This is a genomic window from Nocardioides sp. Z22_16, assembly GCF_058134365.1.
Window position 1 is genome coordinate 1 of record NZ_JBYTTI010000002.1, and the last position, 444,182, is coordinate 444,182.

447 protein-coding genes, 7 tRNA genes and 1 riboswitch (1 of these 455 running past the window's edge) are annotated in these 444,182 nt (G+C 72.2%); of the genes, 265 read left to right on the plus strand and 189 right to left on the minus strand.

The annotated features are described in order from the left end of the window. The 8 genes from AC3X7R_RS04165 to AC3X7R_RS04200 form a co-directional block, all read left to right on the plus strand. Positions 1-414 (plus strand): DUF2520 domain-containing protein (locus AC3X7R_RS04165; RefSeq protein WP_489964311.1); only part of this gene is annotated, 414 nt, incomplete at its 5' end. Beyond that, a complete protein-coding gene (gene panC, locus AC3X7R_RS04170) occupies positions 411-1,331 on the plus strand; it encodes a pantoate--beta-alanine ligase (protein ID WP_489964312.1) in 921 nt (306 codons plus the stop codon). The genes AC3X7R_RS04165 and panC, both read left to right, overlap by 4 nt. Beyond that, complete coding sequence (gene panD, locus AC3X7R_RS04175) at positions 1,331-1,747, plus strand: aspartate 1-decarboxylase (protein ID WP_489964313.1); 417 nt, start codon at positions 1,331-1,333, stop codon at positions 1,745-1,747. The genes panC and panD overlap by 1 nt, the downstream gene beginning before the upstream one ends. A gap of 4 nt (positions 1,748-1,751) precedes the next feature. Then, the gene (locus tag AC3X7R_RS04180) at positions 1,752-3,470 is read left to right on the plus strand and encodes an L-aspartate oxidase (protein WP_489964314.1); all 1,719 of its coding nucleotides are present in this window, start codon (positions 1,752-1,754) and stop codon (positions 3,468-3,470) included. Continuing rightward, positions 3,467-4,378 (plus strand): carboxylating nicotinate-nucleotide diphosphorylase, encoded by a 912-nt coding sequence (gene nadC, locus AC3X7R_RS04185; protein ID WP_489964315.1) that lies wholly within the window; start codon positions 3,467-3,469, stop codon positions 4,376-4,378. The genes AC3X7R_RS04180 and nadC overlap by 4 nt, the downstream gene beginning before the upstream one ends. Then, on the plus strand, positions 4,375-5,157 hold the full coding sequence (locus AC3X7R_RS04190) for a type III pantothenate kinase (protein ID WP_489964316.1): 783 nt from the start codon (positions 4,375-4,377) through the stop codon (positions 5,155-5,157). Before nadC ends, AC3X7R_RS04190 begins: the two co-directional genes overlap by 4 nt. A 151-nt stretch (positions 5,158-5,308) precedes the next feature. Continuing rightward, complete coding sequence (locus AC3X7R_RS04195) at positions 5,309-5,650, plus strand: histone-like nucleoid-structuring protein Lsr2 (RefSeq protein ID WP_489964317.1); 342 nt, start codon at positions 5,309-5,311, stop codon at positions 5,648-5,650. A 187-nt stretch (positions 5,651-5,837) separates the two neighbouring features. After that, positions 5,838-8,411 carry an ATP-dependent Clp protease ATP-binding subunit gene (locus tag AC3X7R_RS04200; protein WP_489964318.1) on the plus strand — a complete coding sequence of 858 codons (2,574 nt, stop codon included), beginning with the start codon at positions 5,838-5,840 and terminating at the stop codon, positions 8,409-8,411. Positions 8,412-8,493: 82 nt separating this feature from the next. On the opposite strand, the gene AC3X7R_RS04205 is transcribed toward AC3X7R_RS04200, so the two are convergent. Beyond that, positions 8,494-9,375: an HhH-GPD family protein gene (locus tag AC3X7R_RS04205; RefSeq protein WP_489964319.1), complete on the minus strand. Its 882-nt coding sequence runs from the start codon at positions 9,373-9,375 to the stop codon at positions 8,494-8,496. Then, entirely contained in the window at positions 9,368-10,087 is a 720-nt protein-coding gene (locus AC3X7R_RS04210; RefSeq protein WP_489964320.1) for an AIM24 family protein, read from the minus strand. The genes AC3X7R_RS04205 and AC3X7R_RS04210 overlap by 8 nt, the downstream gene beginning before the upstream one ends. 89 nt (positions 10,088-10,176) lie before the next feature. Here AC3X7R_RS04210 and AC3X7R_RS04215 point away from each other — a divergent pair, with 89 nt between their 5' ends. After that, a complete protein-coding gene (locus AC3X7R_RS04215) occupies positions 10,177-11,079 on the plus strand; it encodes a hypothetical protein (protein WP_489964321.1) in 903 nt (300 codons plus the stop codon). 33 nt (positions 11,080-11,112) lie between these two features. On the opposite strand, the gene disA is transcribed toward AC3X7R_RS04215, so the two are convergent. Both disA and radA read right to left on the minus strand, forming a co-directional pair. Further along, entirely contained in the window at positions 11,113-12,207 is a 1,095-nt protein-coding gene (gene disA, locus AC3X7R_RS04220) for a DNA integrity scanning diadenylate cyclase DisA (protein WP_489965125.1), read from the minus strand. A gap of 49 nt (positions 12,208-12,256) precedes the next feature. Further along, positions 12,257-13,678, minus strand: coding sequence for a DNA repair protein RadA (gene radA, locus AC3X7R_RS04225; RefSeq protein WP_489964322.1), 1,422 nt, complete (start codon positions 13,676-13,678; stop codon positions 12,257-12,259). Positions 13,679-13,809: 131 nt separating this feature from the next. Between radA and AC3X7R_RS04230 the strand changes: the two genes are divergently transcribed. Then, positions 13,810-14,820, plus strand: a complete 1,011-nt coding sequence (locus tag AC3X7R_RS04230; RefSeq protein ID WP_489964323.1) for a LacI family DNA-binding transcriptional regulator — start codon at positions 13,810-13,812, stop codon at positions 14,818-14,820. A gap of 23 nt (positions 14,821-14,843) precedes the next feature. On the opposite strand, the gene AC3X7R_RS04235 is transcribed toward AC3X7R_RS04230, so the two are convergent. The 3 genes from AC3X7R_RS04235 to AC3X7R_RS04245 all read right to left on the minus strand — a co-directional run bounded on the left by AC3X7R_RS04235 (position 14,844) and on the right by AC3X7R_RS04245 (position 17,086). Further along, positions 14,844-15,443 (minus strand): class I SAM-dependent methyltransferase, encoded by a 600-nt coding sequence (locus AC3X7R_RS04235; RefSeq protein ID WP_489964324.1) that lies wholly within the window; start codon positions 15,441-15,443, stop codon positions 14,844-14,846. A 128-nt stretch (positions 15,444-15,571) separates the two neighbouring features. Continuing rightward, a complete protein-coding gene (locus tag AC3X7R_RS04240; RefSeq protein WP_489964325.1) occupies positions 15,572-16,207 on the minus strand; it encodes a VOC family protein in 636 nt (211 codons plus the stop codon). Between the two features lie 102 nt (positions 16,208-16,309). After that, complete coding sequence (locus tag AC3X7R_RS04245) at positions 16,310-17,086, minus strand: DUF3109 family protein (protein ID WP_489964326.1); 777 nt, start codon at positions 17,084-17,086, stop codon at positions 16,310-16,312. 40 nt (positions 17,087-17,126) lie between these two features. On the opposite strand from AC3X7R_RS04245, the gene AC3X7R_RS04250 reads away from it, so the two are divergent. Genes AC3X7R_RS04250 through proC form a run of 6 tightly spaced genes read left to right on the plus strand, consistent with a single transcriptional unit; the run spans position 17,127 to position 22,114 of the window. Next, complete coding sequence (locus AC3X7R_RS04250) at positions 17,127-18,059, plus strand: Ppx/GppA family phosphatase (RefSeq protein WP_489964327.1); 933 nt, start codon at positions 17,127-17,129, stop codon at positions 18,057-18,059. Positions 18,060-18,069: 10 nt separating this feature from the next. Beyond that, on the plus strand, positions 18,070-18,873 hold the full coding sequence (locus tag AC3X7R_RS04255) for a sugar phosphate isomerase/epimerase family protein (RefSeq protein ID WP_489964328.1): 804 nt from the start codon (positions 18,070-18,072) through the stop codon (positions 18,871-18,873). A gap of 13 nt (positions 18,874-18,886) precedes the next feature. Then, positions 18,887-19,594, plus strand: coding sequence for an ABC transporter ATP-binding protein (locus AC3X7R_RS04260; RefSeq protein ID WP_489964329.1), 708 nt, complete (start codon positions 18,887-18,889; stop codon positions 19,592-19,594). Next, the gene (locus AC3X7R_RS04265) at positions 19,591-20,328 is read left to right on the plus strand and encodes an ABC transporter permease (RefSeq protein ID WP_489964330.1); all 738 of its coding nucleotides are present in this window, start codon (positions 19,591-19,593) and stop codon (positions 20,326-20,328) included. The genes AC3X7R_RS04260 and AC3X7R_RS04265 overlap by 4 nt, the downstream gene beginning before the upstream one ends. A gap of 9 nt (positions 20,329-20,337) precedes the next feature. Beyond that, complete coding sequence (locus AC3X7R_RS04270) at positions 20,338-21,285, plus strand: proline dehydrogenase family protein (protein WP_489964331.1); 948 nt, start codon at positions 20,338-20,340, stop codon at positions 21,283-21,285. A 16-nt stretch (positions 21,286-21,301) separates the two neighbouring features. Then, positions 21,302-22,114, plus strand: a complete 813-nt coding sequence (proC, locus tag AC3X7R_RS04275) for a pyrroline-5-carboxylate reductase (protein WP_489964332.1) — start codon at positions 21,302-21,304, stop codon at positions 22,112-22,114. 3 nt (positions 22,115-22,117) lie between these two features. Here the strand turns inward: proC and AC3X7R_RS04280 are convergent, their stop codons facing one another. After that, a complete protein-coding gene (locus AC3X7R_RS04280) occupies positions 22,118-22,630 on the minus strand; it encodes a YflT domain-containing protein (protein ID WP_489964333.1) in 513 nt (170 codons plus the stop codon). 152 nt (positions 22,631-22,782) lie between these two features. Here AC3X7R_RS04280 and AC3X7R_RS04285 point away from each other — a divergent pair, with 152 nt between their 5' ends. The 7 genes from AC3X7R_RS04285 to AC3X7R_RS04315 all read left to right on the plus strand — a co-directional run bounded on the left by AC3X7R_RS04285 (position 22,783) and on the right by AC3X7R_RS04315 (position 28,114). After that, positions 22,783-23,535: a hypothetical protein gene (locus AC3X7R_RS04285; protein ID WP_489964334.1), complete on the plus strand. Its 753-nt coding sequence runs from the start codon at positions 22,783-22,785 to the stop codon at positions 23,533-23,535. Next, positions 23,532-24,137 (plus strand): class F sortase, encoded by a 606-nt coding sequence (locus tag AC3X7R_RS04290; RefSeq protein WP_489964335.1) that lies wholly within the window; start codon positions 23,532-23,534, stop codon positions 24,135-24,137. Before AC3X7R_RS04285 ends, AC3X7R_RS04290 begins: the two co-directional genes overlap by 4 nt. 88 nt (positions 24,138-24,225) lie before the next feature. Continuing rightward, positions 24,226-25,413, plus strand: coding sequence for an acetoin utilization protein AcuC (locus tag AC3X7R_RS04295; RefSeq protein WP_489964336.1), 1,188 nt, complete (start codon positions 24,226-24,228; stop codon positions 25,411-25,413). 178 nt (positions 25,414-25,591) lie between these two features. Further along, positions 25,592-25,792: a helix-turn-helix domain-containing protein gene (locus AC3X7R_RS04300; RefSeq protein WP_489964337.1), complete on the plus strand. Its 201-nt coding sequence runs from the start codon at positions 25,592-25,594 to the stop codon at positions 25,790-25,792. 113 nt (positions 25,793-25,905) lie between these two features. Further along, positions 25,906-26,007 (plus strand): 30S ribosomal protein bS22, encoded by a 102-nt coding sequence (locus AC3X7R_RS04305; protein WP_008356322.1) that lies wholly within the window; start codon positions 25,906-25,908, stop codon positions 26,005-26,007. A gap of 15 nt (positions 26,008-26,022) precedes the next feature. Continuing rightward, positions 26,023-27,018, plus strand: a complete 996-nt coding sequence (locus AC3X7R_RS04310) for an NAD-dependent epimerase/dehydratase family protein (protein WP_489964338.1) — start codon at positions 26,023-26,025, stop codon at positions 27,016-27,018. Then, entirely contained in the window at positions 27,011-28,114 is a 1,104-nt protein-coding gene (locus AC3X7R_RS04315) for a lysophospholipid acyltransferase family protein (RefSeq protein WP_489964339.1), read from the plus strand. Before AC3X7R_RS04310 ends, AC3X7R_RS04315 begins: the two co-directional genes overlap by 8 nt. Before the next feature lie 14 nt (positions 28,115-28,128). On the opposite strand, the gene AC3X7R_RS04320 is transcribed toward AC3X7R_RS04315, so the two are convergent. The 3 genes from AC3X7R_RS04320 to AC3X7R_RS04330 form a co-directional block, all read right to left on the minus strand. Beyond that, positions 28,129-29,496 carry a DUF5667 domain-containing protein gene (locus AC3X7R_RS04320; RefSeq protein WP_489964340.1) on the minus strand — a complete coding sequence of 456 codons (1,368 nt, stop codon included), beginning with the start codon at positions 29,494-29,496 and terminating at the stop codon, positions 28,129-28,131. Between the two features lie 100 nt (positions 29,497-29,596). Further along, complete coding sequence (locus tag AC3X7R_RS04325) at positions 29,597-30,385, minus strand: sigma-70 family RNA polymerase sigma factor (RefSeq protein ID WP_489964341.1); 789 nt, start codon at positions 30,383-30,385, stop codon at positions 29,597-29,599. Positions 30,386-30,452: 67 nt separating this feature from the next. Next, positions 30,453-31,340, minus strand: a complete 888-nt coding sequence (locus tag AC3X7R_RS04330) for an HAD family hydrolase (RefSeq protein ID WP_489964342.1) — start codon at positions 31,338-31,340, stop codon at positions 30,453-30,455. A gap of 52 nt (positions 31,341-31,392) precedes the next feature. On the opposite strand from AC3X7R_RS04330, the gene AC3X7R_RS04335 reads away from it, so the two are divergent. From AC3X7R_RS04335 to hemB, 7 genes are all read left to right on the plus strand, one after another. Then, positions 31,393-33,045 carry a class I adenylate-forming enzyme family protein gene (locus AC3X7R_RS04335; RefSeq protein WP_489964343.1) on the plus strand — a complete coding sequence of 551 codons (1,653 nt, stop codon included), beginning with the start codon at positions 31,393-31,395 and terminating at the stop codon, positions 33,043-33,045. A gap of 5 nt (positions 33,046-33,050) precedes the next feature. Beyond that, a complete protein-coding gene (locus AC3X7R_RS04340) occupies positions 33,051-33,317 on the plus strand; it encodes a glutaredoxin family protein (protein WP_489964344.1) in 267 nt (88 codons plus the stop codon). Between the two features lie 146 nt (positions 33,318-33,463). Continuing rightward, a complete protein-coding gene (locus tag AC3X7R_RS04345) occupies positions 33,464-34,204 on the plus strand; it encodes a redox-sensing transcriptional repressor Rex (RefSeq protein WP_489964345.1) in 741 nt (246 codons plus the stop codon). Continuing rightward, on the plus strand, positions 34,201-35,511 hold the full coding sequence (locus tag AC3X7R_RS04350; RefSeq protein WP_489964346.1) for a glutamyl-tRNA reductase: 1,311 nt from the start codon (positions 34,201-34,203) through the stop codon (positions 35,509-35,511). Before AC3X7R_RS04345 ends, AC3X7R_RS04350 begins: the two co-directional genes overlap by 4 nt. Continuing rightward, positions 35,508-36,467 carry a hydroxymethylbilane synthase gene (gene hemC, locus AC3X7R_RS04355; RefSeq protein WP_489964347.1) on the plus strand — a complete coding sequence of 320 codons (960 nt, stop codon included), beginning with the start codon at positions 35,508-35,510 and terminating at the stop codon, positions 36,465-36,467. Before AC3X7R_RS04350 ends, hemC begins: the two co-directional genes overlap by 4 nt. Beyond that, positions 36,464-38,122 carry a bifunctional uroporphyrinogen-III C-methyltransferase/uroporphyrinogen-III synthase gene (locus tag AC3X7R_RS04360; protein ID WP_489964348.1) on the plus strand — a complete coding sequence of 553 codons (1,659 nt, stop codon included), beginning with the start codon at positions 36,464-36,466 and terminating at the stop codon, positions 38,120-38,122. The genes hemC and AC3X7R_RS04360 overlap by 4 nt, the downstream gene beginning before the upstream one ends. 69 nt (positions 38,123-38,191) lie before the next feature. Further along, a complete protein-coding gene (gene hemB, locus AC3X7R_RS04365) occupies positions 38,192-39,157 on the plus strand; it encodes a porphobilinogen synthase (RefSeq protein WP_489965126.1) in 966 nt (321 codons plus the stop codon). 1 nt (position 39,158) lies between these two features. On the opposite strand, the gene AC3X7R_RS04370 is transcribed toward hemB, so the two are convergent. Then, complete coding sequence (locus AC3X7R_RS04370; RefSeq protein ID WP_489964349.1) at positions 39,159-40,577, minus strand: lytic transglycosylase domain-containing protein; 1,419 nt, start codon at positions 40,575-40,577, stop codon at positions 39,159-39,161. Positions 40,578-40,704: 127 nt separating this feature from the next. Here AC3X7R_RS04370 and hemL point away from each other — a divergent pair, with 127 nt between their 5' ends. Genes hemL through ccsB form a run of 6 tightly spaced genes read left to right on the plus strand, consistent with a single transcriptional unit; the run spans position 40,705 to position 46,737 of the window. Next, positions 40,705-42,042: a glutamate-1-semialdehyde 2,1-aminomutase gene (hemL, locus tag AC3X7R_RS04375; protein ID WP_489964350.1), complete on the plus strand. Its 1,338-nt coding sequence runs from the start codon at positions 40,705-40,707 to the stop codon at positions 42,040-42,042. Then, a complete protein-coding gene (locus AC3X7R_RS04380; protein WP_489964351.1) occupies positions 42,039-42,716 on the plus strand; it encodes a histidine phosphatase family protein in 678 nt (225 codons plus the stop codon). The genes hemL and AC3X7R_RS04380 overlap by 4 nt, the downstream gene beginning before the upstream one ends. 2 nt (positions 42,717-42,718) lie before the next feature. Next, positions 42,719-43,321 carry a TlpA family protein disulfide reductase gene (locus tag AC3X7R_RS04385; RefSeq protein WP_489964352.1) on the plus strand — a complete coding sequence of 201 codons (603 nt, stop codon included), beginning with the start codon at positions 42,719-42,721 and terminating at the stop codon, positions 43,319-43,321. Next, positions 43,314-44,075 carry a cytochrome c biogenesis CcdA family protein gene (locus tag AC3X7R_RS04390; protein ID WP_489964353.1) on the plus strand — a complete coding sequence of 254 codons (762 nt, stop codon included), beginning with the start codon at positions 43,314-43,316 and terminating at the stop codon, positions 44,073-44,075. Before AC3X7R_RS04385 ends, AC3X7R_RS04390 begins: the two co-directional genes overlap by 8 nt. Next, positions 44,072-45,688, plus strand: a complete 1,617-nt coding sequence (gene resB, locus AC3X7R_RS04395; RefSeq protein WP_489964354.1) for a cytochrome c biogenesis protein ResB — start codon at positions 44,072-44,074, stop codon at positions 45,686-45,688. The genes AC3X7R_RS04390 and resB overlap by 4 nt, the downstream gene beginning before the upstream one ends. Then, entirely contained in the window at positions 45,685-46,737 is a 1,053-nt protein-coding gene (gene ccsB, locus AC3X7R_RS04400; protein ID WP_489964355.1) for a c-type cytochrome biogenesis protein CcsB, read from the plus strand. Before resB ends, ccsB begins: the two co-directional genes overlap by 4 nt. Here ccsB and AC3X7R_RS04405 read toward each other — a convergent pair. Beyond that, the gene (locus AC3X7R_RS04405; protein ID WP_489964356.1) at positions 46,704-46,922 is read right to left on the minus strand and encodes a hypothetical protein; all 219 of its coding nucleotides are present in this window, start codon (positions 46,920-46,922) and stop codon (positions 46,704-46,706) included. The genes ccsB and AC3X7R_RS04405 overlap by 34 nt on opposite strands. 46 nt (positions 46,923-46,968) lie before the next feature. On the opposite strand from AC3X7R_RS04405, the gene AC3X7R_RS04410 reads away from it, so the two are divergent. After that, positions 46,969-47,229 carry a DUF4229 domain-containing protein gene (locus tag AC3X7R_RS04410; RefSeq protein WP_489964357.1) on the plus strand — a complete coding sequence of 87 codons (261 nt, stop codon included), beginning with the start codon at positions 46,969-46,971 and terminating at the stop codon, positions 47,227-47,229. A gap of 20 nt (positions 47,230-47,249) precedes the next feature. After that, positions 47,250-48,509, plus strand: a complete 1,260-nt coding sequence (locus AC3X7R_RS04415) for a GNAT family N-acetyltransferase (RefSeq protein WP_489964358.1) — start codon at positions 47,250-47,252, stop codon at positions 48,507-48,509. Positions 48,510-48,511: 2 nt separating this feature from the next. Here the strand turns inward: AC3X7R_RS04415 and AC3X7R_RS04420 are convergent, their stop codons facing one another. After that, complete coding sequence (locus AC3X7R_RS04420; RefSeq protein ID WP_489964359.1) at positions 48,512-49,381, minus strand: 1,4-dihydroxy-2-naphthoate polyprenyltransferase; 870 nt, start codon at positions 49,379-49,381, stop codon at positions 48,512-48,514. Beyond that, the gene (locus tag AC3X7R_RS04425; protein ID WP_489964360.1) at positions 49,378-50,211 is read right to left on the minus strand and encodes an acyl-CoA thioesterase domain-containing protein; all 834 of its coding nucleotides are present in this window, start codon (positions 50,209-50,211) and stop codon (positions 49,378-49,380) included. The genes AC3X7R_RS04420 and AC3X7R_RS04425 overlap by 4 nt, the downstream gene beginning before the upstream one ends. A gap of 109 nt (positions 50,212-50,320) precedes the next feature. On the opposite strand from AC3X7R_RS04425, the gene AC3X7R_RS04430 reads away from it, so the two are divergent. The 5 genes from AC3X7R_RS04430 (at position 50,321) to menD (ending at position 56,514) form a co-directional block, all read left to right on the plus strand. Then, positions 50,321-50,872 carry an AAA family ATPase gene (locus AC3X7R_RS04430; protein WP_489964361.1) on the plus strand — a complete coding sequence of 184 codons (552 nt, stop codon included), beginning with the start codon at positions 50,321-50,323 and terminating at the stop codon, positions 50,870-50,872. A gap of 203 nt (positions 50,873-51,075) precedes the next feature. Then, positions 51,076-52,821, plus strand: a complete 1,746-nt coding sequence (locus AC3X7R_RS04435) for a M28 family metallopeptidase (protein ID WP_489964362.1) — start codon at positions 51,076-51,078, stop codon at positions 52,819-52,821. Positions 52,822-52,871: 50 nt separating this feature from the next. Further along, on the plus strand, positions 52,872-53,915 hold the full coding sequence (locus tag AC3X7R_RS04440) for an AMP-binding protein (protein WP_489964363.1): 1,044 nt from the start codon (positions 52,872-52,874) through the stop codon (positions 53,913-53,915). Beyond that, complete coding sequence (locus AC3X7R_RS04445) at positions 53,912-54,880, plus strand: o-succinylbenzoate synthase (protein ID WP_489964364.1); 969 nt, start codon at positions 53,912-53,914, stop codon at positions 54,878-54,880. The genes AC3X7R_RS04440 and AC3X7R_RS04445 overlap by 4 nt, the downstream gene beginning before the upstream one ends. Next, positions 54,877-56,514 carry a 2-succinyl-5-enolpyruvyl-6-hydroxy-3-cyclohexene-1-carboxylic-acid synthase gene (menD, locus tag AC3X7R_RS04450; RefSeq protein ID WP_489964365.1) on the plus strand — a complete coding sequence of 546 codons (1,638 nt, stop codon included), beginning with the start codon at positions 54,877-54,879 and terminating at the stop codon, positions 56,512-56,514. Before AC3X7R_RS04445 ends, menD begins: the two co-directional genes overlap by 4 nt. A 74-nt stretch (positions 56,515-56,588) precedes the next feature. Here menD and AC3X7R_RS04455 read toward each other — a convergent pair whose 3' ends face one another. Continuing rightward, positions 56,589-57,821 carry a glycoside hydrolase family 16 protein gene (locus AC3X7R_RS04455; RefSeq protein ID WP_489964366.1) on the minus strand — a complete coding sequence of 411 codons (1,233 nt, stop codon included), beginning with the start codon at positions 57,819-57,821 and terminating at the stop codon, positions 56,589-56,591. Between the two features lie 142 nt (positions 57,822-57,963). Here AC3X7R_RS04455 and AC3X7R_RS04460 point away from each other — a divergent pair, with 142 nt between their 5' ends. Beyond that, a complete protein-coding gene (locus AC3X7R_RS04460; protein ID WP_489964367.1) occupies positions 57,964-58,605 on the plus strand; it encodes an MBL fold metallo-hydrolase in 642 nt (213 codons plus the stop codon). A gap of 27 nt (positions 58,606-58,632) precedes the next feature. Here AC3X7R_RS04460 and AC3X7R_RS04465 read toward each other — a convergent pair whose 3' ends face one another. Then, on the minus strand, positions 58,633-59,910 hold the full coding sequence (locus AC3X7R_RS04465; RefSeq protein WP_489964368.1) for an isochorismate synthase: 1,278 nt from the start codon (positions 59,908-59,910) through the stop codon (positions 58,633-58,635). 73 nt (positions 59,911-59,983) lie between these two features. Here AC3X7R_RS04465 and AC3X7R_RS04470 point away from each other — a divergent pair, with 73 nt between their 5' ends. From AC3X7R_RS04470 to AC3X7R_RS04545, 16 genes are all read left to right on the plus strand, one after another. Continuing rightward, complete coding sequence (locus AC3X7R_RS04470) at positions 59,984-60,673, plus strand: demethylmenaquinone methyltransferase (RefSeq protein ID WP_489964369.1); 690 nt, start codon at positions 59,984-59,986, stop codon at positions 60,671-60,673. Between the two features lie 213 nt (positions 60,674-60,886). After that, a complete protein-coding gene (locus tag AC3X7R_RS04475) occupies positions 60,887-61,246 on the plus strand; it encodes an NADH-quinone oxidoreductase subunit A (protein WP_489964370.1) in 360 nt (119 codons plus the stop codon). 12 nt (positions 61,247-61,258) lie between these two features. Next, positions 61,259-61,813, plus strand: a complete 555-nt coding sequence (locus tag AC3X7R_RS04480; protein ID WP_489964371.1) for a NuoB/complex I 20 kDa subunit family protein — start codon at positions 61,259-61,261, stop codon at positions 61,811-61,813. After that, on the plus strand, positions 61,810-62,604 hold the full coding sequence (locus tag AC3X7R_RS04485; RefSeq protein WP_489964372.1) for an NADH-quinone oxidoreductase subunit C: 795 nt from the start codon (positions 61,810-61,812) through the stop codon (positions 62,602-62,604). The genes AC3X7R_RS04480 and AC3X7R_RS04485 overlap by 4 nt, the downstream gene beginning before the upstream one ends. Positions 62,605-62,642: 38 nt before the next feature. Next, entirely contained in the window at positions 62,643-63,965 is a 1,323-nt protein-coding gene (locus tag AC3X7R_RS04490) for an NADH-quinone oxidoreductase subunit D (RefSeq protein ID WP_489965127.1), read from the plus strand. Continuing rightward, positions 63,962-64,639: an NADH-quinone oxidoreductase subunit NuoE gene (nuoE, locus tag AC3X7R_RS04495; protein WP_489964373.1), complete on the plus strand. Its 678-nt coding sequence runs from the start codon at positions 63,962-63,964 to the stop codon at positions 64,637-64,639. Before AC3X7R_RS04490 ends, nuoE begins: the two co-directional genes overlap by 4 nt. Next, positions 64,636-65,955 (plus strand): NADH-quinone oxidoreductase subunit NuoF, encoded by a 1,320-nt coding sequence (nuoF, locus tag AC3X7R_RS04500; RefSeq protein WP_489964374.1) that lies wholly within the window; start codon positions 64,636-64,638, stop codon positions 65,953-65,955. The genes nuoE and nuoF overlap by 4 nt, the downstream gene beginning before the upstream one ends. Further along, the gene (locus tag AC3X7R_RS04505; RefSeq protein WP_489964375.1) at positions 65,952-68,408 is read left to right on the plus strand and encodes an NADH-quinone oxidoreductase subunit G; all 2,457 of its coding nucleotides are present in this window, start codon (positions 65,952-65,954) and stop codon (positions 68,406-68,408) included. The genes nuoF and AC3X7R_RS04505 overlap by 4 nt, the downstream gene beginning before the upstream one ends. 23 nt (positions 68,409-68,431) lie before the next feature. After that, positions 68,432-69,787, plus strand: coding sequence for an NADH-quinone oxidoreductase subunit NuoH (gene nuoH, locus AC3X7R_RS04510; RefSeq protein WP_489965128.1), 1,356 nt, complete (start codon positions 68,432-68,434; stop codon positions 69,785-69,787). Beyond that, on the plus strand, positions 69,787-70,377 hold the full coding sequence (gene nuoI, locus AC3X7R_RS04515; RefSeq protein WP_489964376.1) for an NADH-quinone oxidoreductase subunit NuoI: 591 nt from the start codon (positions 69,787-69,789) through the stop codon (positions 70,375-70,377). The genes nuoH and nuoI overlap by 1 nt, the downstream gene beginning before the upstream one ends. Next, a complete protein-coding gene (locus AC3X7R_RS04520; RefSeq protein WP_489964377.1) occupies positions 70,374-71,189 on the plus strand; it encodes an NADH-quinone oxidoreductase subunit J in 816 nt (271 codons plus the stop codon). Before nuoI ends, AC3X7R_RS04520 begins: the two co-directional genes overlap by 4 nt. Next, complete coding sequence (gene nuoK, locus AC3X7R_RS04525; RefSeq protein ID WP_489964378.1) at positions 71,186-71,485, plus strand: NADH-quinone oxidoreductase subunit NuoK; 300 nt, start codon at positions 71,186-71,188, stop codon at positions 71,483-71,485. Before AC3X7R_RS04520 ends, nuoK begins: the two co-directional genes overlap by 4 nt. A 13-nt stretch (positions 71,486-71,498) precedes the next feature. Continuing rightward, on the plus strand, positions 71,499-73,442 hold the full coding sequence (gene nuoL / locus AC3X7R_RS04530; RefSeq protein WP_489964379.1) for an NADH-quinone oxidoreductase subunit L: 1,944 nt from the start codon (positions 71,499-71,501) through the stop codon (positions 73,440-73,442). Further along, positions 73,439-74,953, plus strand: a complete 1,515-nt coding sequence (locus AC3X7R_RS04535) for an NADH-quinone oxidoreductase subunit M (protein WP_489964380.1) — start codon at positions 73,439-73,441, stop codon at positions 74,951-74,953. The genes nuoL and AC3X7R_RS04535 overlap by 4 nt, the downstream gene beginning before the upstream one ends. Next, positions 74,950-76,557, plus strand: coding sequence for an NADH-quinone oxidoreductase subunit NuoN (gene nuoN / locus AC3X7R_RS04540; RefSeq protein ID WP_489964381.1), 1,608 nt, complete (start codon positions 74,950-74,952; stop codon positions 76,555-76,557). The genes AC3X7R_RS04535 and nuoN overlap by 4 nt, the downstream gene beginning before the upstream one ends. Then, on the plus strand, positions 76,554-77,561 hold the full coding sequence (locus AC3X7R_RS04545) for a polyprenyl synthetase family protein (protein WP_489964382.1): 1,008 nt from the start codon (positions 76,554-76,556) through the stop codon (positions 77,559-77,561). Before nuoN ends, AC3X7R_RS04545 begins: the two co-directional genes overlap by 4 nt. Here the strand turns inward: AC3X7R_RS04545 and rarD are convergent. Next, positions 77,558-78,463, minus strand: coding sequence for an EamA family transporter RarD (gene rarD / locus AC3X7R_RS04550; protein WP_489964383.1), 906 nt, complete (start codon positions 78,461-78,463; stop codon positions 77,558-77,560). The genes AC3X7R_RS04545 and rarD overlap by 4 nt on opposite strands. A 111-nt stretch (positions 78,464-78,574) precedes the next feature. Here rarD and AC3X7R_RS04555 point away from each other — a divergent pair, with 111 nt between their 5' ends. Further along, on the plus strand, positions 78,575-78,970 hold the full coding sequence (locus AC3X7R_RS04555; RefSeq protein ID WP_489964384.1) for a hypothetical protein: 396 nt from the start codon (positions 78,575-78,577) through the stop codon (positions 78,968-78,970). 81 nt (positions 78,971-79,051) lie between these two features. On the opposite strand, the gene AC3X7R_RS04560 is transcribed toward AC3X7R_RS04555, so the two are convergent. Then, a complete protein-coding gene (locus AC3X7R_RS04560; RefSeq protein WP_489964385.1) occupies positions 79,052-80,155 on the minus strand; it encodes a 2-oxoacid:ferredoxin oxidoreductase subunit beta in 1,104 nt (367 codons plus the stop codon). Further along, positions 80,152-82,101, minus strand: coding sequence for a 2-oxoacid:acceptor oxidoreductase subunit alpha (locus AC3X7R_RS04565; RefSeq protein ID WP_489964386.1), 1,950 nt, complete (start codon positions 82,099-82,101; stop codon positions 80,152-80,154). The genes AC3X7R_RS04560 and AC3X7R_RS04565 overlap by 4 nt, the downstream gene beginning before the upstream one ends. Positions 82,102-82,380: 279 nt before the next feature. Between AC3X7R_RS04565 and AC3X7R_RS04570 the strand changes: the two genes are divergently transcribed. Genes AC3X7R_RS04570 through AC3X7R_RS04585 form a run of 4 tightly spaced genes read left to right on the plus strand, consistent with a single transcriptional unit; the run spans position 82,381 to position 86,059 of the window. Beyond that, positions 82,381-83,418 carry a sulfate ABC transporter substrate-binding protein gene (locus AC3X7R_RS04570; protein ID WP_489964387.1) on the plus strand — a complete coding sequence of 346 codons (1,038 nt, stop codon included), beginning with the start codon at positions 82,381-82,383 and terminating at the stop codon, positions 83,416-83,418. 7 nt (positions 83,419-83,425) lie between these two features. Beyond that, a complete protein-coding gene (gene cysT, locus AC3X7R_RS04575; protein WP_489964388.1) occupies positions 83,426-84,274 on the plus strand; it encodes a sulfate ABC transporter permease subunit CysT in 849 nt (282 codons plus the stop codon). Next, positions 84,267-85,082 carry a sulfate ABC transporter permease gene (locus AC3X7R_RS04580; RefSeq protein ID WP_489964389.1) on the plus strand — a complete coding sequence of 272 codons (816 nt, stop codon included), beginning with the start codon at positions 84,267-84,269 and terminating at the stop codon, positions 85,080-85,082. Before cysT ends, AC3X7R_RS04580 begins: the two co-directional genes overlap by 8 nt. Beyond that, positions 85,079-86,059: a sulfate/molybdate ABC transporter ATP-binding protein gene (locus AC3X7R_RS04585; protein WP_489964390.1), complete on the plus strand. Its 981-nt coding sequence runs from the start codon at positions 85,079-85,081 to the stop codon at positions 86,057-86,059. Before AC3X7R_RS04580 ends, AC3X7R_RS04585 begins: the two co-directional genes overlap by 4 nt. A 74-nt stretch (positions 86,060-86,133) precedes the next feature. On the opposite strand, the gene AC3X7R_RS04590 is transcribed toward AC3X7R_RS04585, so the two are convergent. Further along, positions 86,134-86,625 (minus strand): YajQ family cyclic di-GMP-binding protein, encoded by a 492-nt coding sequence (locus AC3X7R_RS04590; RefSeq protein WP_489964391.1) that lies wholly within the window; start codon positions 86,623-86,625, stop codon positions 86,134-86,136. A gap of 138 nt (positions 86,626-86,763) precedes the next feature. Here AC3X7R_RS04590 and AC3X7R_RS04595 point away from each other — a divergent pair. The 8 genes from AC3X7R_RS04595 (at position 86,764) to AC3X7R_RS04630 (ending at position 93,719) form a co-directional block, all read left to right on the plus strand. Beyond that, positions 86,764-86,846 (plus strand) — tRNA-Tyr (locus AC3X7R_RS04595). 153 nt (positions 86,847-86,999) lie between these two features. Further along, a complete protein-coding gene (locus AC3X7R_RS04600) occupies positions 87,000-87,827 on the plus strand; it encodes an SDR family oxidoreductase (protein ID WP_489964392.1) in 828 nt (275 codons plus the stop codon). Between the two features lie 27 nt (positions 87,828-87,854). Further along, complete coding sequence (locus tag AC3X7R_RS04605) at positions 87,855-89,195, plus strand: MFS transporter (RefSeq protein WP_489964393.1); 1,341 nt, start codon at positions 87,855-87,857, stop codon at positions 89,193-89,195. Between the two features lie 96 nt (positions 89,196-89,291). Then, a complete protein-coding gene (locus tag AC3X7R_RS04610; protein WP_489964394.1) occupies positions 89,292-90,266 on the plus strand; it encodes an ABC transporter ATP-binding protein in 975 nt (324 codons plus the stop codon). Then, complete coding sequence (locus AC3X7R_RS04615) at positions 90,263-91,045, plus strand: ABC transporter permease (RefSeq protein ID WP_489964395.1); 783 nt, start codon at positions 90,263-90,265, stop codon at positions 91,043-91,045. The genes AC3X7R_RS04610 and AC3X7R_RS04615 overlap by 4 nt, the downstream gene beginning before the upstream one ends. 22 nt (positions 91,046-91,067) lie before the next feature. Then, on the plus strand, positions 91,068-92,264 hold the full coding sequence (locus tag AC3X7R_RS04620; RefSeq protein ID WP_489964396.1) for a sensor histidine kinase: 1,197 nt from the start codon (positions 91,068-91,070) through the stop codon (positions 92,262-92,264). Then, entirely contained in the window at positions 92,261-92,866 is a 606-nt protein-coding gene (locus tag AC3X7R_RS04625; protein WP_489964397.1) for a response regulator, read from the plus strand. Before AC3X7R_RS04620 ends, AC3X7R_RS04625 begins: the two co-directional genes overlap by 4 nt. A 91-nt stretch (positions 92,867-92,957) precedes the next feature. Further along, positions 92,958-93,719, plus strand: coding sequence for a GIDE domain-containing protein (locus AC3X7R_RS04630; RefSeq protein WP_489964398.1), 762 nt, complete (start codon positions 92,958-92,960; stop codon positions 93,717-93,719). A gap of 6 nt (positions 93,720-93,725) precedes the next feature. On the opposite strand, the gene AC3X7R_RS04635 is transcribed toward AC3X7R_RS04630, so the two are convergent. The 4 genes from AC3X7R_RS04635 to AC3X7R_RS04650 all read right to left on the minus strand — a co-directional run bounded on the left by AC3X7R_RS04635 (position 93,726) and on the right by AC3X7R_RS04650 (position 98,352). Next, positions 93,726-94,403, minus strand: a complete 678-nt coding sequence (locus AC3X7R_RS04635) for a histidine phosphatase family protein (protein ID WP_489964399.1) — start codon at positions 94,401-94,403, stop codon at positions 93,726-93,728. Between the two features lie 3 nt (positions 94,404-94,406). Beyond that, a complete protein-coding gene (locus AC3X7R_RS04640) occupies positions 94,407-96,236 on the minus strand; it encodes a class I SAM-dependent methyltransferase (protein WP_489964400.1) in 1,830 nt (609 codons plus the stop codon). Positions 96,237-96,349: 113 nt separating this feature from the next. Beyond that, on the minus strand, positions 96,350-97,525 hold the full coding sequence (fahA, locus tag AC3X7R_RS04645) for a fumarylacetoacetase (protein ID WP_489964401.1): 1,176 nt from the start codon (positions 97,523-97,525) through the stop codon (positions 96,350-96,352). Next, entirely contained in the window at positions 97,522-98,352 is an 831-nt protein-coding gene (locus AC3X7R_RS04650) for a hypothetical protein (protein WP_489964402.1), read from the minus strand. Before AC3X7R_RS04650 ends, fahA begins: the two co-directional genes overlap by 4 nt. Positions 98,353-98,431: 79 nt before the next feature. On the opposite strand from AC3X7R_RS04650, the gene AC3X7R_RS04655 reads away from it, so the two are divergent. Together AC3X7R_RS04655 and AC3X7R_RS04660 are read left to right on the plus strand one after the other, a co-directional pair. Continuing rightward, the gene (locus AC3X7R_RS04655; RefSeq protein ID WP_489964403.1) at positions 98,432-99,637 is read left to right on the plus strand and encodes a homogentisate 1,2-dioxygenase; all 1,206 of its coding nucleotides are present in this window, start codon (positions 98,432-98,434) and stop codon (positions 99,635-99,637) included. Positions 99,638-99,649: 12 nt separating this feature from the next. Beyond that, the gene (locus AC3X7R_RS04660; RefSeq protein ID WP_489964404.1) at positions 99,650-100,669 is read left to right on the plus strand and encodes a 5'-3' exonuclease; all 1,020 of its coding nucleotides are present in this window, start codon (positions 99,650-99,652) and stop codon (positions 100,667-100,669) included. On the opposite strand, the gene AC3X7R_RS04665 is transcribed toward AC3X7R_RS04660, so the two are convergent. Next, a complete protein-coding gene (locus AC3X7R_RS04665) occupies positions 100,639-101,271 on the minus strand; it encodes a methyltransferase (protein ID WP_489964405.1) in 633 nt (210 codons plus the stop codon). The genes AC3X7R_RS04660 and AC3X7R_RS04665 overlap by 31 nt on opposite strands. Before the next feature lie 43 nt (positions 101,272-101,314). On the opposite strand from AC3X7R_RS04665, the gene AC3X7R_RS04670 reads away from it, so the two are divergent. Further along, positions 101,315-102,580 carry a multidrug effflux MFS transporter gene (locus AC3X7R_RS04670; RefSeq protein WP_489964406.1) on the plus strand — a complete coding sequence of 422 codons (1,266 nt, stop codon included), beginning with the start codon at positions 101,315-101,317 and terminating at the stop codon, positions 102,578-102,580. On the opposite strand, the gene nemA is transcribed toward AC3X7R_RS04670, so the two are convergent. After that, complete coding sequence (nemA, locus tag AC3X7R_RS04675) at positions 102,573-103,688, minus strand: N-ethylmaleimide reductase (RefSeq protein ID WP_489964407.1); 1,116 nt, start codon at positions 103,686-103,688, stop codon at positions 102,573-102,575. The genes AC3X7R_RS04670 and nemA overlap by 8 nt on opposite strands. Positions 103,689-103,805: 117 nt before the next feature. Between nemA and AC3X7R_RS04680 the strand changes: the two genes are divergently transcribed. Genes AC3X7R_RS04680 through AC3X7R_RS04695 form a run of 4 tightly spaced genes read left to right on the plus strand, consistent with a single transcriptional unit; the run spans position 103,806 to position 106,474 of the window. Next, the gene (locus AC3X7R_RS04680; protein ID WP_489964408.1) at positions 103,806-104,801 is read left to right on the plus strand and encodes a pirin family protein; all 996 of its coding nucleotides are present in this window, start codon (positions 103,806-103,808) and stop codon (positions 104,799-104,801) included. A 55-nt stretch (positions 104,802-104,856) separates the two neighbouring features. After that, a complete protein-coding gene (locus AC3X7R_RS04685) occupies positions 104,857-105,423 on the plus strand; it encodes a DNA-3-methyladenine glycosylase I (RefSeq protein ID WP_489965129.1) in 567 nt (188 codons plus the stop codon). Then, the gene (locus AC3X7R_RS04690) at positions 105,423-105,773 is read left to right on the plus strand and encodes a CidA/LrgA family protein (RefSeq protein WP_489964409.1); all 351 of its coding nucleotides are present in this window, start codon (positions 105,423-105,425) and stop codon (positions 105,771-105,773) included. Before AC3X7R_RS04685 ends, AC3X7R_RS04690 begins: the two co-directional genes overlap by 1 nt. Then, positions 105,770-106,474, plus strand: a complete 705-nt coding sequence (locus tag AC3X7R_RS04695; RefSeq protein ID WP_489964410.1) for an LrgB family protein — start codon at positions 105,770-105,772, stop codon at positions 106,472-106,474. Before AC3X7R_RS04690 ends, AC3X7R_RS04695 begins: the two co-directional genes overlap by 4 nt. On the opposite strand, the gene AC3X7R_RS04700 is transcribed toward AC3X7R_RS04695, so the two are convergent. Together AC3X7R_RS04700 and AC3X7R_RS04705 are read right to left on the minus strand one after the other, a co-directional pair. Next, positions 106,471-106,986 (minus strand): GNAT family N-acetyltransferase, encoded by a 516-nt coding sequence (locus tag AC3X7R_RS04700; protein ID WP_489964411.1) that lies wholly within the window; start codon positions 106,984-106,986, stop codon positions 106,471-106,473. The two genes, AC3X7R_RS04695 and AC3X7R_RS04700, sit on opposite strands and share 4 nt — an antisense overlap. Positions 106,987-107,044: 58 nt before the next feature. After that, positions 107,045-107,674, minus strand: coding sequence for a class I SAM-dependent DNA methyltransferase (locus AC3X7R_RS04705; protein WP_489964412.1), 630 nt, complete (start codon positions 107,672-107,674; stop codon positions 107,045-107,047). A 91-nt stretch (positions 107,675-107,765) separates the two neighbouring features. On the opposite strand from AC3X7R_RS04705, the gene AC3X7R_RS04710 reads away from it, so the two are divergent. From AC3X7R_RS04710 to AC3X7R_RS04745, 8 genes are all read left to right on the plus strand, one after another. Continuing rightward, positions 107,766-109,181 carry a hypothetical protein gene (locus tag AC3X7R_RS04710; protein ID WP_489964413.1) on the plus strand — a complete coding sequence of 472 codons (1,416 nt, stop codon included), beginning with the start codon at positions 107,766-107,768 and terminating at the stop codon, positions 109,179-109,181. Positions 109,182-109,236: 55 nt separating this feature from the next. Beyond that, complete coding sequence (locus tag AC3X7R_RS04715; protein ID WP_489964414.1) at positions 109,237-110,637, plus strand: amidase; 1,401 nt, start codon at positions 109,237-109,239, stop codon at positions 110,635-110,637. A 49-nt stretch (positions 110,638-110,686) separates the two neighbouring features. After that, positions 110,687-110,759, plus strand: a tRNA-Thr gene (locus AC3X7R_RS04720). A gap of 42 nt (positions 110,760-110,801) precedes the next feature. Continuing rightward, positions 110,802-110,875, plus strand: a tRNA-Met gene (locus tag AC3X7R_RS04725). 80 nt (positions 110,876-110,955) lie between these two features. Next, positions 110,956-111,126, plus strand: coding sequence for a 50S ribosomal protein L33 (gene rpmG, locus AC3X7R_RS04730; protein ID WP_056682466.1), 171 nt, complete (start codon positions 110,956-110,958; stop codon positions 111,124-111,126). 83 nt (positions 111,127-111,209) lie between these two features. Further along, positions 111,210-111,614 carry an FAS1-like dehydratase domain-containing protein gene (locus AC3X7R_RS04735; RefSeq protein ID WP_489964415.1) on the plus strand — a complete coding sequence of 135 codons (405 nt, stop codon included), beginning with the start codon at positions 111,210-111,212 and terminating at the stop codon, positions 111,612-111,614. Further along, positions 111,611-112,036, plus strand: coding sequence for a MaoC/PaaZ C-terminal domain-containing protein (locus tag AC3X7R_RS04740; protein ID WP_489964416.1), 426 nt, complete (start codon positions 111,611-111,613; stop codon positions 112,034-112,036). Before AC3X7R_RS04735 ends, AC3X7R_RS04740 begins: the two co-directional genes overlap by 4 nt. Continuing rightward, positions 112,029-113,084, plus strand: coding sequence for a UDP-N-acetylmuramate dehydrogenase (locus AC3X7R_RS04745; RefSeq protein ID WP_489964417.1), 1,056 nt, complete (start codon positions 112,029-112,031; stop codon positions 113,082-113,084). Before AC3X7R_RS04740 ends, AC3X7R_RS04745 begins: the two co-directional genes overlap by 8 nt. On the opposite strand, the gene AC3X7R_RS04750 is transcribed toward AC3X7R_RS04745, so the two are convergent. Together AC3X7R_RS04750 and AC3X7R_RS04755 are read right to left on the minus strand one after the other, a co-directional pair. Then, complete coding sequence (locus tag AC3X7R_RS04750) at positions 113,076-114,089, minus strand: adenosine deaminase (protein WP_489964418.1); 1,014 nt, start codon at positions 114,087-114,089, stop codon at positions 113,076-113,078. The genes AC3X7R_RS04745 and AC3X7R_RS04750 overlap by 9 nt on opposite strands. Positions 114,090-114,106: 17 nt before the next feature. Continuing rightward, positions 114,107-115,342 (minus strand): pyridoxal phosphate-dependent aminotransferase, encoded by a 1,236-nt coding sequence (locus AC3X7R_RS04755; protein WP_489964419.1) that lies wholly within the window; start codon positions 115,340-115,342, stop codon positions 114,107-114,109. Positions 115,343-115,460: 118 nt separating this feature from the next. On the opposite strand from AC3X7R_RS04755, the gene AC3X7R_RS04760 reads away from it, so the two are divergent. From AC3X7R_RS04760 to rplA, 5 genes are all read left to right on the plus strand, one after another. Beyond that, positions 115,461-115,533, plus strand: a tRNA-Trp gene (locus AC3X7R_RS04760). A 56-nt stretch (positions 115,534-115,589) separates the two neighbouring features. After that, complete coding sequence (gene secE, locus AC3X7R_RS04765) at positions 115,590-115,856, plus strand: preprotein translocase subunit SecE (RefSeq protein WP_489964420.1); 267 nt, start codon at positions 115,590-115,592, stop codon at positions 115,854-115,856. 73 nt (positions 115,857-115,929) lie between these two features. Further along, a complete protein-coding gene (gene nusG / locus AC3X7R_RS04770; RefSeq protein ID WP_489964421.1) occupies positions 115,930-116,730 on the plus strand; it encodes a transcription termination/antitermination protein NusG in 801 nt (266 codons plus the stop codon). A gap of 92 nt (positions 116,731-116,822) precedes the next feature. Further along, positions 116,823-117,251, plus strand: a complete 429-nt coding sequence (gene rplK / locus AC3X7R_RS04775) for a 50S ribosomal protein L11 (protein WP_489964422.1) — start codon at positions 116,823-116,825, stop codon at positions 117,249-117,251. Positions 117,252-117,335: 84 nt separating this feature from the next. Beyond that, positions 117,336-118,055: a 50S ribosomal protein L1 gene (rplA, locus tag AC3X7R_RS04780; RefSeq protein ID WP_489964423.1), complete on the plus strand. Its 720-nt coding sequence runs from the start codon at positions 117,336-117,338 to the stop codon at positions 118,053-118,055. A gap of 98 nt (positions 118,056-118,153) precedes the next feature. On the opposite strand, the gene AC3X7R_RS04785 is transcribed toward rplA, so the two are convergent. Beyond that, the gene (locus tag AC3X7R_RS04785; RefSeq protein WP_489964424.1) at positions 118,154-119,137 is read right to left on the minus strand and encodes a DnaB-like helicase C-terminal domain-containing protein; all 984 of its coding nucleotides are present in this window, start codon (positions 119,135-119,137) and stop codon (positions 118,154-118,156) included. A gap of 283 nt (positions 119,138-119,420) precedes the next feature. On the opposite strand from AC3X7R_RS04785, the gene rplJ reads away from it, so the two are divergent. The 5 genes from rplJ (at position 119,421) to AC3X7R_RS04810 (ending at position 129,300) form a co-directional block, all read left to right on the plus strand. Continuing rightward, on the plus strand, positions 119,421-120,065 hold the full coding sequence (rplJ, locus tag AC3X7R_RS04790) for a 50S ribosomal protein L10 (protein ID WP_489964425.1): 645 nt from the start codon (positions 119,421-119,423) through the stop codon (positions 120,063-120,065). An 81-nt stretch (positions 120,066-120,146) separates the two neighbouring features. Next, on the plus strand, positions 120,147-120,536 hold the full coding sequence (gene rplL, locus AC3X7R_RS04795) for a 50S ribosomal protein L7/L12 (RefSeq protein WP_489964426.1): 390 nt from the start codon (positions 120,147-120,149) through the stop codon (positions 120,534-120,536). 312 nt (positions 120,537-120,848) lie between these two features. Continuing rightward, complete coding sequence (rpoB, locus tag AC3X7R_RS04800) at positions 120,849-124,394, plus strand: DNA-directed RNA polymerase subunit beta (RefSeq protein ID WP_489965130.1); 3,546 nt, start codon at positions 120,849-120,851, stop codon at positions 124,392-124,394. Between the two features lie 88 nt (positions 124,395-124,482). Next, positions 124,483-128,361 carry a DNA-directed RNA polymerase subunit beta' gene (locus AC3X7R_RS04805; RefSeq protein ID WP_489964427.1) on the plus strand — a complete coding sequence of 1,293 codons (3,879 nt, stop codon included), beginning with the start codon at positions 124,483-124,485 and terminating at the stop codon, positions 128,359-128,361. Between the two features lie 93 nt (positions 128,362-128,454). Further along, positions 128,455-129,300 (plus strand): DUF429 domain-containing protein, encoded by an 846-nt coding sequence (locus AC3X7R_RS04810; protein ID WP_489964428.1) that lies wholly within the window; start codon positions 128,455-128,457, stop codon positions 129,298-129,300. A 12-nt stretch (positions 129,301-129,312) separates the two neighbouring features. On the opposite strand, the gene ggt is transcribed toward AC3X7R_RS04810, so the two are convergent. Then, positions 129,313-131,157: a gamma-glutamyltransferase gene (gene ggt, locus AC3X7R_RS04815; RefSeq protein WP_489964429.1), complete on the minus strand. Its 1,845-nt coding sequence runs from the start codon at positions 131,155-131,157 to the stop codon at positions 129,313-129,315. 119 nt (positions 131,158-131,276) lie between these two features. Here ggt and AC3X7R_RS04820 point away from each other — a divergent pair, with 119 nt between their 5' ends. Beyond that, positions 131,277-132,524 (plus strand): geranylgeranyl reductase family protein, encoded by a 1,248-nt coding sequence (locus AC3X7R_RS04820; protein WP_489964430.1) that lies wholly within the window; start codon positions 131,277-131,279, stop codon positions 132,522-132,524. A gap of 40 nt (positions 132,525-132,564) precedes the next feature. On the opposite strand, the gene AC3X7R_RS04825 is transcribed toward AC3X7R_RS04820, so the two are convergent. After that, complete coding sequence (locus tag AC3X7R_RS04825) at positions 132,565-133,602, minus strand: acyltransferase family protein (RefSeq protein WP_489964431.1); 1,038 nt, start codon at positions 133,600-133,602, stop codon at positions 132,565-132,567. Between the two features lie 22 nt (positions 133,603-133,624). On the opposite strand from AC3X7R_RS04825, the gene AC3X7R_RS04830 reads away from it, so the two are divergent. The 7 genes from AC3X7R_RS04830 (at position 133,625) to AC3X7R_RS04860 (ending at position 142,092) form a co-directional block, all read left to right on the plus strand. Next, complete coding sequence (locus AC3X7R_RS04830) at positions 133,625-134,548, plus strand: NUDIX domain-containing protein (RefSeq protein ID WP_489964432.1); 924 nt, start codon at positions 133,625-133,627, stop codon at positions 134,546-134,548. Between the two features lie 10 nt (positions 134,549-134,558). Next, positions 134,559-135,821, plus strand: a complete 1,263-nt coding sequence (locus AC3X7R_RS04835) for a hydroxyacid-oxoacid transhydrogenase (protein ID WP_489964433.1) — start codon at positions 134,559-134,561, stop codon at positions 135,819-135,821. Between the two features lie 63 nt (positions 135,822-135,884). Next, positions 135,885-138,758, plus strand: a complete 2,874-nt coding sequence (locus AC3X7R_RS04840) for an FAD-binding and (Fe-S)-binding domain-containing protein (protein ID WP_489964434.1) — start codon at positions 135,885-135,887, stop codon at positions 138,756-138,758. 39 nt (positions 138,759-138,797) lie between these two features. Next, positions 138,798-138,920: a hypothetical protein gene (locus AC3X7R_RS04845; protein ID WP_489964435.1), complete on the plus strand. Its 123-nt coding sequence runs from the start codon at positions 138,798-138,800 to the stop codon at positions 138,918-138,920. 10 nt (positions 138,921-138,930) lie between these two features. Continuing rightward, positions 138,931-140,154 (plus strand): class I SAM-dependent methyltransferase, encoded by a 1,224-nt coding sequence (locus AC3X7R_RS04850; RefSeq protein ID WP_489964436.1) that lies wholly within the window; start codon positions 138,931-138,933, stop codon positions 140,152-140,154. Further along, positions 140,151-141,071 (plus strand): hypothetical protein, encoded by a 921-nt coding sequence (locus tag AC3X7R_RS04855; RefSeq protein WP_489964437.1) that lies wholly within the window; start codon positions 140,151-140,153, stop codon positions 141,069-141,071. Before AC3X7R_RS04850 ends, AC3X7R_RS04855 begins: the two co-directional genes overlap by 4 nt. A 10-nt stretch (positions 141,072-141,081) precedes the next feature. Further along, a complete protein-coding gene (locus tag AC3X7R_RS04860) occupies positions 141,082-142,092 on the plus strand; it encodes a DNA topoisomerase IB (protein ID WP_489964438.1) in 1,011 nt (336 codons plus the stop codon). Here the strand turns inward: AC3X7R_RS04860 and serC are convergent. Continuing rightward, entirely contained in the window at positions 142,076-143,224 is a 1,149-nt protein-coding gene (gene serC, locus AC3X7R_RS04865; RefSeq protein WP_489965131.1) for a phosphoserine transaminase, read from the minus strand. The genes AC3X7R_RS04860 and serC overlap by 17 nt on opposite strands. Before the next feature lie 109 nt (positions 143,225-143,333). Here serC and AC3X7R_RS04870 point away from each other — a divergent pair, with 109 nt between their 5' ends. Then, entirely contained in the window at positions 143,334-143,897 is a 564-nt protein-coding gene (locus tag AC3X7R_RS04870; RefSeq protein ID WP_489964439.1) for a GNAT family N-acetyltransferase, read from the plus strand. A gap of 92 nt (positions 143,898-143,989) precedes the next feature. Then, the gene (locus tag AC3X7R_RS04875) at positions 143,990-144,652 is read left to right on the plus strand and encodes a VldE C-terminal domain-containing protein (protein WP_489964440.1); all 663 of its coding nucleotides are present in this window, start codon (positions 143,990-143,992) and stop codon (positions 144,650-144,652) included. A 19-nt stretch (positions 144,653-144,671) separates the two neighbouring features. Here AC3X7R_RS04875 and AC3X7R_RS04880 read toward each other — a convergent pair whose 3' ends face one another. Beyond that, positions 144,672-145,109 carry a DUF5709 domain-containing protein gene (locus AC3X7R_RS04880; RefSeq protein WP_489964441.1) on the minus strand — a complete coding sequence of 146 codons (438 nt, stop codon included), beginning with the start codon at positions 145,107-145,109 and terminating at the stop codon, positions 144,672-144,674. 71 nt (positions 145,110-145,180) lie between these two features. After that, positions 145,181-146,284 (minus strand): citrate synthase 2, encoded by a 1,104-nt coding sequence (locus AC3X7R_RS04885; protein WP_489964442.1) that lies wholly within the window; start codon positions 146,282-146,284, stop codon positions 145,181-145,183. A gap of 95 nt (positions 146,285-146,379) precedes the next feature. On the opposite strand from AC3X7R_RS04885, the gene pdxH reads away from it, so the two are divergent. Further along, on the plus strand, positions 146,380-147,060 hold the full coding sequence (pdxH, locus tag AC3X7R_RS04890) for a pyridoxamine 5'-phosphate oxidase (protein WP_489964443.1): 681 nt from the start codon (positions 146,380-146,382) through the stop codon (positions 147,058-147,060). A gap of 253 nt (positions 147,061-147,313) precedes the next feature. Next, the gene (locus AC3X7R_RS04895; RefSeq protein WP_489964444.1) at positions 147,314-148,807 is read left to right on the plus strand and encodes a sensor histidine kinase; all 1,494 of its coding nucleotides are present in this window, start codon (positions 147,314-147,316) and stop codon (positions 148,805-148,807) included. Here AC3X7R_RS04895 and AC3X7R_RS04900 read toward each other — a convergent pair. The 30 genes from AC3X7R_RS04900 to AC3X7R_RS05045 all read right to left on the minus strand — a co-directional run bounded on the left by AC3X7R_RS04900 (position 148,795) and on the right by AC3X7R_RS05045 (position 171,511). Further along, positions 148,795-149,064 (minus strand): hypothetical protein, encoded by a 270-nt coding sequence (locus AC3X7R_RS04900; protein WP_489964445.1) that lies wholly within the window; start codon positions 149,062-149,064, stop codon positions 148,795-148,797. The genes AC3X7R_RS04895 and AC3X7R_RS04900 overlap by 13 nt on opposite strands. Then, the gene (flhA, locus tag AC3X7R_RS04905; protein ID WP_489964446.1) at positions 149,061-151,115 is read right to left on the minus strand and encodes a flagellar biosynthesis protein FlhA; all 2,055 of its coding nucleotides are present in this window, start codon (positions 151,113-151,115) and stop codon (positions 149,061-149,063) included. The genes AC3X7R_RS04900 and flhA overlap by 4 nt, the downstream gene beginning before the upstream one ends. A 79-nt stretch (positions 151,116-151,194) precedes the next feature. Then, positions 151,195-152,337: an EscU/YscU/HrcU family type III secretion system export apparatus switch protein gene (locus tag AC3X7R_RS04910; protein ID WP_489964447.1), complete on the minus strand. Its 1,143-nt coding sequence runs from the start codon at positions 152,335-152,337 to the stop codon at positions 151,195-151,197. Positions 152,338-152,343: 6 nt separating this feature from the next. After that, entirely contained in the window at positions 152,344-153,108 is a 765-nt protein-coding gene (locus tag AC3X7R_RS04915; protein WP_489964448.1) for a flagellar biosynthetic protein FliR, read from the minus strand. Between the two features lie 9 nt (positions 153,109-153,117). Then, positions 153,118-153,387 carry a flagellar biosynthetic protein FliQ gene (locus AC3X7R_RS04920; protein WP_489964449.1) on the minus strand — a complete coding sequence of 90 codons (270 nt, stop codon included), beginning with the start codon at positions 153,385-153,387 and terminating at the stop codon, positions 153,118-153,120. Further along, on the minus strand, positions 153,384-154,208 hold the full coding sequence (fliP, locus tag AC3X7R_RS04925) for a flagellar type III secretion system pore protein FliP (RefSeq protein ID WP_489964450.1): 825 nt from the start codon (positions 154,206-154,208) through the stop codon (positions 153,384-153,386). Before fliP ends, AC3X7R_RS04920 begins: the two co-directional genes overlap by 4 nt. Continuing rightward, positions 154,205-154,612: a flagellar biosynthetic protein FliO gene (locus tag AC3X7R_RS04930; protein ID WP_489964451.1), complete on the minus strand. Its 408-nt coding sequence runs from the start codon at positions 154,610-154,612 to the stop codon at positions 154,205-154,207. Before AC3X7R_RS04930 ends, fliP begins: the two co-directional genes overlap by 4 nt. Positions 154,613-154,615: 3 nt before the next feature. Continuing rightward, a complete protein-coding gene (gene fliN, locus AC3X7R_RS04935; RefSeq protein ID WP_489964452.1) occupies positions 154,616-155,419 on the minus strand; it encodes a flagellar motor switch protein FliN in 804 nt (267 codons plus the stop codon). Beyond that, on the minus strand, positions 155,416-156,375 hold the full coding sequence (locus AC3X7R_RS04940; protein WP_489964453.1) for a flagellar motor switch protein FliM: 960 nt from the start codon (positions 156,373-156,375) through the stop codon (positions 155,416-155,418). The genes fliN and AC3X7R_RS04940 overlap by 4 nt, the downstream gene beginning before the upstream one ends. An 88-nt stretch (positions 156,376-156,463) precedes the next feature. After that, positions 156,464-156,913 carry a flagellar basal body-associated FliL family protein gene (locus tag AC3X7R_RS04945; protein ID WP_489964454.1) on the minus strand — a complete coding sequence of 150 codons (450 nt, stop codon included), beginning with the start codon at positions 156,911-156,913 and terminating at the stop codon, positions 156,464-156,466. Next, positions 156,910-157,797: an OmpA/MotB family protein gene (locus AC3X7R_RS04950; RefSeq protein ID WP_489964455.1), complete on the minus strand. Its 888-nt coding sequence runs from the start codon at positions 157,795-157,797 to the stop codon at positions 156,910-156,912. The genes AC3X7R_RS04945 and AC3X7R_RS04950 overlap by 4 nt, the downstream gene beginning before the upstream one ends. Then, a complete protein-coding gene (locus AC3X7R_RS04955; RefSeq protein ID WP_489964456.1) occupies positions 157,797-158,570 on the minus strand; it encodes a motility protein A in 774 nt (257 codons plus the stop codon). Before AC3X7R_RS04955 ends, AC3X7R_RS04950 begins: the two co-directional genes overlap by 1 nt. After that, a complete protein-coding gene (locus AC3X7R_RS04960) occupies positions 158,570-158,875 on the minus strand; it encodes a flagellar FlbD family protein (protein WP_489964457.1) in 306 nt (101 codons plus the stop codon). The genes AC3X7R_RS04955 and AC3X7R_RS04960 overlap by 1 nt, the downstream gene beginning before the upstream one ends. A gap of 136 nt (positions 158,876-159,011) precedes the next feature. Then, complete coding sequence (locus tag AC3X7R_RS04965; RefSeq protein ID WP_489964458.1) at positions 159,012-159,866, minus strand: flagellar hook protein FlgE; 855 nt, start codon at positions 159,864-159,866, stop codon at positions 159,012-159,014. 10 nt (positions 159,867-159,876) lie between these two features. Beyond that, complete coding sequence (locus tag AC3X7R_RS04970) at positions 159,877-160,341, minus strand: flagellar hook capping FlgD N-terminal domain-containing protein (RefSeq protein ID WP_489964459.1); 465 nt, start codon at positions 160,339-160,341, stop codon at positions 159,877-159,879. A gap of 10 nt (positions 160,342-160,351) precedes the next feature. Then, complete coding sequence (locus AC3X7R_RS04975; protein ID WP_489964460.1) at positions 160,352-161,572, minus strand: flagellar hook-length control protein FliK; 1,221 nt, start codon at positions 161,570-161,572, stop codon at positions 160,352-160,354. Then, the gene (locus tag AC3X7R_RS04980) at positions 161,569-162,609 is read right to left on the minus strand and encodes a transglycosylase SLT domain-containing protein (RefSeq protein WP_489964461.1); all 1,041 of its coding nucleotides are present in this window, start codon (positions 162,607-162,609) and stop codon (positions 161,569-161,571) included. The genes AC3X7R_RS04975 and AC3X7R_RS04980 overlap by 4 nt, the downstream gene beginning before the upstream one ends. Continuing rightward, positions 162,606-163,055: a flagellar export protein FliJ gene (gene fliJ / locus AC3X7R_RS04985; RefSeq protein WP_489964462.1), complete on the minus strand. Its 450-nt coding sequence runs from the start codon at positions 163,053-163,055 to the stop codon at positions 162,606-162,608. The genes AC3X7R_RS04980 and fliJ overlap by 4 nt, the downstream gene beginning before the upstream one ends. Continuing rightward, positions 163,052-164,362, minus strand: a complete 1,311-nt coding sequence (locus AC3X7R_RS04990; protein ID WP_489964463.1) for a FliI/YscN family ATPase — start codon at positions 164,360-164,362, stop codon at positions 163,052-163,054. Before AC3X7R_RS04990 ends, fliJ begins: the two co-directional genes overlap by 4 nt. Further along, positions 164,359-165,051 (minus strand): FliH/SctL family protein, encoded by a 693-nt coding sequence (locus AC3X7R_RS04995; protein WP_489964464.1) that lies wholly within the window; start codon positions 165,049-165,051, stop codon positions 164,359-164,361. Before AC3X7R_RS04995 ends, AC3X7R_RS04990 begins: the two co-directional genes overlap by 4 nt. Further along, on the minus strand, positions 165,035-166,048 hold the full coding sequence (fliG, locus tag AC3X7R_RS05000) for a flagellar motor switch protein FliG (RefSeq protein WP_489964465.1): 1,014 nt from the start codon (positions 166,046-166,048) through the stop codon (positions 165,035-165,037). Before fliG ends, AC3X7R_RS04995 begins: the two co-directional genes overlap by 17 nt. Then, positions 166,048-167,628, minus strand: coding sequence for a flagellar basal-body MS-ring/collar protein FliF (gene fliF / locus AC3X7R_RS05005; protein WP_489964466.1), 1,581 nt, complete (start codon positions 167,626-167,628; stop codon positions 166,048-166,050). The genes fliG and fliF overlap by 1 nt, the downstream gene beginning before the upstream one ends. After that, the gene (gene fliE, locus AC3X7R_RS05010; RefSeq protein ID WP_489964467.1) at positions 167,628-167,966 is read right to left on the minus strand and encodes a flagellar hook-basal body complex protein FliE; all 339 of its coding nucleotides are present in this window, start codon (positions 167,964-167,966) and stop codon (positions 167,628-167,630) included. Before fliE ends, fliF begins: the two co-directional genes overlap by 1 nt. Continuing rightward, positions 167,966-168,358 carry a flagellar basal body rod protein FlgC gene (locus tag AC3X7R_RS05015; RefSeq protein WP_489964468.1) on the minus strand — a complete coding sequence of 131 codons (393 nt, stop codon included), beginning with the start codon at positions 168,356-168,358 and terminating at the stop codon, positions 167,966-167,968. The genes fliE and AC3X7R_RS05015 overlap by 1 nt, the downstream gene beginning before the upstream one ends. Continuing rightward, entirely contained in the window at positions 168,358-168,726 is a 369-nt protein-coding gene (gene flgB / locus AC3X7R_RS05020) for a flagellar basal body rod protein FlgB (RefSeq protein WP_489964469.1), read from the minus strand. Before flgB ends, AC3X7R_RS05015 begins: the two co-directional genes overlap by 1 nt. A gap of 174 nt (positions 168,727-168,900) precedes the next feature. Next, positions 168,901-169,386, minus strand: a complete 486-nt coding sequence (locus tag AC3X7R_RS05025; RefSeq protein WP_489964470.1) for a hypothetical protein — start codon at positions 169,384-169,386, stop codon at positions 168,901-168,903. After that, the gene (locus AC3X7R_RS05030; protein ID WP_489964471.1) at positions 169,383-169,754 is read right to left on the minus strand and encodes a response regulator; all 372 of its coding nucleotides are present in this window, start codon (positions 169,752-169,754) and stop codon (positions 169,383-169,385) included. Before AC3X7R_RS05030 ends, AC3X7R_RS05025 begins: the two co-directional genes overlap by 4 nt. Then, complete coding sequence (locus tag AC3X7R_RS05035; protein WP_489964472.1) at positions 169,751-170,254, minus strand: chemotaxis protein CheX; 504 nt, start codon at positions 170,252-170,254, stop codon at positions 169,751-169,753. Before AC3X7R_RS05035 ends, AC3X7R_RS05030 begins: the two co-directional genes overlap by 4 nt. After that, entirely contained in the window at positions 170,251-170,634 is a 384-nt protein-coding gene (locus AC3X7R_RS05040) for a response regulator (RefSeq protein ID WP_489964473.1), read from the minus strand. The genes AC3X7R_RS05035 and AC3X7R_RS05040 overlap by 4 nt, the downstream gene beginning before the upstream one ends. Position 170,635: 1 nt before the next feature. Continuing rightward, positions 170,636-171,511, minus strand: coding sequence for a CheR family methyltransferase (locus tag AC3X7R_RS05045; protein WP_489964474.1), 876 nt, complete (start codon positions 171,509-171,511; stop codon positions 170,636-170,638). 91 nt (positions 171,512-171,602) lie between these two features. On the opposite strand from AC3X7R_RS05045, the gene AC3X7R_RS05050 reads away from it, so the two are divergent. Then, complete coding sequence (locus AC3X7R_RS05050) at positions 171,603-172,643, plus strand: protein-glutamate methylesterase/protein-glutamine glutaminase (RefSeq protein WP_489964475.1); 1,041 nt, start codon at positions 171,603-171,605, stop codon at positions 172,641-172,643. A 15-nt stretch (positions 172,644-172,658) separates the two neighbouring features. On the opposite strand, the gene AC3X7R_RS05055 is transcribed toward AC3X7R_RS05050, so the two are convergent. The 5 genes from AC3X7R_RS05055 to AC3X7R_RS05075 all read right to left on the minus strand — a co-directional run bounded on the left by AC3X7R_RS05055 (position 172,659) and on the right by AC3X7R_RS05075 (position 176,587). Next, complete coding sequence (locus tag AC3X7R_RS05055; protein WP_489964476.1) at positions 172,659-173,009, minus strand: hypothetical protein; 351 nt, start codon at positions 173,007-173,009, stop codon at positions 172,659-172,661. Continuing rightward, positions 173,009-173,401 carry a flagellar export chaperone FliS gene (gene fliS, locus AC3X7R_RS05060; protein ID WP_489964477.1) on the minus strand — a complete coding sequence of 131 codons (393 nt, stop codon included), beginning with the start codon at positions 173,399-173,401 and terminating at the stop codon, positions 173,009-173,011. The genes AC3X7R_RS05055 and fliS overlap by 1 nt, the downstream gene beginning before the upstream one ends. After that, positions 173,398-174,723 carry a flagellar filament capping protein FliD gene (gene fliD / locus AC3X7R_RS05065; RefSeq protein ID WP_489964478.1) on the minus strand — a complete coding sequence of 442 codons (1,326 nt, stop codon included), beginning with the start codon at positions 174,721-174,723 and terminating at the stop codon, positions 173,398-173,400. The genes fliS and fliD overlap by 4 nt, the downstream gene beginning before the upstream one ends. 95 nt (positions 174,724-174,818) lie before the next feature. After that, on the minus strand, positions 174,819-175,613 hold the full coding sequence (locus tag AC3X7R_RS05070) for a flagellin N-terminal helical domain-containing protein (RefSeq protein ID WP_489964479.1): 795 nt from the start codon (positions 175,611-175,613) through the stop codon (positions 174,819-174,821). Positions 175,614-175,753: 140 nt separating this feature from the next. Further along, positions 175,754-176,587, minus strand: a complete 834-nt coding sequence (locus tag AC3X7R_RS05075; protein ID WP_489965132.1) for a sigma-70 family RNA polymerase sigma factor — start codon at positions 176,585-176,587, stop codon at positions 175,754-175,756. Positions 176,588-176,871: 284 nt separating this feature from the next. On the opposite strand from AC3X7R_RS05075, the gene AC3X7R_RS05080 reads away from it, so the two are divergent. The 9 genes from AC3X7R_RS05080 (at position 176,872) to AC3X7R_RS05120 (ending at position 187,843) form a co-directional block, all read left to right on the plus strand. Beyond that, the gene (locus AC3X7R_RS05080; RefSeq protein WP_489964480.1) at positions 176,872-177,348 is read left to right on the plus strand and encodes a flagellar protein FlgN; all 477 of its coding nucleotides are present in this window, start codon (positions 176,872-176,874) and stop codon (positions 177,346-177,348) included. A gap of 7 nt (positions 177,349-177,355) precedes the next feature. After that, positions 177,356-178,729, plus strand: a complete 1,374-nt coding sequence (gene flgK, locus AC3X7R_RS05085) for a flagellar hook-associated protein FlgK (RefSeq protein WP_489964481.1) — start codon at positions 177,356-177,358, stop codon at positions 178,727-178,729. Further along, the gene (gene flgL / locus AC3X7R_RS05090) at positions 178,726-179,625 is read left to right on the plus strand and encodes a flagellar hook-associated protein FlgL (RefSeq protein WP_489964482.1); all 900 of its coding nucleotides are present in this window, start codon (positions 178,726-178,728) and stop codon (positions 179,623-179,625) included. The genes flgK and flgL overlap by 4 nt, the downstream gene beginning before the upstream one ends. Further along, positions 179,622-180,077, plus strand: coding sequence for a flagellar assembly protein FliW (fliW, locus tag AC3X7R_RS05095; protein ID WP_489964483.1), 456 nt, complete (start codon positions 179,622-179,624; stop codon positions 180,075-180,077). The genes flgL and fliW overlap by 4 nt, the downstream gene beginning before the upstream one ends. 42 nt (positions 180,078-180,119) lie before the next feature. Beyond that, on the plus strand, positions 180,120-180,356 hold the full coding sequence (csrA, locus tag AC3X7R_RS05100) for a carbon storage regulator CsrA (protein ID WP_489964484.1): 237 nt from the start codon (positions 180,120-180,122) through the stop codon (positions 180,354-180,356). 117 nt (positions 180,357-180,473) lie between these two features. Further along, positions 180,474-182,657: a chemotaxis protein CheW gene (locus AC3X7R_RS05105; RefSeq protein ID WP_489964485.1), complete on the plus strand. Its 2,184-nt coding sequence runs from the start codon at positions 180,474-180,476 to the stop codon at positions 182,655-182,657. Beyond that, the gene (locus AC3X7R_RS05110) at positions 182,657-183,139 is read left to right on the plus strand and encodes a chemotaxis protein CheW (protein WP_489964486.1); all 483 of its coding nucleotides are present in this window, start codon (positions 182,657-182,659) and stop codon (positions 183,137-183,139) included. The genes AC3X7R_RS05105 and AC3X7R_RS05110 overlap by 1 nt, the downstream gene beginning before the upstream one ends. Beyond that, positions 183,136-185,436: a methyl-accepting chemotaxis protein gene (locus tag AC3X7R_RS05115; RefSeq protein WP_489964487.1), complete on the plus strand. Its 2,301-nt coding sequence runs from the start codon at positions 183,136-183,138 to the stop codon at positions 185,434-185,436. Before AC3X7R_RS05110 ends, AC3X7R_RS05115 begins: the two co-directional genes overlap by 4 nt. A 67-nt stretch (positions 185,437-185,503) precedes the next feature. Next, complete coding sequence (locus AC3X7R_RS05120) at positions 185,504-187,843, plus strand: methyl-accepting chemotaxis protein (RefSeq protein ID WP_489964488.1); 2,340 nt, start codon at positions 185,504-185,506, stop codon at positions 187,841-187,843. Between the two features lie 58 nt (positions 187,844-187,901). Here the strand turns inward: AC3X7R_RS05120 and AC3X7R_RS05125 are convergent, their stop codons facing one another. Continuing rightward, entirely contained in the window at positions 187,902-188,543 is a 642-nt protein-coding gene (locus AC3X7R_RS05125) for a response regulator (protein ID WP_489964489.1), read from the minus strand. Between the two features lie 171 nt (positions 188,544-188,714). Here AC3X7R_RS05125 and AC3X7R_RS05130 point away from each other — a divergent pair, with 171 nt between their 5' ends. Then, complete coding sequence (locus AC3X7R_RS05130; RefSeq protein ID WP_489964490.1) at positions 188,715-190,286, plus strand: MDR family MFS transporter; 1,572 nt, start codon at positions 188,715-188,717, stop codon at positions 190,284-190,286. Further along, on the plus strand, positions 190,283-190,771 hold the full coding sequence (locus tag AC3X7R_RS05135) for a MarR family winged helix-turn-helix transcriptional regulator (RefSeq protein ID WP_489964491.1): 489 nt from the start codon (positions 190,283-190,285) through the stop codon (positions 190,769-190,771). Before AC3X7R_RS05130 ends, AC3X7R_RS05135 begins: the two co-directional genes overlap by 4 nt. Positions 190,772-190,795: 24 nt before the next feature. Here the strand turns inward: AC3X7R_RS05135 and AC3X7R_RS05140 are convergent, their stop codons facing one another. Both AC3X7R_RS05140 and AC3X7R_RS05145 read right to left on the minus strand, forming a co-directional pair. Continuing rightward, positions 190,796-192,406: a glycoside hydrolase family 13 protein gene (locus AC3X7R_RS05140; protein ID WP_489964492.1), complete on the minus strand. Its 1,611-nt coding sequence runs from the start codon at positions 192,404-192,406 to the stop codon at positions 190,796-190,798. Further along, complete coding sequence (locus tag AC3X7R_RS05145) at positions 192,403-193,182, minus strand: hotdog family protein (RefSeq protein WP_489964493.1); 780 nt, start codon at positions 193,180-193,182, stop codon at positions 192,403-192,405. The genes AC3X7R_RS05140 and AC3X7R_RS05145 overlap by 4 nt, the downstream gene beginning before the upstream one ends. A gap of 45 nt (positions 193,183-193,227) precedes the next feature. Between AC3X7R_RS05145 and AC3X7R_RS05150 the strand changes: the two genes are divergently transcribed. Further along, a complete protein-coding gene (locus AC3X7R_RS05150; protein WP_489964494.1) occupies positions 193,228-193,917 on the plus strand; it encodes an iron-dependent transcriptional repressor DtxR in 690 nt (229 codons plus the stop codon). A 23-nt stretch (positions 193,918-193,940) separates the two neighbouring features. Next, positions 193,941-194,414 carry a GyrI-like domain-containing protein gene (locus AC3X7R_RS05155; protein ID WP_489964495.1) on the plus strand — a complete coding sequence of 158 codons (474 nt, stop codon included), beginning with the start codon at positions 193,941-193,943 and terminating at the stop codon, positions 194,412-194,414. On the opposite strand, the gene AC3X7R_RS05160 is transcribed toward AC3X7R_RS05155, so the two are convergent. Both AC3X7R_RS05160 and AC3X7R_RS05165 read right to left on the minus strand, forming a co-directional pair. Beyond that, a complete protein-coding gene (locus tag AC3X7R_RS05160) occupies positions 194,392-195,219 on the minus strand; it encodes an NAD-dependent protein deacetylase (protein ID WP_489964496.1) in 828 nt (275 codons plus the stop codon). The genes AC3X7R_RS05155 and AC3X7R_RS05160 overlap by 23 nt on opposite strands. After that, positions 195,216-195,485, minus strand: a complete 270-nt coding sequence (locus AC3X7R_RS05165) for a DUF2277 domain-containing protein (protein ID WP_489964497.1) — start codon at positions 195,483-195,485, stop codon at positions 195,216-195,218. The genes AC3X7R_RS05160 and AC3X7R_RS05165 overlap by 4 nt, the downstream gene beginning before the upstream one ends. Positions 195,486-195,554: 69 nt before the next feature. On the opposite strand from AC3X7R_RS05165, the gene AC3X7R_RS05170 reads away from it, so the two are divergent. After that, positions 195,555-195,630 (plus strand) — tRNA-Arg (locus tag AC3X7R_RS05170). 21 nt (positions 195,631-195,651) lie between these two features. Here AC3X7R_RS05170 and AC3X7R_RS05175 read toward each other — a convergent pair. After that, positions 195,652-195,963, minus strand: a complete 312-nt coding sequence (locus tag AC3X7R_RS05175) for a MerR family transcriptional regulator (RefSeq protein WP_489964498.1) — start codon at positions 195,961-195,963, stop codon at positions 195,652-195,654. Between the two features lie 61 nt (positions 195,964-196,024). Here AC3X7R_RS05175 and AC3X7R_RS05180 point away from each other — a divergent pair, with 61 nt between their 5' ends. Then, positions 196,025-196,453: an Hsp20/alpha crystallin family protein gene (locus AC3X7R_RS05180; protein WP_489964499.1), complete on the plus strand. Its 429-nt coding sequence runs from the start codon at positions 196,025-196,027 to the stop codon at positions 196,451-196,453. A gap of 63 nt (positions 196,454-196,516) precedes the next feature. Continuing rightward, entirely contained in the window at positions 196,517-196,843 is a 327-nt protein-coding gene (locus AC3X7R_RS05185) for a YbaB/EbfC family nucleoid-associated protein (RefSeq protein WP_489964500.1), read from the plus strand. On the opposite strand, the gene AC3X7R_RS05190 is transcribed toward AC3X7R_RS05185, so the two are convergent. Then, positions 196,833-198,011 (minus strand): saccharopine dehydrogenase family protein, encoded by a 1,179-nt coding sequence (locus AC3X7R_RS05190; protein ID WP_489964501.1) that lies wholly within the window; start codon positions 198,009-198,011, stop codon positions 196,833-196,835. The two genes, AC3X7R_RS05185 and AC3X7R_RS05190, sit on opposite strands and share 11 nt — an antisense overlap. Before the next feature lie 193 nt (positions 198,012-198,204). Between AC3X7R_RS05190 and AC3X7R_RS05195 the strand changes: the two genes are divergently transcribed. Together AC3X7R_RS05195 and AC3X7R_RS05200 are read left to right on the plus strand one after the other, a co-directional pair. Beyond that, positions 198,205-199,503: an LCP family protein gene (locus tag AC3X7R_RS05195; protein ID WP_489964502.1), complete on the plus strand. Its 1,299-nt coding sequence runs from the start codon at positions 198,205-198,207 to the stop codon at positions 199,501-199,503. Next, on the plus strand, positions 199,500-199,694 hold the full coding sequence (locus AC3X7R_RS05200) for a hypothetical protein (protein ID WP_489964503.1): 195 nt from the start codon (positions 199,500-199,502) through the stop codon (positions 199,692-199,694). The genes AC3X7R_RS05195 and AC3X7R_RS05200 overlap by 4 nt, the downstream gene beginning before the upstream one ends. A gap of 5 nt (positions 199,695-199,699) precedes the next feature. On the opposite strand, the gene AC3X7R_RS05205 is transcribed toward AC3X7R_RS05200, so the two are convergent. The 3 genes from AC3X7R_RS05205 to AC3X7R_RS05215 form a co-directional block, all read right to left on the minus strand. After that, positions 199,700-200,071: an MscL family protein gene (locus AC3X7R_RS05205; protein WP_489964504.1), complete on the minus strand. Its 372-nt coding sequence runs from the start codon at positions 200,069-200,071 to the stop codon at positions 199,700-199,702. Positions 200,072-200,139: 68 nt separating this feature from the next. Beyond that, entirely contained in the window at positions 200,140-200,793 is a 654-nt protein-coding gene (gene cpaB, locus AC3X7R_RS05210) for a Flp pilus assembly protein CpaB (protein ID WP_489964505.1), read from the minus strand. Positions 200,794-200,901: 108 nt separating this feature from the next. Beyond that, positions 200,902-201,210: an FmdB family zinc ribbon protein gene (locus AC3X7R_RS05215; protein WP_489964506.1), complete on the minus strand. Its 309-nt coding sequence runs from the start codon at positions 201,208-201,210 to the stop codon at positions 200,902-200,904. Between the two features lie 44 nt (positions 201,211-201,254). On the opposite strand from AC3X7R_RS05215, the gene AC3X7R_RS05220 reads away from it, so the two are divergent. Continuing rightward, positions 201,255-203,876, plus strand: coding sequence for a penicillin acylase family protein (locus AC3X7R_RS05220; RefSeq protein ID WP_489964507.1), 2,622 nt, complete (start codon positions 201,255-201,257; stop codon positions 203,874-203,876). Here the strand turns inward: AC3X7R_RS05220 and AC3X7R_RS05225 are convergent. Further along, positions 203,848-204,483: a 5-formyltetrahydrofolate cyclo-ligase gene (locus AC3X7R_RS05225; RefSeq protein ID WP_489964508.1), complete on the minus strand. Its 636-nt coding sequence runs from the start codon at positions 204,481-204,483 to the stop codon at positions 203,848-203,850. The genes AC3X7R_RS05220 and AC3X7R_RS05225 overlap by 29 nt on opposite strands. Positions 204,484-204,506: 23 nt before the next feature. Here AC3X7R_RS05225 and AC3X7R_RS05230 point away from each other — a divergent pair, with 23 nt between their 5' ends. The 8 genes from AC3X7R_RS05230 to AC3X7R_RS05265 all read left to right on the plus strand — a co-directional run bounded on the left by AC3X7R_RS05230 (position 204,507) and on the right by AC3X7R_RS05265 (position 211,776). Continuing rightward, the gene (locus tag AC3X7R_RS05230; protein ID WP_489964509.1) at positions 204,507-205,913 is read left to right on the plus strand and encodes a UTP--glucose-1-phosphate uridylyltransferase; all 1,407 of its coding nucleotides are present in this window, start codon (positions 204,507-204,509) and stop codon (positions 205,911-205,913) included. Beyond that, on the plus strand, positions 205,906-207,147 hold the full coding sequence (gene glp / locus AC3X7R_RS05235) for a molybdotransferase-like divisome protein Glp (RefSeq protein ID WP_489964510.1): 1,242 nt from the start codon (positions 205,906-205,908) through the stop codon (positions 207,145-207,147). The genes AC3X7R_RS05230 and glp overlap by 8 nt, the downstream gene beginning before the upstream one ends. A gap of 10 nt (positions 207,148-207,157) precedes the next feature. Further along, entirely contained in the window at positions 207,158-207,625 is a 468-nt protein-coding gene (moaC, locus tag AC3X7R_RS05240) for a cyclic pyranopterin monophosphate synthase MoaC (RefSeq protein ID WP_489964511.1), read from the plus strand. Further along, complete coding sequence (locus AC3X7R_RS05245; RefSeq protein WP_489964512.1) at positions 207,622-208,116, plus strand: MogA/MoaB family molybdenum cofactor biosynthesis protein; 495 nt, start codon at positions 207,622-207,624, stop codon at positions 208,114-208,116. Before moaC ends, AC3X7R_RS05245 begins: the two co-directional genes overlap by 4 nt. A gap of 15 nt (positions 208,117-208,131) precedes the next feature. Next, positions 208,132-208,755: a GNAT family N-acetyltransferase gene (locus AC3X7R_RS05250; RefSeq protein ID WP_489964513.1), complete on the plus strand. Its 624-nt coding sequence runs from the start codon at positions 208,132-208,134 to the stop codon at positions 208,753-208,755. A gap of 91 nt (positions 208,756-208,846) precedes the next feature. Next, a complete protein-coding gene (gene sepX / locus AC3X7R_RS05255) occupies positions 208,847-209,659 on the plus strand; it encodes a divisome protein SepX/GlpR (RefSeq protein WP_489964514.1) in 813 nt (270 codons plus the stop codon). Between the two features lie 56 nt (positions 209,660-209,715). Then, positions 209,716-209,791, plus strand: a tRNA-Ala gene (locus AC3X7R_RS05260). Between the two features lie 110 nt (positions 209,792-209,901). After that, the gene (locus AC3X7R_RS05265) at positions 209,902-211,776 is read left to right on the plus strand and encodes a class I SAM-dependent methyltransferase (protein ID WP_489964515.1); all 1,875 of its coding nucleotides are present in this window, start codon (positions 209,902-209,904) and stop codon (positions 211,774-211,776) included. Here the strand turns inward: AC3X7R_RS05265 and AC3X7R_RS05270 are convergent. Further along, complete coding sequence (locus AC3X7R_RS05270; protein WP_489964516.1) at positions 211,701-213,539, minus strand: ABC transporter ATP-binding protein; 1,839 nt, start codon at positions 213,537-213,539, stop codon at positions 211,701-211,703. The genes AC3X7R_RS05265 and AC3X7R_RS05270 overlap by 76 nt on opposite strands. Positions 213,540-213,630: 91 nt before the next feature. On the opposite strand from AC3X7R_RS05270, the gene AC3X7R_RS05275 reads away from it, so the two are divergent. Continuing rightward, complete coding sequence (locus tag AC3X7R_RS05275; RefSeq protein WP_489964517.1) at positions 213,631-215,250, plus strand: family 16 glycosylhydrolase; 1,620 nt, start codon at positions 213,631-213,633, stop codon at positions 215,248-215,250. Here the strand turns inward: AC3X7R_RS05275 and AC3X7R_RS05280 are convergent. Beyond that, on the minus strand, positions 215,244-215,912 hold the full coding sequence (locus AC3X7R_RS05280) for a class I SAM-dependent methyltransferase (protein WP_489964518.1): 669 nt from the start codon (positions 215,910-215,912) through the stop codon (positions 215,244-215,246). The two genes, AC3X7R_RS05275 and AC3X7R_RS05280, sit on opposite strands and share 7 nt — an antisense overlap. Positions 215,913-216,008: 96 nt before the next feature. Here AC3X7R_RS05280 and AC3X7R_RS05285 point away from each other — a divergent pair, with 96 nt between their 5' ends. Genes AC3X7R_RS05285 through AC3X7R_RS05300 form a run of 4 tightly spaced genes read left to right on the plus strand, consistent with a single transcriptional unit; the run spans position 216,009 to position 219,980 of the window. Beyond that, the gene (locus AC3X7R_RS05285; RefSeq protein WP_489964519.1) at positions 216,009-217,079 is read left to right on the plus strand and encodes a glycosyltransferase family protein; all 1,071 of its coding nucleotides are present in this window, start codon (positions 216,009-216,011) and stop codon (positions 217,077-217,079) included. After that, a complete protein-coding gene (locus AC3X7R_RS05290) occupies positions 217,076-218,152 on the plus strand; it encodes a glycosyltransferase (protein ID WP_489964520.1) in 1,077 nt (358 codons plus the stop codon). Before AC3X7R_RS05285 ends, AC3X7R_RS05290 begins: the two co-directional genes overlap by 4 nt. Next, positions 218,149-219,135: a glycosyltransferase gene (locus tag AC3X7R_RS05295; RefSeq protein ID WP_489964521.1), complete on the plus strand. Its 987-nt coding sequence runs from the start codon at positions 218,149-218,151 to the stop codon at positions 219,133-219,135. The genes AC3X7R_RS05290 and AC3X7R_RS05295 overlap by 4 nt, the downstream gene beginning before the upstream one ends. Then, entirely contained in the window at positions 219,132-219,980 is an 849-nt protein-coding gene (locus AC3X7R_RS05300; protein WP_489964522.1) for a glycosyltransferase family 2 protein, read from the plus strand. The genes AC3X7R_RS05295 and AC3X7R_RS05300 overlap by 4 nt, the downstream gene beginning before the upstream one ends. Positions 219,981-220,023: 43 nt before the next feature. On the opposite strand, the gene AC3X7R_RS05305 is transcribed toward AC3X7R_RS05300, so the two are convergent. The 3 genes from AC3X7R_RS05305 to AC3X7R_RS05315 form a co-directional block, all read right to left on the minus strand. Further along, a complete protein-coding gene (locus AC3X7R_RS05305) occupies positions 220,024-220,197 on the minus strand; it encodes a CsbD family protein (RefSeq protein ID WP_489964523.1) in 174 nt (57 codons plus the stop codon). A 66-nt stretch (positions 220,198-220,263) separates the two neighbouring features. Next, positions 220,264-221,070: a SigB/SigF/SigG family RNA polymerase sigma factor gene (locus tag AC3X7R_RS05310; RefSeq protein ID WP_489964524.1), complete on the minus strand. Its 807-nt coding sequence runs from the start codon at positions 221,068-221,070 to the stop codon at positions 220,264-220,266. Between the two features lie 148 nt (positions 221,071-221,218). Continuing rightward, a complete protein-coding gene (locus tag AC3X7R_RS05315; protein WP_489964525.1) occupies positions 221,219-221,953 on the minus strand; it encodes an ANTAR domain-containing protein in 735 nt (244 codons plus the stop codon). 128 nt (positions 221,954-222,081) lie between these two features. On the opposite strand from AC3X7R_RS05315, the gene AC3X7R_RS05320 reads away from it, so the two are divergent. Continuing rightward, a complete protein-coding gene (locus AC3X7R_RS05320) occupies positions 222,082-223,647 on the plus strand; it encodes an FAD-dependent oxidoreductase (RefSeq protein ID WP_489964526.1) in 1,566 nt (521 codons plus the stop codon). Between the two features lie 7 nt (positions 223,648-223,654). Here the strand turns inward: AC3X7R_RS05320 and AC3X7R_RS05325 are convergent, their stop codons facing one another. Genes AC3X7R_RS05325 through AC3X7R_RS05335 form a run of 3 tightly spaced genes read right to left on the minus strand, consistent with a single transcriptional unit; the run spans position 223,655 to position 226,445 of the window. After that, positions 223,655-223,864 carry a CDGSH iron-sulfur domain-containing protein gene (locus AC3X7R_RS05325; RefSeq protein ID WP_489964527.1) on the minus strand — a complete coding sequence of 70 codons (210 nt, stop codon included), beginning with the start codon at positions 223,862-223,864 and terminating at the stop codon, positions 223,655-223,657. Next, positions 223,861-224,847, minus strand: coding sequence for an iron-containing redox enzyme family protein (locus tag AC3X7R_RS05330; RefSeq protein WP_489964528.1), 987 nt, complete (start codon positions 224,845-224,847; stop codon positions 223,861-223,863). Before AC3X7R_RS05330 ends, AC3X7R_RS05325 begins: the two co-directional genes overlap by 4 nt. A gap of 14 nt (positions 224,848-224,861) precedes the next feature. Next, the gene (locus AC3X7R_RS05335; RefSeq protein WP_489964529.1) at positions 224,862-226,445 is read right to left on the minus strand and encodes a dolichyl-phosphate-mannose--protein mannosyltransferase; all 1,584 of its coding nucleotides are present in this window, start codon (positions 226,443-226,445) and stop codon (positions 224,862-224,864) included. Positions 226,446-226,485: 40 nt separating this feature from the next. Here AC3X7R_RS05335 and rsmI point away from each other — a divergent pair, with 40 nt between their 5' ends. From rsmI to AC3X7R_RS05370, 7 genes are all read left to right on the plus strand, one after another. After that, entirely contained in the window at positions 226,486-227,370 is an 885-nt protein-coding gene (gene rsmI / locus AC3X7R_RS05340; RefSeq protein WP_489964530.1) for a 16S rRNA (cytidine(1402)-2'-O)-methyltransferase, read from the plus strand. Further along, positions 227,367-228,206: an alpha/beta fold hydrolase gene (locus tag AC3X7R_RS05345; protein ID WP_489964531.1), complete on the plus strand. Its 840-nt coding sequence runs from the start codon at positions 227,367-227,369 to the stop codon at positions 228,204-228,206. Before rsmI ends, AC3X7R_RS05345 begins: the two co-directional genes overlap by 4 nt. Then, the gene (locus tag AC3X7R_RS05350; protein WP_489964532.1) at positions 228,203-229,099 is read left to right on the plus strand and encodes a TatD family hydrolase; all 897 of its coding nucleotides are present in this window, start codon (positions 228,203-228,205) and stop codon (positions 229,097-229,099) included. The genes AC3X7R_RS05345 and AC3X7R_RS05350 overlap by 4 nt, the downstream gene beginning before the upstream one ends. A 287-nt stretch (positions 229,100-229,386) precedes the next feature. Next, a complete protein-coding gene (locus AC3X7R_RS05355) occupies positions 229,387-230,469 on the plus strand; it encodes a resuscitation-promoting factor (RefSeq protein ID WP_489964533.1) in 1,083 nt (360 codons plus the stop codon). Between the two features lie 38 nt (positions 230,470-230,507). Continuing rightward, entirely contained in the window at positions 230,508-231,371 is an 864-nt protein-coding gene (rsmA, locus tag AC3X7R_RS05360) for a 16S rRNA (adenine(1518)-N(6)/adenine(1519)-N(6))-dimethyltransferase RsmA (protein WP_489964534.1), read from the plus strand. Further along, entirely contained in the window at positions 231,368-232,294 is a 927-nt protein-coding gene (locus AC3X7R_RS05365) for a 4-(cytidine 5'-diphospho)-2-C-methyl-D-erythritol kinase (protein WP_489964535.1), read from the plus strand. The genes rsmA and AC3X7R_RS05365 overlap by 4 nt, the downstream gene beginning before the upstream one ends. After that, a complete protein-coding gene (locus AC3X7R_RS05370; protein WP_489964536.1) occupies positions 232,294-234,084 on the plus strand; it encodes an ABC-F family ATP-binding cassette domain-containing protein in 1,791 nt (596 codons plus the stop codon). Before AC3X7R_RS05365 ends, AC3X7R_RS05370 begins: the two co-directional genes overlap by 1 nt. Before the next feature lie 9 nt (positions 234,085-234,093). Here the strand turns inward: AC3X7R_RS05370 and AC3X7R_RS05375 are convergent, their stop codons facing one another. Next, positions 234,094-234,579, minus strand: coding sequence for a MarR family winged helix-turn-helix transcriptional regulator (locus AC3X7R_RS05375; protein ID WP_489964537.1), 486 nt, complete (start codon positions 234,577-234,579; stop codon positions 234,094-234,096). Positions 234,580-234,645: 66 nt separating this feature from the next. Between AC3X7R_RS05375 and AC3X7R_RS05380 the strand changes: the two genes are divergently transcribed. Then, entirely contained in the window at positions 234,646-235,419 is a 774-nt protein-coding gene (locus AC3X7R_RS05380; protein ID WP_489964539.1) for a methyltransferase domain-containing protein, read from the plus strand. On the opposite strand, the gene AC3X7R_RS05385 is transcribed toward AC3X7R_RS05380, so the two are convergent. Further along, complete coding sequence (locus tag AC3X7R_RS05385; protein WP_489965133.1) at positions 235,409-236,002, minus strand: TetR family transcriptional regulator; 594 nt, start codon at positions 236,000-236,002, stop codon at positions 235,409-235,411. The genes AC3X7R_RS05380 and AC3X7R_RS05385 overlap by 11 nt on opposite strands. Before the next feature lie 72 nt (positions 236,003-236,074). Between AC3X7R_RS05385 and AC3X7R_RS05390 the strand changes: the two genes are divergently transcribed. Beyond that, positions 236,075-236,962 carry an aldo/keto reductase gene (locus tag AC3X7R_RS05390; protein ID WP_489964540.1) on the plus strand — a complete coding sequence of 296 codons (888 nt, stop codon included), beginning with the start codon at positions 236,075-236,077 and terminating at the stop codon, positions 236,960-236,962. 6 nt (positions 236,963-236,968) lie between these two features. Here AC3X7R_RS05390 and AC3X7R_RS05395 read toward each other — a convergent pair whose 3' ends face one another. The 8 genes from AC3X7R_RS05395 to AC3X7R_RS05430 form a co-directional block, all read right to left on the minus strand. Further along, positions 236,969-237,823: an amino acid ABC transporter permease gene (locus AC3X7R_RS05395; protein ID WP_489964542.1), complete on the minus strand. Its 855-nt coding sequence runs from the start codon at positions 237,821-237,823 to the stop codon at positions 236,969-236,971. Further along, complete coding sequence (locus tag AC3X7R_RS05400) at positions 237,823-238,506, minus strand: amino acid ABC transporter permease (protein ID WP_489964543.1); 684 nt, start codon at positions 238,504-238,506, stop codon at positions 237,823-237,825. Before AC3X7R_RS05400 ends, AC3X7R_RS05395 begins: the two co-directional genes overlap by 1 nt. A gap of 100 nt (positions 238,507-238,606) precedes the next feature. After that, on the minus strand, positions 238,607-239,491 hold the full coding sequence (locus AC3X7R_RS05405) for a glutamate ABC transporter substrate-binding protein (protein ID WP_489964544.1): 885 nt from the start codon (positions 239,489-239,491) through the stop codon (positions 238,607-238,609). A gap of 53 nt (positions 239,492-239,544) precedes the next feature. Further along, a complete protein-coding gene (locus tag AC3X7R_RS05410; RefSeq protein WP_489964546.1) occupies positions 239,545-240,309 on the minus strand; it encodes an amino acid ABC transporter ATP-binding protein in 765 nt (254 codons plus the stop codon). A 195-nt stretch (positions 240,310-240,504) separates the two neighbouring features. Then, positions 240,505-241,944 (minus strand): sodium:solute symporter family protein, encoded by a 1,440-nt coding sequence (locus AC3X7R_RS05415; protein WP_489964547.1) that lies wholly within the window; start codon positions 241,942-241,944, stop codon positions 240,505-240,507. A gap of 60 nt (positions 241,945-242,004) precedes the next feature. Beyond that, positions 242,005-242,931, minus strand: coding sequence for a polysaccharide deacetylase family protein (locus tag AC3X7R_RS05420; RefSeq protein ID WP_489964548.1), 927 nt, complete (start codon positions 242,929-242,931; stop codon positions 242,005-242,007). Continuing rightward, positions 242,928-243,428 (minus strand): ureidoglycolate lyase, encoded by a 501-nt coding sequence (locus AC3X7R_RS05425; protein WP_489964549.1) that lies wholly within the window; start codon positions 243,426-243,428, stop codon positions 242,928-242,930. The genes AC3X7R_RS05420 and AC3X7R_RS05425 overlap by 4 nt, the downstream gene beginning before the upstream one ends. Further along, the gene (locus tag AC3X7R_RS05430) at positions 243,425-244,159 is read right to left on the minus strand and encodes an IclR family transcriptional regulator (RefSeq protein WP_489964550.1); all 735 of its coding nucleotides are present in this window, start codon (positions 244,157-244,159) and stop codon (positions 243,425-243,427) included. The genes AC3X7R_RS05425 and AC3X7R_RS05430 overlap by 4 nt, the downstream gene beginning before the upstream one ends. A gap of 190 nt (positions 244,160-244,349) precedes the next feature. Between AC3X7R_RS05430 and miaB the strand changes: the two genes are divergently transcribed. Beyond that, positions 244,350-245,837, plus strand: a complete 1,488-nt coding sequence (gene miaB, locus AC3X7R_RS05435; RefSeq protein ID WP_489964551.1) for a tRNA (N6-isopentenyl adenosine(37)-C2)-methylthiotransferase MiaB — start codon at positions 244,350-244,352, stop codon at positions 245,835-245,837. Position 245,838: 1 nt separating this feature from the next. Here miaB and AC3X7R_RS05440 read toward each other — a convergent pair whose 3' ends face one another. From AC3X7R_RS05440 to AC3X7R_RS05460, 5 genes are all read right to left on the minus strand, one after another. Then, positions 245,839-246,777: a hypothetical protein gene (locus tag AC3X7R_RS05440; protein ID WP_489964552.1), complete on the minus strand. Its 939-nt coding sequence runs from the start codon at positions 246,775-246,777 to the stop codon at positions 245,839-245,841. A 135-nt stretch (positions 246,778-246,912) separates the two neighbouring features. Next, the gene (locus AC3X7R_RS05445) at positions 246,913-247,218 is read right to left on the minus strand and encodes a hypothetical protein (protein ID WP_489964553.1); all 306 of its coding nucleotides are present in this window, start codon (positions 247,216-247,218) and stop codon (positions 246,913-246,915) included. Beyond that, positions 247,215-247,469, minus strand: coding sequence for a hypothetical protein (locus tag AC3X7R_RS05450; protein WP_489964554.1), 255 nt, complete (start codon positions 247,467-247,469; stop codon positions 247,215-247,217). The genes AC3X7R_RS05445 and AC3X7R_RS05450 overlap by 4 nt, the downstream gene beginning before the upstream one ends. Positions 247,470-247,484: 15 nt before the next feature. Beyond that, positions 247,485-247,934, minus strand: a complete 450-nt coding sequence (locus AC3X7R_RS05455; protein WP_489964555.1) for an NUDIX domain-containing protein — start codon at positions 247,932-247,934, stop codon at positions 247,485-247,487. A 1-nt stretch (position 247,935) separates the two neighbouring features. Then, positions 247,936-248,091: a hypothetical protein gene (locus AC3X7R_RS05460; RefSeq protein ID WP_489964556.1), complete on the minus strand. Its 156-nt coding sequence runs from the start codon at positions 248,089-248,091 to the stop codon at positions 247,936-247,938. 42 nt (positions 248,092-248,133) lie between these two features. On the opposite strand from AC3X7R_RS05460, the gene miaA reads away from it, so the two are divergent. After that, positions 248,134-249,045, plus strand: a complete 912-nt coding sequence (gene miaA, locus AC3X7R_RS05465) for a tRNA (adenosine(37)-N6)-dimethylallyltransferase MiaA (protein ID WP_489964557.1) — start codon at positions 248,134-248,136, stop codon at positions 249,043-249,045. Here miaA and AC3X7R_RS05470 read toward each other — a convergent pair. Then, positions 249,038-249,694, minus strand: coding sequence for a hypothetical protein (locus tag AC3X7R_RS05470; RefSeq protein WP_489964558.1), 657 nt, complete (start codon positions 249,692-249,694; stop codon positions 249,038-249,040). The genes miaA and AC3X7R_RS05470 overlap by 8 nt on opposite strands. A 160-nt stretch (positions 249,695-249,854) precedes the next feature. On the opposite strand from AC3X7R_RS05470, the gene dapF reads away from it, so the two are divergent. Beyond that, on the plus strand, positions 249,855-250,664 hold the full coding sequence (gene dapF, locus AC3X7R_RS05475; RefSeq protein ID WP_489964559.1) for a diaminopimelate epimerase: 810 nt from the start codon (positions 249,855-249,857) through the stop codon (positions 250,662-250,664). Here dapF and AC3X7R_RS05480 read toward each other — a convergent pair. Further along, positions 250,607-251,239: an NAD(P)H-dependent oxidoreductase gene (locus AC3X7R_RS05480; protein ID WP_489964560.1), complete on the minus strand. Its 633-nt coding sequence runs from the start codon at positions 251,237-251,239 to the stop codon at positions 250,607-250,609. The genes dapF and AC3X7R_RS05480 overlap by 58 nt on opposite strands. Positions 251,240-251,291: 52 nt before the next feature. Here AC3X7R_RS05480 and AC3X7R_RS05485 point away from each other — a divergent pair, with 52 nt between their 5' ends. Together AC3X7R_RS05485 and hflX are read left to right on the plus strand one after the other, a co-directional pair. Beyond that, entirely contained in the window at positions 251,292-251,867 is a 576-nt protein-coding gene (locus tag AC3X7R_RS05485) for a TetR/AcrR family transcriptional regulator (protein WP_489964561.1), read from the plus strand. A gap of 80 nt (positions 251,868-251,947) precedes the next feature. Beyond that, positions 251,948-253,429, plus strand: a complete 1,482-nt coding sequence (gene hflX, locus AC3X7R_RS05490) for a GTPase HflX (RefSeq protein WP_489964562.1) — start codon at positions 251,948-251,950, stop codon at positions 253,427-253,429. A 7-nt stretch (positions 253,430-253,436) separates the two neighbouring features. On the opposite strand, the gene AC3X7R_RS05495 is transcribed toward hflX, so the two are convergent. Further along, positions 253,437-253,568 carry a putative transporter small subunit gene (locus tag AC3X7R_RS05495; RefSeq protein ID WP_489964563.1) on the minus strand — a complete coding sequence of 44 codons (132 nt, stop codon included), beginning with the start codon at positions 253,566-253,568 and terminating at the stop codon, positions 253,437-253,439. A 23-nt stretch (positions 253,569-253,591) separates the two neighbouring features. Beyond that, positions 253,592-255,238 (minus strand): sodium:solute symporter family protein, encoded by a 1,647-nt coding sequence (locus AC3X7R_RS05500; RefSeq protein ID WP_489964564.1) that lies wholly within the window; start codon positions 255,236-255,238, stop codon positions 253,592-253,594. Between the two features lie 327 nt (positions 255,239-255,565). Between AC3X7R_RS05500 and secD the strand changes: the two genes are divergently transcribed. Both secD and AC3X7R_RS05510 read left to right on the plus strand, forming a co-directional pair. Next, complete coding sequence (secD, locus tag AC3X7R_RS05505) at positions 255,566-257,836, plus strand: protein translocase subunit SecD (protein WP_489964565.1); 2,271 nt, start codon at positions 255,566-255,568, stop codon at positions 257,834-257,836. 38 nt (positions 257,837-257,874) lie between these two features. Further along, positions 257,875-259,896, plus strand: coding sequence for an ATP-dependent DNA helicase (locus tag AC3X7R_RS05510; protein WP_489964566.1), 2,022 nt, complete (start codon positions 257,875-257,877; stop codon positions 259,894-259,896). Between the two features lie 3 nt (positions 259,897-259,899). On the opposite strand, the gene AC3X7R_RS05515 is transcribed toward AC3X7R_RS05510, so the two are convergent. The 4 genes from AC3X7R_RS05515 to AC3X7R_RS05530 form a co-directional block, all read right to left on the minus strand. Beyond that, positions 259,900-260,652, minus strand: coding sequence for a sulfotransferase family 2 domain-containing protein (locus AC3X7R_RS05515; RefSeq protein WP_489964567.1), 753 nt, complete (start codon positions 260,650-260,652; stop codon positions 259,900-259,902). 53 nt (positions 260,653-260,705) lie between these two features. Then, positions 260,706-261,434, minus strand: a complete 729-nt coding sequence (lexA, locus tag AC3X7R_RS05520) for a transcriptional repressor LexA (protein ID WP_489964568.1) — start codon at positions 261,432-261,434, stop codon at positions 260,706-260,708. A gap of 97 nt (positions 261,435-261,531) precedes the next feature. Further along, entirely contained in the window at positions 261,532-262,323 is a 792-nt protein-coding gene (locus AC3X7R_RS05525; RefSeq protein ID WP_489964569.1) for a GNAT family N-acetyltransferase, read from the minus strand. Positions 262,324-262,422: 99 nt separating this feature from the next. Next, the gene (locus AC3X7R_RS05530) at positions 262,423-263,169 is read right to left on the minus strand and encodes an AAA family ATPase (protein ID WP_489964570.1); all 747 of its coding nucleotides are present in this window, start codon (positions 263,167-263,169) and stop codon (positions 262,423-262,425) included. Between the two features lie 230 nt (positions 263,170-263,399). On the opposite strand from AC3X7R_RS05530, the gene AC3X7R_RS05535 reads away from it, so the two are divergent. Continuing rightward, positions 263,400-263,789 (plus strand): LysM peptidoglycan-binding domain-containing protein, encoded by a 390-nt coding sequence (locus AC3X7R_RS05535; RefSeq protein WP_489964571.1) that lies wholly within the window; start codon positions 263,400-263,402, stop codon positions 263,787-263,789. Between the two features lie 192 nt (positions 263,790-263,981). Here AC3X7R_RS05535 and AC3X7R_RS05540 read toward each other — a convergent pair whose 3' ends face one another. Further along, entirely contained in the window at positions 263,982-264,380 is a 399-nt protein-coding gene (locus AC3X7R_RS05540; protein WP_489964572.1) for a hypothetical protein, read from the minus strand. A gap of 388 nt (positions 264,381-264,768) precedes the next feature. Here AC3X7R_RS05540 and nrdR point away from each other — a divergent pair, with 388 nt between their 5' ends. Further along, positions 264,769-265,239 carry a transcriptional regulator NrdR gene (gene nrdR / locus AC3X7R_RS05545; RefSeq protein ID WP_489964573.1) on the plus strand — a complete coding sequence of 157 codons (471 nt, stop codon included), beginning with the start codon at positions 264,769-264,771 and terminating at the stop codon, positions 265,237-265,239. A gap of 107 nt (positions 265,240-265,346) precedes the next feature. Further along, the gene (locus tag AC3X7R_RS05550) at positions 265,347-268,199 is read left to right on the plus strand and encodes a vitamin B12-dependent ribonucleotide reductase (protein ID WP_489964574.1); all 2,853 of its coding nucleotides are present in this window, start codon (positions 265,347-265,349) and stop codon (positions 268,197-268,199) included. Between the two features lie 139 nt (positions 268,200-268,338). On the opposite strand, the gene AC3X7R_RS05555 is transcribed toward AC3X7R_RS05550, so the two are convergent. Further along, a complete protein-coding gene (locus AC3X7R_RS05555) occupies positions 268,339-268,737 on the minus strand; it encodes a VOC family protein (protein WP_489964575.1) in 399 nt (132 codons plus the stop codon). Between the two features lie 194 nt (positions 268,738-268,931). Continuing rightward, positions 268,932-270,158, minus strand: a complete 1,227-nt coding sequence (locus tag AC3X7R_RS05560; RefSeq protein ID WP_489964576.1) for an MFS transporter — start codon at positions 270,156-270,158, stop codon at positions 268,932-268,934. A gap of 181 nt (positions 270,159-270,339) precedes the next feature. Here AC3X7R_RS05560 and AC3X7R_RS05565 point away from each other — a divergent pair, with 181 nt between their 5' ends. Continuing rightward, on the plus strand, positions 270,340-270,864 hold the full coding sequence (locus AC3X7R_RS05565; protein ID WP_489964578.1) for a hypothetical protein: 525 nt from the start codon (positions 270,340-270,342) through the stop codon (positions 270,862-270,864). Between the two features lie 24 nt (positions 270,865-270,888). Here the strand turns inward: AC3X7R_RS05565 and AC3X7R_RS05570 are convergent, their stop codons facing one another. Both AC3X7R_RS05570 and AC3X7R_RS05575 read right to left on the minus strand, forming a co-directional pair. Further along, complete coding sequence (locus AC3X7R_RS05570) at positions 270,889-272,454, minus strand: APC family permease (protein ID WP_489964579.1); 1,566 nt, start codon at positions 272,452-272,454, stop codon at positions 270,889-270,891. A 93-nt stretch (positions 272,455-272,547) separates the two neighbouring features. Next, a complete protein-coding gene (locus tag AC3X7R_RS05575; protein ID WP_489964580.1) occupies positions 272,548-272,913 on the minus strand; it encodes a DUF3054 domain-containing protein in 366 nt (121 codons plus the stop codon). Between the two features lie 90 nt (positions 272,914-273,003). Between AC3X7R_RS05575 and AC3X7R_RS05580 the strand changes: the two genes are divergently transcribed. Together AC3X7R_RS05580 and AC3X7R_RS05585 are read left to right on the plus strand one after the other, a co-directional pair. Then, complete coding sequence (locus AC3X7R_RS05580; protein WP_489964581.1) at positions 273,004-273,288, plus strand: hypothetical protein; 285 nt, start codon at positions 273,004-273,006, stop codon at positions 273,286-273,288. A 28-nt stretch (positions 273,289-273,316) separates the two neighbouring features. Beyond that, entirely contained in the window at positions 273,317-273,853 is a 537-nt protein-coding gene (locus tag AC3X7R_RS05585; RefSeq protein WP_489964582.1) for a hypothetical protein, read from the plus strand. On the opposite strand, the gene AC3X7R_RS05590 is transcribed toward AC3X7R_RS05585, so the two are convergent. Next, positions 273,850-275,418, minus strand: coding sequence for a methyltransferase domain-containing protein (locus AC3X7R_RS05590; protein WP_489964583.1), 1,569 nt, complete (start codon positions 275,416-275,418; stop codon positions 273,850-273,852). The two genes, AC3X7R_RS05585 and AC3X7R_RS05590, sit on opposite strands and share 4 nt — an antisense overlap. Positions 275,419-275,483: 65 nt before the next feature. Here AC3X7R_RS05590 and AC3X7R_RS05595 point away from each other — a divergent pair, with 65 nt between their 5' ends. Continuing rightward, positions 275,484-276,056: a helix-turn-helix domain-containing protein gene (locus AC3X7R_RS05595; protein WP_489964585.1), complete on the plus strand. Its 573-nt coding sequence runs from the start codon at positions 275,484-275,486 to the stop codon at positions 276,054-276,056. A gap of 58 nt (positions 276,057-276,114) precedes the next feature. Here the strand turns inward: AC3X7R_RS05595 and AC3X7R_RS05600 are convergent, their stop codons facing one another. Further along, a complete protein-coding gene (locus AC3X7R_RS05600; RefSeq protein ID WP_489964586.1) occupies positions 276,115-277,287 on the minus strand; it encodes a M14 family zinc carboxypeptidase in 1,173 nt (390 codons plus the stop codon). Between the two features lie 103 nt (positions 277,288-277,390). Here AC3X7R_RS05600 and AC3X7R_RS05605 point away from each other — a divergent pair, with 103 nt between their 5' ends. Then, positions 277,391-279,172: an acyl-CoA dehydrogenase gene (locus tag AC3X7R_RS05605; RefSeq protein WP_489964587.1), complete on the plus strand. Its 1,782-nt coding sequence runs from the start codon at positions 277,391-277,393 to the stop codon at positions 279,170-279,172. A gap of 4 nt (positions 279,173-279,176) precedes the next feature. On the opposite strand, the gene AC3X7R_RS05610 is transcribed toward AC3X7R_RS05605, so the two are convergent. After that, entirely contained in the window at positions 279,177-279,545 is a 369-nt protein-coding gene (locus AC3X7R_RS05610; protein ID WP_489964588.1) for a hypothetical protein, read from the minus strand. A 117-nt stretch (positions 279,546-279,662) separates the two neighbouring features. Here AC3X7R_RS05610 and AC3X7R_RS05615 point away from each other — a divergent pair, with 117 nt between their 5' ends. After that, positions 279,663-280,070 carry a DUF7715 family protein gene (locus tag AC3X7R_RS05615; RefSeq protein WP_489964589.1) on the plus strand — a complete coding sequence of 136 codons (408 nt, stop codon included), beginning with the start codon at positions 279,663-279,665 and terminating at the stop codon, positions 280,068-280,070. Here AC3X7R_RS05615 and AC3X7R_RS05620 read toward each other — a convergent pair. From AC3X7R_RS05620 to AC3X7R_RS05630, 3 genes are read right to left on the minus strand one after another with little or no spacing between them, the layout of a single operon-like run. Further along, entirely contained in the window at positions 280,046-280,975 is a 930-nt protein-coding gene (locus tag AC3X7R_RS05620; RefSeq protein ID WP_489964590.1) for a contact-dependent growth inhibition system immunity protein, read from the minus strand. The two genes, AC3X7R_RS05615 and AC3X7R_RS05620, sit on opposite strands and share 25 nt — an antisense overlap. 21 nt (positions 280,976-280,996) lie before the next feature. Beyond that, a complete protein-coding gene (locus tag AC3X7R_RS05625) occupies positions 280,997-282,400 on the minus strand; it encodes an RNase A-like domain-containing protein (protein WP_489964591.1) in 1,404 nt (467 codons plus the stop codon). Next, positions 282,397-282,996, minus strand: a complete 600-nt coding sequence (locus AC3X7R_RS05630; protein ID WP_489964592.1) for a contact-dependent growth inhibition system immunity protein — start codon at positions 282,994-282,996, stop codon at positions 282,397-282,399. Before AC3X7R_RS05630 ends, AC3X7R_RS05625 begins: the two co-directional genes overlap by 4 nt. Before the next feature lie 120 nt (positions 282,997-283,116). Here AC3X7R_RS05630 and AC3X7R_RS05635 point away from each other — a divergent pair, with 120 nt between their 5' ends. Further along, entirely contained in the window at positions 283,117-284,565 is a 1,449-nt protein-coding gene (locus tag AC3X7R_RS05635; RefSeq protein ID WP_489964593.1) for a 13E12 repeat family protein, read from the plus strand. On the opposite strand, the gene AC3X7R_RS05640 is transcribed toward AC3X7R_RS05635, so the two are convergent. Beyond that, positions 284,540-284,836 carry a WXG100 family type VII secretion target gene (locus tag AC3X7R_RS05640; RefSeq protein WP_489964594.1) on the minus strand — a complete coding sequence of 99 codons (297 nt, stop codon included), beginning with the start codon at positions 284,834-284,836 and terminating at the stop codon, positions 284,540-284,542. The two genes, AC3X7R_RS05635 and AC3X7R_RS05640, sit on opposite strands and share 26 nt — an antisense overlap. Beyond that, complete coding sequence (locus AC3X7R_RS05645; protein ID WP_489964595.1) at positions 284,833-285,138, minus strand: WXG100 family type VII secretion target; 306 nt, start codon at positions 285,136-285,138, stop codon at positions 284,833-284,835. The genes AC3X7R_RS05640 and AC3X7R_RS05645 overlap by 4 nt, the downstream gene beginning before the upstream one ends. 237 nt (positions 285,139-285,375) lie before the next feature. On the opposite strand from AC3X7R_RS05645, the gene AC3X7R_RS05650 reads away from it, so the two are divergent. Further along, a complete protein-coding gene (locus tag AC3X7R_RS05650) occupies positions 285,376-289,542 on the plus strand; it encodes a lamin tail domain-containing protein (protein WP_489964596.1) in 4,167 nt (1,388 codons plus the stop codon). Between the two features lie 9 nt (positions 289,543-289,551). On the opposite strand, the gene AC3X7R_RS05655 is transcribed toward AC3X7R_RS05650, so the two are convergent. Together AC3X7R_RS05655 and AC3X7R_RS05660 are read right to left on the minus strand one after the other, a co-directional pair. Continuing rightward, complete coding sequence (locus AC3X7R_RS05655) at positions 289,552-290,562, minus strand: cytochrome d ubiquinol oxidase subunit II (RefSeq protein WP_489964597.1); 1,011 nt, start codon at positions 290,560-290,562, stop codon at positions 289,552-289,554. Further along, the gene (locus AC3X7R_RS05660; protein WP_489964598.1) at positions 290,559-291,962 is read right to left on the minus strand and encodes a cytochrome ubiquinol oxidase subunit I; all 1,404 of its coding nucleotides are present in this window, start codon (positions 291,960-291,962) and stop codon (positions 290,559-290,561) included. Before AC3X7R_RS05660 ends, AC3X7R_RS05655 begins: the two co-directional genes overlap by 4 nt. A 61-nt stretch (positions 291,963-292,023) precedes the next feature. Here AC3X7R_RS05660 and AC3X7R_RS05665 point away from each other — a divergent pair, with 61 nt between their 5' ends. The 6 genes from AC3X7R_RS05665 to AC3X7R_RS05690 all read left to right on the plus strand — a co-directional run bounded on the left by AC3X7R_RS05665 (position 292,024) and on the right by AC3X7R_RS05690 (position 299,890). After that, positions 292,024-292,980, plus strand: coding sequence for an ABC transporter ATP-binding protein (locus tag AC3X7R_RS05665; protein ID WP_489964599.1), 957 nt, complete (start codon positions 292,024-292,026; stop codon positions 292,978-292,980). Positions 292,981-292,983: 3 nt separating this feature from the next. Then, positions 292,984-294,159: an ABC transporter permease gene (locus AC3X7R_RS05670; RefSeq protein ID WP_489964600.1), complete on the plus strand. Its 1,176-nt coding sequence runs from the start codon at positions 292,984-292,986 to the stop codon at positions 294,157-294,159. 10 nt (positions 294,160-294,169) lie between these two features. Further along, positions 294,170-295,333, plus strand: a complete 1,164-nt coding sequence (locus tag AC3X7R_RS05675; protein ID WP_489964601.1) for an ABC transporter permease — start codon at positions 294,170-294,172, stop codon at positions 295,331-295,333. A 158-nt stretch (positions 295,334-295,491) separates the two neighbouring features. Continuing rightward, positions 295,492-295,974 (plus strand): DUF4442 domain-containing protein, encoded by a 483-nt coding sequence (locus AC3X7R_RS05680; protein WP_489964602.1) that lies wholly within the window; start codon positions 295,492-295,494, stop codon positions 295,972-295,974. An 11-nt stretch (positions 295,975-295,985) separates the two neighbouring features. After that, the gene (locus AC3X7R_RS05685) at positions 295,986-296,990 is read left to right on the plus strand and encodes a DUF2804 domain-containing protein (RefSeq protein ID WP_489964603.1); all 1,005 of its coding nucleotides are present in this window, start codon (positions 295,986-295,988) and stop codon (positions 296,988-296,990) included. Positions 296,991-297,064: 74 nt separating this feature from the next. Continuing rightward, positions 297,065-299,890 carry an ExeM/NucH family extracellular endonuclease gene (locus AC3X7R_RS05690; protein WP_489964604.1) on the plus strand — a complete coding sequence of 942 codons (2,826 nt, stop codon included), beginning with the start codon at positions 297,065-297,067 and terminating at the stop codon, positions 299,888-299,890. A 54-nt stretch (positions 299,891-299,944) separates the two neighbouring features. Here the strand turns inward: AC3X7R_RS05690 and AC3X7R_RS05695 are convergent, their stop codons facing one another. Both AC3X7R_RS05695 and AC3X7R_RS05700 read right to left on the minus strand, forming a co-directional pair. Beyond that, the gene (locus tag AC3X7R_RS05695) at positions 299,945-300,700 is read right to left on the minus strand and encodes a zinc metalloprotease (protein ID WP_489964605.1); all 756 of its coding nucleotides are present in this window, start codon (positions 300,698-300,700) and stop codon (positions 299,945-299,947) included. Between the two features lie 18 nt (positions 300,701-300,718). Then, positions 300,719-301,480: an endonuclease/exonuclease/phosphatase family protein gene (locus AC3X7R_RS05700; protein WP_489964606.1), complete on the minus strand. Its 762-nt coding sequence runs from the start codon at positions 301,478-301,480 to the stop codon at positions 300,719-300,721. Between the two features lie 58 nt (positions 301,481-301,538). On the opposite strand from AC3X7R_RS05700, the gene AC3X7R_RS05705 reads away from it, so the two are divergent. Beyond that, positions 301,539-302,093, plus strand: coding sequence for a hypothetical protein (locus AC3X7R_RS05705; RefSeq protein WP_489964607.1), 555 nt, complete (start codon positions 301,539-301,541; stop codon positions 302,091-302,093). Positions 302,094-302,100: 7 nt separating this feature from the next. On the opposite strand, the gene AC3X7R_RS05710 is transcribed toward AC3X7R_RS05705, so the two are convergent. After that, the gene (locus AC3X7R_RS05710; protein WP_489964608.1) at positions 302,101-304,359 is read right to left on the minus strand and encodes an MMPL family transporter; all 2,259 of its coding nucleotides are present in this window, start codon (positions 304,357-304,359) and stop codon (positions 302,101-302,103) included. A gap of 87 nt (positions 304,360-304,446) precedes the next feature. On the opposite strand from AC3X7R_RS05710, the gene AC3X7R_RS05715 reads away from it, so the two are divergent. Together AC3X7R_RS05715 and AC3X7R_RS05720 are read left to right on the plus strand one after the other, a co-directional pair. Further along, positions 304,447-305,856: a GntP family permease gene (locus AC3X7R_RS05715; protein WP_489964609.1), complete on the plus strand. Its 1,410-nt coding sequence runs from the start codon at positions 304,447-304,449 to the stop codon at positions 305,854-305,856. After that, positions 305,853-306,374 carry a gluconokinase gene (locus AC3X7R_RS05720; RefSeq protein ID WP_489964610.1) on the plus strand — a complete coding sequence of 174 codons (522 nt, stop codon included), beginning with the start codon at positions 305,853-305,855 and terminating at the stop codon, positions 306,372-306,374. Before AC3X7R_RS05715 ends, AC3X7R_RS05720 begins: the two co-directional genes overlap by 4 nt. Positions 306,375-306,376: 2 nt before the next feature. Here AC3X7R_RS05720 and AC3X7R_RS05725 read toward each other — a convergent pair whose 3' ends face one another. After that, positions 306,377-307,591, minus strand: coding sequence for a DUF4032 domain-containing protein (locus AC3X7R_RS05725; RefSeq protein WP_489964611.1), 1,215 nt, complete (start codon positions 307,589-307,591; stop codon positions 306,377-306,379). Positions 307,592-307,626: 35 nt separating this feature from the next. After that, a complete protein-coding gene (locus AC3X7R_RS05730; RefSeq protein WP_489964612.1) occupies positions 307,627-308,688 on the minus strand; it encodes a DUF2776 family protein in 1,062 nt (353 codons plus the stop codon). 86 nt (positions 308,689-308,774) lie between these two features. Between AC3X7R_RS05730 and gad the strand changes: the two genes are divergently transcribed. Both gad and AC3X7R_RS05740 read left to right on the plus strand, forming a co-directional pair. Next, positions 308,775-310,163: a glutamate decarboxylase gene (gad, locus tag AC3X7R_RS05735; RefSeq protein ID WP_489964613.1), complete on the plus strand. Its 1,389-nt coding sequence runs from the start codon at positions 308,775-308,777 to the stop codon at positions 310,161-310,163. After that, on the plus strand, positions 310,163-310,834 hold the full coding sequence (locus AC3X7R_RS05740; protein ID WP_489964614.1) for a hypothetical protein: 672 nt from the start codon (positions 310,163-310,165) through the stop codon (positions 310,832-310,834). The genes gad and AC3X7R_RS05740 overlap by 1 nt, the downstream gene beginning before the upstream one ends. A gap of 5 nt (positions 310,835-310,839) precedes the next feature. On the opposite strand, the gene AC3X7R_RS05745 is transcribed toward AC3X7R_RS05740, so the two are convergent. From AC3X7R_RS05745 to AC3X7R_RS05755, 3 genes are all read right to left on the minus strand, one after another. Further along, entirely contained in the window at positions 310,840-313,020 is a 2,181-nt protein-coding gene (locus tag AC3X7R_RS05745; protein ID WP_489964615.1) for a helix-turn-helix transcriptional regulator, read from the minus strand. Positions 313,021-313,074: 54 nt separating this feature from the next. Further along, positions 313,075-314,895 (minus strand): glycoside hydrolase family 13 protein, encoded by a 1,821-nt coding sequence (locus AC3X7R_RS05750; RefSeq protein WP_489964616.1) that lies wholly within the window; start codon positions 314,893-314,895, stop codon positions 313,075-313,077. A gap of 15 nt (positions 314,896-314,910) precedes the next feature. Continuing rightward, positions 314,911-314,986: transfer RNA gene (locus tag AC3X7R_RS05755), tRNA-Thr, on the minus strand. An 81-nt stretch (positions 314,987-315,067) separates the two neighbouring features. Between AC3X7R_RS05755 and AC3X7R_RS05760 the strand changes: the two genes are divergently transcribed. After that, positions 315,068-315,478 carry an HNH endonuclease signature motif containing protein gene (locus tag AC3X7R_RS05760; protein WP_489964617.1) on the plus strand — a complete coding sequence of 137 codons (411 nt, stop codon included), beginning with the start codon at positions 315,068-315,070 and terminating at the stop codon, positions 315,476-315,478. Here AC3X7R_RS05760 and pdxY read toward each other — a convergent pair whose 3' ends face one another. From pdxY to AC3X7R_RS05790, 6 genes are read right to left on the minus strand one after another with little or no spacing between them, the layout of a single operon-like run. Next, positions 315,479-316,330 (minus strand): pyridoxal kinase PdxY, encoded by an 852-nt coding sequence (pdxY, locus tag AC3X7R_RS05765; protein WP_489964618.1) that lies wholly within the window; start codon positions 316,328-316,330, stop codon positions 315,479-315,481. A 16-nt stretch (positions 316,331-316,346) separates the two neighbouring features. Continuing rightward, a complete protein-coding gene (locus AC3X7R_RS05770) occupies positions 316,347-317,123 on the minus strand; it encodes a dioxygenase family protein (protein ID WP_489964619.1) in 777 nt (258 codons plus the stop codon). Between the two features lie 27 nt (positions 317,124-317,150). Next, complete coding sequence (locus AC3X7R_RS05775) at positions 317,151-317,849, minus strand: uracil-DNA glycosylase (RefSeq protein WP_489964620.1); 699 nt, start codon at positions 317,847-317,849, stop codon at positions 317,151-317,153. Next, entirely contained in the window at positions 317,846-319,276 is a 1,431-nt protein-coding gene (locus AC3X7R_RS05780) for a pyridoxal phosphate-dependent decarboxylase family protein (RefSeq protein WP_489964621.1), read from the minus strand. The genes AC3X7R_RS05775 and AC3X7R_RS05780 overlap by 4 nt, the downstream gene beginning before the upstream one ends. Then, entirely contained in the window at positions 319,269-320,624 is a 1,356-nt protein-coding gene (locus AC3X7R_RS05785) for an MFS transporter (protein ID WP_489964622.1), read from the minus strand. Before AC3X7R_RS05785 ends, AC3X7R_RS05780 begins: the two co-directional genes overlap by 8 nt. Before the next feature lie 9 nt (positions 320,625-320,633). Continuing rightward, positions 320,634-321,734, minus strand: coding sequence for an alpha/beta fold hydrolase (locus tag AC3X7R_RS05790; protein ID WP_489964623.1), 1,101 nt, complete (start codon positions 321,732-321,734; stop codon positions 320,634-320,636). Positions 321,735-321,792: 58 nt separating this feature from the next. On the opposite strand from AC3X7R_RS05790, the gene AC3X7R_RS05795 reads away from it, so the two are divergent. Beyond that, entirely contained in the window at positions 321,793-323,337 is a 1,545-nt protein-coding gene (locus tag AC3X7R_RS05795) for a glutamate synthase-related protein (protein ID WP_489964624.1), read from the plus strand. Positions 323,338-323,344: 7 nt separating this feature from the next. Here AC3X7R_RS05795 and AC3X7R_RS05800 read toward each other — a convergent pair whose 3' ends face one another. Next, positions 323,345-324,784 (minus strand): alpha,alpha-trehalose-phosphate synthase (UDP-forming), encoded by a 1,440-nt coding sequence (locus AC3X7R_RS05800; protein WP_489964625.1) that lies wholly within the window; start codon positions 324,782-324,784, stop codon positions 323,345-323,347. Positions 324,785-324,915: 131 nt separating this feature from the next. Here AC3X7R_RS05800 and AC3X7R_RS05805 point away from each other — a divergent pair, with 131 nt between their 5' ends. The 5 genes from AC3X7R_RS05805 (at position 324,916) to AC3X7R_RS05825 (ending at position 328,453) form a co-directional block, all read left to right on the plus strand. Then, positions 324,916-325,212 (plus strand): DUF3263 domain-containing protein, encoded by a 297-nt coding sequence (locus AC3X7R_RS05805; protein ID WP_489964626.1) that lies wholly within the window; start codon positions 324,916-324,918, stop codon positions 325,210-325,212. 1 nt (position 325,213) lies between these two features. Beyond that, positions 325,214-325,726: a LytR C-terminal domain-containing protein gene (locus tag AC3X7R_RS05810; RefSeq protein WP_489964627.1), complete on the plus strand. Its 513-nt coding sequence runs from the start codon at positions 325,214-325,216 to the stop codon at positions 325,724-325,726. A 45-nt stretch (positions 325,727-325,771) separates the two neighbouring features. Then, complete coding sequence (gene otsB, locus AC3X7R_RS05815; protein ID WP_489964628.1) at positions 325,772-326,629, plus strand: trehalose-phosphatase; 858 nt, start codon at positions 325,772-325,774, stop codon at positions 326,627-326,629. Positions 326,630-326,688: 59 nt separating this feature from the next. Continuing rightward, a riboswitch (SAM riboswitch) is annotated at positions 326,689-326,826 on the plus strand. 12 nt (positions 326,827-326,838) lie between these two features. After that, the gene (thrC, locus tag AC3X7R_RS05820) at positions 326,839-328,143 is read left to right on the plus strand and encodes a threonine synthase (RefSeq protein WP_489964629.1); all 1,305 of its coding nucleotides are present in this window, start codon (positions 326,839-326,841) and stop codon (positions 328,141-328,143) included. Positions 328,144-328,177: 34 nt separating this feature from the next. Then, on the plus strand, positions 328,178-328,453 hold the full coding sequence (locus tag AC3X7R_RS05825) for a MoaD/ThiS family protein (RefSeq protein WP_489964630.1): 276 nt from the start codon (positions 328,178-328,180) through the stop codon (positions 328,451-328,453). Here the strand turns inward: AC3X7R_RS05825 and AC3X7R_RS05830 are convergent, their stop codons facing one another. Beyond that, positions 328,454-328,930: a GDYXXLXY domain-containing protein gene (locus tag AC3X7R_RS05830; RefSeq protein WP_489964631.1), complete on the minus strand. Its 477-nt coding sequence runs from the start codon at positions 328,928-328,930 to the stop codon at positions 328,454-328,456. Then, positions 328,927-330,132, minus strand: a complete 1,206-nt coding sequence (locus tag AC3X7R_RS05835) for a DUF2157 domain-containing protein (protein ID WP_489964632.1) — start codon at positions 330,130-330,132, stop codon at positions 328,927-328,929. The genes AC3X7R_RS05830 and AC3X7R_RS05835 overlap by 4 nt, the downstream gene beginning before the upstream one ends. Before the next feature lie 78 nt (positions 330,133-330,210). On the opposite strand from AC3X7R_RS05835, the gene AC3X7R_RS05840 reads away from it, so the two are divergent. From AC3X7R_RS05840 to AC3X7R_RS05875, 8 genes are all read left to right on the plus strand, one after another. Further along, positions 330,211-330,951, plus strand: a complete 741-nt coding sequence (locus AC3X7R_RS05840) for a hypothetical protein (protein ID WP_489964633.1) — start codon at positions 330,211-330,213, stop codon at positions 330,949-330,951. Positions 330,952-331,080: 129 nt separating this feature from the next. Then, the gene (locus AC3X7R_RS05845; RefSeq protein WP_489964634.1) at positions 331,081-331,524 is read left to right on the plus strand and encodes a TadE/TadG family type IV pilus assembly protein; all 444 of its coding nucleotides are present in this window, start codon (positions 331,081-331,083) and stop codon (positions 331,522-331,524) included. After that, complete coding sequence (locus AC3X7R_RS05850; RefSeq protein WP_489964635.1) at positions 331,521-333,071, plus strand: TadE/TadG family type IV pilus assembly protein; 1,551 nt, start codon at positions 331,521-331,523, stop codon at positions 333,069-333,071. The genes AC3X7R_RS05845 and AC3X7R_RS05850 overlap by 4 nt, the downstream gene beginning before the upstream one ends. Before the next feature lie 236 nt (positions 333,072-333,307). Further along, positions 333,308-334,939: a chaperonin GroEL gene (gene groL / locus AC3X7R_RS05855; RefSeq protein ID WP_489964636.1), complete on the plus strand. Its 1,632-nt coding sequence runs from the start codon at positions 333,308-333,310 to the stop codon at positions 334,937-334,939. Between the two features lie 132 nt (positions 334,940-335,071). Then, positions 335,072-336,310: an NAD(P)/FAD-dependent oxidoreductase gene (locus AC3X7R_RS05860; RefSeq protein ID WP_489964637.1), complete on the plus strand. Its 1,239-nt coding sequence runs from the start codon at positions 335,072-335,074 to the stop codon at positions 336,308-336,310. Positions 336,311-336,321: 11 nt separating this feature from the next. Continuing rightward, positions 336,322-337,362 (plus strand): alpha/beta hydrolase family protein, encoded by a 1,041-nt coding sequence (locus AC3X7R_RS05865; RefSeq protein WP_489964638.1) that lies wholly within the window; start codon positions 336,322-336,324, stop codon positions 337,360-337,362. Positions 337,363-337,400: 38 nt separating this feature from the next. Continuing rightward, the gene (locus AC3X7R_RS05870; protein ID WP_489964639.1) at positions 337,401-337,526 is read left to right on the plus strand and encodes a hypothetical protein; all 126 of its coding nucleotides are present in this window, start codon (positions 337,401-337,403) and stop codon (positions 337,524-337,526) included. A 113-nt stretch (positions 337,527-337,639) separates the two neighbouring features. Further along, positions 337,640-339,163: a hypothetical protein gene (locus AC3X7R_RS05875; RefSeq protein WP_489964640.1), complete on the plus strand. Its 1,524-nt coding sequence runs from the start codon at positions 337,640-337,642 to the stop codon at positions 339,161-339,163. A 53-nt stretch (positions 339,164-339,216) separates the two neighbouring features. Here the strand turns inward: AC3X7R_RS05875 and AC3X7R_RS05880 are convergent, their stop codons facing one another. Continuing rightward, a complete protein-coding gene (locus tag AC3X7R_RS05880; RefSeq protein WP_489964641.1) occupies positions 339,217-339,828 on the minus strand; it encodes an alpha-ketoglutarate-dependent dioxygenase AlkB in 612 nt (203 codons plus the stop codon). Positions 339,829-339,955: 127 nt separating this feature from the next. On the opposite strand from AC3X7R_RS05880, the gene AC3X7R_RS05885 reads away from it, so the two are divergent. From AC3X7R_RS05885 to AC3X7R_RS05895, 3 genes are all read left to right on the plus strand, one after another. After that, complete coding sequence (locus tag AC3X7R_RS05885) at positions 339,956-340,744, plus strand: ABC transporter ATP-binding protein (RefSeq protein WP_489964642.1); 789 nt, start codon at positions 339,956-339,958, stop codon at positions 340,742-340,744. Between the two features lie 69 nt (positions 340,745-340,813). Continuing rightward, entirely contained in the window at positions 340,814-343,300 is a 2,487-nt protein-coding gene (locus AC3X7R_RS05890) for an ABC transporter permease (RefSeq protein ID WP_489964643.1), read from the plus strand. Positions 343,301-343,364: 64 nt separating this feature from the next. Then, on the plus strand, positions 343,365-344,087 hold the full coding sequence (locus AC3X7R_RS05895; RefSeq protein WP_489964644.1) for a GntR family transcriptional regulator: 723 nt from the start codon (positions 343,365-343,367) through the stop codon (positions 344,085-344,087). Positions 344,088-344,106: 19 nt separating this feature from the next. Here the strand turns inward: AC3X7R_RS05895 and AC3X7R_RS05900 are convergent, their stop codons facing one another. From AC3X7R_RS05900 to AC3X7R_RS05910, 3 genes are read right to left on the minus strand one after another with little or no spacing between them, the layout of a single operon-like run. Further along, complete coding sequence (locus AC3X7R_RS05900) at positions 344,107-345,756, minus strand: DNA repair helicase XPB (protein ID WP_489964645.1); 1,650 nt, start codon at positions 345,754-345,756, stop codon at positions 344,107-344,109. Continuing rightward, positions 345,753-346,286, minus strand: a complete 534-nt coding sequence (locus tag AC3X7R_RS05905) for a CGNR zinc finger domain-containing protein (protein WP_489964646.1) — start codon at positions 346,284-346,286, stop codon at positions 345,753-345,755. The genes AC3X7R_RS05900 and AC3X7R_RS05905 overlap by 4 nt, the downstream gene beginning before the upstream one ends. Positions 346,287-346,295: 9 nt before the next feature. Next, positions 346,296-348,596, minus strand: coding sequence for a helicase-associated domain-containing protein (locus tag AC3X7R_RS05910; RefSeq protein ID WP_489964647.1), 2,301 nt, complete (start codon positions 348,594-348,596; stop codon positions 346,296-346,298). An 82-nt stretch (positions 348,597-348,678) separates the two neighbouring features. Here AC3X7R_RS05910 and AC3X7R_RS05915 point away from each other — a divergent pair, with 82 nt between their 5' ends. The 5 genes from AC3X7R_RS05915 to AC3X7R_RS05935 all read left to right on the plus strand — a co-directional run bounded on the left by AC3X7R_RS05915 (position 348,679) and on the right by AC3X7R_RS05935 (position 353,680). Then, positions 348,679-349,497 (plus strand): PP2C family protein-serine/threonine phosphatase, encoded by an 819-nt coding sequence (locus AC3X7R_RS05915; RefSeq protein ID WP_489964648.1) that lies wholly within the window; start codon positions 348,679-348,681, stop codon positions 349,495-349,497. Beyond that, on the plus strand, positions 349,494-350,639 hold the full coding sequence (locus AC3X7R_RS05920) for an FHA domain-containing protein (protein ID WP_489964649.1): 1,146 nt from the start codon (positions 349,494-349,496) through the stop codon (positions 350,637-350,639). The genes AC3X7R_RS05915 and AC3X7R_RS05920 overlap by 4 nt, the downstream gene beginning before the upstream one ends. After that, on the plus strand, positions 350,636-351,712 hold the full coding sequence (locus tag AC3X7R_RS05925; RefSeq protein WP_489964650.1) for an RDD family protein: 1,077 nt from the start codon (positions 350,636-350,638) through the stop codon (positions 351,710-351,712). Before AC3X7R_RS05920 ends, AC3X7R_RS05925 begins: the two co-directional genes overlap by 4 nt. 24 nt (positions 351,713-351,736) lie before the next feature. Next, entirely contained in the window at positions 351,737-353,188 is a 1,452-nt protein-coding gene (larE, locus tag AC3X7R_RS05930) for an ATP-dependent sacrificial sulfur transferase LarE (protein WP_489964651.1), read from the plus strand. Between the two features lie 96 nt (positions 353,189-353,284). Beyond that, positions 353,285-353,680 (plus strand): cold-shock protein, encoded by a 396-nt coding sequence (locus AC3X7R_RS05935; RefSeq protein WP_489964652.1) that lies wholly within the window; start codon positions 353,285-353,287, stop codon positions 353,678-353,680. On the opposite strand, the gene AC3X7R_RS05940 is transcribed toward AC3X7R_RS05935, so the two are convergent. Continuing rightward, on the minus strand, positions 353,677-355,134 hold the full coding sequence (locus tag AC3X7R_RS05940) for an MFS transporter (protein ID WP_489964653.1): 1,458 nt from the start codon (positions 355,132-355,134) through the stop codon (positions 353,677-353,679). The genes AC3X7R_RS05935 and AC3X7R_RS05940 overlap by 4 nt on opposite strands. A 79-nt stretch (positions 355,135-355,213) precedes the next feature. Here AC3X7R_RS05940 and AC3X7R_RS05945 point away from each other — a divergent pair, with 79 nt between their 5' ends. Then, complete coding sequence (locus AC3X7R_RS05945; RefSeq protein WP_489964654.1) at positions 355,214-355,987, plus strand: DUF3027 domain-containing protein; 774 nt, start codon at positions 355,214-355,216, stop codon at positions 355,985-355,987. Between the two features lie 17 nt (positions 355,988-356,004). On the opposite strand, the gene AC3X7R_RS05950 is transcribed toward AC3X7R_RS05945, so the two are convergent. Further along, complete coding sequence (locus tag AC3X7R_RS05950; protein ID WP_489964655.1) at positions 356,005-356,331, minus strand: DUF2530 domain-containing protein; 327 nt, start codon at positions 356,329-356,331, stop codon at positions 356,005-356,007. Positions 356,332-356,406: 75 nt separating this feature from the next. Between AC3X7R_RS05950 and AC3X7R_RS05955 the strand changes: the two genes are divergently transcribed. The 8 genes from AC3X7R_RS05955 (at position 356,407) to ilvA (ending at position 365,609) form a co-directional block, all read left to right on the plus strand. Then, positions 356,407-357,906 (plus strand): NCS2 family permease, encoded by a 1,500-nt coding sequence (locus tag AC3X7R_RS05955; RefSeq protein WP_489964656.1) that lies wholly within the window; start codon positions 356,407-356,409, stop codon positions 357,904-357,906. Positions 357,907-358,053: 147 nt separating this feature from the next. Then, a complete protein-coding gene (locus tag AC3X7R_RS05960) occupies positions 358,054-358,503 on the plus strand; it encodes a MarR family winged helix-turn-helix transcriptional regulator (RefSeq protein WP_489964657.1) in 450 nt (149 codons plus the stop codon). Positions 358,504-358,513: 10 nt separating this feature from the next. Next, entirely contained in the window at positions 358,514-359,776 is a 1,263-nt protein-coding gene (locus AC3X7R_RS05965) for an MFS transporter (RefSeq protein ID WP_489964658.1), read from the plus strand. A 157-nt stretch (positions 359,777-359,933) separates the two neighbouring features. Next, a complete protein-coding gene (gene rpsL / locus AC3X7R_RS05970) occupies positions 359,934-360,308 on the plus strand; it encodes a 30S ribosomal protein S12 (protein WP_011757353.1) in 375 nt (124 codons plus the stop codon). Position 360,309: 1 nt separating this feature from the next. Next, complete coding sequence (gene rpsG / locus AC3X7R_RS05975) at positions 360,310-360,780, plus strand: 30S ribosomal protein S7 (RefSeq protein WP_489964659.1); 471 nt, start codon at positions 360,310-360,312, stop codon at positions 360,778-360,780. A gap of 77 nt (positions 360,781-360,857) precedes the next feature. Beyond that, positions 360,858-362,975 carry an elongation factor G gene (gene fusA / locus AC3X7R_RS05980; protein WP_489964660.1) on the plus strand — a complete coding sequence of 706 codons (2,118 nt, stop codon included), beginning with the start codon at positions 360,858-360,860 and terminating at the stop codon, positions 362,973-362,975. Positions 362,976-363,044: 69 nt separating this feature from the next. Further along, positions 363,045-364,238, plus strand: coding sequence for an elongation factor Tu (gene tuf, locus AC3X7R_RS05985; RefSeq protein ID WP_489964661.1), 1,194 nt, complete (start codon positions 363,045-363,047; stop codon positions 364,236-364,238). A 114-nt stretch (positions 364,239-364,352) separates the two neighbouring features. Then, a complete protein-coding gene (ilvA, locus tag AC3X7R_RS05990) occupies positions 364,353-365,609 on the plus strand; it encodes a threonine ammonia-lyase IlvA (protein ID WP_489964662.1) in 1,257 nt (418 codons plus the stop codon). Positions 365,610-365,628: 19 nt separating this feature from the next. On the opposite strand, the gene AC3X7R_RS05995 is transcribed toward ilvA, so the two are convergent. Together AC3X7R_RS05995 and AC3X7R_RS06000 are read right to left on the minus strand one after the other, a co-directional pair. After that, entirely contained in the window at positions 365,629-366,072 is a 444-nt protein-coding gene (locus tag AC3X7R_RS05995; RefSeq protein WP_489964663.1) for a VOC family protein, read from the minus strand. Between the two features lie 9 nt (positions 366,073-366,081). Further along, on the minus strand, positions 366,082-366,537 hold the full coding sequence (locus tag AC3X7R_RS06000; RefSeq protein ID WP_489964664.1) for a helix-turn-helix domain-containing protein: 456 nt from the start codon (positions 366,535-366,537) through the stop codon (positions 366,082-366,084). A gap of 72 nt (positions 366,538-366,609) precedes the next feature. Here AC3X7R_RS06000 and trmB point away from each other — a divergent pair, with 72 nt between their 5' ends. The 25 genes from trmB to map all read left to right on the plus strand — a co-directional run bounded on the left by trmB (position 366,610) and on the right by map (position 380,328). Then, complete coding sequence (trmB, locus tag AC3X7R_RS06005; protein ID WP_489964665.1) at positions 366,610-367,344, plus strand: tRNA (guanosine(46)-N7)-methyltransferase TrmB; 735 nt, start codon at positions 366,610-366,612, stop codon at positions 367,342-367,344. Positions 367,345-367,720: 376 nt separating this feature from the next. Continuing rightward, positions 367,721-368,029, plus strand: a complete 309-nt coding sequence (gene rpsJ / locus AC3X7R_RS06010; protein ID WP_008360994.1) for a 30S ribosomal protein S10 — start codon at positions 367,721-367,723, stop codon at positions 368,027-368,029. Positions 368,030-368,040: 11 nt separating this feature from the next. Beyond that, a complete protein-coding gene (gene rplC / locus AC3X7R_RS06015) occupies positions 368,041-368,712 on the plus strand; it encodes a 50S ribosomal protein L3 (protein WP_489964666.1) in 672 nt (223 codons plus the stop codon). Positions 368,713-368,717: 5 nt separating this feature from the next. Then, positions 368,718-369,350, plus strand: a complete 633-nt coding sequence (gene rplD, locus AC3X7R_RS06020; RefSeq protein ID WP_489964667.1) for a 50S ribosomal protein L4, sunset domain variant — start codon at positions 368,718-368,720, stop codon at positions 369,348-369,350. Beyond that, a complete protein-coding gene (rplW, locus tag AC3X7R_RS06025) occupies positions 369,347-369,652 on the plus strand; it encodes a 50S ribosomal protein L23 (protein ID WP_489964668.1) in 306 nt (101 codons plus the stop codon). The genes rplD and rplW overlap by 4 nt, the downstream gene beginning before the upstream one ends. A gap of 33 nt (positions 369,653-369,685) precedes the next feature. After that, on the plus strand, positions 369,686-370,522 hold the full coding sequence (gene rplB, locus AC3X7R_RS06030; RefSeq protein WP_489964669.1) for a 50S ribosomal protein L2: 837 nt from the start codon (positions 369,686-369,688) through the stop codon (positions 370,520-370,522). An 18-nt stretch (positions 370,523-370,540) separates the two neighbouring features. Further along, positions 370,541-370,822 (plus strand): 30S ribosomal protein S19, encoded by a 282-nt coding sequence (rpsS, locus tag AC3X7R_RS06035; protein WP_101525247.1) that lies wholly within the window; start codon positions 370,541-370,543, stop codon positions 370,820-370,822. A gap of 30 nt (positions 370,823-370,852) precedes the next feature. Next, positions 370,853-371,287, plus strand: coding sequence for a 50S ribosomal protein L22 (gene rplV, locus AC3X7R_RS06040; protein WP_489964670.1), 435 nt, complete (start codon positions 370,853-370,855; stop codon positions 371,285-371,287). Continuing rightward, complete coding sequence (gene rpsC, locus AC3X7R_RS06045; protein WP_489964671.1) at positions 371,287-372,132, plus strand: 30S ribosomal protein S3; 846 nt, start codon at positions 371,287-371,289, stop codon at positions 372,130-372,132. Before rplV ends, rpsC begins: the two co-directional genes overlap by 1 nt. 5 nt (positions 372,133-372,137) lie before the next feature. Beyond that, the gene (rplP, locus tag AC3X7R_RS06050) at positions 372,138-372,557 is read left to right on the plus strand and encodes a 50S ribosomal protein L16 (RefSeq protein WP_489964672.1); all 420 of its coding nucleotides are present in this window, start codon (positions 372,138-372,140) and stop codon (positions 372,555-372,557) included. Beyond that, entirely contained in the window at positions 372,557-372,805 is a 249-nt protein-coding gene (rpmC, locus tag AC3X7R_RS06055; protein WP_489964673.1) for a 50S ribosomal protein L29, read from the plus strand. Before rplP ends, rpmC begins: the two co-directional genes overlap by 1 nt. Next, positions 372,802-373,083 carry a 30S ribosomal protein S17 gene (rpsQ, locus tag AC3X7R_RS06060; protein ID WP_489964674.1) on the plus strand — a complete coding sequence of 94 codons (282 nt, stop codon included), beginning with the start codon at positions 372,802-372,804 and terminating at the stop codon, positions 373,081-373,083. Before rpmC ends, rpsQ begins: the two co-directional genes overlap by 4 nt. A 109-nt stretch (positions 373,084-373,192) precedes the next feature. Further along, positions 373,193-373,561, plus strand: a complete 369-nt coding sequence (gene rplN / locus AC3X7R_RS06065) for a 50S ribosomal protein L14 (RefSeq protein ID WP_185253756.1) — start codon at positions 373,193-373,195, stop codon at positions 373,559-373,561. Continuing rightward, entirely contained in the window at positions 373,561-373,926 is a 366-nt protein-coding gene (gene rplX, locus AC3X7R_RS06070) for a 50S ribosomal protein L24 (protein ID WP_489964675.1), read from the plus strand. Before rplN ends, rplX begins: the two co-directional genes overlap by 1 nt. Before the next feature lies 1 nt (position 373,927). Continuing rightward, a complete protein-coding gene (gene rplE, locus AC3X7R_RS06075) occupies positions 373,928-374,497 on the plus strand; it encodes a 50S ribosomal protein L5 (protein ID WP_489964676.1) in 570 nt (189 codons plus the stop codon). 1 nt (position 374,498) lies between these two features. Continuing rightward, positions 374,499-374,684 carry a type Z 30S ribosomal protein S14 gene (locus AC3X7R_RS06080; RefSeq protein ID WP_011757321.1) on the plus strand — a complete coding sequence of 62 codons (186 nt, stop codon included), beginning with the start codon at positions 374,499-374,501 and terminating at the stop codon, positions 374,682-374,684. A 91-nt stretch (positions 374,685-374,775) separates the two neighbouring features. Further along, positions 374,776-375,183 (plus strand): 30S ribosomal protein S8, encoded by a 408-nt coding sequence (gene rpsH / locus AC3X7R_RS06085; protein ID WP_489964677.1) that lies wholly within the window; start codon positions 374,776-374,778, stop codon positions 375,181-375,183. A 27-nt stretch (positions 375,184-375,210) separates the two neighbouring features. After that, the gene (gene rplF, locus AC3X7R_RS06090; RefSeq protein ID WP_489964678.1) at positions 375,211-375,753 is read left to right on the plus strand and encodes a 50S ribosomal protein L6; all 543 of its coding nucleotides are present in this window, start codon (positions 375,211-375,213) and stop codon (positions 375,751-375,753) included. Between the two features lie 3 nt (positions 375,754-375,756). Next, positions 375,757-376,140, plus strand: a complete 384-nt coding sequence (gene rplR / locus AC3X7R_RS06095; protein ID WP_489964679.1) for a 50S ribosomal protein L18 — start codon at positions 375,757-375,759, stop codon at positions 376,138-376,140. A gap of 37 nt (positions 376,141-376,177) precedes the next feature. Further along, positions 376,178-376,780, plus strand: a complete 603-nt coding sequence (rpsE, locus tag AC3X7R_RS06100; protein ID WP_489964680.1) for a 30S ribosomal protein S5 — start codon at positions 376,178-376,180, stop codon at positions 376,778-376,780. Beyond that, positions 376,780-376,962 carry a 50S ribosomal protein L30 gene (rpmD, locus tag AC3X7R_RS06105; RefSeq protein WP_489964681.1) on the plus strand — a complete coding sequence of 61 codons (183 nt, stop codon included), beginning with the start codon at positions 376,780-376,782 and terminating at the stop codon, positions 376,960-376,962. The genes rpsE and rpmD overlap by 1 nt, the downstream gene beginning before the upstream one ends. 1 nt (position 376,963) lies before the next feature. After that, positions 376,964-377,404 carry a 50S ribosomal protein L15 gene (gene rplO, locus AC3X7R_RS06110; RefSeq protein ID WP_489964682.1) on the plus strand — a complete coding sequence of 147 codons (441 nt, stop codon included), beginning with the start codon at positions 376,964-376,966 and terminating at the stop codon, positions 377,402-377,404. Positions 377,405-377,615: 211 nt separating this feature from the next. Further along, positions 377,616-378,911 (plus strand): preprotein translocase subunit SecY, encoded by a 1,296-nt coding sequence (secY, locus tag AC3X7R_RS06115; protein WP_489964683.1) that lies wholly within the window; start codon positions 377,616-377,618, stop codon positions 378,909-378,911. After that, a complete protein-coding gene (locus tag AC3X7R_RS06120; RefSeq protein WP_489964684.1) occupies positions 378,911-379,486 on the plus strand; it encodes an adenylate kinase in 576 nt (191 codons plus the stop codon). Before secY ends, AC3X7R_RS06120 begins: the two co-directional genes overlap by 1 nt. Before the next feature lie 11 nt (positions 379,487-379,497). Then, on the plus strand, positions 379,498-380,328 hold the full coding sequence (gene map, locus AC3X7R_RS06125) for a type I methionyl aminopeptidase (RefSeq protein ID WP_489964685.1): 831 nt from the start codon (positions 379,498-379,500) through the stop codon (positions 380,326-380,328). 13 nt (positions 380,329-380,341) lie between these two features. Here the strand turns inward: map and AC3X7R_RS06130 are convergent, their stop codons facing one another. Both AC3X7R_RS06130 and AC3X7R_RS06135 read right to left on the minus strand, forming a co-directional pair. Next, positions 380,342-381,766: a serine/threonine-protein kinase gene (locus AC3X7R_RS06130; protein WP_489964686.1), complete on the minus strand. Its 1,425-nt coding sequence runs from the start codon at positions 381,764-381,766 to the stop codon at positions 380,342-380,344. Further along, entirely contained in the window at positions 381,763-382,953 is a 1,191-nt protein-coding gene (locus AC3X7R_RS06135) for an FHA domain-containing protein (protein ID WP_489964687.1), read from the minus strand. Before AC3X7R_RS06135 ends, AC3X7R_RS06130 begins: the two co-directional genes overlap by 4 nt. Before the next feature lie 121 nt (positions 382,954-383,074). On the opposite strand from AC3X7R_RS06135, the gene AC3X7R_RS06140 reads away from it, so the two are divergent. From AC3X7R_RS06140 to rplQ, 11 genes are all read left to right on the plus strand, one after another. Further along, a complete protein-coding gene (locus AC3X7R_RS06140) occupies positions 383,075-389,368 on the plus strand; it encodes an Ig-like domain-containing protein (RefSeq protein ID WP_489964688.1) in 6,294 nt (2,097 codons plus the stop codon). Positions 389,369-389,405: 37 nt separating this feature from the next. Further along, positions 389,406-390,374, plus strand: a complete 969-nt coding sequence (locus AC3X7R_RS06145) for an AAA family ATPase (protein ID WP_489964689.1) — start codon at positions 389,406-389,408, stop codon at positions 390,372-390,374. Between the two features lie 7 nt (positions 390,375-390,381). After that, positions 390,382-391,572, plus strand: coding sequence for a DUF58 domain-containing protein (locus AC3X7R_RS06150; protein ID WP_489964690.1), 1,191 nt, complete (start codon positions 390,382-390,384; stop codon positions 391,570-391,572). Then, entirely contained in the window at positions 391,569-393,929 is a 2,361-nt protein-coding gene (locus AC3X7R_RS06155; protein WP_489964691.1) for a transglutaminase-like domain-containing protein, read from the plus strand. The genes AC3X7R_RS06150 and AC3X7R_RS06155 overlap by 4 nt, the downstream gene beginning before the upstream one ends. 245 nt (positions 393,930-394,174) lie before the next feature. Beyond that, positions 394,175-394,396 (plus strand): translation initiation factor IF-1, encoded by a 222-nt coding sequence (gene infA, locus AC3X7R_RS06160; RefSeq protein ID WP_026145687.1) that lies wholly within the window; start codon positions 394,175-394,177, stop codon positions 394,394-394,396. A 29-nt stretch (positions 394,397-394,425) separates the two neighbouring features. After that, on the plus strand, positions 394,426-394,539 hold the full coding sequence (gene rpmJ / locus AC3X7R_RS06165; protein WP_004008316.1) for a 50S ribosomal protein L36: 114 nt from the start codon (positions 394,426-394,428) through the stop codon (positions 394,537-394,539). A 206-nt stretch (positions 394,540-394,745) separates the two neighbouring features. Continuing rightward, on the plus strand, positions 394,746-395,120 hold the full coding sequence (gene rpsM / locus AC3X7R_RS06170; protein ID WP_101525223.1) for a 30S ribosomal protein S13: 375 nt from the start codon (positions 394,746-394,748) through the stop codon (positions 395,118-395,120). Between the two features lie 73 nt (positions 395,121-395,193). After that, complete coding sequence (rpsK, locus tag AC3X7R_RS06175) at positions 395,194-395,589, plus strand: 30S ribosomal protein S11 (RefSeq protein WP_489964692.1); 396 nt, start codon at positions 395,194-395,196, stop codon at positions 395,587-395,589. Between the two features lie 29 nt (positions 395,590-395,618). Beyond that, positions 395,619-396,227 (plus strand): 30S ribosomal protein S4, encoded by a 609-nt coding sequence (rpsD, locus tag AC3X7R_RS06180; RefSeq protein WP_489964693.1) that lies wholly within the window; start codon positions 395,619-395,621, stop codon positions 396,225-396,227. A gap of 143 nt (positions 396,228-396,370) precedes the next feature. Then, a complete protein-coding gene (locus tag AC3X7R_RS06185; protein WP_489964694.1) occupies positions 396,371-397,387 on the plus strand; it encodes a DNA-directed RNA polymerase subunit alpha in 1,017 nt (338 codons plus the stop codon). A 79-nt stretch (positions 397,388-397,466) separates the two neighbouring features. Further along, positions 397,467-398,039 (plus strand): 50S ribosomal protein L17, encoded by a 573-nt coding sequence (gene rplQ / locus AC3X7R_RS06190; RefSeq protein ID WP_489964695.1) that lies wholly within the window; start codon positions 397,467-397,469, stop codon positions 398,037-398,039. A 63-nt stretch (positions 398,040-398,102) separates the two neighbouring features. On the opposite strand, the gene AC3X7R_RS06195 is transcribed toward rplQ, so the two are convergent. After that, positions 398,103-398,471 carry a GntR family transcriptional regulator gene (locus tag AC3X7R_RS06195; protein ID WP_489964696.1) on the minus strand — a complete coding sequence of 123 codons (369 nt, stop codon included), beginning with the start codon at positions 398,469-398,471 and terminating at the stop codon, positions 398,103-398,105. 52 nt (positions 398,472-398,523) lie between these two features. Here AC3X7R_RS06195 and AC3X7R_RS06200 point away from each other — a divergent pair, with 52 nt between their 5' ends. Next, positions 398,524-399,456, plus strand: coding sequence for a PfkB family carbohydrate kinase (locus tag AC3X7R_RS06200; RefSeq protein WP_489964697.1), 933 nt, complete (start codon positions 398,524-398,526; stop codon positions 399,454-399,456). Here AC3X7R_RS06200 and AC3X7R_RS06205 read toward each other — a convergent pair. From AC3X7R_RS06205 to AC3X7R_RS06220, 4 genes are all read right to left on the minus strand, one after another. After that, positions 399,434-400,213, minus strand: coding sequence for a DUF2786 domain-containing protein (locus AC3X7R_RS06205; protein WP_489964698.1), 780 nt, complete (start codon positions 400,211-400,213; stop codon positions 399,434-399,436). The genes AC3X7R_RS06200 and AC3X7R_RS06205 overlap by 23 nt on opposite strands. A gap of 94 nt (positions 400,214-400,307) precedes the next feature. Beyond that, positions 400,308-400,886, minus strand: a complete 579-nt coding sequence (locus AC3X7R_RS06210) for a TIGR03086 family metal-binding protein (RefSeq protein WP_489964699.1) — start codon at positions 400,884-400,886, stop codon at positions 400,308-400,310. A 1-nt stretch (position 400,887) separates the two neighbouring features. Next, entirely contained in the window at positions 400,888-401,382 is a 495-nt protein-coding gene (locus tag AC3X7R_RS06215) for an SRPBCC domain-containing protein (protein ID WP_489964700.1), read from the minus strand. Positions 401,383-401,384: 2 nt separating this feature from the next. Then, the gene (locus AC3X7R_RS06220; RefSeq protein ID WP_489964701.1) at positions 401,385-401,753 is read right to left on the minus strand and encodes an ArsR/SmtB family transcription factor; all 369 of its coding nucleotides are present in this window, start codon (positions 401,751-401,753) and stop codon (positions 401,385-401,387) included. Positions 401,754-401,861: 108 nt separating this feature from the next. On the opposite strand from AC3X7R_RS06220, the gene truA reads away from it, so the two are divergent. Continuing rightward, positions 401,862-402,692, plus strand: a complete 831-nt coding sequence (gene truA / locus AC3X7R_RS06225) for a tRNA pseudouridine(38-40) synthase TruA (protein ID WP_489964702.1) — start codon at positions 401,862-401,864, stop codon at positions 402,690-402,692. Next, on the plus strand, positions 402,689-403,303 hold the full coding sequence (locus AC3X7R_RS06230) for a class I SAM-dependent methyltransferase (RefSeq protein WP_489964703.1): 615 nt from the start codon (positions 402,689-402,691) through the stop codon (positions 403,301-403,303). Before truA ends, AC3X7R_RS06230 begins: the two co-directional genes overlap by 4 nt. 9 nt (positions 403,304-403,312) lie before the next feature. Here AC3X7R_RS06230 and AC3X7R_RS06235 read toward each other — a convergent pair whose 3' ends face one another. Further along, the gene (locus AC3X7R_RS06235; RefSeq protein ID WP_489964704.1) at positions 403,313-403,981 is read right to left on the minus strand and encodes a sortase domain-containing protein; all 669 of its coding nucleotides are present in this window, start codon (positions 403,979-403,981) and stop codon (positions 403,313-403,315) included. 46 nt (positions 403,982-404,027) lie between these two features. Between AC3X7R_RS06235 and AC3X7R_RS06240 the strand changes: the two genes are divergently transcribed. Next, positions 404,028-405,395, plus strand: a complete 1,368-nt coding sequence (locus tag AC3X7R_RS06240) for an FAD-dependent oxidoreductase (RefSeq protein ID WP_489964705.1) — start codon at positions 404,028-404,030, stop codon at positions 405,393-405,395. A gap of 30 nt (positions 405,396-405,425) precedes the next feature. Here the strand turns inward: AC3X7R_RS06240 and AC3X7R_RS06245 are convergent, their stop codons facing one another. The 5 genes from AC3X7R_RS06245 to AC3X7R_RS06265 are packed head-to-tail and all read right to left on the minus strand — an operon-like array spanning position 405,426 to position 410,339. Then, a complete protein-coding gene (locus AC3X7R_RS06245) occupies positions 405,426-406,772 on the minus strand; it encodes an ABC transporter substrate-binding protein (protein WP_489964706.1) in 1,347 nt (448 codons plus the stop codon). Continuing rightward, positions 406,769-407,914 (minus strand): branched-chain amino acid ABC transporter permease, encoded by a 1,146-nt coding sequence (locus AC3X7R_RS06250; protein ID WP_489964707.1) that lies wholly within the window; start codon positions 407,912-407,914, stop codon positions 406,769-406,771. The genes AC3X7R_RS06245 and AC3X7R_RS06250 overlap by 4 nt, the downstream gene beginning before the upstream one ends. After that, on the minus strand, positions 407,914-408,792 hold the full coding sequence (locus AC3X7R_RS06255) for a branched-chain amino acid ABC transporter permease (RefSeq protein WP_489964708.1): 879 nt from the start codon (positions 408,790-408,792) through the stop codon (positions 407,914-407,916). Before AC3X7R_RS06255 ends, AC3X7R_RS06250 begins: the two co-directional genes overlap by 1 nt. 30 nt (positions 408,793-408,822) lie before the next feature. Beyond that, positions 408,823-409,536, minus strand: a complete 714-nt coding sequence (locus tag AC3X7R_RS06260; protein ID WP_489964709.1) for an ABC transporter ATP-binding protein — start codon at positions 409,534-409,536, stop codon at positions 408,823-408,825. Next, complete coding sequence (locus AC3X7R_RS06265) at positions 409,536-410,339, minus strand: ABC transporter ATP-binding protein (protein WP_489964710.1); 804 nt, start codon at positions 410,337-410,339, stop codon at positions 409,536-409,538. The genes AC3X7R_RS06260 and AC3X7R_RS06265 overlap by 1 nt, the downstream gene beginning before the upstream one ends. A 169-nt stretch (positions 410,340-410,508) precedes the next feature. Between AC3X7R_RS06265 and AC3X7R_RS06270 the strand changes: the two genes are divergently transcribed. Next, positions 410,509-411,741 carry a PucR family transcriptional regulator gene (locus AC3X7R_RS06270; RefSeq protein WP_489964711.1) on the plus strand — a complete coding sequence of 411 codons (1,233 nt, stop codon included), beginning with the start codon at positions 410,509-410,511 and terminating at the stop codon, positions 411,739-411,741. A gap of 206 nt (positions 411,742-411,947) precedes the next feature. Next, complete coding sequence (locus AC3X7R_RS06275) at positions 411,948-413,588, plus strand: ABC-F family ATP-binding cassette domain-containing protein (protein ID WP_489964712.1); 1,641 nt, start codon at positions 411,948-411,950, stop codon at positions 413,586-413,588. An 8-nt stretch (positions 413,589-413,596) separates the two neighbouring features. Here the strand turns inward: AC3X7R_RS06275 and AC3X7R_RS06280 are convergent, their stop codons facing one another. Together AC3X7R_RS06280 and AC3X7R_RS06285 are read right to left on the minus strand one after the other, a co-directional pair. After that, positions 413,597-413,884 (minus strand): DUF1905 domain-containing protein, encoded by a 288-nt coding sequence (locus tag AC3X7R_RS06280; protein WP_489964713.1) that lies wholly within the window; start codon positions 413,882-413,884, stop codon positions 413,597-413,599. Positions 413,885-413,923: 39 nt separating this feature from the next. After that, a complete protein-coding gene (locus AC3X7R_RS06285; protein ID WP_489964714.1) occupies positions 413,924-414,388 on the minus strand; it encodes a DUF309 domain-containing protein in 465 nt (154 codons plus the stop codon). A gap of 56 nt (positions 414,389-414,444) precedes the next feature. On the opposite strand from AC3X7R_RS06285, the gene AC3X7R_RS06290 reads away from it, so the two are divergent. Genes AC3X7R_RS06290 through chrA form a run of 4 tightly spaced genes read left to right on the plus strand, consistent with a single transcriptional unit; the run spans position 414,445 to position 418,347 of the window. Next, the gene (locus AC3X7R_RS06290; RefSeq protein WP_489964715.1) at positions 414,445-415,380 is read left to right on the plus strand and encodes an ABC transporter substrate-binding protein; all 936 of its coding nucleotides are present in this window, start codon (positions 414,445-414,447) and stop codon (positions 415,378-415,380) included. Then, positions 415,377-416,255 (plus strand): amino acid ABC transporter permease, encoded by an 879-nt coding sequence (locus AC3X7R_RS06295; protein ID WP_489964716.1) that lies wholly within the window; start codon positions 415,377-415,379, stop codon positions 416,253-416,255. Before AC3X7R_RS06290 ends, AC3X7R_RS06295 begins: the two co-directional genes overlap by 4 nt. Next, positions 416,252-417,013: an amino acid ABC transporter ATP-binding protein gene (locus AC3X7R_RS06300; protein WP_489964717.1), complete on the plus strand. Its 762-nt coding sequence runs from the start codon at positions 416,252-416,254 to the stop codon at positions 417,011-417,013. The genes AC3X7R_RS06295 and AC3X7R_RS06300 overlap by 4 nt, the downstream gene beginning before the upstream one ends. After that, entirely contained in the window at positions 417,010-418,347 is a 1,338-nt protein-coding gene (gene chrA, locus AC3X7R_RS06305; RefSeq protein WP_489964718.1) for a chromate efflux transporter, read from the plus strand. The genes AC3X7R_RS06300 and chrA overlap by 4 nt, the downstream gene beginning before the upstream one ends. 330 nt (positions 418,348-418,677) lie before the next feature. On the opposite strand, the gene AC3X7R_RS06310 is transcribed toward chrA, so the two are convergent. Then, positions 418,678-419,574: an NAD(P)/FAD-dependent oxidoreductase gene (locus AC3X7R_RS06310; RefSeq protein WP_489964719.1), complete on the minus strand. Its 897-nt coding sequence runs from the start codon at positions 419,572-419,574 to the stop codon at positions 418,678-418,680. Beyond that, the gene (locus AC3X7R_RS06315) at positions 419,571-421,340 is read right to left on the minus strand and encodes a UGSC family (seleno)protein (RefSeq protein ID WP_489964720.1); all 1,770 of its coding nucleotides are present in this window, start codon (positions 421,338-421,340) and stop codon (positions 419,571-419,573) included. The genes AC3X7R_RS06310 and AC3X7R_RS06315 overlap by 4 nt, the downstream gene beginning before the upstream one ends. Before the next feature lie 141 nt (positions 421,341-421,481). Here AC3X7R_RS06315 and AC3X7R_RS06320 point away from each other — a divergent pair, with 141 nt between their 5' ends. Next, the gene (locus AC3X7R_RS06320; RefSeq protein ID WP_489964721.1) at positions 421,482-422,285 is read left to right on the plus strand and encodes a FadR/GntR family transcriptional regulator; all 804 of its coding nucleotides are present in this window, start codon (positions 421,482-421,484) and stop codon (positions 422,283-422,285) included. A 30-nt stretch (positions 422,286-422,315) separates the two neighbouring features. Here the strand turns inward: AC3X7R_RS06320 and AC3X7R_RS06325 are convergent, their stop codons facing one another. From AC3X7R_RS06325 to AC3X7R_RS06365, 9 genes are all read right to left on the minus strand, one after another. Further along, positions 422,316-424,055 carry an ABC transporter permease gene (locus AC3X7R_RS06325; protein ID WP_489964722.1) on the minus strand — a complete coding sequence of 580 codons (1,740 nt, stop codon included), beginning with the start codon at positions 424,053-424,055 and terminating at the stop codon, positions 422,316-422,318. Continuing rightward, positions 424,052-425,209, minus strand: coding sequence for an ABC transporter ATP-binding protein (locus tag AC3X7R_RS06330; RefSeq protein ID WP_489964723.1), 1,158 nt, complete (start codon positions 425,207-425,209; stop codon positions 424,052-424,054). Before AC3X7R_RS06330 ends, AC3X7R_RS06325 begins: the two co-directional genes overlap by 4 nt. A 25-nt stretch (positions 425,210-425,234) precedes the next feature. After that, complete coding sequence (locus AC3X7R_RS06335) at positions 425,235-426,266, minus strand: ABC transporter substrate-binding protein (protein WP_489964724.1); 1,032 nt, start codon at positions 426,264-426,266, stop codon at positions 425,235-425,237. Between the two features lie 82 nt (positions 426,267-426,348). Beyond that, entirely contained in the window at positions 426,349-427,323 is a 975-nt protein-coding gene (locus AC3X7R_RS06340; RefSeq protein ID WP_489964725.1) for a zinc-binding dehydrogenase, read from the minus strand. Continuing rightward, positions 427,323-428,396 (minus strand): Ldh family oxidoreductase, encoded by a 1,074-nt coding sequence (locus tag AC3X7R_RS06345; RefSeq protein ID WP_489964726.1) that lies wholly within the window; start codon positions 428,394-428,396, stop codon positions 427,323-427,325. The genes AC3X7R_RS06340 and AC3X7R_RS06345 overlap by 1 nt, the downstream gene beginning before the upstream one ends. A gap of 44 nt (positions 428,397-428,440) precedes the next feature. Further along, positions 428,441-429,301 carry an amidohydrolase family protein gene (locus tag AC3X7R_RS06350; protein WP_489964727.1) on the minus strand — a complete coding sequence of 287 codons (861 nt, stop codon included), beginning with the start codon at positions 429,299-429,301 and terminating at the stop codon, positions 428,441-428,443. A 179-nt stretch (positions 429,302-429,480) separates the two neighbouring features. Continuing rightward, positions 429,481-429,777 (minus strand): DUF4193 family protein, encoded by a 297-nt coding sequence (locus AC3X7R_RS06355; RefSeq protein ID WP_489964728.1) that lies wholly within the window; start codon positions 429,775-429,777, stop codon positions 429,481-429,483. Between the two features lie 84 nt (positions 429,778-429,861). Then, positions 429,862-430,677, minus strand: coding sequence for an ABC-2 transporter permease (locus tag AC3X7R_RS06360; RefSeq protein ID WP_489964729.1), 816 nt, complete (start codon positions 430,675-430,677; stop codon positions 429,862-429,864). After that, positions 430,674-431,573: an ABC transporter ATP-binding protein gene (locus AC3X7R_RS06365; RefSeq protein ID WP_489964730.1), complete on the minus strand. Its 900-nt coding sequence runs from the start codon at positions 431,571-431,573 to the stop codon at positions 430,674-430,676. The genes AC3X7R_RS06360 and AC3X7R_RS06365 overlap by 4 nt, the downstream gene beginning before the upstream one ends. Positions 431,574-431,704: 131 nt before the next feature. Between AC3X7R_RS06365 and AC3X7R_RS06370 the strand changes: the two genes are divergently transcribed. Both AC3X7R_RS06370 and AC3X7R_RS06375 read left to right on the plus strand, forming a co-directional pair. Further along, complete coding sequence (locus AC3X7R_RS06370) at positions 431,705-432,850, plus strand: sensor histidine kinase (protein WP_489964731.1); 1,146 nt, start codon at positions 431,705-431,707, stop codon at positions 432,848-432,850. Next, positions 432,847-433,503, plus strand: a complete 657-nt coding sequence (locus AC3X7R_RS06375; protein ID WP_489964732.1) for a response regulator — start codon at positions 432,847-432,849, stop codon at positions 433,501-433,503. The genes AC3X7R_RS06370 and AC3X7R_RS06375 overlap by 4 nt, the downstream gene beginning before the upstream one ends. Positions 433,504-433,560: 57 nt before the next feature. Here the strand turns inward: AC3X7R_RS06375 and AC3X7R_RS06380 are convergent, their stop codons facing one another. From AC3X7R_RS06380 to AC3X7R_RS06405, 6 genes are read right to left on the minus strand one after another with little or no spacing between them, the layout of a single operon-like run. Then, positions 433,561-434,523 (minus strand): alpha/beta hydrolase, encoded by a 963-nt coding sequence (locus tag AC3X7R_RS06380; RefSeq protein ID WP_489964733.1) that lies wholly within the window; start codon positions 434,521-434,523, stop codon positions 433,561-433,563. Between the two features lie 9 nt (positions 434,524-434,532). Continuing rightward, complete coding sequence (locus tag AC3X7R_RS06385; RefSeq protein WP_489964734.1) at positions 434,533-435,684, minus strand: acyl-CoA dehydrogenase family protein; 1,152 nt, start codon at positions 435,682-435,684, stop codon at positions 434,533-434,535. 5 nt (positions 435,685-435,689) lie between these two features. Then, on the minus strand, positions 435,690-436,928 hold the full coding sequence (locus AC3X7R_RS06390; protein WP_489964735.1) for an acyl-CoA dehydrogenase family protein: 1,239 nt from the start codon (positions 436,926-436,928) through the stop codon (positions 435,690-435,692). Positions 436,929-436,940: 12 nt separating this feature from the next. Beyond that, positions 436,941-438,005, minus strand: a complete 1,065-nt coding sequence (locus AC3X7R_RS06395; RefSeq protein WP_489964736.1) for a phosphotransferase family protein — start codon at positions 438,003-438,005, stop codon at positions 436,941-436,943. Beyond that, positions 438,002-438,811 carry an SDR family NAD(P)-dependent oxidoreductase gene (locus tag AC3X7R_RS06400; protein WP_489964737.1) on the minus strand — a complete coding sequence of 270 codons (810 nt, stop codon included), beginning with the start codon at positions 438,809-438,811 and terminating at the stop codon, positions 438,002-438,004. The genes AC3X7R_RS06395 and AC3X7R_RS06400 overlap by 4 nt, the downstream gene beginning before the upstream one ends. Then, complete coding sequence (locus AC3X7R_RS06405; protein ID WP_489964738.1) at positions 438,811-439,563, minus strand: SDR family oxidoreductase; 753 nt, start codon at positions 439,561-439,563, stop codon at positions 438,811-438,813. The genes AC3X7R_RS06400 and AC3X7R_RS06405 overlap by 1 nt, the downstream gene beginning before the upstream one ends. Positions 439,564-439,630: 67 nt before the next feature. On the opposite strand from AC3X7R_RS06405, the gene AC3X7R_RS06410 reads away from it, so the two are divergent. Further along, entirely contained in the window at positions 439,631-440,251 is a 621-nt protein-coding gene (locus tag AC3X7R_RS06410; protein ID WP_489964739.1) for a TetR/AcrR family transcriptional regulator, read from the plus strand. Here AC3X7R_RS06410 and AC3X7R_RS06415 read toward each other — a convergent pair. The 3 genes from AC3X7R_RS06415 to AC3X7R_RS06425 all read right to left on the minus strand — a co-directional run bounded on the left by AC3X7R_RS06415 (position 440,197) and on the right by AC3X7R_RS06425 (position 443,875). Further along, complete coding sequence (locus AC3X7R_RS06415) at positions 440,197-441,351, minus strand: acyl-CoA dehydrogenase family protein (RefSeq protein ID WP_489964740.1); 1,155 nt, start codon at positions 441,349-441,351, stop codon at positions 440,197-440,199. The two genes, AC3X7R_RS06410 and AC3X7R_RS06415, sit on opposite strands and share 55 nt — an antisense overlap. Positions 441,352-441,361: 10 nt before the next feature. Further along, positions 441,362-442,513, minus strand: a complete 1,152-nt coding sequence (locus AC3X7R_RS06420; RefSeq protein ID WP_489964741.1) for an acyl-CoA dehydrogenase family protein — start codon at positions 442,511-442,513, stop codon at positions 441,362-441,364. Between the two features lie 72 nt (positions 442,514-442,585). Continuing rightward, positions 442,586-443,875, minus strand: a complete 1,290-nt coding sequence (locus AC3X7R_RS06425) for a cytochrome P450 (RefSeq protein WP_489964742.1) — start codon at positions 443,873-443,875, stop codon at positions 442,586-442,588. Positions 443,876-444,000: 125 nt separating this feature from the next. Here AC3X7R_RS06425 and AC3X7R_RS06430 point away from each other — a divergent pair, with 125 nt between their 5' ends. After that, a protein-coding gene (locus tag AC3X7R_RS06430; RefSeq protein WP_489964743.1) for an ABC-F family ATP-binding cassette domain-containing protein crosses the window boundary here: on the plus strand, positions 444,001-444,182 show its 5' end (the start). 1,516 nt of this gene lie beyond the right edge of the window; only the first 182 of its 1,698 coding nucleotides appear in the window; it begins with the start codon at positions 444,001-444,003; the stop codon falls past the right edge of the window.

Here is a 444,182-nt window from a genome sequence, read left to right on the forward strand (position 1 = left end):
ACCCTCTACCACGCCGGGCTGGCCCACGGCTCCAACCACCTGGTCACGCTGGTGACCGAGGCGATGGAGATGCTGGCCGCCTCCGGCGCCGACCAGCCGGCGGCGATCCTGCGCCCCCTGCTCTCCGCTGCCCTGGACAACGCGCTGGACCACGGCGACGCGGCGCTGACCGGTCCCATCGTGCGCGGCGACGTGCAGACGGTGGCGGCCCACCTGGTCGACCTGCAGGCCAACGCACCCCAGACGGTGCCGTCGTACGTCGCGCTCGGTCGCGCCACGCTCGGCCGGGTGGTGACCGACGGCCGCGTGCTGCCGATCCGCGCCGCCAGGATCCTCGAGCTGCTCGACGCCGCGGCCCGCGGGGTCGAGGTGACCGGGCTGCTGCGCACCGACGAGGGTCGTCCGGCCCGATGAACGGCGACGTCCACCTCGCGCAGAGCCGCGAGGAGCTCACCGGGCTTCTCGGCCGGCCGGCGGGGCCTGCCCGGGTCGCCCTGGTGCCGACGATGGGCGCCCTGCACGAGGGGCACGCGAGCCTGGTCCGCGAGGCGCGACGCCGGGTCGGACCCCAGGGCCACGTGGTGGTCAGCATCTTCGTCAACCCGCTCCAGTTCGCGCCCGGGGAGGACCTGGACCGCTACCCGCGCACCCTCGAGGCGGACCTGGCACTCTGCGCGGCCGAGGGGGCCGACGTGGTCTTCGCGCCGCGGGCCGAGGAGGTCTACCCCGGTGGGGTGCGCGCAGGCCACACCGACGAGCAGATCACCGTCGACCCGGGTCCGCTGGCCCAGGAGCTCGAGGGGGTCACCCGGCCCACTCACTTCCGTGGGGTGCTCACGGTGGTCGCCAAGCTCCTCGGGCTGGTCCGCCCCGACGTGGCGGTCTTCGGCGAGAAGGACTACCAGCAGCTGGTGCTGGTGCGGCAGATGGCCGCCAACCTCTGCCTGGGCGTCGAGGTGGTCGGGGCCGAGACCGTCCGCGAGCCCGACGGCCTGGCGCTGAGCAGCCGCAACCGCTACCTCGACCCCGAGCAGCGGTTCCGCGCCGCCGCCCTCCACCGGGTGCTGGCGGCGGCCGACGAGGCCGCCTGCTGGGGGCCCGACGTCGCCCTGGAGGCCGCCCGTGCCGAGCTGCGGGAGTCCCACGGCGTCGACCTGGACTACCTCGAGCTGCGCACCCCCGAGCTGACCCCCCTGACCGGCGTGCTGCCCGAGGGCACCCCGGCCAGGATCCTCATCGCCGCGCGCGTGGGCTCCACGCGGCTGATCGACAACCTGCCCCTGACTCTCGGCCTCCGCCGGGAGCCGCGCGCCACCGAAGGAGAACGCTGATGCTGCGCACCATGATGAAGAGCAAGATCCACCGGGCCACCGTGACCCAGGCCGACCTGCACTACGTGGGCTCGGTCACCGTCGACGAGGACCTGCTGGACGCGGCCGACCTGCTCTCCGGCGAGCTCGTCCACATCGTCGACGTCACCAACGGCGCCCGGCTGGAGACCTACACGATCGCCGGCGAGCGAGGCTCGGGGGTGATCGGCATCAACGGTGCCGCCGCCCGCCTGGTCCACCCCGGCGACGTGGTCATCCTGATCGGCTACGGCCAGATGGAGACGGCCGAGGCCAAGGAGTACCAGCCGGCGGTCGTCTTCGTCGACGGGGAGAACAAGATCCTCGCCACCGGCTTCGACCCGGCGGAGACCTTCGGCGACCCCTCGCTGAAGCGCGGCGACCTGATCGGTCGCTGAGTAGGTGGTCCAGCACCTGGCGGCCCCCGGGGTCCCGGCCCGTCTCGTCGCGCCGGCGCCGGGGTGGACCACCCGTGCCGACGTGGTGGTCGTGGGCTCGGGGATCGCCGGCCTGACCGCCGCGCTGCGCATCGACGCGGCCGATCCCGGCCTCAAGGTCCTGGTGGTGACCAAGGACGTCCTGGACGCCGGGTCGACCCAGTGGGCGCAGGGCGGCATCGCCGCGGCGCTCGGCCCCGGTGACACCCCCGAGCAGCACGAGCACGACACCCTGGTGGCCGGCGCGGGTGCCTGCGACGTGGAGGCGGTCCGGACCCTGGTCACCGAGGGCCCGGCCGCCGTGCACGAGCTGATCGCGCTGGGCACTGAGTTCGACCACCATCCCGACGGGGAGCTGAGCCTGACCCGTGAGGGCGGGCACCTGCGCGACCGGATCGCGCACGCCGGCGGCGACGCCACCGGGGCCGAGATCCAGCGCGCCCTGATCGCCGCCGTCGAGCGCGCCCCGCAGATCGAGGTGGTGCAGCACGCCCTCGCCGTCGACCTGCTGCTCGCCGAGGACGGCGGCGTCGCCGGGCTCACCCTCCACGTGCTCGGCGAGGGCCAGCGCGACGGGGTGGGGGCGGTGCACGCGCGCGCGGTGGTCCTCGCCAGCGGCGGCCTCGGCCAGGTCTTCTCCCAGTCCACCAACCCGGCGGTCGCGACCGGGGACGGCATGGCGCTGGCGATGCGGGCGGGCGCGGTGGTGCGTGACCTCGAGTTCGTCCAGTTCCACCCCACGGTGATGTACCTGGGGCCCGACTCCCAGGGCCAGCAGCCGCTGATCTCCGAGGCGGTCCGCGGCGAGGGCGCCTTCCTGGTCGACTGGGAGGGGCGACGGGTGATGGAGGGGGTCCACGAGCTGGCCGACCTGGCACCCCGCGACGTGGTGGCCAAGGCCCTCACCCGCCGGATGCTGGAGACCGGGCGGCCGCACATGTGGCTGGACGCCCGCCACCTGGGTGCGGCGTTGTGGGAGCACCGGTTCCCCACCATCCTCAGCGTCTGCCGCTCCCACGGGGTCGACCCGGTCACCGAGCCGATCCCGGTCTCGCCGGCCCAGCACTACGCCTCCGGGGGCGTGGCCACCGACCTGGACGGCCGCACGACGGTCCCCGGCCTCTACGCGACCGGCGAGGTCGCCTGCTCGGGGGTGCACGGGGCCAACCGGCTGGCCTCCAACTCGCTGCTGGAGGGCCTGGTCTTCTCGCGGCGGATCGCCGAGGTGCTCCCCGGTGAGCTCCGCCCCTGGGCCGAGCCGAACGCCGACCGCCGCAGCGAGGACGGCTGGCTGGTCCCGGGGGCGGCACGCCGCCCGCTCCAGGAGCTGATGACCCGCCACGTCGGGGTGCTGCGCCACGACGACGGGCTGCGTGAGGCGCTCGCCGACCTCGCCGCGCTGGCGGAGGCCGGCGTGCGGGAGCCCGCGGCCCCGGGCGTCGACGCGTGGGAGACGACCAACCTGCTCACCGTCAGCGCCGCCCTGGCCCACGCCGCGCTGCTGCGCACCGAGACCCGCGGCTCCCACTGGCGCGAGGACCACCCCGACCGCGACCCGCGCGTCGCCGGCCACGTCGACGCCTGGCTCGAGGACGGCGAGATCGACTCCCGGTGGTCCCCGTCGCCCTCCACCGACCCCACCGACGCCCACCCGCCCACCCTCGCGTCAGGGAGCACCGCATGAGTCCGTCGTACGCCGCCCTTCCCGACGACCTCGCCGGCGAGCTCTGGGTCGCCGGCCTCGACCCGGAGGCGGTGTGCCGGCTGATCCTGGCGGGTCTGGAGGAGGACCTGCCCGACGACGGGGTGGACACCACCAGCGTCGCCACGATCCCGGCCGACCAGCAGGGCACCGCCGGCTTCCACGCCCGGGAGCCCGGCGTGGTCTCCGGGCTGGGGGTCGCGGCGGCCGTCTTCGCCGTGGTGATGGGCGACGACGTGCAGGTCACCGACCGGCTGCCGGACGGCGCCCGGGTGGCCGCGGGTGACCGGGTGATGACGGTCAGCGGGCCCACCCGGGGCCTGCTGACCGCGGAGCGGACCGCCCTCAACTTCGCCAGCCACCTCTCCGGGGTGGCCACCGGCACCGCGCGCTGGGTCGAGGCGCTCCACGGGACCCGGGCCAGGGTGCTCGACACCCGCAAGACGCTGCCGGGCTGGCGGGCCCTGCAGAAGTACGCCGTGCGCTGCGGCGGCGGGGTCAACCACCGCTTCAGCCTGACCGACATGGCGATGGTCAAGGACAACCACGTGGTGGCCGCCGGGGGCGTCGTGCCGGCGCTCGAGGCGGTCCGCGAGGCGTTCCCCGGTCTGCCGGTGGAGGTGGAGGTCACCGACCTCGGCCAGCTCGCCGAGCTCCTCGACGCCGGCTGCGACCGCGTGCTGCTCGACAACATGGAGACCGCGACGATGGCCGAGGCGGTGCGGTTGCGCGACCGGCACCCGCGGGCCGCCGCGGTCGAGCTGGAGGCCTCCGGCGGGCTGACCCTGGCGCGCGCCCGGGAGGTCGCCGAGACCGGGGTCGACTACATCTCGGTGGGGGCGCTGACCCACTCGGTGACGGTCTTCGACCTCGGGATGGACCTGGCATGAGCGCCCTGCTGGCGGCCGACATCGGCAACAGCAGCACGGTGCTCGGTCTCCTGGTGGGGGAGGAGGTGGTGGCCCACTGGCGGGTCGCCACCGACGAGCGGCGCACCAGCGACGAGTGGGCGGTGCTGGTGCGCGGGCTGCTCGCCGACACCGAGCACGGGTCGCGGCTGTCGGGGATCGCGGTCTGCGCGACCGTGCCGGCGGTGCTGGCGGAATGGCGGGAAATGCTCGCCACATATTTCTCCGACCTTTCCTCGGTCATCGTCGAGCCCGGCGTGCGCACCGGAATCCCGGTGCTGATGGACAATCCGCGGGAGGTGGGCGCGGACCGCATCGTCAATGCCCTCGCCGCGGCCAGGATCTATGGCGGGCCGGCGATCGTCGTCGACTTCGGGACCGCCACCACTTTCGACGTGGTCAACGACCAGAACGCCTACGTCGGCGGCGCCATCGCCCCCGGCATCGAGATCTCCCTGGAGGCGCTGGGGCGTCGCGGCGCCCAGCTGCGCAAGGTCGAGCTCAAGCGCCCCCGGCAGGTGATCGCCAAGAACACGGTGGAGGCGCTCCAGTCGGGGATGCTCTTCGGGGTCGCCGCCCAGGTCGAGGGCATGGTGTCCCGGATGGTCGCCGAGCTCGGCGCCGACCCGGCGCAGGTGCGGGTCATCGCCACCGGGCACCTGGCACCCCTGGTGCTGGGGGAGAGCCACTGCTTCACCGCGCACGCGCCGTGGCTGACGATCCAGGGTCTGCGGATGGTGCACGAACGCAATTGCCAGTAACTCGGCCGAAGGCCGGAGAATTCACCGTGGTCGCGTGCGGCGCAATCCCCAAAAAGTGAGTACATCCTTTTTGCCGGGGGAATTGTCGCGGCAATATTCCGTGTGGCAAGGTGGTGGGGTTGCTCCGACCAGAAGTAAGGAATTGAATCCTGTGGCTCAAAAGGTGAACATCGTGCTGGTCGACGACCTCGACGGCAGCGAGGCGACCGAGACGGTCAGCTTCGCCTTGGACGGCACCTCCTACGAGATCGATCTCAACGACGACAACGCCGCGGCCCTGCGTGAGGCGCTGAGCGGCTACGTGGGCCACGCCCGCAAGGCGTCCGGTGGTCGTCGCGGCGGTGCCCGGCGCTCGTCCGGCTCGACCAGCGGCTCCGCCGGTGGCCCGAGCGCCGCCGACGTCCGCGCCTGGGCCCGTGACAACGGCTTCGAGCTCTCCGAGCGGGGCCGGGTGCCGGCCGAGGTCCGCCGGGCCTACGACGCCGCGCACTGAGGGGAGTCCCGCCGACCCGCCCTGTTCGCTGTCAGCGGACCGCGTGGGGTCGGTCACCGGGAACACGTAGGCTGTCGGGAGAGTTGGAACTCGTGTCCGCACCCCCGCTGCCCCGACCCTGGTCGGTACGTCGCGAGGGGGACACACGACGTACCACCTGTGCACACTGCTGAGAATCGAGGCGCACATGTTCGAGCGGTTCACCGACCGAGCCCGACGAGTTGTCGTGCTGGCCCAGGAAGAGGCCCGCATGCTCTCCCACAACTACATCGGTACCGAGCACATCCTGCTCGGGCTGATCCACGAGGGCGAGGGTGTCGCGGCCAAGGCGCTCGAGTCCCTCGACATCTCGCTGGAGGCCGTGCGCGCCCAGGTCGAGGAGATCATCGGCCAGGGCCAGCAGGCGCCGTCCGGTCACATCCCCTTCACCCCGCGCGCCAAGAAGGTCCTCGAGCTCTCGCTGCGCGAGGCGCTCCAGCTCGGCCACTCCTACATCGGCACCGAGCACATCCTGCTCGGGCTGATCCGGGAGGGCGAGGGCGTCGCCGCGCAGGTGCTCCAGAAGCTCGGCGCCGACCTCAACCGGGTCCGCCAGCAGGTCATCCAGCTGCTCTCGGGCTTCCAGGGCAAGGAGGCGGCGGGTGCCGCGGCCGGCCCCGGCGCCAGCGGGAGCGAGGCGCCGTCCTCGTCGCTGGTGCTCGACCAGTTCGGGCGCAACCTGACCCAGGCGGCCCGCGAGGGCAAGCTCGACCCGGTCATCGGGCGCGAGCAGGAGATCGAGCGGGTCATGCAGATCCTCTCCCGCCGCACGAAGAACAACCCGGTGCTGATCGGCGAGCCCGGCGTCGGAAAGACGACGATCGTCGAGGGCCTGGCCCAGGACATCGTCAAGGGCAACGTCCCCGAGACGCTCAAGGACAAGCAGATCTACACCCTCGACCTGGGTGCGCTGGTGGCGGGCAGCCGCTACCGCGGTGACTTCGAGGAGCGCCTCAAGAAGGTGCTCAAGGAGATCCGCACCCGCGGCGACATCGTGCTCTTCATCGACGAGATCCACACCCTGGTGGGTGCCGGTGCCGCCGAGGGCGCGATCGACGCCGCCAGCATCCTCAAGCCGATGCTGGCCCGCGGCGAGCTGCAGACCATCGGTGCCACCACGCTCGACGAGTACCGCAAGTACCTGGAGAAGGACGCCGCGCTCGAGCGCCGCTTCCAGCCCATCCAGGTCGCCGAGCCGTCGATCGCGCACACGATCGAGATGCTCAAGGGGCTGCGCGACCGCTACGAGGCCCACCACCGGGTCACCATCACCGACGAGGCCCTGGTCTCCGCGGCGACCCTGGCCGACCGCTACATCTCCGACCGCTTCCTGCCGGACAAGGCGATCGACCTGATCGACGAGGCGGGCTCGCGCCTGCGGATCCGCCGGATGACGGCGCCGCCGGACCTGCGTGCCTTCGACGACCAGATCGGCGAGGTCCGCGAGCGCAAGGAGGCGGCGATCGACGGGCAGGACTTCGAGGCCGCGGCCCGCCTGCGCGACGAGGAGAAGCAGCTCATCGCCAAGAAGTCCGAGCGTGAGAAGCAGTGGCGCGCGGGGGACATGGACGAGATCGCCGAGGTCGACGAGGAGCTCATCGCCGAGGTCCTGGCGGTCGCGACCGGCATCCCGATCGTCAAGCTCTCCGAGGCGGAGTCCACCCGCCTGCTCAACATGGAGGAGGAGCTCCACAAGCGGGTCATCGGGCAGGAGGAGGCCGTCAAGGCGCTCTCCCGTGCCATCCGGCGTACCCGTGCCGGCCTGAAGGACCCCAAGCGTCCTGGCGGCTCGTTCATCTTCGCCGGGCCCTCGGGCGTCGGCAAGACGTGGCTCTCCAAGACGCTGGCCGACTTCCTCTTCGGCGACGAGGACTCCCTGATCCAGCTCGACATGAGCGAGTTCTCCGAGAAGCACACCGTCTCGCGGCTCTTCGGCTCGCCTCCGGGCTACGTGGGCTACGAGGAGGGTGGTCAGCTGACCGAGAAGGTGCGGCGCAAGCCGTTCTCGGTGGTCCTCTTCGACGAGGTCGAGAAGGCGCACCCGGACATCTTCAACTCGCTGCTCCAGATCCTGGAGGAAGGTCGCCTGACCGACTCCCAGGGCCGGGTCGTCGACTTCAAGAACACCGTCATCATCATGACGACCAACCTCGGCACCCGGGACATCGCCAAGTCGGTCAACCTGGGCTTCGCCCAGGTCGGCGACGCGGCGGGCTCCTACGACCGGATGAAGAGCAAGGTCGCCGACGAGCTCAAGCAGCACTTCCGGCCCGAGTTCCTCAACCGTGTCGACGAGATCATCGTCTTCCCGCCGCTCTCGCAGGCGCAGATCGTCTCGATGGTCGACAACATGATCGCCGCCGTCGAGCTGCGTCTGCGCGACCGGGACATGCAGCTCGAGCTCACGCCCGCCGCCAAGCAGCTGCTCGCCGTCCGGGGCTTCGACCCGGTGCTCGGTGCCCGGCCGCTGCGTCGCACGGTGCAGCGGGAGATCGAGGACACCCTGGCCGAGAAGATGCTCTTCGGCGAGGTCGGCCCCGGCCAGATCATCCTGGTCGACGTCGAGGGCGAAGGGCCGTCCGCGACCTTCACGTTCCACGGCCAGAAGGTCAACGCGCTGCCCGACATGCCCCCGCTCGAGACCGCCGACACCGGGGTCGCCCCGATCGAGGGTCCCGACGACTCCGCCGGCCCGGTGGACGTCCCCCGCGCGGAGGACTGAGTCCCGTTCCACGCCATCCCGGCCGCCCCTCGTGGGCGGCCGGGATGGCTGCGTTCTGGGGCCGCCCGCCCCACCGACCCCGTCAGGGCAGCGCGTAGGTGGTCGGCGACGTCGCGACGGCCAACCCGTCGGCGACCAGGCCGGCCAGGCAGCGCTCCCGCTGGACCGGGTCCGGCCAGGCCGGCTCGATGCTGCTGCGGTGCACGGGACCCTCGGTCTCCCGGAGGACGGCCATGATCCGGCCGCGGCACTGCCGGTCCGTGCCGTCCCAGGTCTGGCCGCGTCGCGGGGGGCCGTCGTACGCCGGGTAGCCGGCCGCGCGCCAGGCGCACAGGTCGGCCACCGGGCAGGAGTCGCACCGCGGGTTGCGGGCGGTGCAGACGAGCGCGCCCAGCTCCATCACGGCCACCGACCAGGTGGCGGCGGTGGCCGGGTCCTCGGGGAGCAGTCCCGCGGCGTCGCGCCGCTCGTGGGCCCGGACCGCGTCCGGCGGGAACTCGACGCCGCGCAGCACCCGGTGGTGCACGCGCCGCACGTTGGTGTCGAGCACCGCGGTCCGACGCCCGAACGCGAAGGCGGCGATGGCCGCCGCGGTGTAGTCGCCGACCCCCGGCAGCGCCCGCAGCGCGTCGGCGGTGGAGGGCACCTCCCCGGCGTGGTCGTCGACGAGAGCGGTCGCCGCGGCGTGCAGGCGCAGCGCCCGCCGCGGATAGCCCAGCCGTCCCCAGGCCCGCAGCGCCTCCCCGACCGAGTCCTGGGCCAGGGCAGCCGGGGTGGGCCACCGCGCCAGCCAGGCGGCGTGGACCGGCAGCACCCGGGCGACCGGCGTCTGCTGGAGCATGAACTCCGAGACCATCACCGACCACGGCGAGGCCTCGGGGCGACGCCAGGGCAGGTCGCGGGCGTGCTCGTCGTACCAGCCCAGCAGGCGGGCGTGCAGCACGCCGTGGATCGGCTCAACCACCGAGGACGTCGCCGAGGAAGCCGCCCGAGCTCGAGCCGCCGTCCTCCGGCCCCTGCCGCGGGCCCTCCGAGGGCTGGACGACGACGAAGCCGGGGCCGTGGAAGACGTACTGGAACGCCTCGCCGCTGCCGCCACGGAGCATCGACCGGAGGTTCATCGAGCTCTGCACGGTCGGCTGCAGGCCCGCGGACCAGCAGACGACGGCGTTGACGTCGACGTACGTCGGGTGACGGCTGCAGTCCAGGACGAGCGGGGTGCCGTGACAGGTCAGCGCCACCCGGCCGTGGCCGCGCAGGAGCGTGTTGAAGGCCCCGGCGGCCACCATGCCGACCCCCTTCACCCGGTGGACGTCGTGGTCGAGGGCGGACTCGAAGGCCAGCAGGCTGGCTCCCGAGACGCTCAGCGCGTCGTGCGGTCCTTCGAGGTCGACCAGGAAGACGTGGCGCCCGGAGTCGGCGAAGAAGACCTGGCCCTCTCCGGAGACCGTCATCAACGGGGTGTCCTCGCTGGTGGCGGAACGTCTGAGCCAGCGGCCCAGGGAGCCCGCCGACTTGTGCTCGAAGGACACCTGTCCCTGGTAGGCCACCATCGACCCCTTGGTCGCGACCACGGGAGGGCCCAGCGTCGCCCTGAGGAGGTAGCCGTTCTGCAGCGCCAGCGCCTCGGGTGACGAGACCTCCTCGTGGACGCGGGAGAAGAGATCACCACGCATGCGCGGAAGCCTAGACGCAACGCCGTGAGAACGTGGTCCGTACGGTGTGGCACCCACCACTCGGCGCTCCGGCTCGATAGCGTGCCGGCATGTCTGCGCTGACCGCACCCAAGGGGCCGCTGCCCGCCCGGGTGTACTGGTTCCGTCGGCTCCTGGTGCTCTCGACGGTCCTCGTCCTGCTCCTCGGTGCCGTGCGGCTCTTCGGCGGCCGCGGCGACGAGACGCCCGAGGCGGACGTGCAGGCCACGACCGCCGGAGCCGAGGTGGCCCCCGAGGACGACGGCGCCGCCGCGCCGGAGGCTCCCGTGGACGAGCCCGCGGGCAAGAAGGGCGCCGGCAAGCAGGAGCCGACCGCAGAGCCGACCGCAGAGCCGACCGCAGAGCCGACCCCGGAGCCCACCCCCGAGCCGACGCCGGAGCCCCCGCCGCTGCCGACCCCGACCGGGCCGTGCGTCAACGGCGACGTCGTGGTCACCCCCCTCGTCGGGGCGCCCCGCGTGGACGGGAAGGTGGACATGGCGCTGGTGCTGCGCACCCAGACCACTCCCGCCTGCACCTGGCAGGTCTCGGCCGAGACGGTGACGATCAAGATCAGCTCGGGCAGCGACGACTACTGGTTCAGCAGTCACTGCCCCGGCTCGCTGCCGGCGCAGGACGTCGTGCTCTACCAGGCCACCGACACCACGGTCCCCTTCGTGTGGAGCGGCCGCCGCTCGGATCCCGAGTGCTCCCGGGCGACCGACTGGGCGCAGCCCGGCTTTTACCACGTCATGGCGGCCGCGTTCGAGGGCGAGCCGACCGAGGTGCAGTTCGAGCGCACGCGCGCCTCGATCACCGCGACCCGGGCCCCGGAGCCGGAGCCCGCCCCGGGGACGAAGAAGAGCAAGAAGAAGACCAAGAACCAGAAGAACAAGACCAAGAAGAAGCCCGCTCAGTCCACCCCCGCGACGCCCGAGCCCTCGGGCGCGGTCGAGCCCACGCCGGCCGACTGATCGGACCGCACGGCGCGGCGGCCGTGGCGGAGCTCAGACGTAGCGCTCGAGGATGCTCGACTCGGCCAGCCGGGAGAGTCCCTCGCGGACGCTGCGGGCGCGGAGGTCGCCGACACCGTCCACCACCTGGAGGTCGTCGATCCCCGCGGAGAGCAGCTGCTGGAGCCCGCCGAAGTGCTCGACCAGGCGGTCGACGACCGGGCTCGGCAGCCGGGGCACCTTGGCGAGCAGGCGGTAGCCACGGGGGGCGACCGCGCCGTCGAGGTGGTCGCCGGTGGTGAGGCTGAGGGCCTTGGCCACCGCGGCCGGGTCGACCAGCTCGGTGGGGGAGAGCAGCCCGAGGTCGTCGAGGAGAGCCTCCGGCGAGGTGGTCTTCCCGCTCGGCAGGTAGTCGCGGATGACCAGCTCGCGGTCGGCGTCGACCCCGGTGATCAGCTCCTCGAGCTGGAGGGAGAGCAGCCGGCCGTCGGTGCCGAGCTCGAGCACGTAGTCCTCGATCTCGCGGGCAATGCGGGTGACCATCTCGAGCCGCTGGGCGACCACCGCGACGTCGCGCACGGTGACGAGGTCCTCGATCTCCAGCGCGGAGAGGGTCGAGGAGACCTCGTCGAGACGCAGCTTATAGCGCTCCAGGGTGGCCAGCGCCTGGTTGGCGCGGGAGAGGATCTGGCCCGAGTCCTCCAGGACGTAGCGGGTCTCGCCGACGTAGACGGCGATGATCTGCATCGACTGCGAGACCGAGATGACCGGGAAGCCGGTCTGCCGGGCGACCCGGTCGGCGGTGCGGTGCCGGGTGCCGGTCTCCTCGGAGAAGATGGTGTGGTCGGGCATCAGGTGGACGGCGGCGCGGTGGATCCGCGAGACGTCCTTGTCGATGATGATCGCGCCGTCCATCTTGGCGAGCTCGCGCAGGCCGGTGGCGGTGAAGGGGACGTCGAGGGTGAAGCCACCGCTGGCGATGGAGTCGACGAGCTTGTCGTGACCGAGCACGATGAGCGCGCCGGTGCGCCCGCGCAGGATCCGCTCGAGTCCGTCGCGCAGGTGGGTGCCGGGAGCGATCGTGGCCAGCGTCGCCCGTAGGCGCAGGCTCTCGTCGCTGCGCTCGATGCCGACCAAGGCGCCCTCCATCACGGACCACGTCACCACTGAAACGCCTGTGGCTGCAGCGCTCCGCGCGTCAGTCTATGGGACGCAGGGCGGTGGCGCGGGTCCTGGTGAGCCGCAGCAGCCCCAGAGCCGTGGCGACGTCGCCCACGTCGAGCACCTGCATGCCGTCCACGGTCCAGGACTCGGGGGACCGCGGGCCCGGCGGGGCGTTGCGCTCGCTGGGCACGACGGCGACCTTGAACCCCAGTCGCGCGGCCTCCGAGAGTCGCTGGGGGAGGTCGCGGACCCGGCGCAGCTCGCCGGCCAGCCCGATCTCGCCCATCGCGACCACCCCGGTCGGCGCCGCGATGCCGAACGTCGCCCCGGCCAGCGCGACCGCGATGGCCAGGTCGCTCGCCGGCTCGTGGATCCGGGCGCCGCCCACCGTGGAGACGAAGACGTCCATGTTGTGCAGCCGGATCTGGCAGTGCTGCTGGAGCACCGCCAGCACCATCGAGACCCGTGAGGAGTCGACACCCGAGGTGGTCCGCCGGGGGCGCTCGGCCGGCGTGGGCGCGACCAGGGCCTGCACCTCGGCCAGCAGGGGACGGCGTCCCTCCATGGTGACCGCCACGCAGGTGCCCGGCACCTGCTTGGAGTGGTGCTCGACGAAGAGGCCGGTGGGATCGGTGACCGCCCGGATGCCCTGCGCGGAGAGGTCGAAGCAGCCGACCTCGTCGACCGGGCCGAAGCGGTTCTTCATCGCCCGCACCATCCGGAAGCGCGAGTTGCGGTCGCCCTCGAAGTGGAGCACCACATCGACGAGGTGCTCCAGCACCCGCGGCCCGGCGATCGAGCCGTCCTTGGTGACGTGGCCGACGATCACGGTGGTGATGTTGCGGGTCTTGGCGACCCGGACCAGCGCCGCGGCCACCTCCTTGACCTGGGTGACGCCGCCGGGCACGCCCTCGAGCCCGGAGGCGCCGATGGTCTGGATCGAGTCGACCACCAGCAGCGTGGGCTTGACCTGCTCGATGTGGCTCAGGACGGCGCCGAGGTCGGTCTCGGCGGCGAGGTAGAGCTCGTCGTGGACGGCGTCGGTGCGGTCGGCGCGCAGCCGCACCTGGGAGGCGGACTCCTCGCCGGTGATGTAGAGGGTGCGGTGCTTGTGCCGCGCGGTCTGGGCGGCCACCTCCAGCAGCAAGGTGGACTTGCCGACCCCCGGCTCCCCGGCGAGCAGGATCGCGGCCCCCGGGACGAGCCCGCCGCCGAGCACCCGGTCGAGCTCGGCCACCCCGCTGGAGCGGAACGCCGACTCCAGCACCGAGACCTGGCCGATCGGCACGGCCGCGGTGGTCACCGCGCTCGCCTGGGTGCGCCCGACCGGGGCGGCCGCGGCCTCCGCGACCGAGCCCCACGCCTGGCACTCGCCGCAGCGACCCACCCACTTGCCGGTCTCCCACCCGCACTCGGAGCAGCGGTACGCGGGGCGGGTCCGGGCCTGTTTGCTCATGGGGCAGACGCTAGGCCACGCCGCCGACACCGCCGACGGTGCCGCGAGGGGGAGGTATGCGCCTATGCTCTCTTTGGATCGATCAAGGACGGGCCGCAGGCCGGTCCCGCACCGGTCGGAGGGGGTGCACGGTGGCGGTCAACCCACCCACGCTGGCGGACGTCGCGGAGCGCGCCGGCGTCTCCCGCCAGACCGTCTCCAACGCGGTCAACAGCCCCCACCTGCTGCGTCCCGAGACGCTCCTGCGGGTGCGCACGGCGATCCAGGACCTCGGCTACTCGCCCAACCGGGCCGCGCGCAACCTGCGGACCAGGCACTCCCACCTGGTGGGCCTGCGGTTCACCCCGGCCCAGGAGGGCACCGCCAACGCGCTGATGGACCGCTTCCTGCACAAGCTCGTCGCGACCGCGGCCCTCACCGGCTACCACGTCCTCCTCTTCTCCGACGACGACACCGAGCCGCTCCAGGCCTACGACGACCTGCTCCGCTCGACCGCGGTGGACGCCTTCGTCGTCACCGACACCTACCTGGGCGCCCCGCAGGCCGCCTTCCTCACCCAGCAGCGAGCCCCGTTCGTGGCCTTCGGCCGTCCCTGGGAGGATCCGGCGGCGACCCACGCGTGGGTCGACGTCGACGGGGCCGCCGGGACGGCGCTGGCCACCGACCACCTCCTGGACCGGGGCCACTCCCGGGTGGCCTGGATCGGGTGGCGCAAGGACTCCTTCATCGGCGAGGACCGCCGCGCGGGCTGGGTCCAGGCGATGCGTGTCCGCGGCCTCTCCACCAGCGGGCTGGCCTCCCGGGTGGAGGACACGGTCGCCAGCGGGCGCGAGGCCGCCGCCGTGCTGCTGGACGAGGCGTCCCCGAGCGCCTTCGTCTGCGCCTCCGACACCCTCGCCATGGGGGTGCTCCACCTGCTCGCCGAGCGCGGCCTGGTGGCCGGGCACGACGTGGCCGTGGTCGGTTTCGACGACTCCCAGGTGGCCCAGGTGGCGCCGGGCGGCCTCACCTCGGTGCGGCCGCCGCTGGAGGAGGTGGCGGTCGAGGTGGTGACCGCGCTGCGCCGGGTCCTCAGCACGCCGCCCCAGGCCAACACCGGGGTCCTGCTCACCCCCACCCTGGCCTGCCGCGGCTCGAGCTGACCCTGGCCGGGCGGTTCACGGCCTCAGTAGTGCCGCCACCACACGTTGACCGCGTAGTCGACCTCGGTGGGTGAGCCGCCGGCGCGCCACTCGGCCAGGACCGCCTCCGCGGTCGCCGCGTCGAACTCGATCCGCACCACCGCCGCCAGGTCCGCGGCGTCGGCGAACGACCACCGGGTCAGCACCGGGGTGCGGCTCCAGCCGCGCCCCGACCAGAACCGCTCCACCTCGGCCGCGTCGATGGTGGGGTAGCCGCGGCGGAACCAGCGGCCGAACGTCGAGCGGGTGGGGTCGTTGTCGACGACGAACGCGGTGCCGCCGCGGCGTACCACCCGGTCCAGCTCGGCGAGGCCGGGCTCGCAGCCGGGCCCGAAGAAGTAGGCCCACCGGGCCTGCACCACGTCGACCGACGCGTCGGGCAGCGGCAGGTCCTGCGCGCTGCCCGCGAGCACGCTCACGTGGGGGATCCGCCGGGTACGCCGTCGGGCGAGCGAGACCAGCGGAGGGTGCGGCTCCACCCCGATCACCGAGGCGGCCTGCTCGGCCCAGCGGGGCAGGTGGAAGCCGGAGCCGCAGCCGACGTCGAGGAAGGTGCGGGCGCGCCAGCCGGCCACCTCCGTCATCGCGGCCTCGACCAGTCGGTCGGGGTCGAAGGCGTGGTTCTCCAGCTCGTAGGTGGAGGTGTGGTGCCAGATGTTGGGGCTCGGCGTGGCGCCGTGCCGCCGGAGCGGTCGGGTGATGACCGGCTCCGTCAGATGCGGACCAGGCCGGTGGGGGTCTGGACGTTGACCGCCATCAGCCCGGGGGTGCCGTTGGGTGCGACCCAGTCGACCTTGACGTCCTCCAGCGGGGCCTCGACCGGCTCCCCGAGCCACTCGCTGACCCGCTGCGGGTCACCGGCGATCTCCAGGCAGGCCAGCGAGTACGCGCCGTCGGCCCCCTGGCTCGGGTGCAGGTCGGGGGTGAGCCACTTGATGAAGAAGGGCAGCTGGGGGTCGCCGATGAGCCCGTTGACGCCGATCTGCAGCCAGCGCAGCTCGGTGCCGTCGGGGCGGTGCCGGTTGCCGGGCACGGCCTCCCGGCCGAGGCGCTCCTCGACCACGTCGAGGTCGTCGACCGCGACGACCCAGCCGAGCCAGCCACCGCCGTCGGCGGAGCGGGCCTTGACCGCCTGGCCGAAGGGCGCCTTGTCGGAGGCGGGGTGGTCGAGGGCCTCGACGATCTCGAGGTAGGTCCGGCCGGCGAGCGGCAGGATCATGTTGCGGGTGCCGAAACGAGGGTGCACACCGCCATCGAGGAACTCACGACCCAGCAGTCCCCCGATGCGCGCGGCCGTCGCGGCCAAGCCGTCCGGTCCGGCGGCATATGAGATGTGGTCCAAGCGCATATCAAGCATTGTGGACCGTCGTGTCCGGGCGTCCTCACCGGGGTGCTGGTCTCTTGACGTCGAGCCTTCCGGGGGCCCGACCGGTCCCGGTGCGACGTGCGGTCAGCGCGGGTCGGCCGGGTGCAGCGCCAGCGCCGAGCGGGAGCGCAGGTGGGCCTCGCAGTGCCGCACCAGCTCGTCGTAGGCGGGTCGTCCCATCAGCTCCACCAGCTCGGCGGCGCTGGTCACGAAGAGCGGCTCGAGCGCCACGTGGGCCTCGGTGTTCCCCGAGCAGTACCAGTCCAGGTCGTGACCGCCCGGCCCCCAGCCGCGGCGGTCGTACTCGCTGATCGAGACCTCGGTGTAGGAGGTCCCGTCGGGCCGCTCGACGGTGCGGTAGGTCCGCCGGATCGGCAGCTGCCAGCAGACGTCCGGCTTCGTCTCCAGCGGGTTGCGCCCCTGCGCCAGCGCCAGCCCGTGCAGCGCGCAGCCGGCGCCCCCGGCACCGGTGTGCGGCGCGAAGTCGCTGCGGTTGTGGAAGACGCAGGCCTGCTGGCCGTCGACCGTCAGGGTGGCGGTCTTGCGCTCGCCCTCGTCCTCGACCTCGATCCAGTCGCCCTTGCGGACCTTGCGGCCGGGGTGGAACTGCCACAGCTCCGGCGTCAGCTGGTCGACGTACGCCGCCACCCGCCGCTCGTCGTCGGTGTCGCTGAAGTGCGCGCCCAGGGTGCAGCACCCGGTGTCCGGGGCGTCGGCGTAGATGCCCTGGCAGCCCCGGCCGAAGATGCAGGTGTAGGCCGAGGTCAGCCAGGTCAGGTCGCAGCGGAAGAGCTGGTCGGGGTCGGCAGGGTCCGCGAACTCGACGTACGCACGGGGGAAGACGAGGTCGACTTCTGACACAGGAGAACCCTACGTCGCGCCCGACGGGTACGTTGGAGACATGCGGCTCGGCGTCCTCGACATCGGCTCCAACACCGGCCACCTGCTGGTGGTGGACGCCCATGGTGGTGCCGCCCCGCTGCCCGCGTTCAGCCTCAAGGAGCCGCTCCGCCTCGCCGAGCACCTCGACGAGTCCGACGCGCTCGGCCCGGCCGGTGTGGAGGCACTCATCGAGTTCACCCGGCACGCGATCGTCTTCGCGGAGGAGAAGGGCTGCGAGGAGATCCTGGCGTTCGCCACCTCGGCGGTCCGGGAGGCGGTCAACACCGACGCCGTGCTCGACCGGGTCGAGGCCTCCACCGGGACCCGGATCAGCGTCCTCTCCGGCGAGGAGGAGGCACGGCTGACCTTCCTCGCAGTGCGCCGCTGGTTCGGGTGGTCGGCCGGGCGGCTTGCGGTCTTCGACATCGGCGGCGGCTCGCTGGAGATCGCCGGCGGCCCCGACGAGGCTCCCGACGTCGCCTGGTCGCTGCCGCTGGGGGCGGCCCGGCTGGCCCGGGACCGGCTCGGCCCCGGCGCCGACGAGGAGAGCGTGCGCGAGCTGCGTCGCTGGATCCGCACCCAGATCGCCCGCGACGCCGGCGGCCTGCTCCGCGGCGGCGCCCCGCACCGGGCGGCGGCCACCTCCAAGACGTTCCGCTCGCTGGCCCGCATCTGCGGGGCGGCCCCCTCCGCGCAGGGCCACCTGGTGCCCCGGGTGCTGCGCCGCGACGACCTCGCCCAGTGGCTGCCCAAGCTGGTCTCCGCCCCGCTCGCCGAGCTGGCGCAGCTGCCGGGCGTCTCACCGAGCCGGGCCCACCAGATCCTTCCCGGTGCCCTGGTGGCCGAGGCCGTGATGGACATCTTCGACCTTCCCGAGCTGGAGATCTGCCCGTGGGCGCTCCGCGAGGGCGTCATCCTGGAGCGCCTGGACCGCCTCTCGGTGCTGGACTGAGGGGGGTCAGGTGACGGCGTCGATCGGTCTCTCCTCCGCGTCGGTCTACCCCGAGTCGACCGCCCACGCCTTCTCCTACGCCGCGGCGCTGGGCTACGACGCGGTCGAGGTGATGGTCGGGATGGACGCGATCTCCCAACAGACGGCCGCCGTGCGCCAGCTCTCCGAGCACCACGGGATCCCGGTCTGCGCCGTCCACGCACCCTGTCTGCTGTGGACCCAGCGGGTCTGGGGGCTGGAGCCGTGGGGCAAGCTCGAGCGCTCCGCGCGGATGGCCCAGGCGCTGGGGGCGCCGGTGGTGGTGGTCCACCCGCCCTTCCGCTGGCAGCGGGAGTACGCGACCGGCTTCGAGGACGGGATCGCCGCCCTCGAGGCCTCGACCGGGATCCACTTCGCGGTGGAGAACATGTATCCCTGGCGCACCGGCACCGGGCGGCGTGGCCCCCGGACGATGGAGATGTACATGCCGCACTGGGACGTCTCCCTGGGCGACTACGCCCACACCACCCTGGACCTCTCCCACGCGGCGACCTCCCACTCCGACGTGGTCGACATGGCGGTGCGGATGGGCGACCGGCTGCGGCACGTCCACCTCACCGACGGGCGGGGGAGCGCCAAGGACGAGCACCTCGTGCCGGGGCGCGGGACCACCCGGGCCGACGAGCTGCTCGAGCTGCTGGCCGCGCAGGGGTTCGACGGCTCGGTGGTGCTGGAGATCAACACCCGCCGGTGCGGCACGGTCGAGGAGCGGGTCGCCGACCTCACCGAGTCCCTCGCCTTCGCCCGCCAGCACCTGGCCGTCGCGACGGGCTGAGGAGCCGGCCCGGATGGAGCACGTCGTGGAGGTCCGGGACCTGACGGTCGAGCGCGGCGGTCGCTCGGTGCTCCCGGGGATCTCCCTGGACGTCGGGCGCGGGGTGACCGGGCTGCTCGGGCCGAGCGGCTCCGGCAAGACCACGTTGATGCGCTGCCTGGTCGGCGGGCAGCGGGTCCGGTCCGGCACGGTCCAGGTGCTGGGGCTGCCGGCGGGGAGCAGCGCGCTGCGCGACCGCGTCGGCTACGTCACCCAGTCGGCGAGCGTCTACGACGACCTGACCGTCGCGGAGAACCTCCGATTCTTCGCCCGGGTGCTGGGGGTGGACGGCGGCGAGGTCGACGTCGCCCTGACGGCGGTGGACCTCACCGACCTCCGCGACCGGATCGTGGGCCGGCTCTCCGGTGGCCAGCGCAGCCGAGTCAGCCTGGCGGTGGCCCTGCTCGGCGCCCCGGACCTGCTGGTCCTCGACGAGCCGACGGTGGGGCTGGACCCGGTGCTGCGCCGGGACCTGTGGGACCTCTTCCACCGGCTGGCCGACGCCGGCACCGCCGTCCTGGTCTCCAGCCACGTGATGGACGAGGCCGAGCGCTGCGAGCGGCTGCTGCTGATGCGGGAGGGCCGGGTGATCTCCGACGGCACGCCCGCGCAGGTGCGCGAGCGCACCGGCGCCCCCGACATCGAGCAGGCGTTCCTGGCCCTCGTGGAGGGCCGGGCATGAGGCCGCGGACCACCCTCGCCGTCGCCGCGCGGGTGCTGACGCAGGTCCGCCGCGACCACCGGACCCTGGCCATGCTCATGGTGCTGCCCAGCGCCCTCACGGTGCTGCTGTGGTGGGTCTACGACGGACTTCCCGGCGAGGTCTTCGACCGGATCGCCCCGGCCCTGCTGGCGATCTTCCCCTTCCTCGTGATGTTCCTGGTCACCAGCGTGACGACGCTGCGTGAGCGCACCAGCGGCACGCTCGAGCGACTCCTCACCATGCCGATGGGACGGCTCGACTTCCTGGTGGGCTACGCCCTGGCCTTCGGGCTGCTCGCCGCCGTGCAGTCGGTGGTCGCCGTGGCGGTGACCGTGTGGGGGCTGGGCCTGGAGGTGCAGGGGCCGCTGTGGCTCCTCGCCGTGGTGGCGGTCTGCGACGCGGTGCTGGGCACCGCCCTGGGCCTCTTCGTCAGCGCCTTCGCCCGGACGGAGTTCCAGGCCGTCCAGTTCATGCCGGCCCTCGTCGTCCCGCAGATCCTGCTCTGCGGCCTGCTGGTGCCCCGCGACCGGATGCCGGCGGTGCTGGAGGCGGTCGGGGACGTGCTGCCGCTCTCCTTCGCGGTGGACGCCATCGGCACCCTGACCACCAGCGGCTCCACCGCGCAGGCGTGGCAGGACCTGGCGCTGGTGGCGGGCTGGGCGGTGGCGCTCCTCGGGCTCGGCGCACTGACCCTGTCGCGGCGCACCCCGTAGCCTGAACGCATGTCGTTGCTCCGCCAGCCCATCCTCATGCTGTCGCGCTCCGGGAAGGTCAAGGAGCTGATCAGCACCCTCCCGGTCTCCTCCGGGATCGTGGCGAGCTACGTGCCGGGGGAGACCACCGAGGCGGCCGTGCGTGCCACCGCCGACCTCGTCGACGAGGGGATGGCCGTCACGCTGGACTTCCTGGGGGAGGACACCACCGACCGCGCGCAGGCCGAGCGCACCGTCGCGGCGTACGTCGAGCTCCTCGAGCAGCTCTCGGCCCGCGGCCTGGGGCGCCAGGCCGAGGTCAGCGTCAAGCTCAGCGCGATCGGCCAGGCCCTCCCCGAGGAGGACGGGGTCTCCGGCCGGGCCGTCGCCCTGGCCGGTGCCCGGAAGATCTGCCTGGCCGCCCGCAACGCGGGCACCACGGTCACCTTGGACATGGAGGACCACACCACCACCGACGGGACCCTGGAGATCCTGCACGAGCTGCGCAAGGACTTCCCCGAGACCGGGGCGGTGCTGCAGGCCGCCCTCCTGCGCACCGAGGACGACTGCCGTGCACTCGCCCACGAGGGCTCCAGGGTGCGGCTGTGCAAGGGCGCCTACCTCGAGCCGGACGACGTGGCGCACCAGGACCGCGCCGAGATCGACAAGGCCTACGTGCGCTGCCTCAAGATCCTGCTAGCCGGCTACGGCTATCCGATGATCGCCACCCACGACCCCCGGATGATCCAGATCGCGACGTCGCTGGCCAGCCGCCACGGCCGGGTCCAGGGCACCTACGAGTTCCAGATGCTCTACGGGATCCGGCCCGCCGAGCAGCGACGCCTCGCGGCGGCCGGGGAGACGATGCGCGTCTACGTCCCGTACGGCCAGGAGTGGTACGGCTACCTGATGCGCCGCCTCGCCGAGAAGCCGGGCAACGTGTCGATGTTCCTCAAGTCGCTGGTCCGGAAGAAGTAGCGGCACAATGGCCGCCATGGCGACCACGAAGCAGACCGCGATCCTCGGCGCCGGTGTGATGGGCGAGACCCTCCTCTCCGGCCTGGTCCGGGCGGGCCGTCGGGTCGACACGCTCCTGGTGGGCGAGAAGCGTGCGGAGCGTGCGGCCGAGCTCGAGGAGCGGTACGGCGTCACGGTGCTCGGCAACGTCGAGGCTGCCGCGAAGGCCGAGACGGTCGCGCTGGTCGTGAAGCCCCAGGACATGGCCGACCTGCTCGCCGAGATCACCCCCGTGCTCCGCCCCGGTCAGCTGCTCGTCTCGCTCGCGGCCGGCATCACCACCGCGTGGATCGAGTCGCGGGTGCCCGCCGGCGTGGCGGTGGTCCGGGTGATGCCCAACACCCCGGCGCTGGTCGACGAGGGGATGGCCGCCATCTCGCCGGGCTTGCACTGCGACGAGGCGCACCTGGCCGAGGTGGAGGCGCTGATGGACTCCTGCGGCAAGGTGATGCGGGTGCCGGAGAAGCAGATGGACGCGGTGACCGCGATCTCCGGGTCCGGACCGGCCTACGTCTTCTTCGTGATCGAGTCGATGATCGAGGCGGGTGTCCACCTCGGGCTGCCTCGCGCGACCGCGACCGAGCTGGCGGTGCAGACCCTGGTGGGCTCGGCCATCATGCTCCGCGAGACGGGCACCCATCCGACCGTGCTGCGCGAGCAGGTCACCTCGCCGGCCGGCACCACGGCGGCCGCGCTGCGCGAGCTGGAGATCCACAAGGTGCGCGCGGCGTTCCTCGCCGCCATGGAGGCCGCGCGGGACCGTTCCCGCGAGCTGGCCGCCGACGCCTGAGGCTCAGCCGGCGAAGGGGTCGGGGAGCAGGCCCGGGGTGGCCGCCAGGATCTCTCGGGCCCGCTCCCGGTGCTTGTGCTCGACCAGCACCTCGTAGCGCGTGGCGACGACCGCCTGGATCGAGGAGAAGTCGCGTCGCCCCCGCGTCGCGGCGTAGCCGGCGAGGCCCCAGATGAGGCCGAAGACCGCCCCGAAGAGCGCGGCGGAGAGCATCATCGGCAGCCAGCCTCCGCCCTCGACGAAGAGCCCGAGGAGCAGGCCCAGGAAGATGCCGATCCACAGGCCCGAGAGCAGCCCGGCCACGGCCACCCGGCCCCAGGTGAGGCGGCCGGTGATCCGCTCGACCTGCTTGAGGTCCGTCCCGACGATCATGCAGTTCTCCACCGGGAACTCCTGGTCGGAGAGGTGGTCGACCGCCTTCTGGGCCTGCGCGTAGGTGTCGTAGACGGCCAGGGACTGGGGGAACTCGAGCGCGAGCGCGCGCGCGTTCGGGGTGTTCATCGAGGGTCCGGACATCCCTCCAGTCTGCCGCGCGAGCGTCCACGTGCCCAGAGGTGTGGTGTTCATCTCTTCACTTGCACAAGTCTTCAAGTGAAGAAACTGTCGACCTACGCTCGAAGGCGCGGGAGACGGGCGTCTTCCCGAGGACAGGAGGAGATGGAGGAGAGATGTCCACCCACGACGCGCCACGGCGCGCGACGAGCAGCTGGGTTCGGCTGGCTTCGGGACTCGCCGTCACGGGAGTCCTCGCCCTGGTGAGCGGGGGTCTGGTGATCGCGACCCACGGACCGGCCGCGGCCGACCCCACCCCGACCCCCACCCCGAGGCCGACGTACCTCCCGAATCCGACCCCGACCCCGGAGTCGACGCACGGCCCGACCCCGAAGCCGACCCCGACCCCGACCCCGAGGCCGACGTACCTCCCGAATCCGACCCCGACCCCGGAGTCGACGCACGGCCCGACCGCGGAGCCGACGCCGGAGCCCACGCACGAGCCCACGGGCGAGCCGACGGGCGAGCCGACGGGCGAGCCGACGGGCGAGCCGACGGGCGAGCCCAGCGTGACCCCGAGCCCTGAGCCGAGCGGGACGCCCACGACCGAGCCCGGTACGTCCGAGAGTCCGACCCCGGGTCAGCGTGACGAGGGTCAGCGCGGCAAGGGCCAGCGTGACGAGGGCCAGCGCGGCAAGGGCCGGCGTGCCGAGGGCCAGCGTGACGAGAGCCCGCGTGCCGAGGGCCAGCGCGACGGGGGCCGGCATGACGAGGAGGAGCGCGTCGCGGTGCCCCGCAGCGTCGACGCGGGTGTCGCGGGCTCTTCCTCGGCCACCACCTGGGGCGCCGGGCTGGTCGGCGGCGGCGCCGCGCTGCTGCTGAGCTCCGGCGGCGTCCTGGTCGCTGCCCGGCGGTTCGAGGAGGAGTGAGGGGGCAGGCACGACGCCGCCCGGGCCTCGCCCTCACCCTGCTCTGTCTTCTGGTCGTGACCGCGCTGCTGGGGGCCTGCCGGGGGACGGCGGAGACCGGGCAAGCCGGGGCCCGGCCACCCACCCGGGTCGACCCCGCTGCCCGCGGGGTCCCCCTCCGCCTCGAGGTGCCCGCGATCTCCGTCGACACCGAGGTGGTCCCGGTCTCGATGGGCGCGGACGGCGCGCTGGCCCCGCCGGCGGACGTCACCACGGTGGGGTGGTGGTCCCAGGGGGCGCTGCCCGGCAGCCGCCGGGGCGCCGTCCTGCTCGCCGGGCACTCCGTCAGCACCGGCGGCGGCGTCTTCGACGACCTCGCTGACCTCGCGCCGGGGGACGTGGTGCGGCTGCGCACCGACTCCGGCCGGATCGCCTACCGGGTGCACGAGGTGCGCAGCTACTCCAAGGAGGAGCTGGCGGCGGTCTCGCAACGGCTCTTCGGGCAGTCGACCCGCGGGCGGCTGCTGCTGGTGACGTGCTCGGAGTACCAGCGCGGCGCTTACCGGGGCAACACGGTCGTCATCGCCCACCCGGTCGATTGGTCCGCGGCCCCGGCGGGCTGAGCCGCCAGGGTGCACCTCGAGGTGCCGGTCGCGCGCGAGCGCGGGGGAACCTCGTGGGGCGGAGCCTCCCGGGAGTAGCGTGCCGCCCATGAGGGAGTGCCACGGACCGGCCAGTGTCGTCTTCGACAAGACGCTCGCCGAATATGACTTCGGCCCGCACCATCCGATGTCGCCGCTCCGGGTCGACCTGACGATGCGGCTCGCCGAGGAGCTCGGCGTGATGGAGCGGGGGCTCCAGGTGGTGCAGGCACCGATGGCCGACCTGGAGCTGATCGCCTCGGTCCACTCCGAGTCGCTGATCGAGGCCGTCCAGCGGGTCGGCTCCGCGCCGGGGCTGGTCGACGAGAAGCACGGCCTCGGCACCGACGACAACCCGGTCTTCCGGGACATGCACCACGCCTCCGCCCACGTGGTCGGCGCCAGCGTCGAGGCGTTCCGACAGGTCTGGAGCGGCGAGTCGCTGCACAGTGCGAGCGTGGTCGGCGGCCTGCACCACGCGATGCCCGACCGGGCCAGCGGGTTCTGCATCTACAACGACGTGGCGGTCGGGATCCGCTGGCTGCTCGACCAGGGCGTGGAGCGGGTCGCCTACGTCGACATCGACGCCCACCACGGCGACGGCGTGGAGAAGATCTTCTGGGACGACCCGCGGGTGCTCACCGTCTCGCTGCACGAGACGGGGCAGATGCTCTTCCCGGGGACCGGCTTCCCGGCCGACCTGGGGGGTCCCGAGGCGTCCGGCACCGCGGTCAACGTGGCGCTGCCACCCGGCACCGCCGACGCGGGCTGGCTGCGGGCCTTCCACGCCGTGGTCCCGGAGCTCGTCGGCGAGTTCGACCCGCAGGTGCTGGTCACCCAGCACGGCTGCGACTCCCACATGGAGGACCCGCTCACCCACCTGATGCTGAGCGTCGACGGCCAGCGGGCGGCCTACCTGGCGCTCCATGACCTGGCGCACGACGTGGCCGACGGGAAGTGGGTGGTCACCGGGGGCGGCGGGTATGCGATCCCCTCGGTGGTGCCTCGGGCCTGGGCCCACCTGCTGGCCATCGTCGGCGGTCAGCCCCTGGACCCCTTGACGGACACCCCGGACGCCTGGCGCGACCACGTCTCCACGGTGCTGGGGACGGGGGCTCCGCACCGGATGACCGACGGGCGCACCCCGGCGTACCGTGACTGGCGGGACGGCTACGACCCGGAGACCTGGTTGGACCGCGCGATCCACGCGACCCGGATGGAGGCGTTCCCCCTCCACGGGCTGGATCCCTACGCGTGAAATCCTGCGTCAAGGGCCGCAATCGGGGGGAAATCAACGCGACACGCCGTCAAAGGGAAGTTTCACAAGTCATTCCCTTCCCCACGGGTCACAAGAAGCCCTATTCTCACGAGTACGCCACACGTCTGTGACGCCGGTGGGGAAGCCGGCGCCGTGGGGCAGAAGGACAGGTGCACAGATGGCCAACCCCTCGGACAGGTCCGACGTCAAGTTCCTCACGATCGCCGAGGTGGCCGCCATGATGCGGGTCTCCAAGATGACCGTCTATCGGCTGGTGCACAACGGGGAGCTCCCCGCGGTGCGCGTCGGCCGGTCGTTCCGGGTGACCGAGGACGACGTCGACGAGTACCTGCGCAAGAGCTTCTTCAACGCCGGCTGAGTCGTGGGCCGCCCACGGGGTGGCACCCGATTCTGCCCGGGTGGTGCGGGCAAGTAGGCTGACACACCGGTCCGGCGAATCGCCGTGGACGTGAAGACGTTGAAAGGTTTCCTGTGGGTTCTGTCATCAAGAAGCGGCGTAAGCGCATGGCCAAGAAGAAGCACCGCAAGCTCCTCAAGAAGACGCGCGTGCAGCGTCGCAAGCTCGGCAAGTAGCACCACCACACGGTCATGGGGAGGGTCGTGCTGGTCACCGGGGTCTCCCGGGACGTGGGCCGACGCTTCGCGCGCGCGGCAGCTGCCGACCCCTCCATCGACCGCGTCATCGGCGTGGACGTCGTCCCGCCGCGTGGTGACGTCGGCGACGTCTCCTTCATCCGTGCCGACATCCGCAACCCGGTCATCGCCAAGGTGATCGCGCGCGAGAACGTCGACACGGTGGTGCACATGAGTGTCATCGCGACGCCCACCGGAAACGGTGGGCGGGCGGCGATGAAGGAGATCAACGTCATCGGCTCGATGCAGCTGCTGGCGGCCTGCCAGCGCGCGCCGGGCCTCAAGCACCTGGTCGTGAAGTCGAGCACCGCCGTCTACGGCGCCAGCAACCGTGACCCGGCGATGTTCACCGAGGACATGGGCGCCAAGAGGCTGCCCCGTGCCGGCTACGCCCAGGACGTCTCCGAGGTGGAGGGCTACGTCCGCGGCTTCGCGCGCCGCCGCGCCGACGTCCGGGTGACGATGCTGCGCTGTGCCAACGTGATCGGGGCGCACGTGGTGAGCCCGATGACCTCGTTCTTCCGGATGCCGGTGGTCCCGATGGTCCTCGGCTTCGACCCGCGCCTGCAGTTCCTGCACGAGGACGACCTCTACGACGTGCTGCTGCACGCCACGCGGAGCGACGGGGCCCACGGCTCCTTCAACGTCGCCGGCGACGGGGTGATCATGCTGTCCCAGGCGATCCGCCGCCTGGGCAAGGTCCCGCTCCCGCTCCCTGCCATGGCGCTGGGGCGGGTCGAGTCGGTGCTCCGCTCGGCCCGGCTCGCCGACGCCTCCCCCGAGCACCGTGCGCTGCTCACCTACGGGCGAGGCGTCGACACCACCCGGATGCGTGAGGACCTCGGCTTCAACCCTCGCTACACGACCTCCGAGGCGTTCGCCGACTTCTGTCGGAGCCTCGGTCGCAGTATCGACGACGCCCCCGCCCTCGCAGGAGGTCCCCGTGCCTGAGGCAGAGATCATCCCCCTGGGCACCGGGGGCCGCCCCGGTCGGGGGAGCGGCCGGAGCAAGCCCTCGACCGCCGCGCGCGACCTCGCCGGCCAGTCCGCCGCCAAGCCGGCCAAGCCTCGCGCTGCCGCCGAGACCGCCGCGGACGAGCAGCCTCCGGGTCCCCGGAGCGCCTTCACCACCGAGGAGCGCGAGCCCGCCGGCGGGATCCCGGTCGGGGAGTGGCTGGCCGCGATCGAGGCCGGGGCGCGTGAGGTCTTCGGCGACGACTGGGAGCGCCGGCTGGCCGAGCTGCTCTCGTTCCTGCGTCGGCGGCTCGACGGGGACTACCCGATCGACGACTTCGGGTTCGACCCCGAGCTGACCGAGCGCCTGCTGCTGGCCATGCTGCGCCCCATCGCGGAGAAGTGGTTCCGCATCGAGGTCCGGGGGGTGGAGAACATCCCGGCCGACGGCGGCGCCCTGGTGGTCTCCAACCACTCCGGCACCATCCCGGTCGACGGCCTGATGACGATGGTCTCGGTCCACGACCGCACCGGACGCTTCCTGCGCCCGCTGGCCGCGGACCTGGTCTTCCGCCTGCCGATGGTGGCCGGGCTGGCGCGCCGCTCGGGTGCCACCCTGGCGTGCCAGGCGGACGCCGAGCGCATGCTCAACCAGGGCGAGCTGGTGGGGGTCTGGCCCGAGGGCTTCAAGGGTGTCGGCAAGCCCTTCTCGGAGCGCTACAAGCTGCAGCGCTTCGGCCGCGGCGGCTTCGTCTCGGCGGCGCTGCGCACCGGTGTCCCGATCGTGCCGCTCTCGGTCGTGGGCGCCGAGGAGATCTACCCGATCGTCGGCAACCTCACCACCCTGGCCCGGCTCCTCAACCTGCCCTACCTGCCGATCACCCCCTTCTTCCCGCTGCTCGGCCCCCTGGGGCTGGTGCCGCTGCCGTCGAAGTGGCTGCTGGAGTTCGGCGAGCCGATCCGCACCGACGCCTACGACGAGGCGGAGGCCGAGGATCCGATGCTGGTCTTCAACCTCACCGACCAGGTCCGCGAGACGATCCAGCAGACGCTCTTCGCGCTGCTCAAGGAGCGGGGCTCCGTCTTCCGCTGACCCTCAGCGGCTGCTCAGGGCGTCGGCCCGGCGGTGCGACCAGGTCCCCGCAGCACGCCGGAGAGCAGCCGTCGGACCCCGTCGGTGGTCTGCTCGACCGCCTCGCCGACCGGGGTGCCCAGCAGGTTCCCGGTCACCTCGCCCAGCCCCTCGCCGACCCCGCCGAGCAATCCCGTGGACGGCGAGGCCCCGGGCGCCGGGGCGCCACCCACCAGCGCCTCGGTCAGACCGTCCAGCACCGGGGTGCGGGTGGGCTCGGACGGCAGCTCGGGAGGCGGCGGCGAGCTGGACGGCCGGGGCTTCGGGGTGGGAGCCGAGGTCGGCGTCGGTGCCGGGGTCGGCGGCTGCGTGGCGTGGGGCTCGGCGGGGTCGCGCGGGGGCTCGCCGGGCGGCGTCTGCTCCGGGGGAGGAGGGGTGGCCGGAGTGCCGGGCGGCTCCCCGGGTGCGCCACCCGGAGGCTCGGCCTCCCGGACCCGGGGGCGAGAGGCCGGCCCCGGCCCGAGCGCGCGCGCTCCCTCGCCGGCCGGCTCCGCAGCCGGGCCCGCCGGCGCGCCGGGAGCCACGGGCTGCGTGCCGTCGGCCAGGAGCCGGGGGACCGCGAGGCCCGCGCCGTCCCCGCAGTCCGGGCACGCGGCCACGGCGCGGTCGTCCAGCGCGACCAGCGTCGCGGCCGCAGCCGCCAGCTCGTCACGGGCCTCGGCCGGCAGGACGGGAGCCAGCGCCTCCAGCCGAGGCATGGCCGCCGCCGCGAAGTCGCGCAGGGCTAGCACGGACGCGCGGCGCCCGGAGCTCTCGAACTCGTCGATCAGCAGGTCGCCACCCTCCCGGGCCTGCTCGTCGAACGTCTCCAGGGTGGGGCCGGTCGCGCGGCGGCTGCCGGCGTCGTCGCGCGTCACCAGCTCCTCCACCTCGTCGAGCCGCGAGTCGGCGCGCGAGAGGAGCAGGATCCCGGTGTCGTGATCGCCGCTGGCGATCTGCTCGCGGGCCGACTCCAGGGCCGACTTCACCGGGTAGAGCAGCTCACCCGGGAGCGCGGCCTGCGAGGCGACGCCGACGGAGCCGCTGGCGACCAGGAGTGCCGCGGTGCCCAGCGCGGCCGCCGTCCTCCGGTCGCGCCGGACCCGCTGCGGGTCGCGGGCGGTCCCCGGGCCGGCCGGCGTCGGGGCGGCCGGTGTCAGGACCGTCTCGGCCTCTGCCAGCAGCCGCGCGCGCAGGTCGCGGACGAACTCCGGCCGCGGCGCCGGGTCGGGCACCTGGCCCAGGCGCTCCGCCACCGCGAGCACCCGGGCGTGGCGCTGCGCCGCGCGGTGGTCGGTGCCGTCTCCCCGCAGGAGGGCGTCGAGCTCGTCGGCGCGACGGCGCGAGGTGGACGGGGTGATCATGGTCGGCTTCCTGGGTGCTCGCCGCCGGCGGCGGACGACCACCGGGTCACCCGACGCAACGAGTCGGGGCCGGGGGAGGTTACGGGGCGGGTCGTCGCGCTCACGGCTCCGACACCTCCTCGGGCAGTCGCTCGGCGAGGTTGCGCAGCGCGCGCAGCTGGAGCTGCTTGACCGCCCCGGTGGAGCGCCCCAGCGCCTCCGCGGTCTCGGCGAGGCTCATCCCCTGCAGGAAGCGCAGCACCAGGCAGTCGCGCTGGTCGTCGGGGAGGGTGCGCAGCGTGCGCAGCAGCACGTCGTTGGTCAGCCGGGAGAGCACCGCCTCCTCCGTGGCCACGTGGTCGGGGCGGGCCCGGCCCAGCGCCCCCTCGTGGTGGGTCATGTCCTCGGTGGTGGACTCCAGCCGCGTCCGGCCGGCCTTGAAGTGGTCCAGCGCCAGGTTGCGGGCGATCGTCATCAGCCAGGCGCCGAAGTCCTTGCCCTGCCAGCGGAAGTCCTGCATCGCCCGGAGCGCCCGGAAGAAGGTCTCCGAGGTCAGGTCCTCGGCCAGCGTCACCGACCCGGTGCGGTGGTGCAGGAAGCGGTGGACCGCCCGGTGGTAGTGGTCGAAGAGGAGGCCGAACGCCTCCGCGTCCCCGGTCCGCGCCAGCTCGACGAGGGCGATGAGCCGCTCACGGTCGTCGGGCGACGTCTCGTTGGAGGTGGCGAGGTCGTGGTCGTCGTGCCCGCCGCCCGGACGGGGGACGGAGACGGGGGCGGCGGCCCGGACCCCGGCGCGCCCGGCGCCCGAGGTCGCGGCCTCGGCCAGCAGCAGGCCGGGGGGATGGAGGACCTCCAGCACGGCTCGGCGCAGCGCGCCGATGCCAGGCGTGGCGTCGTCGATCCCGAGCATGCCCAACCCTCCCCGTCAGACGTGCTCCTGAGGTTACGGAGCGCGCCACCCTTTGTGAAGGGGCGGCTCAGCCGCGGTGCCGCCCGCGGACGGACAGTCCGGCCGCGACGCCCCCGGCCGTGGCGCCCAGCGCGGCGCCGGTCAGCAGGCCGATGCGGGCCGCCTTGCGGCCGGTGCGGTAGTCGCGGACCCGCCATCCGTTCGCCCGGGCGTGAGCCCGCAGCGCGGGGTCCGGGTTGATGGCGACCGGGTCGCCGACCAGGGAGAGCATCGGCAGGTCGTTGTAGGAGTCGGAGTAGGCCGAGCACCGGGACAGGTCGAGCGCCTCCCGCTCCGCGATCGCCCGGACCGCCTCGGCCTTGGCGGGCCCGTGGAGGAGGTCGCCCACGAGCCTGCCGGTGTAGACGCCGTCCTGGTGCTCCGAGACGGTGCCGAGGGCGCCGGTGAGTCCGAGCCGCCTGGCGATGATGGAGGCGATCTCGATGGGGGCCGCCGTCACCAGCCACACCCGCTGGCCCCGGTCCAGGTGCATCTGGGCCAGCGCCCGAGTGCCGGGCCAGATCCGGTGGGCCATCACCTCGTCGAAGATCTCCTCGCCCAGCTCCTCGAGCTCGGCGACGGTGTGCCCGGCGATGAAGCCGAGCGCGGAGTTGCGCGCGTCCTCGATGTGCTCGGGGTCCTCCTTGCCCACCACCCTGAACCAGGCCTGCTTGTACATGGCGCCCGCGATGTCGCGCGTGGTGAAGAAGTTGCGCTGGTAGAGGCCCTTGGCCAGGTGGAAGATGCTGGCCCCCTGCATCACGGTGTTGTCCACGTCGAAGAAGGCTGCGCTGCTGGAGTCCACCGGCGTGGAGAGGGCCACCTCCACCTCCGCCGAGGCTGCCGCGGCCTCCCCGGCGAGCGTCGAGCGACGCCGTAGGTCGGACGGGGTGCGGTGCTGTCCGGAGCGGCTCACCCGATCAGCGTAGTGGGACACGGCGGGGGCGGGTTGTGGAAGTATCATCGACATGGCCTCCACCTCACACATAGCCGACCTGGTGGTGACTGCCGCCGCCGAGTCCCCCGAGCGGCTGGCCCTGGTCGAGGTGGGCGGCCGGAGCCTGACCTGGGGGCAGCTGGACGACGAGGTGCAGCGCGTGGCGGCGGGGCTCGGCCGCCTCGGCCTGGTGGCCGGCATGCGGATGATGATCGTGCTGGGCAACCGGCTCGAGTTCGTCACCTCCTACCTCGGCGCACTCGCGGCGCAGGTGGTCGCGGTGCCGGTCAACCCGGGCTCCACCCCCTACGAGCTGGTCCGGATGCTGGCCGACTCCGGCTCGCGCGTGGTGGTCGCCGACGGCGACACCGCGCCCGTCGTCCGCCAGGCGTTCGAGATGCTGCGCGCCGCCAAGGACGGGCAGCCCCTGCCCGACGGGGAGGTGGAGGACGACCTGCTGGAACGGGCCCGCGACCCTCGCCTGGTGGTGATCGGCGACGTCGACGGGGCCGACGGCGGTAGCTACGCCCAGCTGGTCGCCGAGCCGGCGGCCGCGCAGCCCGCCCTCCAGGACCCCGAGAAGCTCGCGGTCCTGCTCTACACCAGCGGGGCCTCGGGTCGCCCGCGCGGCGCCATGCTCACCCACCGGGCGCTGATGGCCAACATCGAGCAGGTGGCCGCCGTGCGCCCCGCGATGATGCACGGGGACGACGTGGTGCTGGGGGTGCTCCCGCTCTTCCACGTCTACGGCCTCAACGCCGTGCTGGGCAGCGTGCTGCGCCACCGCGCCAAGCTGATCCTGGTCGACCGCTTCGAGCCCGAGGCGACGCTGGACGTGATCGACGACGAGGCCGTCTCGGTGGTCCCGGTCGCGCCGCCGGTCTTCGCCCACTGGCTGCCGGTCGAGGGCTTGCGCGACCGCCTCGGGCCGGTGCGGCTGATGCTGTCGGGGTCGGCGCCGCTGGCCGCGGAGGTGATGGACCGGTTCACGGAGGCCTCGGGGGTCGAGGTGCACCAGGGCTACGGCCTGACCGAGGCCGCCCCGGTGGTCACCTCCACCCTGTGCAGCAAGGGGTACGTCGAGCACGGCCCCGGCCACGCCGCGGACGCGGCACGGCACACCGGGTCGGTGGGAGCCGCGCTGCCCGGCATCGAGCTGCGCCTGGTCGACGAGCACACCGGGCACCTGGAGGGCGACGACCCCGGCGAGATCCAGGTCCGCGGTGACAACCTCTTCTCCGGCTACTGGCCCGACGGCTCGGGCGGACCCGACGGCGAGGGCTGGTTCAGCACCGGGGACGTGGGCTACCTCGACGGCGACGGCGACCTCTACCTGGTCGACCGGGTCCGCGAGCTGGTGATCGTCTCCGGCTTCAACGTCTACCCCTCGGAGGTCGAGGACGTCATCCGCGACGTCGACGGGGTCGGCGAGGTCGCGGTGATCGGCGCGCCGGACGAGGGGACCGGGGAGTGCGTGGTCGCCTACGTCGTCGCCGCCGACGGCGCCGATCCCGGCGCGGTGGAGGAGGCGGTCCGGGCCCGCACCAGCAGCCGGCTGGCCAGGTTCAAGTGGCCCGCCCGGATCGAGGTCGTCGGTGAGCTGCCGCGCACCGCCACCGGCAAGATCCAGAAGGGGCGGCTGCGCGGCATCGAGCGCCGGCGCCGGCTCGGCCTGCTGGAGTGACGGGGATGGGCGGGCTCGACGGGACCCGGGACCTGGCCCGGGTGGTGGTCTACGGCCGGCAGGGGTGCCACCTCTGCGAGGAGGCGGTGGCCGTGGTGAGCCGCGTCTGCGCGGAGACCGGTGACACCTGGACCGAGGTCGACGTCGACGAGGACGAGGACCTGCTCGACCGCTTCTCCGAGGAGGTGCCGGTCACCTTCGTCGACGGCCGGCAGCACGACTTCTGGCGGGTCGACGAGTCGAGGCTGCGGTCCGCGCTGGCCCGCCGCTGACCTCGGAGTGGGAGTTCTCACTCGGGAGCCTCCACGGCCTCACTGGATTTTGTTCTCGCGTTCACAAACTCCTACAGTGAGGAACGCCGAGCGATTCCGGACCCGGACCCGACCGGGCCGTCGTTCTGGCTGGAAAGAAGAATCCAGTGACTGCACGGACTTCCGCCGAGGCGGCCAGGGAGATCCCTGAGGCGACGGTGGCCCGGCTCCCGGTCTACCTGCGCGCCCTGACCAGTCTCTCCGAGGCTGGCACCCTGACGTGCTCGAGCGAGGAGCTGGCCGCGGCCGCGGGCGTCAACAGCGCCAAGCTCCGCAAGGACCTCTCCTACCTCGGCAGCTACGGCACCCGGGGCGTCGGCTACGACGTCGAGTACCTGCGCTACCAGATCGCCCGCGAGATCGGGGTGACCCAGGACTGGCCCGTCGTCATCGTCGGCATCGGCAACCTCGGTCACGCCCTCGCCAACTACTCGGGCTTCCGCAGCCGCGGCTTCCGCGTCGTCGCCCTGCTCGACGCCGACCCGACGCGGCACGGCGAGAAGGTCGCCGGCGTCGCGGTGCGCCCGTTCGACGACCTCGAGGCGATCGTGCGCGACGACGAGGTGGCGATCGGTGTGGTCGCCACCCCGGCGCCCGCCGCCCAGGACGTGGCGAACCGGATGGTCGCGGCCGGGATCACCAGCATCCTCAACTTCGCGCCGGGCGTGCTCTCGGTGCCCGACGGCGTCGACGTGCGCAAGGTCGACCTCTCCATCGAGCTGCAGATCCTGGCCTATCACGAGCAGCGCAAGGCGCAGCACCTGCGGCAGGACGGCGAGGCCTCCGGTGAGCCGCCGGTCGACGGCGCGCTCCGGCTCCCGGTCCTCGAGCAGGGGAGCGCGTCATGAGCGTGCTGGTGGTGGGCATCTCCCACAAGTCCGCGCCGGTGGCGGTGCTCGAGCGCCTGGCGCTGGACGCCGACGGCGTCGGCAAGCTGATCACCGACGTCTCCGGCTGCGAGCACGTCGCGGAGGCGACGGCCATCTCGACCTGCAACCGGCTCGAGGTCTACGCGGACGTCGAGCGCTTCCACGGCAGCGTCGAGGAGCTCTCGCGCCTCCTGGTCGACCGTGCCGGGGGCAGCTCCGACTCGCTGCTGCCGCACCTCTACGTGCACTACGACGACGGTGCGGTCTCCCACCTGTTCCACGTGGCCGCGGGCCTCGACTCGATGGTCGTCGGCGAGGGCCAGATCCTGGGCCAGGCCCGGGAGGCCCTGCGGGTCGGGCAGGAGCTCGGCACCGTCGGGCCCTCCCTCAACCTGCTCTTCCAGCAGGCGCTGCGGGTGGGCAAGCGCTCCCACGCCGAGACCGGGATCGACGCGGCGGCCCCGTCGCTGGTGACCGCGGCGCTGGAGCACACCACCGAGCCGCACGGCGGCCTGGCCGGTCGCAAGGTCGTGATCCTCGGGGCGGGCTCGATGGCCGGCCTGGCGACCGCCACCGTCACCCGGATGGGCGCCGGTGAGGTCGTGGTGGCCAACCGCTCCCTGGAGAACGCGGAGCGCCTGGCGACGGAGCACGGCGTCTCGGCCCTGCCGCTGGCCGAGCTCGACTCCGCGCTGGCCGACGCCGACGTGCTGATCACCTGCACGGGGGCGACCGGGATCCTGGTGAGCGCCACCATGCTCGCCGCGTCCCGGGGGACACGTACCGGCCGGCTGGACATCATCGACCTGGCCCTCCCGCACGACGTCGACCCGGACGTCTCCCGGCTGCCCGGCGTCACCCTCACCGGGCTGGCCGAGCTCGCCTCGGTGCTGGACGGCAGCGACGCCGCCCGCGACGTCGCCGGCGTCAAGCAGATCGTCGCCGAGGAGATCCAGGCGTTCCTGAACGCGCGGCGCCAGGCCAGTGTCACCCCCACCGTGGTCGCGCTGCGCACCATGGCCACCGGGGTGGTGGAGAGCGAGATGGATCGCCTCGCCACCCGGCTCCCCGACCTGGACGACGCGGTCCGTGCCGAGGTGCGACGCACCGTGCACCGGGTCGCGGAGAAGCTCCTCCACCAGCCCACCACCCGGGTCAAGGAGCTCGCGGGCGAGACGGAGCCGGTCTCCTACGCCGAGGCGCTCGCGGAGCTCTTCGCCCTCGACCCCAAGGCCGTCTCCGCGGTCACCCGCGGGATCCTGCCCGACGAGGGGGATTCGCGATGAGCACGCTGCGACCCCTGCGGCTCGGCACCCGGGCCTCCGCCCTGGCCACGACGCAGTCCGGCCACGTCGCGGAGATGGTCCGTCGCTGCCTCGGGCGCGACGTCGAGCTGGTCGAGGTGACCACGCACGGCGACGTGAGCCGAGCCCCGCTCGCCTCGATGGGGGGCACCGGCGTCTTCGTCAGCGCCCTGCGCGACGCCCTGCTCGCCGACGAGGTCGACTTCGCCGTCCACTCGCTCAAGGACCTGCCGACCTACCCGCACCCCGGCATCACGCTGGCGGCCGTGCCGCCGCGCGAGGACCCGCGCGACGTCCTCGTCGCCCGCGACGGGCTCACCCTGGGCGAGCTGCCGGTCGGCAGCAGGATCGGCACCGGGTCGCCCCGGCGTGCCGCCCAGCTCGGTGCCCTCGGCCTGGGCGTGGAGATCGTGGAGATCCGCGGCAACGTCGGGACCAGGATCTCCAAGGTGACCGGCGGGGAGCTGGACGCGATCCTGCTGGCCCGCGCCGGGCTGGCCCGCCTGGGCCGGCTCGACGAGGTGACCGAGGTGCTCGACCCGATCCAGATGCTCCCGGCCCCCGGCCAGGGTGCGCTGGCCGTCGAGTGCCGGACGGACGACCACGAGCTGATCGCCGCCCTGCGCGAGCTCGACGACCCGCACACCCGCGCGTCCGTCGAGGCGGAGCGGGCCGTGCTGGCCACGCTCGAGGCCGGGTGCAGCGCACCGCTGGGTGCCCTGGCCGAGGTGGTCGAGGGGGAGACGGGGGAGGAGCTGTGGCTCAGGGCGGTGGCCCTGTCCATGGACGGGGGCCTGTCGGTGCGCATGAGCGCCACCGGCCGGCCGGAGGAGGCAGCGGGCGTCGGCGCCCGCCTGGCGAGCGAGATGCTCGCCGATGGCGCCAAGGACCTGATGGAAGCACCGCACGAAGCAGCAGTGAGGAACCAGCACCCATGACCCGAGGCAACACCCCCGCCACCAAGTCCACTCCCACCGGTTGGGTCTCCTTCGTCGGCAGCGGCCCGGGCGACCCGGGCCTGCTGACGGTCCGCGCCGTGGAGCTGATCAAGGACGCCGAGGTGATCGTCACCGAGGCTCCCGAGCACGAGGGCCTGGTCCGCGCGGTCCTCGGCCTGCCGGCCCGCGTCTCGGGCGAGGAGCTGGAGCCCGTCGAGGGCGCCCCCGTGCTGGTCGACGGCGGCTTCGGCGAGGACGGTCAGCCCCTGACCCACGCCAACCGCGCCCGCGTGGTGGTCAAGCACGGCAAGAAGCACCGCGTGGTGCGGCTGATGACCGGTGACCCGTTCCTCTACGCCTCGGGGCCGGAGGAGGCCCAGGCGTGCGTCAAGGCCGGTGTCGGCTTCGACATCGTGCCGGGCGTCTCCTCGGTCCAGGCGGTCCCGGCCTACGCCGGCATCCCGCTCACCGACAAGACCCACCGCGAGGTCGCCGTGGTGACCTGCGGCGGCAGCGTCGACTGGTCGCAGTACGCCGACGACCGCACCCTGGTGCTGCTCTCGGGGGTCGGCACGATCGGCGAGACCGCGGCGGCGCTGCAGGCGGCCGGTCGCTCGCCCCAGACCCCGGTCGCGGTGACCCGGGTCGGCACCACCACCGAGCAGGAGACGCTCACCTCCACCCTCGCCGACGTGGCCGCCGACGTGCGGGCCGCCCGGGTGGCGCCGCCGGCCATCATCGTGATCGGCGACGTGGTCAACCTGCGCGACACCCTCTCGTGGTTCGAGACCAAGCCGCTCTTCGGCTGGCGGGTCCTGGTGCCCCGCACCAAGGAGCAGGCCGGCTCGCTCTCCCAGCGGATCCGCGCCTTCGGGGGCGTGCCCGAGGAGGTGCCGACCATCTCGGTGGAGCCGCCGCGCAACCCGCTGCAGATGGACAAGGCCGTCCGCGGCCTGGTGGAGGGCCGCTACGAGTGGATCGCCTTCACCTCCGTCAACGCCGTCAAGGCGGTGCGGGAGAAGTTCGAGGAGTACGGCCTCGACGCCCGTGCCTTCTCGGGCCTCAAGATCGCCGCGGTGGGCGACAAGACCGCCGAGGCCATCGCCGCCTGGGGCCTGCGGGCCGACCTGGTCCCGGTCGGGGAGCAGTCGGCGGCCGGGCTGCTGGCCGAGTGGCCGCCGTACGACGAGCTGCTCGACCCCATCAACCGGGTCTTCCTGCCCCGCGCCGACATCGCCACCGAGACCCTGGTCGCCGGCCTCGTCGAGCTGGGCTGGGAGTGCGACGACGTGACCGCCTACCGCACGGTGCGCGCGACGCCCCCGCCGGCGCCGACGCGGGACGCGATCAAGACCGGCCGGTTCGACGCGGTCGTCTTCACCTCCTCCTCCACCGTGCGCAACCTGGTGGGGATCGCGGGCAAGCCGCACCCCTCCACGGTGATCGCGGTCATCGGTCCGGCCACGGCCAAGACGGCCGAGGAGCACGGGCTGCGGGTCGACGTGCTCTCGCCCCAGCCGGACGTCGAGGTGCTGGTCGAGGCGCTCGCCGACTTCGGGGCCTCCCGGCGGCTCGCGCTGGTGGAGGCCGGTCAGCCGGTGACCAAGCCGTCCGACCGCAAGGCCTCCGGGCGGCGCAAGGTCGGGTCGAAGTAGGTGCCCGCCGCAGGTCCGTCCGAGGAGTCCGGGACGTCGGCGGGCGGACCCGGGGCCGTCAGCGGCCCCGTGGTGCGGCCCCGGAGGCTCCGGACCACCCCCGCGCTGCGGCGGATGGTCGCCGAGGTCGCGGTGCAGCCGCGCCAGCTGGTGCTGCCGCTCTTCGTCCGTGAGGGCATCTCCGAGCCGCAGCCGATCTCCTCGATGCCCGGGGTCGTGCAGCACACCCGGGACTCGCTCCGGGCGGCGGCGGCCGAGGCGGCCGAGCTCGGCCTCGGCGGGGTGATGCTCTTCGGCGTCCCCGCGGAGAAGGACGCGCTGGGCTCGGGGGCCGTGGACCCCACCGGCATCCTCAACCTGGCGATCACCGACGTGGTCGCGGAGGTCGGCGACGGCCTGACCGTGATGAGCGACCTGTGCCTGGACGAGTTCACCGACCACGGCCACTGCGGGCTGCTCACCTCCGACGGCCAGGTCGACAACGACCGGACCCTGGCGGCCTACGCGCAGATGGCGCTCGCCCAGGCCGACGCGGGCGTCGACATGGTGGGCCCCAGCGGCATGATGGACGGCCAGGTCGCCACCATCCGCACCGCGCTGGACGCGATGGAGCACACCGACGTCTCGATCCTGGCGTACTCCGCGAAGTACGCGTCCGCCTTCTACGGGCCGTTCCGGGAGGCCGTGGACTCCACCCTCGAGGGCGACCGGCGGACCTACCAGCAGGACCCGGCCAACGCGATCGAGGGCGTCCGCGAGGCGCTCCTCGACGTGGAGCAGGGCGCCGACATCGTGATGGTCAAGCCTGCCCTGGCCTACCTCGACGTGGTGCGGCGCGTCCGTGACGCGGTCGACGTGCCGGTGGCGGCCTACAACATCTCCGGCGAGTACGCGATGGTCGAGGCGGCCGCGGCCCGCGGCTGGATCGACCGTGAGGCGGCGATCCTGGAGACGCTCACCTCGATCCGCCGCGCGGGTGCCGACGTGATCCTGACCTACTGGGCCTCGGAGGCGGCGCGGCTCCTCGCCCGCTGACCTACGGGGCGGCCGGCTCAGGTACGGGCAGGAGCCACTCGGCCAGGCAGCCGCGGAGCGCCTCGGTCTCCTCCAGGGTCACCCCGGCCTCCAGGCAGAGCGCAGTGGCGGTGAGCAGCGCCGTGGTCCACTCCTCGTCGAGCGCCAGGTCGTCCGGCACGGGCAGGCCCTCGGGCACCGGCAGGGTGGCCGGGTCGAGCTCGGGCAGCGGCCCCTGGGGCACCGGCAGCACCGGGAGCTCGTAGGGCGGCTCGGTGGGCGTGGGCGTGGGTGTCGGCTCGCTGGGCTCGCTGGGCTCGGTAGGTGGTGCGGCCTGCGGCGTGAAGCCCGGGTCCGCGGGGGGCGTGGGGGTCGGGGGTGCGGGCAGGGGCGGCTCCGTCTCGGTCGGCGGCCGGTTCGCCGGGGGCGCCGACCGGGTCGGCGGCAGCCCCTCGACCGGTCCCAGTGCCTGCACGGACCGCTCCTCGGGCGGCGCCGTCGGCCGCACCCGCGGCTGCTCAGGCGACGGGGTGCGCCCGGTCGCGCCTGAGCCGACCCCCGGGGTGGGGACCCCGCGCCCGCCCGCGGGACCGGGCTCGGCGCCGCCGCCCACCAACGCCGCCGCGGCCTGCAGGGTCCCGGGGCCGAGGGGGTCCTGCCACGCCCCGGCGCGGTAGGCGTCGGCCACCCCGATCACCAGCCGCACATAGCTGGCGGAGCGGTTGTAGCGCAGCAGTGCGGCGCGGAGCGTGGCCGGCTCGGCGAGCGATCCCGGTCCGGAGCAGAGGTGGACGGCGCTGGCCAGGGCCGCGTCGTCGAGGTCCTGGGGGTCCCGGACGCCGTCCGCGTCGCCGTCCACGGCGACCGCCGTCCAGGTGGAGGGGATGAACTGCATGGGGCCCACCGCACGGTCGAAGCGCGCGTCGCCGTCGAGCCGCCCCTGGTCGGTGTCGGTGATCCGAGCCGTCCCGGCACTGCCGTCCAGTGGGATGCCGATCACCCCGGGGGTGGAGCGCCCGCCCTCGTCCAGCACGTTGCCGCCGTAGCGACCGTGGTCGGACTCCACCCGGCCGATCGCGGCCAGCACGGGCCAGGAGAGGGCGCAGTCTCCGTCCGCGGTCCGCATCACCGCCTCGGCGAGCTGGTAGGCCGCCAGGGCGGGGGCCGGGATCGCCCCGGTGCTCACCGCGTCGGGGTCGACGCCGGGGTGGACCGGGCGCGGGACGCTGTCGGCGTCGGCGGCGCGGACCACCTCGGGCACCACCACCTCGGGGGCCGCTGCGGGGACCGCGAGCGTCGTCGCGCCGGGGGGCACCTGCCCTGCACCCGCGTCGTCGGGGGCCGAGAGCGGGTCCAGGCACGCCGTCCAGCCGAGCGTCAGGGCGACCAGGGGCAGCGCAGCGGAGGTCCGCTGCCACCTCCGGAAGCCTGTGCGTGCCATGTCGTGTCCCCTGCCCGAGCCGAGTCCTTTCGATCATGCCTCCGGTCCGGGGGCGGGGGGAACCCCTGCGGCTGGGCTCTTCGGACTGCGATTCGGCGGCCTTGGGTCGGTGCGCGACAATGAGGCGGTGACTTCCCCCAGCCCGGTCTCGGCCGACCTCTTCGCGCGCGCGCGGGCGGTGACGCCCGGCGGGGTGAACTCTCCGGTGCGCGCCTTCAACGCCGTCGGCGGGACCCCTCGTTTCATCCGGTCCGCGTCCGGCCCGTGGCTCACCGACGTCGACGGCCAGGAGTACGTCGACCTGGTCTGCTCGTGGGGTCCGATGCTGCTGGGCCACGCCCACCCCGAGGTCACGGCAGCGGTGCAGGCCGCGGTGGCCCGCGGGACCTCCTTCGGCACCCCGACCGAGCCGGAGGTGGAGCTGGTCGAGGAGATCGTGCGGCGCACCCCGGCCGACCGGGTGCGCCTGGTCTCCAGCGGCACCGAGGCGACCATGTCGGCGATCCGGCTGGCCCGCGGCTTCACCGGCCGCGACGTGGTCGTGAAGTTCGCCGGCTGCTACCACGGGCACGTCGACTCGCTGCTGGCCGAGGCCGGCTCGGGAGTCGCCACCTTCGCCCTGCCGGGCACCCCGGGCGTCCCCGTCTCGGCCACCGACCTGACCCTGGTGCTGCCCTACAACGACCGGGCCGCGGTCACCGCGGCGTTCGCCGAGCACGGGCCGCGGATCGCGGCGCTGATCACCGAGGCCACCCCGGGCAACATGGGCGTGGTGCCGCCGGAGCCCGGCTTCAACGCCTTCCTCGCCCAGACCTGCCGGGAGGCCGGCGCCCTCTTCGTCTCCGACGAGGTGATGACCGGCTTCCGGGCCACCGCGCAGGGCGGTTGGGGGCTGGACGGCGCGCACGAGGGCTGGACGCCCGACCTGATGACCTTCGGCAAGGTGATGGGCGGCGGCTTCCCGGCCGCGGCCTTCGGTGGCCGCGCCGACGTGATGGCCCACCTGGCGCCCGAGGGGCCGGTCTACCAGGCCGGGACGCTCTCGGGGAACCCGGTGGCGACCACGGCGGGGCTGGCCACGCTGCGGCTGGCCACCGACGAGGTGTACGCCGCCCTGGACGCCACCGCGACGACGATCCGGGAGGCGGCCGCGAAGGCCCTGGCCGAGGCCGGGGTCGCGCACGTGGTGCAGTCGGCCGGCACCATGTTCTCGGTCTTCTTCACCGACCGGCCGGTGCGCGACTTCGCCGGCGCCTCGCGGCAGGACACCGCCGCCTACGCCGCCTTCTTCCACGCCATGCTCGACGCGGGCGTCTACCTGCCACCCTCGGCGTACGAGTGCTGGTTCGTCTCCGCCGCCCACGACGACCGGGCGGTCCAGCACGTGCTCGACGCCCTGCCCGGCGCGGCCCGCGCCGCGGCCGCCGCCCAGGAGACCAACCGGACCGCGGAGGTAGCCCGATGACGGACAAGACCATGGTGCACCTGCTGCGCCACGGCGAGGTGCACAACCCGGAGGGCATCCTCTACGGGCGCCGCGACGGCTTCCACCTCTCCGAGCTCGGGCAGCGGATGGCCGAGCGGGTCGCCTCCGTGGTCGGCACCCGCGACATCGTGCACGTGCGCACCTCCCCGCTCGAGCGCGCCCGGGAGACCGCCGCCCCGCTGCTCGCCGCCCGTGGCCTCGAGCCGGTGGTCGACCCCCGCGTCATCGAGTCGACCAACCTCTTCGAGGGGATCAGCTTCGGCGAGGGCGCGAAGACGATCCTCAAGCGGCCGCGCCTGTGGCGCCACCTCTACAACCCGTTCAAGCCCTCGTGGGGCGAGCCCTACGCCCAGATGGCGGCCCGGATGATGGCCGCCGTCCACGACGCCCGCGACGCCGCCCGGGGCCACGAGGCGGTCATCGTCTCCCACCAGCTGCCGATCTGGACCACCCGCCTGGCCGCGGAGGGCCGCTCCTTCGTCCACGACCCGCGCAGCCGCGAGTGCACGCTCTGCTCGCTGACCACCCTGCACTTCGAGGACGACCGGCTGGTCCGGCTCTCCTACTCCGAGCCGGCCGGTGACCTGATCCCCGCCAAGGACAAGAAGGCGCCCTTCTCGGCCGGCGGCGCGCCCGCGGAGAAGCGACCCTGACCGTGCCCGTGCTCCGCTCCGCCGGGCCCCTCAGGGTCCTGGCCGCCGTCCTGACCGCCTGCCTGCTGCTGGCGGGCTGCTCGGACCTCTCCGGCACCGGGGAGAAGGGCTACGTCGCCGGCGACGGCCGGATCCGCACCCTCGACCCCGATCAGCGCCAGGAGCCGGTCGAGCTGGCCGGCGAGGACCTGCAGGGCAACGCCCTGGACCTCGCGGACCTGCGCGGCCGGGTGGCGGTGGTCAACGTCTGGTGGTCGGGGTGCCCCCCGTGCCGCAAGGAGATGCCGATGCTGGTGGAGGCGGCCGAGGAGACCTCGGCCATCGCCAGCTTCGTGGGGATCAACATCCGCGACAGCGACACCGCCCAGGCGCAGGGCTTCGCCCGCAACTTCGGGGTCGACTACCCGTCCTTCTACTCACCCGACGGCAAGGCGCTGCTCCCGTTCAGCGGCACCGTCCCGCCGAGCGCGATCCCCTCCACCGTCGTGCTCGACCCCGACGGGCGGGTGGCCGCCGCCATCATCGGCGAGGTGCCCTCGACCCTGACCCTGGTGGGCCTGGTCGAGGACGTCGCCGCGGAGCAGGAGAGCGGCTCCGATGGCTGAGTGGTTCGAGCAGCAGGCGGCCGTCGGCTCGCTCGCCCTGGCGATCCCGGTCGCCCTGGTCGCGGGCCTGGTCTCCTTCTTCTCCCCGTGCGTGATCCCGCTGCTGCCGGGCTACCTCTCCTACGCCACCGGGCTCTCCGGCGCCGACCTGGCCGCCGGCGAGGCGGAGCGCCGGCGTGGCCGGATGCTGCTGGGCTCGCTCCTCTTCGTGCTGGGCTTCACGGCGGTCTTCGTGGCCCTCGGCGCGCTCTCCGGCGCCCTGGGGGAGTGGCTGGTCGACTGGGAGCGGCAGATCACCGTGGTGCTGGGGCTGCTGACCATCGTGCTCGGGCTCGCCTTCGCCGGCCTGCTGCCGTGGTTCCAGCGGGACTGGCGGATCCACCGGGTGCCGGCCGTCGGACTGGCCGCCGCGCCCTTCCTCGGCCTCCTCTTCGGGCTCGGCTGGACCCCGTGCATCGGCCCCACCCTCGGGGTGATCCTCAACCTCTCCTACCAGGAGGGCAGCGCGGGTCGCGGCGCCCTGCTCTCCGCGGTCTACTCGATCGGCCTGGGGGTGCCCTTCATCCTCGCCGGGCTCGCCTACGGCCGCGCGATGCGGGCCTTCTCGTTCTTCCGGCGCCACCAGGTGTGGGTGATGCGGACCGGCGGCCTGATGCTGGTCGCGGTCGGCGTCGCCCTGGTCACCGGGTGGTGGGCCGAGATGGTGACCTGGGTCCAGACCAACCTGGTGAGCGGCTACGAGGTGAGCGTGTGAGCAAGTCCCCCGTCGACGACCGCCCCGACGGCCGTCGCCCCGGCGAGCTCGGGGCCCGTGAGCTGGGTCGCTGGGTCTGGCGGCAGCTGACCTCGATGCGCACCGCCCTGGTCCTGCTGCTGCTCCTCGCCCTCGCCGCGGTGCCCGGGTCGGTGGTGCCCCAGGAGGAGATCGACGCCCTCAAGGCCTCGCAGTGGAAGGAGTCGCACCCGACCCTGACCCCGGTCTACGAGAAGCTGGGCCTCTTCAACGTCTACGAGACGCCGTGGTTCGCCGCGATCTACCTGCTGCTGATGATCTCGCTGGTCGGCTGCATCATCCCGCGGACGGTCGTCTACTGGCGGGCGCTGCGAGCCCGCCCGCCGCGGGCCCCCCGCAACCTGACCCGGCTGCCCGACCACACGACGTACGAGACCGACGAGGCGCCAGCGCAGGTGCTGGCCCGGGCCCGCGAGGTGCTCAAGGGACGCCGCTACCGGGTGGAGGTGGCGCCGGAGGCGGCCGAGGACCAGTGGGTCGCCGCCGAGCGCGGCTACCTGCGCGAGGCCGGCAACCTGCTCTTCCACCTCTCCATCCTGGTGGTGCTGGTCGGCTTCGCGATGGGCAGCCTGCTGGGCTACAAGGGCGGCGCCATCGTGGTGGTCGGCAACGGCTTCAGCAACAACCTCACCCAGTACGACGAGTTCGTGCCGGGCAGCCTCTTCCGCCAGGAGTGGATGGAGCCCTTCGCCTTCGACGTCACCGACTTCGACGTCGAGTGGCTCACCGAGGGGCCGGCGGCCGGGCAGGCGCGCAAGTTCGTCTCCCACCTGACCTACACCGAGGAGCCGGGCGGCCCCGAGCGCGAGTACGACCTGCGGGTCAACCACCCGCTGAGCATCGGCGGCACCGACATCTTCCTGATCGGTCACGGCTACGCCCCGGTCATCACCGTCCGCGACGGCAACGGCGACGTCGCCTACTCCGGGCCCACGATCTTCCTGCCCACCGACGCCTCCTTCCGCTCCTTCGGCGTGGTCAAGGCCCCCGACGCCCAGCCGGAGTCGATCGGCCTCCAGGGCGAGCTCTACCCGACGTTCGCCTTCCAGGGCGGCGAGGACGGCATCGGCCCCTACTCGGCCTTCGGCGACGCGGTGGACCCCCTGGTCTCGCTGACCGTGTGGAAGGGCGACCTCGGTCTCGACGACGGCGTCTCGCAGTCGGTCTACGTGCTCGACACCAGCGAGGCCGAGGAGGTCACCGAGGAGGACGGCTCGATGTTCCGCCTCGACCTGCGGCCCGGGGAGACCGCCGAGCTCCCCGACGGGCTGGGCAGCGTCAGCTTCGACGGCCTCGAGCGGTGGAACAAGATCCAGATCAGCCGGACGCCCGGCAAGCTGGTCGCCCTCGCCGGGGTCAGCCTGGCCCTGCTCGGGCTCATCGGCTCCCTCTACATCCGGCCCCGGCGGGTCTGGGTGCGGGCCCGGCGCACCGGCAGCGGGCCGGGTGCGCGCACACTCGTGGAGATCGCCGGGCTCGACCGCTCGGGCGGCGGGGACGTCGCCGCGGAGCTCGCCGAGGTCAGGAGAGGCATCATGGACGAAGCAGCAACGACCAAGGAGCAGCAGGCGTGACTGACGCACAGTGGGAGACCCTCAGCAACCAGGCGATCGCCGCGGCCGGGGTGGTCTACTTCCTCGCCCTGCTCAGCCACCTGGTGGAGTGGACGGCCCTGCGCAAGATCCCGGCCACCGTGGTGCCGGAGACGGGCCGCACCGCGCTCTTCGGCCGGCTCGGCGTGCTGCTGACCGTGATCGCCACCGGGGCGCACTTCGTGGCCCTCGTGGGCCGCGGGATGGCCGCGGACCCCAACCGGGTGCCGTGGGGCAACATGTACGAGTTCACCCTCTCGGGCGCCTTCTTCGTCTCGCTCCTCTACCTGGTGCTCTACCGCCGGTTCTCGCTCTCCTGGATGGCGCCGATCGTGGTGGCCTTCGTGCTGGCCACCTCGATGACCGCCGTGGTCTGGCTCTACGACCCGGTGGCCCCGCTGAGCGAGGCGCTCTACTCCCCGTGGCTGGTGATCCACGTGGTCTCCGCGGTGATCGCCACCGGCGCCTTCACCCTCGGCGGCATCACCTCGGTCCTCTACCTGCTCAAGGCGCGTCAGGAGCGGCGTACGGCGCAGCCCGAGCGGGTCGCCGTACCCGCCGGGGGAGTGCCCGACGCGGCACCGGTGGAGGAGTCGGCCGCCGCCGGCACCCCGGGGCGCACCGGCTACCTGGCCCGGGTGCCCGACACCACCACCCTGGACCGCATCTCCTACCGGATGCACGCCTTCGGCTTCCCGGTCTGGACGTTCGCGGTGCTGATCACCGGCCCCATCTGGGCGCACGAGGCGTGGAGCTCCTACTGGAGCTGGGACCCCAAGGAGGTCTGGGCCTTCATCACGTGGGTGGTCTACGCCGCCTACCTGCACGCCCGGACCACGGCCGGGTGGAAGGGGCGCAACGCGGCCCTGCTGGCGCTGGTCGGCCTGGCCACCCTGTGGTTCAACTTCATCGGGATCAACTTCTTCTCCACCACCTCCCAGCACTCCTACGCGGAGGGTGCGCCGGCGGTCGTGGAGGCTCCGTGGGAGCAGCCGGCTCAGCCGGCCTCGGCCTCGGGCTCGTCCTTCTGACGGCGGCGCCGCTCCCGCTCGAGGTTGCGCAGGAAGTCGGGGTCGTCGTCGGGGCCCACCACCCGGGGCGGCGCCTGGGGCCGCCGGGGCCTGGGCCGGGCGGCCCGGCGGCGCTTCTCCAGCAGCCGGGTCACCGCATAGATCGCCAGGGCGACCAGGAGCACGACGAGCAGGATCTTCAGCACGTCACCAAATGTAGGCGGTGGGTGGGCAGCGACCTACAGTTGAGGTGTGAAGCCGTTCCTCGTCTACAACGCACTCCGTCTTGCCCTCCTCCTCGGCTCGCTGGTGGTCGTCGTGGGGGTCTGGTCCCTCTTCGCCGACCAGGTGCCGCTCCTGTGGGCGGCGGTCGTGGCCCTGGTGATCTCCGGCGTCTCCTCGTGGTTCCTGCTGGCCAAGCCGCGGGAGGCCGCGGCCCTGTGGATCGAGCAGCGGGCGTCGCGGGCCAGCGCCGCCTTCGAGGCTCGCCGCGCCAGCGATGACGTCGACTGACCCGGCGTAGCCTGCCGTCCATGGACCTCGACTTCGCAACCCTTGACCCGCAGGACGAGACGCCCGCGAACGTCGCCCGGCTGAAGGGCTGGTCCAACGCGGTCGCCCGGGGCTTCCACAAGTCGCGGCTGGGGGACCAGCCGTACGGCGTCTGGCTCGACGCCACCCGCGACCTGGCCCCCCGGATGCGTGGAGCCTGGGTGCCCGAGGGCGAGTTCGGCGCCGGGCCGATGCCGGTGGCCACCTTCGTCTCCTTCGCCGGCGAGCTCAGCACCGGCAGCACGCAGCTGCCGCTGCACATGATCACCGACGTCACGGTCAGCCCGGCCCACCGTCGCCAGGGACTGCTGCGCCTGCTGATCACCGAGGACCTGCGCCACGCGGTCGAGCAGGGCCGGCCGGTTGCCGCCCTCACCGTGTCGGAGGGGTCGATCTACGGCCGGTTCGGCTTCGGGCCCGCCACCTGGCGGGCCGAGGTGGAGGTCGACACCTCCCGCTTCGCGATGCACGGACCGGTGCCCGCCGGGCGCTGCGAGATGGTGGAGCCGGCCGAGATGTGGCCGCTCCAGCAGGAGCTCTTCGGGGCCTGGCACCGGGCGGCGCGCGGCTCGATCTCGCGCCCCGCCTTCTACGGACCGATGAACCGGGGCGAGTGGGACTGGGAGAAGCAGGCGCCGGACCTGACCCTGCGCGGCGCGGTGCACCTCGACGCGGACGGGCGCCCTGACGGCTTCCTGCTCTACCGGCACCTCGGGTGGGACCGGCCCTTCACCGCCCAGGTCCAGGACCTGGTGGGCACGACCCCGGCTGCCGAGCTCGCGCTGTGGCAGTTCCTCGCCGACCTCGACCTGACCCAGCGGGTCAAGGCGCGCGCCCCGGTCGTGGACCCGTTGACCTGGGCGCTGGCGGACCCGCAGTGCCGTCGGGTCACCGAGGTCGGCGACCACATCTGGGTGCGGGTGCTGGACGTCCCGGCCGCCCTGGAGGGACGCCCGTGGTTCGGTGACGGCGACGTGGTGCTGGGGATCGAGGACGCCCTCGACCACGCCGCGGGCAGCTGGCGGGTCGAGGTCCGCGACGGGCAGGCCTCGGTCACCCGCACCGAGGAGCCGCCGGCGGTGAGGATGGACGTCAGCACCCTCTCGGGGATGTACCTGGGCGGTGTGGGGGTGCCCACCCTGGCGGCGGCGGGCCGGATCCTCGGGGAGGACGAGCCGGTCGCGCGCTGGGCCGCGATGGCCGACGGCGGCCCGGCGCCGTACTCGCGCACCTCGTTCTGAGCTCAGGGCACCAGCAGCAGGACCACCACGAGCCCGGACCACCAGAGCTGGGCGGTCCCGGTCTGCGCCAGCACCGGGATCAGGGCGGGTCCGCGCGCGCCGCCGAGCACGGTGCGCACCGCCGGCACCAGCTGCACCACGAACGCCAGGGCGCCCAGCACCAGCCAGTGGGTGGCCGCCGCGACGGCCACCACGGCGACGGCCGCGGCGGCGACCAGCAGGACGTAGAGGTAGCGGGTCCGCTCCTCGCCCAGCCGCACCGCCAGCGTCATCTTGCCCGCCTCGCGGTCGGTGGGGATGTCGCGCAGGTTGTTGGTCACCAGGATCGCGCAGGCCAGGGAGCCGATGCCGATCCCGGCGTAGAGCGCCGGCCACTCCCAGCCCCCGGTCTGCACGAACGTCGTGCCGATCACCGCGACGAGGCCGAAGAAGACGAAGACCATCACCTCGCCCAGCCCCAGGTAGCCGTAGGGCTTCTTGCCGCCGGTGTAGAACCAGGCGGCCACGAGGCAGACCAGCCCGACGGCGACCAGCCACCAGGCGGTGATCGCGGCGAGCACCAGGCCGGCCGCGGCGGCGACCCCGAACGCCAGGAACGCCGCCCGCTTCACCGCGCCGGGCGAGGCGGTGCCCGAGCCGACCAGCCGCATCGGCCCGACCCGGTCCTCGTCGGTGCCGCGGATGCCGTCGGAGTAGTCGTTGGCGTAGTTGACCCCCACCTGGAGGGCCAGGCTGACCACCAGCGCCAGCAGCGCCTTCCACCAGACCAGGCCGTCGGCGTACGCCGCGACCCCGGTGCCGGCCAGCACCGGCGCGACCGCGGCGGGCAGGGTGCGGGGCCGGGCTCCGGCCCACCAGTCGGCGGCGCTCACCGGCGCGGACCCCGCTGGTAGGACATGCCGTCGGAGAGGTCGACGGTGCGCCGGCTGTTGGCCAGCGCGGTGACGGTGGCGACGCCGAACGGGCCCTGCCGGTCGTAGACCGTCGCCGAGCCCACCGCGATGCCGTCGCTGGCGTGGTGGTCGGTGGCCAGCAGGCCGATCTGCACCCCCGCGGGCGGCCGGGCGATCGAGAGCGTGATGTCGGTGTTGATGTACTGCACGCCCTCGGTGCCCCAGTTGGTGACCAGGCTGGTGGCGTCGGCGATGCTCGCCGCCGAGACGAACGGCGAGGGCCTCTCCCCGAGCACCACCGGCAGGCCGGTCTGCCAGGTCTGCTTGCGCGAGGCGTTCTGGTGCTGGCCGAAGTCCTGGGACCAGCCCGACTCGCTGTGGAAGAACGGGATGTGCGGGGTGTCGTCGTCCGGCGCGATCTCGAGCGGCGGGGGCGACGGGACGTCGTCGGGGGACCAGACCGCGCCGCTCGGCACCTCGGTGCGGCGCAGCAGCACCGCGCTGGCCCGGGCGACGGCCTCGCCGCCCTGGCGCATCACCGCGTCCACCAGCAGCAGCCGGGGCCCCTCGCGGACCACCTGGGTCTCCAGCTCGCAGGGCTGCTCCATGCTCGCCGCCTTGAAGAGGTCGACGGTGTAGCGCGCCGGCACCAGCTCAGGACGCCCGGCGGTCAGGCCGCGTGCCTCGATCGCGCGCCCCAGGGCGCCGCTGACCGCCAGCCCGTGCATCTGGTCGTCGCGCCACATGCTGCGCGCGAGGTCGAGGGGGACGAGTCGGTCGCCGTCGAGGCGGAAGAAGGCCAGATCCACCAGAGGATTGAAGCAGGCGCGGCGCGGGCGGCGGACATCCGCGTCGGGCGCGTCGGGCACGTACGGTGTCCGCCGTGGACTTCGATCAGCCGCCGTACGCCGGGTGGAGGTGGCGGACCCCTCCGCCGTCGCGGGCGACCGCTGGCCGTTCACCGTCCCGGCGGTGGCGCAGCTGGCCCGGGACGGCCTGGACCTGACTCCCGGCGTCACCTTCCTGGTCGGCGAGAACGGGTCGGGCAAGTCCACCCTGGTGGAGGGGATCGCCGAGGCCTACGGCCTCTCCTCGGAGGGCGGCGCCACGCCTGGAGGAGAGGTGGGAGGTGGCGACCCGCCGTTCCACGAGATGAGCCACGGTGAGTCGTTCCTCGCGGTCCTGGAGTCGCGTTTCAGCTCACGCGGGTTCTACTGCCTCGATGAGCCCGAGGCAGCACTCTCCTTCTCCGCCACCCTGGGCCTGATCGCCGTGGTCCAGCGGGTCGTCGAGGCCGGTGGGCAGGTGCTCTGCGCCACCCACTCGCCCGTGCTGGCGGCGATGCCGGGCGCGCGGATCCTCGAGGTCGGGGAGTGGGGACTGCGCGAGGCCGAGTGGGCCGACCTCGACCTGGTCGGGCACTGGCGCGGGTTCCTCGCCGCCCCGGAGCGCTACCTCCGGCACCTGTGACCTCCGACCAGCGAGCTCGGCTCGCGGTCCGGACCTCGGTCGGCGCGGGGTGGTGAGGAGGGGATCGGCGACATCCTTTCCCGGGGCGTCATCGCTGTCGCTCCCTTTTCCGGCGTGACCCTTGACACCGATGTCTCGGCGCCGCTCAGATGTCTGGACGCGGTGGTCTGGTCCACCGTGCCTTTCGGGAAAGGTTGACCACCGTGAACGACCGATCGAAGCGCCTGCCGACCTGGCGTCGGCGCGCGGGGGTGGCCACCGCCGCCCTCGCCACCGTGGCCCTCACGAGCTCCGCCCTCACCGCCCCGGCCACCGCCGGAGCGGACCGGGACCGAGCCTCCGCCCAGCACCAGGCCCAGAAGCCCGGCAAGGACAAGGGCACGCAGCACGGCAAGCACAAGCCGGGGAAGAACAAGCCCGGCAAGCCCGGCAAGCCCGGCAAGCACAAGCCCAAGCCCGGCTCGGACAAGTCATCCCGTGCGTTGCAGAAGGCCGTCACGCTGCGCGGGGTGCGTAACCACCTGGTCGCCCTCCAGCGGATCGCCGACCAGAACGACGGCAACCGCGCCTCCGGGACGCCGGGCTACCGGGCGTCTCGCGACTACGTCGTGCGCACCCTGCGCCAGGCCGGCTACCGCCCCCAGGTGCAGAAGTTCGACTTCGCCTTCTTCCAGAAGACGGCGCCCACCACCTTCGCGCAGGTCTCGCCCACGGCGACGACGTACGTCGAGGACCAGGACTTCGCGCTCATGGACTACTCCGGCTCCGGTCAGGTGACGGCGCCGGTGCAGGCGGTCGACCTCAACCTGGGCAACCTCGCGGGCTCGACCAGCGGCTGCGAGGACTCCGACTTCGCCGGCTTCACCGCCGGCAACATCGCGCTGGTCCGCCGCGGCACCTGCCCGTTCGGCGACAAGGTGGTCAACGCCCAGGAGGCCGGCGCCGCCGGCGTCATCCTGATGAACACCGGCACCCCCGGGGCCACCGACGTGTTCGCGGGCACCCTGGGTGGCCCGGTCGGCACGGTCCCGTCGGTCGGCACCAGCTTCGCGATCGGCCAGTCCCTGGCCGAGGGAGCGACCGCGACCCTGTCGGCGAGCACCGAGTCGGAGATCCGGCCCACCTGGAACGTCGTGGCGGAGACCCGTCAGGGGCGGACCGACAACGTGGTGATGGCCGGCGCCCACCTCGACAGCGTGGTGGAGGGCCCGGGCATCAACGACAACGGCAGCGGCAGCGCCGGCCTGCTCGAGGTCGCGGTGCAGCTGGCCAAGCAGAGGACCACGCCGCGCAACCAGGTGCGCTTCGCCTGGTGGGGGGCCGAGGAGAAGGGTCTGCTCGGCGCCGAGCACTACGTGGCCGACCTGGTCGAGAACGACCCGGACACGTTGCAGGAGATCGCCCTCTACCTCAACTTCGACATGATCGGGTCGCCCAACTACGCGCTCTTCGTCTACGACGGCGACAACTCGGCCGCCTTCCCCGACGGTGCGGTCGGACCCGAGGGCTCCGACTCGATCGAGGCGCTCTTCCACGAGCACTTCGAGGACGCCGGCCTCGAGTCGGCCGAGACCGCGTTCTCCGGTCGCAGCGACTACGGGCCGTTCATCGACCAGGGGATCGCCTCCGGTGGTCTCTTCACCGGTGCTGAGGGGATCAAGACCCCCGAGCTCGCGGCCGCCTTCGGTGGGACCGCGGGGGTGGCGTTCGACGAGTGCTACCACGCCGAATGCGACGACCTGGGCAACGTCAGCGACGCGGCCCTGGACGCCAACTCCGACGCCATCGCCCACGCGGTGCACACCTACGCGCAGTCCACCTGGACGGTCAACGGCGTGGGGCCGCGGCCGCGCGGTGCGGTGCGCGGGGGTACGGCGAGCCCCCGCTCGGGTCTGACCGCTCCCTCCGACGGCGGCCGCGACCACGCGCACGACCTGCCCGCTCACTGAGCCGGGCACGGCGGCACCACCCCGGTGGGGAGGGGGATAGCGTTCGGGGAGTGAACCGGACGTCCCCCTCCCCCCTGTCGCCGTCGCCCGACCCGGGGCAGGCCGTGGGGCAGCTGGCCGAGTGGCTGGAGGCCGACGAGCCGCCCCTCCTCCAGGTGGAGACCTCCGGATCGACCGGGCGGCCCAAGCGGGTCCTCCTCTCCCGGGACGCGGTGGTCGCCTCGGCTCGGGCCAGCGCCCGTCGGCTGGGCGGTCAGGGCAGGTGGGCGCTGCTCCTGCCGTCCTCCTACGTCGCGGGCGTCCAGGTCGTCGTCCGCTCGCTGCTCGCCGGCCACCCGCCGGTCCTCGGTGGCTGGGACGACGGCGGGGTGCCGGTCTCCTACACCTCGCTGGTCCCCACCCAGCTCCACCGGATGCTCCGCGACCCCGGCGGGGCGACGGCGCTCGCCTCCCTGCGGGCGGTGCTGGTGGGAGGTGCCGGGACGGCCCCGGCGCTCCGCGCCGAGGCGGAGCGCGCCGGCATCCGGGTGGTCGCCACCTACGGTGCCTCCGAGACCGCGGGCGGGTGCGTCTACGACGGCCTGCCGCTGGACGGGGTCGCGCTCTCGCTGGGCACCGACGGACGGATCCGGCTCGGCGGGCCGACGATCTTCGAGGGCTACGCCGACGACCCGGAGCTGACCGCGCGGACCCTGGTGGACGGCTGGTACCTCACCGCCGACGCCGGCCGGCTCGACGAGGACGGCCGGCTCCAGGTCCTCGGCCGGCTCGACGACGTGGTGGTCTCCGGTGGTGTCAACGTGCCGCTGCCCGCGGTGGCCGCGCGGTTGCGCGAGCACCCCGCGGTCGACCAGGCCGAGGTGGTGGGGGTGCCGGACCCCGAGTGGGGCCACCGGGTGGTCGCCTGCGTGCTGCCCCGGGAGGCGCCGCCCGCGCTGGCGGAGCTGCGCGACTGGGTCAGCGGTCCGCACCCCCGGTCCTGGGCGCCCCGGCAGCTCGCGCTGGTGACCCGGTGGCCGCTGCTGGAGAACGGGAAGATCGACCGGCGGCGGCTCGTCGCGCTGGCCGCCGAGGCCGGGGAGGAGGATCGGTGAGGCTCCACGTCTTCGCCCTCGAGATGCGGACCAGGTTCCGCGGGATCACCGTCCGTGAGGGCGCCCTGCTGGAGGGGGAGCACGGCTGGGGGGAGTGGAGCCCCTTCCTGGAGTACCCGCCCGCCGTCGCGGAGCCGTGGCTGCGCTGCGCCCGGGAGGCCGCCGCCGGCGACTGGCCGGCCCCGGTGCGCGACCGGGTGCCGGTCAACGTGACGGTGCCGGCGGTCGGTCCGGAGCGGGCCCACGAGATCGTCCTGGCCGGCGGGTGCACCACCGCCAAGGTCAAGGTCGCCGAGCCCGGGCAGTCGCTGGCCGACGACCAGGCCCGGGTCGAGGCCGTCCGGGACGCCCTGGGGCCGGGGGGACGGGTCCGGATCGACGTCAACGGCCTGTGGAGCGTGGGGGAGGCAGTGGCTCGGATCCCGGTGCTGGACCGGGCCGCGGGCGGGCTGGAGTACGTCGAGCAGCCGTGCGCCGAGGTGGAGGAGCTCGCCGCGGTGCGCCGCCGGGTCCAGGTGCCGATCGCGGCCGACGAGTCGATCCGCCGGGCCGAGGACCCCTACCGGGTCAGGGACCTGGAGGCCGCCGACATCGCGGTGCTCAAGGTGCAGCCGCTGGGCGGGGTGCGGGCCTGCCTGCGGATCGCCGACGAGATCGGGCTCCCCGTGGTGGTCTCCTCGGCGCTGGAGAGCAGCGTGGGGATCGCGGCCGGCGTGGCCCTGGCCGCCGCCCTGCCCAGGCTCGACCACGCCTGCGGCCTGGCCACGGTCCAGCTGCTCCGCGACGACGTGGTCGCCGACCGGCTGCTGCCGGTGGCCGGGATGCTCCCGGTGCGGTCGGTCGCGGTGGACCGCGACGCGCTGGCGCGGCTGGCCCCGGGGCCTGACCGGGTGGCGCACTGGACGGCGCGGCTCGAGGCGGTGCGCGGGCTCGAGAGGTCCAGGGGCGAGGATGGTGCGTCGTGACTGAGGCAGCCGACCAGGTGAACGACTCGACCCTGCTGGCCCGTGCCGTGGTGGGCGCCCTGACGGAGGCCGGTGCCGTCGAGGCCGTCCTCTCCCCGGGGAGCCGCAACGCCCCCCTGGCCTTCGCCCTGCACGACGCGGCCACGGCCGGCCTGCTGCGCCTGCACACGCGGATCGACGAGCGCAGCGCCGGGTTCACGGCCCTGGGCATGGCCCGCTCGTCGGGTCGTCCGGTGGTGGTGGTGTGCACCTCGGGAACGGCGGTGGCCAACCTCCAGCCGGCCGTGCTGGAGGCTCGGCACAGCGGCGTCAGGCTGGTCGCGGTCACCGCGGACCGGCCGGAGCGGCTCCGCGGCACCAGCGCCAACCAGACCACCGACCAGCCGGGCCTGCTCACCGGCGCCCGGGTCCTCGACCTGGACCGCGGGGACCGCGACGGGCGCCGGGTCCGCGACCTGCTGGCCGACGCGCGACCGGGACCGGTCCACCTCAACGTGCAGCTCGACGAGCCGCTGCTGCCCGCCGACCGGTGGAGCCCCGGGCCGGTGGAGAGGCAGCCCGTGGCCGAGCACCGCTGGCGTGAGTACCAGGACCGGGCGGTGGAGATCCCGCTCGGCCCCCGCACCGTGGTGGTGGCCGGGGACGACGCGGGGCCGCCGGCCCGCCTGCTCGCGGAGCGGGGTGGCTGGCCGCTGCTGGCCGAGCCGAGCTCGGGCTCGCGCACCGGCACCCACGCGCTCCGGGGCTACCGCCTGCTCCTCGACACCGGGCTCGGGGCCGAGATCGAGCGGGTGGTGGTCCACGGGCACCCCACCCTCTCGCGTCCGGTGACCCGGCTGCTCGCCCGCGACGACGTCGAGATCTGGGACGTCGATCCCGAGGGCCTCTGGCAGCGCCGGCCCTTCCGGGTCGACCGGGCGGCGCCCGCGCTGCGGGTGGCGGCCCCCGACGAGGCGCACGCCGGCTGGCTGCGCCGCTGGCGGGAGGCCGACGACTCGGTCTCGGCCCAGCTCGACAGCCTGCTGGCCGCGGAGGCCGAGCTGACGCCGTACGAGGTGGCCGGGTCGGTGGCCCGGGCGCTGCCCCCGGGCGGCCTGCTCTGGGTGGGCGCGTCGAGCCCGATCCGCGACCTCGACCTGATGATCCCGCGGTGGCAGGTCGGGGCCCGGCGCAAGGTGCTGGCCAACCGCGGCCTGGCGGGCATCGACGGTGTGGTGAGCAGCGCGATCGGCGCCGCCCTGGTGCGGGGGCCGGCCTCCCGCAACCTGGCGCTCCTGGGCGACGTCACGTTCCTCCACGACGCCGGCGGCCTGATGCTGGGCCCGCGCGAGGAGCGCCCGGACCTCACCCTGGTCGTGGTCAACGACGACGGCGGGTCGATCTTCAGCATGCTGGAGCAGGGCGCCGAGGGCTACGCCGACCGCTTCGAGCAGCTCTTCGGCACCCCGCACGGGGTCGACCTGGCGGCCTGGTGCGCCGCCACCCGGACGCCGCACTGGCGGGTGGAGTCGCGCGCGGAGCTGGAGCACGCGCTGGCTCAGCCCGCCGGGGGCATCGAGGTGGTCGAGGCGCGGGTGCGCCGGGACAACCGCCGGGCCCTCGACGCCTCGATCCGCACGCTCCGGCCCCGCTGAACGGCCGACGCGCCGCACCCCCGAGGGGATGCGGCGCGCCGGATGCTGCTGGTCTGACCTGGGTCTGACCTGGGTCAGTTCGTCTCCCAGATCCGGATCCAGTCGACGTTCAGGTGCTGGGGGAGCTTCTTCTCGTTGCCCAGCTGGTTGAGCTCGTAGTCGGAGCTCAGCAGCGACAGGATCGGGTACTGCGGCTGACCCGAGACGCCGCGGTTGCTCCGCCAGGTCTCCTGGCCGTCGATCCGGAAGATGTACTGCGTCGGGGTCCACTCGACGGAGAAGACGTGGTACGCCTTGAACCAGTCGTCGTTCTTCTTCGCGGTGTACTGCTTGACGTTCTTGAGCCAGTTGCCGGTCTTCACCCGCTGGCCACCCTTGGCCCAGTGGTAGGTGAAGCTCGTCAGCCCCATCGAGTCCTTCGGGCCGGAGCCCTTGCCGAAGTGCTCGATGACGTCGATCTCGGCACCCGAGAGCTTCGGGTCGGTGGAGCCGACCACGTGCTGGGCGGGCTGCATCCAGAACGAGCTGTGCTGGCCCCGGGCCTTGGGGAACTTCATCCGCGCGGCCGCGATGCCGTACTTGAAGCTGTAGCTGTTCTCGGTGGAGATGTGGCCGTTGAGCCGGTAGGCGAACTTGCCGACGACCTTGCCGCCGCGCTTGGCCACGCACTTGTCGCTGCGCGCCGGGTCCTTGATCACGCTGAGCCGGACGGTGCCCTTGCCCACGCTCACGGCCTCGGGGCCGCCGCGCGAGCAGTTGCGGTTGCCCTCGGGGTTGTAGTCGGGGATCCGGTGGGTCCAGGCCGCGTCGAGCGTGCTGCCGTCGAAGCCGTCGGTGAAGTTGGGGTTGAGCCAGGCCGCGGTGCTGGCCGACGGGGAGGTCGCGTTGCCCAGCTTGACGCGGTACTCGAGCGGCTGGCCGCCGCGGCTCGCGGCCGCGAGGATCTGGGTCTTGCCGCGCTTGTCGGTCTTGCCCTTGCCGGCCTTCTTCCAGGACGAGCCGCTCTTGACCTGGAGGACGACCTTCTTGTTGCGGGCGGCCTTGCCGGGCTTGGCGCTGACCTCGACGACGGCCTTGGCCGAGTCGGGGCTGGAGGGGCGCTTGCCGTACTGCGCGATCTGCGGCAGCACGTTGATGCTGACCTTGGCCTTGCGCTGCTTCTTGCGCGCCAGCAGGTCGGCGGTGGCGGTGCTGCTGAGGTCGGTGGCGGCGGGCTTGTCAGCCGCGCTCGCCTGGGTGGAGACGAGAGCCGCGGCGGGCAGCAGCAGGGCTGCGGCGCCAGCGGCGATGAGACGACGTCCAGACATGGAGATCCTGTTCGGGCGATGGAGTGTGGTCGAGTGCCGCCCCCCTACGGCGACGACGCGCTCACGGTAACGGGTGGGACTCACATTTCTGGTCTTCTCGCCGCGCTGGCGTCGCCGGGGGACTCTTCCTAGGCTGGGCAGCGTGCGGATCACGAAGTACGGCCATGCCTGTGTCCGGGTGGAGCACCGCTCCACCACCCTGGTGCTCGACCCGGGTCTCTTCACGGAGGCGGACGCGGTCGCCGGCGCCGACGTGGTGCTGGTGACCCACGAGCATCCCGACCACCTCCACCCCGCCCACCTGCGCGCCTGTGCGGCCGAGGTGGTCACGATCGAGGCGGTCGCCGCGCGGATCCGGGAGGAGGCGCCCGACCTCGTCGACCGGCTCCGGGTGGTCGCCCCGGGCGACCTGCTGGACCTGGGGGTCCCGGTCCGGGTGGTGGGGGAGAGGCACGCCCTGATCCACGCCGACCTGCCGCTCGTGGACAACTCCGGCTTCCTGCTCGACCTCGACGGCACCCGGGTCTACCACCCCGGCGACGCGCTCACCCCGCCCGGCGAGCGGGTCGACGTGCTCCTGGCCCCGGCGAGCGCGCCGTGGCTCAAGGTGGGGGAGGCGATCGACTTCGTGCGCGCGGTCGGGGCGCCCCGCAACCTGGCGATCCACGACGCGATCTACTCCGAGACCGGGCTCGGCATCGTCGACGGCCACATGGAGCGGCTCAACGGACCCCGCGGCCTGGGCTGGACACGGCTGGCCGCCGGGGAGGACCTCGACCTCTGAGCGGTCGGCCGGGCGGTCAGCGAGCCGTCAGCCCAGCGAGTCGCGGACCGGGACGAACTTGGCCTGGGCCTCGGCGAGCTCCGCCTCGGGGTCGGAGTCGGCCACGATGCCGCAGCCGGCGAAGAGCCGGACGACGTTCCCCTCCAGGCCGGCCGAGCGCAGCGCGATGCCCCACTCCCCGTCGCCGGAGGCGTCCATCCAGCCTACCGGGCCGGCGTACCTGCCCCGGTCCATCCCCTCGATCTCGGTGATCAGCGCGGTGGCCACCGGGGTCGGCGTCCCCCCGACGGCCGCCGAGGGGTGCAGCGACTCGGCGAGCTGGAGCGAGGAGACGGTGGCGGCGTCGTGGACCACCCCGTTCACGTCGCTGGCCAGGTGCATCACGTTGGGCAGGTGCAGCACGAAGGGCGCCTCGGGCACGTTCATCGAGGAGCAGTGCGGCTCGAGTGCGTCGGCGACCGAGCGGACGGCGTACTCGTGCTCCTCCAGGTCCTTGGAGCTGCGCGCCAGGGTGGCGGCCAGGGCCAGGTCGCGGTCGTCGTCGCCGGTGCGGCGGATGGTGCCGGCCAGCACCCGGGAGGTGACCAGGCCGCGCTCGCGGCGCAGCAGCATCTCGGGGGTGGCGCCGAAGAACCCGTCGACGTGGAAGGTCCAGCACATCGGGTACTGCTCCGCGAGGCGGCTCAGCGGCCAGCGGACGTCGACCGGCTCGTCGGCGGTCGCGAGCAGGTCGCGCGCCAGCACCACCTTCTCCAGGTCGCCGCGCTGGATCCGGGCCACCGCGTCGGCGACCACCGACATCCACTGGTCGCCGTTGAGCGCGCCGTCGGCGAACTGCACCGTGCCGGGGGCCCGCGGCGGCTGCGCCGTGCCGCCGGCGAGGCGGGGGACCTCGGCGGCGCCGGCCGAGACGGTGGTGCACCAGGTGGTGGCGCCGCGCCGCCCGACGATCACCGACGGCACCACGAGCACGGAGTCGCCGGGCTCGTCGGCGAAGGCGAACGAGCCGAAGGAGACCAGGCCGGTGCCCGGCTCCTGCACGGCGTCGTCGACCTGCGCGCGGGCGACCAGCTCGGCCCACCACTTGTCGGCGTCGCGGAAGCGGGTGGCCCCGCTGGTGCGGATCCGGGCCGCGACGCCCCAGCCGACGAGGCCCTCGCCCTTGCGGAGCCAGGTGACGGGCTCGTCGTCGGGGAGCACGGCCAGCAGGTCGTCCACCTCGGAGGGGTCGAGCGCGACGGTCCGCACGACCAGTGGGCCACCGGTGGCAGGACCTGACGCAGGGGGGGCCGCGCGGTTGTTCACCCCGAGAGACTACCGCCGGGCCGGGTGGCGGCCCCCGGGGACCAGGGTGGTCCCGGCTGCGTAGGCTCCACCCGTGGCCCGTGCAGAACTCGACAAGCAGCCCTTGGACGTCCAGCGGATGTTCGACGCCGTCGCGCGTCGCTACGACGTGACCAACGACGTCCTCTCCCTCGGCCAGGACCGGCGGTGGCGCCGCGAGGTCCTCGCCGCGGTCGCGCCGCAGCCCGGCGAGCGGGTCCTGGACCTGGCGGCCGGCACCGGCACCTCGAGCGTGCCGTTCGCGGAGGCCGGGGCCACCGTGGTGCCCTGCGACTTCTCCCTCGGCATGCTCCGGGTCGGGAAGCGGGCCAGGCCCCACCTGCCCTTCACCGCCGGGGACGGCACCAGGCTCCCCTTCGCGGACGCCTCCTTCGACGCCGTGACGATCTCCTTCGGCCTGCGCAACATCGTGGACCCGCTGGCCGGCCTGCGCGAGCTGCGGCGGGTCACCCGGCCGGGCGGACGCCTGGTGGTCTGCGAGTTCAGCCACCCGACCTGGGCGCCGCTGCGCACGGTCTACCTGGAGTACCTGATGAAGGCGCTGCCGGCGATCTCGCGGGCCGTCTCCTCCAGCCCGGACGCCTACGTCTACCTCGCCGAGTCGATCCGGGCCTGGCCCGACCAGGCGGGCCTCGCCGAGCTGGTCGGCCGGGCCGACTGGCAGGGCGCCGAGTGGCGCAACCTCAGCGGCGGCATCGTGGCGCTGCACCGCGCCACCGCCTGAGGAGCGCCGTACGGCCGGGCAATTACGCAAGGCCGACAGGTGGAAAATCCCCTGGTCAGTGGTGGGATCGCCGGGCGGCACCCCCGGCGTGACGTGCGCCGCACAGACACCTAGACTGGCTGCCGCGGCCATTCGTGAAGCCTTTCACAATCGCACGACTGTGACTCGGGTCTCCTCATGTGGTCGTGCCAAGAGAAGGAGTGCGCAGGGGTAATGGAGCTCTACACGCCAGTTCTGTTCCTGGCCGCGATCGCGGCCGGGTTCGCCGTCCTGTCGATCGGGTTGAGCTCGGTCCTCGGGCCCAAGCGCTACAACCGGGTCAAGGTCGACTCCTACGAGTGCGGCATCGAGCCGACGCCCCAGCCGGTGGGCGGGGGCCGCTTCCCGGTGAAGTACTACACGATCGCGATGACCTTCATCGTCTTCGACGTCGAGATCATGTTCCTCGTGCCGTGGGCGGTCTACTTCGACCAGCTGAGCTGGTTCGGCCTGGCGGCCGTCGCGCTCTTCCTGCTCAACGTGACCATCGTCTACGCCTACGAGTGGCGTCGCGGCGGACTGGACTGGGACTGAGGACCAACTGACATGAGTATCGAGGACAAGCTCCCGAGCGGGGTCATGCTCACCACGGTCGAGGGACTGGCCGGGTGGATGCGCAAGTCGTCGTTCTGGCCGGCCACCTTCGGCCTGGCCTGCTGCGCCATCGAGATGATGACCAGCGGCGGACCCAAGTACGACCTGGGCCGGTTCGGCATGGAGGTCTTCCGGGCCAGCCCGCGCCAGGCCGACCTGATGATCGTCGCCGGCCGGGTGAGCCAGAAGATGGCGCCGGTGCTGCGGCAGATCTACGACCAGATGCCCGAGCCCAAGTGGGTCCTGGCGATGGGCGTCTGCGCGAGCTCCGGCGGCATGTTCAACAACTACGCGATCGTCCAGGGCGTCGACCACGTGGTGCCGGTCGACATGTACCTGCCCGGCTGCCCGCCGCGTCCGGAGATGCTGATCGACGCGATCCTCAAGCTCCAGGACCAGGTGCAGCACACCAAGATGGGTGCCCACCGCCTCGCCGAGATCGAGGAGCGGGAGAACGCCGCCCTGCGTGCCCTGCCGACCTCCCAGATGCGGGGGCTGCTGCGATGAGCGACGACAAGAAGAAGGAGTTCGGCTCCGCGGAGAACGTGCAGGTCACCCGGGACACCCCGGAGACCCGCGCCCGCGAGGACGAGGTCCGCGCCTCCGGCGAGGGCGGCGACCTGCTGCCCCCCGGCGCGACGGAGGAGCGTGCGGTCGGCGTGCGCCACGGCATGTTCGGGACCGCCGGCACCGGTGACACCAGCGGCTTCGGCGGCCTGGTCGCCCCCACCGTCTTCCCCGGCGCCACCCAGCGCCCCTTCGGCGGCTGGTTCGACGAGGTGGCCGACGTGCTGGCCCAGCGGCTGGCCGACGGTGGCCTCGAGCACGCGACCGAGCGGGTGGTCGTCCACCGCGGCGAGATCACCTTCCACGTCCGCCGCGAGGACCTGCCCACCGTGGCCCAGCTCCTCCGCGACGACGAGCGCCTGCGCTTCGAGCTCCTCTCCTCGGTCTCCGGGGTGCACTACCCCGAGGACGCCGGCCGCGAGCTGCACGTCGTCTACCACCTGCTCTCGATGACCCACAACCGCCGCGTGCGGCTGGAGGTCTCGGTGCCCGACGCCGACCCGCACCTGCCCTCGGTCGTCGGGATCTACCCGACCGCCGACTGGCAGGAGCGCGAGACCTGGGACATGTTCGGGATCGTCTTCGACGGCCACCCCGCGCTGACCCGCATCCTCATGCCCGACGACTGGCCGGGCCACCCCCAGCGCAAGGACTACCCCCTGGGGGGCATCCCGGTGGAATACAAGGGTGGGTCCGTCCCGCCGCCGGACCAGCGGAGGTCCTACAACTGATGGCAACCACAGACCACAACGACCTCTCCGCCCAGGACATGTATGCCCAGGGCTCGGAGACCAGCCAGGGGCGCGTCTTCACCGTCACCGGCCAGGACTGGGACACGATCTCGGAGGGCCTCGGCGAGGGTGTCGAGGAGCGGATCGTCGTCAACATGGGCCCGCAGCACCCGTCGACCCACGGCGTGCTCCGGCTGATCCTCGAGCTCGAGGGCGAGACGGTGACCGAGGCCCGCTGCGGCGTCGGCTACCTGCACACCGGCATCGAGAAGAACATGGAGTACCGCTCCTGGGTCCAGGGCGTCACGTTCTGCACCCGGATGGACTACCTCTCCCCGTTCTACAACGAGGCGACCTACTGCTTCGGGGTCGAGCGGCTGCTCGACATCGAGGACCAGATCCCCGAGAAGGCCCAGGTCATGCGGGTCCTGCTCATGGAGCTCAACCGCATCTCCTCGCACCTGGTCGCGGTCGCCACCGGCGGCATGGAGATCGGCGCGCTGACGGTGATGACCATCGGTTTCCGCGAGCGCGAGCTCGTGCTCGACCTCTTCGAGACGATCACCGGTCTTCGGATGAACCACGCGTTCATCCGGCCCGGCGGTGTCGCGCAGGACCTCCCCGCCGGAGCGCTCGACGACATCCGCGCCTTCATCGCCCTGATGAAGAAGCGCCTCCCCGAGTACGCCGCCTTCTGCAACGCCAACCCCATCTTCCGGGGGCGGCTGGAGGGCGTGGGCGAGCTCGACCTCGCCGGCTGCCTGGCGCTCGGCATCACCGGACCGCCGCTGCGCGCCACCGGCTACGCCTGGGACCTGCGCAAGACCCAGCCCTACTCCGGCTACGAGGACTACGACTTCGACGTCCAGACCTGGGACACCCAGGACTCCTACGGCCGGTTCCGGGTGCGGCTCAACGAGATGTGGGAGTCCCTGCGGATCGTGGAGCAGTGCGCCGACCGGCTGGCCAAGCTCGACGGCGCCCCGGTGATGGTGGGCGACCGCAAGATCGCCTGGCCGAGCCAGCTGGCGATCGGCAGCGACGGCATGGGCAACAGCCTCGACCACATCCGGCACATCATGGGCGAGTCGATGGAGGCCCTCATCCACCACTTCAAGCTGGTCACCGAGGGCTTCCGGGTCCCGCCGGGCCAGGCCTACGTGCCGGTGGAGAGCCCCCGCGGCGAGCTCGGGGCCCACGTGGTCTCCGACGGCGGCACCCGGCCCTTCCGGGCGCACTTCCGCGACCCGTCGTTCGTCAACCTGCAAGGCACCAGCGTGATGTCCGAGGGCGGCATGGTCTCGGACGTGATCGTGGCGATCGCCTCGATCGACCCCGTGATGGGAGGAGTGGACCGATGACGGAGCCGATCGACCCGAGGACGACCGCCGAGCTGCGCGAGATCGCGGCCCGCTACCCGCAGCCCCGCTCGGGCCTGCTCCCGATGCTCCACCTGGTCCAGTCGGCCCAGGGGAGGATCACCCCCGAGGGCATCGAGGCGTGCGCCGAGGTGCTCGGCATCACCGCCGCGGAGGTCAGCGGGGTGGCCACCTTCTACACGATGTACAAGCGTCGGCCGGTCGGCGACTACCACGTCGGGGTCTGCACCAACACGCTCTGCGCGGTGATGGGCGGCGACCAGATCCTCGAGCGGCTCAAGGACCACCTCGACGTCGGCAACGACGAGACCGCCGCGCGGCGCGACGGCGACACCGCCACGGTCTCGCTGGAGCACATCGAGTGCAACGCCGCGTGCGACTTCGCCCCGGTGATGACGGTCAACTGGGAGTTCATGGACAACCAGACCCCCGAGTCGGCCGTCGAGCTGGTCGACGACCTGCGCGCCGGCCGTGAGGTGCACTCCACCCGGGGCCCGAGGATCTGCACCTGGCGCGAGGCCGAGCGGGTCCTCGCCGGGTTCAACGACGGTCTCGCGGACGAGGGCCCGTCGGCCGGGCCGGCCTCCCTGGTGGGCCGCGAGCTCGCCCGGGAGAACGGCTGGACCGCTCCCGAAGTGAAGGCGGACGAGAAGTGAGCGACCCCATCGACACCCTGACCCCGGTCCTGACCGCCAACTGGGGCGACGAGCGGTCCTGGACCCTGGAGGCGTACGAGGGCCAGGGCGGCTACGGCGCGCTCTCCAAGGCGCTGGCCATGGCCCCCGACGAGATCATCGGCGTGGTCAAGGACTCCGGGCTCCGCGGCCGCGGCGGCGCGGGCTTCCCCACCGGGATGAAGTGGGGCTTCATCCCGCAGGACAACCCGAAGCCCAAGTACCTCGTGGTCAACGCCGACGAGTCCGAGCCGGGCACCTGCAAGGACATCCCGCTGATGATGGCCAGCCCGCACACGCTGATCGAGGGCGTGATCATCAGCGCCTACGCGATCCGCGCCAACCACGCGTTCATCTACGTGCGCGGCGAGGTGCTCCACGTGATCCGGCGGCTCCAGCGGGCCGTGCAGGAGGCCTACCTCGCCGGCCACCTGGGCAAGGACATCCAGGGCTCCGGCTACGACCTCGACCTGGTGGTGCACGCCGGCGCGGGCGCCTACATCTGCGGCGAGGAGACCGCCCTCCTGGACTCGCTGGAGGGTCGCCGGGGCCAGCCCCGGCTGCGGCCCCCGTTCCCCGCGGTGGCCGGGCTCTACGCCAGCCCCACGGTGATCAACAACGTCGAGTCGATCGCCTCGGTGCCCAGCATCGTGGCCAACGGCCCGGAGTGGTTCTCCTCGATGGGCACCGAGCGCTCCAAGGGCTTCGGCATCTTCAGCCTGTCGGGCCACGTGGCCCGCCCCGGCCAGTACGAGGCTCCGCTGGGCATCACGCTGCGCCGGCTCATCGAGATGGCCGGGGGCATGCGCCACGGCAACGCACTCAAGTTCTGGACCCCGGGCGGCTCCTCCACGCCGCTGCTGACCGACGAGCACCTCGACGTCCCGCTGGACTTCGAGGGCGTGGGCAGCGCCGGCTCGATGCTCGGCACCCGTGCCCTCCAGGTCTTCGACGAGACCGTCTGCGTGGTCCGCGCCACGCTGCGGTGGCTGGAGTTCTACAAGCACGAGTCCTGCGGCAAGTGCACGCCGTGCCGCGAGGGCACCTGGTGGCTGGTGCAGGTCCTGGCCCGGCTCGAGAAGGGCCAGGGCACCGAGGCCGACCTCGACCAGCTGCTCGACCAGTGCGACAACATCCTCGGCCGCTCGTTCTGCGCGCTGGCCGACGGCGCCGTCAGCCCGGTCCAGTCCTCGATCCAGTACTTCCGGGACGAGTACGTCGCCCACCTCACCCACGGTGGATGCCCGTTCGACCCCGCTGCCTCCACCCTCTTCGCACCCGCAGGAGCGCACGCATGACCCAGGTCTCCACCGAGCTGGTCAACCTCACCATCGACGGCGTCGCCGTCAGCGTCCCGCCCGGCACCCTGGTGATCCGCGCCGCGGAGCAGATCGGCGTCCAGATCCCCAGGTTCTGCGACCACCCGCTCCTCGCCCCGGCCGGCGCCTGCCGCCAGTGCCTGGTCGAGGTCGCCATGCCCGGACCCGACGGCTCGATGCGTCAGATGCAGGGCCCTCCCGGCCGGATGAAGCCGCAGGCCTCCTGCACCCTCCCCGTCGCCGAGGGGATGGAGGTGCGCACCCAGCTGACCTCGCCCGACATCGACAAGGCCCAGCAGGGAGTGATGGAGCAGCTGCTCATCAACCACCCCCTCGACTGCCCCGTCTGCGACAAGGGCGGCGAGTGCCCCCTGCAGAACCAGGCGATGTCCAACGGTCGCGGCGAGTCCCGCTTCTCCGCCCAGGGCGGCATCAAGCGGACCTTCCCCAAGCCGATCAACATCTCCGCCCAGGTGCTGCTCGACCGTGAGCGCTGCATCCTCTGCGCCCGGTGCACCCGCTTCTCCCAGGAGATCGCCGGCGACCCGTTCATTGCGCTCATCGAGCGTGGCGCCCTCCAGCAGGTGGGCATCTACGAGCGGGAGCCCTTCGAGAGCTACTTCTCCGGCAACACCGTGCAGATCTGCCCGGTGGGCGCGCTGACCAGCGCCGACTACCGGTTCCGCTCCCGCCCCTTCGACCTCGTCTCCGCCCCGGGCGTGGCCGAGCACGACGCCTGCGGCGCGGCCATCCGGATCGACCACCGGCGCGGCAAGGTGATGCGTCGCCTGGCCGGCAACGACCCGGAGGTCAACGAGGAGTGGATCACCGACAAGGACCGCTTCGCGTTCCACTACGCCCGCCAGGACGACCGGCTGACCTACCCGCAGGTGCGTGACCGGGTCGAGGACGGCGGCACGGGCGAGCTGCGTCCCGCCTCGTGGCCCGAGGCCTTCGCGGTCGCGGCGCGCGGACTGGCCGCGGCCGGCGGCTCCGCCGTGCTGACCGGCGGCCGCGTCACCGCCGAGGACGCCTACGCCTACGCGAAGTTCGCCCGGGTCGCGCTCGGCACCCACGACATCGACTTCCGCGCCCGCCCGCACAGTGCCGAGGAGGCCTCCTTCCTGGCCTCCCAGGTGGTGCTCACCAGCCACGAGGCCGGGGGAGTGACCTACGCCGACCTCGAGCGCGCCTCCGTCGTCGTGCTCGCCGGCCTCGAGCCCGAGGACGAGGCCGGCACGCTCTTCCTGAGGCTCCGCAAGGCGGTCAAGCGGCACGGGACCCGGGTCGTCTCGATCGCGCCCTACACCTCGCGCGGGCTGGCCAAGCTGGACGGGCGCCTGGTGCGCACCGCGCCGGGGGCCGAGGCCGAGGCGCTGCGCGACCTGGCCTCCGACGGCGAGGTCGCCCTCGACGGCGGCGGTCTCATCCTGGTGGGGGAGCGGCTCGCCGCCACCCACGGCGCCCTGACCGCGGCGGTCGAGCTGGCGCGGACCACCGGTGCCCGGCTCGCCTGGGTCCCGCGCCGTGCCGGTGACCGTGGCGCGGTCGAGGCCGGCTGCCTGCCGACCCTGCTGCCGGGCGGCCGCCCGGTGAGCGACGCGGGCGCCCGGATCGACGTCGCCACCGCCTGGGGCGTGGAGTCCCTCCCGGCGCAGGCCGGGCGCGACGGCGACGCCATCGTCGCCGGGCTCCTCTCCGGCGCGGTCGGCGGCCTGGTCGTCGGCGGCGTGGACCCCGACGACACCTCCGACCCGGCCGCCTTCCGCCAGGCGCTGGCGCAGGCCCGCTTCGTGGTGCAGCTCGAGCTGCGGGCCACCGACGTGAGCCGGCACGCCGACGTCGTCTTCCCGGTGGCCCCGGTCACCGACAAGGCGGGCACCTTCGTGACCTGGGACGGCCGGACCCGCTCCTTCGACGCGGTCTTCACCAACCCCGGCTCGCTGCCCGACCTGCGGGTGCTGGCCGGCATCGCCGAGGAGCTCGGTGCGCCGCTCGGCTTCCGCACGGTGGACGAGGTGCGCCAGGAGATGGCCGCCCTCGGCCCCTGGGACGGGGAGCGCCCCGTGCTCGAGGCGGGCAAGGCGCCCAAGCAGTCGCGCCAGAAGGCCGGCACCATGGTGCTGGCCAGCTGGAAGCAGCTGGTCGACCTGGGCTCCATGCAGGACGGCGAGGTGCACTACCGTGCCTCCGGGCGCCGCGCCGTGGCGCGCCTCTCGGCCACCGACCACGACCGGATCTTCGGGATGATCGAGGCCGGCACCCCCCGGGTGCAGGTCTCCGGTGACCGGGGCAGCGTGACGATGCCCGTCGAGGTGGCCGACCTGCCCGAGGGCGTCGTCTGGCTGCCCGCGCGCTCGTGCGGGCGCGGGGTGCTGGCGGACGTCGCCTCGCCCGGGAGCCAGGTCACCGTGAAGGGAGCAGCCGAATGAGTGCCCACCTGAGTGCGCTGCACATGCTGGCCGACGCCTCCGCGGAGAGCGGCGGCGGTGGCGGCCTCGACGCCTTCGGCCAGGACCCCTGGTGGCTGGTGCTGGTCAAGGCCGTGCTGATCTTCCTGGTCCTGGTGCTGCTGACCCTCTTCAACATCTGGTTCGAGCGCCGCGTCGTCGGTCGGATGCAGCACCGGATCGGCCCCAACGTCAACGGCCCCTTCGGCCTGCTGCAGTCGCTGGCCGACGGCACCAAGCTGATGTTCAAGGAAGACATCTTCCCCAAGGCGGCCGACAAGGTCGTCTACTTCGCCGCGCCCTTCATCGCGGTGATCCCGGCCTTCGTGACCTGGTCGGTGATCCCCTTCGGGCCGGAGGTGAAGGTCCCGTTCAGCGACATCACCACCCCGCTGCAGCTGACCGACATGCCGGTCGCCGTCCTCTTCCTGCTCGGCATCGCCTCGATCGGCATCTACGGGATCGTGCTGGCCGGCTGGTCCTCGGGGTCGACGTACTCGCTGCTGGGTGGCCTGCGCTCGAGCGCGCAGATGATCTCCTACGAGATCGCCATGGGCCTGGCCCTGGTCGCCGTCTTCATCTACGCCGGCTCGATGTCCACCTCGGAGATCGTGGCCGCCCAGGCCGGTGGCCACGTGGAGCTCTTCGGGGCCGAGATCCCGGTCCCCGGGTGGTTCGGGCTGATCCTGCTGCCCTCGTTCGTGGTCTACGTGATCGCGATGGTCGGCGAGACCAACCGCGCCCCCTTCGACCTCCCCGAGGCCGAGGGCGAGCTGGTGGGCGGCTTCCACACCGAGTACTCGGCGATGAAGTTCGCCATGTTCTTCCTGGCCGAGTACATCAACATGGCGACCGTCTCGGCGATCGCGACCACGCTCTTCCTGGGCGGCTGGCGCGCACCGTTCCCGTTCTCCATGTGGGACGGCGCCAACGAGGGCTACTGGCCGGTGCTCTGGTTCTTCGGCAAGATGTTCATCTTCATCTTCATGTTCATCTGGCTCCGCGGCTCCCTGCCCCGGCTGCGCTACGACCAGTTCATGGCGTTCGGGTGGAAGGTGCTCATCCCGATCTCCCTGGCCTGGATCATGGCGGTCGCCGCCATCCGGCTGGCCGCCGGGCCCGACGGGATCGACCGCAACTACCTGCTCATCGGCTTCGCCGTCGCGGTGGTGCTGCTCGCCGGCGCGCTGCTGATCCCCGGTGGCGGCGGCGACGAGACGGCCGACGAGACCGACGAGCAGGACGCCTTCGCGGGCGGCTTCCCGGTCCCGCCGATGCCCGAGGGTGGTGCCGTGCGGGGCGCGGCCGCCCCGCTGACCTTCCCGACCCGCACGACCGACCACGCTGGTGAGGAGAGCTGATGACCACCCCGAAGCCCCGTGCTGAGAGGGCAGAGTCCGAGACGGGGTCGAAGACCCTGAAGGAACAGCTGTGGGACCCCGTCGCGGGATTCGGCGTCACCTTCCGGACGATGTTCCGCAAGGTGGTCACCGAGCAGTACCCGTTCGACAAGCAGCCGACCGCGCCGCGCTTCCACGGCCGGCACCAGCTCAACCGCTGGCCGGACGGCCTGGAGAAGTGCATCGGCTGCGAGCTGTGCGCCTGGGCGTGCCCGGCGGACGCGATCTACGTCGAGGGTGCCTCCAACTCCGACGCCGAGGGCGGCGAGCGGTTCAGCCCGGGCGAGCGCTACGGCCGCGTCTACCAGATCAACTACCTGCGCTGCATCCTCTGCGGGCTCTGCATCGAGGCCTGCCCGACCCGTGCGCTGACCATGACCAACGAGTACGAGCTGGCCGACTCCACCCGCGAGTCGCTGATCTACGAGAAGAGCGACCTGCTGGCCCCGCTGCTGCCCGGCATGGAGCAGCCGCCGCACCCGATGCTCCTCGGCGACGACGAGGGCGACTACTACCGGGGGAGCTTCGCGAAGAAGGAGGGCGACCGGTGACCGCCTTCTGGATCCTCGCCCCCGTGATGGTGCTGGCCGCGCTGGGCGTGCTCTTCGTGCGCAAGGCCGTCCACGCGGCGCTGCTGCTGGCCGTGGTGATGATGAGCCTCTCGGTGCTCTACCTGGTCCTCGAGGCCCCGTTCCTCTTCGCCGTGCAGATCATCGTCTACACCGGCGCCATCCTGATGCTCTTCCTCTTCGTCGTGATGCTGGTCGGGGTCGACGCCAGCGACTCGGTGGTGGAGACCATCCGCGGGCAGCGGGTGGCGGCCACGCTGATCGGCCTGGTGCTGGGTGCCGTGATGGTGCTGGCCGTGGGCCAGATCTCGCTCGGTGCCGCGACCGGCCTGGGCGCGGCCAACGCCGACGGCAACGTCGAGGGGATCGCCGCGCTCCTCTTCAGCCGCTACGTCTTCGCCTTCGAGGCGATCGCCGCGCTGCTGATCACCGCCGCGCTCGGCGCCATGGTCCTCGCCCACCGCGAGCGACTGACCCCCAAGCAGGGCCAGGCCGACATGGCCGCGCAGCGGATGCGCGACTACGCCGAGTCCGGCAAGCACCCCGGCCCGCTGCCGGCCCCCGGTGTCTACGCCCGCCACAACGCGGTGGACACCCCCGCCCTGCTCCCCGACGGGACGATCTCGGAGATCTCGGTCTCCCGGGTCATGCAGGCCCGGGGCGTGGTCCGCTCGGCGCCGGCGCTGGCCGACGACATCGACCCCATCGCCCGCCAGATCGGCGTTCCCGAGAGCGCACCCGAGACCGGCGGCAAGGACTCCGGCGTCGCCGCCACCGAGGAGGACCGGGCATGAGCCTCACCCCCTACATCGTCCTCTCGGCGATCATCTTCACCATCGGTGCGGTGGGCGTGCTGACCCGGCGCAACGCGCTGGTGGTCTTCATGTGCGTCGAGCTGATGCTCAACGCCTGCAACCTGGCACTGGTGACCTTCGCCAAGCAGCACGGCAACCTCGACGGCCAGATCGCCGCCTTCTTCGTGATGGTGGTGGCCGCGGCCGAGGTCGTGGTCGGGCTGGCCATCATCATGACCATCTTCCGGACTCGTCGCTCGGCCTCGGTCGACGACGCGAGCCTGCTGAAGTACTGACGAGGTCGCTGACATGTCAATCTCCCTTGCTGACGCGCACATCCCGGTCGTCGATCCCGGCGCCACCGACGGTGTGCTCTCCCTCCTCTGGCTGATCATCGCCCTGCCCCTGGCCGGCGCGGTGGTGCTGCTGCTCGGCGGTGCCCTGGCGCGCGGCGCCATGGACCGCTGGGGCCACTGGCTCGGCACCGCCACCGTGGCCGGGTCCTTCGTCCTGAGCCTGCTCTCCTTCGTCGCCCTGCTGGGACGCGACGAGGCGGACCGGCAGGTCGGCCAGGAGCTCTACACCTGGTTCGAGTCCGGCGGCCTCAAGGTCGGCATGGACCTCCTCTACGACCCGCTGACGGCGCTCTTCCTGCTGCTGATCACCGGCGTGGGCACCCTGATCCACGTCTACTCCATCGCCTACATGGAGCACGACCCGCGGCGCCGCCGGTTCTTCGGCTACCTCAACCTCTTCGTCGCGGCGATGCTGGTCCTGGTCATGTCCGCCAACTTCCTCGGTGTCTTCCTCGGCTGGGAGGGCGTCGGCCTGGCGTCCTACCTGCTGATCGGCTTCTGGCAGCACAAGCCCTCCGCGGCCGCCGCGGCCAAGAAGGCCTTCGTCATCAACCGGGTCGGTGACATCGGGCTCTCGCTCGCCATCGCGCTGATGTTCGCCACCTTCGGCTCCACCGACTTCTCGGTGATCAGCGCCGCCAGCTCCGAGGCAACCCAGGGCACGCTCAACGCGATCGGCCTGCTCCTGCTGCTCGGGGCCTGCGGCAAGTCCGCGCAGGTGCCGCTGCAGGCCTGGCTCCTCGACGCCATGGAGGGCCCGACCCCGGTCTCGGCCCTGATCCACGCCGCGACCATGGTCACCGCCGGCGTCTACCTGGTGGTCCGTTCCAACTTCATCTTCGAGCTGGCGCCGGCCGCCCAGACCGTGACCGTCATCGTCGCCACCGTCACCATCCTGTGGGGTGCGGTCCTCGGCTGCGCCAAGGACGACATCAAGAAGGCGCTGGCCGGCTCCACGATGAGCCAGATCGGCTACATGATGCTGGCCGCCGGGCTCGGCGTCGCGGGCTACGCGTTCGCGATCTTCCACCTGCTGACCCACGGGTTCTTCAAGGCCAACATGTTCCTCGGGGCCGGCTCGGTGATGCACGGGATGAACGACGACGTCGACATGCGCCACTACGGCGGCCTGCGCAAGTACATGCCGGTCACCTTCCTGACCTTCGCGATGGGCTACCTCGCGATCATCGGCTTCCCGCTCTTCTCCGGGTTCTGGTCCAAGGACAAGATCATCGAGACCGCGATCGCCGAGAACTGGGTCGTCGGCCTCTGCGCCCTGCTCGGCGCCGGCATCACCGGCTTCTACATGACCCGCCTGATGCTGATGACCTTCTTCGGCGAGAAGCGCTGGGAGGCCGACGTGCACCCGCACGAGTCGCCCCGGTTGATGACCGTGCCGCTGATCGTCCTGGCGGCGCTCTCGGTCCTCGGTGGCGTGCTGCTGCTCGGCGACTGGATCGTGGAGTTCCTCGCGCCGGTCACCGGCGTGGCCGCGCACCACGAGCCCCCGCTGCCGGCCCTGGTGATCACCCTGATCATCGTCGCGGTGGTGGCGCTCGGGGTGGCCGCCGCCTGGTTCCTGGTGGGGAAGCAGGAGATCCCGCGGGTCGCGCCGTCGGAGGTGTCGCCGGCCACCCGGGCCGCGCGCGCCGACCTCTACGGCGACCAGATCAACGACGTCCTGGTGGTGCGGCCGGGCGCGGGCCTGGCCCGCGGCCTGACGACCGTCGACCGGGTCGGCGTCGACGGGGTCGTCGAGGGCGGCGCCGCCGCGCTCGGCGGGCTCTCCGGGGTCGCCCGGCGCCTGCAGAACGGCTTCGTCCGCTCCTACGCCCTTTCCGTTGTCGGCGGCGTGCTGCTCGTCGTCCTGGCCCTGATGGCGGTGAACCTCGCATGAGCGAACTTCCCTGGTTGACCCTCCTGATCCTCGTCCCGCTCGTCGGGGCGCTGGTGACGGCCTTCCTGCCCAGCAGGCCCGGCCAGCCGCTGGCCAAGCAGGTCGGGCTCGGCTTCGCCGCGGCCACCCTGGTGCCCGCGGTCGTCGTGGCAGCCGGCTTCGACCTCGACGGTGGCTTCCAGTTCACCGAGGAGCACGAGTGGATCAGCCTCCTCGGCGCCCACTACGCGCTCGGCGTAGACGGCCTCGGGCTCCTGATGGTGCTGCTCACGGTGGTCCTGGTGCCGCTGGTGATGCTCGCCTCCTGGCGTGACAGCGACGAGGGCAACACCCGTGCCTTCTTCGCCTGGGTGCTGGCGCTCGAGGGCCTGTCGCTCGCGGTCTTCACCGCGACGGACGTCTTCCTCTTCTACGTCGTCTTCGAGGCGACGCTGATCCCGGCGTACTTCCTGATCGCCGGCTTCGGCCGCGCCGGCCGCAGCCGGGCCGCCACCAAGTTCCTGATCTACCAGCTGGCCGGCGGCCTGGTGATGCTCGCCTCGGTGATCGGGCTCTACGTCGTCTCCGCCGACGCCGGCACGCCGTCCTACCTGCTCGGCGACCTCGCCGCGCTGGAGATGAGCGAGACCACCCAGCGCTGGCTCTTCGTCGGCTTCTTCATCGCCTTCGCGATCAAGGCGCCGATGTTCCCGGTGCACACCTGGCTGGCCGACACCACCGAGAAGGCGACCACCGGCACCTCGGTGCTCCTGGTCTGCGTGCTCGACAAGATCGGCACCTTCGGGATGCTCCGGTTCTGCCTGGGCCTGCTCCCGGACGCCTCCCAGTGGGCGACGCCGGTGGTGGTCGTCCTGGCGCTGATCTCGATCGTCTACGGCGCCCTGGTCGCGATCGGGCAGGACGACCTCCTGCGCCTGATCGGCCTGACCTCGCTCTCGCACTTCGGCCTGATCGTGCTGGGCATCTTCGTCCTCTCCAGCCAGGGTGTCGCGGGTGCGATCCTCTACATGGTCAACCACGGCCTGGCCACCGCCGCCCTCTTCCTGGTGGCGGGCTTCGTCATCCGCCGCAGCGGCACGCCGCTGATCAGCCAGATGGGCGGCCTGGAGAAGGTCGCGCCGGTGATGGCGGGGGCCTTCCTGATCGCCGGCCTGGCCGCGCTCGGGCTGCCCGGCCTGTCGCCCTTCGTCTCGGAGATGATGGTGCTCATCGCCGCCTTCGGCTACGCCTGGTGGGCCGGGGCGGTGGCCGTCACGGCGATCGTGCTGGCCGCGATCTACATCCTCTGGACCTACCAGCGAACCATGACCGGCCCGACCCGTCCCGAGCACACCGGCGTCACCGACCTCGACACCCGTGAGGTCGGCACCCTCGCCCCGCTGCTGCTGGCGCTGGTCCTCCTCGGATTCGTGCCGATGCCGCTGCTCGACGTGATCAACCCCAACGTCGAGGACACCCTGACCCACGTCGGGGTGACCGACGACCCGCCCACTGTGGGAGCCACCAAGTGACTGAGTTCGTCAAGCCGTCCCTCGACTACCTCCAGCTGACGCCCCTGCTGGTCGTCTTCGGCATGGCCTGCGTCGGGGTCGTCGCGGAGGCGTTCGTGCCGCGGACCTACCGCTACGTCACCCAGACCGCCCTCACCCTGGTCGGGCTGGTCGCCGCCCTGGCCTGCGTGGTCCTGATCGCCCTCGACTACTCCGGCGACCAGGCGTTCACCCACGGCGACGGCGCGGCCTACGGTCTCATCGCCGCGATGGGAACGGTGGCCGTCGACGGGCCGACGCTCTTCCTCTGGGGCCTCATCCTGGTCCTGGCGATCCTGGGCACGATGCTCTTCGCCGAGCGCCGGCTCGACGGCGGCGTCTCCGCCTTCGCCGGCCAGGCCGCGGCGCTGCCCGGCACCCAGGGTGAGCGCGAGGCCTCCACCCGCGGCCTGGAGCACACCGAGATCTACCCGCTGCTCCTCTTCGCGGTCTCCGGCATGCTGCTCTTCCCGGCGGCCAACGACCTGCTGACGATGTTCGTGGCCCTGGAGATCCTCTCGCTGCCCCTCTACCTGCTCTGCGGCCTGGCGCGGCGTCGCCGGCTGCTCAGCCAGGAGGCGGCCCTGAAGTACTTCCTCCTCGGCGCCTTCTCCTCGGCGTTCTTCCTCTACGGGGCGGCGCTGATCTACGGGTACGCCGGCTCGATGGAGCTTGCGGCGATCAGCGAGGCCGTCGCCGGGTCGACCGACAACCAGGCGATGCTGCTGCTCGGCGTGGGACTCCTCGCCGTGGGGCTGCTCTTCAAGGTCGGTGCCGCGCCGTTCCAGGCGTGGACGCCGGACGTCTACCAGGGCGCACCCACCCCGCTGACCGCGTTCATGGCGGCCGCCACGAAGGTCGCCGCCTTCGGCGCGCTGCTGCGGCTCTTCTACGTGGGCCTGGGCGCGGACCGTTGGTCCTGGGCCCCGATGCTCTGGGTGGTGGCGATCCTGTCGATGGTCGTCGGCACCCTGCTGGCGCTGACGCAGAACGACGTGAAGCGGCTCCTGGCCTACTCCTCGGTCGCCCACACCGGTTTCATCCTGACCGGCGTGCTGGGCCTCCAGGCCGGCGCGGACCTCTCGCCCGGCGAGATCACCTCCCTGCAGGCCGTCCTCTTCTACCTCGCCACCTACGGGCTGATGACGCTCGGCGCCTTCGCCGTGGTGAGCCTGGTCCGCGACTCCGGTGGCGAGACCACCCACCTGAGCCGGTGGACGGGCCTGGGCAAGGAGGCGCCGTTCGTCGCCGCCGTCTTCGCCTTCTTCCTGCTGGCGATGGCGGGCATCCCGCTGACCTCGGGCTTCATCGGCAAGTGGGCGGTCTTCTCGGTGGCCCTGGCCGCGGGCGCCTGGCCGGTGGTGGTCGCGGCGGTGCTGACCAGCGCGGTGGCGGTCTACATCTACGTCCGCGTCATCGTCCTGATGTACTTCCGTGAGCCGGTCGGCGACGGCCCGTCGGTCGTCACCCCGTCCGTGCTGACCGCCTCCGCGATCGCCGTGGGTGCCGCGGCGACGCTCGTGCTGGGCGTCGTGCCGGGTCCCCTGCTCGACCTGGTGGCGCGTGCGGGAGAATTCATCAGGTGACCACAGAAGCGACCCCCGGACTGGCACTGCCGGTCGTCGACGACGAGCTCGCGGCGCGGCTGCGCGCGCGGCTGGCCGAGGTCGAGGAGGCGCTGGCCGGGCACGTCCGCGGCAGCGCGGAGTTCGTCACCCAGGCCGCCGGCCACCTGCTCTCCGCGGGCGGCAAGAGGTTCCGGCCCCTGCTGGTGCTGCTGGCCGCCGAGACCGGGCCCCGGCCGGCTGCCCCTGAGGTGCTGACCGCCGCCTGCGTCGTCGAGCTCACCCACCTGGCCTCGCTCTACCACGACGACGTGATGGACGAGGCCGACCTGCGGCGGGGGGCCGACTCGGCCAACGCCCGCTGGGACAACCACGTGGCGATCCTGATCGGCGACTTCCTCTTCTCCCGCTCCTCGGAGCTGACCGCCGACCTCGGGGCCGACGCCGTCCGCATCCAGGCGCAGACGTTCTCCCGGCTGGTCCAGGGCCAGGTGCTGGAGACGGTCCAGCCGGCGCCCGGTGCCGACCCCCTGGAGCACTACCTCGAGGTCGTGGCCGGCAAGACCGGATCCCTGATCTCCACCTCCGCCCGCTACGGCGCGATGTTCTCCGGCGCACCCGACGAGGTGGTCACCGCGCTCACGTCGTACGGCGAGCTGGTGGGATCCGCCTTCCAGCTCTCCGACGACATCCTCGACGTCGCCTCGGAGTCGGTGGAGTCGGGGAAGACGCCCGGCACCGACCTGCGCGAGGGGGTGCTGACGCTCCCCGTGCTCTTCGCGCTGCGCTCGGGCGACCCCGCGGACGCCCGGCTCCACGAGCTGCTGGGCCAGGACCTGAGCGACGACGCGCTGCACGCCGAGACCCTCGACCTGCTCCGCAAGCATTCCGCGATGGACGAGGCGCGTGCCTACGTGAAGAACCAGGCGGGCGAGGCCAAGGCCCTGCTGACCGCCCTGCCGGAGGGCCCCGCCCGCCAGGCGCTCGAGGCCTTCGCCGACGTGGTCGCCGTCCGCTCCTCCTAGAGGGCGGAGCCGGCGACGGTCCTGCTCAGCTGCCGGCGGTGGGAGACCATCTCCGCGGTGAGCAGCACCAGGGCCAGCCAGACCAGCGCGAAGCCGGCCCAGCGGCCCGGCGGCATCGCCTCGCCGAACCAGAGGACGCCGATCGCGAACTGCAGGATCGGTGCCAGGTACTGCATCAGGCCGAGCCCGACCATGCTCACCCGGGTGGCGGCGGCCCCGAAGAGCACCAGGGGGATCGCCGTCACGATCCCGCTCGTCGCGAAGAGGAGCGCGTGGCCGGTGCCGTGGGCGCCGAACTCGGCCGATCCGGTGACCACCAGCCAGCCGACGTACGCCCCGGCCAGCGGGGCCAGCAGGAGCGTCTCGACGGTGAGCGACTCGATCGCGCCGGCGTCCGCCTTCTTCTTGAGCAGGCCGTAACTGCCGAAGCTGAACGCCAGCAGGAGGGCGATCCACGGGGGGCGCCCGTAGTCGACGGTGAGGACCAGGACGGCCAGGAACGCCACCCCGAGGGCGAGCCACTGCCGGGTGCGGAGCCGCTCGCCGAGGAGCGTCACCCCCATCAGGACGGTGACCAGCGGGTTGATGAAGTAGCCCAGCGAGGCCTCGACCACCCGGCCGTTGTTGACCCCCCAGATGTAGCCGCCCCAGTTGACGGTGATGACGACGGCGGCGCAGGCGAGCAGCGCCAGGGTCCGGCGGTCGGCGACCAGGGCGCGGACCTGCCGGCCGCGACCCAGCAGCAGCGCCACCACCAGCATGATCAGGGCCGACCACAGCACCCGGTGGGCCAGGATCTCCAAGGCCCCCGCGGGCTCGAGGAGCGGCCAGTAGAGGGGGAAGGCGCCCCACAGCACGTAGGCCACGACCCCGCACGTCAGGCCGGCCCCGGTTCTGCTCACCGGCACAGCCTAGGTCGCCGGCCTTCTCCGGGTTGGCGCGACCCTGCCACGTGTCCCGCCCTAGGATGAGCGGGTCAGCACCAGTCCACGCCACACCGGGGGTACACACTCATGCGGATCATCCGCGCACTCATCGCCACCCTGACCGCGACGCTGCTGGGGGCCACCCTGCTCGGCACCGTCCCGGCCCAGGCCGCCGACCGTCCGGTCCGGACGATCACCTGGGAGACGACCCAGAAGACCTATCGCGCCTTCCAGCTCAAGGCGACCATCTCGGACATGGTCGAGGGCAAGGCGATCATCCAGCAGAAGAAGTGCGGCAAGTGCCCCTGGAAGAAGTTCAAGAAGATCAAGGTCAACGAGAAGGGTGTCGCCAAGACGCGGATCGTTGCCCCGAAGACCAAGGGCAAGTGGCTCTACCGGGTGCAGATCAACGCCCAGGACGGCTTCGCCCGCTCGCGCAGCACCCGCATCGGCGTCATCATGCCGGGCAGCAAGAAGCGCTGACACGCCTGCCCTGACACGACGAGAGCCCCACGCCGATGGCGTGGGGCTCTCGTGCTGCTCAGGGGTGCGGGAGTCTGCTGCTCAGACCACGGTCCAGGTGTCGCCGCCGCCGATCAGCGAGGCGAGCCGCGTCGTGGCGTCCGCCTGGTCGGCCGCGCCGCCCGCCAGGGTCAGCTGCTCGCGGGCCTGGTCGTCGTAGGTGGGGCGTTCGACGGCGCGGAAGATGCCGATGGGGGACTGGTTGAGGTAGCCGGAGTCGGTGAGGCGGCTGATGGCGAAGGCCAGCGTCGGGTCGGGGTTGTGGGCGTCGTGGACCAGGACGGCGTCGTCGGGGACGTCGGTGGCGAGGGCGGCGCGGACGCCGCCGGTGACCTCGTCGCGGATCAGGACCTTGGTGCCGAGGCCGTTCTCGTCGTGGGGGCCGAAGCGGATCTGCTCGCCGTGGACGAGGGGGATGATGGCGTCTTGCTTGGTGTCGGGGTTCTTGATGGCGTCGAAGGCGCCGTCGTTGAAGATGGGGCAGTTCTGGTAGATCTCGACCAGGGAGGTGCCGCGGTGGGCGGCGGCGGCGGCGAGCACGGAGGTGAGGTGCTTGCGGTCGGAGTCGATGGTGCGGGCCACGAAGGTGGCTTCGGCGCCCAGGGCGAGGGAGACGGGGTTGAAGGGGTGGTCGACGGAGCCCATGGGGGTGGACTTGGTGACCTTGCCGGTCTCGGAGGTGGGGGAGTACTGGCCCTTGGTGAGGCCGTAGATGCGGTTGTTGAAGAGCAGGATCGTCATGTTGACGTTGCGGCGGAGGGCGTGGATGAGGTGGTTGCCGCCGATGGAGAGGGCGTCGCCGTCGCCGGTGACGACCCAGACGGAGAGGTCTTCGCGGGCGGTGGCGATGCCGGTGGCGATGGAGGGGGCGCGGCCGTGGATGGAGTGCATCCCGTAGGTGTCGAGGTAGTAGGGGAAGCGGGAGGAGCAGCCGATGCCGGAGACGAAGACGATGTTCTCGCGGCGCAGTCCGAGGTCGGGGAGGAAGGACTGGACGGCCTTGAGGACGGCGTAGTCGCCGCAGCCGGGGCACCAGCGGACCTCCTGGTCGGAGGTGAACTCCTTGCCGGTCTGCTTCTCGCCGTCGGCGATCACCGGGACCCCGGCGGTACCGGAGGCCGGGAAGGGGAGGTCGGTGGTGGTCATCGCAGGACTCCTTCAACGGACGTGGTCAGGTCCACGGGCGTGCCCTCGACCTCGCCGACGAGGCTGCCGAGGGCCTCGGCGAGCTCGGCGGCCTTGATCGGCATGCCGTTGACCTGGTTGTAGCCCACGGTGTCGACGAGGTACTCGGCGCGCAGCAGCAGGGAGAGCTGGCCGAGGTTCATCTCGGGGACCAGCACCTTGTCGTAGCGGGCCAGGATCTCGCCGAGGTCCCGGGGGAACGGGTTGATGTGGCGCAGGTGGGTCTGGGCGACGCGGCCACCGGCCCGGCGGACCCGGCGGACGGCGGCGCCGATCGGGCCGTAGGTCGAGCCCCAGCCGATCACCAGCACCTTGGCGCCGTTCCCGGACTCGGCACCGGGGTCGTCGACCTCCAGCGGCGGGAGGGAGTCGGCGATGCGGGCGATCTTGGCGGCCCTGGTGCGCACCATCAGGTCGTGGTTGGCCGGGTCGTAGGAGATGTTGCCGTGGCCGTCGGCCTTCTCCAGCCCGCCGATGCGGTGCTCGAGACCCGGGGTGCCGGGCACCGCCCAGGGGCGGGCCAGGGTCTCCTCGTCACGCAGGTAGGGCCAGAAGTCGGCCACCTCGCTCTGCTCGCCGGTCTTGGTGTTCTTGCCGACCGTGGTGTGGTTGGGCCCGGTGGCGAAGGACGGAGCGATCGAGGGCAGCTCGGAGGTCTCGGGGATCCGCCACGGCTCGGAGCCGTTGGCCAGCATCCCGTCGGAGAGCAGCATCACCGGGGTGCGGTAGGTGATCGCGATCCGGCACGCCTCGATCGCGGCGTCGAAGCAGTCGCCGGGCGACTGCGGAGCGATCACCGGGACCGGCGACTCGCCGTTGCGGCCGAACATCGCCTGCAGCAGGTCGGCCTGCTCGGTCTTGGTGGGCAGACCCGTGGAGGGGCCGCCGCGCTGGACGTCGACGACGACCAGCGGCAGCTCGGTCATCACGGCCAGACCGATGGCCTCCGACTTCAGCGCCACCCCCGGACCGGAGGTGGTGGTGACCCCGAGGTGGCCGGCGAAGGAGGCGCCGATCGCCGCGCCGACGCCGGCGATCTCGTCCTCGGCCTGGAACGTGGTGACGCCGAACGACTTGTGCCGGCTCAGCTCGTGGAGGATGTCGGAGGCCGGGGTGATCGGGTAGGAGCCCAGGAAGACCGGCAGCCCCGACTGCACGCCGCCGGCGACCAGGCCGTAGGAGAGCGCCAGGTTGCCGGTGATGTTGCGGTAGGTGCCCGGCAGCATCGGCGCGGGCTTGATCTCGTAGGAGACCGCGAACGCCTCGGTGGTCTCACCGAAGAAGAAGCCCGCCTTGAAGGCGGCGATGTTGGCGTCGCGGATGGCCGGGACCTTGGCGAACCGCCGCGAGAGGAACTCGACGGTGGTCTCGGTGGGGCGTCCGTACATCCACGACAGCAGGCCGAGGGCGAACATGTTCTTGGCCCGGGCGGCGTCCTTGCGGGAGAGGCCGAACTCCTTGACCGCCTCCACCGTCATCCCGGTCAGGTCGAGCGGGTGCACCGCGAACTCGGCGAGGGAGTCGTCGTCCAGCGGGGAGCCGGCGTAGCCCGCCTTGGTGAGGTTGCGGGCGGTGAAGTCGTGGGTGTCCACGATCACCGTCGCACCCTTGGGCAGGTCGGCCAGGTTGGCCCTGAGGGCGGCCGGGTTCATCGCCACCAGCACGTCGGGACGGTCGCCCGGGGTCAGGATGTCGTGGTCGGCGAAGTGCACCTGGAACGACGAGACGCCCGGGAGGGTGCCCTGCGGGGCGCGGATCTCGGCGGGGAAGTTGGGGAACGTCGCCAGGTCGTTGCCGAACGCGGCGGACTCCTGGGTGAACCGGTCGCCGGTGAGCTGCATGCCGTCGCCGGAGTCGCCGGCGAATCGGATGATGACGCGATCCAGTTGCTTGACCTGCTTGGTCACTGCTGGCCTTCCTTTTGCATGTGCTGCCCCGGCGTGCTGCGGGCGGAGGTGGGGTTGCCTCCGGCGGCGGGCCTCTGGCGGAGGCACGCGGATTCCACACTAACCCCGCGCCAAGCGCGGCGTGGCGCTGTCTTGAAGTGACCCCGACGCGAGCGCGGTGAAAACCGACACGTTCAAGGCCTTGTCTCATATGCCCAGTAAGCCACTAAAGTGCAGTACCTTACTGTTCAAACACCACATCACGCCGCCGACAGGTGGCCGCACAAGGGGAGCAGCAACATGAGGTCGAGCACCAAGGGTCGAGGGATCGCAGCCGCCGGCATCGGGCTGGCGCTGCTGGCGCTGAGCGCGTGCGGGGGAGGGTCGGACGCCTCCGACGGGGACGACAAGACGCTCAGCATCGTCGGGTTCGCGGTCCCGGAGGCGGCCAACAAGGCCATCGGCGAGGAGTTCGTCAAGACCGACGCCGGCAAGGGCTACCGGTTCAAGACGTCGTACGGCGCCTCCGGCGACCAGAGCCGCGCCGTCGAGTCCGGCCTGGACGCCGACTACGTGCACTTCTCGGTGGCCAGCGACGTGACCCGCCTGGTCGACGCCGGGCTCGTCGCCGACGACTGGGACGCCGGCGAGAACAAGGGCGTCGTCTCCCGCTCCGTGGTCGTCTTCGGCGTCCGCGACGGCAACCCCAAGGGCATCGAGGACTGGGACGACCTGATCAAGCCCGGCGTCGAGATCGTGACGCCCAACCCGGCCTCCTCGGGTGCGGCCCGCTGGAACGCGCTGGCGGCCTACGGCCAGGTCGTCCGCAAGGGCGGCACTGAGCAGGAGGCGACGGAGTACGTCGACAAGTTCTTCGGCAACGTCGTCTCCCTGCCCGGCAGCGGCCGGGACGCCACCACCGCCTTCCTCGGCGGGACCGGTGACGTGCTCATGGCCTACGAGAACGAGGCGATCCTGGCCGCGCAGAACGGCGAGGAGTTCGAGTACATCATCCCCGAGACCACGCTGCTCATCGAGAACCCGGGCGCCATCCTCACCGAGGCCGACCCGGCGGCGGAGGACTGGCTGGAGTTCGTCCTCAGCGACGAGGGCCAGCGGCAGTTCGCCCTCACCGGCTTCCGCCCGATCCGCGACGACGTCGACTACGGCGGCACCGTCGAGGGCGCCAAGGACCCGTCCGACCCGTTCCCGACCGTGCCCGACCTGATGACGGTGGCCGAGGACTTCGGTGACTGGGACGAGCTCTCCACCAAGTTCTTCGACGAGGAGGAGGGTCTTGTCACCAAGGCCATCGCCGCCTCGGGCAAGGGCGAATGACCACTCCATGACGAGTGTCTCCCTCGAGGCCGCTGGCCGGTCGGCGCGCACGCGCCGGCCGGCCCTCGGCACGAACCTGACCGCCACGTCCGGCGTCGGCCTCGGCGTGGCCATGATCTGGTTCAGCCTCCTGGTCCTCATCCCCCTCTGCGCCGTGGTGGTGACCGCGGCCGAGGGCGGCTGGGGAGCGTTCTGGACCACGATCACCAACGAGCAGACCGCGTCCGCCATCAAGCTGACCGTCTCCCAGGCGGCGCTGGTCACGCTGGTCAACGTCTTCATGGGCACCCTGATCGCGTGGGTGCTGGTGCGCGACCACTTCTGGGGCAAGGGCGCCCTGGAGATCCTGATCGACATCCCCTTCGCGCTGCCCACCATCGTCGCGGGCCTGGTGCTCCTCTCCCTCTACGGCCGCGACAGTCCGCTCGGGTTCGACGTGGTCAACACCCGGGCCAGCGTCTTCCTGGCCTTCCTCTTCGTCACCCTGCCGTTCGTCGTCCGGATGGTGCAGCCGGTGCTCGCCGAGCTCGAGAAGGACGTCGAGGAGGCGGCCGCCTCCCTGGGCGCCAGCAAGATCACCACGTTCCGCCGGGTCATCCTGCCCAGCCTGGTCCCGGCGATCGCCGCCGGCGCGGCGCTCTCCTTCGCCCGCGGGGTCAGCGAGTACGGCTCCCTGGTGCTCCTCTCCGGCAACCTGCCCTTCGAGACCGAGGTCACCTCGGTCCGCATCCTCGGCAGCATCGAGAACGACAACGTCGCGGCGGCCGCGGCCACCGCCACCGTCCTGCTGATGATCTCGCTGACCGTGATCGTGCTGCTCGACGTGATCCAGAGGAAGGTGTCCAAGCGTGGTTAAGTACGTGCTCCGGCTCGTGGTCGTCGCCTACCTGTTCCTGCTGGTGGCGTGGCCGGTCTCGCTGGTCGCGCTCAACACCTTCGACGGCGGCACCACCGCGCTGGTCGAGGTCCTGCAGGACCCGGACGTCCAGGTGGCGCTCCGGCTCACGGTGATCGCGGCCTTCTCGGCGGTCGTCATCAACACCCTCTTCGGGGTCGGGATGTCGCTGCTGCTGGTCCGCTACACCTTCCCCGGCAAGCGGATCCTCAGCGCGCTGATCGACCTGCCCCTCTCGGTCTCGCCGATCGTGGTCGGCCTCGCGCTGGTCCTGGTCTACGGCGGCCGGGGCGGGTGGTTCGGACCCACCCTGGAGTCGGCGGGGTTCCAGGTCATCTTCTCCACCCCCGGCATCATCATGGCCACCGCCTTCGTCGCGCTGCCCCTGGTGATCAGGGAGGTGGTGCCGACCCTGGAGGAGATCGGCATCGAGCAGGAGCAGGCCGCGCGGAGCCTGGGGGCCAACGCCTGGCAGACCTTCTGGCGGATCACCCTCCCCGGGATCAAGTGGGCGGTCGTCTACGGCGTGGTGCTCTCGCTGGCGCGCTCGCTCGGCGAGTTCGGCGCCGTCAAGGTCGTCTCCGGCAACGTGCTGGGGGAGACCCGCACCGCCACGCTGGTGGTCGAGGAGAAGTACCTCAACTTCGACCAGCAGGGCGCCTACGCGATGGCCTTCCTCCTCGCCATGGTCTCGGTGCTCTGCATCGTGATCGTCGCCATCCTCCGTCCCAGCAACGAGAAGTCAGCAAAGAAAGGCGCACGCGCATGAGCATCGAGGTCAAGGGCCTGCACAAGAAGTTCGGTGACTTCGTCGCGCTGCAGGACGTCAACGTCTCCATCCCCACCGGGCAGCTCACCGCGCTGCTGGGACCCAGCGGCGGCGGCAAGTCCACCCTGCTGCGGATCATCGCCGGCCTCGAGAGCGCCGACTCGGGCACGGTCGAGATCGAGGGCGTCGACGCCACCCGGCTGTCGCCGCAGAAGCGCAACGTGGGCTTCGTCTTCCAGCACTACGCGGCGTTCAAGCACATGAGCGTGGCCAAGAACGTCGCCTTCGGCCTGGAGATCCGCAAGAAGCCCAAGGACGAGGTGCGGCGCCGGGTGGAGGAGCTCCTCGAGCTGGTCCACCTCTCCCAGTTCGGGCACCGCCTGCCCTCGCAGCTCTCCGGCGGACAGCGGCAGCGGATGGCGCTGGCCCGCGCCCTCGCGGTGGAGCCGACGGTGCTGCTGCTCGACGAGCCCTTCGGCGCGCTCGACGCCAAGGTGCGCAAGGAGCTGCGCGACTGGCTGCGCCGCCTCCACGACGAGGTGCACGTGACCACCGTCTTCGTCACCCACGACCAGGAGGAGGCGCTGGAGGTCTCCGACGAGATCGTGGTGATCAACGAGGGCCGGGTCGAGCAGATCGGCACGCCCGACCAGCTCTACGACGAGCCCGCCAGCGACTTCGTGATGAGCTTCCTGGGCGACGTCACCACCCTGGGCGGACACGCCATCCGCCCGCACGACGTTGACGTCGCGGTCTCGCCGCAGGTGGCCGGCGTGGTCGAGGGCACGGTGGCGCGGGTCCTCCGGATCGGCTTCGAGGTGCGGCTCACCGTGCACACGCTGGACGGCGAGGAGGTCACGGTGCAGCTGACCCGCACCCACGCCCGCTCGCTCGGGCTCGCCGAGGGCACCACGGTCTGGCTCAGCCCCGCCGAGGGTGCGACGGTGATGCCGCAGCAGGCGATCGCCACGGTCTGAGCGTCACCCGCCGAGGGGAGGCGGAGACACCACCCGTCGTACGGGAACGGTGCTCCGGCTTCCCCTCGGTCGTCTCAGCGGTAGTTGGTGAACTGGACGGCGAAGTCGAGGTCCTGGGACTTCACCAGCTGCTGCACGGCCTGCAGGTCGTCGCGCTTCTTGCTGGACACCCGCAGCTCGTCGCCCTGGATCTGCGCCTTCACGCCCTTGGGTCCCTCGTCGCGGATCAGCTTGGAGATCTTCTTGGCGTCCTCGGAGGTGATCCCCTCCTTGAGGGTGATCGAGATCTTCGACTGCTGGCCCGAGGGCCGCGGCTCGGAGGCGTCGAGGATCTTCAGCGACTGCTGGCGCTTGATCAGCTTGTCCTTGAAGACGTCGAGCACCGCGGTGGCGCGGTCGTCGGCGGAGGCGGTGATCTCGATCGCCTGCTCGCCCTGCCACTCGATGGTGGCGCCGGTGCCCTTGAAGTCGAACCGGGTGGCGACCTCGCGAGCGGTCTGCCCGAGGGCGTTGTCGACCTCCTGGCGGTCCAGCTTGCTCACGATGTCGAACGACGAGTCGGCCATGTTCTCTCCTGTGCTGGCTGGTGGCGTGCTGGCCCCGCGTGGGTGGCGGGGACCTGATTTGTCCCTGCGCGCGGTGCTTGGGCTATTCTTCCTTCTCGTCGGCCAGGGGTTCAAACGGGCTCCGGGACGACGGTGTGAGGCAGGTTGCCCGAGCGGCCAATGGGAGCGGACTGTAAATCCGTCGGCTTACGCCTTCGAAGGTTCGAATCCTTCACCTGCCACATCGCATGACACTGGCCCCCGCCTCAGGCGGGGGCCAGTGTCGTTTCCGGGGGTTTGTCAGCCATGGCTAATTCATGCACATCATTGCTATGGTGTGGGCCACGGGCGCCCGGGCCGGGACCCGTGGAGCCTACGCAGATTGGGAGATCACCATGGGACGCTTCGACGGCAAGACCGCGTTCATCACCGGCGGCGCCCGCGGCCAGGGCAAGTCGCACGCCATGCGCCTGGCGGCCGAGGGCGCGAACGTCGCCATCATGGACATCGCTGGCCAGATCGACACCGTCGCCTACCCGATGTCGACGCCTGACGACCTCGCCGACACCGAGCGGGCCCTCAAGGACCTCGGCGCCGAGGTGCTGACCATCCAGGGCGACGTGCGCGACCAGGCGGCCGTCGAGGCCGCCGTCGCGGCCACCGAGGAGCGGTTCGGCGGGATCGACATCGTCCTCGCCAACGCCGGCATCATGGCCAGCTACGGCGACCGGAAGAACGACATGCAGGCGTGGCACGACTCGGTCGGGACGATGCTGAACGGCGTCTACTTCCTGCTCCGCGCGGTCACCCCGGGCCTGATCGAGCGTGGGCGCGGCGGGGCCATCTGCATCACCGGCTCGACCTCCAGCTTCATCGGCGTCGCCTACAAGGAGGAGATGCTCAACCCGGGACAGATGGGCTACGGCGCGGCCAAGACCGGGGTCCTGTCGCTGATGAGGAACTTCGCCATGGTGCTCGGCAAGCACGGGGTCCGGGTCAACACCGTGATCCCCGCCGGCGTCTCCACGAAGATGATCGTCAACGACTTCTTCAGCTCCGACCTCTCCGGCGACGCGCCCGGCGGGTGGATGGCCAACGTGATGGAGCGTGGGCCCGTCGAGCCCGAGGAGATCACCAACGCCGTGACCTGGCTCTGCTCCGACGAGGCGCGCTTCGTGACCGGGCAGACCCTGGCTGTGGACATGGGGACGCTCCTGCTCTGACTCCCTCGGGTGGGGCAGACTCCCTCCATGCCCCCCGAGCAGCTCCACCAGATCGGACGACGGCGGGCCTGGAGCATCTGGCTGGTCGCCATGGCGGTCTACGTGCTGGCGATCTTCCACCGCAGCTCGCTGGGGGTGGCGGGGCTGCTGGCCTCGGAGCGGTTCGAGATCACCGCCACCGGGCTGGCCTTCTTCACCGTCCTCCAGCTGGTCGTCTACGCGGCGATGCAGGTCCCCGTCGGGGTCCTGCTCGACCGCTTCGGCTCCCGTGTCCTGCTGCTCGGCGGGCTGGCCCTGATGACGGTGGCACAGCTGGTCTTCGCCTTCGCCACCTCCTTCGGCGTCGCGGTGCTGGCCCGCGCCCTGCTGGGCGCCGGCGACGCGATGGTCTTCGTCAGCGTGATCCGGCTGGTGGCGGTCTGGTTCCTGGTCCGCCAGGCGCCGATCGTCACCCAGGTGACGGGCTGGGGCGGTCAGCTCGGCGCGGTCGCCGCGGCCGCCCCGCTGACGCTGCTGCTGGAGCACCTGGGCTGGACCCGGACCTTCGCCGCCGCCTCCAGCCTGGGCGTGGTGCTGCTGGTCGCCGTCGCGGTGCTCGTCAAGGACTCGCCGTACCGCTCCCAGGAGGTGGTGCAGGTGAAGTTCCGGGCGCTGGCCGCCTCCGTGCGCACGGTCTGGGGCAACCCCGGCACCCGGTTGGGGATGTGGACCCACTTCACCGCGCAGTTCTCCGGGACCGTCTTCGCGCTGCTGTGGGGCTTCCCGTTCCTGGTGCGGGGCCAGGGCTGGTCGGAGGTCGCGGCCGGCACCCTGATGATGGTGATGATCGGCTGGGTGGTGGTGAGCGGTCTGCTGCTGGGCGCCGCGGTCGCCCGGTGGCCCTGGTTCAGGTCGTGGCTGGTCCTCGGCATCGTCGCGGTGATGGCGCTGGCCTGGGGCGCGGTGCTGCTGCGCTCCGACCCCTCGCCGTCCTGGCTGCTGGTGCTGATGGCCTTCGCGACGGCGAGCGGCGGCCCGGCCTCGATGATCGGCTTCGACCTGGCCCGCACCTTCACCCCGGTACGAGCCCTCGGCCGGGCCAACGGCATCGTCAACGTCGGAGGCTTCGTGGCCAGCCTGCTGACCATGGCGGCGATCGGGGTCGTCCTCGACCTGCGCGAGCCCCGTGGCATGGCCGCCTACGACCTCCACGACTTCCGGTGGGCGATGGCCACCCAGTACCTCTTCTGGATCTTCGGGGCCTGGCAGATGCTGCGGTTCCGGCGCCGCGCGGTGGCCCACCTGCAACGGGTCCACCCCGGTGCGGTGGAGCAACTGAAGGCCGGGCGCCCCTTCGTCCATCCCGGGCTGGCCGACGACGGGGTCTAGGCCGTGACGGGTGTCATGGGCCACCCGTGCGTTCCGGCGCCTCCTCCATGACGCCTGACACTGGTGAGTGGCCCGGACCCGCGAGACGGTGGAGCCATGACGGAGACGACACAGGCGACCACGGGGGCCACCCGGCAGCATGGCGGCGGCCCCGCCCTCGAGGTGCTGGGGCTGCGCCGCACCTACGGCACCGGCGACGACGCCTTCGAGGCGGTCCGCGGCATCGACCTGACCGTGCCGGCCGGCAGCATCCACGCGCTGCTCGGGGTCAACGGGGCGGGCAAGACCTCCGCGCTGGAGGTGATCGAGGGGCTCTCGCCCGCCAGCGGCGGTGAGGTCCGGGTGCTCGGCCTCGACCCGGTCGCCGACCGCGCCGAGGTGCGCCGCCGCACCGGCGTGCTGCTGCAGCGCAGCGGGTTCGTCGGCGACCTGACGGTCCGCGAGACGCTCAGCATGTGGGCGGCGACCGTCACCGGCGCCCGCCCGGTCGAGGAGTCGATGGAGATGCTCGACCTGACCCGGCACGCCGACTCGCGGATGCGCGCGCTCTCCGGCGGCGAGCACCGCCGGGTCGACCTGGCGTGCACCCTCACCGGCCACCCCGAGCTGGTGATGCTCGACGAGCCGACGACGGGCCTGGACCCGGAGAGCCGCCGCGCCGTGTGGGAGCTGGTGCGCCGGCTCCGCGACGAGGGCGCCACCGTGGTGCTGACCACCCACTACCTGGAGGAGGCCGAGGCGCTCGCCGACCACGTCTCGATCATGCGGGCCGGCGAGATCGTCCGGGCCGGCACCCTGGCCGAGATCGTCGCCGGCCACCCGGCGGAGATCTCCTTCCGCACGCCGAGCCAGCCGCTGCCCGTCCCGGACGGCGTCGAGGAGTCCCGCGACGGCGACCGCACCGTGCTGCGGACCGCCGAGCTCCAGCCGGCGTTGACGCGGCTGCTCCTCGACGCCCGCGACCGCGGCGTCACCCTCGACCTGCTGGACGCCCGCACCGCGACGCTCGAGTCGGTCTTCCTGTCCCTCGCCCACGACTCCGCCTCCGACCTGCAGGGAGCCACCCGATGAGCACCGCGACCCAGATCCCCGCCGTCTCGCGCACCCTGGGCCTGGCCCGCTTCAACGCGATCCTGATGATCCGCAACCGGACCACGATGCTCTACGCCTTCCTGGTCCCGCTGGTCCCGCTGGGGCTGCTCTTCCTCGTCCAGGAGCCGGACCCGATGGCGGGGACCGCCACGATCGGCATCGCGATCCTGATGGCGCTGCTCTTCCCGGGCTACTACAACCTGCTGTCGATGTTCGTGACCCGTCGCGACGAGCTGGTGCTCAAGCGGCTCCGGACGGGGGAGACCCGGGACGTCGAGCTGGTCACCTCCATGGCGCTGCCCGGGGCCGCCCTGACCCTGGTGGTCACGGCGCTGACGGTTCCCATCGCCGCGATCGCGGGCTTCGACCTGCCGACCAACCCCCTGCTGCTCCTGCTCGGCGTCGCGCTGGCGATCGTCACCTTCGCCGCCCTGGCGCTGTGGACCGCCGCCTGGACCAAGACCGCGGAGTCGGCCCAGCTGACCAGCGGCCCGGTGATGATCATCGCGATGGCCGGCTTCATGACCCCCGCCGTCCCCGACAACATCGCCCGCTACCTGGACCTGCTGCCCGGGGCTGCGGTCAACGAGCTCATCCGGACCGGCTGGTTCGGGCTGGCCCGGGGCTCCGACGAGCAGACCGTCGGGTTCTGGCAGACCTGGGTGGAGGCCGCCCCGGGGATGGCCGTCCTCGTCGGCTGGACCCTGCTGGCCCTGGCGCTGGCGGTCCGGTCGATGCGGTGGGAGCCGCGTGGCTGATCCGCTCCTAGGATCAGCGGCGATGAGCGACCCCCGCGACTCCTCCTCCCGCCTGCCCCGCCTGCCCCGGCTGCCGGGGTGGGCGGGGCGCAGCGACGTCGAGCTGGTCGACCTCTACACCCGCGGCTCGCTCCACCTGCTCCTCTGGTTCCTCCTCGCGCTGGGCACCCTGGGCTCGGTGGCGGTGATGTCGACCACCGGCGACCGGGTGGCGACCGTGGTCGCCGTGCTGGCGGTGGCCGTGCCGGGCGTGCGGGTGCTGAAGGCCGCCTTCCGCCTCTACCCGGCGCCGCGGCCGTTGCCCTGGACGACGCTGCTGCCGGTGGCGATCCTGACCGTCCCGGTGCTGGGCTGGCTCGCGACGCTCGAGCCCGACGAGGCGGTCTCTCCCGGGATCGTGCTGGTCGGCACGCTGGCCTGGACGGTCGGCGGCCTGCGCGACCGCCGGGTCACCTGGACGCTGGTCCTGCTGGGCGCCGTCGTCCTGGGCGTGCTGGGCCAGAGCCTGGCGGGCGCGGCGTACGGCGCGGCCCTGACGGCCTTCTTCGCCTTCACCGTGCAGAGCTCGCTGTGGCTGCTCGGGGTGGTCGTCGAGCTGGACCGCGGCCGGAGCACCCAGGCCGCGCTGGCGGTGGCCGAGGAGCGGCTGCGCTTCTCCCGCGACGTGCACGACGTGATGGGGCGCCACCTCTCCACGATCGCGGTGCAGGCCGAGCTCGCCGCGACCCTCGCCGAGCGGGGCGACGACCGCGCGCCCGGGCTGGTGCGCGAGGTGCGGGGCACCGCGCACGAGGCGCTCCGCGAGGCCCGCGAGCTGGCCCGCGGCTACCGTCCCCTCGACCTGGAGAACGAGCTCGACGGCGCCGTCGCGCTCCTCGGCTCGGCCGGGATCGCCGCCACGGCGGACCTGGCGGGGCTGCCGGAGGCCTGGCACCCGCCGGTGGCGCGCCTGGTCAGGGAAGGGGTGACCAACGTGCTGCGCCACTCGACGGCCACCCACGTGCGGATCGGGTACGACGGGGAGGCTGTGGAGATCGTCAACGACGGGGTGTCGGCGAGCCAGCAGAGCGACGGCGACGGCACGGGGCTGGCTACCCTGGCCGAGGACGTGGCCGCCCTCGGCGCCGAGCTGGTCCACGAGGCGCGCGGCGACCGGTTCCTGGTGCGGCTGCGGCTGCACCCGGCAGCCTCGGGGGCGACCAAGGAGGGGACGCGATGATCCGGGTGCTGCTGGCCGACGACGAGAACCTGATCCGCAGCGCGCTTGCGCAGATGCTCGACCTGGAGGACGACCTCGAGGTGGTCGCCGAGGCGGCGGGCGGCGGGGAGGCGATCGCCGCGGCCCGGGCGCACCAGCCCGACGTGGCCGTCCTGGACCTGCAGATGCCCGACCTCGACGGGATCGAGACCGCGGCCCGGATCGCCGAGGTCGCCCCCGGCTGCGCCTGCATGATCGTCACCAGCCACGGGCGGCCCGGCTATCTCAAGCGGGCCCTGGCCGGCGGCGTCCGGGGCTTCCTGCCCAAGACGACGTCGGCGGCCACCCTGGCCCGGGTGGTGCGGATCGTGCAGGCAGGGGGTCGTCACGTCGACCCCGAGCTGGCGGCCGAGGCGATCGCGGCCGGGGACTCCCCGCTCACCCCGCGGGAGGCCGACGTGCTGGAGGCGGCCGCGGACGCCGCGCCGGTGGAGGAGATCGCCCGTCGCGTCCACCTCTCCGCCGGCACCGTGCGCAACCACATCTCCAGCGCGGTCACCAAGCTGGGCGCCGCCAACCGACACGAGGCGGTGGCCACCGCACGACGGATGGGCTGGATCTGACTCTGGTTGGATGGCGGTGCCTAGACGCAGATCGCGTCGGCACGAGGGGGACGAGATGGTCTGGTTGGCAGTAGGGCTCGGGGTTCTGGCCGTGGGAGCGGCGGTGGTCGCGCACCTGGCGCGCAGCGAACGGCAGGAGCTGCTCGGCAACGAGACCCTGACGGCAGCCCAGCTCCGGGAGCTGCACGCGGCGGCGAACGAGGCCGCCGGCCCGGACGCGTTCCGGCAGGCGGTCGAGCTCAAGGGTCGCAGCGCGGCACACGTCGACGGGCTGCTCACCTCCGAGCTCACCTCGACGCCGTGCGTCTGGTACCGGCAGAAGGTGACGCGGAAGTACGAGGAGGTCCGCCGGGACTCCGACGGGGACCGCAGCACGGTCCAGCGCGAGGAGGTGATGACCGACAACCACTCCGACAAGTCGTTCTTCGTCGTCGACGAGACCGGCCGGATCCCGGTGGTGCCGGGCAAGGAGGTGCAGGGGGCGCGCAAGGTGCTCAGCGAGTTCCGGCAGGCCGAGCACGCCGGCGGCTCCTCCAAGCTGGAGCTCGGCTCCTTCAAGGTCAGCCTGCCGACCGGCGGCGGCCGGGGTGGGACCCTCGGCTACGAGTACGAGGAGTGGGTGCTGCCCGAGGGTGTGCAGCTCTTCGTCTGCGGCGAGGCCGTGGACCGCGGGGGCAGGCTCACGGTGCGCAAGCCGCAGAGCAAGGGCTCGCTGCTGATCACCACGAAGTCCGAGGAGGAGCTCGTGGAGGGCGCGGCGAAGCGCTACCAGATCGCCGTGGCGGTCAGTGTGGTGGCCGGGCTCGCCTCGGTCGTGGTCGCCGCCGTGGCGGCCGTCTCCGCCTTCGCCTGAGCCGGCCTACTCGTCGACCGGCTCGCCGGTCGGGTCCGGGGCGGAGTCGTCGTCGAGCAGGTGGCCGCCGAGCGGGTCCGCGTGCCACTCCACCAGCCGCCACCCCCGGGTGGGGTGACCCTCCACGGTGACCAGGCCGGTGTTGTGCAGCGGGCTGGTCGCCTCGGGGGTGCCCGCGACCTCGGGCACCCGGGCGGCGACCCAAGTGCGGATGGCCGCGCCGTGGCTGACCACCAGCGCGGTGCCGGCGCCGCTCTCCGCGATCCGGGCGACGTCGGCGTCGTAGCGCGCGAGGAACTCCTCGCCGGTCTCGCCGCCGGGCATCCGGGTGGCGAGCTCGCCGTGCACCCAGCGCTGGACGGTGGTCAGGTAGCCGTGGACGGAGTCGCGGTCGGTGGCCATCTCGTAGCGGCCGGCGGAGATCTCGTGGAGCCCCGGCAGCACGCGCTGCGGCAGGTGGGCGCTCTCGAGCAGCGGCGCGGCGGTCTGCTGGGTCCGCACCAGCCGGGAGACGAAGACCCCCTCCACGCCGGTGCCGGCCAGGATCCGCGCGGCCGCGGCCGCCTGCGCGCGCCCGAGGTCGGTGAGGTCGAGCCCCGGCTCGCCGGTGTCCAGCGCCCCGGCCACGTTGGCGTGGGTCTGGCCGTGGCGCAGCAGCAGGAGGCGCAGGGAGGGAGCCGCCACGCCTCAGGCCTCGGCCGCGGTCGGAGCGTCGAGGCGGGCGAGCACCCGGAAGGCGTTGCCCGGCTGGTCCAGGCCCTCCCGGCGGGCCGACACCTGGGCCACGGCCGCGGCGACCGCGCCGACGGGCAGGGCCGCGGCGACGACCGCGGCCCGCGCGAGCCGCTCGGCACGGGTGGGGCGGGGCAGCCACGGCATCCACGGCCGAGGCACCACCTGGCCGGCCGCGAACCAGACGGCGGGCAGCACGTCGATGCCCCGCGTGCTCGGCTCGCGGTAGCGGTCGAGCACGGTGAACCCGCGTTGCTCCAGGGCCTGCTCGAGGCGCGCCATGGAGAGGAAGTGCTGGTGCTGCGGCTGGAGCCAGGGCATCCAGTACGGACCCAGCAGGCGTCCGGAGGCGCAGTCGGGGTCGGGTACCTCCACCATCAGCAGGCCACCCGGCTTGAGCGCGGTGACCGCCGCGTCGAGCTCGGCGAGCGGCTCCCGGGTGTGCTCGAGGTAGTGGAGCATGCTGACCACGTCGAACTGCCCGGCGAGATCGGCCGCGACGTCGGGGAAGAAGCCCCGGTGTGCCCGGTCGACCCAGCCGCGGAGCGCGGCGTCGTCGATCGCCTGGCTCTGCTCGACCCCCTCGAAGGAGGTGGTGGGGAACCGCTCCTTGGCGATGAGGCAGAAGTGGGCGTGCCCGCTGCCCACGTCGAGCCAGCGCGCGGGCTCGGTCGTGGCGTGGGCGGCGACCATGCCGACGCGGCCGGCGTACTCGTCGTCGGAGGAGGCGAAGACCTTCTCCATCTCCGCGCCCGCGAAGCCGTCGTAGTAGTCGCGGTAGTAGAAGTCGAGCCCCTCGAGGCTCAGTCGCGGGTTCTGGAAGACGTGTCCACAGGTGGCGCACTCGTCGAGGGTGAAGGCACCCGGCTTGTGCTGGATCAGGTCGGGGGAGGTGATGCGCGGCGCGACGTCGGGCGAGCCGCACCAGCGGCACGAGTCGACCCGCTCCTCGAAGAACCGCGCGGTGCCGCGCTCCAGCTCCTTGGCGTAGAGCGGCCGCAGCTCGTCGGAGAGGCGGACGGTGGGCGCCGGCGGCGCCGGTGCCCGCATCAGGGCGAGCGAGCGACGCGCCTCGTGGAGCCACCGCCCGGCGCGGCCGCCGGCACGACCGCGGCCGACCAGGCGCGGCTGGAGCTGGTGGGCGAGGAGTGCCGGGAGGCCGACCCGGGGCGCCAGCAGGGCGCCGGCGCCGACCACGGCCAGGGACGCGGTCGTCCCCACCTGGTGGCTGGTGGCGTAGCGGTCCAGCACGGTGCGCAGCACCGTGAGCTCCTCGGAGGCCGAGAGGGGGATCGACCGCTCGTCCGGGGCCACCACGAAGTCGGTGCGGCGCGGGGCGAACCGCTTGACCTGCCGGCTGGCCTCGACGAGCTCGGCGGCGCTGACCGGCCCGGCCGGCAGCTGGGCGCGGCCCCCCAGCTCGCTGCGGACCAGCAGGGCGTGGCCGGCGCTGTGCCCCTCGCACAGCGGGTCGCGCCGGAAGGTGCGGGTGTCGACCTGCCGCAGCAGACCCGTCACCCGCTCCGCCGGGAGGTCGTCAGGCACCAGGTCGACGGCGTCCAGACCCTCGCGCTCCGCCCAGGCGACGGCCGCGGCCACGGTCGCCGGACGCACCTCCACACCGTGGGCGGCGAGGGTCACCCAGCCGTCGGGGGCGGGGGCGTCCCCGGCGGGCAGCGGCACGAGCCCCTCGCCCCGGCCGCGCAGGCGCAGGCCGTTGAGCACCATCCCGGCCGCGGTGGCGGCGGTGAGGGTCCGGGCGGCTCGGGTGAGGCTCTTGGGCATGACTCGTCCCTGACTCGTAGCGCTGGCTGGTCGGCGTCCCCACCGCCTCGGCGGGGTCCTGCGACCCTAGCGAGGTGGGACGCGGGGCGGGAGGCGTTCCGAGTGCTGGCGGGTCAGGGGCGCGCGGGGGCGATCCGGCCCGCCACGTCGCCCAGGGTGATCCGCCCGCCGCCCGTGCCGGGGGCGGAGTAGCGCAGCACCACCTCGTCCCCGTCCTCCAGGGCGATCCGCTCCTCGGCGCCCACGGCGACGGGCTCGCGCCAGCCCCACGTGAGCTCCAGCAGCGAGCCGAGCTGGTCGGGCCGGCCCCCCGAGACCGTGCCGGAGGCGAAGAGGTCACCGGGGGTCAGCGAGGCGCCGTTGACCGTCAGGTGGGCGAGCATCTGGGCCGGCGACCAGTACATGGCGGCGTACGGCGGCCGGCTGACGACGTGGCCGTTGACCAGCACCTCCACCGCGACGTCGAGGCCGCGGGTCCGGCCCGGGGCCAGGTAGGGCAGGGGGGTCGGGTCCTGCCGGGGCAGGTCGGTCCAGGCGGCCTCCAGGGCGGCCAGCGGGGTCACCCAGGCGGAGACGCTGGTGGCGAAGCTCTTGCCGAGGAACGGGCCGAGGGGGACGTACTCCCAGCCCTGGATGTCGCGGGCGCTCCAGTCGTTGAGCCCCACCACCCCGAAGACGTGGTCGGCCAGGTCGTCGGCCGCCACCCGCTCGCCGAGCGCGGTGCCGGTGCCGACCACGAAGCCGAGCTCGGCCTCGAGGTCGAGGCGCGTGGTCGGGCCGAAGACGGGGGCGGGGTCGGAGGGGCCCTTGCGCTGACCGAGGGGCCGGATGATCTCGGTGCCGCTGACCACCACGGTGCCGGCCCGGCCGTGGTAGCCGACCGGCAGGTGCCGCCAGTTGGGCAGCAGCGGCTCGGCGTCGGGGCGGAAGATCCGCCCGACGTTCGAGGCGTGGTGCTCGGAGGCGTAGAAGTCGACGTAGTCGCGCGGCGCGAAGGGCAGGTGCAGCGTCACGTCCGCCAGCGGCAGCAGGTGCGCCGCGACCCGGTCCGGCTCGTCGCGGAGCAGACCGGTGACGGCGCTCCGGGCGGTCTCCCAGGCCGCCCGCCCCGCGGCCAGGAACGGGTTGAGGGAGCCGGCCCGCCAGTGCGCGTCCGGCAGGACGGCGGAGAGGTCGAGGACGTGGTCGCCGTACCGCACCCCCACGCGCGGTGCGGGATCCTGCGCGGTGGAGAGGACGCCGTACGGCAGGTGGTCGAGCCCGAAGCCGTCGCCGGTGGTCGCGCTCACCCCAGCAGGCCCAGCGCGCGCAGGTCCGCGAGCGGCTCGGCGACCGAGCAGGAGCCGAACGAGGTGAACCAGCGCCTGGCCCCGGCGAGCGCCTCCTCGGCGCGCAGCGCGTCGGCCAGGGCGGCCGGGTCCCGCTCGGCCAGGGTCGCCACCACCTCGTCCCGGGCGGCGCCGTCGAAGGCGCGCCGGGTCGCCAGCAGCACGTTGGCGAAGCCGTGCTCGTCGTCGTGGCGCACGGCGCGGTGCAGGCCGGCGGTGCACTTGAAGGGGGTCTCCCGGTCCAGCGCCGCGTCGATCCGCTCGGCGAGGTCGGCCTCGTCGGCGGGGAGCGAGCCGTCGGGGGCGCCGGTGCGGAGCTTGAGCCGCAGCTCGGCGGCGGCGAGCTCGTCGACGGCCCGGAGCCAGGAGGCGCCCACCCGGCCGGGGACCTCCACGTGGACCGGGGTCTCCTCGTCGAGGAGCCCCTCGTCCCGGGCTGCGTCGACCGCGGCCAGCACCCGCCGGGCGTTGCCGGCCAGGTCGTCGAGGTCGCGCAGCGCGATCTCCACCCCCGCCACGTCGAGGCCGGTGCGGGCGGCCAGCCCGAGCGGACCGGCGAGCTGGCCGGCGCCCCCGGTGACGACCACCGAGAGGGGCACGCCCGCGTCGCGGGCCTCAGGCAGGTCGGTGTCGCGGAGCACGAAGGTGCCGACCAGCCCGGTGGCGCGGTGCGCCGGGTAGGCGGCGAGGGCCTCGCCCAGCGGCGCGTTCCCCGGCGGGAAGATCGCCGCGTCGTCGACGATCCCGGCCCAGGCGGGAGGAAGGGTCTCTGGCGTGGTGGCGGTCACGGGGCTACTCTAATCAAGCGATATGCGAACACAAACGTTCGATGAGCGAACCACACGAGTCGACGGCAGGAGGCGCCTCATGACCTACTACCGGAGCGTGGGAGACGTCCCGCCCAAGCGGCACACCCAGCACCGCGACCCCGACGGCGCGCTCTACCGCGAGGAGCTGATGGGGGAGGAGGGCTTCTCCTCCGACTCCTCGCTGCTCTACCACCGCGGCGTGCCGTCGGCGATCGTGGACAGCCGGGTCTGGGAGCTGCCCGACCAGGCGCGCACCCCCAACCACCCCCTCACGCCGCGCCACCTACGCCTCCACGCGCTCTTCGGCGCCCCGGGCGAGGGTGCCGGGGCGGATCCGGTCACCGGCCGCCGGCAGGTGCTGGGCAACGCCGACGTGCGGATCGGCTACGTCGTCACCGGCGTGGAGCCGAGCCCGCTCTACCGCAACGCCGTCGGTGACGAGTGCGTCTTCGTGGAGTCCGGGAGCGGCACCGTCGAGACCGTCTTCGGGGTGCTGCCCTACCGCAGCGGGGACTACGTGCTCGTCCCGCGGGCCTGCGACCACCGCTGGGTGCCGGCGGAGCCGTCCCGGCTCTACGCGATCGAGGCCACCAGCCACATCCACCCGCCCAAGCGCTACCTCTCCCGCTTCGGGCAGCTCCTCGAGCACGCGCCGTACTGCGAGCGGGACCTGGGCGGCCCCACCGAGCCCTGGCTGGTCGAGGGGAGCGACGTGGAGGTGCTGGTCAAGCACCGCACCTCGGGCGGGATCGTCGGCACCCGGCTGACCTACGCCACCCACCCCTTCGACGTGGTCGGCTGGGACGGCTGCCTCTACCCCTGGACCCTCAACGTCGCCGACTTCGAGCCGATCACCGGACGCGTGCACCAGCCGCCGCCGGTCCACCAGGTCTTCGAGGGGCACAACTTCGTGATCTGCAACTTCGTGCCGCGCAAGGTCGACTACCACCCGCTGGCGGTCCCGGTGCCCTACTACCACTCCAACGTCGACTCCGACGAGGTGATGTTCTACGTCGCCGGTGACTACGAGGCGCGCAAGGGCTCGGGGATCGGCGTCGGCTCGATCAGCCTGCACCCGGGGGGCCACTCGCACGGCCCGCAGCCCAGCGCCATCGAGGCGTCCCTGGGCGCCGAGGCCTTCGACGAGCTGGCCGTCATGGTCGACACCTTCGCCCCGCTGGAGCTCGGGGAGGGCGGCCTCGCCGCCGAGGACCCGGCGTACGCGTGGACCTGGGCGGGCGGGGCCAGGGGGGAGCGGGGCTAGGCTCGCCCTGCCATGGCCCCGGAGAACGCACGCAGGCTGCTGCTCGCCGTCGACGCGCCGTCGCTGCTGCACCGCCACCACCACGCCCGGGTCCTCTCCGACCTGCGCGACCGCAACGGCCGCCCGGCGTGGGCGCTGCACGGGATGCTGCGCCAGATCCTCGAGGCGATCGACATGTTCGCCCCCGACGCGGTGATCTTCGGCCTCGACGACCGCACCAGCTCGGTGCGCGAAGAGCTCTACCCCGACTACAAGGCCGGCCGCGCCGAGAAGGACGCCGCCCTGGTCGAGCAGCTGGAGCGGGCGGGCGCGCTGCTCGACGCGCTCGGGCTGGCGACGCTGACCCCGCCGGGGCTGGAGGCCGACGACGTCAACGCCTCCGCGGCGACCTGGGCGGTGGAGCACGACTGGGACTGCGTGCTGGTCACCTCCGACCGTGACTCCTTCGCCCACATCAGCGACCACACCCGGGTGCTGCGGCTGATCAACGGCGGGATGGCGGGCTCGCCGCTGCTGACGCCCCGCGCCCTGCGGGCGATGTACGACGTGACGCCGGCGCAGTACCTGGAGTTCGCCGCCCTGCGCGGCGACGCCAGCGACAACCTGCCCGGGGTGACCGGCCTGGGGGAGAAGACGGTCCCCGTGCTGCTCAACCAGATGGGGTCGATGCAGGCGGTCTGGGCCGACATCGACCACAGCGGTGGCCGCCACCTCGTCGCCACCCTCGACTCCTGGAGCGAGGAGACCGGCCGGCGCCGGATCGGGGCCGGGCTGCTGCGCCGGCTGACCGCCCCGGGGGCGCGGGAGCGGTACGCGTTCAACCTGGCCCTGATGTCCGGCCGCACCGACCTCGACCTGGGCCTGACCCCGGACGTCCCCGGCACCCCGGGCCTGCTGCCGCTCGACCCGCTGCGGGTCTCCAGGGTGGTGGGCCACCTCGGGGTCGAGACGACCACCGCCCTGGCGCTGCGGGTGCTCACCGAGCCGCCCGCCTCGACCGGTCAGCTCGCGGGGTACGCCGCCCCGAGGTGAGCGAGGTGGGCCAGGACGCCGCGCTCGAAGCGACGCACCTCGACCAGCCCGACCCGCTCCGGTTGCACGGCGGAGACCAGGGCCTCCACCTGCTCGGTGGTGCCCAGCTGGAGCACCGCGTGGCCGCCGTCGGCGAGGTGCCGGTCGACCAGCGCCAGGCACTGGGCGGCCACGTCCAGCCCCTCCGGGCCGCCGTCGATCGCCAGCTCCGGGTCGTCGGGGTAGCGCGCGACCTCCGCCCGGGGTACCCACGGCGGGTCCGCCAGGACCAGCGGGAACCGCTCGTCGGGCCGCAGCACCTCGGCCATGAAGCCCTGCCGGATCTCCGGCGCGAGCCCCGCCGTGGCGGCGTTGGCGGCGGCGAAGTCGCAGGCCACGGGGTTGGCGTCGACCATCACCAGGTCACGCCCCGTGAGGTGCTGCAGCACCAGGCCGATGTGCCCGGCGCCGCTGCACAGCTCCAGCGCCGGACCGGCCGGGGCGTCGTCGGCGAGGGCGGCCAGCCACTCGGCCTGCGCGGCCGTCCACGGGCGCGGCTCGAGGACGCGGCGGTCCCAGGCGATCCGCAGGCCGCCGATCAGGCTCTCCCTCACTGTCTCCATGGGCCCTGATCATGCCAACCCCTGCCCAGCGCATACTCGTGCGGTGACCCAGCCCTCGCTCGACCCCCGCAGTCGACGGGCCCTGGTGGTGATCCCGGCCGTGCTGGCGATGCTCTCGATGATCGGTCCGTTCAGCATCGACACCCCGTTCCCGGCGTTCACCCAGATGCGCACCGACTTCGGCGTGGGCGCCCCGGAGATGCAGCTGGTGGTCACCGCCTACCTGGCGTCGTTCGCGGCGATGAGCATCTTCCACGGGCCGCTCTCCGACGCGGTGGGCCGCAAGCCGGTGATCATCGGCTCGCTCGCCGTCTACGTGGGCGCCTCGATCGGCGCCGCCTTCTCCCCGGACCTCGGGGTGCTGCTGGCCTTCCGGGTGCTGCAGGGGCTGAGCGCCGGCGGGGCGACGATCGTGAGCCGCACCGTGATCCGCGACCTCTTCGACGGCGACCAGGCACAGGTCCTGATGAGTCGCGTCGCGATGATCTTCGGCCTCGCCCCGGCCATCGCCCCGGTGGTCGGAGGAGTGGTGCTGCAGCTCGGCCCGTGGCCCTGGGTCTTCTTCTTCATGGCGGTGCTGGGGGTGGTGCTGGTCGCGGCGACCGCGTGGGTGCTCCCCGAGAGCCACCCCCCGTCGCGGCGGGTGCCGCTGCGTCCGGCCTCGGTGCTGGGCGGGTTGGTCGAGGTGGCCCGACTGCCGGGGTTCCACCGGGTCGCGTGGGCGGCGACCTTCGCCTTCGGCGGCCAGTTCCTCTACATCGGCGGCGCCGCGCTCTTCGTGGTCGACCTGCTCGGGCTGGGGGAGCTCGACTTCTGGGTCTTCTTCGTGCCGATGATCGGGTCGATGGTCGTCGGCTCCTGGATCTCCGGGCGTGCCGCCGGCCGGATCACCGGACGCCGCCTGGTCAGCGCCGGCTTCGTCGTCTCGGTGACCGGGGCGGTGGTCGGCGTGGCGCTCTCGCTGACACCGTGGTCCACCGACCTGCCGTGGGCGGTGGTCGGGCCGAGCATCCTCGCCCTGGGCAACGGGATGTCCTACCCGACCCTGCAGCTGATGCTGCTCGACCTCTTCCCCGAGCGTCGGGGCGCGGTCGTCTCCGGCAGCTCCTTCCTCACGCTCATGCTCAACGCGACCGTCGCGGTGCTGGTGACGCCGCTGATCGCGGTCTCGGCGCTGGGCTTCGCCGCCACCGCGCTGGTCATGGTGGTGCTGGGTCAGCTCCTCTGGAGCTGGCACTGCCGGGTCGAGGACCGCGACACCGAGCCGCCCCCGCGTCCGGAGCGGCTGGAGCCGACCGACCTCATGTGAGGGCGGGGTAGTCCGTGTAGCCCTCGGCGCCGCCGCCGTAGAAGCTCCCGGGCCGCTGCGCGTTGAGGGCGGCGCCGCGGGCCAGCCGCGCGGGCAGGTCCGGGTTGGCGAGGAAGGTGCGACCGAACGCGACCGCGTCGGCCCAGCCGGCGGCAAGGACGCGCTCGGCCTTCGCCGCGTCGTAGCTGCCGGCGACGACCAGGGTGCCGGGGTACGCCGCGCGCAGCGCGTCGCGGAACTCGCCGTCGAGGGCGGGCCCGCCCGCCCAGTCCGGCTCGGAGAGGTGCAGGAAGGCCAGGTCGCGGTCGGCGAGGTCGCGGGCCAGCAGCAGGCCCTCGGCGGCCCCGTCGGGGTCCTCGAGGCCGTTGAACCGCCCCATCGGCGAGAGCCGGACGGCGACCCGCCCCGCGTCCCACTCGGCGCCGCACGCGTCGACCACCTCGAGCAGCAGCCGTGCCCGGTTCTCCCGCGAGCCGCCGTAGCCGTCGGTGCGATGGTTGCTCACCGCCGAGAGGAACTGGTGGAGCAGGTAGCCGTGGGCGGCGTGGATCTCCACCAGGTCGAACCCTGCGTCGCGGGCGTGCGAGGTGGCGCGGCGGTACTCCTCGACCAGGCGCGGGAGCTCCTCGGTCCCCAGCGCCCGCGGCACCGGCACGTCGGCGCGGACGACCCGGCCCTGCTCGTCCTTGAGGCTGGTGCGGGTCCGCACGCTGACGGCCGAGGCGGAGACCGGCTTCTCGCCGTCGTGCAGCGACTCGTGGCCGACCCACCCGGTGTGCCACAGCTGGGCGGCGATCAGACCGCCCTCGGCGTGCACCGCGTCGGTGACCCGGCGCCACGCCGCGACCTGCGCCGGGCTGTGCAGCCCGGGGGTGTCGGCGTACCCCTTGCCCTCGGGGCTGATCTGGGTGCCCTCGCTGATCACCAGGCCGGCGGACGCGCGCTGGCGGTAGTACTCGACGTGCAGGTCGCCGACGAGGTCGCCGGGCTGCTCGGCTCGCATCCGGGTCAGCGGCGCCATGAAGACCCGGTTCGCGGCCTCGACCGCGCCCAGCGCCAGCGGCTCGAGGAGTGCGGAGGCAGGGCTCGGTGCGGGGTGGTCGGCCATGCCGTGCCCCAACCGGGGCGTCGAGGGGCCTATTCCCCCGCGGTCGCGTGCGGCCTCCGTCTCGCGTGCTCGACACACCTGGTGACGAGCCTTGCCAAGGTGGACAGTATGGGGACCATGACCAATCCGGAGCCACGCCCGCGGGAGCAACGGATCACGTCCGGCGACACCGAGCTGTCGCTGGAGGTCCTGCCGTCCCGGGAGGTGCCGCTGGGCGGCCCGCGGGGAATGCGGGTGCGCCGGACCCTGCCGCAGCGCCACCGCTCCCTGATCGGCGCCTGGTGCTTCCTGGACCACTACGGACCCGACGAGGTGGCCGAGAGCGGCGGTATGCGGGTGCCCCCGCACCCGCACACCGGGCTCGCCACGGTCAGCTGGCTCTTCACCGGTGAGATCGAGCACCGGGACTCCTCCGGGGCCCACGCCATGGTGCGGCCGGGGGAGTTCAACCTGATGACGGCGGGTCGCGGCATCAGCCACTCCGAGGTCTCCACCGAGGAGACCGACGTGCTGCACGGCGTCCAGCTGTGGCTGGCGCTCCCGGAGGGGGCCCGCGACGTCGAGCCGCGCTTCGAGCACTACGTGCCGCGGCCGGTGCGCGGCCCCGGCTGGGAGGGCCGGGTCTTCCTCGGCTCCCTGCTGGGCGACCGGTCGCCGGTGCAGACCCACACCCCGCTCGTCGGTGCCGAGGTGATGCTCGCCGAGCGGGCCACCATGGACCTCGACGTGGACCCCGCCTTCGAGCACGGGGTGCTGGTCGACGTCGGGCACGCCAGCGTCGACGGCCAGGAGGTCAAGCCCGGCGAGCTGCTCTACCTGGCGCCAGGCCGCTCCCGGCTCGAGCTGGAGTGCCACGACGAGGCGCGCCTGGTGCTGATCGGCGGACCTCCCTTCGGGGAGGAGATCATGATGTGGTGGAACTTCGTGGGCCGCACCCACGAGGAGATCGTGGCCTACCGGGGCGAGTGGCAGGCCCAGCTGCACCGCGACGGCGGGCTGGTCACCGACAGCACGCAGGTGAACCCGGGACGGTTCGGCGTCGTGGCCGGGCAGCACCTCCCGCCGCTGCCCGCGCCCACCCTGCCCAACGGCCGCCTCAAGCGCCGCCGCTGACACCTCCCGCGACGCGCCCCCCTGCGCGGCGCTGGCAGACTGCTGGACCGTGAGCGTGCCTGAGGCGGTGGTCGGCGAGGACGGCCTGGCGCGCTGCCCGTGGGCGGTCGGGCACCCGGTCAACCTCGCCTACCACGACACCGAGTGGGGGGTCCCGATCCACGGGGAGGCCGCCCACCTCGAGCGCCTCACCCTGGAGGCCTTCCAGTCGGGGCTCTCCTGGCTGACCATCCTCAACAAGCGGCCCGCCTTCCGGGCAGCGTTCGCGGGCTTCGACGCGGACGCGGTGGCGGCGTACGACGAGCGCGACGTCGAGCGCCTGCTGGCCGACGCGGGCATCGTGCGCAACCGGCGCAAGATCGAGGCCGCGGTGACCAACGCGCGGGCGACCGTGGCGCTGCGCGAGGCGGGCGGTCTCGAGGAGCTGATCGCGCGGCACCGCCCCGCCGGCCCCGTGGTGCCGCAGGCGGCCACCACCTCGGCGGAGTCGCTCGCGCTCTCGAAGGCGCTGAAGCAGCGCGGCTTCGTCTTCGTCGGGCCCACCACCATGTATGCCCTGATGGAGGCGATCGGCCTCTTCGACCCGCACCTTCCCGGGTGCTTCCGGCGCGGGGCCTGCTGATGCTGCGCGGGCTGACCGTCCTGCTGGCCTGCCAGCTCGCCGGCGAGGTGGTCGTGACCGCGGCCCGGCTCCCGGTGCCCGGCCCGGTGGTCGGGATGGTGCTCCTCTTCCTGCTCCTCCAGGCACGCCCGCCGGAGGCCGGCGCGGGCACCCTCCGGGCCGCCGACGTGCTGCTGCGCCACCTGCAGCTCCTCTTCGTGCCCGCCGGGGTCGGCGTGGTCGTCTACCTGACCGTGCTCCGCGAGGACGCGCTGCCGATCACCGTCGCCCTGGTGGGCTCCTGGCTGGCGGGGCTGCTCGTCGTCGGGTGGACGGTCTCCTGGCTCGGACGACGGCGAGGCGTCCGGTGAGCGGGGAGTGGCGCGAGCTCGCCTCCTCGCCGCTGGCGCTGGTGCTGGTCACCCTGCTCGGCTACCGGCTCGGCCTCCGGCTGCGCGACCGGACCGGCGGGCACCCGGTCGCCCAGCCGGTCCTGGTCGCGGTGGTGGTGGTCGCGGTGGCGATCACGCTCGCCGACGTCGACTACGCGACGTACGCGGACGGCGCGGCGCTGATCAGCTTCTGGCTCGGGCCGGCGACGGTGGCCCTCGCGGTCCCGCTGCACCGTCAGGTCCGGCGGCTGCGCGGCGTGGTGGGGCCGATGCTGGTGGCGATCCCGCTGGGCGCCGCGGTCTCGATCCTCAGCGCCTACGGCCTCGTCACGGCGCTGGGCGGCGGCGAGGAGCTCGCGCTGACCATGTCGCCGAAGGCGGCCACCACCCCCGTCTCGATCGCGCTGTCGGAGGAGATCGGGGGGATCCCCGCGCTGACCGCGGTGGTGACCGTCACCGCCGGGGTGCTCGGCGCGGTCGCGGGCCCGACCCTGCTGACCCTCGCCCGGGTGCGGAGCCGGGAGGCCAGGGGGCTGGCCCTGGGCGCCTCCTCGCACGGCATCGGCACCGCTCGGGCGCTGCACGAGGACGAGACCGAGGGCGCCTTCTCGGGGCTCTCGATGGGGCTGACCGCTCTGGCGACCAGCCTGCTGCTGCCGATGCTGCTCTGGCTGCTCTAGGACGCGGAGTCGTCGAGCTCCTTGAAGTAGCGGGCGACCGGCCAACGTGCGAAGCCGAGGGACTCGTAAGCCAGACGAGCCGGCGTGTGCCCGGAGTCGGCGCCGGTCTCCACCATCACCATCGTCATGCCGGCTGCCCTCGACCGAGCGAACGAGCGCTCCAGGAGGGCGCGCCCGACGCCCCGCTGCTGGTGGTCGGGGTCCACGACGACGACGTACACCTCGCCCATGCAGTCCTCGGGGTGCAGTCGCGTGCAGACCCAGCCGATCGGCCGGTCGCCGTCGAGCGCGACGTCGACGTTCTCGGGCTCGCTCTGCAGGATCTCCGCGAGGTCCTGGCGCTGCCGGTCACGCCAGCCCGTGGGGTAGAAGGCGGCGTAGACGAAGGAGGGAACCTCCTGCTCGACCGCCGGAAACACGGGCTCCCAGGCCCGCAGTGCGAGCTCGAGCAGCGCGGCGTGGTGGCTCGGGGCGTACGGCACGAGAACCGGAGGAACGGGGTGGGAGGTCACCCCAGGAGTGTGGACCATCACGTGTGGTCAGGGGACCGGTGAGATGGGTTCGTCGGCGTCACGTCCCCCGCACGCACGCCAGGTGACAGGTCGGAAAGCGGGAGGAGTCGTCGCGCTGGGCCACCACCCGCCACCGCTCGGCAAGGCCGGCGTCGGCCAGCGCCGAGGCCATCGCGTCGGGGTGCCAGCGCCACGCCCTGGCGACGGCGTGGTCGAACTCGAGCACGGGGCGCCCCGGGTCCTCGCTGACCTGGAACGCGACCAGGACGTGGGCGCCGGACCGGAGCCGGGCGGCCCACGCCGCCAGCACTCCCGGCACGGACGCGGGGGCCACGTGGATCAGGCTGAACCGAGCCAGGATCCCGGCGAGGGGGACGAGGTCCCTGGGCAGACGCCCCAGGCCCGCGTCGTCCTGGTGCCACGGCAGCTGCGGGTAGCGCCGACGTGCGAGGTCGAGCATGCCGGTCGAGGGATCGACCCCCAGCACCTCCAGCCCGCGCGTGGCGAGGTCGTGGGTGATGTGTCCCGCACCGCACCCCACGTCCGCGACCGGTCCTCCCGGCCCGTCGGACCGGAGCTCGTCGGCGAAGAGGGCCACGACGTGCCGCTCCAAGGGTGTGGCGTAGCCGGTCGGGAACGTCTCGTCGTACGCGCTCGCGAGGGCGTCGTAGCCGGGCTGGGTCTGCACGACGCCATGGTCGCAGCCGGGGGTGTCCACCCGGCGTCCGGATGCTGATCTTGGCGTGGTATCCGAATGTGTGTTCGAGAGAGAATGGACCATGGTGCCGCCGCCCGCGACCGAGTCGATGCTCCTCTCCGAGCGCGTCGACGAGCTGGACGCTGTCGGCGTGCTGGCGGAGTCCGCCCGGATGTTCCGTGAGCGCCGCGCGGCCGAGGTCGCCGAGCTGCGGCTGGCCGGCCAGTGGGCGGTGCTGCACGGCACCGACCCGCGCGAGGATCCCACGGCGTCGCCCGCCGAGCGGCTCGTCCCCTTCGGCGGCGAGGGGACTCCGTGGGTCCGCGACCTCTGTCCGGGCGAGCTGGCACTGGTCCGCCAGGTCGGCTGGGCGACCGCCCGCGCCGCCATCGCCGACGTGCTCGACCTGCAGCACCGCCTGCCCCGGGTCTGGGCCGTCGTCGAGGCGCTCGAGGCGGAGCCCTGGGTGGCCCGGAAGGTCGCTGTGCTCAGCCGCGCGGTGGCGCTGGGCGACGTCCGCGTCGTCGACGCGGCCGTCGCCCAGGCCATCGCGGGAGAGGCGCCCAGTCGGGTGCTGGAGCTGGCGAGGGCCAAGGTGATCGAGGCGGACCCCGAGGCCCACGCGCACCGGGTGGCGGTCGAGCGAGGACGGCGGCACGTCACCCTCTCCCGCACCGACGAAGTCGGTCTGAGGCACGTGATCGCCCGGGTCGAGGCAGGCGACGCGGTCTACGTGGACGCGATGGTCGCGCGGGTCGCCGAGATCCTCCGCGAGCGGTTGCACGCATCCGGTGTGCCGCCTCGCGAGCAGCCGACGGGCGACGTGCTGCGCTCCGAGGCGTTCGGCTGGCTGGCTCGGCCCGCCGAGCTCCTGCGGCTCCTCCTGGAGCACGCCGAGGGAGCGGACCCCGGCGACCCGGACCCGGACCCGGACCCGGACCCGCCAACGTCCCGCACCACGGCGTTCCCCGCCGACCTGCTGGCCGCCCTGCGATCGATCGACCCCACCCGCCTGCGCCCCCGAGCCTGCCTCTACGTCCACGTGACCGCTGATGCGCTCGCCGACGCCGACCGGGCCGTGGCCCGGCTGGAGGAGCACGGACCGCTGCTGGTCGCTCAGCTCGCCGGTCTCCTCCGGCACGCACGGGTCGATCTCAAGCCCGTGGTCAACCTGGCCGAGGACGTGCGGGTCACGGCCTACGAGCACCCGGAGTGGCTGCGCGAGCGCGTCTGGCTCCTCGCCGGCAGTGGCGACCGGTTCCCGTGGTCAGGCTCGGCCAGTCGCCACGTGGACCTCGACCACGTCCGGCCCTGGTCGCGCGGTGGGCCTCCGGGGCAGACCGGCACCCACAACGCGCACCCGCTGCTGCGCCGGCACCACCGGTGGAAGACGCACGCCCGGGGTGGGGTCTGGCAGGTGGGCCGAGCCCGATGGCTCTGGCGCAGTCCGCACGGCAGGTACGTGCTCGTCGGACCGGAGGGAACGGCGGCCCTGTGACGCGATGGCGACGTGTCCTCGACTCGCGTGGTGACGCAGGTTACTGTCCGGTCGCATGACGCGACGCCATGCCTACGCCGAGGACGCTTTGCTCGACCACGACGCCGTCGGCCTGGTCGAGATGCTGCACCGGGGCGAGGTCTCGCCCGTCGAGCTGGTCGAGGCGTCGATCGCCCGGACCCTCGAGGTGGACGAGCACCTCGGCACCCTCGCGGTGGAGATGTTCGACCTGGCGCGGCACCGGGCGCGGGACCCGCGCGGCGGCTACTTCTCGGGGATCCCGACCGTCATCAAGGACAACGCCGACGTGGCCGGCGTCCCGACCCAGCACGGCACCGACGCCTTCGTCTCCCCGGCTGCCACCCGGGACGGCGACTTCGCGCGGATGTTCCTGGCCACCGGCGTCATCCCGCTCGGCAAGTCCCGGCTCTCGGAGTTCGGGTTCTCCGGCGCGGTCGACCACCCGCGGCTCGGCCCGGTGCGGAGCCCCTGGCACCACGACCACTACGCCGGAGCCTCCTCCGCGGGCTCGGCCGCGCTGGTCGCCGCCGGGGCCGTGCCCCTGGCCCACGCCAACGACGGGGGAGGGTCGATCCGCATCCCGGCGGCCGTCAACGGGCTGGTCGGCCTCAAGCCCACCCGCGACCGGGTTCCCCAGGACAAGCTCAACCGCAGCATGCCGGTGCGGATCGTCGCCGACGGCGTGCTGACCCGCACGGTGCGTGACACGGCCGCCTTCCTGCGCGAGTCCGAGCGCATCTACCGCAACCCGGCCCTCCCGCCGGTGGGCGACGTGAGGGGGCCGTCGGGCCGGCGGCTGCGGGTCGCGGTCGTCACCGAGGGGGTGGGACGCAGCGCGTCGCCGGAGGTGCGGGAGCTCACCCTGAAGACCGCCGCCCTGCTCGAAGAGCTCGGCCACCAGGTCGAGCAGATCGACCCCCCGGTCCCGGACTGGTTCGCCGACCACTTCCTGCTCTACTGGTCGATGCTCTCGATGTTCCTGGTGCGCACCGGCCGCTCCACCCACGGCGACTCCTGGAGCCCGGCCAACCTGGACAACCTCACCCTCGGCCTCGCCCGGCACTGCCGGCGCAACCTGCACAAGCTGCCGGTGGCGATGGCGACCATGGCGGGCTCGCAGCTGATCTCTCGCAAGCACTACGAGCGGTACGACGTGACCCTCACCCCGACGCTGGCCACCGAGACCCCGCGCGTGGGGCACCTCGACCCGACCCGGGACTACGAGGAGGTCATCGACCGGCTCATGGACTGGGTCGCCTTCACGCCCCTGCAGAACGCCACCGGCGAGCCGGCCGTGAGCCTGCCGCTGGCGACCACCGCCGCGGGACTTCCGCACGGCATGCAGCTGGCCGCGGGCAAGGGTCAGGAGGCCCTTCTCCTCGACCTGGCGTACTCCCTGGAGGAGGCCCAGCCATGGCCGCGGATCCAGGACTGAGGGGCCGATTTCACGCCCGGCTCAGGCGTGTGTATTCTCTTCCGTCGTTGCCCCTTTAGCTCAGTCGGCAGAGCGTCTCCATGGTAAGGAGAAGGTCTACGGTTCGATTCCGTAAAGGGGCTCTGGGACGGGTCCCGTACTCTTGAGTGCGGTGCCTCCCCGGTGGCGGGGTAGCTCAGGTGGTTAGAGCACACGACTCATAATCGTGGTGTCGCGGGTTCGAGTCCCGCCCTCGCTACGAGAACGACCCCCTGGACGAAGCACCACGCCGGACCAGCCGGTACCGCATCACACCAAGCATTCGACGAAGGACTTCCCGTGGCCAGCAAGAGCTCTGACGTTCGCCCCAAGATCACGCTTGCGTGCGTGGACTGCAAGGAGCGCAACTACATCACCAAGAAGAACCGTCGGAACGACCCCGACCGTATGGAGATGAAGAAGTTCTGCCCGCGCTGCCGCACGCACACCGCGCACCGCGAGACCCGCTGACGGCTCGCTCTCCAGCGTCTCGACGCCGCGCGTCGCCGACCCGCCCGGTCTCACCCGGCGGGTCGCTCGCTATTTTGGCTGCCATGCCCCTCGACCAGTCCCTGGTGGGACGCAGCTTCCCGCCCACCGCCCCCTACGTGGTGACCCGCGAGGCGGTCTCCGCCTTCGCCGCGGCCACCGGCGGGGCCTACGACGGCGGCCCGGCGCCGGTGACCTTCCCCATCGTCCTCGCCTTCGACGCCATGCAGGACTTCCTGGACGCCGAGGGCCTGGCGCTGCACCGCGTCGTCCACGGGGAGCAGCGGTTCGCCTACGAGCGGCCCGTGCTGGTGGGTGACACCCTCACCGCCACCCTGACGGTCAGCTCGCTGCGCCACATCGGCGGCAACGACATCATCGGCACCACCAGTGCGCTCGCCGACGCCGACGGCACCCTGGTCTGCACCGCGCACGCCACCCTGGTCCACCGGGGCGAGGAGGAGTCGTGAGCACGCTGACCGCCGGGCAGGCGCTGGAGCCGCAGACCTACACCCTCGTCCGGGACGACCTGCTCCGCTACGCCGCGGCCAGCGGCGACCACAACCCGATCCACCAGGACGAGGCGGTCGCTCGCTCCGTCGGCCTCCCCGGGGTGATCGCCCACGGCATGTACACGATGGCGCTGGTCGGCCGCGCGGTGCGGGAGTGGACCGGCGGTGGCGAGGTGCGTCAGCTGGGCTGCAAGTTCACCAACCCGGTGGTCGTCCCGGCCGACGCCGGGGTCGAGGTACGGGTGGCCGGCACCGTCAAGGAGGTCGTGCCGGAGGCCGACGGCTCCGCGTCCGTCACCCTGGCGCTCGAGGTGACCAGCGCGGGGCAGAAGGTGCTGGGCATGCCCCGCGCCGTGGTGAGGCTGGCACCCGTTGGCTGAGCCCGCGCCGCGGCCCCTGCTGCGCGACCACACCACGCTGCGGCTCGGCGGGCCCGCCGACGAGCTGCTCGTCGCCACCACCGAGGCCGAGCTGGTCGGGGCGGTCGCCGACGCCGACGCCGCGGGCGTCCCGGTGCTGCTGCTCGCGGGCGGCTCCAACCTGGTGGTCGCCGATGCGGGGTTCGCGGGCCGCGTGGTCAAGATCGCGACCTCCGGCGTCGTCGCCGACGTCGAGGGCGACGCGGCGGCCTGCGGCGGCGTCCTGGTCAGGGTGGCGGCGGGGGAGTCGTGGGACGGCTTCGTCGCCCGGGCCGTCGCCCAGGGCTGGAGCGGCGTGGAGGCGCTCTCGGGCATCCCCGGCTCGGTGGGTGCCTCCCCGGTGCAGAACGTGGGCGCCTACGGCCAGGAGGTCTCCCAGACGATCGCCTCGGTGCGGACCTGGGACCGCGTCGAGCGGCGCCAGCGCACCTTCGCCGCCGCCGACTGCGGCTTCGCCTACCGCGACAGCCGCTTCAAGGCAGAGCCGGAGCGGTACGTCGTGCTCGAGGTGACCTTCCAGCTGCCGCTCGGGTCGCTGTCGGCCCCGGTCGGGTACGCCGAGCTCGCCCGCGCCCTCGGCGTGGAGGTGGGCGAGCGCGCCCCCCTGGACGCGGTGCGCCGGACCGTCCTCGCGCTGCGCCGCGGCAAGGGGATGGTCCTCGACGACGCCGACCACGACACCTGGAGCGCCGGCTCGTTCTTCACCAACCCGCTGCTCAGCGCCGAGCAGGCGGCCGCCCTGCCGCCCGGGGCGCCGCGCTTCCCGCAGCCCGACGGCCGGGTCAAGACCAGTGCCGCCTGGCTCATCGAGCACGCCGGCTTCGCCAAGGGGCACAGCCTGGGCGCCCCGGTCAGCCTCTCCACCAAGCACACGCTGGCGCTGACCAACCGGGGCGGAGCGACCACGGCCGACCTGCTCGCCCTGGCCCGCGAGGTCCGCGACGGGGTCGAGCGGGCCTACGGCGTGCGCCTGGTCAACGAGCCGGTGCTGGTGGGCGCCTCACTCTGAGAGCCAGGCGTCGATCTCGGCCAGCACCCGGGTGCGCAGGTCCGACGGCGCCCGGGAGGCGCGGATCGACATCCTGGCCAGCTCGGCGAGCTGCTCGTCGGTGAGCTCGTGGGCAGCCCGCATGGTGGCGTACTGCCCGGCCAGCTGCGACCCGAAGAGCAGCGGGTCGTCCGCGCCGAGGGCGACGGTGGCGCCGGCGGCCATCAGCTGGGGGAGGGGGACCGAGGTGAGGTCGGAGTAGACGCCCAGGGCGACGTTGGAGACCGGGCAGACCTCCAGCGCGGTCCCGCTCGCCACGATCCGCTCCAGCAGGCGCGGGTCCTCGGCCGCACGCACGCCGTGGCCCAGCCGGTCGGCGTGCAGCTCGTCGAGGCAGACCCGGATGTGCTCGGGGCCGCGCAGCTCGCCGCCGTGCGGCACGAGCAGGAGCCCGGCGCGCTCGGCGATGGAGAACGCGTGCGCGAACTCGTGGGTCAGCCCCCGGCGCTCGTCGTTGGAGAGGCCGAAGCCGACCACACCCCGCCCGGCGTACTGCGCCGCGAGCCGGGCCAGGGTGCGGGCGTCCATCGGGTGCCGGGTCCGGTTGGCGGCGATCACCACCGCCATGCCCAGCCCGGTGCGCGCCGAGGCGTCCGCCACGGCGTCCAGCACCAGGTCGGTGAAGGCGGTGATGCCGCCGAACCGCGCGGCGTACCCGCTCGGGTCGACCTGGATCTCCAGCCACCGGCCGCCGTCGCGGACGTCGTCCTCGGCCGCCTCCCGCACCAGGCGCCGGACGTCGCCCTCGGTGCGCAGCACCGAGCGGGCGACGTCGTAGAGGCGCTGGAAGCGGAACCAGCCCTTCTCGTCCGCCGCGGAGAGCTGCGGCGGCCACTCCGAGACCAGCGAGTCGGGCAGCGCGATGCCGTCGCGCTCCGCCAGCTCGAGCAGCGTGGCGTGCCGCATCGAGCCGGTGAAGTGCAGGTGCAGGTGCGCCTTCGGCAGCGTCAGCAGATCGCGCCTCACCCGGCTGGCCCCGGAGGTCAGGAGAACAGCTTCTGGATCCGGGAGACGCCCTCGATGAGGTCCTCGTCGCCCAGGGCGTAGGAGAAGCGGAGGTAGCCCGAGGAGCCGAACGCCTCGCCCGGCACCACGGCGACCTCGGCCTTCTCGAGGATGTACTCGGCGAGCTCGGCGGAGGTCTCGATCCGCACGCCCCCGTGCTCACGACCGAGCAGCCCCTTGACCGAGGGGTAGGCGTAGAAGGCCCCCTTCGGCGTCGGGCAGTAGACGCCCTCGATCTCGTTGAGCATCTCCACGATCTTGCGGCGGCGCCGGTCGAAGGCGACCTTCATCTCCTCCACCGCGGACAGGTCGCCGCTGATGGCGGCCAGCGCCGCGCGCTGGGAGACGTTGGCGACGTTGGAGGTGGCGTGCGACTGCAGGTTGCCGGCCGCCTTGACGAGGTCCTCGGGGCCGAGGATCCAGCCCACCCGCCAGCCGGTCATCGCGTAGGTCTTGGCGACCCCGTTGACGACGACGCAGTTGTCGGCGAGGAACGGGCACAGCACCGGCATCGACCCGGTCTCGACGTCGTCGTAGACCAGGTGCTCGTAGATCTCGTCGGTGAGCACCCACAGGTCGTTGTCCTCGACCCAGCGGCCGATCGCCCGGATCTCGTCGCTCGTGTAGACCGCTCCGGTCGGGTTGGACGGGGAGACGAAGAGCAGCACCTTGGTGCGCTCGGTGCGGGCCGCCTCCAGCTGCTCCACGGTGACCTTGTAGTCCTGCGTCTCGTCGGCCAGCACCTCGACGGCCACGCCGCCCGCGAGCGCGATGGCCTCGGGGTACGTCGTCCAGTACGGCGCCGGGACGATCACCTCGTCGCCCGGGTCGAGCATCGCCGCGAAGGCCTCGTAGATCGCCTGCTTGCCTCCGTTGGTCACCAGGACCTGGGCCGGGGTGACCTCGTAGCCGCTGTCGCGGCGGGTCTTCTCCACGATCGCCTGCTTCAGCTCCGGCAGGCCGCCGGCGGGCGTGTAGCGGTGGTTGCGCGGGTCGCGGCACGCCTCGGCGGCGGCGTCGACGATGTAGTCGGGGGTGGCGAAGTCCGGCTCCCCGGCACCGAAGCCGATCACCGGACGACCCTGCGCCTTGAGCGCCTTCGCCTTCGCGTCGACCTTGAGGGTCGCGGACTCGGCGATGGCGCCGATCCTGCGGGAGACGCGCCGCGCGCGGGGGTTGTCGGAGGACGGGGTCGAGGTGGGAGACTCACTCATGCGGCCATGGTAGGCGTTTGGACGAGAGCTCCGACGCCCCGTACACTCCTCGTCTGGTGGTTTCTCCACATGCTTCGGCCTGCCCTCCACGGTGGGTCGGCGCCGGGGAGCGACCCGGAGGGCACTAGCTCAACTGGCAGAGCATCGGTCTCCAAAACCGAAGGTTGGGGGTTCAAGTCCCTCGTGCCCTGCAAGGCGCACCACGTCTGCAGCAGAACTCGTCACACATTCCGATGGAGGCCCGAACGTGTCTGACACGAAGGCGGCTCCCGAGCCACGCGGTGGCAAGGGCCCCGACAAGGACACGGGCAGCACCCGCACCGACCCGGTGACCTTCATCCGGCAGGTGATCGCCGAGCTCCGCAAGGTCGTGTGGCCCACCCAGTCGCAGCTCGTCACCTACTTCATCGTGGTGATGGTCTTCGTGCTGGTGATGATGACGCTGATCGCAGGTCTCGACCTCGCGTTCGGCAAGCTGGTCTTCGAGATCTTCACCGGCGACAGCAAGTTGTGACCGGTTCCCCGGAGCCCCGGGGCCCACGCAAGTCCAGCGAGAAGCAACGGAATCCCAAGTGACGGAGCAGCACGTGTCTGAGCAGAACGACTCGACCGAGGCCGAGCAGGCCGACATCGAGGCGACCGAGCCCACCGAGACCGAGCACACCGAGACCGACGACGCCGACCTCGAGGCCCAGGACGCCGGGACCGAGGACGCGGAGACGGACGACGACTCCGCCGAGCAGTCCGACGAGCCCGCCGACGACGACCCGCTGGAGAACTTCCGCCGCGAGCTGTGGGCCAAGCCCGGCGACTGGTTCGTGGTGCACACCTACTCCGGCATGGAGAAGCGGGTCAAGGCCAACCTGGAGAACCGCATCCAGGCCCTCGACATGGGTGAGTACATCCACGAGATCGTCGTGCCGACCGAAGAGGTCGCCGAGATCAAGAACGGCCAGCGCAAGATGGTCACCCGCACCGTCCTGCCCGGCTACGTCCTGGTCCGGATGGACCTCACCGACGAGTCCTGGTCGGCCGTGCGCCACACGCCGTCGGTGACCGGCTTCGTCGGCCACAGCCACAACCCCGTCCCGCTCTCGATGAGCGAGGTCGAGTCGATGCTGGCGCCGAGCGCCGTGGCGGTCGCCGAGGCCGAGGCCGAGGCCGCGAGCGTCAAGTCCGGGGGCACCCCCTCGGCGTCGAAGAAGCCGGTCGAGGTGGCCGACTTCGACGTCGACGACTCCGTCATGGTGGTCGACGGTCCGTTCGCCACGCTGCACGCGACGATCACCGAGATCAACGCCGAGTCGCAGAGGGTCAAGGCCCTCGTCGAGATCTTCGGCCGGGAGACTCCGGTCGAGCTGAGCTTCAGCCAGATCCAGCGGGTCTGAAGCACCAGCGCAGCAACACCTGAGGTGGCAGAGCCGGGATCGTGCCCGGCTCGAGAAGACCACGACGTACGAATCGAAGGAAGCACCTAGAGATGCCCCCCAAGAAGAAGATCGCTGCCCTGGTCAAGGTGCAGCTGCAGGCCGGCTCCGCGACCCCGGCGCCGCCGGTGGGTACCGCGCTCGGCCCCCACGGCGTGAACATCATGGACTTCTGCAAGGCGTACAACGCCCAGACCGAGTCCATGCGCGGCAACGTCATCCCCGTCGAGATCACCATCTACGAGGACCGCTCGTTCACGTTCATCACCAAGACCCCGCCGGCCGCCGAGCTGATCAAGAAGGCCGCCGGTCTGGCCAAGGGCTCCGGCGTGCCCGACAAGGAGAAGGTCGGCAAGCTGACCAAGGACCAGGTCCGCGAGATCGCGCAGACCAAGCTGCCGGACCTCAACGCCAACGACATCGAGGCCGCCATGAAGATCGTCGAGGGGACCGCCCGCTCCATGGGCGTCACCACCGACTGATCCCCGCACGGCCCACCTGATCGACACCCCGTGGCAGAGCCGCGCTGGCTCACCGACCACACTGGAGAGAAACGAGTACCAGACATGCAGCGCAGCAAGACCTACCGCGCGGCGGCGGAGAAGTTCGACAAGGACGAGCTCTACGCCCCGCTCACCGCGATCAAGATCGCCAAGGACAACAGCAAGAAGAAGTTCGACGAGACCCTGGACGTCGTGATGCGTCTCGGTGTCGACCCCCGCAAGGCGGACCAGATGGTGCGCGGCACCGTCAACCTGCCCCACGGCACCGGCAAGACCGCCCGCGTCCTCGTCTTCGCGAACGCCGAGAAGGCCGACGCCGCCCGTGAGGCCGGCGCCGACTTCGTCGGCGGCGACGAGCTGATCGAGAAGGTGAACGGCGGCTGGCTCGACTTCGACGCCGTCGTCGCGACCCCGGACATGATGGGCAAGGTCGGCCGCCTGGGCCGGGTGCTCGGTCCGCGCAGCCTGATGCCGAACCCGAAGACCGGCACCGTGACCCCGGACGTGGCCAAGGCCGTCACCGAGATCAAGGGCGGCAAGATCGAGTTCCGCGTGGACCGTCACGCCAACCTGCACTTCATCATCGGCAAGGCGTCCTTCTCCGAGGTCCAGCTCGCGGAGAACTACGCCGCGGCGCTCGAGGAGGTGCTGCGGCTCAAGCCCGCCAGCTCCAAGGGCCGCTACCTCCGCAAGGTGACGGTCTCCACGACGATGGGCCCCGGCATCCAGATCGACCCGACCCGCACCAAGAACGTCGCCTCCGAGGAGGAGGGCCAGGCCTGATCGCCTGACCCACCAGCACGGCAGACAGGGCCGGCCGCCCCGAGGGGTGGCCGGCCCTGTCGCGTCCCCGGTGCGGCTGGTCCGCCCCGCCCCGGGGATCAGTCGACGAAGACGCGCTCGTCGACCAGCTTCTCGGTGACGACCTCGCCCTCGGCGACGAAGCGCCCGTAGGCGAAGTGCTTCTTGAACTCGATCTCGGCACCCGTCCGGCCGGAGCGGTTCTTCTCCACGGTGAGCACCGACCACTCCTTGAAGTGACCGCCGTTGTTGGCGGCGTACATCAGGTGGTGACGGGCGACGATGTCGGCCTTGTTGGCGAGGATGAGCACCACGTCGGCCTCGTAGGCCAGCGCGGTGGAGCCCTTCATGTTGCGGGCGCGCATCCTCATGCCCGGCTCGAGGCCGGCGCGGTCGGAGGCCGAGATGGCCAGCACCGGGCAGTCGAACTCGATGGCCACGTCCTTGAGCCGCTCGGTGACGTGGGTGATGGCCTGCTCCTCCTCCATCTCCACCGCGGGCCGCACCTTCTGCAGGTAGTCGACGATCACCAGCGGGGACTCCCCGTGCTCGGCCAGCACCTCCTTGACGGCGGCGGAGATGACCTCGAGGTTGGTGTGGGTGGTGGTGGAGCGGTGGATCATCAGCCGGGGGGCGTAGTCGCTCACCGTGGAGAGCGCGTCCAGGCCGCCGGGGAAACGGCCGAGCCGCTCCGGCAGCCCGCCCTCGACCCCGTCGCTGTCCTCGAAGGCGGCCCGCACCTGGTAGACCGAGATGGGCCCGGGGACGCCGGTGTCGGCGGCCTCGGCGGCGATCACCTTCTGCAGGAGCACCTCCGCCTCGAGCTCGTAGGAGAAGAAGAGGACGGGGCGGCCCTGCCGGGCGCTCTGGCGGGCCACCTGCAGCGCGAACGTCGTCTTGCCCTCGCCCTGGGAGCCGGCGAGGAGGTTGAGGGCGCCGGCACGCAGGCCGCCGCCGAGGGCGTCGTCGAGGAGGGGGAACCCGGTGGACCAGATGCGCACGTCCGCCCCGGGGGAGAGGAGCCGAGCGTCGACACGCTCGAGGACCTCGTCGAGGGAGTTCATCGATTCCACGTGCTGGATTTCACCACAGCAGGGGTCCGAAAGGGTGGGAACGACGATTTGGCCGCCGCCGGGGGAGCCCCTACAGTTGTCGGCGTAACCAGAGACCGCCGGTGACCGACACTCCCTCGTGGAGTTCGGTCGAAGGTTCCGCGAAGCGGACGGCCAGCGCAGGTTCCAGAGCCGCCCCGGAGTGATCCGGGCTCCACGCCCTGGGCCTTGCGCCCGGGGCGTTCGTCTTTCCGGTGCCGTCCGACTGTCTTCGACGTAGTCCGGAAGGAGACCCATGGCGCGGCCAGAGAAGACAGCAGCCGTCGCGGAGATCGTTGAGTCGTTCAACGAGTCCGCCGGCGCTGTGCTGACCGAGTACCGCGGTCTCACCGTGAAGCAGCTGCAGGACCTGCGGCGCTCCCTCGGCGAGAACGCCAACTACGCCGTGGTCAAGAACACGCTGGCCAAGCTGGCCGCCAATGAGGCGGGCATCGAAGGCTTCGACGACCTGTTGACCGGCCCCACCGCCATCGCCTTCATCAGCGGTGACGTCGTGGAGGCGGCCAAGGGTCTGCGTGACTTTGCCAAGGCGAACCCCGCCCTTGTGATCAAGGGTGGTGTCCTGGACGGCAACACCATGGACGCGGCAGAGGTGGCCAAGCTGGCCGACCTCGAGTCGCGCGAGGTGCTCCTGGGCAAGATGGCGGGCGCGATGCTCGCCTCGCTGTCCCAGGCCGTCTACCTGCTCAACGCCCCGCTCGCACAGGCTGCCCGGCTCGCCGGCGCCCTGCAGGCGAAGGCGGAGCAGGACCCCTCGATCCTCGCAGGTGGTGCCGGTACGCCGGCCCCGGAGGCCGCTGCCGACGAGGCCGCAGCTCCCGCTGCCGAGGAGGCCGCTGCCGAGTCGTCCGACGAGGCGACCGAGGCCACCGACGCCTGAGGGCGTCACACCACCACCACCTGAAACCCTCGGACGGCCCGGCACCCCGGACCGCCCACCGAATGGAAGGAAACGCCAACCATGGCGAAGCTCAGCACCGCTGACCTCCTCGACGCGTTCAAGGAGATGACCCTCATCGAGCTCTCCGAGTTCGTGAAGGAGTTCGAGGACACCTTCGGCGTGACCGCCGCCGCCCCCGTCGCCGTTGCCGCTGCCCCGGCCGCCGGTGGCGCCGCCGGTGGCGAGGCCGCCGCCGAGCAGGACGAGTTCGACGTCATCCTCGAGGCCGCTGGTGACAAGAAGATCAACGTCATCAAGGAGGTGCGCGCCCTGACCTCCCTCGGTCTGAAGGAGGCCAAGGACCTCGTCGAGGGTGCCCCCAAGGCGATCCTGGAGAAGGTCGACAAGGCTGCCGCGGAGAAGGCCAAGGAGTCCCTCGAGGGCGCCGGCGCCACCGTCACCCTCAAGTGACCCACGCCCCCTCGGGGGCAGCAACACCGCCGAGGCGGCCACCCCACGGGGTGGCCGCCTCTGTGCTTTCCCTGCCTCCCCGGGAGCTTCCTCCGGAGCCGCGCGGCCGCGCCGCTTGACCTTCCGGGCCAGGGGAGCCATCATCTTCGCAACCGCACGGGATTCCTGGACCCCCATCGGGGGTTTGTCCTGCGTGCGTCTCTGCGCTAGCATCATGAGTTGCGTCTGCCCTCATATGCTCTCACCCTGACCGGACGGGTGATGTAGTGGTGGGTGACGCCACTTCACCTTCAGCGATGATTCGAAGGACGCATCTTGGCCGCGCGCAGCTCTGCTGGAAACCCCCGCCGCATCTCTTTCGCAAAGATCAAGGAGCCTCTCGAGGTTCCTCCCCTCCTGGCTCTCCAGACCGACAGCTTCCACTGGCTGATCGGTGACGAGAAGTGGGAGGAGACCGTCGCCGCCCGCCGCGCCGCCGGCGACGACGTCTCGGAGAAGTCGGGCCTCCAGGAGATCTTCGAGGAGATCTCTCCCATCGAGGACTTCAACGACACTATGTCGCTGTCCTTCGAGAACCCCGTCTTCGTGGACCCCAAGTACACCGAGGAGGAGTGCAAGGAGAAGGACTTCACCTACTCCCGGCCCCTCTACGTCTCGGCCGAGTTCATGAACAACACCACGGGCGAGATCAAGGCCCAGACCGTCTTCATGGGCGAGTTCCCGATGATGACCCGCAAGGGCACCTTCATCATCAACGGCACCGAGCGCGTCGTCGTCTCGCAGCTGGTCCGGTCGCCCGGCGCCTACTTCGAGCGCACCGCCGACAAGACGTCCGACAAGGACATCTACACGGCCAAGGTCATCCCCTCGCGCGGTGCCTGGCTGGAGTTCGAGATCGACAAGCGCGACCTGGTCGGCGTCCGCCTCGACCGCAAGCGCAAGCAGAACGTCACGGTCCTCCTCAAGGCGCTGCAGGCGCTGGCCCAGGAGGAGGGCTACGAGGGTGAGCCCTACGACTACGAGTCGGTGATGGCCGAGCTGCGTCAGTACGAGTCGATCCAGCTCACCGAGGAGAAGGACAACACCCAGGGCCCGGACGACGCCCTCCTCGACATCTACCGCAAGCTGCGGCCCGGCGAGCCGCCCACGCGCGAGGCCGCGCTGACGCTGTTGAAGAACTACTACTTCAACCCCAAGCGCTACGACCTGGCCAAGGTCGGTCGCTACAAGATCAACAAGAAGCTCGGTCTGCACGAGGCCTTCGACCAGCAGACGCTGACCATCAACGACGTCGTCAACGCGATCCGCTACATCGTGCAGCTGCACGCCAGCGGCGCCCCGCAGGACCCGGTCGACCTGGTCGACCCCTCGGGCGCGGTCGTCATCGGCAGCGACGACAAGCCGGTCAAGGTCTACGCCGACGACATCGACCACTTCGGCAACCGCCGGATGCGCACGGTGGGCGAGCTGATCCAGAACCAGCTGCGCACCGGGCTCGCCCGGATGGAGCGCGTGGTCCGGGAGCGGATGACCACCCAGGACGTCGAGGCCATCACGCCTCAGTCGCTGATCAACATCCGTCCGGTCGTCGCGGCGCTGAAGGAGTTCTTCGGGACCTCGCAGCTCTCGCAGTTCATGGACCAGACCAACCCGATCGCGGGCCTGACCCACAAGCGCCGCCTCTCGGCGCTGGGTCCCGGCGGTCTCTCCCGTGACCGCGCGGGCATGGAGGTCCGTGACGTCCACACCTCGCACTACGGCCGCATGTGCCCCATCGAGACCCCGGAAGGCCCCAACATCGGCCTGATCGGCTCGCTGGCGTCCTACGGGCGGATCAACCCGTTCGGCTTCGTGGAGACGCCGTACCGCAAGGTCGAGAACGGTGTGGTGACCGACCAGATCGACTACCTCACCGCCGACGACGAGGACCGCTACGTCATCGCCCAGGCCAACGCGCGCCTGGACGCCGACAACCGGTTCCTCGAGGAGCGCGTGCTGGTCCGGCAGAAGGACGGCGAGGTCTCCGAGATCCTCCCCGCCGACGTGGACTACATGGACGTCTCGCCCCGCCAGATGGTCTCGGTCGCCACCGCGCTGATCCCCTTCCTGGAGCACGACGACGCCAACCGCGCGCTCATGGGTGCCAACATGCAGCGCCAGGCCGTGCCGCTGATCCGCAGCGACAGCCCGCTGGTCGGCACCGGCATGGAGTACCGCGCCGCGGTCGACGCCGGTGACGTGGTCGTGGCCGAGAAGGCCGGTGTGGTCAAGGGAGTCTCCGCCGACGCCATCGAGACGATGAACGACGACGGCACCTACCAGACCTACCGGATGGCGAAGTTCAAGCGGTCCAACCAGGGCACCTGCATCAACCAGCGCCCGCTGGTCGTCGAGGGTGACCGGGTCGAGGTCGGCTCGCCGATCGCCGACGGTCCGTGCACCGACAACGCCGAGATGGCGCTGGGCACCAACCTGCTCGTCGCCTTCATGCCGTGGCAGGGCCACAACTACGAGGACGCGATCATCCTCAGCCAGCGCCTGGTGCAGGAGGACGTGCTCACCTCGATCCACATCGAGGAGCACGAGGTCGACGCCCGCGACACCAAGCTCGGCCCCGAGGAGATCACCCGGGACATCCCGAACATCTCCGAGGAAGGTCTGGCCGACCTCGACGAGCGGGGCATCATCCGGATCGGCGCGGAGGTCACCACCGGTGACATCCTGGTCGGCAAGGTGACCCCCAAGGGCGAGACCGAGCTGACCCCGGAGGAGCGGCTGCTCCGGGCGATCTTCGGCGAGAAGGCGCGCGAGGTGCGCGACACCTCGATGAAGGTGCCGCACGGCGAGTCCGGCACCGTCATCGGCGTCCGGGTCTTCGACCGCGAGGACGGCGACGAGCTGCCGCCCGGCGTCAACCAGCTGGTCCGCGTCTACGTGGCCCAGAAGCGGAAGATCTCGGTCGGCGACAAGCTGGCCGGCCGCCACGGCAACAAGGGCGTCATCGCCAAGATCCTGCCCGTCGAGGACATGCCGTTCATGGAGGACGGCACCGCCGTCGACGTCGTGCTCAACCCGCTGGGTGTGCCGCGACGGATGAACATCGGCCAGATCCTCGAGCTCCACCTGGGCTGGCTGGCCAAGCAGGGCTGGGACCTCGACCTGCACGCCGACCGCGGCTCCGCGGAGTGGCAGGACCGGCTCATGTCGATCCACGCCGAGAAGAGCGAGGCCGGCACCAAGGTGGCGACCCCGGTCTTCGACGGTGCCCGTGAGGACGAGATCACCGGCTTGCTGGGCGCCACGCTGCCCAACCGTGACGGCGTGCGGCTGATCGACGAGACCGGCAAGGCCAACCTGTTCGACGGCCGCTCCGGCGAGCCGTTCCCGGACCCGGTCTCGGTCGGCTACATGTACATCCTCAAGCTCCACCACCTGGTCGACGACAAGATCCACGCGCGCTCGACCGGTCCGTACTCCATGATCACCCAGCAGCCGCTCGGCGGTAAGGCCCAGTTCGGTGGCCAGCGCTTCGGTGAGATGGAGGTCTGGGCGATGGAGGCGTACGGCGCCGCCTACGCCCTGCAGGAGCTGCTGACGATCAAGTCCGACGACGTGCCCGGTCGCGTCAAGGTCTACGAAGCCATCGTGAAGGGTGAGAACATCCCCGACTCCGGTATCCCCGAGTCGTTCAAGGTGCTCATCAAGGAGATGCAGTCCCTCTGCCTCAACGTGGAGGTGCTGTCGCAGGACGGCTCCACCATCGAGATGAAGGACGCCGAGGAAGACGTCTTCCGCGCGGCCGAGGAACTCGGCATCGACCTGTCCCGTCGCGAGCCCAGCTCCGTCGAAGAAGTCTGAGTCGTGAGGCGGCGCGTCCGACGGACGCGCCGCCCTCCTCAGTCACCGTCTTGATTCAAAGAGAACTAACGAAGGAATTGAAGCCAACGTGCTCGACGTGAACTTCTTCGACCAGCTTCGGATCGGCCTGGCCACCGCGGATGACATCCGCACGTGGAGCCACGGTGAGGTCAAGAAGCCGGAGACCATCAACTACCGCACGCTCAAGCCCGAGCGTGACGGCCTCTTCTGCGAGAAGATCTTCGGTCCCACCCGGGACTGGGAGTGCTACTGCGGCAAGTACAAGCGCGTGCGCTTCAAGGGCATCATCTGCGAGCGGTGTGGCGTCGAGGTCACCCGCTCCAAGGTGCGCCGTGAGCGGATGGGCCACATCGAGCTCGCCGCCCCGGTCACCCACATCTGGTACTTCAAGGGCGTGCCCTCGCGCCTGGGCTACCTGCTCGACCTGGCGCCGAAGGACCTCGAGAAGGTCATCTACTTCGCCGCCTACATGATCACCTCGGTCGACGAGGACGCGCGCCACCGCGACATGGAGACCCTGGAGAACAAGGTCGGCCTGGAGCGCGAGCGCCTGGAGAAGCGCCGCGACTCGATGGTGGACGAGCGGGCCAAGAAGCTCGAGGAGGACCTCGAGGCTCTCGAGGCCGAGGGTGCCAAGGCCGACCAGCGCCGCAAGGTCAAGGACGGCGCCGAGCGCGAGATGGCCGCGATCCGCAAGCGCGCGGACAGCGAGCTGGCCCGTCTCGAGGAGATCTGGTCGACCTTCAAGTCGCTCAAGGTCCAGGACCTGCTCGGCGACGAGATCCTCTACCGCGAGATGAAGAACTGGTTCGGCAAGTACTTCGAGGGCTACATGGGCGCCACGGCGATCCAGAAGCGCCTCCAGGACTTCGACATCGAGGCCGAGGTGGAGTCGCTGCGCGACACCATCGCCAACGGCAAGGGCCAGCGCAAGGTCCGTGCCCTCAAGCGCCTCAAGGTCGTCGACGCCTTCCGCAAGACCGGCAACCAGCCGATCGGCATGGTGCTCGACGCCGTCCCGGTCATCCCGCCGGACCTGCGCCCGATGGTCCAGCTGGACGGTGGCCGCTTCGCGACCTCCGACCTCAACGACCTCTACCGCCGGGTGATCAACCGGAACAACCGGCTCAAGCGGCTGCTCGACCTCGGTGCGCCGGAGATCATCGTCAACAACGAGAAGCGGATGCTCCAGGAGGCCGTCGACTCGCTGTTCGACAACGGCCGTCGTGGTCGCCCCGTCACCGGACCGGGCAACCGGCCGCTGAAGTCGCTCTCGGACATGCTCAAGGGCAAGCAGGGTCGCTTCCGTCAGAACCTGCTCGGCAAGCGCGTGGACTACTCGGGCCGTTCGGTCATCGTGTCGGGTCCGCAGCTCAAGCTGCACCAGTGCGGTCTGCCCAAGCAGATGGCGCTCGAGCTCTTCAAGCCCTTCGTGATGAAGCGGCTCGTCGACCTCAGCCACGCCCAGAACATCAAGTCCGCCAAGCGGATGGTCGAGCGGGCCCGCCCGGTGGTGTGGGACGTGCTGGAAGAGGTCATCACCGAGCACCCGGTGCTGCTCAACCGTGCACCCACCCTGCACCGTCTGGGCATCCAGGCCTTCGAGCCCCAGCTGATCGAGGGCAAGGCCATCCAGATCCACCCGCTCGTCTGCAGCGCGTTCAACGCCGACTTCGACGGTGACCAGATGGCGGTGCACCTGCCGCTGTCGGCCGAGGCCCAGGCCGAGGCGCGGATCCTGATGCTCTCGACCAACAACATCCTCAAGCCCTCCGACGGCCGGCCGGTCACCATGCCGACCCAGGACATGATCATCGGGCTCTTCTTCCTCACCACCGACCGTGAGGACCAGAAGGGCGCCGGCCGCGTCTTCTCCTCGCAGGCCGAGGCCATCATGGCCTTCGACCGCGGTGAGATCTCGCTGCAGAGCAAGGTCCGGATCCGGCTCGACGACATCGTCGCGCCGCTGGACCTCGAGGGTGCTGCCGACCTCGAGCCCGGCCAGCCGGTCCTCTTCGAGACCACCCTGGGCCGGACGATCTTCAACGACTGCCTGCCCGCCGACTACCCCTTCGTCAACTACGAGGTGGGCAAGAAGGCTCTCGGCCAGATCGTCAACGACCTGGCGGAGCGCTACACCAAGGTCGAGGTCGCGGCGTCCCTGGACGCCCTGAAGGACGCCGGCTTCCACTGGGCCACCCGCTCGGGTGTCACGGTCTCCATCGACGACGTCACCACGCCGCCGGAGAAGGCCCAGATCCTCTCGGGCTACGAGACCCAGGCCGCCAAGGTGCAGACCCAGTTCGAGCGTGGTCTGGTCACCGACGAGGAGCGCCGCCAGGAGCTCATCGAGATCTGGACCCAGGCCGCGGCCGAGGTCGGGCGCGCCATGGAGAAGACCTTCGACCGGGCCAACCCGATCTTCATGATGGTCGACTCGGGCGCCTCGGGGAACATGAACCAGATCCGTCAGGTGGCGGCCATGCGAGGACTGGTGGCCAACCCGAAGGGCGAGATCATCCCCCGGCCGATCAAGTCGAACTTCCGGGAGGGCCTGACCGTCCTGGAGTACTTCATCGCCACCCACGGTGCCCGCAAGGGTCTGGCCGACACCGCGCTGCGTACCGCCGACTCGGGCTACCTGACCCGTCGTCTGGTGGACGTCTCGCAGGACGTCATCATCCGCGAGGAGGACTGTGGCACCGAGCGCGGTCTGCCCAAGCAGATCGGTGAGCGTCGCGAGGACGGCACGGTCGTCAAGCACCCGCACTCCGAGACCGCGGCGTACGCGCGCTCGGCGGCGGTCGACATCGCCCACCCCGAGACCGGGGAGGTGCTCGCCGTCGCCGGTGAGGACCTGGGTGACGTCAAGATCGCGGAGCTCGTGGCCGCCGGCATCGAGGAGGTCAAGGTCCGCTCCGTGCTCACCTGCGACGCCAAGACCGGCACCTGCGCCAAGTGCTACGGCCGCTCGCTGGCCACCGGGCTGCTGGTCGACATCGGTGAGGCGGTCGGCATCATCGCCGCCCAGTCGATCGGTGAGCCCGGCACGCAGCTGACCATGCGTACCTTCCACACCGGTGGGTCGGCCTCGGCCAGCGACATCACGCAGGGTCTGCCCCGCGTGGTCGAGCTCTTCGAGGCGCGTCAGCCCAAGGGTCTGTCGCCGATCTCCGAGGTCGCCGGTCGGGTCGAGATCGAGGAGACCGACAAGGCGCGCAAGGTCATCATCACGCCCGACGACGGCTCCGAGGTCGTCGAGTACCCGGTCTCCAAGCGGTCGCGCCTCAACGTGGCCGACGGCGAGAGCATCCAGGTCGGCCAGCAGCTCACGGTCGGTACCCCCGACCCGAAGGAGGTGCTGCGGATCCTCGGCATCCGCCGGGCGCAGCAGCACCTCGTCGACGAGGTGCAGGAGGTCTACCGCAGCCAGGGTGTGTCGATCCACGACAAGCACATCGAGATCATCGTGCGGCAGATGCTGCGCCGCGTGACGGTCATCGAGTCGGGCGACACCAACCTGCTGCCCTCCGACCTGGTCGACCGGTCGCGCTTCGAGGAGGAGAACCGTCGGGTCGTCTCCGAGGGCGGTACGCCGGCCTCGGGTCGTGCCGAGCTGATGGGGATCACCAAGGCCTCGCTGGCGACCGAGTCGTGGCTCTCCGCGGCCTCGTTCCAGGAGACCACCCGGGTGCTCACCGACGCCGCGATCCACGGGCGCTCGGACTCGCTGCTCGGCCTGAAGGAGAACGTGATCATCGGAAAGCTGATCCCGGCGGGTACCGGCCTCGAGCGGTACCGCAACGTCCGGGTGGAGCCGACCGAGGAGGCCCGCGCCGCGGCGTACTCCGTCACCGGCTACGACTCCTACGACTACGACTTCGGCCAGGGCTCCGGCCAGGCCGTGGCGCTGGACGACTTCGACTTCGGGTCGTACCAGAACTAGTCACCCCGCGACACCACGAGGGCCGGATCCCGCTACGGCGGGGTCCGGCCCTCGTGCGTCCGGCTGCCGGCCGCGGCTGGCAGGATGGCGACCATGGGTGAGCGGGCCGGGTGGGCGCGGCAGGCCGAGCGGCTGCTGGCCGAGCTCGCCGCGGTCGCGGACGAGGCCGGGGTCGACGTCTCCGGAGAGCTGGCGGCGCTCGCCGAGCGGTTCGCGGCGGGGCCGGCCCTCGCGACGGCCCTGCCCGCGGACGCGCCGCCGGTGCTCGGGATCGACGCCGGGAAGGGCGGCTGGGTGGGGGTGCTGCTCGCCGGCGGCCGGAGCCGGGTGCTGGCCGCCCCGGCCCTGGCGACGCTGGTGGAGCTGGCCCGCGAGGCCGAGCCCGTCCAGGTGGTCGGCGTCGACATCCCGATCGGGCTGCCCGACGAGGGACGCCGGCAGGCCGACGTCCTGGCCCGGCGCGAGCTGCCGGGGAGGGCGAGCTCGGTCTTCACCACCCTGACCCGGGCGGCCTACGAGGCGGCCACCTACGCCGAGGCGCGGGCGGCCAACGTCGCCGCGACGGGCGGGCAGAGCGCCTCGGCCCAGGCGTGGGCGCTGCGGGAGCGGATCCTCGACGTCGACGGGTACGTGCGCGCCCGCCCGCCGGTGCAGGTCGTGGAGGTCCACCCCGAGCTCTCCTTCGCCCGGCTCGCCGGGGCTCCGGTGCCGGCGCCGAAGCGGACTCCGGAGGGGCAGCAGGCCCGGAGCGACGCGCTGCGCGCCGCCGGGTTCCCGCTGCCCTGGCTCGCCCCGGGGCCGGGGTACGCCGTGGACGACCTGCTGGACGCCTGCGCCGTGGCGTGGAGCGCCGCCCGGTGGGCCGTGGGGCGGGCCGAGTCGTTCCCGCCCGTCCCCGAGGTCTTCGGGGACGGGCTGCCGGCCGCGATCAGGGTCTGAGCGGGCCCGGTGTCAGGGCCTCCCGCGCGGGGTGACGACCGCGGCCGCGCCGCCGCCGCGGCGGACCGGCTCGGAGACCGCGGTCAGCCGGCGTCCGGAGAACTCGATCGCCGTGGCGGCGCCGATCTCGGCCTGACTGGTGAAGGCGTCACCCGCCGCCACCAGCGTGTGCCCGTAGGCGGTCAGCCCCGCTCCGTAGGCGGTGATGAACTCCGGCTCCGCGGTGGTGCTGGCCCCGTTGCGCTGGGTCGCCCTCGGTGCGGCGATCGCCTGCTCGATGGTCATCCCCAGGTCGATCCGGTTCACCAGCATCTGCAGCACGGTGGTGATGATCGTGGACCCGCCGGGGGAGCCCAGCGCGAGGAACGGCTTGCCGTCCTTGAGGACGATCGTCGGCGACATCGAGGACCGCGGCCGCTTGCCGGGCTGGATCCGGTTGGGGTCGGCGGCGTCGTAGACGGTGGAGAAGTCGGTCAGCTCGTTGTTGAGCAGGAAGCCGCGGCCGGGCACGGTGATGCCGGAGCCGCCGGTCTGCTCGATGGTCAGTGTGTACTCCACGACGTTGCCCCACCGGTCGGCGACGGTGAGGTTGGTGGTGGAGATGTTCTCGGTGTCGGCCGCGTCCTCGCCGGCGTCCGGCGCAGCGGCGCAGACCCCGTCGTAGTCGGTGACACTGCCGGGCGCGGTGGGCTTGGCCAGCGCCTTGCCCGGGGTGATGGCGCACGCCCGCTCGGCTGCGAAGGTGTCGCTGAGCAGGTCGCGCAGCGGGACGTCGACGAAGGCGGGGTCCCCGACGTACTTGTTGCGGTCGGCGAACGCCAGGGCGCTGGCCTCCAGGTAGTGGTGCAGCGCGTCGGTGACCGACATCGACCGGAGGTCGTAGCGCTCCAGGATGTTGAGCGCCTCACCGACCGTGGAGCCGCCCGAGGAGGAGGGCGCCATCCCGTAGACCTCGTACCCGCGGTAGTCGACCTTGGTCGACCGCTGCTTCGCCACCTGGTAGCCGCGCAGGTCCTTGCGGTCGAGCGCGCCGGCCGGGACCGGGAGGGCGGTCCCCCTGGTCCGGTCGGGCTTGCGGACCGCCCGGACGATCTGCTTGGCGAGGGGGCCGTCGTAGAAGGCGCGGACGCCCTTGCGGGCGATCAGGTCGTAGGTGTCGGCGAGGTCGCGGTTGCGGAAGACGGAGCCGACCCGGGGAGCGTCACCGCTGGGCAGCCAGAGCCGCCTGGACTCCTTGGTCGCGCGGAACCGCTCGGCGTTGTCCAGGGTCTGCTGACGGAAGGTCTCGTCGACCTTGAACCCCCGGCGGGCGATCTTCGTGGCCGGGGCCAGGGCCTCGTCCAGCTTCCAGGTGCCCCACGTGCGCAGCGCCTTGTCCCAGGTCGCCAGGGTGCCGGGTACCCCGACGCTGACGCCGCTGGTGACCAGCTCGGGGGTGAAGTTGTACGGCTTCCCGGTGGCCGGGTCGATGAAGGCGTCGCGCCGCATCTTGCGCGGTGCGGTCTCGCGCCCGTCCAGGGTGCGCACCTTGCCGGTCGCCGCCTCGTAGAGCACGAAGTACCCGCCGCCTCCGATGCCGGCGCTGTAGGGCTCGGTGACGCCGAGGGCGGCGGCCGCGGCGACCGCGGCGTCCACCGCGTTGCCCCCGGCCCGCAGCACCTGGAGACCGGCGCGGGTGGCCTCGGGGTCCACGGTGCTGACCGCTCCACCCCGGCCCACCGCCGTGGGCACCTTGGTGTCGTCCCGGGGACCGGCGGCCGCCGCGGCGGCCTGGGCCGGCCCCGCCGAGACCAGGACGGAGGCGCCGAGGGCGAGCGCCCCGACGGCGGTGACGAGGGTGCGTGCTGATCCTGGCATGGGTCCTCCCGAGGGGTGCGCCGGTCTGCTGGTGCCGGGCCAGTACCCATTCCCTCATCTGGGGAGGCCGCTGTCGAGGGCGGTTTGGGCACTCACCCGCGGCCTGAGAGAATCGGCGGGTGCCAGAGCCACTGCCTGCCCAGACCGACGTCCTCGTCGTCGGCGCCGGTCCCGCGGGCTCGGCCGCCGCAGCCTGGGCCGCCCGCCACGGCCTGGACTCCCTCCTGGTCGACATGGCGGTCTTCCCCCGCGACAAGACCTGCGGCGACGGCCTCACCCCCCGCGCCATCGGCGAGCTCACCAGGCTCGGCCTCGAGGACTGGCTCCGCGCGCACACCGTCAACCAGGGGCTCCGCGCCCACGGCTTCGGCCAGACCCTGCACCTGCCGTGGGCGGTGCCGGGTGGCACGCTGCCCGACTGGGGCTCGGCCGTCGCGCGCACCGAGCTCGACGACCACCTGCGCAGCACCGCCATCAAGTGGGGCGCCACCGCGGTCGACGGCACCAAGGCGGTCGACGTCGTGAGGGACGGCGACCGGGTGGCCGCCGTGGTGCTGGAGCGCGACGGCGTCCGCACCGAGGTCCGCTGCCGCTGGCTCGTGGTGGCCGAGGGGGTCCGCTCGCCGCTGGGCAAGAAGCTGGGCCGGGAGTGGCACCGCGACACCGTCTACGGCGTGGCCGGCCGCTCCTACGTCGCCTCGACCATGTCCGACGACCCGTGGATCTCCTCCCACCTGGAGCTGCGCGACGAGACCGGCAAGGTGCTCTCGGGGTACGGCTGGATCTTCCCCCTCGGCACCGGCGAGGTGAACCTCGGTGTGGGGGCGCTGGCCACCTCGAAGCGGCCGGCCGACATCGCGGTCAAGCCGCTGATGCGCTTCTACGCCGAGCAGCGCCGCGCCGACTTCGGGATCACCGGCCAGCTGCGGGCCGAGACCTCCGCGCTGCTGCCGATGGGCGGTGCGGTCAGCAACGTCGCCGGCCGCAACTGGGCGCTGATCGGTGACGCCGCCGCCTGCGTCAACCCGCTCAACGGCGAGGGCATCGACTACGGGCTGGAGACCGGCCGGCTGGTCGCGGAGACGATCGCGGACGGCGGCGACCTGGGCGAGGCGTGGCCGGCGCTGCTGCGCGAGCACTACGGCGAGGCGTTCTCCATCGCCCGGCGGCTCGCCGGGATCGCCACCGTCCCGCGGGTGGTGGCCGCCCTCGGGCCGGCGGGGATGCGCTCGGACTGGCTGATGACGCTCGCGCTGCGCTGGATGGGCAACCTCGTCACCGAGGAGGACCGGGACCGGGCCGCGCGGGTGTGGCGCTGGGCGGGCCGGCGGTCACTGGCGCTGGACGCGCGCCCGCCCTTCTCGTGACTCCACCGGGGAGCAGCTGACCGAGTAGACGGCGCCGCGGTCAGCCCGACGTGGGGACCTGGGGTCGTGCCCGCTCCGCGCGCCACCGGGTGAAGGTGTTGATCGGGTCGACCAGCCAGAGCAGCCGGGTGGCCAGCGGACGCCAGCCGAGCAGCAGGGCCAGCGCCACCGCCGCGGCCACGGTGATGGCCAGCGACGCCCAGCCGTTCCCCGGCATCCACTCCTGGTAGCCCTGCGCCTCCACCCAGCGGATGACGAAGCCGTGCAGCAGGTAGACCCCCATCGTGTAGGCGCCGACGTCGGTGACGGCCGTGCGCCGGTGCGGCACCAGGCTCAGCACCGCGAGAGTGCCCAGGAGGGCGATCGCGATCAGCTGGGCCCGGATCTCGGCGCCCTCGGCGAGCCCGACGCCCAGGGTGTCGTAGGAGTTGCGGTAGTAGAGCCACTGGGTCGACCAGTGGTCGTCGGTCCGGGCGGCGAGCCACCAGAGCCCGGCCAGCACGGCCAGGCCCACGAGGCCGGAGCCGCGGGCCCGGACGGCCCCCAGGACGGCGCGAGGCAGGTGCAGCCCGACGACGAAGAAGGGCAGCAGCCCGAGCGCGCGGTTGAGGTCGAGGAGCTCGACGTCGACTTCCCCGGCGAGCAGGCTCACCGCCACCGAGGCCGGCACCATCAGCCAGTGCAGCCTCAGGACCGGCGTGGCGAGGCGCCACAGGATGAGGACCATCAGGTACCACATCGGCCAGTGCGGGTTGAGCCAGAGCGGGGAGAGCACCTCCAGGCTGGAGACCTGGTGGACCACGTGGACCCGCCACAGGGCCATCAGGAGCTCGAAGAGCAGGTAGGGGACCGCCAGGGTGGTGACCAGCGACCACAGGTGCTGACGGGTCCACCGGAAGCTGCGCGACAGGTAGCCGGTGAGCAGCACGAAGGCCGGCATGTGGAAGTAGTAGATGAAGTCGTAGGCGCGCGACTTCAGGTCTCCGGTGGGCAGCAGCACGAGCGCATGGCCGACCACCACCAGGACCACGAGCACGGTCTTGGCGTTGTCCAGCCACGGGTCCCGGCGTCTGGGCACGCCGTCACCATAGCCTTGGGCCATGAGTACCCCCGGCGGCCTGCCCAGGCACCAGCGCGTGGCGGCCTACGCCGTGATCCGACGGATGGGCGAGACGGGTGAGGAGGTCCTGCTGAGCCGCATCTCCGAGCGGATCGCCCCCCACGAGCTCTGGACGCTGCCCGGCGGCGGGCTGGACCACGGGGAGGACCCCCGCGCGGCCGTGGTGCGGGAGGTCCACGAGGAGACCGGCCTGGCGGTCACCGTCAGCGAGACCACCCGCGTCTACTCCGCCCACATGCCGGGGGTGCGGCGGGAGGGCCGGGTGGTCGACGCCCACGCCCTGCGCATCGTCTACGAGGGCTGGGTGCCCCCCACGTCCCCGGAGCCTCACGTGGTCGAGGTGGACGGGTCGACGGTGGAGGCCGCGTGGAAGCCGCTGGCCGACGTCGTGGCCGGGACGGTCCCGGTGGTGCCGATGGTGACCGAGGCGCTGGCCGACCTGCAGCCGGCGCGGAAGCAGCGGGTGGCGGCCTACGCCCTGGTCCGCCGGGCCGGGACGTCGGGTGAGGAGGTGCTGCTGACCCGGATCTCCGCGCGCGGCTTCCACGCCGGGAGCTGGACGCTGCCGGGCGGGGGAGTCGACCACGGGGAGCGGCCGGCGGCGGCCCTCGCCCGCGAGGTGCGGGAGGAGACCGGGCTGGAGTGCCGCGTCGGCGCGCTGCTCGACGTGCACGACGTGCACTTCTCCGGGACCGCGCCGAACGGCCGGTTCGAGGACTTCCACGGCGTGCACCTCATCTTCGACGCGACGGTGACCGGGGGAGCCGACGGGGCCGAGCCCCGGGTCGTCGAGGTCGACGGCACAACGGACGCTGCCGCGTTTGTGCCGCTCGCACAGATCGAGGACGGCACGGTGGAGGTATTGGACGTGGTGAGGCACGCTGTGGCCCACCCCCGGCACTGAGGAGCATCTTGTGAGCGAGCACATCTTCACCTACGCGGCACCCGCGCTGAAGTTCGGGCGCGGCGCCTCCGGTGAGCTCGCCCACGACCTGCGCGCCCTGGGCGCCTCGCGGGTCCTGCTGGTCACCGACCCTGGGGTGGCCGCCACCGGCCACCCGGCGCGGATCGCCGACCAGCTGGGGGCCGCGGGCCTGGAGGTCACGACGTACGACGAGGTGCACGTCGAGCCGACCGACGCCTCCCTGGAGCACGCGATCGGCTTCGCGCGCGACGCCGGCCCGTTCGGGGCCGTCCTCGCGGTCGGGGGCGGCTCCAGCATCGACACCGCCAAGGCGGTCAACCTGCTCACCACCAACGACGGCGAGCTGATGGACTACCTCAACGCCCCGATCGGGAAGGGGCGGGCGCCGCAGCGCCCCCTGCTGCCCCTGGTGGCCGTGCCGACCACCACCGGCACCGGGTCGGAGTCGACCACCATCTGCGTGCTCGACGTGCTGGCTCTCGAGGTCAAGACCGGGATCAGCCACCCCGCGCTCCGCCCCACCCTGGCCGTGGTCGATCCCGACCTGACGATGAGCCAGCCCCCGGCGGTCACCGCGGCGGCCGGCATGGACATCCTCTGCCACGCGCTGGAGTCGTGGACGGCTCGCTGGTACGCCGACTTCGACGCGAAGACGCCCGAGCAGCGGGTGCCCTACTGCGGGGCCAACCCGATCGCCGACATGTGGGCGACCCGGGCGCTGGGCCTGCTGGCGGGGGCCTTCCGCGACGCCGTCCGCGACGGTGGCGACGGCCGGGCGCGGGAGCAGATGGCCCTGGCGGCGACCTTCGCCGGGCTCGGCTTCGGCAACGCCGGCGTCCACGTGCCGCACGCCTGCGCCTACCCGATCGCCGGGCGGGTCCGTGACTTCCGTCCCGAGGGGTACCCGGGGGAGGGGGCGATCGTGCCGCACGGGATGGCCGTCTCGCTCACCGCTCCGGCGGCCTTCCGCTTCACCTTCGAGGCCGACCCCGGGCGCCACCTGGAGGCCGCCCGGCTGCTCGACCCCGGCACCACCGCCACCGGTCCCGAGGCGCTCCCGTCGGTGCTCAGCGCGCTGATGCGCGACATCGGCATCCCCAACGGGCTGGCCGCGGTCGGCTACCTCGACGCCGACGTCGACGCCCTGGTCGACGGCGCCATGGCCCAGCAGCGGCTGCTGGCCACCGCCCCCCGCGCGGTGGGCGAGGAGGACCTCGCGGAGGTCTTCCGCGGTTCCATGTCCCTGTGGTGAGTCGGGCGGGTGGGGCGGCGTGGTTCACAATTGGCCCATGACGTGCGCCACGAGGTCCATCCGGTGAGTCGACTGGGCGGATCCACCGACGTGCTGGCGGCGCTGCGGCGCGCCGGCGTCACCGACGCCTCGGACGCCACGGTCACCCGGGCGACCTACTCCACCGACGCCTCGCTCTACCGCGTGGTGCCCCAGGTGGTCGTCCGGCCGCGGCACCGCGACGAGCTGGCGGCCGTGCTGTCGGTGGCCCGCGAGAGCGGGATGCCGCTGACCATGCGCGGGGCCGGGACCTCGATCGCCGGCAACGCGGTGGGGCCGGGCATCGTGGTCGACACCAGCCGCCACCTCCACCGGGTGCTCGAGGTCGACGGCGAGGCGAGGACCGCGCGGGTCGAGCCCGGGGTGGTGCACGCCTCGCTGCAACGCGCCGCGGCCCCGCACGGGGTCCGCTTCGGCCCCGACCCGTCGACCCACACCCGCTGCACGATCGGCGGGATGATCGGCAACAACGCCTGCGGCTCCCGGGCGCTCGGCTACGGACGGACCAGTGACAACGTGCTGGGCCTCGAGGTGCTGTGGGGCGACGGCACCTCCGCCACCCTGGCCGGCGGCACCGCGCCGACCGACCCGGTGAGCCGGGGCCTGGTCGACCTGGTGGACGGCGAGCTGGGGCACGTGCGCCGGCACTTCGGCCGGTTCTCCCGGCAGGTGAGCGGCTACTCGCTGGAGCACCTGCTCCCCGAGCACGGCCGGGACGTGAGCCGCTTCGTGGTCGGCTCCGAGGGCACCCTCGGGCTGGTCCTCGAGGCGACCGTGCGGATGGTCGAGGAGGAGCCCCGGCGCCTGGTGGTGCTGGGCTACCCCTCGATGATCGAGGCGGCCGACGCGGTGCCGGGCATCCTCGCCGGCGCCCGCGAGCAGGGTCTCGGCCTGGTCGCGTGCGAGGGCCTGGACGCCCGGATCGTCGAGCTGGTCCGCGGGGCCGGCAAGGCCGTCCCCGAGCTGCCGCGGGGCGCTGGGTGGCTCTTCGTCGAGCTCACCGGAGAAGGGGTGCTGCCGCCCGCCGAGGAGCTGTCGCGACTGGAGGTCGACGACGACGCCGCGGCGGTCGCCCTGTGGCGGATCCGTGAGGACGGGGCGGGCCTGGCCGCGCGCAGCCTGAGCCGCCCGGCGTACGCGGGCTGGGAGGACGCCGCGGTGCCGCCGGAGAAGCTCGGCGCCTGGCTGCGCGAGTTCGACGAGGTGCTGCGCGAGTTCGACCTCGACGGGGTGCCCTACGGCCACTTCGGCGACGGCTGCGTGCACGCCCGCATCGACTTCCCCTTCGACGGGGACGCCCCCGACGGCGGGCGGGTCGTCTTCCGCGAGTTCCTCGAGGCGGCCACCGACCGGATCGTCGCCCTCGGCGGCTCGCTCTCCGGTGAGCACGGGGACGGACGGGCCCGCTCGGAGCTGCTGTCGCGGATGTACGACGCCGACTCGCTGCGGCTCTTCGGGGCGGCGAAGGCGATCTGCGACCCCGAGGGGCTGCTCAACCCCGGCGTGCTGGTCGACCCGGCGCCGGTCGACGCCGACCTGCGTCCCGGCCGGCCCGTGGCCAAGGTGCCCACCCTGCTCCGCTTCGTGGAGGACGGCGGGTCAATGGGCCGCGCGGTGCACCGGTGCACCGGGGTCGGCAAGTGCGTCGCCGGCCCCGCCACCGGACCGGCCTCGTCGGTGATGTGCCCCTCCTGGCAGGCCACCCGCGACGAGAAGGACTCCACCCGGGGTCGCGCGCGCGTGCTCCAGGAGGCGCTCGACGGCACCCTGGTCGACGGTCTCGCCGACCCGGCCGTGCACGACGCGCTCGACCTCTGCCTCTCCTGCAAGGGCTGCTCGAGCGACTGCCCCACCGGGGTCGACATGGCCACCTACAAGTCCGAGGTGCTGCACCAGACCTACCGGGGGCGGCGGCGGCCCCGCACCCACTACACGCTGGGCTGGCTGCCGGCGCTGGTCCGGCTCGCGCCCAAGCGGTTCGGCCGGGGCCTGGCCAACCGGGCGATGGCCGCGGGCCCGGTGGCCCGGATCGCGATGAAGGCGGCGGGGATCGACCCGCGCCGGTCGCTGCCGCAGGTCGCGACGCGGACCGCCCGGTCGACTCTGGGCACACGGACGCTGGGCACACGGGCGCTGGGCACACGGACGCTGGAGTCGCCCGCGCCCCAGGTGGACGTCTGGATCTGGGCGGACACCTTCACCGACCACTTCCGGCCCTCCGCCGCCCAGGCGGCGATCCAGCTGCTCGGGGAGGCCGGCCTGACGGCCGCCCTCATCGGGCCGGACGCCTGCTGCGGGCTGACCTGGATCTCGACCGGTCAGCTCGACAAGGCGCGGAGCACCATGCAGGAGACGATCGAGGCGCTGGCGCCCTACGTCGCCTCCGGCTCCCCGGTGATCGCGCTCGAGCCGTCGTGCCTGGCCACCCTGCGCTCCGACGCCGTCCAGCTCAGCGACGACCCGCGGGCCGAGGAGGTCGCCGCCGGCGTCCGTTCGCTCGCGGAGCTGCTGACCCGGCTCTCCGACGAGCGCGGCTGGCAGCCGAGGGACCTGAGCGGCGTCGAGGTGGTGGCCCAGCCGCACTGCCACCAGCAGTCCGTGGTGGGCTGGCAGGCCGACGCCAGGCTGCTCGAGCGGGCGGGTGCGACGGTCACCCGGGTCGGCGGCTGCTGCGGCCTGGCCGGGAACTTCGGCATGGAGCAGGGCCACTACGACGTCTCGGTGGCGGTCGCCGAGCTCCAGCTGCTCCCGGCGGTCCGGGCCAACCCCGACGCCGTGGTGCTGGCGGACGGACTCTCCTGCCGCCTGCAGCTCGACGACCTGGCCGACGTCAAGGCGCTCCACCTCGCCGAGCTCCTCGCCGGGCGGCTCCCGGAGGCACCTGCGCGACAGGCGTGACGGACGCCTCCCGACCGCCCCGGGCGGACCTTGGCAGATGTGGTCGCCTGGCCTGAGGGAACTAGCATCGACCCCATGAACCCGCACCACCGTCGACTCGTGATCCCGCTGGCGCTCGGGGGTCTGATCCTGATCGTCCTGGTCGCCGCCCTGGTGAAGTGAGAGTGCGCTGATGGCCGCCGAACCCCTGCTGCGCGCACTGGCCCGGATGCGCAGCCTGATCCTCGACCCGGACGTGCTGGTCCGGGCCGTCGCCTCGGGGCGGAAGAAGGGCTCCCAGCCGCGCTGGAAGCGGGTCGAGCTGCGCTACGTCGACCTCAAGGCCGGGCTCCACCTGCAGGTCACGGCCTACGACGAGACCCAGGCCCACACCTCCAACTACGCCGTCGGGGAGCCGGGGCGTCCGAGCCCCGCCCGGGACGCCGTCGACGACCTGATGGACGAGCCCTTCGGCAACTGGCACGTGGAGACCACCACGCAGCAGCACCAGGTGCGGGTGACCAAGAAGCTCGAGGCGCTGGTGCACACCACCGAGCGCGGCGAGGCGGTGGCGGTCGACCGCGAGCACGACCGCGACAAGGAGCGGCTGCTGGCCGAGGACGACCCCGTCCTCGTCGCCCTGGGCATCTCCACCGCCGAGGGAAAGATCAAGCCCAGCCGCCAGGCGAAGTACCGCCAGGTCGAGGAGTTCCTCCGGCTCCTCGACGCCTCCCTCACCGACGCCCTGGCCAAGGGGCACCTGCGGCGCCCCACCGCCGAGGAGCCGTTGCGGGTGGTCGACCTCGGCTGCGGCAACGCCTACCTGACCTTCGCGGCGCAGCGGTTCCTCACCCACGTCCGCGGCCTGCCGGTCCAGGTGACCGGTGTCGACGTGAAGCAGCAGTCCGCCGACCACAACGCCTCGGTGGCGGCGGGCCTCGGCATCGCGGCCGACTTCGTGGTGGGCAGCATCGCCGCGGCCGAGCTCGACGAGGCACCCGACGTGGTGCTGGCGCTGCACGCCTGCGACACCGCCACCGACGAGGCCCTCGCCCGCGCAGTGGGCTGGGAGGCGCCGCTGGTGCTGGCCGCCCCCTGCTGCCACCACGACGTCGCGGCCCAGCTGCGGCGCACGCCCACGCCCGCGCCGTACGCGATGCTCACCCGGCACGGCATCCTGCGTGAGCGCTTCGCCGACACCCTCACCGACGCGCTGCGCGCCTCCATCCTCCGGCTCCAGGGCTACCGGGTCGACGTGGTCGAGTTCGTGGAGAGCGAGCACACCCCCCGCAACACCCTGCTGCGTGCGGTGCGCAGCAGTGGCCCGGTGAAGGGTGGCGGGGTCCGCAAGGAGTACGACGACCTGGTCGCCGCGTGGGGGATCCGGCCGCACCTGGCCGAGCTCCTGGACCTGTGAGCCCGCCGCGGACCTGGGCCGCCGGCCTGGTGCTGGCCACGCCGTTCGTGCTGGGCGCGGCGGCCGGGGACGCGGCCCCGCGGGGCGAGGTGGTCACGGTGATGACCGACCCGGCGATCGTGGAGTCCTCGGGCCTGGCCGTGGTCCCGCAGCCGGCCGACGAGCCCGGTCCGCTGCTCGCCACGGTCAACGACAGCGGCGACACCGGCCGGGTCTTCGCCGTCGACCCGGGGACGGGCCGGACGGTGGGGGTCACCACCTGGGCGCAGGACCCCGTCGACGTCGAGGCGCTGGCTCCGGCGGGTCCGGGCGAGGTGTGGGTCGCCGACATCGGCGACAACCTCCGCGCCCGCGGCTCGGTCGAGGTGGCGAGGGTCCCCGTCGGCCGGAGCACGGTGGAGGTGGCGGCGCCGCGGTGGCGGCTGACCTGGCCCGACGGCGCGCGGGACGCCGAGGCGCTGCTGGCGCACCCGGTCACCGGCCGGCTCATGGTGGTGAGCAAGGGGGTCTTCGGCGGGGAGCTGATGGCCGCCCCCGCCGCGCTGGACCCGGCGGGGCCCAACCCGATGACCGAGGTCGGGCGGGTCGCCGGCATGGTCACCGACGGCGCCTTCTGGCCCGACGGGCGTCACCTCCTGCTCCGCACCTACGACCGGCTGCACGTCTACTCCCACCCCGAGCTGGAGCGGGTCGCCGAGCTCGAGCTGCCCGCGCAGCCCCAGGGGGAGGGGCTCGCCGTCACCGCCGACGGCGAGGTCTGGATCAGCACCGAGGGGGCCCGCAGCGAGGTGCTGCGGGTCGATCTCCCCGACGACCTGCGGCGCCTGCTGGCCGGGACGCCGGGCGAGGACGACGCACCGGCCGGACCACCGGGGTGGTGGCAGCACGTGCGGCGCGCCCTCTTGCCCTGGGTGTGAGGATGAGCCCATGCCTCGCCTGCGCCGCACCTCCCCGGACCAGCCGGGCTGGACCCGTCGCCGCGCCGGCAAGGGGTTCGTCTACCTCGACGAGCACGGGCGTCGCCTCGAGGAGGAGGATGCCCAGCGGGTGCGGGACCTGGTGATCCCCCCGGCCTGGCGCGACGTCTGGGTCACGCCCTACCCGCACGGTCACCTGCAGGCGGTGGGGACCGACGACGCGGGGCGCCGGCAGTACCTCTACCACCCGCAGTGGCGGGCCAAGCGGGACGCGGCCAAGTTCGACCGGGTGCTCGAGTTCGGCCGGGCGATGTCGGTGGCGCGGGAGAAGGTGCTCACCGACCTCGGCGCCGAGGGGATGGAGCTGGGCCGGGCGTGCGCGGTCGCGGTGCGGCTGCTCGACCTGGGCTACTTCCGGATCGGCAACGACGTCTACGCCGACCAGAACGGCAGCTTCGGTCTCACCACGCTCGAGCGGCGCCACGTCTCCCGGCGCGGCCGGCGGCTGACCTTCTGCTTCCAGGGCAAGTCCGGGGTGGAGCACTGCATCGAGATCGACGACCCCGCCGTGGTCGAGGCGCTGGAGGTGATGCGCCGGCGGCGCGACCGCGAGCAGCCCAGGCTCCTGGCCTGGAAGGACGGGCGCACCTGGCGGACCCTGGACTCGGCCAGCGTCAACGACTACATCCGGGAGAGCACCGGGGTGGACGCCACCGCCAAGGACTTCCGCACCTGGCACGCCACCGTGATCGCGGCCGCCCACCTGGCCCACACCCCTGAGCCCGGGGCGACCAAGGCCTCCCGCAAGCGCGCCGTCGCGGCCTGCTACCGCGAGGTCTCGGAGTTCCTCGGCAACACCCCCACCCTGGCCCGCACCTCCTACGTCGACCCGCGCGTGGTCGACGCCTACGAGGAGGGCAGGACGATCGAGCCGGTCGACGAGCGGTCCTGGAAGACCCCCGACGAGCGTCAGGCGGCGCTGGAGCGGGCGGTGCTGGAGCTGCTCACCGAGGAGTCCTGAGCCGCTCCACCACGTGGTCGAGGCAGCGGGTCAGCTGCTCGACGTCGGAGGGGTCCACGGCGGGGTACATCGCGATCCGCAGCTGGTTGCGGCCCAGCTTGCGGTAGGGCTCGGTGTCGACGATGCCGTTGTCGCGCAGCACCTGGGCGAGCCGCGCGGCGTCGACGGAGTCGTCGAAGTCGATGGTCCCGATGACCAGGGAGCGGTGCGCCGCCTCGGCGACGTACGGCGTGGCGAACGACGACCGCTCCGCCCACCCGTAGAGGGCGTCGGAGGAGGCGGTGGTCCGCTCGACCATCGCGGGGAGACCGCCCTGGCCGTTCATCCAGTCCAGCTGCTCGGCCATCAGGAAGAGCGTCGCGACCGACGGGGTGTTGTAGGTCTGGTCCTTCGCGGAGTTGTCGATGGCGGTCGGCAGGTCGAAGAACGGCGGGATGTAGCGGCCGCTCGAGGCGATCTCCTCGGCGCGGGCCAGCGCGCGGGGCGACATCAACGCGATCCACAGGCCGCCGTCGGAGGCGAAGCACTTCTGCGGGGCGAAGTAGTAGACGTCCGCCTCGCGCACGTCGACCGGCAGGCCGCCGGCCCCCGAGGTGGCGTCGACGAGGACCAGGGCGTCCTCGTCGACGCCCGGCGGACGCAGCACCGGCGCCATCACGGCGGTCGAGGTCTCGTTGTGGGCCCACGCGTAGGCGTCGACGCCCTCCTCCGCCAGCGGCTCGGGGCGTGAACCTGGCTCGGAGCTGATCACCGACGGCTCCTCCAGCCAGGGCGCCGCCCGCACCGAGGCGGCGAACTTGGAGGTGAACTCCCCGAAGGTGAGGTGCTGGCTGCGGCTGCGGACCAGGCCGAAGGCGGCGACGTCCCAGAAGGCCGTGGCGCCGCCGTTGCCGAGGACCACCTCGTAGCCCTCGGGCAGGTCGAAGAGGGCCCGCAGCCCCTCGCGCACGCGGCCCACCGTCCGCCGGACCGGCGCCTGGCGGTGCGAGGTGCCCAGCAGGGAGGTGCCCGTGGCGGCGAGCGCCTCGACGTGGCTCGTCTGGATCTTCGAGGGCCCCGCCCCGAAGCGTCCGTCGGCGGGCAGCAGCTCCGCCGGGATGATGAGCGCGTCGTGGGCGGTTGAGGTCACCAGGCATCCTTTCGGGGACCCGCGGCTGCGGACCAGGCACGGGAGTCCTGACGACACTGTCAGCGCGGCCTATTGTGGCACCCGGTCACGAGCTGAGCGAAACGGAACGAGCATGAGCACCGCAGTACCCGACCCCGTCGCACCGGTCCTCCACCTGCGGCGGCGCGCGCTCACCCACCCGGACTCGGTCCGTCTGGTGCGACAGGTCCAGGCCGAGTACGTCGCCCTCTACGGCGGACCCGACGAGTCGCCGATGGATCCCGGCGAGTTCGAGGGTGCGGCCGGCGCCTTCTACGTCGGCTACCTGGGCGAGGTGCCGGTGGCCACCGGGGCGTGGCGCCGGGTGGAGCCGCCCGCCGGAGTCACCGGCGAGCCGTGCGCGGAGATCAAGCGGATGTACGTCGCCGCGAGCCACCGGCGCCGCGGGCTGGCCCGGCAGGTGCTGGCGCAGCTGGAGGAGGCGGCGGCGGCCGCGGGGATCCGCGCCCTGGTGCTGGAGACCGGGCTGAAGCAGCCCGAGGCGATCGCGCTCTACGAGAGCGGCGGCTACCGGCCGATCCCGGGCTACGGCTACTACTGCGGCTCCGAGCTCTCCCGCTGCTTCGCCAAGGAGCTGTGGTCCGCGCACTCGGCGGAGTCGGCCCGCGAGTCGCGTCCAGTCGACACGCCGTGCTGATCTGACTTTCTCCGCGGTATTTCGGACAGCGACCCTCCGCCCGACGTAGCGTCACAGGCGTGACTGGAGGGACTCGGGGAGGAGATCCGCAGGTGAGCAGGGAGTGGTCCGCACGAGCAGTCGTGAGGGCGCTGCTGGTGCTCCTGCTGGCCTCGGTGGTGACGGCGCCGGGCCTGGCTCAGGCCGGCCCGGCGCCCGAACCCGTGCCCCGACAGGCCGCGGCCCGGGTGCCGCTGCTGAGCACCGCCCTGGTCTACAGCTCGGTGCTGGAGGGCTACGCGTCGTACCAGCCGCAGACCCGGTGCCGCTCCCAGGCCAAGCCCGGGGTGCTGATGCTGGCCGAGGCGCTGGTGGCGCGCGGGGGCGGGACCGGTCCCATCGGCCGCAGCTGTGCCGGCTCCTCGACGTCGGAGCACAAGGAGGCCCGGGCCTTCGACTGGCTGCTCGACCACCGTGATCCCGCCCAGCGCGCGCTCGCCGACCAGTTCCTCGCCGAGATCCTGGCGCCGGACCAGCTGGGCAACCCGCACGCGCTGGCTCGCCGGATGGGGATCATGTACGTCATCTGGGACGACCGGATCTACTCCGCCTACGACGGTTTCTCCGCCCGGCGCTACCTGAGCTCCTCGTGCCGCACCAAGCGCCGCTGCTCCGCGACCCTGCGGCACCGCGACCACGTGCACATCTCGCTGACGCGCAAGGCGGCCCGCGGCCTGACCAGCTGGTACCTGGAGCAGCCCCCGGCCCTGGGCTGAGGTCCAGGGCCGCGGGGGGTCACTCCTCCACGATGTGGACGGCGGCCTCCTCGGCGCTGGCGCCGGCGCCGTCGATGCCGACGTCCTCGCCCACCAGGTCCTTCTCGGTGTCCTCGCCGAGCCCCTGGTCGGGGTCGACCAGCCGGCCCGCCCGCTCGTCACCGACCTCGCCGTCGTTGAGGTCCTCGTCGGCCTCCCGCCGGGCGGCCTCTTCGTACGGGTCGGGCTCGGGCTCCTCCTGGGCGATCCGCTGGTCCAGCGACTCGCCCTCGGCCTCCTCGAGTGGCGTGTTGCCGTAGCCCTGGGCGGGGGACCACTTCTCGGGGGGCGAGTAGCCCTCGTCGAGCGGCTCCGCCAGCCCGCGGTCGCCGACCAGGCTGTCGCCCTCCCCCTGAGGCTGGTCCTCGTCGTCCACGCTGTAGCCGTGGTAGGACTCGCTGTCCGGGGTCTCGGTCATCGTCGCTCCTGGGTCTCTCGTCTCGGGTACGACCCTCGACGTACCCGATCCAGGGCAGGCGATGCGTGTGGTCAGGCCGACCAGTCGGGGTTCCAGCCCTCGATCTCCGAGGCCGGGCGCGAGGCCGGACCGGTGTAGAGCGCCGAGGGGCGGATCAGCCGGCCGGTCCGCTTCTGCTCCAGGATGTGTGCCGACCAGCCGCCCGTGCGGGCGCAGGTGAACATCGAGGTGAACAGGTGCGCGGGCACCTCGGCGAAGTCCAGGACGATGGCCGCCCAGAACTCCACGTTGGTCTCCAGGACCCGGTCGGGGCGACGCTCGCGCAGCTCGGCGAGGGCGGCCTTCTCGAGCGCCTCGGCGACCTCGTAGCGCGGCGCGCCGAGCTCGCGCGCGGTACGCCGCAGCACCCGGGCGCGGGGGTCCTCCGCGCGGTAGACGCGGTGACCGAAGCCCATCAGGCGCTCGCCGTCGTCCAGCAGCTTCTTGACGTAGGCGCGGGCGTCGCCGGTCTTCTCGACGTCCTCGATCATCCCCAGCACCCGCGACGGGGCGCCCCCGTGCAGCGGGCCGCTCATCGCGCCGATCGCGCCGGAGAAGGCGGCGGCCACGTCCGCCCCGGTGGAGGTGATGACCCGGGCGGTGAAGGTGGAGGCGTTCATGCCGTGCTCGGCGGCCGAGGACCAGTAGGCGTCGATCGCGTGCGCGTGCTTGGGGTCGACCTCGCCCTTCCAGCGCAGCAGGAACTTCTCGGCGAGGGTGCTGCCCTCGTCGACGAGGCGCTGCGGGACGACCGGCTGGTGGAGGCCGCGCGCCGACTGAGCGGCGTAGGAGAGCACCATCACCGCGACCCGGGCCAGGTCCTCGCGGGCCTGCTCGTCGCTGATGTCGTAGGTCTGGCCGAAGCCGAAGGCCGGCGCGAGCATCGCGATCGCGGCCTGGACGTCGACGCGCACGTCACCGGTGTGCACCGGGAGGTTGTAGGCCTCCGCGGGCGGGAGCCCGGGGGTGTAGGTGCCGTCGATGAGCAGGCCCCACACGTTCTCGAAGGGGACGCGCCCCACGATCTCCTCGATGTCCACACCACGGTAGCGAAGGGCGGACCCTTCCTTGTCGGGCTCTGCGATCTCGCTCTCGAAGGCGACGACGCCCTCCAGTCCGTGGTGAACCTCGGTCATGCGGCTTCGACTCCTTCGTCGGGGGATGCGGCTGTCGGCAATTCTGCACCCCGGCCGGTTCCCGCGCAGCATTCGGCCGGTCTAGGGTCGCGCTCGTGGAGCTCCAGCCGGACAGCCAGCCCGATCCCGCGCGGTCCCTCGCCGCGCTGCGCCGCGAGTACGCCGAGCACGGCCTGCTCGAGGAGGAGGCCGGGGAGGACCCGGTCGCGCTCTTCGGGCGCTGGCTCGGTGAGGCGTTGGCCTCGGCGATGCACGAGCCCAACGCGATGGTCCTCTCGACCGTCTCGGCGAGCGGGGTCCCGTCGTCGCGGACGGTGCTGCTCAAGGGCTTCGACGAGCGCGGCTTCGTCTTCTTCACCAACCGGGGGTCGCGCAAGGGCGTCGAGCTGGCCGGCAACCCCCGCTGCGCCCTCCTCTTCGGCTGGCACCCGGTGGAGCGTCAGGTGCGGGTCACCGGAGAGGCCTGGTCGCTGCCGCCCGACGAGGTCGCCGCCTACTTCGCCACCCGGCCGCGGGGTGCGCAGCTGGGCGCGTGGGCCTCCGCCCAGTCCGAGCCGGTCGGCTCGGTGGCGGAGCTCCAGGCCGCCTACGCCGCCGCGGAGGCACGGTTCACCGGCGCGGAGGTGCCGGTGCCGCCGCGGTGGGGCGGCTACCGCGTGCTGCCCCTGGCGTGGGAGTTCTGGCAGGGACGGCCCGGGCGGATGCACGACCGGCTCGAGTTCCGGCGCCCCCAGCACGACCGTGCCGGGTGGGTCCGCCGGCGGCTGGCGCCCTAGCCAGCGGGGTCCGGCGGAGAGAAAAACCTCTTGGCGCGACGCGCCGGGCGGCCTACCGTGGAGGGACACGGAAAGGAGGTGGTCCGCGAGATGAAGTCTTCACGGATGTGTGAGGTGGCTGCGAGCTAGCAGCTAATCCACCGCAGTCACCCGACCCGCAGGCTCCGGCTCCATCCAGCCGGCCCCGGCTCCACCCGGAGCAGCCTGCGGGTCGTCTGCGTGGCGGGGCCCTGGCGCGTGAGACGCTGGCGCCATGGGGGACGGCGTGGGCGAGGACCTGCCCGACGAGCTGGTGGAGCGGCTGCGGCTCCTGCTGGCCACGATCATGGACCTCGGCTCCGACCTCGAGGAGCAGACCGTGCTGCGCCGCCTCGCCGTCGGCGGGTGCGAGGTGGCCGGCGCGGCGCGGGCCAGGGTCGAGGTGCTCGACGAGCGGGGCTCGGTGCGGCAGGTGGTCACCCAGCGCGGGACGACGTACCGCCGCGCCCCGGCACCTGACCCACGGAGCGCGCGGCTCAGCGAGACGGTCGAGGTCGCCGGCGTGCCGGCGGCCCGGCTCACCGTCTTCGAGCCGGAGGGGGGCGGTGGGTTCGACGCCTACGCCGCCCAGCGGGTGGCGGCGGTGGCGCGGACGGCGGGGATCGCGCTGCGCAACGCCCGGATGCACGCCCAGGGCGAGCGGCGCCGGATCAGCCTGGAGGCGACCACCCAGGTCGCCCACGCCATCACCTCCGCCGTCCCGCTGGACGAGGTGCTCTCGGTGGTGACCGGCTCGATCCGGCGGGCGCTCGCCGCGACCGGCGCCGGGGTCCTGGTGCCGCACCCCAGCGGGCTCCACGAGGTCAGGGCGCTCGACGTCAGGCGGGGCTACCTGCCGCGCAGTCGCACCCTCTTCGCCGCGTCCCGGCCGGCGCTGGGGGAGATCCTCGCCTCCGGTGGGGAGCGCGTCCTCACCCTCGACGGTGACGTGGTCGCGGTGCTGCCGGTCGGGGTGGCCGGCGAGGAGCGTCATCTCCTCGCGGTCTGGTGGGCCGGCCGCACCTGCCCGCCGGGGGAGGAGGAGCGGGCGCTGGTCGCCACCTTCGCCGAGCAGGCCGGGGTGGCGATCGACCGGGCCCGGGCGGCCCGGGACCGCGAGCGCCTGGTGGTGGTGAGCGAGCGCGAGCGCATCGCACGGGACCTGCACGACGTGGTGATCCAGCGCATCTTCGCCAGCGGGCTGCAGATCCGCAGCCTGCTGCGCGAGGACGACCTGGAGGTGACGCGGCGGGGCCTCGCCGCCGCGGTGGACGACCTCGACCTGACGATCCGCGACATCCGGTCGACGATCTTCGCCCTCCAGCACGCTTCCGGGCCGCGCCTGCGGCAGGACGCCCGCGCGCTGCTGCGCGAGTACGCGCCCGGGCTCGGCTTCGCCCCGCTGCTGCGGACCCAGGGCGATCTCGACGCCCTGGAGTCCCCGGTGGTCGTCGAGCACCTGCTGGCCACCCTGCGCGAGCTGCTCGCCAACGTCGCGCGGCACGCCGGCGCCGGCAGCTGTCAGGTGGAGATCAGGCTCACCTCCGGCTGGCTCAGCCTCGAGGTCGCCGACGACGGTGTCACGCTCGACCCGGACGCCCCCCGCAGCGGCCTGGAGAACGTGGCGCTGCGCGCGGCGATGCTCGGCGGCACCTTCAGCGTCGGGGGCCGGGAGCCGACCGGGACGCTGGCCCGCTGGCGGGTCCCGGCGCCGCCTCAGGCGCTCTGAGCCGCGGTCTGAGGCTCTGTGCCGTCCGTGGCCCCGGCGGGAAGCGGCACCGGCGGCGGCGCGGACGTCGCAGCGCGAGGAGTGACCAGCTGGGCGACCACGTTGAGGGCGGCCCAGCACATCAGCACCGAGACCAGGTAGCGGGAGAGGGCGTCGCCGAGCGGCAGGGTGCCGTCGACCAGCGCGAGCCAGAGGGCGGGGGACGAGACCACGGCAGCCGCCCCCAGGACCGCTCCGTTCAGGGGGCCGATGCTCATCGCTGGGCCCCGGTCGGGTTGAGGGCGCGGTCACCGGTGACGACGCCGACGGACCGGACCTGCCCGCTGCCGCCGAGCTCGGAGTAGGAGAGCACCGGCAACCGGTCGAGGGTGGGCCGGATCAGCCGGCGCAGCGCGGCGCGGATCTGGGGGGCACAGACGAGGACCGGCCGCTGGTCGCGGTTCTCCGCCTCCGCGGCGAGGCCGGCGAGCTGGACCAGCACCTGCTGCCCGATGTCGGGGTCCAGCGCCAGCACGGCGCCGTGGTCGGTGGCCCGCATCGACTCCAGCATCCGGTGCTCCAGCTGGGGCTCCAGGCTGATCACGTGCACGTCGCCGTTCTGCAGGTAGGGAGCGACCACCGCGGGCCCGAGCGCCTGGCGGGCGGACTCGACGAGGCCGTCGAGGTCCTTGGAGGCGGCGGCGCGCAGCGAGAGCGCCTCGAAGATCCGGACCAGGTCGCGCACCGAGATCTTCTCGTCGAGCAGGCTCTGGAGGACCCGCTGCACCTCACCGAGGCTGAGCTGGGTCGGGGTGAGCTCCTCGATGACGACCGGGTGGGAGCGCTTGACCACGTCGGTGAGCAGCCGCACGTCCTCGCGGCCCAGGAGGCGGGCGGCGTGCTGGGTGACCACCTCCGCGAGGTGGGTGGTGATCACCGAGGCACGGTCGACCACGGTGGCGCCGGTGATCTCCGCCTGGTTGCGCAGCTCGGTGGGGATCCACTTGGCCTCGAGGCCGAAGACCGGCTCCACACCGGCCTGGCCGGGGAGGTTGCCGAGGTAGTCGCCGATGGCCATCACGTGGCCGGAGGGGGCCTCGCCACGGGCGACCTCGATGCCGAAGAGGGTGATCGCGTAGGTCCGCGAGGGCAGGTCCAGGTTGTCGCGGGTGCGGACCGGCGGCACCACGATGCCGATGTCGGAGGCGACCTTGCGGCGCAGAGCCTTGACCCGGTCGAGCAGGTCGCCGCCGACGGTGGGGTCGACGAGGTCGATGATGTCCGGGGCCAGCTCCAGGCCGAGCGGGTCGACCTGGATCTCGGCGGCCAGCTGCTCGGGGGAGTCGGGGTTGGGGGCCGCCTCGACCGCGCGCTGCGCCTCGGCCGCGGCCGGGTCCGGCTTGGGCGGCACCCGGGTGGAGGCGAGCATCATCACCCCGCCGGCCAGCAGGAAGGGGAGCTTGGGCAGTCCGGGGATCAGGCAGAGGGAGAAGGCCGCGACGCCGGCGATGCGCAGCGGCATCTGGTTGGCGGTGACCTGCTTGATGATGTCGCTGCCCATGTCCTCGTCACCGGCGTGCCGGGTGACCACCAGGCCGGTGGCGACGGAGAGGAGCAGGGCAGGGATCTGGGAGACCAGGCCGTCGCCGATGGTGAGCAGGCTGTAGGTCTGGATCGCCTCGCCGAAGGGCATGCCCAGCTGGGCGACGCCGATCGCGAAGCCGCCGATGAGGTTGACCAGGGTGATCACGATCGCCGCGATCGCGTCGCCCTTGACGAACTTCGACGCGCCGTCCATCGCCCCGTAGAAGTCCGCCTCCGCGTGCACCTCGGCCCGGCGCAGCCGGGCCTGGTCCTCGGTGATCAGCCCGGAGTTGAGGTCGGCGTCGATGGCCATCTGCTTGCCCGGCATGGCGTCGAGGGTGAAGCGGGCGCCGACCTCGGCGACCCGGCCCGCACCGTTGGTGATCACCACGAACTGGATCACCAGGAGGATGGCGAAGACGATGATGCCGACGATCAGGGACCCGCCGACCACGAAGTGGCCGAAGGTGTCGATCACCTTGCCCGCGTAGCCGTCGAGCAGCACCAGGCGCGTGGCGCTCACGTTGAGCGCCAGCCGGAAGAGCGTCATCACCAGCAGCACCGCCGGGAACGAGGCGAAGTCCAGCGGCCGGGTGACGAACATGGCCACCATCAGGATGAGCAGCGCACCGGTGATGTTGAGGGCGATCAGGACGTCGAGCATGACCGCCGGCAGCGGGACCACGAGCATCACGACGATCATCACGATGCCGACCGGCACACCCAGCTGGGTCAAGCGCTTCACGCACGGTCCTCTCGAAGGGTCACCTCATCCGGTGCGCCCTCCGTGGCGCGGCAGACACCGTCCTGGTGTCACGAGGGTCCTATCGGCCGTCGGCGGCGGGTTCTGAGGACTTTCGGCGACGGCCCGCCGGCAGCACCGGCGGCAGCTCCGCCTCGCTGCGCGGGCTGCGGTGCTCCCCGCCGTGGTGGCCTCGGGTGCGCCGGCTGATCACGAAGGCGAGCACCTGGGCGACCGCGCCGAAGAGCTCGGCCGGGATCTCCTGGCCGACCCGGGTGGAGGAGTGCAGGGCGCGCGCCAGCGGCACGTCCCGCACCAGCGGGACCCGGTGGCTCGCCGCCTCCTCCCTGATCTTGGCGGCGACCGCGCCGGCGCCGCGCGCCACCACCAGGGGGGCGCCGCGCTCCGGCTCGTAGCGCAGCGCCACCGCCACGTGCGTGGGGTTGACCAGGACCACGTCGGCGGTGGGCACGTCGGCCATCATCCGGTTGCGGGCCGCGGCGAGCTGGCGGGACCGCATGGCGCTCTTGACGAGCGGGTCGCCGTCGGAGTTCTTGTGCTCCTGCTTGACCTCCTGCTTGGTCATCCGGGTCTGCTTGCCGATCTTGCGCCGCTGGAAGGCGTAGTCGGCGGCGGCCATCACCAGCCCCGCCAGGGCGACGTTGCGGATCAGCCCCAGCGACTCCTCGGCGATCACGTCCAGGATGGCCGGGATCGGCATCAGCCCGCCCAGCATCGGCATCATCGACCGGATGACCAGATAGGCCAGGAGCGCCACCGCCGAGCTCTTCACCAGCATCTTGGCGCCCTCCCACAGGGCCTGGGGCCCGAAGACCCGCTTGGCGCCCTGGAGCAGGTTGAGCTTCTTGACGTTGGGCTTGACCGCCTTGGTGGCCAGGTAGAACCCGCCCTGGGCCAGCGCTCCGGCGACGCCGATGACCATCACCCCCGAGGCCAGCACCACCAGGGTCAGGCCCACGTGCCACAGCCCTCGACTCAGCAGCTCCAGCGCGAGCGCCACGTCGGCCTCCTCCATGGCGACCAGGCAGCTGGTCATGAGGTCGCGCAGCGCCGTCAGCTCCCGGCCGAGCAGCATCGGCAGGGCCATCCCGACGGCCAGCATCGAGGCCCACCCGCCGAGCTCCTGGGTGCGGGGGACCTGGCCCTCCTTGCGGTTCTCCTTCTTCTTCTTGGCTGTCGGTTTCTCGGTCTTCTCCTCGCTCACCCGCCCTCACCCCCCGCCGGCGATGGCGGCCATCGCCTCGTTGGCGAGGTCGACCAGCCGGTCGACCGCCTCGGGCAGGACGGGGAAGGAGAGGCCGAGCAGCAGCAGGGTCAGCCCGATCTTGGCCGGGAACATCACGTTGATGGCGTTGAGCTGCGGGGCGACCTTGGTCAGCAGGGCCAGCCCGAGGTCGGCGACGAAGAGCACCGCGATCATCGGCAGGGCGATCTGCACGGCGGTCACGAAGAACATCCCGAAGGCGGTGGTCAGGATCCCGGGCGCCCCGGCGGTCTCCGGCAGCTCGCCGAGCGGGAGCAGCTCGAAGGTGGTGAGCAGGCCGCCGATCACCAGCAGGTGGCCGCCGGTGGCGAAGAGGAGCATCGTGGCCAGCATCTGGTGGAACTTGCCGAAGACGGTGTTCATGTTCATGCCCAGCGGGTCGAACCCCTGGGCCAGCGCGAAGCCGCCGAAGATGTCCACCAGGCTGCCCGCCGCGGTGATCGCCTGGAGGAGCAGATGGGTGACGAAGCCCATCCCGACCCCGACCAGCACCTGGGTGACCGCGACGACGACGAGGTCCCAGGTCCCGACCGAGACCTGCCCCGACAACGAGGGCGCCACCGTGAAGGCGAGGCCGAGGGCCAGCACCACCTTGGCCATCGTCGGCACCGAGCGCGACGAGAACGGCGGGACCACCGCCAGCCACGCCCCGATCCGGATCGAGGCCATCAGGTAGGCGAGCAGCTCCTGGCCGGCGAGGGTGAGGACCACGGCGGGCGCCTAGGAGAGCATCGAGGGCAGCGCCTCGAAGAGGTCCAGGGTGAAGGTCACCAGTGTGTGCAGCATCCAGTTGCCGCTGATCAGCAGGGCCACGCCCACCCCGATCAGCTTGGGGACGAAGGCGAGCGTGAACTCCTGGATCTGGGTCATCGACTGGAAGAGCGAGATGGCGAAGCCGATGACGAGCGAGGTGACCAGGATCGGGGCGGAGAGCTTGAGCGCGACCAGCATGGTGCGCAGCGCGATCTCGATGACGACGGTGTCGGTCATCCTGGCCCCCCGTAGCTGGAGACCAGGGAGGTGACCACCAGCCCCCAGCCGTCGACCAGGACGAAGAGCAGGAGCTTGAAGGGGAGCGACACCATGACCGGCGGCATCATCATCATGCCGAGCGCCATCAGTGCGCCGCTGACCACGATGTCGATGACCAGGAAGGGGATGAAGATGATGAAGCCGATGATGAAGGCCTGCTTGAGCTCGCTGAGCACGAAGGCGGGCACCAGCGTGGTCATCCCGACGTCGTCGCGGTCCTCGGGGAGGTCGCGGCCGGCCACGTTGGTGAGCAGGATCAGCTCCTCGTCGCCCGACTGGTCGAGCATGAACTCGCGCAGCGGCTCGATCCCGTCGGTGAAGGCGGCGGAGGAGGTCTTGTCCCCGTCGAGGTAGGGCTGGAGCGCGACCTCGTTGATCTGGGAGAGCACCGGCCCCATGATGAAGAGGCTCAGGAAGAGGGCGAGCCCCGCGAGCACCTGGTTGTTGGGGGTCTGCTGCAGGCCCAGGGCGTTGCGGGTGAGACCGAGCACCACCAGGATCTTGGTGAAGCTGGTGCAGGTCAGCAGGATCGCCGGCAGCAGCGAGAGCAGCGTCAGCGCGATGATGATGACGACGGAGTTGGTCGGCGTCTCGGTCAGCCCGTCGAGCTCGATGGTGACCGAGCTGCCCCCCGGTCCGCTGGGACCGCCGGGGCCGCCGGGGCCCTCGGGGGAGAGCGCCAGGTCGACGGCGTGCGCGGCGCCACCGACCGACCCGAGGAGGAGGACGAGCAGCAGGCCCGCCAGTGCGGCGCCGAGCAGCCGGGGCAGCCACCTCATGGCCGGTGCCCGCCGGAGGGGCCGCCGTCCTGGCCCCGGAGCGCGGCGAGCGCCTGCCGCCAGGTGCGCGGGGAGAGGACCGAGCCGCCCACCGCAGTCGGGTCGGCGGCGGTCTCCCGGGTCCGCAGCTCCTCCTGCGCGGCCAGCTCCTCGGCGACCAGCTCCTCGGGGTCGAGCTCGGCCAGCACGCTGACCTGGTGCTCGGTAGTGCCGAGCACCAGCACCCGGCTGCCCACCGTGACGACCGCCACCGACGAGGTGCGGCTCAGCGGCTGGCGGTGGACGACCCGGACCAGCGAGCCGGCCCCGCCCTTGAAGCGGCGGGCGCCGAGGCGGGCCAGCAGCAGGAGCAGGCCGATGACGACGGCCAGGGAGAAGACCAGCCGGAGGGTGAGCTCGAGCACGGGTCAGGCGCCCGTTTCGTCCACGATCTCGGTGATCCGGAGGCCGAAGTCCTCGTCGACCACGACGACCTCGCCGCGAGCGATCAGCCGGCCGTTGACGAGCAGGTCGGCCGGGCCGTCCGCCGCCCGGTCGAGCTCGAGCACGGCGCCCGGCGAGAGGGCCAGCAGGTCGCGCACGGCCATCCGGGTGCGGCCGAGCTCGACGGTGACCTCCATGTCGACCCCGGCCAGCATCTCGATCCCCCGGCGGGAGGAGACGTGCTCCCCGGTGGGACGCACCGGGTCGGGCGCGCCGTACGAGAGCGGGCCCGTGGGGGCGGGCGGGGTGAAGACGGGGGACGCCGTGCTCGCCGCGGCGACGAGGCTGGGGGCCAGCGCCGAGTCGGTGAGGAGGACGGCGGCCTCGATGCCCTGACCGACCAGCGGGACGGCGGTGAACGGCCCGCCCAGGTCGGTCACCACCATCGACAGGTCCACCGGTGTGGCGGCGCGGGCCGTGCAGTCGAGGGCGGCCGCCGCGGCGTCGATCGCCGGCTGGGTGGCGGCGGCCAGGTCGAGCCCGCCCAGGGGGCTCTCCATCAGGGCTCGGACGAACTCCTCGCCGACCAGCACCGCGATCCGGTGGGTCCGGCCGTCCCGACCCTCCAGGACGGCGACCGAGGCCCCGGAGAAGGCGGCGGTGACGTGCTCGTTGCCGGGCTGGGCGCCGACCGCGCTGAGCGGGGTGACCGCCGGCAGGACGCCGGCGGCGGCCGTGGCCGCGGTGACGGCGAGGGTCTGGTCCGGCACGGTCGTCTGGGGGGTCATGAGTTCTCCTTGGGGGTGCCCACGATGAGGGCGGCGAGCCGTGGGCCCTTGGCCCCGGCGGTGGCGTGGGCGAACGGGGTGTCGTCGACGCAGACGTCCAGCGGTGCCGAGGCGGGGTGGGCGAGGCGGACCACGTCGCCGGGCTGCAGCGCGGCGAGCGCCGCCGGGTGCAGGGTCGTCGGCCGGAGCCGGACGGTGGCCTCGACCGGCACGTCCGCGAACCGCTGCTGCAGCAGGCTGGCCGCCTGCTCGCGCTTGAACTGCTCGCGCTCGGAGACCGGGGCCGGCGCGGCCGCCTTGGTCAGGTGGGGGAGCAGCCCGTTGAACGGCAGGCAGAGGGTCATCCGGTGCGGGATGTCGGTGATGCGCACCTCGAACTCCACCACCACCATGATGTCCGCGGCGCCGGCGATCTGGGCGAACTGAGGGCTGTACTCGATGCCGGCGGGGAGGAGCTCGAAGTCCGCGATGGCAGCCAGGCCGTAGCGCATCTCGCTGAGCAGCCGGTCGATCAGCCCGCGGATCACCCCCGACTCGATCTCGGTGAGGGGCCGGACCGGCTGGGTCTTCCCGCCGGGACCGCCGAGCATGTGGTCGATGCTGGCCATGGTGCCGGGCAGCGGCAGCTCCAGCATGGCCAGGCCGTGCATCGGCTCCGCGGTCAGCTTGACCATGTAGGTGGGCGCCGCGAGGGAGTCGATGTACTCGTCGTAGCTGAGCTGCTGGATCGAGAGGAGCTGGACGGCGCAGACGGTGCGCAGCCAGGAGGTGAAGACGGTGGTCGCCTGTCGCGCGAAGCTGTCGAAGCCGAGCTGCAGGATGCGGGAGTGCTCGCGACTGAGCTGGATCGGGCGCCGGAAGTCGTAGACGACCGGCTCCGCGCCGCGGCCGCGACGGCGCGCACGGGCACCCGGCGTCCCGTGCGGGGACGCGGCCTGGGCTGCGGGAGGGGTCACGTACGTCGTATCGGCCCCCCCGGGACACTCCTGAGGATTTTGGACTAGACCATTCCGGCGCGCCCGCCGGTCCGGCTCCGCGGCGGCGTCACTGGGTGACGAACTCGGTGTAGTACACCTCCAGCACGTCGCCGTGGTAGGAGTGGTCGAGCTTCTCCATCAGCTCCTCGCGGAGCTTCTCGCGCTGCTCGCCGGTCACCAGCTCCGACATCTCCCGGCCGCTGAAGACGGTGATGGAGGCGTCGAGGGCCTTGCTGCCGTCGACCTCGTGCGCCCCCTCGACCAGCTGGAGGGCCAGGCCCAGCCGCAGGTAGTGGCCGGCGGCGAGGTTGAGCTGCATCGACTCCAGCGCCATCACCTCGCCGGCCACCGGCTCGACGGGTCCCGACGGCTTGAGGAAGAAGAACCAGCCGCCGGCCAGGGCCAGCACCAGGACGACGACCACGATCAGCTTCTTCTTCTTGCCGCCCTTCTTCTCGGCCTCGGGCTCCTCGATCTGGGCGCTCCCCGGGGCGGGGGGCATCGCGGTGACGGTCATGTCCGGTCTCCTTCGTCCTCGACGTCGCGGGAGGCCTGCTCGAGCAGCTCCCGGGTCTCGGCCGGCAACGAGGAGAGCACCACGATGTCGACCCTCTTGTTGATCTGCTGCGACCCCGGCTCGGCGGGGTCGATCAGCGGCTTCTCGTGGCCGAACGCCGAGGCGGTCAGCCGCTCCCCGGCGATGCCGCGCTGCTCGCTGAGGTGGCGCAGCACCGTGATCGACCGGGCGGCGGAGAGGTCCCAGTCGCTGGCGTAGTACTTCGGCTTCACCGGCACCTGGTTGGTGTGCCCGTCGACCTGGAGCGGGTCCGGGATCCGGGCGAGCACCGGCGCGAGGGTGTCGACCACCTGGCGTCCGCGCGCGGTCAGGTCGGCGACATCGGCCTCGAAGACCACGTGCCGGGAGACCAGGCTGACGACCAGGCCCCGGTTGTCGATGGAGGTGACCACGTCCTCCTCGAGGCCCTGGGCGGTCAGCGCCCGGCGCAGCTGGCGCCTTATCTTGGCCAGGCGGTCCGCCTCGGCCTCGGCCTCGGCGTAGGAGCGCTGGGTGCGCAGCCGCTCGTGCTGGGCGACCGCCTCGGTCACCGCCTCCTGCTGCTCGGGGCTGAGCTGGGCGTACTGCTTGGGGCTCATCGTCTTGACCGCGGCGCTGCCGGGGTTGTCGAGGAGCGACTCGGAGCCGTCCATCACGACCGCGGACTGTCCGAAGCCGGCGGCCAGCCCCTCCTTGAGGGCGCTGAACTTCTTCTCGTCGACCTGGCTCATCGCGAACATGACGATGAAGAGCACCATCAGCAGGGTGACCATGTCGGCGTAGGTGACGAGCCAGCGCTCGTGGTTCTCGTGCTCCTCCTCGATGTGCCGCTTCCCGGAGGCCATCAGGCGGCCTTGGCGAGGGCGGCCAGCTCCGCTGCGGGGAGCAGGGAGTGGAGCTTCTGCGCGATCACCCGGGGGTTGGCGCCGGCCTGGATGGCGGCGATCCCTTCGATCGCCACCTCCATCCGGGTGCACTCCAGGTCGCTGAGGCGCTTGAGCCGGGCGCAGATCGGCAGCCAGATGGCGTTGGCCGAGCAGACGCCCCACAGCGTCGCGAGGAAGGCTGCGGCGATGAGGTGGCCGAGCTCCTCGGGCTGCGCGAGGTTCTCCAGCACGTGCACCAGGCCCATCACGGTGCCGACGATGCCGATGGTGGGTGCGTAGGCGCCGGCGTCCCCGAAGAACTTGGCCGCGTGCTTGTCCTGCACCCGCTTGGAGTAGACCTCGGCCTCCAGGATCTCGCGGACCTCGTGGGGGTCCGTGCCGTCGATGGCCAGGGTGACGCCCTTGACCAGGAACGGGTCGTCGATGCCGCGCAGCTGGTCCTCCAGCGCCAGGAGGCCGTCGCGGCGGGCGCGCTCGGCGAGCTGGACGACCACCGGCACCAGGTCCGCCGAGGAGGCGGCCTTGCCGGTGAAGGCGCGCTTGAGCGAGGTCAACGCCGCCTTGCCGTCGGCCACGGTGCCGCCGGCGAAGCAGATCGCCAGGGTGGCCCCGAAGACCAGCAGCATCGGAGGGAGGAGCAGCATCGACATCGGGTTGCCGCCCTCCATCATGTTGGACACGATGATGATGAGGAAGGCGAGCAGGATGCCGATCAGGGTTGCCGGATCCATCACTGCTCCCGTCGCTCGGCGTGGGCGGAGGCCTCGAAGCCCGGCAGGGCCGAGACCGGGGCCAGGCGCGCCGTGGAGGGCGTCGGGAAGAGCTCCTCGAGGTCGGGCGGCACCATGGCGGAGAGCGCGACGATCTCGGAGCGGAAGCCGCGGATCGCCGCCACGACCTGGGTCATGGAGTCGGCGACGACGTACTTCGTCCCGTCGGTCAGCGTGATGACGGTGTCCGGGGTGGCGTCGATGCGCTCGATCAGGTCGGAGTTCAAGACGAACGTCGTCCCGGAGAGTCGGGTCAGCAAGATCACGATCAGCACCATCCTTGTGCGTCCAGCCGAGGGCCGTCCGTGGCCCTCGATGTTCAGTTCGGCCGGTTCGTGCCCGACCTGAGGCCTTCTGGCCGGTCCGTCCCGATCTGGGGCGGACCGGCCAGAAGCTGGTGCGTCAGCGCTTGATGTTGACCAGCTCCTCCAGGACTTGGTCGGAGGTGGTGATCACCCGCGAGCTGGCCTGGAAGCCGCGCTGGGCCAGGATCAGGTTGGTGAACTCGGCGGCCAGGTCGACGTTGGACATCTCCAGCGAGCCGGCCTTGACCGTGCCGCGGCCCGCCTGGCCGGCCACGCCCAGCTCGGCCCCGCCGGAGCTGGCCGAGGCGCGGTAGCTGGTCTCGCCGACCTTCTCCAGGCCCTGGGGGTTGGTGAAGTCGGCGATGGCCAGCTGGGCCAGCCCGCGCTGGATCCCGTCGGAGAAGAGACCGGTGACCTTGCCGTCGCTGCCGATCGAGAACGAGGTCATCTCCACCCCCGCGGGCACGGCCGGCAGGACGCCGGCGGTGCCCTGGGTGACGTCGACGAGGTCGCCGGTGGCGACGCCGGCGGCGTCCAGCGCGTAGCCCTGGACCCGGTTGCCGGTCGGGGTGACCAGAGCGCCGGTGTTGTCGAAGGAGAACGCGCCGGCCCGGGTGTAGAGCTGCTCGTTGCCCTTGCGGACCACGAACATGCCGTCGCCCGAGAGCATCAGGTCGGTGCCGCGACCGGTGGTCTGCTCCGAGCCCTGGGTGAGGTTGGTGACGGTGCCGGCGAGCTGGACGCCCAGGCCGACCTGGACGGGGTTGGTGCCGCCGTTGTTGGCGTTGGCGGCGCCGGCGCCGGTCATCATCTGGCTCAGGGTGTCCTGGAAGACGGTGGTGCTGGACTTGAAGCCGGTGGTGTTGGCGTTGGCGATGTTGTTGCCGGTCACGTCGAGCATGGTCTGGTTGACGCGCAGGCCGGAGATGCCGGTGAAGAGAGAACGAAGCATGGTGGTTACCTCACGAAGTGGGAAGGGACGGATCAGGGGTGGTGGAGCCGGGAGCGGCCGCCGCGGTCACGGAGGCGACCATCGCCAGCGGCACCTCGGTGCCGTCGACGTCGAGGACGGGGCCCTGGGCGCCGAAGGTGACGCCGCCGACCAGGCCGCTGCCGACCGTGCCGTCGGGGTTGGTGAAGGAGACGTTGCGGCCCACGAGCCCGCTGGCACCGAAGGCCATCTGGGCCGAGAGCAGCAGCGCGGTCTGGTCGGCCACGGCCTGCATCTTCTCCAGGGCCGTGAACTGCGCCGACTGGGCCAGGAACTCGCCCGAGTCAGCCGGGTTCAGCGGGTCCTGGTAGCGCATCTGCGCCACCATCAGCTGCAGGAACATGTCCTTGTCGTTCTGCGTCGACGGGGTCGCCGCCGCGGTCGTGGCCGGACCGAACATGCCGGGAGCCACGGCCTCCGTTGCCTGGACAGACACGGATTCCTCCTCAGACGGTCACGTCGAGCCCCGTGGCACGGGGACGGCTGACCGGTTCGTGCGCAGCGGGGTTTCCCCGGGCTCCGCGGATGGTGCCGTCCGTGGCGTTCTGTCCCTCACGCGTCCCTGCGTGGTGGTCTGTGGGTCCCCGGTCTCCGCCGGGGGTGTCGGCGTCGGCCCGGGGGCCGTCGCCGTCGCGGGCGCCGTCGCGGGCGCCGTCACGGGTGCTCGCGGAGGCGGCCGGGTCGGCCGCGCCCGGCTCGCGGACCAGCACCCGGCTCTCCGAGGCGCCGGCGAGCTCCAGCAGCCGGGCCAGCTCGGGGGCGCCCTCGCGGAGCGCGCCGCGGGCCTGGTCGCCGGCCGCGAAGCTGACCGTCACCTCGCCGTTGCGGACCACGAGCGTGACCCGGACCTCGCCCAGCGCCTCGGGGTTGAGGGTGAGGGTGATCCGGTGGGTGCCGTTCCCGCGGCTGACCAGGCTGGTCACCTCGGGGAACACCTGACCGCGCACGTGCGCGGCCGTCTCGGTGGTCGCGCTCGTGGCGGGCGCGGCCGCCGCGGTCATGCCACCCGGGATCGCGGTGGCGCCGGCTGCGCCGACCTCGCCTGGCGCGACCGTCGTACCTGCCGTGCCGCTGGCGGCCCCGGCCGAGGCCCCGACGGGGCCCGCCTGCGGCGCCGCCGCCGGGCTGACGTCATCGCCGGCGGTCGCCGGGGCGACCAAGTCCGATGACGTCCCGAGCGGGGTGGCCGACGGGCTGGTCCCGCCCGGCGTGACGTCATCGCCGGTGGTCGCCGGGGCGACCAAGTCCGATGACGTCCCGAGGGGGGTGGCGGGGGCGGGGGTGCCCCCGCTCGCCACCCGGGCGGCGTCGAGCCCGAAGGGCCCGAGCAGCGCCACCGCCGCCGAGACGTAGAGCGGCGGGAGCGCGGCAGCGGCGTCGGGAGCAGCCAGCGGCTCGGTCCCCTCCAGCTCGGTCCCGTCCAGCTCCGGCTCGTCCTGCTCGGTCCCGTCCACCTGGACGCCGCCCTGCGGCGCCGCAGTCGTGGCCGGGTCGGGGGCCGGGGTGGCACCAGGAAGCGCGGCGAGCAGCAGCCCGAGGAAGCCGGAGACCGTCTCGGGCGGGACCGGGGCTCCGGTCGGCGTGCTGGCGGCGGGGGTCGCCAGGGTCGGGACGGTCGGGACGGTCGGGACGGTCGGGACGGTCGGGAACGACGTGAGGGGCGTCATCGGGCACCGCCGAGCGCGCCCATGACGGAGCGCACGTAGTTCTGGGTCTCGGCGTAGGGCGGGACCCCGTCGTAGCGGATCACCGCACCGGGCCCGGCGTTGTAGGCGGCCAGCGCCAGGTCGGTGCGACCGAACCGGTCGAGCAGGTCGCGCAGCAGGCGGGCAGCGCCGTCGACGGCCTGCGTCGGGTCGAAGGAGTCGGTGACCCCGAGCCCCTGGGCGGTGGCCGGCATCAGCTGCATCAGGCCCTGGGCCCCCGCGGGGCTCACCGCCTGGGCGTCGAACCCGGACTCCTGGCGAGCGACGGCGGAGAGCAGTGCCGGGGAGACGCCGTGCCGGGCGCCGGCGCTGCTGAAGAGGTCGGCGTACGGCGTGCCGCCGGCACCGGCGGCGGGCACGGCGGAGGCTCCGGCGACGCCGGCCGTGCTGCCGGTGGTGCCGGCGGCCGCGGCGTCGGGCAGGATCCGCCGGATCACGTGCGGGGTGGTCGGTACGTCGACGACCCGGATGTCCAGCCCCGTCCGGGGCGCCTCGATCATCTTGCCGCCGCCGATGTAGATGGCGATGTGGTCGACGCCGTCGTTGCGGCTGGAGTTGTCCCAGGCGATCAGGTCGCCGGGCTGGGCCTGGCTCATGCTCTCCACCGGACGCCCGGAGGCGGCCTGCTGGAAGGAGACCCGGGGCAGGTCGTAGCCGAGGTTCTTGTAGACCACCTGCACCAGCCCGGAGCAGTCCATCCCCTTGGTCGGGTCGGTGCCGCCCCAGACGTAGGGCAGGCCGAGGTACTTCCGCGCCTCGGCGACCACGTCGTCCCCGGAGACCGAGCCGGCGGGTGCGCTGCTGGGCACGGGAGCGGCACCGGTCAGCGGCGCCGCGCCGGTGGAGCCGGTGGTGGAGGTGCCGGTGGCCAGGGCTGAGTCGCCCAGCGCCTGGCCGAGCGCGGCGGAGAAGTCGCCGCCGGAGGTTCTGGGCGGGGCGAGCAGGGCCAGCTGGGACTGGATCTGGGCGATCCGGCTGGTGACGTCGGCGACGGTCATCGGGTCCCCTCCTGCTGGCGGATCCACAGCTGGCCGGCGATGTCGTCGAGCTCGCGCGCCTCGTGCCGGGCCCGCTCGGCGCGGCGGGCGGCGGCCCGCCGCTCCAGCAGGCTCTCCACCGCGGAGAGCCGGGTCTTGTCCTGGCTCCAGTGGGCGTGCGCCGAGTCGGCGATCCGCTGCGCGGAGGCCACCTCGTGCTCGGCGCGACCGATCGCCTCCCCGAGGGAGAGCAGCGAGCCGCGCAGGGCCAGGTAGGAGCCGGTGGTCCCCTCGCCCCAGGCGGGGGCGGTGGTCAGCCGGCCCTCGAGCTCGGTGAGCCGGCCGCGGAGACGGTCCCGCTCGGCGGTCGCCTCCTGGAGGCCGAGGCGGCTGTCGCGCTCCCGCACGGAGCGGACCCGCTCCACGGCCCGCATCCCGCGGTCGACGGCGTCGGGGCGCGCGCTCATCGGGCCACCAGCTCGTGGAGCCGGGTCCAGGTGGCGAAGGTGGGCGTGCTCTCCTCCATCGACTGGCGCAGGAAGTCGTTGATCTGCGGCATCAGCGCCAGGGCGGCGTCGGCGTCGGCGTCGGCGCCGCGCACGTAGGCCCCGATCTCGACGAGCTCGCGCACGTCGCGGTGGGCGGCCAGCATCCGGCGCAGCCGGGTCGCGTCGGCGCGCTGCTCGGGGGTGGTCACCGCGCTGGTAACCCGGGAGATCGACTCCAGCACGTCGATGCTGGGGAAGTGGCCGGAGGTGGCGAGACGGCGGGAGAGGACGACGTGGCCGTCGAGGATCGAGCGGGCGGTGTCGCCGACCGGGTCCTGCATGTCGTCGCCCTCGACGAGCACCGTGTAGAGGCCGGTGATGCTGCCGGCGGCAGAGGTGCCGGCGCGCTCGAGGAGGCGGGGGAGCAGGGCGAAGACGCTCGGCGGGTAGCCGCGGGTGGCGGGCGGCTCGCCGGCGCTCAGGCCGATCTCGCGCTGGGCCATCGCGACCCGGGTGAGGCTGTCCATCATCAGCACCACGTCGCGCCCCTCGTCGCGGAAGGACTCCGCGATGCGGGTCGCCACGAACGCCGACCGCAGCCGCTCCACGGGCGGGGCGTCGGAGGTGGCGACCACCACGACCGAGCGCGCCAGGCCCTCGGGACCGAGGTCGTTCTCGATGAACTCGCGAACCTCGCGGCCACGCTCGCCCACCAGCGCCAGCACGCAGACCTCCGCGTCGGTGCCGCGGGCGATCATCGAGAGCAGGCTCGACTTGCCGACGCCCGAGCCGGCCATGATGCCGATCCGCTGGCCGCGGCCGCAGGGGGTGAGGGAGTCCAGCGCCCGCACGCCGAGGCCGAGCTGCTGGGTGATCCGCGGGCGGGAGAGGGCCGGGGGCGTGGGGTGGTCGACGCTGACCCACGGCAGGTGGTCCAGGGAGGGGCCGTCGTCGATCGGCCGGCCGAGCCCGTCGAGCACCCGGCCGCGCAGCTCCTCGCCGACCCGGATCCGCAGCGGCCCGCCGGTGTGCTGCACCAGGGCACCGGCGCGCAGGCCCGTGGTCGGGCCCAGCGGCAGGCAGACCAGCCCGGTGGAGCCCGACGCGGCCACCTCGGCGAGCACCGGGATCCCGGTGGTGGACTCGATCTCGACCAGGTCGCCGACCGCGGCGGCGACGCCGCGCACCAGCAGGTGGAGGCCGAGGATCTCGGTGACCCGTCCCAGCCGGGTGGGGCCGGCCGCGGCGAGGGCAGCCTCGTGCCGGGCGGTGGTCAGCGCGCTCATCGCAGCGCCTCCCGGACCCGGGCCATCGCGGGCTCCAGCCGCAGGTCGAGGGCGTGGTCCTCGACCTCGACGACCGCGTCGACCGGACCCAGGGAGGGATCGGCGACCACGGCCACACCGCGGTCGGCGAGGTCGGCGACGGCCGGGTGGTCCAGGTGCCCGGGGGCGAGGTGGACGCGGGCGATCGGGCCGCTGGGCGTCAGCGCCAGCACCCGGCGTACGACGTCGGCGCCGTCGGCGGAGGCGATCGCACCGGCGAGCAGCTCCTCGGTCAAGGACCAAGCGAGCTCGGTGCCCTGCGCCTCGAGCCGCTCCACGGTCTCGGCGACCCGGGAGGTGAGCTGCTCGGCGGCCGCGGTCAGCGCGGCCAGCGCGGCGGCGTGCTCCGCGGCCCGCTCGCGCTCGGCCAGCGCCCAGCGCTCGGCCTGGTCGTGCGCCGCGACGGTGGCCTCCTCGGCCGCCTCGCGGCGACCCTGGGCCCAGCCCACGGTGTAGCCCTGGGCGCGGGCGGCCGCCCGCGCCTGCTCCGCGACCGCGGAGAGGGTGTGCTCGGCGACGGCGTCGCCCAGCAGGCTGTCGGGGCCCAGCCGGGTCCACTCGCCGCGGCGCAGCTCCGGGGGACGGACCCGGGTGACCTGCGGCTGCACCGGGACGGGAGCCTGGACCGGAGCCTCAGTCGACGAACTCATCGTCGCTCCCTCGCCGGACCATGATCTGGCCGGACTCCTCGAGCTTGCGGATGGTGCGGATGATGCCCTGGCGGGCCTCCTCCACCTGGGTGAGACGGACCGGCCCGAGCAGCTCGACCTCCTCGAGCAGGTTCTCGGCGGCGCGCTCGGAGAGGTTGCCGGTGATCTTGGCCCGTACCGGCCCGTCCTCGATGCCCTTGAGGGCGAGGGCCAGGTCGGACCCCTCGACCTCGCGCAGCACCTGCTGCACCGAGCGGTCGTCGAGCATGACGATGTCCTCGAACATGAACATCCGGCTCTTGACCTCGTCGGCCAGCGAGGTGTCCAGCGCCTCGAGGCCCTCGACGATCTGCCGCTCGGTGGAGCGGTCGGAGCGGTTGATGATGTTGACCAGCGGGTCCAGGCCCCCGACCCGCGACATCTCGGCGGGCTGGAGCATGGAGGAGAGCTTGCGCTCCAGGGTCGTCTCGACGACGTGGACGATCTCGGGGGAGGTGCGGTCCATCACCGCGATCCGGTGGGCGATCTGGGCCTGCTGCTCGGGCGGCAGCCCGGAGAGCACCAGGGAGGCCTTGTCGGCGGTCATGTGCGCCAGCACCAGCGCGATCACCTGGGGGTGCTCGTCGGCGATGAAGGAGCGCAGCTGCGCGGGGTCGGCGCGGTGCAGGAACTGGAACGGCATCTGTACCGCGGCGGCCTGGAGCCGCTCGATCACCTCGGCGGCGCGGTCCTCGCCCAACGAGCCCTGGAGCAGCTCGCGGGCGTACTCGAGACCGCCCTTGGCGATGTGGGCGCGGGCGGTGAGCAGGGTCCGGAACTCGCCCATCACCTGGTCGGACTCTTCCCCGCTGACGTAGGCGAGGCGGGCGATCTCGCCGGAGATCGCCTCCACCTCCTCGGGGGAGAGGTGGCTGAGCACCTCGCTGGCGCGCTCCTTGCCGAGCTGGATGAGGAGCACCGCGGTCTTGCGCAGGCCCTTGGTGGCGACGGCGGTCATCAGGGGCGCTCCACGAGCCAGCCGCGCAGCAGCTGCGCGACGTCCTCGGGCTGGCGCTCCACGAGAGCGGTCAGCTCGTCACGCAGCTCCTCGGCGTCGGTGCGCTCCGCGGCCTCCAGCGCCATCAGGGCGGGGCTGGTCTCGATCGGCTGCTGGCTGCGGGTGGCCTGGTCGGCGCGGAGCTGCTCCACGACGTAGGTGGTGGCCTGGGCGCGGGCCTTGGCGCGCTGGCGGCCCTTGAGCCACGCCAGCAGCAGCATCAGCGCGATGAGTGCCCCGAGGCCGAAGTTGCGCAGCATCTCGTTGCGGGCGGCCTTGGCGTCCGCGGCCGCGGCGAGCTCGAGCTCGCGCTCCGCCGCCTCCTGGGCGCTGCGGTCGAAGGGCAGGGTGGCGACCTCGATGGTGTCGCCGCGCTCCAGGTTCTCCCCGATCGCCGCGGCGATCAGGTTGCGCATGTCGGCGGCGCCGACCTTGACCTCGGAGTTGGCGTCCAGGGCGACGCCGATGTGCAGCGACTCCACGCCGCCGGGGGCCGCCTCGCGGGTCTCGACGACCTTGTTGACGGCGTTGTCCTCGGTGGTGGTCTCCTTGGTGTAGGCCGAGTCCCCGGTCTCGCCCTGGTTCTCCATCTGGCCCTCGGGGCCCACGACGCCGCCGGCGCCGTCCGGGCCCGCGCCGCCGTTGTAGTTCTCGCGCTGACTGGAGCGGGAGAGCGGCTTGGCGTCGGGGTCCGACTCGTAGGTGGTGGTCGTGCTGACCGACTTGTCGAAGTCGAGGTTGGCGGTGACCGCCACCGTGGAGTTGCGGGGACCGACGACGGTGTCGAGGGTCTGCTGGATCTTGGCGCTCAGGTCGTCCTGGTACTCCTCCACGGCCTGGGCGCGGGTGCCGGCGCCGGTGCCGCTGGTGGCGTCGTCGGCGGAGAGCAGCCGGCCGGTGGAGTCGGTGATGGTGACCTTCTCGGGCGCCAGGCCGTCGATGCTGGAGGCGACCAGGTGGACCACGGCCTGCACCTGCTCGGGGGCGAAGGTGTCGCCCCGGTCGGTGGCGACCAGCACGGAGGCGGTGGCCGGGTCCTGCTCCTTGGCGAAGACCTGCTTGGCCGGCAGGGCGAGGTGGACGACGGCGGTGCGCACCCCGTCGATGGCCTCGATCGTGGCGGCGAGCTCGCCCTCCATGGCCCGCTTGAAGGAGGTCTGCTCCTGGAACTGCGAGGTGGACAGGCTCTGCTCGTCGAGGAGCGAGTAGCCGTCGCCGCTGCTGGCGGGCAGGCCCTCGCCGCTCAGCGCGATGCGGGTCTCGTGGACCTGCTCCTTGGGCACCATCACGGTGGCGCCGTTGTTGCTGATCTCGTAGGGGACCCCGCTGGCCTCGAGCTCGTCGATGACCGCGGAGGCGTCCTCGGCGGCCATGTTGGAGAAGAGCGGGCTGTAGCTGGGCGTGGCGGCCCACCGGAAGACCATGAAGCCCGCCAGGAGGAGAGCCAGCGTCCCGACCACGGCGACGACCTTCTGGCCGGCGGTGAACGAGGTGAACGTGGTCTGGAACCGTCCCAGGCCCCGCGTCATCGTGTCCTTCATCAGACCTGCATCCGCATGATCTCGTTGAACGCCTCGAGCGCCTTGTTGCGCACCGCGACGGTCAGCTGGGTGGTGACCGCGGCCTCGGTGGCGGCGATCGTGTAGTCGTGCATGGCGGCCAGGTCACCGGTGGCGGCCTGGACGGCGAGCTTGTCGGCGCGTTCCTGGACACCCTCGAGCCGGTCGAGCCCGTCGAGGACCAGACCGCCGAAGTCGGAGCCCGCCCCCTGCGGGCCCTGGGGACCCTGGGCGCCCGAGGCGCCGCCGGCGGCGCCGACACCGACGTTCTGGGGGACGAACGGCGTGAAGCCGACGCCCTCGATACCTGAGATGCTCATCAGCCACGTCCGATCTGCAGGGCGGCGTTGTAGGAGTCTTGGGCGTTCTTGGTGACCTGGACCGAGGCCTGGAAGCCCCGCTGGGCCATCACCAGCTGCGTCATCTGGGAGGACATGTCCATGTCGGGCATGCGCACGTATCCGTTCTCGTCGGCCAGCGGGTTCTCCGGGCTGTGGACCAGCAGGCCCTCGGCGTTGCCGAGCTCGACGCCGGCGACGTCGACGCCGCCGTCCGGCCGGGCCCGGGCCACGACCATGCGCGCCTGGAAGGCGTCCTCGTCGGTGCTGGTGGCGGTGTTGCCGTTGGCGATGTTGTGGGAGAGCGAGTCCAGCCACGTCTGGTGCATGCCCAGGCTGGAGCCGGCGATCCGGAGCAGGTCGAAGGCGCCCATCACTGGCCCGTCGCCGCGGTACGGACCAGCGAGAGGCGGTCGTTCACCGCGCGGGTCAGCAGCTGGTACTGGAACTGCGACTGCATCGCGGCCAGCGACTCCTTGCGGAGGTCGACGTTGTTGCCGTTGACGCCCACGGGGGTGTCGGTCGGCGTCGAGGTCATGGAGACCTGGCCGTCGCCGCGGGCGAGGCCGCCGTCGGCGATGGCGGCGCGCAGCGAGGACTCGAACTCCACCGAGGTGGCCCGGAAGCCGGGGGTGTCGACGTTGGCGATGTTGTCGGCGATCACGCGCTGGCGCAGCGCGACCCCGTCGAGGGCGGCGCCGAGCGCGGACGACACGGCGTCGGTGACGGCGAAGGACGACAAGGCAGATGCCTCTCTCGAGGGTGTGCCGGTCCTTCGGCGGGGGTGAGCGTTCCGTGCTCGAGGGTCAGTTCGGCCCGTAGCGAGGGGAGTTGAGGAGAATCTGGCCGCGCAGCCCAGGTCGGGACCAATGGCGGGCCGAGACCCCCCGGAATGACCATGCGGGCATGGTCATCCTCACCGCTGGACGAGCACCACCGAGAGCGCGCCGCTGCCGTAGCCGGCCACGTCGACCGCGACGTCGGTGCGCTGGCCCAGCGTCAGGGACCGCGCCAGGACGTCCTGCGGCACGGCTGCGCCGGCGGGGTGGACGGCGTGCAGCCGGAGGTGGTCGGCGTCGCCGGCGTGGAAGAGGTTGACGGTGACGTTGAGGACCTCGCGCAGGTTCTCCTCCAGCAGCGGCGGCAGCACGCTCCACTTGATCGCGTTCTGGGCGACGGTGCGGGGCACCAGCCCGATGGCGGCACCGGCGTAGGCCGACAGCGGGACGTCGAGCACCAGCAGCGCGGAGACGCGCAGGTAGTCGTCGACGTAGACCGCGAAGGTCGCCGGGGTCTTGGGGCCGGGAGCCAGCGGGGCCGCCAGCGAGATCTCGACCTGCCGGCCGAGCAGGTCGGCGAGGAGGTCGCGGATCTCCTTGGGTGCGGGGAGGTGGACGCTCATGGGGCGGGCGGCAGGACCGTGGAGATCTCGTGGGCGAACACCTCGGCGGTGAACGGCTTGGCGATGAGGAACTGCGCACCCGCCGCGGTGGCGCGGACGCGCATGTCCTCGGTGCCCTCGGAGGTGACGAAGCCGAACGGCACCCGGGAGCCGGAGGCGCGGATCACCGCCAGCGCGTCGATGCCGTTCATCTCCGGCATGTTCCAGTCCGAGAGGACGAGGTCGGGGCTGTGGGTGCGCACCAGCTCGACCGCCTGGCGCCCGTTCTCGGCCTCGACCACGTCGTGGCCGGCGAAGCCGGCCTGGCGCAGCGTGCGGATGACGATCTGGCGCATCACCCGGCTGTCGTCGGCGACGAGGATCTTCACCGCACCCCCAGCTGCTTCGTCGGACGGCCGGCGTGCACCGTGATGGCCAGCGGCTCCTGGGCCCAGGTGCAGCCGAGCCGCACGACCTCCATCTGGCCGGAGCCGTGGGCGAACCGGCCCGCGGCCACCAGCGGCAGGGAGAGGCGGCACGGACCGCGGACCAGCCCCTTCACGTTCCCCCCGATCATGTTGACCATCTCGCCGATCGCGTCGACCAGGTCGCCGTCGACCAGGTCGTCGCCGGTGGCGAGGCCGAGCATGCTGCGGGTCAGCTGCTGCGCGCCCGAGGTCGTCATCTCCAGCGCGACCACCCCGTTCCACTCGCCCCTGACACTCACGCTGGCCGACCACTCGGGGTGGAAGTCGAGCCCGGTGCCCACCTGGAGCGGACCGTGCTCGTCGAGGAAGGAGGCCCACACCTCCTCGGTCAGCTTCCGCACGTCGGTCGGCTTGGGGCTGGCGGCCACCAGGGCCTGCTCACCGTTCATCGCCAGGATCACGTGAGGGCTCCGTCCTGGATGAGCCCGAGCAGCTCCAGCTTGTCGCGGATGGCATCCGCGGTGAAGGGTTTGATGACGTACTCGTGGGCACCGGCGGCCAGGGCCTTGACGATCTGGGCGTGCTCGCTCTCGGTGGTCACCATCATCAGCGTGATGTCGCGCCACTCGCGGACCTTGCGCACCTCGGAGACGAAGTCGTAGCCGTCCATCACCGGCATGTTCCAGTCGATCAGGCAGAGGTCGGGGTGGAGACCGACCTCGAGGAGGTCCAGCGCCTCGCGCCCGTTGGCGGCCTCGGTGGCGCCGAAGCCCAGCCCGACCAGGATCCGGCGCAGGATCAGGCGCATCGCCCGTGAGTCGTCGATGATGAGTGCGTGCATGTCAGGATCCCGTCGCGGTGAGTCTCGGGCCGCCCGCCGCGGTGGCTGCCGCGGCAGGTGGGGCGGTGGTGGCCCCCGGAGCGGGCCGGTGCAGCTGCAGCCGGCCGCAGGTGTCGCGGACCCAGTCGCTGCCCAGGTCCATGGCGGTCTCCGACGAGCCGAGCACCAGGTAGCCGCCGGGGGCCATCGTGGCCCTCACCCGGTGCAGCACCTCGCGGCGGACGTCGAGGTCGAAGTAGATGAGCACGTTGCGCAGCAGCACCACGTCGAAGAGGGGCGTCGGGGGCAGGTCCTGGACCAGGTTGACCACCGCCGGGCGGACCATCGCGCGCAGCTCGGGGACGACCTCCCACTCCGAGCCGGCCCGGGTGAAGTACTTGACCAGCGAGGTCGCCGGCAGGCCGCGGTTCATCTCCACCTGGCCGTAGCGGGCGTCGGCCACCCGGTCGACCATGGTGGGGGAGACGTCGGTGGCCCAGATCTCGGCCGTCCAGCCGTGCGGCAGGTGCTCCTTGAGCGTCATCGCGACGCTGTAGGGCTCCTGGCCGCTCGAGCAGGCCGCCGACCAGATCCTCAGGTGGCGCCCCTTCCGCTCCCGCACCAGTGCGGGGACGATGTCGGTGGCGAGCGCACGGAAGGGGGTGTTGTCGCGGAACCACGAGGTCTCGTTGATGGTGAGCGCGTCGACCACCCGGCCCTGCTCGACGACGTCGTGGCGCAGCCTGGCGACGTACGCCTCCAGGCTGCAGCCCGCGGTCGCCGCGAGCGGGGCGAGGCGCGACTCGACCAGGTAGGCCTTGTCCGGGGGATACAGCATCGCCGTCTCACGACGCACGAGGTCGGAGACGTAGCCGAAGGCCAGGGACGAGAGACTCACGTCGTCCTCATCGGTCATCGGCCGCCGCTCCTGAGGGAAATCGGCATCCGCCGGCCCTCACGTCGCGCGGCCGGCTGCCGATAGGAGCCACGTGATCAATGTTCTCGTCGTCGACGACTCCGCCGCGGTCCGCCGCATCGTGACCGCCGCCCTCGAGACCGATCCGGGCCTCACCGTCGTGGGCCAGGCTGTCGACGGCCAGCACGCGCTGGAGCTGGCCGACGAGCTCTCGCCGGACGCCGTCGTCCTCGACATCGAGATGCCGGTGCTCGACGGGCTGGCTGCGCTGCGCAGACTGCGCGCGGCCCACCCCCGGCTGCCGGTGATCATGTTCAGCACGCTCACCGAGCGGGGCGCCATGAAGACGCTGGAGGCGCTCTCGCTGGGCGCCTCGGACTACGTGACCAAGCCGACCGGCAGCGACAGCCTGGCCGCCAGCGTCCGCGAGATCGCCGACCAGCTGATCCCCAAGATCACGGCCCTGGTCGGGACCGCGCAGGCGGTGCAGGTGGCCGACCAGCTGCTCCCGCCGCGGGTCCTGGCGAGCGGTCAGACCACCCGGCCCGAGGTGCTGCTGGTCGGCTGCTCGACCGGTGGCCCCGACGCCCTCGCCGGCGTGCTGCGGGACCTCCCCTTCAACTTCCGGGTGCCGGTGGTGGTGGTGCAGCACATGCCGCCCGTCTTCACCGCGATGTTCGCCTCCCGGCTCGACCGGGTGAGCCCGTTGGCCGTCACGGAGGCCGTCGACGGCGAGCCGCTGCTCCCCGGCCACGTCTACCTGGCCCCGGGCGACCGGCACCTCTCGGTGCACCGCAGCGGCGGGGAGGTGCTGACCCGCATCGACGCGGGGCCGCCGGAGAACTTCTGCCGCCCCTCGGTCGACGTCCTCTTCCGCTCCGGCGCCCACGTCTACGGCGCCGGAGCCCTCGGGGTGGTGCTCACGGGCATGGGCCACGACGGGACCGCGGGCTGCCGCGCGATCCAGGCCACCGGCGGCACCGTGCTGGTCCAGGACCAGCCGTCCTCGGTCGTCTGGGGGATGCCCGGGGCCGTGGTCGCCGCGGGGCTCGCGCACGAGGTGCTGGCCCTGGACGAGATCGCCGAGCGGCTCGTGGAGGTCGTTCGCGGCTGAGTCGCCCCGCGCGGGTCAGGCGGTGATGTCGAGGTACGCCGGCGCGGCGGGCCCCGCGGCGGTGGCGATGCTGACCCGGTCGGCGAACCCGCGTTGGCGCGCCAGGTCGGCCAGCGCCCGGGTGAGCTGCGTGCGCACCTCGTCCTGGCGGGCCAGCAACGTCTGGGCGCGCGCTGCGAGGTGCTCCGGGATCGGCCCGAGCGAGGGCGCGTGCCAGGCGGGGCGGGTGTGCCACGAGAGCAGCGCCTCGGTCGGGTCGGAGAGCAGCTGCTCGGTCCGACGGACGTCCTCCTCGAGGCGCTCGAGCTCGGCGACCCAGGCCGCGGTGCTCAGTCCGGTGGACGGGGTCTCAGCCGTGGTGCTCATCAGCTCGCGGCCGCCTGCTGGAGGGCCGCCTCGCGCCAGGTGGCGGCGAGCTGCTCGGCCAGGGCCAGGACGTGGCGGGTGGCGGCGGTGTCGCGACGGGTGTTGGCCAGGACCATCTGGCCGAACATCCAGTCGTAGAGGGAGGCCAGCCGGGGTGCGCCCTCCCAGGCGTCGGTGCGCAGGGTGGAGCGGAGCTCGACGACGATGTCCTGGGCGTGCAGCAGAAGCGTGTGGGCGGCCATGTGGTCGCCGGCGTCCTGGGCATCGGCGGCGCGACGGAGGTCGAGGGTCATCCGCTCGCAGAGCATGACGAGCAGCCGCTCGGGGCTCGCGGTGTTCACCGACGCGCCGAGGTAGGCGGCGCGGGCGTCGTTGGGGACCATGACGATCATCCGTTCCAGGAGGGGAGACTGCTGATCTGGCTGGCCAGCCAGCTGGACTGGCTGTTCATCTGGCTCAGGGCGGTCTCGAGGGCGGTGAACTGACGAGTGAGGGTGGTACGACGGAGCTCGAGGCGGGTGTCCCACTGCTCGACGGAGTCGTTGAGGCGCTTGATGCCGGCCTGACGGCCGGCGACCGCGCCGGAGAGGGTGCCGTCGAAGGCGTCGCTGGCCTTCTTGGCGACGTCCTGGACCCGGGACGCGAAGCCGCTGCCGGCTGAGCCGAGGGCTGCGGCCAGCTGCGCCGGGTCGGTCTCGTACGCCTTGGCCAGGGCCGTCTCGTCCAGGACGAGCTTGCCGTAGCGGTCGGTCTGGATGCCGAGGGCCGCGAGCGAGGTGCCGTCGCCCGGATAGACGGAGTCGAGCAGCGCCGTCCGGATCGAACGGACGGTGTTGTCCCCGGCCAGCAGGCCCTTCGCCGCCCCGCTTCCGCCCGAGGCGGTCAGGGAATCGATCTCCTTGAGGACGGCGTTGAGGTCGTCGACCAGGGACTTCACCGAGGCGGTGACGGCCGTGGCGTCCCGCGCGACCGTGAGCTCGGCGACGGTGCCGGCGGTGGCCGGGGGAGCGAGGGTCACCGAGACCCCGGGCATCAGGTCGGCGAAGGTGTTGGTCGAGGAGGTGGCGGTGATGCCGCCGAGGGAGACGGCGGCGTCCTGGCCGGCTCGTGCGGTGGCGCCGCCGAGCAGCTCCGAGCCGTCGAGGTTGGTGAGCGCGAAGTTCGAGGATTCACCGGTGGTCGTCGACTCCACGAGCAGCCGGTAGGAGCCGTCCGAGACGCGGACCGCGGTGGCGCGGACGCCGGTCTCGTTGGCGGGGTCGTTGAGCGCCGAGACGAGCCCCTGGAGGGTGCCGTCGGTCGCCAGGTCGAGGGGAGCAGCGCCGTCGAGCCGGTCGAGCCGCACGGTCGTCGATCCCGAGGTGACGGTGTCGGTGAGCGCGGCCGGGGCGGCGAAGGGCAGCTGGTGGGTGAGCGCGAGGCGCTCGACGGTGACCGAGAAGGAGGAGGCGGCCGTGGCGGCGGAGGCGGTGGCGCTCACGCCGGGAGCAGAGGAGGTGGCGGTCAGGGTGGACCAAGCCCCTGCCTTGCCGGTGTCGGCGGCCTTGGTCGCGAGCGCGGCGAGCTTGGTGTTGAGGCCCTGGAGCGCCTTGAGGGCGCTCTCCTCGGTGCGGACCCGGGTCTGCACGCGGGTCTTGCCGACGGTCTCCAGCTGCATGAGCTGGTCGACGATGCTGGCGCTGTCGAAGCCGGAAAGTCCGGAGACGCTGGCCACGGGGTCCTCCTCTCAACCAGGCCGGGTGCTGGATGCGGATGCTGAGACGGCGGCCGGTCGGGACACCGGAGTGCCCGACCGACCGCCGTCAGCCATCAGCGGAGCAGGGACAGGACGCCCTGGGGCGCCTGGTTGGCCTGCGCCAGCATCGCGGTGCCGGCCTGGGACAGGATCTGCGAACGGGTGAAGTTCATCATCTCCTGCGCCATGTCGGTGTCGCGGATCCGGCTCTCGGAGGCCGAGAGGTTCTCCACGGTCACGTTGATGTTGTTGATGGTGTGCTCGAAACGGTTCTGCACGGCACCGAGCTCGGCACGCTGAGCCGACACGTTCTCGATGGCGGTCTGCACGGCGGCGCTGCCGCCGGCGGCCGTCAGGGCGGTGGTGCCGGTGGTGAAGTCGGCGAGCGCGGTGCCCGAGATCGAGATCGTGTCGGTCGCGGCGTAACCGGTCTGGAAGGCCAGGGCGGTTCCGCCGAAGAGGTCAACACCGTTGAACTGGGTGTTCTCCTTGATCCGGGTGATCTCTTCGGTGAGCGCCCCGAACTCGGCCTCGATGGCCTCCTGCGACTTCGTGTTCTGCGTGCCGTTCTGGTACTGCACCGAGAGGTCGTTCATGCGCTGCAGCATGGAGTGGACCTCGGTGAGGGCACCTTCCGCGGTCTGGGCGACGGAGATGCCGTCCTGGGCGTTGCGAGCACCCATCTTCAGGCCGCCGATCTGCGAGCGCAGGCCCTCGGAGATCGCGAGACCGGCGGCGTCGTCGCCGGCCCGGTTGATGCGGAAACCGCTGGAGAGCTTCTCGAGCGACTTGGCCATCTGGCCGGACGTCGTGGAGAGGTTGCGGTAGGCCGACATTGCGTCGATGTTCTGGTTGATGCGAAGACTCATGATGGTTTCCTTCCTGGAATGGAGTCACGTGCTGGAGTCCGTCCGTGGACTCCGTTGGCGTTCTCATCGGCCCCCGTCGGACCGGCCTGAGGAATTGGCGAAAGTTTTTCGCGACTTCCCTGGCCCGGGGGCGAGTGGGCTCAGGCAGTCGCGTCCAGCACCGGCCGCGGGGCCGGGCGGCGGAGCGTGGCGGCGTGCCGCGCGGAGACGGCGGCGAAGTAGGACTCGCGGCGGCGTGCCGCGCAGCCCTCCGGCTTGGCGGCCGGCTTGACCAGGCCGGGCTCGAGCTCGCGGTGCAGCGCCTCGCGGAGCAGGCCGAGCGCCTCGGCGCGCAGCTGGGAGACGCGGGACTCGCTCACCCCGAGCTGCTCGGCGATCTCGGCCATCGGCCGCTCGTTGAGGAAGTAGTCGCTGACCACGACGCGCAGCCGCTCGGGGAGCTCGGCGACCGCCTCGATCATGTAGGTGAGGCGCTCCTTGTGCTCCAGCAGCTGCTCGGGGGTGGCGCCGTCTGCGGGCAGCAGCTCGTCGAGGGAGTCCTCGGGGGCGCCCTGGAGAGAGAGCACCTGGGCCCGGGCGATGTCGTCGTCGTTGGCGACGACCTCGTCGAGGGTCATCCCCATGGCGCTGGCGACCTCGGCGCTGCTCGGGACGCGGCCGAGGGTGGCGGCCATCCGGTGGCGGGTCTCGTCCAGGTCGCGGGCCCGGCGGCGCACCGAGCGGGAGGCCCAGTCGACGCTGCGCAGCTCGTCGAGCAGGGCACCTCGGATCCGGGTGGCGGCGTAGCGGGCGAACGGGACGCCGCGCTCGGCGTCGAAGGCGTGGGCGGCCTGGACCAGCGCGGCCAGTCCGGCCGACGTCAGGTCGTCGCGGGAGACGTGGGACGGCACCCGGCCTGCCATCTCACGGACGATGTGCCCGACCAGCGGCATCGTCGCCGTGATCAGCTCCTCGGTGGCCTGCCCGGCCTTCATCTCGCTCACAGGACGAGAGTCGTTCAGGGAAGCGCACCGTGTACCCACTATTGGGGATCAACCCTCCGGGTGTGCAGGAATGAGGACCTAGGTCCCGGGAGGGGATGGCCCGCTCCGGCTACCCCGGCGTAGGCCGAGTGGCGCGAAGGGTCCCGGAGACGCCGCTCGGAAAAGGCTCAGGTCACCCTCACCTCCGCCGATGGGAGGTCTCGAGGAGCTGCCCACCTCACTCGTCTCACACACGAAGCCCACCGCATCCAGCCCGACACCGAAGGGACCCGGTCATGGAGAAGCTCTCGCTCATCCTGTGGCGCGAGCGCGAGCTGCTGGAGACCCTGCTGTTCAAGCTGGAGGTCGAGCAGCTGGTGATGGCCACCGGTCGCACCAAGTGGCTGCTGCGCGCCGCCAAGGAGGTCGAGGCCGTCCTGGAGACGATCCGGCAGACCGAGGTGCTCCGCGCCGTCGCCGCCGACGAGGCGGCCGCCCAGGCGGGCCTGGCTCCCAACCCGAGCCTCCGGGCGCTGGCCGAGTCGGTCGCCGAGCCGTGGGCCTCCATCCTCGCCGACCACCGCGACGCTTTCGAGGCGATCACCCGCGAGGTCACCGCGATGGCCGAGGCCAACCGCGACCTGGTCACCGCCGGCATCCGCTCGGCGCGGGAGACCCTGCTGACCCTGGGCGAGGGGACCGAGGGGTACAGCGCCGACGGCACCGCCGTCGCCGCCGGCTCCCGCCGTCCGCTCTTCGACCGGAGCCTGTGAGCCGGCCATGAGCGGGACCTTCGCCTCCTTCAACACCGCGCTCAGCGCCCTGCGCTACAACCGCGTCGTGATGGACACCGCGAGCGGCAACATCGCCAACGCGGCCACCCCGGGCTACAACCGCCGACGGGTCGAGGGGGAGACGGTCGCCGCTCCGGCCCAGCCGGCCATGTGGTCGCGCTACGAGGGTGCCGGCGACGGCGTCCGGGTCGCGGACCTGCGCCGGATGACCGACCAGTTCCTCGACACCCGGGTGCGTCAGGAGCGCGCCACCCTGAGCTACCTCGACGTGCGCCGCACCACCTTGGAGCGGCTGGAGACCGGGGTCGCCGAGCCCGGTCCGAACGGCGTCTCCGCGGCGCTCGCCGACTTCCGCGCCAGCTGGCACGCCCTCTCCAACGCGCCCGGCTCCGACACCGCCCGCACCCAGGTGCTCACCGAGGCGCAGTCGCTGGCCGACTCGATCCGTACCCAGGCGGCCAACGTCGCCCGGGAGACCGCGGACGCGCGCACCCGGCTCGACGGGTCGGTCACCGAGGTCAACGGTGCCGCGGCCGAGCTGGCCGAGCTCAACCGGCAGATCGCGCAGCACGGCGCGGCCGGGGTGGACGTCAACGCCCTCCTCGACCGCCGCGACCAGGTCGCCACCGGTCTCGCCGAGCTCACCGGGGGGACCGCCACCGAGCGGGCCGACGGCGGGCTCGACATCAGCGTCGGCGGGATCCCGCTCGTCTCCGGCCGCCAGGCCGGCACCCTGGTGGCCAGCGCGCCCGGCACCGTGCCGGTCACCTTCGAGATCCGCGGGATCGGACCGAGCACCCCGGTGCCGGGAGGGATCCGCGGCGAGGTGGGGGCGGGAGCCGACCTGCTCAACGTCACGCTGCCCGCCTACGCGGCCGGGCTCGACGCCGTCGCCGCCCAGCTGGCCCAGGAGGTCAACGACCAGCAGGCCCAGGGGTTCGACCGGGCCGGCGGCGTCGGCGGCCCGCTCTTCGCCTACGACCCGACCCAGGGGGCGGCGTCGCTCCGGCTCGTCTCCACCGACCCCGGCCGCCTCGCGGCCTCCTCCCAGCCCGGCGCGCTGCTGGGCGACGTCGCCGCGGGCCAGGGCGCGGCCACCGAGGTCGAGTCCGCCTACCAGCGCCTGATCAACGGGCTCGGCACCGAGGTCTCCTCCGCCGGCCGCCAGGTGGTCAACCAGGCCTCCCTGGTCGCTCAGGTCGACGGGCAGCGTGAGCAGCTCTCGGGGGTGAGCCTCGACGAGGAGATGGTCTCCCTGATGTCCGCCCAGCGCGGCTACGAGGCCGCCTCGCGGGTGATGAACGCCGTGGACGCCATGCTCGACACCCTCATCAACCGGACAGGACTGGTCGGCCGATGACCATCACACGGGTCACCCAGAACATGATGACCCAGCGTTCGCTGGAGCAGCTGAACACCGGCCTCGCGCGCCTCTCCAAGCTGCAGGACCAGGTCTCCTCGGGCAAGGCGCTCACCCGCCCGTCGGACAACCCGGCCGACACGACCACCGCGATGCGGCTGCGCGGGCAGCTCACCGAGGCCGCCCAGCACCGGCGCAACGCCGAGGACGGGCAGGGCTGGCTCGCCGAGGTCGACACGGTGCTGCAGTCGATGATCACCCAGACCCGGCACGCTCGCGAGATCGGGGTCCAGGCCGCCAACCCCGGCGCCGTCAGCCCGAGCTCGCGCGAGGTGCTCGCCGCGGAGATCGAGCAGATCCGCGACTCGCTGGTCGCCCTGGCCAACACCAAGCACCAGGACCGCCCGGTGATGGGCGGCGTCACCGCCGGCAGGGACGCCTTCGAGCGGGTCGGCAACCAGGTCACCTACGTCGGCGTCCCCGGCGAGGTCACCCGCACCGTCGCCGAGGGCGTCAAGGTCCGCGTCGACCTCGACGCCCGCGCCACCCTGGGACCCGAGGGCGCCACCCTCTTCGACGACCTCACCGCCATGGCCGCCGCCGTCCGCACCGGGGACACCGCCGGGCTGCGCACCGGGCTCGACGCGCTGGCCGGCGACCTGGACCGGCTCGGCGTCGCCGTGATCGACGTGGGCAACCGGAGCGTCGCCCTGGACCGCGCCGTCGAGGCAGCCGAGGAGCGCGAGTTCGCGCTCACCAAGTCGCTGGTCGGCGTCGAGGACGTCGACCTCCCGAAGGCGATCATGGACCTGCAGATCCAGCAGACCGCCTACCAGGCGGCGCTCGCCGCCACCAGCCGCGTCATGCAGCCCAGCCTCATGGACTTCCTGCGATGACCGCGTCTGTCATGATCGGGCCGGACAGCCGGGCAGTGCCGAACCGGCAGGAGGAACGGAGCGTCGTGGACGAGATCCCGGTGATCGAGCTGGTCAACCCCATGCCCGGCTTCCCCGAGCACCGCCGCTTCGCGCTGGTCCGCCTCGACGAGGACGGGACACTCTGCGCGCTGCGCTCGGTGGAGGACCCGGAGCTCCGCTTCCTGGTCACCAGCCCGATCGCCTTCTTCCCCGACTACGCCCCGCTCGTCGACGACGACCTGGTCGACCAGCTCGGCATCACCGACGCCTCCGACGTGCTGGTCCTGGTGGTCCTCACCGCCGGCGCCAGCCTGGCCGAGACGACCGCCAACCTGCTGGCGCCGATCCTGGTCAACACCGTCACCCGGCGGGCCAGCCAGGTCATCCTGGACGACCCGGATCTCTCCGTCGCCACGCCGCTCGTCGCCTGAGTCCTCCCGTGCAGTCGCCCCGAGTGCCGTAGGGTCGTCCCCATGCTGGTGCTGAGCCGTCGTACGGGGGAGAGCGTCGTCCTGGGTGACGACATCACCGTGACGATCCTCGAGGTCCGCGGCGACGTCGTCCGGGTGGGCATCGACGCGCCGCGCTCGGTCAAGGTGCACCGGGCCGAGCTCCTCGCGGAGCTCGCCTCCAGCAACCAGTCGGCCGCCTCACCCCCCGAGGACGCCGTCGCCTCGCTCGCCGCGGCGATGCGCAAGCGCCAGGAGTGACGCGAGAGCACGACTGATCGGGGCGTACCCCTCAGTTCCGGCGCGCCGCGGCCGATGGATCCAGCGAGGCACTGCGCACCAGCGCGCCGTGCCAGAGCGCTGGGAGGAGGTCGCGTCATGGACGACGATGCCGAAATCATCGCCGAGTTCCTGGTCGAGAGCCACGAGAACCTCGACCAGCTCGACCGCGACCTCGTCGCGCTCGAGCAGCACCCCGGGACTCCCGAGCTGCTGGCCAGCATCTTCCGGACCATCCACACCATCAAGGGCACCAGCGGCTTCCTCGCGCTCCACCGGCTCGAGGCGCTGACCCACGTCGGGGAGAACCTGCTGGCCACCCTGCGTGACGGCGAGCGCACCATGACCAGCGAGGTCACCGGCGTCCTGCTCACCATGGTCGACGCGGTCCGCCGGCTCCTCGCCGCGGTCGAGGCCACCGGCTCCGACGTGGCCGGTGACGTCGACGTCGACTCCGTCGTCGCCGCGATCAAGGGCGTGCTCGGGGAGGGAGACGCGCAGGCCCCGGCTCCGTCCCCCGCCCAGCCGCAGCTCGCCGCCCTGCCTGCCGAGCCCGAGCCCGAGCCGGAGCCCGAGGCCGAGACCGAGGCGGCCCCGACTGCCGCCGCACCGGGCCGGTCGGCGGTCGACTCGACCGTCCGCGTCGACGTCGACCTCCTCGACAGCCTGGTCCAGCTGGTCGGCGAGCTGGTCCTGACCCGCAACCAGATCCTGCGCCGCACCGAGACCGAGCAGGACCTCGAGCTCGTCCGCGCCGCACAAAGGCTCGACCAGGTCGCCAGCGAGCTGCAGGAGGGTGTGATGCGCACCCGGATGCAGCCCATCGGGCACATCTGGTCGAAGATGCCGCGGGTGGTGCGCGACCTGGCCCACCAGCTCGAGCGCCAGGTGCAGCTGGACCTGGAAGGCCACGAGACCGAGCTCGACCGCTCCCTGCTCGAGGCGCTCAAGGACCCCCTGACCCACCTGGTCCGCAACGCGATCGACCACGGCATCGAGAGCCCGGCCGTCCGGCTCGCCGCCGGCAAGGCGGCGACCGGCCGGCTGCTGCTCCGGGCCCGGCACGTGAGCGGCCAGGTGGTCGTCGAGATCAGCGACGACGGCAAGGGCATCGACCCCGACGTCATCGGTGCCGCCGCGCTGGCCCGCGGTGTGGTCACCCGCGACGAGCTGGCGCGGATGGAGGAGCGCGAGGTGCTGGGGCTGGTCTTCGAGCCCGGCTTCTCGACCGCCTCGGTGGTCACCAACGTCTCGGGTCGCGGCGTCGGGATGGACGTGGTCCGCACCAACATCGAGCGGATCGGCGGCACCGTCGACGTGCAGAGCGTGATCGGCCAGGGCACCACCTGCCTGGTGCGGATCCCGCTGACCCTGGCGATCATCCCGGCGCTCCTGGTCCAGGAGGGGAGCGAGCGCTACGCCCTGCCCCAGGTCAGCCTGGTCGAGCTGGTGCGGGTGGAGGGCGCGGCGCTGACCTCCGACGTGGAGCTGGTGGCCGGCGCGCCGGTGCTGCGGCTCCGCGGCGAGCTGCTGCCGCTCGTCCCGCTCGGCTCGGCGCTCGGGGGCGGGGCGCCCGGACCCGCGTTGCCGCTCGACGAGCGCGACGGGATCACGGTGGTCGTGGTCCAGGCCGACGGCGTGCGCTACGGGCTCTGCGTCGCCGACGTGCACGACACCCAGGAGATCGTGGTCAAGCCGTTGGGCCGGCAGCTCAAGGCCCTGGGGATGTACGCCGGCGCCACCATCATGGGAGACGGCCGGGTGGCGCTGATCCTCGACGTGGCGGGGCTGGCCCGGCACCACGGCATCGCGGCGTCGCCGGTCTCCAAGGTCGAGGTCGCGGTCACGCGGCAGGAGACCACCGCGATGCTGGTGCTGGACGTGGTGGCCGGCCGGCGTGCGGCACTACCGCTCCAGGAGGTCTCCCGGCTGGAGGAGATCGAGGTCGCCCGCGTCGAGGGTGCCGGCCGGCTCGAGGCCGTGCAGTACCGCGACGGGATCCTGCCCCTGGTCCGGCTCTCCTCGCTCATCGGGCTGCCCGCCTCGGCCACCGCCGCCGAGCTCGAGCTGGAGGATCGCACCACCCTCTCGATCGTGGTCCACGAGGACGGCGAGCGCCGCGTCGGCCTCGTCATCGACCGCGTCGTCGACGTCTTCGACACCGTCCTGCGGCGCAGCGACGTGGGCCGACGCTCCGGCGTCCTGGGCTCGGCCGTCATCGACGGCCGGGTGACCGACCTGCTCGACCTGGAAGCGGTCGTGGCCGCGGCGGGAGTGGCCTGATGAGTGCCTCGACGACGTGGACGCCGCCCGACGTGGCGACGCAGTACTGCACCTTCGTGGTCGACGGGCTCCGCTTCGGCGTCCGGGTCCGGGAGGTGCAGGAGGTGCTGCGGTTCCAGCCGCTGACCCCGGTGCCGCTGGCCTCGGCCCAGGTGCGCGGCCTGCTCAACCTGCGCGGCCAGATCGTCACCGCGATCTGCCTGCGGCGCTGCCTGGACCGGCCGCTGGGCGAGCGGGAGGAGCTGCCCCTCAACGTGGTCGTCCGCTCCCGCGGCGAGGCGGCGAGCCTGCTCGTCGACGAGGTCGGCGACGTGGTGGACACCGCGGGTCACGACCTGCTGCCGGCTCCGGCCAACCTGCCCCCCGCCGTCCGCGACCTGCTCGAGGGCGTCATCGCCCTTCCCGACGAGATCCTGCTCGTCCTCGACGTCGACCGCACGGTCGACGTGCCGCTTGAGAGCCCCACCGGAGGAACGCCATGACCGACCTGCTCGCAGAGCCGACCGCCCTCGTCGAGTCGGAGGACCGGCCCGCTCCGGGGGCGCCGGCGATCGTGCAGCACGTGCTCGACGGGTTCCCCGCGGCCGTCCTGCTCGCCGACTCCCACCAGCGGGTCGCCTACGTCAACGAGAAGGCGCTCGAGGACCTGCGGCCGCTGGAGGCCTTCCTCCCGCTGCCTCTCGACCAGTGGGTCGGCGCCGAGGTCCGGCCCCTCTTCGCACTGCTGGGCGACGTGGGTCCCTTCGAACGGGTCTGGGGCGACCCGTCGCTCCTGCCCTTCGAGACGCAGGTCGAGATCGGCGACGAGGTCGCCGACCTCAGCATCACCGGCGTCACCTCCGACGGCGAGTTCGGCGGGGTGATGCTCTCCTGGATCAAGAAGACCGCGCAGGTGCGCGAGCAGCGCAAGTTCGCGCGCGTCCACGCGATGCTGGAGAACTCCCCGACCAAGATGATGTTCGCCAACGCCGAGGGGATCATCACCTACCTCAACCCGGCGTCGCTGCAGGCCCTCGAAAGGCTCGTGGAGCACATGGTCGTGCGGCCCGAGGAGCTGGTCGGCGTCCCGCTCGCGATGATCTACGAGGAGCAGGACGCCCAGCGGGCCGGCCTGCTCGACCCCAAGGGCACCCTGGCGCGGTCCGAGGAGCAGCTGAAGAAGGTGCAGTCGACCAGGCACCGGATCGGGCCGGAGACCCTCGACGGCACGATCACCGAGATGTTCGACGACGAGGGGCACCGCCTCGGCTTCCTGCTCACCTGGGACGTGGTCACCGAGAAGCTGCAGATCGAGCGGGACCGCGAGCAGGCGATGGCCGACACCGCGGCGATGAACCACGTCCTCGGGCTGCTGGGCGCCGCCACGTCGGTGGACGAGGCGATCGAGCAGACGCTGGAGGCAGTCCGCCAGGAGTTCCGGTGGGCTGCCGGGACGGCGTGGCGGGTGGATCCCGAGATCTCCCGGCTGCGGCTCGCCAAGGTGGTCGGGCACATCCCCCCCGAGATGCTGCGCGAGTTCTCCGGCACCACCCTCGCCCGCGGCGAGGGGATGGCCGGCAAGCTGTGGGCCAGCGGCGAGGTCCACAAGGAGATCGACCGCTCCGACATCCCGGCCGGCATCCTCGCCCGGTGGCCCGACCTCCCCACTCCTTCCGCGGTGGGCTTCGCGGTCCGGGCGGAGCGTGAGGTGGTCGCCACCATGGAGTTCTTCGCCGACGCGCCCATGGTCCTCAACGAGCAGCGCCTCGGCACCCTGCGCAACATCAGTGACCTGGTCTCGCAGGCGGTGGCGCGGATCCAGCGTGACGAGGCGGACCGGGCGGCGGCCGCGGAGCTGGCGGGGAAGGTGGACCTGGTGCTCGATGTGGTCCGCGCGGCCGGTGAGGGGGATCTGACGCGGGAGATGCCGGTGACCGGTGATGACGCGATCGGTCAGCTGGCCCAGGGTCTGGGTGAGGTGCTGACGACGTTGCGTGGGTCGTTGGGTGACATCGGTGGGACGGCGGATGCGTTGGCGGTGGCGGCTGAGCAGCTGTCGTCGTTGTCGCAGGGGATGGGGGAGGGGGCGATCCTGACCTCGGAGCGGGCGGGGAGTGCCTCGGGTGCCTCGGTGCAGGTCTCGGCGTCGATCCAGACGGTGGCCACGGCTGCGGAGGAGATGACGGCCTCGATCCGGGAGATCGCGAAGAACGCGACGGAGGCGGCGACGGTGGCCACGACCGCGGTGGGGGTGGCGTCGTCGGCGCAGGGGACGGTGGCGAGCCTGGGTGAGTCGAGTGCGGAGATCGGGAAGGTGATCAAGGTGATCACCTCGATCGCGCAGCAGACGAACCTGTTGGCGCTCAACGCCACGATCGAGGCGGCTCGGGCCGGTGATGCGGGCAAGGGGTTCGCGGTGGTGGCCAACGAGGTCAAGGAGCTGGCGAAGGAGACTGCGCGGGCGACGGAGGACATCGGTCAGAAGATCGAGGCGATCCAGTCCGACACGCGGGGTGCGGTGACGGCGATCGCGGAGATCACCGACGTGATCAGCCGGATCAACGACATCCAGACCACGATCGCCTCGGCGGTGGAGGAGCAGACGGCCACCACCAACGCCATCGGCCGCAACGTCGGCGACGCCGCGGCCGGCGCGGGCGCCATCTCGGCCGACGTCTCCCAGGTCGCCGCCGCGGCCGAGGACACCCGCCAGGGGGCCAGCAACACCATGGCCGCCGCCACCGATCTGGCTGCCATCGCCGGCCAGCTGCGCGACCTCGTCGGTCGCTTCAAGGTCTGAGCGTCACCGTGACGCCCTCGACCACGCGCCGTAGCCCGAGCTCGACCCAGATCCGTGGAGGAACCCGATGACCGATCTCGCCGCTCCGGCCCAGCTGAACGGGACCGGTGACCACGACTCGCTCCTCCTCGAGACGACCGAGCCTGCGGTCCTGCCGCAGGACGTGCTGGAGACCACCGCCCAGGAGCGCGAGCTTCTCGACGCGATGCCGGCGCGGGTCTTCCTCACCGACCGGAACCGCCGGATCCGCTACGCGAACAAGAAGGCCGTCGAGGAGCTCCGGCCGGTCGAGGAGTTCATGCCCTACAAGGTCGACGAGATGGTGGGAGCCGACGTCAAGCCGCTCTTCGCCTTCATCGGCGACGTCGACAAGGTCGAGTACTACTGGGAGAACCACCACGAGCTCCCGTACCAGAACCAGCTGATGATCGGCGCCGAGTACGCCGACATGACGGTGAGCGCCATCTACCGCGAGGACGGCGAGTTCAACGGGGTGATGGTGGCCTGGGTCTACGTCAGCGACCGGGTCAGGGCCGAGCGCCGCCTGCACCGGGCCAACGCGATGATGGAGAGCTCCCCGCTGCCGCTGATGTACGCCGACCGCAAGCGGGTGATCACCTACATGAACCCGGCGGCGGTCGAGACGATGCGCCGCCTCGAGCCCTACATGCCGATCACCGCCGAGGAGATGGTGGGCCTCAGCGTCGACATCCTGGCCACCGGCACCGAGCAGACCGAGACCGCCCACGGACAGGCCGACATCGACGAGCTGCGCCTGGAGAACCTGCCCCTGCGCGCCGAGCGCCGGGTGGGTCCGGAGACGCTCGACGTGCTCTTCTCCGCGATCTACAACAGCGACGGTGACTACGTCGGGATGATGGTCACCTGCGAGCTGGTGACCGAGAAGCTCCAGGTCGAGCAGGAGGCCCTCCAGGCAGCCTCCGACACCGCGGCCGTCAACCAGGTGCTGGAGGCGCTGAGCGCGGTCACCACGGTCGAGGAGGCGATCAGCCGCACCCAGCAGGTGGTCTGCCAGGAGTTCACCTGGCAGTACGCGTCCGCGTGGCGGGTCGACTCGGCAGCGGACCGGCTCGTCTTCGCCTCGGCCTCCGGGGACATCAGCGACGAGGTCGCCCGGCTCCTGCACCGCAGCACCTTCCTCCGCGGGTCCGGCCTCCCCGGCCGCACCTGGGCGGAGGACGACGTCGTCCTCACCGCGGCCTCGAGCCTCCCGGAGCTCTTCACCGGACTCATGCGCGACCACGGGGTCGAGCTCAGGTCCGGGGTCAGCCTGCCGGTGCGCGGTGTCGGCGGGATCGTGGCCACGCTCGACTTCTTCAGCTGCCGGGAGGCCGAGCTGACCCACCAGCGGCTGGAGACCCTGCGCAACATCAGTGACCTGGTCTCGCAGGCGGTGGCGCGGATCCAGCGTGACGAGGCGGACCGGGCGGCGGCCGCGGAGCTGGCGGGGAAGGTGGACCTGGTGCTCGATGTGGTCCGCGCGGCCGGTGAGGGGGATCTGACGCGGGAGATGCCGGTGACCGGTGATGACGCGATCGGTCAGCTGGCCCAGGGTCTGGGTGAGGTGCTGACGACGTTGCGTGGGTCGTTGGGTGACATCGGTGGGACGGCGGATGCGTTGGCGGTGGCGGCTGAGCAGCTGTCGTCGTTGTCGCAGGGGATGGGGGAGGGGGCGATCCTGACCTCGGAGCGGGCGGGGAGTGCCTCGGGTGCCTCGGTGCAGGTCTCGGCGTCGATCCAGACGGTGGCCACGGCTGCGGAGGAGATGACGGCCTCGATCCGGGAGATCGCGAAGAACGCGACGGAGGCGGCGACGGTGGCCACGACCGCGGTGGGGGTGGCGTCGTCGGCGCAGGGGACGGTGGCGAGCCTGGGTGAGTCGAGTGCGGAGATCGGGAAGGTGATCAAGGTGATCACCTCGATCGCGCAGCAGACGAACCTGTTGGCGCTCAACGCCACGATCGAGGCGGCTCGGGCCGGTGATGCGGGCAAGGGGTTCGCGGTGGTGGCCAACGAGGTCAAGGAGCTGGCGAAGGAGACTGCGCGGGCGACGGAGGACATCGGTCAGAAGATCGAGGCGATCCAGTCCGACACGCGGGGTGCGGTGACGGCGATCGCGGAGATCACCGACGTGATCAGCCGGATCAACGACATCCAGACCACGATCGCCTCGGCGGTGGAGGAGCAGACGGCCACCACCAACGAGATCGCCCGCAGCGTCACCGACGCCGCCACCGGTGCGACCGGCATCTCGGCCGACGTCTCCCAGGTCGCCGCCGCGGCCGAGGACACCCGCCAGGGCGTCAACGACGCCATGCAGGCCGCCCACAACCTGGCCTCGATGGCCGCCCAGCTGAAGGCGCGGGTCTCCACGTTCACCCTGTGAGGGTGCCGGGCCGGGCCCCGTGTGGGGTGGGGCCCGCCCGGCAGCGGTCCTGGACGGCTCAGCCGCGCATGCGTTCGGCGAGCACGGCCGCCTGGGTGCGACGTTGCACACCGAGCTTGGCCAGCACCGAGGTGACGTTGTTCTTGATGGTCTTCTCGGAGAGGAAGAGCCGCTCGCCGATCTGCCGGTTGGTCAGGCCCTCGCCGATGAGCTCCAGGATGCGTGACTCCTGGGCGGTGAGCTTGGCCAGCCCCTCGTCGGGCTCCGCCCTGCTCCGCTCGCGCATCCGCTCCATCATCCTGGCGGCGACCGCGGGCGCCACCAGCGACTGCCCGGCCGCCACCTTGCGGATGCCCTCGAGCAGCGAGTCCGCGCCGATCTCCTTGAGCACGTAGCCGGCGACGCCGGCCGAGAAGGCGGCGGAGAGCGTGGCGTCGTCGTCGTAGCTGCTCAGCATCAGGCTGCGGACCCCCGGAGCGCGGTCACGGAGCCCGCGGACGACGTCGACCCCGGAGCCGTCCGGGAGCCGGGCGTCCACGAGTGCCACGTCGGGGTGTTCGGTCAGCATCGCGGCGAGTCCCTCGCGGGCGGTGCCCGCCTCTCCGACGACGGTGATGTCGTCCTCGCCCTCGAGGAGGGTGCGCAGACCCCGCCGCACGATCTCGTGGTCGTCGAGCACGAAGACCCGGATGTTCGCCATGGCCTCTTGATACCCGACGCCGTGGGTCAGGAGAGACCAAAGTGTCGAACGCGAAGCCTGTCCCGCCGGATGGCCGGATCGCGGGGTCGAGGAATAAAGTTGCCCCCGGCAACCTTCTGCTCCGAGCCGGTCCCGTCGGGCCGGTTCCACCTCCCCGATCGGAAGTGATCAGTGACTGACTCCCCCCAGATGACGCACCGCCAGGTGCTCGAGGCCCTGACCGGCCTCCTGCTGGCGATGTTCGTGGCCATGCTGTCCAGCACCGTCGTCTCCAACGCCCTGCCGGCGATCGTCGCCGACCTCGAGGGCAGCCAGACCGGCTACACCTGGGTCGTGGTGGCCACGCTGCTGACGATGACCGCGACGACCCCCATCTGGGGCAAGCTCGCCGACCTCTTCGACCAGAAGGTCCTGGTCCAGGCGGCCCTGGTCATCTTCTCCATCGGCTCCCTGGCTGCCGGGTTCGCGCCCTCCATGGAGGTGCTCATCGGGGCTCGCGCCTTCCAGGGCCTCGGCGTCGGCGGCCTCACCGCGCTGGTGCAGGTCGTCATCGCGAGCATGGTGAGCCCCCGCGAGCGGGGCCGGTACGCCGGCTACATCGGCTCGGTCTTCGCCCTCTCCACCGTGAGCGGACCGCTGATCGGCGGTGTGCTGGTCGACACCCTCGGGTGGCGCTGGTGCTTCTTCGTGGGACTGCCGGTCGCCGTGGCCGCCTTCATCGTGCTGCAGAAGACGCTCCGCCTGCCGCGTGCCCCGAAGCGCAAGGTGCGGATCGACTACCTCGGCGCCACGCTGATCATGGCGGGTGTCTCGCTCCTGCTGGTCTGGGTCAGCCTGGCCGGCTCGCAGTTCGCGTGGCTCTCCACCACCACCGCTCTCCTCGTGGGCGGCGGTCTCGTGCTCGTCGTCGCCGCGGTCGTCGTGGAGATCAAGGTGGCCTCCGAGCCCGTCATCCCGATGCGGCTGTTCCGCGACCGGACCACGAGCCTGGCCACCGCGGCCTCGGTGCTGATCGGGGTCGCCATGTTCGGCTCCACGGTCTACCTCAGCCAGTACTTCCAGCTCGCCCGCGGCATGTCGCCGACGCGGGCCGGCCTGATGTCGATCGCCATGGTCGGCGGCCTCCTGGTCTCCAGCATCGTCTCCGGAAAGGTCATCAGCGACACCGGCCGCTGGAAGAGGTTCCTGGTGGGCGGCATGGTCGGGGTCATCCTCGGGCTCTCGCTCCTCTCCACCATCGACAAGTCCACCCCCCTGGTGTGGGTCGGCGTCTACATGGCCGTCCTCGGGCTCGGCATCGGCGCCACCATGCAGAACCTGGTGCTGGCGGTGCAGAACAACACCTCCAGCGCCGACATGGGCGCTGCCTCCTCGCTGGTGGCCTTCTTCCGCTCCATCGGCGGCTCGGCCGGCGTCTCGGCGCTGGGTGCCGTCCTGGCCCACCAGGTCGCCGACGAGGTCCAGGCCGGGTTCGCGAAGCTCGGCATCCGGGGAGGGGAGGAGTCCAGCCACTCGATCCCCGACCTCGACACCCTGCCCGGTCCGGTCCGGGAGGTCTTCCAGGCCGCGTTCGGCGAGGCGTCGGCCCACCTCTTCCTGGTGGCCGTGCCGTTCGCCGTGGTCGCCCTCGTCTGCGTGCTGCTGATCAAGGAGGTCCCGCTGCGCGAGACCATCCGTCGCGAGGACGAGCTCGCCCCCGAGGTCCGCGCCGAGCTCGAGCTCGTCCAGGAGCGCCGGCCGTGACCGACCCGTCGGGCTCCCTGGCGGAGCACGAGTCCCCGGTGCAGACCGCCACCCTCGACGCGCTGGAGCGCGAGGTGGGGATCCTGCTCCGACGGGCCCGACGGGCCATCACCCTGCGCGCCCGGCTGGTCGACCCCGGCCTGCACCCGGCGGCCTACCTGATGCTGAGGCTGCTGATCGAGCGCGGGCCGCTGCGCCCCTCGGTGATCGCCGACTTCCTCGACCTCGACAAGGGGGCGGTGAGCCGGCAGGTCCAGCAGCTGGTCGACCTGGGTCTCGTCGTCCGCGAGGTCGACCCCGACGACCGGCGGGCCAGCATCCTGACGCCCACCGCCGAGGCGCGGCGCGGCATGGAGGAGGTCGGGCGGGCCCGCCAGGAGCGCCTCCGGGAGCGCCTGGGGGAGTGGCACGACGGAGCCCTCACGGACTTCGTCACCCGCCTCCAGCGCTACAACGAGGCCCTGGAGCGCCCGCACTCGGAGTGAGCGTCGTGGGGGCTCGCGGGGCGCTCAGCGCAGCCAGACCGCGGTGTCGGCGGGCAGGCCGTCAGGCGCCAGCTCGCCGGAGACCACCAGCGGCTCGCCGTCCGGCAGCGGAACCACCCGCTCCCCGCAGTTGAGCACCACGGTGAGGGGGCCGCGACGGAAGGCGAGGACGTCCTCGCCCCACTCCGCCGACGGGGGCAGCAGCTCCACCTCGTCGCCCGCCCCCAGCGCGTGCTCGCGGCGGAGGGCCAGGGCGGTCCGGTAGAACTCCAGGGTCGAACCGGGGACGCCGCGCTGCGCCGCCACGGTGAGCGTGGCCCAGTCCGGCGGCTGGGGTATCCACGGGGTGGAGCCCTCGGGCCCGAAGCCGTACGGCGGCGCCTGGCCGGACCAGGGGATCGGCACCCGGCAGCCGTCGCGCCCCGGCTCACCCGTCCGGAACCAGGAGGGGTCCTGCCGGTGCTCGGGGGCTACCTCCACCTGCTCCAGCCCGAGCTCCTCGCCCTGGTAGAGGTAGGAGGAGCCCGGCAGGGCCAGCATCACGCAGGTCGCCGCCCGGCCCCGGGCGAGACCGCGCGGCCCGCCGCCGTAGCGGGTGGGGTGCCTGACCACGTCGTGGTTGCTGAGCACCCAGGTGGGCGCGGCGCCGACGGGGGCCACCGCGGCGAGGGTGCCGGTGATGACGTCGGCGAAGGCCCGGGCCGACCACGGCGCCAGCAGCCAGGAGAAGTTGAAGGCCTGGTCGAGCTCGTCGGGCCGCACGAACCGCGCCAGCGACTCGGGCGTCTGGGTCCACGCCTCCGCCACCGCCATCCGGTCCGGACCGTACTCGTCGAGGACCCGCGCCCACCGACGGTAGACCTCGTGCACCTCGGGCTGGTCCCACATGGGCTCGTCGGCCAGAGTCAGCTCGACCATCTCGCGGTGCCGGTCCGGGCTCTCCAGCTCCTCGGCGGAGCGCTCCTGGTCGCGCAGCGACGCGACCTTGAAGAGGCCGTGGGCCACGTCGACCCGGAACCCGTCGACCCCTCGGTCGAGCCAGAACCGGAGGACCTCCTCGAACATGTCGCCGACCTCGGGGTTGCGCCAGTCGAGGTCGGGCTGGGTGGAGTCGAAGAGGTGGAGGTGCCACTGGTCGGTCGCGCCCTCCGGCGTGGTCACCCGGGTCCACGCCGGGCCGCCGAAGACCGACTCCCAGTTGTTGGGCGGCTCCTCCCCGCCCTCCCCGCGTCCGGTGCGGAAGAGGTAGCGGGCCCGGGCCTCGGAGCCCGGCTCCGCGGCGAGCGCCGTCACGAACCAGGGATGGGCGTCGGAGGTGTGGTTGGGCACCAGGTCGATGATCACCCGCAGGTCGAGCGCGTGGGCCCGGGCCAGGAGCTCCTCGACGTCGTCGAGCCGGCCGAAGAGCGGGTCGACGTCGCGGTAGTCGGCCACGTCGTACCCGTGGTCGCGCTGCGGGGAGCGGTAGAAGGGCGTGAGCCACACCGCGTCGACGCCGAGGTCACGCAGGTGGGGCAGCCGGGAGGTGATCCCCGGCAGGTCGCCGATGCCGTCGCCGTCGCTGTCGGCGAAGCTGCGCACGTAGACCTGGTAGACGACCGCCTGGCGCCACCAGGACGCGTCGGTGCTGCTCACGCGAAGACCTCCGGGTCGACGGTGATCCAGACGTGCTCCGCGACCGCGACGACCCGCCCGTCGGAGTCGTGGAGGGTGGCGGCGGTCCAGGTCTTGCGGCCCTCGCTGCGCCGGCCCTCGCCCACCACCACGTGGGTCTCGCCGACCACCGGCAGCGCGTCAACCCGGGCGGTCATGGTGCCCAGCACCATCGCGCGGCCGGCCATGCCCGCGCCCCAGGCGCCGGGGCAGTCGAGGGCCGCCCAGGTCGCGGCCAGGCCCACCCGGCTCTCCCCCTCGTCGTCGTGGGGGCCGGCCTCGGCCAGGCTGGGGTGGGGGGTCCAGGTCGCGGCGACCACCGGCTGGTCGTCGCCACCGACCGGGCCGGGGAAGATCCGCAGGCCGTCGCCCAGCTCCCGGTCCGGCCCGCAGGTGAAGCAGCCGGGGAACGGGTGGGCGTCCAGCCCCTCGTAGGACTTCTCGGCCGCGCGGGCCGTCTCAGCGGTCACCGGGGGCACCGGTGCCAGGTCGTCCTCCTTCCCGTCGACCAGGCGTGCCTCGGCCACCACCTGACCCTCCGGGTCGAGGAGCCGGGCCGCCGCGGGCTCCTCCTCGATCCGGAGCCCGACGTCGAGCGGCGGGGGCCTGCGCAGCCGCACCTGGACCGGGGGCCGGGCGCCGCTGGAGCCGGCGGTGCGGCCGGCGGCGAGGCGGGAGGCCAGCGCGCCGGCGGTCCAGCCGCCGTTGCCGGATCCGGGAGGCCCGCAGAAGCGGTGCGGGACGATCAGCTCGCTCACACCGCCACCCTGCCACCTTCAGGCCCGATGGGACAGAATGGCCCCGTGAGCGACCTCATCGACACCACCGAGATGTATCTGCGCACCATCTACGAGCTCGTGGAGGAGGGGATCGTCCCCCTGCGCGCGCGGATCGCCGAGCGGCTGCACCAGAGCGGGCCGACCGTCTCCCAGACGGTGGCGCGGATGGAGCGCGACGGGCTGCTCACGGTGGAGGGCGACCGGCACCTCGAGCTCACCGAGCAGGGGCTGCGGCTCGCCACCCGGGTGATGCGCAAGCACCGGCTCGCGGAGAGACTGCTGACCGACGTGATCGGCCTCGACTGGGAGCTCGTGCACGCCGAGGCGTGCCGCTGGGAGCACGTGATGTCGGAGACGGTGGAACGACGTCTCATCGAGCTGCTCGGCCACCCCACCGAGTCGCCGTACGGCAACCCGATCCCGGGGCTCGACGAGCTCGGCCAGGAGACCCCGAGCGAGGACTTCATGGAGGGCGTGGTGCCGCTGTCCAAGGCGGCCCGCTTCGAGGAGGGCCGGGTCCTGGTCCGGCGCATCTCCGAGGAGATGCAGAAGGACGAGGCGCTGATGAGCGCCCTGCGCCGCGTCGGCGCGCTGCCCGACACGACGGTCGTGGTGGTGGCCACCACGGAGGGCGTGCTGGTCGGCTCCGGCGGCGAGACCTGCGAGATCGACCTCGAGGCCGCGGACCACATCTTCGTCACCGCCGTCGCCTGACCCGCACACGAGGAGGGGAACCCATGCCCGAGCCGCACGGTGGGCCCGAGATCGCGAGGCTCGACCCGGTGCCGGTCGCGGTGCTCCGCGAGCAGGTGCCGATGAGCGAGCTCGTCGGTCTCTTCGACCGCGGGTTCAGCGCGGTCGCCGACGAGCTGGAGCGGCAGCAGGTGGGGCGGATCGGGGCCGCGGTCGGGATCTACTACGGGATGCCGGGCGACACCGTCGACGTCGCGGTCGGCTACCCGGTCCAGCGTCCGGTGAGCAGCGCCGGACCCGTCACCGGGACTGAGCTGCCGGGTGGCCGGGTGGTGCGTGCGCTCCATGTCGGTCCCTACGACCGTCTGCCCCAGACCTACCAGCGGCTCCTGGCCTACGCCGACCGCCACGGCGTGCAGCTCGACGAGGTGATGTGGGAGTCCTACCGGACGCAGCCCTCCCCGGACGCGGACCCGGCGCAGATGGTGACCGAGGTCAGCTGGCTGCTGCGGGAGTGAGCCGGTTCTCCGCCAGGGCGGTGAGGAACTCGCTGCAGCCGGTCTCCACCGTGCAGGTGGCCAGCTCGTCGCCGCGGGTGGCTCCCCGGTTGACGATCACCACCGGCACCCCCTCGCGCGCGGCGCGCCGGACGAAGCGCCGCCCGCTCATCACCGTGAGCGAGGAGCCGGCGACGAGCAGCGCGCCACCGCTGGCCGCCAGCGACTCCACCGCGGCGTAGCAGCGGGCGACCCGGGGCGCCGGGACGTTCTCGCCGAAGAAGACGACGTCAGGCTTGAGCGCCCCGCCGCAGTCCAGGCAGTCGGGGACCACGAAGTCGTCGGTCCGCTCGAGCTCGACGTCGCCGTCCGGGTTGGCCGCGACCGCCGCATGGCGCCGCGCCCATCCCGGGTTGGCCTCCCTGAGCCGCTCCTGGAGGCTCGCACGGCTCACCCCGCGGTGACAGCTCAGGCAGACCACGTCGGCGATCCGTCCGTGCAGGGCCACCACCCGGCGCGAGCCGGCAGCCTCGTGGAGCCCGTCGACGTTCTGGGTGATGAGCAGCTCGGGGTCGAGGGCGGCCAGCGCGCGGTGCCCGGCGTTGGGCTCCGCGCGTCGCATCAGCCCCCACCCCAGGTGGCTGCGGGCCCAGTAGCGCTGCCGCGCTGCGGGGGTGGCCACGAACTCCTGGTAGGTCATCGGCGCCCGCGGCCGCGAGTCCGGGCCTCGGTAGTCGGGGATGCCGGAGTCGGTGGAGAGGCCGGCACCGGTCAGCACCACCAGCGGGCGGCCGGCGAGCAGGTGGAGGGCGGACTGCCAGGTCACCGGGCGTACCGGAGCTCCGCCCGGGCGCGGGCCTTGGCGGCCTCGACGTCGCGGTCCTTGGGCGGGGCGGTGGTGACCAGGCCGTCGACGAGGAGGCGGGTGGCCTCGGTGACCTGGGCGACGGCCCGGTCGAAGGCCTCCTGGTTGGCGGCCGAGGGGCGAGTGGTGCCGCTGACCTTGCGCACGTACTGCAACGCGGCGGCGGCCACCTCGTCGTCCGTGGCCGGCGGCGCGAAGTTGTTGAGCGGGCGGATGTTGCGGCACATGCCGTCGAGGGTACGCCGCGCGGTGCCCGGGCGGACATGCCAAGATGTTCCTCGGTCCGCGAGGACCACGCCCCAGTAGCTCAGTGGATAGAGCAGCCGCCTCCTAAGCGAAAGGTCGCAAGTTCGACTCTTGCCTGGGGCACCAGCAGTCGGCGCACCCGCGGCGTCACTCGCCCGCGAGGCGCGCGCGCAGCGTCTCCACCTCGTCCTCGAGCTCGAGGACCTTGGCCACGCCCGCCAGGTTGAGCCCCTCGGCCAGCAGGTCGCGGATGCGGTGCAGGGTCTCGATGTCGTCGCTGCTGTAGAGCCGGGTGCCGCCCGCGGTGCGATCGGGCGCGACCAGGCCGCGCCGCTCGTAGACGCGCAGGTTCTGGATCTCCATCGAGACCATCGAGGCGGCGACCGAGATGGCGTAGACACCGGTGGATGCCTCGGGCAACGGCTCCTCCTTCCAGGTGTCGACGGGGCTTGCCTCCACTCTATCGGGTGTGTTAAAAAATCTGCATCTGCCATTACAGATCCGTGAGGAGGATCCCGCCATGCTGCTCCGCAACACCGACCCGTTCCGCGACTTCGACCGCCTCACCCAGCAGCTGCTGGGCACCACCAACCGGCCCGCCGTGATGCCGATGGACGCCTGGCGCGAGGGCGAGCGGTTCGTCATCGAGTTCGACCTGCCCGGCATCGCCAAGGAGTCGATCGACCTCGACATCGAGCGCAACGTCCTCACCGTGCGTGCCGAGCGGGTCGCCCGCAACGGCGACTGGGAGATGCTCGCCTCCGAGCGCCCGCGTGGCGTCTTCAGCCGCCAGCTGGTGCTGGGCGACAACCTCGACCTCGAGCACATCGAGGCGACGTACGCCGACGGCGTGCTGCGGCTGCTGGTGCCGGTCGCCGAGCGTGCCAAGCCCCGCAAGATCGAGGTGACCCGGGCCTCGGACGAGAAGCCCGCGCAGCTCGCCGGCTGAGGCGAAGGGCACTTTCTGGGCAAACCGCCCCGCCCCGGGACGGTCTGCGTCACTGTGGTGAGTATGAGCACCCATGGGGCACGTGCGGCAGAGGTGATCGCCACCATCGAGGCGCAGACCGAGGCGGCGATCGCCCGGCTGCGCCAGGTCTCCGCGCTGCGCGAGGAGCTCGGGGCGGTGCGTGGCACCGGGACCTGCGAGGGCGTGACGGTCACGGTCAACGCCTCCGGGGTGCTGCTCGACGCCGACTTCGGCCGGGCCGGCCTCCAGGGCGGGGTCGAGCTGAGGCGGCGCCTGCTCGCCGCCCACCGCGCGGCGCAGCGCGACGTCGCCGCCCGGGCGGGGCGGCGCACCGGCCCGCGCCTGGTGCCCGACGACGTCAGGCGCTGACCACCTCGAACCGCATCCCCGCGGCTTGGAGGCGCCGGGTCAGCTGCTCGCCCATCGCCTGGGCGGTGGTGACCTGTCCGCGGGTGGGCGGGTTGTCGTCGAGGAGGAGGCACAGTGCCGACTCGGCCAGCATCTTCGCGGTCTCGGTGTAGCCCGGGTCCCCGCCGCTGACCCGGGTGCGGACGCGCTGCGCCGCCGTCTCACCGACGAAGTCCACGGTGAACCAGGCGCGGTCCCGGCGGGCCTGGTCCGGCCCCTCGCCCTGCTTCACCCGGGAGAGCACCGCGCGGCGCAGCGGTGGGACCTGGGCGGAGAGCGCCAGCGCGCCCACCGCGACCGCACCTCCGGCGGCGAAGCGCAGCGTCTTGGTCCCCGCGTAGTGGGAGTAGCGGAACCGCGGACCGTAGGAGGGGAGCGCCGCGCCGCTGCGCGCCACCACGGCCGGGTCCAGGGTGGGCAGCGGCAGCAGCCAGTAGCCGAGCACCGGGTCGCGGTGCGGCTTCCCGGCGACCGCCCGCGAGGACCGGCCGCCCTCGGGGCAGCCCTCCAGCTGGTGGCGACGGCGCGCCGCCCGGCTCGACTCCCGGACCCGGGACATCGCGTTGACCGCCGAGTGGAAGGTGCCGCCGGAGACGGTGCCACGGGAGCGGACCACCCCGCGCAGCGTGATCGGCACGTCGTCGGGGAGCTGGGAGACCGTGAAGAGGGCGCCGAGGTCGTGGGGGATCGAGTCGAACCCGCAGGCGTGCACCAGGCGCGCCCCGGACTCCACCGCGGTCGCGTGGTGGGCCAGGTAGGTCAGGTCGACGAACTCCGGCTCCCCGGTGAGGTCCACGTAGTCGGTGCCGGCCGCGGCGCAGGCCGCGACCAGGGGCTCGCCGTGCTCCAGGAAGGGCCCGACCGTGGTCGCCACCAGTCGGGTCGAGGCGGCGAGCCGGGCCATCGAGGCCGCGTCCGCGGAGTCGGCGACGACCAGCTCCAGGCCGGCGAGGTGCGGGTGCTCCGCGGCCAGCCGGGAGCGCACCGCCTCCAGCCGCTCCAGGGAGCGGCCCGCCAGCGCCCAGCGCAGCTCGCGGGGAGCGTGCGCCGCCAGGTAGTCGGCGGTCAGCCCGCCGGTGAAGCCGGTGGCGCCCAGCAGGACGAGGTCGAGGTCACGGGATGCGGTCATCGGCCCATCGTGACAGTAGGCGTGACAGTAGGCGTGACAGTCGGCGTGACAGGCGCCACTCGCCGCACCGGCGTCATTTGCCCCGGAGTGGGCGGCGCGGGGACACTGGCTGTGTCCAGTAGGTTGCGTCGAGTAGATTTCGCCGCGTCGGCCCGCTCCGGGACGACGATTGCCGAGCCATCACGAGGTGCCAGTGTCCGACGAGACGTCAGCTGACGAGCCCGTCGGTCCCGGCGCGGACGGCGTCTCGCCCCAGCCCCCCGACGACTCCTCGGTGGAGGCGGGCAAGCGGAAGGGCAAGGGGAAGAAGAAGCACACCGTCGGCACGGTGCTGCTGGCCTCCCTGGTGGTCCTCGGCCTGGTCACCGGTCTCTCCGTGGCGTTCGTCTACCGCCACCTCAACGGGAACATCACCGTCTCCGAGGGCTTCGACGAGGTCGACAACCGACCGGAGGACCTCGGTCCCAAGGGCGCGCTCAACATCCTGGTCCTGGGCTCGGACACCCGTGACGGCGAGGAGAACAAGATCGACGGCGAGGCCGGCGGCGGGGTCTCCGACACCACGATCCTGCTCCACATCTCCGAGGACCGCGAGCGTGCCTACGGGGTCTCGATCCCGCGCGACTCCCTGGTGACCCGCCCCGACTGCGGCAAGGACGACGAGATCGCCGGCGGCGAGGACCAGATGTGGAACGCCGCCTACGCCCTGGGTGGTGAGGCGTGCACCGTCGAGCAGTTCGAGCAGATGACCGGGGTCGTGCTCGACGACTTCGTGGTCGTCGACTTCGCCGGCTTCAAGGACATGGTGGACGCCGTCGACGGCGTCCCGGTCTGCATCCCCGAGGACATCAACGACCCCGCGCACAACATCTTCATCAAGGGCGGCGAGGACCGCGTCCTGAAGGGCGACGACGCCCTCAACTACGTCCGCGTCCGGGCCACCCTGGGCGACGGGTCCGACATCGGGCGGATCAAGCGGCAGCAGAACTTCATCGCCTCGATGGTCAACAAGGTCGTCTCCAAGGGAACCCTGGCCCGGCCCGACCGGCTCGTCGGCTTCCTCGACGCCGCCACCGCGTCGCTCACCGTCTCGCCCGGGCTCAGCAACCTCACCAAGATCGGCGGGCTGGGCCTGAGCCTCCAGGACGTCGGCCTGGACAAGGTCCAGTTCGTCACCGTCCCGTGGGAGTACGACCAGCGCCCCGACTACCTCGGTCGCGTCGTCTGGAAGCCCGAGGCGAAGAAGCTGTGGAAGAAGATCGCCAAGGACAAGCCGTTGACCCGGAGCCAGAGCGAGGGTGCGATCAGCGCGGCGGCGCCCCCCGGTCAGCAGCCGACGGCCACGCCCTCCGCCGAGCCGACCGACGAGCCCACCGAGACCCCGTCGGAGACGCCCAGCCCGACCCCGACCCCGAGTCCGTCGCCCACCGCGACGCAGGGGCCGAGCGAGGAAGAGATCGAGGACGCCCGCAAGGAAGGCCTCTGCGCGTGAGCCGGGAGACCGGCGAGGGGACCGGCGGCGAGTCCGCGTGGGCGCGCCGGCGCAGGCTCGAGCAGGTCTTCGGCGACGTCCTGCCCGAGACCACCTCCGACGAACGCGATGACGAGGCGCCCCGGGATCGCGCCGAGGCGTCCTCGGACGCCTGGCTCCGTGCCCAGGTGCCGCCGCACCACGGCGGCTGACTCGCTCAGACGCCGCCGTCGCGGCCCCGCAGCAGGTCGCGGATCTCCTCCAGCAGCGCGATGTCGGCCGGAGTGCCCTCCTCGCTGTCCTTCTTGGGGAAGAAGCGCTCCTGCGCCTTCGTGTACGGCAGGACGATCGCGTAGTAGACCACCGCCGCCAGGATCAGGAACGAGATGAGCGCGGTCAGCCAGGCGCCCACCGAGACGCCGCCGGGCGAGTAGTCGGAGAAGTCGGGCGTCCCGCCGACCTTGCCGATGAGGTCCATCAGCAGGTCGACCGTGGCGGTGACCACCGCGGCGAAGGCGGTGGCCATGATGAAGGCGACGGCCAGCTCGACCAGGTTGCCCTTCATGATGAAGTTCTTGAAGCCGGTCATGCTCGCTCCTCGGGTCCGAGCTCCGCGGGGGAGCGTGGATGGGGCGTCCGGTACCGGACCTCCGCACGCTAGCGCGAGAAGGCGGGGGTCAGGAACTGCTGCACGGCGGCGATGCTGACGCTCCGCACCTGACCGGGCGTCAGCCCCAGCACCACCAGCCGGCCCCCGGAGGCGTCTCCTGGGGCAGCCGGGTCCTCACCGGGCAGTGCCAGCACCGGCGACCCGCTGGCGACGACCTCCGCGGTGGCCGACTCCGGGTCGCTGGCCACCAGGTCGATCTCGTCGCCGACACGGAGCAGCTGCACCGCAGCGGCGTCGGGAAGCCGGACCGGGAGCGCGACCAGCCCCGGGTAGCCCGCGAGCAGGGACGGGGCCGTCAGCCGCAGGTCGGTGAGGGGCTCCCCGCGGCGCAGCGGCGCGGCCAGCGTGCGGCCCTGCGGCCGGACCGCGACCCCGTCGGGCCGGGCGCCGGCCGGCCAGTGCACGGTCGCCAGGTCGTCGGGGGTGAGCACCGTGCCCGACGGCAGGTCACGCGCGGCGACGACGACCGGCTCGGTCGCGGGGGGCGGCGGCGCCACCGCCCGGAGGGCGGCACCGGCGGCCAGGGCCAGGCAGACGGCGGCCAGCAGGCGGCGGTGGGCCAGCACCCGGGTGCGCAGCCACCGGCGCACCCGGCCGCGGACCACGGTGGAGCGAGTGCGGGGCTCGGGCGGGTCGGGCATGCGGGCGACGCTAGGCCGCGCGGGCGGCCCGGACGCGGGGACCGCGCACACCCACCGAGCGCGAGCCGCCGTCCACAGGCGGGCGAGCCCCGAGCGGCCCGCCCAGGATCAGCTGGCGGTGGCCTTCGCGGCGCCGGAGCCCGAGCCGGAGGAGCCCGAGGTGCTCGAGGCGGGGGTGGTGGCGGCGGGGGCGCTCTTCGAGGAGTCCGCGGTCGAGGAGGTCGTCGACGACGTCGAGCCGGAGCGGCTGTCGGTCCGGTAGAAGCCGGACCCCTTGAAGACCACACCCACGGCGTTGAACACCTTGCGCAGGCGTCCGTCGCACTGCGGGCAGTGGGTCAGGGCGTCGTCGCTGAAGCTCTGGAACTGCTCGAAAGCGTGCCCGCACTCGGTGCAGGCGTACTGGTAGGTCGGCACGCCGCACAGTTTACGTCACCGGGAGGCGGCACAATGGGTCCGCGATGAGCGACGAGAGCACAGCCCTGGGCGAACGGACCTCCTGGTGGGGCACCTTCCTCGCGTGGCCGCGATGGGCGCGGGTGACGACCTACACCGCGATCGGGCTGGTGCTGGTGCTCCTCGCGGTCGCGGCCGCCGCCGCGGTGATGGTCCGTCGGCCGCTGCCCCAGACCGAGGGCGAGCTGGAGCTGCCGGGGCTGAGCGCCGAGGTCGAGGTGCTGCGCGACGCTCACGGCATCCCGCAGCTCTACGCCGACTCCGACCACGACCTGCTGCAGGCCCAGGGCTACGTGCACGCCCAGGAGCGCTTCTTCGAGATGGACGTCCGCCGGCACGTCACCTCCGGGCGGCTCGCCGAGCTCTTCGGCGAGACCGCGCTGGAGACCGACAAGTACATCCGCACCATGGGCTGGCGCCGGGTGGCCGAGCGTGAGGTCAGCCGCCTCTCCCAGGAGACCCAGCAGGCGCTCGAGTCCTATGCGGCCGGGGTCAACGGCTACCTCGACCAGCACTCGCCGACCCAGATCTCGGTCGAGTACACGGTGCTCGGCCTCACCGGGCTCAACTACCAGCCGCGGCCGTGGACGCCCGTCGACTCGCTGGCCTGGCTCAAGGCGATGGCCTGGGACCTGCGCGGCAACATGAGCGAGGAGATCGACCGCGTGGTGGCCTCCCTGGACAACGCCGCCGAGGTCGTCGAGGAGCTCCACCCGCCGTACGACGCGGAGCGGCACGCGCCCATCGTGACCGAGGGCCGGGTGGTCGACGGGGTCTTCGCCCAGGGTGCCTCGGCGGCCACGGGCGACGTCTCGCAGGAGCCGGCCGCGGTGGCGGCGCTCGAGCGCGTCGACGAGGCGCTGGCCGCGCTGCCGGCGATGCTCGGCAGCGGCGACGCCCTGGGCTCCAACTCGTGGGTCGTCTCCGGGGAGCGCTCCGCGACCGGCAAGCCGCTGCTCGCCAACGACCCGCACCTGGGGGTGAGCCTGCCGGGCATCTGGATGCAGATGGGCCTGCACTGCCGCGAGGCTGCCCCCGACTGCACCCTCGACGTCTCCGGCTTCACCTTCTCCGGCGTGCCGGGAGTGGTGATCGGTCACAACGCCGACATCGCCTGGGGCTTCACCAACCTCGGTCCGGACGTGACCGACCTCTACCTGGAGAAGGTCGAGGGCGACACCTGGACCTATGCCGGCAAGCAGCGGCCGCTCGAGGTGCACGAGGAGACCATCCGGGTCCGCGACGGCAAGGACTTCACCCTCCGGGTGCGCCGGACCAAGCACGGCCCGCTGATCTCCGACGTCTCCCAGGAGGCGAGCTCGGTGGGCGCCAACGCGGCCGCCGAGGACCGGGTGGCCGGCGACGAGCCGCCGGAGGAGGGGTACGCGGTCGCCCTGGCCTGGACGGCACTGGAGCCGAGCACCACCGCCGACGCGATCCTCGAGCTCAACCGGGCCTCGGACTGGGAGGGGTTCCGGGCGGCCGCCGCGAAGTTCGCGGTGCCGGCGCAGAACCTCGTCTACGCCGACACCGAGGGCAACATCGGCTACCAGGCCCCCGGGCTGGTGCCGATCCGCAAGCCCGGCCACGACGGGAGGACGCCCGCGGCCGGCTGGCTGCCCGAGAACGACTGGACCGGCGAGCACGTGCCCTTCGACGCCCTGCCCTCGGTGCTCAACCCCGAGGAGGGCTTCGTGGTCACCGCGAACCAGGCGGTCGTCGGGCAGGAGTACCCGTTCCACCTCACCGACGACTGGGACCACGGCTTCCGCTCCGAGCGGATCCGGACGCTGCTGGAGTCCGAGCAGGAGGTCACCGTGGAGCAGATGGTCGACCTGCAGACCGACGAGCACAACCCGATGGCCGAGATCCTGGTCCCGTACCTGCTCGAGGTGGAGGGGCTCCAGACCCAGTACCAGCGCGACGGCGTCGACCTGCTGCGCGAGTGGGACTTCCAGGACGCCGTGGACAGCCCGGCGGCCGCCTACTTCAACGTGGTCTGGTCCAACCTGCTGCGCCTCGCCTTCCACGACGACCTGCGGGCCCGGATCCACCCCTCGGGCGGCGACCGCTGGTTCACCGTGGTCGACCGGCTCCTGGACGAGCCGGCCCACCGGCTCTGGGACGACCGCACCACCGAGGACGTCCGGGAGGTGCGCGACGACGTGCTCCGGCAGGCGCTGGTGGACGCCCGCGACGAGATGACCCGGCGCCAGTCCGTGCGGCCGTGGGAGTGGAGCTGGGGGCACCTGCACCGGCTCGATCTGCGCAACCAGACGCTGGGGACCTCCGGGGTCGCGCCCGTGGAGCGGCTGCTCAACCGGACCGGCTTCGAGATCGGCGGCGGCTCCTCGGTGGTCAACGCCACCGGCTGGGACGCGGCAGACGGCTACACCGTCACCTCCGCGCCCTCGATGCGGATGGTGGTCTCGCTGGCCGACCTGGACGACTCACGCTGGATCAACCTCACCGGGGTCTCCGGCCACCCCGCGAGCGGGCACTACGTCGACCAGACCGAGCTCTTGGTCGAGGGGCGGACGCTGCCGTGGCCGTCGGGCCGCGACGCGGTGCGCGAGGCGAGCGAGCAGCGGCTCCTGCTCACCCCCCAGGGCCTGCCGGAGGAGTGAGCAGCCGGACGCCCTGGTGGGTCGCGACCGCCCGGACCGGGCGGTCGTGCGGCTCTGCCGGGACCGCGAGCCCGACCTCGTCGGGGTGGAGCAGCACGCAGGTGAGCACGTCGGCCGGCACCCGGGCCAGGGCCCGGTCGTAGGAGCCGCCCCCACGGCCCAGCCGCATGCCGTCGTCGGAGACCGCGAGCCCCGGCACCAGCACCGCCTCGGCCCGCGCCACGGCCGCCACACCGAGCCGCGGGCCGCTCGGCTCCAGCAGGCCCCGCGTCGCCGGCACCAGGCCGCCGGGGCCGGTGTAGGCGGCCCAGTCCAGGTCGCCGTCGGGCAGCAGCACCGGCAGCAGCACCCGGGTGCCGGCCGCCGCCAGCGCGTCGAGCAGGGCGCCGGTGCCGGGCTCGCGCCCGGTCGAGACGTACGCCGCGACCGTCGCCGCCCGGCGTACCGGCGCGAAGGCGACGAGGTGCGCGGCGAGGCGCGCGGCCCCCTCCGCCGACTCCAGCAGCGGGCGGCGTCGTCTGGCCGCCAGCACCTGGTCGCGCAGGGCGACCTTGGCGAGCCTGACGGAGCCCGGGTCCGGATCTCGGGGGAGATGGTCCTGGTTCACGTCGCTCAGCCTACGATCGGAGCATGGCTAGTCACTCACAGTCCCAGGGCCTCTCCAGGGCCACCGCGAAGATGCGCGAGGCGGGAGTGGACCAGGTGGCGATCGAGACCTTCGCGCACTACCACCGGCTGCTCGAGCACGGTGAGACCGGGATGATCCCGGAGTCCTCGATCGAGCCGCTGGAGATGGAGTCGCTGGCCGACGTCGAGGTGGGCGACGAGACCGCCGGGGCGGCGATCCGGGCGACCGTCTCGATCAAGCTCAACGGCGGGCTGGGCACCTCGATGGGGATGGACCGCGCCAAGTCGCTGCTCTGTGCGCGCCGCGGCCTCTCCTTCCTCGACGTCATCTGCCGCCAGGTGCTGCACCTGCGGGAGAAGTACGACGCCCCGCTCCCGCTGGTCTTCATGAACAGCTTCCGCACCTCCTCCGACACGATGGCCGCGATCGCCCGCTACACCGACCTGCCCGTCGCGGGGCTACCGCTGGAGTTCCTGCAGAACAAGGAGCCCAAGCTCCTCGTCGACTCGCTGCTGCCGGTCTCGTGGCCCAAGGACCCCGACCTGGAGTGGTGTCCGCCGGGCCACGGCGACATCTACACCGCGCTGCGGGGGAGCGGCCTGCTCCACCAGCTCATCGAGGCGGGATACCGCTACGCCTTCGTCTCCAACTCCGACAACCTCGGCGCGGTGCCGGACCCGCGGGTCGCCGGCTGGTTCGCCGACTCCGGGGCCCCGTTCGCCATCGAGGCGGTGCGGCGCACGCCGTCGGACCGCAAGGGCGGCCACTTCGCCCGGCGCCGCTCCGACGGGCGGATCGTGCTGCGCGAGTCGGCCCAGACGCTGCCGGAGGACAAGGAGGCGCTCGCCGACCTCGAGCGCCACCGGTTCACCTCCACCAACAACCTCTGGTTCGACCTGCGCGCCATGCAGGAGGCGCTCGACGCCCGCGACGGGATCCTCGGGCTGCCCCTGATCCGCAACGTGAAGACCGTCGACCCGGGCGACCCGAAGTCGCCCGAGGTGGTGCAGATCGAGACCGCGATGGGCGCGGCGATCGAGGTCTTCGCCGACGCCCGCACGATCGAGGTGGGGCGCGACCGGTTCGTGCCGGTCAAGACCACCAACGACCTGCTGGTGCTCCGCTCCGACGTCTACGACCTGGGCGGCGACTTCGTCCTCGACCAGGCCGCGGACGAGGTGCCCTTCGTCGACCTGGACGGCACCTACTACAAGCTCGTCCGCGACTTCGACCTGCGCTTCCCCGAAGGGGCGCCGTCGCTGCGGGAGGCCACCAGCGTCCGCATCAACGGGGACTGGACCTTCGGCAGGGGCGTCACCCTGCGCGGCGAGGTCGAGCTCGCCGCGGCGTCCGCCCAACGGGTGGAGCCCGGCGCGGTGATCGGGGAGGACGCCGGCTCCGATGGCTGACCAGCCGGGCGAGCCGACCAGCGTCCACGACCTGGTCCAGCGGGTGCTGGCGAGCGTCTCGCCGCTGCCCGACTTCCCGCAGCCGTTGATGGAGTCGCTCGGCATGGCCGTCGCCGAGGACGTGTACGCCGAGGTGGCGCTGCCCAGCTTCGACAACTCCGCGATGGACGGCTACGCCGTCCGGCTCGAGGACGTCGCCGGGGCGACCCCGGAGGCGCCGGTGCGGCTGCCGGTGGTCGGCGAGATCGGCGCGGGGCAGGCCCGCCTGCTCGCGCTCTCCCCGGGCACGGCCGCCAAGATCATGACCGGCGCCCCGATGCCCGCCGGCGCCGACTCCGTGGTGCCCTACGAGTGGACCGACCGCGGGGTGGCGGAGGTGGTGATCGAGCGGGCGCCCGACTTCGGCCAGCACGTGCGGCGCACCGGCGAGGACGTCTCGGTCGGCGACCTGCTCCTCGACCACGGCACGGTGATCGGTCCCCGCCACCTGGGCCTGCTGGCCTCGGTCGGCCGGTCCACCGTCCGCTCCCGGCCCCGCCCGCGGGTCGTGGTGATCTCCACCGGCTCGGAGCTGCGCGATCCCGGCACCACGCTGGGTCACGACTCCATCTACGACGGCAACTCCTACCTGCTCGCCGGTGCCGCCCGCGCGGCCGGCGCCCTGGCCTACCGGGTCGGGATCGTCCCCGACGACCCTCGTTCCTTCACCGACGCGCTCAGCGACCAGCTGGTCCGGGCCGACCTGGTCGTCACCAGCGGCGGGGTCAGCGAGGGCGACTACGACGTGGTCAAAGAGGCGCTCGCCGAGCTGGGCACGGTCTGGTTCGGCAAGGTCGCCATGCAGCCGGGGAGGCCGCAGGGCTTCGGCACGGTCGGCGAGGACCGGATCCCGATCTTCACGCTCCCCGGCAACCCGGTCTCGGCCTACGTCTCCTTCCAGGTCTTCGTGCTGCCGGCGCTGCGCCGGATGATGGGGCGGCTGCCCTACGAGCGGCCCACCCGCCGGGCGCGGCTGACCCACCCGATCTCGTCGGCGCCGGGACGGCGGCAGTTCGTCCGCGCGACCTACGGCACGGACCGGGGCGGCGCCTTCGTGCAGCCCGTCGGCGGCCACGGCTCCCACCTGATCGGCGACCTGGCCTCCGCCAACGCCCTGGTGGTCGTCCCCGAGGAGGCCACCGGCGTGAGCGCGGGCGAGATGGTCCAGGTGCTCTGCCTGGACGAGGAGTTCTGAGGAGGCGGCGATGGACCGGTTGACCCACGTGGACGAGTCGGGCGCGGCCCGCATGGTCGACGTCTCCGCCAAGGAGGTGACCTCCCGCACCGCGGTCGCCTCCGGGCGGGTGCTGGTCTCCGCGGAGGTCGTCGCCCTGCTGCGCGGCGACGGCGTGCCCAAGGGCGACGCCCTGGCGGTCGCCCGGGTCGCGGGGATCATGGGCGCCAAGCAGACCTCGTCGCTGGTGCCGCTGTGCCACCCCCTCTCGGTCTCGTCGGTGACGGTCGACCTCACGGTGGCCGACGACGCCGTCGAGATCCTCGCCACCGTCTCGACCAACGACCGCACGGGGGTGGAGATGGAGGCGCTGACCGCGGTCTCGGTGGCCGCCCTCACCGTGGTCGACATGGTGAAGGCCGTCGACAAGGCCGCGACCATCACCGACGTGCGGGTGGAGCTGAAGACGGGCGGCAAGTCGGGGGAGTGGCGGCGATGAGCCTGCCCGGCGCCGTGGTGGTGGCCTCCAACCGCGCCGCCCGGGGGGTCTATGCCGACGAGACGGGGCCGGTCATCGCGGAGTTCCTGCGCGGGCTCGGCTTCACCGTCGGCGACCCGGCGGTGGTGCCGGACGGCGAGCCGGTCGCCGAGGCGCTGCGTGCGGCCGTGGCTGCCGGGGCGCGGGTGGTGCTCACCACCGGCGGGACCGGCCTGACCCCCACCGACCGGACCCCGGAGGCGACGCGGTCGGTGCTCGACTTCGAGGTCCCCGGTCTCGCCGAGGCGATCCGTGCCCACGGCGCCGCCCAGGGTCAGCCGCTCGCCGCGCTCTCGCGGGGGGTCGCCGGGGTGGCCGGCCGCTGCCTGGTGGTCAACCTGCCCGGTTCGCGGGGCGGGGTCCGCGACGGGCTCGCCGTCCTCGAGCCGGTGCTGGTGCACGCGGTGGAGCAGGTCGTCGGCTCCGACCACGACCGCGGGAGCGGGGGATGACCCCGTGACCGGCCGGTGAGGGTCCCCGGCTGGCCCGGTCCCCCCACGGCGCCCGGATGGCCGGCCAGGCTGGTGGACGGCGACGTGGTGGTGCGGCCGCTGGCACTCTCCGACGAGGAGAGCTGGACCCGCGCCCGGCAGCGCAACTTCGAGTGGCTCAGCCCGTGGGAGGCGACGGCGCCGCCCGGGGGCGACCGGCGGCCCACGTCGTACCGCCAGCTCGTGCAGCGGCTGCACCGGGCGGCCCGGCAGGGCACCACGATGCCGTTCGCGATCGAGGTCGAGGGCCGGTTCGCCGGACAGGTGACGGTCAACAACATCGTGCGCGGCTCGGCGCTCTTCGCCTCGGTCGGCTACTGGCTGGACCAAGCGGTCGCCGGCCGCGGGGTGGTGCCCCGCTCGGTGGCGCTGGTGGTGGACCACTGCTTCGGGCCCGCGGGGTTGCACCGGATCGAGATCTGTGTGCGGCCGGAGAACTCCAACTCCTTGCGCGTGGTGGAGAAGCTGGGCCTGCACGAGGTCGGCTACGCGCCGCGGTTCCTGCACATCGACGGGGCCTGGCGGGACCACCGGATCTTCGCGGTGACCGCCGAGGAGGTGCCCGGGGGCCTGCTGGCCCGGCTCCGCGAGGGCGGGTGAGCCCCGAGAATCCCACAGGTCACAGGAGTTGCTCTGCGACACACCTAGGCACGTCCGCCCCAAGTTCGGCTATCGAACCTAATCTCGACTCGTGGACCTGAGCGCACTCATCTTCGTCGCCCTTGCCGTGGCGTGGGCTGCCTATCTCGTGCCCAAGGCGATCAAGCACCACGACGAGGTGCAGCGGACGCGCTCGGTCGAGCGGTTCTCGCGCACCATGCGGGTGCTGGCCCGGCGCGAGCCGGTCAGCTCCCGCGACTCGCGCCTGGTGGTGACACCCGGGCGCGCCCCCTCCGTCCCCCGCATCGAGACCAAGGGCCCCGAGCCCGTGGTCGCCACCGTCGCCGCCCGCCGGGCGGCCGCCAACCGAGCCGCCCGCCGCCGCCGCAACGTGCTCAGCGTCCTGCTGCTCGCCCTGGTCACCGTGGTCGGCGTGGCCGCCTGGGGAGCCATCTCCTGGTGGTACGTCGCGATCCCCGGCACCCTCCTGGTCGCCTGGCTGGTCGCCTGCCGGCTGATGGTGCGCAAGGAGCGGGGCCTGCCCGTGGTCAAGCCCCGGCGTGCCGCCCCGGTGGTCGCCGAGGAGGCTCCCACCACCGACATCCCCGTCGTCCCGGCCGCGGTCGCCGAGGAGCGCCAGACCGTGGTGGCGACGGCTCCCGACGTGGTGGTCCAGGACCCGTCCATGTGGGACATGGTCCCGGTGACGCTCCCGACGTACGTCTCCAAGCCGGCCGCGGTGCGCCGTACCGTGCAGACGATCGACCTCGACTCGACCGGCGTGTGGACCTCGGGGCGCACCGACGAGGACGCCGCGATCGCCCGCGCCGCGGAGGAGTCGGCCCGCACCGAGCAGGCCGCCCAGGGCGACGACGGCGAGACGCGGCGAGCGGTCGGCTCCTGACTGGCGAACCTGATTGGGACGAGCCCCGAACCGGGTGCTAACGTTCCTACTCGCTTGGGGCTGTGGCGCAGTTGGTAGCGCGTCTCGTTCGCAATGAGAAGGTCAGGGGTTCGAATCCCCTCAGCTCCACCACTGGGATGTCCCGCCCGCCGTCAGGTGGTGCGGGACATCCTGCATTTCCACGGAGTCCGGTGATCGCTAGGGTCGGCCCACCCGACGCCGCCGCACCCCTGGGGACCGCCATGCTCCGAGTGCTCACCGCCGCCACCACGCTGGGCATGGTGGCCAACGCCGCCCGGCTCCGCTCCCACGCGGCGGGCCTCGTCGGCCTCGGCCCGGCGCCGGACCCCGGGACGGGCCGGGAGGCGGACCTGGACGAGTGGCGCGTGATCGCTGCCACCGGCGTGACCCTGCACCCGCAGACCATGACGACGGTGGCGGCCTGGGCGTCCCGGGAGGGTCTCGACGCCGTCGACCTGGTGCCCCAGGACCTCCCGGTCGCCAGGGCGCTCGACCTGGTGCGTCGACTGGACACCACGACGTTCCGGGCCGACCCGCTGGCCGAGGGCAGGACGGCCGGGCACGCCCTGGTGGTCCGGAGGGAGGTGGCGGACCGGGCGGAGCTGCCACCGGGACCCCTGGCGCCGTCGGCCATGGTCGAGGTGGCGCGCCAGGTGAAGCGGTTCGCGCCGCGCACCACCGACGTCGCCGTCGCTCCGCTGGAGCGCGCCGTCGACCACGACGCCGACGAGGAGCTGGCGGTCCAGCGCGCGCTCCTCGACCGGTACGCGACCGGGCACGTCAACGGGATCGGCGCCGCGCTCGCCGTCCTGGCCGCCGGGCTGCTCGCCTCCCCGCGCCTCGGTGCCCTGGGGGTGCTGGTGCACCATGCCCAGCCGACGCTGGTGCTGCACGGCAACCCTGCGGGCCTGGCCCCCCGCGACCTCCGGCTCCAGACGGCGGGTCGCCTGCTGCTCGAGGCGCGGCGGTTCGCGGACCTCGTCCGTGGTCGCGCCCCCCGGGCCGCGTCGCTCCGTGTCGCGGAGGAGCTTCGGCCGCGCTACGCCGAGGAGCTCGCCCAGGGCACCGACCGCTTCTTCGAGCCTCCCGCCGACAGCTGCCGGTGGTGCGGCGCCGCCGAGCTGGTCACGCGGTTCACGACGCCCGACCTGGTCCAGCACAAGCCCGGCACGTTCCGGCTGGTGGAGTGCACCGCGTGCGGCCTGGTCTTCCAGAACCCGCGGCTCAGCCTCGAGGGTCTCGACTTCTACTACCGCGACTTCTACGACGGGTTCGGCGGCGACGAGATGGAGAAGATCTTCGCCACCGAGGCCGCGGTCTACGACGGGCGGGTGGCCATGGTCGCCGACCAGCTGGGTGCCCCGGCCCGGTGGCTCGACGTCGGGACCGGGCACGCCCACTTCTGCCTGGTCGCCCGGGACCACTTCCGCCAGACCTCGTTCGAGGGGCTCGACCAGGGCTCCTCGGTCGAGGACGCCGCGCGGCGGGGATGGATCGACCGCGCCCACCGCGGCTGGTTCCCCGAGCTGGCCGACGGGCTGGCCGGGCAGTTCGACGTCGTCAGCATGCACCACTACCTCGAGCACACCCGCGAGCCGAAGGCGGAGCTGGACGCCGCCGCGACGGCGTTGCGGCCGGGCGGGCTGCTGATGATCGAGGTGCCGGACCCCGAGTGCCCGTCCAGCCGGTTCCTGGGCCGCTACTGGATGACGTGGCTGCAACCCCAGCACCTGCAGATGGTGCCGCTCGCGCGGCTGGAGGAGGCCCTCGAGCTGCGCGGCTTCACCGTCCTGGAGCGGTTCCGGACCCCCGAGGTGCGCGGCCTCGACACCCTGGCCGCCGCGTGGTTCGCCGCCGGGCACCTGGTGCCCCGGCCGTGGATGCCCTGGCGGCCGGCCCCCACCCTCGCCGAGCGGGTGACCCGAGCGGCCGTCTGCCTCGCCGTGCTCCCCGTGGGGCTGGCCGCGGCGGTCGTGGCCCAGGCCAGCGGAGCGGTGCGGGGTGAGCAGCCGGGCAACGCCTACCGCGTGCTGGCCCGCCTCGACGGAGTCGACGGCAGCTGGTCGCCCGTCTGCACCGCCCACAGGTGCGCGTAGGAGCCCCCGGCCGCCACCAGCTCGTCGTGGGTGCCGGCCTCGACCACCCGGCCGGCGTCCAGCACCCAGATCCGGTCGGCGTTGCGGACGGTGGAGAGCCGGTGGGCCACCACCAGGGCGGTGCACTCCGCGGTCGCGACCCGCAGCGAGCGCTGGATCGCCGCCTCGGTCTCGTTGTCGACCGCGCTGGTGGCCTCGTCGAGCACCAGCACCGCCGGCCGGCGCACTAGTGCCCGGGCCAGCGCCAGTCGCTGCCGCTGGCCGCCGGAGAGGGTGACGCCGCGCTCGCCGACCGGGGCGTCCAGCCCCCCGGGCAGCGCCGCGATGAACTCCCACGCGGCGGCGGCCTCGGCGGCCGCCCGGATCTCCTCGCGGGTCGCCTCGGGTCGCCCGTAGGCGATGTTGTCGGCGACGGTGCCGGCGAAGAGGTAGACGTCCTGGGCCACGTAGCCGGTGGAGCCGCGCAGGGAGTCCCAGTCCAGGTCGCGCACGTCCTGGCCGTCGAGCAGCACCTGGCCGGCGCGGGGGTCGTCGAAGCGCATCACCAGGCGCAGCAGCGACGACTTGCCCGCCCCCGTCGGGCCGACGACCGCGTGGGTCTCCCCGGCGGGGACCACCAGGTCGATGCCGTGCAGCACGTCGGGCCCCTCGCCGTACCCGGCCCGGACGCCGCGCAGCTCCAGGCGGCCGGCGACGGGCTGGGCGAGCCGCTGCTCGCCCGCCGGCACCGAGCTGGTCTCCTCCAGCAGGGCCAGGATCCGCACCGTCGAGGCCCGGCCGCGCTGGTAGAGGTCGAGCACCTGCGCCACCTGGGTCAGCGGCCACAGCAGGCGCTGCGTCATGAAGACCAGCACCGAGTAGACGCCGAGCTCGAGCCGGCCGTCCAGCGTGGCCCACCCGCCGAGCAGCAGGGTGGCGGTGAAGCCGACCAGGATGGCCAGGCGCACCAGGGGGACGAAGGCGGCCGAGGAGCGGATCGCGTCGGTGTTGGCGTCGCGGTAGGCCGCGGAGACGGCCGCCACCCTGTCCCGCTCGCGGTCCTCGGCGGTGAAGGCCTTGATGGTGGTGATGCCGGAGAGGTTGGCGCTCAAGGTGCCGGAGAGGTCGGCGACCGCGTCGCGGACGCGGGCGTAGAGCGGCTCGAGGCGGCGCTGGAAGACCAGGGACCCCAGAACGATCGCCGGGATCGGCAGGAAGGCGAGCAGCATCAGCTGCCAGGAGGCGGCGGCGAAGATGGCCCCGACGAGGACGACGTTGAGCGCCGTCTGCAGGATCTGCGGGGCCCCGACGTCGAGGAACCGCTCGAGCTGGTTGACGTCGTCGTTGAGCGTGGCCAGCGTGGTGCCCTGCGCCCGGGCCTCGTGCCAGCCCACGTCGAGGTGCTGGGCGTGGTCGTAGGCCTCCACCCGCAGGTCGTGCTCGACCCCCTGGGCCAGCCCCCGCCACAGCACGTCCGCGACGTACTGGCTGGCCGACTCGATCAGCCACACCACCACGTTGATCGCCGCGAGCCACCCCAGCTGCGCGTGGCGCGACTCGACCCCCAGCAGCGTGGCGACGAAGGAGGCGTCCCCGCGCACCACCACGTCGACGGCGGCGCCGATCAGCAGCTCGGGCATCACGTCGGCGACCTTGTTGACCGTCGAGGTGGCGACCGCGGCGAGGAAGCGCCCGCGGTAGGCCCGGTGCCGCTGCCAGAGGGCACGCAACGGGCGGTCCTGCGGTCGCAGGCCCGCGGCGGCAGGGGAGGGGGAGGAAGGCATGGTGTCGATCCTAGGAAGCCGTCGCCGTTTGCCACCGCCGCCCCCAGCCGGTTCAATCGTGGGCCGACGCCCTCTCTCCCCGACAGGACCCATGTTCGAGTTCCTCTGGCTGCGCGAGCTGCTGCTCGCGCTGTCGACCGTGGTCGCGGCGGCCCTGCCCGCGGGGCCGGCCGTGCCCGACCCGCCGGTCGTCGCGCCGGCCGCCGAGGCGGCTCCCGAGGAGGTCTTCCGCGACGACTTCGGGCCGACCGCGACGGGCGCTCCGGGGGAGCACTGGGAGCACCTCGCCAGCTCGACACCGGCGCGCACCAAGCTGACCCAGGTCGACGGTCTCAGCGTGCTGCGGGTGCGCCCGGAGGGCAACCTGATCGCCCGGGACCCGGTGCCGCTCAAGGTCGGCACGACCTACCGGGTGAGCGCCTCGATCAAGATGCCGCGACGCACCGGCACCCACCCGTCGTTCTGGCTGCGCACCCACCACGCCGAGCGGGTGGGGGAGATCGACGTGGTGGAGAGCTGGGGCGGCGACGGTGCCTGTCGTGTCCAGGTCGCGTTCTACTGGCGCTACTTCCCGCGCACCGGGCCGAGGGAGTGCGCGGGTGCCCGCTACCCCGCGGAGATGACCGGCTGGCACGAGTACGCCGCCGAGTTCACCTACGCCGGGCCCGGCCAGGACCCGGCGACCGCCCTCGCCACCCCGACCCGTCTCTTCGTGGACGGGGTGGAGACCTGGTCGACGCCGCACTCACCGGTCGCTCCGGAGTACCTGCGCCTCCAGCACAAGCGCAACTGCGCCGACTCCGAGCAGCCGAGCTGCGGGGTGCCGGCCGACGACCTGTCGGGAGCGTCGATGTACGTCGACTGGGTGCGGGTCGAGGTCGTCGGTCGCGGCGTGCCCACCGCCCAGCCCGCCGGGGTGCACGCGGTGACCGAGGGCGCCTCCGGGGCGATGGAGCTCCACGCCCTCGACCCTGCCACCGGCTTCGCGAGCTTCAGTGCCCAGACCACGATCCCGCTCTTCGTGCGCGAGTGGCGGCTGGCCCGCGGCGACTACGACGGGGACCTCGTCCAGGACCTCTACGCGGTCGATCCCACGGGCCGGGTCCACGTGCTCGACGGCGCCACCGGCTTCCAGGGTTTCCTGGTCCACGACGTCGTGCCGGGGGTGGACCTGTCGGCCGGTCGCGGCGCGGAGATCGGGGCCGGCGACGCCGACGGAGACGGCCGCGCGGACCTCCACGTGATCACCCGGGACGGCGAGGGGGTCGCCACGGTCACGGTGCTGGACGCCGGCTCGGGACTCCGCTCCACGCTCTCCTCCGGCGCGGTCCCGCTGCCCGCGCCGGGGTCCGGGCAGTGGCGGACCGCGGTCGGGGACCACGACGACGACGGGATCGCCGACCTCCACGCGGTCAACCTGGCGGGGCCGAGCGGCCAGGTCGAGGTGCACGTGCTCGACGGTGCCGCAGGGTTCCAGGGCTACCTGACCCAGACGACCACCGCGATGGCGGCGGTGGACCCGGCGACCTGGGTGGTGACGGTCGCGGACCACGACGGCGACGGCCGGGCCGACCTGCAGCTGGTGGACCGCGACGACCAGGGGCACACCTCGGTGCACGTGCTCGGCGCCGCGAGCGGGTTCGGTGCGTTCCTGGCCCAGCAGGTCAGCGCGCTGGGCGCGACCAGCGACCCGGCCTGGCAGCTCTACTGAGCGCCCTGCTCCTCCCGGGCGAGCGAGACCAGGACGTTCTCCCGCCACGGGCGGACGTGCCCGCGGCCGGTGGTGGTGAGCTCGGGCAGCGCGTCAGCCAGCAGTTGCTCCAGCTGGACGCGGTCCATGAAGTCGACGTCCTTGTCGCCGGTCACGTAGCGATCGGCGAGGTACGCGAGGCGGCCGAAGACGACGCGTCCCTTCTCCCACTCCTTGACGAGGAGCAGCCCGTCGGGCGCGAGCAGCGCGGCGGCGTCGCGGAGCACGCCGGGGCGGACCGCGGCAGGGATGTGGTGCAGGACGTCGATGAGGACGACGAGGTCGAAGGGCGCCGGCTCCTCGGTGACCAGGTCGCCGCTGGTCATCACCCGGAACTCCACGGGACCCTCGGGGCCGCGGTACATCCGCCCGGCGTCGGGGGAGGGGTCGATGCCGACGTACGTCGCCCCGGGGAAGGCCCCCACCAGGCGCTGCGCCGCCGCGCCCTCACCGCAGCCGATCTCCAGGATCCGGGCGGGGGCCCCGCCGGGCCGGTGGGCCGACCAGGCCGAGGCGGCCAGCGCGCCGAAGTCGTCGAGGTTGATGAACGCCGCCCGGTAGGCCTCCGCGGCCGGCTCCTCGAAGCGTCCGAGCCGGTGCCTGACCGCAGTTCCGATTCCCATGGCGCCATCCCAGCACACGTTTGTCCGGGGGACCCGGAGGGTACGCGGCGTGGGTCGCTCAGGAAGTCGGGCGCCACTGCTCGACCAGGAGTCCCGATGCCGCTGCGCGTCCTGTCCATCCCCTCTGGGCACGTCTACGTCCGGCACCTCTCGGCGCCCGCGCAGGAGGAAGCCGGCAGCCCGGCTGTGCTGCGCCTGCCCGACCCGCCCGTCCCCGGCGACGTGCCGGCGGCCCAGTGGTGGCCGCCCGCCGCGCTGGACGTCCGGTGGGTGCTCGACAACCAGCACTCCTTCGACCTCGCCCACCTGCACTTCGGCTTCGACGCCCGGAGCCCGGAAGAGCTGCGGGGCTGGGTGGAGACCCTCGGCTGGTGCGGCAAGCCGCTCGTCTACACCGTGCACGACCTGCACAACCCCCACCACCGCGACAGCGCGCTCCACGACGCCCAGCTCGACGTGCTGGTGCCGGCCGCCGACGCGCTGGTCACCCTGACTCCCGGGGCGGCGGCCGAGATCGAGCGCCGGTGGGGGAGGACCGCGACCGTCCTGCCGCACCCGCACGTGGTGCCGGAGCCGCGGATCGCCTCCCCCCGGCCGCAGCACGAGGAGTACGTCGTCGGCGTCCACCTCAAGAGCCTGCGCGCGGGCATGGAGCCGATCCCGGTGGTGGACACCCTGGTCAAGGTCCTGGCTCCGCTGCCCGACGTCCGCCTGGTCGTCGACGTGCACACCGACGTGATGACGCCGGGCTCCCGCAACCACCACCCCGCCCTCGCGCAGATGCTCACCGGCCTGGCCCACGACGGCCTCCTCCAGCTCTCGGTGCACGACTACTACGCCGACGACGAGCTGTGGGACTACCTCTCCGGGCTGGACCTCTCGGTGCTGCCCTACCGGTTCGGGACGCACTCGGGCTGGCTCGAGGCGTGCCACGACCTGGGCACCGCCGTGGCGGCCCCCACCTGCGGCTACTACGCCGAGCAGCGCCCGTGCCTCTCCTTCGGCCTCGACGAGGACGGCCTCGACGTGGCCAGCCTGGAGGAGGCGGTGCTGACCGCCTACGGGCAGCGTCCGCGCTGGCGCGCCGACCCCGAGGAGCGCCGTCTCGAGCGGCTCCGGCTCGCGGAGGCGCACGAGCGCCTCTACGCCTCGGTGCTCGGCACGTGACGGGGCGGCCCCTCCGCGTGGCGATCGTGGCGGACTCCCGGTATCCCATCGCCGAGCCGTTCGCCGGCGGGCTGCAGTCGATGACCTGGCACCTGGCCCGGGGCCTCACCGTCCGCGGGGTGGAGGTCCGGGTCTGCGCCGCCCCCGGCAGCGATCCGCTGCTCGGCGTGGAGGAGCTGACGGTGAGCCCGGCCCGCATCAGCGGCACGGCGCGCGCCGACGTCTCCATGCTCCCGGGCGAGTGGCTGGAGCAGCACCACGCCTACCTGCGGCTGATGCTCGACCTGGCCGCGCGCCCCGACGTCGACCTGGTGCACAACAACTCCCTGCACTACCTGCCGGTGGCGATGGCCGGCGCGCTGCGGGTGCCGATGCTGACCACCCTGCACACCCCGCCCACCCCGTGGCTGGAGCCCGCCGTCGACCACTCCACCAGTACCGAGAGCCTCTTCGTCGCCGTCAGCTCCTTCACCGCCTCCCAGTGGTCCCACGCGACCACCGCGAAGGTGGTGCCCAACGGCATCGACACCCGGCTGTGGCCCGAGGGCCCGGGTGGCGACGACCTGGTCTGGTTCGGCCGGATCGTGCCCGAGAAGGGTCTCCACCTGGCCCTGGACGTCGCCGAGCGCGCCGGACGCCGCCTGGTGATCGCCGGGCCGGTGGTCGATCGGGACTACTGGCGCGCCCTGGTCCTGCCGCGCCTCGGCTCCGGGGCGCGGTACGCCGGGCACCTCCACCAGCGCGAGCTGGCCCGGTTGGTGGGCGGCAGCGCCGCTGCCCTGGTGACCCCCGACTGGGACGAGCCCTACGGCCTGGTGGCCGCCGAGGCGCTCTCCTGCGGCACCCCGGTGGTCGGGTTCGCCCGGGGCGGGCTCCCCGAGGTGGTCGACGACGCGAGCGCGCGGCTGGTGAGCGCCGGCGACGTCGCCGCCGCCGCGGCCGCGGTGCCGGAGGCCGAGCGGCTCGATCGTGCCGCGGCCCGACGGCGCGCGGTCGCCTCGTGCTCGGTGGAGACCATGGTCGACCGCTACCTGGAGCTCTACACGCACCTCGGGGCGGAGCAAGCGGCGTGATCGGCTGGTACGTCCACCACCACGGCGCCGGGCACCTGCACCGGATGCTCTCGGTGACCGCCCATCTCGATGAGCCGGTCACGGTGCTCAGCTCGCTCCCGCGCCCCGCGGCGGCATCGTCCGGGACGGGAGCCCCCCGGGAGTGGCTCCAGCTCGACCGGGACGACGCCGCGGGACCCGCCGGCCGGGACGTGACCGCCCACGGGGCGCTGCACTGGGTGCCGCGCCACGACCAGGGGCTGGCCGGGCGGGCTGCCCAGGTCGCCTCCTGGATTGCGCAGGCCCGGCCGCGGCTGATGGTGGTGGACGTGTCGGTGGAGATCACCGTGCTGGCGCGTCTGTGCGGTGTCCCCGTCGTGGTGGTGGCGATGCCCGGCCGGCGGACCGACCCGCCCCACCGCCTCGGCAGTGCCGTGGCCGATCTCATGGTCGGCGCCTGGCCTCCGGGCGCGGACGGCGACGACCCGGGCAGCGGCGTGCGGTGCGTCGGCGCGATCAGTCGCTTCGACGGCCACCGGGTCACCGGCCCGCGTCGTCCCGGGACGGCGTACCTGCTCTGGGGCACCGGGGGTGGTCACGACCGCGACGAGCTGCTCGCCCGGCTCCGCCGGGCCGTGCCCGGCCGGGAGTGGATCGGCGCGGCCACCACCACCGACCCCGAGCGGGTGTGGGAGCACCTGTGCGCCGCCGAGGTGGTGGTCACCCACGCCGGGCAGAACGCCGTGGCCGAGGTGGCGGCTGCCGGGGCGCCGGCCGTGGTGGTCGCGGACCCGCGACCCTTCGGCGAGCAGGAGCACACGGTGGCCCGCCTGGACCGCCTCGGGATCGGCGTGCCGCTGGCCGCCTGGCCGGAGGACGGCCACTGGCCGGGCCTGCTGACGCGCGCCGCCTCCGCGGGCGGGGGCGCCTGGGCCCGGTGGCACGACGCCAAGGGTGCCCGGCGCTTCGCCGAGCTGCTCGGCGGCTGGGCGCCGTCCCCGTGAGGCTGGTGGTGGCCACGGTGGTCGCCGGCCGGCACGACCACCTGGCGCGGCAGCACCGCTCCCTGGCCGCCGCGTCGAGGCGCCCCGATGCCGTCGTCGTCGTCTCGATGGGGGACCCGGGCGTCGCCGGCGTGGTCGCCGCCGGGCCACTCGCGAGCCTCTCCCGGGTCGTGGAGGAGGCGCCGGACGTCGGGGCCGGGGGCGAGCCCAGGCTGCCGCTGGCCCGCGCCCGGAACCGGGCGGTCGCCGAGGCCTGGGCACTGGGTGCGGAGCTCGTCGTCCTGCTCGACGTCGACTGCCTGGCCGACGAGCACCTGCTGGCGCGCTACGAGGAGGCGGCGACGCGCCTCGAGGGCGAGGCGCCGCTGCTCTGCGGGCCGGTGGCGTACCTGCCCCCACCGCGGGACCCTGCCCACGGGTACGACGAGGCCGAGCTCGCCGCGGCCCGCGCCCACCCGGCGCGACCGGCACCGCCGGCCGGGGAGCTGGTCCGGCTGGAGGACTGGCGGCTCTTCTGGTCGCTCTCGTTCGCCCTGGGGCCGGAGGCGTGGCGCGCCGTCGGCGGCTTCGACGAGGCCTACACCGGCTACGGGGGAGAGGACACCGACCTGGGGCAGCGGGCGCGTGCGGCGGGGGTGCGCGGCTGGTGGGTGGGAGGCGCCCTGGCCCGCCACCAGTGGCACCCGGTCGAGGACCCGCCGGTGCGACACCTGGACGACATCCTGCGCAACGCCCGGCTCTTCCGGGAGCGCTGGGGCTGGTTCCCGATGGAGGGGTGGCTGACGGCGTTCGAGCGCCGTGGCCTGGTCCGGAGGACGCAGACAGACTGGGAGCGCGTGTCCTGAGCTTGTCAGGTCACGCGCTCCCAGCCCGTCGGTGACGCGGGCGCTACTTCTTGAAGGCGTCCTTGACCTTCTCGCCCGCCTGCTTCAGGTCGGCGACGCTCTGGTCGCCCTTGCCCTCAGCCTTCAGCTCGTCGTCGTTGGTCGCGTCTCCCGCGGCTTCCTTGCCCTTGCCGGACAGCTTGTCCGTGGCGTTGGAGATCTTGTCGTCGAGACCCATAGGTCTTTCCTCCTCGTGTTGGGGACGACCCTCACGTACCCGCGAGGAGCCGCCGGCATGCAGCCCTCAGGCGGCGGGGGCGTCCATCGCCGTGCGGAGCTTGGTCAGCGTGGCGCTGAGCAGACGCGAGACCTGCATCTGGGTGACGCCGATCTCCGCCCCGATCTCCGCCTGCGTCTTCCCGCCGGCGAAGCGCAGCTCGAGGATCAGCCGCTCCCGCTCGGTGAGGGTGGCCAGCACGGGCTCAAGCGCGGCGCGTGCCTCTGCGGCGTCGAAGCCGAACTCGTCCTCCCCGAGGGAGTTGCCGAGCTCGTTGGCCTCGCCCGGAGTGAGCGGTGCGTCGAGAGAGCTGGGCACGAAGCACCCGCTGGCTCCCAGCGCCTCCAGCACGAGGTCGAGCTCGACGCCGAGGTGCGCGGCGATCTCCCGCGGTCGCGGCGAGCGGCCCAGCTCCTGGACCAGTGCCTCCTCCGCGCCGTTGATGGCGGCCTGCATCTCCTGGATGGAGCGGGGCGGACGGACCATCCAGCCGCGGTCCCGGAAGTGACGCCGCAGCTCACCACGGATGGTGGGCACGGCGAAGCTCAGGAAGTCACGTCCCTTGTCCGACTCGAAGCGGCGGACCGCCTTGACGAGCCCGAGGCAGGCGACCTGCTCGAGGTCGTCGAGGTCGATCCCGCGGTTGCGGTAGCGACGGGCGACGTCACGGGCGACCTCGACGTTGAGCTCGACGACGAGCTCCTCGAGCTCCCGGCGCTCGTCGCCCTCCTTGGACGCGGCCTTCTCAAGCAGTTGTGCGGTGGCGGCCCGGCGGTCCGCCGGGTCCGGCCAGATGTTCTCTACGCCAGCTTTGCTGGCCAGCTTCTGCAGCACGAGGAACCTCCCAGAATTGGGGGTTGACGTGGCAACGACTTCTCGACCACTCGCACTACATAAGCATGCTCGACCGACAGTCGCAAGCCAGCGGTTGAAGAATAAAAAACTTTGCGAGGGGAGGTTTCGACCTTCTCGGGTGCGGGCATCAGCCTGACGTGGACTGCGCCCGGTAGACCAGCGCGGCTGCCACCTCGGCCACCCTGACGTTGGTGTCGTTGGAGAGCTTGACCAGCACCTTGAACGCCTCCTCCGGGGTGCACCCGCGGTCGGCCATCACGAGGCCCTTCGCCTGCTCGATCGTGGCCCGCGAGGTCATCGCCTCACGCAGCTGGACCACCTCGCGGCCCAGGTTGCTGATCTGGGCGATCGCCTGGGTGAAGGCCTCGACGCGCTCCTCGGCGGCCGGCTCGTCGAGGAAGAACCCGCCTCCGGTCGCGTCGTGCACCGCCCGGACCGCCGCGAGCGCCGCGGCCGTGGGCTCCTCGACCGGCCGCACCCGGTTGATCACTCCCCGGACCGAGGAGTCCAGGAAGAAGGGGCGGTTGACCGGGAGCCAGTAGCGGGTGAGGAACTGCCCCTCCACGGTGCGGTCCGGGATGTCGTAGCGCTGGAGCAGCATGTGGTGGAGCCGGCCCTCGCGGAGCACCCGCTCGGCGGACCGTTGCAGCTGCACGTGGCCGTCGCTCTCCGGCGCGGCGGGGTTCTCGGGGAAGAGGTCGAAGAGGCCGAACGAGAGCAGCTCGTCCTCCGCCAGGCTGGTGACGGCGGTGAAGGCGGGGTTCACCGCGCGGATGACGAAGTCGTCGTCCAGGACGCAGGTCGGATCCGGTGAGCGGAGGAAGGACTCCTGATGCCTGACGGCTTCGAGGTGATGGGTCATGGCTGCCTCCGTGAAGCATGCGGCACGTGCGGAAGCTCGCGGCAGAACCTCTGGTCTCATTGAACCATCAGGGGCGCAATCGGCGCATCGGCGGTTTCCCGTCGCCGCCTGGGGGGTACGCCGCGCGGGTGAGCGATCCGATCTGGCTCGACGGCAGGCGTGCCGAGCGGCACCCGCCGCTGAGCGCCGACACCGAGTGTGACGTCCTGGTGATCGGGGCCGGCATCACCGGGATGAGCACCGCCTGGGAGCTGGCGCGCGCCGGCCGCCGGGTGGTGCTGCTCGAGGCGCGCGAGGTCGGCACCAGCACCACGGGCGGGTCCACGGCCAAGGTCAGCGCTCTCCAGGGGACGACGTACTCGCAGATCGCCGCTCGCGCCGGCCTGGAGTCGGCCCGGGCCTACGCGCAGTCCCAGCGGATGGCCGTGGAGCACCTCGCCGGGGTGGTGGCCCGGATCGGGGGCGACTGCGGGCTGGAGCGGCGGGCCAGCTGGCTCTTCGCCGAGGATCCGAAGGAGGCCGCGGCGCTGCGCCGCGAGGCCGAGGTGCTGGCCGAGTGCGGCCTCGCCGTGCGGACCGGCGCGGATCCCGGCCTGCCCTTCGCGGTGGAGGAGACGCTCCGGCTCGACCGTCAGCTGCTGGTGGACCCGGTCGCCTACCTGGACGCCCTGGCCGCCGACTTCCGCCGTGCCGGCGGGGTGCTGCACGAGCAGAGCCGCGTGGTCGAGCTCGACACCGGCGACCCCCACTGCGCCGTGACCCAGGCGGGCCACACGGTGCGCGCGCCGCACGTCGTGGTCGCCACCCACTTCCCGGCCTTCTCCGAGGGACTCCTCTTCGCGCGCCTCAAGACGCACCGCGAGCACGTCCTCAGCGGCCCGGTGCCCGACGGGAGCTCGCTGCCCGACATGTACGTCGGCGTCGGCTCGCTCTCGCCCGCGCTGCGCCCCGTCGGCGGGACCGACCGGCCCCGGCTGCTGGTCTCGGGTGCCTCCTACATGCCCGGCAAGCAGAGTGCCGCCGTCCGGCTCAGCGACCTGATGGGCTGGGCGCGCGACCGGCTCCCCGGCTACGAGGCGGAGCGACAGTGGTCGGCGCAGGACCACTGGTCCCCGGACCGCATCCCCTTCATCGGCGAGTTGCGCCCGCTCACCCGGCCCGGCGCCGGGGTCTGGGGGGCCACCGGGTTCGGCGGGTGGGGGATGGCCAACGGGGTCCTGGCCGGCGTGCTGCTCCGCGACCTCGTCCTGGACGCCGACCTGGCGGACGAGGCCGCCCGCCGGCCACCGGAGGCGGGGGCGGAGCTCGGCTGGCGCGAGCTCTTCACGCTGCGGCGCGCCCGCTGGGGCGCGGAGAGCCGGCAGGCCGCCGAGCAGGGGGCGGCGTTCGTGGGCAACGCGGTCGCCGGCCGGCTGCTCGCGGCCGGCACCACGGTCCTCCCCGGCACCGCGGCCGACCTCTCCCCGGGAGCCGCGGGCCGTTTCCAGCGGGGCGCCGAGGTGGTCGCCGCCTACCGCGACCGCGACGGCGTCCTCCACCAGGTCGCCGCGACCTGCACGCACATGGGCTGCCTGGTCTCCCTCGACGAGACGGCGGAGAAGTGGCAGTGCCCGTGCCACGGGTCGCGCTTCGAGCTCGACGGCCAGGTCCTCGAAGGGCCCGCGACCGCGCCGCTGCGCCGCATCGACGAGTGAGGCGCCCTCAGGGGCGGAGCTTGGGCGGCAGCACCTTGTGGGTGCCGTCGCACCACGGGGCGGTCTCGGTCTTGCCGCACCGGCAGACCGCGCTGACCGGTCGCTCGGTGCGGACCACGTTGCCCTGCCCGTCGTCGACCAGGTGGTCGCCGCGCAGCAGCAGCGGTCCACCGGGGCAGATCACCACGTCGGCGTGCGGGATCTCGTCGTGGCTCACGCGGCCACCCCCCACCGCTCCAGGAAGTGACGGGCGATCCGGTCCTCCTGGTCCAGGCAGGTGAAGGCGCCGAAGATGACGTCCTCGAGCAGCTCGGGCGACTCCTCCAGGAGCGCGCCGCAGATCGTGCGCACCGCGAGCTGCTCGTGCACGGCGTCGGCCTCGACGTGCTCGCGGTAGTAGTGCTGCATCTCGTCGGGAAGCCCCAGGCGGTCCAGGCCCTGGGCGATCCGCCGGCTGGGCAGGGAGCTGGTCACCTCGAAGGCCGCCAGGTGGCCCAGGGCGGCGCCGCGGAGGCGACGCTGCAGCCCGAAGAGGGTCATCACGTTGTTCTGCTCCAGGACCTCGGCAGGCGTCTGGGCCACGTAGGCGCCGTAGGAGGCCTCGAGCCCGCAGGCGCTCATGCCGCGCGCGAAGAGGTGGGAGTGGAGCTTGTTGGGGTCGCCGCCGCCGTACTCGTCGTACTGCAGCTCCATGAGGGCCGCCTTGGAGCGGGTGCCGAGCCGCGGGACGACCCAGGAGACCGGGTCCGACTCCTTCAGGTGGTAGATCGAGCGGGCCGCGAGCAGCTCGAGGAACTGCTCGCGGGTGGCGTGCCGGTGCAGGTACGGCGAGAGCGAGGCCCCCTCGTGCTCGTCGGCGATCCGGAAGATCTCCTCCGCGCTCTCCGCGGTGGTGCCCGACTTCTCGAACCGCGCGCGGAGGTCCTGCTCGAGGTCGTCCTCCAGGTGACGGCGGAGCCCGATCAGCGTCGGGTCCCACTCCAGGCCGTCGTCGACCCCGTCGAAGCCCTGGTAGTGCAGCTCGTGGAGGATCCACAGGCTCAGCTGGGCGTCGTCGTCGTCGTCGGCGACGGGGGCGGGACGGGAGGCGAGGGGCCGGGTGCTGGAGGCGGCGAGGGCGTCACGCAGGCGGTGACTGAGCGTCCCGCGGGGAGGAGGCAGCTGCATGCCGGGGTCGTACCCGGCGTCAGGGGCCGCCATGCCCGTGCCGGGGCTCAGATCCAGCGCCGGAACCACATCCGCTGCAGCCACTCCTGGTGGGTGAGGAGCTCGTTGGTCCACACCGGCCAGAACCAGACGAAGCAGAGGGCGACCAGGGCGACGAAGGAGCCGCCCAGCACCGCGCCCACGGTCCGCCGCCGGTTGGGCCGCGGGTCCGGACCGACCATCCGGGCCAGGCAGAGCACCACGGCGAGGACCAGGAACGGCAGCGTCGCGATGGCGTAGAAGAGGAAGATGGTGCGGTCGTCGTACTGGAACCAGGGCAGCCAGGTCGCCGCGGTGCCCACCACGGGGACGCCGAAGCGCCAGTCGCGGGCACCCACCCACAGCACCAGCGAGGCGAGCAGGGCGAGGGTGCCGCCCCACCACAGCACCGGGTTGCCCAGCAGCAGGACCTGCCGCAGGCACGTCGAGCCCGCGGGCGCCTCGCACCCCTGCTCGCCGGGCTGGATGTCGAGCTCGGTGGCGACCCCCACCGGCCGGCTCATCAGCAGCCAGCCGTAGGGCTTGGAGGCGTAGGTGTGGGTGGCGTCGTTGAGGAAGGCGGTGTGGAAGGTGTAGACGTCGCGGTGGTAGTGGGCCAGCGAGACCAGGGACTGCCTCACCTCGTCCAGGCCCTCGGCGTCGGGCTCGTCGCGGGTCGGCCACGCCTCACCGCCGTCGTGGGCGGAGTACTGCGTGTTCGACAGGGCGCGCTCGTACTCGTCGGCGTTGGCCAGCCACCCCGACCAGGACGCCACGTAGACCACGAAGGCCACCAGGACCAGGTGGACGAAGGCGGGGACGCCGTCCAGCAGCGCCGAGCGCAGCACCGGCCAGCGCACCCCCCGGGCCCGACGGGCGCCCGCGCTCCAGGCCCAGACCAGGAGGCCGAAGGCCGCCATCGGGTAGAGCGCGGTCCACTTGGTGCCCACCGCCAGGCCGAAGGCGATGCCGCCGGCCAGCAGCCAGGGCCGGAACCAGACCCGCGGCCCCCACCCCCGGGCGACCCCACCGGGTGCGCGCTCGTCCAGCCGCTGCCTGAACCACTGCCGGTCGGCCACCAGGCAGTGCACGGCGCACAGCATGAAGAACGCCATGAAGATGTCGAGCAGCGCCAGGCGGGAGAGCACCAGGTGCAGTCCGTCGAGCGCCAGGAGGAACCCCGCCAGCAGGCCCCACAGGACCGAGCCGGTGAGCCGCAGCGCGAGGCGGCACATCACCAGCACCATCAGGGAGCCGACCACCGCAGAGGCGACCCGCCACCCGTAGGGGTCCATGCCGAAGGCGCGCTCGCCCAGTGCGATCAGCCACTTGCCGACCTCGGGGTGGACCACCATCGAGGGGTCGTCGAGCCAGAGGCCGTCGGTCGTCCCCGCCAGGATCTTCTCGTCGGCCCCCTCGGCGTAGCCGCGGGCGTAGCCGTGGTGCAGCAGCGACCAGGCGTCCTTGGCGTAGTAGGTCTCGTCGAAGGAGAACTGGTGCGGCGAGCCCAGCCGCCACAGCCGCAGGAAGAGGGTGGCCCCGGTGAGGAGCAGTGCCGCGGACCACGCGACGACGGGGTCCTGGAGCCGGGGCCGGCGGCGCGGAGGAGTCACGGACGGACACACTAGACCGATGCGGGTGCAGGATGGGGCCATGCACTCAGAGCGGGATCCAGCGTGTGGCGGCACCTCATCGAGCGACGGGCGCGCCGGTGTGCTGGTGCTCGCCGCGACGCCGATCGGCCAGATCGACGACGCACCGCCGCGACTGGCCCACGAGCTCGCCACCGCCGACGTCGTCGCCGCCGAGGACACCCGCCGCCTGCGCCGGTTGACCGGCGACCTGGGACTGGAGCTCGGCGGCCGGGTGGTCTCCTACTTCGAGGGCAACGAGCAGTCGCGGACCCCGGTCCTGCTCGAGGCGCTGCTGGCCGGGGAGCGGGTGGTGCTGGTGACCGACGCGGGGATGCCCAGCGTCTCCGACCCGGGCTACCGCCTGGTCGTCGCCGCGGTCGAGCACGACGTCCGGGTGACCGCGGTGCCGGGACCGAGCGCGGTGCTCACCGCGCTCGCGGTCTCCGGGCTGCCGGTGGACCGGTTCTGCTTCGAGGGCTTCCTGCCGCGCAAGGCGGGGGACCGGGCCCGGCGGCTCGACTCGCTGCGCGCCGAGGAGCGGACCATGGTCTTCTTCGAGGCTCCGCACCGCACCGCCACCGCGCTGGGCGCGATGGCCGACGCCTTCGGCGACGAACGCCCCGGCGCGGTCTGCCGCGAGCTCACCAAGACCTACGAGGAGGTGCGCCGCGGAGGTCTGCGCGAGCTGGCTGAGTGGGCGTCCGAGGGGGTACGGGGCGAGGTGACGGTGGTGGTCGCCGGGGCGGAGGGCGCCCCGGAGGTGGCTGACGACCCGGAGAGCCTCGCGGCCGCCGTCACGGCAGCGGAGGAGGACGGGATGAGCCGCAAGGAGGCGATCGGCGCGGTCGCCAAGCGGGCCGGCGTGCCCAAGCGCGTGGTCTACGACGTGGTGCACGTCCGATGAGCGGTGGCCGGATCTCGTCGTACCGTCGCGGCCCGCTGACCTTCGACGTCGTCGACGGCGGGCCGCGGGACGGCGACCCGGTGGTGCTGCTCCACGGCTTCCCCGAGCGGGCCGGCTCCTGGCAGGCCGTCAGCGCCCTGCTCCACGACGCGGGGCTGCGCACCCTCGCCCCGGACCAGCGGGGGTACTCCGCCGGGGCCCGGCCGGCCACCCGGTGGTCCTACCGGTTCCCCGAGCTGGTCCAGGACGTGGTCGCGCTCGTCGACGAGATCGGGAGTCCGGTCCACCTGGTCGGCCACGACTGGGGGGCGGCCGTCGCCTGGTCCCTGGCCGACCGGCGCCCCGACCTGGTCCGCTCGCTGGTCGCGGTCTCGGTGCCGCACCCGCGGGCGATGGCGCACGCCGCCCTGCACGGCCCCCAGCTGGCCCGCTCCTGGTACGTCGCTCCGTTCGCCGTCCCCGCCCTGGTCGAGACGGTGGTCCGGCTGCGGCCGGAGCTGATCGACGTACCGCTGCGCAAGGGCGGGATGCGGGCCGAGGACGTGGAGCGGTTCCACCGCGAGATCGTGGACGACGGCGCCCTGCCCGGCGCCCTCGGCTGGTACCGCGGGGCCTTCCTCTCCCCGCCGTCGGTGGGCCGGATCCAGGTGCCCACCACCTACGTGTGGAGCGACGGCGACGTGGCGCTCTCCCGCGAGGCGGCGATGGCCTGCGGCGACCACGTGGACGGCGACTTCGAGCTGGTGGTGCTCGAGGGGGTGACCCACTGGATCCCCCGGCAGGCCCCCGAGGCCCTGACCGAGGCGATCCTGGCCCGGATACGGTCGGTCGGGTGAGCCGAGCCGACCGACCCAGCCGCAGCCGCGCCGCCACCGAGGAGAGGAGCGGGGCCACCCGCGACCGGGCCCGCCCGCCCGCTCCCGAGCCGCTGCCGCACCCCGTGGTCGACAACCACTGCCACCTCGACATCGCCGACGGCGACTGGGTGGCCACCACCGAGGCGATCGCCGCCGCGGCCGCGGTCGGCGTGCCGAGGATCGTGCAGATCGGCTGCGACCTGCCCGGCGCCCGCTGGGCGGTGGCGGCGGCCGCCGAGCACGAGGCGCTGGTCGCGGGCGTGGCGCTCCATCCCAACGAGGCGCCCCGCCTCGCGGCCGAGGGCCGCCTCGAGGAGGCGCTGGCCGAGATCGAGGCGCTGGCCCGGGCGCACGACCGGGTCCGCGCGGTCGGGGAGACGGGCCTGGACCACTTCCGGACCGGGGAGGAGGGCCGGGACGCGCAGGAGGAGAGCTTCCGCCGGCACGTGGAGATGGCCAAGCGGCTGGACAGGACGCTGGTCATCCACGACCGCGACGCCCACGACGACGTGCTCCGGGTCCTCGACTCCGAGGGGGTCCCCGACCGCTGGGTGATGCACTGCTTCTCCGGCGACGCGGCGTTCGCCCGCGCCTGCCTGGACCGTGGCGCCCACCTGAGCTTCGCCGGCACGGTGACCTTCAAGAACGCCGAGCCCCTGCGGGAGGCGCTGGCGCTGGCCCCTATGGACCGGATCCTGGTGGAGACCGACGCGCCGTATCTGACGCCCGTCCCGTTCCGGGGTCGGCCCAACGCCTCCTACCTGGTGCCGCACACGGTGCGGGCGATGGCGGAGGTCCGCGGAGACGACCTCGAGGCCCTCTGCGCGGCCGTCGACGCCAACACCGACGCCGCCTTCGGGGGTCGCTGGTAGCCGGGTGCCTGTGACGCATGAGTGGGGTGCGAGTGGTGTGACGGTTGGGGCGAGAGGAGTGTCACTTTCCCCGCTCATTCACCCCGTTCGAGTTTGTCGCGTACCCAATTCTCGTTATCGTCTCGTGACTGTTGGCCGGGATCGGATGATGTTGACCAGCCGGACCCGCCCCACACCCGCTCCTCACCAGGAGCACGTGGATGCCGGGGTCGGCGCCGAGGCCCGGGAGGAACGAAGCTTGGAGACTCGTGCGCGAAAAGATCGCACACCTCAGTAGGAGCACCCCGTTGCTCGCCTCGCTGGTGGCCCTCGTGGCCGTCGCACTGGTGGGCACCACCCTCGGCTACGCCGCCCTCACCAAGTCGGTGACCCTGACGCTGGACGGCGAGACGCGCGAGGTCAGCGCGATGGGCGACACCGTCGCGGACGTCCTGGAGGCCGAGGGCATCGAGGTCGGCGAGCGCGACGAGGTCGCGCCCGGTCTGTCCACCCCCGTCAGCGACGGGAGCGAGATCACCGTCGCCTTCAGCCGCCCGCTGGAGCTGGTCGTCGACGGGAAGGCCGAGACCCACTGGGTGACCGCCGCCGACGTCGCCGGCGCGCTGGCCCAGATCGGTGACCGCTACCGCGGCGCCGACCTGTCGGCGAGCCGCAGCGCCGACATCCGGCGCTCCGGCATGGAGCTCGAGATCGTCACCCCCAAGCGGGTCTCGGTGGCCGTGGCCGGCCGCAAGGCCCGCAAGCACCGCGTCCCGGCCCGGACGGTCCAGGACGTGCTCGACGAGCTCGACGTCAGCCTCGACGACGACGACGAGGTCAAGCCGGCCCTCGGCCGCGAGGTGAAGCCCGGCGACCGGATCACCGTCACCCGGGTCAAGGTCCTGCGCAAGCAGGTCAAGGGCGAGCCCGTCGCCTTCCGCACCGTCGAGCAGAAGGACGACGGCATGCCGGAGGGCGAGCGCGACGTGGTCCGCGAGGGCCGCAAGGGCCTGCGCGACGTCACCTACCGGCTGCGCTACGAGAACGGCGAGCTGGTCAGGCGGACCGTGCTGGAGACCAAGGTGCGCCGCAAGCCCGTCGACGCCAGGGTGAAGGTCGGGACGCGGTCGACCGGCCCCGACTTCTCCACCGGCAACACCGTCTGGGACAGGCTCGCGCAGTGCGAGTCCGGCGGCAACTGGGCCACGAACACCGGCAACGGGTACTACGGCGGCCTCCAGTTCAGCGCCAGCACCTGGCGCTCGGTGGGCGGCACCGGGCTCCCGCACCAGCACAGCCGCGAGGAGCAGATCAAGCGTGGCCAGATCCTCCAGGCGCGCGCCGGGTGGGGCCAGTGGCCGCACTGCAGCGCGCAGCTGGGCCTGCGCTGACTCCTGCTGCGACGGGGTGAGGTCATAGGGTGGCGCGCATGACGACGAGACCGCCGAGGCTCCTCGGTCCGGCGGAGGTTCGTCTGCTGGCGGCCGAGCTGGACCTGCGCCCCACCAAGCAGCGGGGCCAGAACTTCGTCATCGACGCCAACACGGTGCGGCGCATCGTGCGTGACGCCGCGGTGAGCGGCGACGACGTGGTGGTCGAGGTGGGCCCCGGGCTGGGCTCGCTGACGCTGGCCCTGCTCGAGGCCGCCGGGCGGGTCGTCGCCGTCGAGGTCGACCCGCTGCTGGCCGGGCGCCTGCCGGCGACGATCGCCGAGCGGGCGCCCGACCACGTCGACCGCTTCGAGGTCGTGCTGGGCGACGCGCTGCGGGTCACCGAGGTGCCGGGGCCGGCGCCCACCGTGCTGGTGGCCAACCTGCCCTACAACGTCTCGGTCCCGGTGCTGCTCCACATGCTCGCGCTGCTGCCCTCCCTGGAGCGGGGGCTGGTCATGGTGCAGGCCGAGGTCGCCGACCGGCTGGCCGCCTCTCCGGGCTCCAAGGTCTACGGGGTGCCGTCGGTCAAGGCGGCCTGGTACGCCGACGTGCGTCGGGCCGGTGCGGTCGGGCGCAACGTCTTCTGGCCCGCCCCCAACGTCGACTCCGGACTGGTGGCCTGGACCCGCCGGGAGCCACCGACCACCACCGCCACCCGCCAGCAGGTCTTCGCGGTCGTCGACGCGGCCTTCGCGCAGCGGCGCAAGACCCTGCGCGCGACGCTGCGGGGGATGGCGGGCTCCGCGGAGGCCGCGGAGGCCGCCCTGGTCGCCGCGGGCGTCGACCCCCAGGCCCGGGGCGAGGTCCTCGAGGTCGCCGACTTCGCGCGGATCGCCGAGCAGCTCCAGGAGGTCTCGTGATCAGGCGGATGGAGAGCGCGGACTCCGGCGTCCTGACGGTGCGCGCGGCCGCCAAGATCAACCTGCACCTCGGGGTGGGCGCGCCGCGCGACGACGGGTTCCACCCGCTCGACACGGTCTACCAGGCGGTGAGCCTCTATGACGACGTCTCCGTGGCGGCGTCCTCGGAGTGGACCGTCGAGACCGTCCTGGCGCCGTACCTGGAGGGCGCCGAGGTGCCCGCCCCCGGCGCCAACATCGTCGACCGGGTGGGGCGGCTGATGGGCGGGGAGCGCGGGCCCGGTGCGTCCGTGCGGATCGGCAAGTCGATCCCGGTGGCCGGCGGGATGGCCGGCGGGTCGGCCGACGCCGCTGCCGCGATGGTGGCGCTGGACCGCCTCTGGGACCTGCGCACCCCCGACGCCGAGCTGCTGGCGATGGCCGCCGAGCTCGGGAGCGACGTGCCCTTCGCCCTGCTGGGCGGCACCGCTCGCGGGCAGGGCCGCGGCGAGCGGGTCACCGAGGTGACCGACCACGGCGACTACGCGTGGGTGGTGGTGCCCGACGACCGTGGCCTCTCCACCCCGGAGGTCTACCGCCGCTTCGACGCGCTCTTCCCTGACGCCCCGGCCGAGCCCCCCTCCGCCACCCGGGTGCTGGAGGCCCTCTCCTACGGCGACCCGGGGCGGCTGGCCGTCGCCCTGCACAACGACCTCCAGGCGGCCGCCCTCGACCTGCGCCCCGAGCTGGCCCGGGTGCTGGAGCGCGGCGAGGCCGCGGGTGCCCTGCGCGGCCTGGTCTCGGGCTCGGGCCCCACCTGCGTCTTCCTCTGCGAGTCGACCGAGGCGGCCCAGTCGGTGGCCGACGCGATGGCGGCGGTCCACCCGCTGGCGCTGCTCGCCGTGGGCCCGGTCGCCGGGGCGCACATGGTGGAGGTGCTCTGATGGCCGGCGGCTCGGTGCGCCCCAACCTGCTCAACCTGGAGCGGGTCTCGAAGTCCTACGGCGTCCGCCCCCTCCTCGACGACGTCTCCCTCGGGATCGGCGCGGGGGAGCGGATCGGGATCGTCGGTCGCAACGGCGACGGCAAGACCACCCTGCTCGAGGTGATGACCGGGATCGAGGAGCCGGACTCCGGTCGCGTCTCGCGCACCGGCGGCCTCGACGTCGGCTACCTGCACCAGGGCGACGAGCTCGAGGACACCCACACCGTGCGCGAGGCGGTGCTGCGGGGCAAGGACGACCACGAGTGGGCCGCCGACGCGACCGCGCGCGGCGTGGTGCGCGAGCTGCTGGTGGGGATCGACCTCGACCGTGCGGTCACCGGCCTCTCCGGGGGCGAGCGGCGGCGCTGCGCGCTGGCCGCCCTGCTGCTGGAGCCGCACGACCTGGTGATCCTCGACGAGCCCACCAACCACCTCGACGTGGAGGCCGTGGCCTGGCTGGCCCGGCACGTCGCCTCGCTGCCCAGCGCCCTGGTGGTGGTCACCCACGACCGGTGGTTCCTCGACGAGGTCTGCCAGACCACCTGGGAGGTCCACGACGGCCAGGTCGACTCCTACGAGGGCGGGTACGCCGCCTTCGTGCTCGCCAAGGCCGAGCGTCAGCGCCAGTCGGCGGCCAGCGAGAGCCGCCGGCAGAACCTGGTGCGCAAGGAGCTGGCGTGGCTGCGGCGCGGCGCCCCGGCCCGCACCTCGAAGCCGAAGTTCCGCATCGACGCCGCCAACCAGCTCATCGAGGACGTCCCGCCGCCGCGGGACCGCCTGGAGCTGCAGCGCTTCGCCGCCCAGCGGCTGGGCAAGGACGTGCTCGACGTCGAGGACGTCGACCTCTTCCGGGGTGAGCGCCAGCTGCTCTCCCACGCCACCTGGCGGCTGGGCCCCGGTGACCGGGTCGGGCTGGTGGGGGTCAACGGCGCCGGCAAGAGCTCGGTGCTGGCCATGCTGGCGGGCGACCTGGCCCCGCGGGCGGGGAAGGTCAAGCACGGCCGCACGATCGCCATGCAGCACCTGAGCCAGCAGCTCGACGACCTCGACCCCGACGCCCGGGTGCTGCCGATGGTGGAGTCGGTCCGCCGCGTGACCAGGACCGCGGACGGCCAGGAGGTGACCGCCAGCTCGATGCTGGAGCGGTTCGGCTTCACCGGCGACCGGCTGACGACGCGCATCGGTGAGCTCTCCGGGGGTGAGCGCCGGCGCCTCCAGCTGCTCCTGCTGCTGCTCACCGAGCCCAACGTGCTCCTCCTCGACGAGCCGACCAACGACCTCGACATCGACACCCTCAACGTCGTCGAGGACTTCCTCGACGGCTGGCCCGGAACGCTCGTGGTGGTCTCCCACGACCGCTACTTCCTGGAACGGGTCACCGACTCGGTCTGGGCGCTGCTCGGCGACGGGCAGATCTCCATGCTGCCCCGCGGCGTCGACGAGTACCTGGAGCGGCGCCAGGCGATGCTGGCCGCGCCCGCCGTCCCTGCCGCCAACTCCCACACGGAGCCGGCGCCGAAGGTGCGCAGCGGCAGCGCCGAGGAGCGGGCCGCCCGCAAGACCATGGCCCGGATCGACAAGCAGCTGGCGCGGATCGCCGAGCAGGAGGCGACGCTCAACGCGCGGATCCTCGAGGCCGGTCAGGACTACGAGCGGATGGGGGCGCTCAACGCCACGCTGCAGGAGCTGGCCGCGGAGCGCGACGAGCTCGAGATGGAGTGGCTCGAGGCGGCCGAGCAGGTCGAGTGAGCCGACCGGTCAGCTGAAGGGGCGGAGCAGCTTGCGCAATAGCGCGGCCAGCTGCTCCCGGTCGGCGTCGGGGAGGTCGCTCATCAGCCTGCCCTCCGCCTCGAGCAGCGCCTCGAAGGCGCCGTCGACGGTGACCTTGCCGTCGGGGGTGAGGCGCACCAGCACGCCGCGTCGGTCGTGCGGGTCGGGCAGTCGCTCGACCAGGCCCCGGCTGGTGAGCCGGTCGACGCGGTTGGTCATGGTGCCGCTGGTGACCAGGGTCTCCCGCAGCAGCCGCCCGGGGGAGAGTTCGTAGGGCTCGCCGGCGCGGCGCAGCGCGGCGAGCACGTCGAACTCCCACGACTCGATGCCGTGCGCGGTGAAGGCCGAGCGGCGAGCCAGGTCGAGGTGCCGGGCGAGGCGCCCGATCCGGCTGAAGACCTCGACGGGCGCGAGGTCGAGGTCGGAGCGCTCGCGCGCCCACGCCTCGACCAGCCCGTCCACCTCGTCCCGCATGGGTCCCACACTATCGGAGGGTCGAGAATCTTGACATCAAGACAAATATTGGCGAGGGTGGACGTCATGACCTTCTCCTGGGACCCGGCCCTCTACCTCGAGTACGGCGACGAGCGCGGTCGCCCCTTCGTCGACCTGCTCGCCCGAGTCCCCGCCGCGGCGCCGGCCCGGGTGGTCGACCTGGGCTGCGGCCCGGGCAACCTGACCCGGCTGCTCGCCGAGCGGTGGGCGGGGGCGGAGGTGACCGGGGTCGACTCCAGTCCCGAGATGATCGAGCGCGCCCGCGCCGTGCCGGGCATCGCCTGGCAGGTGGCGGACCTGCGCGACTGGCTCGCCGCCGGTCCGGACCCGGTCGACGTGCTGGTCTCCAACGCCACGCTGCAGTGGCTGCCCGACCACCTCGACCTGCTCCCCGCGCTCCTCGAGGCGGTCCGTCCCGGGGGGTGGCTCGCCTTCCAGGTGCCCGGCAACTTCGAGGAGCCCAGCCACACGATCCGGCGCGAGCTCGCCGCCTCGCCGCCGTACGCCGCGCACACCGGGGGAGCCGCGGTCCCGGACTCGCACGACGCGGCGACCTACCTGCGGGCGCTGCGCGGCCTGGGCTGCTCGGTCGACGCGTGGGAGACGACGTACCTGCACGTCCTCTCCGGCCCCGACCCCGTCTTCGAGTGGGTCTCGGCGACGGGTGCGCGCCCGACCCTCCAGGCGCTGCCGAGCGAGCTGCGGCCCGCCTTCGAGGACGAGTTCCGTCGCCGGCTGCGCGAGGCCTACCCGGCCACGGACGGAGCCGTGGTGCTGCCCTTCCGCCGGATCTTCGTGGTGGCCGCCGTCACTCCGTGAGCAGGCTCGGGCTGGCCTCCATGCCGGAGAGCCCGTTCCAGGCCAGGTTGACCAGGTGCGCGGCGACGACCTCCTTGGCCGGCTGCCGGGTGTCGAGCCACCACTGGCCGAGCATCGCGGTCATCCCGACCAGCATCTGCGCATACATCGGGGCCACCTTCGCGTCGAGGCCCTTCTCGCCGAACTTCTGCACCAGGATGCCCTCGACCCGGCTCGCCACGTCGCCGATGAGCGACTTGAAGGTCGACGTCGACGCCCCCACCGGGCTGTCGCGGACCAGGATCCGGAAGCCGTCGGGGCACAGCTCGATGAAGTCGAGGAGGGCCCCCACCGAGTTCTGCAGGAGCTCGCGGGAGCTGTCGCCGGTGAGCGAGGCTCGCATCATCGTGAGCAGCGTGGTGACCTCGCGGTCGACGACCACGGCGTAGAGGCCTTCCTTGCCGCCGAAGTGCTCGTAGACGACGGGCTTGGAGACCCCCGCCCGGGCGGCCACCTCCTCCACGGCCGTGCCGTCGAAGCCGCGCTCGGCGAAGAGCCCGCGCGCCACGTCGATGAGCTGCTCGCGGCGCTCGGCTCCCGTCATCCGGCTGCGTGGCGGCTTGGTGCTCATGCCCACGAGCCTAAGTGGTCGTGCTCCGCTGTCTAGGGTGGGGCCATGAGCCTTCCGCAGCGACCCCTCGGTGACCTGTCCGTCAGTGCCATCGGCCTCGGCGGCATGCCGCTCTCCATGGGCGGGGAGGAGGCGGCCGGCCGGGCGCGGGCCACCATCCACGCCGCGCTCGACGCGGGCGTCACCCTGATCGACACCGCCGACTGCTACGCCCCGGACGGCACCGGGCTGGGCCACAACGAGAGGCTCGTCGCCGACGCGCTCGCCACCTACTCCGGTGACGCCGGCCGGGTGGTCGTCGCCACCAAGGGTGGGCTCCGCCGAGACGGCGCCGCGTGGCCGGCCGACGGTCGCCCGGAGTGGATCCGCGAGGCGGTCGAGGGCTCCTTGGAGCGTCTCGGCGTCGAGCGGATCGAGCTCTACCAGCACCACCGCCCCGACCCGACCGTCCCCTACGAGGAGACGATCGGCGCGTTCGCCGAGCTGGTGGCGCAGGGCAAGGTGGCCCGCGTGGGCCTCTCCAACGCCGACCCGGGGCAGATCCGGCTGGCCCACGGCATCCTCGGCAGCTCCCTGGTCTCGGTGCAGAACCGGTTCTCGCCGAGCTTCCGCGGCTCGCGCCCCGAGCTGGAGCTCTGCGCCGAGCTGGACCTGGCCTTCCTGCCGTGGAGCCCGCTGGGCGGCATCTCGCACGCCGCCGACCTCGGCTCGTCGTTCGCCGACTTCGCCGACGTGGCGCGCAAGCACGACGCCACCCCCCAGCAGGTCGCCCTGGCCTGGGAGCTGGCCCAGGACCCGTGCGTCATCCCGATCCCGGGTGCGAGCCGCCCCGAGTCGATCCGGGGATCGGTCGAGGCCCTGCAGCTCCAGCTGGACGCCGAGGACGTCGCCCGGCTGGACGCCTCCTCGGAGCAGTGGGCCACCGGCGCCTGAGCCTGCTCAGACCCGCTTGTCGTCGTCCGGAGCGCCCCCGACCATCGAGACCTGCAGGACCTTCTTCTCCCCGACGAAGCGCTTCTGCACCAGGGTGGCCAGCCAGGTGAGGATCAGGTTGATCACGATGTAGAGCAGGGCCGTGACGAAGAGGGTCGGCACCCGGTTGTCGAACTCCAGGTAGATCTGGCGGGAGACCTGGGTGAGCCCGGGCGCCACCACGTAGAGACCCAGGGCGGTGTCCTTGAGCGCCACCACGCACTGGCTGATGATCGCCGGCAGCATGATCTTCACCGCCTGGGGGAGCAGGACGATGTTCATCACCTGCGTCTTGCGCATCCCGATGGCGTAGCCGGCCTCCGCCTGGCCCTGGGGCACCGCGTTGACCCCGGCGCGGAGCACCTCGGCGAGGACAGACCCGTTGTAGAGGGTGAGCGCGATGACCACGGCCCAGTAGGAGGAGCCGCCGTCGGCGATGCCGAGGGCGTACCAGGTGAAGACCATCAGCAGCAGCACCGGGACGGCCCGGAAGAACTCGACCACCGCCCAGGCGGGCCACCGGATCCAGCCGTGGTCCGACATCTTGCCGAGACCGAGGACGGCGCCGAAGACCACGGCGCCCGCCACGGCGGTGCCCGCCATCTTGACGGTCTCCAGCACCCCGTCGATCAGGAGGGCCTCGATGAACCGGGGGGTGACGAAGACCTCCCACTTCTCGCCGTCGAGCTGCCCGGCCTCGTAGAAGCGCCAGATCGCCCAGCCGAGGAAGCCCACGAGCGCCACCAGCGAGACGACGCTGTAGAGGCGGTGGCGTGCGACGGTGCGGGGGCCGGGGGCGTCGAACAGCACGCTGGTGCTCATCAGGCGATCCTCCAGTGACGCTCGAGCCGGTTGGCGGCGAAGGAGAACAGCTCGACGAGCACGATGTAGCCGAGGGCGAAGGCGATGAAGATCGCGGTGCGCTCGGAGCTGTAGTTGTTGGTGAACGAGCGCATCTGGGAGACCGCCTCGGCAACCCCGAAGACCGCGGCCACCGAGGTGTTCTTGATCAGCGCGATCTGGACGCTGGCCAGCGGCGGCACCGACGCGCGGAACGCCTGCGGCAGCACCACCTGGCGCATCACGCCGGCGAAGGGGAGGCCGATCGCGCGCGCCGCCTCGGCCTGGCCGAGCGGGACGGCGTTGACGCCGGAGCGCAGCGCCTCGCAGACGAAGGCGGAGGTGTAGAGCGAGAGCGAGACCACGGCGGCGCCGAAGAAGGCGGTGAGGTCGAAGTCGCCGAACGAGATCTGCAGCCAGTTGAACCGGATGTCCAGCACCGGCGCGGCGAAGGAGAAGAAGGCGAAGACGATCACCAGCGGGGTGTTGCGCACCGTGGTGACGTAGAAGGCGGCCGCCTTGCTCAGCACTGCGACGGGGCCGACACGGAAGGCGACCAGCAGCGTGCCCAGGAGCATCGAGAGGACACCGGAGAAGAGGAAGAGGAAGACGGTGTAGCCGAAGCCCTTGAAGTAGAGGTCGAGGTTGTCCAGGACTGCGGTCAAGCCGGGCTTCCCTTCTCGGTGGTGGGGACCTGGCCCGGGGCGGCGCGTGGCGCGCCGCCCCGGGTCATGGCGTCATGCGTGGTGCGTGGTCACGCCTGGATCAGGCGCAGTCGTCCAGCTTCGGCGGCTCGGGGGTCTCGACGCCCGACGGGCCGAGGGTGTCCTCGAAGGCCTTCGCCCACGTGCCGTCCTCGAACGCCTCGGTGAGGGTGTCGTTGATCCACTGGCACATCTCCGGGCTGTCCTTGGAGTAGCCGACGCCGATGCGCTCCTCGGAGAACTCGTCGCCGACGACCTTGAGCTGGCCCTCGTTCTGGGCGGCGAAGCCGGCCAGGATCGCACCGTCGGTCGACATGCCCGCGACGGTGCCGTCGAGCACCTTCTGCACGCACTCGGAGTAGCTGTCGAAGCCGACACCCTTGGCGCCCGCGTCGTTGATCCGGTCGATCGAGGTCGAGCCGGTCACCGAGCAGACCTCCTTGCCCTTCAGGTCGTCGATGCTCTCGACGTCGCTGTCGGCGGGGACGAGCAGCTGCTGGCCGGTGACCATGTAGGGCCCGGCCTGGCCGACCACCTTGCGGCGGTCGTCGGTGATCGAGTACGTCGCGAGCACCAGGTCGACGCGGCCCTCCTCGAGGAAGGGCTCACGGTTGTCGGAGATCGTCTCGGTCCAGATGTCGGCGTTGTTGGGGTCGATGCCGAGGTCGGCGACCAGGATCTTGGCCACCTCGACGTCGAAGCCCTTCGGGATGTCGTCGGTAGCACCCTTGAAGCCGAGGCCGGGCTGGTCGAACTTGACGCCCACGGTGATCTTGCCGGACTCGGCGAGCTCCTTCATGCGAGTGCCGTCCTCGAAGTCGTCGGCGGCGTTCTCCGAGACCTCGACCTCCTCACCGGCGTTGTCCTCGCCCGCGTCGCCGCAGGCGGCCATGGTCAGCGCCAGCGTGGCGCCGACGATGAGCGCCTTGCTCCTGATGAATCGCATGCGTTCTCCCTACTGCTTCTCTTCGGTTGTTGAGTGGTACGTCTGGGGGATGCTCAGTGCTTGAGGATCTTGCCGAGGAAGTCCTTGGCCCGCTCCGAGCGCGGGTTGGTGAAGAACTCCTCGGGGGTGTTCTCCTCCACGATGATGCCGTCGTCCATGAAGAGCACCCGGTCGGCGGCCGTGCGGGCGAAGCCCATCTCGTGGGTGACCACGACCATGGTCATGCCACCGCCGGCGAGGTCGACCATCACGTCGAGGACCTCCTTGATCATCTCCGGGTCGAGCGCGGAGGTCGGCTCGTCGAAGAGCATCACCTTCGGCTCCATCGCCAGGGCGCGGGCGATGGCGACCCGCTGCTGCTGGCCGCCGGAGAGCTGGGCGGGGTACTTCGCGGCCTGGTGGGCGACGCCGACCCGCTCGAGCAGCTCCATCGCGCGCTTCTCGGCGGCGGCCTTCTCCTGCTTGCGCACCTTGATCGGCCCCAGGGTGACGTTCTCCAGGATCGTCTTGTGGGCGAAGAGGTTGAAGGACTGGAAGACCATCCCGACCTCGGCGCGGAGGTTGGCCAGGGCCTTGCCCTCCTGGGGGAGCGGCTGCCCGTCGAGGCTGATGGAGCCGTCGTCGATCGTCTCGAGGCGGTTGATCGCCCGGCACAGCGTCGACTTGCCGGACCCCGACGGTCCGATCACCACGACGACCTCGCCGCGGGCGATCTCCAGGTCGATGTCCTTCAGCACGTGCAGCTGGCCGAACCACTTGTTGACGCCCTGGAGGCTGACCAGCGTCTGGCCGGTGGAGGTGCTCTGAGCCACGGTCATTGCGGCAACCTACCCAGACGATGCGGTGCCAGGCACCCCCGAAGGGGTGGGTTCACCGAATCGTGACCTCGCTGACTCCGGAATCTGGGCGTGGGCCCGGCTCTGCAATGGGATGAGGAGCCCTTGCTGGGTCCGGGTGACACGGGGTTCTCAACGGGTACGAAGTGAACGCGCTGGTGCCCCCAGCGCCGTGCGTCATCGCCCGACGGCGACCCGCTCGGGCGTCCCGGACGAGGTGGTGCCCGAGCGATCCCGGAAGAGCAGGCTGAAGCCGACGAGACCGGCGAGCGAGCCGAGCATGCCGAAGGCGACGTACGGGAACTCGGTGCCGACGGCGTGGGCGATACCGGCGGCGACCACGCCACTGAGCATGCCACCGACGGCACCGCGGGCATTGAGCAGCGACGTGCCGCGCAGCGAGAAGCCCAGCAGGATCGGGATGAGGAGCGCGGACACTGAGTAGGCGAAGGTCATGACCAGCCAGGTGAGGGCCTGGCGGTAGAACACCGCCAGCAGCACGCCGATGATGACGACGATCACCGAGCACAGCCGCGAGAGCCGCAGCACCTTCTCGGCCGGCGCGTCGGGGGCGATGTAGCCCTGGTAGACGTCCTTGGTCAGGTTCACCACGACCGACTGCACCGCGCTCGACGCGGTCGACATGATGGTGGCGACGATGAGGGCGGCGAACATCGCGAGCAGCACGGTGGGAATCTGCGTCAACAGCCAACCCATCGCCATCTCGGGGTTCTCCAGGTCGGGGTTCATGGTGCGGATCGACATACCCATCAGGCCCGCCCACACGAGCGCGCCGGCGTACAGCACCGCGGCGACGGCAATGCCGATGCGGGCACCACGCACGTCGCTGGCGGCGAAGACGCGCTGGTAGACCTGCTGGTTGGTCAGGTTCCCCGGCATGACCGCGAAGAGCCAGAAGACGACGGTCAGGGCGCCGACGGCCCCCATGCCCTCGGGCAGTGCCGTGACGTTTTCGGGCAGGGCGGTTGTGATGCTCTCCCAGCCGCCGGCCTCACGCAGCGTGAAGACGGTGGTCAGCACGACCAGCACCAGCATGCCGACGCCGAAGACGAAGTCGGTCCAGGCGACCGAGGTGAGCCCGGCGGGCATCACGAATCCAAGGCACACCAACCCGAAGATCGGGATGAGCAGCTTGGGGGAGATGCCGCTGATCAGGGAGAAGAGATTGCCGAAGGCGACCAGGTTGCTGATCAACCAGCCGAAGGGGATGACAGCCGACATGATGATGGCGATGACGCCCATCACAGGGTGCGAGCCGTAGAGCTTGGCCAGCACGTCGGGCAGCGAGGACATGCCGCCCTCGCGCAGCCAGCGGGCCATGATGATCAGAGGGATCAGGCCGATGGCGCTGAGCAGACCGTAGGTGATCGTCGACCACCCGTTGACGTAGCCGATCCCGACGTGCCCGACGAGCACGCCACCGCCCATCAGGGTGGCGAGCTGGGTGCCCGCGATGACGTAGACGGGGAGGCTGCGACCTCCGGTCGACCAGTCGTCGGCACCATTGCGGCGGCGGCTGACGACGAACGAGAACGCGACGGTGCCGAGCAGCACCAGGGCGCTGGTCACCACCACCGTGATGAGACGTGTGTCCACGGGATTCCTCCATAAGCGTGTCGGGTCGGCCCGCATTCACAACGCGGACGGGATGAGCGGTCAGGCGGGGTGGTGCTCCGACCACCAGGTGGCGATGTCGTGGCGTCGGGTCACCCAGACCTTGCTGGTGCCCAGGGCGTGCTCGATGACGCGCTGTAGTGCCGCGGCCCGGGCGGGGTGGCCCATGATGCGAGGGTGCAGCCCTATCGACATGACGACTGGGCGGCCCTCCTCGACGAGGTAGTCGAGGTTGGAGATGCTGTACGCCGCGAAGTCGTCGGGGCTGGCATATCCGGTTCCCCGGACGAACTTGCCGTCGTTGATGAACTGGGAGTACGGCACCACGAGGTGGTCCTGCCCCGAGACCTGGACCCAGTACGGCAGATCATCGTTGTAGGCGTCGGCGTCGTAGGTGAAGCCACCGTGCTCGACGAGCAGTTCGCGGGTGTTGACCGACGGCCCGTAGCGGGTGTACCACCCGGGAGGCGCGCTGCCGGTGGTGCGGGTGAGCGACTCGACCGCCATCGCGATGCGTTCGCGCTCCTCCTCGCGAGTCAGCCGCCACGCCTTCTCCCAGCGCCAGCCGTGGGCGCACACGTCGTGGCCACGCTCGCCGATCCAGTCGGCGACCTCACGGTTGCGCTCGAGCGCGACGGCGGCGGCGAACATGGTGATCGGCACGTCGAGCCGGTCGAAGAGGCGGGCAAGGCGCCAGATGCCCACGCGGCTGCCGTACTCGTAGAGCGACTCGACCGCGAGGTCGCGCTGCTCGTGGGGCATGCCGTTGGGCAGGTCGACCATGCCCTCGTTCTCGGCATCACCGAGGGGCTTGGACTGCTCGGAGCCCTCCTCGTAGGACACAACGAGGTTGAGCGCGACGACGGCGCCGCCGGGCCAGGAGAACTGGGGGGCGTGGCGGCCGTAGCCGACGAAGTCGCGCTGCGGGCCGGGCACGTCGGCGTCCTGCAGCGGATAGACGAAGCTCACGAACACTCCTTGAGGTGGACGGCGATGGACGGCTCGATGGGCCGCAGGTCGAGGTCGGGGGTGGTGCTGTCCGCCATCGCGGTCACGAAGGTCATCGCCCCCTCGAGCACCACGAGCGGGCTGTGCCACGTACCGGGCGCGAAGCACACACCCTGGTCACCGTCGACGAGGAACACCTGCAGGTGATCCGGTTGGGGAGAGTCGGAGTGCGCTCCAGCGACAGCGACGAGGTAACGACCCCGGCCGGTCGGCACGAAGAGCTGATGGGTGAGCTGGTGACGCTCGAGCACCCGCACCTGCGCCTCGGAGGCGGTTGTCCGGATCAGCCCGAGGTTCATCGGGCGCTCGAAGGCGGCCGGGGGCACGAGTCGGTCCCACTTCTCCGACAGCCCGGCGTTGATGATCCGGGGAGCACCGTGGCGACCGATCACCTGCCCGATGCCCGCGAGGGCGCCCTCGGTCAGGGGCTGGGCGGTGACCTGCGCAGGCCACGTCACAGCGGCTCGGCGATCTCGTCGGCTGCGGTGCGCAACAGGGGCAGCAGGTCCTTGTGGCCTTCGAGCTCCTCGGGACCGTGGGCGATGCCGACGATGCTGACGGTCGCCACCACGGTGCCGTCCGGGTCGCGCACCGGGACGGCGCAGGAGAAGAGCGAGTCCTCGAACTGGCCCAGCGTCAGGTCGTAGCCCTGCTGACGCACCTGCGCCAACTCGCGGTCGAGCGCCTCGATGTCAGTGGTCGCGTTGACGAACGTCTCGAGCGGGCCGCTGGCGTAGTAGTCCGCGCGCTGCTGCGGGGTGAGGAAGGCGAGCAGGACGCGGCCCGTCGCCCCAGCGTGCAGCGGGAAGAGCTTGCCGGGCGGCACCAGGATTCCAATGGGGCGACCGGAGTTGACCGAGTCGAGGCAGACCGCATGCCGGCCGCTGTGCACCGTGAGCATCGCTGTCTGGTTGGCGGCGCGGGCCAGCCGCTGTAGGGGGCCCCGGGCTCCGCGGAGCATGTCGTTGTCGGCGCGCACGATCGCGGCGAGCCGCAGCAACTTTGGCTGCAGTCGGTACAGCCCGTCGTCGGACGCGTCGAGGTAGCCGGCCTCGCGCAGGGTGCGCACACTGCGGTAGACCGAGCTCTGGGGCTGGCCGACACGGGCGGCGATCTCGCCCACGGTGAGCGCCCGGTGCTCCAAGTCGAAGGTGTCGAGGATCTCGAGCAGTCGGTCCCCTGCGGCCATTCTCACCTCCTGATAATGGATTCTCAATTCGAGACGCTGGGGAGGGTAACAGAAATCTTCCGCGGTCAGTTCCGCAGCGTCTCGCGCGACAGGGCTGTGGAGCGCCCCCGAGGCCGAGTTCCGTTGTCACTTGAGCGACCGGATCACGTACCTTCATCTGGTGCTGCCTCCGGTGAAAGAAGAACCTGTAGTGACCGCTCCCCGCACCTACGAGGTCCGCACCTACGGGTGCCAGATGAACGTCCACGACTCCGAGCGCCTCACCGGGCTGCTGGAGGAGGCCGGCTACGCCGCGGCGGCGGCCGGCGAGCAGGCCGACGTCGTCGTCTTCAACACCTGCGCGGTCCGGGAGAACGCCGACAACAAGCTCTACGGCAACCTCAGCCACCTGGCCCCGGTGAAGGCCAAGCGGCCGGGCATGCAGATCGCCGTCGGCGGCTGCATGGCCCAGAAGGACCGGGAGAGCATCGTGTCGCGCGCGCCCTACGTCGACGTCGTCTTCGGCACCCACAACATCGGCTCGCTGCCCGCCCTGCTCGACCGGGCCCGCTCCCAGCAGGAGGCGCAGGTCGAGATCCTCGAGTCGCTCGCGGTCTTCCCCTCCACGCTGCCCACCAAGCGCGACTCCGCCTACGCCGCCTGGGTCTCCATCTCGGTGGGCTGCAACAACACCTGCACGTTCTGCATCGTGCCCGCGCTGCGCGGCAAGGAGACCGACCGGCGCCCCGGCGACATCCTCGCCGAGGTCCGCGCGCTGGTCGCCGAGGGCGTCACCGAGGTGACGCTGCTCGGCCAGAACGTCAACGCCTACGGCGTCGAGTTCGGCGACCGCCAGGCCTTCTCCAAGCTGCTGCGCGCCTGCGGCGAGATCGAGGGGCTGGAGCGGGTCCGCTTCACCTCCCCGCACCCGGCGGAGTTCACCGACGACGTGATCGAGGCGATGGCGCAGACCCCCAACGTGATGCCGCAGCTCCACATGCCGCTGCAGTCGGGCTCCGACCGGGTGCTGCGGGCGATGCGGCGCTCCTACCGGCAGTCGAAGTTCCTCGGCATCATCGACCGGGTGCGTGCCGCGATGCCGCACGCCGCGATCTCCACCGACATCATCGTCGGCTTCCCCGGCGAGACCGAGGAGGACTTCCTCGAGACCCTCGAGGTGGTCCGCCGGGCCCGGTTCGCCAACGCCTACACCTTCCAGTACTCCATCCGCCCCGGCACGCCGGCGGCGACCATGCCCGACCAGATCCCGCCCGAGGTGGTCAAGGACCGCTACCAGCGGCTGGTCGCGGTGGTCGAGGAGGTCGCCTGGGACGAGAGCCGCAAGCAGGTCGGTCAGGTCGTCGAGCTGATGGTCTCCGAGGGGGAGGGCCGCAAGGACAGCGCCACCGCCCGGCTCTCCGGGCGTGGCCCCGACAACCGGCTGGTCCACTTCGAGGCCGACTTCTCCGGGGTCGAGGCCGACTCGGTGCGCCCGGGCGACATGGTCACCGTCCGGGTCACCTACGCCGCCCCGCACCACCTCGTCGCCGACGGCCCGGTGCTCTCGGTGCGGCGTACCCGCGCCGGCGACGCGTGGGAGCGCCGTACGGCGACCCCCGCGGCGACCGCCGGGGTCGGGCTCGGCATGCCGAGCATCGGGGTCCCCGCCCCGCTGCCGCCCGCGCCCGCCTGCGGCTGACTCAGCAGGACGGGCACCGGCGGGGACTGCCGGACCAGCCGCGGGTCCTGAGCAGCGCACCGAGGCGCGCGGCCGTGCGGCACGAGGAGTCGAAGACCTGGCCCCACCCCAGGCGGATGGTGACTCGCCCCGTGACGGCAGCATCCAGGTCTCGTTCGAGATCGCGGTGGCGCGCCGCGGCCGTGTCGTGGAAGAGGCGGCCGTCCAGCTCGACCAGCAGCCCGTGGTTCCGGTACTCCACGTCCCGGTAGACCGGACCGCGGAGCGAGTCCCGCACCTGCCGGTCGGCTGCGGGCAGGCCGTGTGCCCGCTCGACCCGGTGCAGGTACCCGTGCTCGAGCACCGAGCAGGCTCCCGTCGCCACGTCATCCAGGACCCGGGCGAGGAATCGCCGCCGCGGCAGGCGCTCGAGCTCGGTCCAGGCAGCCTGGAGCCGGGGGGCGGTGGTCCGGCGGGACTGGACCGCGTCCGACAGGATCCGCACCGCGCCGAAGTCGGTCGGGGCGCGCGCGGCCTCGCGCAGCACGGCGTACTCGGTGCGCATTCGGGGTGGGGAGGTGTTCCAGTGGACCTTCGGCGCGAGGTCGGTCACCCGGTGCAGTCGCAGGCCCGGCGGCAGGTCGAGATCGCGCTCGCGCTCCACCGCCACGTGGATGACACCGGTGTCGTGCGCGATCCGACCGGGCCCGTCGGTCATCCGGAGCGCGGAGGAGTCGCACAGCGCGGCCGGCCATGCGAAGAGGATCCCGGCCCACGCGCGCTGGATCCACGTCGGCTCCCCGGTGTGGGCGAGGTAGACCCGGGGATGGTGCCGGGTCAGCTCGCGGCGCCGCTCGAGACGACGGAGGTCATGGGGCTGCAGACCTGCCTCCAAGGCCTGCCGCCGGGAGATCACCCCCGACTGGTACGCGAGCAGCTCGGCGAAGTGGTCGGTGGTCACGCCCCCGAGACTGCCGCCGACGTCCGGGACCCGCCCCCTTCGACAGCCGGACGCTGGGGATGAAGGGGTGTTCCACAGGGTTTGTGCTCCCGAAGGGTCACCAGGTGACGCTCCGGGAGCACAAAGCGTGACTACTCAGCGCCCGACGTCGTCCGACGGGGCCTGCTTGGGCGGGATGCCGACGGGCTTGGGCTCGTGGCCGTCGGCGGACTGCTCGGGTGGTGCGTGGTCCGGGTCCACGGGGTGCGGCGCGGAGTCCCGCAGGCCGTCGGTCGCCTCCTGGCCCGGGCCGGCGTGGCCGACCCGCTCGCTGCTGATCCCCATGCCGCCGGCGAGGCGGTCGTCGCCCCCCGCGGCCGGGTTGGAGCCCTGCAGGGACTCGGCGACGTCCGGGTCGACCACGCCCGGGTCTCGGTCCTGGTCGGGTGTCTTCTCGCTCATGCCGGCGGCTCGTCCTCGGTCTCGTCCTCGCCCGAGACCTTGCCGTCGTCGGGCGCCTGCTCCTTCTCCTGGTCGCGCTCGGTGATCTCGTCCGGGATCGCGTCGTCGACGGCCGCGTTGTCCGCGGGGTCGAGGTCGTGCGGGACCGGATCGGCCGTGGGCTCGTCGGGCACGATGGCGTCCACGCCCCCCGGGTGGAGCTCGGGTTCCTCGGTGGTGGGCCTCGGCTGCTTGCCGATCTCGTCGCTCATGCGCGCGCTCCTGGTTCAGAATCCGTAGGTCAGGTACTTCACCTCAGTGCCCAGATTGGCCAGCGCCAATCGTTCGTGACCGACCACGGGGTCGGGCAGGGCGTCGAGGGGGAACCAGTCCAGCGCGGCGCACTTCTCCGGCTCCACGATGCGGGGCTCCCCGTTCCAGGCGCGGGCGGTGAGGAAGAAGTCGATCCGCTCGTCGATCGGCAGGGCGTGGGCGGTGCGCTGCATCGTGAACTCCAGGCGCAGGTCGGCGCCGGTGATGCCGAGCTCCTCGGCGGCCTCGCGGTGCGCCGCGTCGTACGCCGTCTCTCCCCGCTCCACGTGGCCGGCAGCGGCAGCCGCCCAGTGGTCGTCCATGTAGCCGGTGCCGGTGCGCAGCTGGAGCAGCACCTCGGTGCCGCCTGCGCCCTCGCGCAGCAGGTAGACGTAGGCGGCGGGGACGACGACGAAGCGCTCCACCTCAGCCGGTCGGGTTCGAGGGGTCGTTGGGCAGGCCGGGGTTGGTCAGCCCCTGCTCGCCCTGGACGCCGGGCGCGGGAGTCTCACGCTCCTCGTCCTCCGCGGACGGCTCCGGGCTGCTGCCGGCCTCGTTCTCCGGGTCTCCCATTCGTTCCACCTCCAGCTTCGTCGGTCAGGTCGCCTTGGCACACTAGCCCCCATGCCCAGCGAGGTCCTGCCCGTCGTCGCCGTGGTCGGGGCGACGGCCGCCGGCAAGACGGGGCTCTCCCTCGACCTCGCCGAGCGGCTGGACGGCGAGGTCGTCAACACCGACGCGATGCAGGTCTACCGCGGCATGGACATCGGCACCGCCAAGCTGCCGCCGGGGGAGCGGCGCGGGATCCCGCACCACCTGCTCGACCTGATGAGCGTGCGGGAGACCGCCAACGTGGCGCAGTTCCAGGAGCTGGCGCGGCGCACGGTCGCGGAGGTGCGTGGGCGGGGCCGGGTCCCGGTGCTGGTCGGCGGCTCCGCGCTCTACACCCGCGCGGTGCTGGACCGCTTCGAGTTCCCGGGCACCGACGAGTCGGTGCGCCGCCGGCTCGAGGGTGAGCTCGCCGAGGTCGGGCCGGCGGTCCTGCACGCCCGCCTGGCGAGCCGGGACCCGCAGGCGGCCGCAGGCATCCTGGTCGCCAACGGTCGCCGGGTGGTCCGCGCCCTGGAGGTCATCGAGATCACCGGACGGCCCTTCAGCGCCACCCTGCCGCGCCTGGAGTACGCCGACCCGGCCACCGTGCAGATCGGCGTGGACATCGACCGGCCCACCCTCGACGCCAGGATCGCCCAGCGGGTGGCCCAGATGTTCGACCAGGGCTTCGTCGAGGAGGTGGAGCGGCTGCTCTCCGAGGGCCTGGAGGAGGGGCTGACCGCGTCGCGGGCGATCGGCTACCGCGAGGTCGCGGCCCACCTGCGAGGCGAGCTCACCCTGGACGAGGCCATGGAGCGCACCGTGATCGCGACCCGGCGCTTCGCCCGGCGGCAGGACTCCTGGTTCCGCAAGGACCCTCGGGTCACCTGGATCCGGTTCGACGACCCCGACCGGGTGGAGCGCGCGATCCGCGCGGTCAGCTGAGCGGCGCCACCACCAGCCGCAGGGCGTTGTCGGGGCCGGAGAGGAGCCGGGTCACCAGCAGGTCCCTGACCCCCGGCAGTCCGAAGACCGAGCCGCCGCAGTGCCGGAACGGCGGGATCGTGAAGCTCCCCTCCAGCGGGAATGGCCCGAAGAGGTCGAAGGCGTCGCCGTGCAGGGTGGCGGTGATCTCGCCGCTGGTGCACGAGTCGTCGACCAGGCGTACGCCGGGGCGCTCGTGGGCCTCGAGGGCAGCGACCTCGAGGCGGAACGTGTGGACGGCCGTGACGGCACCGTCGGGGCCGAACGTCGTCCGGGTGGGCGCGGTGTCGACGACCCGCACGGTCGCCGTGGTGGCACCGAGCCCCGGGACCTCGGGGAGCCGGACCGGCACTCCGGCCGGCCCCACCAGGAGGTCGCCGGCGACGGTGAAGTCCGGGTTGAGCGCTCCCACCATCCGGGTGCCGGCCGGCAGGGGGAACGAGGTCGCGGGACTGCCGAGCTCGACCTCGCCGGTGACCGAGAGACGGAGCGTGCCCTCGTCGGCACGGAGCGGGGTGGCCGCCGAGCCGGGCGCGAAGAGCGACGAGGCGGTGACCAGACCGGTCAGCACGAGCGGTGCGATCCGGCGGCCGAGGCGTGCGACATCCATGCGGGTACTCCCTCCCACGTGAGGCTCGGGGTGCCCTCCCAGACGGATCGAGCCTCGTGAGCTGAACCTAGTCAGAGGTAGTTCACGTGGCAAGTACTCTGGCCCGCCCGGTCCAGACGTCCGGCGGAGCGGCCCGGTGGCCGGCTGTCACACTGGACCGGTGACTTATCCGTTCCTCAAGGGCCATGGCACCGAGAACGACTTCGTGCTGCTGCCCGACCACGACGGGTTCGTCCACGGCGACCTCCCCGCCGGGCGGGTCCGCGCCCTCTGCGACCGCCGTGCGGGCCTGGGTGCCGACGGGGTGCTGCGGGTGCTCCGCACCCCGGACGCCGGGGCGGGGGACCCCGAGTGGTTCATGGACTACCGCAACTCCGACGGCTCGGTCAGCGAGATGTGCGGCAACGGGCTGCGCGTCTTCGTCCGCCACCTGGTCGACGAGGGGCTCGTCCCCGCCGGCGAGCCGGTGCCGGTGGCCACCCGGGACGGGATCAAGGTCGGCACCGTCGACGGCGACCTCGTCACCGTCGACATGGGGGTGCCGAAGGTGCTGGGGGAGACCTCGGTCGCGGTGGGCGAGCGATCCTGGGACGCGCTCCAGGTCGACATGGGCAACCCGCACGCGGTCGCCTTCGTCGACGACCTGGCCGACGCCGGGTCGCTGCTGGCGGCCCCCGACCACGACCCCGCGGTCTTCCCCGACGGGGTCAACGTGGAGTTCGTCGTCCGCCGCGCCCCCGGCCATGTGGCGATGCGCGTCCACGAGCGCGGCTCGGGGGAGACCCGGAGCTGCGGCACCGGCGCCTGCGCGGTGATGGTGGCGGCCGCCCGCGCTGACGACGCCTCCTTCCCGGCGACCTACCGGGTGGACGTGCCGGGCGGGGAGCTCCAGGTGACCTGGACCGAGGGGGATCACGTCCTGCTGACCGGCCCCGCCGTGATCGTGGCCCGCGGCGAGACCGACCTCTGACCGGAGTCTCGGACGCCGAGTGCCTCGCACTCCTCCAGCCACTGCGCGCGGCGCTGCTCCGAGGCGTGGCGCACGCCGGTGAAGCGGGTGACCTTGACCGGCTTGATGCCGCAGAACTCCAGGGTCCGGCCCTTCACCTGCTTGACCGTGGTGTCTCCGACCAGCGGCAGGTACCAGCGGGGTGAGTCCGAGGTGACGACCACTCGACCGGTGCGCCCGGCGAGCAGGCCCTCGGGGCGCCCGTTGTCGAGGTAGCGGAACGCCCAGCCGATCTCCAGGGTCCGGTCGAAGAAGCCCTTGAGCAGCGCCGGGACCGAGCCCCACCAGAGCGGGGTGAGCACGGTGACGTGCTCGCTCCACTCCAGCAGCTCCCGGGCGCGCGCCAGGTCGGGCTCCAGGTGCTGGCCGGGGCGGTAGCCGGCGTGCAGCACGGGGTCGAAGTCGAGCTCGCGCAGGGTCAGCGCGATGCCCGAGGAGGCGGCCCCCGCGGCGTACCGGGCGGAGAGGGCGGCGGTGAGCGACGTCGGGTCGGGGTGGGCGTCGACGATCAGGGTGCGGGTCATCATGGTCTCCATGTGGACAGTGCCAAGAATATGGTCACTGCCAACATGGCGTAGCATCTTGTCCGTGTCAAGATCTCCATCGACGTATCACCACGGCAACCTCCGGCCCGCCCTGGTGGCGGCGGCTGCCGACCTGCTCGAGGAGGTGCCTCCGGCCCGGATCAGCCTCCGCGAGGTCGCCCGGCGCGCCGGGGTCAGCCACAACGCGCCCTACCACCACTTCGGGGACCGCGCCGGGCTGCTCGGGGCGGTGGGGGTGCGGGCCATGGCCGACCTCGTCGCCGCCCAGGAGGAGGCGATGGCGCGCGAGGAGGGGTCCGTGGCCCGCCTGAGCGCGATGTTCGCGGCGTACGTCGGCTTCGCCGCCGACCACCCCCAGGCGTTCTCCCTGATCTTCGACCCCGAGTACTGCGCCGCGGGCGAGCCCTCGGAGGCGATGGCACCGCTGATCGCGCGCAACGAGGAGCTCCTGGCCCGCGAGGTGGACGGGCTGGTGGCGCTGCCTCGCTTCGCCGGCCGCGACCCTGCCGCCCTGGCGGCCGGCCTGTGGGCCACCGTGCACGGGATGTCGGAGCTGGTGGTGCTCGGCCACCTGCCTCGCGAGGTGGTCGCGCCCGCGGCCGCCGCCCTCCTCGCGTGAGGAATGGCCGGGGCGGGCACAGCGTTGACCACCGATAACGGGTCGCGTCAGGTGCGCCCCGGGCCTACCCTGAAGGGCATATGACGAACGCACGCGACTTCTCGCTGAACGACGAGCTCGACGCCACCGAGGCATGGGACGACGACGACGTCGAGTCGGGCTATGTGGAGCCCGATCCCGACGAGCCCGACCCCGAGGAGACGACCGGGGCGATGGACCTGGCCGAGCGCCACGCGCTCAAGCGGGTCGCCGGGCTCTCCACCGAGCTCGAGGACATCTCCGAGGTCGAGTACCGCCAGCTCCGCCTGGAGCGGGTGGTCCTGGTGGGCGTCTGGACCGAGGGGTCGGTCGAGGACGCGGAGAACTCCATGGCCGAGCTCGCGCTGCTGGCCGAGACCGCCGGCGCCGAGGTGCTCGACGCCATCTACCAGCGCCGCCACCGTCCCGACCCCGCGACCTACATCGGGCGCGGCAAGGTCGACGGCCTGCGTGAGATCGTCGCCGCGACCGGCGCCGACACCGTCATCTGCGACGGCGAGCTGGCGCCCAGCCAGCTGAGGAACCTCGAGGACCGGCTCAAGGTCAAGGTCGTCGACCGGACCGCGCTGATCCTCGACATCTTCGCCCAGCACGCCAAGTCGCGCGAGGGCAAGGCACAGGTCGAGCTCGCCCAGCTCACCTACATGAAGCAGCGGCTGCGCGGTTGGGGCGGCAACCTCTCCCGCCAGGCCGGTGGCCGGGTCTCCGGCGGTGAGGGCATCGGTGGCCGTGGCCCCGGTGAGACCAAGATCGAGACCGACCGTCGCCGCATCAACGACAAGATCGCCAAGCTCCGCCGCGACCTCAAGGCGATGAAGGGCACCCGGGAGACCAAGCGCTCGCAGCGCCAGCGCAACCAGATCCCCTCGGTGGCGATCGCCGGCTACACCAACGCCGGCAAGTCGTCCCTGCTCAACCGGCTCACCAACGCCGGGGTGCTGGTGGAGGACGCGCTCTTCGCCACCCTCGACCCGACCACGCGGCGTACGACGACCGCGGACGGCCGCGTCTACACGATGAGCGACACCGTGGGCTTCGTCCGGCACCTGCCCCACCAGCTCGTCGAGGCGTTCCGCTCGACGCTGGAGGAGGTCGCCGACGCCGACCTGATCCTGCACGTGGTCGACGGCTCCCACCCCGACCCGGAGGGGCAGCTCGCCGCGGTCCGCGAGGTCCTCGCCGAGATCGAGGCCGACAAGGTCCCCGAGCTCGTGGTCATCAACAAGGCCGACGCGGCCGACCCGATGGTCATCGCCCGGCTGCGCCAGCGCGAGCCCCACAGCGTGGTGGTCAGCGCCCGCACGGGTGAGGGCATCGCCGAGGCGCTGGCGACGGTCGAGGCCGAGCTGCCCCACCCCTCGGTGGAGTTCGACGCGCTGCTGCCCTACGAGCGGGGCGACCTGCTCAACAAGCTGCACCAGCACGGCGAGATCGACGAGCTCGAGCACACCGGCACCGGGACCAGGGTCCGCGGACGGGCACACGAAGAGCTCGCGGGCGAGCTCCTCGCGTACTCCGTCTGAGCCGTCCTCAGATGAGGTCGCGCCCCTCGCGGCGCGCCTCGCGCCACTCGCCGAGGAACGCGCGGCCGATCACGAAGAGGACGGCGGTGACGATCACCGGCCACATCAGGACGTACAGGGTGAGTGCGATGGTGCTCATGGTGTGCTCCTTCTGGATCGGGGTCAGCGGACCGGGTCGGCGTCGTAGTCGCCGACCAGGTCCTTGACCGAGTCGAAGTCGAACGACGCCCCGCTGCGGGACGACATGCCCCAGCAGACCAGCGTGCTGACGGCGTAGGCGACCAGCGAGCCGCTGAGGGTGGCGTAGTCGTGGATGGCCCCGAAGGCGAACGGGGCCGAGACGAGCGCCGAGAGGACGCCGGCGACCTTCGCGGGCCTGAGCCCGAGGAAGCCGAAGACCATCAGCCCGGCGACCACGCCGACCCCGACGATGGAGAGCACGTCGACGGCGAGGCCGGTGACGTCGTTCATCGGGATGAGCGAGAAGCGCACCGGCAGGAAGACCGCCAGGGCGGCCAGCACCGAGACGGTGAACGCCTTGTTGGTGACCTTCTCCCAGTAGAAGCTGGCGATCACCGGGAAGACCAGCGCACCCCAGAGGGCCCCGACGAAGACCAGCAGGTCGAGGATGTCGAGCTGGAGGCTGGCGAAGGCGATGGCGATCGCCGTGGAGACGACCATGGTGGCGCGGCCGACCAGCAGCATGGTGCGCGGGTCGGCGCCCTCGCGGCCGGCGACGTTCTGGCCGTAGACGTCGGCCATCACGATCGACGACAGCGCCGAGAGGTCGGAGTCGGCGGTCGAGGAGAGGGCGCCGACGATCATGATGAAGAAGACCGCCACCAGCACGCCCGGCAGGTAGGAGGCGGCCATCTGCGGAACGATGTTGTTGACGTCACCGCCCTGCGGCTCCAGCCCCAGGTAGAGCGCCATCACACCGAGCATGCCGACGCCGATCACCATGGCGCCGTAGCCGACGGTCGCGGTGATGAAGGTCGGCTTGATCAGGTCCTCGCGCACGGCGAAGAGCCGCTGGGCGATGGTCTGGTTGCCGATGGCGTAGGCCAGGACCGCGGCGATGTAGGGCGCTCCCTGGTTGAGGAACGCGTCGCTGGAGAAGAAGTTGCCCTGCTGGGCGGTGAGGTTGCCGGCGCCGGTCTCGAAGGCGGCGGGGAAGCCGGCGGCGAAGAAGATCACCGGGACGATCACCGCGACCGCGCCGAGCATCGCCACGACCTGCGCGAAGTCGGTCAGCACCGAGGCGCGGAAGCCGGACCACAGCGTGTAGAGCAGCACGCCGCCGGCCACCATGAAGACGCCCTGGACGAAGGTGAAGGGGGAGAGCAGCGAGATCAGCACGCCGCCGGCGATGAAGTTGGACATCAGGCTGATCAGGCTGCCGACCACGTTGGAGCCGGCGAGCATCAGCTGGCTGGAGCGCCCGTGGCGCACGTGCAGCACCTCGGCGAGGGTGTGGGCCCGCGGCGCGACGGCGCGGATCCGCTTGCCGAAGGGGTAGATGAACAGGATCATCAGCGCGCCCCACAGCCCGTAGTGGATGGGGCCGGAGATGCCGTAGGTGTAGCCGGAGCTGGCGGAGGCGTACATCGACGACGCCCAGATCCAGGTGGCGGTCATGCTGGCCGCGGAGATCCCGAAGCCGATGTTGTGGCCGGCGTTCATGTAGCCGTCGGCGTTCTCGTTCTTCTTGCCGATCCGGGTGGAGATCCAGAAGGTCCCTCCGTAGAACGCCAGCAGCAGGAGCAGGATGGTCCCCACTCCGAAGGTCACGGACTCGATTCCGTCCACGTCAAGCTCCTCACCATCGGTTCACGACGGCGCACCCCGCCGCAGCGGTGCCCAGGACCAGGTCGCGGTCGGGCGATCTCACTGGCGGCGGCCGCGTCCACACCCGGAGGCGGACGTCGGGGGAGGTCCCCGAAAGGCGCGCGCGGAGGGCCTCTGCGGGGGGTGTCACGCCCCGGAGGCTCCGACTCGGCCGGCACGCTATCAGCGCTCTCTCAGGTGGGAGCAGGGGACCTCCGCGTGGACGCCGGAACCAACCGGGCGCGCGGCGCGTTCCAGAGGGGGTGCCCGGATTGGGCACGTCTGGTCGGCTAGGGAAAGATGCGTCGCATGTCACGTGGTGCCTGGATCCGCTTCATCCTCGTGCTCGGCCTCTTGGCCGGGTGCGCAGCGCTCGCCCTCAACAAGGAGCCGAGGCTGGGTCTCGACCTGAGCGGCGGCACCTCGATCACGCTGGAGACCAGCGACTCCCCGTCGGGGGTGGAGGCGAACGCCGAGAACACCGACCGGGCTGTCGAGGTCCTGCGGGGGCGTGTCGACGCGCTCGGGGTCTCCGAGCCGACCCTGGTCCGCTCCGGTGACAACCGCATCCTGGTCGAGCTGCCCGACGTGCAGGACTCCGAGCAGGCGGTCGAGACGATCGGCCGGACGGCGCAGCTGACCGTCCACCCGGTGGTCGCCGGCGGCCTGCCGAACACCGAGGGGAAGCCTTCGGCGGAGGGCAACCTCCTCGTCCCCAGCGAGCAGGGCGACGTGCTCGAGGTCGGGCCCGCGGTGATGGAGGGCAACGACATCACCGGCGCCGACGCCGTGCAGCCGCAGAACAGCACCGGCTGGGCGGTCGGCGTCGACTTCTCCGGCGCCGGCTCCGACGCCTTCGAGAAGCTCTCCGCCGACGCCGCCTGCGCCACCGGCGACCAGCGGCGCATCGCGATCGTGCTCGACGGCGAGGTGATCTCCTCGCCCGAGGTGCAGGTGCCGTGTGGCAGCGCGATCATCGGCAGCACCCAGATCACCGGCAACTTCTCCGTGGAGGAGGCCCAGGAGCTGGCCATCCTGATCGAGGGCGGCGCGCTGCCGCTGCCGGTGGAGATCATCTCGGTCAGCGAGATCGGCCCCACGCTGGGTGACGCCGCGATCGACGCCTCGTGGAAGGCCGGCGTCATCGGCCTGGTGCTCACCGGGCTCTTCATCATCTTCGTCTACCGCTTCGTCGGCTTCCTCGCCACGGTCGCGCTGACCTCCTACGCGCTGCTGGCCTACGCGATGCTCGTCGGGCTCGGCTCCACGCTGACCCTGCCCGGCCTCGCGGGCTTCGTGCTGGCCATCGGCATGGCGATCGACGCCAACGTGCTGGTCTTCGAACGCGCCCGCGAGGAATACCAGGCCAACCCGTCCGCGGGGCTGCGCCGAGCCCTGATGATCGGGTTCAACAAGGCCTGGACCGCGATCATCGACTCCAACGTCACCACCCTGCTCGCCGCCGGCCTCCTCTTCTTCCTCGGCTCGGGGCCGATCAAGGGCTTCGGTGTCACGCTGAGCATCGGCGTGGTGGCCTCGATGGTCTCGGCCCTGATCATCGCCCGGGTGCTCACCGAGCTCGGGGTCGCCAACAAGTGGGTCTCCCGGCACCCGAAGGTCTCCGGCATCGCCGACATCGGCCGGGTCCGCACCTGGCTGGAGCGCAAGAACCCCCAGATCATGGTCAGGCGCGCCCTGTGGCTGGCGATCTCCGGCGTGGTCACCCTGGTCGCGCTGGCCGGCATCGTGGTCAACGGGCTCAACCTGGGCGTGGAGTTCAGCGGGGGCCGGGTGATGGAGTTCTCCACCACCGAGAAGCTGGACGCCGACGAGGCCCGCGACGCGGTCGAGGAGGCGGGCTTCGCGGACGCGACCGTCCAGGAGTCCGACCAGGCCAACATCACCGTCCGCACCGGCGAGATCAGCAACGACGAGGCCGAGGAGATCCGGGCTGCGCTGGCCGAGATCGGCGGTGAGGCCGAGGAGGTCCGCGACGAGAAGATCAGCGCCTCGTTCGGCAACGAGCTGCGCGACAAGGCGATCATCGCCTTCGCGATCGCCTTCGCCGCCCAGCTGATCTACCTCGCCGTCCGCTTCAAGTGGACCTTCGGCCTGAGCGCGGTGATCGCGATGGCGCACGACGTGCTGATCGTGGTGGGTCTGTTCGCCTGGCTGCAGAAGCCGATCGACGGCATCTTCCTGGCCGCCGCGATGACCATCATCGGTCTGTCGGTCAACGACACCGTGGTCGTCTTCGACCGGGTCCGTGAGCGCTGGCGGGAGTCCAAGCCCGGCGAGCTCTTCACCGACATGGCCAACAAGGCTGCGGTCGAGACGCTGCCGCGGACCGTCAACACGGGTCTGGGCACCATGTTCATCCTGGCCGCCCTCGCGGTCCTGGGTGGAGACTCGCTGCGCGACTTCGCCATCGCGCTGCTCGTCGGTCTCGTGGTCGGCACCTACAGCTCCGTCTTCACCGCCACCCCGCTGGTCACCTACCTCCAGCAGAAGTGGCCGATGGCGAAGGAGAAGAAGATGAAGGTCGAGCGCGCCCCCGACGACTCGGGCGCCGTCGTCTGAGGTGCCGGTCTGTCGGTGCCCGGGCTTAGGGTGCTCGGGTGCCTGACACGACCAAGACCGCTCCACCTCCCGCCGCACCCTCGGTGACGGAGGTGCTGGCGGCCGCCGTGGGGGCGCTGGGCGGCCAGGAGCGCCCGGGGCAGGTCGAGATGGCCGAGGCGGTGACCGCGGCGATGGAGTCGGGCCAGCACCTGCTGGTCCAGGCCGGCACGGGCACCGGCAAGTCCTTGGCCTACCTGGTGCCGAGCCTGCTGCACCGGGACCGGGTGGTCGTGGCGACCGCCACGCTCGCCCTCCAGCACCAACTGGTGGAGCGTGACATCCCGCGGCTGATGGAGGCGGTCGGCGACCGGGTGGACACCTCCTACGCGGTGCTCAAGGGGCGCTCCAACTACGCCTGCCTGCACCGCGTCCGCGAGGGGGTGCCGGACGAGCAGGGTGTCCTGGTCGACGTCCCTGCCGGCTCCATGGGGGCCGAGGTGCTCGAGCTGCGCAGCTGGGCCGAGGCCGAGGTGGAGTCGGGTGGCTCCGGAGAGCGGGACAACGCGCCTCGCCACACCGACCGCACCTGGCGGCAGGTCAGCGTCAACCACCGCGAGTGCCTCGGCGCGGCCCGTTGCGCCTTCGCCCAGGAGTGCTTCGCCGAGCGCGCCAAGGAGAAGGCGCAGCGCTCCCACCTGATCGTCACCAACCACTCGTTGCTCGCGATCGACGCCATCGAGGGGGTGCCGATGATCCCCGACTACGACGTGGTGGTCATCGACGAGGCCCACGAGCTCACCGCGCGGGTGACCCAGGCAGCCACCGACGAGCTCTCTGTCGGCGACGTGGAGCGGGCCTCGCGCCGGGCGCAACGCCACGTGGCGGAGAACGCCGGCGCCTCCAACCCCGCCGACGACCTGGCCGACGCCGCGGACAGCCTCGCCGACGCCCTCGCGATGACGCCGGGGGGGCGCATCGACACGCTCGGCCAGCAGCTGAGCGACGCGCTGGTGCTGGTCCGCGACGCCGCCCGCTCCGTCGTCTCGGCGTTCGGCAAGGAGGAGAAGGGCGCCGGCGACGCGGACGCCGCCAAGACCCAGGCGAAGGGGTTGGCCCAGGAGGTCTTCGCGACCGCCGAGCGGATGGCGGCCGCCAGCGACGCCGACGTGCTGTGGGTCAACGAGGCCCGCGATCGGATGCCGGCGCGGTTGGCGGTGGCGCCGCTGCAGGTGTGGGCGCAGATGCGCGAGCGGCTGCTCACCGACAAGACGGTCGTCTTCACCTCGGCGACGCTGATGCTGGGGGGCGACTTCAGCTCCGTGGCGGGAAACCTGGGGCTCAAGCCGTCCGAGCGGGTCGACACCGGTGCGCCCAGCGTGGAGTCGGAGGGGGCGCGGCCGTGGCGCGGGCTCGACGTGGGCTCGCCGTTCGACTACGGGCGCCAGGGCATCCTCTACCTCGCTCGCCACCTGCCACCGCCGGGCCGCGACGGGCTCGGCCAGGCGCAGCTCGACGAGATCGTCGACCTCGTCGACGCCGCCGACGGCCGGACGCTCGGCCTCTTCTCCTCCCGGCGTGCGGCCGAGGCGGCCGCCGAGGTGGTGCGGGAGCGGCTGCCCCACCTGACGACCCTGGCGCAGGGCGAGGCCCAGCTGCCCGAGCTGGCCCGCCAGTTCGTGGCGGACCCGCACACCTGCCTCTTCGGCACGCTGAGCCTCTGGCAGGGGATCGACGTGCCCGGCCAGACGTGCCAGCTGGTGCTCATCGACCGGATCCCCTTCCCCCGGCCCGACGACCCGCTGATGTCGGCTCGCCAGCGCGCCGCCGACCGGGCCGGCGGCAACGGCTTCATGCAGGTGGCGGCTACCCACGCGGCCCTGCTGCTGGCCCAGGGCGCCGGCCGGCTGATCCGCACGACGTCGGACCGCGGCGTGGTCGCGGTGCTGGACCCGCGGCTGGCCACCGCGAGGTACGGCGGGTTCCTCAAGGCGAGCCTGCCGCCGATGTGGACCACCCACGACCCCCAGGTGGTGCGCAAGGCGTTGAGCCGGTTGGCCGAGGCCGCCGCGGAGGGGTAGCCCTCAGTAGCCGAGGATCTGGTAGTCGCGGCGGTACATCGTCGCCACCAGCTCGCGCAGCTCGGCGGAGACGTCGCGGCGCTTGCCGTCGGGAGCCGTCTGGTTCCGCGGTCGGGCCGGCACCGCGGGCGCGCCGACCCGCTCGCACACCTCGGCGAAGTCGCGGTCGAAGCTCTCGAGCCGACCCACGAAGTCGACCTGGTCGAGGTCGATCAGCCGGGTCTGCAGGGCCAGGTGCTGATCGGTCCCCGGGACGGCGCGCAGGTCGTGCTCAGCGGTCCACCGGGCGAACTCCTCGACCCGCTGCATCCGGGCATGGGTCGCGTCGTCGAACTTGAAGTAGTTCATGTTGACGACCTTGTCCTGCCAGGCGGAGACGAACCGCTCCAGTGGATCGCGGACGAAGGCGAACTTGAAGTAGTCGGCGAAGAGGCCGGTCGGGTAGCGCACCCGCATGGCGTGGTCGATGTCGAGGGGGACCTGGTGGGCGGCGAAGTGGTGGCGCACGGTGCGGGTGGCGACCTTGGCCACCCGGTACCAGACGAAGCGGTGGCTGTGGCTGACGGTCAGGTTGTAGCCGAGCGGCGAGACCCAGCCGGCGTCCGCACTCGCCCGGGAGAGGCCGTCGAGCAGCTCCTTCGACTCCGCGGTCAGCTTGAAACGGTCGCCGGCCCGGGTGCGGAACACGTCGGGGGTGAGGTCCTGGACGGGGGGTGAGGTCCGCGAGGGCTTGGACTCTGCTCGGGACCGGCGCACCCGCGTGAGATTACAGGAGCGCGGTGCCGCGGCCGGCGGCACCGGAGCGCCCGTCACATCCGGCGCAGGACCGCGGTGACCTTGCCCAGGATCGTCGCGTGGGTGCCGTCGATCGGCTCGTAGGCGTCGTTGTGGGGGAGCAGCCAGACCTGGCCGTCCTTGCGCTGGAAGGTCTTGACGGTCGCCTCCCCGTCGATCATGGCCGCGACGATCTCGCCGTTGGCGGCGTCCGGCTGCTGGCGGATCACCACGTAGTCGCCGCTGCAGATGGCGGCGTCGATCATGGAGTCACCGGAGACCTCGAGCAGGAAGAGCGTGCCCTCGCCGACCAGCTGTTTGGGGAGCGGGAAGACGTCCTCGACGCGCTCCTCGGCCAGGATCGGCCCGCCGGCGGCGATGCGGCCCACGACCGGCACGTACTGCGCGGCCGGCGCGGCGTCGCCCACCCCCGTGGGGTCGAACGACGACTCGTCGGCGCTGCTCATGGCGCGGCGGGCGGCCAGCACCTCGGGGAGGAAGACCTCCAGGGCCCGGGGCCGATTGGGGTCGCGCTTGAGGTAGCCCTTCTCCTCCAGCACCTTCAGCTGGTGGGCGACGCTGCTCGAGCTGGTGAGACCCACCTCGCGACCGATCTCGCGCATGCTCGGCGGGTAGCCGCGCTGCTCGAAGGAGTCCTTGATCGAGAGCAGGATCCGCTGCTGACGCGGAGTGAGCCCGGTCGCGTCCGGAGGCCCGTCGGGCATCGGCACGACCTTGCCGCTCGTCTCGCGCGTCTTGGCCATGCGGTGCCTCCTGGTGTGGTGCTGGTGCGGGCTCGGTGTCCTCACCGTAGTGCGCCAGGAGGCGGAGTTCAAACAGGTGTTCGAACGGGCGTGTCGCTCAGCCGTCGGGCTGCCAGACCCAGCTCACCAGGCTGAACCCGGTGCGGAAGCCGAGGTCCATCAGGGCCGGGTAGGTCTGCTCCGAGGCGATCACGGTCGCGGTGCTGGCGCCGGTCTCGCGGGCCCGGTTCATCATGGTGCCGGCTAGGGCGTGCTCAAGACCGCGACCCTGAGCTTTCGGCAGCGTGACGATGTTGCCGAACATCACGCTGGGGCCTCGGCGGTGCGAGGTGCTCGCCCCTTGGGCGTCCCCGGTGAAGGAGCTGCGGGCGATGAAGAACTGGTGGTCGGCGGGGTCCATCGTGTCGAGGAAGTCCATGTGCGCCCCCGCCGAGTGTGCCGCGAGGCCGAGCCCCGCGAAGATGGTGGCCGCGACGGGCTCGGTGTGGTCCGGCCAGGCGACGTCGATGTAGACGTCGTCGGGTGCCTCGGGGTCGATGGGTCGGTCCAGGTTGATGTGCATGGCCGCTGCCTCGTGCGCGACCAGGCCTGCCTGGGCCAGCGCGGCCTCGAGGGCCGGGCTGGTGGTGTCCGGCGTGGTCATCCACTGGAAGGGGAGCCCTCGCTCGAGGAAGGGCGAGAGCAGCTCGGGGACGCGCTGGGGCACGTCGACCGACGCGATCCGGGCGTTGGCGATCACGTTGCACACCTCGAGCGGGAGGTGGGACCAGTAGACGGTGGCGTCCGGCTCGTCGGTGGTCCGGAAGGCAGGGGACTTCGCCATGGTGACGATCAGGGCCTCGAGATCGGCCTCGATGGTCTCCATGGGGGTCGTCAGGAGATCGCGCATGCGGCCACGCTATTCGCGGGGGAATCGCACCCGCATGCCTGAAACTGATGACATCCCTGTGCTTTGTGGGATGGCGGCCGGGCGGGGACCGGGCGGTTCTCAGTCGAGGACGTGCCTCAGGTACTGCATCGGCGCGTCCAGGTAGCGCCTCCAGTGGCTCACCAGCTCCAGCTCGTCCCACGTCGTCTCCCGGACCCCCCACGGCCCGACCTCGAGGAGCCGGGCGCCGGGCAGGGCGGCCACCAGGGGCGAGTGGGTGGCGCACAGCACCTGGGCTCCGCGGCCGGCCAGCTCGTGCAACGTCGCCACCAGGGCGATCTGGGCGCTGAACGACAGCGCCGCCTCCGGTTCGTCGAGGCAGTAGAGCCCGGGGGAGTCGAACCGGGAGCGCAGCAGCGCCAGGAACGACTCGCCGTGGCTCATCTCGTGGTAGCGCGGGTCCTCGCCGCTGGCGAACCCCTCCTGCCGCGTGAAGTACCCGTGCATCGTCTCGGCGCGCAGGAAGAAGCCCCAGCGCGTGGCTCCCGGGGACTTCTCCAGGTCGAGCCACTCGTGCAGCGGCGACTCGGTGGCACGCGTCCCCTCCTGCAGGTTGCGGGTGCCTCCCTCGGCCGCGAGGCCGAACGCCATCGCCACCGCCTCCACCAGGGTCGACTTGCCGGTCCCGTTCTCCCCGACGAGCAGGGTCACGCCGTCGGCCAACTCGAGTCCCTCGCGCAGCACCTGGGCGACCGCCGGGACGGAGGCGGGCCAGACGGCGTCGGGCGACCCGGGGTCCGGCGCGACGCCGTTGGCGACCACCCGTCGTACGACGCGACGGTCACGGGTCCAGTCCTGCCTGCGCACGTGGCGAGGGTATCCGCCCGGCCCGGGAGGGGCGACACGCCCTCGAACATCTGTTCGGCCAGGTGCTTGATTCGTTCGAACACCTGCTCTACTGTCGCACATGTGTTCGATCGAACGTCTGATCGAGACGGATCGCCTGCTCGTCCGGCCAGGACTGTCGGTGGTCGCGGATAGACATCAGATCAACGGCAACACCCACAGGCTGACCGCCACTTCCCCAGGAGGTCCCGATGAGCACGATGATCCTCAACCCCACCCGTGAGCTCGCTCCGGTGCGCGAGCTGCGCCCGGCCGCAGCCCGTGCCGAGGTCCGACCGGAGCAGGGCGCCGTGCGCCTGACTCGGCGGGGCCGCGCCGTCGTCCTCGTGGCTGCCCTCCTCTTCGTGCTGGTCGCCGGCGTCTTCCTCGGCGGGGGCTCGGTGGCCACCCAGCAGGCTGGCACCCCCGCGCCCACCGAGATCGTGATGGTGGAGGAGGGCGACACCCTCTGGGGCATCGCCGCCGCCATCGCCGAGGACGGTGACGTGCGCCCCGTGATGGGAGAGATCGAGCGCCTCAATGCCCTCGAGTCCGGCATGGTCACGATCGGGCAGAAGCTCCGCGTCCCCCTCGCCGAGTGAGGACGCCGGGTTCCGCCCCCAAGAGCCTCCACCGGTCGCCTCGACCCCGGCCGGTGGATACAACTGAATAGCTTCCGCCGGTCGCCTCGACCCCGGCCGGCGGATGGGGAAGACAGGAGGCAGGGCCCACCCGTGGGCCCTGCCTCTCTTTCGTTCGTCCGGGCATCGGCGCCGGTCAGCTGACCCAGCACCTCAGCGGCGGGAGATGCGACGACCGCCCGGGGGGCGCGCAGGGGCGGCGGGGGGCTCCTCGGCCTCGGCCTCGGATTCGCTCGCCGCTGCTTCCTTCGCCAACCCCAGTGCCGCGGCCAGCCGCGAGGCCAGCATCAGGCCGACGAAGAGGCAGGCCATGGCGCCGAGGGAGGCGAGCAGCAGCATCCCCCAGCCGCTCGAGCTGCCGGACCGGCCGGCGCTGCCGAAGTCGATGGCCGCGTAGACGAGATAGCCCCAGGCGACGACGCAGAGGGTGATCCCGGCGGCGATCCCCAGGACCCGACCGTCGAACCCAGGGGTGGAGCCCGACGTCCGGGGTGCGCGCACGGAGCGGGCAGGCGCCGCGCGCCTCGCCCCTGCTCTCTTGCCCGTCGCCACCGGGTCATTGTGTCAGGCGCGTCCAGTCTCCTCGGCAAGGCACCGGCGTCCTTCGACACGCCGCGGTCCAGACCGACCGGGACCCCGGACGCCCCCCTGACCTGCGGCTTTACCCGTTCGTGACCGAGCCCGAAGAACCAGTTCGGCGAGTTGGTCCGTTCAGGTTGCGAACGTGGAGGTGGCGACGTACGGTTACCACTACATCTAGTAGTTACACGGTTGTGGTTTTCCACATGTAGTTAACAGCCAGTGAGGCGCAACCCACAGCCGGACGCGATTCATCCACAGGAAACAGCCACTCATCCACAGGTGTTAGACCTGTGAGGAGGGTGTCGTCGTGGTGCCCACCAGGGTGCTCCTCGTCGTACCCGGAACGGAAGGAGACCCCATGCACTGTCCGCACTGCCGGCACACCGACACGCGGGTCCTCGACTCCCGGGTCTCCGAGGACGGCGGCCAGATCCGCCGCCGCCGCACCTGCCAGAGCTGTGGCAAGCGGTTCAGCACCGTCGAGCAGATGCAGCTGCTGGTGCTCAAGCGCTCCGGCGCCACCGAGCCGTTCGCCCGGGAGAAGGCGATCCACGGGGTCCGCAAGGCCTGCAAGGGCCGGCCTGTCACCGAGGACCAGCTGGCCTGTCTCGGACAGGCCGTCGAGGACACCCTCCGCAGCGAGGGCGTCGCCGAGGTGCCGGCCCACGAGGTCGGCCTCGCCATCCTCAGCCCCCTCCGCGAGCTCGACGAGGTCGCCTACCTGCGCTTCGCCTCCGTCTACCGCGCCTTCGAGAGCGCGGAGGACTTCGAGGCGGAGATCGCCATGCTGCGCGCCGAGCGCGCAGCGCTGCCCGTCCCGACGGGCTAGCCCACGATCCGCCCGGCACGTAGTGGGGAAGCTGCGTGCCGGGCGCTCAACACAGAGCAAGACCAGATGACAGACCGACGCAACGAAGCCAGGACTGAGGAGAACCCATGACGAAGACGGTGAACAAGGGGGGACTGAAGATGCAGCGCATCTTCAGCACCGACGGCACCCACCCCTACGACGCGATCAACTGGGAGCGGCGCGACGTCGTCCAGACCAACTGGAAGACCGGCGAGGCCGTCTTCGAGCAGCGCGGCGTCGAGTTCCCCGACTTCTGGAGCGTCAACGCCTCCACGATCGTCACCACGAAGTACTTCCGTGGCGCCGTGGGCACCGACGCGCGGGAGTGGAGCCTCAAGCAGCTCATCGACCGCGTGGTGAAGACCTACACCAAGGCCGGCACGGACCACGGCTACTTCGCGACCCCTGCGGACGCCGAGATCTTCGAGCACGAGCTCACCTGGCTGCTGGTCAACCAGTTCTTCTCGTTCAACTCCCCGGTCTGGTTCAACGTCGGCACCTCTTCCCCCCAGCAGGTGTCGGCCTGCTTCATCCTCAGCGTCGACGACTCCATGGACTCGATCCTCAACTGGTACAAGGAAGAGGGCTTCATCTTCAAGGGCGGCTCCGGCGCCGGCCTCAACCTCTCCCGCATCCGCTCCTCCAAGGAGCTGCTCAGCAGCGGCGGCACGGCGTCCGGCCCGGTCTCCTTCATGCGCGGCGCCGACGCCTCCGCGGGCACCATCAAGTCGGGCGGCGCCACGCGTCGGGCCGCCAAGATGGTCGTCCTCGACGTCGACCACCCCGACATCGTCGAGTTCGTCGAGACCAAGGCGCGCGAGGAGGACAAGATCCGCGCGCTGCGCGACGCCGGGTTCGACATGGACCTGGGCGGCAAGGACATCACCTCCGTGCAGTACCAGAACGCCAACAACTCGGTGCGCGTCAGCGACGAGTTCATGCGGGCGGTCGAGGACGGCAAGGAGTTCGGCCTGCGGGCCCGCGACACCGGCGAGGTCATCGAGACCGTCGACGCCCGTGAGCTCTTCGCCAAGATCAGCAAGGCCGCCTGGGAGTGCGCCGACCCGGGCCTGCAGTACGACGACACCATCAACGACTGGCACACCAACCCCGAGACCGGCCGGATCACCGCGTCCAACCCGTGCTCGGAGTACATGTCGCTCGACAACTCCTCGTGCAACCTGGCGTCGCTCAACCTGCTGAAGTTCCTCAAGGACGACGACACCTTCGACGCCGAGCTCTTCGCCAAGGCGGTCGAGTTCATCATCACCGCGATGGACATCTCGATCTGCTTCGCCGACTTCCCGACCGAGTCGATCGGTCAGACCACCGTCGACTACCGCCAGCTCGGCATCGGCTACGCCAACCTCGGCGCGCTGCTGATGGCGATGGGCCTGGGCTACGACTCCGAGGGTGGCCGCTCGATGGCTGCCGCGATCACCAGCCTGATGACCGGCACCTCCTACAAGCGCTCCGCCGAGCTCGCCTCCGTGGTGGGCCCGTACGCCGGCTACGCCCGGAACGCCGAGGCGCACAAGCGGGTCATGCGCAAGCACCAGTCGGCCAACGACCAGGTGCGGGTGCTGCACACCGAGGACAGCCGGGTGCTCAAGCTGGCCACGAGCGCGTGGGCCGAGGTGATCAAGCTGGGCGAGAAGAACGGCTTCCGCAACGCGCAGGCCTCCGTGCTCGCGCCCACCGGCACCATCGGCTTCATGATGGACTGCGACACCACCGGCATCGAGCCCGACTTCTCGCTGGTGAAGTTCAAGAAGCTCGTCGGTGGCGGCTCGATGCAGATCGTCAACCAGACCGTGCCGCGGTCGCTGAAGAAGCTGGGCTACCAGCCCGAGCAGATCGAGGCGATCGTCGCCTACATCGCCGAGCACGGCCACGTCATCGACGCGCCGGGCCTCAAGCAGGAGCACTACGAGGTCTACGACACCGCGATGGGTGCGCGCGCGCTGGCCCCGATGGGCCACGTGCGGATGATGGCGGCGTGCCAGCCGTTCCTCTCCGGCGCGATCTCCAAGACGGTCAACCTGCCGGAGAACGCCACGGTCGAGGAGATCTCCGACATCTACCTGCAGTCGTGGAAGCTGGGGCTCAAGGCCACGGCGGTCTACCGCGACAACTGCAAGGTCGGCCAGCCGCTGTCGGGCGGCAAGGGTGAGAACAAGGGCACGGACTCCAACAAGGCCGTGGCCGCCCCGGTCGAGCCGACCGTGGTGGAGAAGGTCGTCTACGCCCCCACCCGCAAGCGCCTGCCGAAGTCGCGGGTCTCGCGGACCACGTCGTTCACCGTCGGTGGCGCCGAGGGCTACATGACCTCCGGCGCCCACGACGACGGCGAGCTCGGCGAGGTCTTCCTCAAGCTCGGCAAGCAGGGCTCGACCCTGGCCGGCGTGATGGACGCCTTCTCGATCGCGGTCTCGATCGGCCTGCAGTACGGCGTCCCGCTGGAGACCTACGTCTCGAAGTTCACCAACCTGCGCTTCGAGCCCGCCGGTCTCACCGACGACCCGGACGTCCGGATGGCGCAGTCGATCATGGACTACATCTTCCGCCGCCTGGCGCTGGACTACATGTCCTTCGACGAGCGGTCGATGCTCGGCATCTACTCCGCCGAGGAGCGGCAGCGCCACCTCGAGACCGGCTCCTACGAGCCGCTCGAGATCAGCGAGGCCGAGTCCCTGAAGACCGACACCGCGTCCTTCGACCTCGAGGACGTCGAGACCAAGGACACCCACGGTGCCGAGGCCCGCGAGGTGCCGGCTCGCCCCACCACGGGTGAGGCGCACACCTCCGCCGAGCTCTTCGAGAAGCTCACCGGGACCGCGGTCGACAGCCCGCTCTGCATGACGTGTGGGACCAAGATGCGTCCGGCCGGCTCGTGCTACGTGTGCGAAGGGTGCGGGAGCACCTCGGGCTGCAGCTGATCTGACACATGATCTGACGCACCCAGTATCGGCATGTTCGGCCCCGAGAGGAACCATCCTCTCGGGGCCGAACTGCATCCGTATTCGGGTGTGACAGGAGCCCCTGATCGAACCACGCGGGTAGTGGCGCGCGAGGGCGTCACTTCGGCTGCAAGAACTCCAGCCGATTCCCGTTGTTGTCCTCGGTGTAGAAGCGACGCATGCCGGGGAAGTTGTCATCCCACATCAAGGGCCACTCGTGGTCGATGAGCCGCTGCGCCAGTGCGCCGATGTCGGATACGAGTAGGCCGGGGTGGGCCTTCTTCTGCGGCTTGAAGTCCGATTCCACGCCGAGGTGGATCTCCAGTCGGTCGGCCCGCACCCACAGCCCGCCACGCGCGGCGAGTACCGGCGGCTTTTGAACCTCAGTGAGACCGAGGACTCCGACGTAGAACTCACGACAGGCTTCCTCTCCGTGGGGAGGCAATGCCAACTGCACGTGGTGAAGGCCGAAGTTGAAGGCGGTGGTCTGTGCAGGGTCTTCGTAGCGCTGACTCATGCGACGCTCCCGGTATCTTGATGTCAAGAGTTCGACCGTAGCCGAAGAGCCACGCGCAGTGCGCGCCGTCCGCCTTGTGGTGTGGATGAGCCGAAAGCGCAGCGCTGCGATTCCGGGGGCCGGCCGGTTCGCATGTGCTGAGGCAGGGGCGGTGAGGCCCGACCGAGCAGAACCGCAGTCAGCACCGGCGCCGCTCAGGTCAGGACTTCGCGTTGGTGCCGCAGGGGGCTGGCGAAGAGGACGACGGGCGACACGGCGACCGCGACGGCGATCAGCCACAGCGCGCCCCGCGCGCTGGTGCCCTCTGCGATCACCCCGGCAAGGAAGGCCCCGATAGGGATGACGCTCCACGAGACGAAGCGGACGGTGGCCATCGCTCTGGCCAGCAGCTCGGGTGGGCTCTCCTGCTGGCGGTAGGTGCGGGTGATGACTGAGAGAACCACGGTGAAGAACGCGAACAGTGCGTTGCCCAGCGAGAACGCGACCATGCCAACGACACCTTCGCCCAAGGGCATCAGCAGCACTGACGGGACGGAGAGCACGGCCGAGGCCAGCAACAGGCGTCCGGTGCCGAACCGACGCCCCAGCCGCGGCCCGAGGGATGCTCCGACCAGTGCGCCGAGTCCCTCGCTCGCGAGCACGATGCCGTACGCCGTGGGGGATGCTCCCAGCTCCCGGACGAGGTACAACGGGGTGAGCGTGAGCAGCATGCCGGAGGCGAAGTTGGTGGCCGTCGCGTCGATCATCATCGGTCGCATCAGCGGATGGCCGACGACGTAGCGCCAGCCCTCACGGATCTGCTGGACCATCGAACTGCGTGCGACACGGGGTCTCTCTGCGCGGGGGAGGGTCCACATCAGAACGCCGGAGACGAGATAGCTGACCGCGTCCACGAGCAGGGCCAGCGGCGCGCCCAGCAGCTGCACGATCACGCCGGCGGCCGGAGGCCCGCCGAGCTGAGTCAGAGCCTGGGTCCCGCTCATGAGTGAGTTGCGGGAGTTGAGCTGCTCCCTGGGGACCACGTGGGGGATGTAGGTGGTGTTGGCCACGAAGGCGAAGACGTTGGCGAAGCCGACCACCAGGGCGACGCCGAAGAGCGCCGGCATGGTGAGCAGGTCCAGCGCCCACAGCATCGCTGGCACGAGCAGGGCGACCGCGCGGACGAAGTCGACCCCTGCCTGGAGCCCGCGCAGCGGCAGGTGAGTGGCCAGCGCCCCGGCGGGAAGGGTGAGCAGCAGCCAACCGAGGTCGCCGGCTGCGACCAGCATGCCGACCTCCAGCGCGGTCGCGTCGAGCAGCACGACCGCGGCGAGCGGCAGCGCGACCGACGTCACGGCACTACCGACCTGGCTGGTGGTGGTGGCGGTCCAGTAGCGCCAGAACACGGAGGCAGGGTGCTGAGCGGTCTCGACGAGGGTCACGTGGGGACACCTTCCGTTAGTTCCGGAGTGGAACCTACGGCAGCGCCGCGACCCCTCGGCGTACAGCACTCCGAGGGCGAGCGAGGAGTTGCCCGAGACGGAGACCCCGGCGATCGCGACGAGCCTGCCGAGCGGCACCGTGACCTGGGGTCTGCCACACTCCGCGGGTGAGGTCCACCAGATGAGGCGCCTCGAGGTGGGCTTGTACGGCCTCGGCGCCTCGGTGCTGGCGGTCGTGCTGCTTGCCCACCTGCTCGAGAGCAGGGTCGCCGACGGCTACAGCCGGCTGATCGACGTCCTCGGTGGCGGCAGCCAGGAGGCCGCCCTGGTCGGATGGGCCGTGGGCTTCGCCTTGCCCGCCTGGGGCGGGGTGGGGCTGCTCGTTCCCACGATGCTCTCGCGCACCTGGTTCTGGGTCGTCTCGCTGGTGCTCTCCTTCCCGTTCATGTCACTGCAGCCCTCCAGGAGCAGGCGCGCCGCGGAGGTCGAGCTGGACAATTGGTTCTTGGGGGCCTTCTTCGACACCTACAACAACGCCATCGTCGTCGGGGTCCTCGCGCTGCTGGTCGGGATGGGCGGCCTCTTCCTGTCGACCCGGGGCAGACGGTCCGACGACTTCTGGCTCGCGGCGAGCGGAAAGATGGCGGCGCTGATCCTGCTCGGCGGGACCGTCGCCACGTTCGTCCAGGCCGTGGCGTTCGTCTGAGCGAACGCCGTCGGGGCAGCCGACCTACACCGGCTCCCGGGCCTCCGGCACCGTCGCGACTGCGGCGGCCACGACGGACGCCGGCAGCGCCGCCCGCACCCCCCACTCGAACATCACCAGCGCGAACACCGTGACCGCGACCATGTCGAGGCCGTTGGGGAGCCACTCCCTGCCCCCGCCGAACCTGCCGGCGTAGGTGAGCAGGAGCAGCCCGGCGTAGTACGGGCCGAGCCACACGAGCGAGCGCAGCGAGAGTGAGCGCGCCAGCTCCGGATCGCGAAGCAGGCGCCAGGCCAGCACCACCACGCCGACGCCGATCGGGATGGTCAGCTTGAGCATCGTCTCCCAGCCGGTCCAGTAGACGATCAGGCCGACCACCACGAAGGCGAACCGCGCCACCAGCGGCAGGGCGGGGAGCCGGAACGGGCGTGCCCGATCGGGGACCCGCCGGCGCAGCACGACGACCGTGATCGGGCCCAGGCACATCGACAGCACGATGGCCCCCGAGTTGAAGGAGAGCAGCTCCGACCAGCCGTCGCGAAAGGCGAGCAGCAGGGCCAGCCCGACCACCAGGTTGAGCACCATCGCCCGCAGCGGGACGCCGTGGCGCGAGAAGACAGCCAGGGCGCGCGGGAAGAGGCCGTTCTCGGCGACCGCCACCGTGAGCCGTCCGCTGGAGGCGGTGGAGACCAGTCCCGCACCGAACGGCCCGAGCACGGCGTCGGCCACGACCAGCTTGGCGAGGAGCGCCATGCCCAGCCCCGAGAGGATGGCTGCCAGCGGACCGTTGGCCCCGCCCTGGTCGAGCCTCGCCCACCCTCGGTCGAGATCAGCGGGGTCGACCGCGCCGACGAAGCCGAGCTGCAGCACGGAGAAGAGGACGACGCAGATCAGGATGCCGCCCACGAGCGCGACCGGGATGGCCCGCTGCGGGCGCCGTGCCTCCCCGGCGAGGTCGAGCGCGTGCCGGAAGCCGAGGAACGCGAAGACCACCCCGCCGGTGGTGATCGCGCTGAGCACGCCGGTCAGGCCCTCCGGAGCGAAGCCCTTCTCCTGGATGGGGGCGGTGGAGAAGCGGGTCAGCAGCGCGACGGCGATGACGAGCGGGATGAGGAGCTTGACCCAGGTCACCAGGGTGTTGATTCGGGCGAAGAGTGCGACCCCGAACGCGTTGAACGCCGTGAAGACGGCGAGGACGAGCGCTGCGGCCACGACCCCTCCCGCACTGAGCGCGCTCTGCCCGTTGGCGGATACCCCGGCGACGAAGAGCCAGTCGAACGCCGGCTCGTTGCTGGCGTACTCGAGCATCGCCTGGGTCTCGATCGGCGCCGCCGTCACGTAGCCCACCCACGCCACCCAGCCGATCGCGATCCCCACCCCCTGGCCGTGGCTGAAGGTGGGCAGCAGCCCGAGGCCGCCGACGACCGGCAGCATGGCCGAGACCTCGGCGTAGACCAGGGCCACCGCGATCAGCATGATCCCCGCGATGGGCCAGGCGAGGATCGCGGCGGGACCGGCCTGCTGCGCGGCGAAGAGCGGGGCGAACAGCACTCCGGAGCCGACGACGCCGCCGATTGCGACGAAGGTCAACCCGAGAGTGCCAACCGAGCGATTGGGAGCTTGCGGCTCGTCCATCACCTTGCACGGTATCCGGGTTCCGGCGACGAGGAACGTGCGCCGCGCTCAACCCCGTCGTCGAGCCACCAGCGACCCGATGGCGCGCCACCCCAGCATCGCCGCACCGAGCACGCCGGTGGCCACCAGGACGAACGACCATGCGGTCCCGTCCCCGGTGGCCTGCCGCAGCGCCATCCCGACCGCCACGGTGACCGGCCAGATGACGGCCCCGGCGAGCACGCTGACGGCGGGCCGGCCCCGCAGGGCCGGGACGAGCATCAGCAGCAGGTGGCCGAGGACGGCACCCACCGCGAAGGGCCACGCGATGTCGAGGACGGCGATCAGGCCGTCCTCGCCGTCGTGGGAGCGGCGACCGAGCGCCGAAAAGACGAGCACCGCGAGGAGGTCGAGCAGGAGGGGGATGGCAGCCACGCGTCCAGGCTAGGCGCCGACCCCGCGTAGCCCTTTGGCATCCCCGTCGTTTCACAGGGTGTGGCGGTCTAGCCCAGTGGGAGGTGGAGCATGAGTGAGCTGACACAGTTGCTGCAGGAGATCAACGACGGTCGGGTGGACGTCGAGGACGCGGCGCCCAGGATCGCGCGCCTGGTGTCGACCGTCCCCGACGATCAGCATGCCGACGGGGATCGACTCAGCCGGTTCGAGATCATCCAGATGAAGATGGAGGGGGTGCTCGACGGGCCCTCCGAGAGCCTCATCCAGGTGGAGGTCGCGCACGTCGTCGGTGAGCTGACCGACGAGCAGTACGACGTGATCAGGACGGCCGTCGTCCAGGTGGCGCTCCGCTGAGCGCCGGCCGTACGCCAGACTGACGCCCATGTCGTCGTCCCAGCCTGCCGCCACCACCAGCTTCGCCCAGACCGTCCGCATCCTCACCGGGGCCTTGGTCGGTGCCCCGGTCCTGATCGGACTGGTGCTCGCCTTCGTCGGGAGCAACGACGCGGAGTCGGCCGACGGCTGGCTCACCGGCACCCCGGACCCGATCTTCGCCGGGGTCCTCGTCGTCGCGGGGGTCGCCCTCTTCGCGCTCATCCCGGCGATGGGCTACAACCTGCCGCCCCTGGCCCCCGGCACCGAGGCCGGCGAGGCCCGCAAGGCGGCGCAGGGGCGCTACCAGACCGGCATGATCCTGCGGTTCGCGCTGGCGGAGGCGCCGGTGCTGCTCGGGATCGTGCTCGCCTTCCTCGACTCCTCGTTCCTGCTCTACCTGCTCGGCGCGGTCATCGGCCTGACGCTGATGTGCCTCCACGTGCTGCCGACACGGCGGGTGGTCGAGCGGTCCGCGGAGGTGCTGGAGGCGAACGGCGTCGACTCCGGGCTGCGTCAGGAGTTCGGCTACGGCGACCGGCTCTAGAGTCGCCGCGCCCGCAGCACCGAGTCCCGCACCTTCATCTCCTCACCTGTCTGTGGGTGCGCTTGGGTGCGGTCGCGCGCCTCGCACACCTCGACCTCCCACTCGCCGTCGGCGAGGGCGGGGAGCAGCGACTCCGGGGTGAAGAGGAACGAGCGGTGCCCGTGCCGCACCCCGGTCGCGTGGTCGTGCGGGTGGTGGCCGACGACGAGCAGGGTGCCGCCGGGCGCGACCGCCGACGCGAGCCTCCCGGTCACCTCCACCATGCCGCCGTCGGGCAGGTGCATGAACTGCGAGCTGACCAGGTCCCAGCGCTCCTCGCCGGGCTCCCACGTCCGCACGTCCGCCCGACGCGTCTCGACCCGCTCACCGACGCCCGCGTCGCCCGCGTGCTCGCTGGTCTTCGCCAGCGCCGCCTCGGCGAAGTCGAGCGCGGTGACCGCCCAGCCCTGCTGGGCCAGCCAGATCGCGTCGGCCCCCTCGCCGCAGCCCACGTCGAGCGCCCGGCCCGGCGTCAGCGACGCGGCCTCCGCGGCGAGCTGCGGGTTGACCCGCCCGCTCCACACCCGCTCCCCGGAGTAGCGCTCCTCCCACGCCGGCTGCTCGAACCGGTGGGCCCGCGCCTCCGCGACGGCCTGGGCGGCATCGGCGGCCGCCAGCTCCGCGTTGACGAAGGCGCCGACCCGGATGCCGTGGGCGGCCGAGGCCATCAGGGTCATGCTGAGGTCGGTGGCGTTCCCGGCGGCGTACACGCCGGGCACGCCGGTCGCACCGAGGGCGTCGACCGTGAGCACCGAGCCCATCGTGGTGCCGCCCATCTCGAAGGGCTCGGGCGCCAGCCCCAGGGGCGCCAGGAAGTCGGCGCGGACCTGCGGCTTGGAGGCCACCACGACGGCGTCCCGCTCCAGCAGCGAGCCGTCGGCCAGGCGGAGCCCGACCAGCCGGTCGCCCTCGACCACGACTTCGCGCGGGGTGCCCTCCAGGAGGCGTACGCCGATCGCCTCGAGCTTCTCGACGTCGGCGTCGGGCAGCTCCACGCCGTCGACCACCACCATGACGACGTCCTCGGAGAGCTGCCGGAAGAGCAGTCCGTGGTGGGCGGCCACCGGGCTGGTGGCGAGCACCGCGATCGCCTGGTCGCGTACCTCCCACCCATGGCAGTAGGGGCAGTGGAGCACGTCGATGCCCCACCGCTCGGCGAGGCCCGGGACCTCGGGCAGCTCGTCGACCACGCCGCCGGTCACCAGCACCCGCCTGCCCGTGACCTCGCGCCCGCCCGCGGTCGTCACCACGAACCCGTCGGCGGACCCGGTGACCCCCGTCACCCGGTCGGTGACGACCTCCACGCCGTACTCCGCCACCTCGGCCCGGCCGCTCTCCAGCAGCTCGAGCGGGGCGACCCCCTCGCGGCCCAGGTAGTTGTGGGCGTGCGCCGACGGCGCGTTGCGCGGCTCCCCGGCGTCGATCACCAGCACCCGGCGTCGCGAACGCCCCAGCGCCAGCGCGCCACTCAGGCCGGCGGCTCCGCCACCGACGACCACCACGTCATAGCTCGACTTCTCACTCATGCCTCCAGCATCACCCCGACCCGGCACGTTGACAAACATCTTTGCTGATCTGGCAAGGTGGGCCCATGGCCGACCCCGTCACCGACCAGGACGTCCTCCGAGGAGTGGGCCCGCGACTGCGGCAGCTGCGGCTCGAGCGCGAGGCGACGCTCGGCGACCTCGCCGAGGAGACCGGGATCTCGGTGAGCACCCTGTCGCGGCTGGAGTCCGGGCAGCGCAAGCCGACCCTCGAGCTCCTCCTGCCGCTGGCCCGTGCCCACCGGGTCGCCCTCGACGAGCTCGTCGACGCCCCGGAGACCGGTGACCCGCGCGTCCGCTCCAAGCCGGTGACCAGGCACGGTCGCACCTTCATCTCCCTGACCAAGCGGCCCGGAGGCTTGCAGTCGTTCAAGCTGATCCTCCCCGTCGACGACCAGCCCCGGGCCGAGCTCCAGACGCACGAGGGGTACGAGTGGATCTACGTGCTCAGCGGCCGGGTCCGCCTCGTGCTCGGTACTCGCGACCTGGTGCTCGAGGCGGGCGAGGTCGCCGAGTTCGACACCCGCACCCCGCACTGGATCGGGAACCCCGGGCCGAGCCCCGCGGAGGCGCTGGCGATCTTCGGTCCGCAGGGGGAGCGCATGCACGTGCGCTCTTGACGCGACACCGCCCCCGCCCGGTCGAGCCGGGCGAGGGCGATGAGCAGCGCGCAGTGGGTCAGCTGCGCGGCACCGGCATCCGGTTGGGGATAGCCTCGTAGACGTCCGGGTTCAGCGAGTCCACCGACCCGTCGACGATCGAGTCGATCAGCCCCTGGAGCCCGATCTCGACCTGCTTGGTCAGCATCCCGTTGCCCTTCAGCCCGGTCGACTGCGTCTGCGAGCTGGTCTCGAAGAGCACGGTGGCGCTGCCGCGCAGGGCGAAGGAGCCCAGCGCGGTGCCGGGCAGGTCGGTGTCCTGCGGGTAGAGGGTGACGTCACCGAAGCCCGACCCGTTGCCGGCCCGGTCCTTGAGAGCGTCGTAGATCGCGACGTTCGCCCGGCGTGAGGCGTCGTAGTCGAACTCGGGCCAGGTGCCGTGCTCGGCCGGGTCGGCGATGAAGCGCCCTGAGATGGAGAGCGTGGAGAGACGGTTGGTGCCCTCGACGAGGTAGCACGGGCCCTGGTTGTGCAGGTCGACGAAGTAGTCGACCGTGCCGAACTCCTGCTCCAGGTCGCGGTAGACCTCGCGGACGGTCTGCGCCTCCGGCGTCAGGTACCAGCCCACGGAGCCGCTGTCCCCGGGGAGGTCCTCGGCCTGGGGCACGTAGTCCAGGTCGGGGTTGAAGTCGCGGTTGGTGTCGAAGCCGGGCACGTTCGCGTTGTAGTTCCACGAGGGGGCCGAGCCGGCCAGCTGCGGGAACCGCGCGACAGTCTGCTCCCAGCTCTGGTCGTTCTGCCGGTGCTGGTGCTCTCCGCCGTCGACGTTGAGGCGAGGGATCGCGATGATCGTGATGCCCTCGCGGGTCGCCTTCGCCGCCGGGCTGTTGCCGCCCAGCTGCTGCAGCATGTGGAGCAGCGCCTCGGTGCCGTGGTTCTCGTTGCCGTGGATCTGGGACTGCACCAGCATCACGGTGTCGCCGGTGCCGACCCGGGCGGAGTAGATCTCTCGGCCCTCGTTGCTCCGGCCGATCACCTCGACCTCGACGTTGCCCTTGCTGGTGCGCTCGATCTTGTCGAGCGCGGAGGTGAGCTGGGAGTGGTTGACGAAGCCGGCGGAGTTGCCGCCGGCTTCGGTGCCGCAGTGGGAGTTGACCGGCTTGGCGGTGGCGGGGGAGCCGACGGCGAGTCCGGTGAGGCTGAGGGCGAGTGCCCCGGCGAGGGTGAGCGCCGGAAGACGACGTGGGGTCACGAAAGTTCCTTCTTTCCCGAGAATTAGAAAGGTCCGCTCACCCTCGGTGAGTACTCGCCAGTAGGCAAGGGCCAGCCACGGTGCATCCGGGTAGCCTGCGGCGATGAGCGAGATCATGTCCCGGGCCGACCTCGAGTTCCTGCTGTTCGACTGGCTCGACACGGAGGGTCTCGTCAAGCGGCCGCGGTACGCCGAGCACTCGCGCGACACCGTCGAGGACCTGCTCCGGCTGGCTGAGCAGATCGCCACCGAGTCGTTCGCCCCGCACAACCGCAAGGCCGACCTGGAGGAGCCCCGCTTCGACGGGGAGAAGGTCGAGCTGGTCCCCGAGGTGGAGCCCGCGCTCCGCGCCTTCGCCGACGCCGGCTTCCTGGCCGCGCCGCTGTCGGAGTCCGTCGGCGGGCTCCAGCTGCCCACCTCGGTCTTCAACGCCGCGATGGCGTGGTTCCACGCCGCCAACGTCGGCACCACCGGCTACGCCCTGCTCACCATGGCCAACGCCAACCTGCTCACCGTGCACGGCACCCCCGAGCAGGTCGAGCGCTACGTGCAGCCGATGATCGAGGGCCGCTTCTTCGGCACGATGGCGCTCTCCGAGCCGCACGCCGGCTCCAACCTCGCCGACATCACCACCCGGGCCGAGCCCCAGGACGACGGCAGCTACCGGCTCTTCGGCCGCAAGATGTGGATCTCCGGCGGGGACCACGAGATGGGCGAGAACATCGTCCACCTGGTGCTGGCCCGCACCCCCGGCGCCCCGGCCGGCACCAAGGGCGTCTCGCTCTTCCTGGTGCCCAAGCACCTGGTCGCCGAGGACGGCTCGATCGGCGAGCGCAACGACGTGGTGCTCGCCGGGATCAACCACAAGATGGGCTTCCGCGGCACCGTCAACACCGCCCCGGTGCTCGGCGACGGCGCCTACACGCCGGGCGGTCGCCCCGGGACGGTCGGCTACCTCGTGGGCGAGCTCAACCGCGGGCTGCCGGCCATGTTCACGATGATGAACGAGGCACGGATCGGCGTCGGGCTGGGCGCCACCGCACTCGGCTACACCGGTTACCTCAAGTCGCTGGCGTACGCACGGGACCGGCTGCAGGGCCGACCCGCCGGCGCCTCGCCCGACACCGCGCAGGTGCCGCTGGTCGACCACCCCGACGTGCGGCGGATGCTGCTGGCGCAGAAGTCGTACGTCGAGGGGGCGCTGGCGCTCAACCTCTACTGCGCCCGACTGGTCGACGACATCGCCTCGCTCGACGACGCCGAGGAGGCGCGCGCTGCCGAGAAGCTGCTCGGCGTACTCACCCCGATCGCGAAGAGCTGGCCGTCGCAGTGGTGCCTGACCGCCAACGACCTGGCGATCCAGGTGCTCGGCGGTGCCGGATACACCCGCGACTTCGACGTGGAGCAGCACTACCGCGACAACCGGCTCAACCCGATCCACGAGGGCACCCACGGCATCCAGGCCCAGGACCTGCTGGGCCGCAAGGTGCTGCTCGACGGGGGCGCCGGCCTCGGACTGCTGGCGGACCGCATCCGGGCGACGATCAGCCGGGCTCAGCCGTCTGCGCAGTCCTACGCCCACCAGCTGGGCGACGTGCTCGACCGCCTGCTCGAGGTGACCGGTCAGGTCGCCGGCCGCGGAACGCCCGCCGAGATCCTGGCCGACGCCACCGCCTACCTGGAGGCGACCGGGCACGTCGTCGTCGCCTGGCTCTGGCTGGAGCAGCTCCTGGTCGCCGAGGGCCGCGAGGGTGCCTTCTACGACGGCAAGCGCGCCGCCACGGCCTACTTCTTCGGCCGCGAGCTGCCGAAGGTCGGTCCGATGCTCGATCTGCTGGCCGCCGGCGACCGGACGACGCTGGACCTGGATCCGGCCTGGCTCTAGCCGGTCACTCCTGCTCCCAGGGAGCCTCGTCGCCCATCTTGGCGTAGTACTTCGCGAGGTGACTCTTCACCCGGTCGATGTCTCGCTCGGGCAGGTCGACCCCACCCCGGCTGCCCGCCATCACGTTGCCGGCGGCCATCACCCCGCGGGGGACGGCGACGAGCTTGCCGTCGATCACGTCGGCGATCAGCAGCTTGTAGGCGGTGAAGTTCTCCTTCTTCTCCGCGTCGTACCAGAGGTGAGTGTCGCGGTACTTCTCGTTCGGCTCGTCCTCGGCGCCCGCCCACTTCCGGACCCGCTTCTCCGCGGCACCGCCGTCCCAGGCGCGGTCACGGCCGGTGAGCGGGAGGTCTTGGAAGCTCGTCACGGCCATTCCTCCACTGTCTAGGCGGAGGAGTCAGTGGTCAATACCTCCGCGTGAAGGGACGCTCGCCCGAGGGCCGTCCCTTGTCGGTGGGCGCCCCTAGGTTCCTCGCCAGGAGGTAGGGACATGAAGCTGCTGGTGGCGACCGAGAGAACTCAAGGGACGGTCGAGGAGGACTACGCCTGGTGTGTGCCCGGGGAGCTGCTGTGGCTCCCCATGATGTGCGACGACGACCGGTTGTACCCCGAGCACGGGTGCGGCTGCAGTCGCGGGTTTGGTGGGCTCACGAGCCACAAGGCCACGACGACGGGCGAGATCGTGGAGCGAGACTTCAATGACGCGGACCTGCGCCTCGCCGTGACCACGAGCCTGACCGACCAGGGGTGGCTCGGGCCGGCAGTGCCGCCGGCGCTCCGGGAGGAGCTGGTGGCGGAGGTCTTGGAGGACATCCGCAAGGTGACGGGCCACTTCCGCGTCGGTGCGGTCGTGCGCCGCGCCGGCGACCAGCTTTATGAGCCGCCGTTGTTTCCCTGACCGAGGTCCGAGCGCGCTTCGTGGATGCGGGCGGCGAGGTCGTCCAGCCAGGCGTGCCAGGTCTCGTCGCGGACGAGGCTGAACTGAAAGCCGAACTCGTCGAGCAGGGCCTCGAGCTCCTCCTCGGAGAGGGGGCGGAGCCGCTCGATCTCTTCGAGGAGGGCGTCGGCATAGGGGCCGGATCCGGTGGCGAAGGCGCTAATGAGTCCCTTGTAGTCGTGCTCCATGTCCCACCTCCGATGGAAGTACGCGTCGCCGAGGTGCCGGAGGCCGGGCAGATCCGTGCGCCCGCGTCGGGGGAACTCCGGGAATGAGTTCACAACCCGGAACTGCCCGGGCTGGTCCGAGTCCTGAGCCAGGATCACCCGGACCACGTGCTGCTCGGTCATCCCCATGGCGTAGTTGCCGACGGTGCCGACCGTCTTGGGGAAGGTGCCTTCGATGACGAGTCGTTCCTGTGGGGTCTCCAGCCAGCGCTCGATCTCGTTCCGGTGCGCGTCGATGACGGCACCGGTCACCTGCTCGCCTGTCTCGTCGTCGGTGAAGGACATGGAGTATCGCCCCCTGCGCCAATCGGTGAACGGGGGCGGAAGTAGTGAGTCGTCGGGTCCGAGGCGCGCGCGGCGGGCCACCTCGGTGAGCCACTCCCGATGGCCGCCGGGGAAGTCCGAGCCGGTGTAGCAGCAATGCTCGTCGTAGAGGTAGGTCGTCAGTTCTTCGTCGTCGAACCTGGCGAGGAGCCGGTCGATCTCCCGCGGGAGCCGGCGGGGCAGGTCTGCGGAGTTGCGCAGGTAGTCGTCCAGGACCAGCCAGACGTTGTCGTCGTACATGTGGTCCCAGTCCTCGTGAAAGTAGGCCGCGACCAAGTGCCGCAAGGCGGGATACCGCTCACTCATGTCAGTCATTTGGTCACCCCCTGCCCGTGCTCATGGATTGGGAAAGGATGTCAGGAGTCGGAAACGTTCAGGCATATCGGGATCCTTCAATAGGACGATCCGGACCTGTGACGGCTCGTGGACGTTGCCATGGCGGTCCAGGCAGCGGCCGACGTCCCGGGTCGTGGGGTAATCCAGCTCAAGTCCGGCCTTGTGGTTCGGATCCGCCAGCCAGCGTCGTACAGCCTCTGCGTGGCTCTCGATCCCTTCGGCGATGACCTGCTCGGCGGTCTCCTGGTCGTGATACGTGGACGAGTACGGAATGTTGGATTTGGAGTGTCTCTCCATCAGGTACTCGTCGGACTTGCCCACGTGCTTTTGGAGGGTGTGTCCTTTTCTGCCGCTCTCATGACCCCTGAGCCAGCCCGGCTGCTGCAACGACGGGAACCGCCATCGCCCGACTGCCCCGCCCGCGCCCATCGACCCCCGCTCGTCCCGGAGCCGAGCCCGGACGCGCACGAACTTCGAGAGTCGGTCCTGCGAGTGGGCCAGACCCTGACCCGCGGCTCGCACGCTCCCGGCGGAGGTGCCCGCGCTCGCGGCGAGCGCCAGCACGATGGCGTGCAGCTTCGGTGCCTTGGCGGCGATCTTGGCCGAGACCACCCCGGCCCCGCCGAGGGCGGCGACCCCGCCGCTGAGCAGGGCGAGCAGCCCGGAGACCACCGCGCCCTCCACCAGCATGGCGATGATCTCGTCGAGCACGGCGTGCATCGCCTGGTGCGCCGCCTCAACCCGGTCGGCGTACTCGTCGCACGACTGCGCCAGCGCGGCGAGATCGGCCTGCACGTCGGCGACCAGACCCCGGATCTCCGCCAGGGCGTCCAGGGCGAGCGGCACCTCGGGGGAGACCTCCTGCTCCAGCCGGTCCGCGGCGGCGCGGCAGTGGTCCGGGAGGTCCGCCGCGATGCCTGCGGCGTACCGCCAGGCCGAGGCTGCCTCTCGCAGAGCGTCCACGTCCGCGGAGGGCCATACGAAGCCCTCGACCCGGTCGACGATCCAGCCCTTCACGTCGCCCGGGGGAGCGGGCGTGCCGCCGGCCGCGCTCGGCAGCGGGCCGGGGGTGAAGCTGCTCAGCGGCGGCGCGGCTCTCCGCGGCACGGCGGATCGGCCCGCGCTGGCCTCCTCAGCGGCCGCGTGGTTGGTCTCGGAGGCGGCCAGCAGGAGGGCCAGGCTCCCGACGGCGTCGGTCAGGTCGGCCAGGGTGGCGAGCGCCTGGGGCGCAGCCTGGTCGTACGCCTGCGCGAAGTCGTGGCTGGTCGCGTCGTCCCCGGCCATGCCACCGCAGCCACCCAGCCGCTGCGCCAGGATCCCGGAGGCGACGGCGAGGACCCCGTTGGCGGTGGCGAGCTCCTCGGCGGCGGTGGAGTACCCCTCGCCGAGGAACGCGATCCTCATGGGGTGGACTGCGAAGTGGCGTGCTCCACCCGCCGGGCGAGGTCCTCGACCCAGCCGTGCCAGGTCTCCCCGGCACCCAGGGTGAACTGGCAGCCGAGCTCCTCGAACAGCCGGTCGAGCTCGCCCTCGGTGAGCGGCCGCACCCGGTCGAGCTCCTCGAGCAGGGGGCGGGCGAACCCGGGGGAGTCGCGCAGGAACGTCGCCAGGGCGACGGGGTAGGTCCCGAAGTCGTGGTCCCAGTCCTGGTGGAAGTAGACGCCCGTGAGGTGCCGCAGGGTCGGGAGGTCGGTGCGAGGCTCCAGGCCCGCCTGCGGATAGGCGGTGTGGACCCGGAAGCCGTCGGGCATCCGCGCGTCGCGAGCCAGGACGACGCGGACGCCCGTGACCTCGACGACCCCGCGGGCGCTGCCCATTCGGCCGGTCGGCACGTCGAACCGGTCCTCGACCATCAGCCACGGACGACCGGAGTCGAGCCAGTCGAAGACCTCGGGCGCGTGGCAGTTGATGACCTCGCCGACGAAGGTCTCGGCGGCGTGCTCGTCGGGGAACGACGAGGCGGTGCGGGGCGGGCGGGTGGCGCTGGTGAAGAGTTCCATGGCCAGGAGCATGGCGAAGTCGAACGGCTCCCCGTCGCCGTTATCCACAGGGCCGGCGGGGTCGTGGACGAGCCCGGCCGACCCCTTGAGGTTCGAACATGTGTTCGATAGAATCGGTGCATGACGACGGTGGTGGACGAGCTCTCTGCGACGGCGCTGCTCGCCGCCGCGTCCACCGCCGTGGGGGAGCGCCGTTCCGCCGAGGTCGCCGAGATGGAGCTTGCGTCGCAGTGGGCCGCGCTCCAGGGACACGCCACGGACGAGCGGGATCCTCTGGTGCGGTGCGGAGGCGACGGCACCCCGAAGGTGCGGGAGTTCGCGCTGCCCGAGCTAGCGGTGGCGCGGGACACCCATGTGGCGACGACCCGGGCCCTCCTCGCGGACACCCTCGACCTGCAGCACCGGCTGCCGAGGACGTGGCGGGTGGTCGCGGCCGCGCAGTGCGAGCCGTGGGTGGCGCGGAAGGTCGCCGTGCTCTCTCGTGATCTGCCGCTCGAGACCGTCGACATCGTGGACGCCGCCGTCTCTCGCGCCATCGCCGGGCACGCCCCCTCGACAGTGCTGGAGATCGCCCGCGCCAAGGTGATCGAGGCCGATCCGGAGGCCTACGCGATGCGCCGCGAGATCGAGCGGCACCGCCGCTACGTGACGCTCGGCAAGATCGACGAGTTCGGGTTCCGCCACGTCATCGCCCGGGTGGCTGCGGGCGACGCCGCGTGGATCGACGCCCTGGTCGATCGGGTGGCCGATGTCCTCAGCGCCGAGCTGGGGGAAGACCGTAACCGGGACGAGCTCCGCGCCGAGGCTTTTGGCTGGCTCGCTCGTCCGGCCGACCTGTTGAAGCTCCTGCTCGACCACCACGAGCCCGACGAGGACGACGAGCAGTCCGCGCCGGCCTGGGCGCCTGAGCACCTGGTGCGCACGGCCGAACGACTCGCCGCCATGTCCACCCGACAGCTCGCCTCCCTGCGCGGCCGCGGACAGGTCTTCGTCCACGTCACTGCGGCCTCACTCGACCTGCAGGCGGGCTTGGCGCGCGTCGAGGGCATGGGCCCGGCTCTCGTGCAGGCACTGCGCGAGGTCCTCGGGCATGCGGACGTCCGTCTGACTCCGGTCCTCGACCCCCGGATCCGCCCCCGCGTCGACCAGTACGAGCACCCGGAGAGCACCAAGGACGTCGCCTGGCTGCTCAGCGGCGGAGACGCCTTCCCCTTCTCTCCCCGGACGGCCACGCGTGACCGGGTGGACTTCGACCACGTCACCGCCTACCAGCGGAACGGACCCCCGGGGCAGACCGGTCCCCACAACTCGAGCCCGCTGCGTCGCACCCACCACCGCTGGAAGACACACGGCGGGTTCCGCTACCGCAACTGTGGACCCGGCAGGGTCCTGTGGCAGACGCCGTACGGCGCCTGCGTCCTGGTCGACGAGGACGGGAGTCGCCGGCTCGATCAGCAAGAGGCCGCCATCATGCTCTCGGCTCCGCCCGGAGTCGACCTCTACCTCTCGCGGTTCGCGGTGCACTACGACGCCGAGCCGTCGCTCACCGCACCTGCTGCCACATCGTGAGGTTGGCCTCGACCGCCCCCTCGTAGTTGGCCTGCACCCCCGCCCCCAAGGCCCGGATGCCCGCCAGAGCAGCTCGCATGTCGGCCAGCTCCGCCTGCCACCGGGCGTGCGAACCGGCGTGCGCGTCCCGCGCCACCCCGGCCCACCCGGCGTGCAGCCGTCCCGTGACCCGGCCCACCTCCGCGGCCAGGTCGGCGAGCTCCGCGTGGAAGGCACCCATCTCGGCGATCGCGAGGCGCAGCTCCTCCAGGTCGACCCGATAGGCGCTCATCCGAGCCTCCTCAGCAGCCGGGCCTGCGACCGGCTGGTGTCCGCGTCGGCGACGGCAATCTGCGTCCCGGCGTGGCGCACCGCCGAGATGTCGTCGTCCAGGTGGCCCAGCACCAGGTCGGCGCTGGTCCGCCACTCCTCCCAGTGCGCGGCGAACCGGTCGGCGGCGTCACCACGCCACCCGCCGAGCAGCGACGCGACCGACGCCTCGATCTGCGCCCTGCGTGACGCCATCTCGGCGGCGCGGGCGTCGAGGGTCTGGGTCGCCGTCGCCACGACCTCGTGCTGGAGCTTGATCTCCATGCTTCCTCCCCGTGGCCGGCCCGGCGGCCGGCACGGGGATGATCCTGTCGAGTCCCGGCCACGCGCGTCGGCCGGAGAGGCCGAGCCTGTGGACAGAGCGCGCAGCGCGGAGTCCCGAGCGTTCACCTGACGGAGTGCTCGCCGTCACTCCGCCGCCCCGATCGGTTCCCCGGCGGCGCCCACGATCGACGCGGCCGCGCGCCCGTGCGACCGGAGTCGAAAGGGTTCCCCCTCGTGATGCAGAAGAAGCGAACAGCGACGGCCCTCGCGGTCGTCGCCACCACCAGCGTGCTCGGCGGACTGCTGAGCACGGTGCCGGCGGCGGCCTCCACGTCGTACCCGAACGTCGAGCCCGTCGCGGGCGGCTCGGTGCTGATCAGCGAGATCGCCAACGGCGGTCCCGGTGCCAGCTCGAACGCCAACCGGGTCAGTGCCGACGACTTCATCGAGATCGGGAACTTCGGCGCCCAGGCGGTCGACATCTCCGGCTACCGGATCCTGCGCTGCGGTCAGACCGGCGACCTCTACGGTCCGCAGAAGGTGGTGCCGCCAGGCACCGTCCTGCAGCCGGGCGAGACCTACACGGTCGGCTCGGCCACCAGCACCAACAAGGCCACCGTGAAGCGGGACGACGACTACGACGCCACCGGCGCCACGCTTCACGAGTTCGGCTTCGGCGCGCTGGTCGAGGCACCCGACAACACGGTGCTCGACCGCGTCGGCTTCTACCACCCGTCCGTGCTCTCCGACTGCGGGATGGCCGACCAGGCACTCGCCCGTCCGCTCGACCACCGCCTGGGCCAGAGCCACCAGCGCGTCGCCACCACCGGCGACGTGACACGCGACTTCGTTGTCGCGCCACGCACCCCCGACGCGCCCAACGCCGGCACTGCGGCCCCCACTCCGCGGGTCGACACCGGCGTCCGGATCTCCGAGGTCGCCAACGAGGGCTCCAGGTCGACCGCCGACCAGTACGTCGAGCTCACCAACTTCGCCGATGCCCCGGTCGACGTGACGGGGTGGAAGCTCTACCGCTGCGGGGAGAACGGCACCACCTACCTGCAGAACGGCCGCCTGACCGGCACCATCGCACCAGGCGCGTCCTACGTCGTTGCGCACGACGCCGGTCGGTACGCCGCGGATGCCCAGGCCACCTACCCCAGCGGCATGCACTGGCGCGACTACGGCGCCCTGGTCACCCTGCCCGACGACTCGATCGTCGACGGGTTCGGCTCCTTCGCCAACCGCAACTCGATCTGCAGCGTCGGCGCCCCCCAGACCCTGGACGCCAACAGCCTCCAGGACGAGGCCTACCACCGGGTCTCCGACACCGGAGACAACAGCCGCGACTTCCTCCTCGCCGCCGACCGCACGCCCGGGGTCGCCTCGGCACGGGACCAGCTCACTGAAGTGGACCGCTCGGCCTTCCGGCACGGCCCCGTGAGGTTCAGCGAGATCGCCGGTTCCGGCCCGGCCGGGTCCGACGACGAGTTCGTCGAGCTCGCCAACTACGGCGACCAGCCGGTCAACCTCTCCGGCTGGTCGCTGACCCGCTGCGAGGCCACCGGCCGCGGCAACGCGGGCACCCAGGTCGCCGACCTGGGCGACGTGACACTGGCTCCGGGTGAGGTCTTCGTGGCGGCCGACGACAACGCGCCTCCCGCGCTGCGTGCGGTCGCGGACGCGACGTACGCCACCGCGCTGGCCGACGACACCCACGGCATGTACCTCCGCGACCCGCGAGGCCGGATGGTCGACGCCGTGGGCGTCTACGAGACCGTCACCTACAGCCCCTGCGTGCTCGGCTCCGAGCTCCGCGGCTACGCCAAGCAGGATCTCGGCGAGTCCTACCAGCGTGCCCGCACCACGGGCGACAACGAGGAGGACTTCGTCGTCGCCGACCGGACCCCCGGCGAGCTGGCCGACGTGGAGTACGTCGACCCGACGGTGCCGCTGCCCGGGGAGACCGACGCGGTCGCGCTGGACACCGCCACCGCCCCGGGGACCCCGCAGGTCCGCGCGAGCGTCCGTGGCGGCAGCTACCAGGCATCGGTGCAGGTCGCTGACGCCGACGGCGGGGACCTGGACCTGACGGTCCGTCGTGCCGCGCCGGCCGGGCTCGACCTGACCGCCGCGCAGGTCTGGGGCGGTGCGACCAGCCGTCGGGTGCCGGCCCGGCTGAGCGTCGCCGGCGAGCGCCGGCTCCGCGACACCGCGTCCCTGGCGGTGCGGGCTGACGGCTACGGCTACCCGTTCCTGCGCTTCGCGGTGCCCGCGGAGTCCGTCCCGGCGGACGGCTACGAGTTCACCTTCTCCACCACCACCCGGCCACGCAACGACGTCCAGCTGATGGCCTGGGACGGGTCTGCCTGGAAGCTGCTCGGCCACACCGAGGCAGACGCCGACGGCAACCTCACGTTGGTCGGCGAGCTCGGCGCGGAGCACCTGGTCGACGGTGCCCTTCACGTGCTGGTGATCGACGGCCCGCGGGTCGCGGGGGGCCTGGTCGACGAGATCGGTGTGACCGACGGCGCGTTCGCCGACCCGGCCGACTACGACTGGGCGTTCAACCACATGAGCGACACCCAGTTCCTCGCCGAGGGGTTCCGCGACGTCTTCCGCACGATGGTCACCTGGGTGGTCGCCAACGCCGAGGCGCGCAGGATCGGCTACTCCACCAACACCGGCGACATCATCGAGAACTGGATCGGTGCCAACTCCGACCCGGTGCGCGCCGACAAGGAGTTCTCCGCCGCCCAGCGGATCCACCAGCTGCTCAACGACGCCGGCGTCCCCAACGGCGTGCTCCCGGGCAACCACGACAACTTCTGGGGCCGCGACAACACGAAGTACAACCGGTACTTCGGGCCCGAGATGTTCCGCGACCACGACTGGTACGGCGCCCCCTGGCGCCCGGGGGACAACTCGGCGCACTACGACTTCGTCACCGAGGGCGGCATCGACTACCTGATGCTCTCCCTGCCCTACCGACCGACCCGGGCGCAGCTGGACTGGGCCCGTGAGATCGCCGCCGCCTACCCCCGGCACAACGTCGTGCTGCTCACCCACAGCTACCTCGACACCCAGGGCAAGATCGAGGACCTCGACAACCGGGTCACCGCGCGCGGCGACAAGGTCTGGTCGCAGGTGGTGGCGCCCAGCGACAACATCTTCCTCGTGTTGGGCGGTCACTACCACGGTGTCGCCACCAAGTACGGCGACCCGGTGACCGGCGAGCAGTCCGACGCGATCGAGATCGCCGCGGACACGGTGGCGGTCCGCAACGTGGGGGAGACCGGGCGGACCGTGGTGCAGATGCTGGCCGACTACCAGGGCTACCGCTCGACGCAGCCCCAGCCGCGCTCCGACACCCGTGACCGCGACACCGGCTTCCAGCGCCTGCTCGCCTTCGACGTGGACGCCGAGCTGATGGGGGTCAACGCCTACTCGCCGCACCTGGACTCCTTCGAGGCGTTCCGGTACGACGAGCCCGGCATGCGAGACCCCTACCGCTACGGCCCCGAGGACGACGAGTTCGTCGCCAAGGTCGACCTGCTGGTCACCAAGGAGCTCCGGGCGACCGACTGGGCCGTCACCGCGGCCTCGACCCAGGTCTCCTCCACCACCGTCGCAGCCGGCACCGAGGTGCCGGTGGTGCTGGACGCGGTGACTGCCGGGGACCGGTGGTACGCCGTGGTCACGGACCCGACCGGCCGGAGGGCGACCTCGGTCCCGGTCACGGTCTCCCTGGACCAGGCGCCGGCCGCCGCGTCCGCCGTCTCCCTCACCTCCACCCGCACCCGCCAGGTCGTCGGGGCCGAGGACCAGGACCGGGCGCTGCTCACCGCCGAGGTGCGCAGCACGGCCGGGCTCTCCGGGACGGTGGAGTTCTCGGCAGGGACGACGGTGCTGGGCACCGCGCCGCTGACCGACGGGGCTGCCGCGTTGCGGCTGGCACCCGAGCTCGCGGCGGGGATCTACGAGGTGCGGGCGCGGTTCGTGCCCACCGACGACGAGCTCGTCGCGGCCTCGGTGTCGGGACCCGTCACCGTCACGGTCACCGAGCCGCAGGGCCCGGCCGCCCCGGTGCCGGGCGAGGGTAAGCCGACGGGGAAGGCGAAGGGGAAGGTCAAGGCGGTGCTGCCCAAGAAGGTGGTCCGGGTGGGGGCACGTGCCCCGCTCCGGGTCCGGGTGCGGGCCGACGCGCAGGTCACCGGCGACGTGCGGGTCGTGCTCCGGTCGCAGGGGCGTACGCGGCGGGTGACGGCCCGGCTGGTCGACGGGCGCACCACGGTGCGGCTGCCCCGTCTGGCCCGAGGCACCTGGCGGGTGGTCGCCAGCTACCGGGGATCCGAGACCGTGACCCGGGACCGCGCGAGGGCGGTGCGCCTGCGCGTGCGCTGACCCGACGCTCTACTCCTGTTCCGGCTGGCTCCACTCCTCGGACTGGGTCAGCCGGAACAGGTAGTAGAGCGCCGGGCCCACGACCACCACGGCGAGGCCCACCACGATGATCAAGCCCACCAGGGTGGCGTCGGCCCCGGCGGCGTCCTTGATGGTGACCTCGTCGACCAGCAGCCACGGGTACTGCCCGAACCCCCAGCCGAAGAGCACCGCGGCCACCGCGCTGACGGCCGTCACCCGGGCGACGACGTACTCACGCCGGAAGAGCAGCCACAGCGTCGCGATCCCGGAGAGGGCGGAGACCACCATCAGCGGGGCGGCGCGGCCGGTCAGCCCGTCCGTGAGGGTCGGGGCGTCCCGGGAGAGCGGCACCAGCGCGGCGAAGACCACGGCGCCGGTGACGACGCCCGCGATGATCGTCCGGCGGCGCAGCCGCAGGGCCAGCTCGGCGAGCCCCGACCGTTGTGCGTCGGCGGTGAGGAAGACGCCCGCGAGGAACGAGCAGGTGAGCACCGCGATCACCCCGCCGAAGAACGAGGTCGGGGTCAGCCACGACGACCAGAGGTCGCCGCGTCCCTCCGCCGGGACCCGCCCCGAGGCGATGGCGCCGGCCACGGCGCCGAGGAAGAACGGGGTGATCACCGACGAGGCGGCGAAGACGACCCCGAAGAGCCTGGCCTGGCCCAGGGTCGCGGAGTACTTGCGGAAGGCGAAGCTGGAACCACGCAGCACGATCCCCAGCAGGGCGAAGAGCATGGGGAAGATCAGCGTCGACATCGCCGACGCGAACGACTCGGGGAAGCCGGTCCACCACACCACGAGCACGTAGATCAGCCAGACGTGGTTGGCCTCCCAGACCGGGCCGATGCTGTGGTCGATCAGGGTCCGCAGCTCCGCCCCGTCGACGTCCCCGCCGGCGGTCAGGTCGTAGGACCCGGAGCCGAAGTCGGCGCCGCCCAGCACGCCGTACGCCACCACGCCCACGAAGAGCGCGGCGGCGACCACGAGCGCCAGGCTCACTGCCGCTCCCTCTCGCTGTCCTGCATCCGGAGCTGCGGACCGTAGGGGCTGGGCAGGTCGAGGGAGCCGCTGCGCCACCGGGCGGTCATCGAGCGGATGACCACGGTCGCGGCCACCGTCATCGCGGCATAGAGCAGCAGCGTCGCCGCCAGCAGCCACCACAGCCACCCGTTGCTGTCCGCCGCGTCGGTGGTGCGCAGCACGCCGTAGACCACCCACGGCTGCCGTCCGACCTCGGTCGCGGTCCAGCCCGCTTCCACCGCCAGGACCGCGAGCGGCCCGGCCACCACGCAGGTGCGCAGGAACCAGGCGTTGTCGAGCAGGTCGCGTCCGCGCCACCGGGCCAGCCAGTAGACGAGGACCACCAGCAGCAGCAGGAAGCCGATGCCGACCATCAGCTGGAAGGACAGGTGGGTGATGTTGACCGGCGGGTGGTCCTCCACCGGCACGGTGTCCAGCCCGGGGATCGGTGCGTCGAAGGAGTTCCGGGCGATCAGGGAGCCCAGGTAGGGGATGTCGATCGAGCCGCGGACCTCCCCGTCGATCAGCAGCCCGCCCAGCCGCAGCGGCGCCGGCGCCTCGGTGGTGGTGGCCAGCTCGAACGCCGCCAGCTTGGCCGGCTGCCGGTCGACCAGGCCGCCGCCCAGGAAGTGGCCGACGACGGGCTGGAGCGCGGTGGCCACGGTGCCGAAGATGAAGGGGATGGTGAAGCCCTGGCGGTGGTGGGCGTCCCGACGGCCGCGCAGCATGCCTGCGGCGTAGACCCCCGAGGTCAGCAGGCCCACGACCATGAACGCCGCCACCCACATGTGCAGGAACTGCAGGAACGCCAGGTCGTTGAACATCGCCCGCCACGGGTTGATGTCGACGACCTCGCCGTTCTCGATGCGGAAGCCCGCGGGTGCGTTCATCCAGGCGTTGACCGAGACGACGCAGAAGGTGCCGACGAGACCGGCGACCGCCATCGGCAACAGGGTCAGCAGATGTCGCTTCGGTGCCATCCGCCCCCAGCCGTAGAGGTAGATGCCCAGGAAGATGGCCTCGGTGAAGAACGCCAGCCCCTCGAAGGCGAACGGCAGTCCCAGCACGTCGCCGAAGGGGCCCATCAGCCCCGGCCAGAGCAGTCCCATCTCGAAGCTGAGCACCGTCCCGGAGACCGCGCCGACCGCGAAGAGGACGGCCGAGACCTTGGCCCAGCGCTGCGCCAGCCCCAGCGCGACGGGGTCGTCCCGGTAGATGCCCCGCCAGTGCATCACGAAGATCATGGACGGCAGGGCGACGCCGAAGCAGGCGAGCACGATGTGCCAGCCGAGCGAGAAGGCCATCTGCAACCGAGCGGGAAGAAGACCCGCGGGTTCGTCCGCGGTGACCACCTGGAGGAGCACCTCGGGCAGGAGCACCCTGACCACGGTACGGCGGTGCCTGCCGTGCGGCTACCCCCTCAACCCGTAGGCTCACGCCGTGACCGAGGCCGCGCCCCCCAGTGACGTGCTCGTCGTCGACTCGCTGGAGCGCCGTTTCGGCGACCTTCGCGCGGTCGACGGCGTCTCCTTCCACATCGCCCCGGGGGAGACCTACGGCCTCCTCGGGCCCAACGGGGCCGGCAAGACGACGACCATCTCGATGGTCGCCGGGCTGATCCGTGCCGACGCGGGGACGGTCACCGTCGCCGGGCAGCGGATGACGCCCTCGACCACCGAGCCCAAGCGCCACCTCGGCCTGGTGCCCCAGGAGCTCGCCGTCTATCCCGAGCTGACCGGCCGGGAGAACCTCACCCTCTTCGGCAGGCTGCAGGGCCTGCGGGGCAAGGCGCTCAGCGCGCGGGTCGAGGAGGTGCTCGACCTCATCGGCCTCGCCGACCGCGCCAAGAGCCTGAGCAAGGAGTACTCCGGCGGCATGAAGCGCCGCCTCAACATCGGCATCGGGCTCCTCCACCAGCCCACCCTGCTGATCCTGGACGAGCCCACCGTCGGGGTCGACCCGCAGTCGCGCAACGCCATCCTGGAGTCCGTCGAGGCGCTCTCGGCCGACGGCATGGCAGTGCTCTACACGACCCACTACATGGAGGAGGCCGAGCGGCTCTGTGACCGGATCGGGATCATCGACTCCGGCCGGCTCCAGGCCGAGGGCACCCGTGACGACCTGATCCGGCTGACCGGGGGCGTCGACACCATCCGCCTCAGCGGCACCGGCGACCTGGAGGCGGCCGCCGGCCGGCTCCGCGCCCTGTCCGGCGTGGAGCGGGTCGACGCGGACCGGCGCACCGCCACCCTGACGGTGCGCGACGCGCCGGCTCTCGTCGCCCAGGTGGTCGGCACCGTCGCGGACGCCGGGGTCACCCTGGCGGACGTGGAGATCTCCCGCCCGGACCTCGAGTCGGTCTTCCTGCACCTGACCGGCAAGGCCCTGAGGGACTGACCGGTGCGCCAGCTCCTCGCCCTGACCGCCAGTGACCTGCGCATGCGGATCCGGGACCGGTCGGTCCTGATCTTCGCCTTCGTGGTGCCGCTGGCGCTGATGTTCGTCTTCAACCTGGTCTTCGGCAGCACCGACGACCTCGAGCTCGAGCCGATCACGGTCGCCGTCACCGCGCCGGCGGGCGACCAGATGGCTGCCGCGCTGGTCGACGTGCTCGCCGGTCTCGACGGAGAGGACGGCCTCGGGGTCACGGTCACCGAGACCGACGAGGGTTCCGCCCGCCGGCAGGTCGAGGACGGCGACGCCGCCCTCGCCCTGCTCGTCCCCGACGGGTTCGGCGCCGCCGCGCAGGCGGGAGAGCCGGTCACCGTCGACGCCGTCCGCGGCGACGAGGCGGGGCTCGAGGCCGACGTGGTGCTGTCGGTCGTCACCGGGGTGCTCGACCAGTTCGGTGCCGGAGCCGAGACCGCGCGTGCCGGGATGGCGGCGGGCGTCCCGCCGCAGCAGCTGGGCGCCCTGGCCGAGGAGGCCACCACGGCCGGTCCGGCCTACGAACTGCGCCAGGGGGAGGCCTCGGACGAGCAGCTCGGCGCCGGCGCCGCACTGGTCGCCGGGCAGGCCGGGCTCTTCCTGCTCTTCACCGTCAGCTTCGGGGTCACCTCGCTCCTGGTGGACCGGGAGACCGGAACCCTGGCCCGGCTCCGCTCGATGCCGATCCCGGCGTGGCTGATCGTCTCCTCCAAGGCCCTGGTCAGCTTCGTCCTGGGGGTCGTCTCCACCAGCGTGCTGCTCGCCGTGGGGAGCTTCTTCTTCGACGCCGACTTCGGGTCGCCCCTGGCCGTCGGCCTGCTGGTCCTCTGCGTCGTGGCGGCCGCCACGTCGGTGATGTTCCTGATCGCCCGGGTGGCCCGCACCAGCGAGCAGGCGAGCATCGCCACCTCCATCGTGGCGGTGGTCCTGGGGATCGGAGGCGGGGCCTTCTTCCCGATCAGCGCCGCCGGCAGCCTCGCCGACGTCCTGGACCTCAACCCCGTCGCCGCCCTGCTGCGGGGGCTCGGGATCACCGCGGCCGGAGGCGGCGTGGGCGATCTCGGCGTCCCGATCGCCATCATGCTCGGCTTCGCCGCGACCATGTGGCTGCTCTCGCGGCTCGTCCCCGACCGGGGAGCGCTCTCGTGAGGGGGCGGGCATGAGGAACGCACTCACCGTCGCCGGCCTCGAGCTGCGGCTCTTCCTCCGCGACCGCTCCAACATCTTCTTCGTCTTCGTCTTCCCGCTGCTGCTGGTGCTGATGATCGGCGCGCAGTTCGGGGACTCCGCCAATGCCGGCCGGGTGGCGGTCAGCGGCAGCGGCAGCGTGCTCAAGGCGCAGCTCGCCGACCAGCTGGAGGACGAGGACGTCGTCGTCAGCGACCAGGAGTGGGACAATGCGCTGGAGCAGCTGGCTCGGGGCCGGATCGACGTCGCGGTCCGGGCGGACGCGGAGGCCGACGCCGACTACCAGGCCGGCGAGCCCGTCGTGCTGGAGGTGGTGCGCGGCTCCTCGGCCAACGCCCAGGTGGTGGAGCAGCAGGTGCGCGACGCGGTGGGTGTCCTGCGCGCCGGCCAGGGCCAGCTGGCCGCCCTCGCCGACCGGGGGATCCCGGCCGACCGGGCCGAGGCGGCCCTGGCCGACGCCCGGGCGCAGGTCGAGTCCCCGAGCCTGCAGGTGACCAGCGTCGACGAGCTCAGCGAGCAGTTCGCCGGGCTCGGTCAGTTCGACCTCGGCGCCTCGGGCCAGCTGCTGCTCTTCGTCTTCCTCGCCTGCCTGGCCGGCTCGGCGACGCTCATCCAGGCGCGGCGGCTGGGGGTCATCGCGCGGATGCTCTCGGGCCCGGTCTCCACCGTCGAGCTGATCGCCGGCGAGACCCTCGGCCGCTGGGCGATCGGCCTCTTCCAGGGCGCCTACATCATGCTGGCCACCTCGCTCCTCTTCGGCGTCAGCTGGGGCAACCTGGCGCTCTCGCTGCTGGTGCTGGCGGTCTTCAGCCTCGTCGCCGCCGGCGCCGCGATCCTGCTCGGCACCCTGCTGCAGAACGAGGGTGCCGCCGGTGGCGCCGGCGTCGGACTCGGTCTGGTGCTGGCCGCCCTCGGCGGGTCGATGCTCCCGCTGGAGCTCTTCCCCGACACGATCCGCACGGTCGCCAACCTCACCCCGCACGCCTGGGCCTACGAGGCGTTCGCCGAGATCCAGCGGCGCGGGGGCGGCCTGACCGACGTGCTGCCCCAGCTCGGGGTGCTCGCCGCGATGGCCCTGGTGCTGCTGGCGCTGGGTGCCTGGTCGCTCCGCCGGAGCCTCGCCCGGGCGATGTAGCCGGGTCGCTCCAGAAAAAAATTCCGGAGTTCTTTCGCCATTCTGCTGCGCGACCCGCGCTGCTCGCGGCATGCTCTACCTCAGACCCCGCTGGTGACCCGAGACGCCAGCGGGGTCTTCCTATTTCCGCTCAGGCGCCTGATGGCAGTATCGCCCGGGTGAGCGACCCCCGAGCCCTGACCCCCGACCAGCTCCGCGAGCACCTCAACACGTGGCCGCCGTTCGCCGCCCAGCGGATCACCGTCGAGGAGATCGCCCCCGACTGGACCCACGCGCTGGTCCGGATGGACCTGGCGCCGGAGAACGCCAACTTCTTCGGCACCGCCTTCGGCGGCACCCTCTTCTCGATGATCGACCCCTTCGTGGTGATCCTCGCCGCCCAGCAGCTGGGCCCCGGCTACGCGGTCTGGGACAAGGTCGTCGAGATCGATTTCCTGCGCCCCGGCACCGGTCCGGTGACCGCGCGGGTGGAGATGCCCGCCAGCGAGGTCGCCCGCCTGCGGGAGGAGACCGCCGACGGGAAGCGGCTGCTGCGCGTCTTCCCCGTCGACCTGGTCGCCGAGGACGGCAGCATCGTCGCCCGCCAGGAGCGGACCCTCTACGTGCGCCGGCTCCAGCCGGACGGGGACGCCGCCTCGTGACGGGGAGGCCGGTGGTCGAGCGCGAGCTCACCGAGCCGGTCGCGCTGACGCTGCCCGACGGCCGGCTCAACCGCGACGCCGTCGGCTGGACCCGCACCCCGCTGGTCACCACCGACGGCATCGGACGCGGTCGCTTCGGCCTGGGCCGCAACAAGAGGTGGGAGTACTGGGCGGTGACCACGCCCACCCACGTGGTCGCCCTGGTCACCTCTGCGCTCGACTACGCGGCGGTGCACGGCATCTGGCTGCTGGACCGGGCGACGGGAGAGACGGTCGCGCACGACGCCATCGGCCTCTTCGGCCGCAGTGTCGCCCTTCCCGGGACGCTGAGCGCAGGCCCGGTGCGCACCCGGACCCGGAAGGTGCGCATCGAGATCGACGAGGTCCCGGGCGGCACCCGACTGCGTGCCTCCGGGCCGCGGGTGCGGGTCGACGTGGTCGCTCGACGCCCCGCAGGCCACGAGAGTCTCGGCGTCGTGGTGCCGTGGAGCGAGCGGCTCTTCCAGTACACGGTCAAGGACGTCGCCCGGCCGGCGACCGGGAGCATCTGGCTCGACGGCGTCGAGGCCGAGGTGCCGGAGGGGGAGTCGTGGGCGACCCTCGACCACGGTCGCGGCCGCTGGCCCTACGCGGTGCGGTGGAACTGGGGCGCCGGATCGGGTCGCACCGACGGTCGCGTCGTCGGCGTGCAGGTGGGCGGCCGCTGGACCGACGGCACGGGCACGGTCGAGAACGCCCTCCACGTCGACGGCCGGCTGAGCAAGATCAGTGAGGAGCTGGTCTGGGAGTACGACCGCGACGACTGGATGGCGCCCTGGCGGGTGCTGGGTGAGGACGTGGAGCTGACGTTCACCCCCTTCCACCTCAAGCGCTCGGTCATCGACCTGATGGTCTTCGCCTCCCGCACCCACCAGTGCTTCGGGCACTGGGAGGGCCGCGTCCGCGACGACACCGGGACGTGGGTGCGGGTCGCCGACCTCGTGGGGTGGGCGGAGGACGTGCGCAACCGCTGGTGAGTGTTCCCTTCTGTCGGGGGCGACGCCTACTCTCAGGCGCAGCACCATCGACTTCGGGGTCCTGGAGGGCTGTCATGCGTTCGTTCCACTCTCGTCCGATCTCCTGCGCGGCTGCGGCCGTCCTGGTCGCGTCGCTGGTGCCCTTGGCCGGCGCCGCGCAGGCGGCTCCGGCGACCGAGCTCTTCCTCTCCGAGTACGTCGAGGGCTCCTCCAACAACAAGGCCGTGGAGATCTACAACGGCACCGGCTCCCCGGTCGACCTCGCCGCGGGCGGTTACAGCGTGCAGATGTTCTTCAACGGGGGGAGCGCCGCCAGCCTCACGGTCCCGCTGAGCGGCACGGTCGCCCCCGGCGACGTCTTCGTGCTCGCCCACTCCGGTGCCGGGCCCGAGGTGCTGGTGGTCGCCGACCAGACCAGCGGCTCGGGCTTCTTCAACGGCGACGACGCGCTGACCCTGCGCCGGGGCGGCACCGTGGTCGACTCGATCGGCCAGGTAGGCGTCGATCCGGGCGCCGAGTGGGGCAGTGGCCCGACCTCCACCGCCGACAACACGCTGCGTCGCCGGGAGGCTGTCACCGCAGGCGACACCGACCCGACGGACCCGTTCGACCCGGCGACCGAGTGGGAGGGCTTCGCCACCGACACCTTCGACGGCCTCGGCTCCTACCTCGGCGGCGGCGAGGAGCCGCCCCCCGGCGAGGGTCCGTCCGTGGTCTGCGGTGACGCCTCGACCCGGATCGGTGCCATCCAGGGCAGCGGTCCGTCCGCGGCGGTCACCGGCGTGGTGGCCACCGAGGGCGTCGTGGTGGGCGACCACGAGGGCGCGTCGCCCAGGCTGCGCGGTTTCTACCTGCAGGACGCCGACGGCGACGGGGACGACGCCACCTCCGACGGGATCTTCGTCTTCAACGGCACCGACGACGACGTCGCGCTGGGCGACCGGGTGCGCGTGGTCGGCACCGCGGAGGAGTTCCAGGGCCAGACCCAGATCTCCCGGACGACCTCGGTGGAGGTCTGCGCCTCGGGGCAGACGGTGGCGCCCACCAGGATCAGCTTCCCGGCCGACCCGGCGGACCTCGAGCGCGTCGAGGGGATGCTGGTGAGCGTGCCGCAGACCATGACGGTCACCGAGCACTTCCAGCTCGGTCGCTTCGGCCAGGTGGTCGTCTCCTCCGGGGGGCGGCTCCTCCAGCCCACCGACGTGGCGGCGCCGGGCGCCGAGGCCCAACAGCTCCAGCAGGCCAACGACCGGCGGCGCCTGATCATCGACGACTCCACCCAGGCCCAGAACTCCGACCCGATCGTCTGGGGGCGCGAGGGGCGCCCGCTCTCCGCCGACAACACTCTGCGCGGTGGCGACACCGTCACCGGGGCCGTTGGGGTGATGACCTACACCTGGGGCGGCAACGCCGCCAGCCCCGACGCCTACCGGCTCCGACCGCTCGACGCGCTGGGCGGGCAGGCCCGTTTCGAGGCCTCCGCCCCGCGGCCGAGCGGTCCGCCCCAGGTGGGCGGCAGCCTCCAGGTCGCGGGCATGAACGTCCTCAACTACTTCAACACCTTCACCGGCTGCACCCTCGGCGTCGCCGGGGGCCCGACCGACTGCCGCGGGGCCGGCGACGCCGTCGAGCTCGAGCGCCAGGCGGCGAAGACCGTCGAGGCGATCACCCGGATGGGTGCCGAGGTCGTGGCCGTGGTGGAGATCGAGAACGACGGCTACGGCCCCGAGAGTGCGCTCGCCGACCTGGTCGAGCGACTCGACGCGGTCGAGGGCGCCGGCACCTGGGCCTTCGTCGACGCGGACGCCGGCACCGGAGAGGTCGACGCGCTCGGCACCGACGCGATCAAGGTCGGCATGCTCTACCAGCCGGCTGCCGTCACGCCGGTCGGCACCACCGCTGCCCTCAACACCGACAGCTTCGTCTCCGGCGGCGAGGCCGGCCGCGCACACAACCGCCCGGCCCTGGCCCAGTCCTTCCGCGAGAACGCCACCGGCGGCGTCTTCACCGCCGTGGTCAACCACCTCAAGAGCAAGGGCAGTGCCTGCGCGGTGCCCGACGCGGGCGACGGGCAGGGCAACTGCAACGAGGTCCGTCGGGTGGCCGCCGCCGAGCTGGGGGAGTGGCTGGCCGCCGACCCGACGGGCACGGGCGACACCGACACCCTGATCCTCGGCGACCTCAACGCCTACGCCCAGGAGGACCCGGTCCGGGTCCTGGAGCAGGCCGGCTTCTCCGACCTGGTGGCCCGTGACCGGGGCGAGGCGGAGTACAGCTACGTCTTCGACGGTCAGTGGGGGTCCCTGGACCACGCCCTCGGTTCGCAGACCCTCGCGCCGCAGGTGACCGGAGCCGCACCGTGGCACGTCAACGCGGACGAGCCGAGCGTCCTGGACTACAACACCGACTTCAAGACCGCGGGCCAGGTGGACTCCCTCTTCGCCCCCGACGAGTTCCGCAACTCCGACCACGACCCGGTCCTGGTGGGTCTCGACCTGACCGGGGCGGTCCAGGACGGTGCGGTCCTCGGCGGCGGCTTCGTCACCACCGGCAGCGGCAAGGGCGTCTTCGCGCTGGGCGTCCACGCCCGTGGCGGCAGGGCGACGGGGGTCGTGACCTTCGCGAACCGAGCGGTGCGGCTCGTCAGCGCCGACATCGACCGGCTCTCGCTCTCCGAGGGGGAGGCGCGGTGGGCCGGCTCGGCCACGGTGAACGGCCGATCGGGCTCCTACGAGATCACCGTGGTGGACGGCGGCCGGCGACAGCCGGACCGGTTGCGGGTGGTGGTGCGAGACTCCTCGGGAGCGCAGCTCCTCGACTCCGGGAGCCGGGTCGTCACCGGTGAGATTCGCGTCACTTTGCTGCAGGAATGCGTGCGTAAGGGCCCTGGAACGACCTAATCTCTTCTCAGACCCCGCTGGTGACCCGAGACATCAGCGGGGTCCTCCAATTTCTCAGCAGGGGACGTTCCCCAGGCGCGCGAGTCCCTCGAGGTCGCCGGGGCCGAACCGTCCTTGCGAAGCCCCGCGCGGGTGCATCAGCTCGCCGTCGTCGTCGACGTGGTCCAGACCGACCAGGTGGCCGAGCTCGTGGTCCAGGATCGCCGCCGCGTGGGCCCGGCCCGACGGGGAGCCCATCAGCTCGGCGAAGGTGTCGCGGTCCAGCGCGACCATGCCGGTCACGAACTCGCGCCGTCCCGAGCCCCGGGAGACCACGGTGCTGCCCGCCACCCCGGCGACGTCGCCGGCGAGGTCGGGGAGCTCGTCGGGAGCGGCCCACCCGATCAGGACCGGGTCGCTGCGGTCGAGGGCGCGCGCCAGGAAGTTGCGCGAGGCGGTCTCCCCGACGTACTCGAAGACCAGCCCGGTGGCCTGCTCGATGCGCTCCACCGACCCCTCCACCAGCTCCATGTGGTCACGGGGTGCGCCCTGCGGGTTCACGGTGTAGCGCACCGGCCGGCACGGGCTGTAGGAGACCGGCTCGTCGGACCCGCGCTGGGTGTGCAGGAACTTGTAGGTGCCCGACCCCTCGCGCACCGGCAGCGGTGCGCTCAGCCTGTCCGGCCCCACCCCGAAGAGCCGGCGCAGGTCGTCGTACTCGGCGCCCGGGTGCAGCACGAAGACGCCCCCGAGCAGCACCGCGACCACGAGGAGGCCGCCCAGGAGGGCGCTGCCCTGGCGACCCTCGCCGGTCCCGTGCCGCTGCTCCATGGGACAAGCCTGCCTGACTCACCCTAGGTCGACACAGAGAGCGCGGTGGTCCGAGAGCGGGAGCCGGGTCGACCCGCCCGAGCGCGCCCGCGCCGCCAGGTCCGGGCTCCCGAGGATGTGGTCGAGCTGCTCCACCGGGTGCTCCGCGGGGAAGGTGCCGGCCGTGACCAGGGAGCGCAGTCCCGTGAGGCGCTGCGCCCGCTCGGCCCCCATGTTGAGGTCGCCCAGCACCAGCACCGGTCCCCGCCGTCCCGAGAGGGCCGCCCGCAGGGTGCGCAGCTGGCGTCGCTGCCACCAGTCGATGAAGGTCAGGTGGGTGTTGGCGACGGTCAGCGGGCCCTCCGGCGCCTCGACGGTGGCCACCACCGCCACCCGGGTCTCGTCGCGCACCAGCTCGGGGCGGCGACTGCCGTCGAAGCGCATCGGCACCCGCACCGGCACCGGGGCCAGCCGGACCGACTCCCACGCCGAGACGGGGTGCCGGGAGAGCAGCGCCACGCCGTACGCCGCCGCGTCAGGGGCCAGGTCTCCGTCGGCCGCCATCCACACCCCCGGGCTGCCGTGCAGCGCCGCGACGAAGAGGTGCTCCTTGGCCCCCATCGCCTCGGCCGCCAGGGCGGTCAGGTCGGCTCCCGCCGAGCGCGCCTGGTTGCGGTCGACCTCCTGCAGGGCCAGCACGTCGGCGTCCAGGCTGGCGATCGCCGCGGTGAAGCGGTCCAGGTCCACCTGGTCGTCCTCCGGCGAGCGGCCGTGGAGGATGTTGAAGGTGGCGAGACGCATGGCGGGCCTGTGCCCGGTCAGCACGTTGGCCAATCGCCCAGATGGGTACCGTGGCGCCGTGATCGTCGACGAGGAGAAGGCCGACCTGCGCGAGGCGCTCAAGCGCGTCGCCGTGGCCCTGAAGGAGAGCGGCCTGCCGTTCGCGCTGGCCGGAGGCTATGCGGTGTGGGCGCGAGGCGGCCCCGAGCCGAGCCACGACGTGGACTTCCTGGTGGCCGAGGCCGACGCGCCCGCCGCCGCGACCGCGCTGGCCGAGCAGGGACTCCAGGTGGTGCAGCCGCCCGAGGACTGGCTCTTCAAGGTCTTCACCGACGACGTGATGGTCGACGTCATCTTCCGGGACGCCACGATCCCCGCCGAGCGGGCGATGCTGGCGGACGCCGACGAGATCGAGGTGATCTCGGTGGTGATGCCGGTGCTCTCCGCGACCCGCCTGATGATCCACAAGCTGCACGCCATGGACGAGCGGTACTGCGACTTCGGCCGCCTGCTGCCGGTGGCACGGGCGCTCCGCGAGCAGGTCGAGTGGGACGTGGTGCGCAAGGAGACCGACGACAACGACTTCGCGGTCGCCTTCCTCTTCCTGCTCGAGAGGCTCCGGATCATCGACTGAGCCGGTCTCACCCGGCCCGCACGGGGGAGGAGTGCTCGCTCACGCCGTACCGGGCGTGGAACCGCTTCATCCACCGCGGGGCCCACCAGTTCCACCGACCGAGCATCGTCATCGTGGCGGGCACGATGATCATCCGGACGATCGTCGCGTCGATCAGCACCGCGACCGCGAGGGCGAAGCCCGTCTGCTTGATCACCAGCATCTCGCCGGCCGCGAAGCCGGAGAAGACGATCACCATGATCGCCGCCGCGGAGGTGATGATGCGGCCCGACCGCTGGAGTCCGACCCGCACGGCGGTGTCGTCGTCCTGGCCCTGCTCGTGCAGCTCGATGACGCGCGCCAGCAGGAAGACCTCGTAGTCCATCGAGAGCCCGAACCCGAAGGCGAGCACCAGCAGGGGGATCACCGACTCGATGCCGCCGGCCGACTCGAAGCCCAGCACCGACTCCAGCGCGCCGTCCTGGAAGGCCCAGACCAGGATCCCCAGGCTCGCCCCCAGCGACACGACGTTGAGCAGCAGCGCCTTGACCGGGATCACCACGCTGCCGGTGAGCAGGAAGAGGAGCAGGAACGTCGCCCCGGCGATCCACAGCGCTGCCCACGGGGCCCGGTCGTAGACCGACTCGGTGAAGTCCTGCAGCGACGCGGCCTGACCCGCCGCCCAGGTGGGGACGGGGAAGTCGGCGTCGCGGAGCTCGGCGGCGACGTCGCGCGCCGCCTGGCCCATCGCGCCGCCGTCGGTGTGCACCCCGATAGAGACCAGCTCAGGCCCGCCCGGGACGGCGCCGTCCGCCTCGACCCCCTCGGGCAGAGGACCGAGGACGCGTGGCGCGTCGACGGCGGTGACCTGGTCCAGATCCTCCAGGTCGGCAGCCAGGGCCGCGGCCTCCTCGGGGCTCGCCTGGGCGACCAGGGTCACGGTCGGGCTGGCCAGGACCGGGTAGTCGCGCTCCAGGTCCTCGATGAAGACCCGCTGCTCGGCGTCCGTGGGCAGCAGCTCGACGCCCGAGGCGGTCAGCCGCAGGTCGAGCGCGGGGAGCGCGAGCAGGAGCAGCACCGTGACGCTCACCGCCGTGGTCAGTACCGGCCACCGCTGCACGAGCCGGGCCAGGCGGCTGAAGACCCCGTCCTCGGGTGCGGCCTCCGCGCCCCGCCGCCGCACCAGCCGGGCGGCGCCCCAGGAGCAGAGGGCGGGCACCAGGGTGAGCGCCACCACCAGCGCGACCACCACCACGGCGACCCCGGCGGCGCCGATCGCGCGCATCACCGGGGCCTCGAAGAGCATCAGCCCCGACAGGGAGATGCCGACGATCAGGGCGGAGAAGAGCACCGTGCGCCCGGCGGTGGCCACGGCGGCGCCCACCGCGTCCTCCACCTGCGCGCGGGTGGGCGGGACCGTCCGGTCGGCACCCAGGAGGTGCCCCAGCTCCTCGCGGAAGCGGCTCACCAGCAGCAGCCCGTAGTCGATGCAGAGCGCCAGGCCCATCACCGTCACGATGTTGACCACCGTGGCGTCGAGGTCGATCAGGTAGGAGAAGCCGAAGAGGATGGCCAGGGCTCCGGAGATCGACGCGATCGCCCCGGCGATCGGGAGCCCGGCGGCGATGAAGCCGCCGAAGACGAAGACCATGAGCAACAGGGAGAGGGGCAGTGCGATCCCCTCGCCGCGGGTCAGGTCTGACTTGATCTGGTCGACGACGTCGTCGACGAGCAGACCGGTGCCACCCACCGAGACCTCGGCGCCGTGGGAGCCGAGCAGCCGTTCCCCGTCGGTCCTCAGCACCTCGACGACCTCGTCCTGGACGGCGCCGCCGATCTCGCTGCCCACCTCGACCACCACCAGGAACGAGCCGCTGGCGGGGTCGTTCCCCTGCACCAGGCCGTAGGAGTCCGGGGAGCGGGGCCACCCCGGGGTGGTCATCGGGGAGGTGGCCTCGCCGACGCCCTCGACCTCCTCGAGCCGCTGCACGAGCTCGGTCACGTCGCGGGTCAGTCCCGGGTCCGTGAGGTCGACGCCGTCGACCCGGGCGGTGACGTTGAGGGCGCCCTCGTCGGTGGCGGTGATCAGGTCGCGCGCCGTCTGGGCCTGACCGGGAGCGACGATGTCGCCGGTCTCGAGGCGGTCGAAGAGCGAGCTCCCGCCCAGGAGGCCGAGACTGGTGACGAAGCCCAGGACGACGAGCAGGGTCCAGGTGATCACCAGCGCGAGCGAGTGACGGGCGGTGCCACGGCCGAGGCGGAACAGGAACGGTTCGGACTTCTTCACGGCGAAGAGCCTCCCACCCTGCGGGTCGAGACGGAGCGTCGGTCCCGGACGCTACGGTGTGACTCACGTCATTCGGAGGGAGGTCTGATGGACCCCATGGAACCGGTCTACGGATCCGGCACGCTGCTCTTGGTCGCCGCAGCGGGCATCGCGGTCCTGCTGGTGCTCATCATCGGGCTGCGCATGCACGCGTTCATCGCGCTGGTGCTGGTCAGCTTCGGGACCGCGATCGCGGCCGGCGTACCGCTGGCGGACGTGGCGGGCGTCGCGGTCGGGGCCTTCGGCTCCACCCTGGGCACGGTCGCCCTCCTGGTGGGGCTGGGCGCGATGATCGGACGGCTCCTGGAGATCACCGGAGGCGCCCAGGTGCTGGCCGACACCCTGATCAACCGGTTCGGCGAGAAGCGGGCGCCGTTCGCCCTCGGTGTCGCCGCCCTCCTCTTCGGCCTGCCGATCTTCTTCGACGCCGGTCTGGTCGTCTTCCTGCCGATCATCTTCTCGGTCGCCACCAGGTTCGGCGGCTCGGTCCTGCTCTACGCGCTGCCGGCGGCCGGCGGCTTCGCGGCGATGCACGCGATCGTCCCACCCCACCCGGGGCCGGTCACCGCGGCCACCGAGCTCGGAGCCAGCATCGGCCTCACCACCCTGATCGGTGTGCCGGTCGCGGTCGTCGCCTGGTACGTCGGCGTCCACCTCTTCACGATCGCCTACGCCGGGAAGGTGATGGTGCCGATCGACGACAGCGTGCTCACGGGTCACCGGAGCGGGGGAGGGGCCGGGGATCGCGAGGAGGACGCGACGCCCGAGCGACGCGCCCCTTCCTTCGCGCACGTGCTGGCCATCCTGCTGCTGCCGCTGGTGCTGATCGGCGCCAACACCGTGCTCACCACGTTGCGCACCGCGGGCACCCTCGACGAGGAGGGGGTCGTGGTCGACTCCCTGATCTTCATCGGGCAGACCCCGGTGGCGCTGCTCATCACCTTGCTCGTCGCGACCTACACCCTGGGCAACCGGGGTCGTTCGCTGGCCGACGTGGAGTCGATCCTCAACGACGCTCTCGGGCCGATCTGCGCGATCATCCTCATCACCGGGGCCGGCGGGATGTTCGGCGGCGTGCTGCGCTACAGCGGCATCGGCTCGGCGCTCTCGGAGTCGCTGGAGGACCTCGGCCTGCCGCTCATCTTCTCCGCTTTCGTGATCGCCACGATCCTGCGGGTCGCCCAGGGCTCGGCCACCGTGGCGCTGACCACCACCGCCGGGCTCATCTCGGCCGCGGTGGCCGCCGAGGGGCCCTCGTCGGTCCAGCTGGTCGCCCTGGTGATGGCGATCGCCGCCGGCGCCACCGTGCTCTCCCACGTCAACGACTCCGGCTTCTGGCTGGTCAGCCGGTTCTTCGGGATGGACGTCAAGACGACGCTGCGCACCTGGACGGTGATGGAGACGACCCTGGGCCTCTCCATCTTCGTGCTGGCCTGCGGGCTGTGGCTGGTCGGATGAGCACCTCCGAGGCGCCGCCGTTCCACCTGGTCTTCATGGGGGTCTCCGGGTCGGGCAAGAGCACCGCGGCCGTGGCCGTGGCCGAGCAGCTCGGCTGGGAGATGGCCGAGGGAGACGACTTCCACCCGCCGGAGAACATCGCCAAGATGGAGTCCGGCCGCCCGTTGACCGACGACGACCGGTGGGGGTGGCTGCAGTCGCTGGCCGACTGGACCCGGGAGCGCGACGAGGCCGGGCAGCCGACGATCCTCAGCTGCTCGGCGCTGCGCCGCGCCTACCGGGACGTGCTGCGCCGGGGCGGCGAGGGCACCTTCTTCGTCCACATGGTCGGCGACAAGGGGCTGCTGCTCGAGCGGATGTCGGCGCGGGCCCACTTCATGCCCCCCACCCTGCTGGAGTCCCAGCTCGACACCCTCGAGCCGCTCCAGCCCGACGAGGCCGGCATGGTGGTCGACGTGGCCAACCCGCCCGCGCGGATCGCGGCCATGGTGCTGGCACGGCTCGACCTGGGGTCGTAGCCTCAGGCGTCGGACGAGGCGGTGATCGCCTCGTCGGGCTTCGTCGGGAGGAACCGGTCGATGTAGTCGCGGGCGGTCTCGAAGATGTCGACCTCGTGGCCGGCCAGCTCCGAGAGGTACCACCGGTGCTCCAGGATCTCGTGGAACACCTCCGCGGGCTCGAGCTTGCCCCGCGCTTGCGGGGGGATCATCGCCACGATCGGGTCGTAGACGGTCGTGAGCCACCGGTTCGCCACCAGGTGGCGGTCCTCGCGGCCGAGGTCGTGGGTGGCGGTGAAGGCCGCCAGGTCGTTGAGCAGCCGGCGGGCCTGGTTCTCCTCCACGTGCATGCCGGTCAGCGACGCGAGCTCGCGCGCGTGGTGGCCGAGCTCGACCACCTTGGGCTGGATGCGCACCTGCTCACCGTCGTAGTCGGTGACGATGTCGAGCTCGTCGACGTCGAAGCCGAGGTCGTTGAGGTGCTCGATGCGCTGCTCGATCCGCCACATCTCGTCGGTGGAGAACTCCTCCTCCCGGGTCAGCTCCGCCCACAGGGCGGCATACCGCTCACGGAGCAGGTCGATCACGTGGTGCGGCGACAGCTCGCCGGCGACCACTCCGCTGGCCCGCAGGTCGAGGAGCTCGGCGAAGACGTTCTCGCAGCCCACGGTGATGTCGTGCTCGCGCATCCGGTCGCTGACCGTCTCGCGCAGCTCCCCGGTCTCGGCGTCGACCAGGTAGGCCGAGTACTCGCCCGCGTTGCGCCGGAAGAGGGCGTTGGAGAGCGAGACGTCCCCCCAGTAGAAGCCCGCCAGGTGGAGCCGGACGAGCAGGACCACCAGGGCGTCGACCAGGGACGGCACGTGGCCCGCGGTCGCCCCGTGGGCGAAGAGGCTCCGATAGGGGAGGGAGAAGCGCAGGTGCTCGGTGACCAGTGCCGCGGGGAGATCCTCGCCGTCGGAGCCGGTCCGTCCGGCCACCACCGCCATCGGAGCCACGGTGGGCAGGTCGAGGCGGCGCAGGTCGCGCAGCGTGCGGTGTTCGTGGAACGCGATCGGCTCCTGGGTCTCCTTGACCGCATAGGTGCGCGAGCCGAGCCGCACGATCCGCACCACGTGGCGGGAGAGGCCGCGGGGGAGCGGGACGACGAACTCGTCGCTCCACTCGGCCAGGGGCAGGTGCCAAGGGAGCCGGACGATCGCCGGGTCCGGCCGGTTTGCCACGATCCGCAGCGCCATCGAGGCAGCCTAGCGTTCTCTGCGAGGCACGACGCTCACCTCGAGGAGGAGGTGCCGCTCTCCAGGATGGAGACGATCGAGTAGAGCGTGAAGCAGATGGCGCCCAGCCCGACCAGCACGTGCGCGGCGATGAAGACGTTGGAGTCGGTGAAGGCGGCCTGGAAGACGAACGCGGCGAGGAACAGGCAGCTGAGCGCGGTCACGACGGGGATCAGCGGCACCCGGTCGGCCAGGCTGAAGGTGCGGCGCCACACCAGCGCCAGCAGGCCGACCTTGCTCAGGATGCTGAAGCAGACCAGCCCCAGGCCGATCAGGACGAAGCCCGGGGTGCGGTAGTAGGGCTGCTCGTCGAGGATCAGCAGCACCACCCCCCAGCCCATGGCGAAAGCGCCCATCACGATGACGAGCCAGGGCCAGCCGACGCGGTCCCGCTCGCCGTAGCCGTCCTGGATCTGGCGCAGGATGCTCCAGACCAGCGCGATCAGGCTGGTGCAGATCATCGCGAGACCGCTCACCACGTGGCCCACCGTGAACCTGCTGGGCGAGGTGGGTAGCGCCAGGTTGACGAGGCCGAAGGCCCAGGCGGTCGCCGCCAGCAGCACCGGGATCGCGGCCAGCGCGAGGACGGCACCCCGGGAGAACGCCTCGGCCGGAGGCAGGCCTGTGGGCGGGCTGGCGGAGTTGCGGGGGATGAGGGAGAACTTGGTCGAGGCGGTGGCGACGGTGGCCACGCAGCCGCAGATCAGGCCCAGTCCGAAGACCACGTGTCCGGCGACGTACTGCGGGCTCTGGCCGCTCCCGGAGGCGCCGGCGAAGACGTAGACGCCGTACGCGCAGGTGACGACCGCCGCCAGGTAGCCCAGCGCGGGATAGAGGACGCGGTCGACGGCGTTGAAGCGCCCGATCAGCTGCCGAATGATGGTCGCGGCGGTGCAGAACAGGCACAGGCAGATCGCACCGAGGAACGTCACCACGCGCCCTGCCACGAAGTTGCCCGGCGCGTCGCCGGCGTTCCAGACGTAGACGCCGAACCCGACGCAGACGCCCATCATCGCCAGGGGGATGGCCCGGAAGACGACGCTGACCCAGTAGTTCACCAGATCACCATCCCGCGGCACCTGGATGGGCGCCTCACTCATTGTGAGTGATGCCGCCTCAGCGGGAGGCACCTAGCGTCGGAGGAATGCTGCACAACAAGCGCTCGGTCCGAGACGCCCTGGCGGACGATGTCTTCGCCTCGAACGACTTGTCGGTGGCGATGCCCAAGTACCGCTTCCCCGACGACGAGCAGCTCCCACGGCAGGCCTTTCAGGTGGTGCGCGACGAGCTCATGCTCGACGGGAACTCCAGGCAGAACCTGGCGACGTTCTGCCAGACCTGGGTGGAGCCGGAGATCGAGGAGCTGATGACGCTCTCGATCGACAAGAACATGATCGACAAGGACGAGTACCCGCAGACGGCGGAGCTCGAGGCGCGCTGTGTGCACATGCTGGCCGACCTCTGGAACGGCCCGGACTCCGCCGACACGATGGGCAGCTCGACCACCGGCTCGAGCGAGGCGGCGATGCTCGGCGGGCTGGCCCTGCTGTGGAAGTGGCGGGAGCGTCGCCGGGCCGAGGGCAAGCCGACCGACCGGCCCAACCTGGTCACCGGTCCGGTGCAGATCTGCTGGCACAAGTTCACCCGCTACTGGGACGTGGAGCACCGGGAGATCCCGATGGAGGGCGACCGGCTGCTGATGAACCCGGAGGAGGTGCTCAAGCGCGTCGACGAGAACACCATCGGGGTCGTCCCGACGCTGGGCGTCACCTTCACCTGTCAGTACGAGCCCGTCGCAGACGTGGCTGCCGCGCTGGACACGCTCAAGGCCGACACCGGGCTCGACGTTCCCATGCACGTCGACGGTGCCAGCGGGGGGTTCATCGCTCCGTTCGTCGAGCCGGACCTGCTCTGGGACTTCCGGCTGCCGCGCGTGAAGTCGATCAACGCCTCCGGGCACAAGTTCGGCCTGGCGCCTCTCGGGGTCGGGTGGGTGGTGTGGCGCGACGCCGCGGAGCTCCCCGACGACCTGGTCTTCCACGTCAACTACCTCGGCGGCGACATGGCGGTGTTCGCCCTGAACTTCTCCCGCCCCGGCGGCCAGATCGTCGCCCAGTACTACAACTTCCTGCGGCTCGGCAGGGAGGGATACCGCAAGATCCACGAGGCAGGCTACGAGACCGCGCGCTACCTCGCCGACGAGATCGCGCAGATGGGTCCGTTCGAGATGATCTACGACGGTCACGGGGGCATTCCGGGCCTCACCTGGAAGCTCAAGGAGGGTGTGGACCACGGGTTCAACCTGTTCGACCTGGCCGACAGGCTGCGCACTCGTGGCTGGCAGGTGCCCGCGTACACGCTGCCTCCCGACCGAGAGGACCTGGCCATCCAACGGATCCTGGTGCGGCACGACTTCAGCCGTGACATGGCGTCGCTGCTCCTAGACGACTACCGGCGATCGATGAAGATGCTCGACAAGCACGGGCTCAAGGAGTCGCTGAGCCCGGAGGAAGGCACCGGCTTCCACCACTGATGAAGGGGAAGTCCACGCGGGAGAGGGTGGAGGCCTACGGCGAGACGCGGTGGCCCATGGCGGCGGCGGTCCTGGTCTCCATGGGCCTCACGTTCCAGCTTCCCGAGAGCCTGCGGCTGGGACAGCCGTGGGTGCTCCCGGGCATCTCGGGGCTCCTGCTCGGGGCGCTGCTCGCGGGCGACCCCGGGCAGATCTCGCGGCGGACCACGGCGCTGCGGCTCACCTCCGTCGCGCTGATCACCCTGCAGTCCCTGGGGGCGGTCTGGTCCACGGTCCAGCTCGTCGTCGACATCCTCGACGCCGGTCCCGAGACGGACTCGGCGCGGGAGCTGCTCCGGTCGGGTGGATGCGTCTGGCTGATCACCGTCATCGCCTGCGCCATGCTCTACTTCGAGCTCGACGGGGGAGGGGCTGCGGCGCGCGCCGAGCGGATGCCGCGTACGCCCGATCTGGCCTTTCCGCAGCAGCTGAACCCTGGGGTGAGCCCCGAGGGCTGGTGCCCGCGGTTCCACGACTACCTCTACCTCGGTCTGACCAACGCCACCGCGTTCAGCCCCACCGACGTGATGCCGCTCGCCCCGTGGGCCAAGGCGGTCATGTCGGTCCAGGCCGTGACGTCGTTCGTGATCGTCGGGCTGATCGTCGCGCGGGCGGTGAACGTGCTCGACTGATGCGCTCACCCGCCGAGCAGGCCCAGCAACGTCGCCTGCTCGACCGCCTCGCCGCGCGACGTCACGCCGAGCTTGCGGTAGATGGCCGAGACCTCCGAGGCGACGGTGTTGCGTGAGATCCGGAGGCGCGCGCCGATCTCGGCGATCTTCAGGTGCGTCGCCAGGTAGGGCAGGACCCGGAGCTCCGCCGCAGTGAGGGGTGCCTCGTAGGGAGCGGTGCGGGAGCCCTGCGCGATCATCGCGCGGAGCTCTGCCACCTCCTCGACCAGGACGCCGAGGGCGGGCCGTCGTCGCAGGACGGTGTCGATGTCGCTCAGCAGCTGCCGGGCGTGGGCGTGCGCACCGCGCGCCCAGCACACCTTCGCCAGCTGCACGCGTGCTCTGGTCGCCAGGCACGGCATCACGACCGTGGACGCCGCTCGGGCGCGCATCGCGTGCTCGAGTCGCTCGTCAGCTCGGGCCAGGTCGCCGCGGTGCACCGCCAGGCGGGCGGCGGCCGCGAAGGCGAGCAGGCTGACCGCGTAGTCCTCCAGCCGGTGCCGCGCCACCGTGCGCAGGGCGAGGTCGACGTGGTCCGCCGCCTCGTGCCAGCGGCCGGCGTCCATGCCGAGGACGGCCAGGCTCGACTCGCTGAGCACCACCGCGTCAGCGGTGCCCGCGTAGAGCGCCTCCGCGCTCGCGTCCTCGAAGAGCTCCTCGGCGGATGCGCGAGCCCCGCCGAGGAGGTGCGCCTCGGCGAGCACGCACAACGCCGTGGCCCGCCAGGGACTCCACGGCGCCCCCGCGGCGGCTGCTGCGAGCTCCCCGTCCGCCCTCATCTGCTCGGGCCCTTCGGGACACATCGCGGCCCGCAGCATCGACCGGGGGGCCAGGGAGTCGGGGACGTCGGAGGCGTGGGCTGCCCACCGCTGCGCCTGGGGTGTGTCACCCACCCAGGCCGCCACCCAGCCGGCCATGACCGCCAGGGGCGGGTGTGCCTCGATCACGGCGTCCCCCAGGGCGCTCAACCAGCGCTGGACCGTCGAGACGCCGCCGGTGCCGGTGGTGGTCAGGGCGATTTCTGTGACCAGCTGGGCGCACCGGTGGAGGTCGCTGGTCGCCAGCAGGCATTCCACCGCGCGCTCCGGAGCGCCGTGGGACTCGAACCAGTCCGCAGCGCGCAGGTGGAGCTTCTCGGTCACTTCCGGTTCGACGCGGCCGAGCTCTGCCAGCAGGAACTCCCGGAAGAGGGGGTGGTAGCGGTACCACACCCGCGTCCGGTCGAGCGGGACGAGGAAGGAGCCCGTCGTCTCGAGGGTGCGCAGCCGGTCCTGGGCGCCCCGCTCCTCCAGGACGGCGTCGCACAGCGGGCCGTGGAACCGGTCGAGGACCGCGGTGCGTCGCAGGAACCGCTGGGTTGCCGGGTCGAGCTCGCGGAAGACCTCGTGGTGGAGGTAGTCGGCGATGAAGGGGTCGTCCCCGGTGACGGCCCCGGCTGGGCCGGAGTCGACGAGGGCGGCCAGACGGAGGCCGGCCGGCCAGCCCTCGGTCCGTTCGGTCACCTGCCGGGCCTGCTCGGGGGTGAGGTGCGTGCCCGCCGTCGCGAAGATGTGCTCGGCGCCCGTCGCGTCGAGGCGGAGGTCGGGCGTGGTCAGCTCGACCGCCGCCCCTGCCGCGCGGAGCCGGGGGAGGTGCGGCTGCGCGTGGCGGCTGGCGCTCACGACCTGGGAGCCCGCGGGGATCCCGGCCAGGACGACTCTCAGGACGTCGTGGCACTGGGGCGAACGGAGCTCGTGCAGGTCGTCGAGGAACAGCACGAAGGGGGCTGCTGTGTGGCGGAACGCCGCGGCGAGGCGCGCAGCGCTGCGGCTGGTCGTGGTGGCGAGGCCTGGCTGCTCCGGTGCCGCGCGCTCGAAGGCGGCGCCGAGCAGGAAGAGCAGGCGGTCCGCGTGGTCGTCGAGCGCGTCCAGCGAGAGCCAGCCGACGTTGCGGTGCTCGCGGTGTGCCCACTCGCGCAGCAGGGTCGACTTCCCGTAGCCGGCGGGGGCGGTGACGCCCACCGCGACGGCTCCGGTCTCGCGGGCCGCGTCCGTGAGCGAGGCGCGGCTCAGCAGACCCGGGGCCGGCGGCGGGACCGACAGCTTGACGTTGAGGAGAATGTCATCAAGCCCGACTCCGCGGTCGAACCTGTCGGCGGGCGTGGTCACGTCCCTCAACGTAGGGAGCGTCGTCCCTCCCGGACAGAGCCGAAGTGCCCGGTGTCACCCGGCCAGATGGACGGTCAGCACCGGCCCGTCGTGCGCCGCGCCGGGCACGGGGTCGACCCCGTCCTCGGTGGCCAGCAGGAGGCGGCCGGACGGGAGACCCTCGAGGGCAGGTCCGCCGGCGCGACGGGCGGTGACCAGCACGGTCCCGTCGGGGTGCTCGCGCAGGTAGGCCACGGCGTCGGCACCGACGTGGACCCACCGCAGGCCGCCGCGGCGCAGGGCGGGGTGCTCCCGGCGCGTCCGGGCCAGCGCGGCGTACGTCGCGAGGGTGGTCACGTCCCACTCCTCGCGACGGTGCCACGGCATCGGGCGGCGGGAGTCCTCGCCGAGGACGCCCTCCAGGCCGATCTCGTCGCCGGCGAAGACCATCGGGATCCCGGGCATCGTGAACTGCAGGCCGGCGGCGACCCGGTGCACCTCGGCGGAGCCGACGACCGTCCGGATCCGGGCGCTGTCGTGCGAGCCCAGGATGTTCCAGCCGGCGGCGGTGGCGCGCCAGCCCAGCGAGCCCTGCCAGTCGCAGAGGGCGCGGACCAGCGCATGCCCGTCGCGGCGCGGAACGGGGAGGGGGCGGCCGAAGGCGCGCGCGGGGGAGGCGGGGTCGCGCAGCCACGACCAGACCGGCCAGGAGAAGCCGGAGTAGTTCATCGCGCCGTGCCACCCGTCGCCGTCGACGTCGCCGGTGGCGTCGTGGTTGTGCTCGCCGATCACCCAGGCGTCGGCGCGTTCGGCGGTCGCGGTGCGGCGCACGGCCCGGGCCACCTCGTGGGCGACGTCGACCGCGGCGAGGCGGCCGGTCATGTTGGCGACGTCGATGCGCCAGCCGTCCAGCTCGAAGGGCGGCCGCATCCACCGGGCGACCACGGAGTCGGGCCCCTCGACCATCCGGACCCGCAGCGCCGGGCTGGTGTGGTCGATCTTGGGCAGCGTGTGGTGGCCCATCCAGCACTCGTAGTCGCCGTCGTCGCGGAAGTGGTAGTAGCCGCGCTCGGGGGACTCAGGATCGCTGAGCGCCGTGCGGAACCACTCGTGGGTGTCCCCGGTGTGGTTGGTGGTCAGGTCGCCCAGCAGCCGCCAGCCCCGCTCGTGGACCGCCCGGCTCAGCCGGGCGTAGGCCTCGTCGCCGCCGAGCAGCGGGTCGACCCGGTCGAAGGTGGAGGCGTTGTAGCGGTGGTTGCTCTCGCCCGGGAAGACCGGGGTGGTGTAGACGATGTCGGCGCCCACCTCGGCGACGTGGTCGAGGTGCTCGGTGAGGCCGTCGAGGTCGCCGCCGAAGAGCTGGAGCGGGGTGCGCGGGTCGTGCGGCTCGAAGACCACCTCGTCGTCCCACCCGGCCGGTACCGCCCAGGCGGGCGCAGGGTGCTCGTCGGCCGCGGCGGAGCGGGCGAAGCGGTCGGGGAAGACCTGGTAGATCACCCCGTCACGCGCCCAGTCGGGCGCCTCGGGGTGGGCCGAGACCTTGAAGTCGTAGGCGTCCGGCACGTCGTGGTCGACCAGGCCCGCGCCGGTCAGCCACTGCTGGTCCTCGCCCCGCGCCAGCAGGAACCGGTAGTGGGTCACCGGGTTGTGGACCGGGAGGGTGCCATGCCACCAGCGGGCGGCCTCGCCCTCGCCCACCGGACGGGCGACCATCAGGTGGTAGACCGGCTCCGCGTCGTACGTCGTGCGGACCCACATCGCCTCGACCGGGTCGCCCGTGGCGGTGCGGACCCGCACGGTGACCAGGTCGCCCAGGCGGGGCGGGACGTCGGCGCCGCGCCCGGTGTCGAGGTAGACGCTCGAGCCGTCGTGGTGCGGCAGGTCGAGGGACGGCATGGGGTACATCTTGCGTGGAGCCGGTGACAGGAGTCGAACCCGCGACATTCCGCTTACAAGGCGGATGCTCTACCAACTGAGCTACACCGGCATGGCCGACCTGTCCGGTCAGCGCCCGCACATCGTAGTCAGAGGGTCAGACGTGTCGGAGGAGCCGCCTAGGTTTCCTCGCATGGTCTTCCAGTGCCAAGGATGCGGTTCCGAGGTCGAGGGGCGTCGTTCCCGGGTCTACTGCAGCAACGCCTGTCAGCGCGACCTCGAGCGGCGAAAGCGCCTCGCGCAGTGGCTGGAGACCGGGGCGGCCCCCCACGCGGGGTCCGCGCGAGGTCATTACATCCGTCGGTTCATCCACGAGGAGCAACATGGCCGGTGCGCCCTCTGCTCCGGCCCTGCCGAGTGGAACGGGCTGCCACTGGTTCTCGTGCTGGACCACATCGACGGCGACGCAGACAACAACAGCCGGGACAACCTGCGCCTGATCTGCCCGAACTGTGACAGTCAGCTGGAGACCTACAAGGGCCGCAACTGGGGGCGCGGCCGTCATGTCAGACGCCAGCGGTACGCCGAGGGTAGGTCGTACTGACTACCGCACCTGGCGGACCTCGAACTGCATCCGCGGGTTCGCGAAGACCTCTTGGGACTGGACCAGTCGCAGCTCGCGCTCCCCGGAGTCGAGGGTGTTCTGCAGCAGGTCGAAGACGCTGGAGGTGGTGGCCGCCAGTGCCTGCGCCGCGGAGCCGGTCTCGTGCAGGTGGGCGGTGAAGAGCGCCGCCGTGACGTCGCCGGACCCGTTGGCCTTGAAGGGCAGGTGCGGGGTCTGCACCAGCCAGGCGCCCTCGTCGGTGACCGCGAGCATCTCGATGGTCCCCTCGGGGCGGTCGGGGCGCTCGACGCTGGTGACCAGCACGGTGCTCGGGCCCATCGCCATGGCGGCGTCGGCCGAGGCGAGCGTCGACTCCAGGGTGTCGGGCTCGGTGTGGGTGAGGAAGCCGAGCTCGAACTGGTTGGGGGTGATGATGTCGGCCGCGGGCACCACGCGCTCCCTGATCAGCGGCGGGATGTCGGGGTGGACGAAGCAGCCCGACTTGGCGTTGCCCATCACCGGGTCGCACGTGTACGTGGCCTCGGGGTTGGCCGCCTTCACCTTCGCGACCGCCGCCAGGATCACGTCGGCGATCCCGGCGCCGCCCTGGTAGCCGGAGAGCACGGCGCCCACCTCGCCCAGGACTCCGCGGTCCTCGATGCCCTCGACGACGGCCGCCACGTCGCTGGGGGCCAGCAGCGGGCCGCCCCACGATCCGTAGCCCGTGTGGTTGGAGAAGTTGACGGTGTGGACCGGCCAGACCTCGTGGCCCCGACGCTGCAGGGGGAACACGGCGGCCGAGTTCCCGACGTGGCCGTAGGCGACATGTGACTGCACGGAGAGGATCTTCACCGGGTCATCCTCGCACTCATGCGACCTGCAAGGACCTCTTGGACAATCCCATCCAGAAGCCGTCGACCCGCTGCTCCCCGGGCTCGTCGGCGACGGTGGCCGCGCCGAGCGTCACGAAGAGGGGCGTGTAGTGCTCCACGGTCGGGTGCGCGTAGGGCATCCCGGGCGCCTTGGACCGGTAGGACGCGAGCTCGTCGACGTCGCCCCGGGCCAGCGCCTCGGCGGCCCAGGCGTCGAACTCCCTGGACCACCCCGGCGCGGCGGCGTCGATCCGGAACTCCTTGAGGAAGGGGAGTCCGTGGGTCAGGAAGCCGGAGCCGATGATCAGCACGCCCTCGTCACGCAGCGGGCGGAGCCGGGCGCCGAGCTGCATGAGGGTCCCCGGGTCCTGGGTGGGCAGCGACATCTGCACGACCGGGATGTCCGACGCGGGGTACATGATCCGCAGCGGCACCCAGGCCCCGTGGTCGAGACCTCGGGAGACGTGCTGGTGGACCGGCTGGGTGTCGGGCATCATCGCCGCGATCCGAGCCGCGAGGGCGGTCGAGTCGGGGGTGTCGTAGCGCATCTCGTAGTACTTCGGGGCGAAGCCGCCGAAGTCGTAGACCAGCTCGGCGCCGCTGGCCGTGAGGCTCACCGGCGCGGACTCCCAGTGCGCGCTGACGATCAGGATCGCCTTCGGGCGGGGGAGGTCCTGGGCCCAGGAGGCGAGCTCTCCGGACCAGACCGGGTCGTCCAGCAGGGGCGGAGCCCCGTGGCCGAGGAAGAGGGCAGGCATCCGGGTCGGGTTCATGTCCCCATAATGATTGAACTGTCAACTTTATTCCAGCAGGCGCCAGTCCGGTCCCTCCGCGCCCTGCTCCTCGAGCAGCTGGTTCACCCGGCTGAAGGGGCGGGAGCCGAAGAATCCCCGGGACGCCGAGAGGGGCGACGGGTGGGCCGACTCGACCGACGGGATGGGGCCGAGCAGCGGCTTGAGGCTCTGGGCGTCCCGGCCCCAGAGCACCGCGGCGCAGGGACCGCCGCGGGCGGCCAGCACCTGGATGGCGTGCTCGGTGACGGCTTCCCAGCCGCGCCTGCGGTGGGAGCCGGCCTCGCCCGGTCGCACCGTCAGCACCCGGTTGAGCAGCATGACCCCCTGGTCGGCCCAGGCGGTCAGGTCGCCGTGCGGGGCGGGCGGATGGCCGAGGTCGTCGTGCAGCTCGCGGTAGATGTTGACCAGGCTGCGTGGCAGCGGCCTGACCTGCGGGTCGACGGCGAAGCTCAGGCCGATCGGGTGGCCGGGGGTGGGGTAGGGGTCCTGGCCGACGACGAGCACGCGGACGTCGGCGAGCGGCCGCTGGAATGCCCGGAAGACGGCGTCGCCGGCGGGCAGGTAGGGCCGGCCCGCCGCGACCTCCTCGCGGAGGAACTCGCCCAGGGCGACGATCCGGTCCTCGACGGGGGCGAGGGCCTGGGCCCAGTCGGGTGCCACCAGGCCGCGCTCGACCAGTGCGGCGAGCCCACGCGACGCGGTCACCGCGCCGGCCTGGCGAGCCGGTCCAGGAACGCCACCAGCAGCGCCTCCCGCATCGCCGGGGAGGCGACGTCGAGCAGCGCGTTGACCTCGGCCATCCGCTCCGGCAGCGCCAGGCCGGCGCCGGGCTCGCCGATCAGGCCCGAGGCGGCGAGGAGGCCGTCGAAGTCGTCGTCGCCGAGCGTGGCGGGGTCCAGCGCCTCGATGAAGCTCACGACGTCCGGGTCGACCCGCACCGGTCCAGTGGCGACGGCGGCCGCGACCGCCTCGGTCAGGGCGGAGAGCAGCTCCGCCACGTGCGGCAGGGTGGCGGCGCTGACCGAGAGGTGGAGGGTGGGTGGCTGGTCGCCGTAGGACATCTGGGGTTGCACGTACCAGCCGCGCGCCGCCATCTCGTCGGTCACGGTGAAGGGGTCGCAGCTGCCGTCGGTGGCCAGGGCGAGCAGGGTCGAGTCGGGCTCGACCACCAGCCGCAGCGCAGGGATCGCCCGCAGCCCGTCGCGGATCCGGTCGACCGCCTCGAGGACGTCGGCGGCGAGCCGTAGGTAGCCCTCGTCGCCGAGCGTGGTGACCACCGCCCACGTCCCGGCCAGCGGCCCACCGGACTTGGTGGACTGGAGCGTGGAGTTGAGCATCGTGTAGCCCGGCCAGGCGGCCGAGGCGAAGTACTGCGGACGGCGCAGCGCGCTGCTGCGGTGCAGCAGCACCGAGGTGCCCTTGGGTGCGTAGGCGTACTTGTGGGTGTCGACCGAGATCGAGGTCACCCCGTCGACGGCGAAGGTCCACGGAGTGACCGCCCGGCCCAGGCGGGCGGCGTAGGGCAACACCCAGCCGCCGATGCACGCGTCCACGTGACAGCGCACGCCGCGGGCCGCTGCGGCCGCGGCGATCTCGGGCACCGGGTCGACCACCCCGTGAGCGTAGGAGGGCGCCGAGGCGACCACCAGCACGGTCGTCGCGTCGATCGCGCGGGCCATCTCAGCCGGATCGGGCCGGAAGTCGGCCCCGACGGGCACCCGCACCGCGCGGACGCCGAAGTAGTGGGCGGCCTTGTGGAACGCGGCGTGCGCGGTCTCGGGGAGGACCATCGAAGGCCGCTCGATCTCCGGGTGGGCGTCCCTGGCGCCCTGCACCGCGAGGAGCACCGACTCGGTGCCCCCCGAGGTGACCGTGCCGACCGCGTCGGCGGGGGCGTCGAGCAGGTCGGCGGCGAAGCCGACGAGCTCGTTCTCCATCTGCAGCAGGCTGGGGAAGGCGGTCGGGTCCAGCCCGTTGGACCCGGCGTACGCCGAGACCGCCTCGCGGCCGATGCGGTCGACCTCGGCGAGCCCCGAGTCGTAGACGTAGGCCAGGGTGCGGCCCCCGTGCACCGGCAGGTCCGCCCGCTGGAGCTCGCGGAGCCGGGTCAGGGCGCCGGGGGTGTCAGGCACGGATCTCCTCGGGCTGGGGCTCGGGGTCGACGTCGGTCGCAGTGAGGCGGTAGTCGCGCAGCCACCACAGGCTGAGCAGGATCAGGACGGCGGGCAGGACGCTGAAACCGTAGGTGATGGCGGCCACCGCCGACTCCGGCTGCACCGCGGCGCCGTCGGTGGAGGAGCGGTAGTCCCCGAGCGCCAGGACCAGCGCGAAGACCCCCGGTCCCAGTGCGAGGCCCAGGGTCTCGCCCGCCGTCCAGACCCCGGTGTAGACGCCGACCCGGTTCTCCCCGGTGCGCCGGGTGTCCACCGCGGCCGCGTCGGGCATCATCGCCATCGGGAAGACCTGGCAGCCGGCGTAGCCGACCCCCACCAGCGCGGTGGCCGCGAAGACCACAGCGGCCGGCACGACCTGGGCCGTCGCGGCCAGAGCGGCGCCAGCGGCCAGCACCAGCGAGGAGGCGACGTACCCCCGCTTCTTGCCGATCCGCGCGCCGATCCGCGCCCACACCGGGGTGAGCACCAGCGCCGGGCCGACGAAGCAGACGAAGAGCAGGGTGGCCGCGCCGGTGCTCCTCAGGACGTCGCCGGCCAGGTAGTCGACGCCGGCGAGCATGCAGCCGGTGGCCAGCGCCTGGAGCACGAAGGTCGTCAGCAGCAGGCGGAAGTCGCGCGCCCGGCCCACCACCCGCAGCTGCTCGCGGAACGAGCCGGCACCGGCGGCGACGGTGCCGACCGGGGCGTGCCGGGTGCCGCGATAGGCACTCAGGACCCCCACCGCGATCACCAGGGCCATCGCCACCCCCATCACCCGGTAGCCGTCCCGGCCCCCGACGGCGTCGCGGATCAGCGGGGCGGTCGCGCCGGCCAGCATGATCGTGAAGGCCAGGATCGCCACCCGCCACGTCATCAGCCGGGTGCGCTCCTCGTAGGAGCCGGTGATCTCCGCCGGCATCGCGACGTACGGCACCTGGAAGAACGCGTACGCCGTCGCCGCGGCCAGGAAGAAGACCAGCACCCAGGCGGCCTCCGCGGCCTTCGAGCCCATCTCGGGCGCGGCGAAGATCAGTGCGAAGCAGACCGAGAGGGCCAGGCCGGCGCGCAGCAGCCAGGGTCGACGGGGGCCGCGCGGGTCGGTGCTGCGGTCGCTGATCCGCCCCGCCACCGGGTTGAGGAGCACGTCCCAGGCCTTGGGGAGGAAGACGATCAGGCCCGCCCACAGGGCCGCGATGCCCAGGCTGTCGGTGAGGAACGGCAGCAGCATCAGGCCGGGCACGGTCCCGAAGGCCCCGGTGGCTACCGAGCCCGATCCGTAGCCCAGCCGGACACCGCTGGGCAGCGTGGTGGGGCCGGCGTCGGTCATGGCGGCACCCTAGTCACTGAGACAGGGAGCGTGAGCTCTTCCCGGTGCCCGGCCCGACCACTGGTCGAACCACTCGTCGAGCGCCCGCCACGTGGTCTCCCGTGCGCCCCGGCCCGTCAGCAGGCCCAGGTGGCCGCCGGGCACCACCTCGACCCGGACCTCCTCGGCGCCGGCCAGCAGCGGGACGCCGGGGCGGACCGCCGCGAGCGGCGCGATCTGGTCCTCCATCCCGGCGAAGAGGAGCACCGGTGCGGTGACGCGCGCCAGGTCGGCCACGTCGTCGCCGACCTGGACCTTGCCGCTCCCGGCGCTGTCGACGGGGATGAAGCGGTGGTAGAGCTGCCCGAAGGTCCGGCCCCGGTAGGCGGTCATCTCCCCGGTGAACCGGTCGACCGCCTCGAGCTGGGCGAGGTAGTCGCGGTCGTCCAGGTTGACCGCCTGGGCCAGCGGCTTGGTGAGGAGCCGCTGCACGCTGCTCAGCTGGGAGGCCCACTGCACCAGCGGCTGCGGGGCCGCCAGCTTCCGGTAGGCCAGGCCCAGCGGGCCGCCCAGGTCGGCGGGGTCCAGCAGCGGCCGGGCCGGCGCCACGATCGGCACCGCGCGCACGTCGAAGGGCGTGCCGAGCGCGGTGAGCGAGGCGATCGGCAGCCGCGGCCGGCGGGCCGCCGCGAGCAGCGAGAAGGTGCCTCCCAGGCTCCAGCCGACGACGTGGACCGGTCGCCCGCCCGCGTCGCGGGAGACCGCCTCGATGGTCTCCGGCAGCACCGTCTCGACCCAGGGCTGCAGGCCGAGGGCCCGGTCGCGGAACGAGACCTCGCCGTACTCGACCAGGTAGGTCGGCCGGCCGCCCCCCACCAGGTGCTCGACCAGCGAGCAGCCGCGGCGCAGGTCGTAGCAGAGCGCGGGGGCGGCCAGTGGCGGGACCAGGAGCACCGGGTCGCCGTGCTGCGGCTCGTGGGGCCGGGCACGGTAGCGGTAGACCTCGCGGAGCTCACCCTCGTCGATCATCGTCCGCGGCAGCGGCCGCAGGTCGGCCACTCCGCCGGCCGCCATCTGGGCGAGGTTGCCGGCCGCGGCGACGACCTGCCCGGGGCTGGGGACGAGATCCATGACGACGAATCTAGCCCCGTCCTCGACAACGCTTGGTGCGGCGGGCTAGACACGGACCATGGGATGGAAGAGCGCGACCGGCATGGCGGCAACGGCGCTGGGCGGCGTGGTGGCCTACGACCTCGTCCAGAAGAAGCACGCGATCCTGCGCAACTTCCCCGTCGTCGGCCACTTCCGCTACTGGGCGGAGACCATCGGTCCCGAGCTGCGCCAGTACATCGTGACCAGCAACGACGAGGAGCGCCCGTTCAGCCGGGACCAGCGCCGCTGGGTCTATGCCAGCTCCAAGCTCGAGAACAGCTACTTCGGCTTCGGCACCGACAACGACGTCGAGCAGGTGGCCGGATACCCGATCATCAAGCACCGCACCTTCATGGGGGAGGGGGCCTCCACCGCCCCCCACGGCGACGAGGGGGTGCCGCTGCCCTCGGCGAAGGTGCTGGGCGGCCCGCGCGGACGCCGGCACGCGTTCCGCCCCCGTTCGGTGGTCAACGTCTCCGGGATGAGCTTCGGCTCCTTGTCGGGCCCGGCGATCGAGGCGCTCAACCGCGGCGCCGCGATCGCCGGGAGCCTGCAGAACACCGGGGAGGGAGCGCTGTCGCCCTATCACCGCAGCGGCGGCGAGATCGTCTTCCAGCTCGGCACCTCCTACTTCGGCTGCCGCGACGAGCAGGGCCGGTTCGACCTGGCCCGGCTCAAGGACGTGGTCGCCTCGGCCCCCGTGCGGGCGCTGGAGATCAAGCTCTCCCAAGGCGCCAAGCCGGGCCTCGGCGGCATGCTGCCGGGGGAGAAGGTCAGCGCGGAGATCGCGGAGATCCGCGGCATCCCGGCCGGCCAGGACTGCTCCTCGCCCAGCCGCCACACCGCCTTCCACGACGTGGACTCGATGCTCGACTTCGTGGAGCTGCTGGCCGAGGAGACAGGGCTCCCGGTGGGGATCAAGTCCGCCGTCGGCAACCTCGAGTTCTGGGACCAGCTGGTCGCCCAGATGGGCGGGCGCAGCCGCGGGGTCGACTTCGTCAACGTCGACGGGGGAGAGGGCGGCACCGGCGCGGCCCCGATGATCTTCGCCGACTCGGTGGCCTACCCGTTCCGGATCGGGTTCAGCGAGGTCTACCGCCGCTTCGCCCGCGCGGGGCTGGCCGACGAGGTGACCTTCATCGGGGCCGGCAAGCTGGGGCTCACCGAGAACGCGCTGGTCGCCTTCGCCCTCGGCGTCGACATGGTCAACGTCGGGCGCGAGGCGATGATGTCGATCGGCTGCATCCAGGCGCAGAAGTGCCACACCGACCACTGCCCGGTGGGGGTGGCCACCCAGAAGGCCCGCTACACCCGTGGCCTCGACGTGGAGCTCAAGAAGGACCGGGCCGCCAACTACCTGATCTCCCTGCGCCGCGACCTCCTCAAGGTCTCCGAGGCCGTGGGTGTGCCGCACCCGGGCTTCCTCACCCCCGACGACATCGACATCCTCGACGGGCAGCGCTCGGCCGTCCCGCTGCGCGAGGTCTACGGCTACGAGCGCGGCTGGGCCAACCTCCCGCCCGAGCTCGCCGGTCCCCTGCTGGCCGAGATGGACGCCGCGGTCAACGGGGACACCGCCTGAGGCGAGGTCAGCCGGGGTGGGCCGGCCGGACCGACTTGCCGTGGTCGCCCCGCACCTGCGAGAGCTCGTCGAGGAACTCCGCGGCCCAGGTGGCCACGTCGTGGTCGACGACCGTCTTGCGCATCGCCTTCATCCGCCGCGTCCGCTCCTTGTCGGAGGCCCGGAACGCCTCCAGCAGCGCCGCCTTCATGCCGTTGATGTCATAGGGGTTGATCAGCCACGCCTGGCGCAGCTCGTTGGCCGCGCCGGCGAACTCCGAGAGCACCAGGGCGCCGTCGGCGTCGTAGCGGCAGGCGACGTACTCCTTGGCGACCAGGTTCATCCCGTCGCGCAGCGGCGTGACCACCATGATGTCGGCGGCGCGGTAGAGGGCGGCCATCTCCTCCCGGGGGAACGAGGAGTGCATGTAGGAGATCGCGGGCTGGCCGATCTTGCCGAGGTCGCCGTTGATCCGGCCCACCAGGCGGTCGATCTCGTCGCGCAGGATCCGGTACTGCTCGACCCGCTCCCGCGAGGGGGTGGCCACCTGCACGAAGACGGCGTCCTCGACGTCGAAGTGACCTTCCTCGACGAGCTCGCTGTAGGCCCGCAGCCGCGCGTAGATCCCCTTGGTGTAGTCGAGGCGGTCGATGCCCAGGAAGACCTTGCGCGGGTTGCCGAGCGCCTCGCGGATCTCGGCGGCCCGCTTGCGCACGGGCTCGGAGCGGGCCAGCTCCTCGAAGTCGGCGGCGTCGATGGAGATGGGGAACGCCGCGGCACGCACCGTGCGCCCGTCGGGCAGGTAGACCAGGTCGCGGTGCGTCTTGTGACCGACCCGCTGACGCACCAGGCGGATGAAGTTCTGCGCGCCGCCGGGCAGCTGGAAGCCGATCAGGTCGGCGCCCAGGAGGCCCTCGAGGACCTGGCGGCGCCACGGCAGCTGCTGGAAGAGCTCGGTGGGCGGGAAGGGGATGTGGAGGTAGAAGCCGATCCGCAGGTCGGGGCGGAGCTCGCGGAGCATCGACGGCACCAGCTGGAGCTGGTAGTCGTGGACCCACACGGTGGCGCCCTCGGCGGAGATCTCGGCGGCCCGCTCCGCGAACCGGCGGTTGACTACCACGTAGGAGTCCCACCACTCGCGGTGGAACTCCGGCTTGGCCACGACGTCGTGGTAGAGCGGCCACAGGGTGGCGTTGGAGAACCCCTCGTAGAAGCGCTCGAGCTCCTGCTCGCTCAGGTGGACGGGGACGAGCTTGAGGCCGTCCTCGACGAAGGGCTCCAGGCCCTCCTCGGTGCCGCCGGGCCAGCCGATCCAGGCGCCGTCGTTGGCGCGCAGGACCGGTTCGAGGGCCGAGACGAGACCACCGGGCGAGCGGCGCCAGCCCGGGCTGCCGTCGGGGAGGGTGTGCCTGTCCACGGGCAACCTGTTGGCGACGATGACGAGATCTGCCGAGCCGGGTGAGGTCACGCCGACACCTTAGTAGCAAGGGGCGCGGCGACTCGCCCGAGTGAATGACATCGGTGTGGTTCGTCGCCTACAGTGGGCGCCAGCACCGGACACACCCACGCAGCACCAGGCAAGCCAGCAGGGAGACACACATGGACGCCGCCAACGCCCTTCCGGGCCAGGAGCCCGCGCCCGGCCGGAGCCTCAGTGAGCGTGATCGCGACATCCTCGAGTTCGAGCGTCACTGGTGGAAGTACGCCGGCGCCAAGGAGCAGGCGGTGCGCGAGAAGTTCGACATGAGCTCGACCCGCTACTACCAGGTCCTCAACGCGCTGATCGACCGCCAGGAGGCCCTCGAGGCCGACCCGCTGCTGGTCCGGCGGCTGCGTCGCCTCCGCTCCCAGCGCCAGCGTCAGCGCTCCGCCCGCCGACTCGGGTTCGAGGTCTGAGATGAGCGCGGGAGGTCGCCGGGTGCGCGACGAGCGCGGGGTCGCCTACCCCTCACCCCTGGTCATGCTGAGCGTCATCGCCATCGCGATGGCCGGGATCGCCTTCGTCGCGACCAAGGACCAGCCGGAGAAGGAGCGCCGGGTCGAGACCGTGGCGAGCTCTCCGGAGGAGACGCCCGCCGCCGAGCCGGCCCCGGAGCCCGCCCCTGAGCCGGAGCCGGCCCCCGAGCCCGAGAAGCCGGCCGTGCAGCGCGGACAGGTCTACGTCGAGGTCTACAACAACACCGGCATCAAGGGGCTGGCGGCCTCCACCGCGGCGAAGGTCAGCGGTGCCGGCTGGCAGGTCGTGGGCACGGACAACTGGGTGGGCACGATCCCCGCCCCGACGGTCTACTTCCCCCAGCGGCTCAAGGCGGCGGCCGAGCTGCTGGCGCTCGACCTCGGCATCCAGCGGGTGCAGCCCGCGGTGGCACCCATGAAGCAGGACCGGCTCACCCTCATCCTGACCGGCTGACGACCAGGGCGTCCGGCGCCGCTACCACTCTGAGAGAGTGGTGGCATGGAGTTCCCCACCCCTCAGGTGGCCGCTCAGTATGCCGACCTGGTCGCGGCGGCGTCCGGCCTTGTCATCGGGCTCGACTTCGACGGCACCCTGGCGCCCATCGTCGAGGACCCCACCCAGGCGCACATCCACCCCGAGGCGCCGGAGCTGCTCCTCGAGCTGGCCCCGCTGGTGCGCGGCATCGCGGTGGTCACCGGCCGGCCGGCCAGGCAGGCGCTCGCGCTGGGAGACCTCGACGTGCTGGGGGCGCAGATCGCCGAGCTCGGCAAGGAGCTCACGGTCCTCGGGCAGTACGGCAACGAGCGGTGGACCTCCACCGAGCGCCGGGTCATCTCGCCCCGTCCGCCCCACGGCCTGGCCTCCTTCGTGCGTGAGATCCCGACGCTGCTGCGACGGGCCGACGCCAGCGAGGCGTTCGTGGAGCTGAAGGGGCTGGCCGTCGCGCTGCACACCCGTCGGCTGGAGGACCCGCGGGCCTCCTTCGACCGGATGCTGCCCCTTCTGGAGGACGCGGCCGAGCGGCACGGGCTGGGCATCGAGCCCGGCCGCCTGGTGGTCGAGATCCGGGCACCCGGCATGCACAAGGGGCTCGCGGTCCGCAGCCTCTCCGAGCGTCTCGACGCAGGCGCCTTCCTCTTCGCCGGTGACGACCTCGGGGACGTGGAGGCGTTCAGCGAGCTGCGCGTGATGCGTGAGGAGGGCATGCCCACCCTGGTGGTCTGCTCCGACGGTGGTGACGGGCCCGACGTCCTCACCGAGCTCGCCGACCTGGTCGTGGAGGGACCCGACGGGGTGCTGACCCTGCTCCGGACGCTCCTCGCCGACATCCGGGCGGGGCACGCCCTCTCCTCCTGACCGCGCGCCACATTGTGGGACGCGTGTGCACATCGTGAGACGGCGACGTACGCTGGCACAGCTCATCCAGAGGGACTGAGGGAACGGCCCTACGAAGTCCCGGCAACCGCCGCGTGCCTCCTGACGACCACGTCGTCAGTCGCGGAAAAGGTGCTAATTCCGGCCCGCGGCGAAGGACGCCGTGGGGCAGATGAGAGAAGGAGACCTTCATGAGCGCCGTCACGATCGACACCCCTGCCGGCCAGGGCGTCACCGACTACCCCACGACCGGCCAGCTCCGCGAGGGAGCCTTCGGTCACGCCACCGGGCTGGCCTGCCGCGAGTGCGGCCACGCCATCGCGCTGGGCCCCCACTACGCGTGTCCGGAGTGCTTCGGCCCGCTGGAGATCGCCTACGACTTCCCGCAGGTCACCCGCGAGCAGATCGAGGCCGGTCCCGCCAACATCTGGCGCTACAAGGCCCTGCTGCCGGTCCCCGACGACATCGAGCAGAGCCCCAACATGGAGCCCGGCTTCACCCGGCTGCTCGAGGCCCGCAACCTGGGCCGCGAGCTGGGGATCGACAGGCTCTGGGTCAAGGACGACTCCACCAACCCGACCAACTCCTTCAAGGACCGGGTCGTGGCCTGCGCGCTCAGCGCGGCGCGCGAGTTCGGGAGCAAGGTCTTCGCCTGCCCCTCGACCGGGAACCTCGCCAACGCGGTCGCGGCAGCCGGGGCCCGGGCGGGGATCAAGACGGTGGTCTTCATCCCGAGCAACCTGGAGAAGCCCAAGCAGGTCAACTCCGCGGTCTACACCGACTCCCTGGTCGCGGTGGACGGCAACTACGACGACGTCAACAAGCTCGCCTCCGAGATCGCGGGGGAGGAGGACGGCTGGGCGTTCGTCAACGTCAACGTCCGTCCCTACTACGCGGAGGGCTCCAAGACCCTCGGCTACGAGATCGCCGAGCAGCTCGGCTGGCGGCTGCCCGACCAGGTCGTCATCCCGGTCGCCTCCGGCTCCCAGCTCACCAAGGTCGACAAGGCGTTCCAGGAGCTGATCAAGCTCGGCCTCGTCGGGGAGAAGCCCTACCGGATCTACGGCGCCCAGGCCACCGGCTGCTCCCCGGTCAGCGTCGCCTTCAAGGGGGGCACCGACGCCATCCGGCCGGTCAAGCCCGACACCATCGCCAAGAGCCTGGCGATCGGGAACCCGGCGGACGGCATCTACGTCCTCGACATCTGCCGGCGCACCGGCGGCGCGGTGGAGGACATCACCGACGAGGAGGTCCGTGAGGGCATCCTCCTGCTGGCCCGCACCGAGGGGATCTTCACCGAGACCGCCGGCGGCACCACCGTGGGCGTGCTGAAGAAGCTGGTCGAGACCGGCCAGCTCGACCCCACGCTGGAGACGGTCGTGATCAACACCGGCATGGGGCTGAAGACCCTCGACGCGGTGGCCGACCAGGTGGGCCCGGCCGCGACCATCGCGCCGTCGTACGCCGCGTTCGTCGCCACCGGCCTGACCGACTGACCAGCACCCCCGGCACCGAGCAGAGAGTGAAGCCATGAGCGTCTCCGTCCGCATCCCCACCATCCTGCGCACCTACACCGGCGGCGACTCCGAGGTGACCGCCGAGGGCGACGACCTGGCCGCCGTGCTGGACGACCTCGACGCCAAGTACGCCGGGATCAAGGGCCGCATCCTGGACGAGTCGGGTCAGCTGCGCCGCTTCGTCAACGTCTACGTCGACAACGACGACGTGCGCTTCCTCGACCACCTGGCCACGCCGACGCCGGCCGGCACCCAGATCTCGGTGATCCCGGCGGTCGCGGGCGGCTGATCAGTCGGTCCGCAGCCCGACGACCGAGGCGTTGCCGCGGCCGTCGATCCGCACCTCGGCGAGCGTGCCGCCCTCACTGAGCGACTCCTCGATCTCCCGGGCGTCGTCCTGGGGCACGAACCAGCTCTCGATCCCGCAGCTGGCCGTCCACCCCTCGTCGAGACAGCTGAGGTAGACGCCGTCGTCGGGCCGGTCACGGGACCACCCCGAGGCCACCATCACGCCGCCCTCCTCGGCCAAGGAGACGAAGATCCGACGGCTCTCGCCGTCCAGGAACCTGCCGCGGCTCTCCGGCCACAGGTCCGGGTAGTCGAGGGTGACGTAGGCGCCACGGAACGGGTCGATGGGGTCCACCGGGGCGACCTGCATCAGGTAGGTCTCCCCGGTCAGCCGGGCGGAGAGCTGGGGACCCACCGCGACGGTGGTGAGGGCGAGCTGGACGGCCGCTACTCCGGCGGCCACGGCGTACCTGTTCATCGGAGTGACTCCTGCTCGAGGGTGGCGGCCAGGTGGCGGCGGGTCCGGTCGAACCCCACGCCGGTGGCCAGGAGAACGGCCCCGAGGAGCAGGAAGAGCCAGGCTCCCTGGACGATCGGGGCGAAGACGGCGAAGCTCTGGAACGAGGTGAAGACGACGAGTCCGACGGTCGCCATCACGATCAGCAGGGAGGAGTCGCGCAGCGTGCCGACGGCGGCGACGCCGACCGCGAGGGCGACGTAGGCGACCACTCCGACCACCGCGTGCGCCACGTCCTCGGCGTCCACCGACGCGGAGTCGGAGCCTGCCGGCCATGCCGCGAGCAGAGCGGCGAGCCCCAGCACGGCGACCCCGCCCAGCACCTCCCACCGCGCGGTGGTGCGGCTCAGCAGGAGGGTCGCCACCGCGAGGGCGGTGGCGAGTGCCACCAGGAGGACCGGCCACCAGGTCGAGGGGAGCTCCCACCCGTCGCCCCACGGGATCCCGGCGACGAAGAGGCCAGCCAGGGCGAGGCCGGCGCCGACGTGACGCCACGGACCGGAGAACTCCGGACGCCACCGCTCGTGGAGCCCGGCGACACCGAGCGCGAGGACCGCCGAGGCGGTGACCACCAGGACGGTGCCGGCGAAGGTCGGGTCGGGCCCGGAGCCCTGCCAGAGCACCCAGCCCGTGGCGCCGGCGATGCCGACCAGCAGCGGACCGCGGGCGCGGGTGGCGTAGGCATGGACGAGGGCGCCCAGACCCCACAGCCCGACGAGCTTGGGCTCGTAGGCAGGCACCTGGAGGCTCTGGGCAGCCTGGAAGATCACCGCGCCGGTGCCGAAGGCGGCGATCGTCCTGACCGCACCCACCACCACCGGCGACGTGCGGCGCTCCTCGAGCGCCTCCGCGCCGACCAGGCACGCGAGCCAGAGGGCGACGACGGCTCCGAAGCGGAGCAGGGGAGAGAGCTGGTCGAGGTTGGCTGCGACCAGCCAGATCACGCCGATGCCCACGAAGGCGGCGCCCAGGGCGAGGAGCAGGCGGCCGAGGGAGAAGCGGCGCGACTCCGAGTAGCGGCTCAGGATGACCTGGGCGGTGGTCTCGTCGACGAGGCCTTGAGCGCGCCAGTCGACGAGCTGCTCGCGCAGCCAGGCGAGCTGTCCGGGGGTGGCGGCGACCGCGTGCGGTGCGGGACCGCGATCCTGCGTGGTGGTGTCCATGGGCACATCGTGGTCCCTGGGGGCTGTCGGGGGCCATGAGCCGTTGTACTCATCCTGGCGCCCACTAGGGTGAGCGCCGTGCCGGACGAACCCTCCACGCAGCCTCCCCTGAAGGAGCGCGACCTCACCGAGCTGGCGCAGCACTTCGGCACCGACAAGTGGGGGGTGCACCGCTACACCCCGCACTACCAGCGCCACCTCGAGCACCTGCGCGACGAGGAGTTCACCCTGCTGGAGATCGGCGTGGGCGGCTACGCCCGGAACCGGCAGGGGGGCGCGTCGCTGAAGGCCTGGAAGTGGTTCTTCCCGAAGGCGACGATCGTCGGGCTCGACATCGAGGACAAGTCGTTCGTCGACCGCAACCGGATCACCACCTACCAGGGCGACCAGACCGACGAGGCGGTGCTGCGGCGGATCCTCGAGGAGCAGGGCGTCCCGCTGGTCGTGATCGACGACGGCTCCCACGTGCCGGCCCACATCCGGAAGACCTTCGGGATCCTCTTCCCGTTGCTGCCCGACGGGGCGGTCTACGCGATCGAGGACACCCAGACCTCCTACTGGCCCGAGTGGGGCGGCGCCGAGGACCGGCACGCCCGCGGCACCACGATGGACCTCGTCAAGGACCTCGTCGACGGGCTCAACCACGAGGAGTACGTCGTGCCGCACCAGCCGTCGTACACCGACCGGTGGGTCAAGGCGGTGCACTGCTTCCACAACCTGGTGATCATCGAGAAGGGCGACAACCTCGAGGGCACCAACAAGTGGTCGGTGCTGAGTGAGCGGTACCCGGACGGTCAGCCGAAGGGTCAGCGGGACTAGACCGTTCGGGCCATTTCCTCTCGAATCCCTCGCGGGCCGGTGCGGGCGTTCGTACAGTCGAGGCGCTGTGCCGTACCCACCGGTACTCCTGCCCGTGGTGCTGGCCGGCGCGACCGTCTGAGGAGTCCCATGTCGATACGTCGTAGGCGCCGCGATGAGCGGGGAGCTTCCGCGGTCGAGTTCGCGCTCATCCTGCCCATCTTCTTGATGCTCCTCTTCGGCATCATCGACTTCGGCTACATGATCAACCGCGGCTCGATGCTCAACAACGCCGCGCGTGACGCGGCCCGTGAGGCGAGCCTCAACGCCACCAAGGTGCAGGTCGAGCAGGTGGCCCGAGCGGCGACTGCCCAGGTGGGGAACACCTCCAACGTCCTCATCACCGTGACCTGCCGCAAGCCGGCTGTTCCTCCGGCCCCCGGCGGCGCCTGCGGGTCCTACGACACCGACAAGGCGACCGGCGGGACCGCCGTCGTCACCATCAAGTACCAGCACAACATGCTGACGCCTGTCGGGATGTTCTTCCCGGGCGGGTTCGATCTCACCCGCAAGGCAGAGATGAGGATCGAATGAGTCGTCAGGTATTCCTGCAGCGTCGCCGCGACGAGCGAGGGGCCTACGCCGTCCTGTTCTCGATGCTGGTCGTCCTGCTCATGGCGCTGGCGGCCATCGGGGTGGACATCGCCAGCAACGTGGCGGCCAAGCAGCAGCTGAGGGACACCGTCGACACGGCCGCCCACGCCGGAGCGCTGGCTCTGCCCGCCTCGTCGACCAGTGTCCAGGGCATCGTGAACCAGATGGCCAAGGCCAACGATCCCGACTCCACGGTGACCTCGGACCTGTGGTGCGTCGTGGCGTCGACGGGCACCACGCCGTACCTCCCCAAGTACACCCAGATCCCCTCGACGTGCAAGCCGCACGGCTCGAAGCCGTACCCGGGCACCAAGTGCACCGCGGAGCTCTGCTTCATCCCGTGCATCCCCTCCGCGACCGACTCCTCGATCAAGTGCAACACCGTGCGGGTCGCGGACTCCAAGGTCGTGCCCTACGCGTTCGCCCCGGCCATCGGCTTCAAGGAGGGCGACACCGGGGCCCTGGTCTCCGTGGCGTGCAAGGGGTCGTGCGGCACCGCGGCACCCAACCCGATGGACGTGGTGGTGCTGGCTGACCGCACGGCGAGCCTCTCGTCCGGTGACCGCACGGCGATGGTCAACGCGATCAAGGCGATGATGCTCACGATGGACCCGTCGATGCACTTCCTCTCCATCGGCGCCATCGACAAGAGCGCCCCCACGGCGACCTGTCCCAGTGAGCCGAGGAAGGTGCCCTCCAGCAAGAGCGTGGGCAGCAACAGCAAGGTCACGCCCGCCTGGACGGCTGCCGAGCTGCAGGTCTCGTCGCACAAGTGGATCCCCTCCGACTTCAGCCGTGACTACGTCTACGGGGACGCCGGGTCACGGAACTGGCGCACCAGCGACGTCGTGTACAAGACGATCAACTGCACCAAGGGGTCCGCCGGCGAGTACGGGACGCATCTCGCCGCGCCGCTGAAGGAGGGTGCGCGCAGGCTGCTCGGGCTCGACGACAGCAACCTGGACGAGCTGAGCGCGGCCAATGCGCGTGAGGGCGAGGTCAAGAAGGTGCTGATCCTGGAGACGGACGGTGCGCCGAACGAGTTCGTCAAGTCGGGAACGGCCGCCCAGACCGTCGTCACGACGGGGGGTGCCGAGCTGCGCGACCCGGACGGCAACCTCGCCTGCCAGAACCTGGTGAAGGTGGCCGAAAGTGCCAAGGCGCAGGGCATCCTCGTGATCACGATCGGGTTCGATGAGGTCACGTCAGCCCGATGCACGCGCTGGAACAACTTCGGGGGCAAAACTGGATCGACGAGCGGTGGAAAGAATGTTCGCGATGTGTTGGCAGAGGCTGCCTCGCCGCACCCGAGCACCGGTGCGCCAAGTGCGGCGAACGCGTGCAACACCAACTCGAGCATCTCCCAGGAGAACTCGGACGGCGACTTCTTCTTCTGTGCCGCAAACGGCTCAGAGCTGGCGGAGATCTTCCAGACCGCATTGGGCCAGGTGAGCAAGGGCGTCCGCTTCCTCAAGATGCCGCTCTGACCCCCAGCCCCTCCTGCCGACGCCGCCCCCGGAATCCCGGGGGTGGCGTTTGCACTCGCCGGAGTCGAGTGCTAAACATGGAGTTGGCACTCTCGACATGAGAGTGACAGACGCGGACTGGTGACGTTGAGGTCCGAAGCGCCGGCGGGAAGGGTTCGCCGGGCAGCCGGATCGTCCGTCGCGGGCAACCCATCAGGGCCGCACCCCCGAACTCCCGAAAAGGAATCACAGGAGTTATGCCGAAGCTGATTGCTTTCAACGAGGAGGCCCGTCGTGGTCTCGAGCGTGGCATGAACACGCTCGCCGACGCGGTCAAGGTGACGCTGGGCCCCAAGGGTCGCAACGTCGTCCTCGAGAAGAAGTGGGGCGCGCCCACTATCACCAACGATGGTGTGTCGATCGCCAAGGAGATCGAGCTCGAGGACCCGTACGAGAAGATCGGTGCCGAGCTCGTCAAGGAAGTTGCCAAGAAGACCGACGACGTCGCCGGTGACGGTACGACGACGGCGACCGTGCTCGCCCAGGCGATGGTCCGCGAGGGCCTGCGCAACGTGGCCGCGGGTGCGAACCCCATGGGTCTCAAGCGCGGCATCGAGGCGGCCGTCGACGCCGTCTCCACCGAGCTCCTGAGCATGGCCAAGGACGTCGAGACCAAGGAGCAGATCGCGTCCACCGCGACCATCTCCGCCGGTGGCGACACCACGGTCGGCGACGCCATCGCCGAGGCGATGGACAAGGTCGGCAAGGAAGGCGTCATCACCGTCGAGGAGTCGAACACCTTCGGCATCGACCTCGAGCTGACCGAGGGCATGCGGTTCGACAAGGGCTACATCTCGGCCTACTTCGTCACCGACCCCGAGCGGATGGAGACGGTCCTGGAGGACCCCTACATCCTCATCGCCAACTCCAAGATCTCGTCGGTCAAGGACCTCCTCCCGCTGCTGGAGAAGGTCATGCAGTCCGGCAAGCCGCTGGTCATCATCGCCGAGGACGTCGACGGCGAGGCGCTGTCGACCCTGGTGGTCAACAAGATCAAGGGCACCTTCAAGTCCGTCGCCGTCAAGGCGCCGGGCTTCGGTGACCGCCGTAAGGCCATGCTGCAGGACATCGCGATCCTCACCGGTGGCCAGGTCATCTCCGAGGAGGTGGGCCTCAAGCTGGAGTCCGCCGGCATCGAGCTGCTCGGTCAGGCCCGCAAGGTCGTCATCACCAAGGACGAGACCACCATCGTCGAGGGCTCGGGCGACACCGGCCAGATCGAGGGCCGGGTCAACCAGATCCGCGCCGAGATCGAGAAGTCGGACTCCGACTACGACCGCGAGAAGCTGCAGGAGCGCCTGGCCAAGCTGGCCGGCGGTGTCGCGGTGATCAAGGTCGGCGCGGCCACCGAGGTCGAGCTCAAGGAGCGCAAGCACCGCATCGAGGACGCCGTCCGCAACGCGAAGGCTGCCGTCGAGGAGGGCATCGTCGCCGGTGGTGGCGTCGCCCTGGTGCAGGCCGCCAAGACCGCCTTCGAGAAGCTGGACCTCTCCGGCGACGAGGCCACCGGTGCCGAGATCGTCCGCAAGGCGACCGAGGCCCCGCTCAAGCAGATCGCGGTCAACGCCGGTCTCGAGGGTGGCGTCATCGCGGAGAAGGTGCGCAACCTGGAGTCGGGCCACGGCCTCAACGCGGCCAACGGCGAGTACGTCGACATGATCGCCGAGGGCATCATCGACCCGGCGAAGGTCACCCGCTCCGCCCTGCAGAACGCCGCCTCCATCGCGGCGCTGTTCCTGACCACCGAGGCCGTCGTGGCCGACAAGCCGGAGAAGGCGGCGCCCATGGGCGGCGACCCGACCGGTGGCATGGGTGGCATGGACTTCTGATCCACGCTCCACGCACCATCGACAGGGCCCCTGCTCCGGCGGGGGCCCTGTTGCATGTCCCGGACCTCGCCTTGTGACAGCTGCCGCGTGATGTGACTAGCCGCTGTCACAGAACTGGGGCATGCTTCGAGGATGGCTGCACAGAGACCGGACCACGTGGCGGTCGTGGGGGCCGGGATGGTCGGCCTGGCGACCGCCTGGTTCCTCCAGGAGGAGGGCGTCAAGGTCACGGTCCTGGACCGCACCGGCGTGGCAGCGGGCTCGTCCTGGGGCAACGCCGGCTGGCTGACCCCGGGCCTGGCGACACCGCTCCCCGAGCCGGCCGTGCTCAAGTTCGGCTTCCGCGCCGTCGTGAGCCCGAAGTCGCCGGTCTACGTCCCGATCACCACCGACCGCCGGCTGCTCTCCTTCCTGGTCCGCTTCGCCCGCAACTCCACGATGGAGCGCTGGCGGGTGGCGATGCGGTCCCTGGTGCCGATCAACTCCCTGGCGCTCGACGACTTCGAACGGCTCCGCGCCGGCGGGGTCGAGGCGCCGACGCCCGAGGCGCGGCCGTTCCTGGCGGCCTACCGGACACCAGCGGAGCGCTCGGTCCTGCTCGAGGAGATCGAGCACATCCGCGACAGCGGGCAGCCGCTGGACTACGAGGTGCTCACCGGCGATGAGGCCAGGGCGCTCGAGCCCGCGCTCTCCCCGGCGATCGGGGCCGCGATCCGCCTCGACGGGCAGCGCTACCTGACCCCCAGCACGTATGTGGCGGCCCTCGCCGAGGAGGTCCGCAAGCGCGGCGCGCGGATCGTCAGCGGCGTGCAGGTCGACGCGCTCAAGCAGCGCGGCGACCAGGTGCAGGTGGCCGGGGAGTCCTACGACGCCGCGGTGATCGCCTCCGGCGCCTGGCTCAGCCAGCTGGCCCGCCCGTTCGGCGTGACCCTGCCGGTGCAGGCGGGCCGTGGCTACTCCTTCACCGTGCCGATCGACCCGGTGCCCGGCGGGCCGGTCTACTTCCCCGCCCAGCGGGTCGCCTGCACGCCGGACGGTGACCGGCTGCGGATCGCCGGGATGATGGAGTTCCGACCGGCCGACGCGGGTCTGGACACCCGCCGCATCGAGGCGATCGTCGACGCCGCCAGGCCGTTGCTGCGCGGTGCCGAGCTCGGCTCGCGGCGCGACGAGTGGGTGGGCGCGCGTCCCTGCACCCCCGACGGGCTGCCGCTGATCGGGGCGACGAGGTCCGACCGGGTCTTCGTCGCCGGCGGTCACGGCATGTGGGGCATCACCCTGGGGCCGGTGACGGGCCGGCTGCTGGCCGAGCGGATCGTGACCGGGGTGCTGCCCGCGCCGTTGCGCCCCTTCGACCCGCTGCGGGGCTGAGGATGGGCGCGGTGCGTGCGGCGACCGTCCTGCTCGCGGCGTGCGCAGCGGTGCTGGCCGGGTGCACGGAGGACGCGGAGAAGATGCGCCGTACGCCGGCGGAGACCCAGACGCCCTCGCAGCCCGCCACTCCTTCGCAGACCGCGACGCCCGATGCCGCGTCGCCCGATGCGGCGCCGGCCGTCCGCTCGCCGTACTCGTTGCCCGCGTTGATGGCCGAGGAGTTCAGCAGCGAGCGGCCGCGTCGGCTCCGGGTCTCGGTCGACGACGAGGCCTACACCGAGTACGAGGTGAGCTACCGCAGCGGGGACCTGCGGGTCTCCGGGGTGATGCTGATCCCGAAGGGCCCCGGGCCGTTCCCGGGGGTGGTGCTCAACCACGGCTACATCGAGCCGTCGATCTATGCCACCGGCCAGGGCCTCAGCCGCGAGCAGGACCACCTGGCACGCCAGGGCTTCGCGGTGCTGCACACCGACTACCGGGGGCACGCGGGCTCGGACCCCGCCGGCGACCTCGACCGGGAGACCCGGCTGGGCTACACCCGGGACGCGATCAACGCCGTCCACGCCCTGCGCAAGGAGCCGAAGGTCGACGGGGAGCGGATGGCGATGCTCGGCCGCTCCATGGGCGGTGGGGTCACCCTCAACGCACTGGTGGCCCAGCCCGACCTGGTGGACGCCGCCGTGCTCTACGCCTCGGTGAGCTCGGACTACCTGGACAACCTGCGCCGCTGGACCCTCCCGGAGCGCCCCGAGGCCGCGGAGCGGCTCTTCGACCGGTTCGGCTCCCCCCAGCAGCGGCCGGCGTTCTACGAGGCCCTCTCGGCGCGGAGCTACTTCGACCGGATCTCCGTGCCGGTCCTCTCCCACCACGGCACCCTGGACGACTCCTGTCCGCTGCCGTGGGCGCGGACCACCCACCGGCTGCTGGGGCGCGCCGGGGTGGCGAGCACCCTGCGGGTCCACCAGGGCGAGCAGCACGCCTTCGGGCCCCGCTGGCTCCTCTCGATGCAGCAGACCGTGCGGTTCCTGGACCGGCACCTGCGTCGCTGACCCCGTACCGAAGGCCCGGGTCCAAGGACCCTCGGCTCGTGCACGTCTTCTCCGCCCCGGTCGGCTACCTGACCCGGCCCTACATCGTCTACCGCTCCCGCGACGCCGTCACCCCGAGCGCCCGCGCTCCCCGGCGGGGCTGGGACGAACCGGCGAACCGCTGAGCGACCTGCTCGGGCACCGACGAAGCCGGTCGAGTTCTTGACCATCGGCAGCTCGCCTCGTTGCCGCTAGTCTTCGTCAAACGAAGACGGTCTCGACCAAGCCAGGAGCTCCAGTGAAGCTCGCACGACTTGTCCTGTTGCCCGCGGTCGCGCTCACGTCCGTCGTACCCGCCCTCGCACTGGGCGGGGCCCTGGCCCCAGCCGGCGCGACCGCGGCGACAACCTGCCTGGGCAAGCCGGTGGCGATCGTCGCCACCGCCCGGGTCGAGACCGGTACCGAGGGCGACGACGTGGTCGCGATGACGCCCGGGGGATGGAACAGCTTCGACGCCTTGGGCGGAGACGACACGATCTGCCTGGTTCACGGGGCCCCATCCGGAGGTCGGGACCCGCAAGGGCCGTGGGGTGTGGTGTACGCCGGACCCGGCAACGACGTGGTGGTCAACGAGTCGAGCCAGGGTTCGGGCATGACGGTCTACCTCGGTGGCGGGGACGACCGGTTCACCGGCGGCAGCTTCGCTGAGACCGTCTTCGCCGATGCGGAGAGCTCGGACGACTTCACAGCCCTGCCAGGAAGCCAGCGGGATGTGATCGACATGGGTGGCGGCCCCGCCGATTCGACTCTCGCCGATGCGGTGTGGTCGCTCCCGTCCGCCGATGGGGGCAACGCCGATGTCATCTCCTTCGGGCCAGGTGCGGCCGAGCTCCACTACCGGGGGGCGATGGCCTCCGGGGGTCGCCTTGACTTCTCCAGCGCCGCCCCGACCGCGGTCAACCTCTCCGCGGTCCTGCCACCCCCTCCCTCGGGGGAGGATCCTGAACTGCTGATCGACGCACCTTCCGCGCGTGCCACCGTGGACGGTGTGCAGGTGCTGGCCTGGGAGGGCCTTGTCGGCTCGTGGGAGATCGGAGAGTACCTGGCCCCGAACTGGGAGTCCCCCGTCTCCTTCCTCGGCACCGAGGCCGACGAGACCCTCTACGTCCGCCACGGCATGTTGGGTGAGGTGCGGATGGGCGGCGGAGACGACGCCGTCGGGGGCGAATACAGCTCGTGGTTGCAGGTGCGCGAGATCGACGGTGGACCGGGACGGGACCGCGTCGAATACAACCGGGGGTGCGCCGACCTGACGGTCCGGCTCGCGACCGACGTGACGTGCGACGGTGACACCGCTCCGCTCACCGGTGTCGAGCACGGGCGGTTCGCGAGCAGTGCGAAGGGTGGCCTGACGAGGATCGTCGGGACCGACGGACGTGACAACGTGGACGCGTTCGCAGATCGGGTGACGTTCCATGGACGGAGCGGTGACGACCAGGCCGTCCTGGGCGGCAAGGTCGTGAGGGCCAACGGGGGGCCGGGTGCCGACCATCTCACCGCCTTCGGCCGCGACGTGCTGGTGCGTGGGCAGGGTGGAGGGGACCTCATCAGCCTGACCTACAACGATCTGCGCTACAAGCGCTCCCCCGCCCAGCGGCAGGTCGCCCTCGGAGGTCCGGGCCGCGACGTGCTGGCGGGCTCGTCCACGAAGGTCGGCGACCGGCTGATCGGTGGCCGCGGACGTGACCGCGCCAACGGTCGCGGCGGACCCGACCACTGCGACACCGAGGTCACCCGGCACTGCGGGCGAGCTCACCGCTGATCTCGGTGCCTGTGGCATCGGCCGAGACCTGGTGGAAGAGGCCCGCCCGTGGCTCAGAGCACGCCGCGCGGGCGGAACTGCACCGAGATCCGCGGCCCGGCGTGCGCCTGCTTGGGCACGGCGTGGTCCCAGGTGCGCTGGCAGGAGCCACCCATCACGACCAGGTCACCGTGACCGAGGGTGACCGAGATCGAGGCCCCGCCGCCCCGGGGGCGCAGCAGCAGCCGACGCCGGTCGCCGAGGGAGACGATGGCGACCATCGTGTCCCGGGTGCGGCTCCGCCCGATCCGGTCGCCGTGCCAGGCGACCGAGTCGCGGCCGTCGCGGTAGAAGCAGCACCCCGCCGTCACGAACGGCTCCCCGAGCTCGGGGCGGTAGTGCTCCGAGAGCGCCTCGCGGGCGGCGACCAGGCCCGGGTGGGGGAGGGGTGCCCCGACGCCGTAGTGGTGGAGGAGCCGAGGCACGTCCACGACCTGGTCGTACATCTCGCGGCGCTCGGCCCGCCAGGGGACGTCGGAGACGAGGGCCCCGAAGATCTCGTCGGCCCCGCCGAGCCACGCCGGCTGCACGTCGACCCAGGCGCCACGGGAGAGCGGCCGGCGCTCCGGGCGCAGCTCTGAGGGGCCGGGGTCGAGGGCGGCGAAGAGGCTGGACTGGAGCTCCATGACGGTGAGGCTATCGAACAGGCGTTCGACCCACAAGCATCGTGGGGTCACGCCTGTGCCGTCCACCCCTCGTCCAATAACCCGATACCGGTGGCGCCAGCCTTGACCGGCACGGGAGGCTAGGGTCATGACCGCACTCGCCGAGGGCTCCGCCACCCGTCTTCGCGACGGTGGCGCGCCGGCGGCCCGGGTGCGTGACCTCACGAAGTCCTACGGCTCCGGCCAGGCCCAGGTGAAGGCACTCGACGGGGTCACCCTCGACCTGCACGCCGGTCAGTTCACGGCCGTGATGGGCCCGAGCGGGTCGGGCAAGTCCACCCTGATGCACTGCTGCGCCGCGCTCGACACCGGGACCTCGGGGCAGGTGTGGATCGGCGACCGCGAGCTCAGCAAGCTCAACGACGCGGGCCTGACGGCACTGCGGCGCGACGAGATCGGCTTCGTCTTCCAGTCCTTCAACCTGGTGCCCACCCTGACCGCGGAGGAGAACATCCTCCTGCCCCTCTCGATCGCCGGGCGCAAGCCCGACCGCCGGTGGTACGACGTGGTGATCGACACGGTCGGTCTGCGCAAGCGGCTGGACCACAAGCCCAACGAGCTCTCCGGCGGCCAGCAGCAGCGGGTGGCGGTGGCACGTGCCCTGGTCAGCCGTCCCCGCATCGTCTTCGCCGACGAGCCGACCGGCAACCTCGACTCGCACTCCGGCGCGGAGGTGCTCGAGCTGCTGCGCCGCAGCGTCGACGACTACGGCCAGACGATCGTGATGGTCACCCACGACGCGGTGGCGGCCGCCTACACCGACCGGGTCGTCTTCCTCGCCGACGGCCGACTCGTCAGTGAGCTGCACGAGCCCGACCGCGAGCAGGTGCTCACGGTGATGACCCGGATGACGGCGCCCGGCGCCGGTCCACGCTGACCCGGCCGGACGACTCCGGTGTTCCGCGCGGCGATCAAGAGTCTGCTGGGGCGCAAGGTGCGCCTCCTGATGAGCACCTTCGCCATCGTGCTCGGGGTGGCGTTCGTCGCCGGCACCCTGATCTTCACCGACACCCTCAACCGCAGCTTCACCGCCCTCTTCGCCTCCACCGTGGGCGACGTGGTGGTCAGTCCCGCCGGCGAGGCGTCCGGCTCGGGCTCGACCCGCACCATCCCGCTGAGCCTGGTCCGGAAGCTGGAGCAGGTCGAGGGGGTGGCGCGGGTGGACGGCAACGTCAGCGACGCCTCGGTGATGATCGTCGGCCAGGACGGCAAGGCCCTTGGCGGCATGGGGGCGCCGGGCCTCGCGGGGAACTGGACGGGCGCCCCCGCCGGGCACGGGCTCGCCGGCCTCCAGCTGGTGCGCGGGCGCGCCCCCGAGCGCCCCGGCGAGATCGTGATGGACGCGGGCGCGGCCAAGCGGGCCGGCTACTTCGTGGCCGACCGGGTGCAGCTGATCACCACCCTGGACCGGCCGGTGCTGACCCCGCAGCTGGTCGGCATCGTCGACTTCGTCGACGGCGGCTCCCTCAACGGAGCCTCGTGGGTGGGCTTCCAGACCAAGGTCGCCCAGCGGCTCTTCCTGGACGGCCGGCGCAAGTTCCACGACGTGTGGGTCACCGCCGAGCCGGGGGTCTCCCAGGCGGCGCTGAGGGACCGCGTGGCCGAGGTGCTCCCCGAGCGGCTGGAGGCACAGACCGGCGACGACGCGGCGGAGGAGAGCGCCACCGAGCTCCTCAAGGCGGTCAGCTTCCTGACCACCTTCCTGCTCATCTTCGCCGGCATCTCGCTGGTGGTGGGGGCGTTCCTCATCGTCAACACCTTCTCCATCCTGGTCGCGCAGCGCAGTCGCGAGCTGGCCCTGTTCCGCGCCCTGGGAGCCTCCAAGCGACAGGTCACCGGGTCGGTGCTCGCCGAGGCGGCGGTCCTCGGGGCGCTGGGGGCCACCCTGGGCATCGGGCTGGGCGTGCTGATGGCGCTGGCGATCCGGAGCCTCTTCGCCACGATCGGGCTCGACCTCTCCGGCCAGGAGCTGGTCTTCCGCCCCCGCACCTTCGTCGCCGCCTACCTGGTCGGCGTCGCGGTGACGATGGCGGCGGCGTGGCTGCCGGCGCGGCGGACCGCCAGGATCGCCCCGGTGCAGGCGCTGCGCGACGACGTGGCGATGCCCGAGGGCTCGCTGCGCAAGCGGTTCGGGCTCGGGATGGCGCTGCTGGTGGTCGGCGGGACGTCGCTGGCCATGGGGCTCTTCGCGGTCGACGTGGAGAGCGACGGATGGTTCGTCGGTGCCGGCGTGCTCGGCATCCTCTTCGGGGTGGTGGCCGCCAGCCCGGTGATCAGCTACCCGTTCCTGGCGGGGGCCCGCTCCGTGCTGGCCGCCCTCTTCGGGACGGTGGGCAACCTGGCCGGGCAGAACTCGCTGCGCAACCCGCGCCGGACGACGGCCACCGCCTCCGCGCTGATGATCGGGCTCGCGCTGGCCGGCACCATGGCGATCCTCGGGGACTCGGCCAAGGCCAGCGTCGACCGGAGCATCGAGCAGAACTTCCGCGGCGACCTCCTGGTGAGCAACAGCTTCGGCCAGCCCTTCTCGCCGTCCATCGCCCGCAGCATGAAGCGGATCGACGGGGTGGAGCGGGTGGTGGCCCAGCGCTTCGTCTGGGCCGAGGTCGAGGGAGAGCAGCAGGGCCTGGCCGCCGCCAGCGCGGACGCGCTGCGGGGCCCGCTGGGGATGGAGGTGCTGGACGGGTCGGTCGACGACCTGCGCCGCGGCCGGGTGATGGTCGACCGCAGCTTCGCCGACGACGCCGGCGTCGGGGTGGGCGACGAGGTCGAGGTGGCCATGAACGGCTCCCGGAAGTCCCTGCGGGTGGCGGGGGTCTTCGCCGACAACCCGGTCCTCGGCGCCTCGCTGGTCACCACCAAGCAGACGCTGGTGCGGGCGGGGTATCCGGACCAGGACAACTTCCTGGTCCTCGACGTCCGCGACGACGACCTGATGGTCCGCTCCCGGGTGGAGGAGGTGGTCGCCGACCTGGTCACCCTGACCGTCAAGAACCAGGAGGCCTTCGCCAAGGAGCAGCGCGAGCCGATCGACCAGCTGGTGCTGATGATCTTCGCGCTCCTCGGCCTGGCGCTGCTGATCGCCGTGCTCGGCATCGTCAACACGCTCGCCCTCTCCGTCATCGAGCGGACCCGCGAGGTCGGGCTGCTGCGCGCCATCGGCCTGGGGCGTCCCCAGCTGCGCCGGATGATCACCCTGGAGTCGGTGGTGATCGCCACCCTGGGCGCGCTGCTCGGCGTCGGGCTCGGGGTCGGCTTCGGCACGGCGCTGATGCGCTCGCTGCGGGACCAGGGGCTCGAGGTCCTCTCCATCCCGTGGAACCAGATGGCGGCGTTCCTGGTCGTCGCGGTCGTCGTGGGGGTGCTGGCCGCGGTGCTTCCCGCCCGACGGGCGGCCGGCCTGGACGTGCTGAAGGCGATCGGCACCGACTGAGGGCGAGCCTCGGCTTCGCGCATTCGCCGGACGCGGCGGGTCGCGTCCGCCTATCGTTCCGCTCGTGGAACAGGCGGTCGAGATGGTGCAGCGCGAGCTCAAGCACGTGGTCGTGCGCGAGCACGTCCGCAACCTCCTCGACGGCGCCGAGCCCGGCACTCCCGCCCCCTCGGAGCGCGAGCTGGTCTCGCAGTTCAAGGTCGCCCGGATGACGGTGCGCCAAGCGCTCGACGCCCTGGTCGCGGAGGGGCTGCTGGAGCGGATGCCCGGTCGCGGCACCTTCGTCGCCCGTCCGCGGCGTCGGCCCGCGCAGCTCACCAGCTTCACCGAGGACATGCGCCGGCGCGGCCTGACCGCGGAGTCCCGGACCCTGCTGGCCCGGGTGGAGAAGGCCGGTCCCGGGGTGGCACGCGCCCTCGAGATCGACCCCAACTCCCCGGTGGTGCACTGGAAGCGGCTGCGCCGCGCCGGGGGCGCCACCATGTGCCTCGAGGACGCCTACCTCAACGAGGCGCTCCTCCCCGGCTTCCTGGCCGGAGGCCTGCCCGCGAGCCTCTACGACGCCCTGCAGGGGCGGCAGCTACGGCCCACCTGGGCCGAGGACGCCGTGCAGGCCGACCGCGCGAGCACCGAGGAGGCCGAGCTGCTCGGCGTCGAGGCGGGGCAGCCCGTGCTCCGGCTCGCCCGGCGCGCGCTCTGCGCGGAGCGGGTCGTCCAGGTCTCGAGGTCGACCTACCGCGCCGACCGGTTCACGATGCACGTCCAGCTCGGGGAGTCGGCTCTCTGACGGCTGCCGACCCGGGGCCTCAGGCTCCGACGTCGTGCGAGTCGACGATCCGGTAGGCGTACCCCTGCTCGGCCAGGAACCGCTGCCGGTTCTGGGCGAAGTCGGCGTCCACGGTGTCGCGCGAGACCAAGGTGTAGAAGTGGGCTGACCTGCCCTCGTCCTTGGGACGCAGCAGCCGGCCGAGCCGCTGGGCCTCCTCCTGCCGGGAGCCGAAGGAGCCGGAGACCTGGATCGCCACCTCGGCCGACGGCAGGTCGATGGAGAAGTTGGCGACCTTGCTGACCACCAGCAGGCCGAGCTCGCCGGAGCGGAAGGCGGCGAAGAGCCGCTGACGCTCCTTCACCGAGGTCTCGCCCTTGATGACCGGGGCGCCGAGGGTCTCGGCCAGCTCGTCGAGCTGGTCGATGTACTGGCCGATCACCAGGGTGGGCTGCCCCGCGTGCTGGTCGACCAGACGCCGCACGACCTCGGTCTTGCGCGGGGTGCACGCCGCCAGCCGGTAGCGCTCCTCCGGCTCGGCGGTGGCGTAGGCGAGACGCTCGGCGTCGGTCAGCGTCACCCGGACCTCCACGCAGTCGGCCGGGGCGATCCACCCCTGGGCCTCGATGTCCTTCCAGGGCGCGTCGTAGCGCTTGGGCCCGATCAGCGAGAAGACGTCGCCCTCGCGGCCGTCCTCGCGGACCAGGGTGGCGGTGAGCCCGATGCGGCGGCGGGCCTGGAGGTCGGCGGTCATCCGGAAGATCGGGGCCGGCAGCAGGTGCACCTCGTCGTAGATGATCAGCCCCCAGTCCTTGGCGTCGAGCAGCTCCAGGTGGGAGTAGACGCCCTTCCGCCGGGTGGTCATCACCTGGTAGGTCGCGATCGTGACCGGGCGGACCTCCTTGACCGAGCCGCTGTACTCGCCGATCTCGTCCTCGGTCAGCGTCGTGCGCCGCAGCAGCTCGTCCTTCCACTGGCGGGCGGAGACGGTGTTGGTCACCAGGATCAGCGTCGTCGCGCCGGCGTGCGCCATGGCGCTGGCCCCCACGATCGTCTTCCCCGCCCCGCAGGGCAGCACCACGACCCCGGAGCCGCCGTGCCAGAAGGAGTCGGCCGCGTCGCGCTGGTAGTCGCGCAGCGCCCAGCCCTCCTCGACCAGCTCGATCGGGTGCGCCTCGCCGTCCACGTAGCCGGCATGGTCCTCCGCCGGCCACCCGAGCTTGAGCAGGGCCTGCTTCAGGTTGCCCCGCTCGCTGGGGTGGACGGCGACGGTGTCGCCCTCCGGCCCCCCGAGGCGCGGGCCCAGCATCGGCTTGACCCGCTTGGCGCGCAGCACCTCCTCCAGCACCGGGCGGTCGGTGCTGACCAGGACCAACCCATGGGCGGGGTGCTTCTCCAGCCGCAGCCGGCCGTAGCGCGCCATCGTCTCGGCGACGTCGACCAGCAGCGCGTGCGGGACCGCGTAGCGGCTGTAGCGGAGCAGGGTGTCGACCACCTGCTCGGCGTCGTGGCCGGCGGCGCGCGCGTTCCAGAGCCCCAGCGGGGTCAGCCGGTAGGTGTGGATGTGCTCGGGGGAGCGCTCCAGCTCGGCGAAGGGCGCGATGGCGCGACGGCACTCCTGGGCCAGCTCGTGGTCGATCTCGAGCAGCAGCGTCTTGTCGGACTGCACGATCAGCGGGCCGTCGTTCATGCCCGGCCTCCCACGGCCGCCCGCTGGCGGGCTCGGAAGGCGGCGACGTTGGCCCGCGACGAGCACCGGTCCGAGCAGTAGCGCCGCGACCGGTTGGGGGAGGTGTCGACGTAGACCTGGCGGCACGGGGCGGCGCTGCACACCCCCAGGCGGGTCGGCCCGAGGTCGCACACCAGGGTCGCCAGCCCCATCAGCACCTCGCCGACGAGGAGGTCGGAGACCGAGGCGGAGCGGTCGGCCACGTGCAGGTGGAGGTCGTCGGGGTCGTGGTCGCTGATCATCGGGGTGACGGGATGCTCGGCCAGCAGCGCGTTGATCCCGGCGACCACGTCGCGGACCCGGCCCTCGTCGGAGGCCTCGAAGACGGGGCGGAGCCGGGCGCAGAAGGCACGCAGCTGGCGTACGTCGCGACCGGTCACCTGGTCGTGCAGCCACTCGCGTCCGGCGAGGTGGGCCACCAGCGCCTCCGCGTCGGCCGGCTCTGCGTTGAGCAGGGCCGCGCCGGACTCGGCATACCGGAGGAAGTCCACGGCGCGAGTCTACGGTCCGGGGGTTGCCGGGCCGACCGAGGTGATCCGGTGCACCGAGAAGGTGCGCACGTCGTCGCTGCGGTGGTCGCGGGCAGTCAGCTGGCCCCCCTCGAGACGCAGCGGGTCGACCAGTCGCTGCGAGCTCGACCCGTGGTTGTCCACGTAGCCGATCAGCACGGTCGAGGCGGCCTCGATCGCCTCGCGGAGCGCGGCCAGCGCCGTGGTGGGGGAGGTCGCGACCCGTGGCCGGACCGGGCCCGCCCTCGCAGCCCGGTCGCCCGCGCGGACCGCGGTGACGGCGGCCTGCAGGCGCGCGGCGTCCCGCGCGGCCGCCACCGCCGGCACCGGCCCCGGCCGGGGCGAGCGGGCCCGCTGCAGGTCCGGCCGGGCGACCCGCACGGTGCCGTCGGCCGCCTCCAGCACCGGCGCGGCGCCGAGCTCGCGCAGGCGCGGCAGCAGCAGGTCGACCGGCAGGGTGGAGACCAGCACCGTCGGCGCCAGCCTCCGCAGCTCGAGGGAGGCCGCACTCGGATGGGCGAGCAGCTCGCCGAGGGCCGCCTCGTCGTCGGAGCGGAGGAAGGCCTCGGCGCTGCCCACGCGCAGCGTGCCGAAGGTGCGCACCACGTCGTCGACCAGGTAGCTGAGGGGCTGCGGGACCGGGGTCCGGGAGGTGCGCTCGAGGAAGTCGTGCACCTCGCCCCCGGACCACCCGGCGTCGAGGGCGCGACGCAGCGAGGCCGGGGTGAACCGGTAGACGGTCGCGCCGCCGCGCGACTCCACGTCGGCCAGCAGGTGCAGGTCCCGGGCCAGCTCGGGCTGCAGCGGGCCGGGGGCGACCGCCGTCAGGTCGGCCTGGAGCAGGACGTGGTCGACCGGGGTCGGCAGGAGGGGCGCCAGGAGCGCCGCGGCCCGCTCTCCCGCCCCGGCGAGGAGTGCGCGGCCGTGGCCGGCCAGGCCGCCGAGACCGGTGAGGCCGAGCACCGCTGCCTCCTGCACCGCCCAGGCGACCATCTCGGCGCGGGTCGCCGGACGGCGCGGCCGCAGCCACTCCACCCGGGCGACCAGGGAGGGCACGCCGGTCCCGGTCGCCAGCACCCGACCCTCGGGCAGCTCCAGCAGCTGGGTCAGTGCCATGGTGCGCGCCTCGACGGCGAAGGCGCTGGAGAGGTCCGGGGCCAGGGCGTTGCGGGTCTTGCCGACCGGGTCGCGCGTGCCGACCAGGGCGCTGAGCCGCGGGGAGTCGAGCCACGCCCTGACCAGGGTCAGCCAGCGGGTCTGCGCGGGCGAGGCCGCCCAGGCGTCGAAGGCGTGGGTGGGCAGCCAGGCCGCCACCGACTCGGCGTCGGGACCCTCGGCGAGCAGCCCGGCTGCCGCCGCCACCTCCACGAGCAGGGCGGCGACGGCCTCCTCGACGTGGAGCTCGGCGGCGATCGCCTTCAGCTCCCGCACGCCGAGCCCGCCGCTGCGCAGCACCGCGGGAGGACGCACCCCCCAGTGGTCCAGCAGCAGCTCGACCCGGCGTACCGCCTCGAACGCCGCACCGGCGGCGGTGCGATCGACCAGCTGCTGGTCGCGCTCGCTGGTCGCCAGCTCGGGCAGGTCGTCGGCGGGCTCACGGGTGGTCCGGCCGCCGCGGACCGCGATCCCGACCTGCCCCGGCAGGTGGAGCACGGTCGCCCCCCGGCCCTCCGGGGGGTGCGGCACCAGGAGCCCGTGGGCCAGGGCCTCCTCGACCGGCGTGGCGGCCTCCTGCGGCGTCGCAGGGACGCGCACCTTCTCGCTGGTGCCCTCGCCCCCGTGGTCGGCGACGTGCTCGAGCAGCGCCCGGGCGGCGGGGGAGAGGCGTGCGAGCCGGGCTGCGGCCTGCTCGGCGGAGATGCCGTGCGGGGTCACCGGGCGCAGCCCGCTGAGCCCGGAGACCACGTCGCCGCGCAGGGCGTCGGCCACCCCGGTGAGCGGTCGCAGCCCCTGCGGGGACTCCCAGACCAGGGCCAGGTCGGTGAGCACGCCGAGGGCCTCGGCCACCGCCGCGGGAGTCGCGCGGACCAGCGAGGCCAGCTCGTCGGCGGAGGCGTGACCGGCGACCACGAGGGCGTCGAGCACCACCAGCTGGAGCCGGGTGAGGCCGTCCAGGGCGCGGATCACCGACGAGCGGGTCGCCGCGCGCGAGGCCACCTGGGCGGAGTCGTGCGGCGCCGGGGTGGCCAGATCGGGGCGCGCCGCCAGCAGGCGGGCGAGCCGCTCGTCCGGCCAGCCGCGGAGCTGGTCGGCCAGCGTCCTGGGGGCCTCCCCCTGCGGTGGTCCTGACATCCCTCCTACGCTACTCGCCAACCGGGGTCCTCCGGCGGCGTACCGCCGCGCACGGACGGCCCCCACGACCGGGAGGACGCGGATGGCGGGGGTCGACCTGCATCACGGCACGGCCACGGACGTGGGCCACGTGCGCGAGGGCAACGAGGATGCGTTCTTCGTGGCCCCGGGCGTCTTCGTGGTGGCCGACGGCATGGGAGGTCACGCAGGGGGCGAGGTAGCCAGCGCCTTCGCGGTCGAGGAGCTGGGCCGGCTGGCGGGACGCCACTTGGACTCCCGCGAGGGAGTCGCGGCGGTCCTGGAGGCGCTGGTCCGCACCCAGGTCCGGCTCCGGGCGTACGCCGTGGGTCGCGGCGCCGGGGGCGGCGCCGGTCCGCACAGCGGCACCACGGCCGCGCTCGCCGTGCTGGTCCACGACGACGGGCCCCGCTGGCTGCTGGCCAACCTGGGCGACTCCAGGATCTACCGGCTGACCGACGACGGGCTCGACCAGATCAGCGTCGACCACTCGGTGGTGCAGGAGCTGATGGACGCGGGGACCATCACCGCCGAGGAGGCCGCCGAGCACCCGGAGCGCCACGTCATCACCCGGGCGCTGAGCGCCGCCGACGTGCCGGAGCCCGACTTCTTCTCCCTGCCCCTGGCGGCGGCGGGGCGGCTCCTGCTGTGCACGGACGGGATCAGCGGCATGATCGGGGACGACGAGATCGAGGAGCTCCTCTCCCGTCACTCCGACCCCCGGGACGCCGCGGAGCGGCTGGTCGCGGCCGCCCTGGCGGCCGGTGGACGCGACAACGCCACCGCGGTGGTCGTGGATGTGGTGGGATTGGAGAAGGAGCACGCCTACGACGCCCAGCGACAGAAGCTGAGCCTCGAGACGAAACTGGGGGCCTTGCCGTGAACGACGTGAAGAACCGCTCGAGCTCGACCGGGACGTGGCTTGCCGTCCTCGGACCCGAGCTCACGCTGCTGCTGCCCGGCCGGGAGAAGGCGCGGGCCGCGGCGCTGTGGGTCGCCGTCGACGACGGAGCACCGTTCGAGGTCGTCCTCGACCGGCTCCTCGCCGAGGGCCTGACGTCGGTGCCCGACTTCGTGCTGGTCGGGGCGGCCGGCGACTCGGCGCGGGTGCTGGTGCGCGGCGGCGCGTCGGTCTCGATCCTCAACCAGGACGGCGAGACCGAGGTGGTCGCCGGGGAGCACCTCTGGGCCGAGCACGTCTTCGAGGGGGTCACCGCGATGGTCGCCGCCCTCCCCGACTCCGGCGACGGGGGTGGCCGCACCGCGCTGCCGCTCGGTCTGTCCCGGGTCGGCTCGCTCTTCTGGGGCGCGGACGCCGGGGGCGAGGCCGCGCCCGTGGCCGCGCCCGTGGCCGCGGCTGCGCCCGCGCCGGAGCCGGAGGCAGCACTCCAACCGGAGCCCGAGCCCGAGCCCGAGCCCCAGCCCGAGCCCGAGCCCGAGCCCGAGCCCGCGCCGGAGCCGGAGCCCGCCCGGGTGGCCGTGGCCGCGCCGGTGCCGGGGATGCCCACGGTGCCGCCCCTGCCGCCGGTGCCCTCCGTCTCGGTGCCGCGGGTCGGGGGGGCCGCCGCTCCGTCGGGCTCCGACCACGACGGGCTGACCGAGATCGGCGAGGCCGCGCCGACGCCCGCCTCCGGCATTCCCGGCCAGCCGCAGGCGCCGAAGGTGACCGCCCGCCCCGTGGCGCGCCTGGTCTTCTCGCACGGGACCAACGCCGACGTCGACCGTGCCGTGCTGATCGGCCGTGCGCCCGAGGCCCGACGGTTCGCCCCGGGCGACCAGCCTCAGCTGGTGAGCGTGCCCAGCCCCAACCAGGAGGTCTCCTCCACCCACCTGGAGATCCGGCCCGGCTCCGGGGTCGACCACGGCTCGGCCGTGGCCACCGACCTGGGCTCCACCAACGGCACCCTGCTGGTCCAGCCGGGCCTGCCGCCGGAGGAGCTGCAGCCGGGCATCGCCGTCCAGCTCATCCCCGGCGCCATCATCGACCTCGGGGACGGAGTCACCATCCAGGTCACCCAGCCGTGACCCAGCCCGCGCACGGTGCGGCGTCCCCGCCCACCTTCCCGCTGGCGGACCTGGAGCGACGCTTCATGGCGTTCGCGATGGACCGGGGGATCAGCTGGAGCCTCTACGCGGTGGCCGGGCTCGTGGGCTGGCTCCTCTGGGGACGCGACGGACTCTGGACGACCGTCGCGATCGTCGTCGGGTTGGGCCTCGTCGTCGTGCTGGTCGGAGGCGCCGTCACCGGGGCCACCGGTGCCACGCCGGGCAAGCGGGCCGCCGGAGTGCGGGTCGTGCACCACGGCTCGGGTCTCCCCATCGGCGCCGGTGCGGGCATCCTGCGCTCGCTGGTGCTCGGCCTCTCGGCGCTGCCCACCTTCGGCTTCGGCCTCGCCGCCCTCGCGTGGACCGCGCTGGCCGACCCCCGCGGGCAACGACGCGGCTGGCACGACCAGGTCACGAGCTCGGTGGTGGTCGACCTGCGTCCGGAGGGGACGACGGAGGAGGAGCAGGACGAGGCACCCCGCCACGTGGTCAACCTGACGGCGCTGCGCCTGGTGCCCGCACCCGCCCTGCCCCCGCCGGTGGTCGAGCGTCCGGCGCGCCCCGCCGCGCCGCCGCAGGCCGCGCCCCGACCGGCGATGCCTCCACCGGCACCCGTCCCGACCGCGGCCGTGCCCCCGACGGCGCCGCCCAGCCACCCTCCGGCGGACCCCGACCGCACGGTGGCCCGTCGCGCGCCGGCCCCGGTGCCCCCCGCCGGGCCGCGGTGGCGGGTCACCTTCGACACCGGGGACGGCTTCGTGGTCGAGGGGCTGGCCCTGGTGGGTCGCCGCCCGGAGCCGCGCTCGGGCGAGCCGGTCCGCCACGTCGTGCCGCTGCCGTCCTCCGACATGTCGCTCTCCAAGACGCACGCGCAGTTCGGTCCTGCCCCGGACGGCTCCCTCGTGGTGATGGACCGGGGCTCCACCAACGGGTCCCTGGTGCTGCGCCAGGGGGTGGCCCGCGAGCTCCACGCCGGCAAGCCCACGACGTTGCTGCCGGGCGACCGGGTGCGCTTCGGGGACCGGGAGATGACGGTCGAGCGCGAGGGCTGAAGCGCGGCACCTAGGCTGAGTGGCATGTCGAGGACGCCGAGCCCACCGCTGAGCGTGGGCTTCGACCTCGACATGACGCTCATCGACACGGTGCCCGGCGTCACCGCGACCCTGCGCGCTCTCGGCGCCGAGCACGGAGTGGAGCTCGACGTCGAGGCGATCGGCTCCCGGCTCGGACCCCCGCTCGCCCAGCTGCTCGCCGGGCACCTGGACGACGAGCTGATCGAGGCCGGTGTCGACCGGTTCCGGGTCCTCTACCCCGACCTGGCCATCGAGCCCGTCCCCACGCTCCTCGGTGCCGCGGAGGCCGTCGCCGCCGTCCGGGCCCATGGCGGCCGCGTCGTCGTCGTCACCGGCAAGTTCACCCCCAACGCGCAGCTCCACCTCGACCACCTGGGGCTCGAGGTGGACCACCTCGCCGGGGACGTGTGGGGGGTCGGCAAGGGCGCGGTCCTGCGCGAGCACGGCGTCGGGATCTACGTGGGCGACCACGTGCACGACGTGGAGGGAGCGCGGGCCGGTGGGGCCCTCAGCGTCTCGGTGCTGACCGGCGGCTGCAGCCGCGAGGAGCTCCTCGCCGCGGGCACCGACGTGGTGCTCGAGGACCTGACCCACTTCCCCGCCTGGCTCGACGAGCACGTCCTCTCCACCCGGCTCGCCGCGCTGGAGGCCGACCTGGCCGCGCGCGGCTCGGTCCTGGTCGCCTACAGCGGCGGCGTGGACAGCGCCCTGCTGCTGGCCGCTGCCACGCGGGCGCTGGGCCCGGACCGGGTGGTGGCGGCGACTGGCTACTCCCACTCGCTCCCGCAGTCGGAACGCGACCCGGCCCGCGAGCACGCCGAGGCCCTGGGCGTCCGGGTGCTCACGCCGGCGACCCACGAGCTCGCGCGCGACGGCTACCGGGCCAACGACGGCCAGCGCTGCTACTTCTGCAAGGCCGAGCTCGTCGAGGTGCTGCAGGGCCTGGCTGCCGAGCACGGGCTGGCGCACGTGGCCACGGGCACCAACGCCGACGACGCGGTCGCGGGCTTCCGGCCCGGGATCCGCGCGGCCGCCGAGCGGGGAGCCATCACGCCGCTGCTCGACGCCGGACTCACCAAGGCGCAGGTCCGGGCCGCGGCGCGGCGCTGGGGCCTGCCCGTCTGGGACAAGCCCGCGGCCGCGTGCCTCTCCAGCCGGGTGGCCTACGGGATCGAGATCTCCCCGCACCGCCTGGGCCGGATCGAGCGGGCCGAGGACGCGGTCCGGGAGGTGCTCGCCGAGGCCGGGGTGCCGCTGCGCGACCTCCGGGTCCGGGACCTGGGGGAGCGGGCGCGGATCGAGGTGGACGCCGCCCTGCTGGCCGGGCCGCTGGCTGAGGGGGCACCGGTCGCCAACGCCGTCCTGGGCGCCGTGCTGGCCGCGGGGTTCCCCGCCGCCGAGCTGGACCCGCGGGGCTTCCGCTCGGGATCGATGAACGAAGGTGCCCCGCGCTGACGGGTCAACCGGGTGGCGGCCCGGTGAGGGAGCCCCCTATCCTTCGGTTTCGCCCGCGGTGAGCGCCGCGGTGCCGGCCGAGGAGACGTGAGAGCTGTGCCCACTGGCAAGGTCAAGTGGTTCGACACCGAGAAGGGCTTCGGGTTCCTGTCGCAGGAGGACGGACCCGACGTCTACGTGCACGCCGACGCCCTGCCGGCCGGCGTCACCACCCTCAAGAACGGCGCCCGGGTCGAGTTCGGGATCGTCCAGGGCCGTCGCGGGGAGCAGGCTCTCCAGGTCAGGCTGCTCGACGCGCCCACCTCCGTGCGACGCAACCAGCGCCAGGCCCAGCGCAAGAAGCCCGAGGAGATGGTCACCATCGTGGAGGACCTGATCCGGCTGCTCGACGACGTGGGGGAGGGCTATCGGCACGGGCGCGCTCCCGACCCGCGGACGGCCCGGCCCACCGCCAAGCTGCTGCGCGCGCTGGCCGACGAGCTCGAGCTCTAGGTCGCCGGCCGGCGCCGGGTGAGCAGGACGTAGAGCGCCCAGGCCGCCAGGACGGCGGCCGCGACCCCGAGCCCCAGGCGGGGCATCAGCGGCATCGCGATCCCCACCAAGCCGCCGATCACCCAGGCCAGCTGCAGCGAGGTGTCGCTGCGGGCGAACGCGCTGCTCTGCATCCGCTCGGGCACGTCGCGCTGGATGGTGGAGTCCAGGGAGAGCTTGGCCAGCGACTGGGCCAGGCCGGCGGTGAGTCCGAGCAGCGCCAGGGTGACCACCCCGTAGAAGGCGGCGGTGAGCGCCGCCAGCGCGCAGTCCGCGAGCAGCGCCAGCGCGACCGTGGTCCGCGGGTCTATCCGGCGGGTCAACGAGGCCACCGCGATGCCGAGGGTGTTGCCTAGCCCGGCGGCGCCGATCACCAGCCCGAGCAGCACCTCGGGCCGCCACCCGTCGATCGGGTTCTCCCGCAGCAGGAACGCCATGAACATCGTGAGGAACCCCGACAGCCAGCGGGGACCGCAGTTGGCACGAAGTGCGAACGCCACCGCCGGCGGGATGCGGAGCCTCGGTCGACGACCGCCGGGGGTGACCGTCGCGGCGTGGGGCGCGGGGTCGCTGTCGGCGAGCAGCACCAGCGTGCCCTCGCCGAGGCTGGAGTCGACCCGGCTGGGGAGGCGGATCGCCCAGATGGTGGCCAGCACGAAGACCAGGAAGCCGTAGCGCAGGGACCACTCCGGGCCGGCCCAGGAGGCCAGGCCCGCGAGCGGCGCCGAGACCCCGGCGCCCACCACGCCGGCCAGCGAGATCCGGCCGTTGGCCTTGACCAGCGTCAGGCCGCGCGGCAGCAGCCTCGGGACCGAGGCGGCCCGCGTCACGCCGTACGCCTTGGAGGCGACCAGCACCCCCAGGGCGGCCGGGAACATCCATCGGGACTCGGTGACCACGGCGGTGGCCAGCACCCAGCACAGGAAGCCCCGCACCGCCATCGTGGTGCCGATCGCCCACCGGCGCCCATGGCTGAACCGGTCCAGGAAGGGTCCGATCAGGGGCGCCACGATGGCGAAGGGGAGCATCGTGAGGCCCAGGAAGAGCGCCACCTGGCCCCGCGCCTCCCCGGTCGGCACCTGGAAGAAGAGGGTGCCGGCCAGCGAGATGGCCACCGCGGCGTCGCCGGCGGCGTTGAAGGCGTGCAGCTCGATCAGCCGGGAGAGACCGGAGTCGCCGGCACCCTCGGCGCGGGCGGCGCGACGTGCCTGCCCGGCGGTGAAGCGGCTGGCCCGGCCGGCGGCCCGGGCCAAGGTCCGTGCACCGCGGCCCGCGGCTCGCGCGGCGCCGGCACCCCCGGCCACCAGCCGTCGTGCCGGCCCGGGCCCCCGGTCCGCGGCCCGGTCCCCGGCCTCGGCTCCGGGCGGGGCGTCGGGACGGGGCAGCTCCGGCGGCGGCGTGGTCACGGGCCCCATCCTGCCGCCTGGGGCCGGCTCGTCCCGAGGTCGGTCTCTCGCTTGGGCGTCCCCGCCCGCGCGTGACATGATCGGCCGTGTGAACGCCGTCGCTCCCACCTCACCCGATCCCGTCCTGGCCGATGCCGTGGGAGTGGCCCGGGCTGCCCTGCTGGAGGAGGCTCCCGCCAGACAGGTCGGTGAGCACCTGCGGTTCCAGGTCGAGGACGAGCAGACCGGCAGCCACCTGTTCGCCTCCACGCACCCCGGCTACGTCGGGTGGTTCTGGTCGGTGACGGTCTCGCGCGCCCCGGAGCAGGAGCGGGTGACCATCGACGAGGTGGTGCTCCTCCCCGGCGAGCAGGCGATCGTGGCCCCCGGCTGGGTGCCCTACAAGGAGCGCCTCCAGCCCGGCGACCTCTCGCCCGGCGACCTGCTCCCGGTGGAGGACGAGGACCCCCGGCTGGTCCCCACCTACCTGGTCGGCGACGACCCGCTCGACGGCGACGAGCGCGGTCAGGTGCGGCGGGTGGTCGACGAGCTCTACGACGGTCGCGTCCGCACCCTCTCCGTGGAGGGACGCGACATGGCGGCCCAGCGTTGGCACGACGGCGAGGGCGGCCCCGAGTCGGCCCTGGCCAAGTCCGCTCCCCAGCCCTGCACCACGTGCGGCTTCCTGGTGCGCCTCGCCGGTCCGCTCTCGGAGATGTTCGGGGTCTGCGCCAACGGCAACGCCAACGACGACGGTCGGGTGGTGACCTTCGACCACGGGTGCGGGGCTCACTCCGAGGTCAAGCTCGCCCGCAAGCAGCAGCCGGTGCCGGTCCCCGAGCACGCCCACGACACCTTCGACCAGGACCTCGAGAGGTTCTGACCGCCGACCGGTCGCGGTCAGCGACGGCGTCGGCCGCCCGTGGCGCGCGTCTCCTCCGGGGCACCTGAGGCCCGGGTGCGGGCGTCGCGCCGCCGACGGCAGTACTCGAGCCCGAAGAGGCCGAGGCTGAGCCCGGCGGTGCAGGTCCACAGCCACCAGAGCCGGCCGGCCTCGGCGAGCGGGGAGTAGAACGGCAGCAGCGCCAGGAAGCCGACCAGCCAGAGCGCGGTGCCGACCTCGACGGTGCGCACCCCGTCGACGTCGAGGGGCTCCACGTCGGCGACCAGGAAGGTGCGCCGACCGATCCGGTGCGTGTGGGGATGGTCGTCACGGGGCTGCACCACGTCAACCTACTACCGGTCCGTCCGCCCCACGACGGTCGGTACGCGGGGGGTCCCGGCGTCTGCCAAGATGCGCGCGTGAGCAATCAGCAGACGGGCCACGACGTGGACGAGAAGCCTTCCGGCAAGCCGGGCGGCGTGGACGGTTTCTTCCGGATCAGCGAGCGCGGGTCGACGGTGGGACAGGAGATCCGCGGTGGCGTGGTCACCTTCCTGACCATGGCCTACATCATCGTGCTGAACCCCCTGATCCTGGGCTTCGTCCCGGACTCCGAGGGCATGTACCTCGGCGGCAGTGACGTCCCCGGCAGCGGCATCCCGGCGATCGCCGCGGCGACCGCCCTGGTCGCCGGCCTGCTGACGATCGCGATGGGCGCGGCGGCCAACTTCCCGCTGGCGCTCGCCGCGGGCCTCGGGCTCAACGCCTTCGTCGCCAACTCGATCGCCAGCCAGTCCACCTGGTCGGACGCGATGGGCCTGGTGGTCCTCGAGGGCCTCGTGATCCTGCTGCTGGTCCTCACGGGCTTCCGCAAGGCGGTCTTCCACGCCGTCCCGCAGCAGCTCAAGGTCGCGATCTCGGTCGGGATCGGCCTCTTCATCGCCCTGATCGGCTTCGTCGACGCCCGGGTCGTCACCAGGATCCCCGACGAGTTCCAGACCACCGTCCCGGTCCAGCTGGGGGTCGGTGGCCAGCTCACCGGGTGGCCGGTGCTCGTCTTCTGCCTCGGACTGTTCCTGATGATCGCCCTGTGGGTGCGCCAGGTCCGTGGGGCGATCCTGATCGCGATCGCCGTCACCACCGTCGTGGCCGTCGTGGTCGAGGCGGTGGGCGACCTCGGTGCCGCCGGGCCCGACAACGCCGGGGGATGGGCGTTGAGCATCCCGCGGGCCACCGGCGACCTGGTCGGCCTGCCCGACTTCGACACGCTGTTCCAGTTCAACCTGTTCGGCGCCTTCAGCAGCATCGAGGGCGGGATCCTGGCCGCGGTGCTGCTGGTCTTCTCGCTGATGCTGGCCGACTTCTTCGACACCATGGGCACGATGACCGCGATCGGAGCCGAGGCCGGGCTCAACGACGACGAGGGCGTGCCTCCGCACAGCCAGCGCATCCTGGTCGTCGACTCGATCGCCGCGATCGCCGGGGGCGCGGGCGGCGTCTCCTCCAACACCTCCTACATCGAGTCGGCCTCCGGCGTCGGGGAGGGTGCACGCACCGGGCTGGCGTCGATCGCGACCGGCGTGCTCTTCCTGCTGGCCACCCTCTTCACCCCGCTGGTGGCGGCCATCCCCTCCGAGGCGGCGGTCCCCGCGCTCGTCCTGGTGGGCTTCCTGATGATGCAGCAGGTGACCGAGATCGACTGGCGGGACCCCGAGCTCGCCATCCCGGCGTTCCTGACGATCGTGCTGATGCCCTTCGCCTACTCCATCTCGGTGGGCATCGGGACCGGCTTCCTGGCCTTCGTGCTGATCAAGGTGGTGCTCGGCAAGTTCCGCCAGGTGCACCCCCTGATGTGGGTCGTCGCGGCGCTCTTCGTCGTCTACTTCGCGATCAACCCCATCACCGCCTGGCTGACCTGAGCCCACGCCCACCTGGCCGCCCACCCCCGCGCGGGATGGGCGGCCATGTGCGTTCCCGGGGGTCTGGTCGTCCCGGGTGGGCAACGTCACGCCGCAGAGGAGGTCACCGGATTTAATTACCGAAGGTAACGACCTAGACTCAAGACCGTGCCCCTCGCCGTGAAGAAGTCCGCTCGTGACGGAGGGCTCGCCTCCGAGCTCCGCTTCGGAGTGATGAGGCTGCGACGGCGCCTGGCGCTGGAGCAGCACCCCGACAACCCCCTCAGCCTCGGCTCGATGTCGGTGCTCGGCTCCCTCTTCCGTGGCGGCGACCGCACGATCGGGGAGCTGGCCTCCTTCGAGCGGGTGCGGCCGCCCTCCATGACCCGGACGGTGACGGCCCTCGAGGAGGCCGGCTACGTCGTCCGCCGCCCCCACGCGACCGACGGGCGGGTCGTGGTCGTCCAGATCACCGAGCAGGGCCGGGCCGCCGTCCGGGCCGACCGGGCCCGGCGGGACGCGTGGCTCGACCGCCGGCTCTCCGGCCTCTCCGCCGAGGACCGCGCCGTCCTCCGGCGCGCCGCCACCCTCTTGCAAGAACTCGCACAGGAAGACTGATCGCCTCACCTTGAGTCCCACGTTCCGCTCTCTGCACAACCCCAACTACCGCCTGTACGCCGCGGGCGGGGTGGTCTCCAACACCGGCACCTGGATGCAGCGCGTCGCCCAGGACTGGCTGGTGCTCCTCCTGAGTGCCAACAGCGGCGTCGCCCTCGGGATCACCACCGGACTCCAGTTCCTGCCCATGCTGCTGCTCTCACCCTTCGCCGGGCTGGTCGCCGACCGGATGCCCAAGCAGCGGCTGCTCCAGCTGACCAACCTGGGGATGGCGCTGCCCGCGGTCGTGCTCGGGCTGCTCGCGGTGACCGGCACCGCGAAGATCTGGCACGTCTACCTGCTGGCCGCCGTGCTCGGGGTGAGCTCGGCCTTCGACGGCCCCGCCCGGCAGTCGTTCGTCTCGGAGATGGTGGATCCGGACGACCTGAGCAACGCCGTGGGGCTCAACTCCGCCTCCTTCAACGCCGCTCGCCTGGTCGGTCCCGGCCTGGCCGGCGTGCTGATCGCCGCGCTCGGCGGGGGAGTGGCCGCCACCGGCTGGGTGATCCTGGCCAACGCCATCTCCTACGCCGCCCCCATCGCCGCCCTGCGCCGCCTCGACCCGACCCGGCTCGACACGCCCGCCCCGACGGAGCGCGGGGCCGGCGCGATCGGGGACGGGGTCCGCTACGTCCGCAACCGCCCCGACCTGCTCCTCATCCTGGCGATCGTCTTCGTCGCCGGCACCTTCGGGCTCAACTTCCAGATCACCTCGGCGCTGATGGCCACCGAGGTCTTCGGCAAGGGCGCCACCGAGTACGGCGCCCTGGGCACCTTCCTGGCCGTCGGCTCCCTGGCCGGGGCGCTGCGCGCCGCCCGGCGGGAGCGGGTCGGGCACCGCCTGGTCATCGGTGCGGCGCTCCTCTTCGGGGCCGTCGAGGTGGTCGCCGGGCTCGCGCCCTCCTACCTGGTCTTCGCCCTGCTGGCCCCGGTGCTGGGGATCACCTCGCTGACGATGATCACCGCTGCCAACACCTACATGCAGATGAACACCACGGCAGGGATGCGCGGGCGGGTGATGGCGCTCTACCTGATGGTCTTCATGGGTGGCACCCCGGTCGGTGCACCGGTGGTGGGCTGGATCGGCGAGACGATGGGGGCGAGGTGGACGCTGGTGCTCGGTGGTGGCATCACCATGCTGGGGGTGGCTGCGGCGGCGCTCCTCTTCGCCGCCGCCGCCCGTCGCCGAGCGCCTGCCGTTCCCATTTTGACCCTCGCCCACGCGGGCAAGTAGCCTGATCACTCGTGTCTGGAACATCCAGACCCATGCGCGTGCCCGAACGCCGTCAGGCCGACCTCCCGCGCTGATCGACAGGCACACAGCTCCACGCAACACCCCGAGCCCGGCAAGGTGCCGGGCCGTGACAGTGAACAAGAAGGGGAACCACCCGGTGCCCACCATTCAGCAGTTGGTCCGCAAGGGCCGCCAGGACAAGGTGTCCAAGAACAAGACGCCTGCGCTCAAGGGCTCGCCCCAGCGTCGCGGTGTCTGCACCCGCGTCTACACCACCACCCCGAAGAAGCCGAACTCCGCCCTCCGCAAGGTCGCCCGCGTGCGCCTGTCGAGCGGTGTCGAGGTCACGGCCTACATCCCGGGCGTGGGCCACAACCTCCAGGAGCACTCGATCGTGCTCGTCCGTGGCGGCCGTGTGAAGGACCTGCCCGGTGTTCGCTACAAGATCATCCGCGGCACGCTCGACACCCAGGGCGTGAAGAACCGTAAGCAGGCCCGCAGCCGCTACGGCGCGAAGAAGGAGAAGAGCTGACATGCCGCGCAAGGGTCCCGCAACCAAGCGTCCGCTCGACGTCGACCCCGTCTACGGGTCGCAGATCGTCACCCAGCTCGTGAGCAAGGTCCTCCAGGACGGCAAGAAGCAGGTCGCCCAGAGGATCGTCTACACGGCCCTCGAGGGCTGCCGCGAGAAGACCGGCACCGACCCGGTCCTCACGCTCAAGCGCGCGCTCGACAACGTCAAGCCCGCGATCGAGGTCAAGTCCCGCCGCGTCGGTGGCGCGACGTACCAGGTCCCGATCGAGGTCAAGCCGAACCGCAGCACCACGCTGGCGCTGCGGTGGCTCGTGGGCTACGCCCAGGACCGTCGTGAGAAGACGATGGCCGAGCGGCTGATGAACGAGATCCTCGACGCCAGCAACGGCCTCGGTGCCGCTGTGAAGAAGCGCGAGGACACGCACAAGATGGCCGAGTCCAACAAGGCCTTCGCCCACTACCGCTGGTGATCGTCCGGGCGCGCGCCCTCGCGGCGCGCGCCCGGCACCCACCGCACCCGTCAAACCCTAAGGAACTGTGACTTTCAGTGGCCGTTGACATCACCACGGACCTCAACAAGGTTCGCAACATCGGCATCATGGCCCACATCGACGCCGGCAAGACCACCACCACCGAGCGCATCCTCTTCTACACCGGCATCACCTACAAGATCGGTGAGGTCCACGACGGCGGCGCCACGATGGACTGGATGGAGCAGGAGCAGGAGCGGGGCATCACCATCACCTCCGCTGCCACCACCTGCTGGTGGAAGGACCACCAGATCAACATCATCGACACCCCCGGGCACGTCGACTTCACCGCCGAGGTCGAGCGCTCGCTGCGCGTCCTCGACGGCGCGGTCGCGGTCTTCGACGGTGTCGCCGGTGTCGAGCCCCAGACCATGACGGTCTGGCGCCAGGCCAACAAGTACGCCGTGCCGCGCATGTGCTTCGTCAACAAGCTCGACCGCACCGGAGCCGACTTCTTCCGCTGCGTCGACATGATGATCGAGCGGCTCAACTCCACCCCGCTGGTCCTGCAGATCCCGATCGGCGCCGAGGGCGACTTCCTCGGGGTCGTCGACCTGGTCGGCATGCGTGCGCTGACCTGGCGCGGCGAGACCAAGATGGGCGAGGACTACGAGATCGAGGAGATCCCGGCCGAGCTCGCCGAGAAGGCCGCCGAGTGGCGTGAGCGGTTCATCGAGACCCTCGCCGAGGGCGACGACGAGATCATGGAGAAGTACCTCGAGGAGGGTGACGAGAACTTCACCGTCGAGGAGCTCCACGCCGCCATCCGTCGGGCCACCCTGGCCGACAAGCTCAACCCGGTGCTCTGCGGCACCGCGTTCAAGAACAAGGGCGTCCAGCCCCTGCTCGACGCGGTCGTCAACTACCTCCCCTCGCCGCTCGACATCGACGCGATCGAGGGTCACGACCCCCGCGACGAGGAGAAGGCCGTGCTGCGCAAGCCGTCCGACTCCGAGCCCTTCTCCGGTCTGGCCTACAAGATCGCCTCCGACCCGCACCTGGGCAAGCTGATCTACGTCCGCGTCTACTCGGGCAAGCTCGAGGCCGGCTCGACCGTGGTCAACTCGGTCAACGGCAAGAAGGAGCGGATCGGCAAGGTCTACCAGATGCACGCCAACAAGCGTGAGGAGATCGCGTCGGTCGGCGCCGGCCAGATCGTGGCCGTCATGGGCCTCAAGGACACCAAGACCGGTCACACCCTGTGCGACCCGTCCAACCAGGTCGTCCTGGAGTCGATGACGTTCCCGGCCCCCGTGATCGAGGTCGCCATCGAGCCCAAGACCAAGAGCGACCAGGAGAAGCTCGGCACCGCGATCCAGCGGCTCTCCGACGAGGACCCGACCTTCACGGTCAAGACCGACGAGGAGACCGGCCAGACGATCATCGCCGGCATGGGCGAGCTCCACCTCGAGATCCTGGTCGACCGGATGAAGCGCGAGTTCCGCGTCGAGGCGACCGTCGGCAAGCCGCAGGTCGCCTACCGCGAGACCATCCGCCGCAAGGTCGAGAACCACAGCTACACCCACAAGAAGCAGACGGGTGGTTCCGGCCAGTTCGCGAAGGTCGTCATCTCGCTGGAGCCGAACATCGACCCCGAGACCGGTACCGGTGCGGGCTACGAGTTCGTCAACAACGTCAGCGGCGGCCGGGTGCCGAGGGAGTACATCCCCTCGGTCGACGCGGGCGGCCAGGACGCGATGGAGTTCGGCGTGCTCGCCGGCTACCCGATGGTCGACGTGAAGTTCACGCTCGAGGACGGCGCCTACCACGACGTCGACTCCTCCGAGCTGGCCTTCAAGATCGCCGGCAACCAGGCCTTCAAGGAGGCCGCGCGCATGGCCAAGGCGGTCCTGCTCGAGCCGATGTTCGCCGTCGAGGTGACCACCCCGGAGTCCTTCCTGGGCACGGTCATCGGCGACATCAACTCGCGACGGGGCCAGATCCGCGCGCAGGAGGAGCGGCACGGCGACCTGGTCGTCAACGCCCTCGTGCCGCTGTCCGAGATGTTCGGGTACGTTGGCGACCTGAGGTCCAAGACCTCCGGGCAGGCGTCGTACTCGATGGAGTTCGACTCGTACGCCGAGGTTCCCACGAACATCGCCGACGAGATCATCAAGAAGGTCCGCGGCGAGTGACCTCGCCCGGATCCTCGGCTGCACCAACCAACCCACGAGTCAAGAAACAACCAACAGGAGGAGCCCACAGTGGCTAAGGCGAAGTTCGAGCGGACCAAGCCGCACGTCAACATCGGCACGATCGGTCACATCGACCACGGGAAGACGACTCTGACCGCGGCGATCACGAAGGTTCTGCACGACAAGTACCCGAACCTGAACGAGGCCTCGGCCTTCGACCAGATCGACAAGGCTCCCGAGGAGCGCCAGCGCGGCATCACGATCTCGATCGCGCACGTGGAGTACCAGACCGAGGCGCGCCACTACGCGCACGTCGACTGCCCTGGTCACGCGGACTACATCAAGAACATGATCACCGGTGCCGCCCAGATGGACGGCGCGATCCTGGTGGTTGCCGCCACCGACGGTCCGATGCCGCAGACCCGTGAGCACGTGCTGCTCGCCCGCCAGGTCGGCGTGCCGGCCCTGGTCGTGGCGCTCAACAAGTGCGACATGGTCGACGACGAGGAGCTCATCGAGCTCGTCGAGATGGAGGTGCGCGAGCTCCTCTCCGAGTACGAGTACCCGGGCGACGACATCCCCGTCGTGCGCGTGGCGGCCTTCCCGGCGCTGCAGGGCGACGAGAAGTGGGGCGACTCGATCCTCGAGCTCATGAACGCGGTCGACGAGGCCATCCCGACTCCCGAGCGTGAGGTCGACAAGCCGTTCCTCATGCCCGTCGAGGACGTCTTCACCATCACCGGTCGCGGCACGGTCATCACCGGCCGCATCGAGCGGGGCATCGTGAAGGTCAACGAGGAGGTCGAGATCGTCGGCATCCGCGAGGGCGCGATCAAGTCCACCGTCACCGGTGTCGAGATGTTCCGGAAGCTGCTCGACGAGGGCCAGGCCGGTGAGAACGTCGGTCTGCTGCTTCGTGGCACCAAGCGCGAGGACGTCGAGCGCGGCATGGTCGTCATCAAGCCGGGCACCACGACCCCGCACACCAACTTCGAGGCCTCGGTCTACATCCTCTCGAAGGAGGAGGGCGGCCGCCACACGCCGTTCTTCAACAACTACCGTCCCCAGTTCTACTTCCGCACCACGGACGTGACTGGCGTGGTGACCCTCCCCGAGGGCACCGAGATGGTGATGCCGGGTGACAACACCGAGATGTCGGTCGAGCTCATCCAGCCCATCGCCATGGACGAGGGCCTGAAGTTCGCGATCCGCGAGGGTGGCCGCACCGTCGGCGCCGGCCGGGTCACCAAGATCACCAAGTGATCCCCGCTGGTCCCAGGACCAGCTGATCCACCAGAACGGCCCCGGACCTCGGTCCGGGGCCGTTCTGCATGCCCGGGAACCGGGCGCCGGGAGAGCTCCGCGTAGGCTGCCGCCGTGATCCGAGGAGAGCTGGACGCCGCGGGCGTCGAGGCGGCGGTGTCCCTGCTCGGCCCGGTGGTGCGGCGTACCGAGCTGGAGCTGAGCCCGAGGCTCACCGACGTGGTGGGGGCCCAGGTCCACCTCAAGCGGGAGAACCGGCAGATCACCCGCTCCTACAAGGTGCGTGGCGCGTTCCACCTGATCAACGGGCTCAGCGAGGCCGAGCGGCGCAGGGGAGTGGTCTGCGCGAGCGCCGGCAACCACGGCCAGGGCGTCGCCTGGAGCTGCGCTCGCCTGGGGATCGACGGCCGGGTCTACGTACCGGGCAACACCCCGCGCCAGAAGAGGCAGCGCATCGTGGCCCTGGGGGAGGGCCGGGTCGAGCTCGTCGTGGCCGGCAGCACCTACGACGCCGCCGGCGCCGCGGCGCGGGAGGAGGCAGACCGCACCGGTGCGGTCTTCGTCCACCCCTTCGACGACGCCCGGACCATCCTGGGCCAGGGCACCGTGGCGCCCGAGATCGTCGCGGCGCTGGACCGGCCGCTGCACACCCTGCTCGCCCCCGTGGGTGGCGGCGGGCTGGTCGCGGGGATGGCGCTGTGGCTGCGCGAGCGGCACCCCGAGGTGCGGATCGTGGGGGTGGAGCCCAGCGGCGCCGCCAGCATGACCGCGGCGCTCGCCGCCGGCGCCCCGGTGGCGCTGGACCGGGTGGACACGTTCGTGGACGGCGCGGCGGTCGGACGGGTGGGCGAGCTGACCTTCCCGCTGGTGCGCGACCTGGTGGACGAGGTCGTCACCGTCGACGCCGGAGCGGTGAGCACCGAGATGCTCGACCTCTACCAGGTCGACGGGATCATCGCCGAGCCCGCCGGTGCGCTGGCGAGCACGGCGGCCCGGCAGCTGGCCGGCCTGGTCCCGGCCGACCAGGCCGTGGTCTGCGTGGTCTCGGGCGGCAACAACGACGTCAGCCGGTACGGCGAGATCCTGGAGCGCTCCCTGATCCACCTGGGGCTGCGCCACTACTTCCTGGTCTCGTTCCCCCAGGAGCCCGGAGCGCTGCGGCACTTCCTCGAGGAGGTCCTCGGGCCCGACGACGACATCGTGGTCTTCGACTACGTGAAGAAGAACAACCGCGAGACCGGCCCGGCACTGGTGGGCATCGAGCTGGAGCGCCCGGGGGACCTCGCCGGCCTGGTGGCCAGGATGGAGGCGAGCCCGCTCACCATCGAGCAGGTCTCCCCGGGCTCCCCGCTCTTCACGTTCCTGATGTGACGCGGGAGCCCGGGCCGGGTCAGGACATGTCGACGCCCTCGAAGTCCTCCGGGGAGTACTCGCGGGGCTCGACGAGCACCATCCAGTTGCCGGAGTTGTCCCGCATCAGCGCCTCCACGCCGTAGGGGCGCGCTTGGGGCTCCTGCAGGAACTCCACGCCCTTGGCGCTCAGCTCCTCGAAGGCCTTCTGGCAGTCGTCGACGTTGAGGCCGATCCCCGGCAGGCCGCCCTCGGCCTGGGCGCGCTGCATGGCCTCGATGAGGTAGTCCGGCAGCGGGCCGCTGGGGGTGGTCAGGTGCACGTGCAGCTCGGGCTGGGTGGGGTGCACCACGGTGCACCAGCGGAAGTCGGGACCCAGGGTGAGGTCGTCGCCGACCTCGAAGCCCAGGACGTCGGTGTAGAAGGCCAGCGACTCGTCGATGTCGCGGACCCAGACGGAGACGAGGGAGATGTTGGTGATCATGCGACGAGCCTAGGAGCCGGCGTCCGGCCCGTGCTTCTCCTCGATTGCGCCCTTGCGCTCGACCAGCCCCGCCATGAAGACGTAGCACCCGGGGATCCGTGGCGCCCCCACCACGGCGTACCGGCGGGCGAAGGCGCTGGGGGTCTCGCCGGTGATGTCACGGAACCGGCTCGAGAACGACCCGAGGCTGCTGTAGCCGACCGCGAAGCAGACCTCGGTCACCGTCAGGTTGGCCAGGCGCAGCAGGTCCTGGGCCCGCTCGATGCGCCGTTCGGAGAGGTACGCCGCGGGCGTGCGCCCGTAGGTGAGCGCGAAGGAGCGCAGGAAGTGGAACTTGCTCAGCCCTGCGATCGCGGCGACGTCGTCCAGGACGAGCGGCTCGGCGTAGTGCCGGTCCAGGTGGTCCCTGGCCCGGCGCAGGTGCACCAGCACGTCACCGGGCACGCGGCGTACGGGGGAGTCCACACCGGGGAGTCTAGGCCGCACGTGCGCCCCACCCGATGGGCCGCGTGGCGGCGGGCGCGGGACAATGGAGACGTGAACGAGTCCGTCCGTCCTGCCCGCCCCCACCACAAGCTCACCGCCGACGGGCGGCGGATGCGCGAGGTGCTCTCCTACTCGCGGCGGGGGAGCCGCTTCACCCCCCGTCAGGCGGAGGGCTGGGCCGCTCACCAGGCCGACTGGGTGATCCCGGACGAGGCGGTGGACCGCCCGGACTTCGACCTCGAGCGCTGGTTCGGCCGGAGCGCACCGCTGGTGGTGGAGATCGGCTCGGGCGTGGGGGAGGCCACCTCGGTCCTGGCGGCGGACCGACCCGAGTGCAACGTCCTCGCCCTCGAGGTGTGGCGCCCCGGGGTCGCGGACGGCCTCTGGCGGGCCGCCGAGGCCGGGGCCGACAACATCCGCTTCTGCTCGGTGGACGCCGCGTGGTTCCTGGCACACGTGCTGGCGCCCGCCTCGGTGGCCGAGCTGTGGACCTTCTTCCCCGATCCCTGGCACAAGAAGAAGCATCGCAAGCGGCGGCTGATCGACGAGGAGTTCGTGGCGATGGCCGCCTCCCGCCTCGAGGACGGCGCCCTGTGGCGGCTGGCCACCGACTGGGCCGACTACGCCGAGCAGATGATCGAGGTCCTGGACGCGGAGCCCGCCCTGGAGGGCGGCGTCGTGCCGCGGTGGGACGAGCGTCCCGTCACCCGCTTCGAGCGCAAGGGCCTGGAGAAGGGCCGTGAGATCACCGACCTGACCTACCGCAAGCGCGGCCGATTTGGATGATGGTCCCCGGGTCTGCCAAGATAGTCCGGTTGCTCCGGCGGGTCGTCGGGGCGTGCCTCACCTTGACTATTGAATCGCGTCTCCCGGTGGCTTCGGCCATCGTGTGCCCTGACTCAGTAGTCCCTGCGTGGGACGCGCCATCTGAGAAGTCATCAGGCCGAGACCCGATCGGCCCGGCGAACCGCTGGGCACCACGAGGTAGGAACACTGCAGGAACCCGGTCTGTGTCGTGCGAAATCTGGACGACACGCCCGACCGCGGGGGTGGGCGGTGGCAAGGTGAGGAACAGGCGGTGCGGCTCCACCCGGGGCCGTGTCGAGAGAACAGACCGTGACGCGGCACCTCCCGGGGTGCGAGAGAAGGACGAGAGAGACCTATGGCGGGACAGAAGATCCGCATCAGGCTCAAGGCCTATGACCACGAGGTGATCGACACCTCGGCGCGCAAGATCGTGGACACCGTCACCCGTACGGGTGCCAAGGTCGCCGGCCCCGTGCCGCTGCCGACCGAGAAGAACGTGTACTGCGTCATCCGCTCGCCCCACAAGTACAAGGACTCCCGCGAGCACTTCGAGATGCGCACCCACAAGCGACTCATCGACATCATCGACCCGACTCCGAAGACGGTCGACTCGCTGATGCGCCTCGATCTGCCCGCCGGTGTCGACATCGAGATCAAGCTCTGAGGTCTGACGAGATGACTTTCGAACGAAACGTGAAGGGGCTGCTGGGCACCAAGCTCGGCATGACCCAGCTCTGGGACGAGAACAACCGCGTCGTCCCCGTGACCGTGATCGCGGCCGCGACCAACGTCGTCACCCAGGTCCGCCAGCCCCAGACCGATGGCTACAACGCCATCCAGGTCGGGTTCGGCGAGATCGAGGCGCGCAAGGTCACCAAGCCCGAGGCCGGTCACTTCTCCAAGGCGGGGGTCACCCCCCGTCGCCACCTGGTCGAGATCCGGACCGCGGACGCCGCCAGCTACACCATCGGCCAGGAGCTCAGCCCCGAGCTCTTCGCCGCCGGCGAGCAGGTCGACGTCACCGGCACCAGCAAGGGCAAGGGCTTCGCCGGAACGATGAAGCGTCACGGCTTCTCCGGCGTCGGCGCCTCGCACGGTGCTCACCGCAACCACCGCAAGCCCGGCTCGATCGGCGCCTGCGCCACCCCGGGCCGCGTCTTCAAGGGCACCCGGATGTCGGGACGCATGGGTAACGACACCGTCACCACCCAGAACGTCACCGTGCACGCCGTGGACGCCGAGAAGGGCATCATCCTGCTCAAGGGTGCCGTTCCCGGTCCTCGGGGCGGCCTCGTGATCGTCCGCTCCGCCGCCAAGAACACCGTCACTTCCGGTAAGGAGGCCTGAGCGCCATGGCTACCAAGACCGTGAAGGTCGATCTCCCCTCGGAGATCTTCGACGTCGAGGTCAACGTCCCCCTGATCCACCAGGTGGTCGTGGCCCAGCAGGCCGCCGCCCGCCAGGGCACGCACGCCACCAAGACCCGCGGCGAAGTCCGCGGTGGTGGCCGCAAGCCCTACAAGCAGAAGGGCACCGGCCGGGCGCGCCAGGGCTCGACCCGCGCGCCGCAGTTCGCCGGCGGTGGCGTCGTGCACGGCCCCCAGCCGCGCTCCTACGACCAGCGGACCCCCAAGAAGATGAAGGCCGCCGCCCTGCGTGGCGCCCTCTCTGACCGGGCCCGCAACGGACGCATCCACGTGGTCGACTCTCTGGTGTCGGGCGACAAGCCCTCCACCAAGGCGGCCCTGGCTGCGCTCTCCGCGCTCACCGACCGGGCCCGCTACCTGCTGGTCCTCGAGCGGACCGACTCGCTGACCTGGCTCTCGCTGCGCAACGCGCCGCAGGTGCACATCGTGGCGGTCGACCAGCTCAACACCTACGACGTGCTGGCCTCGGACGACGTGGTCTTCACCAAGGGTGCCTACGACGCGTTCGTCGCCGGTGCCCCCAAGGCGTCGAAGAAGGCCGAGGAGGACCAGAAGTGAGCACCCTGCACAAGGACCACCGCGACGTCCTGATCGCCCCGGTCGTGTCCGAGAAGAGCTACAGCCTCCTCGACGCGAACAAGTACACCTTCCTCGTCCGTCCGGACGCGAACAAGACCGAGATCAAGATCGCGGTCGAGAAGGTGTTCAACGTCAAGGTGACGTCGGTCAACACGCTCAACCGCTCGGGCAAGACGCGTCGTACCCGCAACGGTCTGGGCAAGCGCAAGGACACCAAGCGCGCCATCGTCAGCCTCGCTGAGGGTCACCGCATCGACATCTTCGGGGGTCCGGTCAGCTGACCGGGCACTGAAGGCGAAGAATTAGGACTGAGAATGGCTATCCGCAAGTACAAGCCGACCACCCCGGGCCGTCGTGGCTCCTCGGTGGCCGACTTCGTCGAGATCACCCGGACCACGCCGGAGAAGTCGCTGACCCGTCCGCTGCCCAAGAAGGGCGGCCGCAACAACCAGGGACGCATCACCACGCGTCACCAGGGTGGCGGCCACAAGCGGGCCTACCGGATCATCGACTTCCGTCGCTACGACAAGGACGGCGTGCCGGCCAAGGTCGCTCACATCGAGTACGACCCCAACCGCACCGCGCGCATCGCCCTGCTGCACTACGCAGACGGCGAGAAGCGCTACATCATCGCGCCCAAGGACCTGTCCCAGGGCACCGCGATCGAGAGTGGCGTCGGGGCCGACATCAAGCCCGGCAACAACCTGCCGCTGCGCAACATCCCGGTCGGTACCACCATCCACTGCGTGGAGCTCCGTCCGGGCGGTGGCGCCAAGATCGCCCGCTCGGCCGGGAACTCCGCCCAGCTCGTCGCGAAGGAGGGCTCGCGCGCCACGCTGCGCCTGCCGTCCGGTGAGATGCGGTTCGTCGACGTGCGCTGCCGCGCCACCGTCGGTGAGGTCGGCAACGCCGAGCAGTCGAACATCAACTGGGGCAAGGCCGGCCGGATGCGCTGGAAGGGCCGTCGCCCCACCGTCCGTGGTGTCGTCATGAACCCGGTCGACCACCCGCACGGTGGTGGAGAGGGCAAGACCTCGGGTGGACGTCACCCGGTGTCCCCCTGGGGCAAGCCCGAGGGTCGCACGCGCAAGCGCAAGGCCTCCGACTCCCAGATCATCCGCCGCCGCAAGTCCGGCAAGAACAAGCGCTGAGGATAGGACGAGAGACAGATGCCTCGCAGCCTGAAGAAGGGCCCCTTCGTCGACGGCCACCTGATGAAGAAGGTGGACGCCGAGAACGACAAGGGCAGCCACAACGTCATCAAGACCTGGTCCCGGCGTTCCATGATCGTCCCCGCGATGATCGGCCACACGATCGCCGTGCACGACGGTCGCAAGCACGTTCCCGTCTTCGTGACCGACTCGATGGTCGGCCACAAGCTCGGAGAGTTTGCCCCCACCCGCACCTACCGCGGGCACGTGAAGGAAGACCGGAAGGGTCGCCGCCGCTGACGCGGGGCGAGCCATAGGAGATATACAGCCATGAGCGTTACTGAGCGCAGGCGCACGAGCGCCCGTCGCGAGTCGCTGCTCGGCGACCAGCCGGGAGCCTTCGCGAGCGCGCGTTACGTACGAATCACCCCGATGAAGGCCCGCCGTGTCGTCGACATGGTCCGCGGACTTCCCGTCGACGAGGCCCTGGCGCTGCTGCAGTTCGCGCCGCAGGCCGCCTCGGAGACCGTCTACAAGGTGCTGGAGAGCGCCATCGCCAACGCGGGCACCGTCGAGGGCCTCGCCACCGGCGACCTGGTCGTCTCCGTGGCCATGGTCGACGAGGGTCCCACCATGAAGCGCTGGCGCCCGCGTGCGCAGGGTCGTGCGACCCGGATCAACAAGCGCACCAGCCACATCACCCTGGCGGTCCAGCCGGCTGATGTCGTCGACGCCTCCAAGGCACGGAAGGGCGGTTCCAAGTAATGGGCCAGAAGATCAACCCGAACGGCTTCCGCCTCGGCATCTCCACGGACCACAAGTCCCGCTGGTACGCCGACAAGCTCTACAAGTCCTACGTCGGTGAGGACGTCGCGATCCGCAAGCTGCTCTCCAAGGGCATGGAGCGGGCCGGCATCTCCAAGGTCGAGATCGAGCGCACCCGTGACCGGGTCCGGGTGGACATCCACACGGCCCGTCCGGGCATCGTGATCGGCCGCCGCGGCGCCGAGGCCGACCGCATCCGCGGCGAGCTCGAGAAGCTGACCGGCAAGCAGGTCCAGCTCAACATCCTCGAGGTCAAGAGCCCCGAGGTCGACGCGCAGCTGGTCGCCCAGGGCGTCGCCGAGCAGCTCTCGGGCCGGGTCCAGTTCCGTCGGGCCATGCGCAAGGCGATGCAGACCTCGATGCGCTCCGGTGCCAAGGGCATCCGGATCCAGTGCTCGGGTCGACTCAACGGCGCCGAGATGTCGCGGACCGAGTTCTACCGCGAAGGTCGCGTGCCGCTGCACACGCTCCGCGCCGACATCGACTACGGCTTCTACGAGGCCAAGACCACCTTCGGTCGCATCGGTGTCAAGGTCTGGATCTACAAGGGTGAGGTCTCCGGCACGCGTGCGGAGCGCCAGGCCCAGCAGGCCGCCCGTGCCGGTGCTCCCGGTCGCGGTGGCCGTCCCGCCCGTGGCGCGGACCGCCCGAGTCGTGGCACGCGCGGCGACCGCGCTCCCCGCACCGACGCCGCTCCGTCGGAGGCCACCGCCAACGCTGTCGCGTCGGCCGAGGCCACCGGTCAGGCTGCGGCCGAGGCGCCCAGCACCGGACAGGAGGCCTGACCCCCATGTTGATGCCCCGTCGTGTCAAGCACCGCAAGCAGCACCACCCCAAGAGGACCGGTGCGGCGAAGGGTGGCACGAAGCTCGCCTTCGGCGACTTCGGCATCCAGGCGATCGAGGGTCACTACGTGACGAACCGACAGATCGAGTCGGCTCGTATCGCCATGACCCGTCACATCAAGCGTGGTGGAAAGGTGTGGATCAACATCTACCCCGACCGCCCGCTGACCAAGAAGCCTGCCGAGACCCGCATGGGGTCCGGCAAGGGTTCCCCCGAGTGGTGGGTGGCGAACGTCAAGCCCGGCCGCGTCATGTTCGAACTTTCCGGAGTCACCGAGGAGGTCGCTCGCGAGGCCATGCGCCGCGCGATGCACAAGCTCCCGATGAAGTGCCGGTTCATCTCCCGCGAGGCTGGTGAATTCTGATGAGCGACAAGCTGAGCGCCACGGCGCTCGACGAGCTGACCGCCGCCGACCTCGAGGGCCGGCTGCGCGAGGCCAAGGAGGAGCTTTTCAACCTCCGTTTCCAGGCTGCCACGGGGCAGCTGGAGAGCAACGGCCGTCTGCGCACGGTCAAGAAGGACATTGCCCGGATCTACACCGTGGTGCGTGAGCGCGAGCTCGGCATCCGGAGCGCGCCGGGCGCCGAGAGCAAGGAAGAGGCCACCGCATGAGCCAGAACGACACCGCGGTCGAGGCTGCACGCAACGCCCGCAAGGTCCGTGAGGGCCTGGTCCTGAGCGACAAGATGGACAAGACCGTCGTGGTCTCCGTCGAGGACCGGGTCAAGCACGCCCTCTACGGCAAGGTCATGCGGCGCACGTCCAAGCTCAAGGCGCACGACGAGGCCAACGAGTGCGGCATCGGTGACCGGGTCCTGATCATGGAGACCCGCCCGCTGTCGGCGACCAAGCGCTGGCGCGTCATCCAGGTCCTCGAGAAGGCCAAGTGACCTCGGGGTCGTCGCGGACGGCCCCTGATCTTCCCAACATCAGTTCGGCAAGGCTCGCCGGGACCCGAGAGGGTCGGGCGAGAACCGGCTCGACAACCAGGAGAAACCAATGATCCAGCAGGAGTCGCGGCTCAAGGTCGCCGACAACACCGGTGCGAAGGAGATCCTTTGCATCCGTGTTCTCGGTGGCTCGGGTCGTCGCTACGCCGGCATCGGCGACACCATCGTCGCCACCGTCAAGGACGCGATCCCCGGTGGCAACGTCAAGAAGGGTGACGTCGTGAAGGCCGTGATCGTGCGCACCGTCAAGGAGCGCCGTCGCGCCGACGGCTCGTACATCCGCTTCGACGAGAACGCCGCCGTCATCCTCAAGAACGACGGTGAGCCGCGCGGTACCCGCATCTTCGGTCCGGTGGGCCGTGAGCTGCGCGAGAAGAAGTTCATGAAGATCATCTCGCTCGCACCGGAGGTGCTGTGATGGCCAAGAAGTCGCCGAGCCTGAACATCAAGAAGGGTGACACCGTCAAGGTGATCGCCGGCAAGGACAAGGGTGCCCAGGGCAAGGTCATCCGCGTGCTCCGCGAGGAGCAGCGGGTGGTCGTCGAGGGTGTCAACCGCATGAAGCGTCACACCAAGGTCGTCAACTCGGGCTCCGGCAACACCGGCGGCATCATCACGGCCGAGGCGCCCATCCACGTCTCCAACGTGATGCTGGTCGAGGACGACGGCGTGACCCGGATCGGCTTCCGCCGCGACGAGGTCACCAAGCGCCGCGGGGACGGCTCGACGTACACCGCCGAGCGCAGCGTCCGCGTGTCGCGCCGGACCGGGAAGGAAATCTGAGATGACGCAGACTGCCCCTGAGAGCGCCATGCCGCGCTTCAAGACGCGCTACCGCGAGGAGATCCTCCCCGCGCTGCAGTCCGAGTTCGACATCAAGAACGTCATGCAGGTGCCCGGGCTGACCAAGATCGTGGTCAACATGGGTGTCGGCGAGGCGGCCCGCGACTCCAAGCTGATCGAGGGCGCGATCAAGGACCTGACCGCCATCACCGGCCAGAAGCCGATGGTGACCAAGGCCCGCAAGTCCATCGCCCAGTTCAAGCTGCGTGAGGGGATGCCGATCGGCGCCCACGTCACGCTGCGTGGCGACCGGATGTGGGAGTTCCTCGACCGGCTGCTGTCCCTGGCGCTGCCGCGCATCCGGGACTTCCGCGGTCTTTCGCCCAAGCAGTTCGACGGGCGCGGGAACTACACGTTCGGCCTCACCGAGCAGGTGATGTTCCACGAGATCGACCAGGACCGTATCGACCGGTCGCGCGGGATGGACATCACCGTGGTGACCACGGCCACCAACGACGACGAGGGTCGTGCGCTGCTCAAGCAGCTCGGCTTCCCGTTCAAGGAGAACTGACATGGCGAAGACTGCTCTGAAGGTGAAGGCGGCCCGCAAGCCGAAGTTCGCCGTCCGTGGCTACACCCGCTGCCAGCGCTGCGGCCGTCCCAAGGCCGTCTACCGCAAGTTCGGCCTCTGCCGCATCTGCCTGCGGGAGATGGCGCACCGCGGCGAGCTGCCCGGTGTGACCAAGTCCTCCTGGTGACGTCCTCCACTGCCAACAACCAACCGCTGAAGGTCGGCCTGCCCTCCGGGGACACGGGCCGAAACCACAGGAAGAAAGGGCCGAACCGGCCATGACGATGACTGACCCGATCGCAGACATGCTCACGCGTCTGCGCAACGCCAACCAGGCGTACCACGACGCGGTGTCGATGCCTTACAGCAAGCTCAAGGCCGGCGTCGCGGAGATCCTCCAGCAGGAGGGTTACATCACCTCTTTCGACGTGAAGGAGCCGGCTGAGGGCGAGGTGGGCAAGACGCTCAACATCACCCTCAAGTACGGCCGCAACCGCGAGCGTTCCATCGCGGGCGTCCGCCGCGTCAGCAAGCCCGGCCTCCGGGTCTACGCCAAGAGCACCGGGCTCCCCAAGGTGCTCGGCGGCCTGGGTGTCGCGATCATCTCGACCAGCCAGGGCCTGCTGACCGACCGCCAGGCCAACCAGAAGGGCGTGGGTGGGGAAGTCCTCGCCTACGTCTGGTAACGACGAGACCGAAGGAGGACTCAGACAATGTCACGCATTGGCAAGCTCCCAATCACGGTCCCGTCCGGCGTGGACGTGCAGATCGACGACACGCTCGTGACCGTGAAGGGCCCCAAGGGGACCCTCTCGCACACCGTTGCCCGGCCGATCACGGTCGACAAGGGTGAGGACGGTGTGCTCGAGGTCAAGCGGCCTGACGACCACCGTGAGAGCCGCTCCCTGCACGGCCTGACCCGCACCCTGATCAACAACATGGTCGTGGGCGTCACCGAGGGCTACGAGAAGAAGCTCGAGATCGTGGGCGTCGGCTACCGCGTCCTGCCCAAGAGCCCGACCCAGCTGGAGTTCCAGCTCGGCTTCTCGCACCCCGTCGTCGTGGACGCCCCCGAGGGGATCACGTTCAACGTCGAGGGTCCGACCAAGTTCGGTGTGGCCGGGATCGACAAGCAGCTGGTCGGAGAGACCGCTGCCAACATCCGCAAGCTCCGCAAGCCTGAGCCCTACAAGGGCAAGGGCGTTCGCTACGCCGGCGAGCAGATCCGCCGCAAGGTCGGAAAGGCTGGTAAGTGAGTCATGGCTATCTCGCTGTCGAACAACAAGCACACGTCCGCTCGTGTCCGGTCGCGCCTGCGCCGCCAGATGCGTGGCCGCAAGCGCATCTCGGGCACCGCTGAGCGTCCCCGTCTGGTGGTGACCAGGTCTGCCAAGCACATCAGCGTGCAGGTGGTCGACGACCTGGTCGGCAAGACGCTGGCCTACGCCTCGACCATGGAGGGCGACGTGCGCTCCGTGGACGGGGACAAGACCGCGAAGGCGAAGAAGGTCGGTGAGCTGGTTGCCCAGCGCGCCAAGGCCGCCGGGGTCGACGGCGTGGTCTTCGACCGCGCCGGAAACAAGTACCACGGTCGCGTCGCGGCCCTGGCAGACGCCGCCCGCGAGGGCGGGCTGGACTTCTGATCGCACGGACAAGCAAGAGAGAGAAGAGGAAAGTCTCATGAGCGGAGCCCAGCGCGGACAGCGCAGTGGCGAGCGCCAGTCCGGAGGCCGTGGTCGTGACGGACGTCGTGACCAGGCCGCGGACAAGACCGCCTACATCGAGCGCGTCGTTGCGATCAACCGTGTCGCCAAGGTCGTGAAGGGTGGTCGTCGCTTCAGCTTCACCGCCCTCGTGATCGTCGGTGACGGCGAAGGTCTGGTCGGCGTCGGCTACGGCAAGGCGAAGGAAGTGCCCGCGGCGATCGCCAAGGGTGTCGAGGAGGCCAAGAAGGCGTTCTTCAAGGTCCCCCGCATCCAGGGCACCATCCCGCACCCGGTCCAGGGCGAGAAGGCAGCCGGTGTCGTGCTGCTGCGTCCCGCGGCCCCCGGTACCGGTGTCATCGCCGGTGGTCCGGTCCGCGCGGTGCTCGAGTGCGCCGGGATCCACGACGTCCTCAGCAAGTCGCTGGGGTCGTCCAACCAGATCAACATCGTCCACGCGACCGTCGAGGCGCTGAAGATGCTCGAGGAGCCGGAGCAGGTCGCTGCTCGTCGCGGGCTCACCGTCGAGCAGGTCACGCCGGCCGCGATCCTCCGGGCCCGGGCGGAGGTCGCGTCCTGATGGCACAGCTCAAGGTCCAGCAGAAGCGCGGTCACGTCGGCATCAAGGCCAACCAGCGCGAGACGCTGCGCACGCTCGGTCTGAAGCGGATCGGCGATGTCGTGGTCAAGGAAGACCGTCCCGAGATCCGGGGCATGGTCAACACTGTCCGTCACCTGGTGACGGTTGAGGAGGTGGAGTGAGATGACGCTGAAGCTGCACCACCTGCGTCCGGCTCCCGGCGCCAAGACCGCCAAGACCCGTGTGGGTCGCGGTGAGGCCTCGAAGGGCAAGACGTCGGGTCGCGGTACCAAGGGAACCAAGGCCCGTTACCAGGTCCCGGTCGCCTTCGAGGGTGGCCAGATGCCGATCCACATGCGGCTCCCCAAGCTGAAGGGGTTCAAGAACCCGTTCAAGGTGGAGTTCCAGGTCGTCAACCTCGACAAGCTCGGCGAGCTCTTCCCCGAGGGTGGCACCGTCACCGTCGAGGACCTGGTCGCCAAGGGTGCGGTCCGCAACGGCCACCCGGTCAAGGTCCTCGGCCAGGGCGAGATCTCGGTCAAGGTCCAGGTGACCGCGAACGCGTTCTCCGGCTCGGCCAAGCAGAAGATCGAGGCTGCCGGCGGCAGCACCACGCTGGCCTGAGCAGCACACACTGCGCACGGGGCTCGTCCCGGCCGTCCTAGGACGGCGGTGACGGGCCCCGTGCTCGTGCATAGCGGTGATGATGCTGCTGTTAGGCTCTCCCGGGTCCTCGTGACGCGTGCCTCGAGCGTTGCTCGTACGCCGTGTCCAGGCCCACGTCCCGGGTGCCGGGCTCGTCCCGATCCCAGACCCAGCTGAGAAAGAGGAACCAGTGCTAGGCGCGTTCGCCAATGCTTTCCGGACGCCGGACCTACGGCGCAAGCTGCTGTTCGTCCTGCTGATCCTGACGCTCTTCCGACTCGGCTCCCAGGTCCCCGCCCCGGGCGTCCACGTCGCCAACGTCCAGTCGTGCCTCGCGGCCGTCGAGGACCAGGGCATCTACAACCTGATCAACATGTTCTCCGGGGGCGCGCTCCTGCAGCTGACGATCTTCGCGCTCGGGATCATGCCGTACATCACCGCCAGCATCATCCTGCAGCTCCTCGTCGTGGTGATCCCACGGCTCGATGCGCTGAAGAAGGAGGGCCAGGCGGGTCAGACGAAGATCACGCAGTACACCCGCTACCTCACCCTCGGCCTGGCGCTCCTGCAGGCGACCGGCATCGTCGCGCTGGCGCGCTCGGGCAACCTGATCCAGGGCTGTGCGGAGCCGCTCCTGCACAGCGACAGCACCGGCACCTTCCTGATCATGGTGATCACCATGGCCGCCGGTACCGCGGTCATCATGTGGCTCGGCGAGCTCATCACCGACCGGGGCATCGGCAACGGCATGTCGCTGCTGATCTTCGCCCAGGTCGTCGCGACCTTCCCGGGCTCCATGTGGCAGGTCCAGGTCACGAAGGGCTGGTTCACCTTCGGCCTCGTGATGGTCATCGGTCTGGTGATCGTCGCCGGCGTCATCTTCATCGAGCAGGCTCAGCGTCGCATCCCGGTGCAGTACGCGCGCCGCATGGTGGGGCGCAAGATGTTCGGCGGCTCCTCGACCTACATCCCGCTCAAGGTCAACCAGGCCGGCATCATCCCGGTCATCTTCGCCTCGTCGCTGCTCTACCTCCCGGCGATGGCGGTGCAGTTCAGCGACAACACCAGCAACCCGGTGCTGCGGTTCATCAACCGCTACTACGTCAACGGTGACCACCCGATCTACATGGCCACCTACTTCCTGATGATCATCTTCTTCACGTACTTCTACGTGTCGATCACGTTCAACCCCCAGGAGGTGGCCGACAACATGAAGAAGTACGGCGGCTTCATCCCGGGGATCCGGGCCGGCAAGCCGACCGAGTCGTACCTCTCCTACGTGCTGTCCCGGATCACCTTCCCGGGTGCCCTCTACCTCGGCCTGATCTCGCTGATCCCGTTGATCGCGTTGGCGTTGATCGGAGCCAACCAGAACTTCCCGTTCGGCGGGACCTCCATCCTGATCATGGTGGGCGTGGCGCTGGACACCGTGAAGCAGATCGAGAGCCAGCTCCAGCAGCGCAACTACGAAGGGTTCCTCAGCTGATGCGCCTGATCATCATGGGACCGCCCGGGGCCGGCAAGGGCACCCAGGCGAAGTTCATCGCCGAGCACTACGGCATCCCGGCGATCTCGACGGGCGACATCTTCCGCGCCAACGTCTCTGAGGGCACCCCGCTGGGCGTCGAGGCCAAGAGGTTCATGGACGCCGGCGAGTACGTCCCGGACTCCGTCACCAACGCGATGGTCCGCGACCGGCTCGGCGAGGCCGACTGCGAGCCCGGGTTCCTGCTCGACGGGTACCCGCGCACCGTTGCCCAGGTCGAGGAGCTCGACGGGATGGTCGTCGAGCGCGGCTGCAAGCTGCAGGCCGTGGTGGTCCTGACGGTCGACGGCGAGGAGATCGTCCAGCGCCTGCTCCAGCGGGCGCAGGTCGAGGGCCGGGCGGACGACACCGAGGACGTCATCCGCCGCCGCCAGGAGGTCTACGCCCAGGAGACCGCGCCGCTGATCGACGTCTACCGCGAGCGCGGGCTGCTGGTGGAGGTCGACGGGATGGGCGAGGTCCCCGAGGTGACCTCGCGGGTCTTCGCCGCGCTCGACTCCGCGCCCGGCGCCTGACGGCCGCCGCGATGGGCTTCCGCGACCGCGGGGTCGAGATCAAGACCCCGGAGCAGATCGAGGCGATGAGGGCCGCCGGTCTGCTCGTGGGTCGGACGCTGGAGCTGCTCCGGTCGTCGGTGCGCGCAGGGATCAGCACGCTCGAGCTGGACGCGATCGCCGAGGAGAACATCCGGTCGGCCGGTGGCGTGCCGTCCTTCAAGGGGTACAGCCATCCTCCGTTCCCCGGCACCATCTGCGCCTCGGTCAACGAGCAGGTCGTCCACGGCATCCCGGGCGGTCGCGTCCTGGCGGACGGGGACGTGATCTCGATCGACTGCGGGGCCATCGTCGACGGCTGGCACGGTGACGCCGCGATCACGGTGGCGGTGGGGGAGGTCCCCGACGACGTGACGAGGCTGCTGGAGGTGACCGAGGAGAGCCTGTGGCGGGGCATCGCGGCCGCCCGGCTCGGAGGGCGGGTCACCGACATCGGGCACGCGATCGAGACCTTCGTCCGCTCGCAGGGCGACTACGGCATCGTCGAGGACTACACCGGCCACGGCATCGGGACCCAGATGCACCAGCCGCCCGACGTCCCCAACTACGGCCGCGCGGGCCGCGGCCCCAAGCTGGTGCGCGGACTCGCCCTGGCGGTGGAGCCGATGCTCACGCTGGGCACCCAGGAGACCGAGCTCGACGAGGACGAGTGGACGGTCGTGACCGCCGACGGGTCCTGGGCCGCGCACTTCGAGCACACCTTCACCCTCACCCCGGCAGGTGCCTGGGTGCTCACCGCGCTCGACGGCGGCGAGGAGCGGCTCGGCCGGCTCGGCGTCCCCTTCGGCGGTCGCTCCGGCTGAGACCTCCGCCGGCTCAGCCGCAGTCGCGGCCGGTGGGGGAGCTCTCGCCGTCGCGTTCCAGCGAGACCTGCAGGCAGCTCCGCTCCGCGGTCCGCAGCAGCAGGCTGTCCTTGCGGGTGGTGCGGTACTCGTCGCGCTCCACCAGGTAGAGACGCCACTTGTCGCCCGGCTCCAGGTCGCCCGCGACGCTCCAGGTGAAGCGGACCCCCTGGGGGCCTCGCTCGGCCCGCACCGTCGGGGGCTGGTCCAGGACTCCGGGCAGCAGGATCGGCGTGGTCGCCGGGGGCGCCGTCGGGACCGGTCCTGCCTCGGGCTCACGGTGGCCGCGCAGGAGGAGACCGGCGACCACCGCGACGACCGCGACGACCGCCGCCACCGTCCACAGGGCGCTCGTGGCGGGGCTGCGCCCGGCTGGACGCTGGCCGGTGAGCGAGGTCGCCCGCTCCTCCGACGGCCGGGGTCCCGCGGTGACCACGGTCACGGGCTTCATGATCGTGTGGTCCTCCGCCGCCACCGGGACGGGGGAGGAGTCCTGGACCTGAGGGATCCGGGGCAGCGCGGTGGCCTCGTCGGAACGGTCTCCCTCGACGGCCACCGCGGTGCGCGGGAAGCCGGCGTCGGCCTCGATCCGCTGCAGGGCGCGCGCCAGGTCCAGGGCGGTCCGGGGACGGTGGTCGGGGTTCTTGGCCAGGCACTGCTGGAGCAGTCTGTCGAGCGCGGGCGGGACGTCGGGGCGCTGGGTCGCCGGCGCGGACGCGTGCAGGATGCGGGCGCTCAGCGCCCGGGTGGAGTTGTCCCCGTTGGGCACCGAGAAGGGCGACCGCCCCACCAGCAGGTGCCAGATGGTGGCACCGAGCGAGTAGACGTCGGAGGCCACGGAGCCGTTCGAGCGGCCGTCGAGCATCTCCGGGGGCGACCACGGGTAGGAGATGCGGACGTCGTTGTCGCCCTCCACGTCCTGGATGTGCCCGGCGATGCCGAAGTCGGTCAGGGCGGGCTCGTGGTAGGTCGTGACCAGCACGTTGCTGGGCTTGATGTCGCGGTGCAGGATCCCGGACCGGTGGGCGGTCTCGATCGCGCTGGCGAGCTTGATCCCCGTGGCCACGGCCTCCATCGGCGGCATCGGGTTGGCCCGCACCCGGACCCCGAGGTCGGGTGGCGGGCAGTAGCGCATCACCAGGAAGGGGCGGCCACCCTCCTCGGTGATGCCGGCCGTGATCACCGAGACGATGTAGGGGTGGTCGGCCAACCGCGCCATGGCGTTGGCCTCCGCCGCGAAGAGCGACTTCTCGCGGTCGGTCAGCGGCACGTCGGGCCGCACCACCTTGACCGCCACCCGCTGGCGCGGCCACTCCTGCTCGTAGAGGAAGACGTCGGCGAAGCCGCCGCTGCCCAGGTGCTCGACGAAGGTGAACCCGGGGAGGTGAGGAGCGCTCACGCGGCGCCCCCGGTCTCGGCGGGTCCGGCCTCGGGACCGGCCTCGGGACCGACCTCGGGACCGACCTCGAAGCGGACCTCGTAGGTGTCGGCGAGGTCCAGCACATGGCCGGGCTCGAGCACGTAGGGCTGGTCGGGCACCATCCGCACCGGCGCCTGACCCGGGACCTTCAGCGTGGTCCCCCCGCGCGACCCGAGGTCGCGGGCGACCACCTGCCAGCCCTCGACCGCCAGGTGCAGGTGCATCCGGGAGACGAAGCCCCGGTCGGTGGGCACGGTCACCAGGTGAGGCCAGTCGCCGGGAGCCGGCAGCGGCTGCGGCCGGCGCCCGAGCACGACGGGCCGGTCGAGGGGGACCACCTCCCCCGTGGCCAGGCGCAGCCCGCCGAGCACCGGCCGGGGGACCCGCTGCGCGTGCTGGGGGGCGATCTGGCTGCGGCAGATGCGGCACAGCGCCTGGGTCGGGGGAGTGAGGTGGCCCGCGGGACACCACACGGCGTCGACGGTCTCCACCAGCCCGGTCGCCACCAGGTGATCGGGGCGGAAGACGGTGGAGCCGTCGTGGTCGGGTGCGAGTGCGGGTGCGGGTGCAGGTGCAGGTGCGGGCTCGGGTGCGGGGTCGGGCTCGGGCTCCGGGACCGCAGCGGCGTGTAGCGCCACCAGGTCGGGGTCGGGCTCGGTGGTCTCCCGTGCCGTCGAGTCGGCCGGGTCCGTGCGCCGGATCCGTGCCCGGCGCGGAGGCGGACCGTCCGGGCCCTTGGCACGCAGGATCTCGGTCGGGATGCCGTCGATGAGCCCCGCGCCGGTCTCCGGGGCGGAGGTGACGGCACGCGCGGGCAGGGACACCTCGGCGGCGTCGGCCGCCGCGACGCCCCCCAGCAGGGTGCGGGTGGGTCGGGCCCCGGAGCCGTCGAGCGTCAGCACCAGGCCGGAGTCGGTGGTGCGGACCGCCCCGGAGCCCCGGGTGACTGGCTCCTGGCGCGGGTCGACCAGGACGAGCGCGGGCACCTCGCCGCCGAAGGCGCGCTCGGCGACCGGCAGGACGCGGGCCACCGGGTCGGCGGAGCCGAGCGCCTCCCAGAGCTCCGCCACGACCGCCTCGTCGCGGGGGTCGGTGAGCAGCAGCCAGTGGTCCCGGGAGCCCATCAACAAGCCGCTCCCCGCGGCATACCGGGTCTCCTGGACCACGCGACCCCTCCTTCTGTGTCCGGACGACATTCTGGCGGACCACCCGGAGGCGGCCCGCTCTGCGTCCATGATGGCACCGCAGCCCTGCAGATCACGTAGTCTCACCCCTCGTAGTGCGTGGTTGCACAAGATCCAGGGGGAGACCATCACGATGCGCGGGTTCCTGCGTCGGCACAGGGCGGCGATTGCCTCCAACACGGCTCTGGCCGTCGCGGCGGGTGCCGTGCTGGTCTACGCGGTCTCCGCCGACGGGTACCAGTCCCACCGCACCGAGCTCAACGACGGCGGTATCTGGGTCACCAAGAGCGACAAGGGCTACTTCGGCCGCGTCAACAAGCCGATCGGCAAGCTGGACGGTGCCGTCCCGCTGGAGCAGGACGCCGACCTGGACATCATCCAGGACGGCGCTGCCGTGGTCGGCGTCAACGGCAGGGCGGGGCGCCTCGTGCCGCTGGACCCCGCGACGCTGGACGCCAACGACGGTGCCAGCTCGTCCCTCGCGCCAGGGGGCACCGTGGCGATGGCCGGCGGCACGCTCGCCGCGGTCGATCCGGAGTCCGGCAGCACCTGGGCCGTGCGCTACGACGCCGCGGTCGGGGCGCCGCTGGCCTCCGCGCTCGACCAGCAGTCCGAGCCGCTGGCCAAGGTCGGCGGCACGGCCACCATGACCGTCACCCGCGGCGGTGCGGTGGTCGTCGTCTCGGGCGAGAAGGACCGGATCGCGGTCTGGGAGCCTCAGGAGTCGGGGGCCGACCTGGCGGACCCGGTGACCGAGAAGCTGCCGGACGCCGCCGGCGACCCCACGCACGCGACCGCGGTGGGGGAGGTGGCGGTGACGCTGGACCGGGCCGACGGGACGCTGTGGACCAGGTCCGGAGGCACCGCCTCGCTCGCCGCCGGCGGAGTGCTGCAGCAGGCGGGACCGAGCGCCGACTCGGTCCTGGTGGCGCACGAGGAGGGCCTCTGGGAGGTGGATCTCGTCTCCGGTCGCGTCTCCACCCTCCTCGACGGCGCCTCGGGGACCCCGAGCGCCCCGGTCAGGCTGGGGGAGTGCGTCTTCGGGGCATGGTCCGGTGGCGAGGGTCAGGTCGCCGTCGGCTGCGGCGGGGCGAAGCCCACCCTCACCTCCCTCGGTGCCAAGGGGACGGCCACCGACCTCGTCTTCCGGGTCAACCGGGGCGAGATCGTCCTCAACGACGTGGCCAGCGGCTCGGTGTGGGAGGTCGACTCGGAGGACCCCCAGCGCATCGACAACTGGGAGGCGTTCACCGACAGCAAGAAGGTCGAGACGGAGCAGAAGGACGACGAGCAGCAGTCGACCGGGGACCGCCGGCCACCGCAGGCCAAGCCCGACGACTTCGGCGCCAGGGCCGGCCGCACGAGCGTCCTCTACCCGCTCGACAACGACGCGGCCCCCGAGGGGCGCCTGCTCGCGATCCAGGGCGTCGACCAGCCCAACCTGCCCGGCGCCCGGGTGGCGATCAGCCCGGACCGGCAGACCCTGCAGCTGTCGCTGCCGGAGAACGCCCGCGGCCAGGCCAGCTTCGACTACTACATCGACGACGGTCGCAACCTCAAGGACCAGGCCACCGTCACCGTCGACGTGCGCGGCGGCCAGGACAACGCCCCGCCCTCGCTGCGGGAGGGGCACGAGCCCCGGCAGTGGCGGATGCCGGCCAGCGGCTCCCTCGAGCTTCCCGTCCTGCCGGACTGGCGCGACCCGATCGACAGCGACCCGCTGATGCTGGAGTCGGCGCGCGTGGTGGGCGGCCTGGAGGGGGTGGTGGCACGGACCACGACCAACGGGCGGCTGCGGATCTCCGCGCCGGGCCGTGGCGGCGAGGTCCAGGTCGAGTACGCCGTCTCCGACGGTCTCTCCGAGCCGGTGCGCGAGGTCGTCAACGTCACCGTCCAGGACAAGTTCGAGCAAACCACCTACCCGGCCGTCGCCGAGCCCGACGTGGTCAGCGGCGAGGTCGGCAAGCCCATCGTGGTGCGGCCGCTCGCCAACGACCTGCCCGGCTCCGACCCGGGCACCCCTGACGCCCAGCTCGAGCTGGGCGGGCGGATCCCCGACCAGGTCGGCGCCAAGGTCCGCACCGACGTCAACACCGGGGTGGTACGGGTCGACGCCAACAAGGCGGGGACCTACCTGCTGGACTACCAGACCGCCTACGGCAACGCGAAGCTGGCGCGCGGCAAGATCCGCGTCGACGTGCGTCCCCCGCCCAAGAACCCGCAGGACCCCGTGGCGACCCCCGACACGCTCACGCTCTACGGCCAGACGGCCGCGACGGTCGACGTGCTGGCCAACGACGTGGACCCGGCGGGAGGCATCCTGGTGGTCCAGGATGCGCGCGCCGACCGGCCGGACCAGGTCGACGTGGCGATCGTGGAGGGACGCTGGCTGCGCGTCTCGGCGAGGCAGGGTGCGCTGAGCCCGAGCGCCCAGGTGGTGCGCTACACGATCAGCAACGGCGCGGTGTCGGGGGTCTCGGGCGAGGTGCTGGTCACCCAGCGCCCGAAGCCGAAGGACAACACCCCCGTCACCGGACCCGACCGGGTGGTCGTGCGAGCGGGGCAGGTGGTGGCCCATCCGGTCCTCGACAACGACTTCAGTCCCTCCGGCGACAGGCTCGACCTCGCCCAGGACGCCACCGTCGAGAACCCCGGCGAGCTGGAGGTGGAGGCCCCGCAGGACTACACCGGCGACGCCGGAGCGGCGTACGCGGCCGGCCGTCTGGTCCGCTACGTCGCTCCCACGGGCCTGGTGGAGCGCGAGTCGTTCTCCGTGCCCTACATCGCGGAGAACTCCACCGGAGAGACCGCCGCCGGCGAGCTGACCGTGGTGGTGGTGCCCGACGACGGGCCGAACTCGCCGCCCGAGCCACCCGCCCTGGAGGGCAGGGTCGTCGCGGGCGACTCGCTGCGGATCAAGCTGCCGGGGAGCGAGATCGATCCCGACGGCGACCCCGTCGTCGTGACCGGGATCGACGCGCCCCCGCGGCTCGGGCGACTGGTCGAGTTCGGCGCCAACTACCTGCAGTACCAGGCCTACCCGAACGCCGCCGGCACCGATGAGTTCGCCTACACCCTGACGGACGCCCGCGGGGCCGAGGCGACGGGCGTCGTCCGGGTCGCGGTGGTGCCCGCCGGGCTTCCGCAGCCGCCCGTGGCCGTCGCGGACGACCTGACCGTCGCCCCCGGCGCGGTGGCCCGGGTCGACGTGCTCGCCAACGACGAGATCGGCTCGACCGACCGGATCACCCTGGAGCTGGTCGACCCGCCCGACGGGGTCCGCCTGGAGTCGGCGATCGGGCCGCTGCTCGTCGAGACCCCCGCGGACGAGGGCGCCGACACCCTCGAGGTGGTCTACTCGCTGAGCAACGGGCTGGCGAGCTCCCTGGCCACGGTGCGCGTCGAGACCGTCGCGGGCTTCAACAACGCCCCCGTCGTCCAGGACGCCTTCGGGCGTGCCGACGCCAGCGACGCGGTCAAGGTCGACCTGCTGGCCGCCGCCGACGAGCGCCCGGCGGCCTACGACCCCGACGGAAGCGTCGAGGACCTGCGGGTGACCCGGGTCTACGCCGAGGACGGTACCTACGAACTGATCGGCAACACGGTCACCGTGACCCGTGGGGACGCGCCGAAGGTGGTGCCGTTCCGGGTGGAGGACGCGCGGGGCGGGGTGGCCAGCGCCTCCCTCTACGTGCCGCCTGCCGCAGGCGGTCGTCCGTACCTCAAGGACGGCTCCCTGATCGAGATCGACTCCGGCGCCACGAAGAGGTTCGAGATCGGCCGGTTCATCGCCAACCCCGGTGGGGGCGCACTCGCCCTGGCGGGTCCCCAGCAGGTGTGGGGATCGCCGCGGAGCGCGGTCAGCGTCCGCGGAACGTCCGGCACCGAGGTGGAGGTCTCGACCCGCAAGGACTTCCGCGGCCCCGGGGCGGTGATGGTCGAGGTCGTCTCCGGTGCAGGCGAGGGCGACGGAGAGGGCGAGGACGCTGCGCGGTCGACGGTGATCTCGATCCCGGTGCAGGTCGGCGACGACCGGCCCGAGCTCGACTGCCCCGACACGCCCATCGAGGTGGCCGCCTCCGACTCGGCCCAGATCGACGTGCCGTCGGTCTGCACCGTGACGACCGTGCCGGGCGCCCCGAACCGGTTCTCCCTCGACTACACCGCGAGCTGGACCTCGGAGGTCTCGGGGGTCACCCTCTCCTCCGTCCGGGGGACGCTGCTCGACGTGGCCGTCGACGGTGGCGTGCGGGCCGGCTCCACCGCGGTGCTCGCGGTCCGGGCCGGCGACAGCGACCCGGACACCCTGCGGGTCAGGGTGACGCGGGCACCGTCACCCTCCCTCATCTCGTTCTCGGTGCCGGACATGAAGCCCGGGTCGAGCAGGGAGATCAACCTCTCGCGCTACCTGCGCGCCGGGGTGAAGGACCCGCAGCCGACGATCCTCGGCGTCCGCCGGGTCTCGGGGAACTCCGTGAACGCCTCCTCCTCGGGCGCCACCCTGCGGCTGAGCGCGCCCAAGGGGGCGGGGGGCCGCACCGAGCTCCAGGTCGAGATGAGCGACGTCTCGTCGAGCAACCCCGGCCCCGAGCGCCGGGTCAGCGCCCGGGTGAGCATCGAGGTCCAGGATGTCCCGACCGCGCCCGGTGCTCCGTTCTCCAACGAGATCAAGGACCGCTCGGTGGAGCTGAGCTGGCAGCCGTCGGACCCCCGGGGGGCCCGCATCGACTTCTACGAGGTGCGGCTGGTCGACGGATCCCGCTCGCAGCGGTTCCGGACCAACCGCGGGACCTTCCGGGTGCCCGACAACGGCAAGCGCTACGCCTTCCAGGTCAGGGCTCACAACAAGGTCGGCTTCTCCGAGTGGAGCAGCCGCTCGCCCTCCGCCGTGATCGACAAGCAGCCGGGGCGGGTGCCGTGGATCCGCGCGGAGAACATCGGGGACGGCACCCTGACCCTGCGCTGGGGCAAGGCGCCGACGGCCGCCTCGGACGTCCAGACCTACTACATCTCGTGGCGTGACGGCAGCGCCGAGGTGCCGGGGACCACGCGCTCCCTGCCCGTCGCCGCGCTGGACAACAACCAGCAGTACGAGTTCTCCATCCGCGCCCGCAACGCGACGGGCACCTCGGTGCCTCGGGTCTCGGACCCGTTCCAGTCGATCGGGACCCCGGCGAGCCCGCGCGGCCTGACTGTCGCGGACCTGCAGACCGGGACCGGCGCGACCACCTTGCGGCTGGACTGGGCCGGAACCCTCCCGGAAGGGCCGGCCCCGACCTTCTACTCCGTGCGGGCCACCGTCAACGGCAGGACCGAGGTCCTGCCCGAGTGCCGACGGATCGAGGCGACCACCTGCCGCCACACCGGTGTGCCCTACGACGGCCGGGTCTGGAACTACACGATCCAGGCCCACAACGAGCGGAACACCTCCGCCCCGAGCCCGCCGGTGACCTTCGCCGCGGTCGGCGTCCCGGAGGCCTGGGACGCGTGGCGCTGGGACGCCACCGGGCGGGACAACCAGGTGACGCTCACCTACCGGGTGCCCGTCTCGCGCGGCGCCCAGAGCAACGTGACGGTGCTGGTCAACGGGGTGCCGTCCGGCCAGCCGGCCAACCAGGTGGGCCAGCAGGCCCAGACCATCAGCCTCCCCAGCAACCTCAACCCCCACTCGGTGCGGTTGCAGGTGTGCAACGAGGAGCGCCGGTGCAGCGAGAGCAACGCCCAGGACGCCCAGAGCTTCGGGCCGTTGACCGACCAGATGGTCCGGACCAGGGCGGTCGTCAACGGCAGCTCCGTGCAGTGGGTCGTCGAGGGCAACAACAACGGCAACCCGGGCAGGCTGACCATCCGGGTCTACGACGCGACCGTCCGTGGCGACTTCCGTCTGCAGACCGATCTCAGCGTGGACCTCACGGGCTACGGTCCCGGGAACTTCACCTATCCGCTCCAGGCCATCGAGACCGGCTGGCGGTCGACGTCGCGCATCGAGGTGTCGCTCTACGACGACGCTCCCGGCGGCCGCGGGGTGGGCAACGCGTTCCAGTCGGTCGAGACCGGGGAGCCTCCCGCGCCGGTCATCACGGTCACCAAGGTGCCCTGCAAGGACGGCACCGACAGCCCCTGTCGCCCGACCGACACCGGCGCGCCGTGCGTGATCGACTCCTGTGGCTTCGTCGCGGTCCGGGTGACCGGCTTCCTCTCCACCTACAACTGCAGCGTGGCGCGCGATCGCTTCCTGCAGGACCCCGAGGTCCTCTACTCCATCCCGAACCAGGGCGGGGAGTACAGCGCCACGACGCCGGCCTACCTCTCGAGCGGGACCGTGACCGTCTCCTGCACCACGGTCAACCAGGAGGAAAAGCAAAGACAGAGTGGAAGCGGCTCCAAGCAGTGGTGACACCGGGGACCAGACCCCCTCGAACGGAAGAAGACGCATGACGATCTCCCACGAGCAGGCCGAGTGGTTCAAGAAGACCTTCGACCAGCTGACCGACAACATCGAGAAGGCCGTCCTGGGCAAGCGCCGGGTGGTGCGCCTGGCGCTGACGTGCCTGCTCTCGGAGGGCCACATCCTGCTCGAGGACGTCCCCGGGACCGGCAAGACGATGTTGGCGCGCGCGCTGGCCAACACCGTCCAGGGCAGCCACGCCCGCATCCAGTTCACGCCCGACCTGCTGCCCTCGGACGTCACCGGTGTGACGGTCTACGACCAGCACAAGGGCTCGTTCGAGTTCCACTCCGGCCCGATCTTCCACACCATCGTGCTGGCCGACGAGATCAACCGGGCCTCGCCCAAGACGCAGTCGGCCCTGCTCGAGGTGATGGAGGAGGGCCAGGTGACCGTCGACGGGGTCGCCCACTCGGTGGGCCGCCCGTTCCTGGTGATCGCGACGCAGAACCCGATCGAGCAGGCCGGCACCTACCGCCTTCCCGAGGCGCAGCTGGACCGCTTCCTGATGAAGACCTCCGTCGGCTACCCGGACCGGCAGGCCACCGTCGAGCTCCTGGTCAACGCCAGGGTGCGCGACCGCGCCGCCCTGGTGTCGCCGGTGATCACGGCGCAGACGATCGCGCAGATGAGCGAGCTCGCCGACGAGGTGTACGTCGACCCCGCCGTGATCGGCTACGTCGCCGAGCTCGCCGAGGAGTCGCGCCGCCTGCCCCACGTCAGGCTCGGTCTCTCGGCGCGCGGCTGCCTGGCCCTGGTGCGGGTGGCCAAGACCTGGGCGGCCGCCGACGGTCGTGACCACGTGGTCCCCGACGACATCCGCGAGCTCGCCGAGCCGGTGCTCAGCCACCGGCTGCTCCTCGACGCCGAGGCCCAGTTCAGCGGGGTCTCGGTGGAGACCGTGATCGGACGTCTCCTGGACTCCGTCGCCCCGCCGACCGACCGGGTGGCCTGAGGCGTCGATGGAGTTCCTGCTGCGAGGGGTGCGTGAGGTCGGGGCGGTCGTCCGTCCGACCGGCTGGGTGGTGCTGGGTCTGGGCGTGGGCGCCCTGCTCCTGGCCGCCCTGACGGGCTGGCTGGAAGCCGGGGTCCTGGCGGCCGCCTGCCTGGTGCTCCTCGTCCTGGCGACGCCCTTCCTGCTGGGACGCACCTCCGTCCGGGTCGACCTGCGTCTCGAGCCGGAGCGGGTGGTGGCGGGTGAGTCCGTGGCCACCGGGGTGGTGGTGACCAACGTCTCCGGACGGCGGATGATGCCCACGACGCTCGAGGTGCCGGTCGGCTCGACGGTGCACCGCTATGCGGTCGGTGCGCTGGGCGCGGGGGAGAGCGACGAGGAGTCGTTCACCATCCGCACCGAGCGCCGCGGCGTCATCTCGGTGGGGCCCGCAACGACGTTGCGCGGCGACCCGCTCGGTCTCTTCTCCCGGGACATGGTCTGGACCCCGCGGCGCGAGGTGCTGGTCCGCCCCGCGGTGCTGCCGCTGGAGTCGCTCGGAGCCGGTCTGCTCCGTGACCTGGAGGGCGTCTCGACCGACGCCGTGAGCCAGAGCGACCTGGCCTTCCACGCGCTGCGTGAGTACGTGCCCGGCGACGACCTGCGCCACGTCCACTGGCGCTCGTCGGCCAAGGTGATGGCCTCCACCGGGGAGAACGCCCTCCTGGTCCGCCAGTACCTGGACACCCGGCGCAGCCACGCCACCCTGGTGGTCGACGACAGGCTCCGCTCGTGGCACGACGAGGAGGGCTTCGAGACCGCGATGACGGTGGCCGCCTCGATCGCCGTCCGTGCCTCCAGCGACGAGTTCGACGTCTCGTTCGTCTGCGGGGACCAGGCGTCCTCCGGCAGCCAGGCGCTGCTGGCCCTCGACGCGGTCTGCCGCGCCGACTTCGGTGACGCCGGGCTCGTCGCCACCGCACGCCGAGCCGTCGGGGTCGCGCCGGACACCAGCATCGCCTTCTTCGTCACCGGCTCCGAGGCCGCCTTCGCCGACGTGCAGCGCGCCTCGGCCGCCTTCGGCCCGGAGGTGCGGCGCTACGCCATCCTGGTGGAGCCGACAGGCACGAGCCGGGTCTCCGACGCCGCCGGCCTCCGGGTGCTGCACCTGGTCGCCAAGCAGGACCTGGGCCGTCTTCTGCACTGGAGCGTGGCATGAGCACCACCACGGGCACCCGGACCAGGACCCGCGCCGAGCGGCGCTGGCCGGGGCGTGAGGAGTGGGTCGACCTCGGCATCCTGGTCCTGCTCGTGGGGGTCGCGCTCTCCGGCCTGGCCGCCTCGTTCACCGGCTGGCAGTTCCTGGTCGTCGGCGTGCTCGGCACGGTCCTGGCGATCGGCTCCTCGGTGCTCTGCCGTGCGTTCGGGCTGCCGGCCGTCGCGGCGGTGCTGCTCACCGTGCCGGTCTTCCTGCTGCTCGGGGGGCCGTTGACCTTGCGCTCCGAGGGGGACACCGCCTTCCTCCCGGGCCCGAGCACGCTCGGGGCCCTCGTCGACCAGCTGCTCTACGGGTGGAAGGACCTGCTGACCACGCTGCCCCCCGTCGAGGGCGACGGGCCGCTGCTGGTGCTGCCGTGGATCATCGGCCTGGTCGCCGGCCTGGTCGGCTCCGGCGCGGTCCTGGTCGAGGTGCGCCGCGCCTGGTTGACCGCCGTGCTGCCGGTGCTGGCCGCGACCGGGGTGCTGGCGGCCACGATCCTCCTCGGGGTCTCCCACCCGCAGTCGCTGCTGCTCCAAGGTGCGGTCTTCGCCGCGCTCGCGCTCGGCTGGCTGGCGCTGCGCGGGCGCCGGGCCACCGCCCAGGTGCGGGTGGGTCGCCCCGGCCCGGTCCGGATCGCGGCCGGGGTCGGCCTGCTGGCGCTCGCGGCCGCGGCCGCCCTCCCGGTGGCCCAGGCCGTCATGGACGAGGACCCCGACCGGCTGGTCCTGCGCGAGCACGTCGAGCCGCCGTTCGACGTCGGCGCCTACCCGTCGCCGCTGGCCGCCTTCCGCAACTACGTGGACCTGGGGAACAGGCGCGAGGCGACCAACGTCTTCCACGAGGAGATGTTCGTGGTCGAGGGGGCGCCGCCCGGCACCCGTCTGCGGATGGCGACCCTCGACCACTGGGACGGCATGGTCTACGGCGCGACCAACGACCCGTTGGCCGCCGAGTCCGGCGACGCCTTCCAGCGGGTCTCCTCGGTGATCGACAACCCGGTCCGGGGCCGTGAGGTGAGCGTGCGGGTCCGGGTCACCGCCGGCTACTCCGGGGTCTGGCTGCCCACCGTCGGTGCGCTCCAGTCGATGGAGTTCGAGTCGGGCGACCCCAGGACCAAGGCGGAGACCTTCCGCTACAACCTGGCGACCTCGACCGCCGTGGTGCCGAGCGGCCTCCACCCCGGCGACGTCTACTCCTTCGACGCGGTGGTGCCCGACGACGCGGTGACGGCCGAGACCGGCGCCTCCCCGCTCCCGGGGGCGCTCAACGCGGACACCGGCTTCCTCGACCAGGCCCGAGACAAGTGGACCGAGACCGCCAGCACCCCGATGGAGCGCGTCTTCGCCGCTGCCGACCACCTGCGGGAGAAGGGTCGCTACTCCGACGGCGTGCGCCGGTCCGAGCGCGGCTACCACCCCGGTCACGGCCACAAGCGCCTCTCCGACGAGTTCGTCAACTCCGAGCCGATGGTCGGCAACGACGAGCAGTACGCGGCGGTGATGGCGCTGATGGCCAACAAGCTCGGCGTCCCCGCCCGGGTGGTGCTGGGCGCCGTGGTCCCCGAGGGCGGCGTGGTCAAGGGCGAGCACGTCGAGGCCTGGGTGGAGCTCCGGGTCGAGGACGGGACGTGGCGCACGCTGCCCACCGAGCGCTTCATGTCCACCAAGCCGCCGGCCGAGCGGCAGCCCGAGACCCAGGAGCCGATGACCGGCACCGTGGTGCCGCCGCCGGCCCCGATCCCGCCCCCCTCCGACCTGGGGGAGTCCTCGGACTCCGAGCTGCGCACCCGGATGCAGCAGGAGGAGGCCGAGGAGGAGGACGACGAGGAGGCCGCGGGCGGTCTGCCCGCATGGGTGGGCACGGTGGCCAAGGTCGTCGGGCTCCCGCTCCTCCTCGTCGCCGCCGTGGTGGGCGCAATCGTCGGCGCCAAGGCGCTGCGACGGCATCGCCGCCGCCGCGCGCCGAGCGTCTCCACCCGCTTCGTGGGCGCGTGGCGCGAGCTGGTCGACCAGGCGAGAGACCTGGGCCAGCCGGTCCCCGCGGGGCCGTGGGCGACCCGCCGCGAGCAGTCGGCGGCGATGACCTCCGACGGCTCCCCGGCGCTGGCCCGGGAGGCGGACGGCTTCGTCTTCGGCCCCACCCCGCCGCTCCCCGAGCAGGCCGAGACCTACTGGGGCACGATCGAGCAGGAGCGGCGGGCGATGGTCGCGGGGCTCGGGCGCTGGGCGCGGGTCCGCGCGGCCCTCAGCCTGGCGAGCTTCCGGTCCGGCGCGGGACGCCGGCGCCGGCGACCGTGGGGCTCCTCGGCTGATTAGGGTTTCGGGGCAGGCCCCACTAGACTGATGCGTCGGCCCAACGTGGGCATGCTTGCAGGCGTCTCGCGGCTGCCGCAGCATCGTTCAGGTTCTCCTCGGGAGTACCTGCCTGGTGCGCGGAAATGAGGCTCCAGCAGCTGCCTGACGAGGTCCACCCGCCCAGCGGGAGGTTCGCGGGCCGCCCGGACGACATCCGCCGCCCGGGGTGCAAACGGTAGACAACGTTTCAACAGATTGTGGAGGACATGCCGAAGAAAGAAGGCGTGATCGAGCTCGAGGGCACCATCACGGAGGCCCTGCCCAATGCCATGTTCCGGGTCGAGCTGAGCAACGGACACAAGGTGCTCGCCCACATCAGCGGCAAGATGCGCCAGCACTACATCCGGATCCTCCCCGAGGACCGAGTAGTGGTGGAGCTCTCGCCGTACGACCTCACCAGGGGTCGAATCGTCTACCGCTACAAGTAATCCAGCCGATCTGAGAAAGGCCCTCCGAAGTGAAGGTCAACCCGAGCGTCAAGCCGATCTGCGACAAGTGCAAGGTCATCCGTCGCCACGGCCGCGTCATGGTCATCTGCGAGAACCCGCGCCACAAGCAGCGCCAGGGCTGATGAGCCGGCGGTCCGCCGCCGGTCTCGCGACAACAGAAGAATCCATTCAACGTGCTCGCTAGCCGGGCCACCCCACGGGGTGACCGGCGAACCCACCTCCGGAGCAGCGGCCGGAGCCCGGTTGCACAGGTCCCTGACCTGTGCGAGGCGCCGGGGCGCGACACGGACGAAACCGCAGCGAACTACCCGAAGGGAACGCCAGACACATGGCTCGCCTCGTTGGTGTTGACCTCCCGCGCGACAAGCGCATCGAGATCGCACTCACCTACATCTACGGCATCGGCCGTACCCGCGCCCAGCAGCTGCTCGCCACGACCGGGGTCGACCCGAACGCGCGCGTGCACACGCTGGGGGACGAGGAGCTGGTCAAGCTCCGCGATGAGATCGAAGCCAACTTCAAGATCGAGGGCGACCTCCGTCGTGAGGTCCAGGCCGACATCCGTCGCAAGATCGAGATCGGCAGCTACCAGGGTCGTCGCCACCGCATGGGCCTCCCGGTCCGCGGTCAGCGCACCAAGACCAACGCGCGTACCCGCAAGGGTCCCAAGCGCACCGTCGCCGGCAAGAAGAAGGCGAAGTGATCCTCGGCTGTCGCCGGATCACTTGCTGACTTCCTCGAACTCAACGCTTCCCAGCTACCTCAGGAGATACTGAATGCCTCCCAAGAGCCGCACCACCAAGGTGCGCCGCAAGGAGAAGAAGAACGTCGCTCAGGGCGAAGCCCACATCAAGAGCACGTTCAACAACACCATCGTCACGATCACCGACCCGACCGGTGCGGTGATCTCGTGGGCCTCCGCCGGCACCGTCGGCTTCAAGGGCTCCCGCAAGTCGACTCCGTTCGCCGCGCAGATGGCCGCCGAGGCCGCCGGTCGCCGCGCTCAGGAGCACGGCATGAAGAAGATCGACGTCTTCGTCAAGGGTCCGGGCTCGGGCCGCGAGACCGCGATCCGCTCGCTGGGTGCCATCGGCCTCGAGGTCGGCACCATCCAGGACGTCACGCCGGCCCCGCACAACGGCTGCCGCCCGCCCAAGCGCCGTCGCGTCTGATCACCCGAGACCTAAGGAGACTTTGAAAAATGGCCCGTTACACCGGTCCCATGACCAAGAAGTCGCGCCGTCTCGGTGTCGACCTCGTCGGTGGTGACGCTGCGTTCGAGCGTCGCCCCTACCCGCCCGGCCAGCACGGCAAGGGTCGGATCAAGGAGAGCGAGTACCTGCTCCAGATCCGGGAGAAGCAGAAGGCCCGCTTCACCTACGGCGTCCTGGAGCGGCAGTTCCACAAGTACTACGTGGAGGCTTCGCGTCGCAAGGGCAAGACCGGCGACAACCTGCTGCAGCTCCTCGAGTGCCGTCTCGACAACGTCGTCTACCGGGCCGGCTTCGCCCGCACCCGGCGTCACGCCCGCCAGCTGGTCAACCACGGCCACTTCCGGGTCAACGGCCTCAAGGTCGACATCCCGTCGTACCAGGTCTCGGCGCACGACGTCATCGACGTGCGGGAGAAGTCGCTGGAGATGACCCCGTTCATCGTGGCTCGCGAGACCCACGGCGAGCGCGTCGTCCCCGCCTGGCTCGAGGCGATCCCGTCGCGGATGCGGATCCTCGTGCACCAGCTTCCGACCCGGGCGCAGATCGACCTCCCGGTCCAGGAGCAGCTGATCGTGGAGTTCTACTCCAAGAAGTAGTCCGGTCGGGGGCCTCCTCCGACCACCCCTCGCCGGGGTCCGATGCGCAAGTCGGACCCCGGCGGGGAACCCTTCAACTTCATCCTCTTCACCGAAGTTCGGGCCCGTCATATGTCGGGTGGGTCCGGAAAGGAAAGAATTCAGTGCTTATCGCTCAGCGCCCGACCCTGTCGGAAGAGTCCGTTGACGAGTTCCGCTCGCGGTTCGTGATCGAGCCCCTCGAGCCCGGCTTCGGTTACACGCTCGGCAACTCGCTGCGTCGCACCCTGCTCTCCTCCATCCCGGGGGCGGCAGTGACCAGCATCAAGATCGACTCGGTCCTCCACGAGTTCTCGACGATCGAGGGCGTCACCGAGGACGTCACCGAGATCATCCTGAACCTCAAGGGCCTGGTCGTCTCCTCGGAGCACGACGAGCCGGTCACCATGTACCTGCGCAAGTCGGGTGCCGGCGTCGTCACCGCCGCCGACATCACCCCGCCCGCCGGTGTCGAGGTGCACAACCCCGACCTGCGGATCGCCAGCCTCTCCGACAACGGCAAGCTGGAGATGGAGCTGGTCGTGGAGCGCGGCCGCGGCTACGTCTCGGCCGTGCAGAACAAGGGCGCCGACAACGAGATCGGCCGGATGCCGGTGGACTCGATCTACAGCCCCGTGCTGAAGGTCACCTACAAGGTCGAGGCCACCCGTGTCGAGCAGCGCACCGACTTCGACAAGCTCGTCATCGACGTCGAGACCAAGCCGTCGATCCGTCCCCGCGACGCCATCGCCTCGGCCGGCAAGACCCTCGTCGAGCTCTTCGGCCTGGCCCGTGAGCTCAACGTCGAGGCCGAGGGCATCGACATCGGCCCGTCGCCGGTCGACGAGCAGCTCGCCGCCGACCTCGCCCTGCCGGTCGAGGACCTGCAGCTGACGGTCCGGTCCTACAACTGCCTCAAGCGCGAGGGCATCCACACCGTGGGCGAGCTCATCTCGCGCTCGGAGCAGGACCTGCTCGACATCCGCAACTTCGGTGCGAAGTCGATCGACGAGGTCAAGGCCAAGCTCGTCGAGATGGGCCTCTCCCTCAAGGACAGCGCCCCCGGCTTCGACCCGCACGCCGCGCTCGCCGCCTACAGTGACGACGACGACGACGCGTTCGTCGAGGACGAGCAGTACTGAGACACCCTGATCCCGGCCGCCGTGGCCGGGACCGACTACCCCGGTACCTGGTACGGCCGGGGAGGAATGAGTAGAAGCGATGCCTACCCCCAAGAAGGGCCGCCGGCTCGGCGGCAGCCCCGCCCACCAGCGCCTGATCCTCTCGAACCTGGCCACCAGCCTCTTCGAGCACGGTCGCATCACCACGACCGAGGCCAAGGCCCGGCTGCTCCGCCCCTACGCGGAGAAGCTCATCACCAAGGCCAAGAAGGGCGACCTGCACAACCGTCGTGAGGTCCTGAAGGTCGTGCGCGACAAGTCCGTCGTGCACACGCTCTTCACCGAGATCGGCCCGACCTTCGCCGAGCGCCCGGGTGGCTACACCCGGATCACCAAGATCGGTCCCCGCAAGGGCGACAACGCGCCGATGGCCGTGATCGAGCTCGTCACCGAGCCCTTCGCGCCCAAGGCCCCGTCGACCAAGACCAAGGCGGCTGCCGCCCCGGTCGAGGAGACCCCGGTCGAGGAGACCCCCGCCGAGGAGACCTCCGAGGGCGCCCCCGCCGAGGTCGTCGCCGAGGGTGTCGACGGTGAGGACGAGGTGCTGGCTGTCCAGCCCGACGCCGAGAACGCCGAGGAGCAGTCCACGGACGCCGCTGAGGTCAAGGAGTAGGTCTCCCACCCCAGCAGTCCTCGCGAAGCCCGCCCCCTCTCCAGGGGGCGGGCTTCGTGCGTCTCACCGCGGCCATCCGTCCTCGACGAGGCGGATCGCCTCGGCCCGGGTGAGACCGAGCCGGCGGCAGGTCGCCACGTAGGCCTCAGCCGCCCGTCGAGCCTCGTCGCCCTCCGCCCGGGAACCGCTGCGGACCACGGTGCCGCCGCGTCCCCGGGTCTCCACCACGCCGTCCGCCTCGAGCTCCTTGTAGACCCTGGCGACGGTGTTCACGGCCAGGCCCAGCTCCTCGGCGAAGGCGCGGACAGACGGAAGGCGGGTGCCGGGCGCGAGGGCGCCGCGGGCGACGGCCGTGGCGAGCTGGGTGCGGACCTGCTCGAACGGAGGCTCGGGGGCGTCGCGGTCGACCCGGACGAGAGGGCTCGTGGTCATCCCCCGAGTATGGCGCTGGACGCCGGTGCCGCCGAGCGACGAGCATCGGGCTGTGCAGGAGATCCTGGTGGTGGGCGAGTCGCTGATCGACGTGGTGCACCGCGAGGGGGAGCCCTCGCGCGACCTGCCCGGGGGCAGCGCGGCCAACGCGGCGGTGGCCCTGGCGCGGCTGGGGGTGCCGGTCCGGCTGGTCACCGCGCTGGGTCGCGACCCGCGCGGAGACGCGTTGCGGCGCCATCTGGAGTCCGAGGGCGTGCGGTGGGGGTGCGAGCCCCAGGTGCTGGCCGCCACTGCGACCGCGGAGGCCAGGATCGGCGGGGACGGGTCCGCCACCTACCGCTTCGACGTCGAGTGGCGGCTCGACGAGACCGCCGGGCGGTGGCCGGACGTCGGCGTCGTGCTGGTCAGCTCACTCGGGCCTGTCCTCGAGCCGGGTGCCTCGCAGGTGCGGGAACTGGTGGCCGGCCTGCGCGAGGCCGCGACCGTGGTCTACGACGTCAACGCCCGCCCCGCGGTGACCGGCCGGGGCTCGCACCTGCTCGCAGCGGTGCGGGCCATGGCGTCCGTGGCGGACCTGGTCAAGGCCTCCGACGAGGACCTCGACGTGCTGGTGCCCGGTGTGGAGCCGGTCGAGGGCGCCCGCCGCCTGCTGGAGGCCGGGGCGGGTGCCGTGGTGGTCACGCTGGGCGCCGCAGGGGCGCTGTGGGTCGAGCCGGGCCGGATCGTCGCGGTCCCCGGTGTCGGGGTCGAGGTGGCGGACACCATCGGTGCGGGGGACACGTTCGGAGCGGCGCTGCTGCGTCGGCTGCTGGTCGCCGGGGCCCTGCGCCGGCGCCCGCTGCCACCCGGTGCTCGCTGGCAGCTCACCGGCGAGGAGGTTCGCGAGGCGCTCGCCTGGGCCGGCCGGGCTGCCGCGGTCACGGTCTCGCGGCCGGGCGCCGACCCGCCGAGGCTCTGCGAGGTCACCGACGACCCGGACCAGTGACGTGGGGGAGCGGGACCGGGGTGCCTCGCAGCCTGGTGGTCCCGAGGTCGGCCAGCTCACCGGCGCGGTAGCCGTCGCGGAGTCCGGTGCCCGACAGGGAGCGCGGCCGGGCCTGTCGCGCGCCCGGGTAGGCGTCGCGGAGCGCCTGGTCCACCTCCTGGGCGCGGTCGGCCAGCACCAGCCCGGTGCTCCGGCCCGCGGGACTGGTCCGCTCGGTGGCCGCTCCCTCGGCCCTGGCCTCCGCCTCGGCCAGCCGTCGGGAGATCGACATCCGGAAGCCGGCCTGCCAGGACCGGCGGAAAGCGGCCTTGTGCTCCCACGGGGGCACGGGCGTGCGGGCCAGCTGCCGGCTCGCCTGCATGAGCAGGCTGGTGAAGAGGAGCTCGGCGCGGGCCAGGTCCGACCCGTGGCCGAAGAGGTGGACGGAGTGCTCGGTCGGGCCCGCCGGCGCGGGGCGGGTGCGCAGCACGGCGCGACAACGCAACCGGTTGGCGACCTCGCACAGGAGGTGGGCCTTGTCCCGGGCATAGGGGGCGTCGAGGCCGATCACCCGGTCCGCCACCCGGTCGCTGCCGGGGTCGTCGGCGGAGAGCAGGGCCGCGTCGATGCCGTAGTCGGCGATCAGCTGGGTCGCCTTGGCGGTGTAGGTCTCCGACTCCTCGGGGCTCGCCGCGGGGTCCTCGGCCTTGGCGAGCAGCTTGCGTACCTTCGCGAGCATCTGGGTGGTCTGGTCGGACGACGGTCCGGTGGCGGGCACGGCGACTCCGGTTCGGGTGGGGCTGGCAGGTGCGACCCACCCTGCCAGTGACCGCCGACGGGCCGTGCCGGCACTCCACAGCCGGCGCCGTGCGTCACTCCGTCCCCGGCTGCCACCCCGGGTCGCGGCCGATGAAGGCGATCAGACGGTCCTGGGGGCCGGCCCCGTCGGGGACCGGCTGCCGGGCCCCGAACTGCCCGGAGGCGCGGATGACGCCCTCCATCGCCTCCATCCCGTCCAGCATCTCCGCGCAGGTCTCCTGGTCGAGGGCGGCGTCCTGTCCGGTGGCGCGCGCCAGGTCCCAGGAGTGCATGAAGACGTCGGCGGTGTAGAACGTGGTGAGGGCCGCCGCCAGGTCCTGCGGGGGCACGTACGGGTGCGCGAACGACGAGGCCGCCGCCTCGGGGTCGTCGAGCAGGCCCTGCACGCCCTCCACCTGCGCCAGCCACGCCGCGACCGGGTCCTGCGCCGCCGACGGGCCAGGCGCCCAGCGGTACGAGGTCCCGTCGGCGAGGAAGGCCGGCAGCCAGGTGACCAGGTGGTCGACCACGTCGCGCGCCGTCCACCCCGCCACCGGGGCGGGGCCGGACCAGTCGGTCGTGCCACGCACCAGCGTGGTGAACCGGCCCGCCACCTCACGGTGGCGGGCGGCGGGCTCGGTGGGCAGGCTCACCTCAGACCTGTCCGTCGGCGAGGAGGCGGTCGAGCGTGGCGTAGCCCTCGCGGACACCGACCTCCATGCCGGAGGAGAGCATCCCGTCGCGTCCCTCGAAGGAGTCGCAGAGGGAGAACCCGTGCAAGCGGGTCCGGCCGTCCCCGAGGTCGGTGAAGGTCATCGTCTCCAGCGCGATCGCCTCGGGCATCCCCTCCCAGGTGAACGTCTGGACGAGCTTGTCCTCGCCCACGTACGGGAAGGTGCCCCGGAAGGCGTACTCCTGGCCGTCGTGCTCGTTGAGGTAGCGGTAGGACCCCAAGGTGCGGCAGTCCCACTGGTCGATCCGGGTGGTGACCGAGTCGGGACCGATCCACTGCGCGAACAGGTCCGGGTCGGTGTGTGCGCGCACCATCTGCGCCACGGTCGCCTCGAAGTCGCGCCAGATGTGGATGGCGGGGACCTTCTGGTCCGCCTCGATGGCGGCCTCGGCGTAGCGGTCGGTCGGGTCGGTCATGGTCATGATGCTGTCCCTTCGTGCTCCGGTGTGCCAGGGGGGTCTTGCCCCTCCTGCTGCATCCGCGCCAGGACGGCGTCCAGGCGCTGGTAGCGCTCCTCCGCCTGCCGGCGGTAGCGCTCGATCCACTTCGTCATGAGGTCTAACACCTCGGCCTCCAGGTGGACCGGCCGACGCTGCGCCTCGCGGCTGCGGCTGACGAGTCCGGCCTCCTCCAGGACCTTCAGGTGCTTGGAGACCGCCTGCACGCTCACGTCGTAGGGCTCGGCGAGCTCCCCGACGGTCGCGTCGGCGACGGCGAGCCGGGCGACCATGTCGCGCCGGGTCGGGTCGGCGAGGGCGGCGAAGACCCGGGAGAGCGAGTCGGTCACGGAGACCACCTTTCTCAACTAAACGGTTGAATAAGGCTAGGGGTCGCTCCTGGCTCCTGTCAACCATCTGGTTGCGGACGGCTCGCGGGCGTCTGGGAGGATGGTCCGGTGCGCTTCCGGATCGACCTCGCCTACGACGGCACCGACTTCTCCGGGTGGGCGACACAGCCGGGTCTCCGAACCGTGCAGGAGACGCTGGAGGCCGCCCTGGCCACCGTGCTGCGGGTCTCGCCGGTGCGCGCGGTGGTGGCCGGTCGGACCGACGCGGGGGTGCACGCCCGGGGCCAGGTGGTGCACGTCGACCTCGACCCCGAGCTGCTCGTCCGCTCGGCCGGTCGCTCGCAGGACCCGCCGACCGCCGCGCTCGCGCGACGGCTCAACGGCATCCTGCCCGCCGACGTACGGGTGCGCCGGGTGGTCGAGGCCCCGCCCGGCTTCGACGCCCGCTTCTCCGCCGTGTGGCGTCGCTACGCCTACCGCATCGCCGACCACCCCGACCTGGTCGACCCGCTGCACCGGCACCACGTCCTGGCCTGGCAGCGGCCTCTCGACCTGGACGCGATGAACCGCGCGGCGGCCACCCTCCTGGGGCTGCGCGACTTCGCGGCCTTCTGCCGGCGCCGTGAGGGGGCCACCACCGTCCGGACCCTGCTGGAGCTGGAGTGGCAGCGCGACACGGCGGGGGTGGCGGTCGCCCGGGTGGTGGCCGACGCCTTCTGCCACAACATGGTCCGCTCGCTGGTGGGGTGCCTGGTGGCGGTGGGCGACGGGCGACGCACCCCGGAGTGGGGCGTCGAGCTGATGACCGCCCGGGAGCGCAACCCCGCGCTGACCGTGATGCACGCCCACGGGCTCACCCTGGAGGAGGTCGGCTACCCCGCCGACGACCAGCTGCTGGTCCAGGCGCAGCGTGCACGAGCCAAGAGGGAGCTGGCATGAACGACACCGGTGACGACCAGGACCACTACTTCTCCGCCGACCCGGACGTGCCCTTCACCCGGGAGCGGTTCACCTGCGAGGCGTGGGGCCACGAGCTCGACCTGGTCAGCGGGTCGGGGGTCTTCAGCCGGGGTCACCTCGACCACGCCACCGCCGTCCTCTTCCGGGAGACGGACCCGCCCGCGCAGGGCCAGTTCCTCGACCTCGGGTGCGGCTACGGGGTGATCGGGCTGGCCATCGCCACGGCGGTGCCGCTGGCCCGGGTGATCGGGGTGGAGGTCAACGAGCGCGCCATCGCGCTGGCCAACGAGAATGCCCGGAGCCTCGGCCTGGACGGGACGTTCGTGGCCTGTCGTCCCGACCAGGTGCCGAGCGACTACGTCTTCGACGAGATCTGGTCCAACCCGCCGATCCGGATCGGCAAGCAGGCGCTCCATGAGCTGCTGCTCACCTGGCTGCCGCGGCTGGCCCCGGGTGGGCGGATGGTCTCGGTGGTCGGCAAGAACCTGGGGGCGGACTCGCTGCAGCGCTGGCTGACCGCCCAGGGGTGGCCGACGGAGCGGCTCGCGAGCGTCAAGGGGTTCCGGGTGCTGGAGACGCGCGCCGGCTGAGCTCCCTGCTCAGGCCGGTCGAGTGGCGACCAGGACCGCGATCTTGTCGATGCGGTGCTCCGGGTTGTCGAACTCGTCGGCCCAGAAGTTGCCGGCCGCGTGGTCCTCGGGGGTGGCGCAGGTGGAGAGAGTCAGCATGGGCCGGCTCGCCTCCACCCCTGGCCGTCCCGGGACCTGGGCGCGCTGCGCGGCGAGCGAGGCGGGCCGCCGGAACGACGTCCAGCGGGTGCGGCGCACCTCGTAGACGAAGACGGTGCCCGCGCTGCGCACCTCGATCCGGTCGCCCCGGCGCAGCGAGGGGGAGTCGCGCAGCGGCGCCGTGCCGGTCAGGCGATGGCCGGTGATGAGCAGGTTGCCCACCTCGCCGGGCCCGACCCCGCCACCCGGGCCTCGGGGCGAGGCCATCTCGCCGGCGTTCTGCCACCGCGTGCCCGGGCCGTCGTCAGGGGAGCCGCGGTAGCGGACCACCGGGAAGTCGCGCAGGCCGATCGCCGGGACGCTCACCCAGGAGCGCAGGGGCTCCGCCGGCGTCGGCGTGGGGGTCGGCGTGGGGGTCGGCGTCGGGGTCGGCGTCGGCGTGGGGGTCGGGGCGGCGTTCGGCGTCCGCTCCGCGGAGCAGGCGGTGAGCAGCAGCGCGGCCATGCTCGTCCGCACCGCGCCGCCCAGCCAGGTGCGCATCTCGCCACGATAGGTCCCTCGGCCAACCCGTGCGAGGCTGACCCGCATGAACGAGCGCATCGTCATCGTCGGCGCCGACGCCGCCGGGATGTCCGCGGCCCACCAGATGCTGCGCACCGCCCGGCGCACCGGGCGGGAGCTCGAGGTGACGGTGCTGGACCAGGGCGTGCACACCTCGTACTCCGCCTGCGGCATCCCCTACTGGATGGCCGGGGACGTCGGCTCCGCCGACGAGCTGGTGGCCCGGACCGCCGAGGAGCACCGGCAGGCCGGCATCGACGTGCGGCTCGGCGTCCGGGCGACCGGTCTCGACCTCGCGGCGCGTGAGGTGCAGGTCGCCGGCGGCGGGGTGGTCGGCTATGACCAGCTCGTGGTGGCCACCGGCGCGGAGGCGATCGTGCCCGGCTGGGCGCGCGGCGAGGGTGGTGAGCTGCCGCGGGGCGTGGGTCAGGTCAAGACGCTCGACGACGGGCGGGAGTGGCTGGCCCGGTTCGCCGAGGCGGGGGAGGGGGCCCACGTCGTGGTCGTCGGCGGCGGCTACATCGGCATCGAGGTCACGGAGGCGGCGCTGCGGCGCGGACTCGGCGTCACCCTGGTGACGCGCTCCCGGGTGATGAGCTCGCTGGAGCCGGAGATGTCGGACCGGGTGGCGCTGGCCCTGAGCGCGGCCGGGGTCGAGGTCGTGCTCGACGCCGACGTGACCGGCCTCGAGGTCGTCGACGGCGCCGCCCGGGCCGTCCGCTGGGAGGGCGGCACCCGGGAGTGCGACCTGGTCGTGCTGGCGCTCGGGGTCGTGCCGGCGACCGGCTTCCTCGCCGGCTCCGGGCTGGCGCTGGGCGAGAAGGGGGCGCTGCGCCCGGACCCCCACGGCCGGGTCGCGGATCGGGTCTGGGCGGCGGGTGACTGCTGCGAGACGTGGCGCCGCCTCGCCGCGGACCAGGTGTTCCGCCCGCTGGGCTCGCACGCCAACAAGATGGGCCGGGCCCTGGGCGACAGCCTGGCCGGCGGGACGCTCGCCTTCGACGGGATCCTGGAGACCGCGATCACCCGGTTCGCCGCCGGGGGGCAGTACCTCGAGGTCTCGCGCACCGGTCTCTCCCTCGCCGACGCCCGAGCGGCCGGGTTCGACCCGGTCGCCGTGGTGACCGAGGGGTCGACCGCCAGCGGCTACCTGGACGAGGCGGACCCGGTCGCCATCTGGGTGATGGCGGACCGGGCCTCGCGTCGGCTGCTGGGGGTCCAGCTGGTAGGCGGCCGCGGTGCCGGGAAGAGAGTCGACACCGCGGCCGCGGTCCTGTGGGCGGAGGGGACGGTGGACGACCTGGCCTGGATGGACCTGTCCTACTCGCCTCCGTTCAGCACGGCCTGGGAGGTGCTGGGCGTCGCCGCGCGTCGCACGGCTGAACGGTTGTGACCCGACGCCCGAGCGGCGCCCAGCGGTGGCTCACTCCGGGATCCCGCTCTCCGGGGGCGCGTCGTCCGCCTGGCCCGAGGAGTCCTCGGTGATCTCCGCGTCCCCGATGTCGGTCACCAGGACCGGCGTCAACGGCTCGGTGGAGTCGCCCTTGATCTCGGCCAGGCGCATGCCGGAGATGCCCATGTGGCTGTCGGCGCCGTAGCGGAACGGGGCCAGCTGAGGACCCTCCAGGGACTCGCCGTTCTCCTCGAGCCACTCCACCAGTCCCTCGCGGGTCAGCTCCTCGCCGGCCCCCTGCAGGGCCTGGACGAACGCGTAGGCGTGGGACATCCCGTAGATCCGGTAGTTGGTCAGCTCGCCCTTCTCACCGTGCTCGTCCCAGACCTCCTGCCACAGCTGGACCCACGGGTCGTCCGGCTGGTCGGTGGCGGGGATGTACTCGGAGGTCATCACGCCCTCGAGGGCGCTGGTGCCGTCCTTGATCGCACCCTCGGAGAACTCCGAGAGCAGCGAGCCCACCAGGTCCGGGTCGGAGCCGATGCTGGCGACGTACCACTTCGGCTTGTAGCCGAGCTTCATCGAGACCAGCTGGGCCAGCGCGGTGTAGGAGGGCGTGTTGAAGGAGAGGACCAGGTCGGCCTTGGCGCCCTGGAGCCCGGCGATCTGCGGGCCCACGTCGGTGTTGCCGGAGGTGTAGCGCTCGACCGCGACGATCTGGTCGTCGAGGAACTGGCGCACGCCCTTCTCGGCGTCCTCACCCATGTCGTCGTCCTGCAGGAAGAGCCCGACCTTCGCGTCGGGCATGTTCTCCGCGACGTACTGGCCGATGATCTTGCCCTCGCTCTCGTAGTCGGGCTGCCAGCCGAAGGTCATCGGGTGGGCCTCGACGTCGTCGCCCCACATGAGCGAGCCGGAGGAGACGAAGAGGTCGGGGACGCCCTCGCTGTTGAGCTGCTCGATGACCGCACTGTGGGTGGGGGTGCCGAGCCCGCCGACCATGGCGAAGATCTCGTCCTCGAGGAGCAGTTCGTTGGTGACCTTGCTGGTGTTGGTCGGGTTGTAGCCGTCGTCCTTGACGACGTACTCGATCTGGCGGCCGTGGACGCCGCCCTGCGCGTTGACGTAGTCGAAGTAGGCCTTCGCCCCGGTCGGGATCTCGCTGTAGCCGGGGGCCGCGACCCCGGTCAGCGGGAAGTGCCCGCCGATGGTGACGGTCTCCGCGGTGACCCCGGTGTCGGAGGCGCCGCCGCCGTCACTCTCGCCGTCCCCGTCGTCGTCCCGGCCGCCCGCACCGCAGGCGGTGAGGACCAGGGTGGTCACGACCAGGCCGGTCAGGCCGACCAGTCGTGCCGACCTCGTGTTCCTGCGTGTCATGGTGTTGCTCCCTCTCTGGTGGTGGTGCTGTTGTCCCGGTGGGCCGGGTCCGAGTCGGTGGGCGCGCGGCGGGCGCGTCGGGTCATCACGGCGCGGGCGACGGTGCCGAAGAGCCCGCTGGGGGCGAGCAGGATGACCAGCACCATGACCACGCCGTAGACCAGGGGGGCGAGCTCGGCCGCGGCGATGTCGTCGAGGCCGGCCGCGGTGCCGAGCGCGGTCACCTCGCGGGGCAGGAAGGTCAGCAGCGCGGCACCGAGCAGGGCTCCGGTGAGGCTGCCGAGCCCGCCGAGCACCACGGCGGCGAGCAGCGTGAGGCTCACCGTCAGGGTGAAGGAGCTGGGGGCGGCCAGGCGGACGGCGATGCCCAGCATCGCCCCCGCCGCCCCGGCCGCCGCGGCGCTGACCATGAAGGCCGAGACCCGGGCGCGGCCCAGGTCGATGCCCGCCAGCTGGGCGGCGACCTCGTCGTCGCGGACGGCCCGCCAGCGCCGGCCGACCCGGCTGCGCGACAGGTTGGCGAGCAGGAGGAAGGTGACGATCAGGGTCAGCCACGCGACGAAGGCGACCCAGCCGCGCCCGGTGAGCTCCTGGCCGGTGACGAAGTAGGTCGCGTCCTCGGCCCAGGTGGGCGTCTCGGGCAGCACGATCCGCAGCCCCTGCTCCCCGCCAAGCGTCTCCTTGAAGTAGAGCGCGATCCCGGGGACGGCGACCGCCAGCGCCAGCGTCGCACCGGCCAGGTAGGGCCCGTGCAGCCGGGCGGCCGCCACCCCCACCAGGGCCCCGACCGCGACCGTCACGGCCACCGCGGCGAGGACCACCACCAGCAGCGGGGTGCCGGCCTCGCGGTCGGGCAGCAGCAGGGCGGTGGTGTAGGTGCCGAAGGCCATCAGCGCCCCGTGGCCGAGCGAGAGCTGCCCGTTGAGACCGGTGAGCACGGTGAGCCCGCCGGCGGCGATCCCGAGGTAGGCCATCTCCGCCAGCTGGAAGCGGCGGAAGTCGTCGACGGCGGTGAGCACCAGGACGACCACGACCAGCCCGAGCGCGGCACCGAGCAGGTGGCGGAGCAGGGTCACCTCGCGCAGCGACCGGCCCAGCGTCGTGCCCAATGTCGTGCCCAGTGACGTGCGCATCCCGGTCATCACACCCGCCTCGCGGTCGTCGTGGAGAAGAGGCCGCCGGGCTTCAGCGTCAGGACCAGCATCAGGATCAGCAGTGCGGCGAGCGCGACGAGCTGGGAGCCGACGTACCCGCTGACGAAGCTCAGGGTGAGGCCCAGGAGCAGCCCGCCCACCACGGCGCCGGCGGGGCTGTCGAGACCGCCGAGGACGGCGGCGACGAAGCCGTAGACGACGATCGAGTCCATGTAGCCGGGGTGGACCAGGCTGCCGCCGGCGATGAGCAGCCCCGCCAGGGAGCCGACCATCGAGGCGAGCGCCCAGCCGAGGGTCTTCATCCGCCCGACCCGGACGCCGAGGAGACGGGCCACCTCGGCGTTGAAGGCGGCGGCGCGCATCCTGAGCCCGAGGTCGGTGAAGCGGAAGAGGAGCACCAGCAGCCCCATCACGACCAGCACCGCGAGGATCGTGAAGACGCCGAACCCGGTCAGCGCGATGGTGCGGTCGCCGATCTCGAAGCCCCGGATGCCGAAGGGGGCCGGGAAGGAGCGGTACTCGTTGCCGAAGACGACCGCGGCCACCGAGTGCAGCACGATGAAGAGGCCCAGGGTGAGGATGACCGCGTTGATCTCGGCCTTGCCGTCGACGTGGCGCACGATCGTCCGCTCCAGGCCGGCGCCCAGCAGCAGGCCTGCGGCCAGGGCCGCGGCGAAGGCGAGCCAGTAGGAGTGGCCCGCGTCGATCACCACCAGGGCGATGAACGTCGTGACCATCGCCATCGGGGCCTGCGCGAAGTTGACCACGCGGGTGGAGCGCCAGATCAGCACCAGCGCCAGGGCGAAGGCCGCATAGACCATGCCGAGGGTCAGGCCGCCGAGAGTGGTGTTGAGGAGCTGTTGCACGAGGTGGGTCCTCTCCTTCCGGGTCCGGGCTCAGAACCCGAGGTAGGCGTGGCGGAGCTGGTCGTCGGCGGCCAGCGCGGCGGCGTCGGAGTCGGCCACCACCCGACCGAGGTCGAGGACGACCCCGTGGTCGGCGACCGACAGGGCGCTGCGGGCGTTCTGCTCCACCAGCAGCACCGAGAGGCCCTGGTCGGCGACCAGGTCGCGGAGCAGGGCGAAGATCTGCGCGACGATCCGCGGCGCCAGCCCCAGGGAGGGCTCGTCGAGCAGCAGCAGCCGCGGCCCGGCCATCAGCGCCCGGCCGATGACCAGCATCTGCCGCTCGCCCCCCGACAGGGTGCCGGCCTGCTGGGCCCGTCGGTCGGCGAGCACCGGGAAGAGGTCGAAGGCCAGGGCGAGGTCGTCGTCGGTGACGCGGCCCTTGCGGTCGCTGCGCCCCAGGCCCCCGAGGCGCAGGTTCTCCTCGACGCTGAGCTCGGTGATGACGCCGCGCCCCTCGGGGACGTGCGCCATGCCGAGCCCCGGCATGCGCTCGGCGGCCACGGCACCGATCTGCCGGCCCGACAGGGTGATGGAGCCGCTGCTGGCGCGGTGCAGCCCGGAGAGGGTGCGCAGCAGGGTGGTCTTGCCGGCGCCGTTGGCGCCGAGGACGGCGGTGATCTCGCCCTCGGCCGCGGTGAAGGAGACGTCGTGCAGCGCGGTGACGGGGCCGTAGGAGACGGTGAGGCGGTCGACGGTGAGCATCAGACCTCCTCACCGAGGTAGGCGGCGAGGACGGCCGGGTCGTTGCGGACCTCGTCGGGGCCCCCATGGGCGATCACCCGGCCGAAGTCGAGGACGGTGATCTCGTCGCAGACCCGCATCACCAGGTCCATGTGGTGCTCGACGAGCAGCACCGACATCCGGTCGGTCAGCCCGGTGATCAGCTCGCCGAGCTCGTCCATCTCGTCGGCGGAGAGACCGCTGGCGGGCTCGTCGAGGAGCAACAGCTCCGGCTCCGCGACCAGGGCTCGGGCCAGGGCCACCCGCTTGCGGACCGGGTAGGGGAGGCTGCCGGGGTAGAGGCCCGCGACGTGCGCGATCCCGAGCGCGTCCAGCGCCGCCATCGCCCGCTCGCGCAGCGCCCTCTCCTCGCGCCACGACCCGGGCAGCGCCAGCATCGCGCCGAGGAAGCCGGTGCGGGCGTGCCGGTCGGCGCCGGTGACGACGTTCTCGAGCACGGTGACCCGGTCGAAGAGGCCCAGCCCCTGGAGGGTGCGGGCGATGCCGTGGCCGGCGAGCTGGTGCGGGCGGAGCCGGCCGAGCTCCTCGCCGTGGCGCCGCAGGCCCCCCTCGTCGGGCACCACGAAGCCGCAGGCGACGTTGAAGAGAGTGGTCTTGCCGGCGCCGTTGGGTCCGATCACGCCGTGCACGGTGCGCGGACGCACCCGCAGCGAGACGTCGGCGAGGGCTGTCAGGCCGCCGAACCGGACGGTGACGCGGGTGAGCTCGAGGTCGGCCTGCTGGTGGTGCGCAGTGGCGGCCGGCCGGTCGAGGTCGGTGCTCACGAGGCCTCCTGTGAATGGCGCTGCCGGGGTTGGGCGTTGTGACCTGCACCACCTTGGTGTGCAGGCACATTCCGGTCATTGGGCTGAGCGCCCAAACATGCTTGGAGCAGTGGCCCCAATTACGGGGGAGGGCTGGTCAGGATTGTGCAGACAGTGCGACGGTGCATGCATGCGTGCCACCGCCGTCAACTCCGCCCAAGAGGCGCTCCACGATGCCTGGGCCCTTCTCCTCGACCAGTCGGACGTGATCGCGGACAGCATCACGCTGACCCTCTTCGAGCGTGACCAGGAGCTGTGGGAGCGGATCGGGCCAGAGTTCCGCGCCGACGTCAGGTCCAGCACCCGCCAGCACATCCGCCGTGGACTGCGGATCCTCTCGGCGCACCGCGACCCCCTCGACGAGCATCCGGGGAGCCCGGAGAACGCCGTGGAGCTGTGGCGCGACACGGGTCGGCGACGGGCCCGCCAGGGCGTGCCACTGGAGCTGGTGCTCAACGCCTACACGCTGGGGGCGCGGATCCTGTGGGAGGCGCTGGTCAGCCGCGTCTCTGCCGACCCTTCTATCGAGGTCGACGACCAGGTGCTGCTGATGGCGGCGCGCACGGTCTGGACCAACCTGGACGTGCAGAACTCGGTGCTGATCGACGCCTACCGCCGGGAGAGCTCCCGCATCCAGCGCCAGGACCTGCAGCGCGAGCAGAGCCTGCTCGACGGGTTGATCGAGGGGCGCGGGGCCGACCCGCTCTTCGCCGACGAGGCCCGCGCCGGGCTCGAGATCGGCCCCGACGACGAGATCGCCTGCGTGGTGGCCATGCACGACGGCGCGGATGCCAGCGACGCCCTGGTCCCGGTGGAGGACAGGCTCGACCGGCTCGGGGTCGCCGCCCGGTGGCACGTGCGCTCCGGCGTCTACTACGGCCTGCTCTCGGGCCGGCTGCCCGACGAGCCGGGGCTGGTGGAGCTCTTCGCGCCGCACGCCCCGGGCCGGATGGGCGTGGCGGTCAGCACCGACGGGGTGGCGGGCTTCGCGACGGCGTTCCAGCTGGCGCACCGGGCCGCGGAGACCGTGCCCCGCGGCGTACGACGGGTGGTGGCGGTCTCCGACCGGCTGCCGGAGGTGCTGCTGGCCGGGAGCCCGCAGGTCGCCCCCCGCCTGCTCGCCGAGACGCTCGGCCCGATCCTGGCGCTGCCCAAGGCCCAGTCCCAGACCCTGCTGGAGACCCTCACCGCGCTGCTGCACCACGACGGCTCCCCGACGCACGCGGCGGCCGACCTCTACTGCCACCGCAACACGGTGATCTACCGGATGAAGCAGATCGAGCAGCTCACCGGCAGGTCGCTCACCGATCCGCGGGACAAGATGCTGCTGGGGCTGGCGCTGATGGCCACCGGTCGCGGCTGAGTCCGCAGGGGCTGCCCCCACGCGGAGGCACCCGGGCCGTGGGCCCGGGTGCACCGTTGCTGAGGTGGATCGCCGTGCAGAGTGCGACTCCTCAGCGGCTCGACGTCGAGGCTACGCCTCCGGTCTGGACCGGAGGAACCCCCCGGCAGCGGCCCGGAGCCGTGACCTAGCCTTGCCCGCATGACGACGTGCGGGTCCCAGGCTCAGTGATCACCACCATCTTGGTCGCCAAGGGCCTGGCCGGTGGGCACGGGCACCGTGTCCTCTTCGACTCCCTCGACCTCACCGTGGCGCCGGGCGACGTCGTCGGCGTCGTGGGAGCCAACGGGGCCGGCAAGTCGACGCTGCTGGAGCTGCTGGCCGGTCGGGCCGTCCCGGTCGCGGGCACGGTCAGCACCGCGCCGTCGGACGCGTTCGTGGGGTGGCTGCCGCAGGAGCACGAGCGGGTGGCGGGCGAGACGGTCGCGGCGTACGTCGCCCGGCGTACCGGCGCCGCCGCAGCGACCCGGGCGATGGAGGAGAGCGCGGCGCTGCTGGGCAGCGAGACGCCCGGGGTCGACGACGCGTACGCCGTCGCGCTGGACCACTGGCTGGCCTGCGGTGCCCCCGACCTGGAGGACCGCCTGCCCGGGACCCTGGCCGAGCTCGGCCTCGACGTGGGACCCGACGCCCTGATGACCTCCCTCTCCGGTGGGCAGGCGGCCCGGGTGGCGCTCGCCGCACTGCTGCTGAGTCGCTTCGACGTGGTGCTGCTCGACGAGCCGACCAACGACCTCGACCTCGACGGGCTGGCCCGGCTGGAGTCCTTCGTCCGCGGCCTGCGGGCCGGGGTCGTGCTGGTCTCCCACGACCGTGAGTTCCTGGCCCGCTGCGTCACCCGGGTCGTCGAGCTCGACCTGGCCCAGCACCAGGTCGCCGTCTACGACGGCGGCTACGACGCGTTCCTCGAGGAGCGGGCGGTCGCCCGGCGGCACGCCCGCGAGGCCTACGAGGAGTTCGCGGAGAAGAAGGGCGACCTGCAGGCCCGCGCCCGCACCCAGCGCGAGTGGAGCTCCCAGGGCGTGCGCAACGCGATGAGGAAGTCGCCCGACAACGACAAGATCCGGCGGCGGGCGCAGAGCGAGTCGAGCGAGAAGCAGGCGCAGAAGGTGCGGCAGATGGAGTCGCGGATCGCCCGGCTCGACGAGGTCGAGGAGCCCCGCAAGGAGTGGGTGCTGCAGTTCGACATCGCCGCCGCCCCGCGCTCCTCCAGCGTGGTCGCGACCCTCGACGGCGCCACCGCGCGGCAGGGCGACTTCGTGCTCGGTCCGGTCTCGCTCCAGGTCAGCGCCGGTGACCGGATCGGCATCACCGGGCCCAACGGCGCCGGGAAGACCACGCTGCTGCGGTTGCTCCTGGGCCATCGGGAGCCGGACGAGGGCCGGGCCTCCCTGGGCGCCAGCGTCGCGCTGGGCGAGATCGACCAGGCGCGGACCGGCCTGGACGAGCGGCTCCCGCTGGGGGAGGCGTTCGAGGGTCGGGTGCCCGACATGACGTCGGCCGAGGTGCGGACCCTGCTGGCCAAGTTCGGGCTCAAGGCCGACCAGGTGGCCAGCGCCGTCGAGCGGCTCTCACCCGGCGAGCGGACCCGGGCGGCGATGGCGCTGCTCCAGGCGCGCGGGGTCAACCTGCTGGTGCTCGACGAGCCGACGAACCACCTGGACCTGCCCGCGATCGAGCAGCTGGAGCAGGCGCTGGAGTCCTACGACGGCACCCTGCTGCTGGTCTCCCACGACCGGCGGCTGCTGGAGAACGTCCGGCTCGACCAGCGCTGGCACGTCGAGGGCGGCCAGCTCACCGTCGGCTGACGGGTGCCTCAGCTGCGGCCCACACGCAGGGCGACGTCGAGCACCTGGCCGAGCTCGATCCCCTCGGCCCGCCTGACCTTGTCCTTGAGCGGCATCAGGTAGCGGCCGTCCTTGGGGAAGAGGCCGGTGCTGAACTCCGTGGCGCCGACCCGGACGACGACCGGCACCTGGCCCCAGTACTCGAGCCCCTTGGCGGCGACCTTGATGTCGTCGCTCTCGTCCTCGGGGATGGCCAGGAAGTAGTAGGGCGCGGGGCCCCGCCACTCGACGACAGGTCCTTGGAACGCGAAGTCCATGCCAGGCACGCTATCCAGCCGGAGCGGGCTGGCTGGTCATCACGGCTGGGAGACCCGCTCGCGCGCGCAGCCGACCAGGTCCGGCAGGTGGAGGCCGTAGGTGGGGCCGCCGCCGGCGGCGTACTCCTCGAGCCGTCCGGCCGCGCGCTCGACGAGCCGCCGGGCGCCGACCCGGTTGCCGCGCTCGGCGTGCGTGAGCCCGACGCAGAGCTGTGCCAGTCCCTGCCACAGCGCGCGCTCGGTGACCGGGCAGCTCTTCCAGCGGACCTCCAGCGCCTCGTGCGCGGCGAAGGGCCGGCCGTCGTCCAGCAGCGCCCGCGCCAGGTCGAGGGTCTCCCGGGGAGGTCGCGGGGTCTCGTCGATCGGTTCGACGCCCTGCTCCCCGTAGGCCAGCGGCCGCCCCAGCGCGTCGCGGGGCCTGGCCTGGCGAGCACGGCCGCCCTCGTCGCGGTCGCGGTCGCGACGGCCCGGCTGGGGGCTCTCGCTCAGCGTCTCGTCCGGCATCCGCTCAGCCTACGGGCATCGCCGTGGGCGGGCAGATCAGGACTTACGATCCGTCCATGCGTCCTCGTCGTCCCCTCGCCCTCGTCACCCGTCCCGCCGTCCGCCGTCGCGTCGGCGTCCTCGCCGCCGCGCCGCTGCTCCTGGTGGGCGTGGCCTGCGCCCCCACCGAGAGCGACGAGGACGACACCGCCGCCGAGGTCGAGTCCGGCGACACCGAGACGCAGGCGACCGAGACCGACCCGGCCACCTGCGCCGAGGGCGCCGTCCGCGAGCCCGGCACCCTGACGATCGCGACCGACACCCCGGCCTACGAGCCGTGGTTCACCGACAACGACCCCACCACCGGTGAGGGCTTCGAGTCCGCGGTGGCCTACGAGGTCGCCGAGCGGCTCGGCTTCGACGCCGACGCGGTCACCTGGGTGACGGTGCCGTTCAACACCTCCTACAAGCCCGGGCCCAAGGAGTTCGACTTCGACATCAACCAGATCTCCATCACCCCGGAGCGTGCCGAGCGGGTCGACTTCTCCACCGGCTACTACTCAGCCGCCCAGGCGGTGATCGCCCTCGACGGCAACCCTGCCGCCGAGGCCACCAGCCTCGACGACCTCAAGGGCCTGCGGCTGGGCGCCCAGACCGGAACCACCTCGCTCACCGCGATCCGCGACGTGATCGCGCCCGACGCCGAGGTCTCGGTCTTCGAGGACACCAACGCGGCCAAGCAGGCGATGATGAACGACCAGGTCGACGCGATCCTCGCCGACCTGCCCAGCGCCTTCTACATCACCGCGGTGGAGATCCCGAAGGGGTCGATCATCGGCCAGTTCCAGCCCGACACCGGCGACCAGGAGGAGTTCGGCCTGCTCTTCGAGAAGGGCAGCGAGCTGGTCGGGTGCGTCGACGCCGCCCTGGCCGAGATGGGCTCCGACGGCACCCTGGCCGAGCTGGAGCAGGAGTGGCTCTCCGACACGGTCGGCGTTCCCGAGCTCCAGTGAGCCTGCCCGACCTGGCACCCGCGAGCGCGGCGGTCTGGCAGCCGAGCGAGCGCGAGCTCGAGCGGCGCCGGGTCCGCCGTACGCTGCACCGCCGTTCCCTCGGTGTCGCGTCGTTGGCGACGCTGCTGGTCTTCGGGGCCCTGGCGGTCGGCCTCGTCTCCTCGCCCGGCTGGGAGACGGTGCAGGGCTACTTCTTCGACCTCGACCACGCCCGCGACTCGTTCCCGGCCATCTGGGCGGGCTTCTGGCTCAACGTCAAGATGTTCCTGATCGCCGAGCCGCTGATCCTGCTGCTCGGGCTCGGCCTCGCGCTGGCCCGCCAGGCCCGGGCGGCGTGGCTGACGCCGCTGCGGCTGCTGGCCGTGCTCTACACCGACCTGTTCCGCGGCATCCCGACCATCCTGCTGGTGGTGCTGCTGGCCTTCGGGATGCCGGCGCTCCAGCTGCAGGGGGTCACCAACGACCGCTTCTTCTGGGCGCTGGTGGCGCTGGTCCTCTCCTACGGCGCCTACGTCGCCGAGGTCTTCCGCGCCGGGATCGAGTCGGTGCACCCCTCCCAGCTGGCCAGCGCGGAGACGCTGGGGCTGACCCGGGCCCAGGCGATGCGGCACGTGGTGGTGCCCCAAGCCGTGCGCCGCGTCGTGCCGCCGCTGCTCAACGACTTCGTCTCCCTGCAGAAGGACACCGCACTGGTCTCGACCGTCGGCATCTTCGACGCCGTCTTCGCCGCCCGCGACTACGGCAACTACAACTTCAACGACACCCCGCTGGTCGTCGTCGCGCTCTTCTTCGTGGTCATCACGATCCCGCTGGCCCGGCTCACCGACCACCTGCAGAGACGGGTCGTGGAGCGGGAGAGGGCGGGTGCCCGATGAGCGCCTCCGGTGGTGAGCCCCTGCTGCGGGTGCGCGGCCTGCGCAAGGCGTACGGCGACAAGGTCGTGCTCGACGACATCGACTTCGACGTCGACCCCGGTGACGTGATCTGCCTGATCGGCTCCTCGGGCTCGGGCAAGTCGACGTTGCTGCGCTGCCTCAACCTGCTCGAGGAGATCGACGACGGCCTGGTCGAGCTGGGTGGGGTGGACATCTCCGACCCCCGGACCGACCGCCGGGCGGTGCGCTCGCAGATGGGGATGGTCTTCCAGGCCTACAACCTCTTCCCCCACCTGAGCGTCCTGGACAACATCACGCTCGCGCCGCGCAAGGTGCACGGGACGGGCCGGCGCGAGGCGGAGCAGCGGGCCCGCGAGCTGCTCGAGCGGTTCGGCCTGGCCGACAAGGCCGACGCCCATCCCGACCGACTCTCCGGCGGTCAGCAGCAGCGGGTCGCCCTGGTCCGCGCCCTGGCGCCGAGGCCGTCGCTGCTGCTCCTCGACGAGATCACCGCGGCGCTGGACCCCGAGCTGGTGGGCGACGTGCTCGACGCGGTGCGCGGCCTGGCGCAGGAGGGGACGACGCTGGTGCTGGCCACCCACGAGATGTCGTTCGCCCGCGACGTGGCGACCCGGGTCTGCTTCCTCGACGGGGGACTGATCCTGGAACAGGGGGAGCCGGGGGTCATCTTCTCCAACCCGCGTGAGGCGCGGACCCGGCAGTTCCTCGACCGGGTGCTCACGGACCGTCCGGCGTGATCTCGCTCCGCGAGGCCACCAGGGTGTGGTTCGCCATCTCGCTGCAGACCTTCGGGGGCCCGGCGGGGCAGATCGCGGTGATGCAGCGGGTGCTGGTCGAGGAGAAGCGGTGGATCGGGCAGCAGCGGTTCCTCTTCGCGCTCTCCTACTGCACCCTGCTGCCCGGGCCGGAGGCCCAGCAGCTGGCGACCTACGTCGGCTGGCTGCTCAACGGGGTCAGGGGTGCGCTGATCGCCGGGGTGCTCTTCATCCTGCCCGGCGTGGTGGCGCTGCTGGTGCTCTCCGGGGTCTACGTCGCGTTCGGTGACACCACCCTGGTCGAGTCGCTCTTCCTCGGGCTCGCACCCGCGGTGATCGCCATCGTCGCCCAGGCGGTGGTGCGCGTCGCCAGGAAGGGGCTCGACCACCCCGCGCTGGTGGGGCTGGCCGTCGCGTCGTTCGTGGCGCTGACCTTCTTCGGCGTCCCGTTCCCGGTGGTGGTCGCTCTGGCGGCGCTGGTCGGCTGGGGGCTGGGCCGGGTCCTCCCCGGGCTCACCGCGCCCCGGGTGCTGGCCCCCGACGACGGGCCGGCGCCGCTGCTCAGCGACGCGGCGCTGCACACCGAGCGCCCCTCGCACCGGCGCAGCGCGATCATCCTGGTCCTCGGCCTGACCCTGTGGTTCCTGCCGGTCGCGGTGGCCGCCGTGCTCTTCGGCCGGTCCAGCATCTTCGTCGACCAGGGACTCTTCTTCTCCGGTGCCGCCGTGGTCACCTTCGGCGGCGCCTATGCCGTGCTGGCCTACGTCGCGCAGCAGGCGGTGAGCGTCTACGGCTGGCTCGCGCCCGGGGAGATGGTCCGGGGTCTCGCGCTCGCGGAGACCACGCCGGGTCCGCTGATCATGGTGGTCCAGTTCGTCGCCTTCGTCGGCGCCTACCGGGCGCCCGGCGACCTCGACCCGTGGATCGCCGCGGTCCTCGCCGCGCTGCTGACCACCTGGGTGACCTTCGTGCCGTGCTTCCTCTTCATCCTGCTGGGTGCGCCCTACGTCGAGCGCCTGCGCGGCAACGAGGCGATCTCGGCCGCGCTGACCGGCGTCACCGCGGCGGTCGTGGGGGTGATCGGCAGCCTCGCCGTCTTCTTCGCCCTGCACACGCTCTTCGACACCACCACTCGCATCACCGCGGGCCCCTTCGACCTCGAGTATCCCCACCTCGACTCCGTCCAGTGGGCCGCGCTCGGCATCACCGCCCTGGGCTGTGCCCTGGTCTTCTGGCGCGACTGGTCGGTGCTCCGGACCCTCGGGGCCTGTGCGCTGGCGGGCATCGCCGTCGGCCTCCTCGGGGTCTCCGTCTGAGGCAGGTGCGGACCAGCCGCGGAGGGCCCCCGTGTTCTCGGCCAGGGGGGCCTCAGCGACGTCGACCACGTCGATGTCGAGGTGCACCAGCAGGTGGTCGAAGGTGTCTTCATGTCGCTCCGCAGCTTCCGCAGGAGTCCCGCCTCGCGCAGGGCGCGCGGAGATCGCTCCTGGCCGGGCCCGTAGGCGCCAGCGCTGCTCGGGCTCCGATGACGGTCACTCGAGGAGACATGCGCCACCGTGGCCTGCGACGAGGAGCCGCGCAACCCACCGCGCGGGTGACCTTCGTGCCATGGGAGCGCCTCTGCGCTCGCGGGCACCGCCGTCGTCTCAGGGGAGGGCGAGCTCGCGGGCGATGCTCCACGCCACGGTGACGGCGTCGCCGAGGGCTCCGGCGACCGTCACGGAGGAGCCGGCCCGGACGTCGCCCGCGGCCCAGGTGCGAGCGAGGGCGGGGACCCGGCCGTCGGCGCCGGCGGAGATGACACCCTCGGCCAGGCCGGGGATCCGTGGGTGGCGCGGGAGGCGGGGGAGGGCGACGAAGAGGCCGGCCACCTCAAGTGCCCGCTCCGAACCCGCGTCACCGTCCAGCCGGAGACTCAGCCGCTCGAGGGGATCGCCGTCCAGGGCGGTGACGGTCGCTCCCTCGACCATGGAGACGGGCGCGCCCTCGCCGCCGTCAGCGGCGTCGCGATGGGGGCGCGGCACGGGAGCGGGAGCGATCCAGGTGACGGCGGCGGCGAACGACCGGAGCTCCCTGACCGCCCGGGCGGCGTCGCGACCGGCGCCGAGGACTCCCACCGGGCGGCCGCGGAAGAGGGGCCCGTCGCACGAGCTGCAGACCGAGACCCCGCGCCCGAGCAGGTGAGCAGCACCCGGCAGTCCCGTCAGGTCGGGCTCGGTGCCGGTGGCCAGCACGAGTGCCCGGGCGGACGTGTCGTTCACCTTCCAGACGCCGTCGGCGTCGATGACCTGATCGACGGTCTCGTAGCGGAACGTCGCTCCGGACTCGGTCGCTGCCTCCATCAGGTCGGCGGCGAGATCAGGTCCGGAGGCGTGCGGCTTCAGCGGGACGTCGGCCACCTCGCCCAGGGTGCCGAGCTGGCCTCCGAGAGCGAGCTCCTCGAACAGCACCACGGTGGCGCCGAGTCCGGCCAGAGCCGTGGCGGTCGCCAAGCCCGCCGGGCCCCCGCCGACGACGGTGACATCGAAGGTCTCCGCGGTCACCACGCAGCCGCCTCCGCGACCCGCAGCCGGCTTCGGGTGGCCGCGTTCACCTCGACCCGCCGGTGCAGCGCGAGGCCCTGCTCGTGGTTGTTCCAGTAGATCCGGTTCTGGTTGCGCCCCGGGTCACCGCCGAGGACGATTCGGATCGACGCCGGGTCGGGGATCACCTGCAGTCGGCGAGAGGGGTCGTCGGACTCGGCGTAGGCGGCCGGCACCCGCCCCTGCGCTGCGAGGTCGACGAAGGAGAACTTCTCGCCCCGGGCCATCCGGGCCTCGGCCTCCAGCACGCCGGCCTCGACCCGGGTGTGCTCGGCGAGGTGCGCCGTGATCGCCGCCTTGTCGTAGCCGGCCTCGGCCAACGAGCGTGCGACGCTCGGGCTCATCAGCACCAGGGTGCTGCTGAGGCCGTAGAAGATGTTGGTGAAGGACCACGGTCCGAGCGTGTCGGCGGCGTAGCGGGTGAGCACGGCGAGCTGCTCCTCCGGAGCGCCTCCGGTGTAGGCGGGCCCGCTGATCCCGACACAGCTCTGGACGCTCACCACCGAGTCCTCGAGGTCGAACCCCGCGTCGACCCGGCTGGGCTGCCAGCCGATCTCGGTGGTGAGCTCGTCGTTCTCGGCCATGGCGACGTTGAAGGTGCGACCGATGGCAGCCTTGTCGGTGTCGCCCGGCGGGGTCAGGAACCCGGCGAGGTTGCGCATGATCATCCGGGTGAAGCGACCGATCGAGGTGTTCGCCCGGTTGCCGACGCGCATCATGCCGGCACCGTTGTTCATCCCGATCGCGTCGGCGATCGGGCCGCTGACCAGGACCAGGGGCTCCCATCCCGGCGTGCAGCCGGCGTCCTCGAGACGCCAGTCCGGGTCCGCGACGACCTCCGCGACCGCGAGCAGGACCGGCAGGTACTCCGGCCGACATCCCGCCATCACCCCGTTGACGGCGACCGACCAGACGGTGACGGCGCGCATGGCGGGAAGCATCACGCCGATGACCTCCTCCGGGTCCCGGTCGGTGTAGGCCATGAAGGCCTGGACCCGGTCCACCGTCGGCGGCGTCACCGGCAGTCCGTCGGACCACCCCTGCGCGTCGAAGTGGTCCTGCACCTCGTCGTAGGTCCCGGTGAAGACGGTCTCGTGCGGTCGCGGCTCGGTGCCGCCCGGACCCGCGACCGGCTCGACGCCCTGCGCCAGGGCGGCGAACCCGTCGAAGATGCTGGGCACCAGGTGGTCGCGGAGCTTCGCCGCGAACACCTCGTCGGTGTCCACCGGGATCACTCCCGGGTACTCCGCGATCCACACGTGCTCGAGCCCGATCGCCTTCGCGGTCGCGCTGGCCTGTCGCATGAACCCCGAGGAGACGAGGGCGAGCGCCGGGACTCCCGCGACCTCCGCGGCCTGGCACGCCCGGATCACGGCGGGGGTGCAGGACCCGCAGGCGCCGACGCCGACGACGACGGCGTCGACGCCGTGCTCGGCGAGCCGGGACGGGATCGCGTCGACCACTGCCCGCTCGTCGGGCCCGTGGATGTCGCCGAAGACCTCGTGCCCGACCACCTCGAAGCCGACCCCGCGGTCCTGGGCGGCGGCGACGAAGGCGTCGAACATCTCCTCGCCCCGGAAGAGGTGGTCCCACAGGAACGCGATCCGTTTGCCGGCGAGGGTGTCCACCTGACGCATCCCGATGAGGTCGGGCGCGGCGGTGCGGGCCAGCGGCCACACCACACCTTCACGGGCGGACTCGGGCGGGGCTGTCTGGCTCGGGGTCATGCTCGTCAGCCTAAATGTCATATCTTTAGGGGTCAATAGTCTGTTATTACTGGCCTCATAGTCTCCGGACTACGGCTCGGTAGGCTGCAAAACGTCAATCGCACGGCACCCGGCTGGTGCTTTTTCTTCCAGGAGGCAACAGTGGGCAACGAGGCGAGTGACGAGTCCGCGGTCGCGGAGAGCGACGCCGCCCAGGCGCGTCGGCGGCTCTCTGCAGCAGCGGCGGTCGAGCCCCTGCTCTACCTCGCGATCGCCCGCGACCTCCGTGAGCAGATGGTGGTGGGTGCGCACCCGCCAGGCAGCAGGCTGCCGTCGGAGGGTGAGCTCGCCAGCCGGTACGGCGTGGCTCGCACGTCGGTCCGCGAGGCGCTGCGGGTGCTGCTCGCCCAGGGGCTCATCGCCACCACCCGGGGAGCCAGCGGCGGCAGCACCGTGCTCGAGCTCAACCACCGCGACGTCATGCGGATGCTCGAGCAGAACATGCAGCACCTCGTCTCGCTCCGTGGCTGCAGTCGGGAGGAGATGGAGGAGGCCCGCGAGCTGCTGGAGGTGACGGCCGCCTGGATGGCGGCGACGCGCCGTACTCCGGTCCAGGTGCGCCGCCTCTATGACTGCATCCCCGACATCGCGCCCGGGGCGCTGCCGACCCGCGCGCAGATCGACACCAACCTGCGGTTCCACTACGAGATCCTCGAGGCCACCGGCAACCGGCTGCTCCACCTCTTCGCGGAGCCGGTCTCCGTCGTCATCTACTCCTTCTACCGATCCGACGAGCACCAGGCCGACTACTACCAGCAGGTCCTCGAGGAGCACCGGGGCATCGCGCGGGCCATCGAGAACCGGGATCCCGACCGGGCGCGGAAGCTCATGTCCGAGCACATCTGCGCCTTCCGCGGACAGGACGGAGACGTGTCGACCTCCCTCAGCGGCCTGCGCTTCGACTGAGCCGCCCCGCCCCCGCTCCAAGGGTCCGGGCTAGGAGCCGGTGCGGTAGCGCGAGCGGAGGAAGAGGACCGTCGACACCACGACGCTGCTCACCACGGTCATCACCACCCCCAGAGCTGCGATGGTGGGGAACCGTCCGGTCGTCCACTGGTCCAGCATCACGAACCCCACCACCGGGGTCCGCGAGCTGGCGACCAGGGCCGAGCCCGTGACGTCACCCATCATCAGCACGAAGATCAACGACCACGCCGCCAGCATCGACGGGACCATCAGCGGGGCGAGGATGCGGCCCGAGATGCGACCGGGTCCGGCACCGGAGACGACGCCCGCCTCGATGAGCGGCCTGCCGACCTGCTGCATCCCCGCGGTGACGTAGAAGGACGCCTGCGGGAGGTACATCACGACGTAGGCGATGATCACGATCAGAGCCGTGCCGGCCAGCCGCACCGGCGGTCCGCCGAGGCAGATGATCAGGGCGATGGCGACGACGATGTGGGTGATGGCGGCGGGCAGCTTCACGATCCCGTCGACGACGGACCCGAGACGACCCCCTCGCAGACCGGTGACGTGGGTGATGAGGAACGTGCCGAGGAGCGTGACCGTGGCTGCCACCAGCGCGAACAGCAGGCTGTTGCGCAGGGCGTCCCGGACGGCCGGCCGCTCGAGGAGCGCGAGGTAGTTGTCACCGGTCAGTGCGCCGAAGTCGTAGTCGGCGGCCCAGTAGCCCTGGAGCGAGACGGCGAGCAGGCTGAGGAACGGGATGACCGAGGCCAGCAGGAGGTAGCCGAGCATGAAGGCCCGCGCCGGCCAGCGCCAGCGTCCGAGGCGGACCTTGTTCTGACGGCTGGGCTTGCCGCCGACAGTGGCGTACGCCTGTGTGCCGTGCCCGACCAGGCGGCGCTGCAGCAGCCACGACAGCAGCACGACGGCCAGCAGCAGCAGGCTGCGCCCCATGGCGGAGGAGAGATCCATCGGGTAGGAGTGGGTGACGTCGTAGACGATCTTCACGGGCAGGACGTCGATGCCGGCTCGGGTCCCGATGATGACCGGGATCGAGAACATCGCGAAGCCCATCGCGGTGAGCACCAGGACCGCGCTGCCCACGCTGGGGCGCAGGCTCGGGAGCACCACGCGGAAGAAGGTGCGCCCCACGCTGCTCCCGGACACCTTGGCGGCCTCCTCCAGCGCGGGGTCGAGCGACTGCAGCCCGCTGGAGATGGCCAGGTAGGCGAAGGGGACCAGGTAGAGGGTGTAGGCGAACAGCAGGCCCGGCCACGAGTAGATGTCGAGGGGGCCGTCGGTCATGGTGATGCCGAACCTCGCGACGAGGTCGCGGAAGTTCGCGTTGAACAGGCCGACCTGCGGGTCGAAGAGGAAGACCCAGCCGATCGCGCTCGCCAGGGCGGGGACGAACATCGAGACGAGTGGGAGCACCTCGGCCAGCCAGCCGAGCCGGGCGTCGGTGCGCTCGTTCAACCAGGCGAAGACAGCCCCGATGAGCAGGGCGGTGCCCCCGGCGAGCACCACGATCAGGAGCGTGTTGCGCATGGCCGCCCAGGTCTCGCCCGAGGTGGCGGCCTCAAGGACCCCCTGCACCGAGCCGGTCGACCCGAAGTCGCCGGTCAGCACCCGCACGGCCATCACGACGAGGGGGAGGGCGACCGCCGCGCAGAGGACCGCGGTCACCACTCCGACGAGGATCCCGAAGCCCGACCGGCCCCGCGGGCCTCGCTCCACCCGGGAGGGCGCGGTCAGCGCCTGGGTGCTCATCGCCCGACCAGCCGGGCGTTCTCGGCGGCGAAGCCGACCCAGACCGGCGCGTTCTCCCGAAGCCGGCGCTCCGGGCTCTCCGGGTCGGCCCAGACCCGCACCGCCCGGTCGGGGAGCTCGACGATGAACTCCAGGTAGGTCCCCATGTAGCGGGTGGACCGCAGGGTGCCCTCCCAGGCGTTGGTGGGATCCTCGGGCCCGGTGTCGCTGATCCACCAGTCGTGGGCCCTGGTCGCGACCACGCCGTCGGTGAGGTCGCCACCGCCGCGCTGGCCGACGCGCACCGGGCCGGCGTCCGTCTGCACGTCGAGCGCGCCGTCGGCACGCTCGACGTACCCGGTGGCCGTCATCAGGTTGGACGTGCCGATGAACTCCGCGACGTGCGCGGTCGCGGGCTCCCGGTAGATGTCCTCGGCGGTGCCGAGCTGGACGATCTCGCCCTGCCGCATCACCGCCACCTGGTCGGCGAGCTCCATCGCCTCCGACTGGTCGTGGGTGACGTAGACGGCGGTGAACCCCAGGTCCCTCTGCATGCGCAACAGCTCGATGCGCAGCTGCTCGCGGACCTTGGCGTCGATGTTGGAGAGGGGTTCGTCGAAGAGCACGACCTCGTTTCCGACTGCCAGGGCTCGCGCGAGGGCCACCCGCTGCTGCTGACCTCCGCTGAGCTGGCTGATCTTGCGGTCGCCCTTGCCGGAGAGGCCCATCACCGCGAGCAGCTCGGAGACCCGGTCGCGGTCGCGTTGCCGCTGGTCGCGAGACCTCCCGCGCACCGACTCCAGGGGGAAGGCGATGTTCTGGGCCACCGTCATGTGCGGCCACAGCGCATAGCTCTGGAAGACCATGCCCACCCGGCGCTGGGAGGCCGGCACCTTCCGCCCCTCGTCGTAGGTCGTGACGCCGCCGATCTCGATGGTGCCGCTCTCGGGCTCCTCGAGTCCGGCGAGGCAGCGCAGCAGCGTGGTCTTCCCGCAGCCGCTCGGGCCCAGGAGAACCCAGAACTCCCCGGCGGGGATCTCGAGATCGACGTCGCGGACCGCGCGCACCACCTCCCCGGAGGCGTCGGTGAAGGACTTGTTGAGCCCTCGGGCCCGGAGTCCGTGGCCCTCGCCGCGTGACGGCGGCTGGTCCACGGGCGAGGGAGAGGGGGTCATCTCGGTCGTCCTGGACATCGGCAGGTCACCTCCCGATCAGCGTGAGCAGCTCGTCCTGCTCCGCGCGGGCGCCCTTGATGTCGGGAGCCGAGTAGCCCTCGGGCAGCGGCAGCGTCCCGTCGAGGGCGCCGAGCGGCGACGAGCCGACGTCCTTGTTGAGGACCTTCTGGCCCTCCTCGGAGAGGAGGTAGTCCATGAACACCATGGCGGCGTTCGGGTGCGGAGCGTCGTCGAGGATGCCGGCGAACTGCTCGACGCCCGTGGTCGGCGTCGGGAACACGGTCGCCAGCGGCGCACCCGAGTCGGCAAGCGGCTTGGACACCGATTCCAGGCTCGGGATCAGCACGGTCCCGGAGCCGGCCGCCAGCGTCTGCGCGCCGGGCACCAGGCTGTCGACGAACTTGAGGTCCTGCGCGGCGAGCTTGCTCACGTAGTCGTCGCCGAGCGAGTCGCGCAGCGTCTTGATCATCGCCAGCCACGAGGGCACCAGCTCCGGGTCGCAGTAGAAGATCTGACCCTTCATGGAGGGGTCGAGGAGCTTCTCCCAGGTGTCGACCTGGTCCTCTGAGACCTTGTCGGAGTTGTAGGTGATGCCGGCCGGCTGGATGTTGACCAGGGCGTAGGAGTCGTCGCTCAGGTAGTCGGCGGGCCACGTCTCCAGTGCGGGCACGTCTTCCTGGGCGAGCGGCAGGAACCAGTCGTTCTCCAGGGCGTCGGCGAAGAACGCCGGATCCGCCGCCGTCACGACGTCGGCGGTCGAGGCGTTGGACTCCTTCTCCGAGGCGATCCGGGCCGTGAGCAGCGAGGTCGAGAGCACGACCGACTCGGCCTGGATGCCGGTGGCGTCGGAGAAGCCCTCCAGGGCCGCGTCGACGGTGCTCTGGGGGAGCGAGGTGTACCAGAGCAGCTCCCCCTCGTCCTGGGCGGCGTCGGCGATGCTGTCGGCACCCTCGGCGGGGCCGTCGCTGCTGCTGCTGCCGCAACCGGTCAGGGCGGTCAGGCTGATCAGCACCATGGTGGCGAGTGAGGTCCCGGTGCGGGACGGGCGGATCCTCATGAGGTCTCCTCAGGTTGGGTGTGGCGGGTGGAGGGTGGCGGGGGGCGGAGGTGGCGGAGGTAGTGGTCGCAGACGGAGGGCATCAGCCCAGGTCGACGGCGATCTTGATCTGGCTTGGCTGCGGGGTCGCCGCGGCCTCGAAGGCGTCGCCGACGCGGGACACCGGGTAGCGGTGCGTGACGTAGACGTCGCGGAGCTCGGGGTGGTCACGCAGGTACGCCGTCGCCGAGGCGAGCGCTGCCTGCCGGTCGTGGGCGAAGCCTGCGAAGAGGGTGACGTTGTTGCGCAGCATCCGGTCGAGCGGCAGCGGGTAGTAGGCGACGTCCGGGACGCCGAACGCGTGGACGAAGCCGTGCGGCGCGACGGTCTCGAGGGCGTGGACGAGGGTCTGGGTCTGGTGCCCGACCGCCTCGACGACGAGGTCGGGCCGGTCGTCGTCCTTGACGTGGTGGCGCCACCGAGAGGTGGCGCTGTGATGGACCTCGTCCAGGCCGAAGATGGTGGCGAGGCCCGCACGGTCGACCAGGTCCACACCGGTCACCACCCGCGCACCGCGTGACTTGAGCACGTGGGCGAAGAGCAGCCCGATCGGACCGAGCCCGAGGACGGCGGCCCGCTCGACCCGGGACGGGTCCGGACACTTGCCGACGGAGTCGAGGACGCAGGCGAGCGTCTGCAGCAGGATCGCCTGGTCGGGACGGAGGTCGGGGTCGTAGGTGGCCACCGCGTCGCCGCGGGTCACCACCAGCTCGGCGATCGCGCGGTGGCTGGTGGCCCAGCCGACCACGAGGGCACCGACGTCGTGTCCGCCATCGAGGGAGGCGACGACCTCCCCCACCACCTCGTGCATCGGGAAGCCGGGCACGTGTGCCGCCCGGGCGGCGCCGTCAGGCCGGTTCAGCGACTCGTCCCCCAGGTACACGGGCAGGTCGCTGCCGCAGACGGCGCCGGTGATCGTCCGGAGCAGCACCTCGCCGGGCCGCAGGTCCGCCGCAGTCAGGTCGTCGACCTCGAGCTGCTCGAACCTGCGCGGGGCGACAAGGCGCTGCGCCCACATCAGACAGTCGTCCCTTCCCACGGATCCGGGGCCTGTTCGGCGACCCCCAGCTCCCTGGCGGTGACGGTGATGGAGTCCCAGACGTCCTCGGGGAGCTCCACGACGCCGTCGTGGCCGGTGCGGTTGAGGGTGCTGCGCTCGCCTGGGTAGTAGACCCGGTCGTGTCCCTCGGCGGGTGCGGAGCTGGTGACCCACTCGAGCATCTCGCCGAGCTCGGACTTGAACTCCGCGAGCGGGCGGAACGCCTCGACGTTGAAGACCGCCATGAAGCAGCCGTCGATGATGGGCCAGTCGCGCGACAGGTCCTCCTTGAACGGCATGCCGGAGAGGACGTCGGCGAGCGCCTCGATCATGAACGTCAGCGCGTAGCCCTTGTGCGCTTGGCCGCCACCGACCGGCAGCACGGTGCCACCGTCGTAGAAGTCGGCCGGGTCGGTGGTGGGACGACCGTGCTTGTCGATGACCCAGCCCTCGGGGATGGGCCGCCCCTCGTCGTGCGCCCGGCGGATCTTCATCAGCGAGACGGTGCCGGAGGTCATGTCGAACCCGACCCGTCCGCCCGTGTCATTGGGGAGTGCCATGGACCAGGGATTGATGCCGAGGCGCCGCTCGCGACCGCCGTAGGGGGCCATCAGCTTGGGTCCCCAAGCGCCGTCGGTCATCATCAGCGCGACCATGCCGCGCTCGGCGGCCATGGTGGTGTAGTCGATGAGGCACCCGACGTGGGTCTGGTTGCGGATGCTGGCAGCGGCGACCATGTGGGTCTCCGCCTTGTCGATCAGCTTGTTCATCACGACGTGGCTCACGACGTGGCCGAAGTTGAAGTGACCGTCGACCATCAGCGTGGTCGGCGTCTCCTTGATGAACTCGATCTCGGCCCCGGGCTGGAGGATGCCCTGCTTGATCAGCGGCCAGTACTGTGTGCCGAGCTCCATCCCGTGGAAGAACTCACCCGACAGCATCGACGCGGCGCAGTGGTCGGCGATGATCCGCGCGTCGTCCTCGGGAGCGCCCGTCGCCGTCATCAGACGGACGCAGTAGGCGTGCAGGTCGTCGATGTGGAATTTCGGCATCGGTGCTCCGTCGGTCGGTGGGCGGGGTCAGGGCGCGTCGGCGGCTACGTACTCGGTCGAGGAATCGAGGCAGGCGCGCGATCCGGGAAGAGGCGAAGGGCGGTGGCGCGCAGCACGGCTGCGGCGTGGTCGGCGGGCAGCTGGCTGACGGTCGCGCGGGCATGCTCGACCAACTGGTCGTAGCTGCCTGAGCGACCTGCGGGCGTGAAGTTCGAGCCCCACATCACGCGATCTGCCCCGAACGTGGTGACCAGCTCGAGCAACAGCTCGCTGGCGCGGGCGTAGGGCCACGCGTGCTCGCCCGTCGCCTCAGGCAGGGCCGAGGCCTTGACGGCGACGTTGGGTAGCGAGGCGGCCTCGGTGAGCAGCGGCCACTCCTCCAGCCGGAGCTCGTCGGGGACGTCGTGCGCCACCCGCGCCGCCCCGTGATCGAGTACGAAGGTGACGCCCGGGTGGTCGGTCGCCAGCTGGAGCACCTGCGGCAGGTGTCCGGGTGCGTAGACGGAGACGGGCACCCCGTCGCGCTGGACCCAGCGCCAGAACGGCGCGCGATCGGGTCCGAACAGGGCGACGTCGAAGGGAGCGGCGAAGAGTCGCATCCCGACGAGGCCGGGTTGGGCCTGCCAGCGCCGCCACGTGGTCTCGTCCTGGAAGGCGTTCGCCTCAGGTCTGCCCAGCACCCGGAAGCGGTCGGGGTGCCGACTCGCGCCGGCCACGGACTCGGCGTCGTCGCCGAAGACGCGGGTCACCTGCAGCGTCAGCTCGACACCCGCCGCGTTCATCAGTCGCAGCAGCCCAGCAGGATCGATGGGCTCGTCGGCGGGGTGGACGTAGCGGGCGGCCGCTGGCGTGGCCGACCAGAAGTGGGCGTGCGAGTCGACGACGGCTATCGGCTGGTCCGGCATGCCCCGTCTCCTCTAGTGTGATCTGCACCACGATGGTACGTACGCTAGATGACGGTCCAATGTCAGTCAATAATCATGAATTGATTGATAGGCCCGAATCTCGGGGGGCCACGAGAGTCGGCCCCGCGGCGGAGCTCGGCCGGGAGCCGCGGGGCGGCGATCAACGCCGGCGGGATCAGTCAGGCGCAGTCGGCGCAGAGGTCGGAGCCCGGTGCCGAGCGTCGAGTGCCGTGCTGGACGAGGTAGCAGCCCGTGCAGACGAACTCGTCCGCCTGCATCGGGGTGACCTCGATGGAGAGCGTCTCGTGGGAGAGGTCCGCGCCCGGCAGCTCGTAGGACTCCGCTGACTCGGTCTCGTCCTCGTCGACCTTCCCCGAGGTCTTGTCCTGCTCGCCGGAGGTGAGGCGTCGGGCCTCCAGGCTCTCTTCCTTCTGCTCCTCTTCTGTCTTGCGGGATGCGTCGTAATCGGTGGCCATGGGGTCCTCTCGGTCGGAGCGGGAATGTTAGCCCTGGAGAGGTCGCGAACTGCAATGGCGGGCCGGGGGACCGTGTGCGTGTGCCTACGTGACCTCGGAGCGACGCAGGGAGAGCAGCCCGACGACGAGGGGGATGACGATCCAGATCATCGTGGTCGAGCCGAGCATCGCCCACTCCTCACCGGTGTCCATGGCGCCCTCGAGGAGCGCCACCTGCGTCTCGTTCCAGTCGATCCACGGCTGCAGGTCCTCGAACCACGAGCGCACCTCAGCCAGGAGGACGAGGACGCCCGGCATGACCAGCGAGACGACGAAGTAGCCCACGATCGCGGCCGCGGAGTGGCGCAGCACGACACCGAGGGTGAAGCCGATGGCCATGCCGATCAGGTTGAAGAGCACCATCTGGGACGCCATGGTCCACGAGATGTCCCACACGGTGTCGACGCCCGCGAGGGCGGCACCGGCCACGTTGCCGAGGGCGCCGACAGCGAAGGCGACGGCCACGGAGCCGAGACCCACCAGGACGGTCGCGATCGCCTTGGCGCCGATCACTCGTCCGCGACTCGGCACCAGCGTGAACGTCGTGAGCCCACTGCGCTGGCTCCACTCACTGGTGACGGCCAGGATCGCGATCATCGGCAGGATCACCGACATCGGGAACCCGCTCGCCCTCGTGAAGCTCTCGTAGGTGACGTCCCTGTCAGGAGCGAAGACGAGGACCGACCCGGTCGCGAGGGGCGACAGCACGCCGATGCTGACCAGCAGCCAGAATCCCGAGCGGGTGTCGAACATCTTGCGCAGCTCGACCTTGGCCAACCGGGTGGTCGGGATGGGACGGGCGGTCCGGCGGACCGATGCGGCGTCCGTGGTGGTGGCCGGCGGGCCGATGTCGGTGGTCATGGCGCAACTCCTTCGCGTTGGGTGTCGGCAGTGAGCGACAAGAAGATGTCTTCGAGCCCGGCGCCCTCGGCGGAGCGGAGCTCGGTGAGGGCGACGCCGGCGGTCAGGGCCACGACCCCCACCCGAGCGGGGTCGGCATCGGTGCGGACCGATCCGTCCCCGACGAGCGTGCTGGGGATCCCGGCCTGCTCGAGTGCGTGAGCGAGGTCGCGCAGTGACGTCGACCTGGCGATCGTCCCGGCGGCAGCCAGCAGCTCTTCCTTGGTGCCGGCCGCGACGATCTTGCCGTGGCCGATCACGACCAGGTCATCGGCGATGACCTCGATCTCGTGGAGCAGGTGGGAGGAGAGCAGCACGGTGCCGCCCTGGCTGGCGAAGCCCGTCAGCAGGTCGCGCATCCACCGGATCCCGGCGGGGTCGAGTCCGTTGGCGGGCTCGTCGAGGATCAGCACCGGGGGATCTCCCAGGAGTGCCGTGGCGAGACCGAGCCGCTGGCGCATGCCGAGCGAGTAGGTGCGCACCCGGCGCTTGGCCTCGGCGGGTGTCAGGCTCACCAGCTCGAGCATCTCGTCGATGCGAGAGCCGGGCAGGCCCATGGTGTCGGCGGCGACCGCGAGGATCTCGCGGCCGGTGCGACCGGCGTGCTGCGCGGAGGCGTCGAGCAGGACGCCCACCTCGAGGCCGGGGTTGGGGAGGTCGGCGAACCGTTCTCCGTTGATGGTCGCGGAGCCGGACGTCGGGACGGTCAGACCGACCATCACGCGCATCGTGGTGGACTTGCCGGCGCCGTTCGGACCGAGGAAACCGGTCACGCGGCCGGGCTGGGCGGTGAAGGAGACGTCGTCGACGGCGGTGAAGTCGGCGTACCTCCGGGTCAGGGACTCAACTGTGATCATGGGCTCAACGCTCGCGGCATCGCGTCGTGGGCGCGTCGGTCCGACGGCCAGACTTCTCCTGACCGAAAGCGCGGCGCCGAGTCAGACTTTCGGCCGGTCCCCTCGCGGCGCTCCCTCCCTACGCTGAGGGGGTGAGCAATCCGCTGCGGCCCCTGCTGGAGGAGCCCCGGCCCTCGGCCCCACCGGCTCGGGTCTGGCGGGACTGGGCTCTGCTGGCGGTGGTGACGGTCTCCGGGGTGCTGGAGGGCGTCCTGCGGGAGGACCTGCCGCTACCGGGGCTGTCGGTGGCGTTGACGGTCGGCCTGGCGCCACTGCTGCTGTGGCGACGTACCCACCCCCTCGCAGTGGTCGCGACCGCCTTCGGCGTGGTCGCGGTGGTGGACCTCGGCCTGATCGCCTCCGACGCGCCGGCGCTCGACGTGTACACGATGCTCTACTTCCTGGTGCTGCCCTACTCGCTCTTCCGGTGGGGTTCCGGGCGGGAGGCGGTGGCGGGTCTGGCGATCATCCTGGTCCCGGCCACCATGGCGTTCTTCGTCAGCTGGCCCGGGGCGGCCGAGGCGATCGGCGGAGGCGCCGTCCTGGTGTCCTCCTTCGCCCTCGGACTGGCGGTGCGTTCCCAGCACGGCGCCCGGGAGCGCAGGCTGGAGCAGGTGAAGTCGGAGGAGCGGGTCCTGCTGGCGCGCGAGCTGCACGACACGGTGGCCCACCACGTCTCCGCCATAGCCGTCCAGGCCCAGGCAGGGCGCGCGCTCGCGGCGACCAGCCCGTCGTCGCCGCTCGAGGCACTGGAGGTGATCGAGCTGGAGGCCACGCGCACGCTCGCCGAGATGCGGGCGATGGTCCGCGTCCTGCGCAACGAGGCACCGGTCGACTACGCGCCGCAGCCCGGTGTGGCCGACCTCCAGCGGCTGTCCGGGGCCTCGCCCGCTGGACCGCGGGTGGAGGTGACGGTCTCGGGTGACCTGGCCGCACTCCCGGCGGCGATCGACGCCGCTGTCTTCCGGATCGCTCAGGAGGCGGTCACCAACGCCCTGCGGCACGCCCGGAACGCCACCCTGGTCGACGTGCGCGTCGCCGGCGACCAGTCGACCGTCCGCCTCGCCGTCCGCGACGACGGTGACCCCGGTCCGGGGGACCCCGACCCGGACGCGGGGTTCGGGCTCACCGGGATGGTGGAACGCGCCCTGCTCCTGGGCGGCACCTGCCGGGCGGGCCCGTGCCCCGGTCGCGGCTGGGCCGTCGTCGCGACACTGCCGCGGCGGGTGTCGGCGTGAGCATCCGGGTGCTGGTCGCCGACGACCAGGATCTCGTGCGGACCGGACTGCGGCTGATCCTCGGCACCCTGGACGGCATCGAGGTCGTGGGGGAGGCGCGCGACGGGCAGGAGGCGGTGCGGCTGGGCCGAGAGCTCCGTCCCGACGTGTGCCTGATGGACATCCGGATGCCCGTCCTCGACGGGGTCGAGGCGACCCGTCTGCTGGCCGGGCCGGGCGTCGAGGACCCGGTCGCGGTCGTCGTGATCACCACCTTCGACCTCGACGAGTACGTGCACGGTGCGCTGGTGGCCGGCGCCACCGGCTTCCTGCTGAAGGACGCCGGACCCGAGCTGCTCGGCGAGGCGATCCGGGCGGCCACCCGAGGTGACTCGCTCATCTCGCCCAGCATCACCCGCCGGCTGCTGTCGACGTTCGCGGGCACGGGCCGGGCCGCTCCTCCCGCCCAGCCCCGCGACCCGCTCACCGAACGCGAGGAGCAGGTGCTGCGCACCCTCGCGCGGGGTCGCACCAACGCCGAGATCGCCGTCGAGCTTCACATCAGCCTCAGCACGGTGAAGACCCACATCGGCAGCCTGATGGCCAAGCTCGGCGCCCGTAACCGGGTGGAGGTCGCGATGTGGGGGTTCGAGACCGGCCGGGTCAAGGAGTAGAAGGCCGGGGACGGCGAACGCCCGTCCGCGCTCGCCACGACCTGGTCGCGCGGGGGGTCAGCCCCCGGCGTGGATGACCTGCCGGAACGTGGCGCACGTCTTCTCCACCGCGGCCTGGGCGGCGGGGGAGTGGCGGCCCATGTCGACGAAGCCGTGGATCATCCCGTCGAACTCCTCCACCAGCACCGGCACCTGGGCCGCCGCCAGGGCCTCGGCGTACGCCGTCCCCTCGTCGCGGAGCGGGTCGAACTGGGCGACCACGACGACGGCCGGCGCGACCCCGGTGACGTCGCCGCGCAGCGGGGAGAGCCGGGGGTGGGCCGGGTCGTGGCCCGCGTCGCCGAGGTAGTGGCCGGCGAACCAGACCATGGTCGCCATGTCGAGGAAGTAGCCGGTGCCGTTCTCGGTGCGCGACGGCAGCTCGGAGAGCAGGTCGGTGCCCGGGTAGATCAGCAGCTGCCCGCCCAGGGCGATCCCCTCGTCGCGGAAGGCCTGGGCCACCACCGCGGAGAGGTTGCCGCCCGCGGAGTCGCCGGCCACGGCCAGCACGTCGGTGCCGCCCAGCTCGGCCAGGTGCTCGGCCGCCCAGCGGGCGGCCGCCAGGGCGTCGTCGACGGCCGCCGGGTAGGGGTGCTCGGGTGCCAGTCGGTAGTCGACCGAGACCACGACGGCGTCGCAGAGGGTGGCGAGGGTGCGGCAGGTCAGGTCGTGGGTCTCCAGGTCGCCGATCACCCAGCCGCCGCCGTGGAAGAAGACCAGAGTGGGCAGCGCGCCGGCGTGCGGGCGGTAGACCCGGGCGTCGAGCTCTCCGGCGCCGCCGGGCACCCGGATCTCCTGCACGGAGTCGACCGCGGGGACCGACGCGGGGTCGCGGAGGTCGACGGTGAGCGCGCGGAACATCCGGCGCGCCTCCTGCGGCGTCACCTCGTGCATCCGCGTGCCTGCGGCGTCCATCAGCCCCAGCAGCCCGGCCAGGTGCGGGTCGAGGCGCGGGTCGCGGGGGGTCTCGGGTCCGGTCATGGTGTCTCCTCAGGTGAACGCGCTGATGCCGGTCTCCGCCCGGCCGATGAGCAGCTTCTGGATCTGGCTGGTGCCCTCGTAGAGGGTCATCACCCGGGCGTCGCGCAGGTACTTCGCCGCCGGGAACTCGTCGACGTACCCAGCACCGCCGTGCACCTGGACGGCGCGGTCGGCGGCCCGGACGGCGGCCTCGGAGGCGAAGAGCTTGGCCTTGGAGGCGGCCACCGAGAAGGGCTCGCCGCGGTCGATCAGGTCGGCGCAGCGCCAGACGAGCAGCCGGGCGGCGTCGGCGTCCAGGGAGATGTCGGCGAGCATCTCCTGCACCAGCTGGAAGGCCGCGATCGGCTTCCCGAACTGGGTCCGCGCCTTCGCGTAGGCCACCGAGGACTCCAGGCAGCCCTGGACGATCCCCACGCACCCGGCCGCGACCGAGACCCGGCCCTTGTCCAGCGTGGTCATCGCGATCCGGAACCCCTGGCCCTCCTCGCCGAGCAGCGCGTCGCCGGGCACCCGCACGTCGGTGAGGAAGAGCTCGGCGGTGGCCTGGCCACGCAGCCCGAGCTTGCCGGTGACCTCCCGTGCCTCGAAGCCGGGGGTGTCGGTCGGCACCAGGAAGGCGCTGATCCCCTTGGGCCCCGGCCCGCCGGTGCGGGCGAAGACCAGGGCCACGTCGGCCCAGGTGCCGTTGGTGATGAAGAGCTTCTGCCCGTCGAGCACCCAGTCGTCGCCGTCGCGCCGGGCCCGCGAGGAGAGGTTGCCCGCGTCGGAGCCCGTGTCGGGCTCGGTCAGGCCGAAGCAGCCCAGCAGCGAGCCGGCGGCGATGCCGGGCAGCCAGCGCTGCTTCTGCTCCTCGCTGCCGAAGCCGAGGATCGACTTGCCGACCAGGCCGTTGGAGACCGAGACGATGCCGCGCAGCGCGGAGTCGGCGCGACCGAGCTCCTCCATCGCCAGCACGTAGGTGAGGTAGTCGCCGCCGAGGCCGCCGTACTCGGTGGGGATGGTGAGCCCGAAGAACCCCAGCTCGCCCATCTTGGGCACGATCGCCAGGTCGACCGACTCCTCGCGGTCCCAGCGGGTTCGGTGCGGCACGGCCTCGCGCTCGAGGAACTCCCGGGCCAGCGCCCGGAACTCCTCGTGCTCCTGGCTCAGCGACAGGTCCACCCGCCTCAGCCCTTCGCTGCCACGCGCGCCATCTCGGCCTTGGCCAGCGAGTTCTTGTGGACCTCGTCGGGGCCGTCGGCGAAGCGGAGGGTGCGGATCCCCGCGAACGAGGCCGCCAGCCCGAAGTCCTGGGAGAGGCCGCCGGCGCCGTGCACCTGGATCGCCCGGTCGAGGATCTCCTGGACCACCTTGGGGGTGGCGATCTTGATCGCCTGGATCTCGGTGTGGGCGCCGCGGTTGCCGACGGTGTCCATCAGCCACGCGGTCTTGAGGACCAGCAGTCGCAGCTGCTCCACCGCGACCCGCGACTCGGCGATCCACTCCCGGATCACCCCCTGCTGGGCCAGCGGCCGGCCGAAGGCGACCCGCGACTCCGCGCGCCGGCACATCAGCTCGATGGCCCGCTCGGCCACCCCGATGGCGCGCATGCAGTGGTGGATCCGGCCCGGGCCCAGGCGGGCCTGGGCCACCGCGAAGCCGGCGCCCTCCTCGCCGATCAGGTTGCTCACCGGCACCCGCACGTCGGTGAGGCGGAGCTCGGCGTGGCCGCCGTGCTCGTGGTCGTCGTAGCCGAGCACGTGCATCGGCCGGACGACCTCCAGGCCGGGGGTGTCGCGCGGCACCAGGACCATCGACTGCTGCCGGTGGCGTGACGCCTCGGGGTCGGTCTTGCCCATCACGATGAAGATCTCGCACTCGGGGTTCATCGCCCCGGTGATCCACCACTTGCGCCCGTTGATCACGTAGTCGTCGCCGTCGCGGACGATCGCGGTCTCGATGTTGGTCGCGTCCGAGGAGGCCACGTCGGGCTCGGTCATCGCGAAGGCCGAGCGGATCCGGCCGTCGAGCAGCGGCTCCAGCCACCGCTCCTGCTGCTCCGGGGTGCCGAACATGTGCAGCACCTCCATGTTGCCGGTGTCCGGCGCCGCGCAGTTCATCGCCGCGGGGGCGAGGTGGCCGCTGCGGCCGCTGATCTCGGCGAGCGGGGCGTACTGCAGGTTGGTCAGCCCGCCGCCGCGCCCGTGCTCGTCGGCGGAGACGGGGAGGAAGAGGTTCCACAGACCGCGGCGCCGTGCCTCCTCGCGCAGCTCGGCCAGCACCGGCGCCTGGGTCCAGGCGAAGGGGTCGTCGAGCTCGGCCAGCTCGGTCTCGAAGCGGTGCTCGGCCGGGTGGACGTGGGAGTCCATGAAGGTGAGCAGCTCGGCCTGGAGCTCCCGGGTGCGCTCGTCGAAGGTGAAGTCCATGTCAGCTCTCTCTCAGTGGGTCGCCGCGGCCAGTCCGGCCGCCAGCAGGGGCTCCACGGCGTCGCCGATGGAGTCGAATCCGCCGCCGACGGTCTGGCCGGCCTGGTGCCGTCGGTTGATCCCCTCGAGGATCACCGCGAGCTTGAGGTGGGCCAGGCCCAGGTGGAAGCCCATGTCGCCGCCGGGGCCCGCTGCCTCGCGGCCACCGGCCGCGACGTACGCCGCGAGCTGCTCCTCGGCGCTCGGGTAGCCGGGTGCCGTGCTGGCGTCGGCCAGCGGCAGCTCGCCGACCAGCCGGGGGAGGTTGTCGTAGACCAGCAGCAGCGCCAGGTCGGTGAGCGGGTCCCCGAGGGTCGCCATCTCCCAGTCGACGACGGCCTTGACCGGCTGCGGGTCCTCGGCGACGACGAGCAGGTTGTCGAGCCGGTAGTCGCCGTGCACGATGCCGGCCGCGCCCTCCGCGGGCACGTGGGCGGCGAGGTGGGCCAGCAGCCGGTCGGCGTCGGGGAGGTCGCGGGTCCGCGACCCCGCCAGCTGCTTGCCCCAGCGCCGCACCTGGCGCTCCAGGAAGCCCTGCGGGCGGCCGAACTCGGCCAGCCCGACCGCCGCCGGGTCGACCGCGTGCAGCGCGGCCAGCACCTCGATCATGGCGCCGGCCAGGTGCCGGGTGCCCTCCTCGCCGAGGGCGGCGAGCTCGGCGGCGGTCCGGTACGGCGTCCCCGCCACCCGCTCCATGACGTAGAACTGCGCGCCCAGCACCGAGTCGTCGGAGCAGAGCGCGAAGGTCTGCGGCACCGGGACGTCGGTGCCGGACAGCGCCGTCATCACCGTGTGCTCGCGGCCCATGTCGTGGGCGGTCGCCTGGACGTGGCCCAGCGGCGGGCGGCGGACGATCCACCAGGCCTCGCCGTCGGTGACCTCGTAGGTCAGGTTGGACTTCCCTCCGGCGATCAGCCGGGCGCCCAGGTCGCCTGCCCGGTCCGCGGTCAGCTGGTCGGGCCGCGTCGCGGCGAACCACCGGCCGAAGGAGGCCAGGTCGAGACCGGGCACGTCGTCGCGCTGCAGGTCGTCGCTCACGAGGTCGCTCCCGTCCTCTGGTCGAGACCGGCCTGGAGCCGGCGCATCCCGGCCAGCCACCGCTCGTTCTGGGTCGCCCGGGCGGCGTAGTAGTCGGCCACCTCGGGGTGGGGGAGCACCAGGAACCGGTCGTCGGCCAGGGACTCCACCCAGGTGTCGGCGACCTGCTCCGGGGTCAGCGCCACGTCGCGGGTGAGCAGGTCCTTGAGCGGGCCGGACTGCTCGAGCATCCGGGTCTGGACGCCCTGGGGGCAGATCGCCTGGACCGTGACGCCGCGGTGGCCGTAGGTGGCCGAGAGCCACTCCGCGAAGCCGACCGCGGCGTGCTTGGTCACCGAGTAGGGCGCGCTGCCCAGCATGGTGAGCAGGCCGGCCGCCGAGGCGGTCACCACGAAGCGGCCGCCGCGGCCGTCGGCCAGCCAGCCCGGCACCAGCGTGCGCGCGGCTCGGACGTGGGCCATGGTGTTGACCTGGAGCATCCGCTCCCAGACCTCCTCGTCGGCCTGGAGGCTGTCGAGGCCGGTCTCGTGGCCGGAGTCGATGCCGGCGTTGGCCATGAAGACGTCGATGCGGCCCAGCGCCTCGCCGGCGCGGCGGACCAGGTGGGCGACCCCGTCGACGGACGCACAGTCACCGGGGACCGCGCTGGCACCGATCTCGTCGGCCACCTCCTGGGCGGCGTCGGCGTCGAGGTCGTTGACGACCACCCGGGCGCCCTCGGCGGCCAGCCGCCGGGCCAGGGCGCGGCCGATCCCGTGGCCGGCGCCGGTGACGACCGCTCCCGCCCCCTCCAGGACCGTGGTCATCAGACGCCGCCGGTCAGGGTGAGCCCGCCGTCGATGACCAGGTTCTGGCCGGTGAGCCAGCCCGCCTCGTCGGAGAGGAGGAAGGCGACGACGCTGCCGATGTCGTCGGGCACCCCGAGCCGCTTGAGCGGGTAGGCGGAGGCGACCTCCTCCTCCCGGCCCTCGTAGAGGGCGCCGGCGAAGCGGGTCTTCACCACGGCCGGGGCCACGGCGTTGACCCGGATCGTGGGGCCGAGCTCCACGGCGAGCGACTCGGTGAGGCTGATCAGGGTGGCCTTGCTGGCGCCGTACATCGAGATGCCGGGGGCCGGCTTGGTGCCGGCGACCGAGGCGATGTTGACGATGGAGCCGCCGTGCTCGCCCATCCAGGCGCGGTAGACCTCCTGGACCCAGCCCAGTGCGGCGACGACGTTGGTGTCGAGGATCTTGCGGGCCGCGTCGAGGTCGAGCTCGACCAGCGGGCCGTACGCCGGGTTGATGCCGGTGTTGTTGACCAGCAGGTCGACGCTGCCGAAGACCTCGAGCGTCTTCGCCACGGCGTCGGCGCGGTGCACCGGGTCGGCGGCGTTGCCGGCGACGGCGATCGCCTTCTCGGGACCGCCGAGGGCCTTGACCGCCTCCTCCAGGGCCTCGGGCTTGCGCGCGGTGACGCAGACCCGGGCGCCCTCCGCGACGAGCCGCTCCGCGACCCCGAGCCCGATGCCGCGGCTTGCTCCGGTGACGATGGCGACCTTGCCGATGAGTCCGTGCACGTCTTCTCCTGCTGGTCCGTGGTCAGGCGATTGTCACCTGACTAAGCGCTCGCTTACTCTCTCTCGCATGGCAGAGGACGTCAACAACCAGACCGGGGAAATCGTCACCGACACCCGGACCCGGCTGCTCGAGGCGGCCGTCCAGGCGTTCGCGGCCCGCGGCTTCCACGGCACGACGACGCGCGACATCGCCGCCGCGGCGGGGATGAGCCCGGCGGCGCTCTACGTGCACCACCGTTCCAAGGAGGAGCTGCTCCACGAGATCTCGCTCGCCGGCCACCGCGCCGCGCTGGCGGTCTGCGAGGAGGCGCTGGCCGCCGCCGACGACCCGGCCGGCCAGCTGGCCGCCCTGGTCCACGACTTCGTCCGTCACCACGCGGTGCACCACACCGAGGGACGGATCGTGAACTACGAGCTGGCCGCGCTGTCGCCCGAGCACCGCGCCGAGATCGACGGACTCCGGCACGCCATGGACGCCCTGGTCCGCGACCTGGTCGTCCGGGGCGTGCGGGCCGGGGTCTTCCACACCGACGACCCGACCGTCACCGGTGCCGCCCTGCTCTCACTGGGCATCGACGTCTCCCGGTGGTACCGCGCCGACGGCGGACTGAGTCCCGACCAGGTCGCCGACCACTACCGCGAGCTGGCGCTGCGCATGGTCGGGGCCAGCGGGTCCAGGCCGGGGTAGCCGTCGACCCCGGCGGCCAGCGCGGTGAGGTGCTGCTGACCGTCGCCGAGCAGGTGGTCGAGCGCGGTGAGGTGGCTGGTGATGTTGCCGACCAGGTACTCCGCGGTCATCGCGATCCCCCCGTGCAGCTGGATCGCCTCCTGGCCGACGTGACGCCCGGCCCGGCTGGTCTGCAGGGCGGCGCGCGCGACGGCCTCGTGGGCCAGCGCCGGGTCACCCTCGGCCACCACCATCGTCGCCCAGGCCACGATGCTGCGGGTCAGCTCCAGGGAGACGTACATGTCGGCGGCCCGGAAGTTGAGCGCCTGGAAGGTGTTGAGCGGCACCCCGAACTGCTTGCGGCTCTTGAGGTAGGCCGTGGTGGTCTGCAGCGCCACCTCCATCCCGCCCAGGGCCTCGTGGCAGGCCGCGATCCGGCCCTGGTCGAGGACCGCGGTGAGCTGCGCCGACGCGTCGGCGCCCGGCTCGCCCAGCGGGGTGGCCGGGGTCGCGGAGAAGGCTGCGCGGGAGACCCGGGAGCCGTCGAACGCCGGCCAGGTCGTGCGCTCGCACGCCTCCCCGTCGACCAGGAAGAGCCCCGTCCCGCCGCCGGGCAGGGCGGCGGTCACCACCAGCCGGTCGGCGTCACCGCCGAGCACCGGCTCCTTGGTCCCGGTCAGCGTCCAGCCGTCGTGCTGCCCGTCCGGGGCCCGCTCGGCCGTGACCGGGGTGGCGCCGTCGAGGTGGGCGAGTGCCAGCCGCAGCTCTCCCGCCGCCAGCGGACCCAGCAGCTCGGCCCGCTGCTCGGGGGTGCCGGCCGCGGCCACCGCGCCGCCGCCCAGCACCACCGAGGCGAGGAACGGCTCGGGTGCCAGCACCCGGCCCAGCTCGGCGGCGACCAGGCCGACCTCGACCGGCCCGGCCCCCATGCCGCCGTCCTGCTCGGCGAAGGGGAGCCCGAGGACGCCCATCTCGGCGAGCTGCTTCCAGACCGTCTCGTCGAAGCCGAGGTCGCCGCGCACCGAGCGGCGACGCTCCTCGAAGTCGGCGTACTTCCGGCTGAGGAGGGCCCGCACCGCGTCACGCAGCGCGACCTGCTCCTCGTCGTGGGTGAAGTCCATCTGCTGCTCCCTACAGTCCGAGGATGGTGCGGGCGATGATCTGGCGCTGGATCTCGTTGGACCCGCCGTAGATCGAGGCCTTGCGGTAGTTGAGGTAGACCGGCGCGGCGCGTCCGGCCCAGCGGGGCGCGTCGGTGCCCCCGGCGGTGGCGGAGACCAGCGCGGCCGGACCGGCGAGGTCGACCATCAGCTCGCTCACCGCCTGCTGGAGCTCGGTGCCGCGGAGCTTCAGCACCGAGCTGGCCGGGTGCGGGGCGCCGTCGGCGGAGTGGGCCACCACCCGCAGGGCGGTCAGCTCCAGCGCGAGCAGCTCGTTCTCCAGCTCCGCGAACCGGGCCCGGGTCAGCGGGTCCTCCAGGCGCTCGCCGGCACGCGCCTTGGCGCTCGCCAGCATCCGCTTGACCGCGGCCACCGGCGCGACGCCCACCCGCTCGTTGCCGAGCAGGAACTTGGCCATCGTCCAGCCCTGGTTGACCTCGCCGACGAGGTTCTCGCCCGGCACCCGCACGTCGGTGAACCAGACCTCGTTGACCTCGTGGCCGCCGTCGATCAGCTCGATCGGGCGGACCTCGACCCCGGGCGTGGTCATGTCGATGAGCAGCATCGAGATGCCCTGCTGCTTCTTCACCTCCGGGTCGGTGCGCACCAGGGTGAAGATCCAGTCGCCGTACTGGCCCAGCGTGGTCCACGTCTTCTGGCCGTTGACCACCCAGTCCGCGCCGTCCCGGACCGCGGTGGTGCGCAGCCCGGCCAGGTCGGAGCCGGCGTCGGGCTCGGAGAAGCCCTGGGACCACCAGATGTCGAGGTTGGCGGTCGCCGGGAGGAAGCGCTCCTTCATCTCCGCCGAGGCGAACTGCGCCAGCACCGGCCCGATCATCGAGGTGTTGAACGGCAGCGGCAAGGGGACGCCGGCCCGGACCATCTCCTCGTGCCACAGGTGGCGCTGCAGCTCGGTCCAGTCCCGGCCGCCCCACTCCCGCGGCCAGTGCGGCACGGCGAGGCCGGCGGCGTTGAGGGCACGCTGGCTCACCCGGATCATCTCCGCGGTCACCTCGCGGCCGTCCAGGACCGCGGTCCGGATCTCCTCGGGCACCTCGCGGACGAAGGCCGCGGCCATCTCCTCACGGAACGCCTGGTCCTCGGCGGACAGCTCCAGCCGCATCGCGACCCCTCTCGTGTGTGGGCCCCCATCATGGCTGGGCGCCCCACACAGGACCATGGGCGCGCTGCCCAATCAGGCCAGGCGCACCGGGAGGCTCTCGACGCCGTAGACGATGGAGAGCTCGGTGAACCGCAGCTCCTCGGCCGAGGCAAGCACCCGCAGGTCGGGGAAGCGCCGGGTCAGGGCCACCAGCCCGGTGCGCATCTCCATCCGCGCCAGCTCGGCGCCCACGCAGCGGTGCAGCCCGTGGCCGAAGGCGAGCTGCCCTCCGGGCGGCGCGAGGGGGTCGAAGGAGGCGGCGGTCGGGCGGTGACCCGGGTCCCGCCCGGCGCCGGAGAGCGAGACGACCACCAGGTCGCCCTCGGTCATCCGCACGCCGCCGACCGTGACCGCCTGGCGGACGAACCGGGGGAAGGCCAGCTGCACGGGACAGATGTAGCGGAGCAGCTCCTCCACGACCGCGTCGACCTGGGCGGCCGTGCCGGTGCGGATCAGCTCGTGGGCGACCGGGTCGCGGGCCAGCACGTAGGCACCCAGCGAGAGCATGCTGGCGCTCGTCTCGTAGCCCCCGATGAAGACGCCGTCGGCCAGGCCGCCGATCTCCACGTCGTCGAGCTCGTCGCCGTGCTGGGCCACGATCGAGGCGAGGAGGCCGTCGGGCAGGAAGGGGGCGCGGCGCTCCCGGGCCACCGTGTCGATGAGGAACTGCCGGGTCCCGGCCGCGGCGTCGAAGGAGCGCGACCCGCCCGAGGCGAGGTCGAACCGCGCGCTGCCCCGCCGCTGGAACTCGTCGCGGTCGACCTCGGGCAGGCCCAGCAGCTCACAGATCACCCGGAACGGGACGGCGAAGCCGAACCTGGAGACGAGGTCGACGTCGGGACCGTGGGCCGCCATGTCGTCGAGGCACTCCTCGACCACCCGGGTCACGGCCTCGTCGAGCCGGGCCAGCCGGCGCCGGGTGAACTCGGGCGTGAGCACCCGCCGCAGGCGCGTGTGCTCGGGAGCATCGGTCATCCCGAGCCCGCCGATCTGCTCGGCGGGGCTCCGGCCCTGCCGTCCGAAGAGGTAGCGCACGTCGTTGCCGAAGGCCTCCGCGTCGGCCAGCACCGTCCGGGCGGCCTCGTGGCCGGTCACCAGCCACACGTCGGTGCCCAGCAGGCGGGTCAGCCGGGTGACCGGGCCCTGCTCGTGGGCCGCCGTCAGGGCGGGGACGGGGTCCAGCTCGTCGCGCTGGAGCGGGAACCGCCAGGCCTGCGGGACGCGTCGCAGGGAGGACATGTCGATCCCGCCGCTGCGCCGGCCGGCGAGGCGCACCGCGGTCCGGCGCACCCGGGTGCGCATCGACGTGGGCTGAACGGTCATGACAGAAGTGGACCGCATCGCGGGTCGCGCCGCCTCCGGCGCCCCCCTGATGGACACCCCGAGATCGGTCGGGCGGCCGGGAATCGAGGTGATCCGAACCGCCCGCGTAGGGGATGATCCGGGGCATGGGTCATGTCGATGTCGCAGGCGTCAGGTACGAGCTGCCCGACGGTCGGGTGCTGCTGGACGACGTCTCCTTCCGGGTCGGGGACGGCGCCAAGGTCGCCCTCGTCGGCGCCAACGGGGCAGGCAAGACCACCCTGCTGCGGCTGGTCACCGGGGAGCTGGCACCGCACGCCGGGGTGGT

What these genes read in the sequence shown, in the direction of transcription:
- panC (WP_489964312.1), top strand. Translation starts at nt 411, where the DNA reads ATGAACGGCGACGTCCACCTCGCGCAGAGCCGCGAGGAGCTCACCGGG.
- panD (WP_489964313.1), top strand. Translation starts at nt 1,331, where the DNA reads ATGCTGCGCACCATGATGAAGAGCAAGATCCACCGGGCCACCGTGACC.
- nadC (WP_489964315.1), top strand. Translation starts at nt 3,467, where the DNA reads ATGAGTCCGTCGTACGCCGCCCTTCCCGACGACCTCGCCGGCGAGCTC.
- AC3X7R_RS04190 (WP_489964316.1), top strand. Translation starts at nt 4,375, where the DNA reads ATGAGCGCCCTGCTGGCGGCCGACATCGGCAACAGCAGCACGGTGCTC.
- AC3X7R_RS04200 (WP_489964318.1), top strand. Translation starts at nt 5,838, where the DNA reads ATGTTCGAGCGGTTCACCGACCGAGCCCGACGAGTTGTCGTGCTGGCC.
- AC3X7R_RS04210 (WP_489964320.1), bottom strand. Translation starts at nt 10,087, where the DNA reads ATGCGTGGTGATCTCTTCTCCCGCGTCCACGAGGAGGTCTCGTCACCC.
- AC3X7R_RS04215 (WP_489964321.1), top strand. Translation starts at nt 10,177, where the DNA reads ATGTCTGCGCTGACCGCACCCAAGGGGCCGCTGCCCGCCCGGGTGTAC.
- disA (WP_489965125.1), bottom strand. Translation starts at nt 12,207, where the DNA reads ATGGAGGGCGCCTTGGTCGGCATCGAGCGCAGCGACGAGAGCCTGCGC.
- radA (WP_489964322.1), bottom strand. Translation starts at nt 13,678, where the DNA reads ATGAGCAAACAGGCCCGGACCCGCCCCGCGTACCGCTGCTCCGAGTGC.
- AC3X7R_RS04235 (WP_489964324.1), bottom strand. Translation starts at nt 15,443, where the DNA reads ATGACGGAGGTGGCCGGCTGGCGCGCCCGCACCTTCCTCGACGTCGGC.
- AC3X7R_RS04240 (WP_489964325.1), bottom strand. Translation starts at nt 16,207, where the DNA reads ATGCGCTTGGACCACATCTCATATGCCGCCGGACCGGACGGCTTGGCC.
- AC3X7R_RS04250 (WP_489964327.1), top strand. Translation starts at nt 17,127, where the DNA reads ATGCGGCTCGGCGTCCTCGACATCGGCTCCAACACCGGCCACCTGCTG.
- AC3X7R_RS04260 (WP_489964329.1), top strand. Translation starts at nt 18,887, where the DNA reads ATGGAGCACGTCGTGGAGGTCCGGGACCTGACGGTCGAGCGCGGCGGT.
- AC3X7R_RS04265 (WP_489964330.1), top strand. Translation starts at nt 19,591, where the DNA reads ATGAGGCCGCGGACCACCCTCGCCGTCGCCGCGCGGGTGCTGACGCAG.
- AC3X7R_RS04270 (WP_489964331.1), top strand. Translation starts at nt 20,338, where the DNA reads ATGTCGTTGCTCCGCCAGCCCATCCTCATGCTGTCGCGCTCCGGGAAG.
- proC (WP_489964332.1), top strand. Translation starts at nt 21,302, where the DNA reads ATGGCGACCACGAAGCAGACCGCGATCCTCGGCGCCGGTGTGATGGGC.
- AC3X7R_RS04280 (WP_489964333.1), bottom strand. Translation starts at nt 22,630, where the DNA reads ATGTCCGGACCCTCGATGAACACCCCGAACGCGCGCGCGCTCGCGCTC.
- AC3X7R_RS04285 (WP_489964334.1), top strand. Translation starts at nt 22,783, where the DNA reads ATGTCCACCCACGACGCGCCACGGCGCGCGACGAGCAGCTGGGTTCGG.
- AC3X7R_RS04295 (WP_489964336.1), top strand. Translation starts at nt 24,226, where the DNA reads ATGAGGGAGTGCCACGGACCGGCCAGTGTCGTCTTCGACAAGACGCTC.
- AC3X7R_RS04300 (WP_489964337.1), top strand. Translation starts at nt 25,592, where the DNA reads ATGGCCAACCCCTCGGACAGGTCCGACGTCAAGTTCCTCACGATCGCC.
- AC3X7R_RS04310 (WP_489964338.1), top strand. Translation starts at nt 26,023, where the DNA reads ATGGGGAGGGTCGTGCTGGTCACCGGGGTCTCCCGGGACGTGGGCCGA.
- AC3X7R_RS04320 (WP_489964340.1), bottom strand. Translation starts at nt 29,496, where the DNA reads ATGATCACCCCGTCCACCTCGCGCCGTCGCGCCGACGAGCTCGACGCC.
- AC3X7R_RS04325 (WP_489964341.1), bottom strand. Translation starts at nt 30,385, where the DNA reads ATGCTCGGGATCGACGACGCCACGCCTGGCATCGGCGCGCTGCGCCGA.
- AC3X7R_RS04335 (WP_489964343.1), top strand. Translation starts at nt 31,393, where the DNA reads ATGGCCTCCACCTCACACATAGCCGACCTGGTGGTGACTGCCGCCGCC.
- AC3X7R_RS04340 (WP_489964344.1), top strand. Translation starts at nt 33,051, where the DNA reads ATGGGCGGGCTCGACGGGACCCGGGACCTGGCCCGGGTGGTGGTCTAC.
- AC3X7R_RS04350 (WP_489964346.1), top strand. Translation starts at nt 34,201, where the DNA reads ATGAGCGTGCTGGTGGTGGGCATCTCCCACAAGTCCGCGCCGGTGGCG.
- hemC (WP_489964347.1), top strand. Translation starts at nt 35,508, where the DNA reads ATGAGCACGCTGCGACCCCTGCGGCTCGGCACCCGGGCCTCCGCCCTG.
- AC3X7R_RS04360 (WP_489964348.1), top strand. Translation starts at nt 36,464, where the DNA reads ATGACCCGAGGCAACACCCCCGCCACCAAGTCCACTCCCACCGGTTGG.
- AC3X7R_RS04370 (WP_489964349.1), bottom strand. Translation starts at nt 40,577, where the DNA reads ATGGCACGCACAGGCTTCCGGAGGTGGCAGCGGACCTCCGCTGCGCTG.
- AC3X7R_RS04380 (WP_489964351.1), top strand. Translation starts at nt 42,039, where the DNA reads ATGACGGACAAGACCATGGTGCACCTGCTGCGCCACGGCGAGGTGCAC.
- AC3X7R_RS04390 (WP_489964353.1), top strand. Translation starts at nt 43,314, where the DNA reads ATGGCTGAGTGGTTCGAGCAGCAGGCGGCCGTCGGCTCGCTCGCCCTG.
- AC3X7R_RS04415 (WP_489964358.1), top strand. Translation starts at nt 47,250, where the DNA reads ATGGACCTCGACTTCGCAACCCTTGACCCGCAGGACGAGACGCCCGCG.
- AC3X7R_RS04455 (WP_489964366.1), bottom strand. Translation starts at nt 57,821, where the DNA reads ATGTCTGGACGTCGTCTCATCGCCGCTGGCGCCGCAGCCCTGCTGCTG.
- AC3X7R_RS04475 (WP_489964370.1), top strand. Translation starts at nt 60,887, where the DNA reads ATGGAGCTCTACACGCCAGTTCTGTTCCTGGCCGCGATCGCGGCCGGG.
- AC3X7R_RS04480 (WP_489964371.1), top strand. Translation starts at nt 61,259, where the DNA reads ATGAGTATCGAGGACAAGCTCCCGAGCGGGGTCATGCTCACCACGGTC.
- AC3X7R_RS04485 (WP_489964372.1), top strand. Translation starts at nt 61,810, where the DNA reads ATGAGCGACGACAAGAAGAAGGAGTTCGGCTCCGCGGAGAACGTGCAG.
- AC3X7R_RS04490 (WP_489965127.1), top strand. Translation starts at nt 62,643, where the DNA reads ATGTATGCCCAGGGCTCGGAGACCAGCCAGGGGCGCGTCTTCACCGTC.
- nuoE (WP_489964373.1), top strand. Translation starts at nt 63,962, where the DNA reads ATGACGGAGCCGATCGACCCGAGGACGACCGCCGAGCTGCGCGAGATC.
- AC3X7R_RS04505 (WP_489964375.1), top strand. Translation starts at nt 65,952, where the DNA reads ATGACCCAGGTCTCCACCGAGCTGGTCAACCTCACCATCGACGGCGTC.
- nuoH (WP_489965128.1), top strand. Translation starts at nt 68,432, where the DNA reads ATGCTGGCCGACGCCTCCGCGGAGAGCGGCGGCGGTGGCGGCCTCGAC.
- nuoI (WP_489964376.1), top strand. Translation starts at nt 69,787, where the DNA reads ATGACCACCCCGAAGCCCCGTGCTGAGAGGGCAGAGTCCGAGACGGGG.
- nuoK (WP_489964378.1), top strand. Translation starts at nt 71,186, where the DNA reads ATGAGCCTCACCCCCTACATCGTCCTCTCGGCGATCATCTTCACCATC.
- nuoL (WP_489964379.1), top strand. Translation starts at nt 71,499, where the DNA reads ATGTCAATCTCCCTTGCTGACGCGCACATCCCGGTCGTCGATCCCGGC.
- AC3X7R_RS04535 (WP_489964380.1), top strand. Translation starts at nt 73,439, where the DNA reads ATGAGCGAACTTCCCTGGTTGACCCTCCTGATCCTCGTCCCGCTCGTC.
- AC3X7R_RS04555 (WP_489964384.1), top strand. Translation starts at nt 78,575, where the DNA reads ATGCGGATCATCCGCGCACTCATCGCCACCCTGACCGCGACGCTGCTG.
- AC3X7R_RS04560 (WP_489964385.1), bottom strand. Translation starts at nt 80,155, where the DNA reads ATGACCACCACCGACCTCCCCTTCCCGGCCTCCGGTACCGCCGGGGTC.
- AC3X7R_RS04570 (WP_489964387.1), top strand. Translation starts at nt 82,381, where the DNA reads ATGAGGTCGAGCACCAAGGGTCGAGGGATCGCAGCCGCCGGCATCGGG.
- cysT (WP_489964388.1), top strand. Translation starts at nt 83,426, where the DNA reads ATGACGAGTGTCTCCCTCGAGGCCGCTGGCCGGTCGGCGCGCACGCGC.
- AC3X7R_RS04585 (WP_489964390.1), top strand. Translation starts at nt 85,079, where the DNA reads ATGAGCATCGAGGTCAAGGGCCTGCACAAGAAGTTCGGTGACTTCGTC.
- AC3X7R_RS04590 (WP_489964391.1), bottom strand. Translation starts at nt 86,625, where the DNA reads ATGGCCGACTCGTCGTTCGACATCGTGAGCAAGCTGGACCGCCAGGAG.
- AC3X7R_RS04600 (WP_489964392.1), top strand. Translation starts at nt 87,000, where the DNA reads ATGGGACGCTTCGACGGCAAGACCGCGTTCATCACCGGCGGCGCCCGC.
- AC3X7R_RS04605 (WP_489964393.1), top strand. Translation starts at nt 87,855, where the DNA reads ATGCCCCCCGAGCAGCTCCACCAGATCGGACGACGGCGGGCCTGGAGC.
- AC3X7R_RS04610 (WP_489964394.1), top strand. Translation starts at nt 89,292, where the DNA reads ATGACGGAGACGACACAGGCGACCACGGGGGCCACCCGGCAGCATGGC.
- AC3X7R_RS04615 (WP_489964395.1), top strand. Translation starts at nt 90,263, where the DNA reads ATGAGCACCGCGACCCAGATCCCCGCCGTCTCGCGCACCCTGGGCCTG.
- AC3X7R_RS04620 (WP_489964396.1), top strand. Translation starts at nt 91,068, where the DNA reads ATGAGCGACCCCCGCGACTCCTCCTCCCGCCTGCCCCGCCTGCCCCGG.
- AC3X7R_RS04625 (WP_489964397.1), top strand. Translation starts at nt 92,261, where the DNA reads ATGATCCGGGTGCTGCTGGCCGACGACGAGAACCTGATCCGCAGCGCG.
- AC3X7R_RS04640 (WP_489964400.1), bottom strand. Translation starts at nt 96,236, where the DNA reads ATGCCCAAGAGCCTCACCCGAGCCGCCCGGACCCTCACCGCCGCCACC.
- AC3X7R_RS04655 (WP_489964403.1), top strand. Translation starts at nt 98,432, where the DNA reads ATGACCTACTACCGGAGCGTGGGAGACGTCCCGCCCAAGCGGCACACC.
- AC3X7R_RS04660 (WP_489964404.1), top strand. Translation starts at nt 99,650, where the DNA reads ATGGCCCCGGAGAACGCACGCAGGCTGCTGCTCGCCGTCGACGCGCCG.
- AC3X7R_RS04665 (WP_489964405.1), bottom strand. Translation starts at nt 101,271, where the DNA reads ATGGAGACAGTGAGGGAGAGCCTGATCGGCGGCCTGCGGATCGCCTGG.
- nemA (WP_489964407.1), bottom strand. Translation starts at nt 103,688, where the DNA reads ATGGCCGACCACCCCGCACCGAGCCCTGCCTCCGCACTCCTCGAGCCG.
- AC3X7R_RS04680 (WP_489964408.1), top strand. Translation starts at nt 103,806, where the DNA reads ATGACCAATCCGGAGCCACGCCCGCGGGAGCAACGGATCACGTCCGGC.
- AC3X7R_RS04690 (WP_489964409.1), top strand. Translation starts at nt 105,423, where the DNA reads ATGCTGCGCGGGCTGACCGTCCTGCTGGCCTGCCAGCTCGCCGGCGAG.
- AC3X7R_RS04710 (WP_489964413.1), top strand. Translation starts at nt 107,766, where the DNA reads ATGGTGCCGCCGCCCGCGACCGAGTCGATGCTCCTCTCCGAGCGCGTC.
- AC3X7R_RS04715 (WP_489964414.1), top strand. Translation starts at nt 109,237, where the DNA reads ATGACGCGACGCCATGCCTACGCCGAGGACGCTTTGCTCGACCACGAC.
- AC3X7R_RS04735 (WP_489964415.1), top strand. Translation starts at nt 111,210, where the DNA reads ATGCCCCTCGACCAGTCCCTGGTGGGACGCAGCTTCCCGCCCACCGCC.
- AC3X7R_RS04755 (WP_489964419.1), bottom strand. Translation starts at nt 115,342, where the DNA reads ATGAGTGAGTCTCCCACCTCGACCCCGTCCTCCGACAACCCCCGCGCG.
- rplK (WP_489964422.1), top strand. Translation starts at nt 116,823, where the DNA reads ATGCCCCCCAAGAAGAAGATCGCTGCCCTGGTCAAGGTGCAGCTGCAG.
- rplA (WP_489964423.1), top strand. Translation starts at nt 117,336, where the DNA reads ATGCAGCGCAGCAAGACCTACCGCGCGGCGGCGGAGAAGTTCGACAAG.
- AC3X7R_RS04785 (WP_489964424.1), bottom strand. Translation starts at nt 119,137, where the DNA reads ATGAACTCCCTCGACGAGGTCCTCGAGCGTGTCGACGCTCGGCTCCTC.
- rplJ (WP_489964425.1), top strand. Translation starts at nt 119,421, where the DNA reads ATGGCGCGGCCAGAGAAGACAGCAGCCGTCGCGGAGATCGTTGAGTCG.
- rplL (WP_489964426.1), top strand. Translation starts at nt 120,147, where the DNA reads ATGGCGAAGCTCAGCACCGCTGACCTCCTCGACGCGTTCAAGGAGATG.
- AC3X7R_RS04810 (WP_489964428.1), top strand. Translation starts at nt 128,455, where the DNA reads ATGGGTGAGCGGGCCGGGTGGGCGCGGCAGGCCGAGCGGCTGCTGGCC.
- ggt (WP_489964429.1), bottom strand. Translation starts at nt 131,157, where the DNA reads ATGCCAGGATCAGCACGCACCCTCGTCACCGCCGTCGGGGCGCTCGCC.
- AC3X7R_RS04830 (WP_489964432.1), top strand. Translation starts at nt 133,625, where the DNA reads ATGAGTACCCCCGGCGGCCTGCCCAGGCACCAGCGCGTGGCGGCCTAC.
- AC3X7R_RS04850 (WP_489964436.1), top strand. Translation starts at nt 138,931, where the DNA reads ATGGCCGCCGAACCCCTGCTGCGCGCACTGGCCCGGATGCGCAGCCTG.
- AC3X7R_RS04860 (WP_489964438.1), top strand. Translation starts at nt 141,082, where the DNA reads ATGCCTCGCCTGCGCCGCACCTCCCCGGACCAGCCGGGCTGGACCCGT.
- AC3X7R_RS04870 (WP_489964439.1), top strand. Translation starts at nt 143,334, where the DNA reads ATGAGCACCGCAGTACCCGACCCCGTCGCACCGGTCCTCCACCTGCGG.
- AC3X7R_RS04880 (WP_489964441.1), bottom strand. Translation starts at nt 145,109, where the DNA reads ATGACCGAGACCCCGGACAGCGAGTCCTACCACGGCTACAGCGTGGAC.
- AC3X7R_RS04885 (WP_489964442.1), bottom strand. Translation starts at nt 146,284, where the DNA reads ATGACCGAGGTTCACCACGGACTGGAGGGCGTCGTCGCCTTCGAGAGC.
- AC3X7R_RS04895 (WP_489964444.1), top strand. Translation starts at nt 147,314, where the DNA reads ATGGGGGACGGCGTGGGCGAGGACCTGCCCGACGAGCTGGTGGAGCGG.
- AC3X7R_RS04900 (WP_489964445.1), bottom strand. Translation starts at nt 149,064, where the DNA reads ATGAGCATCGGCCCCCTGAACGGAGCGGTCCTGGGGGCGGCTGCCGTG.
- AC3X7R_RS04920 (WP_489964449.1), bottom strand. Translation starts at nt 153,387, where the DNA reads ATGACCGACACCGTCGTCATCGAGATCGCGCTGCGCACCATGCTGGTC.
- fliP (WP_489964450.1), bottom strand. Translation starts at nt 154,208, where the DNA reads ATGAGGTGGCTGCCCCGGCTGCTCGGCGCCGCACTGGCGGGCCTGCTG.
- fliN (WP_489964452.1), bottom strand. Translation starts at nt 155,419, where the DNA reads ATGACCCCCCAGACGACCGTGCCGGACCAGACCCTCGCCGTCACCGCG.
- AC3X7R_RS04945 (WP_489964454.1), bottom strand. Translation starts at nt 156,913, where the DNA reads ATGACCGTCACCGCGATGCCCCCCGCCCCGGGGAGCGCCCAGATCGAG.
- AC3X7R_RS04950 (WP_489964455.1), bottom strand. Translation starts at nt 157,797, where the DNA reads ATGGCCTCCGGGAAGCGGCACATCGAGGAGGAGCACGAGAACCACGAG.
- AC3X7R_RS04955 (WP_489964456.1), bottom strand. Translation starts at nt 158,570, where the DNA reads ATGGATCCGGCAACCCTGATCGGCATCCTGCTCGCCTTCCTCATCATC.
- AC3X7R_RS04965 (WP_489964458.1), bottom strand. Translation starts at nt 159,866, where the DNA reads ATGCTTCGTTCTCTCTTCACCGGCATCTCCGGCCTGCGCGTCAACCAG.
- AC3X7R_RS04975 (WP_489964460.1), bottom strand. Translation starts at nt 161,572, where the DNA reads ATGACGCCCCTCACGTCGTTCCCGACCGTCCCGACCGTCCCGACCGTC.
- AC3X7R_RS04980 (WP_489964461.1), bottom strand. Translation starts at nt 162,609, where the DNA reads ATGACCGTCGCCGACGTCACCAGCCGGATCGCCCAGATCCAGTCCCAG.
- fliJ (WP_489964462.1), bottom strand. Translation starts at nt 163,055, where the DNA reads ATGAGCGCGCGCCCCGACGCCGTCGACCGCGGGATGCGGGCCGTGGAG.
- AC3X7R_RS04990 (WP_489964463.1), bottom strand. Translation starts at nt 164,362, where the DNA reads ATGAGCGCGCTGACCACCGCCCGGCACGAGGCTGCCCTCGCCGCGGCC.
- AC3X7R_RS04995 (WP_489964464.1), bottom strand. Translation starts at nt 165,051, where the DNA reads ATGAGTTCGTCGACTGAGGCTCCGGTCCAGGCTCCCGTCCCGGTGCAG.
- fliG (WP_489964465.1), bottom strand. Translation starts at nt 166,048, where the DNA reads ATGACCGCCGTCGCCACCAAGGGCCTGCGCAAGACCGCGGTGCTCCTC.
- fliF (WP_489964466.1), bottom strand. Translation starts at nt 167,628, where the DNA reads ATGAAGGACACGATGACGCGGGGCCTGGGACGGTTCCAGACCACGTTC.
- fliE (WP_489964467.1), bottom strand. Translation starts at nt 167,966, where the DNA reads ATGAGCATCTCAGGTATCGAGGGCGTCGGCTTCACGCCGTTCGTCCCC.
- AC3X7R_RS05015 (WP_489964468.1), bottom strand. Translation starts at nt 168,358, where the DNA reads ATGGGCGCCTTCGACCTGCTCCGGATCGCCGGCTCCAGCCTGGGCATG.
- AC3X7R_RS05025 (WP_489964470.1), bottom strand. Translation starts at nt 169,386, where the DNA reads ATGAGCGTCCACCTCCCCGCACCCAAGGAGATCCGCGACCTCCTCGCC.
- AC3X7R_RS05040 (WP_489964473.1), bottom strand. Translation starts at nt 170,634, where the DNA reads ATGCACGCACTCATCATCGACGACTCACGGGCGATGCGCCTGATCCTG.
- AC3X7R_RS05055 (WP_489964476.1), bottom strand. Translation starts at nt 173,009, where the DNA reads ATGAGCACCACGGCTGAGACCCCGTCCACCGGACTGAGCACCGCGGCC.
- fliS (WP_489964477.1), bottom strand. Translation starts at nt 173,401, where the DNA reads ATGATCGTCATGGTCCCCAACGACGCCCGCGCCGCCTACCTCGGCGCG.
- AC3X7R_RS05070 (WP_489964479.1), bottom strand. Translation starts at nt 175,613, where the DNA reads ATGAGTCTTCGCATCAACCAGAACATCGACGCAATGTCGGCCTACCGC.
- AC3X7R_RS05075 (WP_489965132.1), bottom strand. Translation starts at nt 176,587, where the DNA reads ATGAAGGCCGGGCAGGCCACCGAGGAGCTGATCACGGCGACGATGCCG.
- AC3X7R_RS05080 (WP_489964480.1), top strand. Translation starts at nt 176,872, where the DNA reads ATGGAGAAGCTCTCGCTCATCCTGTGGCGCGAGCGCGAGCTGCTGGAG.
- flgK (WP_489964481.1), top strand. Translation starts at nt 177,356, where the DNA reads ATGAGCGGGACCTTCGCCTCCTTCAACACCGCGCTCAGCGCCCTGCGC.
- flgL (WP_489964482.1), top strand. Translation starts at nt 178,726, where the DNA reads ATGACCATCACACGGGTCACCCAGAACATGATGACCCAGCGTTCGCTG.
- fliW (WP_489964483.1), top strand. Translation starts at nt 179,622, where the DNA reads ATGACCGCGTCTGTCATGATCGGGCCGGACAGCCGGGCAGTGCCGAAC.
- csrA (WP_489964484.1), top strand. Translation starts at nt 180,120, where the DNA reads ATGCTGGTGCTGAGCCGTCGTACGGGGGAGAGCGTCGTCCTGGGTGAC.
- AC3X7R_RS05105 (WP_489964485.1), top strand. Translation starts at nt 180,474, where the DNA reads ATGGACGACGATGCCGAAATCATCGCCGAGTTCCTGGTCGAGAGCCAC.
- AC3X7R_RS05110 (WP_489964486.1), top strand. Translation starts at nt 182,657, where the DNA reads ATGAGTGCCTCGACGACGTGGACGCCGCCCGACGTGGCGACGCAGTAC.
- AC3X7R_RS05115 (WP_489964487.1), top strand. Translation starts at nt 183,136, where the DNA reads ATGACCGACCTGCTCGCAGAGCCGACCGCCCTCGTCGAGTCGGAGGAC.
- AC3X7R_RS05120 (WP_489964488.1), top strand. Translation starts at nt 185,504, where the DNA reads ATGACCGATCTCGCCGCTCCGGCCCAGCTGAACGGGACCGGTGACCAC.
- AC3X7R_RS05125 (WP_489964489.1), bottom strand. Translation starts at nt 188,543, where the DNA reads ATGGCGAACATCCGGGTCTTCGTGCTCGACGACCACGAGATCGTGCGG.
- AC3X7R_RS05155 (WP_489964495.1), top strand. Translation starts at nt 193,941, where the DNA reads ATGCCCGAGCCGCACGGTGGGCCCGAGATCGCGAGGCTCGACCCGGTG.
- AC3X7R_RS05165 (WP_489964497.1), bottom strand. Translation starts at nt 195,485, where the DNA reads ATGTGCCGCAACATCCGCCCGCTCAACAACTTCGCGCCGCCGGCCACG.
- AC3X7R_RS05180 (WP_489964499.1), top strand. Translation starts at nt 196,025, where the DNA reads ATGCTGCTCCGCAACACCGACCCGTTCCGCGACTTCGACCGCCTCACC.
- AC3X7R_RS05185 (WP_489964500.1), top strand. Translation starts at nt 196,517, where the DNA reads ATGAGCACCCATGGGGCACGTGCGGCAGAGGTGATCGCCACCATCGAG.
- AC3X7R_RS05190 (WP_489964501.1), bottom strand. Translation starts at nt 198,011, where the DNA reads ATGACCGCATCCCGTGACCTCGACCTCGTCCTGCTGGGCGCCACCGGC.
- AC3X7R_RS05205 (WP_489964504.1), bottom strand. Translation starts at nt 200,071, where the DNA reads ATGACCGGCTTCAAGAACTTCATCATGAAGGGCAACCTGGTCGAGCTG.
- cpaB (WP_489964505.1), bottom strand. Translation starts at nt 200,793, where the DNA reads ATGCCCGACCCGCCCGAGCCCCGCACTCGCTCCACCGTGGTCCGCGGC.
- AC3X7R_RS05220 (WP_489964507.1), top strand. Translation starts at nt 201,255, where the DNA reads ATGAGCGACGAGAGCACAGCCCTGGGCGAACGGACCTCCTGGTGGGGC.
- AC3X7R_RS05230 (WP_489964509.1), top strand. Translation starts at nt 204,507, where the DNA reads ATGGCTAGTCACTCACAGTCCCAGGGCCTCTCCAGGGCCACCGCGAAG.
- glp (WP_489964510.1), top strand. Translation starts at nt 205,906, where the DNA reads ATGGCTGACCAGCCGGGCGAGCCGACCAGCGTCCACGACCTGGTCCAG.
- moaC (WP_489964511.1), top strand. Translation starts at nt 207,158, where the DNA reads ATGGACCGGTTGACCCACGTGGACGAGTCGGGCGCGGCCCGCATGGTC.
- AC3X7R_RS05245 (WP_489964512.1), top strand. Translation starts at nt 207,622, where the DNA reads ATGAGCCTGCCCGGCGCCGTGGTGGTGGCCTCCAACCGCGCCGCCCGG.
- AC3X7R_RS05265 (WP_489964515.1), top strand. Translation starts at nt 209,902, where the DNA reads ATGCTCCGAGTGCTCACCGCCGCCACCACGCTGGGCATGGTGGCCAAC.
- AC3X7R_RS05270 (WP_489964516.1), bottom strand. Translation starts at nt 213,539, where the DNA reads ATGCCTTCCTCCCCCTCCCCTGCCGCCGCGGGCCTGCGACCGCAGGAC.
- AC3X7R_RS05275 (WP_489964517.1), top strand. Translation starts at nt 213,631, where the DNA reads ATGTTCGAGTTCCTCTGGCTGCGCGAGCTGCTGCTCGCGCTGTCGACC.
- AC3X7R_RS05280 (WP_489964518.1), bottom strand. Translation starts at nt 215,912, where the DNA reads ATGGGAATCGGAACTGCGGTCAGGCACCGGCTCGGACGCTTCGAGGAG.
- AC3X7R_RS05285 (WP_489964519.1), top strand. Translation starts at nt 216,009, where the DNA reads ATGCCGCTGCGCGTCCTGTCCATCCCCTCTGGGCACGTCTACGTCCGG.
- AC3X7R_RS05305 (WP_489964523.1), bottom strand. Translation starts at nt 220,197, where the DNA reads ATGGGTCTCGACGACAAGATCTCCAACGCCACGGACAAGCTGTCCGGC.
- AC3X7R_RS05315 (WP_489964525.1), bottom strand. Translation starts at nt 221,953, where the DNA reads ATGACCCATCACCTCGAAGCCGTCAGGCATCAGGAGTCCTTCCTCCGC.
- AC3X7R_RS05330 (WP_489964528.1), bottom strand. Translation starts at nt 224,847, where the DNA reads ATGGCGGCCCCTGACGCCGGGTACGACCCCGGCATGCAGCTGCCTCCT.
- rsmI (WP_489964530.1), top strand. Translation starts at nt 226,486, where the DNA reads ATGCACTCAGAGCGGGATCCAGCGTGTGGCGGCACCTCATCGAGCGAC.
- AC3X7R_RS05345 (WP_489964531.1), top strand. Translation starts at nt 227,367, where the DNA reads ATGAGCGGTGGCCGGATCTCGTCGTACCGTCGCGGCCCGCTGACCTTC.
- rsmA (WP_489964534.1), top strand. Translation starts at nt 230,508, where the DNA reads ATGACGACGAGACCGCCGAGGCTCCTCGGTCCGGCGGAGGTTCGTCTG.
- AC3X7R_RS05370 (WP_489964536.1), top strand. Translation starts at nt 232,294, where the DNA reads ATGGCCGGCGGCTCGGTGCGCCCCAACCTGCTCAACCTGGAGCGGGTC.
- AC3X7R_RS05375 (WP_489964537.1), bottom strand. Translation starts at nt 234,579, where the DNA reads ATGCGGGACGAGGTGGACGGGCTGGTCGAGGCGTGGGCGCGCGAGCGC.
- AC3X7R_RS05380 (WP_489964539.1), top strand. Translation starts at nt 234,646, where the DNA reads ATGACCTTCTCCTGGGACCCGGCCCTCTACCTCGAGTACGGCGACGAG.
- AC3X7R_RS05385 (WP_489965133.1), bottom strand. Translation starts at nt 236,002, where the DNA reads ATGACGGGAGCCGAGCGCCGCGAGCAGCTCATCGACGTGGCGCGCGGG.
- AC3X7R_RS05390 (WP_489964540.1), top strand. Translation starts at nt 236,075, where the DNA reads ATGAGCCTTCCGCAGCGACCCCTCGGTGACCTGTCCGTCAGTGCCATC.
- AC3X7R_RS05395 (WP_489964542.1), bottom strand. Translation starts at nt 237,823, where the DNA reads ATGAGCACCAGCGTGCTGTTCGACGCCCCCGGCCCCCGCACCGTCGCA.
- AC3X7R_RS05405 (WP_489964544.1), bottom strand. Translation starts at nt 239,491, where the DNA reads ATGCGATTCATCAGGAGCAAGGCGCTCATCGTCGGCGCCACGCTGGCG.
- AC3X7R_RS05410 (WP_489964546.1), bottom strand. Translation starts at nt 240,309, where the DNA reads ATGACCGTGGCTCAGAGCACCTCCACCGGCCAGACGCTGGTCAGCCTC.
- AC3X7R_RS05430 (WP_489964550.1), bottom strand. Translation starts at nt 244,159, where the DNA reads ATGGCCGCAGGGGACCGACTGCTCGAGATCCTCGACACCTTCGACTTG.
- AC3X7R_RS05445 (WP_489964553.1), bottom strand. Translation starts at nt 247,218, where the DNA reads ATGAGCGAGAAGACACCCGACCAGGACCGAGACCCGGGCGTGGTCGAC.
- AC3X7R_RS05450 (WP_489964554.1), bottom strand. Translation starts at nt 247,469, where the DNA reads ATGAGCGACGAGATCGGCAAGCAGCCGAGGCCCACCACCGAGGAACCC.
- miaA (WP_489964557.1), top strand. Translation starts at nt 248,134, where the DNA reads ATGCCCAGCGAGGTCCTGCCCGTCGTCGCCGTGGTCGGGGCGACGGCC.
- AC3X7R_RS05470 (WP_489964558.1), bottom strand. Translation starts at nt 249,694, where the DNA reads ATGGATGTCGCACGCCTCGGCCGCCGGATCGCACCGCTCGTGCTGACC.
- AC3X7R_RS05480 (WP_489964560.1), bottom strand. Translation starts at nt 251,239, where the DNA reads ATGGAGACCATGATGACCCGCACCCTGATCGTCGACGCCCACCCCGAC.
- hflX (WP_489964562.1), top strand. Translation starts at nt 251,948, where the DNA reads ATGACGAACGCACGCGACTTCTCGCTGAACGACGAGCTCGACGCCACC.
- AC3X7R_RS05495 (WP_489964563.1), bottom strand. Translation starts at nt 253,568, where the DNA reads ATGAGCACCATCGCACTCACCCTGTACGTCCTGATGTGGCCGGTGATC.
- secD (WP_489964565.1), top strand. Translation starts at nt 255,566, where the DNA reads ATGTCACGTGGTGCCTGGATCCGCTTCATCCTCGTGCTCGGCCTCTTG.
- lexA (WP_489964568.1), bottom strand. Translation starts at nt 261,434, where the DNA reads ATGGCCAAGACGCGCGAGACGAGCGGCAAGGTCGTGCCGATGCCCGAC.
- AC3X7R_RS05525 (WP_489964569.1), bottom strand. Translation starts at nt 262,323, where the DNA reads ATGCGCGATCTCCTGACGACCCCCATGGAGACCATCGAGGCCGATCTC.
- AC3X7R_RS05535 (WP_489964571.1), top strand. Translation starts at nt 263,400, where the DNA reads ATGAGCACGATGATCCTCAACCCCACCCGTGAGCTCGCTCCGGTGCGC.
- nrdR (WP_489964573.1), top strand. Translation starts at nt 264,769, where the DNA reads ATGCACTGTCCGCACTGCCGGCACACCGACACGCGGGTCCTCGACTCC.
- AC3X7R_RS05550 (WP_489964574.1), top strand. Translation starts at nt 265,347, where the DNA reads ATGACGAAGACGGTGAACAAGGGGGGACTGAAGATGCAGCGCATCTTC.
- AC3X7R_RS05555 (WP_489964575.1), bottom strand. Translation starts at nt 268,737, where the DNA reads ATGAGTCAGCGCTACGAAGACCCTGCACAGACCACCGCCTTCAACTTC.
- AC3X7R_RS05565 (WP_489964578.1), top strand. Translation starts at nt 270,340, where the DNA reads ATGAGGCGCCTCGAGGTGGGCTTGTACGGCCTCGGCGCCTCGGTGCTG.
- AC3X7R_RS05580 (WP_489964581.1), top strand. Translation starts at nt 273,004, where the DNA reads ATGAGTGAGCTGACACAGTTGCTGCAGGAGATCAACGACGGTCGGGTG.
- AC3X7R_RS05585 (WP_489964582.1), top strand. Translation starts at nt 273,317, where the DNA reads ATGTCGTCGTCCCAGCCTGCCGCCACCACCAGCTTCGCCCAGACCGTC.
- AC3X7R_RS05590 (WP_489964583.1), bottom strand. Translation starts at nt 275,418, where the DNA reads ATGAGTGAGAAGTCGAGCTATGACGTGGTGGTCGTCGGTGGCGGAGCC.
- AC3X7R_RS05595 (WP_489964585.1), top strand. Translation starts at nt 275,484, where the DNA reads ATGGCCGACCCCGTCACCGACCAGGACGTCCTCCGAGGAGTGGGCCCG.
- AC3X7R_RS05605 (WP_489964587.1), top strand. Translation starts at nt 277,391, where the DNA reads ATGAGCGAGATCATGTCCCGGGCCGACCTCGAGTTCCTGCTGTTCGAC.
- AC3X7R_RS05610 (WP_489964588.1), bottom strand. Translation starts at nt 279,545, where the DNA reads ATGGCCGTGACGAGCTTCCAAGACCTCCCGCTCACCGGCCGTGACCGC.
- AC3X7R_RS05615 (WP_489964589.1), top strand. Translation starts at nt 279,663, where the DNA reads ATGAAGCTGCTGGTGGCGACCGAGAGAACTCAAGGGACGGTCGAGGAG.
- AC3X7R_RS05620 (WP_489964590.1), bottom strand. Translation starts at nt 280,975, where the DNA reads ATGACTGACATGAGTGAGCGGTATCCCGCCTTGCGGCACTTGGTCGCG.
- AC3X7R_RS05625 (WP_489964591.1), bottom strand. Translation starts at nt 282,400, where the DNA reads ATGAGGATCGCGTTCCTCGGCGAGGGGTACTCCACCGCCGCCGAGGAG.
- AC3X7R_RS05630 (WP_489964592.1), bottom strand. Translation starts at nt 282,996, where the DNA reads ATGGAACTCTTCACCAGCGCCACCCGCCCGCCCCGCACCGCCTCGTCG.
- AC3X7R_RS05635 (WP_489964593.1), top strand. Translation starts at nt 283,117, where the DNA reads ATGACGACGGTGGTGGACGAGCTCTCTGCGACGGCGCTGCTCGCCGCC.
- AC3X7R_RS05640 (WP_489964594.1), bottom strand. Translation starts at nt 284,836, where the DNA reads ATGAGCGCCTATCGGGTCGACCTGGAGGAGCTGCGCCTCGCGATCGCC.
- AC3X7R_RS05645 (WP_489964595.1), bottom strand. Translation starts at nt 285,138, where the DNA reads ATGGAGATCAAGCTCCAGCACGAGGTCGTGGCGACGGCGACCCAGACC.
- AC3X7R_RS05650 (WP_489964596.1), top strand. Translation starts at nt 285,376, where the DNA reads ATGCAGAAGAAGCGAACAGCGACGGCCCTCGCGGTCGTCGCCACCACC.
- AC3X7R_RS05675 (WP_489964601.1), top strand. Translation starts at nt 294,170, where the DNA reads ATGAGGAACGCACTCACCGTCGCCGGCCTCGAGCTGCGGCTCTTCCTC.
- AC3X7R_RS05690 (WP_489964604.1), top strand. Translation starts at nt 297,065, where the DNA reads ATGCGTTCGTTCCACTCTCGTCCGATCTCCTGCGCGGCTGCGGCCGTC.
- AC3X7R_RS05695 (WP_489964605.1), bottom strand. Translation starts at nt 300,700, where the DNA reads ATGGAGCAGCGGCACGGGACCGGCGAGGGTCGCCAGGGCAGCGCCCTC.
- AC3X7R_RS05700 (WP_489964606.1), bottom strand. Translation starts at nt 301,480, where the DNA reads ATGCGTCTCGCCACCTTCAACATCCTCCACGGCCGCTCGCCGGAGGAC.
- AC3X7R_RS05715 (WP_489964609.1), top strand. Translation starts at nt 304,447, where the DNA reads ATGGACCCCATGGAACCGGTCTACGGATCCGGCACGCTGCTCTTGGTC.
- AC3X7R_RS05720 (WP_489964610.1), top strand. Translation starts at nt 305,853, where the DNA reads ATGAGCACCTCCGAGGCGCCGCCGTTCCACCTGGTCTTCATGGGGGTC.
- AC3X7R_RS05725 (WP_489964611.1), bottom strand. Translation starts at nt 307,591, where the DNA reads ATGGCGCTGCGGATCGTGGCAAACCGGCCGGACCCGGCGATCGTCCGG.
- gad (WP_489964613.1), top strand. Translation starts at nt 308,775, where the DNA reads ATGCTGCACAACAAGCGCTCGGTCCGAGACGCCCTGGCGGACGATGTC.
- AC3X7R_RS05740 (WP_489964614.1), top strand. Translation starts at nt 310,163, where the DNA reads ATGAAGGGGAAGTCCACGCGGGAGAGGGTGGAGGCCTACGGCGAGACG.
- AC3X7R_RS05750 (WP_489964616.1), bottom strand. Translation starts at nt 314,895, where the DNA reads ATGCCGTCCCTCGACCTGCCGCACCACGACGGCTCGAGCGTCTACCTC.
- AC3X7R_RS05760 (WP_489964617.1), top strand. Translation starts at nt 315,068, where the DNA reads ATGGTCTTCCAGTGCCAAGGATGCGGTTCCGAGGTCGAGGGGCGTCGT.
- AC3X7R_RS05770 (WP_489964619.1), bottom strand. Translation starts at nt 317,123, where the DNA reads ATGAACCCGACCCGGATGCCTGCCCTCTTCCTCGGCCACGGGGCTCCG.
- AC3X7R_RS05785 (WP_489964622.1), bottom strand. Translation starts at nt 320,624, where the DNA reads ATGACCGACGCCGGCCCCACCACGCTGCCCAGCGGTGTCCGGCTGGGC.
- AC3X7R_RS05790 (WP_489964623.1), bottom strand. Translation starts at nt 321,734, where the DNA reads ATGGATCTCGTCCCCAGCCCCGGGCAGGTCGTCGCCGCGGCCGGCAAC.
- AC3X7R_RS05795 (WP_489964624.1), top strand. Translation starts at nt 321,793, where the DNA reads ATGGGATGGAAGAGCGCGACCGGCATGGCGGCAACGGCGCTGGGCGGC.
- AC3X7R_RS05805 (WP_489964626.1), top strand. Translation starts at nt 324,916, where the DNA reads ATGGACGCCGCCAACGCCCTTCCGGGCCAGGAGCCCGCGCCCGGCCGG.
- AC3X7R_RS05810 (WP_489964627.1), top strand. Translation starts at nt 325,214, where the DNA reads ATGAGCGCGGGAGGTCGCCGGGTGCGCGACGAGCGCGGGGTCGCCTAC.
- otsB (WP_489964628.1), top strand. Translation starts at nt 325,772, where the DNA reads ATGGAGTTCCCCACCCCTCAGGTGGCCGCTCAGTATGCCGACCTGGTC.
- thrC (WP_489964629.1), top strand. Translation starts at nt 326,839, where the DNA reads ATGAGCGCCGTCACGATCGACACCCCTGCCGGCCAGGGCGTCACCGAC.
- AC3X7R_RS05825 (WP_489964630.1), top strand. Translation starts at nt 328,178, where the DNA reads ATGAGCGTCTCCGTCCGCATCCCCACCATCCTGCGCACCTACACCGGC.
- AC3X7R_RS05830 (WP_489964631.1), bottom strand. Translation starts at nt 328,930, where the DNA reads ATGAACAGGTACGCCGTGGCCGCCGGAGTAGCGGCCGTCCAGCTCGCC.
- AC3X7R_RS05835 (WP_489964632.1), bottom strand. Translation starts at nt 330,132, where the DNA reads ATGGACACCACCACGCAGGATCGCGGTCCCGCACCGCACGCGGTCGCC.
- AC3X7R_RS05845 (WP_489964634.1), top strand. Translation starts at nt 331,081, where the DNA reads ATGTCGATACGTCGTAGGCGCCGCGATGAGCGGGGAGCTTCCGCGGTC.
- AC3X7R_RS05850 (WP_489964635.1), top strand. Translation starts at nt 331,521, where the DNA reads ATGAGTCGTCAGGTATTCCTGCAGCGTCGCCGCGACGAGCGAGGGGCC.
- groL (WP_489964636.1), top strand. Translation starts at nt 333,308, where the DNA reads ATGCCGAAGCTGATTGCTTTCAACGAGGAGGCCCGTCGTGGTCTCGAG.
- AC3X7R_RS05860 (WP_489964637.1), top strand. Translation starts at nt 335,072, where the DNA reads ATGGCTGCACAGAGACCGGACCACGTGGCGGTCGTGGGGGCCGGGATG.
- AC3X7R_RS05880 (WP_489964641.1), bottom strand. Translation starts at nt 339,828, where the DNA reads ATGGAGCTCCAGTCCAGCCTCTTCGCCGCCCTCGACCCCGGCCCCTCA.
- AC3X7R_RS05885 (WP_489964642.1), top strand. Translation starts at nt 339,956, where the DNA reads ATGACCGCACTCGCCGAGGGCTCCGCCACCCGTCTTCGCGACGGTGGC.
- AC3X7R_RS05890 (WP_489964643.1), top strand. Translation starts at nt 340,814, where the DNA reads ATGAGCACCTTCGCCATCGTGCTCGGGGTGGCGTTCGTCGCCGGCACC.
- AC3X7R_RS05900 (WP_489964645.1), bottom strand. Translation starts at nt 345,756, where the DNA reads ATGAACGACGGCCCGCTGATCGTGCAGTCCGACAAGACGCTGCTGCTC.
- AC3X7R_RS05910 (WP_489964647.1), bottom strand. Translation starts at nt 348,596, where the DNA reads ATGTCAGGACCACCGCAGGGGGAGGCCCCCAGGACGCTGGCCGACCAG.
- AC3X7R_RS05915 (WP_489964648.1), top strand. Translation starts at nt 348,679, where the DNA reads ATGGCGGGGGTCGACCTGCATCACGGCACGGCCACGGACGTGGGCCAC.
- larE (WP_489964651.1), top strand. Translation starts at nt 351,737, where the DNA reads ATGTCGAGGACGCCGAGCCCACCGCTGAGCGTGGGCTTCGACCTCGAC.
- AC3X7R_RS05940 (WP_489964653.1), bottom strand. Translation starts at nt 355,134, where the DNA reads ATGGGGCCCGTGACCACGCCGCCGCCGGAGCTGCCCCGTCCCGACGCC.
- rpsG (WP_489964659.1), top strand. Translation starts at nt 360,310, where the DNA reads ATGCCGCGCAAGGGTCCCGCAACCAAGCGTCCGCTCGACGTCGACCCC.
- AC3X7R_RS05995 (WP_489964663.1), bottom strand. Translation starts at nt 366,072, where the DNA reads ATGATCACCAACATCTCCCTCGTCTCCGTCTGGGTCCGCGACATCGAC.
- rpsJ (WP_008360994.1), top strand. Translation starts at nt 367,721, where the DNA reads ATGGCGGGACAGAAGATCCGCATCAGGCTCAAGGCCTATGACCACGAG.
- rplC (WP_489964666.1), top strand. Translation starts at nt 368,041, where the DNA reads ATGACTTTCGAACGAAACGTGAAGGGGCTGCTGGGCACCAAGCTCGGC.
- rplD (WP_489964667.1), top strand. Translation starts at nt 368,718, where the DNA reads ATGGCTACCAAGACCGTGAAGGTCGATCTCCCCTCGGAGATCTTCGAC.
- rplB (WP_489964669.1), top strand. Translation starts at nt 369,686, where the DNA reads ATGGCTATCCGCAAGTACAAGCCGACCACCCCGGGCCGTCGTGGCTCC.
- rpsS (WP_101525247.1), top strand. Translation starts at nt 370,541, where the DNA reads ATGCCTCGCAGCCTGAAGAAGGGCCCCTTCGTCGACGGCCACCTGATG.
- rplV (WP_489964670.1), top strand. Translation starts at nt 370,853, where the DNA reads ATGAGCGTTACTGAGCGCAGGCGCACGAGCGCCCGTCGCGAGTCGCTG.
- rpsC (WP_489964671.1), top strand. Translation starts at nt 371,287, where the DNA reads ATGGGCCAGAAGATCAACCCGAACGGCTTCCGCCTCGGCATCTCCACG.
- rplP (WP_489964672.1), top strand. Translation starts at nt 372,138, where the DNA reads ATGTTGATGCCCCGTCGTGTCAAGCACCGCAAGCAGCACCACCCCAAG.
- rpmC (WP_489964673.1), top strand. Translation starts at nt 372,557, where the DNA reads ATGAGCGACAAGCTGAGCGCCACGGCGCTCGACGAGCTGACCGCCGCC.
- rpsQ (WP_489964674.1), top strand. Translation starts at nt 372,802, where the DNA reads ATGAGCCAGAACGACACCGCGGTCGAGGCTGCACGCAACGCCCGCAAG.
- rplN (WP_185253756.1), top strand. Translation starts at nt 373,193, where the DNA reads ATGATCCAGCAGGAGTCGCGGCTCAAGGTCGCCGACAACACCGGTGCG.
- rplX (WP_489964675.1), top strand. Translation starts at nt 373,561, where the DNA reads ATGGCCAAGAAGTCGCCGAGCCTGAACATCAAGAAGGGTGACACCGTC.
- rplE (WP_489964676.1), top strand. Translation starts at nt 373,928, where the DNA reads ATGACGCAGACTGCCCCTGAGAGCGCCATGCCGCGCTTCAAGACGCGC.
- AC3X7R_RS06080 (WP_011757321.1), top strand. Translation starts at nt 374,499, where the DNA reads ATGGCGAAGACTGCTCTGAAGGTGAAGGCGGCCCGCAAGCCGAAGTTC.
- rpsH (WP_489964677.1), top strand. Translation starts at nt 374,776, where the DNA reads ATGACGATGACTGACCCGATCGCAGACATGCTCACGCGTCTGCGCAAC.
- rplF (WP_489964678.1), top strand. Translation starts at nt 375,211, where the DNA reads ATGTCACGCATTGGCAAGCTCCCAATCACGGTCCCGTCCGGCGTGGAC.
- rplR (WP_489964679.1), top strand. Translation starts at nt 375,757, where the DNA reads ATGGCTATCTCGCTGTCGAACAACAAGCACACGTCCGCTCGTGTCCGG.
- rpsE (WP_489964680.1), top strand. Translation starts at nt 376,178, where the DNA reads ATGAGCGGAGCCCAGCGCGGACAGCGCAGTGGCGAGCGCCAGTCCGGA.
- rpmD (WP_489964681.1), top strand. Translation starts at nt 376,780, where the DNA reads ATGGCACAGCTCAAGGTCCAGCAGAAGCGCGGTCACGTCGGCATCAAG.
- rplO (WP_489964682.1), top strand. Translation starts at nt 376,964, where the DNA reads ATGACGCTGAAGCTGCACCACCTGCGTCCGGCTCCCGGCGCCAAGACC.
- AC3X7R_RS06120 (WP_489964684.1), top strand. Translation starts at nt 378,911, where the DNA reads ATGCGCCTGATCATCATGGGACCGCCCGGGGCCGGCAAGGGCACCCAG.
- map (WP_489964685.1), top strand. Translation starts at nt 379,498, where the DNA reads ATGGGCTTCCGCGACCGCGGGGTCGAGATCAAGACCCCGGAGCAGATC.
- AC3X7R_RS06145 (WP_489964689.1), top strand. Translation starts at nt 389,406, where the DNA reads ATGACGATCTCCCACGAGCAGGCCGAGTGGTTCAAGAAGACCTTCGAC.
- AC3X7R_RS06150 (WP_489964690.1), top strand. Translation starts at nt 390,382, where the DNA reads ATGGAGTTCCTGCTGCGAGGGGTGCGTGAGGTCGGGGCGGTCGTCCGT.
- AC3X7R_RS06155 (WP_489964691.1), top strand. Translation starts at nt 391,569, where the DNA reads ATGAGCACCACCACGGGCACCCGGACCAGGACCCGCGCCGAGCGGCGC.
- infA (WP_026145687.1), top strand. Translation starts at nt 394,175, where the DNA reads ATGCCGAAGAAAGAAGGCGTGATCGAGCTCGAGGGCACCATCACGGAG.
- rpsM (WP_101525223.1), top strand. Translation starts at nt 394,746, where the DNA reads ATGGCTCGCCTCGTTGGTGTTGACCTCCCGCGCGACAAGCGCATCGAG.
- rpsK (WP_489964692.1), top strand. Translation starts at nt 395,194, where the DNA reads ATGCCTCCCAAGAGCCGCACCACCAAGGTGCGCCGCAAGGAGAAGAAG.
- rpsD (WP_489964693.1), top strand. Translation starts at nt 395,619, where the DNA reads ATGGCCCGTTACACCGGTCCCATGACCAAGAAGTCGCGCCGTCTCGGT.
- rplQ (WP_489964695.1), top strand. Translation starts at nt 397,467, where the DNA reads ATGCCTACCCCCAAGAAGGGCCGCCGGCTCGGCGGCAGCCCCGCCCAC.
- AC3X7R_RS06195 (WP_489964696.1), bottom strand. Translation starts at nt 398,471, where the DNA reads ATGACCACGAGCCCTCTCGTCCGGGTCGACCGCGACGCCCCCGAGCCT.
- AC3X7R_RS06215 (WP_489964700.1), bottom strand. Translation starts at nt 401,382, where the DNA reads ATGACCGACCCGACCGACCGCTACGCCGAGGCCGCCATCGAGGCGGAC.
- AC3X7R_RS06230 (WP_489964703.1), top strand. Translation starts at nt 402,689, where the DNA reads ATGAACGACACCGGTGACGACCAGGACCACTACTTCTCCGCCGACCCG.
- AC3X7R_RS06235 (WP_489964704.1), bottom strand. Translation starts at nt 403,981, where the DNA reads ATGCGCACCTGGCTGGGCGGCGCGGTGCGGACGAGCATGGCCGCGCTG.
- AC3X7R_RS06240 (WP_489964705.1), top strand. Translation starts at nt 404,028, where the DNA reads ATGAACGAGCGCATCGTCATCGTCGGCGCCGACGCCGCCGGGATGTCC.
- AC3X7R_RS06245 (WP_489964706.1), bottom strand. Translation starts at nt 406,772, where the DNA reads ATGACACGCAGGAACACGAGGTCGGCACGACTGGTCGGCCTGACCGGC.
- AC3X7R_RS06250 (WP_489964707.1), bottom strand. Translation starts at nt 407,914, where the DNA reads ATGACCGGGATGCGCACGTCACTGGGCACGACATTGGGCACGACGCTG.
- AC3X7R_RS06260 (WP_489964709.1), bottom strand. Translation starts at nt 409,536, where the DNA reads ATGCTCACCGTCGACCGCCTCACCGTCTCCTACGGCCCCGTCACCGCG.
- AC3X7R_RS06270 (WP_489964711.1), top strand. Translation starts at nt 410,509, where the DNA reads ATGCGTGCCACCGCCGTCAACTCCGCCCAAGAGGCGCTCCACGATGCC.
- AC3X7R_RS06280 (WP_489964713.1), bottom strand. Translation starts at nt 413,884, where the DNA reads ATGGACTTCGCGTTCCAAGGACCTGTCGTCGAGTGGCGGGGCCCCGCG.
- AC3X7R_RS06285 (WP_489964714.1), bottom strand. Translation starts at nt 414,388, where the DNA reads ATGCCGGACGAGACGCTGAGCGAGAGCCCCCAGCCGGGCCGTCGCGAC.
- AC3X7R_RS06290 (WP_489964715.1), top strand. Translation starts at nt 414,445, where the DNA reads ATGCGTCCTCGTCGTCCCCTCGCCCTCGTCACCCGTCCCGCCGTCCGC.
- AC3X7R_RS06300 (WP_489964717.1), top strand. Translation starts at nt 416,252, where the DNA reads ATGAGCGCCTCCGGTGGTGAGCCCCTGCTGCGGGTGCGCGGCCTGCGC.
- AC3X7R_RS06315 (WP_489964720.1), bottom strand. Translation starts at nt 421,340, where the DNA reads ATGACCCCGAGCCAGACAGCCCCGCCCGAGTCCGCCCGTGAAGGTGTG.
- AC3X7R_RS06325 (WP_489964722.1), bottom strand. Translation starts at nt 424,055, where the DNA reads ATGAGCACCCAGGCGCTGACCGCGCCCTCCCGGGTGGAGCGAGGCCCG.
- AC3X7R_RS06330 (WP_489964723.1), bottom strand. Translation starts at nt 425,209, where the DNA reads ATGACCCCCTCTCCCTCGCCCGTGGACCAGCCGCCGTCACGCGGCGAG.
- AC3X7R_RS06335 (WP_489964724.1), bottom strand. Translation starts at nt 426,266, where the DNA reads ATGAGGATCCGCCCGTCCCGCACCGGGACCTCACTCGCCACCATGGTG.
- AC3X7R_RS06340 (WP_489964725.1), bottom strand. Translation starts at nt 427,323, where the DNA reads ATGTGGGCGCAGCGCCTTGTCGCCCCGCGCAGGTTCGAGCAGCTCGAG.
- AC3X7R_RS06345 (WP_489964726.1), bottom strand. Translation starts at nt 428,396, where the DNA reads ATGCCGAAATTCCACATCGACGACCTGCACGCCTACTGCGTCCGTCTG.
- AC3X7R_RS06350 (WP_489964727.1), bottom strand. Translation starts at nt 429,301, where the DNA reads ATGCCGGACCAGCCGATAGCCGTCGTCGACTCGCACGCCCACTTCTGG.
- AC3X7R_RS06355 (WP_489964728.1), bottom strand. Translation starts at nt 429,777, where the DNA reads ATGGCCACCGATTACGACGCATCCCGCAAGACAGAAGAGGAGCAGAAG.
- AC3X7R_RS06360 (WP_489964729.1), bottom strand. Translation starts at nt 430,677, where the DNA reads ATGACCACCGACATCGGCCCGCCGGCCACCACCACGGACGCCGCATCG.
- AC3X7R_RS06365 (WP_489964730.1), bottom strand. Translation starts at nt 431,573, where the DNA reads ATGATCACAGTTGAGTCCCTGACCCGGAGGTACGCCGACTTCACCGCC.
- AC3X7R_RS06380 (WP_489964733.1), bottom strand. Translation starts at nt 434,523, where the DNA reads ATGACCGGACCCGAGACCCCCCGCGACCCGCGCCTCGACCCGCACCTG.
- AC3X7R_RS06390 (WP_489964735.1), bottom strand. Translation starts at nt 436,928, where the DNA reads ATGGACTTCACCTTCGACGAGCGCACCCGGGAGCTCCAGGCCGAGCTG.
- AC3X7R_RS06400 (WP_489964737.1), bottom strand. Translation starts at nt 438,811, where the DNA reads ATGACCACGGTCCTGGAGGGGGCGGGAGCGGTCGTCACCGGCGCCGGC.
- AC3X7R_RS06410 (WP_489964739.1), top strand. Translation starts at nt 439,631, where the DNA reads ATGGCAGAGGACGTCAACAACCAGACCGGGGAAATCGTCACCGACACC.
- AC3X7R_RS06415 (WP_489964740.1), bottom strand. Translation starts at nt 441,351, where the DNA reads ATGGACTTCACCCACGACGAGGAGCAGGTCGCGCTGCGTGACGCGGTG.
- AC3X7R_RS06420 (WP_489964741.1), bottom strand. Translation starts at nt 442,513, where the DNA reads ATGCGGCTGGAGCTGTCCGCCGAGGACCAGGCGTTCCGTGAGGAGATG.
- AC3X7R_RS06425 (WP_489964742.1), bottom strand. Translation starts at nt 443,875, where the DNA reads ATGACCGTTCAGCCCACGTCGATGCGCACCCGGGTGCGCCGGACCGCG.